Source organism: Microbacterium oxydans, from assembly GCF_026559675.1.
Taxonomy (GTDB): domain Bacteria; phylum Actinomycetota; class Actinomycetes; order Actinomycetales; family Microbacteriaceae; genus Microbacterium; species Microbacterium oxydans_D.
The window spans coordinates 2373631-2826504 of the sequence record NZ_CP092891.1; the positions used below are offsets into that span (position 1 = coordinate 2373631).

Annotated in this window: 432 protein-coding genes, 9 tRNA genes, 3 rRNA genes, 1 other RNA gene and 1 riboswitch (1 of these 446 only partly in view); of the genes, 163 read left to right on the forward strand and 282 right to left on the reverse strand. The window is 70.0% G+C overall.

Features of this window, described 5'->3' with window-relative positions; all coding sequences use genetic code 11:
* From MME74_RS11425 to MME74_RS11505, 17 genes are all read right to left on the reverse strand, one after another.
* Positions 1–728, reverse strand: the 5' portion of a protein-coding gene (locus MME74_RS11425; protein WP_267415140.1) for a prephenate dehydrogenase. 409 nt of this gene lie to the left of the window's left edge; the window shows 728 of its 1137 coding nt (coding positions 1–728); its start codon is at positions 726–728; the stop codon falls past the left edge of the window.
* The gene (locus tag MME74_RS11430; protein ID WP_267415141.1) at positions 725–1531 is read right to left on the reverse strand and encodes a pseudouridine synthase; all 807 of its coding nucleotides are present in this window, start codon (positions 1529–1531) and stop codon (positions 725–727) included. The genes MME74_RS11425 and MME74_RS11430 overlap by 4 nt, the downstream gene beginning before the upstream one ends.
* Positions 1528–2184, reverse strand: a complete 657-nt coding sequence (gene scpB, locus MME74_RS11435; protein ID WP_267415142.1) for an SMC-Scp complex subunit ScpB — start codon at positions 2182–2184, stop codon at positions 1528–1530. Before scpB ends, MME74_RS11430 begins: the two co-directional genes overlap by 4 nt.
* Positions 2174–3031 (reverse strand): segregation and condensation protein A, encoded by an 858-nt coding sequence (locus tag MME74_RS11440; protein ID WP_416383314.1) that lies wholly within the window; start codon positions 3029–3031, stop codon positions 2174–2176. Before MME74_RS11440 ends, scpB begins: the two co-directional genes overlap by 11 nt.
* A complete protein-coding gene (locus MME74_RS11445; protein WP_267418565.1) occupies positions 3015–3848 on the reverse strand; it encodes a ParA family protein in 834 nt (277 codons plus the stop codon). Before MME74_RS11445 ends, MME74_RS11440 begins: the two co-directional genes overlap by 17 nt.
* Positions 3849–4016: 168 nt before the next feature.
* Entirely contained in the window at positions 4017–4919 is a 903-nt protein-coding gene (xerD, locus tag MME74_RS11450) for a site-specific tyrosine recombinase XerD (protein WP_267415143.1), read from the reverse strand.
* A gap of 3 nt (positions 4920–4922) precedes the next feature.
* Positions 4923–5504: an NUDIX domain-containing protein gene (locus MME74_RS11455; RefSeq protein WP_267415144.1), complete on the reverse strand. Its 582-nt coding sequence runs from the start codon at positions 5502–5504 to the stop codon at positions 4923–4925.
* A complete protein-coding gene (locus MME74_RS11460; protein WP_267415146.1) occupies positions 5497–7191 on the reverse strand; it encodes a CTP synthase in 1695 nt (564 codons plus the stop codon). The genes MME74_RS11455 and MME74_RS11460 overlap by 8 nt, the downstream gene beginning before the upstream one ends.
* Positions 7192–7208: 17 nt before the next feature.
* Positions 7209–8900 (reverse strand): DNA repair protein RecN, encoded by a 1692-nt coding sequence (recN, locus tag MME74_RS11465; protein ID WP_267415147.1) that lies wholly within the window; start codon positions 8898–8900, stop codon positions 7209–7211.
* Positions 8897–9817, reverse strand: a complete 921-nt coding sequence (locus MME74_RS11470) for an NAD kinase (RefSeq protein WP_267415149.1) — start codon at positions 9815–9817, stop codon at positions 8897–8899. The genes recN and MME74_RS11470 overlap by 4 nt, the downstream gene beginning before the upstream one ends.
* On the reverse strand, positions 9814–10611 hold the full coding sequence (locus tag MME74_RS11475; protein WP_267415150.1) for a TlyA family RNA methyltransferase: 798 nt from the start codon (positions 10609–10611) through the stop codon (positions 9814–9816). Before MME74_RS11475 ends, MME74_RS11470 begins: the two co-directional genes overlap by 4 nt.
* Positions 10608–10784, reverse strand: a complete 177-nt coding sequence (locus MME74_RS11480; RefSeq protein ID WP_267415152.1) for a hypothetical protein — start codon at positions 10782–10784, stop codon at positions 10608–10610. The genes MME74_RS11475 and MME74_RS11480 overlap by 4 nt, the downstream gene beginning before the upstream one ends.
* 52 nt (positions 10785–10836) lie before the next feature.
* Complete coding sequence (locus MME74_RS11485) at positions 10837–11874, reverse strand: HAD-IIA family hydrolase (RefSeq protein ID WP_267415153.1); 1038 nt, start codon at positions 11872–11874, stop codon at positions 10837–10839.
* Entirely contained in the window at positions 11874–13904 is a 2031-nt protein-coding gene (locus tag MME74_RS11490; RefSeq protein WP_267415154.1) for a primosomal protein, read from the reverse strand. The genes MME74_RS11485 and MME74_RS11490 overlap by 1 nt, the downstream gene beginning before the upstream one ends.
* A 75-nt stretch (positions 13905–13979) precedes the next feature.
* Positions 13980–14096, reverse strand: a 5S ribosomal RNA gene (gene rrf / locus MME74_RS11495).
* A gap of 108 nt (positions 14097–14204) precedes the next feature.
* Positions 14205–17309: ribosomal RNA gene (locus MME74_RS11500) — 23S ribosomal RNA — on the reverse strand.
* 410 nt (positions 17310–17719) lie between these two features.
* Positions 17720–19243 (reverse strand): 16S ribosomal RNA (locus MME74_RS11505).
* The 16S, 23S and 5S rRNA genes sit together here, the layout of an rRNA operon.
* A 738-nt stretch (positions 19244–19981) precedes the next feature.
* Between MME74_RS11505 and MME74_RS11510 the strand changes: the two genes are divergently transcribed.
* Positions 19982–21220 carry a CoA transferase gene (locus tag MME74_RS11510; protein WP_267415155.1) on the forward strand — a complete coding sequence of 413 codons (1239 nt, stop codon included), beginning with the start codon at positions 19982–19984 and terminating at the stop codon, positions 21218–21220.
* Here MME74_RS11510 and MME74_RS11515 read toward each other — a convergent pair.
* From MME74_RS11515 to MME74_RS11525, 3 genes are read right to left on the reverse strand one after another with little or no spacing between them, the layout of a single operon-like run.
* The gene (locus MME74_RS11515) at positions 21205–21999 is read right to left on the reverse strand and encodes a DUF4184 family protein (protein ID WP_267415156.1); all 795 of its coding nucleotides are present in this window, start codon (positions 21997–21999) and stop codon (positions 21205–21207) included. The two genes, MME74_RS11510 and MME74_RS11515, sit on opposite strands and share 16 nt — an antisense overlap.
* Positions 22000–22009: 10 nt before the next feature.
* Positions 22010–23311: a tyrosine--tRNA ligase gene (tyrS, locus tag MME74_RS11520; RefSeq protein ID WP_267415157.1), complete on the reverse strand. Its 1302-nt coding sequence runs from the start codon at positions 23309–23311 to the stop codon at positions 22010–22012.
* A 39-nt stretch (positions 23312–23350) separates the two neighbouring features.
* Complete coding sequence (locus MME74_RS11525; RefSeq protein WP_267415158.1) at positions 23351–24304, reverse strand: aldo/keto reductase; 954 nt, start codon at positions 24302–24304, stop codon at positions 23351–23353.
* Positions 24305–24357: 53 nt separating this feature from the next.
* Here MME74_RS11525 and MME74_RS11530 point away from each other — a divergent pair, with 53 nt between their 5' ends.
* Positions 24358–24714, forward strand: a complete 357-nt coding sequence (locus MME74_RS11530; RefSeq protein ID WP_267415159.1) for a MerR family transcriptional regulator — start codon at positions 24358–24360, stop codon at positions 24712–24714.
* A gap of 8 nt (positions 24715–24722) precedes the next feature.
* On the opposite strand, the gene MME74_RS11535 is transcribed toward MME74_RS11530, so the two are convergent.
* Together MME74_RS11535 and MME74_RS11540 are read right to left on the reverse strand one after the other, a co-directional pair.
* A complete protein-coding gene (locus tag MME74_RS11535; RefSeq protein WP_267415161.1) occupies positions 24723–25574 on the reverse strand; it encodes a hypothetical protein in 852 nt (283 codons plus the stop codon).
* Positions 25571–26215: a SatD family protein gene (locus MME74_RS11540; protein WP_267415162.1), complete on the reverse strand. Its 645-nt coding sequence runs from the start codon at positions 26213–26215 to the stop codon at positions 25571–25573. Before MME74_RS11540 ends, MME74_RS11535 begins: the two co-directional genes overlap by 4 nt.
* A 60-nt stretch (positions 26216–26275) precedes the next feature.
* Here MME74_RS11540 and MME74_RS11545 point away from each other — a divergent pair, with 60 nt between their 5' ends.
* Positions 26276–26860, forward strand: a complete 585-nt coding sequence (locus MME74_RS11545) for a DUF1349 domain-containing protein (protein ID WP_267415163.1) — start codon at positions 26276–26278, stop codon at positions 26858–26860.
* A 28-nt stretch (positions 26861–26888) separates the two neighbouring features.
* Here the strand turns inward: MME74_RS11545 and argH are convergent, their stop codons facing one another.
* The 23 genes from argH to infC form a co-directional block, all read right to left on the reverse strand.
* A complete protein-coding gene (gene argH, locus MME74_RS11550) occupies positions 26889–28319 on the reverse strand; it encodes an argininosuccinate lyase (protein ID WP_267415164.1) in 1431 nt (476 codons plus the stop codon).
* Entirely contained in the window at positions 28319–29248 is a 930-nt protein-coding gene (gene argF, locus MME74_RS11555; RefSeq protein WP_267415165.1) for an ornithine carbamoyltransferase, read from the reverse strand. The genes argH and argF overlap by 1 nt, the downstream gene beginning before the upstream one ends.
* Positions 29245–30450 (reverse strand): acetylornithine transaminase, encoded by a 1206-nt coding sequence (locus MME74_RS11560; RefSeq protein WP_267415167.1) that lies wholly within the window; start codon positions 30448–30450, stop codon positions 29245–29247. The genes argF and MME74_RS11560 overlap by 4 nt, the downstream gene beginning before the upstream one ends.
* A complete protein-coding gene (argB, locus tag MME74_RS11565; protein ID WP_267415168.1) occupies positions 30447–31364 on the reverse strand; it encodes an acetylglutamate kinase in 918 nt (305 codons plus the stop codon). Before argB ends, MME74_RS11560 begins: the two co-directional genes overlap by 4 nt.
* Positions 31361–32518: a bifunctional glutamate N-acetyltransferase/amino-acid acetyltransferase ArgJ gene (gene argJ / locus MME74_RS11570; RefSeq protein WP_267415169.1), complete on the reverse strand. Its 1158-nt coding sequence runs from the start codon at positions 32516–32518 to the stop codon at positions 31361–31363. The genes argB and argJ overlap by 4 nt, the downstream gene beginning before the upstream one ends.
* A 16-nt stretch (positions 32519–32534) precedes the next feature.
* The gene (gene argC / locus MME74_RS11575) at positions 32535–33587 is read right to left on the reverse strand and encodes an N-acetyl-gamma-glutamyl-phosphate reductase (RefSeq protein ID WP_267415170.1); all 1053 of its coding nucleotides are present in this window, start codon (positions 33585–33587) and stop codon (positions 32535–32537) included.
* 239 nt (positions 33588–33826) lie between these two features.
* Complete coding sequence (locus MME74_RS11580) at positions 33827–35977, reverse strand: bifunctional hydroxymethylpyrimidine kinase/phosphomethylpyrimidine kinase (protein WP_267415171.1); 2151 nt, start codon at positions 35975–35977, stop codon at positions 33827–33829.
* On the reverse strand, positions 35974–36822 hold the full coding sequence (gene thiM, locus MME74_RS11585) for a hydroxyethylthiazole kinase (protein ID WP_267415172.1): 849 nt from the start codon (positions 36820–36822) through the stop codon (positions 35974–35976). Before thiM ends, MME74_RS11580 begins: the two co-directional genes overlap by 4 nt.
* Positions 36813–36907, reverse strand: a riboswitch (TPP riboswitch). Its footprint overlaps the gene before it by 10 nt.
* 6 nt (positions 36908–36913) lie before the next feature.
* Positions 36914–37918, reverse strand: a complete 1005-nt coding sequence (locus tag MME74_RS11590; RefSeq protein WP_267418567.1) for an NAD-dependent epimerase/dehydratase family protein — start codon at positions 37916–37918, stop codon at positions 36914–36916.
* Between the two features lie 46 nt (positions 37919–37964).
* Entirely contained in the window at positions 37965–38693 is a 729-nt protein-coding gene (locus MME74_RS11595; protein ID WP_267415173.1) for a DUF402 domain-containing protein, read from the reverse strand.
* 66 nt (positions 38694–38759) lie between these two features.
* Entirely contained in the window at positions 38760–41270 is a 2511-nt protein-coding gene (gene pheT / locus MME74_RS11600) for a phenylalanine--tRNA ligase subunit beta (RefSeq protein ID WP_267415174.1), read from the reverse strand.
* On the reverse strand, positions 41270–42310 hold the full coding sequence (pheS, locus tag MME74_RS11605) for a phenylalanine--tRNA ligase subunit alpha (protein WP_267415175.1): 1041 nt from the start codon (positions 42308–42310) through the stop codon (positions 41270–41272). Before pheS ends, pheT begins: the two co-directional genes overlap by 1 nt.
* Positions 42311–42352: 42 nt before the next feature.
* Positions 42353–43264: an amino acid ABC transporter permease gene (locus MME74_RS11610; RefSeq protein ID WP_267415176.1), complete on the reverse strand. Its 912-nt coding sequence runs from the start codon at positions 43262–43264 to the stop codon at positions 42353–42355.
* On the reverse strand, positions 43261–43908 hold the full coding sequence (locus MME74_RS11615) for an amino acid ABC transporter permease (protein ID WP_267415177.1): 648 nt from the start codon (positions 43906–43908) through the stop codon (positions 43261–43263). Before MME74_RS11615 ends, MME74_RS11610 begins: the two co-directional genes overlap by 4 nt.
* Before the next feature lie 80 nt (positions 43909–43988).
* Positions 43989–44903, reverse strand: coding sequence for a glutamate ABC transporter substrate-binding protein (locus tag MME74_RS11620; protein ID WP_267415178.1), 915 nt, complete (start codon positions 44901–44903; stop codon positions 43989–43991).
* 68 nt (positions 44904–44971) lie between these two features.
* The gene (locus MME74_RS11625; protein ID WP_416383315.1) at positions 44972–45721 is read right to left on the reverse strand and encodes an amino acid ABC transporter ATP-binding protein; all 750 of its coding nucleotides are present in this window, start codon (positions 45719–45721) and stop codon (positions 44972–44974) included.
* Positions 45722–45973: 252 nt separating this feature from the next.
* A complete protein-coding gene (locus MME74_RS11630) occupies positions 45974–46936 on the reverse strand; it encodes a TAXI family TRAP transporter solute-binding subunit (protein WP_267415180.1) in 963 nt (320 codons plus the stop codon).
* Complete coding sequence (locus MME74_RS11635) at positions 46933–48306, reverse strand: sensor histidine kinase (protein WP_267415181.1); 1374 nt, start codon at positions 48304–48306, stop codon at positions 46933–46935. The genes MME74_RS11630 and MME74_RS11635 overlap by 4 nt, the downstream gene beginning before the upstream one ends.
* 3 nt (positions 48307–48309) lie before the next feature.
* Entirely contained in the window at positions 48310–48981 is a 672-nt protein-coding gene (locus MME74_RS11640; protein ID WP_267415182.1) for a response regulator transcription factor, read from the reverse strand.
* A gap of 36 nt (positions 48982–49017) precedes the next feature.
* Entirely contained in the window at positions 49018–49830 is an 813-nt protein-coding gene (locus tag MME74_RS11645; protein WP_267415183.1) for a TrmH family RNA methyltransferase, read from the reverse strand.
* A gap of 84 nt (positions 49831–49914) precedes the next feature.
* Positions 49915–50301, reverse strand: coding sequence for a 50S ribosomal protein L20 (rplT, locus tag MME74_RS11650; RefSeq protein ID WP_045252681.1), 387 nt, complete (start codon positions 50299–50301; stop codon positions 49915–49917).
* Positions 50302–50333: 32 nt separating this feature from the next.
* Positions 50334–50528, reverse strand: a complete 195-nt coding sequence (rpmI, locus tag MME74_RS11655; protein WP_017828564.1) for a 50S ribosomal protein L35 — start codon at positions 50526–50528, stop codon at positions 50334–50336.
* A 73-nt stretch (positions 50529–50601) separates the two neighbouring features.
* Positions 50602–51222, reverse strand: coding sequence for a translation initiation factor IF-3 (infC, locus tag MME74_RS11660; protein WP_416383344.1), 621 nt, complete (start codon positions 51220–51222; stop codon positions 50602–50604).
* A gap of 255 nt (positions 51223–51477) precedes the next feature.
* Between infC and MME74_RS11665 the strand changes: the two genes are divergently transcribed.
* Complete coding sequence (locus MME74_RS11665) at positions 51478–51876, forward strand: DUF1844 domain-containing protein (RefSeq protein WP_267415186.1); 399 nt, start codon at positions 51478–51480, stop codon at positions 51874–51876.
* 159 nt (positions 51877–52035) lie between these two features.
* Here the strand turns inward: MME74_RS11665 and MME74_RS11670 are convergent, their stop codons facing one another.
* The 6 genes from MME74_RS11670 to MME74_RS11695 form a co-directional block, all read right to left on the reverse strand.
* Positions 52036–52833 carry an SseB family protein gene (locus MME74_RS11670; RefSeq protein WP_267415187.1) on the reverse strand — a complete coding sequence of 266 codons (798 nt, stop codon included), beginning with the start codon at positions 52831–52833 and terminating at the stop codon, positions 52036–52038.
* Positions 52817–53563, reverse strand: a complete 747-nt coding sequence (priA, locus tag MME74_RS11675) for a bifunctional 1-(5-phosphoribosyl)-5-((5-phosphoribosylamino)methylideneamino)imidazole-4-carboxamide isomerase/phosphoribosylanthranilate isomerase PriA (protein ID WP_091030386.1) — start codon at positions 53561–53563, stop codon at positions 52817–52819. The genes MME74_RS11670 and priA overlap by 17 nt, the downstream gene beginning before the upstream one ends.
* A 103-nt stretch (positions 53564–53666) precedes the next feature.
* The gene (gene hisH, locus MME74_RS11680; RefSeq protein ID WP_267415189.1) at positions 53667–54302 is read right to left on the reverse strand and encodes an imidazole glycerol phosphate synthase subunit HisH; all 636 of its coding nucleotides are present in this window, start codon (positions 54300–54302) and stop codon (positions 53667–53669) included.
* Positions 54299–54916, reverse strand: coding sequence for an imidazoleglycerol-phosphate dehydratase HisB (gene hisB / locus MME74_RS11685; RefSeq protein WP_267415190.1), 618 nt, complete (start codon positions 54914–54916; stop codon positions 54299–54301). The genes hisH and hisB overlap by 4 nt, the downstream gene beginning before the upstream one ends.
* Positions 54913–56007 (reverse strand): histidinol-phosphate transaminase, encoded by a 1095-nt coding sequence (locus MME74_RS11690; protein WP_267415192.1) that lies wholly within the window; start codon positions 56005–56007, stop codon positions 54913–54915. The genes hisB and MME74_RS11690 overlap by 4 nt, the downstream gene beginning before the upstream one ends.
* A 46-nt stretch (positions 56008–56053) precedes the next feature.
* The gene (locus MME74_RS11695) at positions 56054–56422 is read right to left on the reverse strand and encodes a LysM peptidoglycan-binding domain-containing protein (RefSeq protein ID WP_267415194.1); all 369 of its coding nucleotides are present in this window, start codon (positions 56420–56422) and stop codon (positions 56054–56056) included.
* A gap of 288 nt (positions 56423–56710) precedes the next feature.
* On the opposite strand from MME74_RS11695, the gene lexA reads away from it, so the two are divergent.
* Positions 56711–57397: a transcriptional repressor LexA gene (lexA, locus tag MME74_RS11700; RefSeq protein WP_267415195.1), complete on the forward strand. Its 687-nt coding sequence runs from the start codon at positions 56711–56713 to the stop codon at positions 57395–57397.
* Positions 57398–57498: 101 nt separating this feature from the next.
* A complete protein-coding gene (locus MME74_RS11705) occupies positions 57499–59379 on the forward strand; it encodes a S9 family peptidase (protein ID WP_267415196.1) in 1881 nt (626 codons plus the stop codon).
* 9 nt (positions 59380–59388) lie between these two features.
* Here the strand turns inward: MME74_RS11705 and smpB are convergent, their stop codons facing one another.
* From smpB to ftsE, 3 genes are all read right to left on the reverse strand, one after another.
* Complete coding sequence (gene smpB / locus MME74_RS11710) at positions 59389–59865, reverse strand: SsrA-binding protein SmpB (protein ID WP_021199784.1); 477 nt, start codon at positions 59863–59865, stop codon at positions 59389–59391.
* Positions 59866–59928: 63 nt separating this feature from the next.
* Entirely contained in the window at positions 59929–60843 is a 915-nt protein-coding gene (gene ftsX / locus MME74_RS11715) for a permease-like cell division protein FtsX (protein WP_267415197.1), read from the reverse strand.
* Positions 60840–61952 carry a cell division ATP-binding protein FtsE gene (gene ftsE / locus MME74_RS11720; protein ID WP_267415198.1) on the reverse strand — a complete coding sequence of 371 codons (1113 nt, stop codon included), beginning with the start codon at positions 61950–61952 and terminating at the stop codon, positions 60840–60842. Before ftsE ends, ftsX begins: the two co-directional genes overlap by 4 nt.
* A 198-nt stretch (positions 61953–62150) precedes the next feature.
* Between ftsE and MME74_RS11725 the strand changes: the two genes are divergently transcribed.
* Together MME74_RS11725 and MME74_RS11730 are read left to right on the forward strand one after the other, a co-directional pair.
* Positions 62151–63116, forward strand: coding sequence for a DUF2510 domain-containing protein (locus tag MME74_RS11725; RefSeq protein WP_267415199.1), 966 nt, complete (start codon positions 62151–62153; stop codon positions 63114–63116).
* Between the two features lie 25 nt (positions 63117–63141).
* Positions 63142–64173 carry a DUF2510 domain-containing protein gene (locus MME74_RS11730; RefSeq protein WP_267415200.1) on the forward strand — a complete coding sequence of 344 codons (1032 nt, stop codon included), beginning with the start codon at positions 63142–63144 and terminating at the stop codon, positions 64171–64173.
* Between the two features lie 48 nt (positions 64174–64221).
* On the opposite strand, the gene prfB is transcribed toward MME74_RS11730, so the two are convergent.
* The gene (gene prfB / locus MME74_RS11735) at positions 64222–65331 is read right to left on the reverse strand and encodes a peptide chain release factor 2 (protein ID WP_267415201.1); all 1110 of its coding nucleotides are present in this window, start codon (positions 65329–65331) and stop codon (positions 64222–64224) included.
* A gap of 123 nt (positions 65332–65454) precedes the next feature.
* Here prfB and MME74_RS11740 point away from each other — a divergent pair, with 123 nt between their 5' ends.
* The gene (locus MME74_RS11740) at positions 65455–66693 is read left to right on the forward strand and encodes an MFS transporter (protein WP_267418571.1); all 1239 of its coding nucleotides are present in this window, start codon (positions 65455–65457) and stop codon (positions 66691–66693) included.
* Between the two features lie 157 nt (positions 66694–66850).
* Complete coding sequence (locus MME74_RS11745) at positions 66851–67576, forward strand: hypothetical protein (protein ID WP_267415202.1); 726 nt, start codon at positions 66851–66853, stop codon at positions 67574–67576.
* Between the two features lie 168 nt (positions 67577–67744).
* Here the strand turns inward: MME74_RS11745 and MME74_RS11750 are convergent, their stop codons facing one another.
* The 7 genes from MME74_RS11750 to MME74_RS11780 all read right to left on the reverse strand — a co-directional run bounded on the left by MME74_RS11750 (position 67745) and on the right by MME74_RS11780 (position 72209).
* Complete coding sequence (locus MME74_RS11750; RefSeq protein WP_267415204.1) at positions 67745–68158, reverse strand: pilus assembly protein TadG-related protein; 414 nt, start codon at positions 68156–68158, stop codon at positions 67745–67747.
* The gene (locus tag MME74_RS11755) at positions 68155–68610 is read right to left on the reverse strand and encodes a TadE family protein (protein ID WP_267415205.1); all 456 of its coding nucleotides are present in this window, start codon (positions 68608–68610) and stop codon (positions 68155–68157) included. Before MME74_RS11755 ends, MME74_RS11750 begins: the two co-directional genes overlap by 4 nt.
* Positions 68579–68935 (reverse strand): TadE/TadG family type IV pilus assembly protein, encoded by a 357-nt coding sequence (locus MME74_RS11760; protein WP_267415206.1) that lies wholly within the window; start codon positions 68933–68935, stop codon positions 68579–68581. The genes MME74_RS11755 and MME74_RS11760 overlap by 32 nt, the downstream gene beginning before the upstream one ends.
* A gap of 46 nt (positions 68936–68981) precedes the next feature.
* The gene (locus tag MME74_RS11765; RefSeq protein ID WP_267415207.1) at positions 68982–69161 is read right to left on the reverse strand and encodes a hypothetical protein; all 180 of its coding nucleotides are present in this window, start codon (positions 69159–69161) and stop codon (positions 68982–68984) included.
* Between the two features lie 71 nt (positions 69162–69232).
* Entirely contained in the window at positions 69233–70171 is a 939-nt protein-coding gene (locus MME74_RS11770; protein WP_267415208.1) for a type II secretion system F family protein, read from the reverse strand.
* The gene (locus MME74_RS11775; protein WP_267415209.1) at positions 70168–71025 is read right to left on the reverse strand and encodes a type II secretion system F family protein; all 858 of its coding nucleotides are present in this window, start codon (positions 71023–71025) and stop codon (positions 70168–70170) included. Before MME74_RS11775 ends, MME74_RS11770 begins: the two co-directional genes overlap by 4 nt.
* The gene (locus tag MME74_RS11780; RefSeq protein ID WP_267415211.1) at positions 71022–72209 is read right to left on the reverse strand and encodes a CpaF family protein; all 1188 of its coding nucleotides are present in this window, start codon (positions 72207–72209) and stop codon (positions 71022–71024) included. Before MME74_RS11780 ends, MME74_RS11775 begins: the two co-directional genes overlap by 4 nt.
* A gap of 178 nt (positions 72210–72387) precedes the next feature.
* On the opposite strand from MME74_RS11780, the gene MME74_RS11785 reads away from it, so the two are divergent.
* From MME74_RS11785 to MME74_RS11795, 3 genes are all read left to right on the forward strand, one after another.
* The gene (locus tag MME74_RS11785) at positions 72388–72573 is read left to right on the forward strand and encodes a hypothetical protein (protein ID WP_267415212.1); all 186 of its coding nucleotides are present in this window, start codon (positions 72388–72390) and stop codon (positions 72571–72573) included.
* A gap of 74 nt (positions 72574–72647) precedes the next feature.
* Positions 72648–72729 (forward strand) — tRNA-Leu (locus tag MME74_RS11790).
* 96 nt (positions 72730–72825) lie between these two features.
* On the forward strand, positions 72826–73605 hold the full coding sequence (locus tag MME74_RS11795; protein WP_267418572.1) for a DedA family protein: 780 nt from the start codon (positions 72826–72828) through the stop codon (positions 73603–73605).
* A 38-nt stretch (positions 73606–73643) separates the two neighbouring features.
* On the opposite strand, the gene MME74_RS11800 is transcribed toward MME74_RS11795, so the two are convergent.
* Positions 73644–74453, reverse strand: coding sequence for a Ku protein (locus MME74_RS11800; protein WP_267415213.1), 810 nt, complete (start codon positions 74451–74453; stop codon positions 73644–73646).
* Positions 74454–74511: 58 nt separating this feature from the next.
* On the opposite strand from MME74_RS11800, the gene ligD reads away from it, so the two are divergent.
* On the forward strand, positions 74512–76485 hold the full coding sequence (gene ligD / locus MME74_RS11805) for a non-homologous end-joining DNA ligase (protein WP_267415214.1): 1974 nt from the start codon (positions 74512–74514) through the stop codon (positions 76483–76485).
* Between the two features lie 38 nt (positions 76486–76523).
* Here the strand turns inward: ligD and MME74_RS11810 are convergent, their stop codons facing one another.
* The 4 genes from MME74_RS11810 to murI form a co-directional block, all read right to left on the reverse strand.
* Complete coding sequence (locus MME74_RS11810) at positions 76524–77444, reverse strand: cation diffusion facilitator family transporter (protein WP_267415215.1); 921 nt, start codon at positions 77442–77444, stop codon at positions 76524–76526.
* A gap of 101 nt (positions 77445–77545) precedes the next feature.
* A complete protein-coding gene (gene rdgB, locus MME74_RS11815; RefSeq protein WP_267415216.1) occupies positions 77546–78139 on the reverse strand; it encodes an RdgB/HAM1 family non-canonical purine NTP pyrophosphatase in 594 nt (197 codons plus the stop codon).
* A gap of 2 nt (positions 78140–78141) precedes the next feature.
* On the reverse strand, positions 78142–78879 hold the full coding sequence (gene rph / locus MME74_RS11820; protein ID WP_267415217.1) for a ribonuclease PH: 738 nt from the start codon (positions 78877–78879) through the stop codon (positions 78142–78144).
* Positions 78880–78957: 78 nt separating this feature from the next.
* Positions 78958–79788, reverse strand: a complete 831-nt coding sequence (gene murI, locus MME74_RS11825; protein ID WP_267415218.1) for a glutamate racemase — start codon at positions 79786–79788, stop codon at positions 78958–78960.
* A gap of 63 nt (positions 79789–79851) precedes the next feature.
* On the opposite strand from murI, the gene MME74_RS11830 reads away from it, so the two are divergent.
* On the forward strand, positions 79852–81177 hold the full coding sequence (locus tag MME74_RS11830) for a nicotinate phosphoribosyltransferase (RefSeq protein ID WP_267415219.1): 1326 nt from the start codon (positions 79852–79854) through the stop codon (positions 81175–81177).
* A gap of 2 nt (positions 81178–81179) precedes the next feature.
* Here MME74_RS11830 and MME74_RS11835 read toward each other — a convergent pair whose 3' ends face one another.
* From MME74_RS11835 to MME74_RS11845, 3 genes are read right to left on the reverse strand one after another with little or no spacing between them, the layout of a single operon-like run.
* Positions 81180–81446: a DUF3039 domain-containing protein gene (locus MME74_RS11835; RefSeq protein ID WP_028503536.1), complete on the reverse strand. Its 267-nt coding sequence runs from the start codon at positions 81444–81446 to the stop codon at positions 81180–81182.
* A gap of 40 nt (positions 81447–81486) precedes the next feature.
* Positions 81487–83052, reverse strand: a complete 1566-nt coding sequence (locus MME74_RS11840; protein WP_267415221.1) for a hypothetical protein — start codon at positions 83050–83052, stop codon at positions 81487–81489.
* On the reverse strand, positions 83028–84893 hold the full coding sequence (locus tag MME74_RS11845) for an ABC transporter ATP-binding protein (RefSeq protein WP_267415222.1): 1866 nt from the start codon (positions 84891–84893) through the stop codon (positions 83028–83030). Before MME74_RS11845 ends, MME74_RS11840 begins: the two co-directional genes overlap by 25 nt.
* A 250-nt stretch (positions 84894–85143) precedes the next feature.
* On the opposite strand from MME74_RS11845, the gene MME74_RS11850 reads away from it, so the two are divergent.
* The 4 genes from MME74_RS11850 to MME74_RS11865 all read left to right on the forward strand — a co-directional run bounded on the left by MME74_RS11850 (position 85144) and on the right by MME74_RS11865 (position 88772).
* Positions 85144–85836 carry an NTP transferase domain-containing protein gene (locus tag MME74_RS11850; protein ID WP_267415223.1) on the forward strand — a complete coding sequence of 231 codons (693 nt, stop codon included), beginning with the start codon at positions 85144–85146 and terminating at the stop codon, positions 85834–85836.
* A gap of 78 nt (positions 85837–85914) precedes the next feature.
* Positions 85915–86853 (forward strand): hypothetical protein, encoded by a 939-nt coding sequence (locus MME74_RS11855; protein WP_267415224.1) that lies wholly within the window; start codon positions 85915–85917, stop codon positions 86851–86853.
* 90 nt (positions 86854–86943) lie between these two features.
* The gene (locus tag MME74_RS11860; protein WP_416383316.1) at positions 86944–88533 is read left to right on the forward strand and encodes an acyl-CoA carboxylase subunit beta; all 1590 of its coding nucleotides are present in this window, start codon (positions 86944–86946) and stop codon (positions 88531–88533) included.
* Positions 88530–88772: an acyl-CoA carboxylase subunit epsilon gene (locus MME74_RS11865; RefSeq protein WP_416383317.1), complete on the forward strand. Its 243-nt coding sequence runs from the start codon at positions 88530–88532 to the stop codon at positions 88770–88772. Before MME74_RS11860 ends, MME74_RS11865 begins: the two co-directional genes overlap by 4 nt.
* 7 nt (positions 88773–88779) lie before the next feature.
* On the opposite strand, the gene MME74_RS11870 is transcribed toward MME74_RS11865, so the two are convergent.
* The 6 genes from MME74_RS11870 to MME74_RS11895 form a co-directional block, all read right to left on the reverse strand.
* The gene (locus tag MME74_RS11870; RefSeq protein WP_267415226.1) at positions 88780–91809 is read right to left on the reverse strand and encodes an alpha-mannosidase; all 3030 of its coding nucleotides are present in this window, start codon (positions 91807–91809) and stop codon (positions 88780–88782) included.
* A 99-nt stretch (positions 91810–91908) separates the two neighbouring features.
* Positions 91909–93108 carry an ROK family transcriptional regulator gene (locus MME74_RS11875; protein WP_267418575.1) on the reverse strand — a complete coding sequence of 400 codons (1200 nt, stop codon included), beginning with the start codon at positions 93106–93108 and terminating at the stop codon, positions 91909–91911.
* 316 nt (positions 93109–93424) lie between these two features.
* Entirely contained in the window at positions 93425–94432 is a 1008-nt protein-coding gene (locus tag MME74_RS11880; protein ID WP_267415227.1) for a hypothetical protein, read from the reverse strand.
* Positions 94429–95664 (reverse strand): ATP-binding protein, encoded by a 1236-nt coding sequence (locus MME74_RS11885; RefSeq protein ID WP_267415228.1) that lies wholly within the window; start codon positions 95662–95664, stop codon positions 94429–94431. Before MME74_RS11885 ends, MME74_RS11880 begins: the two co-directional genes overlap by 4 nt.
* Positions 95654–96313 carry a response regulator transcription factor gene (locus tag MME74_RS11890; RefSeq protein ID WP_267415229.1) on the reverse strand — a complete coding sequence of 220 codons (660 nt, stop codon included), beginning with the start codon at positions 96311–96313 and terminating at the stop codon, positions 95654–95656. Before MME74_RS11890 ends, MME74_RS11885 begins: the two co-directional genes overlap by 11 nt.
* A gap of 41 nt (positions 96314–96354) precedes the next feature.
* Positions 96355–97602 (reverse strand): class I SAM-dependent RNA methyltransferase, encoded by a 1248-nt coding sequence (locus MME74_RS11895; RefSeq protein WP_267415230.1) that lies wholly within the window; start codon positions 97600–97602, stop codon positions 96355–96357.
* Positions 97603–97625: 23 nt separating this feature from the next.
* Here MME74_RS11895 and MME74_RS11900 point away from each other — a divergent pair, with 23 nt between their 5' ends.
* The gene (locus MME74_RS11900) at positions 97626–98264 is read left to right on the forward strand and encodes a Maf family protein (protein WP_267418577.1); all 639 of its coding nucleotides are present in this window, start codon (positions 97626–97628) and stop codon (positions 98262–98264) included.
* A gap of 78 nt (positions 98265–98342) precedes the next feature.
* A complete protein-coding gene (locus tag MME74_RS11905) occupies positions 98343–100109 on the forward strand; it encodes an acetyl/propionyl/methylcrotonyl-CoA carboxylase subunit alpha (protein WP_267415232.1) in 1767 nt (588 codons plus the stop codon).
* A gap of 64 nt (positions 100110–100173) precedes the next feature.
* Here MME74_RS11905 and MME74_RS11910 read toward each other — a convergent pair whose 3' ends face one another.
* On the reverse strand, positions 100174–101622 hold the full coding sequence (locus MME74_RS11910; RefSeq protein ID WP_267415233.1) for an NAD(P)H-quinone dehydrogenase: 1449 nt from the start codon (positions 101620–101622) through the stop codon (positions 100174–100176).
* Positions 101623–101670: 48 nt separating this feature from the next.
* Here MME74_RS11910 and MME74_RS11915 point away from each other — a divergent pair, with 48 nt between their 5' ends.
* From MME74_RS11915 to MME74_RS11925, 3 genes are read left to right on the forward strand one after another with little or no spacing between them, the layout of a single operon-like run.
* Positions 101671–102504 (forward strand): purine-nucleoside phosphorylase, encoded by an 834-nt coding sequence (locus tag MME74_RS11915; protein WP_267415234.1) that lies wholly within the window; start codon positions 101671–101673, stop codon positions 102502–102504.
* Positions 102501–104171, forward strand: coding sequence for a phospho-sugar mutase (locus MME74_RS11920; protein ID WP_267415235.1), 1671 nt, complete (start codon positions 102501–102503; stop codon positions 104169–104171). The genes MME74_RS11915 and MME74_RS11920 overlap by 4 nt, the downstream gene beginning before the upstream one ends.
* A 2-nt stretch (positions 104172–104173) precedes the next feature.
* A complete protein-coding gene (locus MME74_RS11925) occupies positions 104174–104437 on the forward strand; it encodes an HPr family phosphocarrier protein (protein WP_267415236.1) in 264 nt (87 codons plus the stop codon).
* 9 nt (positions 104438–104446) lie between these two features.
* Here MME74_RS11925 and MME74_RS11930 read toward each other — a convergent pair whose 3' ends face one another.
* Complete coding sequence (locus tag MME74_RS11930; RefSeq protein WP_267415237.1) at positions 104447–106369, reverse strand: BglG family transcription antiterminator; 1923 nt, start codon at positions 106367–106369, stop codon at positions 104447–104449.
* A 168-nt stretch (positions 106370–106537) separates the two neighbouring features.
* Between MME74_RS11930 and MME74_RS11935 the strand changes: the two genes are divergently transcribed.
* The 10 genes from MME74_RS11935 to MME74_RS11980 all read left to right on the forward strand — a co-directional run bounded on the left by MME74_RS11935 (position 106538) and on the right by MME74_RS11980 (position 116065).
* Positions 106538–106855, forward strand: coding sequence for a PTS sugar transporter subunit IIB (locus MME74_RS11935; protein ID WP_267415238.1), 318 nt, complete (start codon positions 106538–106540; stop codon positions 106853–106855).
* Entirely contained in the window at positions 106852–107133 is a 282-nt protein-coding gene (locus MME74_RS11940) for an HPr family phosphocarrier protein (protein ID WP_267415239.1), read from the forward strand. The genes MME74_RS11935 and MME74_RS11940 overlap by 4 nt, the downstream gene beginning before the upstream one ends.
* Entirely contained in the window at positions 107130–108815 is a 1686-nt protein-coding gene (gene ptsP, locus MME74_RS11945; protein WP_267415240.1) for a phosphoenolpyruvate--protein phosphotransferase, read from the forward strand. Before MME74_RS11940 ends, ptsP begins: the two co-directional genes overlap by 4 nt.
* Positions 108812–110434 carry a PTS mannitol transporter subunit IICB gene (locus MME74_RS11950; protein WP_267415241.1) on the forward strand — a complete coding sequence of 541 codons (1623 nt, stop codon included), beginning with the start codon at positions 108812–108814 and terminating at the stop codon, positions 110432–110434. Before ptsP ends, MME74_RS11950 begins: the two co-directional genes overlap by 4 nt.
* A complete protein-coding gene (locus tag MME74_RS11955; RefSeq protein WP_267415243.1) occupies positions 110431–110865 on the forward strand; it encodes a PTS sugar transporter subunit IIA in 435 nt (144 codons plus the stop codon). Before MME74_RS11950 ends, MME74_RS11955 begins: the two co-directional genes overlap by 4 nt.
* Positions 110862–112019 (forward strand): mannitol-1-phosphate 5-dehydrogenase, encoded by a 1158-nt coding sequence (locus MME74_RS11960; RefSeq protein ID WP_267415244.1) that lies wholly within the window; start codon positions 110862–110864, stop codon positions 112017–112019. The genes MME74_RS11955 and MME74_RS11960 overlap by 4 nt, the downstream gene beginning before the upstream one ends.
* 85 nt (positions 112020–112104) lie before the next feature.
* Positions 112105–113397, forward strand: a complete 1293-nt coding sequence (locus MME74_RS11965) for a flavin-containing monooxygenase (RefSeq protein WP_267415245.1) — start codon at positions 112105–112107, stop codon at positions 113395–113397.
* Positions 113394–114344: a bile acid:sodium symporter family protein gene (locus MME74_RS11970; protein WP_267415246.1), complete on the forward strand. Its 951-nt coding sequence runs from the start codon at positions 113394–113396 to the stop codon at positions 114342–114344. The genes MME74_RS11965 and MME74_RS11970 overlap by 4 nt, the downstream gene beginning before the upstream one ends.
* A complete protein-coding gene (locus MME74_RS11975) occupies positions 114344–115309 on the forward strand; it encodes an SDR family oxidoreductase (RefSeq protein WP_267415247.1) in 966 nt (321 codons plus the stop codon). Before MME74_RS11970 ends, MME74_RS11975 begins: the two co-directional genes overlap by 1 nt.
* A 9-nt stretch (positions 115310–115318) precedes the next feature.
* Positions 115319–116065 (forward strand): alpha/beta hydrolase, encoded by a 747-nt coding sequence (locus MME74_RS11980; RefSeq protein ID WP_267415248.1) that lies wholly within the window; start codon positions 115319–115321, stop codon positions 116063–116065.
* A 45-nt stretch (positions 116066–116110) separates the two neighbouring features.
* Here the strand turns inward: MME74_RS11980 and MME74_RS11985 are convergent, their stop codons facing one another.
* The 10 genes from MME74_RS11985 to MME74_RS12030 form a co-directional block, all read right to left on the reverse strand.
* Positions 116111–116959, reverse strand: coding sequence for a carbohydrate kinase family protein (locus MME74_RS11985; protein ID WP_267415249.1), 849 nt, complete (start codon positions 116957–116959; stop codon positions 116111–116113).
* Between the two features lie 27 nt (positions 116960–116986).
* Positions 116987–118099, reverse strand: a complete 1113-nt coding sequence (locus MME74_RS11990) for a polysaccharide deacetylase family protein (protein ID WP_267415250.1) — start codon at positions 118097–118099, stop codon at positions 116987–116989.
* A gap of 2 nt (positions 118100–118101) precedes the next feature.
* Positions 118102–119217, reverse strand: coding sequence for an adenosine deaminase (locus MME74_RS11995; protein ID WP_267415251.1), 1116 nt, complete (start codon positions 119215–119217; stop codon positions 118102–118104).
* Positions 119218–119267: 50 nt separating this feature from the next.
* Positions 119268–120563: a thymidine phosphorylase gene (locus MME74_RS12000; RefSeq protein ID WP_267415252.1), complete on the reverse strand. Its 1296-nt coding sequence runs from the start codon at positions 120561–120563 to the stop codon at positions 119268–119270.
* Positions 120560–120958 carry a cytidine deaminase gene (locus MME74_RS12005; protein WP_017828470.1) on the reverse strand — a complete coding sequence of 133 codons (399 nt, stop codon included), beginning with the start codon at positions 120956–120958 and terminating at the stop codon, positions 120560–120562. The genes MME74_RS12000 and MME74_RS12005 overlap by 4 nt, the downstream gene beginning before the upstream one ends.
* A 27-nt stretch (positions 120959–120985) precedes the next feature.
* On the reverse strand, positions 120986–122269 hold the full coding sequence (locus MME74_RS12010; protein WP_416383345.1) for an ABC transporter permease: 1284 nt from the start codon (positions 122267–122269) through the stop codon (positions 120986–120988).
* The gene (locus MME74_RS12015; RefSeq protein WP_267415254.1) at positions 122269–123588 is read right to left on the reverse strand and encodes an ABC transporter permease; all 1320 of its coding nucleotides are present in this window, start codon (positions 123586–123588) and stop codon (positions 122269–122271) included. Before MME74_RS12015 ends, MME74_RS12010 begins: the two co-directional genes overlap by 1 nt.
* Positions 123585–125099, reverse strand: a complete 1515-nt coding sequence (locus MME74_RS12020) for an ABC transporter ATP-binding protein (RefSeq protein ID WP_267415256.1) — start codon at positions 125097–125099, stop codon at positions 123585–123587. Before MME74_RS12020 ends, MME74_RS12015 begins: the two co-directional genes overlap by 4 nt.
* Before the next feature lie 108 nt (positions 125100–125207).
* The gene (locus MME74_RS12025; RefSeq protein ID WP_267415257.1) at positions 125208–126329 is read right to left on the reverse strand and encodes a BMP family lipoprotein; all 1122 of its coding nucleotides are present in this window, start codon (positions 126327–126329) and stop codon (positions 125208–125210) included.
* Positions 126330–126489: 160 nt separating this feature from the next.
* Positions 126490–127605: a mannose-1-phosphate guanylyltransferase gene (locus MME74_RS12030; RefSeq protein WP_267415258.1), complete on the reverse strand. Its 1116-nt coding sequence runs from the start codon at positions 127603–127605 to the stop codon at positions 126490–126492.
* Between the two features lie 181 nt (positions 127606–127786).
* Between MME74_RS12030 and sdhC the strand changes: the two genes are divergently transcribed.
* The 6 genes from sdhC to MME74_RS12060 all read left to right on the forward strand — a co-directional run bounded on the left by sdhC (position 127787) and on the right by MME74_RS12060 (position 133462).
* On the forward strand, positions 127787–128221 hold the full coding sequence (gene sdhC / locus MME74_RS12035) for a succinate dehydrogenase, cytochrome b556 subunit (protein ID WP_074731658.1): 435 nt from the start codon (positions 127787–127789) through the stop codon (positions 128219–128221).
* On the forward strand, positions 128221–128670 hold the full coding sequence (locus MME74_RS12040; RefSeq protein ID WP_267415262.1) for a succinate dehydrogenase hydrophobic membrane anchor subunit: 450 nt from the start codon (positions 128221–128223) through the stop codon (positions 128668–128670). The genes sdhC and MME74_RS12040 overlap by 1 nt, the downstream gene beginning before the upstream one ends.
* A gap of 18 nt (positions 128671–128688) precedes the next feature.
* Entirely contained in the window at positions 128689–130515 is a 1827-nt protein-coding gene (gene sdhA / locus MME74_RS12045; protein WP_267415263.1) for a succinate dehydrogenase flavoprotein subunit, read from the forward strand.
* 2 nt (positions 130516–130517) lie between these two features.
* Positions 130518–131285, forward strand: coding sequence for a succinate dehydrogenase iron-sulfur subunit (locus tag MME74_RS12050; protein ID WP_267415265.1), 768 nt, complete (start codon positions 130518–130520; stop codon positions 131283–131285).
* A 112-nt stretch (positions 131286–131397) separates the two neighbouring features.
* Positions 131398–132612 carry a YihY/virulence factor BrkB family protein gene (locus MME74_RS12055; RefSeq protein WP_267415266.1) on the forward strand — a complete coding sequence of 405 codons (1215 nt, stop codon included), beginning with the start codon at positions 131398–131400 and terminating at the stop codon, positions 132610–132612.
* A 10-nt stretch (positions 132613–132622) separates the two neighbouring features.
* Complete coding sequence (locus MME74_RS12060) at positions 132623–133462, forward strand: exodeoxyribonuclease III (RefSeq protein WP_267415267.1); 840 nt, start codon at positions 132623–132625, stop codon at positions 133460–133462.
* On the opposite strand, the gene MME74_RS12065 is transcribed toward MME74_RS12060, so the two are convergent.
* From MME74_RS12065 to MME74_RS12075, 3 genes are read right to left on the reverse strand one after another with little or no spacing between them, the layout of a single operon-like run.
* The gene (locus tag MME74_RS12065; protein ID WP_267415268.1) at positions 133456–134094 is read right to left on the reverse strand and encodes a DUF4166 domain-containing protein; all 639 of its coding nucleotides are present in this window, start codon (positions 134092–134094) and stop codon (positions 133456–133458) included. The genes MME74_RS12060 and MME74_RS12065 overlap by 7 nt on opposite strands.
* Positions 134091–134774 (reverse strand): DUF4166 domain-containing protein, encoded by a 684-nt coding sequence (locus tag MME74_RS12070; RefSeq protein WP_267415269.1) that lies wholly within the window; start codon positions 134772–134774, stop codon positions 134091–134093. The genes MME74_RS12065 and MME74_RS12070 overlap by 4 nt, the downstream gene beginning before the upstream one ends.
* Positions 134771–135412, reverse strand: coding sequence for an SRPBCC family protein (locus tag MME74_RS12075; RefSeq protein ID WP_267415270.1), 642 nt, complete (start codon positions 135410–135412; stop codon positions 134771–134773). Before MME74_RS12075 ends, MME74_RS12070 begins: the two co-directional genes overlap by 4 nt.
* A gap of 45 nt (positions 135413–135457) precedes the next feature.
* On the opposite strand from MME74_RS12075, the gene trpS reads away from it, so the two are divergent.
* Both trpS and MME74_RS12085 read left to right on the forward strand, forming a co-directional pair.
* Positions 135458–136462, forward strand: coding sequence for a tryptophan--tRNA ligase (gene trpS, locus MME74_RS12080; protein ID WP_267415271.1), 1005 nt, complete (start codon positions 135458–135460; stop codon positions 136460–136462).
* Between the two features lie 21 nt (positions 136463–136483).
* Positions 136484–137155 carry a hypothetical protein gene (locus MME74_RS12085; protein WP_267415272.1) on the forward strand — a complete coding sequence of 224 codons (672 nt, stop codon included), beginning with the start codon at positions 136484–136486 and terminating at the stop codon, positions 137153–137155.
* A gap of 30 nt (positions 137156–137185) precedes the next feature.
* Here MME74_RS12085 and pth read toward each other — a convergent pair whose 3' ends face one another.
* Both pth and MME74_RS12095 read right to left on the reverse strand, forming a co-directional pair.
* A complete protein-coding gene (gene pth, locus MME74_RS12090; protein ID WP_267415274.1) occupies positions 137186–137767 on the reverse strand; it encodes an aminoacyl-tRNA hydrolase in 582 nt (193 codons plus the stop codon).
* A gap of 99 nt (positions 137768–137866) precedes the next feature.
* Positions 137867–138478 carry a 50S ribosomal protein L25/general stress protein Ctc gene (locus tag MME74_RS12095; protein ID WP_267415275.1) on the reverse strand — a complete coding sequence of 204 codons (612 nt, stop codon included), beginning with the start codon at positions 138476–138478 and terminating at the stop codon, positions 137867–137869.
* 224 nt (positions 138479–138702) lie between these two features.
* Here MME74_RS12095 and MME74_RS12100 point away from each other — a divergent pair, with 224 nt between their 5' ends.
* Complete coding sequence (locus tag MME74_RS12100; protein WP_017828452.1) at positions 138703–138828, forward strand: hypothetical protein; 126 nt, start codon at positions 138703–138705, stop codon at positions 138826–138828.
* 10 nt (positions 138829–138838) lie between these two features.
* On the opposite strand, the gene MME74_RS12105 is transcribed toward MME74_RS12100, so the two are convergent.
* The 7 genes from MME74_RS12105 to MME74_RS12135 form a co-directional block, all read right to left on the reverse strand.
* Positions 138839–139336, reverse strand: a complete 498-nt coding sequence (locus MME74_RS12105) for a gluconokinase (protein WP_267415276.1) — start codon at positions 139334–139336, stop codon at positions 138839–138841.
* Positions 139333–140373, reverse strand: a complete 1041-nt coding sequence (locus MME74_RS12110) for an alcohol dehydrogenase catalytic domain-containing protein (protein ID WP_267415277.1) — start codon at positions 140371–140373, stop codon at positions 139333–139335. Before MME74_RS12110 ends, MME74_RS12105 begins: the two co-directional genes overlap by 4 nt.
* 13 nt (positions 140374–140386) lie before the next feature.
* The gene (locus MME74_RS12115) at positions 140387–141100 is read right to left on the reverse strand and encodes a fumarylacetoacetate hydrolase family protein (RefSeq protein ID WP_267415278.1); all 714 of its coding nucleotides are present in this window, start codon (positions 141098–141100) and stop codon (positions 140387–140389) included.
* Between the two features lie 17 nt (positions 141101–141117).
* Positions 141118–141903 (reverse strand): SDR family oxidoreductase, encoded by a 786-nt coding sequence (locus tag MME74_RS12120; protein ID WP_267415279.1) that lies wholly within the window; start codon positions 141901–141903, stop codon positions 141118–141120.
* Positions 141900–143318: an MFS transporter gene (locus tag MME74_RS12125; protein ID WP_267415280.1), complete on the reverse strand. Its 1419-nt coding sequence runs from the start codon at positions 143316–143318 to the stop codon at positions 141900–141902. Before MME74_RS12125 ends, MME74_RS12120 begins: the two co-directional genes overlap by 4 nt.
* A 132-nt stretch (positions 143319–143450) precedes the next feature.
* Entirely contained in the window at positions 143451–144239 is a 789-nt protein-coding gene (locus MME74_RS12130) for an IclR family transcriptional regulator (protein ID WP_267415281.1), read from the reverse strand.
* 55 nt (positions 144240–144294) lie between these two features.
* The gene (locus MME74_RS12135; RefSeq protein WP_267415282.1) at positions 144295–145353 is read right to left on the reverse strand and encodes a D-2-hydroxyacid dehydrogenase; all 1059 of its coding nucleotides are present in this window, start codon (positions 145351–145353) and stop codon (positions 144295–144297) included.
* A gap of 99 nt (positions 145354–145452) precedes the next feature.
* Between MME74_RS12135 and MME74_RS12140 the strand changes: the two genes are divergently transcribed.
* The gene (locus tag MME74_RS12140) at positions 145453–146343 is read left to right on the forward strand and encodes an NAD(P)-dependent oxidoreductase (protein ID WP_267415283.1); all 891 of its coding nucleotides are present in this window, start codon (positions 145453–145455) and stop codon (positions 146341–146343) included.
* Positions 146344–146399: 56 nt separating this feature from the next.
* Positions 146400–147848 carry an NADP-dependent phosphogluconate dehydrogenase gene (gene gndA, locus MME74_RS12145; RefSeq protein WP_267415284.1) on the forward strand — a complete coding sequence of 483 codons (1449 nt, stop codon included), beginning with the start codon at positions 146400–146402 and terminating at the stop codon, positions 147846–147848.
* A 51-nt stretch (positions 147849–147899) separates the two neighbouring features.
* Here the strand turns inward: gndA and MME74_RS12150 are convergent, their stop codons facing one another.
* The 5 genes from MME74_RS12150 to MME74_RS12170 all read right to left on the reverse strand — a co-directional run bounded on the left by MME74_RS12150 (position 147900) and on the right by MME74_RS12170 (position 153119).
* Complete coding sequence (locus MME74_RS12150; RefSeq protein ID WP_267415285.1) at positions 147900–149150, reverse strand: FAD-binding oxidoreductase; 1251 nt, start codon at positions 149148–149150, stop codon at positions 147900–147902.
* A 50-nt stretch (positions 149151–149200) separates the two neighbouring features.
* Positions 149201–149926: an ABC transporter ATP-binding protein gene (locus MME74_RS12155; protein ID WP_267415286.1), complete on the reverse strand. Its 726-nt coding sequence runs from the start codon at positions 149924–149926 to the stop codon at positions 149201–149203.
* A gap of 56 nt (positions 149927–149982) precedes the next feature.
* The gene (locus tag MME74_RS12160) at positions 149983–151455 is read right to left on the reverse strand and encodes an ABC transporter permease (RefSeq protein WP_267415287.1); all 1473 of its coding nucleotides are present in this window, start codon (positions 151453–151455) and stop codon (positions 149983–149985) included.
* Between the two features lie 87 nt (positions 151456–151542).
* Positions 151543–152202: a bifunctional 4-hydroxy-2-oxoglutarate aldolase/2-dehydro-3-deoxy-phosphogluconate aldolase gene (locus tag MME74_RS12165; protein WP_267415288.1), complete on the reverse strand. Its 660-nt coding sequence runs from the start codon at positions 152200–152202 to the stop codon at positions 151543–151545.
* Complete coding sequence (locus MME74_RS12170; protein ID WP_267415289.1) at positions 152199–153119, reverse strand: SMP-30/gluconolactonase/LRE family protein; 921 nt, start codon at positions 153117–153119, stop codon at positions 152199–152201. Before MME74_RS12170 ends, MME74_RS12165 begins: the two co-directional genes overlap by 4 nt.
* Before the next feature lie 135 nt (positions 153120–153254).
* On the opposite strand from MME74_RS12170, the gene MME74_RS12175 reads away from it, so the two are divergent.
* Both MME74_RS12175 and MME74_RS12180 read left to right on the forward strand, forming a co-directional pair.
* Positions 153255–154148 (forward strand): dihydrodipicolinate synthase family protein, encoded by an 894-nt coding sequence (locus MME74_RS12175; RefSeq protein ID WP_267415290.1) that lies wholly within the window; start codon positions 153255–153257, stop codon positions 154146–154148.
* Positions 154145–154864: an SDR family NAD(P)-dependent oxidoreductase gene (locus MME74_RS12180; RefSeq protein ID WP_267415291.1), complete on the forward strand. Its 720-nt coding sequence runs from the start codon at positions 154145–154147 to the stop codon at positions 154862–154864. The genes MME74_RS12175 and MME74_RS12180 overlap by 4 nt, the downstream gene beginning before the upstream one ends.
* Before the next feature lie 70 nt (positions 154865–154934).
* Here MME74_RS12180 and MME74_RS12185 read toward each other — a convergent pair whose 3' ends face one another.
* Genes MME74_RS12185 through MME74_RS12195 form a run of 3 tightly spaced genes read right to left on the reverse strand, consistent with a single transcriptional unit; the run spans position 154935 to position 157988 of the window.
* Complete coding sequence (locus tag MME74_RS12185) at positions 154935–156248, reverse strand: hypothetical protein (protein ID WP_267415292.1); 1314 nt, start codon at positions 156246–156248, stop codon at positions 154935–154937.
* 52 nt (positions 156249–156300) lie between these two features.
* Complete coding sequence (locus MME74_RS12190; protein WP_267415293.1) at positions 156301–157158, reverse strand: carbohydrate ABC transporter permease; 858 nt, start codon at positions 157156–157158, stop codon at positions 156301–156303.
* The gene (locus MME74_RS12195) at positions 157158–157988 is read right to left on the reverse strand and encodes a carbohydrate ABC transporter permease (protein ID WP_267415294.1); all 831 of its coding nucleotides are present in this window, start codon (positions 157986–157988) and stop codon (positions 157158–157160) included. Before MME74_RS12195 ends, MME74_RS12190 begins: the two co-directional genes overlap by 1 nt.
* A gap of 338 nt (positions 157989–158326) precedes the next feature.
* Here MME74_RS12195 and MME74_RS12200 point away from each other — a divergent pair, with 338 nt between their 5' ends.
* The 5 genes from MME74_RS12200 to MME74_RS12220 all read left to right on the forward strand — a co-directional run bounded on the left by MME74_RS12200 (position 158327) and on the right by MME74_RS12220 (position 163754).
* Positions 158327–159130 carry an IclR family transcriptional regulator gene (locus tag MME74_RS12200; RefSeq protein ID WP_267415295.1) on the forward strand — a complete coding sequence of 268 codons (804 nt, stop codon included), beginning with the start codon at positions 158327–158329 and terminating at the stop codon, positions 159128–159130.
* A gap of 84 nt (positions 159131–159214) precedes the next feature.
* Entirely contained in the window at positions 159215–160375 is a 1161-nt protein-coding gene (locus tag MME74_RS12205) for a mandelate racemase/muconate lactonizing enzyme family protein (protein ID WP_267415297.1), read from the forward strand.
* A 94-nt stretch (positions 160376–160469) separates the two neighbouring features.
* Positions 160470–161435 (forward strand): acetylxylan esterase, encoded by a 966-nt coding sequence (locus MME74_RS12210; RefSeq protein WP_267415298.1) that lies wholly within the window; start codon positions 160470–160472, stop codon positions 161433–161435.
* A gap of 67 nt (positions 161436–161502) precedes the next feature.
* Positions 161503–162231, forward strand: coding sequence for a response regulator transcription factor (locus MME74_RS12215; RefSeq protein ID WP_324170111.1), 729 nt, complete (start codon positions 161503–161505; stop codon positions 162229–162231).
* Positions 162232–162257: 26 nt separating this feature from the next.
* The gene (locus MME74_RS12220) at positions 162258–163754 is read left to right on the forward strand and encodes a sensor histidine kinase (protein ID WP_267415299.1); all 1497 of its coding nucleotides are present in this window, start codon (positions 162258–162260) and stop codon (positions 163752–163754) included.
* Positions 163755–163876: 122 nt separating this feature from the next.
* Here the strand turns inward: MME74_RS12220 and MME74_RS12225 are convergent, their stop codons facing one another.
* The 6 genes from MME74_RS12225 to MME74_RS12250 form a co-directional block, all read right to left on the reverse strand.
* On the reverse strand, positions 163877–165451 hold the full coding sequence (locus tag MME74_RS12225) for a flavodoxin reductase (protein WP_267415300.1): 1575 nt from the start codon (positions 165449–165451) through the stop codon (positions 163877–163879).
* A 15-nt stretch (positions 165452–165466) separates the two neighbouring features.
* Positions 165467–166348 carry an FAD:protein FMN transferase gene (locus tag MME74_RS12230; protein WP_267415301.1) on the reverse strand — a complete coding sequence of 294 codons (882 nt, stop codon included), beginning with the start codon at positions 166346–166348 and terminating at the stop codon, positions 165467–165469.
* Positions 166349–166362: 14 nt separating this feature from the next.
* On the reverse strand, positions 166363–166833 hold the full coding sequence (locus MME74_RS12235) for an FMN-binding protein (protein ID WP_267415302.1): 471 nt from the start codon (positions 166831–166833) through the stop codon (positions 166363–166365).
* Positions 166834–166929: 96 nt separating this feature from the next.
* Positions 166930–167964: a ribose-phosphate diphosphokinase gene (locus tag MME74_RS12240; protein WP_267415303.1), complete on the reverse strand. Its 1035-nt coding sequence runs from the start codon at positions 167962–167964 to the stop codon at positions 166930–166932.
* 6 nt (positions 167965–167970) lie between these two features.
* Positions 167971–169401, reverse strand: a complete 1431-nt coding sequence (glmU, locus tag MME74_RS12245) for a bifunctional UDP-N-acetylglucosamine diphosphorylase/glucosamine-1-phosphate N-acetyltransferase GlmU (protein ID WP_267415304.1) — start codon at positions 169399–169401, stop codon at positions 167971–167973.
* A gap of 1 nt (position 169402) precedes the next feature.
* Positions 169403–169474 (reverse strand) — tRNA-Gln (locus MME74_RS12250).
* Positions 169475–169597: 123 nt separating this feature from the next.
* On the opposite strand from MME74_RS12250, the gene MME74_RS12255 reads away from it, so the two are divergent.
* Positions 169598–170095, forward strand: a complete 498-nt coding sequence (locus tag MME74_RS12255; RefSeq protein WP_267415305.1) for a GNAT family N-acetyltransferase — start codon at positions 169598–169600, stop codon at positions 170093–170095.
* Positions 170096–170102: 7 nt separating this feature from the next.
* Positions 170103–170597: a MarR family winged helix-turn-helix transcriptional regulator gene (locus tag MME74_RS12260; RefSeq protein WP_267415306.1), complete on the forward strand. Its 495-nt coding sequence runs from the start codon at positions 170103–170105 to the stop codon at positions 170595–170597.
* Between the two features lie 39 nt (positions 170598–170636).
* Here the strand turns inward: MME74_RS12260 and MME74_RS12265 are convergent, their stop codons facing one another.
* A complete protein-coding gene (locus MME74_RS12265; RefSeq protein ID WP_267415307.1) occupies positions 170637–171113 on the reverse strand; it encodes an RrF2 family transcriptional regulator in 477 nt (158 codons plus the stop codon).
* A gap of 62 nt (positions 171114–171175) precedes the next feature.
* Between MME74_RS12265 and MME74_RS12270 the strand changes: the two genes are divergently transcribed.
* Both MME74_RS12270 and MME74_RS12275 read left to right on the forward strand, forming a co-directional pair.
* Positions 171176–171925: an SDR family oxidoreductase gene (locus tag MME74_RS12270; RefSeq protein ID WP_267415308.1), complete on the forward strand. Its 750-nt coding sequence runs from the start codon at positions 171176–171178 to the stop codon at positions 171923–171925.
* Between the two features lie 99 nt (positions 171926–172024).
* Positions 172025–172963 (forward strand): pseudouridine synthase, encoded by a 939-nt coding sequence (locus MME74_RS12275; RefSeq protein ID WP_267415309.1) that lies wholly within the window; start codon positions 172025–172027, stop codon positions 172961–172963.
* On the opposite strand, the gene MME74_RS12280 is transcribed toward MME74_RS12275, so the two are convergent.
* From MME74_RS12280 to MME74_RS12295, 4 genes are all read right to left on the reverse strand, one after another.
* Positions 172950–173609, reverse strand: coding sequence for a methionine ABC transporter permease (locus tag MME74_RS12280; protein ID WP_267415311.1), 660 nt, complete (start codon positions 173607–173609; stop codon positions 172950–172952). The genes MME74_RS12275 and MME74_RS12280 overlap by 14 nt on opposite strands.
* On the reverse strand, positions 173609–174652 hold the full coding sequence (locus MME74_RS12285) for a methionine ABC transporter ATP-binding protein (RefSeq protein ID WP_267415312.1): 1044 nt from the start codon (positions 174650–174652) through the stop codon (positions 173609–173611). Before MME74_RS12285 ends, MME74_RS12280 begins: the two co-directional genes overlap by 1 nt.
* A gap of 96 nt (positions 174653–174748) precedes the next feature.
* Positions 174749–175660: a MetQ/NlpA family ABC transporter substrate-binding protein gene (locus tag MME74_RS12290; RefSeq protein WP_267415313.1), complete on the reverse strand. Its 912-nt coding sequence runs from the start codon at positions 175658–175660 to the stop codon at positions 174749–174751.
* 103 nt (positions 175661–175763) lie between these two features.
* Complete coding sequence (locus tag MME74_RS12295) at positions 175764–177539, reverse strand: Na+/H+ antiporter (RefSeq protein WP_267415314.1); 1776 nt, start codon at positions 177537–177539, stop codon at positions 175764–175766.
* Positions 177540–177654: 115 nt separating this feature from the next.
* Between MME74_RS12295 and MME74_RS12300 the strand changes: the two genes are divergently transcribed.
* The 3 genes from MME74_RS12300 to MME74_RS12310 are packed head-to-tail and all read left to right on the forward strand — an operon-like array spanning position 177655 to position 179117.
* On the forward strand, positions 177655–177993 hold the full coding sequence (locus MME74_RS12300; RefSeq protein WP_267415315.1) for an ArsR/SmtB family transcription factor: 339 nt from the start codon (positions 177655–177657) through the stop codon (positions 177991–177993).
* Positions 177994–177996: 3 nt separating this feature from the next.
* Positions 177997–178491 carry an SRPBCC family protein gene (locus MME74_RS12305; protein ID WP_267415316.1) on the forward strand — a complete coding sequence of 165 codons (495 nt, stop codon included), beginning with the start codon at positions 177997–177999 and terminating at the stop codon, positions 178489–178491.
* On the forward strand, positions 178491–179117 hold the full coding sequence (locus MME74_RS12310; RefSeq protein ID WP_267415317.1) for a dihydrofolate reductase family protein: 627 nt from the start codon (positions 178491–178493) through the stop codon (positions 179115–179117). The genes MME74_RS12305 and MME74_RS12310 overlap by 1 nt, the downstream gene beginning before the upstream one ends.
* On the opposite strand, the gene MME74_RS12315 is transcribed toward MME74_RS12310, so the two are convergent.
* The gene (locus MME74_RS12315; RefSeq protein WP_267415318.1) at positions 179098–180921 is read right to left on the reverse strand and encodes an ABC-F family ATP-binding cassette domain-containing protein; all 1824 of its coding nucleotides are present in this window, start codon (positions 180919–180921) and stop codon (positions 179098–179100) included. The genes MME74_RS12310 and MME74_RS12315 overlap by 20 nt on opposite strands.
* A 72-nt stretch (positions 180922–180993) precedes the next feature.
* Between MME74_RS12315 and MME74_RS12320 the strand changes: the two genes are divergently transcribed.
* The 3 genes from MME74_RS12320 (at position 180994) to MME74_RS12330 (ending at position 184097) form a co-directional block, all read left to right on the forward strand.
* Entirely contained in the window at positions 180994–181935 is a 942-nt protein-coding gene (locus MME74_RS12320; RefSeq protein WP_267415319.1) for a spermidine synthase, read from the forward strand.
* A gap of 111 nt (positions 181936–182046) precedes the next feature.
* Positions 182047–183420 carry an HNH endonuclease signature motif containing protein gene (locus tag MME74_RS12325; RefSeq protein WP_267415320.1) on the forward strand — a complete coding sequence of 458 codons (1374 nt, stop codon included), beginning with the start codon at positions 182047–182049 and terminating at the stop codon, positions 183418–183420.
* A gap of 116 nt (positions 183421–183536) precedes the next feature.
* Positions 183537–184097 carry an AAA family ATPase gene (locus MME74_RS12330; protein ID WP_267415321.1) on the forward strand — a complete coding sequence of 187 codons (561 nt, stop codon included), beginning with the start codon at positions 183537–183539 and terminating at the stop codon, positions 184095–184097.
* An 82-nt stretch (positions 184098–184179) separates the two neighbouring features.
* Here the strand turns inward: MME74_RS12330 and MME74_RS12335 are convergent, their stop codons facing one another.
* The 4 genes from MME74_RS12335 to MME74_RS12350 all read right to left on the reverse strand — a co-directional run bounded on the left by MME74_RS12335 (position 184180) and on the right by MME74_RS12350 (position 189539).
* The gene (locus MME74_RS12335; RefSeq protein WP_267415322.1) at positions 184180–185298 is read right to left on the reverse strand and encodes a sugar-binding protein; all 1119 of its coding nucleotides are present in this window, start codon (positions 185296–185298) and stop codon (positions 184180–184182) included.
* A 59-nt stretch (positions 185299–185357) separates the two neighbouring features.
* Positions 185358–186731 carry a multiple monosaccharide ABC transporter permease gene (gene mmsB, locus MME74_RS12340; protein ID WP_267415323.1) on the reverse strand — a complete coding sequence of 458 codons (1374 nt, stop codon included), beginning with the start codon at positions 186729–186731 and terminating at the stop codon, positions 185358–185360.
* Positions 186728–188323, reverse strand: a complete 1596-nt coding sequence (gene mmsA, locus MME74_RS12345; protein ID WP_416383318.1) for a multiple monosaccharide ABC transporter ATP-binding protein — start codon at positions 188321–188323, stop codon at positions 186728–186730. The genes mmsB and mmsA overlap by 4 nt, the downstream gene beginning before the upstream one ends.
* 202 nt (positions 188324–188525) lie before the next feature.
* Entirely contained in the window at positions 188526–189539 is a 1014-nt protein-coding gene (locus MME74_RS12350; protein ID WP_267415324.1) for a LacI family DNA-binding transcriptional regulator, read from the reverse strand.
* A gap of 179 nt (positions 189540–189718) precedes the next feature.
* Here MME74_RS12350 and MME74_RS12355 point away from each other — a divergent pair, with 179 nt between their 5' ends.
* The 15 genes from MME74_RS12355 to MME74_RS12425 all read left to right on the forward strand — a co-directional run bounded on the left by MME74_RS12355 (position 189719) and on the right by MME74_RS12425 (position 209627).
* Positions 189719–191203, forward strand: coding sequence for an amidohydrolase family protein (locus MME74_RS12355; RefSeq protein WP_267415325.1), 1485 nt, complete (start codon positions 189719–189721; stop codon positions 191201–191203).
* 142 nt (positions 191204–191345) lie between these two features.
* On the forward strand, positions 191346–192734 hold the full coding sequence (locus tag MME74_RS12360) for a serine hydrolase domain-containing protein (RefSeq protein ID WP_267415326.1): 1389 nt from the start codon (positions 191346–191348) through the stop codon (positions 192732–192734).
* Positions 192731–193639 (forward strand): serine hydrolase, encoded by a 909-nt coding sequence (locus tag MME74_RS12365; protein WP_267415327.1) that lies wholly within the window; start codon positions 192731–192733, stop codon positions 193637–193639. Before MME74_RS12360 ends, MME74_RS12365 begins: the two co-directional genes overlap by 4 nt.
* Before the next feature lie 155 nt (positions 193640–193794).
* The gene (locus MME74_RS12370) at positions 193795–195390 is read left to right on the forward strand and encodes an ABC transporter substrate-binding protein (RefSeq protein ID WP_267415328.1); all 1596 of its coding nucleotides are present in this window, start codon (positions 193795–193797) and stop codon (positions 195388–195390) included.
* A 20-nt stretch (positions 195391–195410) separates the two neighbouring features.
* Complete coding sequence (locus tag MME74_RS12375) at positions 195411–196409, forward strand: ABC transporter permease (protein ID WP_267415329.1); 999 nt, start codon at positions 195411–195413, stop codon at positions 196407–196409.
* Positions 196406–198391: a dipeptide/oligopeptide/nickel ABC transporter permease/ATP-binding protein gene (locus MME74_RS12380; protein WP_267415330.1), complete on the forward strand. Its 1986-nt coding sequence runs from the start codon at positions 196406–196408 to the stop codon at positions 198389–198391. Before MME74_RS12375 ends, MME74_RS12380 begins: the two co-directional genes overlap by 4 nt.
* On the forward strand, positions 198388–199431 hold the full coding sequence (locus MME74_RS12385; RefSeq protein ID WP_267415331.1) for an ABC transporter ATP-binding protein: 1044 nt from the start codon (positions 198388–198390) through the stop codon (positions 199429–199431). The genes MME74_RS12380 and MME74_RS12385 overlap by 4 nt, the downstream gene beginning before the upstream one ends.
* A 19-nt stretch (positions 199432–199450) precedes the next feature.
* Positions 199451–202783 (forward strand): serine hydrolase, encoded by a 3333-nt coding sequence (locus tag MME74_RS12390; RefSeq protein ID WP_267415332.1) that lies wholly within the window; start codon positions 199451–199453, stop codon positions 202781–202783.
* Positions 202783–203916 (forward strand): M20 family metallopeptidase, encoded by a 1134-nt coding sequence (locus tag MME74_RS12395; RefSeq protein WP_267415333.1) that lies wholly within the window; start codon positions 202783–202785, stop codon positions 203914–203916. Before MME74_RS12390 ends, MME74_RS12395 begins: the two co-directional genes overlap by 1 nt.
* On the forward strand, positions 203913–204782 hold the full coding sequence (locus MME74_RS12400) for a GNAT family N-acetyltransferase (protein WP_267415334.1): 870 nt from the start codon (positions 203913–203915) through the stop codon (positions 204780–204782). Before MME74_RS12395 ends, MME74_RS12400 begins: the two co-directional genes overlap by 4 nt.
* Positions 204779–205885: an o-succinylbenzoate synthase gene (gene menC, locus MME74_RS12405; RefSeq protein ID WP_267415335.1), complete on the forward strand. Its 1107-nt coding sequence runs from the start codon at positions 204779–204781 to the stop codon at positions 205883–205885. The genes MME74_RS12400 and menC overlap by 4 nt, the downstream gene beginning before the upstream one ends.
* A gap of 125 nt (positions 205886–206010) precedes the next feature.
* Positions 206011–207681, forward strand: a complete 1671-nt coding sequence (locus tag MME74_RS12410; RefSeq protein ID WP_267418580.1) for a helix-turn-helix domain-containing protein — start codon at positions 206011–206013, stop codon at positions 207679–207681.
* Between the two features lie 269 nt (positions 207682–207950).
* On the forward strand, positions 207951–208412 hold the full coding sequence (locus MME74_RS12415) for an Lrp/AsnC family transcriptional regulator (RefSeq protein WP_416383346.1): 462 nt from the start codon (positions 207951–207953) through the stop codon (positions 208410–208412).
* A gap of 91 nt (positions 208413–208503) precedes the next feature.
* Positions 208504–209130: a hypothetical protein gene (locus MME74_RS12420; protein WP_267415338.1), complete on the forward strand. Its 627-nt coding sequence runs from the start codon at positions 208504–208506 to the stop codon at positions 209128–209130.
* Positions 209127–209627: an RNA polymerase sigma factor gene (locus tag MME74_RS12425; RefSeq protein ID WP_267415339.1), complete on the forward strand. Its 501-nt coding sequence runs from the start codon at positions 209127–209129 to the stop codon at positions 209625–209627. Before MME74_RS12420 ends, MME74_RS12425 begins: the two co-directional genes overlap by 4 nt.
* Positions 209628–209666: 39 nt before the next feature.
* On the opposite strand, the gene MME74_RS12430 is transcribed toward MME74_RS12425, so the two are convergent.
* The 3 genes from MME74_RS12430 to rsmA are packed head-to-tail and all read right to left on the reverse strand — an operon-like array spanning position 209667 to position 212571.
* Positions 209667–210599, reverse strand: coding sequence for a 4-(cytidine 5'-diphospho)-2-C-methyl-D-erythritol kinase (locus MME74_RS12430; RefSeq protein ID WP_267415340.1), 933 nt, complete (start codon positions 210597–210599; stop codon positions 209667–209669).
* A gap of 7 nt (positions 210600–210606) precedes the next feature.
* Positions 210607–211674: an L-glyceraldehyde 3-phosphate reductase gene (gene mgrA / locus MME74_RS12435; RefSeq protein ID WP_267415341.1), complete on the reverse strand. Its 1068-nt coding sequence runs from the start codon at positions 211672–211674 to the stop codon at positions 210607–210609.
* Positions 211675–211683: 9 nt separating this feature from the next.
* Entirely contained in the window at positions 211684–212571 is an 888-nt protein-coding gene (gene rsmA, locus MME74_RS12440; protein WP_267415342.1) for a 16S rRNA (adenine(1518)-N(6)/adenine(1519)-N(6))-dimethyltransferase RsmA, read from the reverse strand.
* A gap of 54 nt (positions 212572–212625) precedes the next feature.
* Between rsmA and MME74_RS12445 the strand changes: the two genes are divergently transcribed.
* Positions 212626–213912, forward strand: coding sequence for an MFS transporter (locus MME74_RS12445; RefSeq protein WP_267415343.1), 1287 nt, complete (start codon positions 212626–212628; stop codon positions 213910–213912).
* Here the strand turns inward: MME74_RS12445 and MME74_RS12450 are convergent.
* The 8 genes from MME74_RS12450 to MME74_RS12485 all read right to left on the reverse strand — a co-directional run bounded on the left by MME74_RS12450 (position 213891) and on the right by MME74_RS12485 (position 222356).
* A complete protein-coding gene (locus MME74_RS12450) occupies positions 213891–214769 on the reverse strand; it encodes a TatD family hydrolase (RefSeq protein ID WP_267415344.1) in 879 nt (292 codons plus the stop codon). The genes MME74_RS12445 and MME74_RS12450 overlap by 22 nt on opposite strands.
* 91 nt (positions 214770–214860) lie before the next feature.
* The gene (gene metG / locus MME74_RS12455) at positions 214861–216453 is read right to left on the reverse strand and encodes a methionine--tRNA ligase (protein WP_267415345.1); all 1593 of its coding nucleotides are present in this window, start codon (positions 216451–216453) and stop codon (positions 214861–214863) included.
* A gap of 31 nt (positions 216454–216484) precedes the next feature.
* Positions 216485–217072: a HutD family protein gene (locus MME74_RS12460; protein WP_267415346.1), complete on the reverse strand. Its 588-nt coding sequence runs from the start codon at positions 217070–217072 to the stop codon at positions 216485–216487.
* A 5-nt stretch (positions 217073–217077) separates the two neighbouring features.
* Positions 217078–217419 carry a P-II family nitrogen regulator gene (locus MME74_RS12465; RefSeq protein WP_267415348.1) on the reverse strand — a complete coding sequence of 114 codons (342 nt, stop codon included), beginning with the start codon at positions 217417–217419 and terminating at the stop codon, positions 217078–217080.
* A 28-nt stretch (positions 217420–217447) separates the two neighbouring features.
* The gene (locus MME74_RS12470) at positions 217448–218719 is read right to left on the reverse strand and encodes an ammonium transporter (protein WP_267415350.1); all 1272 of its coding nucleotides are present in this window, start codon (positions 218717–218719) and stop codon (positions 217448–217450) included.
* A gap of 51 nt (positions 218720–218770) precedes the next feature.
* Positions 218771–220003: an allantoate amidohydrolase gene (locus MME74_RS12475; RefSeq protein ID WP_267415351.1), complete on the reverse strand. Its 1233-nt coding sequence runs from the start codon at positions 220001–220003 to the stop codon at positions 218771–218773.
* A 1-nt stretch (position 220004) separates the two neighbouring features.
* Positions 220005–221198, reverse strand: coding sequence for an FAD-dependent oxidoreductase (locus MME74_RS12480; protein ID WP_267415352.1), 1194 nt, complete (start codon positions 221196–221198; stop codon positions 220005–220007).
* Positions 221199–221201: 3 nt separating this feature from the next.
* The gene (locus MME74_RS12485; RefSeq protein ID WP_267415355.1) at positions 221202–222356 is read right to left on the reverse strand and encodes a tyramine oxidase subunit B; all 1155 of its coding nucleotides are present in this window, start codon (positions 222354–222356) and stop codon (positions 221202–221204) included.
* Positions 222357–222504: 148 nt separating this feature from the next.
* Between MME74_RS12485 and MME74_RS12490 the strand changes: the two genes are divergently transcribed.
* On the forward strand, positions 222505–223428 hold the full coding sequence (locus MME74_RS12490) for a LysR family transcriptional regulator (protein WP_267415356.1): 924 nt from the start codon (positions 222505–222507) through the stop codon (positions 223426–223428).
* Positions 223429–223440: 12 nt separating this feature from the next.
* Here MME74_RS12490 and MME74_RS12495 read toward each other — a convergent pair whose 3' ends face one another.
* The 7 genes from MME74_RS12495 to rsmI all read right to left on the reverse strand — a co-directional run bounded on the left by MME74_RS12495 (position 223441) and on the right by rsmI (position 231967).
* A complete protein-coding gene (locus MME74_RS12495) occupies positions 223441–224610 on the reverse strand; it encodes a glycoside hydrolase family 1 protein (RefSeq protein ID WP_267415357.1) in 1170 nt (389 codons plus the stop codon).
* A 37-nt stretch (positions 224611–224647) separates the two neighbouring features.
* Complete coding sequence (locus MME74_RS12500) at positions 224648–226348, reverse strand: ABC transporter ATP-binding protein (RefSeq protein ID WP_416383347.1); 1701 nt, start codon at positions 226346–226348, stop codon at positions 224648–224650.
* A 5-nt stretch (positions 226349–226353) separates the two neighbouring features.
* Entirely contained in the window at positions 226354–227268 is a 915-nt protein-coding gene (locus MME74_RS12505; RefSeq protein WP_267415359.1) for an ABC transporter permease, read from the reverse strand.
* The gene (locus MME74_RS12510; RefSeq protein ID WP_267415360.1) at positions 227265–228245 is read right to left on the reverse strand and encodes an ABC transporter permease; all 981 of its coding nucleotides are present in this window, start codon (positions 228243–228245) and stop codon (positions 227265–227267) included. The genes MME74_RS12505 and MME74_RS12510 overlap by 4 nt, the downstream gene beginning before the upstream one ends.
* Positions 228242–229861, reverse strand: coding sequence for an ABC transporter substrate-binding protein (locus MME74_RS12515; protein WP_267415361.1), 1620 nt, complete (start codon positions 229859–229861; stop codon positions 228242–228244). Before MME74_RS12515 ends, MME74_RS12510 begins: the two co-directional genes overlap by 4 nt.
* A gap of 179 nt (positions 229862–230040) precedes the next feature.
* The gene (locus MME74_RS12520; protein WP_267415362.1) at positions 230041–231138 is read right to left on the reverse strand and encodes a LacI family DNA-binding transcriptional regulator; all 1098 of its coding nucleotides are present in this window, start codon (positions 231136–231138) and stop codon (positions 230041–230043) included.
* Position 231139: 1 nt separating this feature from the next.
* Positions 231140–231967 carry a 16S rRNA (cytidine(1402)-2'-O)-methyltransferase gene (gene rsmI, locus MME74_RS12525; RefSeq protein ID WP_267415364.1) on the reverse strand — a complete coding sequence of 276 codons (828 nt, stop codon included), beginning with the start codon at positions 231965–231967 and terminating at the stop codon, positions 231140–231142.
* A gap of 62 nt (positions 231968–232029) precedes the next feature.
* On the opposite strand from rsmI, the gene MME74_RS12530 reads away from it, so the two are divergent.
* Positions 232030–233583 carry a dolichyl-phosphate-mannose--protein mannosyltransferase gene (locus MME74_RS12530; protein ID WP_267415365.1) on the forward strand — a complete coding sequence of 518 codons (1554 nt, stop codon included), beginning with the start codon at positions 232030–232032 and terminating at the stop codon, positions 233581–233583.
* A 4-nt stretch (positions 233584–233587) separates the two neighbouring features.
* Here MME74_RS12530 and MME74_RS12535 read toward each other — a convergent pair whose 3' ends face one another.
* The 8 genes from MME74_RS12535 to MME74_RS12570 all read right to left on the reverse strand — a co-directional run bounded on the left by MME74_RS12535 (position 233588) and on the right by MME74_RS12570 (position 241806).
* Positions 233588–234070 carry an Lrp/AsnC family transcriptional regulator gene (locus MME74_RS12535; protein WP_267415366.1) on the reverse strand — a complete coding sequence of 161 codons (483 nt, stop codon included), beginning with the start codon at positions 234068–234070 and terminating at the stop codon, positions 233588–233590.
* A 3-nt stretch (positions 234071–234073) separates the two neighbouring features.
* A complete protein-coding gene (locus MME74_RS12540) occupies positions 234074–235477 on the reverse strand; it encodes an amino acid permease (protein WP_267415367.1) in 1404 nt (467 codons plus the stop codon).
* Positions 235474–236541 carry a histidinol-phosphate transaminase gene (gene hisC, locus MME74_RS12545; protein WP_267415368.1) on the reverse strand — a complete coding sequence of 356 codons (1068 nt, stop codon included), beginning with the start codon at positions 236539–236541 and terminating at the stop codon, positions 235474–235476. Before hisC ends, MME74_RS12540 begins: the two co-directional genes overlap by 4 nt.
* 173 nt (positions 236542–236714) lie before the next feature.
* On the reverse strand, positions 236715–237074 hold the full coding sequence (locus MME74_RS12550) for a GntR family transcriptional regulator (protein ID WP_267415369.1): 360 nt from the start codon (positions 237072–237074) through the stop codon (positions 236715–236717).
* Positions 237071–237982 carry a hypothetical protein gene (locus MME74_RS12555; protein ID WP_267415370.1) on the reverse strand — a complete coding sequence of 304 codons (912 nt, stop codon included), beginning with the start codon at positions 237980–237982 and terminating at the stop codon, positions 237071–237073. Before MME74_RS12555 ends, MME74_RS12550 begins: the two co-directional genes overlap by 4 nt.
* 86 nt (positions 237983–238068) lie before the next feature.
* On the reverse strand, positions 238069–239871 hold the full coding sequence (locus tag MME74_RS12560; protein ID WP_267415371.1) for a thioredoxin domain-containing protein: 1803 nt from the start codon (positions 239869–239871) through the stop codon (positions 238069–238071).
* 47 nt (positions 239872–239918) lie between these two features.
* Positions 239919–240488, reverse strand: a complete 570-nt coding sequence (gene msuE / locus MME74_RS12565) for an FMN reductase (RefSeq protein ID WP_267415372.1) — start codon at positions 240486–240488, stop codon at positions 239919–239921.
* A 73-nt stretch (positions 240489–240561) separates the two neighbouring features.
* Positions 240562–241806 (reverse strand): heparan-alpha-glucosaminide N-acetyltransferase domain-containing protein, encoded by a 1245-nt coding sequence (locus tag MME74_RS12570; protein ID WP_267415373.1) that lies wholly within the window; start codon positions 241804–241806, stop codon positions 240562–240564.
* Positions 241807–241849: 43 nt separating this feature from the next.
* Here MME74_RS12570 and hrpA point away from each other — a divergent pair, with 43 nt between their 5' ends.
* Positions 241850–245767 (forward strand): ATP-dependent RNA helicase HrpA, encoded by a 3918-nt coding sequence (hrpA, locus tag MME74_RS12575; RefSeq protein WP_267415374.1) that lies wholly within the window; start codon positions 241850–241852, stop codon positions 245765–245767.
* A 39-nt stretch (positions 245768–245806) separates the two neighbouring features.
* Positions 245807–246751 carry a quinone oxidoreductase family protein gene (locus MME74_RS12580; protein ID WP_267415375.1) on the forward strand — a complete coding sequence of 315 codons (945 nt, stop codon included), beginning with the start codon at positions 245807–245809 and terminating at the stop codon, positions 246749–246751.
* A gap of 9 nt (positions 246752–246760) precedes the next feature.
* Here MME74_RS12580 and MME74_RS12585 read toward each other — a convergent pair whose 3' ends face one another.
* The 8 genes from MME74_RS12585 to MME74_RS12620 form a co-directional block, all read right to left on the reverse strand.
* The gene (locus MME74_RS12585) at positions 246761–247369 is read right to left on the reverse strand and encodes an alkylhydroperoxidase domain protein (RefSeq protein ID WP_267415377.1); all 609 of its coding nucleotides are present in this window, start codon (positions 247367–247369) and stop codon (positions 246761–246763) included.
* A complete protein-coding gene (locus tag MME74_RS12590; RefSeq protein ID WP_267415379.1) occupies positions 247366–248001 on the reverse strand; it encodes a CMD domain protein in 636 nt (211 codons plus the stop codon). Before MME74_RS12590 ends, MME74_RS12585 begins: the two co-directional genes overlap by 4 nt.
* Positions 247998–249038 (reverse strand): putative FMN-dependent luciferase-like monooxygenase, encoded by a 1041-nt coding sequence (locus MME74_RS12595; protein ID WP_267415381.1) that lies wholly within the window; start codon positions 249036–249038, stop codon positions 247998–248000. Before MME74_RS12595 ends, MME74_RS12590 begins: the two co-directional genes overlap by 4 nt.
* Positions 249035–250651 carry a dipeptide ABC transporter ATP-binding protein gene (locus tag MME74_RS12600; protein ID WP_267415382.1) on the reverse strand — a complete coding sequence of 539 codons (1617 nt, stop codon included), beginning with the start codon at positions 250649–250651 and terminating at the stop codon, positions 249035–249037. Before MME74_RS12600 ends, MME74_RS12595 begins: the two co-directional genes overlap by 4 nt.
* Complete coding sequence (locus MME74_RS12605; RefSeq protein WP_267415384.1) at positions 250648–251544, reverse strand: ABC transporter permease; 897 nt, start codon at positions 251542–251544, stop codon at positions 250648–250650. The genes MME74_RS12600 and MME74_RS12605 overlap by 4 nt, the downstream gene beginning before the upstream one ends.
* Positions 251541–252509 carry an ABC transporter permease gene (locus MME74_RS12610; protein ID WP_267415386.1) on the reverse strand — a complete coding sequence of 323 codons (969 nt, stop codon included), beginning with the start codon at positions 252507–252509 and terminating at the stop codon, positions 251541–251543. The genes MME74_RS12605 and MME74_RS12610 overlap by 4 nt, the downstream gene beginning before the upstream one ends.
* Positions 252510–252525: 16 nt before the next feature.
* Complete coding sequence (locus tag MME74_RS12615; protein ID WP_267415387.1) at positions 252526–254160, reverse strand: TIGR04028 family ABC transporter substrate-binding protein; 1635 nt, start codon at positions 254158–254160, stop codon at positions 252526–252528.
* 149 nt (positions 254161–254309) lie between these two features.
* A complete protein-coding gene (locus MME74_RS12620) occupies positions 254310–255716 on the reverse strand; it encodes an NtaA/DmoA family FMN-dependent monooxygenase (RefSeq protein ID WP_267415388.1) in 1407 nt (468 codons plus the stop codon).
* A 105-nt stretch (positions 255717–255821) separates the two neighbouring features.
* Here MME74_RS12620 and MME74_RS12625 point away from each other — a divergent pair, with 105 nt between their 5' ends.
* Both MME74_RS12625 and MME74_RS12630 read left to right on the forward strand, forming a co-directional pair.
* Positions 255822–256808: a Gfo/Idh/MocA family protein gene (locus MME74_RS12625; protein WP_267415389.1), complete on the forward strand. Its 987-nt coding sequence runs from the start codon at positions 255822–255824 to the stop codon at positions 256806–256808.
* 2 nt (positions 256809–256810) lie between these two features.
* On the forward strand, positions 256811–257782 hold the full coding sequence (locus MME74_RS12630) for an NYN domain-containing protein (protein WP_267415390.1): 972 nt from the start codon (positions 256811–256813) through the stop codon (positions 257780–257782).
* A gap of 11 nt (positions 257783–257793) precedes the next feature.
* Here the strand turns inward: MME74_RS12630 and MME74_RS12635 are convergent, their stop codons facing one another.
* From MME74_RS12635 to MME74_RS12670, 8 genes are all read right to left on the reverse strand, one after another.
* Positions 257794–258087: a Dabb family protein gene (locus MME74_RS12635; RefSeq protein WP_267415391.1), complete on the reverse strand. Its 294-nt coding sequence runs from the start codon at positions 258085–258087 to the stop codon at positions 257794–257796.
* 20 nt (positions 258088–258107) lie between these two features.
* The gene (locus MME74_RS12640) at positions 258108–259115 is read right to left on the reverse strand and encodes a sugar phosphate isomerase/epimerase family protein (protein ID WP_267415392.1); all 1008 of its coding nucleotides are present in this window, start codon (positions 259113–259115) and stop codon (positions 258108–258110) included.
* Positions 259116–259148: 33 nt separating this feature from the next.
* Positions 259149–260000, reverse strand: coding sequence for a sugar phosphate isomerase/epimerase family protein (locus MME74_RS12645; RefSeq protein ID WP_267415394.1), 852 nt, complete (start codon positions 259998–260000; stop codon positions 259149–259151).
* 78 nt (positions 260001–260078) lie between these two features.
* Positions 260079–261284: a substrate-binding domain-containing protein gene (locus MME74_RS12650; protein WP_267415395.1), complete on the reverse strand. Its 1206-nt coding sequence runs from the start codon at positions 261282–261284 to the stop codon at positions 260079–260081.
* 2 nt (positions 261285–261286) lie between these two features.
* Complete coding sequence (locus MME74_RS12655) at positions 261287–262345, reverse strand: ABC transporter permease (protein WP_267415396.1); 1059 nt, start codon at positions 262343–262345, stop codon at positions 261287–261289.
* A complete protein-coding gene (locus tag MME74_RS12660) occupies positions 262342–263436 on the reverse strand; it encodes an ABC transporter permease (RefSeq protein ID WP_267415397.1) in 1095 nt (364 codons plus the stop codon). Before MME74_RS12660 ends, MME74_RS12655 begins: the two co-directional genes overlap by 4 nt.
* Positions 263433–264956: a sugar ABC transporter ATP-binding protein gene (locus tag MME74_RS12665; RefSeq protein ID WP_267415399.1), complete on the reverse strand. Its 1524-nt coding sequence runs from the start codon at positions 264954–264956 to the stop codon at positions 263433–263435. The genes MME74_RS12660 and MME74_RS12665 overlap by 4 nt, the downstream gene beginning before the upstream one ends.
* Positions 264953–266062 (reverse strand): Gfo/Idh/MocA family protein, encoded by a 1110-nt coding sequence (locus MME74_RS12670; protein ID WP_267415401.1) that lies wholly within the window; start codon positions 266060–266062, stop codon positions 264953–264955. The genes MME74_RS12665 and MME74_RS12670 overlap by 4 nt, the downstream gene beginning before the upstream one ends.
* A gap of 114 nt (positions 266063–266176) precedes the next feature.
* Here MME74_RS12670 and MME74_RS12675 point away from each other — a divergent pair, with 114 nt between their 5' ends.
* Positions 266177–267370 carry an ROK family transcriptional regulator gene (locus MME74_RS12675; RefSeq protein WP_267415402.1) on the forward strand — a complete coding sequence of 398 codons (1194 nt, stop codon included), beginning with the start codon at positions 266177–266179 and terminating at the stop codon, positions 267368–267370.
* 43 nt (positions 267371–267413) lie between these two features.
* On the opposite strand, the gene MME74_RS12680 is transcribed toward MME74_RS12675, so the two are convergent.
* Positions 267414–268568: a Gfo/Idh/MocA family protein gene (locus MME74_RS12680; RefSeq protein ID WP_267415403.1), complete on the reverse strand. Its 1155-nt coding sequence runs from the start codon at positions 268566–268568 to the stop codon at positions 267414–267416.
* Positions 268568–269374 (reverse strand): sugar phosphate isomerase/epimerase family protein, encoded by an 807-nt coding sequence (locus MME74_RS12685; RefSeq protein ID WP_267415404.1) that lies wholly within the window; start codon positions 269372–269374, stop codon positions 268568–268570. Before MME74_RS12685 ends, MME74_RS12680 begins: the two co-directional genes overlap by 1 nt.
* A gap of 108 nt (positions 269375–269482) precedes the next feature.
* Here MME74_RS12685 and MME74_RS12690 point away from each other — a divergent pair, with 108 nt between their 5' ends.
* From MME74_RS12690 to MME74_RS12700, 3 genes are read left to right on the forward strand one after another with little or no spacing between them, the layout of a single operon-like run.
* Positions 269483–270118 (forward strand): TetR/AcrR family transcriptional regulator, encoded by a 636-nt coding sequence (locus MME74_RS12690; protein WP_267415405.1) that lies wholly within the window; start codon positions 269483–269485, stop codon positions 270116–270118.
* Between the two features lie 9 nt (positions 270119–270127).
* Positions 270128–270775 carry a DUF4166 domain-containing protein gene (locus MME74_RS12695; protein ID WP_267415406.1) on the forward strand — a complete coding sequence of 216 codons (648 nt, stop codon included), beginning with the start codon at positions 270128–270130 and terminating at the stop codon, positions 270773–270775.
* On the forward strand, positions 270772–271740 hold the full coding sequence (locus MME74_RS12700; RefSeq protein ID WP_267415407.1) for an epimerase: 969 nt from the start codon (positions 270772–270774) through the stop codon (positions 271738–271740). The genes MME74_RS12695 and MME74_RS12700 overlap by 4 nt, the downstream gene beginning before the upstream one ends.
* On the opposite strand, the gene MME74_RS12705 is transcribed toward MME74_RS12700, so the two are convergent.
* Genes MME74_RS12705 through MME74_RS12715 form a run of 3 tightly spaced genes read right to left on the reverse strand, consistent with a single transcriptional unit; the run spans position 271737 to position 273348 of the window.
* A complete protein-coding gene (locus MME74_RS12705) occupies positions 271737–272120 on the reverse strand; it encodes a PLDc N-terminal domain-containing protein (protein WP_267415408.1) in 384 nt (127 codons plus the stop codon). The genes MME74_RS12700 and MME74_RS12705 overlap by 4 nt on opposite strands.
* A gap of 38 nt (positions 272121–272158) precedes the next feature.
* Positions 272159–273088: an aldo/keto reductase gene (locus MME74_RS12710; RefSeq protein WP_267415409.1), complete on the reverse strand. Its 930-nt coding sequence runs from the start codon at positions 273086–273088 to the stop codon at positions 272159–272161.
* A gap of 29 nt (positions 273089–273117) precedes the next feature.
* Positions 273118–273348 carry a helix-turn-helix domain-containing protein gene (locus MME74_RS12715; RefSeq protein ID WP_267415411.1) on the reverse strand — a complete coding sequence of 77 codons (231 nt, stop codon included), beginning with the start codon at positions 273346–273348 and terminating at the stop codon, positions 273118–273120.
* A gap of 94 nt (positions 273349–273442) precedes the next feature.
* Between MME74_RS12715 and MME74_RS12720 the strand changes: the two genes are divergently transcribed.
* From MME74_RS12720 to MME74_RS12730, 3 genes are read left to right on the forward strand one after another with little or no spacing between them, the layout of a single operon-like run.
* Positions 273443–273817: a helix-turn-helix domain-containing protein gene (locus MME74_RS12720; RefSeq protein ID WP_267415413.1), complete on the forward strand. Its 375-nt coding sequence runs from the start codon at positions 273443–273445 to the stop codon at positions 273815–273817.
* Between the two features lie 24 nt (positions 273818–273841).
* Positions 273842–274231: an ImmA/IrrE family metallo-endopeptidase gene (locus MME74_RS12725; RefSeq protein WP_267415415.1), complete on the forward strand. Its 390-nt coding sequence runs from the start codon at positions 273842–273844 to the stop codon at positions 274229–274231.
* A gap of 44 nt (positions 274232–274275) precedes the next feature.
* Positions 274276–274878 carry a GNAT family N-acetyltransferase gene (locus tag MME74_RS12730; protein ID WP_267415417.1) on the forward strand — a complete coding sequence of 201 codons (603 nt, stop codon included), beginning with the start codon at positions 274276–274278 and terminating at the stop codon, positions 274876–274878.
* Between the two features lie 39 nt (positions 274879–274917).
* Here MME74_RS12730 and MME74_RS12735 read toward each other — a convergent pair whose 3' ends face one another.
* On the reverse strand, positions 274918–275121 hold the full coding sequence (locus MME74_RS12735) for a hypothetical protein (RefSeq protein ID WP_267415419.1): 204 nt from the start codon (positions 275119–275121) through the stop codon (positions 274918–274920).
* Between the two features lie 90 nt (positions 275122–275211).
* Here MME74_RS12735 and MME74_RS12740 point away from each other — a divergent pair, with 90 nt between their 5' ends.
* Entirely contained in the window at positions 275212–275823 is a 612-nt protein-coding gene (locus MME74_RS12740) for a flavodoxin family protein (protein WP_267415421.1), read from the forward strand.
* Here MME74_RS12740 and MME74_RS12745 read toward each other — a convergent pair.
* The 6 genes from MME74_RS12745 to nrdH form a co-directional block, all read right to left on the reverse strand.
* Entirely contained in the window at positions 275795–276841 is a 1047-nt protein-coding gene (locus MME74_RS12745) for a hypothetical protein (RefSeq protein WP_267415422.1), read from the reverse strand. The two genes, MME74_RS12740 and MME74_RS12745, sit on opposite strands and share 29 nt — an antisense overlap.
* 10 nt (positions 276842–276851) lie before the next feature.
* On the reverse strand, positions 276852–277370 hold the full coding sequence (locus MME74_RS12750; RefSeq protein ID WP_267415423.1) for a GNAT family N-acetyltransferase: 519 nt from the start codon (positions 277368–277370) through the stop codon (positions 276852–276854).
* 156 nt (positions 277371–277526) lie between these two features.
* Complete coding sequence (gene nrdF / locus MME74_RS12755) at positions 277527–278504, reverse strand: class 1b ribonucleoside-diphosphate reductase subunit beta (protein WP_267415424.1); 978 nt, start codon at positions 278502–278504, stop codon at positions 277527–277529.
* Between the two features lie 54 nt (positions 278505–278558).
* Positions 278559–280703, reverse strand: a complete 2145-nt coding sequence (nrdE, locus tag MME74_RS12760; RefSeq protein WP_267415425.1) for a class 1b ribonucleoside-diphosphate reductase subunit alpha — start codon at positions 280701–280703, stop codon at positions 278559–278561.
* Positions 280700–281134: a class Ib ribonucleoside-diphosphate reductase assembly flavoprotein NrdI gene (gene nrdI, locus MME74_RS12765; protein ID WP_267415426.1), complete on the reverse strand. Its 435-nt coding sequence runs from the start codon at positions 281132–281134 to the stop codon at positions 280700–280702. Before nrdI ends, nrdE begins: the two co-directional genes overlap by 4 nt.
* A gap of 6 nt (positions 281135–281140) precedes the next feature.
* A complete protein-coding gene (gene nrdH / locus MME74_RS12770; RefSeq protein ID WP_028503264.1) occupies positions 281141–281374 on the reverse strand; it encodes a glutaredoxin-like protein NrdH in 234 nt (77 codons plus the stop codon).
* Positions 281375–281763: 389 nt separating this feature from the next.
* Here nrdH and MME74_RS12775 point away from each other — a divergent pair, with 389 nt between their 5' ends.
* The 6 genes from MME74_RS12775 (at position 281764) to MME74_RS12800 (ending at position 287772) form a co-directional block, all read left to right on the forward strand.
* Positions 281764–282972, forward strand: coding sequence for an MFS transporter (locus tag MME74_RS12775; RefSeq protein ID WP_267415428.1), 1209 nt, complete (start codon positions 281764–281766; stop codon positions 282970–282972).
* A complete protein-coding gene (locus tag MME74_RS12780) occupies positions 282969–283889 on the forward strand; it encodes a sugar kinase (RefSeq protein WP_267415429.1) in 921 nt (306 codons plus the stop codon). Before MME74_RS12775 ends, MME74_RS12780 begins: the two co-directional genes overlap by 4 nt.
* 22 nt (positions 283890–283911) lie before the next feature.
* Entirely contained in the window at positions 283912–284670 is a 759-nt protein-coding gene (locus MME74_RS12785) for an alpha/beta fold hydrolase (protein ID WP_267415430.1), read from the forward strand.
* Positions 284667–285827 (forward strand): acyl-CoA dehydrogenase family protein, encoded by a 1161-nt coding sequence (locus MME74_RS12790; protein ID WP_267415431.1) that lies wholly within the window; start codon positions 284667–284669, stop codon positions 285825–285827. Before MME74_RS12785 ends, MME74_RS12790 begins: the two co-directional genes overlap by 4 nt.
* A gap of 86 nt (positions 285828–285913) precedes the next feature.
* Entirely contained in the window at positions 285914–286381 is a 468-nt protein-coding gene (locus MME74_RS12795; RefSeq protein ID WP_267415432.1) for an Lrp/AsnC family transcriptional regulator, read from the forward strand.
* Positions 286378–287772 carry an aspartate aminotransferase family protein gene (locus MME74_RS12800; RefSeq protein ID WP_267415433.1) on the forward strand — a complete coding sequence of 465 codons (1395 nt, stop codon included), beginning with the start codon at positions 286378–286380 and terminating at the stop codon, positions 287770–287772. Before MME74_RS12795 ends, MME74_RS12800 begins: the two co-directional genes overlap by 4 nt.
* A 16-nt stretch (positions 287773–287788) precedes the next feature.
* On the opposite strand, the gene MME74_RS12805 is transcribed toward MME74_RS12800, so the two are convergent.
* Positions 287789–289330 carry a PucR family transcriptional regulator gene (locus tag MME74_RS12805; protein ID WP_267415434.1) on the reverse strand — a complete coding sequence of 514 codons (1542 nt, stop codon included), beginning with the start codon at positions 289328–289330 and terminating at the stop codon, positions 287789–287791.
* A gap of 101 nt (positions 289331–289431) precedes the next feature.
* On the opposite strand from MME74_RS12805, the gene MME74_RS12810 reads away from it, so the two are divergent.
* Both MME74_RS12810 and MME74_RS12815 read left to right on the forward strand, forming a co-directional pair.
* On the forward strand, positions 289432–290916 hold the full coding sequence (locus tag MME74_RS12810) for a CoA-acylating methylmalonate-semialdehyde dehydrogenase (protein WP_267415435.1): 1485 nt from the start codon (positions 289432–289434) through the stop codon (positions 290914–290916).
* Between the two features lie 15 nt (positions 290917–290931).
* The gene (locus tag MME74_RS12815; protein ID WP_267415436.1) at positions 290932–292320 is read left to right on the forward strand and encodes an aspartate aminotransferase family protein; all 1389 of its coding nucleotides are present in this window, start codon (positions 290932–290934) and stop codon (positions 292318–292320) included.
* 145 nt (positions 292321–292465) lie between these two features.
* Here MME74_RS12815 and MME74_RS12820 read toward each other — a convergent pair whose 3' ends face one another.
* The 6 genes from MME74_RS12820 to MME74_RS12845 all read right to left on the reverse strand — a co-directional run bounded on the left by MME74_RS12820 (position 292466) and on the right by MME74_RS12845 (position 298633).
* Positions 292466–294127: an amidohydrolase gene (locus MME74_RS12820; RefSeq protein ID WP_267415437.1), complete on the reverse strand. Its 1662-nt coding sequence runs from the start codon at positions 294125–294127 to the stop codon at positions 292466–292468.
* Positions 294128–294129: 2 nt separating this feature from the next.
* Positions 294130–295005 (reverse strand): ABC transporter permease, encoded by an 876-nt coding sequence (locus tag MME74_RS12825; protein WP_267415438.1) that lies wholly within the window; start codon positions 295003–295005, stop codon positions 294130–294132.
* A complete protein-coding gene (locus MME74_RS12830) occupies positions 295002–295886 on the reverse strand; it encodes an ABC transporter permease (RefSeq protein ID WP_267415439.1) in 885 nt (294 codons plus the stop codon). The genes MME74_RS12825 and MME74_RS12830 overlap by 4 nt, the downstream gene beginning before the upstream one ends.
* Positions 295879–297057: a polyamine ABC transporter substrate-binding protein gene (locus MME74_RS12835; protein ID WP_267415440.1), complete on the reverse strand. Its 1179-nt coding sequence runs from the start codon at positions 297055–297057 to the stop codon at positions 295879–295881. Before MME74_RS12835 ends, MME74_RS12830 begins: the two co-directional genes overlap by 8 nt.
* Entirely contained in the window at positions 297054–298214 is a 1161-nt protein-coding gene (locus MME74_RS12840; protein WP_267415441.1) for an ABC transporter ATP-binding protein, read from the reverse strand. Before MME74_RS12840 ends, MME74_RS12835 begins: the two co-directional genes overlap by 4 nt.
* 146 nt (positions 298215–298360) lie before the next feature.
* The gene (locus MME74_RS12845) at positions 298361–298633 is read right to left on the reverse strand and encodes a metal-sensitive transcriptional regulator (RefSeq protein WP_267415442.1); all 273 of its coding nucleotides are present in this window, start codon (positions 298631–298633) and stop codon (positions 298361–298363) included.
* A 105-nt stretch (positions 298634–298738) separates the two neighbouring features.
* On the opposite strand from MME74_RS12845, the gene MME74_RS12850 reads away from it, so the two are divergent.
* Positions 298739–300016 carry a DUF445 domain-containing protein gene (locus MME74_RS12850; protein ID WP_267415443.1) on the forward strand — a complete coding sequence of 426 codons (1278 nt, stop codon included), beginning with the start codon at positions 298739–298741 and terminating at the stop codon, positions 300014–300016.
* Between the two features lies 1 nt (position 300017).
* On the forward strand, positions 300018–300947 hold the full coding sequence (locus MME74_RS12855) for an agmatinase family protein (RefSeq protein ID WP_267415444.1): 930 nt from the start codon (positions 300018–300020) through the stop codon (positions 300945–300947).
* A 73-nt stretch (positions 300948–301020) separates the two neighbouring features.
* Here the strand turns inward: MME74_RS12855 and MME74_RS12860 are convergent.
* From MME74_RS12860 to galU, 4 genes are all read right to left on the reverse strand, one after another.
* Positions 301021–301093, reverse strand: a tRNA-Ala gene (locus tag MME74_RS12860).
* Positions 301094–301145: 52 nt separating this feature from the next.
* Positions 301146–301991: a hypothetical protein gene (locus MME74_RS12865; protein WP_267415445.1), complete on the reverse strand. Its 846-nt coding sequence runs from the start codon at positions 301989–301991 to the stop codon at positions 301146–301148.
* Between the two features lie 91 nt (positions 301992–302082).
* Complete coding sequence (locus MME74_RS12870; RefSeq protein ID WP_416383319.1) at positions 302083–302694, reverse strand: GNAT family N-acetyltransferase; 612 nt, start codon at positions 302692–302694, stop codon at positions 302083–302085.
* A 42-nt stretch (positions 302695–302736) separates the two neighbouring features.
* A complete protein-coding gene (galU, locus tag MME74_RS12875) occupies positions 302737–303624 on the reverse strand; it encodes a UTP--glucose-1-phosphate uridylyltransferase GalU (RefSeq protein ID WP_267415447.1) in 888 nt (295 codons plus the stop codon).
* Positions 303625–303665: 41 nt separating this feature from the next.
* Between galU and MME74_RS12880 the strand changes: the two genes are divergently transcribed.
* The 3 genes from MME74_RS12880 to mscL are packed head-to-tail and all read left to right on the forward strand — an operon-like array spanning position 303666 to position 304997.
* Entirely contained in the window at positions 303666–304262 is a 597-nt protein-coding gene (locus MME74_RS12880; protein WP_267415448.1) for a 5-formyltetrahydrofolate cyclo-ligase, read from the forward strand.
* A gap of 15 nt (positions 304263–304277) precedes the next feature.
* The gene (locus tag MME74_RS12885; protein ID WP_267415449.1) at positions 304278–304550 is read left to right on the forward strand and encodes an FmdB family zinc ribbon protein; all 273 of its coding nucleotides are present in this window, start codon (positions 304278–304280) and stop codon (positions 304548–304550) included.
* 24 nt (positions 304551–304574) lie between these two features.
* Positions 304575–304997: a large conductance mechanosensitive channel protein MscL gene (gene mscL, locus MME74_RS12890; RefSeq protein ID WP_267415450.1), complete on the forward strand. Its 423-nt coding sequence runs from the start codon at positions 304575–304577 to the stop codon at positions 304995–304997.
* 108 nt (positions 304998–305105) lie between these two features.
* Here mscL and MME74_RS12895 read toward each other — a convergent pair whose 3' ends face one another.
* The gene (locus MME74_RS12895) at positions 305106–305312 is read right to left on the reverse strand and encodes a hypothetical protein (protein ID WP_267415451.1); all 207 of its coding nucleotides are present in this window, start codon (positions 305310–305312) and stop codon (positions 305106–305108) included.
* The gene (locus MME74_RS12900; protein WP_267415452.1) at positions 305305–308985 is read right to left on the reverse strand and encodes an AAA family ATPase; all 3681 of its coding nucleotides are present in this window, start codon (positions 308983–308985) and stop codon (positions 305305–305307) included. Before MME74_RS12900 ends, MME74_RS12895 begins: the two co-directional genes overlap by 8 nt.
* Positions 308986–309203: 218 nt before the next feature.
* Here MME74_RS12900 and MME74_RS12905 point away from each other — a divergent pair, with 218 nt between their 5' ends.
* A complete protein-coding gene (locus MME74_RS12905; RefSeq protein WP_267415453.1) occupies positions 309204–309716 on the forward strand; it encodes a methylated-DNA--[protein]-cysteine S-methyltransferase in 513 nt (170 codons plus the stop codon).
* Positions 309717–309796: 80 nt separating this feature from the next.
* On the opposite strand, the gene MME74_RS12910 is transcribed toward MME74_RS12905, so the two are convergent.
* Positions 309797–311431: a cation acetate symporter gene (locus MME74_RS12910; RefSeq protein ID WP_267415454.1), complete on the reverse strand. Its 1635-nt coding sequence runs from the start codon at positions 311429–311431 to the stop codon at positions 309797–309799.
* Complete coding sequence (locus MME74_RS12915) at positions 311428–311775, reverse strand: DUF485 domain-containing protein (RefSeq protein WP_267415455.1); 348 nt, start codon at positions 311773–311775, stop codon at positions 311428–311430. The genes MME74_RS12910 and MME74_RS12915 overlap by 4 nt, the downstream gene beginning before the upstream one ends.
* A gap of 108 nt (positions 311776–311883) precedes the next feature.
* Here MME74_RS12915 and MME74_RS12920 point away from each other — a divergent pair, with 108 nt between their 5' ends.
* Complete coding sequence (locus MME74_RS12920; RefSeq protein WP_267415456.1) at positions 311884–312741, forward strand: LuxR C-terminal-related transcriptional regulator; 858 nt, start codon at positions 311884–311886, stop codon at positions 312739–312741.
* Between the two features lie 76 nt (positions 312742–312817).
* Complete coding sequence (locus tag MME74_RS12925; protein ID WP_267415457.1) at positions 312818–313162, forward strand: histone-like nucleoid-structuring protein Lsr2; 345 nt, start codon at positions 312818–312820, stop codon at positions 313160–313162.
* A gap of 30 nt (positions 313163–313192) precedes the next feature.
* On the opposite strand, the gene MME74_RS12930 is transcribed toward MME74_RS12925, so the two are convergent.
* Positions 313193–313843: a MarR family winged helix-turn-helix transcriptional regulator gene (locus MME74_RS12930; protein ID WP_267415458.1), complete on the reverse strand. Its 651-nt coding sequence runs from the start codon at positions 313841–313843 to the stop codon at positions 313193–313195.
* Positions 313844–313932: 89 nt separating this feature from the next.
* Here MME74_RS12930 and idi point away from each other — a divergent pair, with 89 nt between their 5' ends.
* The 9 genes from idi (at position 313933) to MME74_RS12975 (ending at position 321947) form a co-directional block, all read left to right on the forward strand.
* Positions 313933–314454: an isopentenyl-diphosphate Delta-isomerase gene (gene idi / locus MME74_RS12935; RefSeq protein ID WP_267415459.1), complete on the forward strand. Its 522-nt coding sequence runs from the start codon at positions 313933–313935 to the stop codon at positions 314452–314454.
* 3 nt (positions 314455–314457) lie between these two features.
* Entirely contained in the window at positions 314458–315540 is a 1083-nt protein-coding gene (locus tag MME74_RS12940; RefSeq protein WP_267415460.1) for a polyprenyl synthetase family protein, read from the forward strand.
* Positions 315537–316445, forward strand: a complete 909-nt coding sequence (locus tag MME74_RS12945) for a phytoene/squalene synthase family protein (protein WP_267415461.1) — start codon at positions 315537–315539, stop codon at positions 316443–316445. Before MME74_RS12940 ends, MME74_RS12945 begins: the two co-directional genes overlap by 4 nt.
* Entirely contained in the window at positions 316442–318031 is a 1590-nt protein-coding gene (gene crtI, locus MME74_RS12950; protein ID WP_267415462.1) for a phytoene desaturase family protein, read from the forward strand. The genes MME74_RS12945 and crtI overlap by 4 nt, the downstream gene beginning before the upstream one ends.
* Positions 318031–318375: a lycopene cyclase domain-containing protein gene (locus tag MME74_RS12955; protein WP_267415463.1), complete on the forward strand. Its 345-nt coding sequence runs from the start codon at positions 318031–318033 to the stop codon at positions 318373–318375. Before crtI ends, MME74_RS12955 begins: the two co-directional genes overlap by 1 nt.
* Complete coding sequence (locus MME74_RS12960) at positions 318372–318719, forward strand: lycopene cyclase domain-containing protein (protein WP_267415464.1); 348 nt, start codon at positions 318372–318374, stop codon at positions 318717–318719. Before MME74_RS12955 ends, MME74_RS12960 begins: the two co-directional genes overlap by 4 nt.
* Positions 318716–319609, forward strand: a complete 894-nt coding sequence (locus MME74_RS12965) for a prenyltransferase (RefSeq protein ID WP_267415465.1) — start codon at positions 318716–318718, stop codon at positions 319607–319609. Before MME74_RS12960 ends, MME74_RS12965 begins: the two co-directional genes overlap by 4 nt.
* A 38-nt stretch (positions 319610–319647) precedes the next feature.
* Entirely contained in the window at positions 319648–321834 is a 2187-nt protein-coding gene (locus tag MME74_RS12970) for an MMPL family transporter (protein ID WP_267415466.1), read from the forward strand.
* A 40-nt stretch (positions 321835–321874) separates the two neighbouring features.
* A tRNA-Arg gene (locus MME74_RS12975) sits at positions 321875–321947 on the forward strand.
* A gap of 178 nt (positions 321948–322125) precedes the next feature.
* Here the strand turns inward: MME74_RS12975 and MME74_RS12980 are convergent.
* The 3 genes from MME74_RS12980 to MME74_RS12990 form a co-directional block, all read right to left on the reverse strand.
* The gene (locus MME74_RS12980; protein WP_267415467.1) at positions 322126–322623 is read right to left on the reverse strand and encodes an HNH endonuclease; all 498 of its coding nucleotides are present in this window, start codon (positions 322621–322623) and stop codon (positions 322126–322128) included.
* Between the two features lie 309 nt (positions 322624–322932).
* The gene (locus tag MME74_RS12985) at positions 322933–323679 is read right to left on the reverse strand and encodes a M23 family metallopeptidase (RefSeq protein ID WP_267415468.1); all 747 of its coding nucleotides are present in this window, start codon (positions 323677–323679) and stop codon (positions 322933–322935) included.
* A gap of 360 nt (positions 323680–324039) precedes the next feature.
* Complete coding sequence (locus MME74_RS12990; RefSeq protein WP_267415469.1) at positions 324040–324741, reverse strand: metal-dependent transcriptional regulator; 702 nt, start codon at positions 324739–324741, stop codon at positions 324040–324042.
* Positions 324742–324841: 100 nt separating this feature from the next.
* Here MME74_RS12990 and serC point away from each other — a divergent pair, with 100 nt between their 5' ends.
* On the forward strand, positions 324842–325954 hold the full coding sequence (gene serC, locus MME74_RS12995) for a phosphoserine transaminase (protein ID WP_267415470.1): 1113 nt from the start codon (positions 324842–324844) through the stop codon (positions 325952–325954).
* Between the two features lie 10 nt (positions 325955–325964).
* On the opposite strand, the gene MME74_RS13000 is transcribed toward serC, so the two are convergent.
* The gene (locus tag MME74_RS13000) at positions 325965–326597 is read right to left on the reverse strand and encodes a DUF3027 domain-containing protein (protein ID WP_267415472.1); all 633 of its coding nucleotides are present in this window, start codon (positions 326595–326597) and stop codon (positions 325965–325967) included.
* Complete coding sequence (locus tag MME74_RS13005) at positions 326581–326961, reverse strand: cold-shock protein (protein ID WP_047522525.1); 381 nt, start codon at positions 326959–326961, stop codon at positions 326581–326583. Before MME74_RS13005 ends, MME74_RS13000 begins: the two co-directional genes overlap by 17 nt.
* Positions 326962–327078: 117 nt before the next feature.
* Here MME74_RS13005 and MME74_RS13010 point away from each other — a divergent pair, with 117 nt between their 5' ends.
* Genes MME74_RS13010 through MME74_RS13020 form a run of 3 tightly spaced genes read left to right on the forward strand, consistent with a single transcriptional unit; the run spans position 327079 to position 330755 of the window.
* Complete coding sequence (locus MME74_RS13010; protein WP_267415477.1) at positions 327079–327354, forward strand: multidrug ABC transporter ATPase; 276 nt, start codon at positions 327079–327081, stop codon at positions 327352–327354.
* Between the two features lie 10 nt (positions 327355–327364).
* Complete coding sequence (locus tag MME74_RS13015; RefSeq protein ID WP_267415479.1) at positions 327365–329077, forward strand: helicase-associated domain-containing protein; 1713 nt, start codon at positions 327365–327367, stop codon at positions 329075–329077.
* Positions 329078–329114: 37 nt separating this feature from the next.
* Entirely contained in the window at positions 329115–330755 is a 1641-nt protein-coding gene (locus MME74_RS13020) for a DNA repair helicase XPB (protein WP_267415480.1), read from the forward strand.
* Positions 330756–330779: 24 nt separating this feature from the next.
* Here the strand turns inward: MME74_RS13020 and MME74_RS13025 are convergent, their stop codons facing one another.
* Complete coding sequence (locus tag MME74_RS13025) at positions 330780–331805, reverse strand: CPBP family intramembrane glutamic endopeptidase (protein WP_267415481.1); 1026 nt, start codon at positions 331803–331805, stop codon at positions 330780–330782.
* Positions 331806–331968: 163 nt separating this feature from the next.
* On the opposite strand from MME74_RS13025, the gene MME74_RS13030 reads away from it, so the two are divergent.
* From MME74_RS13030 to MME74_RS13040, 3 genes are all read left to right on the forward strand, one after another.
* On the forward strand, positions 331969–332661 hold the full coding sequence (locus MME74_RS13030) for a response regulator transcription factor (protein WP_017828926.1): 693 nt from the start codon (positions 331969–331971) through the stop codon (positions 332659–332661).
* 61 nt (positions 332662–332722) lie between these two features.
* Positions 332723–334423, forward strand: a complete 1701-nt coding sequence (locus MME74_RS13035; RefSeq protein ID WP_267415482.1) for a sensor histidine kinase — start codon at positions 332723–332725, stop codon at positions 334421–334423.
* Between the two features lie 159 nt (positions 334424–334582).
* The gene (locus MME74_RS13040; protein WP_267415483.1) at positions 334583–334870 is read left to right on the forward strand and encodes a WXG100 family type VII secretion target; all 288 of its coding nucleotides are present in this window, start codon (positions 334583–334585) and stop codon (positions 334868–334870) included.
* Between the two features lie 88 nt (positions 334871–334958).
* Here the strand turns inward: MME74_RS13040 and groL are convergent, their stop codons facing one another.
* The 4 genes from groL to MME74_RS13060 form a co-directional block, all read right to left on the reverse strand.
* Positions 334959–336578 (reverse strand): chaperonin GroEL, encoded by a 1620-nt coding sequence (groL, locus tag MME74_RS13045; protein WP_267415484.1) that lies wholly within the window; start codon positions 336576–336578, stop codon positions 334959–334961.
* A gap of 123 nt (positions 336579–336701) precedes the next feature.
* Positions 336702–337280, reverse strand: coding sequence for a LytR C-terminal domain-containing protein (locus tag MME74_RS13050; RefSeq protein ID WP_324170112.1), 579 nt, complete (start codon positions 337278–337280; stop codon positions 336702–336704).
* 79 nt (positions 337281–337359) lie between these two features.
* Positions 337360–337617: a DUF3263 domain-containing protein gene (locus tag MME74_RS13055; RefSeq protein WP_267415485.1), complete on the reverse strand. Its 258-nt coding sequence runs from the start codon at positions 337615–337617 to the stop codon at positions 337360–337362.
* Between the two features lie 9 nt (positions 337618–337626).
* A complete protein-coding gene (locus MME74_RS13060) occupies positions 337627–338616 on the reverse strand; it encodes a DUF2332 domain-containing protein (RefSeq protein WP_267415486.1) in 990 nt (329 codons plus the stop codon).
* Between the two features lie 71 nt (positions 338617–338687).
* On the opposite strand from MME74_RS13060, the gene msrB reads away from it, so the two are divergent.
* Positions 338688–339092 carry a peptide-methionine (R)-S-oxide reductase MsrB gene (msrB, locus tag MME74_RS13065; protein WP_267415487.1) on the forward strand — a complete coding sequence of 135 codons (405 nt, stop codon included), beginning with the start codon at positions 338688–338690 and terminating at the stop codon, positions 339090–339092.
* The gene (locus MME74_RS13070) at positions 339089–339667 is read left to right on the forward strand and encodes a nitroreductase family protein (RefSeq protein WP_267415488.1); all 579 of its coding nucleotides are present in this window, start codon (positions 339089–339091) and stop codon (positions 339665–339667) included. Before msrB ends, MME74_RS13070 begins: the two co-directional genes overlap by 4 nt.
* 3 nt (positions 339668–339670) lie before the next feature.
* Here the strand turns inward: MME74_RS13070 and MME74_RS13075 are convergent, their stop codons facing one another.
* Positions 339671–340582, reverse strand: a complete 912-nt coding sequence (locus tag MME74_RS13075; RefSeq protein ID WP_267418582.1) for a DMT family transporter — start codon at positions 340580–340582, stop codon at positions 339671–339673.
* Positions 340583–340684: 102 nt separating this feature from the next.
* On the opposite strand from MME74_RS13075, the gene MME74_RS13080 reads away from it, so the two are divergent.
* The 5 genes from MME74_RS13080 to MME74_RS13100 all read left to right on the forward strand — a co-directional run bounded on the left by MME74_RS13080 (position 340685) and on the right by MME74_RS13100 (position 345070).
* Positions 340685–341311 carry an SOS response-associated peptidase family protein gene (locus MME74_RS13080; RefSeq protein ID WP_267415489.1) on the forward strand — a complete coding sequence of 209 codons (627 nt, stop codon included), beginning with the start codon at positions 340685–340687 and terminating at the stop codon, positions 341309–341311.
* A 91-nt stretch (positions 341312–341402) separates the two neighbouring features.
* Entirely contained in the window at positions 341403–342314 is a 912-nt protein-coding gene (locus MME74_RS13085) for an ABC transporter ATP-binding protein (protein ID WP_267415490.1), read from the forward strand.
* Entirely contained in the window at positions 342311–343117 is an 807-nt protein-coding gene (locus tag MME74_RS13090; protein WP_267415491.1) for an ABC transporter permease, read from the forward strand. Before MME74_RS13085 ends, MME74_RS13090 begins: the two co-directional genes overlap by 4 nt.
* A 10-nt stretch (positions 343118–343127) precedes the next feature.
* On the forward strand, positions 343128–344402 hold the full coding sequence (locus tag MME74_RS13095) for a sensor histidine kinase (RefSeq protein ID WP_267415492.1): 1275 nt from the start codon (positions 343128–343130) through the stop codon (positions 344400–344402).
* Positions 344399–345070, forward strand: a complete 672-nt coding sequence (locus MME74_RS13100; protein WP_267415494.1) for a response regulator — start codon at positions 344399–344401, stop codon at positions 345068–345070. The genes MME74_RS13095 and MME74_RS13100 overlap by 4 nt, the downstream gene beginning before the upstream one ends.
* A 15-nt stretch (positions 345071–345085) precedes the next feature.
* On the opposite strand, the gene MME74_RS13105 is transcribed toward MME74_RS13100, so the two are convergent.
* Together MME74_RS13105 and ppk2 are read right to left on the reverse strand one after the other, a co-directional pair.
* Positions 345086–346039 carry an aldo/keto reductase gene (locus MME74_RS13105; RefSeq protein WP_267415495.1) on the reverse strand — a complete coding sequence of 318 codons (954 nt, stop codon included), beginning with the start codon at positions 346037–346039 and terminating at the stop codon, positions 345086–345088.
* Between the two features lie 45 nt (positions 346040–346084).
* A complete protein-coding gene (gene ppk2, locus MME74_RS13110; protein WP_416383348.1) occupies positions 346085–346981 on the reverse strand; it encodes a polyphosphate kinase 2 in 897 nt (298 codons plus the stop codon).
* A gap of 232 nt (positions 346982–347213) precedes the next feature.
* On the opposite strand from ppk2, the gene MME74_RS13115 reads away from it, so the two are divergent.
* Together MME74_RS13115 and MME74_RS13120 are read left to right on the forward strand one after the other, a co-directional pair.
* The gene (locus MME74_RS13115) at positions 347214–348722 is read left to right on the forward strand and encodes a VaFE repeat-containing surface-anchored protein (RefSeq protein ID WP_267415498.1); all 1509 of its coding nucleotides are present in this window, start codon (positions 347214–347216) and stop codon (positions 348720–348722) included.
* Between the two features lie 183 nt (positions 348723–348905).
* A complete protein-coding gene (locus MME74_RS13120) occupies positions 348906–350129 on the forward strand; it encodes an LCP family protein (RefSeq protein ID WP_267415499.1) in 1224 nt (407 codons plus the stop codon).
* Positions 350130–350243: 114 nt separating this feature from the next.
* Here MME74_RS13120 and MME74_RS13125 read toward each other — a convergent pair.
* Both MME74_RS13125 and MME74_RS13130 read right to left on the reverse strand, forming a co-directional pair.
* Positions 350244–350316 (reverse strand) — tRNA-Thr (locus MME74_RS13125).
* Positions 350317–350357: 41 nt separating this feature from the next.
* Positions 350358–351308, reverse strand: a complete 951-nt coding sequence (locus MME74_RS13130; protein WP_267415500.1) for a DsbA family protein — start codon at positions 351306–351308, stop codon at positions 350358–350360.
* Positions 351309–351539: 231 nt separating this feature from the next.
* On the opposite strand from MME74_RS13130, the gene MME74_RS13135 reads away from it, so the two are divergent.
* Together MME74_RS13135 and MME74_RS13140 are read left to right on the forward strand one after the other, a co-directional pair.
* On the forward strand, positions 351540–352643 hold the full coding sequence (locus MME74_RS13135; RefSeq protein ID WP_267415501.1) for an ABC transporter ATP-binding protein: 1104 nt from the start codon (positions 351540–351542) through the stop codon (positions 352641–352643).
* Positions 352644–352724: 81 nt separating this feature from the next.
* On the forward strand, positions 352725–354032 hold the full coding sequence (locus tag MME74_RS13140) for a DUF4032 domain-containing protein (protein ID WP_267415502.1): 1308 nt from the start codon (positions 352725–352727) through the stop codon (positions 354030–354032).
* 24 nt (positions 354033–354056) lie between these two features.
* Here the strand turns inward: MME74_RS13140 and MME74_RS13145 are convergent, their stop codons facing one another.
* The 5 genes from MME74_RS13145 to MME74_RS13165 form a co-directional block, all read right to left on the reverse strand.
* Positions 354057–354698 carry an NAD(P)-dependent oxidoreductase gene (locus MME74_RS13145; protein WP_267415504.1) on the reverse strand — a complete coding sequence of 214 codons (642 nt, stop codon included), beginning with the start codon at positions 354696–354698 and terminating at the stop codon, positions 354057–354059.
* 21 nt (positions 354699–354719) lie between these two features.
* Entirely contained in the window at positions 354720–355727 is a 1008-nt protein-coding gene (rlmB, locus tag MME74_RS13150; RefSeq protein ID WP_267415505.1) for a 23S rRNA (guanosine(2251)-2'-O)-methyltransferase RlmB, read from the reverse strand.
* The gene (gene cysS, locus MME74_RS13155; protein WP_267415506.1) at positions 355720–357120 is read right to left on the reverse strand and encodes a cysteine--tRNA ligase; all 1401 of its coding nucleotides are present in this window, start codon (positions 357118–357120) and stop codon (positions 355720–355722) included. Before cysS ends, rlmB begins: the two co-directional genes overlap by 8 nt.
* Before the next feature lie 103 nt (positions 357121–357223).
* A complete protein-coding gene (ispD, locus tag MME74_RS13160; RefSeq protein ID WP_267415507.1) occupies positions 357224–358450 on the reverse strand; it encodes a 2-C-methyl-D-erythritol 4-phosphate cytidylyltransferase in 1227 nt (408 codons plus the stop codon).
* Between the two features lie 71 nt (positions 358451–358521).
* Positions 358522–359004, reverse strand: a complete 483-nt coding sequence (locus MME74_RS13165; protein ID WP_017201416.1) for a CarD family transcriptional regulator — start codon at positions 359002–359004, stop codon at positions 358522–358524.
* A 135-nt stretch (positions 359005–359139) separates the two neighbouring features.
* Here MME74_RS13165 and MME74_RS13170 point away from each other — a divergent pair, with 135 nt between their 5' ends.
* Positions 359140–359667 (forward strand): DNA modification methylase, encoded by a 528-nt coding sequence (locus tag MME74_RS13170; RefSeq protein ID WP_267415508.1) that lies wholly within the window; start codon positions 359140–359142, stop codon positions 359665–359667.
* 55 nt (positions 359668–359722) lie between these two features.
* On the opposite strand, the gene MME74_RS13175 is transcribed toward MME74_RS13170, so the two are convergent.
* Both MME74_RS13175 and MME74_RS13180 read right to left on the reverse strand, forming a co-directional pair.
* A complete protein-coding gene (locus tag MME74_RS13175; RefSeq protein WP_267415510.1) occupies positions 359723–360406 on the reverse strand; it encodes a response regulator transcription factor in 684 nt (227 codons plus the stop codon).
* Positions 360403–361626 (reverse strand): sensor histidine kinase, encoded by a 1224-nt coding sequence (locus MME74_RS13180; protein WP_267415511.1) that lies wholly within the window; start codon positions 361624–361626, stop codon positions 360403–360405. The genes MME74_RS13175 and MME74_RS13180 overlap by 4 nt, the downstream gene beginning before the upstream one ends.
* A gap of 216 nt (positions 361627–361842) precedes the next feature.
* Between MME74_RS13180 and phoU the strand changes: the two genes are divergently transcribed.
* Positions 361843–362553 (forward strand): phosphate signaling complex protein PhoU, encoded by a 711-nt coding sequence (phoU, locus tag MME74_RS13185; protein WP_021199093.1) that lies wholly within the window; start codon positions 361843–361845, stop codon positions 362551–362553.
* A 92-nt stretch (positions 362554–362645) separates the two neighbouring features.
* On the opposite strand, the gene MME74_RS13190 is transcribed toward phoU, so the two are convergent.
* Positions 362646–363395, reverse strand: a complete 750-nt coding sequence (locus MME74_RS13190) for a phosphoglyceromutase (protein ID WP_267415512.1) — start codon at positions 363393–363395, stop codon at positions 362646–362648.
* A 58-nt stretch (positions 363396–363453) separates the two neighbouring features.
* Between MME74_RS13190 and MME74_RS13195 the strand changes: the two genes are divergently transcribed.
* Positions 363454–364281: a class I SAM-dependent methyltransferase gene (locus MME74_RS13195; protein WP_267415513.1), complete on the forward strand. Its 828-nt coding sequence runs from the start codon at positions 363454–363456 to the stop codon at positions 364279–364281.
* Positions 364282–364284: 3 nt separating this feature from the next.
* On the opposite strand, the gene MME74_RS13200 is transcribed toward MME74_RS13195, so the two are convergent.
* From MME74_RS13200 to MME74_RS13210, 3 genes are all read right to left on the reverse strand, one after another.
* The gene (locus tag MME74_RS13200; RefSeq protein ID WP_267415514.1) at positions 364285–365415 is read right to left on the reverse strand and encodes a YgfZ/GcvT domain-containing protein; all 1131 of its coding nucleotides are present in this window, start codon (positions 365413–365415) and stop codon (positions 364285–364287) included.
* A gap of 1 nt (position 365416) precedes the next feature.
* A complete protein-coding gene (locus MME74_RS13205) occupies positions 365417–366019 on the reverse strand; it encodes an FABP family protein (RefSeq protein WP_267415516.1) in 603 nt (200 codons plus the stop codon).
* 160 nt (positions 366020–366179) lie between these two features.
* Positions 366180–366470: a hypothetical protein gene (locus tag MME74_RS13210; RefSeq protein WP_267415517.1), complete on the reverse strand. Its 291-nt coding sequence runs from the start codon at positions 366468–366470 to the stop codon at positions 366180–366182.
* A 72-nt stretch (positions 366471–366542) separates the two neighbouring features.
* Here MME74_RS13210 and MME74_RS13215 point away from each other — a divergent pair, with 72 nt between their 5' ends.
* From MME74_RS13215 to pstB, 7 genes are all read left to right on the forward strand, one after another.
* Positions 366543–367226, forward strand: a complete 684-nt coding sequence (locus MME74_RS13215) for a winged helix-turn-helix transcriptional regulator (protein WP_267415518.1) — start codon at positions 366543–366545, stop codon at positions 367224–367226.
* Between the two features lie 51 nt (positions 367227–367277).
* Positions 367278–369443 (forward strand): RNA degradosome polyphosphate kinase, encoded by a 2166-nt coding sequence (locus MME74_RS13220; RefSeq protein WP_267415519.1) that lies wholly within the window; start codon positions 367278–367280, stop codon positions 369441–369443.
* Positions 369440–370429 (forward strand): NUDIX hydrolase, encoded by a 990-nt coding sequence (locus MME74_RS13225; protein WP_267415520.1) that lies wholly within the window; start codon positions 369440–369442, stop codon positions 370427–370429. Before MME74_RS13220 ends, MME74_RS13225 begins: the two co-directional genes overlap by 4 nt.
* 151 nt (positions 370430–370580) lie before the next feature.
* On the forward strand, positions 370581–371687 hold the full coding sequence (pstS, locus tag MME74_RS13230; protein ID WP_267415521.1) for a phosphate ABC transporter substrate-binding protein PstS: 1107 nt from the start codon (positions 370581–370583) through the stop codon (positions 371685–371687).
* A gap of 92 nt (positions 371688–371779) precedes the next feature.
* Positions 371780–372730: a phosphate ABC transporter permease subunit PstC gene (gene pstC / locus MME74_RS13235; RefSeq protein WP_267415522.1), complete on the forward strand. Its 951-nt coding sequence runs from the start codon at positions 371780–371782 to the stop codon at positions 372728–372730.
* Between the two features lies 1 nt (position 372731).
* On the forward strand, positions 372732–373835 hold the full coding sequence (pstA, locus tag MME74_RS13240; protein WP_267415523.1) for a phosphate ABC transporter permease PstA: 1104 nt from the start codon (positions 372732–372734) through the stop codon (positions 373833–373835).
* A 28-nt stretch (positions 373836–373863) separates the two neighbouring features.
* Entirely contained in the window at positions 373864–374643 is a 780-nt protein-coding gene (pstB, locus tag MME74_RS13245) for a phosphate ABC transporter ATP-binding protein PstB (protein WP_267415524.1), read from the forward strand.
* Positions 374644–374719: 76 nt separating this feature from the next.
* On the opposite strand, the gene MME74_RS13250 is transcribed toward pstB, so the two are convergent.
* From MME74_RS13250 to MME74_RS13270, 5 genes are all read right to left on the reverse strand, one after another.
* Positions 374720–375604, reverse strand: coding sequence for an aminodeoxychorismate lyase (locus MME74_RS13250; RefSeq protein ID WP_267415525.1), 885 nt, complete (start codon positions 375602–375604; stop codon positions 374720–374722).
* Between the two features lie 174 nt (positions 375605–375778).
* Positions 375779–376408 carry a DNA-directed RNA polymerase subunit beta gene (locus tag MME74_RS13255; RefSeq protein ID WP_267415526.1) on the reverse strand — a complete coding sequence of 210 codons (630 nt, stop codon included), beginning with the start codon at positions 376406–376408 and terminating at the stop codon, positions 375779–375781.
* A gap of 29 nt (positions 376409–376437) precedes the next feature.
* Positions 376438–377229, reverse strand: coding sequence for an anti-sigma factor (locus tag MME74_RS13260; RefSeq protein ID WP_267415527.1), 792 nt, complete (start codon positions 377227–377229; stop codon positions 376438–376440).
* Entirely contained in the window at positions 377226–377825 is a 600-nt protein-coding gene (gene sigK / locus MME74_RS13265) for an ECF RNA polymerase sigma factor SigK (protein WP_267415528.1), read from the reverse strand. The genes MME74_RS13260 and sigK overlap by 4 nt, the downstream gene beginning before the upstream one ends.
* 31 nt (positions 377826–377856) lie before the next feature.
* The gene (locus MME74_RS13270; RefSeq protein ID WP_267415529.1) at positions 377857–379569 is read right to left on the reverse strand and encodes a cytochrome c biogenesis protein DipZ; all 1713 of its coding nucleotides are present in this window, start codon (positions 379567–379569) and stop codon (positions 377857–377859) included.
* A 164-nt stretch (positions 379570–379733) separates the two neighbouring features.
* On the opposite strand from MME74_RS13270, the gene MME74_RS13275 reads away from it, so the two are divergent.
* The 3 genes from MME74_RS13275 to MME74_RS13285 all read left to right on the forward strand — a co-directional run bounded on the left by MME74_RS13275 (position 379734) and on the right by MME74_RS13285 (position 380972).
* Positions 379734–380393: a fasciclin domain-containing protein gene (locus MME74_RS13275; protein WP_267415530.1), complete on the forward strand. Its 660-nt coding sequence runs from the start codon at positions 379734–379736 to the stop codon at positions 380391–380393.
* 139 nt (positions 380394–380532) lie between these two features.
* A tRNA-Lys gene (locus MME74_RS13280) sits at positions 380533–380605 on the forward strand.
* A 70-nt stretch (positions 380606–380675) separates the two neighbouring features.
* Positions 380676–380972, forward strand: a complete 297-nt coding sequence (locus tag MME74_RS13285) for a hypothetical protein (RefSeq protein ID WP_267415531.1) — start codon at positions 380676–380678, stop codon at positions 380970–380972.
* Positions 380973–380983: 11 nt separating this feature from the next.
* On the opposite strand, the gene MME74_RS13290 is transcribed toward MME74_RS13285, so the two are convergent.
* On the reverse strand, positions 380984–381442 hold the full coding sequence (locus MME74_RS13290) for a hypothetical protein (RefSeq protein WP_267415532.1): 459 nt from the start codon (positions 381440–381442) through the stop codon (positions 380984–380986).
* Between the two features lie 142 nt (positions 381443–381584).
* On the opposite strand from MME74_RS13290, the gene MME74_RS13295 reads away from it, so the two are divergent.
* Complete coding sequence (locus MME74_RS13295) at positions 381585–382130, forward strand: type 1 glutamine amidotransferase domain-containing protein (RefSeq protein WP_267415533.1); 546 nt, start codon at positions 381585–381587, stop codon at positions 382128–382130.
* A gap of 16 nt (positions 382131–382146) precedes the next feature.
* On the opposite strand, the gene MME74_RS13300 is transcribed toward MME74_RS13295, so the two are convergent.
* Positions 382147–382662: a CGNR zinc finger domain-containing protein gene (locus MME74_RS13300; RefSeq protein WP_267415534.1), complete on the reverse strand. Its 516-nt coding sequence runs from the start codon at positions 382660–382662 to the stop codon at positions 382147–382149.
* A gap of 25 nt (positions 382663–382687) precedes the next feature.
* On the opposite strand from MME74_RS13300, the gene MME74_RS13305 reads away from it, so the two are divergent.
* Positions 382688–382903 carry a hypothetical protein gene (locus MME74_RS13305; protein ID WP_267415535.1) on the forward strand — a complete coding sequence of 72 codons (216 nt, stop codon included), beginning with the start codon at positions 382688–382690 and terminating at the stop codon, positions 382901–382903.
* A 13-nt stretch (positions 382904–382916) separates the two neighbouring features.
* Here the strand turns inward: MME74_RS13305 and MME74_RS13310 are convergent, their stop codons facing one another.
* The 13 genes from MME74_RS13310 to MME74_RS13370 form a co-directional block, all read right to left on the reverse strand.
* Positions 382917–383549 carry a M23 family metallopeptidase gene (locus MME74_RS13310; RefSeq protein ID WP_267415536.1) on the reverse strand — a complete coding sequence of 211 codons (633 nt, stop codon included), beginning with the start codon at positions 383547–383549 and terminating at the stop codon, positions 382917–382919.
* Positions 383546–384079, reverse strand: a complete 534-nt coding sequence (locus MME74_RS13315; RefSeq protein ID WP_267415537.1) for a DUF1697 domain-containing protein — start codon at positions 384077–384079, stop codon at positions 383546–383548. The genes MME74_RS13310 and MME74_RS13315 overlap by 4 nt, the downstream gene beginning before the upstream one ends.
* The gene (locus MME74_RS13320) at positions 384076–384657 is read right to left on the reverse strand and encodes an isochorismatase family protein (RefSeq protein ID WP_267415538.1); all 582 of its coding nucleotides are present in this window, start codon (positions 384655–384657) and stop codon (positions 384076–384078) included. Before MME74_RS13320 ends, MME74_RS13315 begins: the two co-directional genes overlap by 4 nt.
* A gap of 61 nt (positions 384658–384718) precedes the next feature.
* Positions 384719–384794, reverse strand: a tRNA-Thr gene (locus MME74_RS13325).
* Between the two features lie 69 nt (positions 384795–384863).
* Complete coding sequence (locus MME74_RS13330; protein ID WP_267415539.1) at positions 384864–386420, reverse strand: alpha/beta hydrolase; 1557 nt, start codon at positions 386418–386420, stop codon at positions 384864–384866.
* Positions 386417–387571: a DNA polymerase III subunit delta' gene (locus MME74_RS13335; RefSeq protein ID WP_267415540.1), complete on the reverse strand. Its 1155-nt coding sequence runs from the start codon at positions 387569–387571 to the stop codon at positions 386417–386419. Before MME74_RS13335 ends, MME74_RS13330 begins: the two co-directional genes overlap by 4 nt.
* A 57-nt stretch (positions 387572–387628) precedes the next feature.
* A complete protein-coding gene (gene tmk, locus MME74_RS13340; RefSeq protein ID WP_267415541.1) occupies positions 387629–388258 on the reverse strand; it encodes a dTMP kinase in 630 nt (209 codons plus the stop codon).
* Positions 388255–391167: a type I DNA topoisomerase gene (topA, locus tag MME74_RS13345; protein ID WP_267415542.1), complete on the reverse strand. Its 2913-nt coding sequence runs from the start codon at positions 391165–391167 to the stop codon at positions 388255–388257. The genes tmk and topA overlap by 4 nt, the downstream gene beginning before the upstream one ends.
* Before the next feature lie 77 nt (positions 391168–391244).
* A complete protein-coding gene (locus tag MME74_RS13350) occupies positions 391245–391574 on the reverse strand; it encodes a helicase (protein WP_267415543.1) in 330 nt (109 codons plus the stop codon).
* A complete protein-coding gene (locus tag MME74_RS13355) occupies positions 391574–391957 on the reverse strand; it encodes a TadE family type IV pilus minor pilin (RefSeq protein ID WP_267415544.1) in 384 nt (127 codons plus the stop codon). Before MME74_RS13355 ends, MME74_RS13350 begins: the two co-directional genes overlap by 1 nt.
* Positions 391957–392154 carry a DUF4244 domain-containing protein gene (locus tag MME74_RS13360; protein WP_267415545.1) on the reverse strand — a complete coding sequence of 66 codons (198 nt, stop codon included), beginning with the start codon at positions 392152–392154 and terminating at the stop codon, positions 391957–391959. The genes MME74_RS13355 and MME74_RS13360 overlap by 1 nt, the downstream gene beginning before the upstream one ends.
* A gap of 74 nt (positions 392155–392228) precedes the next feature.
* Positions 392229–393128, reverse strand: coding sequence for a type II secretion system F family protein (locus MME74_RS13365; protein WP_267415546.1), 900 nt, complete (start codon positions 393126–393128; stop codon positions 392229–392231).
* Positions 393122–394126 (reverse strand): TadA family conjugal transfer-associated ATPase, encoded by a 1005-nt coding sequence (locus MME74_RS13370; protein WP_267415547.1) that lies wholly within the window; start codon positions 394124–394126, stop codon positions 393122–393124. The genes MME74_RS13365 and MME74_RS13370 overlap by 7 nt, the downstream gene beginning before the upstream one ends.
* A gap of 401 nt (positions 394127–394527) precedes the next feature.
* On the opposite strand from MME74_RS13370, the gene acs reads away from it, so the two are divergent.
* On the forward strand, positions 394528–396495 hold the full coding sequence (gene acs, locus MME74_RS13375; protein ID WP_267415548.1) for an acetate--CoA ligase: 1968 nt from the start codon (positions 394528–394530) through the stop codon (positions 396493–396495).
* Between the two features lie 74 nt (positions 396496–396569).
* On the opposite strand, the gene MME74_RS13380 is transcribed toward acs, so the two are convergent.
* Both MME74_RS13380 and MME74_RS13385 read right to left on the reverse strand, forming a co-directional pair.
* Positions 396570–397028, reverse strand: a complete 459-nt coding sequence (locus tag MME74_RS13380) for a RidA family protein (protein ID WP_267415549.1) — start codon at positions 397026–397028, stop codon at positions 396570–396572.
* Positions 397025–397249, reverse strand: coding sequence for a hypothetical protein (locus tag MME74_RS13385; RefSeq protein ID WP_267415550.1), 225 nt, complete (start codon positions 397247–397249; stop codon positions 397025–397027). The genes MME74_RS13380 and MME74_RS13385 overlap by 4 nt, the downstream gene beginning before the upstream one ends.
* Positions 397250–397359: 110 nt before the next feature.
* Between MME74_RS13385 and MME74_RS13390 the strand changes: the two genes are divergently transcribed.
* The 6 genes from MME74_RS13390 (at position 397360) to MME74_RS13415 (ending at position 403162) form a co-directional block, all read left to right on the forward strand.
* Positions 397360–399900 (forward strand): transglycosylase domain-containing protein, encoded by a 2541-nt coding sequence (locus tag MME74_RS13390; protein WP_267415551.1) that lies wholly within the window; start codon positions 397360–397362, stop codon positions 399898–399900.
* Positions 399891–400832, forward strand: coding sequence for a metallophosphoesterase (locus MME74_RS13395; RefSeq protein WP_267415552.1), 942 nt, complete (start codon positions 399891–399893; stop codon positions 400830–400832). The genes MME74_RS13390 and MME74_RS13395 overlap by 10 nt, the downstream gene beginning before the upstream one ends.
* 56 nt (positions 400833–400888) lie before the next feature.
* Positions 400889–400965, forward strand: a tRNA-Pro gene (locus tag MME74_RS13400).
* 66 nt (positions 400966–401031) lie between these two features.
* Entirely contained in the window at positions 401032–401508 is a 477-nt protein-coding gene (locus MME74_RS13405) for a VanZ family protein (RefSeq protein ID WP_267415553.1), read from the forward strand.
* Positions 401505–402260, forward strand: coding sequence for an HAD-IIB family hydrolase (locus tag MME74_RS13410; protein WP_267415554.1), 756 nt, complete (start codon positions 401505–401507; stop codon positions 402258–402260). Before MME74_RS13405 ends, MME74_RS13410 begins: the two co-directional genes overlap by 4 nt.
* A 59-nt stretch (positions 402261–402319) precedes the next feature.
* Complete coding sequence (locus tag MME74_RS13415; RefSeq protein WP_267415555.1) at positions 402320–403162, forward strand: DUF1295 domain-containing protein; 843 nt, start codon at positions 402320–402322, stop codon at positions 403160–403162.
* A 42-nt stretch (positions 403163–403204) separates the two neighbouring features.
* On the opposite strand, the gene MME74_RS13420 is transcribed toward MME74_RS13415, so the two are convergent.
* The 16 genes from MME74_RS13420 to ffs all read right to left on the reverse strand — a co-directional run bounded on the left by MME74_RS13420 (position 403205) and on the right by ffs (position 422647).
* On the reverse strand, positions 403205–404464 hold the full coding sequence (locus MME74_RS13420) for an alpha-hydroxy acid oxidase (protein WP_267415556.1): 1260 nt from the start codon (positions 404462–404464) through the stop codon (positions 403205–403207).
* A 10-nt stretch (positions 404465–404474) separates the two neighbouring features.
* Positions 404475–405197 carry a FadR/GntR family transcriptional regulator gene (locus MME74_RS13425; protein ID WP_267415557.1) on the reverse strand — a complete coding sequence of 241 codons (723 nt, stop codon included), beginning with the start codon at positions 405195–405197 and terminating at the stop codon, positions 404475–404477.
* Between the two features lie 193 nt (positions 405198–405390).
* Entirely contained in the window at positions 405391–406044 is a 654-nt protein-coding gene (locus MME74_RS13430; RefSeq protein WP_267415558.1) for a thymidine kinase, read from the reverse strand.
* 9 nt (positions 406045–406053) lie between these two features.
* The gene (locus MME74_RS13435) at positions 406054–407526 is read right to left on the reverse strand and encodes a malate:quinone oxidoreductase (RefSeq protein ID WP_416383320.1); all 1473 of its coding nucleotides are present in this window, start codon (positions 407524–407526) and stop codon (positions 406054–406056) included.
* A 64-nt stretch (positions 407527–407590) separates the two neighbouring features.
* Positions 407591–408661, reverse strand: a complete 1071-nt coding sequence (locus tag MME74_RS13440; protein ID WP_267415559.1) for an aspartate-semialdehyde dehydrogenase — start codon at positions 408659–408661, stop codon at positions 407591–407593.
* 180 nt (positions 408662–408841) lie between these two features.
* Positions 408842–410122: an aspartate kinase gene (locus MME74_RS13445; RefSeq protein ID WP_029258718.1), complete on the reverse strand. Its 1281-nt coding sequence runs from the start codon at positions 410120–410122 to the stop codon at positions 408842–408844.
* A gap of 360 nt (positions 410123–410482) precedes the next feature.
* Complete coding sequence (locus tag MME74_RS13450; protein WP_267415561.1) at positions 410483–411400, reverse strand: DMT family transporter; 918 nt, start codon at positions 411398–411400, stop codon at positions 410483–410485.
* Positions 411397–411990: a recombination mediator RecR gene (gene recR / locus MME74_RS13455; protein ID WP_267415562.1), complete on the reverse strand. Its 594-nt coding sequence runs from the start codon at positions 411988–411990 to the stop codon at positions 411397–411399. Before recR ends, MME74_RS13450 begins: the two co-directional genes overlap by 4 nt.
* On the reverse strand, positions 411990–414281 hold the full coding sequence (locus MME74_RS13460) for a DNA polymerase III subunit gamma and tau (RefSeq protein ID WP_267415563.1): 2292 nt from the start codon (positions 414279–414281) through the stop codon (positions 411990–411992). Before MME74_RS13460 ends, recR begins: the two co-directional genes overlap by 1 nt.
* 45 nt (positions 414282–414326) lie before the next feature.
* A complete protein-coding gene (locus MME74_RS13465; RefSeq protein ID WP_267415564.1) occupies positions 414327–416834 on the reverse strand; it encodes a glycoside hydrolase family 65 protein in 2508 nt (835 codons plus the stop codon).
* Positions 416831–417622, reverse strand: coding sequence for an HAD family hydrolase (locus MME74_RS13470; RefSeq protein WP_267415565.1), 792 nt, complete (start codon positions 417620–417622; stop codon positions 416831–416833). Before MME74_RS13470 ends, MME74_RS13465 begins: the two co-directional genes overlap by 4 nt.
* 100 nt (positions 417623–417722) lie before the next feature.
* Positions 417723–418943, reverse strand: coding sequence for an acetate/propionate family kinase (locus tag MME74_RS13475; RefSeq protein WP_267415566.1), 1221 nt, complete (start codon positions 418941–418943; stop codon positions 417723–417725).
* The gene (gene pta, locus MME74_RS13480) at positions 418940–421072 is read right to left on the reverse strand and encodes a phosphate acetyltransferase (protein WP_267415567.1); all 2133 of its coding nucleotides are present in this window, start codon (positions 421070–421072) and stop codon (positions 418940–418942) included. The genes MME74_RS13475 and pta overlap by 4 nt, the downstream gene beginning before the upstream one ends.
* A gap of 65 nt (positions 421073–421137) precedes the next feature.
* On the reverse strand, positions 421138–421854 hold the full coding sequence (locus tag MME74_RS13485) for a hypothetical protein (RefSeq protein ID WP_267415568.1): 717 nt from the start codon (positions 421852–421854) through the stop codon (positions 421138–421140).
* Entirely contained in the window at positions 421851–422462 is a 612-nt protein-coding gene (locus MME74_RS13490; RefSeq protein WP_267415569.1) for a rhomboid family intramembrane serine protease, read from the reverse strand. Before MME74_RS13490 ends, MME74_RS13485 begins: the two co-directional genes overlap by 4 nt.
* 88 nt (positions 422463–422550) lie before the next feature.
* Positions 422551–422647, reverse strand: an RNA gene (ffs, locus tag MME74_RS13495) — signal recognition particle sRNA small type.
* A 67-nt stretch (positions 422648–422714) separates the two neighbouring features.
* On the opposite strand from ffs, the gene MME74_RS13500 reads away from it, so the two are divergent.
* From MME74_RS13500 to MME74_RS13515, 4 genes are all read left to right on the forward strand, one after another.
* Positions 422715–425651: a DEAD/DEAH box helicase family protein gene (locus MME74_RS13500; protein ID WP_267415570.1), complete on the forward strand. Its 2937-nt coding sequence runs from the start codon at positions 422715–422717 to the stop codon at positions 425649–425651.
* 115 nt (positions 425652–425766) lie between these two features.
* Entirely contained in the window at positions 425767–426756 is a 990-nt protein-coding gene (locus MME74_RS13505) for an AAA family ATPase (protein ID WP_267415571.1), read from the forward strand.
* An 11-nt stretch (positions 426757–426767) separates the two neighbouring features.
* Positions 426768–427958, forward strand: a complete 1191-nt coding sequence (locus tag MME74_RS13510) for a DUF58 domain-containing protein (RefSeq protein ID WP_267415572.1) — start codon at positions 426768–426770, stop codon at positions 427956–427958.
* The gene (locus MME74_RS13515) at positions 427945–430206 is read left to right on the forward strand and encodes a DUF3488 and transglutaminase-like domain-containing protein (protein ID WP_267415573.1); all 2262 of its coding nucleotides are present in this window, start codon (positions 427945–427947) and stop codon (positions 430204–430206) included. Before MME74_RS13510 ends, MME74_RS13515 begins: the two co-directional genes overlap by 14 nt.
* 21 nt (positions 430207–430227) lie before the next feature.
* On the opposite strand, the gene MME74_RS13520 is transcribed toward MME74_RS13515, so the two are convergent.
* The 14 genes from MME74_RS13520 to mpaB (MME74_RS13580) form a co-directional block, all read right to left on the reverse strand.
* Positions 430228–431118, reverse strand: a complete 891-nt coding sequence (locus tag MME74_RS13520) for a rhodanese-related sulfurtransferase (protein WP_267415574.1) — start codon at positions 431116–431118, stop codon at positions 430228–430230.
* Positions 431119–431147: 29 nt separating this feature from the next.
* Entirely contained in the window at positions 431148–431882 is a 735-nt protein-coding gene (locus MME74_RS13525) for a hypothetical protein (protein ID WP_267415575.1), read from the reverse strand.
* On the reverse strand, positions 431879–432607 hold the full coding sequence (locus MME74_RS13530) for an ABC transporter permease (protein WP_267415576.1): 729 nt from the start codon (positions 432605–432607) through the stop codon (positions 431879–431881). The genes MME74_RS13525 and MME74_RS13530 overlap by 4 nt, the downstream gene beginning before the upstream one ends.
* Positions 432604–433326: an ATP-binding cassette domain-containing protein gene (locus MME74_RS13535; protein ID WP_267415577.1), complete on the reverse strand. Its 723-nt coding sequence runs from the start codon at positions 433324–433326 to the stop codon at positions 432604–432606. The genes MME74_RS13530 and MME74_RS13535 overlap by 4 nt, the downstream gene beginning before the upstream one ends.
* Before the next feature lie 18 nt (positions 433327–433344).
* A complete protein-coding gene (gene mpaP, locus MME74_RS13540; RefSeq protein WP_267415578.1) occupies positions 433345–435006 on the reverse strand; it encodes a daptide biosynthesis intramembrane metalloprotease in 1662 nt (553 codons plus the stop codon).
* On the reverse strand, positions 434993–435808 hold the full coding sequence (mpaM, locus tag MME74_RS13545) for a daptide-type RiPP biosynthesis methyltransferase (protein WP_267415579.1): 816 nt from the start codon (positions 435806–435808) through the stop codon (positions 434993–434995). Before mpaM ends, mpaP begins: the two co-directional genes overlap by 14 nt.
* A 75-nt stretch (positions 435809–435883) precedes the next feature.
* Positions 435884–436003: an MpaA3 family daptide-type RiPP gene (mpaA3, locus tag MME74_RS18350; RefSeq protein WP_324170113.1), complete on the reverse strand. Its 120-nt coding sequence runs from the start codon at positions 436001–436003 to the stop codon at positions 435884–435886.
* A 34-nt stretch (positions 436004–436037) separates the two neighbouring features.
* Complete coding sequence (gene mpaA2, locus MME74_RS13550) at positions 436038–436163, reverse strand: MpaA2 family daptide-type RiPP (RefSeq protein WP_324170138.1); 126 nt, start codon at positions 436161–436163, stop codon at positions 436038–436040.
* A 34-nt stretch (positions 436164–436197) separates the two neighbouring features.
* Positions 436198–436329 (reverse strand): MpaA1 family daptide-type RiPP, encoded by a 132-nt coding sequence (mpaA1, locus tag MME74_RS13555; protein ID WP_267415581.1) that lies wholly within the window; start codon positions 436327–436329, stop codon positions 436198–436200.
* Positions 436316–436741, reverse strand: coding sequence for a hypothetical protein (locus tag MME74_RS13560; RefSeq protein ID WP_267415582.1), 426 nt, complete (start codon positions 436739–436741; stop codon positions 436316–436318). Before MME74_RS13560 ends, mpaA1 begins: the two co-directional genes overlap by 14 nt.
* Positions 436742–437031: 290 nt before the next feature.
* Positions 437032–437517 (reverse strand): iron-containing alcohol dehydrogenase, encoded by a 486-nt coding sequence (locus MME74_RS13565; RefSeq protein ID WP_267415583.1) that lies wholly within the window; start codon positions 437515–437517, stop codon positions 437032–437034.
* Positions 437514–438776 carry a daptide-type RiPP biosynthesis aminotransferase gene (gene mpaD / locus MME74_RS13570; RefSeq protein WP_267415584.1) on the reverse strand — a complete coding sequence of 421 codons (1263 nt, stop codon included), beginning with the start codon at positions 438774–438776 and terminating at the stop codon, positions 437514–437516. The genes MME74_RS13565 and mpaD overlap by 4 nt, the downstream gene beginning before the upstream one ends.
* The gene (mpaB, locus tag MME74_RS13575; protein ID WP_267415585.1) at positions 438773–439822 is read right to left on the reverse strand and encodes a daptide biosynthesis RiPP recognition protein; all 1050 of its coding nucleotides are present in this window, start codon (positions 439820–439822) and stop codon (positions 438773–438775) included. Before mpaB (MME74_RS13575) ends, mpaD begins: the two co-directional genes overlap by 4 nt.
* Positions 439822–440880 (reverse strand): daptide biosynthesis RiPP recognition protein, encoded by a 1059-nt coding sequence (gene mpaB / locus MME74_RS13580; RefSeq protein WP_267415586.1) that lies wholly within the window; start codon positions 440878–440880, stop codon positions 439822–439824. Before mpaB (MME74_RS13580) ends, mpaB (MME74_RS13575) begins: the two co-directional genes overlap by 1 nt.
* Before the next feature lie 201 nt (positions 440881–441081).
* Here mpaB (MME74_RS13580) and MME74_RS13585 point away from each other — a divergent pair.
* A tRNA-Ser gene (locus tag MME74_RS13585) sits at positions 441082–441169 on the forward strand.
* A 186-nt stretch (positions 441170–441355) separates the two neighbouring features.
* Here the strand turns inward: MME74_RS13585 and MME74_RS13590 are convergent.
* The 8 genes from MME74_RS13590 to MME74_RS13625 all read right to left on the reverse strand — a co-directional run bounded on the left by MME74_RS13590 (position 441356) and on the right by MME74_RS13625 (position 450474).
* Positions 441356–441958, reverse strand: a complete 603-nt coding sequence (locus tag MME74_RS13590) for a GNAT family N-acetyltransferase (RefSeq protein WP_267415587.1) — start codon at positions 441956–441958, stop codon at positions 441356–441358.
* A gap of 31 nt (positions 441959–441989) precedes the next feature.
* The gene (locus tag MME74_RS13595; RefSeq protein ID WP_267415589.1) at positions 441990–442619 is read right to left on the reverse strand and encodes a phosphatase PAP2 family protein; all 630 of its coding nucleotides are present in this window, start codon (positions 442617–442619) and stop codon (positions 441990–441992) included.
* A 31-nt stretch (positions 442620–442650) separates the two neighbouring features.
* Positions 442651–444051, reverse strand: a complete 1401-nt coding sequence (locus tag MME74_RS13600) for a multidrug effflux MFS transporter (RefSeq protein WP_267415590.1) — start codon at positions 444049–444051, stop codon at positions 442651–442653.
* A gap of 156 nt (positions 444052–444207) precedes the next feature.
* The gene (locus MME74_RS13605) at positions 444208–445362 is read right to left on the reverse strand and encodes a cystathionine gamma-synthase (RefSeq protein ID WP_267415591.1); all 1155 of its coding nucleotides are present in this window, start codon (positions 445360–445362) and stop codon (positions 444208–444210) included.
* 85 nt (positions 445363–445447) lie between these two features.
* On the reverse strand, positions 445448–446836 hold the full coding sequence (locus tag MME74_RS13610; protein WP_267415592.1) for a cystathionine beta-synthase: 1389 nt from the start codon (positions 446834–446836) through the stop codon (positions 445448–445450).
* Positions 446837–446916: 80 nt separating this feature from the next.
* On the reverse strand, positions 446917–447876 hold the full coding sequence (locus MME74_RS13615) for a carbohydrate ABC transporter permease (RefSeq protein WP_267415593.1): 960 nt from the start codon (positions 447874–447876) through the stop codon (positions 446917–446919).
* Entirely contained in the window at positions 447876–449009 is a 1134-nt protein-coding gene (locus MME74_RS13620; RefSeq protein WP_267415594.1) for a carbohydrate ABC transporter permease, read from the reverse strand. The genes MME74_RS13615 and MME74_RS13620 overlap by 1 nt, the downstream gene beginning before the upstream one ends.
* Before the next feature lie 124 nt (positions 449010–449133).
* Positions 449134–450474, reverse strand: coding sequence for an ABC transporter substrate-binding protein (locus MME74_RS13625; protein ID WP_267415595.1), 1341 nt, complete (start codon positions 450472–450474; stop codon positions 449134–449136).
* A gap of 286 nt (positions 450475–450760) precedes the next feature.
* Between MME74_RS13625 and MME74_RS13630 the strand changes: the two genes are divergently transcribed.
* Complete coding sequence (locus MME74_RS13630) at positions 450761–451765, forward strand: LacI family DNA-binding transcriptional regulator (protein WP_267415596.1); 1005 nt, start codon at positions 450761–450763, stop codon at positions 451763–451765.
* Between the two features lie 144 nt (positions 451766–451909).
* Here MME74_RS13630 and rplL read toward each other — a convergent pair whose 3' ends face one another.
* Positions 451910–452293 (reverse strand): 50S ribosomal protein L7/L12, encoded by a 384-nt coding sequence (rplL, locus tag MME74_RS13635; RefSeq protein ID WP_017829128.1) that lies wholly within the window; start codon positions 452291–452293, stop codon positions 451910–451912.
* A 48-nt stretch (positions 452294–452341) separates the two neighbouring features.
* Positions 452342–452830, reverse strand: a complete 489-nt coding sequence (rplJ, locus tag MME74_RS13640) for a 50S ribosomal protein L10 (RefSeq protein WP_017829129.1) — start codon at positions 452828–452830, stop codon at positions 452342–452344.
* Positions 452831–452874: the final 44 nt, after the last annotated feature.

Sequence of the window (452874 nt, forward strand, 5' to 3'; positions counted from 1 at the left end):
ATCTGCACCCAGAGCTCGGGCGCGGATGCGGCGATGCGCGTCGTGTCGCGGACGCCCTGCCCGGCGAGGCGGAGAGCCCCTTCTTCGGCCCCTGCGAGGCGACCGGCGAGCAGGCTCGCGACCACCTGGGGCACGTGCGAGGTGAGGGCGACGGAGCGATCGTGCTCCTCCGGCGTCATCTCGAGCGGCATCGCGCCCACGTCCAGGGCGAGCGCTTCGACGAGCGCCAGGTCGGAGGCCTTGGTGTCCTCATCGCGGCACACGACCCACGGGCGTCCGATGAACAGATCGGCGCGGGCGGAGATCGCGCCGCCGCGCTCGCGTCCGGCGAGCGGGTGCGAGCCGATGTAGCGGGTGAGGTCGACACCGCGCGACTTCAGGGTGCGGAACGGGTCGAGCTTCACGCTGGCGACGTCGGTGACGACGGCTTCCGGGAACCGCTCGAGCTCGGCCTGGATCACGTCGGCGGTGACATCCGGCGGCACGGCCACGACGATCAGCGACGGAGCATCGTCCTCCGCGGCGAGACGTCCCGCGCCGTAGTCGACGGCGAGGCGCAACTGTGCGGGCGAGGCGTCGGTGAGCACCACGTCGACGCCCTTCGAGCGGAGCGCGTGGCCGACGCTCGCGCCGAGGAGTCCGGCGCCGACGATGCGGACGGTGCCGGAGAGGCGCGGCGCGACGGTGCCCGCTCTCCGCGCCGTGGGCGCACTCGTCGTATCGGTCATTCGCTCTCCTGCTCGCCTGGCGCCTCGGCGACACCGGAATCACGGCGCGACAGGGTCAAAAGCGCGCCGAGTTCGATTTTACTCAGTTCCCGCGTCTTCCCGGCCGGGAGGGTTCCCAGGTGGAGCGGGCCGAACTGCCGACGGACCAGTTCCGTGACCGGATGTCCGACCGCGGCGAGCATCCGGCGCACGATCCGATTGCGTCCGGAGTGCAGCGTCAGCTCGACCAGGCTCTCCTCGCGGGAGGTGTCCAGCAGCCTCGCCTTGTCGGCGGCGATCGGCCCGTCCTCGAGCTCGATGCCCTTCGTCAGCTTCGAGATCGTCTGCGGGAGGACCGTGCCCTCGACCTTCGCGATGTACACCTTGGTCACACCGAACGAGGGGTGGGCGAGCACGTGCGCGAGGGCGCCGTCGTTCGTGAGGATCAGCAGCCCGCTCGTCTCGGCGTCGAGGCGGCCGACGTTGTAGAGGCGCTCCTCGTACTTCTCGGTGAAGCGACGCAGGTCGGGGCGGCCGTTCTCGTCCTTCATGCTGCTGACGACGCCGGTGGGCTTGTTGAGCATGACGTAGCGCTTGGAGACGTCGAGCTGGATCGCGGTGCCGTCCACGTCCACGAGGTCGTGCTCGGGGTCGATCCGTCGCCCCTGCTCGGAGACGACGATGCCGTTGACGCGGATGCGTCCCTCGGCGATGTACTGCTCCACCACGCGGCGGGAGGCCACGCCGGCGGCGGCGAGCACCTTCTGCAGGCGCACGCCCTCCGGTGCGCCCTCGGAGTCTGCGGAGGCGTCGAAGCCCGTCATCGGATGGTCCCTTCGTCGAAGCCGTCTGCACCGTCATCGAGCAGCGGGGAGATCGGGGGCAGCTCGTCGAGCGAGTTGATGCCCAGGTGCTGCAGGAGTGCGTCGGTCGTGCCGTAGTTGATCGCGCCGGTCTCGGAGTCGGCGAACAGCTCGGTGATCAGCCCGCGGGCGAGGAGCGTGCGCACGACGGAATCGACGTTCACGGCGCGGATCGACGCGACCTGACTGCGCGTCACCGGCTGCTTGTACGCGATGACGGCCAGCGTCTCGAGCGCGGCCTGCGAGAGCCGGGCGGGAGCCTGCCCGCCGACGAAGTCCGCGACCAGGGTGTCCAGATCCTCGCGCACGTACAGCCGCCAGCCGCCGCCGACCTCGCGGAGCTCGAAGCCGCGTCGCGGCCCCTTGCCCCGGCCGTCGTAATCCTCGACGAGGGTCTCGAGCGTCTGCCGCACAGCGGGCACGGGCGAGCCGACCGCGGCGGCGAGAGCCACCAGACCGAGCGGCTCGTCGACGATGAGCAGGATCGCCTCGATGCGCTCGGAGAGCGGGATCTCGGCGGCGGCATCCGTCACGTCATCGGTCACGTCATCAATCAGTGAATCCGTCGGTTCCGTCACGTCGTCCGTCACGGCATCCGTCGCGTCATCGGTCATAGTCGGCCCCCAGGGTCGCGAGTGTCTCGTCCGACCAGGAGTCGGCTGCCCAGCGCAGCGTGAGCTCGCCGAGCGGTTCCAGTTGTTCGAAGGACAGCGCCGCGTGCCGGTAGAGCTCCAGCACCGAGATGAAGCGCGCCACGACGATGCCCGGCTCGCTCACCCCCGCCACCAGCTCGCGGAAGCTCAGCGACTCGGTGCCGCGCAGCAGCGTCACGACGATGGCGGCCTGCTCGCGGATGCTGACCAGCGGCGCGTGCAGGTGGTCGAGGCCGACGTGCGGGATCTCCTTGGGCGCGAACGCCAGCAGTGCCAGCGCGGCGAAGTCGTCGGCGGTCAGCGACCATACGAGCTCGGGCGTCTGCCGACGGTGCTTCTCGTCGAGCCGTGCCGCGCGCACGTGCCGACGGTCTTCGCGCTGCAGGCAGCGGGAGAACCACGCCGAGACCTCCTTGAAGGCCCGGTACTGCAGCAGGCGGGCGAACAGCAGGTCGCGCGCCTCGAGCAGGGCCACCGCCTCGGCATCGACCAGCTCCCCCTGCGGCAGCAGGCCGGCGACCTTCATGTCGAGCAGCGTGGCCGCGACCACGAGGAACTCGGATGCCTGGTCCAGCTCCGCCTCATCGTCGAGCGCGCCGAGGTAGGCGATGAACTCGTTCGTGACCGCGCTCAGCGAGACCTCGGTGATGTCCATCTCATGCTTCGAGATGAGGTTGAGGAGCAGGTCGAACGGGCCGTCGAAGTTGGACAGCGAGACCCGGAAGCCGGCGTTCTCCGCCGCGACGGCATCGCCCGCGCTCTCCTCGAGCGTCGCGTCGACAGGACCCTCGCTAGGCGACGGCGCCACGGGCGACCAGCTCCCGCGCCAGCCGCAGGTATGCCTGAGCGGCCGCGTGCTCGGGGGCGAACTCGGTGATGGGCACACCCGACACCGAGGCGTCGGGGAACTTCACGGTGCGGCCGATCACGGTCTCCAGCACGTCGTCTCCGAAGGCCTCGACCACGCGCTCGAGGACCTCGCGGGAGTGCAGCGTGCGGGGGTCGTACATCGTCGCCAGCAGACCGTCCATCGTGATCGAGGGGTTCAGCCGGTCGCGCACCTTGTCGATGGTCTCGATGAGCAGGGCCACGCCGCGCAGCGCGAAGAACTCGCACTCCAGCGGGATGATCACACCGTGCGCAGCGGTCAGCGCGTTCACCGTCAGCAGGCCGAGCGACGGCTGGCAGTCGATGAGGATGACGTCGTACTCCCCCGCCACCTGGCGCAGCACGCGGGCGAGGATCGTCTCACGGGCGACCTCGTTGACCAGGTGCACCTCGGCGGCGGAGAGGTCGATGTTGGCGGGCATCACGTCGAGGCCCTCGACGCCCGAGTGCACGATCGCGTCGTGCGCGTCGCGCTTGGTGTCGAGCAGCAGGTCGTACACCGTGGGGACGTCGTGCGTCTGGATGCCGAGGCCCGCGGAGAGAGCACCCTGCGGGTCGAAGTCGACCGCGAGCACCTTGCGGCCGTATTCCGCGAGGGCGGCGGCCAGGTTGATGGAAGTCGTCGTCTTGCCGACGCCGCCCTTCTGGTTGCACAGCGCGATGATGCGCGCCGGGCCGTGGGACTTCAACGGCTCGGGGGTCGGGAACCCGTGATACGGGCGGCCGGTGGGTCCCATGGGGGTCTCGTCGGCCTTCTGTGCCTTCGCCCTGGACTTCGCCGCTTTCTCAGCCACCGGTTCTCCTGCTCCTTCGTGCTTGGTCGATTGTACCGGCCGGGCTGTGGCTCGGCCGCCTCGGCACGCGGCGCGGGCCCCTCCCGGGAATCCTGCGGGCGTGTCCGGGTCTCAGCGGGCGCGGGGATGCGAGGTCGCGTAGATGTCGCGCAGCGTGTCCACGGAGACGTGCGTGTAGATCTGGGTCGTGGCGACCGAGGAGTGTCCGAGCAGCTCCTGGACGACGCGCACGTCGGCGCCGCCCTGCAGCAGATGTGTCGCGAAGGAGTGCCGCAGCGTGTGCGGCGAGACCTCCGCTGTGATCTGGGCCTGCTCCGCCGCGGCACGGATGACGAGCCAGGCGCTCTGCCGGGACAGCGGTGCTCCGCGCGCGCCGAGGAACAGTCGCGCCGAGGCCCGCCCCTTGGCCGCGAGCTCCGGACGGACCCGGGTGAGGTAGGCGTCGACGGCCGCCCGTGCATACGACCCGATCGGGACGATGCGCTCCTTCGACCCCTTGCCGCGCAGGCGCAGCACGTCGCCGTGGGCGAGGTCGTCGACATCGAGGCCGATCGCCTCCGACACGCGGGCCCCGGTGGCGTACAGGAGTTCCAGGAGGGCACGGTCTCGCACGCCTATCGGCTCCTCCGGCGACGGCGCGGCGAGCAACCGCTCGATCTGATCGATGGTCAGGGCCTTGGGCAGTCGACGCGGAGCCTTGGGCGGGCGCAGCCGACCGCTCGGGTCGTCGTCCTCGATGCCCTCGCGCGCCAGGAACCGGTGCCACCCGCGGACGGAGGACTGCAGCCGCGCCAGGCTCGTGGATGCCGGGGCGGGCACGGCCGAGGCACGGTCCGTGATGAAGCGGTCGATGACCGCCGGAGTCACCTCCGACGTGTCGGCCACGCCTTCCGCCGCCAGCCAGTCGACGTAGCCGCCGAGGTCTCGGCGATAGGCCGCGATCGTGTGCTCGCTCAGGCCGCGCTCGATCGTGACATGACGCAGGTAGGCGTCGAGAGCGCGCTCGAGCTGCATCCCTCAGCTCCGATCGCGCAGCCTCTGCGCGGCGGCCAGCACGCCGATCGTGAGGATGCCGTTGTGCATCCGCCCGTCGAGCACGGCGTCGACGGCATCCGCGAGCGGCACCCACTCCACGCGGATGTCGGCCTCCTCGTCCTCGCGGTCATGCGCCGACGGGGCCGGCGAGACACCGGTCGCGAGGAAGATGTGGATGATCTCGTCGTTGCCGCCCGGAGTGGTCCAGGACGACACCAGCGGCTCCCAGTGCGCGGCGACGAGGTCGGCCTCCTCCGCGAGCTCGCGGCGGGCCGCCTCGAGCGGCTCCTCGCCCTCCACGTCGAGCAGGCCGGCGGGCAGCTCCCAGTCGCGATGGCGGATGGGGTGGCGGTACTGCTGGATCAGCAGGACGCGCCCCTCGTCGTCGAGTGCGAGGATCGCCACCGCGCCCGTGTGGGCGACGTACTGCCGGACGATCTCGCCGTCGCCATAGCGCACGCGGTCGGAGCGCACGTCCCACACGCGTCCCTCGTAGACGAGGTCGCTGTCGAGGACCTCCGGCTCGAACGGCTCGTCCCGGAGGTCCCGCGACGAGTCAGTCATCGGCGCTGACGTCGAACAGCTCGCTCGCCCGGTGACGCTCGATCGCGGCGCCGACGAGGCCGCGGAACAGCGGGTGCGGGTCGGTCGGACGCGAGCGCAGCTCCGGGTGGGCCTGCGTGGCGATGTAGTACGGGTGCACGTCGCGCGGCAGCTCGACGTACTCGACCAGGTCGAGCTCGGGGTTGAGACCCGAGAACACCAGTCCCGCCTCGGTGAGACGGTCGCGGTAGGCGTTGTTCACCTCGTAGCGGTGGCGGTGGCGCTCGGAGGCCTCCGGCGCACCGTACAGCTCACGGGCGAGGGAGCCTTCGGCGAGGGCCGCCTGGTAGAGACCGAGGCGCATGGTGCCGCCGAGGTCGCCGCCGTCGAGGATGTCGATCTGCTCGGCCATGGTCGCGATGACCGGCTCCGCGGTCTCCGGGTCGAACTCGCTGGAGGAGGCTCCGGCGATGCCGGCGACGTCGCGGGCGTACTCGATGACCATGCACTGCAGGCCGAGGCACAGACCGAGCGTCGGGATGCCCTGCTCGCGGGCGAACTTCAGCGCGCCGAGCTTGCCCTCGATGCCGCGGATGCCGAAGCCGCCGGGCACGCAGATGCCGTCGAGCGGGGCCAGCTGCTCCTGCGCGCCTTCCGGCGTCTCGCACAGGTCCGAGGGGATCCAGCGGATGTTGACCTTGGTCTCCTGTGCGAAGCCGCCGGCCTTGAGGGCCTCGGTCACGGAGAGGTAGGCGTCCGGCAGGTCGATGTACTTGCCGACGAGGCCGATCGTCACCTCGTGCTTGGGGTTGTGGACCGCGTGCAGCACCTTGTTCCAGCGGGTCCAGTCGACGTCGGCCGCCTTCTGGTCGAGGCCGAGGCGACGCACGATGTACGAGTCGAGGCCCTGCTCGTTCAGCGTCGAGGGGATGTCGTAGATGCTCGGCAGGTCGACCGTGTTGATGACGCCTTCGACGTCGACGTCGCACATGAGGGCGATCTTGTTCCGGTTGCTCACGCTCACCGGACGGTCGCTGCGGAGCACGAGCGCGTCGGGCTGGATGCCCACCTGGCGGAGCGCGGCGACGGAGTGCTGGGTCGGCTTGGTCTTCTGCTCCCCCGACGCGCCCATGAACGGCACGAGCGAGACGTGCACGAAGAAGACGCTGTCGCGGCCGAGCTCGTGACGGAGCTGACGAGCGGACTCGAGGAACGGCTGCGACTCGATGTCGCCGACCGTGCCGCCGACCTCGGTGATGATCACGTCGGGACGCGGGTCCTCGGAGGCCTGCAGGCGCATGCGGCGCTTGATCTCGTCGGTGATGTGCGGGATCACCTGCACCGTGTCGCCGAGGTACTCGCCGCGACGCTCACGGGCGATGACCTGCGAGTAGATCTGGCCGGTGGTGACGTTCGCCGCCTCGGACAGGTTGATGTCGAGGAAGCGCTCGTAGTGTCCGATGTCGAGGTCGGTCTCGGCGCCGTCGTCCGTGACGAAGACCTCGCCGTGCTGGAACGGGTTCATGGTGCCCGGATCCACGTTCAGGTACGGGTCGAGCTTCTGCATCACGACGCGCAGACCACGGGCCGTGAGGAGGTTGCCGAGGCTGGCAGCCGTCAGCCCCTTGCCCAAAGACGAAACGACACCACCAGTCACGAAGATGTGCTTGGTCGTGTCGTTCTTGGGTCCCGCAGAAGAAGAGTTCATCACGGGCTTCGATCCTATCAGGCGGCGGGGACGCGGAGGCTGAGAAGTTCGCGGGCGTGCGTCAGAGCGGCGTCGGAATCGGCGAGTCCGGAGAGTAGACGGGCCATCTCGGCCTCCCTCTCCGCACCTTCCAGACGGCGGACGCTGGAGGCCGTGACCGCGCCATCATTGGCTTTCACGACCGAGAGGTGGTTGTTCGCGAAGGCCGCGACCTGCGCGAGATGGGTCACCGCGATCACCTGCGACTTCTCGGCGAGTCGGGCGAGTCGCCGACCCACCTCGATCGCCGCGGCGCCGCCGATGCCGGCATCGACCTCGTCGAAGACGAACGTGGGGACCGGGTCTGTCCCGGCGATGACGACCTCGATCGCCAGCATCACGCGGGACAGCTCTCCCCCGGAGGCGCCCTTCGAGACCGAGCGGGGTTCGGCGCCCGGATGCGGGGCGAGGAGGATCGCGACGTCATCGCGACCGTGCGCGCTCTCGGCGCCCTCGGAGACCGCGACCTCGAGGCGCGCATCGGGCATCGCGAGTGCGTGGAGCTCCTCGGTCACCGCCTCACCGAGGCGAGCGGCGGCGTCGGTGCGGGCGGCCGTCAGTGCGGTCGCGTGCGCGTCCAGCTCCGCACGGGCCGCGTCGCGTTCGGCGAGGAGCCTCTCGATGCGCTCTCCGTCGTCGTCGAGCTCCGCCAGGCGCGCCGATCCGGTCTGCCAGAGCGCGAGGGCCTCGTCGAGGGAGCCGTGCGCGCGGACGAGGGTGCCGAGCGCGGCGCGGCGCTCCTCCACAGCGGCGAGCTCATGGGGCCCGGACTCGTCGAGGTCGGCGAGGTAGGCCGAGAGGAGTCCCGCAGTGTCGGCGATGCGGTAGCCGATGTCGGCGAGGCTCTCGCCGATCTCGGTCAGCTTGGCGTCGGACGCCCGCTCGAGCACACGACGCGCCTCCGCGACCAGCGCCGAGGCGTCCGGCTCGCCCTCCTCGCTCGACAGTGCTCCGTGGGCGAGGGAGGCGGCGAGGCGCAGCTCCTCGGAGTTCGCGAGGCGTTCGGCGCGCTCGGTGAGCTCCTGGTCCTCCCCCGGTTCCGGTGCCGTCGCCTCGATCAGCGCGAGCGCCTCCCGGAGGCGCGATGCCTCCTCGGCGCGGCGGTCACGGTTCTCGGTGATCTCGGTGATCTCGGTGTCGATGGTGCGCCAGCGCGTGAAGGAGCCGGCGTACAGCTCGAGCGCCTCCGCGATCGGGGCTCCGCCGAAGCGGTCCAGGGCGTCCCGCTGGGCGGCCGCGGAGCGCAGGCGCAACTGCTCGGACTGACCGTGCACGACGACGAGTTCTTCCGCGAGCGAGGAGAGCACGCCGGCCGGTGCGGCTCGTCCGCCGACACTCGCGCGGCTGCGGCCTTCCGCACTCAGCGTGCGCGACACGTAGAGCTCGGCGGTCCCGGATCCCGCGGGCTCCAGCTCTCCACCGGCGTCCGCGACGATCTCGGCCACGTCTCCGCGCTCGGGGACGATCCACACGCCGGCCACGGAAGCCTGCGCGGCGCCGGCGCGCACGGCGCCCGAGTCGGCGCGCTGGCCGAGCAGCAGCCCGAGGCCCGTGACCACCATCGTCTTGCCGGCACCGGTCTCACCGGTGATCGCCGTGAATCCGGGACCGAGGGGCAGCACGGCATCGGCGATGACGCCGAGCCCCTGCATCCGCATCTCCTCGATCACGACGGCGTCCCCTGATCCTGACCGCGCCATCCTTCGACGGGCAGCTGGAACTTGCGCACGAGGCGGTCGGTGAAGGCCGTCGGGTGCAGTCGTGCGAGTCGGACGGGGCGCGACGACCGACGCACCACGACGCGAGCGCCGGGCGGCAGATCGTGCGAGCGGCGGCCGTCGCACCAGAGGATCCCGGAGCCGTCGGTGCGCTCGAGCATCTCGATCGCGACCGCGGCATCGGGGCTGACCACGAGCGGCTTGGCGAACAGGGCGTGGGCCGACAGCGGCACCACCGCGATCGCCTCGACAGTGGGCCAGATGACCGGCCCTCCGGCGGAGAAGTTGTAGGCGGTCGAACCGGTCGGTGTGGAGACGACCATGCCGTCGCAGCCGAAGCTCGACAGCGGGCGGCCGTCGATCTCGAGCACGACCTCGATCATCCGCTCCCGGCTGGCCTTCTCGACCGTGGCCTCGTTGAGCGCCCAGGTCTCGTAGACGACGGCGCCGGCAGCGTCCTTCACCCGCACCGACAGGGCGAGGCGCTCCTCGACCTCGTAGTCGCGGTCGATCACGCGGCGCACCGCTCTGTCCATGTCGTCACGGTCGATCTCGGCGAGGAAGCCGACGTGGCCCATGTTGATGCCGAGCACGGGCGCCCCGCTGTCGCGCACGAGTTCCGCGGCGCGCAGGATCGTCCCGTCTCCTCCCAGCACGATCGCCAGCTCCAGATCGGCGGGATCGACCGAGGTGCCGAGGACGTCGGCGTCGGCGAAGAAGTCGTCCACCGCGGTGAGGGCGGCGTGGTCGTCGTCGGCCAGGACCGGTCGTGCTCCGGCTTCTCGCAGGGCCGTGATCACACGACGGGCGGCGTCGACGGTGTCGACTCGGCCGGCGTGGGCGACGACCAGGATGCTGCGCTCGTTCATCGTCCTCCTGCCAGTCGGTTGATGCTGTCCAACCATTCTGTCGGATTGCTGCCGCGGCCCGGCGCGAGATGCACCAGATACTCGGCATTGCCGTGCGTGCCCAGGATCGGGGAGGGAAGGATGCCGAGCATCCCGAGTCCCGTGTCCCACGCGCTCCACACGGTGCGCGCGACGGCGTCGGCACGGGTGGCCGGGTCGGTGACCAGTCCCCCGCGCACCGCCGTGCGTCCCACCTCGAACTGCGGCTTCACGAGGAGGAGCACATCGGAGCCCGGAGCCGCGACGCCGGCCACGGCCGGCAGCACGAGTTCGAGGGAGATGAACGAGAGGTCGCCCACCACGAGGTCGGGGGCGGTGCTCTCGCCGGTCGCCTCCGCCAGATTCTCCGGCGTCATGTGGCGGACGTTGTAGCCCTCGACCGCGACGACGCCGGCGTCCGCGGCGATCGACGGTGCCAGCTGCCCGTGTCCGACGTCGACCGCGAGCACCTTGCGGGCACCGCGCTCCCGCAGCACCTGCGTGAAACCGCCGGTGGATGCGCCCATGTCGAGAGCGAGCCGGTCGTGCACCTCGAGGCCGAAGCCGTCGAGGCCCGCGATGAGCTTGTGTGCGGCGCGGCCGACGTAGTGATCGGCGCCCGCGATGGTGATCTCGGCGGAGTCGTCGACCGCGGTGGAGACCTTGACCACCGGACGGCCGTCGACGCTCACGAGACCGTCGGAGATGAGGGTGGCCGCGTGGCTGCGCGAGCGGGCGAGTCCTCGGGCGGCGAGGGCAGCGTCGAGTCGCGTCATCGGGATCCCGAGGTCTCCCGCTGGTCGAGCTTCGCACCGCTCTCGAGGCGTCGGGAGAGCTCGTCGTGCAGGGCCGCGTAGGCGTCGGCCCGGGCCGGGAGGGGCTGTCCCTCGATCAGGCGCAGGCGGCTCCACAGGCCGTCGGTCGGCGCGCTCGTCGTCTCTTCGCTCACGGTTCCACTGTACGCGGCCGCTCCGACACGTGCCGGAGCCACGCGAGGTCGCCTAGGGGCGGTGGAACGGGTCGTCGTAGAGCCGCTCGGGAACGCGCAGCACGAACACCGGAGTGCCCGAGGCCCAGATCGCGGCCGCGCCGGCCCGAAGCAGGTCGATCTGCGAACCGGACTCCGCCACGATCTCCACATCCGCACCGGTCACGCGCACGGCCGCGCCGTTGACGTCGAAGACGCCGTCGCGCTCCTTCGCCTCCGGGTACGGCTCGTGCAGTTCGCGCAGATCGCTGAGGATGTAGGTCGGCCGCGAGCCCTCCGGCGCCGCCAGGACGTGCTTCGGTCGATCGATGCCCGTGAGGACGAGGACCGAGTCGATGCCGACGCGGCTCGCGCCCATGATGTCGGTGTCGAGGCGGTCGCCGATGAAGAGCGCCTTCTCCGCCCCGAACCGGGCGAGCGCTTCCTCGAAGATCGGCGCCTCCGGCTTCCCGGCGACGGTGGCCAGGCGGCCGATGGCGGTGTGGACGGCCGAGACCAGGGTGCCGTTACCCGGTGCGACGCCGCGCTCGCGCGGAATCGTCCAGTCCGTGTTGGTGGCGATCCAGGGGATGCCGCCCTCGTCCTCCGGAAGTTTGAGGGCGAAGGCCGCCTCGGCGAGGTCGGTCCAGGCCACTTCCGGAGCGAACCCCTGGACGACGGCGCTCGGGGAGTCCTCCGCGCTGCGCGTCACCGTGTATCCGGCCTTCTGCACCTCATCGACCAGTCCGTCGCCGCCGATCACGAGGATCGTCGCGGGCGCCGGCACGATCTGCGCCATCAGGCGCATCGCCGCCTGCGGACTCGTGACCACATCGGACGGCTCGACCCGGAGGCCGAGGCTGCTCAGGTGCGCCGCGACCGAGGCATCCGTCCGCGCCGCGTTGTTCGTGATGTAGCCGAGTCGCGCCGACTTCGCGGCCTCGTTGAGGCTGTCGACGGCGAAGGGCAGGGCGCCGGGGCCCGCGTACACGACGCCGTCGAGGTCGGCGAGGATCGTGTCCACGCCATCGAGCGGTGTACGCGGGGCGCGCTTCCGGGAGAACAGCGCCACTACGCCTCCGGGTCCTCGTCGGTGCCGGTCGTGGAATCAGCGGTGCCCGCCGCGGACGCGGACTCGTCTTCCGACTCGTCCTCGCCGAGGAGCTCGCGCACCTCGTCCTCGACCGTCGGCTCTTCCGCCGCAGGCTCATCCGCTGCAGGCTCATCCGCCGCAGGCTCATCCGCCGCAGGCTCATCCGCCGCAGGCTCATCTGCCTGCACAGCGTCAGCGTCAAGCTGCTCAGCGTCAGCGTCAAGCTGCTCAGCGTCAGCGTCGGGCTGCTCAGCGTCAGCGTCGGGCTGCTCAGCGTCGGGCTGCTCGGTGATCTCGTCGTCGGGGAACTCGCCCTCGATCAGGGTGTCCTCGATGAAGATCTCCTCGTCGCCGGCTTCGTCGACGCCCAGAGCCTCGGCTGCGACCTCCGCGCGGTGAGACCAGAACTCGGCCTCGTCTGTTCGTCCGAGGTCTTCCAGCACGGCCGCCCGCGCGGCGAACAGCGCGGGACTCCACTCGAAGGCACGATCCGGGTCGAGCTCAGGGATCTCGAGCTCACCGAGCGCGAGCTCGAGGTCGCCCTGGTCGAGACGAGCTCCCGACATCGCGATGGCCAGTGCGACACGGACGGGCGTCTCGAGCGCCGAACGGTCGACGGCGCGACCGGTCTCGAGGGCGCGATCGGAACGACCGATGCCACGCTCGCTGTCGACCATCAACGCGATCTGATCGTCCTTGCCGGAGATCCGCCGGTAGGTGCGGAGCTCGCGCAGCGCAAGGGCGAAGTCCTCGTTGGCGTAAGCAGTGATGCCGAGCGTCTCGCGAACGATCGCGATGCGGCCGGCACGGCGGGAAGCTGCCAGCGCGTGCTCGTGGGCGAGCGCCGGATCGTCGTCGATGAGGCGCGAAGCCATGGCCAGGTGGCGCGCCACGTGCTCGGCGTTCTCCTTGCTCAGCGTCTTGAGCTCATTGCGCGCAGCGCCGTTGAGGTCGCGCGCGGTGACGTCATCGGGAATCTGCGGCTCGTCGAACCGCGGCCGCTCATTCGCGGCCTGGGCCGGACGCTCGCGGCCCGCTCCCCCACGCTGCGGGAAGGAACGCGAACGGTCGCGGTCGCCACCCTCCCGGCGCGGACCGGAGTCACGGTTGAAGCCGCCACCCTCCCGACGCGGGGCACCACCGTCACGGTTGTAGCCGCCCTCGCGACGGGGAGCGGCACCATCGCGGTTGTAACCGCGCTCGCGACGGGGAGCTGCACCGTCACGGTTGTAACCGCCCTCGCGGCGGGGCGCAGCACCGTCACGGTTGTAACCGCCACCCTCGCGACGAGGAGCTGCACCATCGCGGTTGTAGCCACCACCCTCGCGACGGGGCGCAGCACCATCACGGTTGTAACCGCCACCCTCGCGACGAGGAGCAGCACCATCACGGTTGTAGCCGCCCTCGCGACGGGGAGCAGCACCATCACGGTTGTAACCGCCCTCGCGGCGCGGGGCAGCACCGTCACGGTTGTAACCACCTTCACGGCGCGGGGCAGCACCGTCACGGTTGTAACCACCCTCGCGACGGGGCGCAGCACCATCACGGTTGTAACCACCACCCTCGCGACGGGGCGCGGCACCATCACGGTTGTAACCACCTTCACGGCGCGGCGCACCACCATCACGGTTGTAACCACCACCCTCGCGACGGGGCGCAGCACCATCACGGTTGTAACCATCACCCTCGCGACGGGGCGCGGCACCATCACGGTTGTAGCCACCTTCACGGCGAGGCGCACCACCATCACGGTTGTAGCCACCACCCTCACGGCGCGGCGCACCGCCATCACGGTTGTAGCCGCCCTCGCGGCGCGGGGCACCGCCATCACGGTTGTAGCCACCACCCTCGCGACGCGGAGCACCACCATCACGGTTGTAGCCACCACCGCCTTCGCGGCGCGGTGCGGAGCCGTCACGGCTGCGATCGGGGCGTCCGCCGGAAGGGCGATTCGCGCGCGATCCATTGTCGTCGTTGCGACGCGGACGGCGCTGTTCCTCTTCCGGCATGATGATGCTCCCTGTTCTTTTCGTGTAAACGCAAAATGGCCACCCAACGATGGGTGGCCATTTTGTCTAAAAGGAGTCCGGCGGTGTCCTACTCTCCCACAGGGTCCCCCCTGCAGTACCATCGGCGCTGTGAGGCTTAGCTTCCGGGTTCGGAATGTAACCGGGCGTTTCCCTCACGCTATGGCCGCCGAAACACTATTGATGTTTCAATCAAACACATAACAAAGTCATTGTTGTTATGCGGTTCTCGACCGTACATCGAGAACCACTCAGTGGACGCGTAGCACCAACAAACGGTGTGTTATCAAGTCATCGGCTTATTAGTACCAGTCAGCTGCATGCATTACTGCACTTCCACATCTGGCCTATCAACCCAGTAGTCTGGCTGGGAGCCTCTCACCCGAAGGTATGGAAATCTCATCTTGAGGCCGGCTTCCCGCTTAGATGCTTTCAGCGGTTATCCATCCCGAACGTAGCTAATCAGCGGTGCTCCTGGCGGAACAACTGACACACCAGAGGTTCGTCCAACCCGGTCCTCTCGTACTAGGGTCAGATCCTCTCAAATTTCCTACGCGCGCAGCGGATAGGGACCGAACTGTCTCACGACGTTCTAAACCCAGCTCGCGTACCGCTTTAATGGGCGAACAGCCCAACCCTTGGGACCTACTCCAGCCCCAGGATGCGACGAGCCGACATCGAGGTGCCAAACCATGCCGTCGATATGGACTCTTGGGCAAGATCAGCCTGTTATCCCCGAGGTACCTTTTATCCGTTGAGCGACAGCGCTTCCACAAGCCACTGCCGGATCACTAGTCCCGACTTTCGTCCCTGCTCGACCTGTCAGTCTCACAGTCAAGCTCCCTTGTGCACTTACACTCGACACCTGATTGCCAACCAGGTTGAGGGAACCTTTGGGCGCCTCCGTTACTTTTTGGGAGGCAACCGCCCCAGTTAAACTACCCACCAGGCACTGTCCCTGAACCGGATTACGGTTCGAAGTTAGATATCCAGAGTGACCAGAGTGGTATTTCAACAATGACTCCACACGAACTAGCGTCCATGCTTCAAAGTCTCCCACCTATCCTACACAAGCCACACCGAACACCAATACCAAGCTGTAGTAAAGGTCACGGGGTCTTTCCGTCCTGCTGCGCGTAACGAGCATCTTTACTCGTAATGCAATTTCGCCGAGTTCGCGGTTGAGACAGTTGGGAAGTCGTTACGCCATTCGTGCAGGTCGGAACTTACCCGACAAGGAATTTCGCTACCTTAGGATGGTTATAGTTACCACCGCCGTTTACTGGGGCTTAAATTCTCAGCTTCGCCTTGCGGCTAACCGGTCCTCTTAACCTTCCAGCACCGGGCAGGCGTCAGTCCGTATACATCGTCTTGCGACTTGGCACGGACCTGTGTTTTTAGTAAACAGTCGCTACCCACTAGTCTCTGCGGCCTCCAAACGCTTTCGGGAGTAAATCCCTATACGCCGAAGGCCCCCCTTCTCCCGAAGTTACGGGGGCATTTTGCCGAGTTCCTTAACCACGATTCTCTCGATCTCCTTGGTATTCTCTACCTGACCACCTGAGTCGGTTTGGGGTACGGGCGGCTAGAACCTCGCGTCGATGCTTTTCTTGGCAGCATAGGATCACCCACTTTTTATCCGCATCGTGTCTCAGCCTTAATGAATCGCGGATTTGCCTACGACTCGGCCTACGCACTTGCACCAGGACAACCATCGCCTGGCTTGGGCTACCTTCCTGCGTCACACCTGTTAATACGCTAACCGCACCAGAATGGGGTCGTGCGCTAGGCCCAGAGCGTCACCCCGAAGGGATCAGTCACTGGGATTCAGACACTTAGCACTACTGGATTAGCTTGGGCGGTTCTTCGCCGGTACGGGAATATCAACCCGTTGTCCATCGACTACGCCTGTCGGCCTCGCCTTAGGTCCCGACTTACCCAGGGAAGATTAGCTTGACCCTGGAACCCTTGGTCTTTCGGAGGACGTGTTTCTCACACGTCATTCGCTACTCATGCCTGCATTCTCACTCGTGTAGCCTCCACGGCTGGTTTACACCGCCGCTTCGCTGGCCACACGACGCTCTCCTACCCATCAACACGGCTGGACCACGAAGGCCTACCAATAATGTCAATGCCACAACTTCGGTGGCGTGCTTGAGCCCCGTTACATTGTCGGCGCGGAATCACTTGACCAGTGAGCTATTACGCACTCTTTCAAGGGTGGCTGCTTCTAAGCCAACCTCCTGGTTGTCAAGGCAACTCCACATCCTTTCCCACTTAGCACGCGCTTTGGGACCTTAGTTGGTGGTCTGGGTTGTTTCCCTCTCGACTATGAAGCTTATCCCCCACAGTCTCACTGCTGCGCTCTCACTTACCGGCATTCGGAGTTTGGCTGACGTCAGTAACCTTGTAGGGCCCATCGGCCATCCAGTAGCTCTACCTCCGGCAAGAAACACGCAACGCTGCACCTAAATGCATTTCGGAGAGAACCAGCTATCACGAAGTTTGATTGGCCTTTCACCCCTATCCACAGCTCATCCCCTCAGTTTTCAACCTAAGTGGGTTCGGTCCTCCACGACGTCTTACCGTCGCTTCAACCTGGCCATGGATAGATCACTTCGCTTCGGGTCTAGGACATGCGACTGAATCGCCCTATTCAGACTCGCTTTCGCTACGGCTACCCCACACGGGTTAACCTCGCCACATATCGCTAACTCGCAGGCTCATTCTTCAAAAGGCACGCTGTCACCCCTACTAAGGAGGCTCCAACGGTTTGTAAGCAAACGGTTTCAGGTACTATTTCACTCCCCTCCCGGGGTACTTTTCACCTTTCCCTCACGGTACTTGTCCGCTATCGGTCATCTGGGAGTATTTAGGCTTATCAGGTGGTCCTGACAGATTCACACGGGATTTCACGGGCCCCGTGCTACTTGGGATACTCTTCGCGCCAAGAGAGGCATTTCGACTACGGGGTTGGCACCCTCTATGACCGGCCTTTCAAGACCGTTCGTCTATACCTTCTTGTAACGCCGCCACCTCGGCAGAGATGACTGAAAAGTCCCACAACCCCCAACGTGCAACGCCTGCCGGCTATCACACACGCTAGGTTTAGCCTGTTCCGGTTTCGCTCGCCACTACTAACGGAATCGCGGTTGCTTTCTCTTCCTGTGGGTACTGAGATGTTTCACTTCCCCACGTTCCCTCTACCCGCCCTATATATTCAGGCGGGAGTCACTAGGTCGGCACGCCGCCCAGCGGGGTTTCCCCATTCGGACACCCTCGGATCAAAACTTGCTTATCAGTTCCCCGAGGCTTATCGCAGATTGCTACGTCCTTCTTCGGCTCCAGATGCCAAGGCATCCACCGTTTGCTCTTAAAGACTTGAAATCACATGAGTTTGAATCAAAAACTCGACCCCATCCGAAGATGGAATCTGAAATTGACTAATGATCTTTAAGATCATCTTGTGCAACAACCCGAAGGCTGTTGCAAGATGCTCGCGTCCACTGTGTAGTTCTCAAAGTACGGGCGGTACCCCCATCCACAACCCCACACGGGGGAAACAGAAAGAGGTCCAGAGGTTCAGACCAGATCCCAAAGGATCCGCATCCGGTCCCTCAGGACCCAACAGCGTGCAGGCACCGGCCCCCTCACCCAGAACTTTCCAACCGCAAGCGGCGTACTAGTTCCGAGATCAGATCTCGATGCCATGTCAAATGTTCCACCCATGAGCTCCCAGCGAAGAACGTATGCCTTCGATCTGGGTTCTGGACTCCGAAGAGTCAGATGCTCCTTAGAAAGGAGGTGATCCAGCCGCACCTTCCGGTACGGCTACCTTGTTACGACTTAGTCCTAATTACCGATCCCACCTTCGACGGCTCCCTCCACAAGGGTTAGGCCACCGGCTTCAGGTGTTACCGACTTTCATGACTTGACGGGCGGTGTGTACAAGACCCGGGAACGTATTCACCGCAGCGTTGCTGATCTGCGATTACTAGCGACTCCGACTTCATGAGGTCGAGTTGCAGACCTCAATCCGAACTGGGACCGGCTTTTTGGGATTCGCTCCACCTCGCGGTATTGCAGCCCTTTGTACCGGCCATTGTAGCATGCGTGAAGCCCAAGACATAAGGGGCATGATGATTTGACGTCATCCCCACCTTCCTCCGAGTTGACCCCGGCAGTATCCCATGAGTTCCCACCATTACGTGCTGGCAACATAGAACGAGGGTTGCGCTCGTTGCGGGACTTAACCCAACATCTCACGACACGAGCTGACGACAACCATGCACCACCTGTTTACGAGTGTCCAAAGAGTTGACCATTTCTGGCCCGTTCTCGTATATGTCAAGCCTTGGTAAGGTTCTTCGCGTTGCATCGAATTAATCCGCATGCTCCGCCGCTTGTGCGGGTCCCCGTCAATTCCTTTGAGTTTTAGCCTTGCGGCCGTACTCCCCAGGCGGGGAACTTAATGCGTTAGCTGCGTCACGGAATCCGTGGAATGGACCCCACAACTAGTTCCCAACGTTTACGGGGTGGACTACCAGGGTATCTAAGCCTGTTTGCTCCCCACCCTTTCGCTCCTCAGCGTCAGTTACGGCCCAGAGATCTGCCTTCGCCATCGGTGTTCCTCCTGATATCTGCGCATTCCACCGCTACACCAGGAATTCCAATCTCCCCTACCGCACTCTAGTCTGCCCGTACCCACTGCAGGCCGGAGGTTGAGCCTCCGGATTTCACAGCAGACGCGACAAACCGCCTACGAGCTCTTTACGCCCAATAATTCCGGATAACGCTTGCGCCCTACGTATTACCGCGGCTGCTGGCACGTAGTTAGCCGGCGCTTTTTCTGCAGGTACCGTCACTTTCGCTTCTTCCCTGCTAAAAGAGGTTTACAACCCGAAGGCCGTCGTCCCTCACGCGGCGTTGCTGCATCAGGCTTGCGCCCATTGTGCAATATTCCCCACTGCTGCCTCCCGTAGGAGTCTGGGCCGTGTCTCAGTCCCAGTGTGGCCGGTCACCCTCTCAGGCCGGCTACCCGTCGACGCCTTGGTGAGCCATTACCTCACCAACAAGCTGATAGGCCGCGAGCCCATCCCCAACCGAAATTCTTTCCAGACGCAGACCATGCGGTCACGTCACATATCCAGTATTAGACGCCGTTTCCAGCGCTTATCCCAGAGTCAGGGGCAGGTTGCTCACGTGTTACTCACCCGTTCGCCACTGATCCCACAGAGCAAGCTCCGTGTTCACCGTTCGACTTGCATGTGTTAAGCACGCCGCCAGCGTTCATCCTGAGCCAGGATCAAACTCTCCGTAAAAAAGAAATGCATACGACACCGGGAAAACGGTGACGCAGCGAGTTTGATGCTGACCAAAGAGACAAATTCATTGCTGACTTCATCCGTTGCCAACCCCCAAAGGAGGTTGGTCTTTGATCCAAAGGAATTCTCACCTAGCCGAAGCTAGACGAGGATAATTTGGCATTTGACAAGTGCACGCTGTTGAGTTCTCAAGGATCGGATGCTCCCACGACCCAGCCATCACAGCCAGGCCCGAAGGGCAACTTCTCTATCTTAGCCACCCCGCCTCGCTTGTCAAATCGGCGCGCCGGGCGGATCTTCGATCCGCTGCGCAGCTGATGACAGCCGCAGAAGAGGTGGATTCCCTATCCTAGACGCAAGCGTCTGATCTCTCAAGTGAGAGTGGATCGGGAGTGGTTCTCCGCTTGAGGGGGGTGAAGCTCTTGGCTCCTCCGCTTCCCTGTGGGGCGAACAAGTAATAAGTTACGTGGATCTCGGGGTTCTGGCAAATCGGGCCACACCACCCGGGCGTGTCGCCGCCGGGTGCTCGGCGGTTTCCTCCGGATCAGGCCCGTTTTCCGGCCGTCGGACGGCCCGGAGTACGATCGCGCCATGCGCTCACCTGCGAATCATGCGCTCCCCCCGCATGGCTCAGGACGGCGGATCGGCGGCGACGTCCACGGCCGCAGGGCCGGCGAAACTCTGCTCACGCGGGTCCGCGGGGAGCTGCTCGCAGAGGGCGACGGTGCGACATCGGTGGATCCGATCCCGCTCCCTTCACGACTGGCCACCGGTGAGCTCGCCTGGGCGAGCGTGGCCGCAGCGATGCTCGCGGCCGGGCGCTCCCCCGCATCCCTGGACGCCGATCGGATCGCGACCGCGTACCGGAGCGACAGGGTGCTGACCATCGACGGGTCCGCCCCCTCGGTGTGGTCGCCGTACTCCGGGTTCTGGCGGACGAGCGACGGCTGGCTCCGCACGCACGGCAACTACGCGCACCACGCCGCCGGTCTGCGCCGAGGGCTGCAGCTCGGGGAAGGCGCCGACGCCGCCGCGGTCGCCGATGCACTCGCGGAGCGCACGACAGATGAAGCCGTCCGGTCGATCTCGAGCTCCGGCGGGCTCGCCGTACCGGTCGCGACCGAGGACCCGGCAGCAGACCGGGCACTCCGGGAGAATCCCCTGCTCGAGATCACCCGTGTGGACGTGACGACCGATCCGCGGTCCCGGGCCGCGCACCCGCCCGCCCCGCAGCCCGGGGCCCTTCCCCTCCGTGGCATGCGGGTGCTGGATCTCACCCGGGTCATCGCGGGTCCGGTCTGCACCCGCACCCTCGCTCTGCTCGGAGCCGACGTCCTGCGCATCGATCCGCCGCACCTGCCGGAACCGGACTGGCAGCACCTCGACACCGGACACGGCAAGCGGTCGGCACTGCTCGACGCACGCTCACCGAGGATGCAGGAGCTGCTCGCCGCCGCCGATGCCGTCGTGCTCGGATACCGCCCCGCCGCTCTGGACCGGCTGGGGCTGAACCCGGAGGCTCTCGCCCATCGATACCCGGGTCTCGTCGTCGCGCAGCTCAGCGCCTGGGGTATCGATCAGCCCGATCGCGCAGGCTTCGACAGCCTCGTGCAGGCGGCTTCCGGGATCGCGCTCGTCGAGTCGTCGGACGGCGACACCCCGGGAGCGCTTCCCGCTCAGGCGCTGGACCACAGCGCCGGCTACCTGCTCGCCGCAGCGGTGACGACGCTGCTCGACCGCCGCTCACGCGAAGGCGGCTCCTGGTATGTGCGGACCTCGCTCCGCCGGGTCGCGGCAGAACTGCTCGGGATGCCACGCCGCCGGGAGCCGGGAGCCGAGACCGTGCTCGACCTCGACCCCCACCTCGCGCGCTTCCGCGTCGCGGGGAAGACACTCGTGACCTCGCGCCCGGCTCTCGCCGGCTTCGAGTTCGATGCGCCCCACCCCTGGGGATCGGATCAACCCGTCTGGTGACGGCGGCCGCGCACGGCCAGCACGACGCACAGCACCAGGGTGATCGCACCCCAGAGCGCACACGCGGGAGGCAGCACCCGATAGGCGAGATGCTGCACGGTGAACTCCGCGTCGAGCGGACCGAGGACGACGAGCCCTCCGACCCAGGCGCCCACGAGGATCACCGGGAGCGACACCCACCACGCCACGCGCACACTCTGCGGAAGCCACTGCGCCACGACGGGACGCGGGGTGCGCCGACGCAGCCACAGCAGCGCCCAGATGCCGATGATGGCGAGGCCGATGACGCTCGAGCCGTGCTGCAGCCACTTGAATCCGAGCAGCGGACCCCACATCTCGTCGAGCCCGGGGAACAGCTGCACGCCCCAGCGCCCTTCGTGCGTGAAGAGATCCCAGAGGATGTGCGAGAGCACCCCGATCACGAGCGAGGCGGCGAGCAGGAACGGGTACGAGCGCTTCTGCCCCACACCGACCGCGGCACCCGAGGCGGCGATGCCCCCGTCGCGCCAGTCCTCCGGCAGCCGACGAGCCAGCCATCGCGGGGAGAGCTCCGGTACCGCGGGACGCAGCACGACCCGCCACACCAGGAACAGCACGAAGGCGAGCAGCGCCGTCCACACCACGTTGCCGAACGTGTGGGTGAACGAGTAGTTCAGTCCGACACCCCGCAGGAACAGCGGTAGATCCGGCGTCATCGCGCCGATCGCGATCGCCGCCGGCACCAGCGGTGTGCGGATGAACGGCAGCGCGACCAGTGCGTGGCTCGGCGTGAACGGCATCTGTCAGGGCTCAGCCGATGAAGACGCCGGCGAGGGTCTTCTTGCCGCGGCGGAGCACGGACACTCCCCCGGGCAGCGTGCCCCGGACCGTGGCAGCCTCATCCTCGACACGTTCGCCGTCGAGCGAGACACCGCCCTGCCCGATCGCCCGTCGTGCCTCCGACAGGCTCGCCACCAGACCGGTCGCGACCAGCGCCTCGACCACCGGTGTCTCAGCCGCGACCGTCGCGTTCGGGAGTTCGTCCAGCGCCGTGCGGAGGGTGTCCGCATCGAGCGCGCTCAGGTCGCCCTGCCCGAACAGGGCCTCGGATGCCGCGATCACGGCGGCCGTGGCGTCGACGCCGTGCACGGTCGCGACCACCTCGAGCGCGAGGCGCTTCTGGGCGGCTCGACGGAACGGCTCCGTCTCCACCAGCTGCGCGTACTCCTCGATCTCGGACCTGCTGAGGAACGTGAAGACCTTCAGGCGATCGATCACGTCGGTGTCCGCCGTGCTCAGCCAGAACTGGTACATCCGGTACGGGCTGCACATCTCCGCGTCGAGCCAGATCGCGTTGCCCTCGCTCTTGCCGAACTTGGTGCCGTCGCTGTTGGTGATCAGCGGAGTGCCGATCGCATGCGCGGACCCGCCCTCGGCACGCCGGATCAGGTCGGTGCCGCTGGTGAGGTTGCCCCACTGATCGGATCCGCCGGTCTGCAGGACGCAGTCGTACTGGCGGTACAGCTCGAGGAAGTCCATGCCCTGGAGGATCTGGTAGCTGAACTCGGTGTAGCTGATGCCATCGTCGGAGTTCAGCCGCGCGGCGACGGCGTCCTTCTTGAGCATCGTGCCGACCCGGAAGTACTTGCCGACCTCGCGCAGGAAGTCGATCGCGCTCAGCGGCGCCGTCCAGTCCAGGTTGTTGACGATGCGCGCGGCGTTGTCGCCCTCGAAGCTGAGGTACCGCTCCACCTGGGCGCGCAGGCGACCGACCCACTCCTCGACGGTCTCGCGCGTGTTCAGCGTGCGCTCGGCCGTGGGGCGGGGGTCGCCGATGAGCCCGGTCGATCCACCGACGAGGCCGAGCGGCTTGTGCCCGGCGAGCTGGATGCGGCGCAGCGTCAGCAGCTGCACCAGGTTGCCGAGGTGCAGGCTGGGAGCCGTCGGGTCGAACCCGCAGTAATACGTGATGGGGTCTCCCGCGAGCAGGGCGCGCAGCGCCTCCTGGTCGGTGGACACGTGGACCAGACCACGCCACACGAGTTCGTCCCACACGTTCTCGAACGTGGGGTCGATCGCCTGGGGTGCGGTCGTCAGAGCGGGAGTTGACACGCGCTCCAGGCTATCAGCGCCGCGCACCGCCGAATCGCCTCAGACCTGCTCGTCGAGGAGCGCGATCTCCTCGACGGACAGGGAGATCGACGCAGCATCCATCGCGACATCCAGCTGATGGATCTTGCTGCCTCCGAGGATGGGACGGATGCCGCGCGCGAGCAGCCACGCCAGCACGATCTGCCCTCGACCGAGGCCACGCGCCTCGGCGATCTCGTCCAGAGCCGCGAGCCGACGCGCACTCCCGGGGTGGTCGTACACCTCGGGCACGGGCTTCGCGGGGTTGTCGTAGGCACCGGAGAGCAGCGGGGTGTACGCCCAGATCTCGATCCCGTTCGCCCGGGAGAAGTCCCGCTGCTCGTCGCTCAGCACGCCGAAGGGGTGCGCGACCCCGGGAGGAAGCGTCCCCGGCCGCGTGCGAAGATACGTGCTGTTCAACTGGAACGCGTCGATGGGAACGCTTCCGATGGACCTCGCGTGCGCACGGGCTCGCTCGATGCGCCAGGCCGGGTGGTTCGACGCGCCGACGCGGCCCACCGTGGCATCGGCGGTGAGCACCGCAAGGGCATCCACCGTGTCCTCGATCGCGACCGCCCGATCCTCCTGGTGCAGCCAGAGAAGGTCGATCCTGTCGACGCCCAGGCGTTCGAGGCTCCCTTCGACGGCAGCGCGGATCGCACGCGGAGAGAGCCCTGCCCGGTTCTCGGGCCACGACCCGGGCCAGAGGGGCTCGGCACCGACCTTGGTCGAGATGCGGACCTGCGCTCGTGCATGCGGTCGCTCCGCGAGCCAGCGTCCGAGCACTTCCTCGGAGGCCCCTCCCTGCCCCGTCTCGCTCGACCAGAAGCTGTAGCAGTCCGCGGTGTCGATCCAGATGCCGCCGCGGTCGACGAAGCGGTCGAGCAGGGCGAAGGAGGTCTCTTCGTCGACGAGCGTTCCGAAGGACATCGCCCCGAGGACGAGCGGGGATGCAGAGCTGTTCGCGTTGGTCATGATTTCACTGTGCAACCTGGAGTGCACTCCAGGTCAAGTCCTATGCTCGGGCCATGACGACCTACACCCCGGCGGAGACCGCGGCCCTCTCCGGATTCAGCATCGACACGCTCCGGTACTACGAGCGCGAGGGCATCCTCCCCGCGGTCTCGCGCACGGCCGGCGGGCATCGCGCATACACCGATGCCGAGCTCGGGCTCCTGGAGTTCCTCAAGTGTCTCCGCGAGACCGGCATGCCGGTGGAGAGGCTGCGCCGCTACGGCCAGCTCTGCCAGCGCGAGGACACGATCCCGGAGCGGGTAGCGCTCCTCGAGGAGCACGCGGCGACGGTCGAGATCCAGCTCGCCGAGGTCCTCGCCCAGCAGCGACGTCTCACGGAGAAGCTGGACTGGTACCGATCGTTGGACTGAACCGCTGCTCAGCTGTGCGCGGCCCACCACACGAGGAAAGCACCGCCGAGGGCGATCACCCAGCTCACGAGGCTGCCGACGAGGAAGTACTCGGCCCTGGCACCGGTCTCGCCGTCGCGCGAGATCTCCGGGAATCGGACGATGCCCTTCGCCGCGAGCATCGCCGCGAGGATCGGATACGCCGCCGCGAGCGTGAGGATGAGGATGAGGATGCGCTCGAGCGGGCCGATCAGCCGTCCGCCCTTGAAGCCCGAACGCGAGTCCGCGGCCGCCGCGACCGCGGTGGGCTCTCCCCCGGCGGCGGCCGCCGCGGGTGCGACCGGAGCGACGGTGGTGGCAGCGGTGTCGGTGATGGTGCTGGCAGCGGTGTCGCCGGCGGCCGTCGCGTCGACGACGACGGGCGCGTCGGCGACCTGCTCCGCGGGGCGCCAGGTGTGCTCGCCGTCGAGGGCCGCGCGCACCACGAGGTTCGCGGACTCCAGGAGGAAGGCGGACAGCCCCAGCACCAGCATCGCGAGGTCGAAGGAGACCTCGCCGAAAGGTGAGCGCAGCTGCCAGACCGCTCCGACGAGTCCGGCGTGCGCACGACCGCCCGTCCAGACCACCGCTCCGGCGACGACGAGGGCGAGGACGACGGCGGGCCAGAACCCCGCGGGCGACGGCCGGTCGTCCGGCATGCACCAGACCCACAGTGCGCCCGCGACGAGTGCGACGACCATGGGCAGGAGGGCGTCGCTGACGCTGCCGAGCAGGAGCAGCACGACGGCGGCCGCGAGATAGCCGATCCACCGTCGCGGCACGAACTGGCGCACGAGATCGGCGGCGCCGACCGCGAGGAGGACGAATCCGGCGAGGATCATGCGGCTGCTCCCCGCAGGGCGCTCAGCCCTTCGATGAGCGCCGCGGCCCCGGCGCTGCGCAGCGACTTCGAGACGCTCGGCTGGGAGATCCCCTCCTGCGCGGCGAGCTCCTGCTGGGACCGGCCGACGGCCCGACCGTAGGTGAGCCGCCGCTCGCGCTCGCTCATCGCGCCCACCAGCTCGTCACGCGCGAGGAGGTACGCGTTCGACGCCGCGATCGTGGTCTCCATGACCTCATCCTGCCCCGGGGCTCCGACAATCCAGGTGCGGGTGCGCGGCACGGCGCGCTGCTCGCGGGAGTGGACGGTCTCGATCGCGGCACGCGCGGCGTACCACCCCGGCCCGTCGGCGAGCTCACCGTGGACGGACTCGACCGCGCGCACCTCGCCGACGCCGAGGCCGAAGCGGAAGGCGATGCCGTCGGGCAGACGCAGCTGGATCATGAGCAGCGAGGTGAGGGCGTCGCCGAGATCGAGGTAGACACCCTGCTGCTCGTCTCCCACCGTGGGGGTCAGCGGCTGGGCGGCGAGCGGAAGATCCTGTTCGACCCGGGCGATGGTCTCATCCAGCACGCGCTGCGCGGCCCCGCGATCCCCCAGTCCACGGGAACCCACGATGTCGGCGATCACAGCGATGACCATGCGATAACCTTATCATGAATATTCACCGCTTTATGCCTTATTTGGTTATGGAATGGAATTATGCCTGAATCGCGCATCATCCCGTGGAGCGAAGGAACCTGGACGCACGCTCCGGCCGCTGTCGCGGACGCCGAGCACCTGGACGTCACCGCCGTCGAGGGCAGCGACGCCTGGCGCCACACCGCCTATGGCTTCGTGCACGACACCGAGCACGCCCTGCTCGCGCCTCTCGCCGTGGGCGAGGCCATGGAGGTCTCGTTCCGCGCCCCGTGGGACGGCCAGTTCGACCAGGCGGGCGTGTTCGTGCGGATCGACGACGAGCACTGGGTGAAGACCGGCCTGGAGTACGCCGACGATCACCTCGGGCTCGGCGCCGTCGTCACCGCCCGCACGTCGGACTGGTCGGTGGGACACGTCGACGACTGGCTCGAGAGCGAGATCACGGTCCGCGTGAGCCGCTGGGCGGATTCCGTGATCGTGCGCGCCCGCGCGGACGACGGCCCCTGGCGGCTGGTCCGGGTCGCGCCGTTCGACGGCGAGGCCGCGGCTTCGGCCGGACCGTTCCTCGCCGCGCCGACCCGGGCCGGACTCACCGTGCGGTTCACCCGCTGGGAGCGGTCGGCGGCCGACGCCGAGCTGCACTGAGCCCGGACGGCCGCCGACCGCGCTCCGGCTAGAGGCCGAGGGCGTGTGCGGCGGCCTGCGCGCGAGCGACGAGCTCGGCGCGCTGCTCCGCCACTCGGACCGGCGCCGTACCGCCCGCGCCGGTCCGGGAGGCGACGGATCCTTCGATCGTGAGCACCTCGCGCACCTCGGGCACGAGGTGCGCCGACACCGACAGCAGCAGTTCGTCGGAGGCGTCCTCCAGTCCGATCCCCTGCTCCTCGCAGGCGCGGACCAGCGCACCGGAGATCTCGTGGGCGTCGCGGAACGGCACCCGGCGCTTCACGAGCCACTCCGCGACGTCCGTCGCGAGCGAGAAGCCCTGCGGCGCGAGGGCCGCCATCCGCTCGGTGTCGAAACGCAGGGTCGCGATCATGCCGGCGAAGGCCGGGAGCACGACCTCGAGGGTCTGCACCGAGTCGAAGACCGGCTCCTTGTCCTCCTGCAGATCGCGGTTGTACGCGAGCGGGAGGCCCTTGAGCGTCGCGAGCAGGCCGGACAGGTTGCCGATGAGTCGACCGGACTTGCCGCGCGCGAGCTCGGCGATGTCGGGGTTCTTCTTCTGCGGCATGATGCTCGACCCGGTCGAGTACCCGTCGTCGAGCGTCACGAAGCCGAACTCGCGGGTGTTCCAGAGGATGATCTCCTCGGACAGGCGCGAGAGGTCGACGCCGGTCATGGCCGTGATGAAGGCGAACTCCGCCACGACGTCGCGGGCGGCGGTGCCGTCGAGGGAGTTCTCCGCCGGACGGTCGAGCCCCAGCTCCGTGGCCACGAGGGCGGGGTCGAGGCCGAGCGTGGAGCCGGCCAGGGCTCCCCCGCCGTAGGGCGATACGCCCGCGCGGCGGCGCCAGTCCACGAGCCGCTCGAGCTCGCGCACCAGCGGCCAGCCGTGCGCCTGCAGGTGATGGGCCAGCAGCACGGGCTGGGCATGCTGCAGGTGCGTGCGTCCGGGGAGGATCGCGTCAGGGTGCGCCTCCGCCTGCGCCACCAGGGCGTCGATCACGCGCAGGATGTCGCGGGCGATCACCCGCGCGTGGTCGATCAGGTACATGCGGACGAGGGTCGCGATCTGGTCGTTGCGGCTGCGTCCGGCGCGCAGGCGTCCGCCCAGCTCCGGTCCGAGCTCCGCGATCAGCGCCTGTTCGAGCGCACCGTGCACGTCCTCATCGGTCGGCACCGGGCGCAGGGTGCCGTCGGCGACCTTGCGCGCCACGGCGTCGAGGCCCTCGTGCATCCGCTGCGCCTCGTCGGACTCGAGGTAGCCGGCGGCCTCGAGAGCCGTCGCGTGCGCATGCGAGCCGGCGATGTCGTACGGCGCGAGGATCCAGTCGAAATGCGTGGAGCGGCTGAGCTCCACCAGCTCGGGCGAGGGTCCGGTGGCGAAGCGTGCGCCCCAGAGCGCGCCCTCGTTGGTGCCTTCGTGCGTCGAGTCGGCCATCACGCGTCCTTCTTGCCGAGCAGCCAGACCAGGAGGGCCTTCTGCGCGTGCAGCCGGTTCTCCGCCTCGTCCCAGACCACGCTCTGCGGACCGTCGATGACCGAGGAGTCGACCTCGTAGCCGCGGTCGGCGGGGAGGCAGTGGATGAAGATCGCCTCCGGGTCGGCGAGGGTCATCGTCTCGGGCGTGACCTTGTAGCCCCCCAGGTCGCGGATGCGCGCGAGCTTCTCCTCCTCCTTGCCCATCGAGACCCAGGTGTCGGTCACCACGACGTCGGAACCGGCGGCCGCCTCGACCGGGTCGGTGTAGAGGGTGATCGAGCCACCGGTCTCGGCGGCCCGGCGGTCGGCGGCCTCGATCACGTCGGCGCGGGGCGCGTAGTCCTCGGGCGAGGCGATGCGCACGTGCATGCCGGCGGTGACGCCCGCGAGAGCGTAGGAGTGCGCCATGTTGCTCTGCCCGTCCCCGAGGAACGTGAGCGTGAGCCCCTTCAGGTCGCCCTTGTGCTCGCGGATCGTGAGCAGGTCGGCCAGCAGCTGGCACGGGTGGAAGTCGTCCGACAGGGCGTTGATGACCGGCACCCGCGTGCCCGCGGCCATCTCCTCGAGCCCGGACTGCGCGTAGGTGCGCCACACGATGGCCGCGACCTGCCGCTCGAGCACCCGGGCGGTGTCGGAGGGGGTCTCCTTGCCGCCGAGCTGGCTGCTCGCGGTGGAGATGATCAGCGGAGAGCCACCGAGGTCCGCGATGCCCACCGCGAACGAGACGCGGGTGCGCGTGGAGGACTTGTCGAAGATGACGGCGACCGTCTGCGGTCCGGCGAGGCTCTTGTCGGCCCAGCGATCCTTCTTCAGTTCGAGCGCGAGATCGAGGATCTCGGCCTGCTCGGCGGGCGTCAGGTCGTCGTCACGCAGCAGGTGGCGGGTCATGCGGATACCTTTCCGGCTACAGAGGCCTGGACGTCGGCGAGGGCGGCCGTGAACAGCTCGCGGAACTCCGCGAGCTCGGCGTCGCCGATGGTGAGCGCCGGCGCGATGCGCACGGTCTCGGGGTTGGCGGCATTGACGATGAGACCGCGCTCCTGCGCGGCTGCGACGACGGCACCGGCGACCGGCTCGGTCAGCGCGACGCCGACGAGCAGACCGCGACCGCGCACACCGGCGATCAGCGGGGAGCCGATGCCGAGCAGCAGCTCGCGCAGCTCCGCACCGCGGCGGGCGGCGTTCTCGACCAGCCCGGCACGCTCGATCTCCGCGAGCACCGCGTCGGCGACGGCGGTCGCGAGCGGGTTGCCGCCGAAGGTGGAGCCGTGCGAACCGGGGGTGAAGAGCGCGCTGGCCGCACCGTAGGTGACCAGGGCGCCGATCGGGAAGCCGCCGCCGATGCCCTTGGCGAGCGTGATGGCGTCGGGCGTGATGCCCTCGTGGCTGAAGCCGAACCACTCGCCGGTCCGACCGGCGCCGGTCTGGATCTCGTCCACGATGAGCAGTGCGCCGTGCGCCAGGGTCAGCGAGCGTGCGGCGGCCAGGTAGCCCTCCGGCAGCTCGACGACACCGGCCTCGCCCTGGATCGGCTCGACGATGATGGCCGCGACGCGGTCGTCCATCGCCGCTTCCAGGGCCTCGATCGTGGCCGGGATGTGCTCGACGCCGGCGGGCATCGGCTCGAACGGTGCACGCATGGACGCCTTCGCGGTCAGCGCGAGCGAGCCCATCGTGCGGCCGTGGAAGCCGTTCTCCAGCGCGAGGATGCGCGGACGCTCGGCGCCACCGTGGAGGCGGGCGAGCTTGAAGGCCGCCTCGTTGGCCTCGGCGCCCGAGTTCGAGAAGAACACGCGCCCGTCGAGGCCGGCGCCCGCGAGGCGCTTGAGCCGTGCGGCGAGCGCGAGCTGCGGCGGGGTCGCGAAGTAGTTCGACACATGGGCGAGCGTCGCCGCCTGCGTCGACACGGCTTCGACGAAGGCCGGGTGCGCATGGCCGAGCGAGGTGACGGCGATGCCGGCGAGGAAGTCGAGGTGGCGTCGGCCGTCGGCGTCCCACAGGTACGAGCCCTCACCGCGGACCAGCAGCGCGAGCCGCTCCCCCGCGTTGAGCACGAGATCGCGTGCCGCATCGTCCTGCCAGACGGTCATCCCGTCACCTCCGACTTTCCCAGGACCACTTCGGTCCCGATTCCCTTGCTGGTGAACAGTTCGACGAGCACCGAGTGCGGCACCCGTCCGTCGATGATGGCCGCCGCGTCGACGCCGCCCTCGACCGCGTCGAGGCACGCGCGCATCTTCGGGATCATCCCCGACTCGAGCTTCGGCAGCATCTCGATGAGGGCTTCCGACGTCAGGTGCGACACGAGCGAATCGCGGTTCGGCCAGTCGGCGTAGAGCCCCGGCACATCCGTGAGGATCACGAGCTTGCGGGCCTTGAGCGCCACCGCGAGAGCCGCGGCCGCGGCATCCGCGTTGACGTTGAGGGACTGACCGGGGTGGTCGAGGTCGGGCGCGATGCTCGAGACCACGGGGATGCGGCCGGCCGCGAGGTGGTCGAGCACCGGGGTCGGGTCGACCTCGACGACATCGCCGACGCGACCGAGATCGACCTCTTCGCCGTCGATCACGACGCCGCGGCGGCGGCCGCCGAAGAGCCCGGCGTCCTCCCCGCTGAGGCCGGTCGCGATCGGACCGTGCGAGTTGATCTTGGAGACGAGCTGCGGGTTCACCTGACCGGTGAGCACCATGCGCACGACGCTGATCGCCTCGGTGTTCGTGACGCGGTATCCGCCCTTGAACTCGCTGGGGATCTCGAGCCGCTGCAGCATGTTCGAGATCTGCGGGCCGCCGCCGTGCACGACGACCGGCAGCACCCCGACGTAGCGGAGGTACGCGATGTCCTGCGCGAAGGCGTCCTGCAGCTCCTCCGACACCATGGCGTTGCCGCCGTACTTGATCACGACGATCTGGTCGCGGAACTTCTTGAGCCACGGCAGCGACTCGATGAGCGTGGTGGCCTTCTGCGCGGCGACCTCGGCCGGAGTGTCCTGGATGTCGGTCATGAGGCGTAGGCGCTGTTCTCGTGCACGTAGTCGTGGGTGAGATCGTTCGTGAGGACGGTCGCGGTGGCGTCACCCGTCTTCAGGTCGATCACGAGGTGCGTGGCGCGCGGGGTCAGGTCGACCTCCTCGCGCGGACGGTCGGGGCCGCCCTCGGTGCACACGCGGACGCCGTTCATCCAGACGTCCACGTCGTAGGGGTCGAACTGCGCGCTCGTGGTGCCGATCGCGGCGAGCACGCGGCCCCAGTTCGGGTCGTTGCCGAAGATCGCGGCCTTGAAGAGGTTGTTGCGGGCCACGGACCGGCCCACCTCGACGGCATCCTGCTCGGAGACCGCGTGCTGCACCTCGATCGTGATGTCGTGGCTCGCGCCCTCGGCATCCCCCTGCAGCTTGACCGCGAGGTCTTGGCAGAGCTCCATCAGGGCGGCCGCGAAGTCGTCGAGGTCGGGCACGACCTCGGAGGCGCCGTTGGCGAGGAGCGTGACCTGGTCGTTCGTCGACATGCAGCCGTCAGAGTCGAGCCGGTCGAAGGTCTTCCCCGTCGCCCGGCGCAGCACCTCGTCGGCCTGGAGCGGCTCGAGGACGGCATCGGTCGTGATGACCACGAGCATCGTGGCGAGGCCGGGCGCCAGCATGCCGGCGCCCTTCGCCATGCCGCCGATCGTCCAGCCGTCGCGGCTGATCACGGCGGTCTTCGCGACCGTGTCGGTGGTCATGATGGCCTGTGCGGCGAGCTCCCCGCCGTCGGCGCTGAGCTCGGCGATCGCCTGCTCCGTTCCGGCGAGCACCCGAGCGCGGAAGGACTCGTCGCCGGTGCCGATGAGGCCCGTGGAGCAGATCAGCACGTCACCGGCGCTGACGCCGAGGAGCTCGGCCGCCTTCTCGGCCGTCTGGTGCGTGGTCTGGAACCCGAACGACCCGGTGAAGCAGTTCGCTCCACCGGAATTCAGCACGACGGCCTCGACCACACGGTCGGCGACGGCCTGCTGCGACCAGATGATCGGGTTCGCCTTGGCGCGGTTGCTCGTGAAGACGGCTGCTCCGACCTTGCGCGGTCCGCGGTTGACGACGACGGCGACATCGGGCTTGCCGGTGGACTTGAGCCCCACGGCCACGCCGGCCGCCTCGAATCCTGCAGGGGCGGTGACGCTCATTGCGTTGCCTCGACGATCATGGTGCGACTCCGTTGACTGAGAGGGCGCGGGACTCGGGAAGACCCAGCGCGATGTTCATGGATTGGACGGCAGCGCCGGCGGTGCCCTTGACGAGGTTGTCGACCGCGGTGACGACGGTCACGCGGTTCGCGGCGCGATCGATCGCGAGACCGATCAGCGCGGTGTTGGCGCCGAGCACGTCGGCGGTGCGCGGGAAGCGTCCCTCCGGCAGCAGCTGGACGAAGGTCTCCTCGCCGTATGCGCTCTGCCAGGCGTCGCGGATCTGCGCGTCCGTCACGCCCTCGACGATCGGCGCGGTCGAGGTGGCGAGGATGCCCCGCGACATCGGGACCAGCACCGGCGTGAAGGAGATGCGGATGCCGTCGGCGTCGGCCCCGGACGCCGCGGCGAGCGCCTGGCGGATCTCGGGGATGTGCCGATGCGTGCCGCCGACCGCGTAGGGGTTCGCGGTGCCGAGGATCTCGCTGCCGAGCAGGTTCGTCTTGAGGCTCTTTCCCGCGCCCGAGGGGCCGACCGCCAGCACCGACACGATGTCGGACGGGTCGATCACACCGGCGGCGACACCGGGAGCGAGGCTGAGGCTCACCGTCGACGCGTTGCAGCCCGGGGCTGCGATGCGCGTCGCCCCGCGCAGGTGCTCGCGCTGCTTCACCCCGTCGACCAGGAGCTCGGGGACGCCATAGGTCCACGCCTCGTGGAAGGTGCCGCCGTAGAACGCGTCCCAGGCCGACGCCGAGGTGAGCCGGTGATCGGCCCCCGCGTCGATCACCAGCGGAGCGTCGCCGAGGGCGTCGGTGTACTGCCCCGACTGGCCGTGCGGCAGGGCGAGGAACACGATGTCGTGGCCGGAGAGGATCTCGGGCGTCGTGTCCTGCAGGGTGAGGTGCGCCAGCGAGCGGAGGTGCGGCTGATGGTCGACGAGAGGCTGTCCGGCGTTCGAGTGCGCCGTCACGGTGCGGATCTCGATGTCGGGGTGATCGGCCAGGAGGCGGAGGATCTCGCCGCCTGCGTAGCCGGATGCGCCGGAGACGGCGACGGAATACGTCATGCTTCTACCTTAACGGTCGGGCCCACGAGGAAATCGGGACCGGGGACGGGGCCGGAGGCGGCGACACCGGCACTCGACCGCCGTGCGTGCACAGGCAGGAGGGCGGGGTCGCCTACAGTCGGCGGCCGCGGCGTCGGCGCACAGCGATGACGCTCGGAGCGAGCGTCGAAGAAGCGGTGGCGGCCGAAGGCATGTCGCGACAGTAGCGCGGCCTCGGCAGCCACCGCAAATCCGACGCGTCATCCGCGGTCGGGCGACTCCAGCGGTGCCGCGAAGAACGCCAGTTCGTGCGCACTGGACACCGCGAACGCGCGATGCATCCGTGCGCGCGTCTCGGCATCCGCTCGGCTCGCGGCTTCCGTGGCGTGGGCGATCGCGGTCCGGGTCGCCTCCTCGAAGGAGGGATCGGCGTAGGTCGCGAGCCACGAGGCGTACGGATGCCGCGGATCGCGGGCATCCTCCCCGAACTCCCCCGCGTGCAGGCGTCGCCCGAGGTCGGTGTACAGCCAGAAGCACGGGAGGACGGCGGCGACGATCTCCGCGTAGTCGCCGCCGAAGGCGACGGAGCGCAGATGGTCGAGGTAGGCGGTGGTCGCCGGTCCCGGCTCCGTCGCGAAGGTCGCCGCGCTGACGCCCTGCGCCGGCGTCAACCACGACGCGTGCAGTTCGAGCTCCCCGACGATCGAGCCGTGTGCGGACTCGGCCCAGAAGGCCTGCTCGTCGGATGTCGGGGCGAGGCGCGCGGCCTCCGCGAGGACGCGGGCGTATTCGCGGAGGTACAGCGCGTCCTGCGCCAGGTACGACAGGAACGGCTCCCGCTTCAGCGAGCCGTCGGCGAGGCCCCGGATGAACGGCAGATCGTCGATCCCCGCCCGGATGCCGGCGATGCCCTCCCACCACTCCGCCGCGATGTCGGCGGCCTCGGGTCGGGCATCCGCTCCCCCGCGCTCCCAGAGCCCGGCGAAGTGGCTGATCGGGCCGTTGCCCTGCCCCACGCGGAGTCCGGCCCCCGCCCGGATCGATTCGCGGAGCCAGGTGCGGGCGGCGTGCACGGCGGCGCCCGGCTCCTCGCCCCGGGCGAGCAGGGTCGCGAGCGCCGACGAGAGCGAGCAGCCGGTCCCGTGCGTGTTCGCCGTGGCGATGCGGGCCCCCGGGAACTCCTGGCGCAGTCCCCGACGCGCGTCGACCAGTGCGTCCGGCGCCTCGTCGCCCGGGAGGTGGCCGCCCTTGACGAGCACGGCCGCGCCGATCTCGGCGGAGAGCTCCTCCGCGGCGTCGAGGGCGTCGGCCCAGTCGGCGATCTCGCGATCGGAGAGCACCGCGAGTTCGGCGAGGTTCGGGGTGATCAGGGTCGCGCGCCCGAGCAGGTCCCGCAGCGCCCGCTCCGCGTCCGGCGCCAGCAGCCGGTCGCCCGACGTGGCGACCATCACGGGGTCCAGCACCACGATCGGCGGGCGGACCTTTTCGAGCCAGTCCCCCACCGTGCGGATCACCTCCGCATCGGCCAGCATCCCGATCTTCACGGCGTCCACGGCGATGTCGTCCGACACCGCATCGAGCTGCGTGCGGAGGAAGGACGTCGGGGGCACGTGCACGTCGCGCACACTCCGGGTGTTCTGCGCCGTCAGTGCGGTGAGCACGGCCATGCCGTAGCCCCCGTTCGCCGCGATGGACTTGAGGTCGGCCTGGATGCCGGCGCCGCCCGAGGGGTCACTGCCGGCGATGCTGAGCACCCGCGGCACGGAGCCCGCGAGCCAACGGCGTCGGAACGCCTCCGCTGCCGCGGCGGGATCGTCGACCGCGCACAGGGCCGAGACCACGGCGAGTCCGGCCGCGCCTGCCGCGTGCAGGGCCTCGGTGTCGTCGATGCCGACCCCGCCGATGGCCACGCACGGGACGGGACTGCTCGCGACGAAGGCGGCGAACCCGTCCACGCCGAGCGGCGCCGGGTGGTCCGGCTTCGTGGTGGTCGGACGGATCACCCCGACGCCCAGATAGTCGACGGTGCCGTGGGGCAGCGCGCGGACCGCCTCGAGGTGTGCCGGAGTGTTCGCGGTCAGACCGATCAGCGCATCCGGCCCGAGCGCCTCCCTGGCGCGGAGCACGGACTCGTCGCCCTGTCCGAGGTGCACCCCGTCGACGCGCGCACCGCGCTCGCGGGCGACCAGTGCGGCCTCCAGGCGGTCGTTCACGACGAGCAGCGCCCGCCCGTCGATCGCCTGGGACAGGGCGACCAGCTGCTCGACGGTCTCGGCGTCGGTCGCGGCCTTGTCGCGCAGCTGCACGATGCGCACCCCGCCGTCGACGGCCCGGCGGACGGTCTCGACGACGCCACGCTCTCCGCAGAGCGCGGCGTCCGTGACGAGATAGAGCGAGAGATCGGCGATCACCGCACGCCCTCCTCGACACGCGCGCCGGCGAGGACGTCGTCCCCGGTCACCGCGGCGAGCGCATCCAGCAGGGCGACGGCGAAGCTGCCCGGTCCGCGGGAGTGCTCCGCCGCCCGCTCGGCCGCGATCGTGTACACGAGGCTCGCGGCCGCGACGGTCGAGAGCGCATCGTGCCCCGTGTCCCTGGCGGCCCCGAGGAAGGCGGCCATCACGGCGCCGAGTGCGCAGCCGCCGCCCGTGACGCGGGTCAGCAGCTCATGCCCGTTCGCGATGCGGAGGACCCGCTCACCGTCGGTGATGAGGTCGACCGGCCCGGACACGGCGACGATGGCGCCGACACGTCGCGCGAGAACGCCGGCGGCATCGGCCGCGGCATCCGTGCTGTCGGTGGCATCCACTCCACGGCCGCCGGCGCTGAGACCGGCGAGGGCGAGGATCTCGGACGCGTTGCCGCGGATCGCGGTCGGGCGCAGCTCGACCAGCCGGTGGGCCAGGGCCGTGCGGACCGGCAGCGCGCCGATGGCGACCGGGTCGAGCACCCAGGGGGTGCCGGATGACGTCGCCCCCGCGACCGCCTCCAGGGTCGCCGTCCGCTGCTCGGGCGTGGGGGTGCCCAGGTTGACCAGCAGCCCGGAGGCGACGCCGGCGAACATCTCGGCCTCGCCGACGATGTCGACCATGGCGGGGGCGGCTCCCAGGGCCAGCAGCACGTTGGCGGTGAATCCGGTCACGACGGCGTTGGTGATGCAGTGCGTCAGCGGAGGCGCCTGTCGCAGCACCCCCAGCAGCGTCGCGGCCGAGCCGGCGAGGTCGATGGTGGAATCAGGACGCAGAAGATCGCTCAATGCGACATCCCTTCGCTAGTACGAACTAGATCAGGTTCGACGGGTCTGTTCTCAGCCGCGGTTCGCGGCACCCCGTGTCACTGCTCAGAGTCTAGCGATGGGCCTGGAATGACGAGCGATCGGCCTGGGGCGTCTCCCGATCGGCCAGGAGGGCCAGCTCCTCTGCCCGCGTGAGGCCGGCCCGACGGTCGCGGTCGACCCCGCGCTCCCGCTCGTCCGCCACGATGCGCTCGACGGTCTCGGCGAGGGGGCGGAGTCGACCCCCGCTCTCGCGGAAGGCGTCGTTCGAGCGGGTCATGAAACCGGTCATCCCGGCGGGCAGCCACAGCGGCAGCGAGCGCGGGCCCGCCCAGTACTCGACCCCGTGGTCGACGAGCCACTCCTCCTCGGCGACCACCCCGTCGCCGGCGTGCCCGGAGGCAGCACGGACCGTCTGCAGCACGTCGGCGAGGGGATGCCGGTCGCCGATCGCGTTGACCGCCCCGCTGCGCGTCGCCTGCACGACGTAGGCGGCGAGGTCGTCGACATCGACGACCTGCGTGCTCCGACCGTCCAGCGGGGGCAGCAGGACCGGACCGTCACCGGCTCGGGCGAACGCCGCGCCCCAGTAGCCGAAGCGGTCGCTGGGGTCTCCGTCGCCCACGATGAGGCCCGGGCGCACGAGGAGGGCGCGCTCACCGAGCGTGGCCACGGCATCCTCCGCAGCGACCTTCTGCGCCCCGTACTCGTACCCGTCACCGGGACGCGCGGCCGGATGCCGGGGCGCGGACTCGTCCGCACCGACGGTCACGTCGTCGGCGTACACGGACAGGGACGAGACATAGGTCCACCGCGCGGCGCGGTCACCGAGGGCATCGACCGCGGCGGCCACCTGCGTCGCCTGCGAGGAGATGTCGACGACGTGGTCCCAGTCCCGGCGGGCGAGCTCGGCGTACACGTCCGGATCCTCCCGGTCGCCGCGTACGAGCACCGCCCCGTCCGGTACAGGGCGCGTCCCGCGGGCGAGACACGTCACCGCCGCGCCGGCATCCCGCCAGCGCCGCGCGATGCGCCCCGAGAGCCAGCCTGTTCCGCCGAGGATCAACACGTCCGTCATGCGTCCCATGTCACCAGCATCCGGACCCGCACGGAAGTCCTTCCGCTCAGAGCAGACCGACGTCCTGCCCGAGTCGATCGAGGCCGTCGAGCACCGGAGTCGTCCACGACGGGTCGGGCCGCCACCCGCGCCACTCGTCGTCGAACGGCCAGTCCCCGGCCCGGAACGAGGCGATCGCGGCGTCGGCGTGCCGCTCGATCTGCGCGGCCTGTTCGGCGCTGAGCCGCCCCTGGTCGATGGCGGCGGCGAGCTCGTCCTCGTCCTTCAGATGGATGCCGCCGTCGGGGTCGATCTCGACGTCGAGGATGTGATCGGACGAGTAGGTCTCCTGATCGGTGCGCAGGTGCGCGTTCTCGAGGTTCACGTACCACCCCGCGAACTCCCAGACCGGGCCGCTGGTGTCGCTCCAGAAGAGCCAGACCGACCACGGCAGGCCCGCCTGCGCGATGCGCAGCACACCGTTGCCCCACCATTCCTCGACGATGCGCGTGCGCGCCTCGAGCCAGCGGCGAGCGAGCGGCACCGAACGCACCCGCTGTCCGTCCGGCGCCCCCTGCGACTCCTGCAGCGTCCCGGGGGCGAGCCACGCCACGAGCCCGCGCTCGTCATCGCGGACCACCCGCATGGGAGAGATCGTGGACGGCTCCCCCGGCTGCCAACCCGGCTTCCGGTAGTGCCAGTCGATCTGCGCACCGGGCGCGAGGAACGGTCCCTCTCCCAGCGGTCGCGCGTCATCCGGGACGGCGGCCGGGGTGCTCTGGGGGAGGATGCTCATCCCGCCACGCTACTCCGGCACCGCCCCGGATCATCCGAGGTGCGACACGGTTCGTCCGCGTCCGACTCAGTCGCGCAGCGCCGCCCCGAACCGCTCCGCAGCGACCTCGACACCGGCGAGCTTGGCCTCGGTGGCCTCGGCCGCCGTGAGCGTGCGGTCATCGGCGCGGAAGCGCAGCGCGAAGGTCAGGCTCTTCGACCCCTCCGGCACACCCTCGCCCCGGTAGTCGTCCACGAGACGCACCGATTCGAGCAGTGCTCCGGCGCCCTCCGCGAGCGCCGCCTGCACCTCGGCCGCGGCGACATCCGCCGGCAGCGTGAGCGAGACGTCCTGCGTCGCGGCCGGGAACGTCGACAGCGATGCGGCGACGACGCGTCCGCTCGCCAGGGTCAGGATGCGATCCAGGTCGAGCTCGAGTACGGTCGCGCGACCGGGAAGATCGGCGTCCTCCGCCACGGCGGGGTGCAGCTCGCCGACGTAGCCGACCTCTTCCCCCGCGACCAGGAGCGATCCGGTGCGGCCCGGGTGCAGGGCGGCGCGCTCGGCCTGCACGACGTCGATGTCGACGCCCGCCGCTGCCGCGATCACCCGAACGGCGTCCAGCGCCTCGACGAGCCCTGCCGCCTCGGCCGGGCGGCCGGGCTGACGCGGGGAGACATGGCCCGTGAGCAGAGCCGCGATGTGGCGGTGCTGCGGCGGGATCGAGGCGTTCAGCGCGGCGAGCGTCTCATCGGACGGGCGCACGCCCAGCGGCGGCACCTCCTCCGTGCCGTACTCGACGCCCGGCTCGGGCACGAACACGGCACCGGTCTCGAAGATCGCCAGGTCCGTGAGGCCGCGCGAGATGTTGCGGTGCGCGGTCTGCAGCAGTCCGGGGATGAGCGAGCGCCGCAGGAAGGGCGCCTGACCGTCGAGCGGGTTCGCCAGGCGGATGCTCGGCAGGTGCTCGCCCGACGCCGACCCGTGCAGGTCGTTCTGCGCCTCGGTGGTGAACGGGAACGCCGGCGTCTCGACGAGACCGGCGGCGGCCAGGGCATCGGCCACGCGGCGACGGCCCTGCTGGTGCGCGGTGAGACCACGTCCGGACGGCGGCGTCGGCAGGACTGCGGGGATGCGGTCGAGCCCGTGGATGCGGGCGACCTCCTCGGCGAGCGTCCACTTGTCCGTGAGGTCGGGACGCCAGGTGGGCGGGATCACGGTCCACCCGGAGCCGTCCTCCGCCGCGGTGACGTCCGCGCCGATCGTGGTCAGCGCACCGGTGATCTCGTCGTCGGTGTAGTCGACGCCGATGAGCCCCTGCACGAAGCCGGCGGGCAGCTCGATGTCGGCGACGAACACCTCGGCGAACAGCGCGCCGCCCTCTTCGGTGAGCGTGCCACCGGCGAGCTCGACCATGAGGTCGGCCACGCGGCGGGCCGCCACGAACGGGATGAGCGGGTCGACACCGCGCTCGAAGCGCTTGGAGGCCTCACTGGGCAGCTTGTGCCGTCGCGCCGAGCGGGCGATGGTGATGGGGTCGAAGTTCGCGGCCTCGATGAGCACGTTCCGCGTGGTGTCGCTCATCTCGGTCGTGCCGCCGCCCATGACGCCGGCGAGGCCGATCGGACCGGACTCGTCCGTGATGAGGAGGTCTTCCTCGTGCAGCGCGCGCTCGACGCCGTCGAGCGTCGTCATCTTCTCGCCCGGGTTCGCACGGCGGACGGTGATCCCGCCGGTGAGCTTGTCGAGGTCGTAGCCGTGCAGCGGCTGGCCGAGCTCGAGCATCACGTAGTTGGTGATGTCGATCAGCACGCCCAGCGAGCGCATGCCCGCGAGGCTGAGCCGCGCGATCATCCACGGCGGGGTGGGACGCGAGGGGTCGACGCCGCGCACGACACGCGTGACGAACTCGCTCGCGCCGACGCGGCCGCGCACGGGGGCGACGTCGTCGACCACGGTCGTGTGCCCGCTGCCCGGCTGCAGCTCGGCGAAGTCGCGCTCCGCGGGGTCGCGGAAGCTCGCACCTGTCGCGTGCGAGTACTCGCGGGCGACGCCGCGCAGCGAGAAGGCGTAGCCGCGGTCGGGCGTGACGTTGATCTCCACCGCCACGTCGTCGAGACCCAGGAGGGCGATCGCGTCGGTGCCGACGGGCGCGTCGATGCCGAGGTCGGACAGCACGACGATGCCGTTGTGCTCATCGCCCAGGCCCAGCTCGCGCGCCGACGCGATCATGCCGTCGGAGACGTGACCGTAGGTCTTGCGGGCGGCGATCGGGAACGGACCGGGCAGCACCGCGCCGGGAAGGGTCACGACGACCTTGTCCCCCACGGTGAAGTTGTGCGCGCCGCAGACGATGCCGCGGACACCGCCGTTCGCCTCGCCCACATCGACCTGGCACCAGTTGATGGTCTTGCCGTTGGACTGCGGCTCGGGCTCGAGCGAGACGACCTGACCGACGACCACGGGACCCGTGATGTCGAAGCGGTGCACGTCCTCCTCTTCGAAGCCCACGGTCACCAGCGCGCCGAGGACGTCCTCGGGCGTGGCATCCGCTGCCAGATCGACGTACTCACGCAGCCACGAAAGCGGGACGCGCATCACACCACCATCCCGTACTGCTCGCTGAATCGGACATCGCCCTCGGCCATGTCGCGCATGTCCTGGACGTCGCTGCGGAACATCAGGCCCCGCTCGATGCCCATGCCGAACGCGAAGCCGCTGTACACCTCCGGGTCGATCCCGGCCGCGCGCAGCACGTTCGGGTTGACCATGCCGCAGCCGCCCCACTCGATCCAGCGCGCGCCGCCCTTGAAGGTCGGGTGCCACAGGTCGAGCTCGGCGGACGGCTCGGTGAAGGGGAAGTAGTTGGTGCGGAAGCGCGTCTTGGCCTCAGGGCCGAAGAGCTGCTTCGCGAAGTGGTCGAGCGTGCCCTTGAGGTGCGCCATCGTGATGCCCTTGTCGATGACGAGTCCCTCGAACTGCGTGAACACCGGCAGGTGCGTGGCGTCGAACTCGTCGGTGCGGTACACACGGCCGGGGCACAGCACGTAGATCGGCACCTCGCGGTCGAGCATCGAGCGCACCTGGACGGGGCTCGTGTGCGTGCGCATCACCAGGTGGCGCGAGGGCGGGTCGACGTAGAACGTGTCCTGCTCCTGGCGGGCGGGGTGGTCGACGTCGAAGTTCAGGGCGTCGAAGTTGAACCACTCGTGCTCGAGCTCCGGTCCCTCCGCGATCTCCCAGCCCATGCCGACGAAGATGTCGCAGACCTGGTCCTGGAGGAGCGTGAGCGGGTGCCGGGCACCGACGCGCGTGCGCGAGGGCACGGCGGTGATGTCGACCCGCTCGGCCTCGAGCCGCGCGGCGACCTCCGCGGCGGCCAGCTCGGCCTCCTTGGCGGCGAGCGCCTGCGTCACCTGCCCGCGTCCCTGACCCACGAGCTTGCCGAACGCGGCCTTGTTCTCGGGGGCGACCTGTCGCATCGAGGCGTTCAGGACCGCGAGCGGCGATCCGTCGGCGACATGGGCGGCACGGGCCGCTTTCAGCTCGGCGGTGTCGGTGGCTGCGGCGATCGCCGCGAGGGCGTCGGCGACAGCGGCTTCGACCGCTTCCGGGGTGATTTCAGGAGACTCTGACACGAGAATCGAGTCTACCGGGGGCGCGTGGGTCCCTTTGGCGGATCAGCGCGGTGCTCCACCACCGGCACCGCCGTCGTTCTGCAGCACGATCAGCGAGGTGTTCGTCTCGCCGCCGTGCTGACGGGGGTCCGGCACCGCGGGTCCTGCCTTCGGCGAGCGCTTGGCCCGACGCTGCAGGCGGTAGGCGATGTAGGAGAGGAGGAGACACACGGCCACGTACATCGATCCGCCGATGATCGCGGCGGGGATCAGCGGGGAGCCGTAGGGCGCCTGGTTGCCGATCTGATTGATGACGTAGAGGAGCTCCTTGTACGTGATGATGAACCCGAGCGCGGTGTCCTTCAGCGCCACGACGAGCTGCGCGATGATCACCGGCATCATGGCCCGCACGGCCTGCGGGATCAGGATGAAGTACATCACTCCGGTCTTTCGGAGTCCGATCGCGTAGCCGGCTTCCTGCTGTCCGCGAGGAAGCGATTCGATGCCGGCACGCAGCACCTCGGCCAGCACCGAGCCGTTGTAGACGATCAGCGCGATCACGACAGCCCAGTACGGCGGCATCTTCACGCCGATCACGGGAAGGCCGTAGTACAGCAGCATCATGAGGATCAGCACGGGCACCGCTCGCAGCACCTCGATGATCCACCGGACCGGCTCACGCACCCAGGCGTGCTCCGAGAGGCGCCCGATGCCGAGGACGAAGCCGAGGACGATGGACCCGACGCCGGCGACAGCGAACGCGGCCAGCGTGGCCAGCAGCCCTTCGCCGAAACGGACCCAGACGGCCGAGAACGTGAAGATATTCCACTTCTCGGCAGAGAACTGTCCGGTGGCGAACAGCCTCCACACGACCCAGCCGAGCACGGCGAGGACGACCAGGACCGTCACGGCTCCGATGAGCCGGTTGCGGACGATGGCACGGGGGCCGGGGACGTCGAAAAGGACGGAACTCATCGCGCGATCCTCCACTTGTTCTCGAGAACGCGCTGCACCCAGGCGAGCAGCAGCACCAGCACCACGAAGACGACCATGACCCAGAGCAGCACGGCCAGAGCGTTCTCACCCTGCTCGCTCAATGCCGCCCGGATGGTGCCGAGGTTGGCGACGGAGAAGCCCGCGGCCACCGTGGTGTTCTTCATGAGGGCGATGAGGACGCTCATCATCGGCGGGACGACGGAGCGCGTCGCCTGCGGCAGCACGACGTAGCGCATGACCTGTCCGAAGTTCAGGCCGATCGCTCGCGCAGCCTCGGCCTGGCCGACCGGCACGGTGTTGATGCCGGCCCGCAGCGCCTCGGCGACGTAGGTCGCGGTGTAGATGCCGAGAGCGGCCACTGCCAGAGGCAGGGGGTTCACCCGCTCCCCCAGCAGGATCGGGAGGCAGAACGCGAAGAAGAACATGACGAGGGTCAGCGGGGTGTTGCGGATCCAGTTCACATAGATCCCGCCGACCGCGCGGGCGATCGGAACCGGGGACACCCGCGCCGCCCCCACGATCAGCCCGAGGACCAGGGCGATGATCCCGCCGCCCAGGAACAGCAGGATGGTTCCCCACAGTGCTTGACCCCAGAGGTCGAGGTGGTCGGTGATGACGCCCACTGGTGCTCCTGTCGATTCGTGTTCTGGCGGTGACCCCGCGGATGGATGGGGCGGCCGATGGTGTCGGCCGCCCCATGCGATCAACCGATCGGGTCGACCTCGGGCTGCGTCGCCTTGACGCCGGAGGCGCCGAGGTTGTTGTCGAAGATCTGCTGCCAGATGTCTCCGCCGTCGGTCAGCTGCGTGTTGAAGTACTCGGCGAGCGCGTCATCGCCCTTGGCGAGACCGATGCCGTAGCGCTCCTCGCTGAACGGCTCTCCGACGACCTTCAGCTTGTCGGGGTCCTGGGCCGCGTAGCCGATGAGGATCGCCTCGTCGGTGGTGACGGCATCGACCTGCCCGTTCTTGAGGTCCTCGACGCACTTCGAGTAGGTGTCGTACTCCTTGGTCTTCACCTCGGGGTAGTTCTCCTTGATGTTCTGGATCGGCGTGGAGCCGGTCGCCGAGCACACCGTCGTCGACGCGTCCAGGTCGTCCACGCTCTTGATGTCGCTGTCGGCGCCGACGAGGAGGCCCTGACCGGTGACGAAGTACGGGCCGGCGAAGGAGATCTGCTCCTTGCGCTTGTCCGTGATCGAGTAGGTGCCGACGTAGTAGTCGATGTCGCCGTTCACGATCGCCTGCTCGCGGTTCGCCGAGGCGATCGCCTGGAACTCGATCTTCTCCGGGTCGACCCCGAGCGAGGCCGCCATCCAGCGGGCGATGTCCACGTCGAAGCCGGTGCGGTCGCCGGTGACCGGGTCGAGGTAACCGAGACCGGGCTGGTCTTCCTTCACGCCGACCTTGATCGTGCCGGAGGACGAGATCCGATCGAACGTCGGGCTCCCGTCGATGCTGACATCCTCGAGGACGGTCCACGGCGTGCTGGAGGTCTCCCCCTCGCCGCCGTCTTCCGGGGCTCCCGAGCTCGACGGCGTGCCGCTGTTGCACGCCGTGAGCGCGAGCAGTGCCACCGCTGCGATTCCGATGCCTGCCAGTGTCCGTGTGCGTCGCATGTGCGTCTCCTTCGTGTGCTGTGTGTGCAGGGTCTGTGTGGTCGGGTGCGTCTGTGTGGTCGGGTGCGTCAGTGGGTGAGGAGCTTCGAGAGGAAGTCCTTGGCCCGGTCGCTCTTCGGGTGCGTGAAGAACTCCTCCGGAGTCGCCTCCTCCACGATCCGTCCGTCGGCCATGAAGACGACCCGGTCGGCGGCCTTCCGAGCGAAGCCCATCTCGTGGGTGACGACGATCATGGTCATGCCCTCTTGCGCGAGACCGACCATGACGTCGAGGACCTCGTTGATCATCTCGGGGTCCAGGGCGCTGGTCGGCTCGTCGAAGAGCATCACCTTGGGCTGCATGGCGAGAGCACGGGCGATCGCGACGCGCTGCTGCTGCCCGCCGGAGAGCTGCGCCGGGAGCTTCGACGCCTGCTGCGCCACGCCGACGCGTTCGAGCAGGGTCATCGCCTCCCTCTCGGCATCGGCCTTCTTGAGGCCGCGCACCTTGATCGGGCCGAGCGTCACGTTCTCGAGGATCGTCAGGTGGGCGAACAGGTTAAAGGACTGGAACACCATGCCGACATCCGCGCGCAGGTGGGCGAGCCCCTTCCCCTCCGCCGGGAGCTCCTTGCCGTCGATGCGGATCGTGCCGCTGGTGATCGTCTCGAGCCGGTTGATCGTGCGGCACAGCGTCGACTTGCCGGATCCGGACGGGCCGATCACGACGACGACCTCGCCCGAGTTGACGGTCAGGTCGATGTCGGCCAGGGCCTGGAAGTCGCCGTAGTGCTTCTGGACGTTCTCGACCACGACGAGGGGTGTATCAGAGGTCATCATTTCTCCAAGCTAGCCACGTCGTACCTGGTGTTCCAGGGACCTCGGTGAGATTTACACGTTCGTAATCACCTGATCGCGGTACCAATGCTGCTCTGCACGGGTACCCCACGGCCCGCCCCCACGGGCCGCGGGATGGTCCTGCCACCTCACCCCCAACGACAGCGGGGCAACAGGCTCCGATCATGCGCGATCGACCTCACACTGACAGAGCGTCGCCGCCGCTGTCAGACTTCTTGAGGATTTCTTGAGGCGTCAGCCGCGCAGGTCCCGGTAGTAGGCGATCGCCCCCGGATGCAGCGGCACCGGGCCGGTGAAGATCGCCGAGCGGCGGTCGAGGAGCGCTGCCGTGGGGACCTCCCCGGCGATGCGGAGGCGGGCGTCGAACAGCCCGGCGAGGATGTCGCGCACGACGGCGTCCGGGGTCGAGGCCGCGGTGACGAGGTAGTTCGGGACCGCCATCGTCGGCGCGGACTCCTCGAGCCCGTAGGTGCCGGCCGGGATGTCGGACGGACGATAGGCGTGCGAGTACTGCTCGTTCACCTCGTTGACCCAGCCCTGCTCGACCGGCAGCAGTCGGACCGACGACATCTCCGCGAGCTCCGCGATGCCCGGGGTGGGCAGTCCGCCGACCCAGAAGAAGCCGTCGATCTCACCGCGCTCCATCGCGCCGATGGACTCGCTGAGGTCGAGCTGCGGATCGCGGATGGAGGCGATGTCGACCCCGGCCGCGTCCAGCACGCGCCCGGCGATGACGTTCACGCCCGAGTTCTCCGCACCGAGCGAGATCGTCCGGCCGGTCAGGTCGCCGATGTCGTCGATCTCCGAGTCCCCCCGCACGACGACCTGCACGTACTCGTCGTAGAGGCGAGCGAGCGCCCGCACCTCCAGGGCCTCGTCGAAGGCGCCGGTCCCCGCCACGGCATCCGCCGCCGCATCGCCCTGCGCGAACCCGATCAGGGCGTCCCCCGCGCTCACCCGCAGCAGGTTGTCGACCGATCCCGCTGTCTCCTGCGCGACCATCGTGATGTCGAGCGACGCCGAGAGGTCGGCGGCGAGATGGCTCCCGTAGTCGTAGTAGACGCCGGTGGATCCGCCCGCCGCGATCGCATACTCCGCGGTGGTCCATTCGCTCGCGCGCGGGGTGCAGGCGGTCAGCCCGCTCAGCAGCAGGAGCGCGACGACACCGGCCATGGCCCTCCGCACGGCGGCGCTCACGGCGTCGTCCTGTCCCACAGCAGCAGCGAGACCTCGAGGCCGCCGCCCTCGGCGGAGGCCACGACCACCTCGCCGCCGACCGTCGCGAGCAGGTCGCTCGCGATCGCCAGCCCGAGCCCGGACCCCGGGATCTCCCCGGTCTCCGTGTTGCGCCAGAACCGGTCCGTCGCCGCAGCCGCCTGCTCCGCCGTCAGGCCCGGTCCGTGATCGCGGACCGTGATCCGGCAGAGGTCGCGCTCGCGGTGGGCGCCGGCCTCGATCAGCCCCCCGTCGGGTGAGTACTTCACGGCGTTGTCGAACACCGCGTCGAGCGCGCTCTCCACGATCGTCCGGTCGGTCACGCTCATCACCGACGGCTCCCCCACGGGTCGCAGGGCGATCCGCCGCTGCGCCGCCACGTCCCGCCACGCGTCGAGGCGGCGGGCGGTGAGCGTGGCGAGGTCCACCGCCGAGATCGTGGAGTCGCCGCGACCGCCGCGCGCCAGGCCGAGCAGGGTCTCGAGGATCCGCGTCATCCGCCGTCCCTCCTCGCGCGTCTCCTCGACGTCATCGCGCCATTCCCGCCCGAGTCCGGTCGCCAGGTGCTCGACGCGCAGCAGCAGGGCGTTCAGAGGATTGCGCAGTTCGTGGGAGGCGTTCAGGGCGAACTCCTGCTGTCGCGTCATCACGCGCTCGATCTCGTCGGCCATGCCGTTGAACACCCTCGCCATGCGCCGCAGCTCCGGCGGCCCGGCGTCCTCCGCCACGCGCGCGTCCATCTCTCCGCGCTCGATCGCCACCATCGCCTCGTCCAGTTGCCGGACCGGTGAGAGCACCCAGCGGGCCAGACGGAACACGAGCAGCATCCCCAGGGCGATCAGGACCAGCACGATGGTGGAGAGGAGCAGCGTCTGCTGCAGGATCGCGGTGCGCGGGGCGTCGACGTCGCCGGCGACGAGCACCGCGCCGATGACGTCGCCGTCGTCGAACACCGGCTCCGCCAACGCGGCATCCGCGACGGCCCAGGGGTTCACCGTCGCGGGCGGCTCGGCACGGCGCCCGGACAGGGCCAGCCGGACCCGCTCGGCCTCCTCCTCCTCGAGCACGACCGAGCCCCGATCCCCCGCCCAGACACCGCCCCCGAGATCGAAGACGGTGACCTCGATGCCGTAGACCTCGCGGAAGCGCTGGACCTCGGCGTCGATGACGGCCGCGCTCCCGGAGCGCAGCGACTGTCGCGCACTCGTCACGAAGTACCCGAGGTCGCCGAGCTGCTGGGTGTAGAACGCCTGTTGGACGCTGCCGGCCGCGCTCCACCCCGCCGCACCCCCGAGCGCGACCAGGATCGCGACCAGCGGCACCAGGAAGACGATGATCAGACGCCGGCGCATGGCTCAGGAACCAGCGAGCCGGTAGCCGACACCGCGGACGGTCTCGATGATCCCGCGGGATCCGGTCTTCTTCCGGATCGCACCGACGTGCACCTCGAGAGAGTGTCCGAAGCCGCGCCAATCGGTGTTCCACACCTCGCGGATCAGGCGTTCCTTCGGCACCGCGACCCCCGGATACCGGGCGAGCACCGCGATGATGTCGAACTCCTTGCGGGTGAGCTCGATGGGGGCACCGGCCACGAGCACCTGGCGTGCCACCAGATCGATCTGCAGGCCTCCGTCGAGCAGCTGCACCCGGGCGTCGGACTCGGGGCGGATCGGCCGCGAGCGGCGCGTCACCGCCTCGATCCTGGCGAGGAGCTCGTGCACGTCGTACGGCTTCACCACGAAGTCGTCGGCACCCGCGCGCAGCCCCTTGATGCGCTCGGCCACCTGGTTGCGGGCCGTGACGATCACGATCGGGACCTCGGAGCGCCCTCGGATGCGACGGCACAGGTCGACGCCGTCGATGTCGGGGAGACCGAGATCGAGGAGGACCACCTCGGTGTCGGCACCGAGCAGGTCCAGCGCGGACGCACCGTCCGGCGCCCGGACCGTGGCATAGCCCGATCGTGCGAGGAAGGCCTCGAGCGCGCCGGCCACCCGGTCGTCGTCTTCGACGATCAGAATCCTCATCGACTCCGCTTCCCGCTTCCTTCGTCGGCTCGAACGTCAGCCGAGCGATGCCGCCCGCTGTGCGAACGCACTTTCGTAGAGGCACACGCTGGCGGCCGTCGCCAGGTTCAGGGACTCGGCGCGACCGAAGATGGGCAGCCGCAGCACCTGGTCGGCGAGGGCGAGCGCATCGTCCTCCAGACCGCGGGCCTCGTTGCCGAAGAGCCAGCCGGTCGGCTCGGCGAGCACGCCCTCCGCACGGGCCTTCAGCAGGTCGTCGCCCTTCACGTCCGCTGCGAGGATGTGCAGACCCGCCGCATGCGCGCGCTTCACGACATCCGCGAGGTCTCCTCCGACGGAGACCGGGAGGTGGAACAGCGACCCGGTCGTCGCGCGCACGACCTTCGGGTTGTACGGGTCGACCGTGCGGCCGGTCAGCACGACGGCATCCGCTCCGGCCGCGTCCGCGGCCCGGATGATCGTGCCGAGGTTGCCGGGGTCGCGGACCTCCTCGCAGATCGCCACCAGGCGCGGCGAGGCGTCGAAGATGTCGCGCACCGACGTCGGCGTCTGCTGGACCACGGCGACCAGGCCCTGCGGGGTGACCGTGTCCGCCATCGCGTTGAGCACGTACTCGGTCACGTACTCGACATCGATCTCGGCCTCGGCGGCTTTCGCCCGGATGTCGGGATGCCGCTCCCAGCCGTTCGGCGTCGCGAACAGCTCCACGATCGCCTCCGGGCGATACGTGAGAGCCTCACGGACGGACTGCGGACCTTCGAGAAGGAACAGCCCGGTCTCGGTCCGCGCGCTGCGCTTGGTCAGCTTCGCGACGGCTCGGACTCGGGGCGAACGGGGGTTCTCCAGCACGATCACAGTCTAGGGTCACGCCGGGTGCCGGATACGCGAAACGGGCGCCTTCCCGAAGGAAGACGCCCGTAGGAAGCGAGATGCTTACGCAGCCGACTTCGGCGCGTTGACGTCGGAGGGCAGAGCCTTCTTCGCCGTCTCGACCAGCGTCGTGAACGTCGCCGCGTCGTTGACCGCGAGGTCGGCGAGCATGCGACGGTCGACCGTGACACCCGCGAGGCCGAGGCCCTGGATGAAGCGGTTGTACGTGATGCCGTTCTGGCGAGCCGCAGCGTTGATGCGCTGGATCCAGAGGCGGCGGAAGTCGCCCTTGCGCTTGCGACGGTCCCGGTACGAGTAGACCAGGGAGTGGATGACCTGCTCCTTGGCCTTCCGGTAGAGGCGCGAACGCTGTCCGCGGTAACCGGATGCGCGCTCGAGGATGACCCGGCGCTTCTTGTGGGCGTTTACTGCCCGCTTGACTCTTGCCATTTTCCTGTGTTCCTATTCGTGCGTCGGGCGCGTCAGCGGCCGAGAAGCTTCTTCGCGACCTTGGTGTCAGCCTTCGAGAGCACCTGGTCCTGGTTCAGACGACGGGTGCGACGGCTCGACTTGTGCTCGAGGTTGTGGCGCATCCCGGCCTGCTGCTTCTTCAGCTTTCCGCTGCCGGTGATCTTGAAGCGCTTCTTAGCACCCGAGTGGGTCTTCTGCTTCGGCATCTTCTCTTCCTTCGTATGGCGCCTTCTCAGGCGACGGTGTCAACCCGCGGTGCGGGAGTTCTGGGGGCGGATGTCACTCCGCCGGAGCTGCGGCAGGGGCGTCGCTCTTCGCCTCGCGGGCGGCCTGCTTCTTGTCGGCACGCTGTGCGTCGCGGACGGCGTTCTGCTCCTGCTTGGCCTCGGACTTGCTCTTCAGCGGAGCGACGACCATGACCATGTTGCGACCGTCGATGGTCGGGTTCGACTCGACCGTGCCGAACTCGGCGACGTCCTCGGCGAACTTGCGCAGCAGACGCACACCCTGCTCGGGACGCGACTGCTCGCGACCGCGGAACAGGATCATGGCCTTGACCTTGTCACCGGCCTTGAGGAAGCCCTCGGCGCGCTTGAGCTTGGTCGTGTAGTCGTGAGCCTCGATCTTCAGACGGAAACGGACTTCCTTGAGGATCGTGTTCGCCTGGTTGCGGCGAGCTTCCTTTTCTTTCTGGGCGGCCTCGTACTTGAACTTGCCGTAGTCCATGATCTTGACGACAGGCGGCTTCGAGTTGGGGGCGACCTCGACGAGGTCGAGATCTGCTTCCTGCGCGAGGCGCAGTGCCGCCTCGATGCGGACGACGCCGATCTGCTCACCCGCGGGGCCGACGAGGCGGACCTCGGGGACGCGGATGCGCTCATTGGTACGGGGATCGCTGATGCGGAACTCCTTAGACGATGTGATTCGGCCACCGTGACGCTGTCTGCATCACGGGCGAAATCGGAATCGTCCCCGCCCACCGGCATTCAGACGCCGGCTCCGCACCCTTCCTGCCGGGTCCGTTCTGCGAACGGAGCCGGTGGAGTGCAAGACCCGGTAGCCTTGAACGGCAAGCGCGGGTGGGAAGTGAATCCTCTTTCGATCCGGAGCATGACGCTCCGAAGCCCGCCAAAGTCTAACAGAAAGCAAGGCGAAGTGACGAACCAGGCACCGGACGAGGCTGCACGCGAGCGCGAAGAGCGCTGGGCACGTCAGGAGGAGGCCGCATCGTCGGCCACCCGAGACATCGCCGATGTACCCGCTGTCGAGGTGATCACCACCGCCGCCGTGCACCTCATGAGCGCGGCCGCCGTCAAGCTCGGCCTCGCCGACGATCCCGACGCCGCGGCACAGCTCGACCTCGACGAGGCACGCAAGCTCATCAACGCCCTCGCCGGGCTCATCACCGCCGGCGCACCGGAGATCAGCGACATGCACGCGCGCTCGCTGCGCGACGGACTCCGGTCCCTGCAGCTCGCCTTCCGCGAGGCCTCCACGATCCCGGACCCGATCGGCAAGGGTCCGGGCGAGAAGTGGACCGGTCCGGTCAACTAGGCCGGGCGAGGACCAGCGGGTCGGCGGTCGAGGGACCGCCGCGGGGGCATCCGAGTGCGTCCCCTCGATCGACTGCTCGGACTCGTGGATGAGGGTTCCCTCTGCGTCGAAGAGGCGGATCTCGACGACGTCCGCGACGTCCCTGCCGTAGCGAAGCGCTCAGGCGCTGCGGCGGAGCTTCACCGTGAGGGAATCCGCGAGCACCGCGATCCGGTCATCGGACGCCCAGCGCTGAGCGAGACGGGACAGCACGGCGTCGAGCACCTCGCGCTCCAGGCCGTCGACGAGCTCCAGGATCACGATCAGCTCCGGACCGCGCAGGCGCGCGTCGGGGTCTCCCGCGGCGACGGACACGTCGATCACGGCGAGTTCGTGCGCCACGCTCTCCTGCAGGGCGGTGAAGACCTCGGTAGAGAGGAAGCTCGGCTCCCAGGCATGCTCCTGAGCGATCGCCCAGACCGCGGGACGCCGGAAGACGAACTCGGTCTCGGACGTCGGGTCGAGCACGATCAGGTCGGTGTCCTCGGCGGACGCCGCCAGCGCGGCACGGAGCGCCTCCACGGGGATCGGGCGTGCCGTGGGGTCCCACTTCTGCATCGCCTCAACGGAGGAGAACACCGGCTGCACGCGTCGGCCATCAGGCGCGGCGACCGTGACGATCGACAGCTCCTGCGTCTTGTCGACGGCGAGACCGCTCGGTGCGATGCCCTCCTCGCCCTTCTCGGCGATCAAGGGGATCAGCACCCGCGCGGAGCGGAAGGCGTCGACGACCTCCACCTGACTGCCCTCGCCCGCACGGAAGCGCAGCAGCGCGGCCAGCAGAGCCGGGTCGGCGGAGCCGTCGTCCGCGGCGTGCGGGTTCGACTCGAAGCTGCGTCCCTCCCAGGGGACACCGGCCGAGTCGCCGTGGTTGTGCGATTCGGGCCCGCAGGCGTGCGGGTCAGTCTCCTGCGACATCCAGCGCCTCCGCCAGCGTGAACGCTCCGGCGTAGAGGGCCTTGCCGACGATGGCGCCCTCGACGCCCAGCGGCACCAGCTCGCGGAGCGCGGCGATGTCGTCGAGGTTGGAGATGCCGCCGGAAGCGACGACCGGCTTCGGCGTGCGCGAGGTCACCTCACGCAGGAGCTCGAGGTTCGGGCCGCGGAGCGTGCCGTCCTTGGTGACGTCGGTGACGACGTAGCGGCTGCAGCCGGCATCCTCCAGACGGTCGAGCACCTCCCAGAGATCCCCGCCCTCCTTGGTCCAACCACGGGCGGCGAGCGTCGTGCCGCGCACGTCGAGACCCACGGCGATCGCCTCGCCGTACCGGCCGATCACGTCGGCGGCCCACTCGGGGTTCTCGAGCGCCGCGGTGCCGAGGTTGATGCGCGTCGCGCCGCTCTCGAGTGCCGCTTCCAGCGTCGCGTCGTCGCGGATGCCGCCGGAGAGCTCGATGTTGACGCCCTTGAACTGCTTGATGACCTTGCGGAGGATCGGCGCGTTGCTGCCACGGCCGAAGGCGGCGTCGAGGTCGACCAGGTGGATCCACTTCGCGCCCTGCGCAGCCCACTCCCCCGCGGCGTCCAGCGGGTCGCCGTAGCTCGTCTCGGTTCCGGCCTCGCCCTGGGTCAGGCGGACCGCCTTGCCCCCGGCGACGTCGACCGCGGGAAGGAGCGTGAGCGAGGGGGACTGCGCGAAGTCGTTCATGGGGTCCTTGTATCGGGAAGGTCGGCGGCCCGGTGCGGGCACGAGAACCGAGGGTAGCCCGCCGGAGGGCGGGGGACAAAACGGATGACGCCTGAGCGCGAGGTCAGAGACTCCCCACCCAGTTGCGCAGCAGCTGGATGCCGGCATCCCCCGACTTCTCGGGGTGGAACTGGGTCGCCGACAGCGGGCCGTTCTCGACGGCCGCGAGGAACGGGTCCCCGTACGTCGTCCAGGTGAGCGCGGGCTCGGGGAACGGAGGGATGACGTCGAGTTCCCACGACTGCGCGGCATAGGAGTGCACGAAGTAGAAGCGCTCGTGCTCGATGCCCCGGAAGAGGACGCTGTTCGCCCCCGGCTCGACCGTGTTCCAGCCCATGTGCGGCAGTACCGGGGCATTCAGCTCGGTGACCGCTCCCGGCCACTCGCCGAGGCCCGCGGTGTCATGACCGCGCTCGACGCCGTGTTCGAACAGCACCTGCATGCCGACGCAGATCCCGAGCACCGGACGGCCACCGGCCAGCCGACGGTCGATGATCTCGTCTCCGCCGTGCGCGAGCAGTGCATCGCGGACCGCCTGGAACGCGCCGACGCCGGGGACCAGGAGGCCATCGGCCTCGAAAGCCTCCTTGCGGTCCCGTGTGAGCACGGCATCCGCTCCGGCGGCGACGAGCGCCTTGACCGCGGAGTGGACGTTGCCCGACTCGTAGTCGAAGACCGCGACGCGGGGACTGCTGCTCACAGCGCACCCTTGGTCGACGGGATGCCGTCGACGAGGGGGTCGAGGGCCTTGGCCTGCCGGAACGCCCGGGCGAACGCCTTGTACTCGGCCTCCGCGATGTGGTGCGGGTCGCGGCCGCCGAGCACGCGGACGTGCACGGTCAGCGCGGCGTTGAAGGTGATGGCCTCGAAGGAGTGGCGCACCAGCGAACCCGTGAAGTGCCCGCCGATGAGGTGGTGCTCGAAGCCCGCCGGCTCCCCGGTGTGCACGAGGTAGGGGCGGCCGGAGATGTCGACGACCGCCTGCGCGAGAGCCTCGTCGAGCGGGACGAGGGCGTCGCCGTAGCGCGAGATGCCGGACTTGTCGCCGAGCGCTTCGAGGATCGCCTGACCCAGCACGATCGACACGTCCTCGACGGTGTGGTGTGCGTCGATGTTCGTGTCGCCCGAGGCACGGACCGTCAGGTCGGTCAGCGAGTGCTTCGCGAACGCGGTGAGCATGTGGTCGAAGAAGGGCACCGAGGTGTCGATGCGGCTCGCACCGGTGCCGTCGAGGTTCAGCTCGAGCTCGACGGTGGACTCCGACGTGCTGCGCACGCGGCTCGCGGTGCGCGGGGTCAGTGCGGGGGTGCTCATGAAGCCGATCCTATCGAGGCCAGTGCGTCCAGGAATGCGGTGGTCTCGGCCTCGGTGCCGGCGCTCACCCTGAGGTGACCGGGGATGCCGACATCGCGCACGAGCACGCCCCGATCGAACAGCTGCTGCCAGGTCGCCTTCGGGTCGGCGACCCCGCCGAACAGCACGAAGTTCGACCACGACTCATGCGGCGTGTAGCCGAGAGCCTCGAGCGTCGCCGTGATCCGATCGCGCTGCTCGATGATCTCCTCGACCATCCCGAGCATCACGTCGGCGTTGCGCAGCGCCGCCACGGCAGCCGCCTGCGTGAGCGCGCTCAGGTGATACGGCAGGCGCACCAGACGCAGCGCGTCGATGAAGGCCGGGTCGGCCGCGAGGTAGCCGACCCTGGCTCCGGCGAAGGCGAACGCCTTGCTCATGGTGCGGGACACCGCGAGGCGGGGGCGGCCCTCGAGCAGGGTCAGAGCAGAGACCGCGTCGTGCGGAGCGAACTCCTGGTAGGCCTCGTCGACGATCACGATGCCGCGAGCAGCCTCGTAGACGGCCTCGATGACGTCGAGGCCGAGCGGCGTGCCCGTCGGATTGTTGGGCGAGCAGAGGATGACCACGTCGGGGTCGGCGGCGCGGACCTGCTCCGCCGCTTCCTCCGGGGTGATCGTGTAGTCGGGCTGCCGGGTGCCCGCGATCCAGCGGGCACCGGTCCCCTGCGCGATCAGCGGGTACATCGAGTACGTGGGCGCGAAGCCGAAGGCGGTTCGGCCGGGACCCCCGAAGGCCTGCAGGATGTGCTGGAGGACCTCGTTGGAGCCGTTGCCCGCCCAGATCTGCTCGGCGGAGACGCCGTGGCCCAGGTAGTCGGCGAACGCCTCGCGCAGCGCGGTGAACTCCCGGTCCGGGTAGCGGTTGACCTCGTGGATCGCGACGGCGATGTCGTCGAGGATGTCGCTCGCGACGGCATCCGGAATCGGATGCGTGTTCTCGTTCACGTTGAGCGCGATCGGGAGCGGCGCCTGCGGTGCTCCGTACGGAGTCAGTCCACGAAGATCGTCACGCAACGGCAGATCATTGAGGGAGAGGGTCACCCTTCCCATGTTAAGCCGCTCGTCGAGCGGATGACGCAAAGTTGCCGCGGGCGGCTCAGTTCCCGTACTGAGCCGGGATCGCGAGCTCCTGACCGATCTGGAGACCGCCGCCGCGCAGCAGGTTCATCCGGCTGATGTCGCCGATGACGTCGCGCGGGTCGGCGTCGGGAGCGACCGAGGTCGCGATCGACCACAGCGTGTCCCCCGGCATGACCGTCACGGTCTCGATGCTCGCCGCCGGCGCGTCCGACCCGGAGGCGATCGCGCTGCCCCCGCTGAGGGCGGCGAAGGCGATACCAACGGCGAGGGGCACGGAGGCGAACGCCAGCAGCACGGCCCGACCTCGCATCGTCAGCCGGAGACGCGTGGTCGGACGGGCCGACGCCGGGATGACTGCTGCGGTGCTGAAGCTGATGCTGCTCATGTCGTGCTCCTTAGCCTGTCCCGAAGCGGGGAAGCCCCGGGGAAGTTGGCGTAGCGTTCGCATTCGCGTCTCGGCCGGGAGCCGTGAATGCGAAGCTACGTACCGAAGATATCTTCGAGTTCGAATATCTGTCAAGTATTCTTCGAAACCACCTCCGAAAATCGGCCGACACGCTCGAACAGATCTTCCAGATCCGGTCGATTCTCGGATACGGTTTCGATAAGAACACCCCACCACGGGCCTCCGACATTCGAAGAGGGACGTCGGATCACGCACTTAAGGAGCACCATGAGCGAGAACTCTGCCCCCGAGTCGGAGGCACCGCGGACGCGCCGGCGCAAGAGCCTGAGCCCCAAGCAGATGGCGATCCTCGAGGTCATCCAGAGCTCGATCGCGAACCACGGCTACCCGCCGAGCATGCGCGAGATTGGCGATGCCGTCGGCCTCAAGTCGCTCTCCAGCGTGACCCACCAGCTCGGCCAGCTCGAGCTCAGCGGCTACCTGCGGCGCGACCCCGGCAAGACCAGGGCGATGGAAGTGCTCATCGACCTGCCCGGCACCAGCACAGAGAACCCCGCTGACGTCGCGACCCCGGTCGGCGACGCCGCGCTCGTGCCCCTGGTCGGGCGGATCGCGGCCGGAGTGCCGATCACCGCGGATCAGCAGGTCGAGGAGATCTTCCCCCTCCCGCGGCAGCTCGTGGGCAAGGGCGACCTGTTCATGCTCAAGGTCTCCGGCGAGTCGATGATCGACGCCGCCATCTGCGACGGGGACTGGGTCGTCGTCCGCTCGCAGAGCAACGCCGAGAACGGTGAGATCGTCGCCGCGATGCTCGACGGCGAGGCCACGGTCAAGGTGCTGCGTCGCCGCGACGGGCACACCTGGCTCCTCCCCCGCAACTCGGCCTTCGAGCCCATCCTCGGCGATGAGGCCGTGGTGCTCGGCAAGATCGTGGCGGTGCTCCGCGCGGTCTGACCCGTCAGGAACGACGAAGGCCCTCCCGGAGCTCCGGGAGGGCCTTCGTCGTCCCGGGCACGAGTGTGACGCCGCGTGCCGTCGGCCCATAGGCTCGAAGCATGTCGTCGTCCCCGTACGGTTCCTGGTCCTCGCCCTTCTCCGCCGCGTCCGTCGCGGCTTCCTCCCCCCGCATCGACGGTGCGCGCTTCGTCGGCGCGGAGATCTGGTGGGGCGAGTCGGTCCCGGCCGAGAAGGGGCGCGTGACCGTGCGGAGCTCCTCCGGCGCCGAGATCCTCCCCGCCCCCTGGAGTGCGCGCTCCCGGGTGCACGAGTACGGCGGCGGCGCCTGGACGGCCGATGCCGACGGCACGCTGTACTTCGTCGACGCGGGCGACCAGCGCGTGCATCGCCTGGCCTCCGGCGACGTTCCCGTGCCCCTCACACCGCCCGGGCCCTCTCACGGTGGTCTGCGCGTGCAGGACGGCCGTCTGCTGGCGGTGCGCGAAGACCTGTCGACGACCCCGCACACGCGCGCGATCGTCGAGATCCCGATCGACGGCTCCGCCTCCGAAGACCCGACGGCTGTGCGAGTGATCGCGCAGGGAGACGGGTTCTTCGCCCACCCCGCACTCTCCCCCGACGGGACCCGCGCCGCCTGGGTGGCGTGGGAGCGCGGACGGATGCCGTGGGAAGACGCCCGCGTGCAGATCGCCGAGGTCGATGGCGGGCACCCGCACACGGTCCCGTCGCGGACGGCGCTGCAGCCCGAGTGGACGAGCGACACGGAGCTGCTCTTCGCCGACGCACCCTACGACCGCTGGGAGCTGTACCGCGTGACGGTCGACGGCGTCGAGCCCTCCGGCGCTCCGCAGCCGCTCGCCCCCGCCGACGCGCCGGCGGACGCCGACACCGGCTACGGCCTCTGGGTGCTCGGCAACCGCTGGTTCCGTCCCCTCGACGACGGACGCATCGTCGCCGTCCGCACGAACGGCCGCGACGAGGTCGTGGTCCTCGACGACAACGGCGGCACGGCGCTGGTCGACCTCCCCGCCGATGGACACGTGAGCGTGGACGATGTGGACGGGACGCGCGTGCTCCTCTCCGGGAACGGCTCCCGCGTCGCACCGGGACTCTGGTGCGTCGACACCGACTCCGGAGAGGTCTTCGCGGTGCGCGGCGGCGAGCCCGTCGGTCCGCAGTGGATGCCCCCTGCCCTGTCGATCGAGGTCGACGGTCCGCACGGTGCCGTGCACGCCTTCGCATATCCCCCGGCCCATCCGGAGGCGACGGCGCCCGAAGACGAGCTCCCGCCCTACGTCGTGCTCGTGCACGGGGGGCCGACGGCCCACGTCACGGGCGCGACCTCTGCGGCGGTCGCCTTCTACACGAGCCGCGGCATCGGCGTGCTCGACGTGAACTACGGCGGGTCGACCGGATACGGCCGCGCCTACCGTGAGCGCCTGGACGGGCAGTGGGGCGTCGTCGACGTCGACGACGTGATCGCCGCCGCCCGCGGCCTCGCCGACGCCGGGCTCGCGGATCCCGCCCGCATCGCGATCCGCGGCGGATCGGCCGGCGGATGGACCGTGCTGTCCGCGCTGGTCCGCGGAGGGACCTTCGCCGCCGGGATCAGTCGCTACGGCGTCGCCGACCTGCGGATGCTGGCCGCCGAGACGCACGACTTCGAGGCGTCCTACCTCGACGGCCTGGTCGGACCGCTCCCCGAGTACGAGCACGTGTACATCGAGCGCTCACCGCTGACGCATGCCGATCGCATCGACGTCCCCGTGCTGCTGCTGCAAGGCGGCGAGGACCGGGTGGTGCCGCCGTCGCAGTCCGAGGCGATCCGCGATGCACTCGCGGCGCGCGGCATCGATCACGAGTACGTGCTGTATCCGACGGAGGGACACGGATTCCGCAGCGCCGAGTCGATCGTCGATGCGCTGGAGCGCGAGCTGACGTTCCTCGGTCGCGCGTTCGGCTTCGAACCGCGGCTGTGACGACCGGGACTACTCCCCCACGCGGTTGCGCAGACGCATGGCGCGGTCGGCCTCGCGGGTGTCCTGACGCTCGCGCAGGGTCTGCCGCTTGTCGTACTCGCGCTTGCCCTTCGCCAGAGCGATCTCGACCTTGGCGCGACCATCGGAGAAGTACAGCTTCAGCGGGATGAGCGTGTATCCGCCCGCCGACACGGCGTGCGCGATCTTGGCGATCTCCTCGCGGTGCAGCAGCAGCTTGCGGATGCGCTTGGCCGAGTGGTTCGTCCAGTGCCCCTGCGAGTACTCCGGGATGTGCACCGAGTCGAGGAAGACCTCGTTGCCCTTGACGAAGGCGTATCCGTCGCTGAGGTTGGCGCGCCCCTGGCGCAGTGACTTGACCTCGGTGCCGGTGAGCACCATCCCCGCTTCGTACGACTTCTCGATCGTGTAGTCGTGACGTGCGCGACGATTGGTCGCGACGACCTTCTCTCCGCGTTCCCTGGGCATGATGCTCTCCTGTTGCCGTGATGAGCTCGATCGATCGTTCCGACCGAGCAGCCTTTCAGGCTATCAGGTACGGAGCCAGCGTCGGATCGCGAAGCCGGCGGAGAGCGCGGCGAGCACGATGCCGATGCCGATCAGGACCGGCACCACCAGGGCGGCGTCCTGCATCGTCACCCAGGTCGTGATGAACGGCACCCGTCCTCGCAGGTACCCGTTCACGCCGAAGTGCACGCCCGCGACGACCGCGGCGCTGGCGAACGCCGACCCGAGGAACGCGGCGAACACGCCCTCGAGGACGAAGGGGGTCTGGATGAAGCGGTTCGAGGCGCCGACCAGGCGCATGATGCCGATCTCCTTGCGGCGCGCGTATGCCGACAATCGGATGGTCGTGCCGATGAGCAGGGTCGCGGCGATGAGCATCAGGACGGCGATGCCGACCGCGATGTAGGTCGCGACCGTCAGAGCGGAGAAGAGAGGTTCGAGGTATTGCAGCTGGTCCTTGACCTGCTCGACGCCGGCCTGGCCGCTGAACGCCTCGGCGAGCACCTGCGACTGACCGGGGTCCTTCATCGTGACGAAGAAGACCTCGAACGCCTGGTCGGGCGTGAGCACGCTCGCCTGGTCCTCACCGAGCTGTTCGACGAGCTTGGCGTAGGTCTCCTCCTTGGTGTCGAACGTGATCGAGCTGATGAGAGGCGCCAGGGCGTCCCCCTCCAGCTGAGCGCGGACGGCGGCGACCTGCTCCTCGCTCGCCGCGCCGTCGACACAGGTGTCGGATTCCGAGACGGCCGAGCACATGTACACCGCCACCTGGGCACGCTCGGCCCAGTAGCCGCGCATGACGCCGATCTGGCCCTGCATCAGGATCGCCGCACCCACGAAGGTCAGCGACACGAAAGTGACCAGCACGACGGAGATGACCATCGAGATGTTGCGCCGAAGCCCACCCAGGGCCTCGGTCAGGATGAGACCGATTCTCATGAGGTCGGGCCCACTTCCTCGTCGTCTTCGTCGGACAGTCCGAGGCGGTCCGCGACGCCGAGCTCCGCGACGTCGACCGTCGGCAGGGTGATCGGGTGCGTGCGCGGCCGGACGACGGCGGGGGGTTCGACCACGGCGGGCGGCTCCACGATGTTCGCCGGGTCGTCGACGTCCCGCGGCTGCTCCGGGGGCTCCACGGTGCGCGGGGGCTCCACGGTGCGCGGCGCCGGGGCATCCTCGCCCGTGGCGGCGACGGGCTCGGCAGCGGGCGCGGCGGCCTTGCGCTGCGTGCTGAGCTCTTCGGCGAGGGCGGCACGGACCACGGAGAGATCCGCGGTCTGCCGCTGCACCTCCTGCACCGCGGTGAGGGCCGCGGCGGCCGCAGCTCCCCGCACCTCCTCGGGCACCAGGCGCGGGATGTTCGAGGTGTCGCCGTATCCGCCGTGCACCTCGTCGCGCACCATCTCCCCGTCGCGCAGCTCGATCACGCGGCGCTGCATCTGGTCGACGAAGCCGGCTTCGTGCGTGGCCATCAGGACGGTGGTGCCGCCCGCGTTGATGCGGGCGAGGAGCTGCATGATGTCGACGGACGTGGCCGGGTCGAGGTTTCCGGTCGGCTCGTCGGCGAGCAGCACCTGCGGACGGTTCACGAGCGCGCGGGCGATCGCGACGCGCTGCTGCTCACCACCGGAGAGCTCGTGCGGCATCCGCTTCTGCTTCCCGTCGAGCCCGACGAGTGCGAGCGCCTCCGGCACGGCCTGCTGGATGAACCCGCGCGACGAACCGGTCACCTGGAGCGTGAAGGCCACGTTCTGGTAGACGGTCTTCGACGGGAGCAGACGGAAGTCCTGGAACACCGAGCCGATGTGGCGCCGGAAGTAGGGCACCTTGCGGTTGGCGAGCGAGCGCAGGTCTCGACCGAGCACGGCGACGCGTCCCGCAGTGGGCACGTCTTCGCGCAGGATCAGGCGCAGACAGGAGGACTTGCCGGAGCCCGAGGCACCGACGAGGAAGACGAACTCCCCGCGCTGCACCTCGAAGTCGACACCGGAGAGGGCGGGCTTCGACGTCCCGCGGTAGCGTTTCGTGACGTTCTCGAACCGAATCATGGCTGTTCGAGCCTAAGCGCGGGCCCTCCCCTTGCCGCGAGCGACACCCCGCGCGGTGTGTCCTCTGCGGACGTCCTCGGGCGACGGGATGGGGATTGCTCCCCATCCCGAGTCCACCGGCGCGTCCCCGTGCACTGATATACAGGAAGCTGCCCGTCGCGCGGACAGCGCGACGGAGAGACTTCGAGGGGGACCCTGATGACGACACCTGCCGGTTGGTACGACGACGGATCCGGACGCCAGCGGTGGTGGGACGGACAGCAGTGGACGGAGAACTTCGCCCCGGAGACGGGCACGCCCGAGTCCGCAGCGACCGAGGCCGGGACGCCGGAATCAGCGGCCGACGTGGCAGCGACCGACGTGGCGGCAGGCGAGCCGGCAGCAGCCGAGCCGGCAGCAGCCGACCAGGCCGCCGTCGAGTCGCAGACCTCCGCCTACCCCACCTACCCGGTGGCGGATTCCGCGCAGCCCGCTGCCGGATACCCGGGGGCCGCGTCGGCCTATCCCGGCGCCGGCGCGCCGGCGGGCTACCCGGCGACCTCCTCCTACGCGCAGCAGCCCGTCCCGGAGGGGCCCAAGAAGCTCTCGATCCTCGGACTGGTCGGCCTCGGCCTGTCGGTTCTCGGAGCCATCCTGGTGTTCATCCCGGTGGTCGGCTTCGTCGGGTTCATCCTGCTCGCCGCGGGCTTCGTCGTCTCGATCGTCTCGCTCTTCCTCAAGGGCAAGAAGTGGCCGGGGATCGCCGGTCTCAGCCTGGCGGTCGTCGGCACGATCATCGGCATCATCATGGCGTTCGTCTACCTCTTCGCCATCGCGCAGGGCGTGAGCAGCGAGATCGACAACCTACCCAGCTCCTCGCCGTCGATCGAGGCGACCGAGCCGAGCGACACCGACGGCACGGATGGCGCCGACGACGGCGTCCGGCCGACCACGGCGGAGGTCGCCGTCGGCCTGACCGCGATCCTGACCGCGGATGGCGCCGAGAACTACACCGAGGGACAGATCACGTGCCTCTCGGGCCTGCTGGTGGATTCCGATCTCGACAACTCGACCCTGCGCGCGATCGCCGAGAGCGACGGCACCCTCACGGATGTCGACGCGGCGTACGGCTTCGCCGAGGTGCTCGGCGACACCGAGGCCATCACCGCCTGCTTCGCCGGCTGACCCTCGGCGAAGCGGAACCCCTCTGATGACGACGCCTCCCGGGTGGTACGACGACGGCGCAGGAAGTCGACGGTGGTGGGACGGCGTGCAGTGGACCGCGCACGTCGTCACCGCCCCGGCGACGACCGCAGCAGAGTCGGCGACGGAACCGGCGGTGGTCGACGCCGCCCCTGAGGAGGCGTCGTCCGCTGCCGAGGAGGCGTCGTCTACCGCCGAGCCTGAGCCCGAGCCGTTCGCCCCGCCGTACCTGGCACCCTCCGCTGCGCCGATCGCGCCCGCGAGCATGCCGCAGGCCGGCGTCGCATGGGCATCGGCACCGGCATCCGCATACGGCGCTCCGTGGGCGGCGCCCGCACCGGTCCCCGCCCCGGCACCGGGAGTGTCCGTGCTGGGGGTCGTGGGCCTGGCGGCCGTGGTCGTCGGCGTCGTGTGCGTGTGCATCCCGCTGATCACGATCGTCGGCTGGGGTCTCCTCGCCGTCGGGTTCGTGCTCTCGCTGGTCTCACTGTTCCTGCGGGGCCGCCGCTGCCCGGGCATCACCGGCATGGTGGTCGCAGTCGTCGGCGCGTTCCTCGCCCTCGCCGTGTCGCTCGTGGTCGGGCTGGTCTCCGCAGCGGCGGAAGATCGGGGTCTTCTCTCCGGTTCCGACGAGCGACCGCCTACCGACTCCTCCGCGATCGAGGGGGCCGAGATGGTCCCCTTCGCCGAGCTCGAGGTGGGCGACTGCATCCCCCTGTTCGATTACGGCGACGAGGAGGAGATCTCCGAGGTCCCCGTCGTGCCCTGCGACCTGCCGCACACGGACGAGGTGTACTTCATCTTCGACCTCGAGGACGGCGAGTTCCCCGGAGCCGACGTCGTGGAGGAGGCCGCCTGGGATCGCTGTCTCACGGAATTCGAGAGGTTCGTGGGCGTCTCCTACGAAGACTCCGCGCTGGACTTCTATCCGTACTGGCCCACGGAGGGCTCGTGGATCGGCGCGGACGACCGCACCGTGCAGTGTGTCGCCGTCAGCTACGACGACGTGACCGGGACCCTTCGCGACGCGGGGTACTGACACCACACGAAGAAGGCCCCGGAGAGATCCGGGGCCTTCTTCGTGGACTCAGTCCTCGATCTTGCGCTTGCGCCAGCGGATGCCCGCGGAGATGAAGTCGTCGAGGTCGCCGTCGAACACGGCGGCCGGGTTTCCCGACTCCTGCCCGGTGCGGAGATCCTTCACCAGCTGCTGGCCGTAGAGGAAGTAGGAGCGCATCTGGTCGCCCCAGCTCGCGGTGATGTTGCCCGCGAGCTCCTTCTTCTTCGCCGCTTCCTGCTCCTTCTGCAGCAGCAGGAGTCGGGTCTGCAGCACGCGCATGGCGGCGGCGCGGTTCTGGATCTGCGACTTCTCGTTCTGCATCGAGACGACGATGCCGGTCGGGAGGTGCGTCAGGCGGACGGCGGAGTCGGTCGTGTTGACCGACTGACCGCCAGGGCCCGAGGAGCGGAACACATCCACGCGGATGTCGTTCTCCGGGATGTCGACCTCGGTGGCCTCTTCCATCAGCGGGATGACCTCGACCGCCGCGAACGACGTCTGGCGCTTGTCGGCGGAGCCGAACGGGCTGATGCGGGCGAGGCGGTGCGTGCCGGCCTCGACCGAGATGGTGCCGAAGGCGTAGGGCGCGTCGATCTCGAAGGTCGCGGACTTGATGCCGGCGCCCTCTGCGTAGGACGTGTCCATGACCTTGACGGGGTACTTGTGCCGCTCGGCCCAGCGCAGGTACATGCGCATGAGCATCTCGGCGAAGTCGGTGGCGTCGTCGCCACCCGCGCCGGAGCGGATCGTGATGATCGCCGCGCGCTCGTCGTATTCGCCGTCGAGAAGCGTCTGCACCTCGAGCTGGTTGATGAGGTCGGTGAGCGCGGCGAGCTCGGTGCGCGCCTCCTGCGCGGAGTCCTCGTCCTCCATCTCGTTGGCGAGGCCCACGAGCACTTCGAGGTCGTCGAGACGCTGAGCGATCCCGGTGATGCGGGCGAGCTCGGACTGACGGTGGCTGAGGGCGCTGGTCACCTTCTGCGCGTTCTCGGTGTCGTCCCAGAGGTCGGGGGCACCGGCCTCCTCGCTGAGACGCGCGATGTCGTCGCGGAGACGGGAGACATCGACGACCTCGCTGATGTCGCCGAAGGTGTGCCTGAGCGCCTGGATTTCGGCGGAGAGATCTAGTTCGAGCATGACACCTCAGCCTAACGTGCCGTCTGCCCGCGCGGGGACCCCGCACGAAGGAGCCCTCCGCACGAGGAGTAGCGTGAAGGCGTGAGCAGCAGTGCATCGTCGGTCCTCAAGCAGTTCGGGCCCATGGTGTATCTGCCGACGATCCTCTTCTCCCTCGGTGAGGGCGCCGTCATCCCGCTCATCCCGGTGCTCGCCGCGTCGATGGGCGCCGATGTCGCGTTCGCGGCGCTCGTCGCCTCGGCGCTCGTGGTCGGGCAGCTGTGCGGCAACCTCCCCGCCGGATGGGCCGTGGGACGGATCGGCGAGCGCCTCACGATGGTGATCGCGGGCGTGATCGCGATCGCCGCCGCCGTGGGCATGGTGCTCGCCCCGAGTCTCGGTGTCCTGGCGGCCTCGGTCTTCCTCCTCGGGATCTGTGCGGCGGCCTTCGGCCTCGCCCGGCACGCCTTCATGACCACGCGGGTGCCGGTGGCGTTCCGTGCGCGCTCGCTCTCGCTGCTCGGTGGCAGCTTCCGCCTCGGCATCTTCATCGGTCCCTTCGTCGCCGCCGGACTCCTGCAGCTCTTCGGCAGCGAGAGCGCGGCGATCTGGTTCTTCCTCGGATGCCTGGTCGTCATGGTCGTGCTCGTCCTGTTCGGCCCCGACCCGGAGAAGACGATCCCTCCGATCACCCCGACGACCCGCGAGCGCTTCGTCGAGGACTCCGGCGAGGCGGTCAGCGGATCCATCCCGACGATCGAACGAGCGGGCATCTTCCAGACGATGTGGCGCCAGCGGTCGGTGCTCGGCCGGCTCGGACTGGCCGCCGCCTCCCTGTCGGCGGTGCGGTCGGCACGGCAGGTGGTCCTCCCGCTGTGGGGACTGTCGCTGGGACTCGACGCGTCCACCATCGCGCTCGTCGTCGGCATCTCAGGAGCGATCGACTTCGCGCTCTTCTACGCCAGCGGTCAGGTGATGGATCGCTTCGGACGGCTGTGGGCGGCGATGCCCGCCATGGTGCTGATGGGCGCGGGCTTCCTCGCGCTGTCGTTCACGCACGATCTCGACTCCGCGGTGCTGTGGTTCGGCATGTTCGCCGCCGTGCTGGGCGTCGGGAACGGACTGTCCAGCGGCATCCTGCTCACCCTCGGCGCGGATGTCGCCCCGAAACGCGAACCCGCGGCGTTCCTCGGCTCATGGCGTACGCTCACGGATGCCGGTGGCGCTGTCGCCCCGCTGCTCGTGTCCGCGATCACCGCTGTGGCGACGCTGTCCATCGCGGCCGGCGCGATGGGCGTGATCGGTCTCGTCGGCGCGGTCGGCTTCGTGCGGTGGATCCCGCGGTTCGTGCCGCGCGAGCGGCCGGAGGATCCCGCCGACTGAGCCTCGACGGGGCGCCTCCTCCCCCGCCGCCCGTCCGGGCAGGTGTGGCCGGTGCTGTCACATCTGGCCGTCCGGCGTCGGATCCGCTCCGACCGCTCGCCACGGACGGATCCGCGCGCCTACCGTGTCTCCGTACCTGACTCCGGGGGAGACGCAGATGCCCGATTCCACACCATCATCCGACAGCCGGCGCGGCCTCGATCGTCGCACCGTCCTCGTCACGGCCGCCTGGTCGGTGCCCGTCGTCGCGGCGGCGATCGCGACACCGCTCGCGGCCGCGAGCGGCGAACCGACGCGCACCGTCAGCGCTTCGAGCCGCGTCTCCGTGCCTCCGGCCGGCGATCCGACCTGGGACGACGAGCAGTACGGCGTGGGCAAGCTGCTCGTACCGTATTCGCCGGTCGTGCTGGGGCTCTCGTTCACGAACCTCGGCGACCCGCTGCAGGCCGGCGAGATCTACATCGAGGGTCTCCTGACCTCGGCCGCGAAGAACGCCGCGGGACAGGACCTCTTCCGGATCAGCGGTGCGAACAACAACAACTGGACCTTCGTGGCCACCGGCACCCCGCAGCACGCGGCGACCTCGACCGATGCGTCGTACCCGGTGTGGTTCCGCTACCAGCTGCCGCTGGCCACCGGGCAGACCTCGAGCACGGTGTACTTCACGCTGAATCCGACCGGTGCCGTCGCCGATCGGCGCTATGTCAACGGTGTGCTCCAGATCCCGGGACAGATCCTGTACTCGCGGGCGTACATCAACCCGGACCTGTCGACGATTCCCGCGGGCAGCGCCGTCGTGCCCGCCGAATTCGTCGCCTCCTGGTCGCGCGTACCCCTGCCCGGGGTCACCGACCATTTCCACATCGAGCCCGCCCCGGAGTGAGGCGCGGGACCCGACCCGTCTGGTCTTGCCCTCCAGGCCCCGGCCAGACGCCCCCAGTGAAGCGGCGGAGCCGCCCTTGCCACGCCTCGATCCCCGATGCGCCAGGGCTCTCCCCATGCGCGCCCCGCCGCTTCACGTCTTCCCGCGACACCATCGCCGCGGGGCCCGTCACCACAGCGCGGTGCGACTCGTGGCGGTCGACTCCAGGGCGACGCCGTCGGGCACGAACAGGGTGAGCAGCGGCGGGTGCCAGTCCGCGGTGACCGTGACCCGCGCCGAGACACCGTCCGGCGTACCGGCCCTGACGACCGCAGCCTCTCCCGGCAGCTCCGCCACCAGGGCGGTCGCCTGCTCCTCGACCCCGGCATCCGAGAGTGCGGCACGGACGGCTCCGTCGCCCGCGACGACCGTGAACCCGTCCGCTCCGGCGAGCGCGGCGGAGTCGGCGAGCGCGTCCAGCCGCTTCTGGGCGATGTAGAGGTCGGTGGCGCACACGCACACGAAGATCACCGCGAGGGCGAGGAGCACGTAGCCGAGCGTGAGCAGGAGGACACTGCCGTCCTCGCTCCCCCGGGACCTCACTCCTCTCCCCACAGCCGCGACATCTTCTGCACGGCGTCGGCCTGTACGGGGACCGCCGTCGGTCGATCGAGGCCGAGCATCTCCGGCATCAGAGGGAGGCGCACCCGCGTCGCGACGGTGACGAGGATGGTCGCTCCGGCGGAGGGGCATCCGGCGCCGGCCGGTGTGCAGGAGAGCGAGACATCCACCGCGGCGGCATCGAGGCCGTACTCCTCGACGACGGCCGCGAGCACCGCGTCACTCCGCGCCGATGCCGAGGAGGCGTCGGGTGCCTCGGCGATGACGCGGGCCATGTGGCGCGCTGCCGCCTCCGTGCCGAGAGTCTGCTCCTGGATCGTCCCGAGCGCGATCACGAGGTACACCAGCGGCACGAGGAGGATGACGCCGACCGCGATGAACTCGAGCGCCGCCGATCCCTCCTCATCGCTCGCCGAACGTCTCCACGGGAGCATGCGCTTCCACCTCCATCGCGAAAGGGACGCCGATCAGCCCGAGCAGCGGGAACGTCGTTCGGACGCGGACGTCGACGACCTCCCGCGGCGGCGCACCCGAGGTGCCGACCCGGATGTCCTCGGCGTAGGCGCCGCCGACCGCCCGGGAGATGACCTCGCGGGTGCGGTCGATCCCCTCCTGCGGGCTCGTGTCGGCCAGGGCCGCATGGTAAGCGCCCTCCACGGCCGCGTCATGGACCACATTGCGCACGTACACGGCGAGCGCCAGCTGGAGCACCGCGAGGGTGAGCGCCGTGAGCAGGGTCCCCACCAGCAGGAACTCCACCGGGCTGGAGCCCCGATCATCTGCGAGCGGGCGATCGCCGCGCACCTCAGAGCCCCGAGACCCGTTGGATCGCCTGCTCGAACAGGGACGTCAGCGCCGGTCCGGCGACAGCCCAGATGAGCACCACGAGGCCCGCCGTCATGAGTGTCACGAGCACCCAGCCGGGGACGTCACCCGCCTCGTCCTGCATCAGATTCCGGACTGTCGAGCGCGCGTGAGTGATCATCCGGCAAGTCTGCCCGGAGGCGCTCCTCCCGCCCCGGAGTTATCCACAGGCGCATCGCCGCGAGGTCGCCGTCAGCCGATCCCGAGGCGGAGGATGAACAGGCCGGGGTAGATCGCGAAGAGCACCGACAGCGGCAGGATCAGGAACACCAGCGGGAGGAGCATGAGGATCTCCTTCCGTCCGGCCTGCTCGATGAGCGTGCGCTTCGCATCCTCCCGGGCATCGCCCGCCTGCGCATGCAGCACCGCGGCGAGCGGCGCCCCGTGCTCGAGGGCGGCGATCACCTGGTCCACGGCACGCGACAGTCCGGGGAGCTGGAGGCGGGCGGCCATCTCCCCCAGCGCGTCGGCCAGGGGCGACCCGGTGCCGACAGCGAGCACCACCTGACGGAGCTCGGCCGTCAGCTCGCCGGAGCCGACGGCCGCCACCCGGCGCAGCGAGTCGAGGAATCCCTCACCGGCGGAGAGGCACAGCGCCAGGAACTCCAGGGTCGTCGGGAGTTCATCGGCGAGCCGGATCCGCCGGGCCCGGGCACGCGCCGAGAGCTGCATGTCGTAGGCCGCGGCCGCCAGCGCGCCGCACAGCAGCGGCATGATGCTGGTCGGGACGGAAAGCCGGCCCAGGAGCGCCAGCACGATGAGGAGGACGGCTCCCACACCGATGCCGGCGAGCGCCCAGCCGAGCTGTCGTCCGCGGAACGCCGCCGGTTCCCTCCTCAGCCCCGCCTGAGAGAGGCGTCGACGGAGTGCTTCTCCCCCGCCCAGCATCCGCTCGAATCCGTCCCGGGCGCCGTGCCACAGCGTGCGGGCGCTCGCGGGGAGCACGCCCGTCGCGGGGAGGATGCCGTGCGGCAGGCGCTCGTCCGACACGACGTCGCGCACATAGGGCCCGATCCGGACGGTCAGGGAAGCGGCCCGCCATCGCGGCAGCGCAGAGAGCATGCTCAGCTCCCCGACCGTGAAGGCACCACCGATCAGCACGGCCGCGGCGACGGCCGAGACGTCGTTCACCCGAACCACCGCCGCGGTTCGGGGAGCCGGCCGATGCGGACCATGATGTGGAACGCGACGACGGACACCGCGGCGCCCACGCAGATGACGACGACGCCCTCCGGGGTGCCGTACGCCGACGCTCCTTCGGGACGCATCACGAGCAGTCCGAGGATGACCCACGGCGCGATCGCCCCGAGGACCGCGGCGCCGCGGATCCAGGACTGCCGGGCCTCGACCTCGCCGCGCAGCGCGGCATCCGCACGGACCGAGGCGGAGAGGGAGCGGAGCACGCTGATCAGCTCGGTGCCACCGACCTGACGCGCCATACGCAGGGTCTCGGCGATCCGATCGCCGATGGGGTCGGCCAGCGTGGACTTCAGCCTGTCGAGGCTCGTCTCGAACCGCCCGCTCGCCCGGAGATCCCGCGCGAACACGAGGAACGCGGGTCGCAGCGCCGACGGTGCGGACTCGGCCAGACTCGCCACCGCGTCCGGGAGCGACAGTCCCACGCGGATGGACGCGATCAGGAGATCGCAGACATCGGGCCAGAGCTGCCGCCGCAGCCGTCGCAGTCGCAGTCGCCGTCCTCGCAGGAACGCGATCGGTGCGACGCCTCCCGCGACCCCGCTCAGCACCGCGAGCACGGCGAGACCGGTCAGGAGCCAGACGGCAGACGCGGCGATCAGGGCTGTGGCGATCACGATACCGATGAGCGCTCGCGACGGGAGGGCGTCGAGCCCCGCCTCCTCGATCAGACGGACCAGCCGCCCACGTCGGACGGTCCGCTCCTCGTCGCCCCGTGCCGGCCACATCCACGGGGACAGGCAGAGCAGCACGCCCGCCGCGAGCAGCGCCCCCACGAGGAACGTCATGATGCGACTCCGAGACGCCGATGATCGAGGTCCCCGGCGCGTGCGGCCGCCGTCGGGTCGAGGTAGGCGCGGCGGGTCTGGATGCGTCCGTCGACGAGTTCGCCGGTGGGGGCGATGATCTCCTGCACCTGTCGCTGCCCCGCGCGATCACGGGCGCAGTGCACGACGAGGTCGACGGACGACGCGAGGGCGGGGGCGATGAACGCGCGATCGATGTTGCGGCCGGCCAGCAGGGGCAGGATGCTGAGCTTCTCGAGCGCCTCCGTCGCCGAGTTCGCGTGCACCGTGCAGGCCCCCGGAACCCCGGTGTTGAGAGCGAGCACCAGGTCGAGCGCCTCCGCATCGCGCACCTCACCGACGACCAGCCGATCCGGTCGCATGCGCAGCGCTTCCTTCACCAGTCGTCGCAGGGTGATCTCCCCGGTGCCCTCGAGGCCGGCCTGACGTCCCTGCAGAGCCACCAGATCCGGGCCCTCCACCGCCAGCTCGAACGTCTCCTCGACCGTCACGATGCGCTGGGACGGGGCGCAGACGGCGAGCAGCGCTCCGAGCACCGTGGTCTTGCCGGCGTGCGTCGCACCGGACACGATCACCGTGCGCCCGTCGATCATCGCCGCCCGGAGCATCTCCGCCACCGCCCGCGGCATCATCCCCTGGTCCGTCAGGGCCTCGAGGGACCGGTACATCGGCAGGAACTTGCGGATGTTCACCGCCCAGGAGCCCCGCACGACATCGGCGATCGCGACGTGCAGGCGCGATCCGTCGGGCAGCGACGCATCCACGAACGGCTGGCTGATGTCGACGCGGCGCCCGGTGGACTGCAGCATCCGCTCCACGAGGTCGCGCACCGCGGTCTCGTCGAGGCGGAGCCCGGTCCGCTCCGCCACTCCGCCCCGCGCGACGTGGACGTGCCCCGTGCCGTTCAGCCAGATCTCCTCGATCCCGGGATCGTCGAGCAGGGGCTGCAGCGCCCCGAAGCCGCTGAGCGCGGCGAGCACGTCGCGCACGCACGCCGTCTCGTCCTCGATCAGCGCCTCACCGCGGGCGAGGGCGAGATCGTCGTAGCGGCGCACCTCGGCGTAGGTGATGCGCCGGGCGGCATCCGGATCGATCGAGGGATCGATGCCCTCCGCACGCAGGCGCAGCCGCACCCGCTCGGCGACCAGGAGGGAGGGATGACTCACACCCGCATCCTCGCAAGAATCCGTCACCCGCCCGTGAAGTTCTCCACAGCCCGCCGCGACACCTCGACACCACACCCCGCACCAGAGCGCAAGGGTGCAGACGCCGCGCCCGCTCCCTGCTGGACTCGACACCGCACGCACACATCCGCACGGCACGCACCCCAACGAAGGAGCACACATGTCCGATCCCACTCCCACTCCGACCGAGCCCGACGAGCCGTCCCCGCTCTTCCCGACCGAGCCGTCGGCTCCCCCCCCCGAGGAGCCCCTCGCGCCGCACCCCGAGGAGCCGCTCGCCCCGAACCCCGCGGAGCCTCTGGCCCCGAACCCGGAGGAGCCGCGCGTGCCGGGCCCGTACGCCTGACGACGATGCCGGCGCGAACTGCGGGCTGATCCCCAGATAGGAGGTTTCCGCGGTCAGTAGACTTGTTCCACCGCGCGGGAGTGGTGGAATTGGCAGACACGCAGGATTTAGGTTCCTGTGCCTCAGGGCGTGTGGGTTCAAGTCCCACCTTCCGCACGAGAGACGACGGTGCCTTCTTGGGGGTGCCGCGCTGTCGCTCAGTTGCACCGCCGACCAATCACGACCGACGGGAACCCCTCAGTGCTCGAATCCATGCTGCACGCGCCGAACGCCCTCATCCCCTGGCTCGACCCCCAGACGATCATCGGTGCGGCCGGCCCCTGGGCGCTCCTGGTGGTGTGCTTCATCGTGTTCGCCGAGACCGGGCTCCTGGTCGGATTCCTGCTTCCGGGCGACACGCTGCTCGTGATCTCGGGTCTGCTCTCGCACCCGATCGGCGCCTCGGAGCACGGAGTCTTCGGCATCAACGTCTGGATCGTCGCGTTCCTGATCGGACTCGCGGCGTTCATCGGCGGCGAGGTCGGCTACGTCATCGGCCACAAGGGCGGCCCCGCGATCTTCGAGCGGAAGGAATCGGGACTGTTCAGCCGGAAGAACGTCGAGCGCACGAACGCGTTCTTCGAGCGCTTCGGCGGCATCACCGTGATCCTCGCCCGCTTCGTCCCGATCGTCCGTACGTTCGCCCCGGTCGCGGCCGGCGTCGGCCACATGCCCTGGCGCAAATACACGCTCTACAACCTCATCGGCGCGATCCTCTGGGGCTTCGGCCTCACGATGTTCGGCTACGCGATCGGCTTCATCCCGCCGGTGGCCACGTTCGTCGAGGACTACATCGACCTGATCCTGCTGGCCGCTGTCGGCGGCACCGCACTCATCACCGTCTGGCATTACTTCTCCGAGCGCTACAAGGCCAAGAAGGCCGCGGACGCCGGTGACGACGTGGTGACGGACGCCGAGGAGGCGCAGGAACTCGTCCTCGACGCCGACGTCTTCGACCGCGCCCCCGACCTGGACGGCGACGGCAAGCACTGAGCGTCCGACCGGCGCCGGGTCCACCCGATGCCGGTGGCTCAGCCGGACTTCTTCGCCCGCTCCTCCTTGGTGCGCGCGACGCTGGCGCGCAGCGCCTCCATCAGGTCGATGACCTCTCCGCCCTCCGCGGCCTTCTCCGCCTCGCCGAAAGTCTCGGCGACGTCGAAGGTGTCCCCGGCATCGATCTTCGCGTCGATGAGGGTACGGAGCTCTTTCTGGTACTCGTCCACGAACTCCTCGGGATCGAAGTCGGCCGAGTAGCTGTCGACGAGGGACGCCGAAAGCTCGAGCTCCTTCTTCGAGATCCGCACGTCCTCGTCTAGTGCGGGGAACGCCGCCTCGCGCACCTCATCCGCCCACAGCAGCGTCTGCAGCACGAGCACCTTCCCCCGCACGCGGAGCGCGGCCAGACGCGTCTTCTGCCGCAGCGTGAAGCGCACGATCGCGGTGCGGTCGGTCTGCTCCAGCGTCTTGCGCAGCAGCACGTAGGCCTTCGGGGACTTCGAGTCCGGTTCGAGGTAGTACGGCTTGTCCAGCGTCAGCAGATCGACCTGATCGGAGGGGACGAACTCGACGACGTCGATCTCCCTGCTCTTCTCGGCCGGGAGAGCGGCGAGGTCGTCCTTCGTGAGAACGACCGTCTGGCCGTCGTCCACGTAGGCGCGATCAATGTCGGCGTACGCGACCGTCTCGCCGCACACCTCGCAGGTGCGCTGGTAGCGGATGCGCCCGCCGTCCTTCTCGTGCACCTGATGCAGCGGCACGTCGTGATCCTCGGTCGCGGAATACACCTTCACCGGCACGTTCACGAGCCCGAACGTCAGCGCGCCCTTCCAGATCGTCCTCATGACACCAGTGAACACCAGGCGGAGCGGTCCGGGCCAGACCCTTGACTACGCTGGCTGCATGGTCGGACAAGGGCAGATCGTGCAGGTCGACGGTCGCCGTCTGCGCGTGACCAACCTCGACAAGGTCGTGTACCCAGAGACCGGCACCACCAAGGGCGAGATCATCGCCTACTACAGCGCCATCGCCCCGCTCATGCTGCCCCTCCTCCACGGGCGTCCGGTCACCCGCAAGCGCTGGGTCGAGGGGGTCGGGACCGCGGATGCGCCGGCGGACGCCTTCTTCACCAAGCAGCTCGAGCCCGGAGCCCCCGACTGGATCCCGCGGCAGGCCATCCAGCACTCCGACGGCCCCAAGGAGTATCCGCTGGTCGACGACGTGCCGACCCTGGTCTGGCTCGCACAGGTCGCGGCGATCGAGCTGCACGTGCCGCAGTGGCGCTTCGCCCCCGACGGGCGACCCGGCCGTCCGGACCGCCTCGTCCTCGACCTCGATCCCGGCCCCGGCGTGGGGCTCGCGCAGTGCGCCGAGGTCGCCCGCTTCGCCCGCGGCCTCCTGACGGACATGGGGCTCGATCCCCTCCCCGTCACGAGCGGCAGCAAGGGCATCCACCTCTACGCGGCACTGCCCGGCGAGCAGACGAGCGACGAGATCTCGGCCGTGGTGAAGGAGCTCGCACGCCTGATCGAGAGCGATCACCCGGACCTCGCCACGAGCGTCATGTCGAAGGCGGTGCGCGGAGGCCGGGTCTTCCTCGACTGGAGCCAGAACAACGGCAAGAAGACCACGATCTCGCCGTACTCGCTCCGCGGGCGCGCCCAGCCCTGGGTGGCCGCGCCCCGCACCTGGGAAGAGCTCGACGACCCCGCCCTCGCTCAGCTCGACCTCGACGAGGTGCTCGCCCGTGCGGCCGCGGGCATCGATCCACTGGCGGGGCTGCGTCCGCTCGCCGCCGCATCCGCTCCGGTTCCCGCGACACCCTCTGCAGCACCCCCTCGCGCCTCGCATCGCCCACGGAGCGCGCCCGCGCCCGCAGCCGGAGCCACGGTCCCGACCCTGGACCCGATGCTCGCCGAGAACGGGACGCCCGCGATCGCGCGCAGCCTGAGCTCCCCCTCCTGGGTCGAGGTGAAATGGGACGGCATCCGTGCGATGGGCACCTGGGCCGACGGACGGATGCGGCTCCATGCCCGGCGCGGCACCGACATCACCGACCGGTATCCGGAGCTCACCGCCGACGGCGCGCCCTTCCTCCCGGTCGCGGATGCGGTCGTCGACGGGGAGATCGTCGCTTTCGACGCCCACGGCCGGCCGAGCTTCTCGCTGCTGCAGAACCGGATGCATCTGACCCGCCCCCGCGAGATCGAGCGCGAGGTCGTTCGCACCCCGATCGTGTACATGCTGTTCGACCTGCTGCGCCTCGACGGCCACGACCTGACGGACATGCCGCTGCGCGAGCGCCGGACGCTGCTCGACGACGTCATCGCCGACCTCGACGCTCCGCTGCAGATCCCTCCCGTGTTCGACGACGTCGACGCCGCCCTCGACGCGAGCCGCGAGTTCGGCCTCGAGGGCGTGGTGGTCAAGGACCCGCGATCGAGGTACCGGCCGGGGCAGCGCTCCCCCGCCTGGCTCAAGCTCAAGCACACGCGGATGCAGGAGGCCGTGATCGTGGGGATCCGTCCGGGCAAGGGCGACCGTGAGGGCACACTGGGCTCGCTGCTCCTGGCCGTGCCGGAGCCGTCAGGGAGCGGCGGCGGTCCGACCCGGCTGCGCTACGTCGGACGCGTGGGCAGCGGATTCACCGACCGCATCCTGCACGACCTCCTCGCCCGGCTCGAACCTCTGCGCGTGCCGAAGGCTCCTCTGGACGGGGTTCCCGGACCCGATGCCTCCGATGCGCTCTGGGTGCGCCCCGAGCTGGTCGGCGAGGTCGAGTTCGCGAACTGGACACCCGATGGGGTGCTCCGCCATGCCCGGTGGCGAGGTCTCCGTCCCGACAAGAGCCCGGACGAGATCGTCGTCGAGGACTGACCCGCTGGCGCCCCAGCCGGGTGCCCCAGCCGGATGCTTCAGGCGTGGTGCGGTTCGCAGTCCGACTGCTCGGCGGGCTCGATCTGGAAGGTCGAGTGCTCCACGTCGAAGTGGTCGGCGAGACACGCCTGCATGTCGGAGAGCAGCTGCGTGGAGCGTCCGTCGGCGAGCAGCTGCGGGTCGACGCTGACGTGGGCCGTGAACACCGGCGCCCCGCGCGTGAGCTGCCAGACGTGCACGTCGTGCACCCCGATGACGCCCTCGTAGCCGAGGAGATGCGTGCGGATATCGCTCACGGCCGTCCCCTTCGGCGCGGACTCGGCGAGCACGGAGAACACCTCCCGCAGCAGCGAGATCGCGCGCGGGATGATCATCGCCGCGATGAACAGGGAGGCGATGGCGTCGGCCGGCATCCATCCGGTCAGCAGGATGACCACCGCCGCCACGATGACCGCGGCCGACCCGATCAGGTCTCCCATGACCTCGAGGTAGGCACCGCGGACGTTGATGCTCGTGCGCTGGGCGCGGCTGAGCAGCCACATCGACACGGCGTTGGCGAGCAGACCGACGACCGCGACGACGAGCATGAGTCCGCCGGCGACCTCCACGTCACCCGGGTTCACCAGGCGTCCGATGCCCTCGATCGCGACCCAGGACGCGAGTGCGATCAGGATCGCCGCATTGATCAGCGCCCCGAACACCTCGGCGCGCTGGTAGCCGAACGTGCGCCGATCATCCGCCGGCCGTGCGGCGACGGTCGCCGCGATGAGCGCGATCACGAGCGCCGAAGCATCCGTGAACATGTGCGCGGCGTCCGCGAGGAGCGCGAGTGAACCGGTCAGGATCGCCCCGACCACCTGCACGACCATCACGGTCGCGGTGAGCGACAGCGAGATCGCCAGCAGGCGTCGGCTGCTGGCCGAGCGGATGCCGCCGGGGGCGGGTGCGTGATCGTGCATGCCACCAGGCTAGACCGGGAATCCGGGTCAGGAGGCCCGTTCCGGCTAGTCGGGAAGGGTAACGATTCTCACCGTCACCTGCGGTTCACCGGAGCACCTGCTCAGAGCCCGGCGAGGAGCGGAACCAGTTCGGCGAAGGCACGGGCACGATGCGACTGCGCCTGCTTCTCCTCCGCCGTGAAGTCGCCGACCGTGCGCTCCCGTCCCTCGGGCTGGCCGTCGGGGATGAAGATCGGGTCGTAGCCGAACCCGCCTCCGCCCGAGGCCGTGTGGGCCAGGCGACCGGGCCACCGGCCCTCCACGACCTGCTCGCGGCCGTCCGGCCAGACGAGCGCGATGGTGGACGTGAAGTGCGCGGCCCGGTGCGGATCGGCGATGTCGTGCAGCTGGTCGAGCAGGAGCTCGAGGTTCGCCGCCGCATCCTTCTTCTGCCCCGCCCAGTACGCGGAGAACACTCCGGGCGAGCCGCCGAGCACGTCCACGCAGATGCCGGAGTCGTCCGCCAGGGCGGCGAGTCCGGTGTGCGCCGCGGCCGCCCGCGCCTTGAGGAGCGCGTTCTCGGCGAACGTCACGCCGTCCTCCACGGGCTCCGGACCGTCGTAGCCGATGATCGCGAGATCGGGACGCGCCTGCGCGACGATCTGCTGGAACTCCGCGACCTTGTGCGGGTTGTGGGTCGCGAGGACGACCTGCATCGTCACTCCCCCGCCAGCGCGGCGAGCTGCATGCCCTTCAGGTCGGCGCAGCCGGCCACGCCGAACTCGAGCAGCGCATCGAGCTCGCGCTTGTCGAAGGGCGCGCCCTCCGCCGTCCCCTGCACCTCGACGAAGAGTCCGCGTCCGGTGACGACCACGTTCATGTCGGTCTCCGCGCGCACGTCCTCGACGTATGCCAGGTCGAGCATGGGCTCTCCGTCGATGATCCCGACCGAGACGGCGGCGACGGAGTCGAGCAGCGGCGTGGAGTTCTTGCCGATGAACTTCTTCTCCCGGCCCCACTCGATCGCGTCGGCCAGGGCCACGTAGGCGCCCGTGATGGCCGCGGTGCGCGTCCCGCCGTCGGCCTGGAGGACGTCGCAGTCGATCACGATGGTGTTCTCGCCGAGCGCCTTCGTGTCGACGACGGCGCGCAGGGCGCGGCCGATGAGGCGGGAGATCTCGTGCGTGCGCCCGCCGATGCGGCCCTTCACGCTCTCGCGGTCGTTGCGGCTGTTCGTGGCGCGAGGGAGCATGGCGTACTCCGCCGTGACCCAGCCCTTGCCCTTGCCGGTGAGCCAGCGCGGCACGCCGTTGGTGAAGGATGCCGTGCACAGCACCTTCGTGCCGCCGAAGCTGATCAGGGCCGATCCCTCGGCCTGTGCGCTCCAGCCGCGCTCGATGGTGATCTCGCGCAGCTGATCGGTGGAACGGCCGTCGACGCGGACGATGTCGGTCATGTGCTTCTCTCGGGTCGGTGTCGGTGAAGTCGGTGAAGTTGAAACGGAGGGGTGGAACAGAGGGCGTGCGAGGACGGGTTACTCGAAGACGGTCTCGGGGAGCGTGATCACGCCGGTCTGGACGAGCTGCACGTCACGGACCTCGCGCCCCATGAGTCGGTTGGCCAGCGCGGTGAAGTCGTCGGTCGAGGCGCCGGTGGCCTCGTAGACGTAGGTCGCCGTGGCATCGGGCGACGCGAGGAGGTCGCCCCGCACCAGCTGACGGTACACATCGCCCGCCGTCTCGTCGTCGCTCGAGACGAGCGTGACGCCCTCCCCCATGACGTAGCTGATGGCGCCGCGCAGGAACGGGTAGTGCGTGCAGCCGAGCACGAGCGTGTCGACCTCGGCTTCGCGCAGCGGCGCCAGGTACTCCTCGGCGACCGCCAGCACCTCGGGCGTTCCCGTGATCCCCGCCTCGACGAACTCGACGAAGCGCGGGCAGGCGGCCGTGAAGACCTGCAGCCGCTCGTTGACCTCGAGCATGTCCTGATACGCGCGGGATCCGATCGTGCCGACGGTTCCGATCACGCCGACGCGCCCGTTGCGCGTGGTGGAGACGGCACGGCGCACGGCCGGTCCGATCACCTCGACGACCGGGACGTCGTAGCGCTCCCTGGCGTCGCGGAGCATCGCCGCCGACGCGGTGTTGCAGGCGATCACCAGCATCTTCACGCCCTGGTCCACGAGCGTGTCGAGGACTTCGAGGGAGTAGCGACGGACGTCGGCGATGGGCTTGGGCCCGTACGGCGAGTGCGCGGTGTCGCCGATGTAGACGAACGACTCACGGGGCAGCTGGGCGCGGATGGCCCGCGCCACCGTGAGCCCGCCGACACCGGAGTCGAAGATCCCGATCGGCGCGTCGTTCATGACTCCCCAGCCTACCCGCGTGCGCACCGCCGCGTGCATCCGCACGCTCACTAAGCTGAGCGCATGACCACGTCGACGGCGCTGCTCACCGACCGTTACGAGCTGACGATGCTCGCCGCCTCGCTCCGGGACGGGACCGCCTTCCGCCCCAGTGTCTTCGAGCTGTTCTCGCGACGATTGTCCGGAGGGCGCCGCTTCGGCGTCGTCGCCGGCACCGGGCGCCTGCTCGGTCTACTCCGTGATTTCCGCTTCGGCGAGGACGAGCTGCGATTCCTCCGGGACGAGGAGGTGGTCGACGCCGCGTCCATCAAGCACCTCGAGGACTACCGGTTCACGGGCTCGATCCGCGGCTACCGCGAGGGCGAGCTCTACTTCCCCGGCTCCCCCATCCTCACCGTCGAGGGGACGTTCGCCGACGCCGTGGTCCTGGAGACCCTGGCCCTGAGCGTGCTCAACCACGACTCCGCGGTCGCCACCGCCGCCTCACGGATGAGCATCGCCGCGGGTGAGCGCCCCCTGGCCGAGATGGGCTCGCGCCGCGCCGCCGAGCGCTCGGCCGTCGCCGCGGCGCGTGCCGCCTACATCGCCGGGTTCGGCGCGACGAGCAACCTCGAGGCCGGACGGAGCTGGGGCATCCCGACCATGGGCACCGCGGCCCACTCGTGGACGCTGCTGCACGACACGGAGGAGGAGGCGTTCCGCGCCCAGGTCGAGAGCATGGGCGTCGGCACGACCCTGCTCGTCGACACCTACGACATCCGCACCGGCGTGGAGACCGCGATCCGGGTCGCCGGCACCGGACTCGGCGGTGTCCGCATCGACTCGGGCGACCTTCCGATCGTCGCCGGCGACGTGCGCGCGCAGCTCGACGAGCTCGGCGCCACCGAGACCCGCATCACCGTGACCAGCGATCTCGACGAGTATGCGATCGCGGCCCTCGCGGCGTCGCCGGTGGACGCCTATGGCGTCGGGACCTCCGTGGTCACCGGATCGGGCTACCCGACCGCGAGCATGGTCTACAAGCTGGTGGCCCGACAGGATGCCGGCGGCGCCTGGATCGGCGTCGCCAAGGCCTCGGCCGACAAGGCTTCGTACGGCGGACGCAAGGCCGCGTTCCGGACGCTCGTCGACGGTGTCGCGACGGCCGAGACCGTCGTCGTCTCGGACGGCTTCGAGGAGCTCGACACCCCGTCCGAGCACCCCGACGGTCGCCCGCTGCAGGTGACGTTCGTCGAAGCCGGCGACATCGACACCGCGCACGAGGGTGTCGAGGGGACGTCAGCGGCGCGGGCGCATCACCTGCGCGTGCGCGAGGAGCTTCCGGTGCGCGCTCTCGCGCTCAGCAAGTCCGACCCGGCGATTCCCACCGTGTACGTCGAGGCCGACTGACCTCAGCCGACCATCGACTCGTAGATCTCCTTGCACGTGGGGCAGATCGGGAACTTCTCCGGGTCGCGGCCCGGGGTCCACTTCTTGCCGCACAGCGCGCGCACCGGCTTGCCGGTGATCGCGGACTCGAGGATCTTGTCCTTCTTCACGTAATGCGAGAAGCGCTCATGGTCGCCCGGTTCGAGATTCTCCTCGCGGAGGAGCTCTTCCAGTTCGCGATCAAGCGTTGCCACGCCGCCCTGATCGGGGCTGTCCAGCGGAGTACTCATCCCGTGAGTCTAGCGGCGTCGAGCCCCTCGCGGGCGGCTGTCACGCGGTCTCGACGAACTCCATCAGCCGCTCGCCGCTGCGCTCGAAGATGCGCCCGCCGATCACCGCGCCGGCCGCCAGTGCCAGCAGGCCGACGATGAGTCCGACCCAGAACGTCGCCGGGGCGTAAGCGGAGCCCTCGACGATCGTGGCCGCGAACAGCCATACGGTCGGCACGCTCAGGACGATCGCGCCGAGGAACGCCGCGGCCGGGCCGTAGGCTCCGCGCGAGGTCGGGCGCTGCGGCTGCTGGAACGGGCTGTCGCCGGGGCGGGAGACCGCGTACGGGGCCACGACCGAGACGATGCTCGAGATGCCCAGCGCGCTGAACAGCAGGCTCGCTCCGAGGCCGACGAGCGGCAGGAGCAGGCCCCAGCTCCCCACCAGGAGCAGGGAGAGCGGCACCGCGATCGCGAGGACAGGGACGGCCACGAGGAGAACGGGGATGAGGCGACCGAGACGGTCGGGGAGTCCGCGGACACCGCTCGCCACATGGGTCCACAGCGCCGTCGAGTCGTAGGCGACGTCGTTGTGCGGGAGCCATCCGAAGAAGAGGGCCATCACGGGGACAGGCACGAGCGCGGCGATCTCGATCGGGACGCCGGCGACGACAAGCGGCAGCACGGTGAGCACACCCGCGACCGGGACGACGATGAGGTTCATGATGTAGCGGCGGTCGCGGAGCCAGTACACGAGGCTCCGGGACGCGATCGCACCGAACGCGTTGGAGGGCAGGAGTCCGAACCAGCCGAGGCCGGTGCGCTCGCGCGCGGCCACCGGACGCTCCGTGGTCGTCAGCAGACGCCGGACCAGCCAGGACCAGGCCAGCCACAGGAGGCCGACGGTGAGGATCGCGACGATACCGCTCACCCAGGCGCCCGCGGTGTCACCCACGGCCGCGGCGAAGAGGAATGCGGGCGAGGCTCCGAGCGGGGTGAAGCCGAACGCGGTCGACAGCGTCGCCAGCGCGTCGGGCACATGGCCGTCCCAGCGCAGCGAGCCGAAGAAGACCGCGACCGGGAAGGCGATCACGATCAGCGCGAGAGCGAACAGCGCGGTGAGCTCGCGCGAACGGCGCTCCGGAAGCAGGAGCGCGTTCACCGCCATGCCGATCCGGGAGACGAGGACGGTCGTGATCACGCCGACGAGCGTCATCAGGACGGCGAGCGGCCAGGGCGTGCCCGCACCGATCGCGACGATGCAGACGCTGATGTACACGGCCAGGAGCGCGAGGCTGGGCACGCTGATGAACGCCGCCAGCGCGAGCACACCCGGCATCCGGCGCTCATCCACGCCGAAGACGGCGAAACGTCGCGGGTCGAGTTGATCCACCGCGCCGACGAGGATCGGCCCGACGAGGAAGCCGAGGAGCAGTGCTGCCCCGCCCAGGACCATGACGGCGCGGGCGACGGGCACCGATGCTCCCGCGAGGCTGAATACGGCGAGGCACACCGCGACCGTGACGGCGGCCACGGCCGCGAACGCGAGGAGCGCCCGGACCCGACGATCGCCGCGCAACGAGCCGAGGAGGAGCGCGAACCTCAGTCGGAGAACGTGTGCAGCCACTCGAGCCCCTCCACCTCTCCGCTGGAACCGGCGAGTTCGACGAAGCGCGCCTCGAGGGTCTGCCCCGCGCGCACCTCGTCGATCGTGCCTTCGGCGAGCACTTCTCCGCCGACGATGATGGCCACCCGTGAACAGACGCGTTCGACCAGGTCCATGCCGTGGCTGGAGAGGATGACGGTACCGCCGTGCGAGACGTAGGCGCGCAGGATGTCGAGGATGACCGCGGACGACACCGGGTCGACCGACTCGAACGGCTCGTCGAGGACGAGCACGCGCGGCGAATGGATCATGGCGCCGGCGAGCATGATCTTCTTCGTCATGCCGGCCGAGTAGTCCGAGACCACGCGGCTGAGCGCATCGCCGAGATCGAACGCCCGGGCGAGATCGGCCGCGCGCTTCTCGATCACATCCGCGGTGAGGCCGCGCAGCAGACCGTAGTAGTAGAGGAGCTGGCGACCGGTGAGCCGGTCGAAGGTCCGCAGCCGGTCGGGCAGCACACCCATCAGCCGCTTCGCCGCCTGCGGCTTCGCGGCCTGATCGACGCCGCAGATCACGACGCTGCCCTCGTCGGCGCGCAGCAGACCGGCGACGATCGAGAGGGTGGTGGTCTTACCGGCGCCGTTGGGCCCGACGATCCCGTAGAACGATCCGGCGGGGACGGTCAGGTCGATCCCGTCGACGGCGCGGTTGTCGCCGAACTGCTTGACGAGACCGCGGATGCGGATCGCCTCGCTGCCCGACGTGTGATCGATGTGACCGGCGGCCTCCGCGGCCGCATCGTCGGAATCCGCGACGGCCTCCACGACCTCGACGGACTCCGCCTCGCGCACCGGCTCGGCATCGACGACGACCAGCGGCTCAGCAGCCTCGTCCCTGGTCGGCACCGGCGCCTCCGCCGCGGGGACCTGCTCGACCACCGGAGCCTCTACGACGATCGGAGCCTGCTCGACGACCGGAGCCTGCTCGATCACCGGAGCCTGCTCGACGATCGAAGCCTGCTCGATCGGAGCCTGCTCGACGACTGGAGCCGCTTCCGCGTTCGCCTTCGCTTCCTTCGCCGCCTTGTCCGCCGCAGCCTTCTCCGCCTTGGCGGCCGCAGCCTTCGCCGCGGCCGTCTTCGCCGCAGCGGTCTTCGCGGATGCGGTCTTCGCGGACGCCGTCCGTGCGGTCGACTTCGCCGCCGCAGCCTTGGCCGCGGCGGTCTTGGCGGCGGCCGTCTTCGCCGCTGTGGTCTTGGCAGCGGTCGACTTCGCGGCCGTGGTCTTGGCAGCGGTCGACTTCGCCGCCGCCGGCTTCGCGGAGGACGCGCGCGCTGCGGCCGTCGTGGAGGAGGCGGTCTTCGCCGCTGCGGTCCTCGCCGCAGTGTTCTTCGCCGCCGCGCTGCGCGCGGTCGAGGCCGTGCGCTTCGGAGCAGGCGACGCGATGGGCGTGTCGCCGGCACCGTCGGCCAGTGCCTGGGGAAGGGGCTCCACCACCACGTCCGCGGTCGGAGCAGCCTTCTCGGCAGCAGCCCTCGCGGTGCTGGTCTTCGCGGTGCTGGTCTTCGCGGTGCTGGTCCGCGCCGCTGATGTCTTCGCCGCGGAGGACTTCGACGCGGTGGTCTTCGAGGTCGCCGACGTGGCGGGCGTGCGCTTCGCCGCAGCGGACTTCGCGGGCGTGCGCGGCGTGGTCGGCTTCTTGGCAGCCGGGCTCTTCGCGGCGGGCTTCGGCGTGGTCTTCTCGGCGTCCGATGCGCCTTCCGGAGCCGGCTTCGCCGTCGGCGCGCTCTTCGCCGACGCCTTCTGCGGCGTGGTCTCGGTATCTTCCACCTGGGCGGTGCGGTCGTCAGGGGAGGCAGTCACCGTCCTACGGTATCAACGGGTGGCTGCATCCCGAGCCCGCCGCGCAATAAACTGCCCTCGTATCGCGAGAATCGGCGGGGATCGAGCGACGAGCGGAAGCCTGTGCGTCCGGTGTGTACTCGGTCACGAAATGGCAACAGGGGTGCCCCTGACCCGGGGCTTCCCAGCCTGGATCGCTAGCATGAACGCGGCACGACGAAGTGTCTGGTCGGTTAATCGACCGTGAACACAACTTCCTTTAGGAGCACTCGTGACTCTTCAGACCGTCATCCTCGCCGCCGGAATGGGCTCGCGCCTCGGCCGCGCGCTGCCGAAGCCGCTCACCGAACTGAGCGACGGCCGCACGATCATGGGCCAGCAGCACGACAACATCCGCGCCGCCTTCGGGTCCGACGCCCGCATCACCACCGTCGTCGGCTACCGCGCCGAGACCATCATCGACGCCTTCCCCCAGGTCAACTACGTCCACAACGAGCGCTACGACGAGACCAACACCTCGAAGAGCCTGCTCCGTGCCCTCGGCGCGACGGGGCGTGGCGGCGTGCTGTGGATGAACGGCGACGTGGTGTTCGACCCGATGATCCTCGGCCGTGCGCTCGAGTACATCGAGCGCGACCAGTCCTTCGTGACCGTCAACACCTCCAAGGTCAGTGACGAAGAGGTCAAGTACACGATCACGGCCGAGGGCTACATCAACGAGCTGTCCAAGACCGTCAAGGGCGGTCTCGGCGAGGCCGTCGGCATCAACTACATCTCCTCCACGCACAAGAAGGCGTTCATGCGCCAGCTGCAGCGCGTCGAGGACCAGGACTACTTCGAGCGCGGCCTCGAGCTCGCGATCGCCGAGGACGGCCTGCTGCTCGAGCCGATGGACGTCTCCGACCTGTACGCGGTCGAGGTCGACTTCGCGGAAGACCTCGAGCGGGCGAACCTCTTCGTCTGATCCGTCTCACGAACGCCCGGCTCCCTCGCGGAGCCGGGCGTTCGGCGTTTTCGCGGTCTGGCTCCCTAGGATCACACCATGGCTCCCAAGGTGCACAAGATCCACTCCCTCCCGGACGACTCTCCGTGGGACAAGGGCGTGCCGCCGACAGGCTCGGCGGAGCACCCGATGATGGTGCGCGGCCTCGATCGCGTGCTGTCCATCCAGCGCCCCCTCGTCCTGGCGCACATCCGCAGCATCCGCCTGCGGAACCCCCACGCGTCGCCGGCGGAGATCATCCGCATCCTGGAACGGCGCTACCTCGCCGCCGTGACCACCGGCGGGGCCGCAGTGGGTGCGACCGCCGTCGTCCCGGGCATCGGGACCGGCGTCACGCTCGCCCTCTCCGGCGTCGAGACCGTCGGCTTCGTGGAGTCGACCGCTCTGTTCGCGCAGTCGGTCGCCGAGGTGCACGGCATCGCGGTCGCGAACCCCGACCGCGCGCGGGCTCTGGTGATGACGCTGATGCTCGGCAAGGAGGGCGTCGACCTGGTCGGACAGCTCGCCGGACAGGTGGCCGGACGTGGCGGGAGCAGATCGTCGTACTGGGGCGAGCTCGTCACGAAGTCGCTCCCCCGCGCCGCGGTCGGCCCGCTGGTCGACCAGCTCAAGAGCATGTTCGTGAAGCAGTTCGCCGCCAAAGGCGGGGCCTCCGTCATCGGCAAGGCTCTCCCGTTCGGGATCGGCGCCGCGATCGGAGGGGCCGGCAACCACATCCTGGGGCGTCGGGTACTGACCACCTCGCACCGGGCCTTCGGAGCGGCACCGATCGACCTGCCCCTCGAGCTGGAACCGGTGCCCGGCGCCGAGAAGATGGAGATGCGGATTCTGCGCGGCGCACGCTACGCCGGCAACGCGGTCGTCGGCGCCGCAGGGACGACCGTGCGCGGTGTGGAGTGGGTCGGACGCAAGGCGCTGTCCGTCGGCCGCCGCCCGAAGACGGACCCGGAGCTGGAGCAAGGCGACACCGAGGAGTGACGGCACTGCGCGCACGTCGCCAAAGGATCGGCCGACCCGTTGTGCCGAGCATCCAACAGACGGGGCCGAGGCGACGCTAGGGTGGAATCCGTGACGGACAAGCCCGACCTCTTTACCACCGCCGGCAAGATCGCGGACCTGCGCGCTCGCTACACCGAAGCCGTCGTCGACGCAGAAGCGAAGGCGAAGGAGAAGCAGCACGCCAAGGGCAAGATGACCGCCCGCGAGCGCATCGAGCTGCTCGTCGACCCCGGGAGCTTCGTCGAGTTCGACGAGTACGTGCGCCACCGCACCACCGCTTTCGGCATGGATCGCTCCCGTCCCTACGGCGACTCGGTCGTCACGGGCGTCGGAACGATCAACGGTCGCACCGTCGCGGTGTACTCGCAGGACTTCTCGACCTTCGGCGGCTCGCTCGGCGAGGTCGCGGGCGAGAAGATCGTCAAGATCATGGAGTTCGCGCTGGCCGGCGGCATGCCCTGCATCGGCATCCTCGACTCGGGCGGCGCGCGCATCCAGGAGGGCGTCGTCGCGCTCGGCAAGTACGGCGAGATCTTCCGCCTGAACACCCGCGCCTCCGGTGTCATCCCGCAGATCTCGATCATCATGGGCCCGGCGGCCGGCGGTGCGGTGTACTCCCCCGCCCTCACCGACTTCGTGATCATGGTCGACAAGACCAGCCAGATGTTCGTCACCGGCCCCGACGTGATCAAGACGGTCACGGGCGAGGACGTCGGCATGGAGGAGCTGGGCGGCGCCTACACGCACAACACCCGCTCCGGCGTCGCGCACTACCTCGCCGAGGACGAGGACGACGCGATCGACTACGCCCGCACGCTCCTCAGCTTCCTGCCGGACAACAACATGGCGGAGCTGCCCTCGTACGAGAGCGCCTTCGAGTTCGAGACGACCGACGCCGATCGCGTCCTCAACACGATCGTCCCCGACTCGACCAACCAGCCCTACGACATCCACACCGTGATCGAGCACGTCGTCGACGAGGGTGACTTCCTCGAGGTCCAGCCGCTGTTCGCCCCGAACATCGTCATCGGCTTCGGGCGCATCGAGGGCCGCTCGGTCGGCATCATCGCCAACCAGCCCTCGCAGATGGCCGGCACGCTGAACATCGAGGCCGGCGAGAAGGCCAGCCGGTTCGTGCGCTTCTGCGACGCCTTCTCGATCCCGATCGTCACGCTCGTGGACGTGCCCGGCTACCTGCCCGGCACCGACCAGGAGTGGACCGGCGTCATCCGCCGCGGCGCCAAGCTGCTGTACGCCTACGCCGAGGCGACGGTGCCGCTCGTCACCGTCATCCTGCGCAAGGCCTACGGCGGCGCCTACATCGTGATGGGCTCGAAGCAGCTCGGCGCGGATGTCAACCTCGCGTGGCCGACGGCCGAGATCGCGGTCATGGGCGGCCAGGGTGCCGTCAACATCCTCTACCGCGGCGAGATCAAGAAGGCCGAGGAGGCTGGCGAGGACGTCGCGGCCGTGCGCACCCGCCTCGCGAACGAGTACACCTACAACGTGGCGTCGCCCTTCCTGGCGGCCGAGCGCGGCGAGCTCGACGGCATCATCGAGCCGGCGAACACCCGCGTCTCGATCGCGAAGGCACTGCGCGCGCTGCGCGGCAAGCGCGCCGAGCTGCCCCCGAAGAAGCACGGGAACATCCCGCTGTGACCGGGGACGACGCACAGACCGGCGCGGCGGACCAGGTCGCGCCGATGCTCGAGATCACGCGCGGCGAGGCGACCGAGGAGGAGCTCGCAGCCCTCATCGCCGTGATCAGCGAGGCGTATGCGACCGAGGCCGCGGATGCCGTCGCGGACGAGCCCGCGGTGTCGGCCTGGACGCGCACGCAGCGCCCGCTGCGCCGTCCGCTGCGCCGCGACATCCCCTGGGGACGGTTCTCGGGCTGACGGCGCCTCAGACGCCGGGGAGCGAAGGCCGGCGGAAGCGGAGCGTCACCAGCTGGAAGGCCCGCAGCTCGAGCTGCACGGCCTGCGGCGTGACCGTGCGGATCGCGGACTCCGCGGTCTCACGCTCGAGGAGGTCGGTCGCGACGACCGCGTCGAAGTCGAAAGCGGAGCGCAGAGTCGCCGCGGCACGCCCGCCGTGCCCCTCGTAGAGCCGCACCACGACGTCGCCGCTGCGGTCCTCGGCGAGCTTCACGGCCTCCACCACCACGGCGTCGGAGGACACCGTGAAGAGAGGCTCGACGGGGCCGGTGCCGCGCAGCGGACGCACCGGCAGATTCACCCGGTACCCCTCGCGGACGGCATCGGCGATGGAGGATGCCGGACGCACGCTGACGCGGAACGTGTGCTCGCCCTGGTCGGCCTCCGGATCGGGGTATAGCGGCGCGCGGAGCAGGGACAGGCGCACCGTCGTCGTGGTGCCGCCTCCCGCCCGCGGCGTCCGGGTGATGTCGTGGCCGTACGTGGCGTCGTTCGCCACCGCGACGCCGAAGCCCGGTTCGCCGACGTGCACCCAGCGATGCGCCACCGTCTCGAACCGCGCGGCGTCCCAGGAGGTGTTGGCATACGTCGGCCGGTGCACGTGGCCGAACTGGATCTCCGAGGTCGCCCGGTCGGCGTGCACGTCGAAGGGGAACGCCAGCTTCAGCAGCTTCTGGCGCTCATGCCAGTCCACCGTGGTCTCGATGTCGAGTGCCGTGGATCCGGCCGCGAGAGTCAGAGTCTGCGTGATCCGTGAGCCCCCCGGATCACGGACCACGCAGACGATCGCCGACGAGGGATGCGGGACGATGTCGATCGAGACCACATCCGTCACGTCGATGACGTGACGGCGGTAGTGCTCGTCGATGTCCCAGGCATCCCATCGAGTCGGCGTATCACGATGCAGCTGGAGGAGGTTCCCCCGCTCCCCCGCCGCGATCGCGTCTCTCCCGGTCACGCGGGCGACGAGCGACGTCACCAGGCCCGAGCCGTCGACCGACACCGAGAGGTGCTCGTTCTCCAGCACGAAGCCGCTCGTCGTCCGCGCGACCGTCGCAGGGACCCCAGCGCCCTGCACGGCGGCGATCCCCATCGCCGCCGCTCCCTCCCCTGCGAAAGGCCCCGCGTTCGCCACCAGTTCGGATTCCCCCGAACCGGCGACGGTCGCCAGCGCCCCCGCGATGATGCGCTCCGTCGAGGCGAGCACCTCGTCGTAGCGCCGTTCCGCCTCCCGGTGCACCCAGCCGATGGAGCTGCCGGGGAGGATGTCGTGGAACTGCTGCAGCAGGACGGTCTCCCAGAGTCCGTCGAGCTCGTCGTACGGGTAGGCGGCGCCACGGAGCGCGGCGGCCGTCGCCCAGAACTCCGCTTCCCGCAGCGCGTGCTCGCTGCGCCGGTTCCCGCGCTTGGTCCTCGCCTGCGACGTGTACGTGCCGCGGTGGAACTCGAGGTACATCTCCCCGGTCCAGACGGGCGGATCCGGATACTCGGCCTCGGCCGCCTCGAAGAAGCGGCGCGGCGTCGACAGGGTCACGGTCGGCGATCCCTCGAGCGACCGCAGCCGTGCGGCCGCGGCCAGCATCTCCCGGTTCGGCCCACCACCGCCGTCCCCGTAGCCGAAGGGCACGAGCGACGTGTTCGCCCGCCCCTTCTCGGCGTACTGGCGCTCGGCGCGGGCCAGCTCCTCGCCGGTGAGCTGCGCGTTGTAGGTGTCCACCGGCGGGAAGTGCGTGAAGATCCGCGTGCCGTCGATCCCTTCCCACTGGAACGTGTGGTGCGGCATCCGGTTGGTCTCGTTCCACGACATCTTCTGCGTCAGCATCCAGCGCGCCCCGGCGCTCCTGGCGATCTGCGGCAGCGCTGCGGAGTATCCGAACGAGTCCGGCAGCCACACGTCGAGCGGCTCGACCCCGAACTCCTCCAGGAAGAACCTCTTTCCGCGGAGGAACTGTCTCGCCAGCGACTCGCCGCCCGGCAGGTTCGTGTCGGACTCGACCCACATGCCGCCGGCCGGCACGAACCGCCCCTCCGCGATCGCGACCCGCATCCGGGCGAAGAGCTCGGGCTGATGGCGCTTCATCCAGGCGTACTGCTGCGCCGAGGAGGCGGCGAAGGCGAAGTCGGGGTCCTCCTGCTGGAGCGAGAGCACGTTCGAGAAGGTCCGCGCGACCTTGCGCTGGGTCTCGCGCACCGGCCACAGCCAGGCGGAGTCGATGTGGGCGTGGCCGACGGCGTGCACGCGATGCGCCGAAGCCGCGGCCGGGCGCGACAGCACGTCCACGAGTTCGTCGCTCGCGGCGGACGCGGAGCCGGCGATGTCGTCCGGGTCGCAGGCGTCGATCATCCGCTCGAGCGCGCGGAGGATCTCCGCCCGACGCGACGAGTGCACGGGGAGCTCGGCGTGCAGCGAGCGCAGCACGGCCACGTCCTGCAGGAGCTCCCACACCGTCTCGTCCAGGATCCCGATGTCCGCCTGGCGGAACGTGTACAGCGGTGAGTCCCCCGCCGTCTGCCACTCGCCCAGCGCGGTCGGTGGGAAGTACTGGAAGCCCTGGGCGATGTCGGGATTCGCCGCGGCCTCGAGGTAGAGCTCGAACGCGGTGCCGGCCGCGCCCTCGAGCGGGACGTGCGCGTTGCGTGGTTCGACGGCCTTGACGATCGAGCCGTCGGGCCGGTACACCGTGCCCTCGGCCTGGAAACCGGGCTCCGCGGCGTCGAACCCCGGATCGATCAGCAGCTCGGCCCGTCGTCCCTCCGCGACCTCCGGGATCACCCCCGTGAGCCGGAGCCACATCGTGCTCCAGGCGCGTCCCCAGGGCGAGCCGACGGCGAAGGGCGCATAGGCCTGAGCGCGAGCCTCCTCGAACGGCACGGGCTCGGCGGGGGCCGTCCACGCCTCCAGGGAGACCGGGGTCGTGCTCGCGTACAGGGCCGGACGGAGTCGCTCCACCACGAAACGCTCCATGCGCGCTTCGATGAGGGCGGAGTCGTCGTGCACCGGGATCCGATCGCTGAAGGGGGAAAGACAGATAATACATCGATTCGACTTATCTGTGCGAGCCCCGCGCTCCGACCGTGCCGCCGGCCCGACGACCCCTCAGTGATCCAGGAGCAGTGCGGAGGCGCGTGGCCCGAGGACCGAGTCGAGCACCACGCAGCCGGCCCCCACCGCCCCGACGTCGTCGCCCACCACCGTGCCGTCGACCGGCAGCGATCGCACCGCGCGGGTCGCGCTCGCCCGCTCGAGGCGGTCGGGGATCTCCCGCAGGTACACGTCGGCCAGGCGCGACCAGAACGGGCCGCCGAACACGACGCGATCCACGTCCAGCATGTTCGTCAGCACGGCGGTCAGCACCGCCATGTGCGCCGCGGCCTGGCGCAGCACACCGACCGCGGGCGCGTGGCCGTTCGCCGCGCGCTCGCACAGCTCGGTGAGACGCGCGTCGACGGCCTCGACGTCGCTCACCTCCCGGTCGTCGTCGAACACCCCGGCGCGCTCGGCCTGCTCGACGATCGCCTGCGGGGTGCACACCACCTCGACGCACCCGCGGGAGCCGCACGTGCACGAGGGCCCGTCCGGGTCGACGATGATGTGCCCGACCTCGCCGATGTTGTGCGTGCTCCCGTGGACCGCTTCGCCGTCGCGGGCCAGCGCCGCACCGATCCCGGTACCCAGGTAGACGAACACGAACGAGTCGTCCGCCGAGGCCCGTCGCCGCCACAGCTCGCCGACGGCCGCGGAGGTCGTGTCCTTCTCCAGCGCCACGGGGAACCCGGTCGCCTCCGCGAGCACGGCCCGGAGCGGGACACGGTGCCAGCCGACCAGCTTCGGCGGGTCGATCACCGTGCCCTTGTCCGCGTCGAGCGGACCGGGAGCGGCGACCCCGACGCCGGCGATCAGGGCCCTGTTCACGCCGGAGGCCGTGATCAGGGCGTCGATCGTGGACGCCATGGCCTCCACGATCCGCCGAGGATCCTTCGCCGGTGTGCGCATGCTCACGCGCCGCACGACCGCGCCGGACAGGTCGAGCAGCACGAACGTCATGATGGCGGGGTCGAGGTGCACGCCCACGGAGAATCGGCTGTCCGGGATCAGACGCAGCGTGACCCGCGGCTTGCCCGGACCGTTGATGGTGCGCCCGGCCTCCCGGATGAAGCCGTCGTCGAGGAGCCGGCGCGTGATGTTCGTGACGGTCTGCGCCGAGAGCCCGGTCGCCGTCACGAGCTCGATCCGGCTCAGGCCGTCACCCGACTGGCGGATGGCTTCCAGGACCACGGACTGGTTGAAGTCGCCCATCCGCGGGAGGTTGGTGCCCCGACGCGTTCCCATCGTCCAATGATCCCGCATCGACGGAGAAATCGTGTCCCCCAAAATACCTACAGACAATGTTTGCGCGACCGATCAGACTGAGGGAGACGCTTCGCGTTCGGCTGGTCTCTCTGTCCCAGGGTAGACAGACGCTGATCGGCCACCAGCGGATGGTTTTCGGGTAACTGTCCGCATGGCGAGGGGCAGGCGGATTCGCCGCCCCTCGCCCACTCTCAGCATCCTCGACTCCGGTCGCCCTCCCCCGACCGGGGCTGAGGACGAGCGCGCGAGGCTGGCGTCGACGTCAGTCCGCCATCCGGTCCCGCGTGATCTCGTGCCAGAGATCGACCGAGTCGTCGTCCCCCGACGCGCGGGTGCCCGCACGGCCGACCACCGTGACCGCGATGCCGCCGTCCCGCGCGGACCGGATGATCAGTCGTCCGCTCTCGGCACGCGTGAGCACGCCCGCGAGCTCATCCCGGATCTCGCCCCGACGCGCCTCGTCGATGCCGTCGAAGCCGCCCTCGTCGAACACGGTGACGACGGCGCCTCGTCGGCGTGCGGCGTCGATCGCGTTGCGCACCGCGTCGTTGAGCAGATCCGCACCGCGCAGCTCGTCGCGGAGCCGACCCTCTGCGAGACGGGCCTCCAGACGCTCCTGATCGTCGAGCGCACCGCGTGAGGCCACGACCCGGCTCAGCACCGGACCGGCCACGGCCAGCGCGAACTGGGTGCGCAGACGCCGTTCCCGCTGACGCACCCGCTGCGTGGCGTGCCAGGCGGACACCGCCTGCTGGATCTCGGCGAGACGCTCGGTGTCGCGGACGGCACGGTCCCAGAACATCACCAGGAGTCGCGCGACGGCGACCCACATGATCGAACCGACCAGGCCGAGGTTGAGCGCCACCCCGAACCCCAGGAAAGCCGCGGACGCCCCCACGAGCACGGCGAGCACCAGCCAGCCGAACAGGGACCGACGCCGGACCACGCACACCACGCCGAGCAGTCCGAGCCCGCCGATGTACCAGGTCGCGAACGGAGCGGTGCGATCGGCGGGTTCGAGGGAGAGCGTGACCAGGACCGGGACGAGGATGCTCGCGAGCAGTGCGAGGACGGCCGACCAGAGCGGCATCCGCACGGACGACGAGTCGCCGAGGATCGCGAGATTGATCACGACGAGGTAGGTCGCGATCGCGAGGACCATCAGCAGCGGGGCGGTCGGCTGCTCGATCCACCAGACGCCACGCGCGACGAAGTACAGCGCGAATCCCACCGCGAGGGAGGTGGCGACACTGCGGACCGTGCGGTTCACGAGCGCTCCCATCCCAGCGCGACGGTGGTGCCGTGCTCGTCGGAACGGATGTCGGCCGTGCCGGCGACGCCCGCCATGCGCGCGAAGATCGACGCGCGGATGCCGAGGCGATCCGCCCCGATCGCCTCGATGTCGAAGCCGGGCCCGGTGTCGGACACGGTCACGCCGATGCCCTCGTCACCGTGCCCCTCGGCGATGATGTGCAGCCCGCGGCCGTTGGCGTGGGTCACGGCGTTGCCGATCGCCTGTCGTGCGGCGAGCACCAGCGCCCGGGCCGCGCGTCCAGGGATGAGTCCGATGCCCCCGCGCTCCTCCACGATGGCGTCCGCGCCGAGCTCCGACAGCGATCGGCGCAGCTCGACCACGATCTGCGCGGTCCCGACCGGCTCGTCGCTGCCCTCCTGGGCGACCGCGGCCTCGGTGTTCGCGAGACGGGTGAGCGCCTCCCGCGCCATCGCGACGGCGAGCTCCTTCGCCCGGTCGCCCTCGGCACGCTCGGCGGCGATCAGCGCCGCGAGCACGCTGTCGTGCATCAGCGCCGACATGGCCACCCGCTCCTCCTCGGCCGCGGCGGCCGCGGCGGCCGTCGAGTACGACGAGACCGCCTGTCCCCTGGCCTCGTCCACACCGGCGGCGACGGAGCGGAACATCCAGCCGAGGGAGATGATGACGACGCCGAGGATGAGGGTGAACGACACGTCGAAAGCCGTGGTCACCCAGAACTCGCGGGAGAACTCCCCCTGCACGAGGCGCACGTAGCCGTAGACGAACGGCATCCCGGCCGCCCAGGCGAACTGGAGCCGCAGCGGGAACGCGAGCATCGCCGCGACGACGCCCACGTTGACCAGGAAGAAGATCCAGGGCTGCTCGCCGGCCGCCTTGTCGGCGGGATCGGCGACGATCGGCCAGGCCGCGAGCGCGAGCACGTAGACCACGGCGAAGAGACCGGAGAACGTGCGCACGCCGCGCCCGATCAGACACGCCACCAGCATGGCCGCGAGCGGGACGAACACCACGACGAGCATCACGATGTGCACGGCGTCGGCGCGAGAGAGCGAGTTCAGCGCCGCGATGAGCGCCTGTGCGCCGAGGACCGCGGATCCGATCGCGACGACGATGGCGAGGATGCGCTCCATGCGCTTGCCGGTGAAGCGCTCGAACTCGGTCTCCGTGCTGCCGGGAGAAGGGATCTTGCTCCAGGCGTCGCGGATGCTGAGCGGGTCAGAGGGCACTCGGCGCCCCGTCGGCCGCGACGATCCCGTCCTCCATGGCTCGGCGCAGGAGGTCGACCTTGGTCGGGGCGGGGCGTCCGACGTCGACGTACTTGACGCGGATGCGGGTGATGTTCTCCTTGGCCGTGGAGTAGGCGACGCCGAGCCGCTCGGCGACGGCCTTCAGGGGCAGGCCCGTGGCGTACAGCCGGAGCACCTCGCGCTCACGTGTGGACAGCTGCGCGTCGGCGAAGGCGCGGTCGCCGTCGACGGCACTCGCCCATTCGACGTTGTTGAGCGCCTCTCCCTGCGCGACGGTCCGGATCGCGTCCAGCACGTCGTCGAGGGCGGACGACTTGCTGACGACTCCGGCCGCACCGGCCGACAGCGCCTCCCGGACGGCCGCGGGACGGTCGGCGACGCTGTGGATGACGACGCTCGCGCCATCCGTCACCAGCGACGTCACGTTCTCCGTCACGGTGGTGCCGTCGCCCAGCGTGAGGTCGAGGACCACCACGTCGGCCGGCGGCTCGGCGGATGCCGCACGCCACTCGAGGTATGAGACGACGGTGCTCCCGGAGAACACGACCGTCTGCGAGTCGCGCGCGCACGCGGCCTCGAGGCCGAGGCGAACGGACTCGTGATCGTCGATGAGTGCGACCCTGCTCATCCGTCCAGCCTAGTGAGTCCCCTCGGCGACACGCGGCCGGCTCATCGGGTGAGCAGTGCGACGACCTCGAAATGATGCGAGTGCGGGAAGAGGTCGAATCCACGGAGCCGGTCCACGTTCCAGCCCAGTGTCCGGAAGGTGCCGAGGTCGCGCGCGAGTGCCACCGGATCGCACGCGACGTAGGCGATCGCCTCGGGAGCGAGCGCGTGCACCGCCTCGACCACCTGGCGGCCCGCACCGGCACGCGGCGGGTCGAGGATCACGGCACCGGTGCGACCGGTGCTCTTCTGCGCGGCCAGGAACCGGTCGACACGGGCGGTCACCGCCGTCACCTCGAGCGGGGCGAGGTTCGCGGCGGCGTGCTGGGTGGCGCGGGCGCTCGACTCCACCGTCACGATGTCGGTGCCGCCGAGGTCGGCGAGGGTCGCAGCGAAGAGCCCGACGCCGCCGTAGAGGTCGTAGTGCGTCTTCTCGTCGTCGACGTGCCCGTCGAGGATGCCGTACACCGCGGCGTCCAGCACAGAGGCCGCACGCGGGTGCACCTGCCAGAATCCGGTGGCGTCCACCTCGAAGCGGCGGTCGTTGACGACCTCGTGGATGACCTCGGGGGTCGGGCGGCGGCGGAAGCCGCGGGCGACCCGGGCCGGGCGCTCCGTCTCCTCGCGCCGGATGACGCGCACCTCGCCGGCGGCGGGCTCCACGAGCTCGATCCGACCGGGCGCCTCTCCGTGCAGGGCGAGCGCGGCCTCGGCGATCGCGGGTCGGGCGAGCGGATATGAGGTCACCGGGACGACACGGTGGCTGCGGGCCGCGAACGGCCCGACGACACCCGCGTCGTCGACGTGCAGCGTGACGCGGGTGCGCCATCCGCTGCCGTCTCCGGACTCGACGGGCTCGATCTCCGGCGCGACGAGACCCGTGCCCGCGAACCGGTCGAGCGCCTCGGCCAGCACCTGGCGCTTGAGCACCCGCTGGTGGTCGAGCGCGATGTGCCCGAGGTCGGCACCGCCCGGGCGCTCGGCGGGATCGCGCGACACATCGGCCTCGGGCCACAGGTGCGGTCGCCGGTGCTCCGAGGCGTCCAGCACCTCGATCGTCTCGGCTCGCCAGAAGCTGCGCGTCGACGCGTCCGCCCCCTCCTGCGGGGCGATCACCCGGGCGCGCACGCGCTCACCGGGGATCGCATCGGAGACGAAGACCACGCGTCCCTCGTGGCGGGCGATGAACGTGCCCCCGTGTGCGATGCCGGTGATGTCGAGCTCGAGCACGTCGGCTGGGGAGGAAGTCATCCTTCGAGGATACGGTGGTGGACATGCGCGTCTGCCTCGCCTCCACCTCCCCCGCTCGACTGATGCTGCTCCGGCAGGCCGGGATCGAGCCGCTGACGCTGTCGCCCGACGTGGACGAGGACGCGGTCGCCGCGGCCGCCGAGGCGGAGCGCGGTGCACCGCTCGCCCCCGCCGAGCTGGTGCTGCTGCTCGCCCGGGCGAAGGCCGCGGCCGTCGCACAGCAGCTGGCCGACGCCGGCGAGTTCGACGGACTCGTCATCGGCGGAGACTCGATGTTCGCGCTCGGCGGGCGGGTCTACGGCAAGCCCTACACGCCGGAGGAGGCCACGCGGCGCTGGCAGGAGATGCGGGGCGCCACCGGCATCCTGCACTCCGGGCACTCCGTGTATCGGGTCGCGCCCGGCGAAGAGCCCGTCGAGGCGACCGCCGTCGCGGAGGCCGCCGTCACCTTCGCCGCGGACGTGTCCGACGACGAGATCGCCGCCTACGTCGCCTCCGGGGAGCCGCTGCACGTGGCGGGGGCCTTCACCGTCGACAGCCTGGGCGGCGCCTTCATCACCCGCGTCGACGGCGATCCCTCGACGGTCGTCGGGATGTCGCTGTCGACCGTGCGGCGCCTGGCGGCGGAGCTCGGCGTCCGCTGGACGGACCTGTGGTCGTAGACTCCCCTCCACGTTTTCGCCTCTTTCTTGTGGGGAGTCGTCAAAGGGATCGAGTCCCTTCTCGCTAGGCTGGCAAGCATGCCTGCTATCGCCAAGGTGCTCATCGCCAACCGCGGCGAGATCGCCGTCCGCATCATCCGCGCCGCCCGTGACTCCGGAATCGCCTCGGTCGCGGTCTACGCCGACCAGGACCGCGACGCCCTGCACTCGCGTCTCGCCGACGAGGCGTACGCGCTCGGCGGCTCGACCAGCGCCGAGACGTACCTGCAGATCGAGAAGATCCTGTCGGTCGCCCGTCGCGCCGGTGCCGACGCCGTGCACCCCGGATACGGCTTCCTCGCGGAGAACGCCGAGTTCGCCCGCGCCGTCATCGACGCCGGGATGATCTGGATCGGCCCGTCGCCCGAGGCGATCGAGGCCCTCGGCGACAAGGTGACCGCGCGTCACGTGGCCGAGAAGGTCGGCGCCCCGCTCGCTCCCGGAACGCCCGGCCCGGTCTCCGGAGCGGACGAGGTCATCGCCTTCGCGCAGGAGTACGGCCTGCCCATCGCCATCAAGGCGGCCTACGGCGGCGGCGGTCGCGGCCTCAAGGTCGCCCGTGAGCTCGACGAGGTCGCCGAGCTCTTCGAGTCCGCCACGCGCGAGGCGGTCACCGCCTTCGGCCGCGGCGAGTGCTTCGTCGAGAAGTACCTGGACAAGCCGCGTCACGTCGAGACCCAGTGCCTGGCGGACGCCGAGGGCAACGTCGTGGTGATCTCCACGCGCGACTGCTCGCTGCAGCGCCGACACCAGAAGCTCGTCGAGGAGGCGCCGGCGCCCTTCCTCACGGAGGAGCAGAACGACCAGCTGTACTCGGCGTCCAAGGCCATCCTCAAGGAGGTCGGCTACGTCGGCGCGGGCACCTGCGAGTTCCTGATCGGCGCCGACGGCACGGTCTCGTTCCTCGAGGTGAACACCCGTCTCCAGGTCGAGCACCCGGTCTCCGAAGAGGTCACCGGCATCGACCTGGTGCGCGAGCAGTTCCGCATCGCCGCGGGCGGCACCATCGACTACGACGACCCGAAGCCGCAGGGGCACTCGATCGAGTTCCGCATCAACGGCGAGGACCCCGGCCGCGGCTTCCTCCCCCAGCCCGGGCCCATCCACGTCTTCAAGACCTTCGGCGGCCCCGGCATCCGCCTCGACTCCGGCGTGACCGCCGGTGACGCGGTCTCCGGCGCGTTCGACTCGCTGCTCGCGAAGATCATCGTGACCGGCAAGGACCGTGCCGAGGCGCTGGAGCGCTCGCGCCGCGCGCTCGACGAGTTCGAGGTCGCCGGTCTCCCCACCGTCATCCCGTTCCACCGCAAGGTCGTCCGCGACCCCGCATTCACGGCCGAGAACGGTGAGTTCGGCATCTTCACGCGCTGGATCGAGACGGAGTTCGTCAACGACATCCCCGCGTGGGACGGCGAGCTGGAAGCACCGTCGTCCGCCGACTCGCGCCACACCGTCGTCGTCGAGGTCTCCGGCAAGCGCCTCGAGGTGAGCCTGCCCGACCGGGTCGCGGTCGCCGCCGGCACCGCTGGGCGCCCCGCCGCCGTGCCGCCGTCGCGTCGCAGCCACGCCACCACCGCCAACGCCGGCGCCTCCGGCGATGCGGTGAAGTCGCCCATGCAGGCGACCGTCGTCAAGATCGCGGTCGAGGACGGGCAGCAGGTCGTCAAGGGCGACCTCGTCGTCGTGCTCGAGGCCATGAAGATGGAGCAGCCGCTGCAGGCGCACAAGGACGGCGTGATCGGCAACATCAACGCGAGCGCCGGAGCCACCGTGTCGGCCGGGCACCAGCTGCTCACCATCAGCTGACGCTCCCCCGCAAACACGAAAGGCGCCCCACCGAGGTGGGGCGCCTTTCGCATCACTCCTGAGGTCAGGAGATGTTCACGAGGTGCATCGCGCGACTCGCATCGGTGATACTGCTCGACAGCGACGGGTAGGCCGCGAACACGCGCGAGACCTGGTCGACCGTGAGCCGGCGCTCGACCGCGACCGCGATCGGGTAGATCAGCTCCGAGGCCTTCGGCGCCACGATCACACCGCCGATGACGGTGCCGGAGCCCTTGCGCGCGATGAGCTTGACGAAGCCGTCCTTGATGCCCATCATCTTCGCCCGCGGGTTCGCCGCCAGCGGGAGCTTGTAGACGAGACCGTCGGCCACGCCGTCCTCGACATCCTTCTCGCCGTACCCGACCGTCGCGATCTCGGGGGCGGTGAAGATGTTGGACGTGATCTTGATGAGCTCCAGCGGGATCACGATGTCGCCGAGCGCGTGGAACACCGCGGTGCGCCCCTGCATGGAGGCGACGGATGCCAGCGGGAAGAAGTTCGTGCAGTCGCCGACCGCGTAGATGTTCGGTACCGCGGTGCGTGCGACGCGGTTCACGCGCACGTGACCCGAGTCGTCCAGCTCGACGCCGGCCTCCTCGAGGCCGATCCCCGCGGTGTTCGGGATCGAGCCGACCGCCATCAGGCAGTGGCTGCCGTCGACCGTGCGCCCGTCGGAGAGCGTGACGGTCACGCCGTCCTTCGTGACCTCGACCTTGTCGGCGCGGGACTTCGAGAGCACCTGCATCCCGCCGCGCTTGAACACCTTCTCCAGGACGCCGGCGGCATCCTTGTCCTCGCCCGGCAGCACCTGCTCGCGGCTGGAGATGAGCGTGACCTTCGCTCCGAGGTTCATGTAGGCGGAGGCGAACTCGGCGCCGGTGACTCCGGAGCCGACCACGATGAGGTGCTCGGGGAGCGCCTTCATGTCGTAGAGCTGCGTCCAGGTCAGGATGCGCTTGCCGTCGGGCTTGGCGGAGTCGAGCTCGCGCGGCGAGGCGCCGACGGCCACGATGATCGTGTCGGCCTCGACCCGGTCGAAGTCCGTGCCGCCCTGGCCCGTGGACACGACGATCGCGGTCGGACCCTCGAGCCGCCCGTGTCCGGAGAGGATGCGCACCCCGGCCTCGAGGAGCGTCGCCCGCATGTCCTCGGACTGCTGCCCGGCGAGCGCCAGGAGACGCTTGTTGACGGCGGCGAGGTTGATCGCGATCTCGGGCTTGAGCGGTTTGCCGTTCTCCCCCTTGGCGTAGAAGTTCACCCCGAGGTCGCTCGCCTCGGAGATCGCGACCGCGGCGTCGGCGGTGGCGATCAGGCTCTTGGAGGGCACCACGTCGGTGAGGACGGCGGATCCGCCGACTCCCACCCGCTCGACCAGGGTGACCTCGGCCCCGAGCTGAGCGGCCGCGAGGGCCGCCTCGTAACCGCCGGGACCGCCGCCGAGGACGGCGACGCGCTGAGTGCGCTCGAAAGTGGTGGAAGACATGGAATCCATTCTTCCCCAATCCTGGCCCCCGAGCCTGCACCTTCCTAGAGTGGATCCATGCCCGAAACGCACAGCAACCCCCTCGACGACCCGACCGCGAACCCGTTCGAGGTCGCCGCGCAGGCCGCCGCCGACATCGCACGTCTGACCGGAGTCGAGAAGCACGACATCGCCCTCACCCTCGGCAGCGGCTGGGGCAAGGCGGCCGACATCATCGGCGAGACCGTCGCGACCGTCCCCGCCACCGAGGTGACCGGCTTCTCCAAGCCCGCTCTCGAGGGCCACGTCGGCACGCTCCGCAGCATCCGCACCCCCGACGGCAAGAACGTCCTCGTCATCGGCGCGCGCACCCACTACTACGAGGACCACGGCGTGCGTCGCGTCGTGCACAGCGTCCGCACCGCGGCGGCCACGGGCGCCAAGATCATGGTGCTCACCAACGGTGCCGGCGGCATCCGCGAGACCTGGAAGCCCGGCCAGCCGGTCCTGATCAGCGACCACATCAACCTCACCGCCGACTCCCCGCTCGAGGGCGCGACCTTCATCGACCTCACCGACCTGTACGCGAAGCGCCTGCGCGACATCGCCCGCAGCATCGACCCCTCGCTCGACGAGGGCGTCTACACGCAGTTCCGCGGCCCGCACTACGAGACCCCGGCGGAGGTGCAGATGGCCAAGCACATCGGCGGTCACATCGTCGGCATGTCGACTGCGCTCGAGGCGATCGCCGCCCGTGAGGCGGGCATGGAGATCCTCGGCTTCTCGCTGATCACGAACCTCGCCGCCGGCATCCAGCAGACCCCGCTCAGCCACGCCGAGGTGATCGAAGCCGGACGGGAGGCCGAGCCGGTGATCTCCGCGCTCCTGGCCCGGGTGGTCGAGGCGCTGTGAGCGAGGAGCGGCTCGCGCAGGCACGCGCCTGGCTGCGACAGGACCCGGATCACGAGACCCGCGATGAGCTGGCCGGCCTGATCACCCGCGCGGCCGCCGGGGAGGATGCCGCGGTCGCCGAGCTCGACGACCGCTTCCGCACGCGACTCGCCTTCGGCACCGCCGGACTCCGCGGCGAGCTCGGTGCCGGCAGCAACCGGATGAACCGCGTGCTCGTCGCCCAGGCCGCCGCGGGCTTCGCCGCCTACCTGCGCGAGAAGGCGCACGGCGGGACGCCCACGGTCGTGATCGGCTACGACGGACGCCGCAACTCGCGGGTGTTCGCGACGGACTCCGCCGAGCTCTTCGCCGGCGCCGGTCTGCGCGCGATCCTGCTGCCCCGACTGCTGCCCACCCCCGTCCTCGCGTTCGCCGTGCGCCACCTCGGCGCCGACGCAGGCGTGATGGTGACCGCGAGTCACAACCCGCCCAACGACAACGGCTACAAGGTCTATCTGGGCGGTGCCGACCAGGGCTCGCAGATCGTCGCTCCGGCGGACGCCGAGATCGCGGCGCATATCCAGCGCACGGCCGATGCCGGATCGGTCGCGACGCTGCCCCGCTCCACGGACTACGAGACCGCGGGTGAGGACGTCGTCGAGGCGTACATCGCCGCGACCGCCGCCGTCGCTCCCGCCCCCGCCGGGACCTCGGGCATGCGATGGGTCTACACGGCCATGCACGGCGTGGGCTGGGAGACGCTCTCGCGCATCGTCCGGGATGCCGGCTACCCGCAGCCGTTCGTCGTCGACGAGCAGCTCACCCCGGATGCCACCTTCCGCACGGTGTCGTTCCCGAACCCGGAGGAGCCGGGGGCGATGGATCTCTCCTTCGCCAAGGCCCGCCGGGTGAAGGCCGACTTCATCCTGGCCAACGACCCCGATGCGGACCGCCTGGCCGTCGCCGTCCCGGACGCATCCGCGCCGGAGGGCTGGCGCCGCCTGACCGGCAACGAGGTCGGCCTCCTGCTCGGAGCGCGGGCCGCCCGCGCGGCCGCCGGAACCCCCGGCGCCTCGCTCGCGTGCTCGCTCGTGTCCTCCCCCGGCCTGGGCGCCGTGGCGGCCCATCACGGGCTGGACTTCCACGAGACCCTCACCGGCTTCAAGTGGATCTCGCGTGCTCCCGGGATCGTCTTCGGCTTCGAGGAGGCCCTCGGCTACCTCGTCAACCCGGGGACCGTCCGCGACAAGGACGGCGTCTCGGCCGCCGTCGCGATCCTCGGCCTCGCCGCCGAGGCCCGCGACCGCGGAGCGACGCTCGTGGACCTGCTCGACGAGCTGGGCGAGACATACGGGCACTTCGCCAGCGGCCAGGTGTCGGTGCGCGTCGAAGACCTCTCGGTCATCGGCAACGTCATGCTGGCGCTGCGCTCGCTGCCGCCGACGCACATCGCGGGGCGCTCGATCGCCTCGGCGGAGGATCTGCTGCAGGCGGCACCGGGACAGCCGTCCGGCGACGTGCTCCGGTACCGGCTCGGCGACGGCTCCCGCGTGATCGTGCGCCCGAGCGGCACCGAGCCGAAGCTCAAGGTGTACATCGACGCACGGGCCGAATCCGCCGCAGACGCGCGGACCGCGGTGGCGGAGCTCGAGGCCGGGGTGCGTGCCCTGCTCGACGAGCGCTCCTGATCATGCCGGTCCGTCGCGTCGTCGTCAGCGCGCACAACGGCGCCCATGCCCGCCCGGTGGCGGAGCTGGTGCGCCTGGCGCAGTCGCACGGGTCCCCGGTGACCCTGCGCACGGTCGACGGCACGACGGTCGACCTGAGCAGCGTGCTGGCGGTGATGGATCTCGGGATCGCCTCCGGCGACGCGGTGGTGCTCGAGACGGCGGCCTCCGACACGTCGGAGGCCGTCCTCGACCAGCTCGCCGAGGTGCTCGACCCGCGCGAGTGAGGTCGGCGGTCAGCCGTCGATCACGGCGACCAGCTCGTCGAGGAACGCCTCGAAGGTTGTTCCCCTGCGGACGATCCGCTGCACGCTGTCGCGCTCGCTGAACACCTCGACGAGCTGCTCGAAGACGGTCTGGAACGCCGCGCGGTCGCTCTCGCTGAACGCGGCGAGGGCGACGACCTGCACGCGCCCGCCGCCCCACGCGGCCGACCCGTCGGCCACGCCGATCGCGATCGCGGTGCGGGTGGCCGTCATCTGGAGGGCGTGCGGCACCGCGAGGGCGTCGGTGAACGCCGTCGACGACATCTGCTCGCGCACGATGGTGTTGTCGATGTAGTCCTCGCCGATCAGGCCCGCCTGCACCAGGAGCCCGCCGAGCCGGCGGATGATCGCCTCCTCCCCCTCGTCCGGGAGCGGGAAGACGTACGCGTCCGCCAGGAAGTAGCGCGCCAGCTCGCCGCGGAGACGGGTGAGCCGGCGTCCCCGGCGGACGCGCGCCGCCGCCTGCTGGATCCGGTCGACGTCGGCGTCGGTGAGGAACGGCTGGATGCGCACGAACCGGTCGCCCGCACCGCCCGGCTCGATCGTGCTCAGCACGAGATCGGTGTCGAAGGACGCCCAGTCGGGGTCGACGTTCGTGACGACGGTCGTGACCTCGATGGCCGACCCCAGGGAGCGGTCGACGCTGGAGCGGAGCAGCTCGTGCAGCTCGTGGTAGCCGGGGCAGACGATCGTGGCGGTGAGGATCGACTCGGCCTTGCGGCTGCGCTCCAGGCGCCCGCCCACGTGCATGGCGATGTAGGCGATCTCGTCGTCGTGGATGGGCGTGCCCACCCGATCGTGCAGACCGCTCGCGATCGAGACGGCCACCTCGAAGATCATCGGGTAGGTCGTCTTGAGCGAACGGGTGAGCGGGTTGCGCGTCAGCGCGCTCTCCTCCGCCCGGCGCAGCAGGTTCTGCACGTGCAGCGCGAGCCGGAGCACGAACGTCTCGTCGACGAGGTCGACCTGGAAGTCCTCGGCGGCCCGGGCGATCTCCGCACGCACCGCCGCCTCGACCGCCGGATCCACGCCGCTGCGCGCGACCTCGCGGGTGGCGGCCTCGCCGGGCGCGACGATGCGGGTCAGCACCAAGGAGGCGAGGTGCCCGCTGTCACCGTCGCCGAGGACGACCGAGAAGTGCTCCTCGGCCAGGTGCGCGATGACCGCCCCCACGCGCGGGATCTCCTCGCGGGCGCCGGCAGGCGAGGAGTCGAGCGCGTGTCCGGCCGCGACCCGCTCCGCCGCGATGGCGATATGGAGCAGCACGTCCGCGATCGCCAGTTCGTTGACGTAGTAGCCGAGTTCGCCGAGCTCCCGCACCAGCGCCGACTTGAACGGACCGACCGCGCTGGCGGCGACGGCGGAGCCGGAGAGCGCGCGGCGGAAGGTCTCCGGGTGGAAGGAGGCGACGTCCATCTCATCGTGCGCCAGACGGCTGAGCAGGCGCCGCTGCGCCGCCTCGTTGCCGCGCAGGCGCACGTTCTCCCGGTCGCGCTCGAGCGCGAGATCGGTGCCGTCGAGCAGCCCCCGCACCCGCACCAGGTCGGCTTCCACCGTCGCCTCGCTGACGTGCAACTCATCGGCGGTGTCGAAGACATCGATCCCGGCCGGCTCGTCCAGCAGCAGCCGCACGAGAGCGTGCAGGCGATCGCGGGGCGCCGATTCCCCCGACTGACGCATGCGGAGCGCGCCGCGGGCACCGGGTCCCGCGCGGTATCCGGCCGGTCCGGACTCGATCACCGCGGCCCCCGGTGTGCGCGCGTTCAGGGCGGCCACGTAGGAGCGGATGCTGCGCGGAGTGACTCCCAGCAGGTCGGCGAGGCTCGACGCCGTCGCCCACCCCTCCTGGCGCAGCAGGGTCGAGAGGAGCTGGTCCTGGCGCTGGCGCGACATGATCCCTCCGACTTCCCCGCGTGCTGACCGCGCTGTCTCGACGTGCTCTCCATCATGTCAGCATGCCGCGATGCTCAGGCGGAAAGCACCGTTCCGCGGGGGCGGAAAGGAACGTGTTGGCGGACGAGGTCCCTCCGTTCACAGACTGTTCTCAGGAAGGTGGCATCGATGAGGATCCTCGTGGTGTGCGGCGCCGGTGCGTCGAGCACGTTCGTCGCGCAACGACTCCGCCGTGCGGCGGCAGCGGCCGGTCTCGACTGGGACGCGGCGGCCGGCATGGAGACCTCCGTCTCCGACGCCGATCACGACCTCGTCCTCGTCGGCCCCCACCTGAGCGACCGCCTGGACGCCATCCGCAGCAGCGCGGGCGCGCCCGTCGCGGTGCTGCCGGACGACGTCTTCGCCGACCGTGACGGATCTCGCACGCTCGACTTCGCCCGATCGATCCTCGCCGCCGCCGGCGACACCCCGAAAGGAACATCATGACCGCCACCCGCACCGTCCGGATCGGCTCCTCGCACGGATTGCACGCCCGCCCCGCGAAGCTGTTCGCGCAGGCGGCGAAGGACTCCGGCATCGCCGTCACGATCGCCAAGGACTCGGGCAAGCCGGTCAACGCGGCCAGCATCCTCGGCGTCATCGCGCTCGCGATCGAGTACGGCGACTACGTGACGCTCACGGCGGACGGCGACGGCGCGGAGAACGTGCTGGACACGCTCACCGAGCTGCTCACCACCGACCACGATCAGGACGCCGCCGGATGAGCGAGCTGCGCGGGGTGGGGATCGGTCTCGGTGTCGCACAGGGGCCGATCGTCCGCATGGCCGAGGCGATGCCCGCGCCGGAGAACACCCCGAGCACGGCAGGCGCCGAAGCCGAGCGCACCCGCGTGCGCTCGGCCGTCGAGATCGTCGCACGCGAACTGAACGAGCGCGGCGCAGCGGCGGGCGGATCGGCGCAGGAGGTGCTCGAGGCGCAGGCCATGATCGCCGAGGACCCGACCCTGCAGGACGAGGTCGACACCCGGATCGACGCCGGCGCGACCGCCGAATGGGCCGTGCACGACGCGTTCGCCGGCTTCCGGGCCACGCTCGAGGCCGTCGGCGGCTACCTCGGCGAGCGCGCCGCCGACCTCGACGACATCGCTCAGCGTGTGCTCGCGCACCTCCGCGGGGTCGACGCACCCGGCGTCCCCGATCCCGGGCATCCCTTCGTCCTGGTGGCGCGGGACCTCGCTCCCGCCGACACCGCCCTGCTCGATCTGGATCAGGTCCTCGCGCTCATCACGACCGACGGCGGGCCCACCTCGCACACCGCGATCCTCGCCAGGGAGAAGGGGATCGTCGCGATCGTCGGGGTCACCGACGGAGGCGCGCTCGCCACCGGCGAGACCGTGATCGTCGACGCTGCCGCGGGCGTGGTCACGCGCGAGCCGACCGACGACGAGAAGGCCCGCGCCACCGAGCGCGCCGCCGCCCGCCGGTCTGCGGACAGCGCTCCCCTGACTCCCGGCGCCCTCGCCGACGGCACGCCTGTCGCGCTGCTCGCGAATCTGGGAAAGCCTGCAGACGCCGCCGATGCGGTCGCTCGGGGGGCCGAGGGCGTCGGGCTGTTCCGCACCGAGTTCCTGTTCCTCTCCTCGGCCCAGGCGCCGACCATCGCCCAGCAGCGCGAGTCCTACCGGGAGCTGCTGGCCGCCTTCCCGGGCAAGAAGGTCGTGGTGCGACTGCTGGACGCCGGTGCCGACAAGCCGCTGGCGTTCCTCAACGACGCGCACGAGGAGAACCCGGCGCTCGGGCTCCGCGGCCTCCGTGCCCTGCGGGCGAGCGAGGACATCCTGCGCGAGCAGCTCACCGCGCTCGCGGAGGCGGATGCCGAGACCGAGGCCGATCTCTGGGTGATGGCGCCGATGGTGGCCACGGTCGAGGAGACCGTGTACTTCACGACCCTCGCCCGGGAGTACGGACTGAAGACGGCCGGCGTGATGGTGGAGATCCCCGCGAGCGCCCTGCTCGCGGACCGGGTGCTCGCGCACGCGGACTTCGCCTCGATCGGCACCAACGACCTCACCCAGTACACGATGGCGGCCGACCGCATGCTCGGCTCCGTCGCCGGGTTCCAGGACCCCTGGCACCCCGCCGTCCTCCGCCTGGTGCGCGAGGTCGGCGATGCCGGCGCACGTCTGGACAAGCCGGTCGGCATCTGCGGCGAGGCCGCGGCCGATCCGCTGCTCGCGGTCGTGCTCGTCGGCCTCGGAGCGACGAGCCTCTCGATGGCGCCCTCGGCCCTGGCCGACGTGCGGCACACCCTCTCCGCACACACCCTGGACGGTGCCCGACGTCTCGCCGAGGTCGCCCTCGCCGCAGACGGCGCGGCATCCGCCCGCACCGCCGTGGCGGCACTCGCCGCGGACCTCCCCCCTCACAAGAAAGAGACGACATCATGACGACGACGTCACCTGCCGCCACGAAACCCGGCGGTCTCCGCGTGGGCGTGCAGCGATTCGGCACGTTCCTCTCCGGCATGATCATGCCGAACATCGCAGCCTTCATCGCCTGGGGCTTCATCACGATGCTGTTCATCGCGGTCGGCTGGCTGGGATGGTGGCATCCGGTCGCCGACCTCCTCGGCGGCTTCGGCAACGCCGACGTGGTCGGCTGGCAGGGAGCCATGACGGCCCTCGCCGAGGCCGAGGACGGCGGCACCTTCCCGCAGTACGTCGGTCTGGTCGGGCCGATGGTCACCTACCTGCTGCCGCTGTTGATCGCCAACACCGGCGGACGCATGATCTACGGCGAGCGCGGCGGCGTGGTCGCCGTCATCGCCACGATGGGCGTGATCGTCGGCACCAACATCCCGATGTTCCTCGGCGCCATGATCATGGGCCCGCTCGCGGCCTGGATCACCAAGCAGATGGACAGGCTGTGGGACGGGAAGATCCGCCCCGGCTTCGAGATGCTGGTGAACAACTTCTCCGCCGGCATCCTCGGCATGCTGCTCGCGATCGTCGGGTTCTTCGTGTTCGGCCCGGTGATGCTCGCGGTGAGCACGTTCCTCGGCACGATCGTGGACTGGCTCGTGAGCTACCAGCTGCTGCCGCTGCTCTCGGTCATCGTCGAGCCGGCGAAGGTCCTGTTCCTCAACAACGCCATCAACCACGGTGTGTTCACTCCCCTGGGTCTCCAGCAGGTCGAGGAGGCCGGCAAGTCGATCCTGTTCCTCATCGAGGCGAACCCCGGCCCCGGAATCGGTCTGCTGCTCGCGTTCAGCTTCTTCGGCGTCGGTGCCGCGAAGGCGTCCGCGCCGGGCGCCGCGATCATCCAGTTCTTCGGCGGCATCCACGAGATCTACTTCCCGTACGCGCTGAGCAAGCCGATCACCATCCTCGCGCTCATCGCGGGTGGTGCCACGGGTGTCACGACGAACATGCTGCTCAACGGCGGCCTCGCCTTCCCCGCCGCCCCGGGAAGCATCATCGCGGTCACCGCCGCGGCGGTGGCACCGGCGGCGGGCGGGCTCGGCAACCTCCTCGTCGTGTACCTGTCGGTCGTGCTGGCCGCTGCCGTGACGTTCCTGCTGACGGCCGTGTTCCTGCGGGCCTCCCACAAGCGCGACCTCGAGGCCGAGGGTGACACGTTCGGCGCCGCGATCGCGCAGACCGAGGCCAACAAGGGCAAGTCCTCCGCCGCGATGGACGCGCTGCGCACGTCGACGGCGGGCGCCGCTCCGGAAGGCTCGGCACCGGCCACGACGGCCATCGCCACCACGCCGATCGAGCGCATCGTGTTCGCGTGCGATGCCGGAATGGGATCGTCCGCGATGGGCGCCAGCGTGCTGCGCAACAAGCTCAAGAAGGCGGGCATCGAGGACGTGAACGTCACCAACCAGGCGATCGCGAACCTCGACGGAACGGCCGACGTCGTGATCACGCAGCAGCAGCTCACCGAGCGCGCGACCTCGAAGTCGCCGAACTCGATCCACGTGTCCGTCGACAACTTCATGAACTCGCCCAAGTACGAAGAGGTCGTCGAGATGGTCCGAGCGCAGCGAAAGGAAACAGAATGAGCGTTCTCTCCCCCGAGCAGGTCCGCATCCACCCCGGAGGTGCGACGCGGGATGACGCCCTCCAGGAGGCGACGGACATCCTCGTCGCGGCGGGAGCGGTCACCCCCGCCTACGTCGACGCCATGCGTCAGCGCGAGGAGACGGTGTCGACCTTCATGGGCAACGGCCTGGCGATCCCGCACGGCACGAACGACGCGAAGGACACGATCCTCGCCTCGGCCCTCTCGGTCGTCCGCTACGACGGCGGCGTCGACTGGGCGGGAGAACCGGCCACGTTCGTGATCGGCATCGCCGGCGTCGGCGACGAGCACCTGGAGATCCTCTCCCGCATCGCCATCCTGTTCTCGGAGGAGGACGACGTGGCGCGGCTCGCGGCGGCGCAGACCCCGGAGGAGCTCTACGCCCTCCTTTCGGAGGTGAACGAAGGATGAAGGCGGTCCACTTCGGGGCGGGCAACATCGGACGAGGGTTCGTCGGCCTGCTGCTGCGCCAGGGCGGGTACGAGCTGGTGTTCTCCGATGTCGCGGATGCGCTGGTCGACGCGATCAACGCGGTCGACTCGTACACCGTGCACGAGGCCGGCCCCGGAGGGACCGATCACGTCGTCACCGGCTTCCGGGCGGTGAACAGCCGGACCGACCCTGCGGCGGTGGCGGAGGAGGTCGCGTCCGCGGACGTCGTCACCACCGCCGTCGGGCCGACCGTGCTGCGGTTCGTCGCGCCGTCGATCGTCGCCGGACTCGCGCTCCGCTCCCCCGACGCCGCGCCTCTCCAGGTGATGGCGTGCGAGAACGCGATCGGCGCCACCGATCAGCTGCGCCGCGAGATCGTCGCGGCGGCGGGAGCGGATGCCGAGCAGCTGCTCGCCCGCGCGGTCTTCGCCAACACCGCGGTCGACCGCATCGTGCCCGCGCAACCGGAGGGGGCGGGGGTCGACGTCACCGTCGAGCCCTACTTCGAATGGGCGATCGAGTCCGGCCCGTTCGGTGGCGCCCTGCCGAACATCCCCGGCGCGCACTTCGTCGACGACCTGGCGCCCTACATCGAGCGCAAGCTCTTCACGGTGAACACGGGGCATGCCGCGACCGCATACTTCGGGGCCCGGGCGGGCATCGAACGCATCTCGGACGCGCTGGCGGACCCGGGCATCGCGGCGAGCGTGTCCGCGGCGCTGGAGGAGACCTCGGCGGTGCTGGTCGCCGAGCACGGCCTGGACCCGGCGGACCTCGCGGTGTACCGCGCCACGATCCTGGACCGGTTCCGCAACCCCGCTCTCGTCGACACGGTGCAGCGGGTCGGACGTCAGCCGCTGCGCAAGATCTCGCGGCACGAGCGCTTCATCGGCCCGGCCGCGATGGCGGCGGAGCGCGGACTGCCCACCGCGGCCCTCGTCGCGGCAGTCTCGGCGGCGCTCGAGTTCGACGACCCGGCCGACGAGCAGTCGGTCGAGCTGCAGCAGCTGCTCCGCGCGGAGGATCCGACCGCGTTCACGGCCCGGGCGACGGGGCTCGACCCCGAGCATCCGCTGTTCCCGCTGATCCGGGAGGCCGTCGCGGCTCGGCGACAGCACCTCGGGACCGCCTGATCCGGCACACGTCGACGCCCCCGCTCACCCGATACGATCGGTGGGCGGGGGCGTTTTTCGAGCACAGCGACGTGCGGGGAGCAGTATGAGCAGATACGCCGTGATCGGCGCGGGTCCGTCCGGGTTGGCTGCGGCGCGTGCGCTGCACAAGCGCGGGATCGTCGTCGACGGCTACGAGGCCTCGCACGGAGTGGGCGGGCTCTGGGACATCACCAATCCGCGCAGCACCATGTACGAGTCGGCGCACCTGATCTCGTCGCGCACGACGACCGAGTTCGCCGAGTTCCCGATGAGGTCGCGGGTCGACTATCCCGGACACCGGGTGCTGCGGGAGTACTTCGCGGAGTACGCCGACCGCTTCGGACTGACCGCGCTGTTCCGGTTCGACACGAGGGTCACGCGCCTCGAGCCGCGGGACGGCGGCTGGGATCTCACCGGCGTCGGCCCCGAGGGCGAGGAGACCCGCTGGTACGCCGGCATCGTCCTCGCGAACGGGACGCTCGCCGAGCCGAACGTGCCGACGTTCCGGGGCTCGTTCACCGGCGAGCTCCTGCACACCAGCGCCTACAAGTCCCCCGAGCAGCTCCGCGGCAGGCGCGTGCTCCTGATCGGCGCCGGCAACTCCGGCTGCGACATCGCGGTGGACGCCGTGCACCATGCCGTCTCGGTCGACATGAGCGTGCGCCGCGGGTACTACTTCGTGCCCCGCTACCTGTTCGGCAAGCCCAGCGACACCCTGAACCAGGGCCGTCCGCTGCCGGCGCGGATCAAGCAGGCGGTCGACAGCCGGGTGCTGCGGGCGTTCACCGGCGACCCCGTGCGGTTCGGCTTCCCGAAGCCCGACTACCGCATCTACGAGTCGCACCCGATCGTGAACACCCTGATCCTGAACCACCTCGGACAGGGCGACCTGCGCATCCGCCCCGACATCGACCGCTTCGACGGATCGACCGTGCACTTCCGCGACGGCAGCGCCGACGACTACGACCTCGTGCTCCTCGCCACCGGCTACACCCTGGACTACCCGTTCGTCGACCGGGAGCACCTGCACTGGCAGGGCGCCTCTCCCCGGCTGTTCCTGAACGTGTTCCCCGCCTCGTTCAACGGCCTCTACGTGATGGGCATGATCGAGGCGTCCGGCATCGGCTGGCAGGGGCGGTACGAGCAGGCGGAGCTCCTCGCGGCGTATCTGGACGCCGCCGAGAACGACGCGCCCCGCGCCGCGCGCTTCCGCGACCGTGTGACGGGGACGGCCTGGCCCGACGTGAGCGGCGGCTACCACTACCTCGGCCTGGACCGGATGGCGTACTACGTGAACAAAGACGCGTACCGCGGCGCGGTGCGGCGCGAGAAGAGCGCGCTGGAGGCGTCGGCATGAACGTCGACGACGTCGTCCTCTCGTTCACGCCCGGCACCCTGACGATCCTCAACGTGGTGCTCGGGCTGATCATGTTCGGCATCGCTCTGGACACCTCGCCGAGCGACTTCCGGGTCGTGGCGAAGCATCCGAAGCCGTTCGCCATCGCGATCCTCGCGCAGCTGCTCCTGCTGCCGATCGCGACGTTCCTGCTGACACTGGTGCTGCCGGTCCCGCCGTCGATGGCGCTGGGGATGCTGCTGGTCGCCTGCTGCCCGCCGGGCAACATCTCGCAGGTGCTCACCCATCGCGCGGGCGGCAACGTCGCCCTGTCCGTCTCGCTCACCGCGGTGGGAAACCTCATCTACATCTTCGCGATGCCGCTCAGCATCACGTTCTGGGGCTCGCTGCACCCGACCGCGCGCACGCTGCTGCGCGACGTCGCCGTCGACCCGTGGCGGATGCTGCTCGAGATCCTGCTCATCGTCGGCCTGCCGTTCGCGCTCGGGCTCCTGCTGCGCGCGAAGGCCCCGGGGTTCAGCGCCCGCGTGCAGCCGTTCGTGAAATGGTTCAGCCTCCTCGCGCTGCTCGGGTTCATCATCGCCGCCCTGGTCGGCAACTGGGCGGTGTTCGTGCAGGTCCTCGGCATCATCCTCCTGGTGGTCGCGGTGCACGACGCGGTCGCCCTCGCCCTCGGCTACGGCACGGCCGTCGTCGGCGGCCTCGGCACCCGGGAGCGCAAGGCCATGACCTTCGAGGTGGGCATCCGCAACGCCGGGCTCGGGCTCGGTCTGGTGTTCCTGTTCTTCGACGGGCTGGGCGGGATGGCCGTCGTCGCCGGATGGTGGGGCATCTGGGACATCATCGCCGGGCTCGTCCTCGCCGGACTCTGGGCACGGCACACCCGGAGGCGCACGGGATCGACGACCGGCGACGCCAGCGGCCGCACCACGGTCGAGGCCGCGTGATGCCGCGGATCCTGATCACGGGCGGCGCCGGCTTCCTCGGCTCGCACGTGGCGCAGGCGCTGGCCGCCCGCACCGACGTCGAGCTCGTGGTCGCGGCCGACCTCCGCGCCGAGACGTCCGGCGACGGCGTGACCGGCGCGCTCCTCGACGTGACGGATGCCGCGGCGATCGCGCCCCTGCTCCGGCAGCACCGCATCGACACGGTGGTGCACCTCGCGGCGATCGTGAACCCGGGTCGCGACGTCGCGCAGGAGTACCGCGTCGACGTGATCGGTACGGCGAACGTGCTGGCCGCGTGCGTCGAAGCGGGTGTCCGCCGGATCGTGGTCTCCAGCTCCGGCGCCGCCTACGGGTACCACGCCGACAACCCGGACTGGATCGACGAGACGCAGCCCCTGCGCGGCAACGACGCGTTCCCGTACTCCCGCCACAAGCGCCTGGTCGAGGAGATGCTCGCCGAACACCGCGTCGCGCATCCGGAGCTCGAGCAGGTGATCTTCCGCATCGGCACGATCCTCGGCCCGACCGTGCGCAACCAGATCACCGCGCTCTGGGACGGGAGGCGGATCCTCCGCATCGCCGGCTCCGAGTCCCCCTTCGTCTTCATCTGGGTCGACGACGTCGCGGCGGCGATGGTGCGTGCCGCGACCGAAGGCCCTCCCGGCATCTACAACGTCGCCGGTGACGGGCGCATGACCGTTCCGGAGATCGCCGCGCGGCTGGGCAAGCCGCAGCTCGTCCTCCCGGCATGGGCGCTGTCGACCGCGCTGCGCATCGGACGGACGCTGCGCCTGACACCGCACGGGCCGGAGAAGGTCCCGTTCCTCCGGTACCGCCCGGTACTCGCGAATCGGCGTCTGAAGGAGGAGTTCGGATGGACGCCGCGTCGCACGACGCACGAGGCGTTCGAGGAGTACCTGCGCACGCATCCCGGTGTCGTCCGCGAGGACCGCATCACCGAGTAGCGTTGCCCCGTGCAGAAGAAGCGTCGCGGCCGGATCCTGAGACGGGTGCTGTGGGCTGTCGCCATCGTGCTCGTCCTCGCGGTCGGGGGCACCCTGGCCTACACCCAGATCGGCGTCATGGCCGCGGAGCCGGAGCCGCTCGCGAGCGTGCGGGAGAACCCGGCGATCACGGTGACGGACGCCGAGCAGGGCATCGTGCTCGCTCCCGCCGATGGGGAATCCGACCTCGGACTGGTGTTCATCCCCGGCGCGAAGGTCGACCCGTGGGCGTACGCCGCGATCCTCCAGGGACTCGCGGAGGACGGGACCACGGTCGTGATCACCCGCCCGTGGCTCAACCTCGCGTTCTTCGACCCGCGCGGACTCGACGCCTTCACCTCGGCCGCGCCCGACATCGACGTCTGGGGCGTGGGAGGGCACTCGCTCGGCGGCGTGCGCGCGTGCCAGCTCGCGGAGGACGCCGATGCGCTGCTGCTGTTCGCGTCCTACTGCGCGAACGATCTCTCGGAGAGCGGTCTTCCCGTGCTCAGCCTGTCCGGCAGCGACGACGGCCTGTCCACACCGGAGAAGATCGCCGACGCGCGAGACCAGCTGCCCGCAGACGCCGAGATGGTCGAGATCGACGGTGCCTCGCACGCGTCCTTCGGGGACTACGGCCCCCAGGCCGGGGACGGCACTCCGACGATCTCGACCGAGGACATGCATGCGGAGGTCACCCGCCTCGCCGATGCCTTCCTCGAGCCTCTCGCCCGCTGATCCGTAGGTCCGCACCGGTACGAGCGCGCCGGCAGCGGAGGTTCGTCAGCGCGCGTCCAGCAGCGGATGCAGGTGCCGTGAGCCGAGGACCGTCGCGGCCGTGCGGGCCCCGGCTTCGAGCGCGGTCGCGACATCGGTGCCGTGCAGCCGCGCATCCAGCACCCCGGCGAGGAAGGCATCCCCCGCGCCGTTGGTGTCGACCACCTCGACGGGCACGGCACGCACCCGGTGCTCGGCGCCCGTCTCGTCGATCGCGACGGCGCCGTCCGCTCCGAGCGTGCACACCGCGAGCCGCGCGCCGGCCGCGATGCGCGAGCGCAGGAAGGCGATCGGATCGCCGAGGCGGTCCGCATTGCAGAACACCGCGTCCGCGGCCTCCAGGAACGGCCGGTGGAACGCGGCCGCTCCGTCGTAGTCGTGCACGTCCACCCAGAGGGGTGTGCCGGTCTCCCCGGCGAGCGGCAAGAGGCGCAGGGGCTCCGCCGCGAGGTCGAGCACGATCGCATCGGCCGCCGCCATCGCGCCCCGCACCCAGGCGTCGTCCTCGCCGGTGGTCGCCTCCGGCGTCGAGAGGTACAGCGACACCCGGGCGCCCGCACGGGTCATCAGGTTCAGGTGCCGCTCCGTGACACCTGCACCCCAGTGCACCGGGACCCCGGCCGTCTGCAGGGCTGCGCGCACCGCGTCGCCCTCGGCATCCGTCCCCGCCAGGGCGTAGAGCTGCGTCGACCTGCCCAGCCCGGTCAGGCTGAGCGCCTTGCCGGCGCTGGTCCCGCCGACCGTCTCCCAGCTCTCCTCCGCGAACTGCATGTGCGGCACGGGCTCGGGCAGATGATCGAGCACGACGATCCGGTTCCAGGAGGCGGGACCGGCGAGGAAGACGGAGGCGGGCATGCGACCATCCTGCCGTCTCCGCCCGGGTCAGCCGATGCGCGACACCAGAGCGTCCAGCCCCATGCCGTAGTCGATGCGCACGACGGGTAGTGCGAGCTTGTCCGTGCCGATCTGCACCGTGCCCGGCTCGATGGTCCGCGCCATCTCATAGCCAGCCTGCCGGACGCCCTGCTTCGCCGTGTCGTTGTAGTGCCCGAACGGATAGGCGATGACCTCGCGCACACCCAGGGTGTCGCCCGAGAGGTTCAGATCGGCGGCGATCTGGTCGGCGCTCCAGTTCACCATCAGTCCGTCGCCGTTGTCGCCGGCGCGGTGCATGTCGTGCGTGTGCGAGCGACGAAGCACGTACATCGACGGAGGCGGGTCGGAGCGGTAGGCCGTGACCATGAAGGACGTCGAGAGGAGCTTGTGCTTCGCCACGACCGGCGCCGCGAGATCGAACCAGGTCTGGTCGGCGTCGTCGTCCGTGATGATCACGCTGCGGGCGGGGAGCGAGAGCCGACCGTCGATGAAGGCGCTGAGCTCGTCCCACGTCGGCAGGTAGAAGCCGGTGGTGGCGATGTGGTTCATCTGGGCGTCGAAGTCGCCGATGTACGCGTAGTTCCCGCGCAGCCAGCCCTTCTCGCCGTCCGGATTCTCGGTGAACTGGTGGTACATGAGGATCGGCACGTGCACGCCGTCGGCGACGTTCTGCTCCGGGGTCTTCCACGCGGCGAACAGCTCGATCTGCTGGTCGTCGCACACGACCGGATCGGCGCCGTTCACCCGGGCGGCGACCGTGAGGGCGGTCGCTTCCGCCGCGCTCGCGTACCAGCCGGCGAACACCCGTCCGTCCACGAGCGGGATCGGAAGCGCCTGGTAGAGGCCCGCCTGCGACTGGAGCTGCGGGTCGGCCGGGGCACCCTCGCCCATGAAGGTGACGGCGCACGCGAGCGGATCGTCGGCGTCCGCGAGGAGCTGTTCCGCGGGGGTCAGCGGCGGCGGGGTCGGCGAGGGGCTCGTCGTCGGGGTCGGCTTCGCCTCGGCCTCCGCGGGAGCACGGTGGAACCATGCGAACGCCGCGGCTCCGCCCCCGACGAGGACGACCGCCGCCGTGATGATCGCGATGACGCCCCCGCGTCGCCTCCCCCCGGAAGCCACGATCAGATGTCGAATCCCTCGGCGATCATCTCCACGAGCTCCTCGCGCTCCTCCACGGGGAGGAACGCCGCCGCGGCGGCGTTGAACTGGAAGGTCTCGAGGTCGTCGAGGTCGTACTCGAAGGCCTCCACGAGCAGGGCCAGCTCGCGCGTGAGCGACGTGGCGCTCATCGTGCGGTTGTCGACGTTCACGGTCACCGCGAATCCGAGCTGGTACAGCAGATCGAACGGGTGATCGACCAGCGTGTTGCCCCACGCGGAGATCGCGCCGGTCTGCAGGTTCGAGGACGGCGACAGCTCCAGCGGGATCTCACGGTCGCGCACCCAGCGGGCCAGGTCGCCGAACTGCACCTGCACCTCGTCGCCCTCCTGCGTGACGACCTGGAGGTCTTCGGCGATGCGCACGCCGTGGCCGAGCCGGAGGGCGCGGCCGTCCAGGAGCGCCGAGCGGATCGAGGCGAGCCCGGCCGCCTCACCGGCATGCACCGTCACGGGGAAGAAGTTCTCGGCGAGGTAGTCGAAGGCCGCGCGATGGTTCGACGGCGGGAAGCCGTCCTCGGGACCGGCGATGTCGAAGCCCACCGCACCGCGTCCGCGGAAGCCGACCGCGAGCTCCGCGATCTCCCGGGCACGATCGGTGTGACGCATGGCCGTGATCAGCTGACCGACGCGGATGCTGCGGCCGTCGCGGTCGGCGGCGTCCTCACCCTCCTCGATCCCCTGCTGCACGGCTTCGACGGTCTGCTCGAGCGTGAGGCCACGGGACAGATGCTGCTCCGGCGCCCAGCGCACCTCGCCGTACACGACGCCGTCCGCAGCGAGGTCCTGCACGAACTCGCGCGCGACGCGGGTCAGGCCCTCCTTCGTCTGCATGACGGCCGTCGTCAGGTCGAAGGTCTTGAGGTACTCCACCAGCGAACCCGAGTCGCTCTGCTTCGCGAACCAGGTGCCGAGGGCGGCCGGATCGGTCTCCGGGGTCTCCAGTCCGATCGCGTCCGCGAGCTCGATGATCGTCGCCGGGCGCAGAGCCCCGTCGAGGTGGTCGTGCAGCGACACCTTCGGGAGGCTCCGCAGGGAGACGCCCTGCAGCGTGACGTCGCCGTTCGCATCGATCGACATGGTGATCCTCTCGGTCGCGGATGTGCTCAGTTCAGGCTAGCGGTCCGCCGTCACGCCGTGATGCGCTCCCGCACGATGGGACCGGTCTCCGGTGCCTCGTCGCCGATCTCCCACGCGCCGTCGAGCGCGTCGATGGCACGCGGGAAACGCGCCTCGTCCGCGGCGGACAGCGTGAAGAGCGGCTGCCCGGCGACGACGCGGTCGCCCGGCTTCGCGTGCAGGTCGATGCCGGCCTCGAAGACCACCGGGTCCTCGGCCCTGGCACGTCCGGCCCCGAGCCGCCATGCGGCCACGCCGAACGGGAGCGCGTCCATGCGCGTGATCACGCCGTCGGCCGGAGCCGTCACGACGTGTGTCTCCCTCGCCGTCGGCAGCGCCGCGTCCGGGTCGCCGTCCTGCGCGCGGATCATGGCCTTCCAGCTGTCCATGGCGCGGCCGTCGTCGAGCGCGGCCTCCACATCGGCGTCCGGCTGGCCGGCGAGGGCGAGCATCTCCCGGGCGAGGGCCAGCGTCAGCTCGCGCACGTCGGCGGGACCGCCGCCGGCGAGGATCTCGACCGACTCGCGCACCTCGTTGGCGTTGCCGATCGCGAGGCCGAGCGGGACGTTCATGTCGGTCAGGAGGGCGGTCGTCGCGACGCCGGAGTCGGTGCCGAGCGCGACCATGGTTCGAGCGAGCTCGCGGGCGCGATCGATGTCCTGCATGAAGGCGCCGGAGCCGAACTTCACGTCCAGCACCAGAGCGTCGGTGCCCTCCGCGATCTTCTTCGACATGATGCTCGACGCGATCAGCGGGATCGCCTCGACCGTGCCGGTCACGTCGCGGAGCGCATAGAGCTTCTTGTCCGCGGGGGCGAGGCCCGAACCCGCGGCGCAGATGACCGCGCCGACGTCGCCCTGCATCTGCGCGAACATCTCCTCGTTGCTGAGCGCCGCGCGCCAGCCCGGGATCGACTCGAGCTTGTCGAGCGTGCCGCCGGTGTGACCGAGGCCGCGTCCGCTCAGCTGCGGCACGGCCACGCCGAACGCCGCGACCAGAGGAGCGAGCGGAAGGGTGATCTTGTCACCGACCCCGCCCGTCGAGTGCTTGTCGACCGTGCGCTTGCCGAGGGACGCGAAGCTCATCCGCTCCCCCGACGCGATCATCGCGTCGGTCAGCACGCGGATCTCGTCGCGCTCCATGCCGCGCTGGAAGATCGCCATCGCGAACGAGGCCATCTGCGCATCGGAGACGTAGCCGCGCGTGTACGCGTCGATCATCCAGCGCAGCGCCGCCTCGGGGACGACACCGCCGTCGCGCTTGGCGCGGATCACGTCCACCGCGTCGAAAGGCTCCACCGTCGTCATCGTGCTTCCTCCAGGTCGCGCGGCCCGAACGCATCGGGCAGCACCTCGTCGATCGTGCGGATGCCGGAGACCGTCTCCAGGAGCATCCCGGGCATCGCATGCTCGAACAGCAGCTGGCGACAGCGTCCGCACGGCATGATCGTCTGCCCCTCGTTGTTGACGCACACGAAGGCGACGAGCTGGCCGCCGCCGGACATGTGCAGGTCGCCCACCAGCGCGCACTCGGCGCAGAGCGTCACGCCGTACGACGCGTTCTCCACGTTGCAGCCGGCCACGATGCGCCCGTCGCCGACGAGCGCCGCCGCCCCCACGCGATAGCGCGAATACGGCGCGTACGCCTTCGTCATGGCATCCGTGGCGACCTGGCGCAGCTCATCCCAGTCGATGTCCGTCATTGCGATGCTTCTCTCTTCCCGACCGGCCTAGGACTTGATGTACGGCTTGCCGTCGGCGGCAGGGGCCTTGATCTGCCCGGCGAACCCGGCGACCGCGAGCAGCGTCACGACGTAGGGAAGCATCAGCATGAACTCGCCGGGGATGGGCGTCTTCAGGATCGACAGCAGGTTCTGCAGGTTGGTCGCGAAGCCGAAGAGCAGCGCCGCGAGCGTCGCACGGATCGGGTCCCAGCGTCCGAAGATGACCGCGGCGAGGGCGATGAAGCCGAGCCCGGCCGTCATGTCCTTGCCGAACTGCGGCACCGAGACCAGCGTGAAGTACGCGCCGCCCATGCCCGCGATCGCACCGGCGAGCAGCACGTTCCAGAAGCGCGTCGGGTTGACCTTGATGCCGACCGTGTCGGCGGCCTGCGGGTGCTCGCCGACGGCACGCAGCCGCAGACCCCAGCGGGTGCGGTACAGGCCCCAGGCCACGACGGCGACGGTGATGAACATCAGATACCCGATGAACGTCTGGTTGAACAGCACCGGTCCGATGATCGGGATGTCGCTGAGCAGCGGGATCTCGAAGCGCGGGAACCGCACCGGGGTGTTCAGCGTCTGCTCGTTCGGCGCGAGCAGCGCGCCGTAGAGGAACCCGGTGAGACCGGTGACGAGGACGTTCAGCACGACACCGACGATGACCTGCTCGACGAGGTACTTGATCGCGAATGCGGCGAGCACGCTGGCCACCAGGACACCGCCGATCATCGCTCCGACGAGGCCGACGAACGGGTTGCCGGTGATGCTGGAGAGCAGTGCGGCGGAGAACGCGCCGAGGAGCAGCTGCCCCTCGATCGCGACGTTGACCACACCGGCACGTTCACCGATGACGCCGCCCAGGGCGCCGAACACGAGCGGCACCGACAGCGACACCGCACCGAACAGCAGGCTGGTGACGGGAACGAGTCCGCCGGCCGAGGCCCACACGAGGAACGCGAAGACGGCCAGGACGCTGTAGGCGATGACCAGCCAGAGCCCGGGTGCACGGTAGGTCCACGCCCGGAGGAACGCTCCGACCGTCAGGACCACCAGGATGCCGAACACGACCCAGAAGGTCGAGGCCGTCGGCAGCGCCACGTCCGGCAGCGCGAGCGCCGACGAGGGGTCGGAGAGCCGGAAGGTGCTGATGCCGTCACGCGGCACGGCGAGGAAGAGCAGCGCCAGCAGCGCGGCGGCCGCGGCGAGCACGATCGGCGCCTTGAGGTGACGCTCCTTCACGGTGGCGAGCTGCACGGTGCCGTCAGCCGCCTGGGTCTGCACGAGGGACATCATGCCGTCACCGCCTTCTTCGCGGCCTTGGCTCTGAGCCTGGCCGCCTTCTCCACGTCGGTCTTCGGAAGGAAGAACACCGAGCGCAGCAGCGGCGGCGCGGCGATGAACAGCACGACGAGGGACTGGACCACGAGCACGATGTCGACCGGGATGTTCTGCGCCTGCATCGAGAAGGAACCCGCCTTGAGCGCGCCGAACAGGATGCCGGCGGCGAAGGTCCCCCAGGCGCGGCTGCGCCCGAGGAGGGCGACGGTGATCGCGTCGAAGCCGATGCCGGCGTCGATGGTCTCGGTGACACCGGTGGTGACCGCGCCCTGGATCTGGTTCATCCCGGCGAGGCCCGCCAGTCCACCGGCGAACAGCATCGCGTACACGTAGATGCGCTGCACGCTGATGCCGGCGGCGCGTGCGGCGTGCGGGTTCTCGCCCACGGCGCGCATCCGCATGCCGAGCGAGGACCGCTCGATGAGCCACCACACGAACAGGGTCGCCACGATCACGATCACGAAGCCCAGGTCGAGCAGCGGGAACTGCGGTCCGAGCAGCGTCGGGAACTGCGCGCTCTGCGGCGTCGCGGAGCCGAGGGCCTGGTTCGTCCCCGGCTTCTGCAGCAGGCCCGGAGTGCGGATCATCCACAGCAGCAGGTAGTACGCGATGTAGTTGAGCATGATCGTGAGGATCACCTCGTGCGCACCGGTGCGCGCCTTGATGAGTCCCGCGATGGCGCCCCAGAGCGCACCGCCGGCGATGCCCGCGATCAGCGTGACCGGGATGTGCAGCCAGATCGGCAGGTCGAGCGAGAACGTCAGCAGCGCCGCGACCGCGACACCGATGAGCATCTGGCCGCGCGCACCGATGTTGAACAGGCCGACGCGGAACGCCAGCGCGACGCCGAGGCCGGCCGCGATCAGCGGGGCCGCGAAGCCGAGCGTGTTGGTCAGCGGGCGGATCTGCGCCGCGAAGTCCGCGCCGCGGGCGTTGAAGATCGCACCGCGGAAGAGCGCCTCGTAGCCGTTGTACACGGCGTTCCAGGCGGCGACGAACGTGTCACCGGGCTGCGCGAAGAAGTAGACGGATGCCGCCTGCACGTCTTCGTTCGTGAAGGCGATGAGGATGCCGCCGACGATCAGCGCCAGCACGATCGCGAGGATCGTGGTGACCGCGTTGCCGCGGAGGATCTCCTTGAGGATGACGTTGCCGCGCGGGGGCGGAGGCACGTCGGCGGGATCGCGCGGGACCGTTCCGGTGCTCGTCGCGAGCTCCTGCGGAGGGATCCCCTTGGTCACATCACCTGCGCCGGGCGTCGTACCGCTCACGCGGCCACCTCCCCTTCGGCCGCTCCGGCCATCATGAGTCCGAGCGTCTCCCGAGGCGTGTCGCCGGGGACGATGCCGACGATGGTGCCGCGGTACATGACCGCGATCCGATCGGCGAGAGCTGCGACCTCGTCGAGCTCCGTGGAGACGACGATCACGGGCACGCCCGCATCCCGGGTCTCGATGATCCGCTTGTGGATGAACTCGATCGAGCCGACGTCCACTCCACGGGTCGGCTGCGCCGCGACGAGCAGCCGCAGGTCGCGGCTCATCTCGCGGGCGATCACGACCTTCTGCTGGTTTCCGCCGGACAGCGTGCCCGCGGGAGTCTCCGGACCCTGCGTGCGGATGTCGTACTCCGCGATGCGCGCCCGGGCGAACTCGTCGAGCGCCGAGCGGCGCAGCGTGCCCGCGCGGCTGAACGCCGGGTCGTCGGAGCGGTCGAGGATCAGGTTCTCCGCCACCGAGAAGCCGGCGACGAGGCCGTCTTCCGTGCGGTCCTCCGGGACGAAGCCGACACCGGCGTCGAGGATGGCGCGCACGCTCCGGCCGACGAGCTCCTTGCCGTCGAGCTGGATGCTGCCCTCGACACGTGCGGCGAGACCGACGATGGCCTCCACCAGCTCGGTCTGGCCGTTGCCCTGGACGCCCGCGATCGCGAGCACCTCTCCGGGGCGGACGGCGAAGTCGACGCCGTCGACGACGATCGCGCCCGCGGGAGTCAGCACGCGCAGGTCCTTCACCTCGAAACCGCCCTCACCCAGGCGGGGCGGCTCCTTGTGCACCGTGAGCTCGACCGCGCGGCCGACCATGAGCGATGCCAGCTCGGAGTTCGTCGCCGTGGGGGAAGCCTCGCCCACGACCTTGCCGAGGCGGACGATCGTGATCTTGTCGGCGACCTCGCGGACCTCGCGGAGCTTGTGCGTGATGAACACGATCGCCGTGCCCTCGTCGCGGAGCTGGCGCATGATGCCCATCAGCTCGTCGGTCTCCTGCGGCGTGAGCACCGCGGTCGGCTCGTCGAACACGAGCACCTTCGCGTCGCGCGACAGCGCCTTGATGATCTCGACGCGCTGCTGCACGCCGACGGGCAGATCGCCGACGAGCGCGTCGGGATCGATGTCGAATCCGAACCGGGCCGCGACCGATCGCACATGCTCTCGCGCCTTCGCGATGTCGAGCGTGCCGAGCGCCTTGGTCTGCTCGTGACCCAGCATCACGTTCTCGGCCACGGTGAACACCGGGACGAGCATGAAGTGCTGGTGGACCATGCCGATCCCCGCAGCCATCGCGTCACCGGGACCGCGGAAGCGCTGCACCTCGTCGTCGAGGAGGATCTCGCCCTCGTCGGCCTGATACAGGCCGTAGAGCACGTTCATGAGGGTGGACTTGCCTGCGCCGTTCTCACCGAGCAGCGCGTGGATCTCACCCGGTTCGACCACCAGATCGATGTGATCGTTGGCAACGAGGGTGCCGAATCGCTTGGTGATGCCGCGAAGTTCGAGCTTCATATCTGCACCTTATCCAGAAGAGTCATCCAGGAGAATCATCGTCCGTCCACGGCACGGGGCGAGTGGCAGCCTGCTCACCACTCGCCCCGTGCGGGAACTGCGACGGATCTACTTGGAGGTCGGGGAGTTCGGGGACTCCACCTTGATGTCGCCCGAGATGATCTGCTCCTGCAGGGTCTTGAGCTCGTCGGTCAGCCCCTCCGGGAGCTTCGACTCGAAGTCGCCGAAGCCGGAGAGCTTGACGCCCTCGTTCTCGAGCGTGCCCACGTACGGGGCCGGGTCGAACTCGCCCTTGGCCGCGGCCATGGTCGCGTCCTTCACCGCCACGTCGATGGCCTTCATGATCGAGACCAGCGTGATGCCGGCGACGTTCGGGTCGGCGACCGCGAGGTCGCTGTCGACGCCGAGCATCAGGGTGTCCTTGCCGCTGTCGGCGATCGCCGCAGCCGCGCTCTGGTAGACGGGACCGCCGACCGGGAGGATCACGTCGACGCCCTGGTCGAGCACGCCCTGTGCGGTCTGCTTGGCCGTGTCGTTCGCGTCGAAGCCACCCGTGAAGGAGCCCTTCTGCGTCGCCTCGTCCCAGCCGAAGACCTGGACCGATGCCGACTTGTCCTCGTTGTACTTCTCGACACCGAGCTGGTAGCCGTCCATGAACACGGCGACCGACGGGATCTGCATTCCGCCGAAGGTGCCGACCTTGTTCACACCGCTCTGGGCGGACCAGGACGCGGCGGCGTAGCCACCGAGGTAAGCAGCCTGAGCCGTGTCGAAGACCAGCGGCTTGATGTTCGGAGCGTCGACCGTGCCGTCGAAGTCGTTGTCGGCCCAGTCGTCGATGATCGCGTAGTCGAGGTCGGGGTTCGCGAGCGCGGACTCGACCGTGGCGGCCGAGAGCTTGAAGCCGACGGAGACGATGAGCGAGCAGCCCTCGGAGACCGCGGTCTCGAGGTTCGGCGCGTAGTCGTTGTCGTTCGCGGACTCGAACTCGAGGGGCTTGATGCCCAGCTCCTTGGCGGCGCTGTCCATGCCCTCCTTGGCCGACTGGTTGAACGACTTGTCGTTCCAGCCGCCCGCGTCGGAGACGAGGCAGGGGAGGAAGTCGGAGTCGACCGGCTTCTCAGAGCCTGCGGGCTTGTCGGTCGGCGCCTGGCCGCAGCCGGCGAGTGCGAAGATGACGCCCGCGGCGACGGTGACGCCGAGCAGCTTCTTGGTGGTGGAGATGGTCAACTGATGCCTCCCTCAACGAAACCGCGGCCATCGCGGATCGCTCAAAGTTACCTACTGTTTCGGCTTTTGTGCACGCTCGCGCCGTGAGTGCTGACCAATGGTTACCAAGCTGAAATCAAGCCAGCCGATGAGCGTGAGGTGGTGCTCATCGGCGCAGGTGTCAGAGCACGTCGCCGCGACCGGTGAGCTTCAGCGACTCCACCACGCCCTTCACGCGCTGCGCGTGCTCGACGGTGGTCACCAGCAGGGCGTCCGGGGTGTCGACCACGACGATGTCCTGCACCCCCACGAGGCTGATGACCCGCGAGGTCTGGCTCACCAGGATCCCGCTCGCGCCGTCGGTGAGCACGCGCGCGTTCGGGCCGAGGACGGCGAGGTCGTTCTTCCTGCCGTTGTTGATGAGCTTGGTCAGCGAGGCGAAGTCGCCCACGTCGTCCCAGTCGAAGTGACCGGGGACGACGGCAAGGCGTCCGCGACGGGCCGCGGGCTCGGCGACCGCGTAGTCGATGGCGATCTTCTTCAGCCGCGGCCAGATCCGATCGACCGCGGGTCCGCGGCGGTCCCGGTCGTCCCACGCCTCGGCGAGTTCCAGAAGTCCCGCATGCAGCTCCGGCTCGTTCGCGGCGAGCTCGTCCAGCAGCACGCTCGCCCGGGCGATGAACATGCCCGCGTTCCAGAGGTACCCGCGGTCGGCGAGGTACTCCTTCGCCGTCTCCAGGTCGGGCTTCTCCACGAAGCTCTCCACGAGCGCGGCCTCGCGTGCGCCGTCGACCACGAGCTCCGGGCCCTTCTTGATGTACCCGAAGCCGATCGCGGGCTCGGTCGGCGTGATGCCGATGGTGCAGATGTATCCCTCGCGGGCGACCTCGACGGCGTCGCGCACGGCGAACTCGAACACGCGGGTGCTGCGGATCACGTGGTCGGCACTGAAGGAGCCGATGATCACGTCGGGTTCGCGGCGGTGCAGGATCGCGGCGGCGAGCCCGATGGCTGCAGCGGACTCGCGCGGCTCGGACTCGAGGAAGACGTTGAGGTCGGCGATGCCGGGGAGCTCCGCCTCGACGGCGGCGCGGTGCGCGCGTCCGGTGACGACGGCGATCCGATCGGCTCCGGTGAGAGGTTCGAGGCGGTCCCAGGTGTCGCGCAGCAGGGAGTGGCCCGAGCCGGTGAGGTCGTGCAGGAACTTCGGGGCGTCCGCACGGGACAGCGGCCACAGCCGGCTGCCGATGCCGCCGGCGGGAATCACTGCGTAGAAATCCTTGATGGGTGCGCTCACCCTGCCAGGGTAGCCCGGGAAGAACTCTCGACATCGAGATACTTAGGTTCCCCTTCGTCGCTCCCAGTGATCTGACAGGAATAGGATGGACAGCGATCGGGCGTGCCTGAGACTTCGACAGGCTCACACTTGAACGAGAGCAGTGCACGCGACCGACGCACATCGATCAGGGAGGACGACCGTGTCCACGAGCGCTCGCTTGACACCGTCGATTTCGGAAACCACGTCCAAGACCCCCCGCGGCACCCTTTACAGGGGTCGCGAAGGCATGTGGTCGTGGGTGCTTCACCGCATCACCGGAGTCGCCATCTTCTTCTTCCTGTTGGTGCACGTGCTCGACACGGCACTGATCAGGGTCTCGCCGGAGGCGTACAACGCCGTGATCGGCACGTACAAGAACCCCGTCATGGCGCTCGGCGAGGTCGTGCTCGTCGCCGGCATCGTGTTCCACGCCATGAACGGCCTGCGCATCATCGCGGTCGACTTCTGGTCGAAGGGTGCCAAGTACCAGCGTCAGCTCTTCTGGGGCGTGCTGCTGGTGTGGGGCATCATCATGGCCGGCTTCGTGCCCCGCCACCTGATGCTCGCGTTCGCCGGGTTCGGAGGGGGTCACTGATGTCCGCACAGACCATCGCCGCCACCCCCGTCCGCCGTCGGCGCGGAGTCAACCTCGAGAAGTGGGGCTGGGTCTTCATGCGCGTCTCGGGCGTCGTGCTCGTCGTGCTGATCTTCGGCCACCTGTTCGTCAACCTCATGGTCGGCGAAGGCATCCACGCCCTCGACTTCGCCTTCATCGCCGGCAAGTTCGCCACGCCGTTCTGGCAGTGGTGGGACGTGCTGATGCTGTGGCTGGCACTCATCCACGGCGCGAACGGCATGCGCACGATCGTGAACGACTACGTCACGAACAACACCGCCCGCAAGGCGCTCACCTGGGCGCTCGGCCTCGCCGCCGGCCTGCTGATCCTGCTCGGCACGCTCGTCGTGTTCACGTTCGACCCCTGCCTGGGCGTGACGGAGAGCAGCGTCCTGTGGAACGAATGCGCCGCGCTGGTCGGGAACTGAGAAGAAGGCTAAGAAGAAGTGACTACCGAGACGCAGGATTCCGTCGTCCGTGACGGCGTGCACTACCACCAGTTCGACATCGTCATCGTGGGCGCCGGCGGCGCCGGCATGCGCGCCGCGATCGAGGCCGGTCCCGGCGCGAAGACCGCCGTGATCTCCAAGCTCTACCCCACCCGCTCGCACACCGGCGCGGCACAGGGCGGTATGGCCGCGGCCCTCGCGAACGTCGAAGAGGACTCCTGGGAGTGGCACACCTTCGACACCGTCAAGGGTGGCGACTACCTGGTCGACCAGGATGCGGCCGAGATCCTCGCGAAGGAGGCCATCGACGCGGTCATCGACCTCGAGAACATGGGCCTCCCCTTCAACCGCACGCCCGAGGGCAAGATCGACCAGCGTCGCTTCGGCGGGCACACGGCGGAGCACGGCAAGACCCCGGTCCGCCGCGCCTGCTACGCCGCCGACCGCACCGGCCACATGATCCTGCAGACGCTGTTCCAGAACTGCGTCAAGCTCGGCATCAACTTCTTCAACGAGTTCTACGTGCTCGACCTGCTCACGGTGAAGGATGCCGACGGCAAGACGCAGGTCTCGGGTGTGGTCGCATACGACCTCGCCACCGGCGAGCTGCACGTCTTCCAGGCCAAGGCCGTCATCTTCGCGACCGGCGGCTTCGGCAAGATCTTCAAGACGACCTCGAACGCGCACACCCTCACGGGCGACGGCGTCGGCATCGTCTGGCGCAAGGGCCTCCCCCTGGAGGACCTGGAGTTCTTCCAGTTCCATCCCACCGGCCTCGCCGGTCTCGGCATCCTCCTCACCGAGGGCGCACGAGGCGAGGGCGCGATCCTGCGCAACGCCTCGGGTGAGCGCTTCATGGAGCGCTACGCCCCGACCATCAAGGACCTCGCTCCGCGTGACATCGTCGCGCGCTGCATGGTGCAGGAGGTCCTCGACGGCCGCGGCGCCGGTCCCCACAAGGACTACGTCCTCCTGGACTGCACGCACCTCGGCGCGGAGGTCCTCGAGACCAAGCTCCCCGACATCACCGAGTTCGCCCGCACGTACCTGGGTGTCGACCCGGTCGTCGAGCCGGTCCCGGTCATGCCGACCGCGCACTACGCCATGGGCGGCATCCCCACCAACAACAACGGCGAGGTCCTCGCGGACAACGACACCATCGTCCCCGGCCTCTACGCGGCCGGCGAGTGCGCCTGCGTCTCGGTGCACGGCGCCAACCGCCTCGGCACCAACTCGCTGCTCGACATCAACGTGTTCGGCAAGCGCAGCGGCCGCAACGCCGTGGAGTACGTCAAGACCGCCGAGTTCGTCCCGCTGCCGGAGAACCCCGCGGCGTTCGTCTCCGACATGCTCGAGGGCCTGCGCAACAACCAGGGCACCGAGCGCATCGCCGTCCTGCGCAAGACGCTCCAGGACGAGATGGACAAGGGCGCGCAGGTCTTCCGCACGCACGAGTCGCTCCAGCACGTGCTCGGCGTGATCGCCGAGCTGCGCGAGCGCTACAAGAACATCCACGTCGACGACAAGGGCCAGCGGTTCAACACCGACCTGCTCGAGGCCGTCGAGCTGGGCTTCCTGCTCGACATCGCCGAGGTCGTCGTCTACGCGGCGCAGAACCGCGAGGAGAGCCGCGGCGGCCACATGCGCGACGACTTCCCGAAGCGCAACGACGAGAAGTACATGAAGCACACCATGGCCTACCTGACCGGTGACGCCCACTCCTCCGACCCGGGCGATCACATCAAGCTCGACTGGAAGCCCGTCGTCTTCACGAAGAACGATCAGGGCGAGTTGAACTACCCGCCGATGGAGAGGAAGTACTGAGCATGTCCAACGCCATCGCAGAGGCACCTGCCGACACGACCGAAGAGACCGGCATCCAGTCGTTCATCGTCACGTTCAACATCCGTCGGTTCAACCCGGAGGTCGACTCCGAGCCGCACTGGGTCGACTACGACGTGGAGCTCTACTCCACCGACCGCGTGCTCGACGCCCTGCACAAGATCAAGTGGGAGGTCGACGGCTCGCTCACCTTCCGCCGCTCCTGCGCACACGGCATCTGCGGCTCGGACGCGATGCGCATCAACGGTCGCAACCGCCTCGCCTGCAAGACGCTGATCAAGGACCTCGACATCTCGAAGCCGATCTACGTCGAGGCCATCAAGGGTCTGCCGCTGGAGAAGGACCTCGTCGTCGACATGGAGCCGTTCTTCGCGTCGTACCGCGAGGTGCAGCCGTTCCTCGTCGCCAGCTCCGTGCCGGAGAAGGGCAAGGAGCGCGTCCAGACCATCGCCGACCGCGAGATCTTCGACGACACCACCAAGTGCATCCTCTGCGCCGCGTGCACCTCGTCGTGCCCCGTGTTCTGGACCGACGGCCAGTACTTCGGCCCGGCGGCGATCGTCAACGCGCACCGTTTCATCTTCGACTCGCGCGACGACAACGCGGCGGTCCGCCTCGACATCCTCAACGACAAGGAAGGCGTGTGGCGCTGCCGCACCACCTTCAACTGCTCCGAGGCCTGCCCCCGCGGCATCGAGGTCACCAAGGCCATCGCCGAGGTCAAGCAGGCGGTCCTGCGCGGACGTCCCTGACCCGCCGCACCAGGCGGTCATGCGAGAGCAGGCGGTTCCCTTCGGGGGACCGCCTGCTCTCGCGTCATGGGGCCTGCGCTCCTGCTCTCCCGCGCTTGGATAGGGTGGGGACGTGTCTGAACCCGATGGCTCCGCGACCGAGTCCGGTCGTCTCGATGCGGCCGTCGAACGCGCGACCGCACTGACGCAACGGACCCTGGGCCTGTTCCCCGTCCGTGTCTGGCGCCACTTCCTGCAGCACAACGGCTTCCTGCTGGCCGCAGGCGTGAGCTACCAGGCCCTCTTCGCGATCTTCGCCGCGATCTACCTCGCCTTCGCGATCGCCGGGCTCTGGCTCGGCGGCAGCGAGGAAGCGGTCGACGGCCTGATCGACATGATCAACAACTACATCCCGAACCTGATCCTCCCGCAGGGCGAGGGCGGCGTGGTCACGCCCGAACAGGTGAAGGACATCGCCGCGAACACCACCGGCGTCCTGAGCATCACGGGTCTGATCGCCCTGGGCACCGTCATCTGGACGGCGATCGGGTGGGTCACGTTCTCGCGCCGCGCGACCAGGGACATCTTCGGTCTCCCGCCGGACCGCCGCAGCTACGTGATCCTGAAGGCCCGCGACCTGCTCGCGGCCGTGATCTTCGGTGCCGCGCTCGTCGCCGGCTCGCTCCTCAGCTCCGCCAGCGCGGCGGTGCTGAGCTGGCTCCTCAGCCTGCTCGGCTGGGACTCCGGCTCCGACGGCGTCAACATCAGCATCCGCATCGGCACCGTCCTGGTGTCGTTCGCCCTGATGTCGGCGGCTCTCGCGGCGATGGTCCGCTTCCTCACCGGGACGTCGCTGCGCTGGCGCACGATCTGGCCCGGAGCCCTCCTCGGCGGCGGCGCGATGACGATCCTGCAGTACGGAGCGGGTTTCCTGCTGAGCTACACGCCCTCCAATCCCCTGCTCGCCACCTTCGCCATCTTCATCGGTCTCCTGCTGTGGTTCCGCGTCAACGGCGTGGTGATGCTCGTCGCCTCCTCCTGGATCGCCGTGTCCGCGCAGGATCGCGACCTCCCCCTCCTCCCCCAGACGGAGGCGGAGCGTCGGCAGGCCGAGTACCAGGCGCTGCTGACGGCGGCGAGGATCCGCGTGCGCCGGGCCCACGCCGCCCGCGCGGCCGCCCCGTGGTACCGCGCCTGGTCCGCGGAGAGGGCCGTGCGCGCCGCGGAGGACGAGCTCCACGACCTCGAGGCCTCCCCTCCCCCTCCCGCACCGTCGAACACCCCCCTGGCGCAGCGCCTCCTGTCGGAGCTGAACCGCTCGGGAAAGGATGTCGGCGGCGCTCGTTAGGCTTGTCGGTATGCCTCATCTGCGTATCGCCACGGTCAATGTCAACGGAATCCGAGCGGCGGCTCGCAACGGGATGAGCTCCTGGCTGGATGCCGCCGATGTCGACATCCTCACGCTCCAGGAGGTCCGCGGGCAGGACGAGCACCTGGAAGCCGCGCTGCCGGGCTGGTCCATCGTCCATGACGAGGCCACCGCCAAGGGCCGCGCCGGGGTCGCGATCGCCAGCCGCACGCCCGCCCTCGCCACGCGCACCGCATTCGGGCCCGAGGACTTCGACTCCAAGGGACGCTGGATCGAGGCGGACTTCCTGATCGGCGACCGCCCGCTCACCGTCGTCAGCGCCTACGTCCACTCCGGTGAGGCCGACACCCCGAAACAGGACGAGAAGTGGAAGTTCCTCGACGCGTTCGGCACGCGGCTCGGAGAACTCGGCGCCGACGGCGCCCTCGCCCTCGTGACCGGCGACCTGAACGTCGGGCACCGCGAGCTCGACATCAAGAACTGGCGCGGCAACCGCAAGAAGGCCGGGTTCCTTCCTCGCGAGCGCGCGTACTTCGATCGGTTCCTCGGCGAGGCCGGCTCGGAGGTCTCCGGTGTCGACGGCACCGTGGGCACCGGCCTCGGCTGGATCGACGTGGGGCGGAAGTTCCACGGCGAGGTCGACGGACCGTACACCTGGTGGTCGATGCGCGGGCAGGCGTTCGACAACGACTCCGGGTGGCGCATCGACTACCACCTGGCGACGCCTGCACTCGCCGAGCGTGTGGAGACCTACCACGTCGCGCGCGCTGCGGCCTATGACCAGCGCTGGAGCGACCACGCGCCCGTCGTCGTCGACTACCGCTACTGAGCGGCGCCGGGGGTGGCATCCGCGTAGCGGTACCATCCCCGGTACTCCAGGACGGTCCCGAGCACGGGACTCGTCGCGCGCATCTCGATGGTGCGTCGGTCGTGAGTGCCGTCCCAGCCGTCGACGAGATCGACGTCGATGCGGAGAATCCCGCGCAGCGCGATCCTGCATCGGCCGAGACGCAGCGCGACGGCCCGAGTGCGCATACGCAGTGCACCGTCATCGGTCACCGAGCACTCCTCGAGCATCTCGACCCGACCCCTCGACCCCAGCGCATTCTGGACGAGGCCGGGATGTCCCGTCGCGAAGAGCCGGTCGACGACGTGCTGTGTCGTGTCGGCGAAACGGAACTCCCGGACCGTGTCGAGCGTCGGCCGTCCCGAGGGCGATCGACCGGACACGGTATCGATCCGGAAGGGTACGTCGCGGCCGAACCGCGTGACGAGCAGCCGCGGCCCGACGAGGGGCGACGCGAGGGCGGCGAGGCGCCCGAACCGGCTGCCGGCGACCGCGAAGACCCCCTCGGCTCCGTCGTTCCTCGCCTCGACGCGCATCTGCGCCAGGAGCTCGGGATGAAGCCTCTCCGCCTCCTCCCCCAGCGCTTCGAGAAAGGCGGCTCCGCTCGCGGTCACTCGCGGATCTCCTCGCGGTACGGCTTGACGGTCTCCGGAGCCGGTCCGCCGACGAACTCGCAGGTGAAGGCACCGCGGTAGCCGAAAAGGAACCCGAAGACATCGTTGTGGATCTCGAGGTCGATCAGATACCGTTCCTGCTCGTCGTCGTAGCGCTCGATGAGCCGAGCGCGCCCGCTGAAGAGCATCGGGAAGCGGAAGGCGATGGGCCCCTCGTAGAAGCGCTGTGCGCCCGAGGTGAGCAGGAGCCCGCCGTCGTTGGTGACGGCCAGATCGAGGTCGACGGCCAGGTGCTGGTGCGTACCCAGGTAGTCGACCACCCGTCGACGCGCGTCGCTGTAGATCATGGTCGCGTCGAATCGGCGGCGGCGGCCGGGGCGCACGTCCATCGTCCGCACGAAGGTCACGGTCTCGCGACCGAAGTCGTCGACGTAGGCCAAGTTGTCGATCCGGAACGGCACGTCCCGCCCCCGCTCGGGGAACAGGATGTTGCGGAACGTGCCGATCAGCAGGAAAGGCAGGGTCCACCACGGGCCTCGCCGGACCTCGGACATCACCCCGCGTCCGATGCAGCCGTATCCGGCGTCCACGCCGACCCCGAAGCGGCGCTGCAGCTGCGGATGGAGGCGCGCGAAGTCGTCTCCCAGTGCGCGCTCGAAGATCCCGGTCCCGGTCGTCATGCGATCTCCTCGAGGGATACCGGTGCGTCCTCCATGATGGTCCGCCCGGTGCGCCGGGGGCGCGAGAGGCAGTTGCGTGCGCGTGGTCGGTACCCGCGCCGGAGCGACCGCCAGCCGCTGGTCTCCTCCGGAGGTATGCCCAGCTCGGCCCACAACCGGAGACGATCGAAGCTGCGGGCGGTGAGCCACCAGACGAACCGTCGGGTCACCAGCGGATCGAGAACGCGTCCCAACCATCCCCATCCCGGTGCGTAGTCGTAGCCGGTGAGGAATCGCACGCCCTTCTCCGTCGGCACGTAGCGCCAATAGCCGCGCCCGGTTCCGAGCGGCGAGAGCACGTCGTCGGTGTCGAAGAGCAGCGCGGAGGTGCGCTCTCCCGAGGGGCTCTCCTTCGTGGCGAGCGATACACCGGTCCCGCGGATCGTGTGCACCACGAGATCGAGCTCGTAGCGGAAGTCCTGCGCACCGTCTGCTCGGGTGCGCTGTGGCACGATGTCGCTGAAACGCGCGTCCCAGCGCACGTGCGAGGCCGGATCCTGCGTCAGCCGCCACACCTCGTCCAGGGGCGCGACGATGAGGATCTCGACATAGAGGGCCCGATCCCCTCGCGACCGTGAACGCGGGGACACGGAGGCCATGCGCCCATCGTAGGGGCACGGCACGCACCCCATAGGATTGATCCCGTGACGAAACCTCGCCTTTACTCCGGAATGCAGCCCTCCGCCGACTCCCTCCAGATCGGCAACTACATCGGTGCGCTGCTCCAGTGGCGGGACCTGCAGAGCTCCTACGACGCGTTCTTCTCCGTCGTCGATCTGCACGCGATCACGGTCGCCCAGGACCCGGCCGAGCTCCGCGAGAAGACGCGTCGCACGGCCGCGCAGTACATCGCCGCCGGGATCGAGCCGTCGCTGTCGACCCTGTACGTGCAGTCGCACGTGCGCGCGCACGCCGAGCTGGCCTGGATCCTCAGCACCATCACCGGCTTCGGCGAGGCCGGCCGGATGACGCAGTTCAAGGACAAGTCCTCCCGCTACGGCGCAGACTCGACGAGCGTCGGCCTGTTCACGTATCCGGTGCTCATGGCCGCCGACATCCTGCTCTACCAGACCGACGTGGTGCCGGTGGGCGACGACCAGAAGCAGCACGTCGAGCTCACACGTGACCTCGCGGAGCGCTTCAACTCGCGGTTCGGCGAGACCTTCACCGTGCCGATGCCGGTCATCCAGAAGGAGACCGCGCGCATCTACGACCTGCAGAACCCGACCGCGAAGATGTCGAAGTCGGCCGAGAGCGACGCCGGGGTGCTCTGGATGCTCGACGACCCCGCGAAGTCGGCGAAGAAGGTCATGCGCGCGGTGACCGACAACGAGGGCTCGGTGCGCTTCGACCGCGAGAACAAGCCCGGTGTCTCGAACCTGCTCACGATCTACGCGGCCCTCACCGGGCGCCAGGTCGCCGCGATCGAGAACGAGTACGCGGGACGCGGCTACGGCGACTTCAAGAAGGGCCTCGCCGAGGTCGTCGTGAACGAGTTCGAGCCGGTCCGTGCGCGTGCGCTCGAACTGCTCGACGACCCGGCCGAGCTCGACCGCATCCTCGCCGAGAACGCCGGCCGGGCGGACGCCGTCGCCGACGCCACGCTGTCGGACGTGTACGACCGCGTGGGGCTGCTCCGCCGCGTCTGAGCCTCGCCCTAGGATGGGGGCGTGACCGATCCGCAGCTGCCGCCCCCGTCCCCGGAGTTCCCCGCACCGTCGAACTCCCCTGCTGCTCCCGGCGGCCAGTCGCTCCCGAACGTTCCGACATATCCGGCTCCCCCGGTCGCCCCGGCTCCCCCGCTCGCACCGGCACCGCCCGCAGGCTACCCGGCACCGCCCGCCCAGACCGTGCCCTCCGCCCCGGCAGGGTACCCGGCAGCGCCTCCCGGGGCCTACCAGGTCCCCGTCGGCGGCTACGCGGCCCCCGCGGGCACCTACGCGGTCCCGGAGACCGCTCCGCCCCGCTCGAAGCTTCTGGGAATGCTGTCCCTGATCCTGGCGGCCGTCGCCGCGGTCGTGACCCCGATCATCGCCGGGATCAGCGCGTTCGAGATCGGTCGTGTCCTGCCGACGGGCGTCACGACGACCACCGGAGACCTCAGCATCCTCTCCCCCGTCCGCGATCAGGTGCTGTGGGCGGAGCTGTCGTTCTGGATCGGCACGATCCTCGGCATCGCCGCGATCGTGATCGGCATCATCGCGATCCGCAAGAAGCAGGGCCGCGGGGCCGGCATCGCCGCACTCGTCGTGGCCGTGCTCGCCGTCGTGATCTTCTTCGTCGTGCTGGTCATCGCCCTCGGCGCCGGCAGCGCGGCCGGCTTCGCGTCGTACACGGCCTGACGCCGTCCACCGACCAGCCCAGGCACCGCCTCAGCGCGGTGCGTGGTGCTTCTGCTGTGCCGCGAGCAGCCCTTCTCCCACGAGCAGCTCGACGGCGTCGGCCGCGTCCGAGATGAGGATGGGCAGGTTCGGCCGCTCGTCCTTCCCGAAGGGCGCGAGCACCCAGTCGGCGGGATCCTGTCGACCGACGGGTCGCCCGATGCCCACCCGCACGCGCGGGAAGTCGGGCGTACCGAGCGCCCGAGCGACGTCGCGGACACCGTTGTGCCCGCCGTGGCCGCCTCCGGTCTTGAGCTTCACCGTGTCGAAGGGGATGTCGAGCTCGTCGTGCACGACGATGACCTGCTCGGGAGGAACCGAGTAGAACCGGGCGAGCGCGGCCACCGGCGTCCCCGAGACGTTCATGAAGGTGTTCGGCTTCGCCAGCACGATCTTGTCCGCACCGGGACGCAGCCAGGTCTCGACGACGCGCGCGCCGCCCTTGTGCTCACGGAACGCCTCACCTCGGCGAGACGCGATCTCGTCGACCACCATCTGACCGATGTTGTGCCGGGTCGTCTCGTATCGCGGGCCGGGGTTGCCGAGTCCCACCACGAGCCAGGTCGATGCCATGTCCTCGTCCTCTCACTGCGCGGGGCAGGACCCCGGGTCAGGATACGACAGAGGGGACGCGATCGGATCGCGTCCCCTCTGTGATGAATCAGTCGGAGATCACTCCGCGGCGGCCTCTTCGGCTGCCTCGGTGGCCTCGGCGGTCTCGCCCTCGGCGTCGTCCTCGGTGGGCGCGGCCGGCACGGAGATCGCGACGACGAGCACCTCGGGGTCGGAGAGCAGCGTGGAGCCCTTGGGGAGCTTCACGTCGGCGCCGGTGATGTGCGCGCCCTCTTCCAGGCCCTCGACCGAGACCTCGATGTTCTGCGGGATGTGCGTGGCCTCGGCCTCGATCGACAGCGTGGTCGCGTCGAGGTTCACGATGGTGCCCGCAGCGGACTCGCCCGTGACGACGATCGGGACGTCGATGGCGACCTTCTCGCCCTTCTTCACGACGAGGAGGTCGATGTGCTCGATGATCTGGTGCACCGGGTCCTTCTGGACGTCCTTCACCAGGGCGAGCTGGGACTTGCCCTCGATGTCGAGCTCCAGCAGCGCGTTGGCGCGACGGATGATGAGCGAGACCTGGTGGCCCGGCAGTGCGACGTGCACCGGCTCGGTGCCGTGGCCGTAGATGACGGCGGGGATCTTGCCGGCGGCGCGGAGGCGGCGGGCGAAGCCCTTGCCGAAGCTGTCGCGCAGCTCGGCCTGGACCTTGGTGTCTTCAGACATGAGGTTCTCCTTCGGGGCACGCAGCGAAGGCGCCGCGCGGTGGTCTTGGAATTTTCGAACTCGCTGACGCAGGAGGAAAGCCACCGGGCTTGCTTCGCCGCGTCGATAACGGATGATCGCGCACGCGCAGAAGCATCCCTCGCCGAGGTACAGCCTCAATGGTACCGGATGACCCGATAGGCTGAGGACACCGGTCCTATTCCTGCAGAACACGGAGAACCCCCATGCTCGACGGCGCCTTCCTCTCGCACGCACTCCTCTGGCTGATCGGAGCCATGACCGTGTGCGCGGCCGTCACGTCGTTCATCGCCCTGTTCGCGATGGGACGCTCGGGCTACCGCAAGGACTGAGCGGCTCCGCTCACCGGGCCGACGCCTGCGCCGCATCGCGGATGAGGCGCAGCTCCTCGTCCAGAGCGAGCGACGCCGAGACGCGGACGCCGTTCTCGTCGTCCTGCAGCGACTCCAGGGTCTCCAGCTGCGAATCCAGCAGCGATGCGGGCATGAAGTGCTCTGCGCGCTGCGTCAGCCGCGCTTCCAGCGTGGCGCGGTCCACCACCAGCTCCACGAAGAACGCGTCGGGCGACTCTTCGCGGATCGCGTCCCGATAGCGACGACGCAGCGCGGAGCAGGCGATGACGATCCGTTCCTCGCCGTGGAGCGCCGCTCCGACCGTGCGGAGCCACGGCATCCGGTCGGCATCATCGAGCGGGATGCCGGCGGCCATCTTCTCGACGTTCGTCAGCGGATGCAGGTCGTCGCCGTCGACGAAGCGCGCCCCGATGCTCACCGCGAGCGCCGCGCCGACCGTGGACTTGCCGCAGCCGCTGGGACCCATCACGACGATGCGCACAGTCATATCTCCAGGCCGAAATCGATGAGCACCTTGCAGGAGCTCGCGGGATCGGCTGCCAGCGCGAAGGCATCGTGAGAATGCTCGACCGGCAGCACCTCGCTGATGATACCGCGGACGTCCAGGCTGCCGTCGGCGAGGGCGGCGATGACGTCGTCGAACTCGGCGCCGAAGCGGAACGAGCCGCGGAGTGTCAGTTCGCGGGTGATCGCCGTGGCCAGGGGCGCGGGAACATCTCCCCCGCGCTGCAGACCGAGCAGCACGACCGTTCCGCCGCGGATCGCCGCCGAGACCGCGGCCGCGAGTCCGGGGACGGTGCCGCTGGATTCGACCACGATGTCGGCATGGAGCTCGGCGATCTCCGCCTCGGCCCGGGCATCGATCGCCCGGATGCCGCGCGCCTCGGCGATCTCACGCGGACGCTGCTGCAGGTCGGTGACCGTCACGGACGCCGCCCCGCCGCGCTGGGCGACCGCGGCGACCAGCTGACCGATCGGGCCCGCGCCGATGACGACGACACGACGCCCGCGCACTTCGCCGGCTCGCTGCAGGGCATGCCAGGCCACGGCCGCGGGCTCGGCCAGCGCGGCGGTGCGGAGATCGAGACCCGCGGGCAGGGGGTGCAGCATGCGCGTGGGCATCGCGACACGTCGTGCGAACGCCCCCTGCGTGTGCGGCAGGTGCATCGCCGAGCCGAGGTAGGTCGAAGCCGGCGCGAGGTTCGGCTGATCGGACGGCCAGGGCGTGCGCCCGTCACCGTGCGGGGTCAGGGGGTGCACGGCCACCGGTGTGCCGACGACGGGGCCCGAACCGTCCGCCGCGGCGACGGCGACGACACCCGACACCTCGTGCCCCAGGACCATCGGCTCGCGCAGCACCGAGGCCCCGGCCGCGCCGTGCCGGAAGTAGTGCAGGTCGGACCCGCAGATTCCCCCGTAGGCGACCGCGACGACCGCCTCGTCGGAGTGGGGCGCGGGAGCGCCGATGTCCTCGATCCGCAGATCGTCGGCGGCGTGGGCCACCACGGCGAGGTTGTCCACCATGTCTCCTCCTCGGTCAGACGAGCGCCGTGACCAGCTCGACTCCGGCCACCCTGATCGTCACGCGCTGGCCGGCTCGCACCGGCGCCTGCGAATGGGGAGCACCGGTCATCACGACGTCGCCGGGCCCCAGAACGGACCACGCGGCGACGTAGGCGAGGCATTCGCGGATCGCCATCGGCAGCTCCCTGCTCCCGGTCCGGGCGACGAGGAGCCCGTCGACCTCGACGTCGAGGTCGACGTCGTCGATCCCCGCCTCGGTGTCGATCCACGGGCCGAGGGGCGTGTACCCCTCCCCCGACTTGGACTCGAAGTTGCGCGGATCGATGCGCGCGCGGTCGGGGCTGGAGAGATCGTTCACGGCCGTGATGCCGAGCACGTACTCATGAGCATTCCGCGCCGTCAATCCGTGTGTCGCCCGGCCGATCACGACGGCGATCTCCCCTTCGGCCACCGGCGCGCCCGCGTCGCGCCGCAGCGCGACCTCCGCGCCGCTTCCGATCACGGTCCTCGGGCTCTTGAGCCACGCCTGCACCGGCGAGATGTGGTCGGGACCGTTCTGGGCGATGCCGACGATGACGAGCGGATCGACCGGGGCGACGACGGTTCCCTCGACGGCGTCCCCCTCGTCATGCGGGGCGCGGCCCTCCGCGAACGCGAGGAACGGGTCGGAGATCGGGAGGAACCCGTCAGGCGTCTCGCGCACCCAGCGGGGGCCCTCCGGGGACATCACTCGACCGAGACGCATCAGACGACCGCCGTCATTCCGCCGTCGACGAAGAGCGTCTGGCCGTTGACGAAGTCGCTCGCACCGCCGGCGAGGAAGAGGACGGCGCCGACGAGGTCGCGGGTGTCTCCCCAGCGTCCGGCCGGCGTGCGCCCGCGGACCCATGCCGAGAACTCCTCGTCCTCGACGAGCGCCTGCGTGAGCGCGGTCGCGAAGTAGCCCGGAGCGATGGCGTTCGCCTGGATGCCGTGCGGGGCGAGGTCGGCGCACAGCCCCTTCGTGAACATCACGATCGCACCCTTGGTCGCCGCGTACGCGGCGATCGACGGACGGGCGAGCTGCGACTGCACGCTGCCGATCTGGATGATCTTTCCCGAGCCCCGGGCGATCATGCCGGCCGCGACGCGGCGCGACAGGTGGAACACGCTGGAGAGGTTGGTCTGCACGAGCGCATCCCAGTCCTCGTCCGCGAACTCCGCGATCGGCGCCCGCCGCTGGACGCCGGCGTTGTTCACGAGGATGTCGGGCGTGCCGACGAGCTGCTCGACCTCACGCATCCCCGTATCCACCGCCGCAGCGTCGGTGACATCGAAGACGACGCTGTGGACCACCGCTCCCGTCGCCTGCGCGATCTCGCGCGCTGCCGCCGCCGCTTTCACGGCGTCGCGCCCATGCACCACGACGGTCGCACCCGCTCCGGCGAGTCCTTCCGCGAGGGTCCGGCCGATGCCCTGGCTCGATCCGGTCACGAGCGCCGTGCGGTCGCTGAGGTCGAAGAGGGCGAGACCCGCGGGCAGGGCGCTCACCGTCCGACGGCCTTGATCGAGACGGTCGTGGCGAAGACGTCGTCCCCGCCCTCTCCCCGGGAGACCTTGATCGCGTCATCGACGCGGGTGAGATCGCGACGCAGCGTCTCGGGAGCGAGGAACGTCGATGCGGTCGTGATCAGTGCGAGCACGGCCATGTAGATCGCGAGGAGCACCCAGTTCCCGTCGCTCACCGCGATGAGGTACGCACCGAGCACACCGGCGAGACCACCGGCGAGCACGGCCGAGATCTCGCGGGCCATCGCCACCCCCAGGTAGCGGTGACGGTTGCCGAAGAGCTCGGGGAGCATGGCGCACTGCGGTCCGAGCATGCTGTTCACGGCCACGCCGATGCCGATCGCGATCACGCCGATGGCCACGGCGTAGTTGCCGAGCGACAGCAGCCACCACGCGGGGAACGTGTAGACGAGCATGAAGACCGCTCCGAACCGGTACACCGTGCGACGCCCGAAGCGGTCGGAGAGGTGTCCGGTGAACGGCACGGAGAAGACGCCGATCAGCGATCCGAGGGTGACGCCCCACGTGAGCAGGCTCTTGTCGGCACTGTCACCGACCACCGTGACGAAGAAGGCGAGGCCGAGGGTCTGGAACATGTAGGAGCCGCCGTTCTCGGCCATCCGCAGACCGATGCCGACGATGACGCCCGGGAGCCCGTGCGTGAAGATCTCCTTGATGGGGCGGTCCGCGATCTGCTCGTGCTTCTCGAGCTCGATGAAGGTCGGCGTCTCGCGCAACCGCATCCGGATGAACAGGGCGAGCAGGATCAGCGCGAACGAGGCGAGGAACGGCACGCGCCATCCCCAGCTGAGCAGCTGGTCCTCGGGGAGCAGCGTGATCAGCCCGAAGACGACCGCGGCGAGCAGGGTTCCGGCCTGGATGCCGACGAACGGCAGGGCCGAGAAGAAGCCTCGGCGCTTGACGGGCGCGTACTCGGCCATCAGCACCGTCGCGCCCGCCTGCTCGGCGCCCGCACCGAAGCCCTGCAGGAGGCGCATCAGCACCAGCAGGATGGGGGCCCAGAGCCCGATCGCCTCATAGGTGGGCAACAGGCCGATCGCGGTCGAGGCCCCGCCCATCAGGACGATCGTGGCGACCAGGACCCACTTGCGTCCGAGCTTGTCGCCCAGGACGCCGAAGAACAGGCCGCCGAACGGTCGCGCGAGGAAGCCGACGCCGAAGGTCGCGAACGCGGCGACCGTGGCCATGGCGGGGTCGTCCTGCGGGAAGAACAGGACGTTGAAGATCAACGCCGTCGAGAGCCCGTAGAGCGCGAAATCGAAGTACTCGAGCGCGCTGCCGATGCTGGACGCGAGCGTCGCCCGGCGCAGGTTCGCCGCGTACTCCGGGTCATCGGACACTGCTCGTGCTGAGGTGCGGGGGTCGGTCACTGCCATCTCCTTCGATCGGCTTCGCCTGCGGCGTGACCACGACTGTACCAGCCCGTTGGATTGCGTTCAACCCTTTGGACCGGGTGGGAGCGCACGAAGACCAGCCGCCTCCCGAGGGGCACGGCGGGTCGGAAGGAGTCAGCGACGCACGGCCGCGCTGAAGGGGTTCGTCAACGCCGCGGCGGCCGCGCGCAGAGCCTCGCCCACGCGCTCGATGCGTTCGTAGTCCGCCTCGGCGGCACGGATGGCGACGCCGAGTGCCAGCGGCGGATCGGTGGGCGCCCAGCCCTCGAGCGGCACGGCGACGCCGACGATGCCGCGGAACGACTCCTCCGCATCCAGCGCCCAGCCACGCCGACGAGCCGTGGCCAGCACCTCCAGCAGACCGCTCATGGTGGTCGCGCTCCGCTCCGTGAGCGCGGGGAAGACGGCATCCTCCCCCAGGAGCGCGACCACTTCGGCATCGCTCATCGCCGCGAGCAGCGCGCGCCCGGTGGCCGAGAGCGGAGCAGGGAGGCGTGAGCCCAGCGGGGTCCCCAGCCGCAGCGACCGCGACCCTTCGTGCCGGGCGAGGTACAGCGCGTCCGTGCCGTCGAGCATAGCGACCTGCACGAGCTCGGAAGCCAGCTGCGGCGAGGCCTCGCACACGCTGTAGAACTCGCGCACCTGGTTGAACTGCGCGGCGAACGCACCCCCGAGCTCGGCGGTGCGCACTCCCAGCCGATACCCCTGCGGCGTGCGGTCGACCATACCGCCGGCCTCGAGTGCGAGACACAGATTCGCTGTCGACGACTTCGCCAGCCCGAGCTCGCCGGCGAGTTCGGTCAGGGTCCGAGGGCCGCCGGCGTCGGCGAGGAGGCCCAGCAGGCGGATGCTTCGGGTGACGGCAGGCGCGGGATCGCGCCCCTCGCGGGTGTCGTCGTCCATGGCTGCGCCTTCCGCCGTCAGTGGGGCCGCAGGCGCGCGAGCACCTGCCTGTGGATCAGTAGAACTCGACCGTATCGACCACGGCGGTCAGCGGCTCTCCATCGAGCAGGCGCGCCGCGTTCTCGGCGAAGCGTCGGGCGATCCGCTCCTCTTCCTTCGAGCTGAGCGCGGCCGTGTGCGGGCTCACCAGCACGTTCGGATGCGTCCACAGCGGCGACGCATCGTCGAGCGGCTCCTGCTCGAACACATCGAGGGCCGCGAAGGCGATTCGACCGTCGTCGAGCGCCCCGAGCAGGGCGGCCTCGTCGATGACCGTGCCGCGACCGACGTTCGCGATGATCGCCCCCGGCTTGATCGCGTCGAGGATGTCCGCGCCGATCAGGTGGTGGGTCTGCTCCGTACCCGGCAGCGTCACGACGATCGCATCGACGTGGGCCACCGCCTCGCGCAGCTCATCGAGGTGCACGAGGCGATCGACGCCGGCGACCGGCTCCCCCGACCGTGTGGTGCCCCAGACTCGCGCACCGAGCGCGTGGAAGCGCCGTGCGCACTCCGAGCCGATGCCGCCGAGACCGACGACCAGCACGGTCATCTCGTCGAGCTGACGCATCTCCCAACGGTCCGGCCACGTGCGGGTGCTCTGATCGGCGAGGAGCCGCGGGAGGTTCTTCGCTCCTGCCATCACGCCGAAGACGGCGAACTCGGCCAGCGGCCCCCCGTGCACGCCCGCACTGGTGGTGAAGACGATCCGATCGAGGTCGGCGGGCTGCAGCTCCGCCGCCTTGATCGCGGCCCCGCCGCCTGCCGCCGTCGTCATGACCCAGCGTAGCCGCGGGTTCGCCGCCACCGTGCGGGCCAGCGCCGCAGCATCCACGTCGGGGATCCCGAAGAGGGCATCGGCGGAGTCGACCAGCTCGTCGAAGGCCTGCTGCTCGCTCGCGGTACGAGTGAAGGCGGGATCGCCGGACCAATCGGCCGGGCCGCGCATCGGCGGGAGGAGAGAGTGATCGCGGACCACCTCGACGCGAGGCTCGAGCTCTTCGATGAGCCGGCACAGGTCTTCGCGCAGCGGCACCGTCACGACGGCGCGCAGCTTCTTCTCGGTCCCCGTCATGCTGATCCCTTCCTCGGGAAGTCGTGGATCCCTCACTTTAGCTCAGATCCATCCAGTTGGACACTGTTCTATCCATTGGATTATTGCTACCGTGTGCGGATGGACATCTCCTCCGTCACCGTCGGGGCCGTCGGTCTCGGCGCCATGGGCCGCCCGATGGCCGACCACCTGCTCGCCGCCCACGGACGACTCGTCATCCATGCCCGCCGCCCGCAACCGGAGCTGCTGGCGGCCGGAGCCTCCTGGGCGGAGACGCCACGCGAGCTCGCCTCCAGAGTAGACGTGCTCCTGATGATGCTTCCCGACCTGCCCCCGTTCGAGGCGATGCTCGACGGCCCGGACGGACTTCTCGCGGATGCCGGCGAGCTGCTCATCCTGATCGGCTCGACCTCGTCGGCACCGGCCGTGCGGGAGCTCGCGGAGCGCATCGGCGCACAGACCGACGGACGGGTGCGGGTCGTCGACTGCCCCGTCTCGGGCGGGGAAGACGGCGCGATCGCCGGGACCCTCTCGATCATGCTCGGCGGCACCCCGGAGGATGCGGCCCTCGCTGCCGAGGTGCTCGCCCCGTGCGGCACTCCCGTCCTGCTCGGGCCGCTCGGCGCCGGCGAGGTCGCCAAGGCCTGCAACCAGCTCGTCGTCTCCGCCACGATCCTCGCGCTCGGAGAGGCCACGGTGCTCGCCGACCGCTCCGGTCTCGACCTCGACGCACTCTGGTCGCTGCTCTCCGGCGGATACGCCGGCTCCCGCCTGCTCGAGAGCCGTCGCGAGAAGCTCGTCACCGGCGACGACTCCCCCAGCGGCGTCGCGAAGTACATGGTGAAGGATCTCGGCTTCGCCGCCGACATCGCCGAGGCCACCGGTACCGCACCGGTGCTGCTGCCCACCCTGCGCGCGGCGTTCGACGAGCTGGTCGCCGCGGGCCTCGGAGACCGCGACATCGCGGTGTCGCGGCGCTTCATCGCCTCCCGTGACACAGGTGAGCACTGACCCCTCCTACAGCGATACGCTGAAACCAACCCTTCTTCACGATCGAGGAGCCTTCTGTGCCCGAAGCATCAGCGAACATCGGAGTCGTCGGACTCGCCGTCATGGGGTCGAACCTCGCCCGCAACCTCGCCAGCCGCGAGGGCAACACGGTGGCGATCTTCAACCGCAGCTACGAGAAGACCCAGACGCTCCTCGACGAGCACCCCGAGGCCGGCTTCGTTCCGGCCCACACGTACCAGGAGTTCGCCGACTCGCTGCAGAAGCCGCGCACCGCGATCATCATGGTCAAGGCCGGCGGCCCGACCGATGCCGTGATCGACGCGCTGGTCGAGGTCTTCGAGCCTGGCGACATCATCGTCGACGGCGGCAACGCCTACTTCCCCGACACGATCCGCCGCGAGAAGGCCGTCCGCGAGACGGGCATCAACTTCGTCGGCGCCGGCATCTCCGGCGGCGAGGAGGGCGCGCTGCTCGGCCCGTCGATCATGCCCGGCGGCTCGGACGAATCCTGGGTCACGCTCGGCCCGATCCTCAAGTCGATCGCGGCCGTCGCCGAGGGCGAGCCGTGTGTCACGCACGTCGGCCACGACGGCGCCGGACACTTCGTCAAGATGGTGCACAACGGCATCGAGTACGCCGACATGCAGCTCATCGCCGAGGCCTACGACCTCATCCGCCGCGGCACGGGCAAGTCCCCCGCCGAGATCGCCGAGATCTTCGCAGAGTGGAACCGCGGCGAGCTGGAGTCGTACCTGATCGAGATCACCGCCGAGGTGCTCCGCCAGGTCGACGCGGAGACCGGCAAGCCGCTCGTCGATGTGATCCTGGACCAGGCCGGCGCCAAGGGCACCGGCGCCTGGACCGTGCAGACCGCGCTGTCGCTCGGCGTCCCCGTCTCGGGCATCGCCGAGGCGACCTTCGCCCGCTCCCTCTCCTCGCATCCCGAGCAGCGCGCGGTCTCCCGCGACCTGCCGGGCCCGGAGGAGGAGTTCTCGGTCGAGGACACCGACGCGTTCATCGAGGACGTCCGCCTGGCGCTCTACGCCTCGAAGATCGTCGCCTACTCGCAGGGCTTCGACGAGATCCGCGCCGGCGCCGCAGAGTACGGCTGGAACATCGACCTCGGCGCGATCAGCAAGATCTGGCGCGGCGGCTGCATCATCCGCGCGCAGTTCCTGAACCGCATCGCCGACGCCTACGCCGAGACGCCGAACCTGCCGGTCCTGCTCACCGCCCCGTACTTCACCGAGGCGATCACGCGCGCCCAGGCAGCCTGGCGCCGAGTGGTCATCGCAGCCGCCGAAGCCGGTATCCCCGCCCCGGCGTTCTCCTCGTCGCTGTCGTACTACGACGGCATCCGCGCCGACCGCCTGCCGGCCGCGCTCGTGCAGGGTCAGCGCGACTTCTTCGGCGCGCACACCTACAAGCGCATCGATAAGGAAGGCACCTTCCACACGCTGTGGTCGGGCGACCGCACCGAGATCGAGGCGGAAGACACGCACTGACGTCTCACCGTCGAAGGGCCGGGCACCGCGAGGTGTCCGGCCCTTCGTGCGTCACACCGCGATGTTGTGATTGCGACGGAACAGGTTCTGCGGATCCCACACGGCCTTGGTCGCCCGCAGTCGGGTGAGTCCCGCGTCGGTGAACATGCCGGGCACCGCCTCGGGTCGCTCGGTGTCGGCGAAGTTGCCGTACTCCGCGAGGCGGCCGACCTCGATCGCCCGCCAGTCGGATCGGATCGCCGCACGGGTGTCGTCGTCGAGCATGCCGGGGATGTCGAAGGCGCCCGCGAGCACGAACCACGTCGCCGAGCGCGCGGGGAACGCGGTGTCCTCCTGCGCCACGTCGCCGACGGCCCCGCCCAGGGACCGCAGGAACACGACCGATGCCGGGTACGAGCGGCGGAAGGCCACCAGCCGCGCGATGAGGGCGTCGTCGAGCTCGGCGAACAGTCCGTTGCCACCGAGGAAGCCGGGAGGGGCGGCGGCCTCCTCCCCCTCCGGCTCCGGCATCTCCAGCAGCACCTCCCGGTACGCCGGTGTCGTCACCTCGGTCCGCACACCGTCCACTGCGGAGATCGGCTCCAGCACCGCACGCAGGCGGTCGGGCTCGGGCCCGGCCCACACCGCGCTCAGGCGCGCCCCCGCCGGCGCACTCGGGTCCATCGGCGGCACGTCCATGTAGGTGACGGTGAGCTCTCGCGGCGCATCGCGGAGTAGGTCCCGGGTGGCGCGCAGCACGGCGATCGCATCGCCGTCGACGGTGCTCTCGGCGAAGGCGATGCCGGACAGCGGGTGCGCGGCGAAGTCGAAGCGGGTGACGACGCCGAAGTTCCCTCCGCCGCCGCGCAGCGCCCAGAACAGCTCGGGATGCGCGGACGCCGAGACCTCGACGACCTCGGCTTCGGCGGTGACCACCTGCGCCCCGATCAGCTGATCGACCGCGAGACCCCACGCCCGCACCATCCAGCCGATGCCCCCGCCGAGGGTGAGACCGCCGACGCCCACCGATGCGGTGTCGCCGGAGCTGAGGGCGAGTCCGTGCGCGGCGAGTGTTGTGGCGACGTCGCCCCAGACCGCGCCGCCGCCGATGCGGACGGTGGTGCCGTCGACCTCGATGCCGGACAGCTCGCCGAGCTCGAGACGGACGCCCTCGGCCGGCGCGTGCGACCAGGGGCCGTGCCCACCCGCGACGACCGTCAAGGGCACGGCCTCGCGGGACGCCAGCCGTACGACCTCGGCGACCTCGTGGGCGGTGCGGGGACGATGGACGGAGGGAACGGGAGCAACATCGCTGTCGGCCATGCCGACACTGTAGCCAGCACGGCCGACATCCGGGCCCCCATCCGTCGACGCTAGGCCGTGATGTCCTGCACCACCCCCTTCGTGAGGCGCAGGCGCCGCGTCGCGCGTCGCGCCACTGCGGAATCGTGGGTCACCACGATGATCGTGATCCCCTCCGCGCACAGCGATTCGAGGAGCGTCAGGATCTCGTCGCGCATGCTCTCGTCGAGGTTGCCGGTCGGCTCGTCGGCCAGCAGCACCCGCGGCCGCTTCACGATCGCCCGCGCGATCGCCACGCGCTGCTGCTGACCACCGGAGAGCTCGGAGGGCAGGTGGTCGCCCCGGTCGTCGAGACCGACGTGGACAAGCGCCTCGGCGACCCGCGTGCGCCGTTCCGCTCGGTCGAGCCGGAGCGGCTCCAGCGCCATGTCGACGTTCTCCGTGGCCGTGAGCGTCGGGATCAGGTTGAACCCCTGGAACACGAACCCGATCTCCTCCGCCCGGATCCGCCCGAGCTCCTTCGCCGACGCCGACGCGAGCTCGCGGCCGTCGAGCAGCAGCGAGCCCGTCGACGGGGTGTCGAGAGCGCCGAGCAGCTGCAGCAGCGTGGACTTCCCGCCCCCGGTGGGTCCCTGGATCGTGACGAACTCCCCGGGCATGATCGCCAGATCCACGCCGGTCAGGGCCTTCACGATGCGTCCCTTCTGCGTGTAGGTGCGGGTGACGCCTGCCGCGCGGTACAGGGGCTGGTCGGCGTCGTCCCGCTGTGCCGCGGGGGCGAGGTCGGCGATGGTCATGTCGTTCTCCTTCTGATCGGATCCGAGGGGCGTGCGAGGGGTGCTCCGGGCGGTGCTCATGCGACCGACCGCAGCGCTTCCGAGGGGCTGAGTCGTGCGGCACGCCAGCCACCGAACGCGCCGGCGACGAGCCCGCCCAGCACGGCGAGGCCGACGGCGGCCACCAGCACCCACGGGGTGAACGGCGCCTGGAGCACGATGTCCGCCGCCGGCGTCGTCGAGAACATCCCGCCGCCCGCACCGGTGGGGCCACCGCCCATGCCGCCGGGCCCCGCTCCCTGGTTCGCACCGGTCGCCGCGACGGTGGGCTTCAGGACGTTGACGAGCACGATGCCGAGGACGCCGAGGACGAGACCGGCCGCTCCGCCGATGAGCCCCTGCACCAGGGACTCTCCGGCGACCTGGCGCACGACGCGGCCGTTCGACCAGCCGATCGCCTTGAGCGTTCCGAACTCCCTGGTGCGCCGGCCCACCCCGGACATCGTCAGCAGCACCGAGAGCAGCACGGCCACCGCGAGCACGATGATCGAGAGCCAGGTCCCGAGGTTCGTGATCAGCGCGGTGGCGCTGGACAGCGACCCCGAGACCGTCGACGCGAGCTCCGCCTGCGAGGTGACGGTCGCATCCGGCAGAGCATCGGAGAGCGCGGACTGCACGGCATCGATCGACGCGGCGGAATCCGCCTGCACATAGACCGTGGAGATGACGTCTTCCACCCCCGCCAGCGACTGCGCGGTGCGCAGCGGCAGGTAGACGTTCGCCGCCGTGTCCGCGGAGTCCGAGGTCGAGCCGAGGATCCCGACGACCTCGACGTCGGACCCCGCCACGTCGATGGTGTCTCCCACCGCGATCTCGTTCGTCGTGGCGTAGGTGCTGTCGACGAGGGCGACGAGGGCCTCGGCGTCACCCACGTCGAATCCGCGCCCGTCCGTCACCTCGGCGGAGGCGAGCGGACCGATCGCGGTCGCCGCGGGGTCGATCCCGAGCACCGAGAAGGAGTCCACTCCGAAGGAGCCGCCGCCCTGCCCGCCGTCCGGCGGAGCCTGCCCCTGCTCCGGAGCCGCGCCCTGCTGGCCGTCCTGCTGATCGTCCTGCTGCCCGAATCCTCCGCTGGGCAGCTCTCCCGAGAACGTGGAGTCGGTGAGGCTCAGCGCCCCGGACGCCGCGGCGACGCCGTCCGTCGCGGCGACGGTGTCGAGCACCGAGGAGTCGAGCGTGCCGCGGAGGAAGTCCGTCCGCAGCATCGACTGGTCGAGAGTGGTCGTCTCCCCGTCGGTCTCCCCGGCATCCGCGTCGAAGTCGAAGCGCGGCCTCTCCCCTTGCCCCGGTTCGGTCGCCGCGCCCGTGACGGTGAGGTCGGTCCCGACCCCGTAGACGGACTCGAGCGCCTGGGCCTGCGCATCGCGCACTCCGGCGGTCAGGGCGTTGACCACGATCACGAGTGCGATCGCGATCGCCAGCCCGATCGCGACGATCAGGGTCTGCTTCTTGCGGCCCGCGAGTTCGCGCCGCAGATAGGTTCCGTACATCTCTCTCCCTCCACCGCGGCCATCGCGGGGTGAGATCGACGTTAGGAATCGCTCATATGCGAGTTCGAGGGGCCGGTGATGAGGAACCTATGCATGCGCGGGTCCGTCGGCGCGCACGGCACGGACGAACGACCGGGCGCGGCCCGCGAGCGCGTCGAGGTCGCCCCCGGGTGTCGCCGCATCGCCGACCAGCGGTCCGCCCACCCCGATCCCGAAAGCACCCGCCGCGAGGTACTCGCCGACGGTGTCGACGCTGACGCCGCCCACGGGGATGATCCTCGCCGCGGGGAAGGGATCGCGGACCGCACGGAGGAAGCCCGGCCCGAGAGCCGACGCGGGGAACAGCTTGACCGCCGCACTGCCGAGGTCGTGCCCCCGCTGGATCTCGGTGGGCGTGTAGACACCGGGGAGCACGCCGATCCCCTGCGCGATCGCGTAGGGCACGGAGGCGGTGAGCGTGGGGGTCACCAGGAACTGCGCACCGGCGGCGACCGCCCGTTCGACGTCGGCCTCGTCGAGCACGGTGCCCGCGCCGATCAGGGCCTCGACCGGAGCATCCTGCACGACCTGGGCGATCGCCTCCTCCGCGTCCGGCAGTGTGAGGGCGATCTCGAGGGTCAGGACGCCCGCGTCGAGCAGCGTGCGCGCCGCGGCGACCGTGGCATCGACATCCGTCCCGCGGAGGATCGCCACGAGCCGGGTGATCCGCAGCCGTTCCCGGAGCTGTGCGTTGTCGACGGTGCTCACAGCGCGGCCTCCCCCGCGACCGTGCCCGCGTCGTGGACGGTCGCCGGCGTGCCGCGCCAGGGGAAAGCGGGCTCGCCGCCGACCTCGACCCGGACGCCGAGGAGAGCGCCGTCCGCCTCCGTCGGCTCCGCGATCCCGATGCTCGCCGTCGTGATCACCAGGAGTGTGTCGACGAGGACGACGGCGGTCGGCCGCGTCGCGGGCAGGGCGATCGACTCGAGAAGCACCCCGTCGGGCGAGTAGCGGCGCACCTCGGCGGCGTCCCAGACCGCGACCCAGAGCATGCCGTCCCGGTCGATCGCCATGCCGTCGGGGTTGCCGCCGTCGACGCGGCACACCGTGCGCCGGTTCGACAGCTGACCGTCCGGGGCGACGTCGAAGGCCTCGATGCTGCGGTGCGGAAGCGTGTCGATGTAGTACAGCGTGGAGCCCGTGCGATCGAAAGCGAGCCCGTTCGAGACCGTCACCCCGCCGAGCCGCGCGACCGGCGTCCCGTCGGGCTCGATGCTCCACAGCGTGCAGTGCGGGTCGCGGGGCATCGACTGGCTGCCCACCCAGAAGCGCCCGGACGGATCGCCGCCCCCGTCGTTCATGTAGTCGCCGGTCCCCGCGATGTCCCCCGTGAGCGCGGACACGATGCCGTCGTCGCTCACGTGCACCACGCGACGATCGACGCCGACGAGCCAGCCCGCCCCCGGCTCCGCCAGCGGGATCGGCGCACCGATCTGCGCACCGACCACGACCGCGGTCTCCGGAACGATCCTCCCGTGCGCGATCCGTCCGCGATGCAGAGAGCCGGTCGCCATGTCGATCCAGGCCAGCGAGCCGTCACGACCGTCCCATCGCGGCGACTCGGCCTGGACGTAGCGGGCGTCGGAGAGGATCTCGACGGTTCGGGAGGTCTGGCTGTGCGGCATCCGGGTCATCCTTCGCTGGTAGCTCGTAACCGTTATGTGGCAGACTATCTCACAATATGCATAACACTTGCGAGAAATGCGGTACACGATGAAGAAGCGGGGAAACTGCTGATGGCTCCGACACTCCACGGCTTGATGCCCATCCTGGCGACTCCTTTCGACGAGTCGGGCGCCCTCGACCGCGAGAGCCTGCGCCGACTGGTCGAGTTCCAGCTCGCTGCCGGGGTCGACGGCGTCGCCGTCTTCGGCATGGCGAGCGAGGGCTTCGCCCTGACCACCGAGGAACGGCGCACGATCCTGGACGATGTCGTCCGCGTGGTCGACGGCCGGATCCCCGTGATCGCCGGCGTCAACGGCACATCGACGGCGACCTCGATCGAGCAGTCCCTGCTCGCGGAGGAGGGCGGTGCGGATGCGCTCATGGTGCTCCCGCCGTTCATGGTGAAGCCGCCGGCCGGCACCCTCGTCGACTTCTACGGCGACGTCGCCGCCGCGACCTCGCTCTCGGTCATGATCCAGGACGCCCCCGGTGTCACCGGCGTCGCGATGGCGCCGTCGCTGATCGCGGAGATCGCCCGTCTCGACGGGGTCGACTCCGTCAAGGTCGAGGCGCCGCCGACGGCACCCAAGGTCGGCGCGGTCGTCGCGGCGATCGACGTCCCGGACTTCGCGGTGCTCGGCGGGCAGAACGCGCAGTTCTGCCTCGAGGAGTACGCCAGGGGCGCGGTCGGCACCATGCCGGCGTGCGAGTTCCCCGATCTCCTCGGCCCGGTGCTCACGCACTTCCAGGAGGGGCGCGTCGAGGAGGCCCGCGCCGAGTTCCGTCGTATGCTCCCTCTCGTGCTGATCGGACTGCAGGGCGGCATCGCGTGGGCGGTGCACAAGGAGATCCTCGTCGCGCGCGGCGTGATCGACCACGCGACCGTGCGCTATCCCGCATCCCCCCTGGACGCCGGCAGCCGCGCGGCCGTCGCCCTCGTGCTCGACGAGCTCGCGCTCCCGCCGATCCCCACCGCGGTCCGCGCATGACCCGCCGCGGCGTGCTGCTGATCGGCGGCAGCTCCGACATCGGACTCGCGATCGCCCGGGCGTTCGTCGACGCAGGGGACGCCGTCGTCGGGGTGGGACTCGAGGACTCCGCCGACCCCGTCTTCGCGCGGTACCTCGTCGCCGACTGCAGCCGTCCGGAGGAGGCGGACCGCGCCGTCGCCGAAGCCGCACAGGCGCTCGGCCGGCTCGATGTGGTGGTGCTCGCGGCCGGCCGCATGCCGATCGCACGCGCCGAGGCCACGAGCGACGAGGATTGGCGCGGCGCCCTGGGCGCTACGCTCGACTCCGCTTTCTTCGTGGCGCGGGCGGCGCTCCCCCGGCTTGCAGCAGGCTCCTCGATCGTCGCGGTGACCTCGGTGAACTCGTCGCTCGCGGCTCCCGCGCTGCCCGCCTACGCGGCCGCCAAGGCCGGTGTGGACGGCCTCATCCGCCAGCTCGCGCTCGACTACGGCCCCCGCGGCATCCGCGTCAACGCCGTCCAGCCGGGCAGCATCTCGGCCGTCGACACCGGAGAGAGCGAGGGCTACCCGCTCGGGCGCATCGGTCGTCCGGAGGAGGTGGCGTCCGTCGTGGCGTTCCTGGCCTCCGACGCCGCATCCTTCGTCACCGGCACGTCGATCGCGGTCGACGGCGGCCTGTCGATCTCGTCGCCGGCCGCCTGGCTGAAGCCGGTGCTGCGCGAGCGCTGGCTCTGAGCCTCGGCTCCCCGCCCACGAAGAAGGCCGCGTCCCCTTTCGGGACGCGGCCTTCTTGGTGGGCGGAGGCTCAGGAGTTGGAGTCCAGGAGCCCCTGCACCTCCTTCTTCAGCGCGTTGAGGCCGGCCTGCACATCGACCTGACCGGCGAGGATCGTCGCGACGCCCGCGCCGATGGCCGAGTCGATCTGCGCGGTCACCGCGACGCGGTCCCAGGCGGCGCCGCGCGCGTGCTCCGAGACCTCCGTGCGGAACGCACCCTGGAACTTGTCGGCCGCGAGGGCGGGGATCTTGTCGGCGACGGACTTGGCGGCCGGGGCGACCGCGGAGTTCTCGTACAGCGCCGTCGCCGCCTCGACGTTGGTCGCCGCGTAGAGGATGAAGTCCCGGCTGGTGAGCTCTCCCTCGCCCGCCGTCGCGAAGACGCCGCTGCCCCAGGCACGGTTGAACGAGTCCTTGCCGCCGGCCGTCGGGCGCGAGATCGCCCCGATGTTGTCGATGATGTTCTGGGCGGCGCCGTTCGTCTTGACGAAGGTCGAGGCGAGCGGGGCGTCGTCGTACAGGGCTGCGCGACCGCTCGCGAACAGGATGCGGGCGTCGCTGCGTGCCACGTTCGTCTGCGTGAGGCCGGCGTCCTGCAGCGACTTGTACCAGGTGACCGCCTTGACGCTCTCCGCGTCTCCCAGCGTGCACTTCAGGTCATCGGTCACGACGTCGCTGCCGAAGCCCCACATCCACGGCACGGCGTCCTTCAGGTCGGGGTTCTTGGTGACCGCGGCGTACGGGATCAGCGAGGAGTCCTGCTTCTTGATCTTCTCGAGCGCCGTGGCGAACTGCTCCACGGTCATGCCCGAGGTGATGCCCACGCTCTTCGCGATCTCGCCGTTCGTGATGATGCCGATTCCGGCAGCCGTGAGGGGCAGCACGAGCAGTTTGCCGTCCATCGTGTACGAGTCGAGCACACCCTGCGGGATGCCCAGCCCCTTCGCGAGGTCGCTGAGGTCGGCGAGCACGTTCATGGGCGTCAGCACCTGCCACCCGCCGGACTGCCCGACGCCCATGAGGTTGCCGGAGCGTCCGGTCAGCGCGAGCTGCGTCGCGGCCTGGTCGTACGGGTAGATCACCGGAGCGACGGTGACGCCCTCCTTCTTGGAGAAGCCGTCGAGGATGCCCTGCCAGGCGGACTTCAGGGCTTCCTCGCCGAGCGAGTTCCCGTAGAAGTTGATCGTCTTGGCCGCGGTCCCCGCGGCGGCCGTGGCGCCCGCGCCGGTGCCGGGTGCGGCGGGCGTCGCGCAGCCGGCGAGCGCGAGGGCGCCGAACGCGGCCAGGACGGTTCCGCCTCCGAGGAAGGCTCGGCGGCTCAGCTGTGAGTTCGAGATGGTCATGGCGACTGCTCCTTCGAGGTGATGGGGATGATGCTGTTCAGGCGACGCATGGCTACCCCTTGACCGCCCCGGCGGCGAGGCCGGAGACGAAGTAGCGCTGCAGGAGGATGAAGATGATGACGAGCGGGAGCGACGTGATCAGCGAGGCCGCCATCAGCGCCGGCCAGTCGGCCGTGCCTTCGCGGATGAAGGCCTGGGTGAGTCCCGCCGGGAGCGTCTGCTTGTCGGGTCCGGCGAGGGTCAGCGCGAAGAGCAGGTCGCTCCAGCCGCGCATGAAGGCGAACATCCCCGCGGTGATGAGACCGGGGACGACGAGGGGGAACACGATCCGGAACATGGTCCCGGTGCGCGAGAGCCCGTCGACCTTGGCCGCTTCGAGGATGTCGTCGGGGAGGGCGTCGATGATGCCCTTCAGCAGGAACACCGCGAGCGGCAGCGTGAAGGTCGTGAACGAGATGATCAGCGCGGTGTAGGTGTACAGGAGCCCGGCCGAGCTCAGCATCAGGTAGAGCGAGATGAGCAGCAGGGCGCCGGGGATGAGCTGTCCGATGAGGAACATGAACATGATGGCGTTGCGCCCGCGGTAGCGGAACTTCGACAGCGAGTAGGCCATCAGCCCGCCGACGAGGACCGCGAGCAGGGCGGTGCCGGTCGAGACGATGATGCTGTTCATCAGGTTCTTCAGCAGGAGGTCGTTCTGGAAGAAGCCGATGAAGTTCTCGAACGTCGGGTCGACCGGGAAGAACGGACGGTCGAGGGAGAAGACGTCCTCCTTCTTCGTGAACGCGGTGGACGTGAGCCAGTAGATCGGCAGCAGGCCGAACAGTGCCAGCAGCAGGAGCAGGACGCGCCCCGGGATGGACAGGTGGGGGCGGATGATCGACTCCCCCACATCGCGACTACGGCGCATCACTTCTCCAGCCGTCGGTTGAGGAACAGGTAACCGCTCGTGATGATCGCGAGCAGGACGAGCCAGAGCGCGCCCATGGCGGAGGCCTTGCCGAGTTCGTAGCTGCCGAACGCGAGGTCGTAGAGGCTGACCGCGAGGGTCGTGGTCGAGTTGCCGGGGCCACCGCCGGTCATGACGAAGATCGTGTCGAAGTTGCCGAAGTTGTAGATGAACTCGAGCACGGCGACGAGCGTGACCGGGCCGGCGATGTGCGGCAGCGAGATGTGCCGGAACCGCTGCGAGCGGGTCGCCCCGTCGATCGTGGCGGCCTCGATCTGCTCGCTCGGCAGGGTCTGGAGGACGGCGAGGGCGACGACCATGATCCAGGGGAAGGAGTGCCAGGTCTTGGCGATGACCACCGCAGCCATGGCGCCGGCCGGGGTGCCGAGCATGCTGATCTCGGGGAGCCCGAGGACGGAGAGCACATGGTTGACCACGCCGTAGCTGTCGTTGAAGATCCACGCCCAGAGGAACGAGACCACCACGCCGGGCAGCAGCCACGGCAGCATCAGCGCGCCGCGCAGGATGTTGCGGCCGCGCATGCGGGCGTTCAGGAGGAGGGCGAGCGCGACGCCGAGCACGAGCGGGAAGACCGTGGAGAGCGACGCGAAGACGAGGGTCGTGCCGAGCCGGGCGAAGAACTCGTCCCAGACCGCCGCGTAGTTGTCCAGGCCGACGAACGTGCGCTCGGGGCGCAGCAGCGACTGGTCGTACAGGCTGGTGCCGATGCTCGACACGAGCGGGAAGATCGCGATCACGAGGAACAGGAGGACCGCGGGAAGTGCGATCATGAAACCGAAGGTGCGATCCTTCGCGCCCAACGTGGAGCGCCGCCCTGAGCGGGGCTCGACAGCCTTCTGCTCGCTCTCCGCGGGCCGCTCGAGTATGGCTTGATGCATTGCAGTCACTTTCCAGTAGAGACGACCCTCTGCGGGGCCCTGCGCGTCGTCGTCACAGTCGTCGACGTCGACGTGCGGCCAGTTAACCACAATGCGGATGCGAAATCCACAAAATGCATAAGACACCCACATTTGTGTTGCTTCGCATCATTTCTCTCAATAGGATGACTGGCAGCGGCGACGAGCCGCAGGCGTCGCAGATGCGGCGGCAGTCTTGAGGAGGAGTCACCATGGCGTCGGAATCGGTGGGCGGCACGCAGACCGTCGAACGGGCGATGTCATTGCTCGCATGCTTCACCGAGGAGTCCGGCGAGCTGAGGGTCTCCGAGCTCTGCACCCTCACCGGCCTCGGACAGTCCACCGTCTCGCGCATGATGTCCGCCCTCGACCGGATGAAGTTCGTGGTGCAGGACGCCCGCACCGGGCTCTACCGTCTGGGTCCGGCAGCCGTGTCCCTCGGCACGATCGCCCTCAACGGGTCGCCGATCTTCCGCGCCTCGCGCCAGATCGCCCAGAACCTCGCCCGGAAGATCGAGATCGGCGTGAACGTCGCCGAGCTCAGCGGCTTCACCTTCACCTACCTCTGCAACTTCGAGGGTGCGCTGGCGCCGAAGTCGTTCGCGATGGCCGGCCGCACCGGCCCCCTGCACGCCACCGGCCTCGGCAAGGCGCTGCTCTCCGGCATGACCGACGAGCAGGTGGACGAGTACTTCGCCCAGACGCCCCAGCGCTTCACCCCGCACACGATCGTCGACCGTGACGCCATGCAGCTCGCCCTCGACGAGACGCGCAGCCGCGGCTACGCGACCGAGATCGAGGAGCTCGCGTTCGGTCGCGCCTGCATCGCCGTCCCGATCCGCAACCGCGCCGGTGAGATCGTCGCCGGGATCTCGGCGAGCGGCCCGCTGTCGGTGCTCGACCTGCACGCGCCGCACCAGGAGCTCGCCCTGCAGCTGATCGAGGCCGCCGACGAGATCTCCGTCGCCCTCGGATACAGCCCGTCCCGCACCGCCTCCGCCTTCGCGGCGCTCTGACCACCCGGCCGCCCCGCGGCCCCGAAGCCCCGCCCGCGGCGTGCGCCGCCGGTTCGCCGACCATCGATGTCTTTGGAGACCCCTGTGAAGATCACGCGCGTCCAGACCTTCCCCCTCTACCTCTCGAAGGAGGATGCGAACAACTCCTACGCGGGCGACACCGCCGTGGAGCACCGCGGCTACGTGATCCGTCCCCCGTGGCGGAGCCTGTACGCCCCCGGCTACGAGACCCTGCTCGTGAAGATCGAGACCGATGAGGGTCTCGTCGGCTGGGGCGAGGCACTGGCGCCCGTCGCCCCCGTCGTGGCCGCGGCGATCGTGGACAACCTGCTCACCCCGCTGATCGTCGGCGAGGACCCCCGCTCGGTGCGCACGCTCTGGCACCGCATGACGGAGTCGATGCGCGAGCGGGGGCACCTGACCGGTCACCAGGCCGACGCGATGGCGGCGGTCGACATCGCGCTCTGGGACCTGTGGGGCCACGCCACCGGCCTCTCCGTCTCCGAGCTCGCCGGCGGTCGCTTCCACGAGGTGCTGCCGACGTACGTCTCCGGGATCCGCGGCGTCGACGACGTCGAGCGTGCCGAGAAGGCGGCCGAGCTCGTCGAGGGCGGTGTGCGCCGCATCAAGCTGCATCTCGGCATCGACATCCGCTCCGACCTCGCGACGTACGACGCGATCCGCGCGGGGCACCCCGACCTCGACGTCGCGCTCGACGCCCACTGGACCTACCAGCTCGGCGAGGCACGCGCGCTCGGTCGGGAGCTGGACGACCGGCGGGCCTGGTTCTTCGAGGCGCCGCTCGCGCCGGAGGATGTGGAGGGCCACCGCGACCTCGCCCGCTCGCTCGCCACCCCCATCGCGATCGGCGAGGCGATGCGCAGCCGCTTCGAGTTCACGGACTGGCTCACGCGCCGGGCCGTCGGCCTCACGCAGCCCGACATCGGCCGCACCGGTATCACCGAGGGGCTCGCGATCGCGGCCGTCGCCGACGCCTTCCACGTGCAGGTCGCCCCGCACCACTCGGCCGCCTTCGGCATCGCGATGGCGGCCGGCGTGCACGTCGCCGCGAGCGCCGCGTCGCTGCTCGCCTTCGAGTACCAGCCGTTCACCCTGCCGGTCGCCAACCGCCTCCTGACGACGCCGCTCGAGGTGCGGGCGGACGGTGGCTTCGTCGTCCCGACCGGCCCTGGGCTCGGTGTCACCGTCGACGAGGATGCGATCAAGGAGTACGTACGGCACTGAGTACGTGCGGCACTGAGCGCGTGCGGCGCTGAGCTCCCGCACGAGCGGTGCCGGTAACGTCGACCGGATGGACACGGAGGAGAGGAAGCGCGCGGTGACCCAGGAACCTGCCGAGGAGATGACCGAGTACCCGCTGAGCGTGCTGCTCGCGCCTCTCCCCGCGCCCGCGGAGCCCGCCGACTTCGACGACTTCTGGCGGTCCACGTTCCGGGAGTTCGGTGCAGGCCCGGTGGCCTGGGAGCGCACGCGGGAGCTCGAGTCGACCGAGACGCACCGCGTCACCGAGATCCGCTTCTCCTCCTCCGCCGGCGAGCGGGCCGCCGCGTACGTGATGCTGCCCCAGGATGCCGACGACATCCGGCGCGGAGTCGTCGTCGGGCACGGCTACGGCGGGCGCACCGGCCCCGATCCGGACCGCGTCCCGGCCGACACCGCCGCGATCCTGCCCTGCGCCCCGGGCACGCACCCCGGCACCGCGAGCCGCTTCCCGGCTGTTCCCGACGAGCACGTCCTCGCCGGGATCGCGCACCGGGACACGTACTCGCACCGCTTCGCCGTGGCGGATGTCTGGCGTGCGGCGACCATCCTGCTCGAGATCGCGCCCGCGGCGTCCGGAGCCCTCGACTTCCACGGTGGGAGCTTCGGCGGCGGCATCGGTGCGATGGCCCTCCCCTGGGACGACCGGTTCCGTCGGGCGGCCCTGGACGTGCCGAGCTTCGGGAACCACGATGTGCGCCTCACCCGGCGAGGAACCGGCAGCGGCGAGGCTGTTCGACGGCACCTGCGATCGCACCCCGAGGTGCGCCCTGTGCTCGACTACTACGACGCGGCGATCGCGGCGCGGCGCCTGCGTCTTCCCGTGCAGGTGAGCGCGGCGGTGCTCGACCCCGCGGTCGACCCGCGGGGCCAGTTCGCGGTGTACCACGCGCTGTCCGGCCCACGGCGGCTCGGCGTGCGCGCCAACGGTCACCTCTCCGGGGCGATCGGCGAGCAGGCGGACCGGCTGGCGCTGCAGGACGGCCTGGACTTCCTCGCGCTCCCCGACGAGCGCCTCGAGTGAGCACGCTCCCAGACAACGCATAGCGATCTCCATAGAAATCACATAGGAGATTCCGCAGAATAGGGACATGACCAGCGACCTGCCCGAAATGCACCGTCCCGACGGCTCCCCTCTGCGCATCCTCGCCGTCGACGACGAGCAGATGCTGACCGACCTGCTCGCGATGGCGCTGCGCATGGAGGGCTGGGAGGTGCGCACCGCCTCCTCGGGCATGGAGGCGCTCCAGGTCGCGCGCGAGTTCGAGCCGGATGCACTCGTGCTCGACATCATGATGCCCGACCTGGACGGCATGTCGGTGCTCAAGCGGCTCCGCGAGTCCGGCAACCTCGTCCCGGTGCTCTTCCTCACGGCCAAGGACGCCGTGGGCGACCGCGTCGCCGGGCTCACCGCCGGCGGAGACGACTACGTCACCAAGCCGTTCAGCCTGGAAGAGGTGATCGCGCGTCTGCGGGCGATCATCCGCCGCACCGGCCACGCGACCGCCGACGACGGACAGTCGATCCTCCGCGTCGCCGACCTCACCCTCAACGAGGACAGCCACGAGGTGGTCCGCGACGGCACCGAGATCGACCTCACCGCCACCGAGTTCGAACTGCTGCGCTACCTGATGCGCAACGAGCGCCGGGTGCTCTCGAAGGCGCAGATCCTCGACCGGGTCTGGAGCTACGACTTCGGCGGCAAGTCGTCCGTCGTCGAGCTGTACATCTCGTACCTGCGCAAGAAGATCGACGCGGGACGCACGCCGCTGCTGCACACCGTCCGCGGCGTCGGCTACATGATCAAGGCCCCGCAGTGACCCCTGCGGCGATGACCAGACGGCCCATGAGCCTGCAGACACGGCTGATGACCGCCGTGATCGGGTTCGTGTCGCTGATCCTCGTCATCGTCGCCGTGATCACCAGCGCCACGCTGGGCAAGACGATGGAGGACCAGCTCGACCAGAAGCTGGCCACCAACGCGCATCTGGTGCAGCGGTGGGCGGAGGCGACGGATGCGCCCGAGGCGACGGCGCCCAACGTCCTGGCCGGGCACACCGTGCCGGCGGCGGGGCTGCTGGTCGCCGTGGTCAGTCCGCTCACCGGAGCCAGCGGCGTGATCGTGAAGAACTCGGCGCAGGACGAGTTCACCGGCACTCTGCAGACGCTCGACCGGAAGCAGATGACCGAGATCGGCATGGCACTGGCGGGAACCACCGTGGCCACGGTCTCGATCAGCGATCTCGGCTCCTACCGGCTCATGGCGCTGCCCGCGGCGGGAGGCATCGTCGTCGTCACCGGCCTGCCCCGCGACGACATCCAGAATCAGCTCACGCAGCTGCTCACCGTGATCGCCCTCGCGACCATCGGCGGCCTGATCCTGCTGGCGCTGACCACCGCGATCACGATCCGCGTGGGCCTGCGCCCGCTGCGCGCGGTCGCCACGACGGCGACCCGGGTGGCGAATCAGCAGCTCGACCGCGGCGAGGTCAGCATCACCGAGCGCGTGCCGGCCTCGGAGGCCGATCCGCGCACCGAGACCGGGCTCGTCGGGGCCTCCCTGAACAAGCTCCTCGACCACGTGAACACCTCGCTGGCGTCGAGGCAGAAGAACGAGGAGCGGATGCGCCGCTTCGTCGCGGACGCCAGCCATGAGCTGCGCACCCCGCTCGCGTCCATCCGCGGCTACTCGGAGTTGTCGCTGCGCGCGCTGCGTCAGACCGAGGCACCGGCCGAGCACCCGGAGGTCGTCGAGAGCACGACCTCCTCGCTGGAGCGCATCCAGGCGCAATCGCTGCGGATGACCCGGCTCGTCGAGGATCTGCTGCTGCTCGCGCGTCTCGACGAGGGCCGCGAGCTGGTCTACGGAACGGTCGACCTCACGCAGCTGGCTCTGGAAGGGCTCTCGGACGCCCGCCCCACGGCGGCGGACCACCACTGGACCATCGAGGTCCCCGACGAGCCCGTCACCGTGGTGGGCGACGCCGGCCGGCTCCACCAGGTCGTCGGCAACCTGCTCGCGAACGCCCGCACGCACACCCCCGCGGGCACCACGATCACGCTGAGCGTGGCCAGGGAGGGTGACGAGGCGGTGCTGCGCGTCCACGACGACGGACCCGGCATCGACCCGGCGATCCGCGACGAGCTCTTCGCGCGCTTCGCCCGCGGCGACAGCTCACGCGCCCGGCAGACGGGCGGCACGGGTCTCGGCCTCGCGATCGCCAAGGCCATCGTCGAGGGGCACCACGGCTTCATCACCGTGAGCAGCGAACCCGGCGACACGACCTTCACGGTGCGCATCCCGGTCAACCCCGCCGCCACCGTCGCCGACACCGAAGCCTGACCCGCGGAACACGACCACCGAGGCCCGGACCCGCGGAACACGACCACCGAGGCCTCACCTGCGGAACACGACCACCGAGGCTTGACCCGCGGAACAGTACCCGGCGAGGCCTGACCCGCGGATCAGTAGCCGGCGAAGGCGTCGGTCGTGAGGCTGCGGGCCTTCTGCAGGGCCGGCGCGAGATCGGCGATGAGTCGGGGCGGCCCGGAGATGAACGCGTGCCGCGCGGAGAGGTCGGCGACGGTGCGCTCCAGGCTCTCCGCGTCCAGGCGGGCGCCCTGCGCCCAGCTCCAGTGCGGGGGCAGGTCGGTCGGCTCGTCGCGCGTGAACACGACCGTGCGCACGCCGGTGGCGGCCAGCTCCTCCCGGAAGGCGAGCTCGGACGCGTCGGAGGCGACGTACACGAGCACCACGTCGCGCTGCTGACCCGTCGCCTGCAGCTGACGCAGCTGCGACACGAACGGCGTGACGCCGATGCCCGCCGCCACCATGAGCACCGGCTGGTCGCCTCGGGGCAGGATGAAGTCCCCCCAGGTGCCGGTCACCGCGAACGTCGCGCCGGGCTCGGCCGCGGCCAGGGCGCGCTTGTAGCTGGACGGATGCTTCTGGTCGCCGTTCTTGTAGGCGATGCGCAGCGTCGGCAGGTCGGCCGGAGCGGAGACGATGCTGAACTCCCGCCGAGTGCCGCGGGCGTCGGGCCGGTGATGCGGCACGTCGAGCTCGAGGTACTGACCGGGCAGGAAGCGCACGCGCCCCTTCGCCCGGAAGGTGAGCTCCTGCGCGGTCGGGGAGACGAACTCGCGCCGCTGGAGCACGAGCCGCACCGAACCGCGCAGGGCGAAGGCGAACGCCAGCAGGTTCCCGATCAGCAGCGCGCGCTCCTGTCCGAGCGTGAAGAGCCCGGCGACGGAGATCGGCCATCCGGCCAGGAGGCCCACCACGACGGCCACGGCGACCTGCTGGCGGCGGCGTGGCGGCAGCGTGAGCGGCTCGGACAGCATGAACGCCCCGACGAACACGAACGGCGACTGGAGCACCGCGAACTGCAGCGCGGTCAGCACGTCGAAGCCGATGTCGAACTCGGCCGCCTGCACCGCCTGCCGCACCACCGAGGTGGCGACAGCGACGAGCAGGAACACCAGCACGATCCGCACCTTCTCGGTGCGCCACAGCACCGCGAGGCCGAGGACGGCCACGGGGATCGTGAGCACGGGCGTGCCGACCCACCACGAGGAGGAGGTGCCCAGCCACTCGAACGCGCCGAACGCGCCGAGGATCGAGACCACCGCGGCGCCGAACGCCGCGGGGTTGAAGATGTGGCGACCGCGCCAGGCGATGAGGTACTTCGAGACGCTCGCCACCGCTCCCGCCAGCGCGAGGCCGAGGAGGGCGCCGAGCTCGACGCCCGGCCGCAGGACGAACAGCAGGATGAGCGCGGTGACGAGCGAGGACTCGATGCGCCACGGGAGCCGCAGGATGCGCTGCGCCACCGCGTCGACGGCCGAGATCACGATCGCGAGCACCAGGAACGACGCCACGAGCTCGAGCGGAGTCGGCGACACGATCACGCCGAACAGCGACAGCGCGAACGCGATCACGGCGAGGGCGATGAGCGCGAAGAGCACGAGACGGTACATCGACAGGGAGCCGAGCACCGCGAGGACCCGTTGGCGTGCGGCGGCGAATGACGTGATCACGGTGTCCACTCTTCCCTAATCCTGCGCCGCGCGGCGCGTGTCGCCTCCGGCGAGGAACAACTCCGCCGGGCACCCGGGCGAGCGCTGCACCCGCCCGTCGGTGCTCATGCGGACCCATTCCACACCCCAGGCGTCGGCGAGTTCGGGGCCGCCGTCGAAGAACAGCGCGGTCGCCACGGCATCGGCCGTCATCGTGTCCGGAGCGAGCGCCCAGGTGGCCGCCCACGTACGAACGGGCTGTCCGGTGCGGGCGTCGAGCACGTGATGCAGTCCGCTCCCCCAGGCCCGGCGGTTGATCGCCGACGCGCACAGCGCCTGGTCCTGCACCTCGACCACGCCGATCGCCTTCCGCGCGTCGTACGGGTGCTCGAGGCCGATGCGCACGGCCGCGCCGCGCACGCGGATGTCGCCACCGGCATCCACCACGAGGTCGCCGGGCACGCGCTCCAGGACGCGCATCACGAGGTCGACCAGGCGGCCCTTGCCCAGGGCTCCGACGTCGAAGAGCGCGGGGACGGATGCGGTGACCTCGCCGGCCGTCCAGGACACCTGCCGCTCCCAGCCTTCCGGCGCGCGCACCGGATCTCCGGCGACGAGCGAGTACTCCGCGTCGTAGCCGAGCGCGTCGAGGCTGTCGGCCACCAGCGGGTTCACGGCACCGGCGGTCGCCGCGGAGAGCTCCCGATACGCGTCGAGCATCGGACGGGCGTCGGCGGAGGCGAAGGCACCGCCCTCGCGCCCGAGGCGACGGACCTCGGAGTCCTGCCGGAACCGCGACCACTCCCGGTCGAACCGCTCGATCTCGGCGGAGACCGCCGCACGAGCGCTGTCGGTCAGCTCCTGCGCCGACTCGATCTCCCAGTGCGTTCCGATCGCCTCGAAGCGCCAGCTCGCCATGCCGCGCCAGGCGCCTAGGCGGCCGCCTGCTCCTTGATGGACTGCACGGCGTCGTTGAAGCCGCCGCTGGTGAGCGAGGAGCCCGCGACGCGGCTGACGTTCAGGTCGTCGACGGCCACGCCCACGACCTCATCGGCGATGCCGTCGATGAACTGGCCCTGGTACTGCTTGCTCTCGGGGGCCTGGGGGTCGCCCGTGACCTCGACGTCGGTCACGACGCCGTCGGCGAGGGTGAGCGTGACCGAGATCTGCTCGACGGTCTCGGGCGTCTGGTACGAACCCTCGGCGGTGTAGGTGCCGTCGGTGTACGCGCCCGTCGAGTCGCCACCGGACGAGGAGGACGATCCGGAGTCCGCGGTGGCGCCGCCGTCGGCCGGGGACTCGGCGTCGGCGTTGCCGGAGCAGCCGGCGAGGACGAAGAGTCCCGCGATCCCGAGGATCGCGGATCCCTTGCGGACAGAGGTCGGTACGGTCGTGCGGATCATGATGCGGTCCTCCCGGCTCGGTGTCGGTCGACTCCGGTGGTCGACCATTCGACCGTAAGCACCACGGCTATGCGCGGGCTGTGCCGTGACGATGCGTTACGCGTCGCCGCCGAACATGCTCGTGACGGATCCGTCCTCGAAGACCTCGTGGATGGCGCGTGCGAGCAGGGGGGCGATCGGGAGGATCGTCAGGTTGTCCCAGCGACGCGATTCCGTGAGCGGGATCGTGTCGGTGATGACGACCTCGTCGATGGACGAGTCCTGCAGCCGATCGGATGCCGGGTCGCTGAAGATCGCGTGGGTGGCCGCGACGATGACGCGGTGGGCACCTGCGGCCTTGAGCGCCTGCGCGGCCTTGACGATCGTGCCGCCGGTGTCGATCATGTCGTCGACGAGGAGGCAGGTGCGGCCCTCGACCGTGCCGACGATCTCGTGCACGGAGACCTGGTTGGCGACCTTCGGGTCACGACGCTTGTGGATGATCGCGAGCGGGGCGCCCAGGCTGTCCGACCAGGTGTCGGCGACGCGCACGCGGCCCATGTCGGGCGAGACGACCGTGAGGATCTCGCGGTCGGCGGGCGAGAGGGTGCGCTCGAAGTAGTCCAGCAGAACCGGCTTCGCGAACAGGTGGTCGACGGGACCGTCGAAGAAGCCCTGGATCTGCGCGGCGTGCAGGTCGACGCTCATGACACGGTCGGCACCGGCGGTCTTGAGGAGGTCGGCGACGAGGCGGGCGCTGATCGGCTCGCGACCGCGGCCCTTCTTGTCCTGACGCGAATACGGATAGTACGGGGCGACGACGGTGATGCGCTTGGCCGATGCGCGCTTCGCGGCGTCGATCATGATGAGCGTCTCCATGAGCCACTCGTTGACCGGCTCGCCGAAGGTCTGGATCAGGAACAGGTCCACTCCGCGGATCGACACCTCGAAGCGGGCGTAGATCTCACCCGAGGCGAACGTGCGGTGCTCGACCGGCGCGATCTCGGTGCCGAGGGCCTCGGCGACCGCTGCGGTGAGTGCCGGATGCGAGCGACCACCGGCGACGACGAGCCGCTTCTTGGTCTTGGCGATGATCCCGGGGGCCACGCCGTTGTCGCGATCCAGATCGACCGTCTTCTTCTTGCGCGCCATGTCCGCCTATTCCGCCGAATTCTCGCGGGACGCAGCATCCGCCGCGCCCGTCCCTGCTCTGTTCTTCTCGACCCAGCCCTCGATGTTGCGCTGGGGGGCGACGCTCATGGCCAGAGCGCCGGCGGGGACGTCCTTGCGGACGACGGCGCCTGCACCGGTCTTCGCACCGGCTCCCAGCCTAACGGGCGCGACGAGCACCGTGTGCGACCCGGTGTGCACCTCGTCGCCGATCTCGGTGCGGTGCTTGTTCACGTCGTCGTAGTTGGCCGTGATCGTGCTCGCACCCAGGTTGACGCCGCGGCCGATCGTCGCGTCGCCCACGTACGAGAGGTGCGGGACCTTGCTGCCTTCGCCGATCTCGGCGTTCTTCGTCTCGACGTAGGCGCCGATCTTGCCCTGGGCGCCCAGGACCGTGCCGGCGCGGAGGTAGGAGAACGGACCGACCGTGGCCCCGGCGCCGATCACGGCGAGGGTCGCATCGGTGCGACGGACCACGGCGTCCTCGCCCACCTCGCAGTCGACCAGCGTCGTGTCGGGGCCGATGATCGCTCCGGGGGCGACGACGGTGGTGCGCAGGATCTGCGTGTTCGGCAGGAGGGTGACGTCGGGCGCGAGCTTCGCGTCGTCGTCGATCCAGGTGGTCGCCGGGTCGATGACGGTGACGCCCTCGAGCTGCCAGCGACGGACGATGCGCTGGTTGAGCAGTCGGCCGACCTCGGCCAGCTGCGCGCGGTCGTTGACGCCGAAGGTCACCGAGATGTCGGAGACGACGGACGCCGCCACCCGGTCGCCGTCGCGACGGAGCAGACCGGGCACGTCGGTCAGGTACATCTCGCCCTGCGCGTTGTCGACGCCGACCCGGGGCAGGTAGGCCCGAAGCGTCGCGGCGCGGAACACGTACATGCCGGCGTTGATCTCGCGGACGGCCGCCTCCTCGGCGCTCGCGTCCTTCTGCTCGACGATGCGGTCGACACCGCCGTCGGCGTCGCGCACGACGCGCCCGTAGCCCGTCGGGTCGTCGACCAGCGCGGTCATCAGCGTGGCCGGCGCTCCCGAGGCGCGGTGCTCCGCGAGGAAGGCGGACAGGGTGTCGACGTCGGCCAGCGGGCAGTCGCCGGAGAGGACGAGCACGTCGCCGTCGAAGTCGTCGGGAAGAGCCTCGACCGCGACCTGCACCGCACGCCCGGTGCCGGGGACGTCGTCCTGATCGACGAACACCGCGTCGGGGTAGTCCTCTGCGAGCGCCGCGACGACCTGGTCGCGCTCGTGACGCACGACAACCTCGACGTGCGCGGCCTGCAGCCGCCCCGCCGTGGTGAGCACGTGGCCCACCAGCGGACGCCCGCCGATCGGATGCAGCACCTTCGGCAGGCGCGACTTCATGCGGGTGCCCTGGCCTGCAGCGAGGACGATGATGGCGAGATTGTTCCCAGTCATGCTCCGCCGCCAGGACTCGAACCTAGACCTCACAGCTCCAAAGGCTGTCGTGCTGCCATTACACCACGGCGGACCGCGACGCCCGAGGGCACCGCGGGGACAAGTCTGCCATGATCCGGCCGGTGTTCCGGTGTGTGCGGATGACGCGTGCTCGCGCCGTCATCCGTCGGAAACACGGCTCTGCGATGCTGACGCCATGAGCATCGTGATCGACCGGGTCGAGTCCGCCACCCCGGAGCTCGCCTCCTTCCTGCAGGCCCATCATGCGGAGATGGAGCACACCGCGCCGGCGGAGAGCCGCCACGCCCTCATGCTCGAGCGCCTGCTGACGCCGCGCGTGCGTCTGTTCGCCGGCCACCTCGACGGGAGCCCCGTCGCCACCGGTGCCCTCGCGACGGTCGAGGACGGGCACGAGGAGCTCAAGTCGATGCGGACGGATCCGGCCGTGCGCGGCCGCGGGCTGGGGAGGTCGATGCTGGCGTTCCTCCTCGCGGACGCCCGGGTGCGCGGCATCCGCCGGGTCTCGCTCGAGACCGGCAGCGCGGAGTTCTTCGTCCCGGCCCGCGCGATGTACGCGGCGGCGGGCTTCGTCGAGTGCGGCCCGTTCGGCGGCTACCTCCCCGACCCGCACAGCACGTTCATGACGCTCGACCTGCTCGCGGTGTCCGGCACCCCGGCCCCGCGCACGCGATAATGGGCGGATGAGCGAGGCTGATGAGGTCGACCGGATCGTCGGCGCATGGAACACCCAGCGTCCCGACCTCGACTTCTCCCCCCTCGAGGTGCTGTCGCGGATGGACCGGCTCTCGCGACATCTCGATCGCGCCCGTCGCGACGTCTTCCGCCGCAGCGACCTGGAGCACTGGGAGTGGGACGTGCTCTCCGCGCTGCGCCGGGCGGGCGCACCGTTCCAGCTCTCCCCCAAGCAGCTGCTGCAGCAGACGCTGGTCTCCAGCGGCACCATGACCAACCGGATCGACCGGCTCGTCGGCCGCCGCTTCGTGCGCCGCGAGGCCGATCCCGGCGACGGACGCAGCGTGCTGGTGACGCTCACGGATGACGGCCGCATCCGCGTGGACGCGGCGATTACGCGCCTCGTCGACGTGGAGGCCGATCTGCTGCAGGCCCTCTCCCGCTCGGACCGCGATCGCCTCGCCGGGCTCCTGCGCAAGCTGAGCCTGAGCTTCGACGCCTGAGCTTCGACGCGTGAACTTCGACGCCTGACGTCGTGCCCCTCAGCCCGCGGGTTCGAGGAGCAGTCTGCGATTCTTCTCCGGGACTCCCGCCGGTAGGCCCGCGACGATCTCGGCGACCGTGACGCCGGCGAGGGATTCGCGCCAGGCCTCGTGCGCGCGCCGCATGACAGCGGCCAGTGCGCACGGCCGCGTGCAGTCCTCCGGGCGGGCTGCTCCGCGCCCCTGCTGACGCAGCTCCCGGCACACGTACGGGTCGGCGGCGCCGTCGACGGCGATCACCAGGTCGAGGATGCTGATCCGCTCCGGGCCCGAGGCCAGCCGGAACCCGCCGCGCGGCCCGGTGCTCCCGGTGAGGATGCCCGCGCGCACGAGCTTGGCGAGCTGCTTGGAGAGATACGGGCCGGGAACCCCGAAGTGCTCCGCGAGCTGCGCGCCGGAGACGGTCGATCCCGCAGGGAGCTGGGCGATCACGGCGACCGTGTGCAGCACCCACTCGGAGGTCTCCGGAAGTTTCATTTGCCCAGCCTACCGCCCAGACTCTATTGTGGACACGTAATATCCATGATTAAGGAGTGAGCATGCGCATCGCAGTGGCTGGTGGTACGGGACGAATCGGGCGTCTGGTCGTGGCGGAGCTGGAGCGGACCGGCCAGGAGGCGGTCTCGCTGAGTCGCGGCGAGGGGGTCGATCTCCTCACCGGTGTCGGACTCCGCCAGCGCCTGGAGGGGGCGGATGCCGTGATCGACGCCACGAACCCTCCGGTCGCCGACATCGCGGAGGCCGAGCACGCCTTCGCCACGATCACCCGCAACCTCCTCACCGCCGAGACCGAGGCCGGAGTCGGGCACCACGTCGCGCTGTCGATCGCCGCGCTCGACGCCGTCGCCGGAAACCCGCACTACTACGGCAAGCGGGCGCAGGAGCGCGAGGTCACCGCGGGGACGGTGCCCTTCACGATCATGCGGGCCACCCAGTTCCACGACTTCCCGGCGATGATCGCCGAGTGGACGGTCGTCGACGGCGAGGCGATCGTGCCGCCGCTGCTGATGCAGCCCATCGCCCCGGCCGACGTCGCCGCCGCGCTGGTGGCCACGGCCGTGGGGACCCCGCTCTCCGGGTCCTTCGACATCGCGGGCCCGCGCACCGAGGACGCGGTCGACATGGCCCGACGCACCCTCGCCGTCCGCGGCCGCGACCTTCCCCTGCGGGCGGCATGGCGCGATGCCGCGCTGGGCGTGGAGTTCGCCGGCGAGGTGCTCATCCCCGGACCGGACGCCCGGCTCGCACCGACCTCGTTCGACGACTGGCTCGCGGCCGGAGCGCGCTGACAGCCGCTCCCCGGAAGGAGCCGAGGTCGCGGGTCGCCTAGGGTGGGAACATCCCGCTCGCGACCCGCGACCCTGCTCCCCGGAGGCCGACTGATGGGCATGCCCTCACCCCTCCCGATGCGCGACGGCGTGGGAGCCACTCGCCTGCACGTGCCCCGCACCGGCCCGTGGCCGACCGTGTCGGCGTACATGGTCGAGCGCTTCTTCCACCTGGACCCCGAGCGACTGCTCACGCGGTTCGACCTCGGCGATATCGTGACGGCCTCCGGTGCGCCCGTCCCCCGCGACGCTCCGCTCGGGAGCGTGGAGTTCGTCTGGTACTACCGCGAGCCCGCCGTCGAGACGCGGATCCCGTTCGAGATCGAGATCCTGCACCAGGACGACCATCTCGTGGTCGTCGACAAGCCGCACTTCCTGCCGACGACCCCGGGCGGCAAGTTCCTGCAGAACTCGGCGCTGGTGCGACTGCGCAACCTGCTCGACAATCCCGACCTCGCGCCGATCCACCGCCTGGATCGCGCGACCGCGGGGCTGCTGATGTTCTCGTCGCGCCCCGCCACCCGCGGCGCGTACCAGCTGCTGTTCGAGAACCGCGAGGTGCAGAAGGTGTACGAGGCGGTGTCCGCCCTCCCTCGACACGGCGACCTCCCCGCCTTCCCGCTCGTGTACCGCAATCGGATCGACAAGCCCCGCGGCCAGCTGCGCGTGGAGGTCGACGACACCAGGGAGCCGAACGCCGAGACCCTCGTCGAGCTGATCGGCAGCGACGACCGCGTGGTGCACACGCTGCTGCGGCCGCACAGCGGCAAGATGCACCAGCTGCGCGTGCACCTCGCCGCGCTCGGCATCGGCATCCTGAACGACCGGTTCTACCCGGACCTGCTCGACGACCTGCCGGACGACTTCGACCGCCCGCTGCAGCTGCTCGCGCGGGAGCTGCGTTTCGCGGACCCGCTCAGCGGGAAGGAGCGCGTGTTCACCACCCGGCGCACCCTCCAGGATGCGCCGGCCGGCGGGACTGCCGTCAGCGGCGCATGACCTTGCGTGCGAGGCGCGTGCCGAGCATCTGCACGAAGTGCACGAACACCACGATCAGGACGATCGCCGTCCACATCACGACCGGCTCGAACTGCCGGAATCCGTAGACCTGGGCGAAGGCGCCGAGACCGCCGCCGCCGATGAGCCCGGCCATCGCCGTCATGTCGATGAGCGCCACGACGATGAAGGTGTAGCCGAGGATCAGCGGCCCGAGGGATTCGGGGATCGCGACCGTGAAGAGGATGCGCCACGGGCCCGCGCCCATCGCGCGCGCCGCCTCGATCACGCCGGACGGGACCGAGACGAGGTGCTGTTCGACGATGCGGCCGATCGCGAAGGCTGCCGCGATACCGATGATGAACGCCCCGGCCGTCGTGCCGATGCCGATGCCCACCACGAGGCGTGCGAACGGCTGGGCCACCGCCACGAAGAGCACGAACGGGATCGGGCGGAAGAAGTTCACCCCGAGGTTCGCGATGAACGCGACGGTCCTGTTCTCCAGGAGCCCACCGGGGCGGGTGACGTAGAGGATGACACCGATCGCGAGTCCCAGCACACCGCCGAGGACGAACGCGAACGTCGTCATGTACAGGGTCTCGAGCGCGGCCTTCAGCAGTTCCGGCCACAGCTGGATCAGACGGTCCATCAGCGGGCCTCCTCTCCGGCGATCTCGGTCACTTCGACGCGTCGCGCGATGTCGGCGAGCGTGCGGTCGATGGCCGCGCTCTCGCCGCGGATCGCGAGGGTGAGGTGCCCGAACGCGCGCCCGCGGATGTCGTTGATGCCGCCGAAGACGAGCTCGAAGTCGAGACCGGCGCCGGCGAGGTCGAGGAACACCTGCGCCTGCGAGGAGTCGCCGTCCCGGAACGAGAACGTGACCAGCCGCCCCCGGTGGCGCTCGCGGAGCACGGCCAGCTCGGCAGGCGAGGGGATCCCCTTCACGACCGTGCCGACGAAGCGCTGCGAGGCGGGATTCTGCGGCGCGGAGAAGACGTCGAACACGTCGCCCCTCTCGATGACGCGGCCGTTCTCCATCACGGCGACCTTGGTCGCGATCGTCTGGATGACATCCATCTCGTGCGTGATGACGACGATCGTGACGCCCTGCTCCCGGTTGACCCGCTTGAGCAGATCGAGCACCTCGTGCGTCGTCTGCGGATCGAGCGCGCTCGTCGCCTCGTCGGCCAGCAGGATCGCGGGGCCGGTGGCGAGTGCTCGGGCGATGCCGACGCGCTGCTTCTGCCCGCCGGACAGCTGCTCCGGATAGGCCGTCGCCTTGTCGGACAGGCCGACGAAGCTGAGCAGCTCGGCGACCCGCTCCTCGATGTCGGGCTTGGACCAGCCGGCGAGCTTGAGGGGGTAGGCGATGTTCGCCTTGACGCTTCGGGACGAGAACAGGTTGAACTGCTGGAAGATCATCCCGATGCCGCCGCGCACCCGACGCAGCTCGCTCTCCTTGAGCGCGGTGATGTCGACACCGTCGACGGTGATCGTGCCGCTCGTCGCGGGCTCCAGGGCGTTGATCAGCCGCACGAGCGTGGACTTGCCCGCGCCGGAGTATCCGATGATCCCGAAGACGTCGCCCTTCTCGATCGAGAGGGTGACGTCGTCGACGGCCACGATCTCGGACTCGTCGCCGTTGCGGGAGGGGTAGGTCTTGGAGACGTTCGTCAGGGTGACGATCGGCATGTGCTGCTCCGGTCTGCTTCGGGAACGAAGAATCGGGTGACGCGTTTTCGCGCCACCCGATTCTCCCTCATCGGACGGGGTGGAATCCCCCGCGTCCTACTTGTTCGCGTCGGCGTCCTTCTGGACCTTCGCGAGGGAGGAGACCAGATCCTCCACCGGCGTCTGCAGCGCCACGGCGGTGCCGCCGGACGACTCCAGCAGGCCCTTCTGGACGGCCTCGTTGGTCTGGAAGATCTCGACGAGCTTGAGGTACGTCTCGTTGTCCGCGTCTTCCGCGCGGGCGGCGAAGATGTTGACGTACGGCAGCGCGCTGGCGTCTTCGGGGTCGTCCTGAGCGATCGCGTCCTCGAACGTGAGGCCGGCGTCCTGCACGAAGTCGTTGTTGATGATCGCGGCGGCGACGTCGGGCAGCGAGGTCGGGATCAGCGCCGCCTCCAGCGCGGTGACCTTGACCTTCGACTTCTCGGTGTCGACGTCCGCGAGGTCGGAGTACGGCGTGCCGCCGCTCTTCAGCTCGACCAGACCGGCCTGCTGAAGGACGTTGAGGGCACGGGCCTGGTTCGAGGCATCGTCCGGGACGGCGACGCTCTCCCCCTTGGGGATGCTGTCGACGTCGTCGTACTTCGTCGAGTACAGACCCAGCGGGTAGATCGCGGTGGAGCCGATCGGCGTGAGGTCGGAACCCGAGGCGTTGTTGTACTCGGCGAGGTACACGATGTGCTGGAACTGGTTCAGGTCGATCTCGCCCTCGGTGAGCGCGGGGTTCGGCTGCTCGTAGGAGCCGAAGTCGACCAGCTCGACCGTGATGCCCTCGTCGGCTGCGGCCTCGACGAAGGCCGGCCACTGGGCGTCGCCCTTGCCGACGACGCCGATCTTGACGACCTCGTCCTCGGTCGAGCCCTCGCTGCCGGAGCCGGCGTTCGAGGATGCGGTGGCGCAGCCCGTGAGCGCGACGAAGAGCGGGACCGCGACGAGCGCGGCGAGGATGGAAGTGGTGCGGCGTGACATGTGAAGGGGTTCCTCTCTTGGGGGACTCGAATACGTTAGGCAGGCTCGACCGCGCGCGCGGAATCGTCGTGTCACACGACGTCACAGCCGAGCGGCGGTCCGCTCAGTCGAACTCTTCGATCCCCTGCAGGCGCACCTGCTCCAGGTCGAGGCGGGCGGAGATGCGACGCACGACGATGTCGTCCACCGTGCCGGCTCCGCGCAGCCCCAACAGCACCTCGCGCTTGCGGTCGATGAGGGCGAGCTTGAGTCGCGTGTGCTCCTCATGCCGGATGAGGGGCGACCGCTGCGCGAGGTCGACATCGGTCGAGGTGGCGATGATCTGCAGGACCGAGCCGTCGATGGCATCCGTCTCCGCGATCCGCTCTGCGCCTCCGCTCGGCGCCGGATCGACCTCGGAGCCATCGGTCCCGGCGGTGCCCGCGCTCAGCGGATCCGGTTCGCCGAGCATCTCGTCGAGCGCGTCGGCCTCGGCGTCGACGAGCGCCTGCTCGCGCGCCAGCGATCGTGCGTTCGCGAACTCCAGCATCTGGTAGCCCTCGGAGCGCACGCGGTCGCGGACCTCCTGTCCGATCCCGTGCTCGGCGGCGAGGTCGTCCAGCGCCGCGAGCGCCGCACCGGAGATCGCGCGCTCCGCGAGCTCGTACTCCTCGTCCTCGACATGATCGGCCGGGAACCGCGCCCAGCGCACGATGGCCGGCAGCAGCATGCCCTGCACGAGCAGGCTCAGCATGATGACGCCCGCGGTGACGAACACGATCTCGTCGCGTCCGTTGATCTCTCCACCCTCGGTGATGGTCGTGGGGACGGAGAGCGCGATCGCGAGGGACACCGCGCCGCGCATCCCGGCGACGGTCGACACGGCGCGGGCGCGGGCTCGTGCGCCCGGCGCCGGCCGCGGACCGGTCTGGCGCTGGAACGGCACGTTGAGCAGCTGGAACAGGTAGCGCACGACCAGCAGGGTCGCCCAGACCGAGAGCGTGATGAGGACCAGACGCCCGATCGCCGCCGCCGAGATCTCGTGCACGACGTACTGCACCTCGAGGCCGATCAGCACGAACAGGGCGCCGTTGAGCAGGAAGACGCCGAACGGCCAGGCCGCATCCGCCTGCCTCCGGGAGGACGCGGTCGTCACCCGAGGGGACACGTACGCCACGATGAGTCCGGCCACGACGACCGCGAGCACACCGGACGCGTGCACCATCTCGGCGACGAGGAACGCCGTGAACGGGATCAGCAGCAGCGCGACGTTGATCACGATCGTCGACGAGGTGCGACGCAGCAGCAGGTAGCCGAGCGCCGCGATGACGACACCGGCCGCGATGCCGCCCACGTAGGAGATCAGCACGTCGAGCGTGACCGACAGCGGGGTGATCTGGCCGCCGAGGGCGAGCGACACGGCGATGGCGTAGAGCACCAGGGCGGTGCCGTCGTTCGTCAGACTCTCGGCCTTGAGCTTCATGAACATGCGGCGCGGCAGCAGGCGGCCGAGGGCGGCCACAGCTGTGGCGTCCGGCGGGGCGACGGCCGCACCGAGGATGAGGGCGATCTCCCACGGCATCCCGAACAGCACGCCGATGCCGGCCACGGCGAACGCCGAGGCGACGACGAGGACCGTGCTCATCGGGAGGATGTAGCGGAAATCGCGGCGGATCGAGCGCAGCGACGTCGTCAGGCTCTCCCAGAACAGCATCACCGGGAGGAACAGCAGCAGGACCGTCTCCGGTGGCAGCTGCACCTCGCGCAGCTGCGGCACGAAGCCGAGCAGCAGCCCGAAGACGACGAGTACGAGCGGGAGCGCGAGGCGCACGCGCGGGGCGATCAGGGTTCCGACGAGGATCGTGAGTCCGAGCAGGACGGTTACTTCGAGGCCTTCCATCCTTACCTCCCAACAGCGATGAGAGAAGGATATTCCTCCGTCAGCCGATCTCGTCCGCGGAGTTGGTTCCGGTCATCGCTGGACACACTTTCCCATATGGGTATATGTTGCTTCCATGGCACGAGCAGCGACGACATCGGATGTGTTCAATGCGATCGCCGAGCCTCGGCGTCGGCAGATCCTGACGCTGCTGCGCGACGGCGAACGACCGGCGACCACACTGTCGGAGGAGTTGGGGTTGTCCCAGCCCGGCACGTCGAAGCATCTTCGCGTGCTCCGAGAAGTGGGCCTGGTCCGGGACCGCAGAGCGGGCAAGCAGCGCCTCTACGCTCTGGACGCCCGGGGCCTGCGATCGGTGCACGAGTGGTCAGGCGGATTCGAGCGGTTCTGGAGCGAGAGCTTCGACCGACTCGACGCGTATGTGCAGGAACTCAAGAACGAGAGGCAGGACTAGCGGATGCAGAAAGCACGAGGAGAGACACCGACCGCCGACCGGGAGATCGTGATCTCGAGGGTGATCGACGCTCCGCGAGAGCTGGTGTTCGAGGCGTTCACGGAGGTGCGGCACCTCTCGCAGTGGTGGGGGCCCACCGGCTTCACCACCACCACGCGATCGTTCGAGTTCCGTGTCGGCAGCGAATGGGTGTTCGTGATGCACGGCCCCGACGGCACCGACTACCCCGAGTGGATCGCGTGGACGGCGATCGAGCCTCCGTCCCGGATCGCCCTGCGGCACGGCGAGCATCGCGACGACCCCGAGGCATTCGAGTCGATCCTCACGTTCACGGCCGACGGGGAGACGACCCGGATCGAGATGATCACCGTTTTCGCGACCCCGGAGCTGCGTGACGCGGCGATCGAGAAGCACGGCGCGATCGAGGGTGGACGGCAGACGCTGGCGAGTCTCGCCGCCTACGTCGGCGAGCTCGTGCGGAAAGGACACCGGGGCTGATGGCGGGCACAGTGTTCTTCAGCGTCTCGATGTCGCTGGACGGCTACATCGCCCCCGACTCCCCCGACGAGCTGATGGGGAAGCAGTGGATGGAGCTGCAGAAATGGGTGTTCCGGCAGCGGCACTTCCGGGAGAACCTGAAGCTCGGCGACGGCGGGGAGGAAGGACGCGACAACGACATCGTGCGCGAGACCTTCGAGCGCACCGGCGCGAGCGTGATGGGCAAGCGCATGTTCGACGCCGGCGAGCACGCCTGGCCGGACGATCCCCCGTTCCACACTCCGGTCTTCGTCGTGACGCACGAGGAGCGCGCTCCATGGGAGCGACAGGGGGGAACCACGTTCCACTTCGTGAACGACGGCATCGAATCGGCAGTGGAACGCGCGCGGGCAGCCGCGGGCGCGCGCGACGTGCGTATCGCGGGCGGCGCCGCGACGATCGTGCAGTGTCTCGACGCCGGCCTGGTGGACGAGTTCCATGTCGCCGTCTCGCCCGTGCTGTTCGGCAGCGGCATCCGCCTCTTCGACGGCGTGGATGCGGAACGGGTGGCGCTGGAGCTGAAGAGCGCGGAGCCTTCGCCGAACACCACGCACCTTCGCTATAGGGTCAGCCGATCTCCTCGGTGAGTTCGAACCAGCGCAGCTCCAGCTCCTCGATCTCGGCCTGCTGATCGCTGATCTTCTTCATGCGATCGCCGAGGCCCGCGTAGTCGGACTGGTCGTGATCGGCCAGTGCCGTCTTCGCGGTGTTCACCTGCTGCGTGAGCTTCTGGATGCGCCGTTCGAGGGCCGACACCTCCTTCTGCGCCGTGCGCAGGGCGGCACCGTCGAGTCCCTTGGCGGTCGCCGCCGCGGTCGCCGTCGCCGCGGCCGTCGCGGTCTGCTTCGAACCGGTCGAGGACTGCAGGTGCCGCAGTCGCAGGTACTCGTCGACGCCACCGGGCAGGTGCCGCAGATGACCGTCGAGGATCGCGTACTGCTGATCGGTGACGCGCTCCAGGAAGTACCGGTCGTGGCTGACCACCAGGAGCGTGCCGGACCAGGAGTCGAGCAGGTCTTCGATCGCGGCGAGCATGTCGGTGTCGAGGTCGTTGGTCGGCTCGTCGAGGATCAGCACGTTCGGCTGGTCGAGCAGCACGAGCAGCAGCTGCAACCGTCGCTGCTGACCGCCCGAGAGGTCCTTCACGGGCGTCGAGAGCTGCGCGGAGTCGAACCCGAGCCGTTCGAGCAGCTGTCCCGGCGTGAGATCCTGCGCCTTGGAGCCGGCCCCCATCGTGTACGAGGTGCGCAGTCCGGAGATGATCACGCGCACCGGGTCGTTCCAGTGCTGGGTGAGCTCGTCGAGCCGCTGCGTGAGGGTCTGCACCTTCACGGTGCTGCCGCGCTTGACCCGGCCGACGGTCGGCTCCACGGTGCCGGAGATGAGACCGAGCAGGGTGGACTTGCCGGCGCCGTTCACGCCGAGGATGCCGGTGCGCTCCCCCGGTGCGATGCGCCACTCGATGTCGCGCAGCACGACCTTCTCGCCGCCGTCCGCCGTGGGGTAGGTCACTCCGACGTCGAGCAGGTCGACCACGTCCTTGCCGAGGCGCGAGACGGCGAGCGACTGCAGGGAGACCTTGTCGCGGATCTCGGGCACGTCGGCGATGAGCTCGTTCGCGGCGTCGATGCGGAACTTCGGCTTGGCCGTGCGGGCGGGGGCGCCGCGGCGGAGCCACGCGAGCTCCTTCTTCGCGAGGTTCTGACGCTTCGCCTCGGTCGCGGCCGCCATCCGGTCGCGCTCGACGCGCTGCAGGATGTACGCCGCGTAGCCGCCCTCGAAGGGCTCGACGATGCGGTCGTGCACCTCCCAGGTCTCGGTGCTGATCTCGTCGAGGAACCACCGGTCGTGGGTCACGACCATGAGGGCGCCCGAGTTCGGAGACCAGCGCTTCTTGAGGTGTCCCGCGAGCCAGGTGATGGCCTCGACGTCGAGGTGGTTGGTGGGCTCGTCGAGCGCGATCACGTCCCAGTCGCCGGTGAGCAGCTTCGCGAGCGAGACGCGGCGCCGCTGACCACCGCTGAGGGAGCCGATCTCGGCGTCCCAGGGCAGATCGGTGAGCAGTCCTTCGATGACGTCGCGGATGCGCGCATCGCCCGCCCACTCGTACTCCGGGGTGTCGCCGACGACGGCGGCGCTGATCGTCAGGTCGTCCGGCAGGTTGTCGGCCTGGTCGAGCACGCCGATGCGGGTGCCGCCGCGCACCGTGACGCGTCCGGAGTTCGGCTCCTTGATGCCGGCCAGCATCCCGAGGAGGCTGGACTTGCCGTCGCCGTTGCGGCCGACGATGCCGATGCGATCGCCCTCCTCGATGCCGAGGGTCACGGAGTCGAAGACGACTCTGGTCGGGTATTCGAGGTGCAGGGCTTCAGCCCCGAGAAGATGTGCCATGTTCCCTCCAGGGTAGCCGCGCGCGGTGGGCGCCACGGCCGTCCTCGGCTCCACCCGACCTAAGATCGACTGGTGCCAAGGAATCGCCGGGTGTTCTCGCTCATGCTCGATGACCGCAGGGCGAAGCTGATGCAGTCGAAACGGCGACCCGGTCGCTACGAACTCAGCGTCGACGGGATTCCGCAGTCCGTCGTCTCGATGACGGAGCCCACCGACCTCGAATACGCGTACATCCAGCACATCGCCCGGGCGATGGATGCCGCGGCGGAGCCCGGTGCGCCGCTGTTCACCGTGCATCTGGGCGCCGGAGCCCTCACGCTGGCGCGCTATGTCGAGGCCACGCGCACCGGATCGCCTCAACTCGTCGTCGAGTTCGAACCCGCTCTCTACGAAGCGGTGATCGCCGCGCTGCCGCTGCCCGCCGGCACGGATCTGCGGGTCATCTTCGGCGACGCACGAGCGGTGGCGGACGCGGAACTTCCGGGCGAGGAGCTTCCGGGCGAGGAGCGATCGCCCCTGCCGTCCTCCCCGTCCCCCGCGCTCGGCGCCGCAGCCACCGGTCGCACCGCGGTCGACACCGACTGGGTGGATGCGCGCTTCACCGTCGTCGATCTCTGGGACGCCGCCGTCATCCGGCATCGCGTGGCCAGCCAGGAGTTCTACCGCCGCGTCGCCGCGCGCTCGGCAGCAGACGGCGTCGTGGCGGTGAACCTGCTCGATGGGCATCCGTTCGAGTACTCACGACGGCAGGCGGCCACCCTGAGCACCGTGTTCGATCACCTCGCCGTCGTCCTCGACGCCGAGCCGAACGATGATGAAGGACCCCTCGGCAACGTCGTCATCTTCGCGAGCGACGAGCCGCTGCCCGTCGTGACGACCCCGGAGCTCCTCGGCACACCGCAGCCCCACATGCTCCACGGCGATTCGCTGCGGTCGTGGATCGGCGAGGCGCGCATCATGACCGACGCCGACGGCACCGACTCCCCCGACCCCGACGACCCGATCTGGAACTAGCGCTCAGCTCGCGGGAGCCCTTCCCTCGGATCGGCGGGCCGGTGTCGATCGGATGCCGGAATCCCGGTGAACATAGTTTCGAATGTCGGTGGTCCGTGATGGACTGAAGTCATGACAGCACTGCTCGACGCGACGGATTCCCAGATGGCGATGCTCGCCGATCTGGTGGCGTCGCTCGAGGCGGCGAAATCGACGTTGAGCAGCATGCAGGCGGCCCGCGACGGCATGCTCGCGATGGCCGGGCGCCTCGCGGTCGACATCGCTCGTGAGGCCGCGCATCCTGACCATGGCGACATGGCGATCCGCACGGTCGCCGCCGAGATCGGTGCGGCGCAGCATGTGAGCGACCGCACGATCGAGCGGAGGATGGCCGAGGCTTCCTGGCTGGTCGAGCGGTTCCCGACGGTGTGGGAGGCGCAGGGCGAAGGACGGATCAGCGCGGCGCATTCGCGGGTGATCGTCGACGCGGGAGCGCATCTCGACGATGCCGAGGATCGCGCCGCGTATGCCGCGGAAGTGGTGGAGCTCGCCGCGACGGAGTCTCCGAATCGTCTGCGCCGGATCGCACGGCGGCTTGCCGAACGGTTCCAGGAACGCAGCATCACCGAGCGGCATCTCGATGCGCGCGCCCAGCGGCGGGTGTGGGTGAAAGACCTCGACGACGGGATGGCCGAGCTCGGAGCGCGGGGACCCGCCGTCCTCCTGCACGGGATGCTCGACCGTCTGTCGCAGATGGCGCATGCGGTGAAGGAGGAGAACGGCAGGGCGGCGAAGCATGCCGGCGCCGATCCCGGTGCCGATCCCGGTGCTGATCCCCGCGCCGCTGCCGGCACCGCTGCTGGCACCGCACAGCCTCCCGTGGATGAGCGGACGATCGACCAGCTGCGCGCCGACCTGCTCGCCGATCTCGTGCTCACCGGAACCCCTGTGGGGCATGACACGACGGACGGACTGCTGAGCGAGATCCGCGCCAGGGTCGAGGTCACGGTGCCGGTGCTCACCCTGATGGACGATGGCTCCTCGCCGACGTCTCCTCCTGCCGAGCTCGACGGCGTGACACCGATCGATACGGCGACCGCTCGGACGCTCGCGGGCTCGGCGACGGGCTGGGAGCGCGTGCTGACGCATCCGATCTCGGGCGGGCTGCTCGCGGTAGACCGCTACCGTCCGGGTGAGCAGCTACGACGGCACCTCCGCGCGCGAGACCAGCGCTGCCGGTTCCCCGGATGCGGGATCGCGGCGCGGAAGTGCGACCTCGACCACAATCATGCGGCATCGGCAGGCGGTGCCACCGCGGATGGGAACCTCTCCGCGTTCTGTCGACGACATCACATGCTCAAGCACCACTCCCCCTGGCACGTCGAACAGCGCCCGGGCGGCGTGCTGGCGTGGACGAGTCCGACGGGTCGCGCGTACATCGACCGCCCGCCACCGCAGCACACGGTGACCTTCACGAGCGCCGACGAGATGCCCGTTCCGTTCTGAGCAGCGCCTGGAGTCGGCGCATCATCCGGGTTCCGGAATCACCGGCAGACGGCGAATAGGGTGTGAGCCGGGGGGATTCGATGGACCACGACCACACAGCAGAGGCCGGAGCTCCGGTGAGGACGGAAGGCGGCTGCTGCATCTTCGTCAACGGCCTCCCCGGATCCGGCAAGTCCACCTACGCACGGAAGTTCGTCAACGCCCGGCGCGGATGGCTCAACCTCGACGTCGATCTGTTGCGCGGACTCCTGGGTACGGCCTCGGTGGACTTCGTTCAGGCCGGTGCCGAGGTCCAGCCGCTCGCCCTGGCCGTCCTCAGGGAGCAGATCGCCTCCGGAGGCAACGTGATCTTCCCACAGCTCTTCTTCATCCCCGCGGAGGCCTCCGCGTTCGAGGACGCGGTCCTGGCGAGCGGCGGAAGGATACGACGCACGCTGCTCCGCGAGGATGTCGACGAGTGCTGGCGCCGCGTCGAGGCGCGGGCACGACAGGCTCCCACCGACTCCGTGGAGCGCGGGATCCTCGCCCTGCTCACGGACGCCGGCGGCGTCGCCGAGCTGGAGCGGATGGAGCGGCAGCTGTCCGCGTGGTCGGACCTCGCCGATCCACTCGTCCTCATCACCGCGGCGACGCCCCACGAAGAGCTCGCGGCGCTCGCGACCACCCCTCATCCCTGACACGACGAACCGCCCGGACCCGAAGGCCCGGACGGTTCGTGTGTCCGCGTGGACGGTGTCCGCGTGGACGGTGTCGTGAGACTTACTGGTACGACTTCACGATCTCGAGGAGGCTCGGGACGTTGGCGTAAGCCTCGGCCGCGTTCTCCTTCGTGACGATGATCGGGTCGAGCAGGTAGGCCGGAACGACCTTCACGCCGTTGTCGTACTGCTCGGTGTCGTTGACGTCGACCTTCTCGCCCTTCTGGAGCTGGCCGACCATCTTGATGGACTGCTCGACGAGGAGCGTGGTGTCCTTGTTGATCGTGGAGTACTGGATGCCCTCCATGATCGACTTGACCGACTCGACCTCGGAGTCCTGACCGGTGACGACCGGGACATCCTTGCCGGCGCCCTGCACCGAGGTGATGATGGCGCGAGCGAGCGTGTCGTTCGGGGACAGGACGCCGTCCAGCGTCGCCGAGCTGTAGGTCGACGTGAGGAGCGAGTCCATGCGGCGCTGTGCGTTCTCCGCCTTCCAGCCCTCGGTCGCCGTCTGGGCGATCTCGGTCTGGCCGGAGACGACCTTCAGCGTGCCGTCGTCGATCTTCGGCTGCAGCACGTCCATCGCACCGTTGAAGAACACGGCGGAGTTCGCGTCATCCGGAGAACCCGAGAACAGCTCGATGTTGTACGGAGCCTCGTGGCCCGCGCGCTCGGCGAGGCCGTCGAGCAGAGCCTGGCCCTGCAGCTGACCGACCTTGAAGTTGTCGAACGCGACGTAGTAGTCGACGGCCTCCGTGTTCTCGATCAGACGGTCGTAGGCGATGACGGTGACGCCGGCGTCGCGGGCTGCCTCGACCTGCGTCGCGAGCTGCTTGCCGTCCTTGGCACCGATGATGATGACCTTGGCGCCACCGGTGACCATCGCCTGGATCTGGTTCTGCTGCTCGGCGACCGTGTTGCTGGCGGGCGCGTACTGCACGTCCGGCTTGAATCCGGCCTTGGTCAGGCCGTCCGTGAACAGCTGACCGGCGAGGACCCAGTTCTCCGAGGTCTTGTCCGGGAGGGCGACACCGATCGTGGCGTCGGCGGCGAAGCCCTTGGCGGTCTCCTCCCCCGCTCCGGATCCGGTGTCACCGCCGCGCTCCGAGGAGCAGCCGGTGAGGGCGAAGGCGCCCGCGACGACAAGCGCTGTCGCCGACAGAAGAATCTTCTTCATGTGATCTCTTTCTCTGGTGTGTGAAGGTCTCGTCACGCGTGCGGCACGCGATTCGACCCCTACTTTCCGCGCGTCTCGTCGACGGCGGGGGCTTCGTACTTCTGGCTGGTGGGGTAGTTCGTCTTCGTCGGATCGAAGGTGTCGGTCGCGGGGTCCTGCTTGCGACCGAAGCGACGGGTCAGGAACCCGGTGATCGACGGGCGGCCCTGCTGCTTGTTCCAGACGTCGACGCCGACGGCGAAGAGCAGCACGAGACCCTTGATCATCGAGACCACGTCGGCACCGGCACCCAGCAGCGCCAGACCGTTGTTCAGGAACGCCATCACGAGACCACCGATGATCGAGCCGATCACGGTGCCGATGCCGCCCGAGACGGCCGCGCCACCGATGAACACCGAGGCGATCGCGTCGAGCTCCCACCCGTTGCCGTCCTGAGGGCCGGAGGCGGTGGCGCGTGCGACATAGATCATGCCGGCGAGCGAGGCGAGGACCGACATGTTCATCATCACGAAGAAGTCGACCCAGCGGTCCTTCACACCCGAGAGGCGGGCGGCCTGGCGGTTGCCACCGACCGCGTAGATGTGCCGGCCGAAGACCGTGTTGTTCGTGATGAACGAGTACAGGATGACGAGGGCGAGCAGGATGATGCCCGAGATCGGGAAGCTGGTGCCCTCACGACCGGTCGCGAACAGCCAGCCGGCGACGAGGATCACGACGGAGATCAGCACGACCTTGGTGACGCTCACCCAGAGCGGCGCCATGTCGGCCCCCATCTTGTGCTGGATGCGACGGGTGCGGATCTCCCAGAACACGATCCAGGCGACGCCGAGGAGGGCGAGGAGCATGGTGAGCACGTTGAAGGGCACCGGGATGAACGACAGCTCCGGAAGATACCCGGCGCCGATGACCTTGAAGCCCTGCGGCACCGGAATCGACTGCGAGTCGCCGACCCACTGGTTCGCCCCGCGGAAGAACAGCATGCCGGCCAGCGTCACGATGAACGCGGGTACTCCGACGTACGCGACCCAGAAGCCCTGCCAGGCGCCCACGAGCACGCCGACACCGAGGCCGAGCAGGACACCGAGCGGCCAGGGGAGGTTCCAGTCCGCCATCGCCTTCGCGACCACGATGCCCGTGAACGCGGCGACCGAGCCGACCGACAGGTCGATGTGCCCCATGATGATGACCATCACCATGCCGATCGCGAGGATCAGGATGTAGGAGTACTGGTTGACGACGTTGATCAGGTTGCCCGAGGAGAGCGTGAGGCCGGTGCCCTTGAAGATCCAGGTCAGCACCTGGAAGACGACGAGGATCACGACGAGGCTGCCGAGGATGCCGAACTGGCGGAGGGTCGACTGCCCGCCGCCGAACATCTTCGTGATGTCCTTGAAGTGGAAGCCGCGCTTCGTTGCGGTGGTGTCGGTGGTCATGCGGATGCTTTCTGGGTCGCGGAGGTCATGCTGCGCATGAGGTCCTCAGGTGTCGCCTGATCGGCCGGGATGCAGTCGGTGACCCGACCTTCGAAGACGGTGTAGATGCGGTCGGAGATGCCGAGGAGCTCGGGGAGCTCGCTGGAGATGACGATGACGCCCTTGCCCTGCGCGGCGAGCTGGTTGATGATCGCGTAGATCTCGTACTTCGCTCCCACGTCGATGCCGCGGGTGGGCTCGTCGAGGATCAGCAGGTCGGGGTCGGTGAACATCCACTTCGCCAGCACGACCTTCTGCTGGTTGCCGCCGGAGAGCTTGCCGACGCCCTCCTCCACCGAGGGGGTCTTGATGCGGAGCACCTTGCGGTACTCCTCCGCCACCGCGAACTCGGCGCGGGCGTCCACGACGCCGCGCTTGGCGATCTTGGAGAGCTTGGCGGCGACGATCGAGCGCTTGATGGTGTCGAGGAGGTTGAGCCCGAGCACCTTGCGGTCCTCGCTCACGTAGGCGAGACCGTGCTTGATGGCCGAGGCCACGTCGTGCAGCACGACCTCCTCGCCGTCCTTGATCAGGGTGCCGGAGAGGAAGGTGCCGTAGGAGCGGCCGAAGACGCTCATCGCGAACTCGGTGCGACCCGCGCCCATGAGGCCCGCGATGCCGACCACCTCGCCGCGACGGACATTGAGGTTCGATCCCTTGACGACCATGCGCTCCGAGACGGTCGGGTGCTGCACCCACCAGTCCTTGACCTCGAAGAACACCTCGCCGATCTCGGGCGTGCGGTCGGGGTACCGGCTCTCCAGCGAGCGTCCGACCATGCCGCGGATGATGCGGTCCTCGTTGATCTCGCCGCGGGAGATGTCGAGCGTCTCGACCGTGCGGCCGTCGCGGATGATGGTGATCTCGTCGGCGATCTGCTCGATCTCGTTGAGCTTGTGGCTGATCATGATCGACGCGATGCCCTTGGCCTTGAGGCCGAGGATCAGGTCGAGCAGGTGCTGCGAGTCGTTCTCGTTGAGAGCGGCGGTCGGCTCGTCGAGGATGAGGAGCTTGACCTCCTTGTTGAGCGCCTTCGCGATCTCGATCAGCTGCTGCTTGCCGACGCCGAGCGTCTTGATCTGCACATCGGGGTCCTCGCTCAGACCGACCCGGGCGAGCAGCTCGATCGTCCGCTCCTTCTGCGCCTGCCAGTCGATGCGGCCGAGGTGCTGGATCTCGTTGCCGAGGAAGATGTTCTCGGTGACCGAGAGCTCCGGGATCAGCGCGAGCTCCTGGTGGATGATCGCGATCCCGGCCTGCTCGCTGGCGGCGATGTCGCGGAAGCGCTGCTCCTCGCCGTAGAGCAGGATCTCCCCGTCGTAGGTCCCGTACGGGTACACCCCGGACAGGACCTTCATCAGCGTCGACTTCCCGGCACCGTTCTCGCCGCAGATCGCATGGATCTCGCCGGCGCGGACGGTGATGGAGACGTCGGCGAGTGCCTTGACACCCGGGAACTCCTTGGTGATGCTGCGCATCTCCAGGATCGGGCCTGACACGGTAGGCAACGTTGCTGTGGTGCTCACGGATCTTTCCTCGCGACGTGCGGTCACCTTCGATGTGACCGTTCACATTGGATTACATCGTCCACTCACGACGAACCGCTGTCAAGTCCGGGGGCGGATTTCGTGTCGCTACCGTGATGCGACGGGCGGGCGAGCCCGATCTCGGGCCGTCGCGCGACGGTCGCGCGCGGGTCGCGCGCCGGTCGCGCGCCGGTCACCGGGCATTCGCCCGGCCCCGTCCGCCACCGGCTCAGCGGGCTGCGGCCGACTCGCGGGCGCGCAGAATCGTCTTCAGGGGGCCGAACTCCGGCACCTGCTCCCCACGGATCTGCGCGAGGAGGATGCGGACCGCACGCCGTCCGAGTTCCGGGAAGTCCTGGTGCACGGTGCTGAGGGTGGGCGCCACGTGGGCCGCGACCGGGATGTCGTCGAACCCGATCACGCTCACGTCGTGCGGCACGCGCAGGCCGGAATCCCGGAAGCCGTGCAGCAGTCCGATCGCCATCAGGTCGTTCGCGGCGAACACGGCCGTGAAGTCCCGGCGCAGCGCGAGCTCCTTGCCGGCGAAGTAGCCGAAGTCCGCGGTCCAGTCACCGCGGATCGGCGGGAACGTGGGCAGATCCGCCTCGCGCAGGCCGTCCAGATAGCCGCGCATGCGCGACTCCGCCTCGATCCAGTCCTGCGGCCCGGCGAGGTGCAGGATGTCGCTGTGGCCGAGCGAGATCAGGTGCTCCGTGGCGGCTCGCGCGCCGGCCACCTGGTCGGCGGACAGGCTCACGCCGTCCGACCCCGACGCCGTCTGCAGCGTGACGAAGGGCATGGCGACGGACATGCCGCGCAGGACATGGAACACGCGCACCTGCGGGGCGAGCACGACGATGCCGTCGACCTGCTCCCGGGAGAGCTGGCGCACCGCATTGCCGATCGCCTCCGGAGTGGTGTCCGCGAGGTTCAGGGTCGAGACCGAATACCCCTCCTCGCGCGCCGCGTCCTCGATGCCGGCGATAGACGAAGTCGGGCCGAACTCCCCGATCGTCGCGGAGAGGATCCCCAGCATGTTCGACTTGCTGGTCACCAGCGCGCGGGCGGCGAGGTTCGGACGGTAGTCGAGCACCGCGATGGCGTCGAGGACCTTGGCCTTGGTCTCCGGACGGATGCTCGGATGATCGTTGAGCACCCGAGACACGGTCTGATGGGACACACCGGCGAGTCGAGCGACGTCGCGGATACTCGGCAACCGCGCACGCTCGGAGGCGGTGGACATCACTTGCCTCCTTGCGTGTGCACGGTCACATCGTAGATACATTATGTCTGTCCGGGCGCGTGCGTGCACCTCGCAGGGCCACTACCGGGCATGACGAGTTGTCCGCGGGCACCGGATCGACGCCACGGTTTCGTCGAGCCGCACCGGAACGGCCCCCTTCAGCATGGCAGGGTGGCGACGTGGACACTCTGCTGCGCGGCGGGCGCGTCATCGACCCGAACACGGAAACCGACCGGGTCGCCGACCTCCTGATCGCGGGCGGACGCGTCGCCGCGATCGGTGACGGACTCGCGGCCCCGACGGGTGCGGACGTCGTCGACGCGGCGGGCCTCATCGTCGGCCCGGGGTTCGTCGACCTGCACAGTCACGTCCATTCGATCGCGGGACAGCGACTGCAGGCGATGGACGGCGTCACCACGGCGCTCGATCTGGAGGCGGGCCTGATGCCCATCGCGGAGGCGTTCGCCCGAGCCACCGCCGACGGGCGCCCCCTGAACTACGGCTTCTCGGCGTCCTGGTCGCAGGCGCGGGCGTACGCGCACCTCGACCGCGTGCCCGTCGCCGACTTCACCGCGTCGATGGACCTGCTCGGCACGCCCGACTGGCAGCGCTCCTCCTCCCCCGTCGAACGCCGCCGCTGGCTGGGGCTGCTGGAGGACGAACTCGGTGCCGGCGCCCTCGGCATCGGCGTGCTCATGGGCTACGCGCCGCGCTCCGACCCGGACGAGTACCTGGATCTCGCGCGCCTCGCGGCCGCCGCGCACGCTCCGACCTTCACCCACGTGCGCGAGCTGATCGAGGCCGATCCGCGCACCCCGATCGACGGCTCGGAGGAGCTCGTCCGCGCCGCCGCCGAGACGGGGGCGGCGATGCACCACTGCCACGTGAACAGCACCTCGCTGCGTCACGTCGACCGCGTGCTGGCCCTGCTCGACCGCAGCCGCGCCGCCGGCTCCCGCGTCACCGTCGAGGCGTACCCCTACGGCGCCGGGAGCACGGCGATCGGGGCGTTCTTCCTCGCACCCGAGAAGCTCGCGGGCCTCGGCATCACCCCCTCCTCCCTCGTGCTGGTCGAGACCGGCGAGCGCATCGCCGACGAGGCCCGGCTGCGCGAGGTGCGCGCGGCCGACCCCGGCGCCACCTGCATCGTGACGTTCCTCGACGAGGCCGACCCCTTCGACCGGGCGCACCTGCACCGTGCGCTCGCCTATCCGGACTCGATCGTCGCGAGCGACGCGATGCCGATCTCGTGGACCGGAGCCGACGGCCGGGCGATCCACGAGCAGCGCGAATGGCCGCTCCCGGCGGGCGGACATACGCATCCCCGCACCGCCGGTACGTTCACGAAGTCGCTGCGCCTGATGGTCCTGGAGAGCGGGACCTGGAGCTGGCTGGAGGCCTTCCGCCGCTGCTCCCATCTGCCCGCGCGCGTGCTCGACGAGGTCGCCTCCGGCATGCGGGCCAAGGGGCACCTGGGGATCGGAGCCGACGCCGACATCGTGGTGATCGACCCCACGACCCTGACCGATCGCGCGACCTACGCCGACCCGACCCGCCCGTCGCAGGGCATCCGCGCGCTCTACGTGAACGGCACGCCGGTCGTGCGGGCCGGGGGGATCGTCGCCGACGCCCTTCCGGGGCGCCCCGTGCGCGGAGACGCCTGAGCAGGGATCCTTCGTCGGCGCGAACCAAGGTCCGCACAAGTCTCGTCGCCCGGCACCAACGGGCCGGCCGAGCACGCGAATAGTCTCGGCCCATCGCCGTCGCCCCGAACGACGACGGCCCACTCGACGAAGAGGAGCGCACGTGTCCGACCTGAACGAAATCGGCAGCTGGGTGCGGGAGAGCCTTCCCGCGATGCTGGCCGACGCGCACATCCCCGCGGCATCCGTCGCGATCCTGGCCGACGGCGAGATCTTCACCACCGCCGCCGGCATCCTGAACCGCAACACGGGCGTCGAGGCCGATGAGGACTCGGTCTTCCAGATCGGCTCCATCACGAAGACCTGGACCGCGACGCTCATCATGCAGCTCGTCGACGAGGGGCTGCTCGACATCGACGCCCCGGTGCGCGACACCGTCCCCGCCTTCGCGATCGGCGACGACGCGGCAGCGAGCACGATCACCGCCCGGCAGCTGCTGAGCCACGTCAGCGGGTTCGAGGGCGACCTGTTCAACGACACCGGGGTCGGCGACGACGCGGTGGAGAAGTACCTCGCGACGATCGCCGACGCCCCGCAGCTCTTCACCCCCGGCGAGCGCTTCTCGTACAACAACGCCGCGTTCGTGGTGCTCGGCCGCATCGTCGAGGTGCTGCGCGGCATGTCGTACGACCAGGCGCTGCGCACCTACCTGGCCACCCCGCTCGGGCTGACGCACGTCGCCACCTCGGCATCCGAGGCGATCATGTTCCGCGCCGCGCTCGGGCACATCCCGGGCGAGAGCGGTGACGAGCCCGTGCCCGCTCCGGTGTGGAGTCTCGTGCGCTCCAACGTGCCGGCCGGCTCGATGCTCGCGATGACTGCCCGCGACCTGGTCACCTACGGGCGCATGCACCTGGACGGCGGGGTCGCCGCCGACGGGACGAGGGTGCTCTCCGAGCAGAGCGTCCGCGCGATGCAGGAGCGACAGGTCGAGCTGCCCGAGCTCGGAGTCATGGGCGACGCCTGGGGCCTCGGATGGGAGATCTTCGACTGGGACGGCGGCCCCGTGATCGGCCACGACGGCGGCACGATCGGCCAGAACGCGTTCCTGCGCATGGTGCCGTCGGCGGGCGTCGCCGTCGCGGTGCTGACGAACGGCGGGCAGACCGTCGACGCCTTCCAGGCGATCACGTCGAAGGTGCTGAAGGCCCTCGCCGACGTGACGATGCCCGCACTGCCCGCGCTCCCCGAGACGCCGGTCGCGGTCGACGTCGAGCGGATCCTCGGCACCTACTCCTCCTCCGTGTCGGATTCGACCGTGCGGGTGGATGACGACGGCCGCATCTGGCTCGAGCGCACCATGAAGGGCATCTTCGCCGAGCTCGGACCCGCCCCCGAGCCCGTCGAGCTGGTCGGCTGGTCGGGCGACACCCTGCTCCCCCGCGAGCGGCAGCACGGCATGCACATGCCGCACGCGTTCGTGGGCGACGACGGCAGCGGACGGGCCCTGTACCTGCACACCGGCCGCGCCGACCGCCGGGTGGGCGCGTGACCACCGCGGCGCTCCCGCAGGACACCGCGGTGACCATCGCCGAGATCTTCACGGCGGCCGGCGCCGAGGGCTTCCTGCACGCGCGGGAGGTCGGTGTGGACGGCGGAGCGGAGGTGAGCGTCGGCGCCGACGAGCCCGTGGTGCTCGCCTCGGTGTTCAAGATCCTCGTGCTCACGGCCTACGTGCGCGCGGTCGCCGCCGGTGAACTCGACCCGACCGAGCGGGCCACCGTGACCGCGCGCTACCGCATCGGCGGCGTGGGCACCGCCGGGTTCTCGGACGACGTCGAGGCCAGCTGGCGCGACCTCGCGCAGAACATGATGACCATGAGCGACAACGCCGCGACCGACGTCGTGTATCACCGGCTCGGGAGCGCTGCCGTGAACCGGGTCATCAGCGACCTGGGGCTGCGGCAGACGCGGCTCGTGGGGTGCTGCGAAGACCTGTTCGCCTCGGTCGTCTCCGATCTCGGCGGCACACCCGACAGCGATCTCGACGAGCTGTTCGAGGGGGCGAGCGCCGCGCAGATCCTCGCTCTCGACGCGGTGCATCCGGTCAAGACCTCGCACTCCACTCCGCGTGATGTCACGACGCTGCTGAACGCCCTGTGGACCGACACGGCGGCACCGGCCGAGGCCTGCCGCCAGGCACGCGACATCATGGCGCAGCAGATCTGGCCGCATCGGCTGAGCTCCGGCTTCCCCTCCGGTGTGCGCATCGCGGCGAAGACCGGCACGCTGCCCACCTGGCGCAACGAGGCCGGGGTCGTGACCTATCCGGACGGCCGCCGGTACGCCGTGGCCGTCTTCACCCGCGCCGCGTCGCTGGCCGAACGGCAGCCGCTCGTCGACGCCTCGATCGGTCATGCGGGCTTCGCCGCCGTCGAGCACCTGCGCGCCGGCTGACCCGCACCCGTCTCACCCCTGCACGATCCACTTGCTGCACCATCCACCTGCACCATCCCGAACACTGCACCATCCACCACTGCACGACCCACCTGCACCATCCCGAACACTGCACCATCCACCTGCACCATCCCGAACACTGCTGGAGGCTTCTGATGCGTTCTCGTACCCCGCTGATCGCGCTGCTGGGCGCTGCGGCGCTCGCCCTGACATCCTGCGCGGCCGGCGCCCCTCCCGGAGGCAAGGACGGCGCCGAAGGCGTCCTCGCCGACGGCAAGACCTTCACCGCCGTGACGGCGACCGACCCGGGCACGCTCGACCCGTTCACCACGGTCATGGGCTCGGCCCGACAGATCGACCGCTACCTGTACGGTCGCCTCGTGGAGGTGCAGAACGACGGCGAGGTGCTCTCCGGCCTCGCGACCAGCTGGGAGGCCGACACCGCGACGGCGACCTTCACCCTGCGCGACGGGCTGACCTGCGAGGACGGCTCGCCGCTCACCGCATCCGACGTCGCCGCCAACATCACCTTCATCGGCGACCCGGCCAACGCCTCGCCCCTGGCCGGCCTGCAGGTGCAGCCGGGCACGACGGCCGTCGGCGACGACGACGCCGGCACCGTCACCGTCACGAGCGGCAGGCCCGACGCGTTCCTGCTGCAGAACATCGGCAGCATCTCGATCGTCTGCGGCACGGTCGTGGACGATGCGGACGCGCGCGCGGCGGGCAAGGGCGCGACGGGGATGTTCACCCTCACCGAGATCGCGCCGAACAGCCAGTACACGCTGACCCGACGCGACGACTTCACCTGGGGACCCGGGGACTGGGATCCCGAGCAGCCGGGCCTGCCGGCCAAGGTCGTCTACCGTGTGATCCCGAACGAGACCACCGCAGCGAACCTGGTGCTGTCCGGCGAGGTGAACGCGGCACTCGTCCTCGGCCCCGACCGCCAGCGACTGCGCGACGCCGGCCTCTTCTCCACGGAGCTGCCCCTGGCCGCCGGTCAGCTGTTCTTCAACCAGGGCGACGGTCGCCCGACGGCCGACCAGGCCGTCCGCGAGGCACTCACCCAGGCGCTCGACCTCGACCAGCTCGGGCAGGTGCTCACGAGCGGCGAAGGCACCGAGGCGAAGAGCCTCGTGACCATCGCACCGAACCCCTGCCAGGCCGACGTCGTCGACGGACTCCTCCCGGAGTTCGACGCGAAGGCCGCAGCGGCGAGTCTCGACGATGCCGGCTGGAAGGTCGGCTCCGACGGGATCCGCGAGAAGGACGGCGTCGCGATGGAGCTCACGCTCGTGACCCCGACCACGCTCGGCAACGGCGGCAGCGCGGCCGCGGAGCTCATGCAGTCGACCTGGAAGGCGCTCGGCGTCTCCGCGACCGTCAAGACGCTCGACTCCCCCGCCCTGAGCGAGGCCCTGTTCGCCACGGGCGACTGGGACATCTCGGCCGCACCGCTCGGCGTCTCCCTGCCCAGCATGCTCGTGCCGTTCTACTCCGGACCCACACCGCCGAACGGATCGAACTTCGCGTCCGTCACCGACGACGCGTACACCGCCGCAGTCACGGCGGCGGCGTCGAAGCCGGGCACCGACGGATGCGCGGACTGGAACGCCGCGGAGGAGGCCCTGTTCACCTCGGTCTCGGTCGTCCCCTACGTCAACAACGTCCTCACGACGTTCGGCAACAAGGCGACCTTCACCGAGGGCGACGGGATCGACCCCGCCTCGATCCGGATGTACGAGTAGTCGAAGACCGGAGGCAGCCGATGGCCAGCACCACCGCCACGCAGGCGATACTGATCAGATCCGCACGGTCGGACAACCCCTGGGTGTCCTTCCTGGTCCGTCGCGGAGGGCAGTTCCTGCTCTCGGTGTGGGTGCTGGTCACGGCTGCCTTCCTCATGATCCACCTGGTGCCGGGCGACCCGGTGCGGGCGGCGCTCGGCATGAATGCACCGGTCGAGCTCGTCGAATCGCGTCGGATCGCCCTCGGGCTCGATCAGCCCCTCCTCGCGCAGTATCTGCGCTACGTCGGCGGTCTGTTCACCGGCGACATGGGCACCTCGATGATCACCGGCCAACCGGTCTCCGAGATCATCGCGACCCGGCTCCCCGCGACCCTGCAGCTCGCGCTGCTGGCCGTCCTGCTGGTCCTGCTGGTCTCCATCCCGCTCGGCGTGACGATGGCCGTCGCCACGCGCGGCGGACGGCGACGGGGCCTCGAGCTGGGGTTCGCCACCGGATCCGTGATCCTCGCCGCGATCCCCGAGTTCCTCCTCGCCGTCGGACTCGTCTCCGTGTTCGCCGTCTCGCTGGGCTGGTTCCCCGTGGCGGGCAACACCGCGCCGTTCTCCCTCGTCCTGCCGGTGGTGGCGCTCGCCGTCGGACCGATCGCGGTGTTCTCGCGCATCATCCGGGTCGAGGTGCTGTCGGTGCTGGGGCAGGACTTCATCCGCACCGCCCGGGCCAAGCGCCTCGCGCCGCGCCGGATCTACACCCGCCACGCGCTGCCGAACGCCATGACGGCGACGCTCACGCTCACCGGTCTGCTCCTGACGGGCATGGTCGCCGGCACGGTGCTGGTCGAGAACGTGTTCGCCTGGCCGGGCCTGGGCACCATGATCGTGCAGTCGATCCTGACCAAGGACTACTCGGTCGTGCAGGGCATCGTCCTCGTCTACGGGGTCGCGGTGCTCGTCGTGAACCTCGCGATCGACGTGATCCTCGCCCTCCTCGACCCTCGATCCACCATCCGGGAGGCATGATGTCGGGACGTACGGCCTGGTCGGGCATCGTCCGGTCCCCGCTCGGGATCACGGCGCTCTGTCTCATGACGCTCGTCACCCTCGCCGCGATCTTCGCCCCGGTCATCTGGGGCGCGCAGGCCGAGCTCGTGAATCCGGCCGCGATCTCGCAGGGGCCGAGCGCCGCGCACCTCCTGGGCACCGACGCCCTCGGTCGCGACGTCCTCGCCCGCGTCCTGGTCGCCACCCGGCTGTCCGTGGTCCTCGCCGTGATCGCCGTGATCATCGGCGTGGTCGCAGGCACCCTGCTCGGCACGGCGCCGTCGGTGCTCCCACGCTGGCTCGGACGGCCCATCGTCGGCTTCGTGAACATCGCGGTGGCGTTCCCCGGGCTCCTGCTCGCGCTGTTCTTCGCGGTCATCTTCGGTGTCGGGTCCACCGGCGCCGTGCTCGCGATCGGCTTCGCGATGGCGCCGCAGTTCGCCCGGCTGACGCAGACCCTGTCGGCCGCGATCGCCGGACGCGACTTCATCGACGCGGCCCGGGTCGCCGGGGTCTCGCGGTTCCGCATCCTGATCCGGCACATCCTCCCGAACGTCGGCGAGCCCCTCATCGTGAACGCCACCGTGGCCGCGGGCTCCGCACTCCTCGCCTTCGCTGGCCTGTCGTTCCTCGGCCTCGGCGTGCAGGTGCCCGAGTACGACTGGGGCCGTCTGCTCGGCGAGGGCCTGAACCGCATCTACCTGAATCCGGCCGCCGCCGTCGGCCCGGCCGTGGCCGTGGTGATCGCGGGGCTGGCCTTCAACCTGCTCGGTGAGACCGCCGCAGCCGCCCTCGGTGGACGATCCGGCCGCCGTCGCCACCGCCTGCCGGCGATCGCCCTGCCCGGCGCTGCCCAGCCCGTGTCGGCCGACGACGAGGCCCCGGTGCTCCTCGTCGACGACCTGCGCGTCTCGTTCCCGACCCCCGGCGGATGGGTCACCCCGGTGCGCGGCGTCTCGTTCACGGTGTCCCGCGGAGAGGCGATCGGCGTGGTCGGCGAATCGGGATCCGGCAAGAGCCTCACCGCCCTGGCCGCCGCCCGACTCATCGAGCGCCCGGGCCACGTGGCCGCGGCACGCCTGGACTTCTGCGGCACCCCGCTGCTGACCACGTCCGACCGCGCGGTGCGGAGCCTGCTCGGCACCTCGCTCGCCATGGTCTTCCAGGACCCGATGACCTCGTTCAACCCGACCAGGAGGATCGGCTCGCAGCTCGCCGAGGCCGCGTCCGAGCACCAGGACGTCACGCGGAAGCAGGCGATGGACCGGGCGATCGAACGCCTGCAGTCGGTGCGGGTTCCCGCCGCGGCACGACGGGCCCGCCAGTACCCGCACGAGTTCTCCGGCGGCATGCGGCAGCGGGCGATGATCGCCATGGGGCTCATGAACCATCCGCGCCTCATCATCGCGGACGAGCCGACCACGGCTCTCGACGTGACCGTGCAGCGGCAGGTGCTGCAGCTCCTGGCCGGGGTGCGCCGTGACACCGACGCCGCGATCCTGCTCATCAGCCACGACATCGCCGTGGTCGCGCAGACCTGCGACCGGGTGCTGGTCATGTACGCGGGGCGGATCGTCGAGGACCTGCCCGCAGCGACCCTCCACACCGGCGCCCGGCACCCGTACACCCGTGCCCTGCTCGAGGTCGTGCCCGAGCTCGACGCCGACCGCAGCGAGCCGCTGAAGATGATCCCGGGCCGTCCCCCGGCACCGGGCGCGTTCCCCGCGGGCTGCGCGTACGCCGCCCGCTGTCCGCTCGCCACCGAGCTCTGCCGGGAGACCGATCCCGAGCTCGTGGCGGATGTCGAAGGCCATCGGGTCGCGTGCTGGCATCCGGTCAGCGGCGAGGCGGCGGTGCCGGTGACCATCGCCACGTCCGCGGAGATCGCCACGTCAGCGGAGATCGTCACGACCGCGGAGGCGGCCCCGACCATGGACGAGGAAGAGACGGTGCGGCGATGAGCGAACTGCGCTTCGACCGGGTCAGCGTGCGTTACGGCACGCACCGCGCAGGTCTCACGGCCGTCGACGACGTGAGCCTCACGGTCCCGTCGGGATCGGTCGTGGGACTCGTGGGAGAGTCGGGTTCCGGTAAATCCACGCTCGCCCGCGCGGCGATCGGCCTCGCGCCCATCAGCGAGGGCTCGATCACCCTCGACGGCGTGGACGTGCGCAGCTTCCGCCGCCGACGCCCCATCCAGATGGTGTTCCAGGACCCGTTCTCCTCGCTCGATCCGCGCATGACGATCGGCGAGTCCATCGCCGAAGCGCTCCCGCGCGGCATCCGCGGTGCGACTGCCCGCCGTGCCGAGGTCGCCCGTCTGCTCGACCTGGTGAGCCTCGACGCCGACCGTGCGCAGTCGCTCCCGGCAGCGCTCTCGGGCGGACAGCGTCAGCGCATCGCCCTGGCCCGGGCCCTCGCCGCCCGCCCCGAGGTCGTGATCGCCGACGAGATCACCTCCGCGCTCGACGTCTCGGTGCAGGGCTCGGTGCTCAACCTCGTGCGGGAGCTGTGCGGCGAGCTCGACCTCACGATGCTGTTCATCTCGCACAACCTCTCGGTCGTGCGCTACCTGAGCGATCACATCGCCGTGATGTACCTCGGCCGCATCGTCGAGTTCGGTCCGACCGAGCAGGTGCTCGCCGACCCGCAGCACCCGTACACGCGGGACCTGCTCCAGGCGGCGCCGACCCGGCACGGGAACCTGCTGGCGGTCGACCCGCTGGCCCCCGTCGACGTGGAGCCCGCCGATCCGCACGCGCCGCCGAGCGGATGCCGCTTCCACCCGCGGTGCCCGATCGGTCCGGCGGCCCGCCCCGACCGGCAGCTCTGCGTGATCGCGGAGCCTCCGCTGCCCACGGGCGCAGCGGGCGCGGCCTGTCATTTCGCGGGACTGCCGGCCGATGCGCCGATCGGGACTGTGCCCGTCTCCCAAAGCATCCCCCTGGTTTCGGCCGCGCCCACAACACCGACCCCGCTCTCAGCGGACACAGTGAACTGACCATCCGATTGGAGCTCCCATGAACCGCGTCACCGTCGACGAGCTGCTCGCCGTCCGCACCCCCGAGCAACCGGCACTGTCACCGGACGGCGCCCGCATCGCCTTCGTGCTGCGGACGACGGATCGCGACGGCGACCGGGACACGCGCGCCCTGTGGCAGGTGCCGGCCACCGGCGGCGACCCCGCCCCGCTCACGCACGCGACGGCCGACTCCACCCCGGTGTGGAGCCCCGACGGCACCCAGCTGGCGTTCCTGCGTGCGCAGGACGGCCCCGCGCAGATCTGGCTCCTCCCGACGGCGGGCGGCGAGGCGCGCGGTCTCACGACCCTTCCGCTCGGCGCGGGCGCTCCGGCCTGGAGCCCCGACGGCGAGCGCATCGCCTTCACGGCCCCGGTCGACAGCGCGGCGCTTCCCGGCGAGACCGCGGAGACCATCCTCGCCCGACGCTCGGCGCCGGCCAGCACCGACCGCCTGGGCTACAAGGCGGACGGCGCGGGCAACCTCGGAACGCTCGTGCAGCAGCTGCATGTGCTCGACGTCGCCTCCGGGAAGGTCACGGCGCTCACCCACGGGCGCTCCCACGCCTCCGACCCGTTCTGGTCGCCGGACGGCACACTCCTGGCCTATTCCACGAGCGTCGAGGACGACGCGGACCTGACCATGCGGATCCCCGTGTTCGTGCGCTCCTCCACCGACCCGAACAGCGAGGCGGTGCGGGTGAGCGCCGCCGACGTGCAGGCGACGGCCGTGGGCTGGACGCCGGACGGCCGCCATGTCGTCGCCGCCGGACGCCTCGACACGGAGGTCGGCAACGCCGACATCCTGCTGTTCCCGGTCGACGGCGGCGAACCGCGGAACATCACGGGGAGCCTCGACCGCAACGTCATGCCGGGCGGTCCCGGCTATCCCGGTGGCATGCCGCAGTTCACGGCCGGCGGGGACCTCGTGTTCTGCCTCCGCGACAACGGCTACACGCACGTGTACCGCGTGGCGCAGGACGGCACGGGCGCCACGGCGCTCGTGGACGGCACCGCGAACGTGTCGGGGCTGTCAGTGGCGGGATCCTCCGCCGCCATCGTGCTCGCGACACCGGAATCGTTCGGCGATGTCGCGTTCCTCGACCTCGCCGGCGGCACGACACGGGTGCTCACCGACGACGGCACGCCCGACCTCGACCTCATCCCCGCCGAGGAGCGTCGCTTCACGATCTCGGACGGCACGGTCATCACGGGATGGCTGCGCCGCGACCCCGCTGCCACGGGCCCGCTGCCCCTGCTGCTCGACATCCACGGCGGTCCGCACAACTCCTGGAACGGCGCCGCCGACCTCATCCACCCGTACCACCAGGTGCTCGCGCGCCGCGGCTGGGCGATCCTCACCCTGAACCCCCGGGGCAGCGACGGCTACGGCGACGCGTTCTTCTCCGCCGTGACCGGCGGCTGGGGCGTCAACGACGCGAACGACTTCCTCGAGCCGCTCGACCAGCTCGTGGCCGAGGGCATCGCCGACCCGACGCGGCTGACCGTCACCGGCTACAGCTACGGCGGATTCATGACCTGCTTCCTCACCTCGCGCGACGACCGCTTCGCCGCGGCCGTGGGCGGAGGCGTGGTCACCGATCTCCTCTCGATGGGCGGCACCTCCGACTTCGGGCACTACCTCTCGGCGAAGGAGAACGGCGGACTCCCCTGGCGCGATGCGGAGCGCATCTCGGCGCAGTCGCCGTTCACCCGGGTCGACCGGGTCACCACCCCGACGCTGATCCTGCAGGGTGCGGCGGATGAGCGCTGCCCCGTCGGTCAGGCCGAGCAGTGGTTCACGGCGCTGCGCGAGCGCGACGTGCCCACGCGTCTGGTCCTGTATCCCGGTGGCTCGCACCTGTTCCTGCTCTCCGGCCCTCCGTCGCACCGCGCCGACTACTCGCAGCGCGTGATCGACTGGGTCGAGCAGTACGCCCCGCCGGCCGGGAAGCCGGTGCGCGCGCGCCTCGACGCGCGGCACTGGCAGCAGCGACTGAGCGCGCTGGCCGAGGCGCACAAGGTCCCGGGCGCGACCCTCGGCATGCTCCGCCTCGGCGAGGAACCGGTATATGCGCATCACGGCATACTCAACGTCCGCACGGGCATCGAGACCACCGACGACTCGGTGTTCCAGATCGGCTCGATGGGCAAGGTGTGGACGACGACCGCGATCATGCGCCTCGTCGATCAGGGCGTCCTCGACCTCGATGCCCCGGTCGTCTCATACGTGCCGGAGTTCTCGTCCTCCGACCCGGAGATCACCCGGACCGTGACGCTGCGTCACCTCCTGAATCACACCAGTGGGATCGACGGCGACGTCTTCACCGACACCGGCCGCGGCGACGAGACACTCGAGAAGTACGTCGCGCTCCTGGACGGCGTCGCGCAGAACCACCCGCTCGGTGCGACGATGTCGTACTGCAACTCCGGATTCTCGCTGGCCGGGCGCGTGATCGAGAAGGTCACCGGAACGACCTGGGACCAGGCCATGCGCGACCTCGTGTTCACGCCCCTCGGACTCACTCACTCCTCGACCCTCCCGGAGGAGGCGATCATGTTCCGGGCGGCCAGCGGGCACACCGTGGTCGACGAAGATGGTCCGCACCTCGCACCCGCCTGGATGCTCCCGCGATCGATGGGCCCGGCCGGACTCATCAACTCCACCACCGCCGACGTGCTCGCCTTCGCCCGCATGCACCTGGCAGGCGGACTGGCCGCCGATGGGACGCGCGTGCTGTCCGAGGCCGCCGTGGCGCGGATGCAGGAGCGTGAGGTGGACATGCCCGACCCGTACACGCTCGGAGACGCGTGGGGCGTGGGCTGGATCCTGTTCGACTGGGACGGCCACCGCCTCATCGGGCACGACGGGAACACGATCGGGCAGGCGTCGTTCCTGCGCATCCTCCCCGAGGAGGGCCTCGCGGTGACGCTGCTGACCAACGGCGGCAACACCCACGATCTCTACGTCGAGCTGTTCGGGGAGATCTTCCGCGAGCTGGCGGCGCTGGAGCTGCCGGCCGGCCTCACTCCGCCCGAGGAGCCGTTCACCGATGACTTCTCCGAGTTCGAGGGCGTCTACGACCGCTCGGGCGTGCGCACCGAGATCTTCCGTGACGAGGACGGGCTGCGCATGCGCACGACCCTGAACGGACCGCTCGCCGCCATGCTCCCCGACCCGGTGCAGGAGCATCCGCTGGTGCCCGTGCGTCCCGGCGAGTTCGTGATGCGTCCGGAGGGCGAGCAGGCCTGGCATGCCGTGATCTTCTACTCCCTGCCCGGCGGCGAGCGCTATCTGCACCACGGCGTCCGCGCGGCGCCGAAGGTGTCCTGATGACCGTGCAGGCGGACGTGGATCTCGATCTGATCCTCGCCGACATCGAGACCCTCGTCTCCTGCGAGTCGCCCTCCGACGACCTCGATGCCGTCGCCCGCAGCGCGGAGGTCGTCGCCGCCCTCGGTGAGCGCCTGCTGGGCGTCGCGCCGGAGCGCATCGTGATCGACGGCCGCACCCACCTGCGCTGGCGGTTCGGCGAGCCGACCGTGCTGCTGCTCGGTCACCACGACACGGTGTGGCCGCTCGGTTCGCTGCTGCGGCTCCCGTTCCGTATCGAGGACGGCGTGCTCCGCGGTCCCGGGTGCTTCGACATGAAGACCGGGGTGGTGATGGCCCTGCACGCCGTGGCGTCGCTGCCGGACCGCACGGGCGTCAGCATCCTGATCACGGGCGACGAGGAGCTCGGCTCCCCCAGCTCGCGCGCGCTGATCGAGCGGGAGGCACGCGGCTGCGCCGCCGTGTTCGTCCTGGAGGCCGCGGCCGAGGGCGGTGCCGTGAAGATCGCGCGCAAAGGCGTCTCGCTCTATCGCGTGCACGTCGTGGGGCTCGCCGCCCATGCGGGACTGGAGCCGGAGCGCGGTGTGAACGCCGCGGTGGAGGCCGCGCACCTGCTCCTGGCGGTCGCCGAACTCGGTGACGCGGCCGCGGGGACCAGCGTGACACCGACGCTCGTGCGCGCCGGCAGCACCACGAACACCGTGCCCGCCGCCGCCGAGTTCGCGGTCGATGCGCGGGTGCGCACCGTCGCGGAGCAGGACCGGGTGGATGCCGCGCTGCGCGCACTCCCGGTGACGCTGCCCGGAGCAGACGTGCGCGTCGAGGGCGGCCCCAACCGCCGCCCGATGGAGCCCGAATCCTCGGCGGGACTGTTCGCGCAGGCCGTCGCGATCGCCGAGAAGGCCGGTCTGACGCCGTTCGACGGTGTCGCGGTCGGCGGGGCGTCGGACGGCAACTTCACCGCGGGTCTCGGCGTGCCGACCCTCGACGGCCTGGGCGCCGTGGGGGGCGGGGCGCACGCCGACGATGAGCATGTGCTCGTCGCGATGATCCCGGAGCGCCTCCTGCTGCTGCAGGAACTGGTCGCCGGGGCACTGACCGGACACGGAACATCGGCCGGAGGAAGGGCATGAGCATGACGGATGCCACGGCGTACAGCGCCTCGCCGGAGGAGGCCGCCGACGCCGCGAGCGCCGCCGCCTCCCGAGCCGGGGTCGAGATCCGCCTGCTCGGCGACGTGGACGAGTTCACCCGCGTCGCCGACCTGTTCCAGAGCATCTGGACCAAGCAGGGCGAGGCCTCCCCCGTGAACGTCGAGACGCTGCGCGCCCTGTCGAAAGCCGGAAGCTACGTGGGCGGCGCGTTCGAGCACGACGAGCTGGTCGGGGCCTGCTTCGGATTCTTCGCGGCTCCGGATCAGCGCGCCCTGCACAGCCACATCGCCGGTGTCTCGGCGCGGATGCGCGGTCGCAGCGTCGGCTTCGCGCTCAAGGTGCATCAGCGTGCCTGGGCGCTGGAGGAGGGACTCGACGAGATCTCGTGGACGTTCGATCCGCTGATCAGCCGCAATGCCCACTTCAACCTCGTGAAGCTGGCCGCGACGCCGACGTCGTACCACCGCAACTTCTACGGGCACATGGCCGATGCGCTCAACGGCGCGGACGACACCGATCGGATGCTGGTGACCTGGTACGTGCGGGATCCGCGCGTCGTCGCCGCCTGCCACGGGGAACCTGCATCCGCGGGCGAACACGATGCCGCACCCCTGCTCAGCGTGGGCGAGGACCTCGGGCCGCTCCGGCACCGCACCGACGCCCGACTCGTGCGGGTGGCGCTGCCGCGGGACATCGAGTCCCTGCGCCTCGCCGAGCCCGCCCGGGCGACCGCGTGGCGCCTGGCCCTGCGGGAGACACTCGGATCCGCGCTGGAGGGCGGAGGGCGCGTGCTCTCCTTCGACCGCTCCGGCGCGTACACCATCGACAGAGGAGAACAGGGATGAAGCTCACCGGATTCGAGCTGCGTGTGATCGAGATGCCGCTGGTGTCGCCGTTCCGCACGTCGTTCGGCGTGCAGACCGTACGCGAGGCGCTGATCGTGCGCGCCGTCACCGACGAGGCCGAGGGCTGGGGCGAGGGCGTCGCGATGAACGACCCGCTGTACTCCTCCGAGTACGTCGAGGCGAGCGTGGACGTCATCACCCGGTTCCTGCTGCCCGCGCTCGCGCAGGGGAAGGATCTCGACGCCGCCGGTGTCGCTCCGGCCCTCGCGAAGTTCAAGGGGCATCGCATGTCGAAGGCCGCCGTCGAGCTGGCCGTGCTCGACGCCGAGCTGCGCGCCGCGGGGGTCCCGCTCTCGCGTGAGCTCGGCGCCGTGCGCGACCGTGTCGACTGCGGTGTCTCGGTCGGCATCATGGACTCGATCCCCGAGCTGCTGGACGCGGTCGGCGGCTACCTCGACGAGGGGTACGTGCGCATCAAGCTCAAGATCGAGCCGGGGTGGGACATCGACCCCGTGCGCGCCGTGCGCGAACGCTTCGGCGACGACGTGCTGCTGCAGGTCGACGCGAACACCGCGTACCATCGCGGCGACGCCCGACACCTCGCCAAGCTCGACCCGTTCGACCTGCTCCTGATCGAGCAGCCGCTCGACGAGGAGGACCTGCTCGGTCACGCGCAGCTGGCGAAGGCCATCACGACACCCGTGTGCCTGGATGAGTCGATCGTGTCGGCCCGGGCCGCCGCCGACGCCATCGCGCTGGGGGCGTGCTCGATCGTGAACATCAAGCCGGGACGCGTCGGCGGGTACCTCGAAGCCCGTCGCATCCACGACGTGTGCGTCGCCAACGACATCCCGGTCTGGTGCGGCGGGATGCTGGAGACCGGGATCGGACGCGCGGCGAACGTCGCCCTGGCCGCTCTCCCCGGCTTCACGCTCCCCGGTGACACCTCCGGCTCGGGGCGCTACTACGCCCGCGACATCACCGAACCGTTCGTGGTGGAGGACGGCACGCTCACGGTGCCGACGGGTCCGGGCATCGGCGTGACCCCGGATGCCGACGCGCTCGACGCCGTCACGGTGCGCACCGAGTGGATCACGTTCTGAGCGCGGACTGACGTCCCTCACGGGGGCACGATGATCCTGTCGAGATCGACCAAGAGTCGATACGATTTCGTCGTGCCCCACAGCTCCCCCACCGGCGGTCGCGCCCTAGCCTGGGCCCTGTGCTCATGTCCGTGACGACCAGGCCCCGCGCCAGCCTCGGCCGGGTCATCGAAGACCTCGGCAACACCCTGCTCGAGGTGGTGAGCGGTGCGGCCGACGACGACGCCGAGATCGAGACGGTCGTCATCCACGACGTGCTCGATGACGCGATGCCGATGCGCGGGGCACTCGTGCTCGGTGTCGGGCTGAGCGATCCCGACGAGATCGCCGAGCTCCTGCACACCCTCGCCACCCAGCAGGCGACCGCCCTCGTGCTGCGCGCACCCGTGCGCACCGAGCAGCCGTTCCGTGATGCGGCCGAGGCCACCGGCATCCCGGTCCTCGCCCTGACTCGCGGCGCGTCCTGGGCGCAGCTGGCGGCCATGCTGCGGTCGCTCATCGCGGAGGGCGATGTCGGCGAGCAGGGGGCGACGACTCTCGGCGGCATGCCCTCGGGCGATCTGTTCGCCCTCGCCAATGCCATCGCGACCCTGCTGAACGCACCGGTGACGATCGAGGATCGCAACTCCCGCGTCGTCGCCTTCTCCGGGCGGCAGCATGAGGCCGATCCCGCGCGCATCGAGACCGTGCTCGGCCGACAGGTGCCCGAGCGCTTCGCCCGACAGCTGGAGGAGCGCGGGGTCTTCCAGGAGCTGTACCGCAGCGCGGATCCGATCGACGTCGGTCCGGTGCACAACACCGAGGGGCTGCCCTCCTTCCCGCGCGTCGCCCTGGCCGTGCGCGCCGGTGACGAGATCCTCGGGTCGATCTGGGCCGCGGTCCAGGAGCCCCTCTCCCCCGACCGCGTGCGCGCGCTGAAGGACTCCGCCGGGCTGGTGGCCCTGCACATGCTGCGGCTGCGCGCCGGCGCCGACGTCGAGCGGCGCCTGCGGGCCGACCTGCTCGCGACGATCCTCGAGGGCGGGCCCGGGGCGGCGGACGCCACGGCCCGACTGCGCCTGAGCGACCACCGCTGCGTCGTGCTCGCCCTGTCCGCCGCGGAGGACAGCGACGACGAGCCCTCCGCCGGTGCTCGCGGCATCGCCGAGCGGCAGCGCATCGCCGACGCCTTCGCCGTGCACCTCGGCGCCGTCTACCTGCGCTCCGCGGTCGCCGTGATCGGCAACGTCGTGTACGCCGTCGTCGGCATCCGTCCGGAGCAGGGCGAGGCCGAGTCCGGAGCGGGGCACAGCGACGCCGACAGCCGTGCCGCGCGTGTCGCGACCGACTTCCTCGGCCGCCTCGGGGCGACCAGCGAGATCCGCATCGGCGTCGGCACCGTGGCGGACGATGCGGCCGGCATCCCCTCGTCCCGGGCGAACGCCGACCGTGCGCTCCGTGTGGTCCGCCAGGCGCCGGGGCGGGAGCCCGTCGCCCGGTTCACGGCGGTGCAGATGGAGGCGCTGCTGGTCGAGCTCGGCGACCTCGTCCGGGCGCGGGGCGACCAGCCGACCGGTCCCGTCGCGCAGCTGCTGGCACAGGACCGGGAGCGGGGCACGCACCTGGTCGAGACGCTGCGGGCCTGGCTCGACGCGTTCGGGGACGTGGCGGTGGCGGCGGGACGCGTGTACACCCACCCCAACACGTTCCGATACCGCCTGCGCCGGCTGTCGGAGATCAGCGGACTCGACCTCACCGATCCGGAGGCGCGGTTCTCGGCCATGGTGCAGCTGCGCCTGCTCGTCCCCGGCGACTGACGCCCACGACGGACAGCGCCCGCCCCGCCCCTCGGCGACGAGGCAGCTGAGGAGACGGGGCCGGCTGAGGCTCGTGGCCCGTCGCCGTCGACACCCGGCGCGTGCGGCTCGTGGCCTCTCCGTCGAGTGCGCGTGATGCCCGCTCGTGGCCGACATCCTGCGTATCTGATACTCATTGCATCATGCACAGGTCATTCAGACCATAGAGTGAGTTTCGATTGATCGATCCGATCAATCTGAGTGAGACGAAGAAGGCGATGGTGATCGAAATGGCCAACCTCGACGAGACCGACCGGAGGATCCTCACGGTCCTCGACGGCGACCCCCGCCGACCCGTCGCGCTGATCGCCCAGGATCTGGGCCTCGCCCGCGGCACCGTGCACGCGCGCCTCGACCGCCTCGAGTCCGGCGGATACCTGCGCGCGCACAGCTCGCGCATCCTCCCGCAGGCACTGGGCCGAGGTGTTGCGGCCTCGATCCTCGTCGAGCTCGATCAGCACAAGATCACCGCCGCGATCGATGCGCTCAGCCGCGTTCCCGAGGTGCTGGAGTGCTTCGCGCCGGCCGGCGACACCGACCTGCTGCTGCGCGTCGTCGCGAAGGACCCCGACGACCTCTACCGCGTCGCCGAGGTGGTCCGCCTGTGCCCCGGCATCCTGCGCACCTCGACGAGCCTGTTCCTGCGCGAGGTGATCCCCTACCGCGTGAGCGCACTCCTGAACGCGGAGTGAGGCCGGATCCCGTCGAAACGGCAGGGGCGTCATCACGGACGGCCGTGGTGGACATATCCCCTGTGACGGCCCTTCACGACAGGAGCGAGACATGGACACCCCCGACCGACTGGATCTTCTTCTCGAGCGCACCGCACCCGATGCGGTGCACATCGACGATGCCCTCACCCGCGACATGGATGCCGTGGCGGCGCTGGCACGCGCACAGGTCGCCGCCGAGCGTCGGCCCGTGCGGCGCATCCCCCGGGTGACCGCGGGCCTGGGACTCGCCGCGCTGCTCTGCGGCGGGGCCGGAGCCGCCGTCGCCGCCGGCGGATTCGACTGGCTCCCGTGGGCGCAGGATCCCGATGTCGCCTATGCCTTCACGCTGCCCAGCGGCCGCGAGTGCGAGGCGCGCATCGTCCTGGAGCAGACGGAGCCGGAGGGCGACTGGGACGCGTTCGTCGCCGACGTCGGTGCCCTCACGATCGACCCGGCGGTCGTCGACCGACGTGCGGACGAGATCCGTTCCGACCCGCATGCCATCATCCAGGTGCTCGGCGCGGACGGCTCGTGGCAGGATCCGCAGCCGGGCGTCGAGCCGACCGACGACGACTGGTCCGCGACCGCGCACTACGTCGTGCTGGGGGAGGCGACGAACCGGCTCTCGGCGGCGGCCGGGATCGACGGCTGGTGGACCTCGGATGCTCAGCTGCTGTGCGAGGCCGTGACCCCGTGAACGCGTCCATCCGCACACAGAAGCTCCTGACCGCGGCGCTGCGGGAGTCCAACGGCGACATCCTTCGCTATCTGCAGCGCCGCGTCGGACCCGTCGACGCTCCCGACCTGTTCGGCGAGACGCTCCTGATCGCGTGGCGCCGCGTCGACGACCTGCCCGAGAATCCGCTCGAGACGCGGATGTGGCTGTTCGGACTCGCCCGAGGCACGCTGCAGAACCACGCGCGGGGCGAGCGTCGGCGCGCGGCCCTGGCCGACCGGATCCGTGCCCACATGCCGCGGGTGTCGGACACCCCCGCGGCCGACGAGGGCGACGAGGTGCGCGACGCGCTCAGCCGCCTCCGCCCGGAGCTCGCGGAGATCGTCCAGCTCGTGCATTGGGACGGGTTCCGGATCGGAGAGGCCGCCGAGATCGTCGGCGTTCCCGCCGCGACGGCACGCTCGCGCTACGCCCGCGCCAAGCAGGAGTTGCGGGCGGCACTCGGCGCGCTCGCCTGAGCGCGCCGACGGCCGGATCCCGCCGAAACGGCGTCCGCGTCAGCCGATGATGCGGGCGCCGGGGACGGGACCGTGCACGTGCAGCGGGTCGAGTCCGGTCTCCCGCAGCGAGGACTGCACGTCCTGCGCCGTCTCGGGGTCGGGACACAGCAGCGCCACCGTGGGGCCGGAACCGGAGACGATGCCCTGGAGCGCGCCGGCAGCGACGCCCTGGGCGATCGTCTGGGCGAGGTCGGGCCGCTCGTACAGGGCCGCGGCCTGCAGGTCGTTGAACAGCGTCTCCGCGAGCTGCACCGGGTCGCCCGACCGGAGCGCCTGCAGCACCGGGATCGGCACGTCGAGCGACAGCGGCGGGTCGTCGGCGAGGGCGCCCTCCTCCTCGCGCAGCAGGTCGAGGCGCTCGTAGACCACGGGCGTCGACAGGCCCTGATCGCTGGGCACGAGGATCCAGTCGAAGCGCCCCCGCGCGAGCGCCGGGTTGAGCTGATCCCCGCGGCCGGTGCCGACCGCCGTGCCGCCGTGCAGCGCGAACGGCACATCGGCGCCGAGGCGCGCGGCGAGGTCGTGCAGGCGCGCCGGCGAGAGGCCCGTCCCCCACAGCGCGTCGCAGGCGACCAGGGCGGCCGCGGCATCCGCCGACCCTCCGCCCATGCCGCCCGCCACGGGGACGCTCTTGCGGATCTCGAGCGCGACGCCGCCCCGGTGGTCGGCGGCCACCGCGAGCAGCTTGGCCGCGCGCATCGCGAGGTTGCGATCATCGAGCGGGACCGAGCCGATGTCCTCCACCCCGGAGACGGTCACGGAGAAGTCGTCGGCCGGGCGCGCGATCACGTCCTCGTAGAGGGACACCGCCTGGAAGACCGTGGCCAGCGCGTGATAGCCGTCGTCGTGCCGCCCGCCGACCCCGAGGAAGACGTTGATCTTCCCCGGGGCGCGCACGTGCACGGAGTCGGTGAACGCGGCATGGCTCATGATCGGGTCACAGCTCCGAGGACTTCGCCCACAGGTTCACGTCGATGGCACCCGCGAGCTCGTCGATGCGGGCGAGCTCCTCGGAGGTGAAGTCGGGACCGTTCACGGCGGCGATGTTCTCGTCCAGCTGCTCCGGGCGCGAGGCCCCGATCAGCGCGGATGCGACCACGGGGTTGCGCAGCGTCCACTGCAGCGCCAGCTGCGCCAGCGACTGACCGCGGCCCTGCGCGACCTCGTTCAGCGAACGCAGGGTCTGCACGGCCTCATCCGTGAGGCGGCCGTCCGGCAGCGAGCCGCGCTTCTGCGCGCGCTCGGCCGTGCCGTCGCCGAGGTACTTGTCGGTCAGCAGGCCCTGTGCCAGCGGGGTGAAGGCGATGGCACCCAGGCCGGACTGCTCGAGGGTGTCGGTCAGGCCGTCCTCGACCCAGCGGTTCAGGATCGAGTAGGCCGGCTGGTGGATGACGAGCGGCGTGCAGAGATCCTTCGCGACGGCCACGGCCTCCGCGGTGCGCTCGGCGCTGTAGGAGGAGATGCCGACGTAGAGGGCCTTGCCCTGACGCACGAGCGTGTCGAGCGCGCCGACCGTCTCGGCGATCGGGGTGACCGGGTCGACCCGGTGCGAGTAGAAGATGTCGACGTAGTCGAGGCCCATCCGCGTCAGCGACTGCTCGGCGCTGGCGAGGATGTACTTGCGGCTCGCGAAGTCGCCGTAGGGGCCGGGCCACATGTCCCAGCCGGCCTTCGACGAGATGATCAGCTCGTCGCGGTACGGACGGAGGTCCTCGGCGAAGATGCGCCCGAAGTTCTTCTCGGCCGAGCCGTAGGGCGGGCCGTAGTTGTTCGCCAGGTCGAAGTGGGTGATGCCGCGGTCGAACGCGTGGCGCAGCAGTGCGCGCTGGTTGTCGAGCGGGATGTTGTCGCCGAAGTTCCACCACAGCCCGAGCGAGATCGGGGGCAGGTAGAGGCCGGACGTGCCGACCTGGCGGTAGGCGAACTGCTGATAGCGGCTCTCGTCCGCCGCATACGGACGGTGCAGCTCGGGGACATCGGGGCGGAAGCGGGGGGACTCGGTCACGGTGCCAGGTTACTGGGTGGGAGCGACGTCGTCGGTGAGTGCGTCGGCTGCGGCCACGGCCGCGTGCTGGGCGATGCGCTGGTAGTCGTCGACCGTGAGGTCCTCACCCCGGGCCGTCGGGGCGACGCCGGCGGCGATCAGCACCGCGGAGGCCGCGGCGGAGCTGCCGAAGATGCCGGACAGCGCCTGACGGAGCATCTTGCGGCGCTGGTTGAACGCCGCGTCGACGATCTGGAAGGTGCGACGCCGCTCCTCCTCCGTGCCGCGCTCCCCCTCGGAGCGGTCGAAGCCGACGAGCAGGCTGTCGACGTTCGGGACCGGCCAGAACACCTGGCGGGACACGGTGCCGGAGAGCTTCCACTCCCCGTACCAGGCGGCCTTGACGCTGGGCGAGCCGTAGATCTTCGAGCCGGGCTTCGCGGCCAGCCGCTCGGCGACCTCGGCCTGGACCATCACGACGCCGCGCTGCAGGTACGCGAAGTTCTCCAGGAAGTGCAGCAGCACCGGCACCGAGACGTTGTAGGGCAGGTTCGCCACCAGCACGGTGGGCTCACCCGGGAGCTCGGTGATGCGCAGCGCATCCGCGTCGACGACCGTGAGCCGGTCGGCCTCGACGCCGTGCTCCGCGGCGGTCTGCGCCAGGCGGGCGGCGAGTCGGTGATCGATCTCGACGGCGGTGACGGACGCCCCGGTCTCGAGGATCGCGAGGGTCAGGGAACCGAGCCCGGGACCGACCTCGACCACGCGCTCGCTCGGCTGCACGCGGGCGGCCTGCACGATCTTGCGGACGGTGTTCGCGTCCGTGACGAAGTTCTGGCCGAGCTTCTTCGTGGGGGTGACGTCGAGCTCGGCGGCGAGGCGGCGGATCTCGGTGGCGCCGAGCAGGGTGACGGTCATCCCCCCATTCTCCCCCACTCCTCCGATGTCCCCCGCCGTCAGTAGTCTTCTCTGGTGCCCTCCCTCGGTGAACTCGTCGCGCCCCGCCGTCTGGGCCGTGACTTCCGCTGGCTGCTCGCGTCGTCGTGGACGAGCAACGTGGGTGACGGCGTCGCACTCGCGGCCGCTCCCCTGCTGATCGCCTCGATGACCTCGTCGCCGATCCTGGTGGCCGCCGGCGCGATCCTGCAGTTCCTCCCCTGGCTGCTCTTCGGACTGCATGCGGGCGCGATCGCCGATCGGTTCGACCGTCGGAGACTCGTCATGTTCGCGAACGCGGCGCGGGCCGTCGTCCTCATCGCGCTCTGCGTGTTCCTCGTGACGGGCGTCGCCAACATCTGGATCGTGCTCGCGGTCGCCTTCCTCTACGGCACGGCGGAGGTGTTCGTCGACACGGCGGGCAGCACGCTGCTGCCGATGCTCGTGAAGCCGGCCGACCTCGGCCTCGGCAACGCCCGCCTGCAGGCCGGCTACCTGGTGGCGAACCAGTTCGCCGGTCCGCCCCTGGGCGCGTTCCTGTTCGCGGCCGGCACCGCCTGGCCGTTCCTGCTCGAGGTCGTGTGCGTGAGCTTCGCCGTGGTGCTGATCTCGCGCATGGCGAAGACGCCCGTCCCGCCTCGGGAGACCGATGCGCACGCGCCCGTGCACACCGACATCGCCGAGGGCCTCCGCTGGCTGTGGCGCAACCCGCCGGTGCGGATGCTCGTGCTCATCATCCTGGTGTTCAACGTGACCTGGGCGGCGCCGTGGGGTGTGCTCGTCCTGTATGCGACCGAGCACCTGCACATGGGCGCTGTCGGGTACGGGGCTCTCACCACGGCGTCGGCGGCGGGCGGCATCCTCGCCACGTTCAGCTTCGGCTGGCTGGAGCGGCACGTGTCGTTCGCGACGCTGATGCGCATCGTCCTGTCGCTCGAAGTGCTCATGCACCTGTCGTTCGCGCTCACCACCACGGGCTGGGTCGCCCTGGTGATCATGTTCTTCTTCGGCGCGTACGCGTTCGTGTGGGGCACGATCTCCACGACCGTGCGGCAGCGACTCGTCCCCGCCGAGCTGCAGGGCCGCGTCGCGTCCGTGAACATGGTCGGGGTCTTCGGCGGCATGGTGATCGGGCAGGCGCTCGGCGGCGTGATCGCCCAGGTGTGGGGGCTCACCGCGCCGTGGTGGTTCGCCTTCGTAGGCGCGGCGCTCACCCTGCTGCTGGTGTGGAAGCCGATCTCGCAGATCGTGTCGGCCAAGCCGGTCGCCGAGACCGGGCCGGAAGACGTGCAACCCGAGAGTCAGTCGGCGAACGAACCGTAGACCCGCAGGGTGTTCTCGGCCAGCTGCGCGCACAGCTCGTCGACGTCGATGCCGAGCTCGGCCGCCATGAAGCGCACCGTGATGGGCACGAGATAGGGCGCGTTCGGGCGCCCGCGCAGCGGCACCGGGGTGAGGAACGGCGCATCCGTCTCGACGAGGATGCGGTCGAGCGGGATGACGTTGAGCGCATCGCGCAGGTTCTGGGCGTTCTTGAACGTGACGTTCCCGGCGAAGGACAGGTGGTAGCCGGCATCCGCGCAGACGCGCGCCATCGCGTCGTCGCCCGAGAAGCAGTGGAACACCGTGCGCTCCGGGGCGCCGACGCGGGTCAGCGTCTCCAGCACCGCGTCGTGCGCGTCACGGTCGTGGATCTGCATCGCGATGCCGTGCTTCTTGGCGAGCGCGATGTGCGCCTCGAACGACGCGAACTGCGGACCCCGGCGGTCGGGCTCGGTGCGGAAGAAGTCGAGCCCGGTCTCGCCGATCGCCCGGGTGCGCGGATGCGCGGCGAGCTCGTCGATCACCGCGAGAGCCTCATCGAGGAGCCCCTCCTCCGCGTACGTCGGGGCGTCGTTCGGGTGGATGGCGACGGCGGCCAGCACGCGAGGATCGGATGCCGCGGCCTCGACCGCCCACCGCGACGACTCGATGTCGCCCGAGGCCTGGACGACGCCGGCGATGCCGACGGCCTCGGCCCGGTCGAGCTGCTCGGTCAGCGACAGCGGGTCATCCCCGTCGACGATCTCCAGGTGCGCGTGGTTGTCGTACACGGGAACGGCGAGCGGTTCGGGGGCCGCCGGATACTTCAGATCCTTGCGTCCGTCGCCCGAACGCTCACGCACGTAGGTCTCGGCCACGTTTCGTCTCCTCGCTTCGCTCGTCGCTCAACGACCGGTGAGCTGTGTCCGTCCCGGTCGTTGAGCGAGCGAAGCGAGACGAAACGCCGTGTCAGGCCGTGGACTCCACCCGCGGGAACAGCGGCGCGAGGCCGTTGACGCTGGTGCCGGGGCGCAGCACGCCCCAGGCGCCGGCCTCGCGGATCGGCTGGTCCTGCAGACGGCCCAGCGTCTCCGCGGCGCCGAGGGCGATCCAGAGCTTCTCCGTCGACTGCGGCATCACGGGCGAGAGCAGCACCGCGAGGGCGCGCAGGCCCTCGGCGCAAGTGTACAGCACGGTGCCGAGGCGCGCGCGCTGGTCCTCGTCTCCGCTGTTCGCCTGCTTGGCCAGTGCCCACGGCTCGTTCGCGGTGATGTAGCCGTTGAGCGCGTCGACGATGGTCCAGATCGACGAGATCGCCTCGTCGATGCGGAACTGCGCGACGGCGGCATCCGCGTTCGCCGCGGCATCCGCCACGATCTTCTGGATCGCGAGGTCCTTCTCGGTGTACTCGGCCGCGGGCGGCACGACGCCCTCGAAGTACTTCTCGATCATCGCCGTGGTGCGCGAGGCGAGGTTGCCGAAGCCGTTCGCGAGCTCGGCCTGGTAGCGGGCCGAGAGGTCTTCCCACGAGAACGAGCCGTCCTGCCCGAACGCGATCGCGGAGAGGAAGTAGAAGCGGTATGCGTCGGAGCCGAAGACGTCGGTGATCTCGGTCGGCGCGATGCCGGTGAGCTTCGACTTCGACATCTTCTCGCCGCCGACCAGCAGCCAGCCGTGCGCGAAGACGCCCTTGGGCACGTCGAGACCGGCCGCCATCAGCAGCGCGGGCCAGATCACGGCGTGGAAGCGCAGGATGTCCTTGCCGACCACGTGGTAGGCGGGCCAGCGGCGCGCGAACGTCTCCTCGTCGGAGCCGTAGCCGACGGCGGTGGCGTAGTTCAGCAGGGCGTCGACCCACACGTAGATGACGTGCGACTCATCCCACGGCAGCGGGATGCCCCAGTCGAAGGTCGAGCGCGAGATCGACAGGTCCTTGAGGCCCTGGCTCACGAACGACACCACCTCGTTGCGCGCCGAGTCGGGGCGCACGAAGTCGGGCTCGGTCTTGTAGAGCTCGAGCAGGCGGTCCTGGAACTCGCTGAGCTTGAAGAAGTAGTTCTTCTCCTGCAGCAGCTCCAGCGGCTTCGAGTGGATCGCGCAGACCTTCAGCCCCTCGAAGGGACCGGTGCCGTCGACGATCTCCGACTCGGGCTTGAACTCCTCACAGCCCACGCAGTAGAGCGCCTCGTACTCGCCCGCGTAAATGTAGCCGCGGTCGTACAGGCGCTGGAAGAACGTCTGCACGTTCGTCTCGTGGCGCTCCTGCGTGGTGCGGATGAAGTCGTCGTTGGCGACGTCGAGCGTCGTCAGCAGCGGGAACCAGCTCTCGCTGACGAGCTTGTCGACCCACTCCTGCGGCGTGACGTTGTTGGCCGCAGCGGCGCGCAGCATCTTCTGGCCGTGCTCGTCGGTGCCGGTGAGCATCCAGGTGTCATCCCCCGCCTGGCGGTGCCACCGTGCGAGCGTGTCGACGGCCACCGTCGTGTACCCGTGACCGATGTGAGGCACGTCGGACGGGTAGTAGATGGGCGTGGTGATGTAGAAGGATTCGCCTGCGGGCATGGAGCAATTCTAGGTGGGATGGCGTGGGTGGTTACGCGCGGTCCCCGGCCGCCCTTCCGCTGCGGGCGGAAGCCCCGGACGGCCGAAGTCGCACGCGCAGGAGAGCGATGACGCCGCCCGCCCCGACGACCACGCGCGAGGTCGCCTCCGCCGTGACCACGGTCCCGCGCGGCAGAGGATCCGCTCCGGCGGACACCCTCCCGCCCAGCACCACGAGGGCGTCGACATCCGCGTCGATCGATCCGGTCGCGCGGCGGATCTCGCATCGCATCCGTCCGCTCGATCGCCGCGACATGAGGTTCACCACCGACACCCGGCGCCCCTCCGTCTCGGCGACCACGCGGTCCTCGCCGCGAAAGGCGACGCCGGAGTGCGGCGGCACGCGCATCTCCACCCCCGCGACCTCCAGCGTCACCCCGGCGGGGTCGAGCGGGATCAGCACGCGGTCGGCGCCCGGGAAGGACGAGAACGGCATCCGCCCCTCGATCTCGGCGAGGCTGATCCGCCAGGCCGGACGCGCGGCGAGCACCCGCGTGACCCCCAGGCCATTGGCCCATGGCTCCGGATCGACGTCGCCGGGGCGGACGATCTGGAGGTCGGCGCGGGTGCGGTACCGCATGTGCGTCAGCGGATCGCGGTCGGGCCGGTCTCGCCGGTGCGGACGCGGATGACCTGGAGCACCTCGGTGACCCAGATCTTGCCGTCGCCGATCGCCCCGGTGCGGGCCGCCTCCTGGATGGCGTCGAGCGCGGCGTCGAGCACCTCGTCGGTGACGACCGTCTCGATGTAGATCTTCGGCAGGAAGTCGACCTTGATCCGCTGGGACCGGTACACCTCGACCTTGCCGGTCTGAGTGCCGTGGCCCTTGGCGTCGAGGATCGTCATCCCGGCGACGCCGATCTCGGCGAGGGCGGTCTTCACGGGTTCCAGGGCACTGGGCTGCACGACGGCGCTGATGAGCTTCATGATCTTGTCCTTTCTCGGGGAACGGCGCTCAGGAGCGCACATCGTCCAGGTCGTACGCGGTCTCGGCGTGGAGGGTGGTGTCGAGACCGGCGATCTCGGCGGTGTCGGGGACGCGCAGGCCGATCGTGATCTTCATGAGCCAGGCGATGAGCGCGGTCACGACGAAGGTGTACACGAAGACCGACGCGGTCGCGAGCGCCTGCGTGCCGAGGAGCTCCCCGCCGCCGCCGAAGAAGATCCCCGCCGCACCGGCCGGCGAGGCCGGGTCGGCCAGGAAGCCGATCGCGAGGGTGCCGAAGATGCCGGGGAACATGTGGATCGCCACGGCGTCGAGCGCGTCGTCGTAGCCCAGCTTCTCCTTGAGGCCGAGAGCGGCGAAGGCCACGATGCCGGCGAGGAAGCCGATGATGATCGCGCCGATCGGCGAGACCGAGTTCGCCGCCGGGGTGATGCCGACGAGTCCGCCGAGGACGCCCGAGATGGCACCGAGCGAGGTGGCCGCCTTGCGGATCGTGCGCTCGACGACGAGCCAGCCGAGCAGGCCGGCGCACGCGGCGATGAGCGTGTTGGTGACGGCCACCCCCGCGCTGTCGTTGATCCCGCCGGAGGATCCGCCGTTGAAGCCGTACCATCCCACCAGCAGGAGGCCGCCACCGACGATCGCGATCGGAAGGTTGCCCGGGCGGCCCACGTGCGGGAAGTCCCGCCGCCGGCCGAGGAAGAAGGCGAGCACGAGGGCCGCGACGCCGGCGTTCATGTGCACGGCCGTCCCGCCCGCGAAGTCGATCGCGTGCAGGTTGTTCGCGATCCACCCGCCGATGGTCGAGCCGTCCGCGGAGTCGAAGGCGAAGACCCAGTGCGCGACGGGGAAGTACACCAGCGTCGCCCAGAGGCCGCTGAAGATCAGCCAGCTCGAGAACTTCATCCGCCCCTCGACCGCCCCGCCGATGATGCCGACGGTGAGTCCGGCGAAGATCAGCTGGAACACGGCGATGAGGATCGCGGGCACGGTGCCCTCCGGCGTCTCGGCGCCGAGCAGCGACTGGATCCCGAACAACCCCGCCGGGTCTCCGATGATGCCGGCGCCACCGACCGAGTTCCCGAGGGTGAGTCCGTAGCCGAACAGGACCCAGAGCATCGCCGTGACGGCGAATCCTCCGAACACGATCATCATCGTGTTGAGGATGTTCTTCGTGCGCGACAAACCGCCGTAGTACAGCGCGAGTCCGGGCAGCATGAGGGTGACGGCGACGGTGGCCGTCAGCATCCATCCCGTGTTCACCTGGGAGGTGATGTCCATGTCGATCTCCTTTCGGGTAGGGGGTCTTGCGGATCGTGCAGGTCTGGCGGATCAGCGGGTGAGCAGGTGCTCCAGGACGTCGGCGAGCGCCTCGACCCCGGCGGCGACGTCCTCCGGCTCCGCGCTCTCCGCCGGGGTGTGGGAGGCGCCGCTCGGATTCCGGACGAACAGCATCCCGGTGGGCACGGCGCCGGCCAGGACGCCCGCGTCGTGCCCGGCCCCGGTGTCGAGCACCGGGGCGTCCGGGAGCACCGCCTGCATCACGGCGCGCAGCCCGGGGTCGAACGCCACGGTCGGCGAGAACGACTGCTCGGTCACCGTGACCACGCAGCCCTCGGCGGCCGCGGCCCTCTCGGTCCCGGCCGTGACCTCGCTGACGATGCGCCGCACCGCCTCCTCGGACCGATGCCGCACATCCATCCAGAGGTCGACGGCCGAGGCGATGACGTTGGTACCGCCCGGCGTCACCTTCACCCGCCCGACGGTGCCGCGCGCGTCGTCGACGACGAGCGTGTGCACGCGCAGGCTGCGGATGGTCTCGGCCGCGACCACCACGGGGTCCTGCCGGTCGGCCATCCTCGTCGCACCGGCATGGTCGCCGCGTCCCTCGATCCGCACGTGCCAGCGCCCGTGGGCGATGATCGCCCCGGCGAGCGCGACGGGACGGTCCAGGTCGATGAGCCCGCGCCCCTGCTCCACGTGCAGCTCGACGAAGGCCGCGATGCCCGCGAGTCGCTCCGGATCGGCACCGAGGGTCGAGGGGTCGAAACCGGCATCGGCCGACGCCTCCGCGAAGGACCGTCCGGCGTCGTCCCGGAGGGCGCGCACGCGGTCGGGCTCCACGGCGCCCGTCAGAAGGCGTGAGCCCAGGCAGGCGATGCCGAACCGGGAGCCCTCCTCCTCGGGGAAGACCGCGACGGCCAGCGGACGGATCGGCGCGATCCCGCGGTCGCGCAGGAGGTCGACGGCCACGAGCGCGCTCGCGACGCCGAGCGGCCCGTCGAAGTTCCCTCCGCCGGGCACGGAGTCGAGGTGCGACCCCGTCACGATGGCGTCGTGGCGCGGCGCGCTGTCGTCGGTCGCGACGTCCCACCACGCCCAGAGGATGCCGTTGCCGTCGGTCTCGACCCGCAGCCCCCGCGCGGCCGCGTTCCTCGCGAACCAGGCCCGGAGCTCGAGCTCGGCCGGCGAGAAGACCGGACGCGAGTAGCCGCCGCGCTCGGGGTCTGCGCCGATCGTCGCGATCTCGGCGAGGAGGGTGTTGGCATCAGCGGATGTCGGCATCTCAGACCCCCGCGAATCTCTGGCCGGCGGCGCGGAAGCGCTCCACCGCCCGCTCGGAACCGGACACGAGGTCGAGCACCAGCTCGCCGAGCAGCGGGGCGAACTTCGCGCCCTGCCCCGAGCACGGCGACAGGATGGTGATGCCCTCGGCCCGATCGATGATCATGTCCTCGCGCGGCACGTTCGTGAAGAGGCACGTGGTCTCCGCGTAGGGGGTCGGGAGCAGGCCCGGGGTGAAGTGCTCGACGAACCCGACGACGCGCTTCCGGTTCTGCGGATCGATCCGTCCGTCCTGCGCCCGCGCGGAGGGGATCACCCGTCCGCCGTTGTACTCGGCGACCTTCTGTCCGCGGAACTGCGCGTCCCGACCGCCGGGCAGGCTGTACGCCTGGATGTGCTCGCCCTTGTAGATGACGGTCGGCCACGTGGTGGCCGCGTCGTCCGGAGTCTCCCCGCAGTCCGCAGTGTCGCGGTAGAGGAAGTGGAACGCGTTCTCCTGACGCACCTCGAACTGCGGGAGGGCATCGACGAAGGCCGACGGCAGGTCGAGTCCGCCCAGCAGCGCGGGCAGCCATCCCCCGGCGGCGACGATCACCTGCTCCGCGTGCACGGTGTCGCCGTTCGTCGAGGTGAGGAGGTAGCCCGAGGACGCCCGGCGGACGGACTCGACATCCCACCCGAGGTGCACACGGGCTCCGGCGACCTGCGCGAGGTCGATCATCGCCTCGACGGAGGACTCGGCGTCGATCACACCGGCTCCCGGGTGCCAGAGCACCTCGCCGTCGAAGTTGATCTGCGGCCACCGCGCCTTCGCGTCGCCCGCGGTGAGCAGCTCGTGCTCCACGGCTTCGCTCGCGAGCGCCGCGGCCAGCCCCCGCGGGTCGCGGACCACGCCGCAGTCGAGGGAGCCGCTCGGGGTGATGAGCCGCTGTCCGCTCGCGGCCTCGAGCTCGTCCCATCCGCCCTTCGCCCGCACGACGAGGCCGACGGAGAACGGGTCGGGGTAGGCGTACCGGAAGATGCGGGCCGACCCGTGCGAGCTGCCGAGGGCGGAAGCCGGCTCATCGCGCTCGAGCACGATCACCTCCTCGCCCGACTGCGCCAGCCGCCAGGCCGCGGCCGCACCGCTCAGCCCGGCACCGATGACCGCGAATCTCGCCGAGTCGTGCACCGGGAGTCCTTCGCTCGTGCCCATGGCTCAGGCCAGGTCCGGGGCGTTCCAGAGGTTCAGCGTCGTGCCGATCCCTTTCTCGACCGCGTTCTCGTAGACGGTCTTCGCCCACGCGACATCCTCCACGCCCATGCCGCCGACGCTGAACAGCACCGGCTGCTCGTCGAACTCCCGCCCGGGCACGGTGCCTTCGAACACGTCGCCGATGTTCACCACGCGGGACTCGTCGAGTTCGCCGGCGTCGATCAGGTCCTGCCAGTACAGGCCGATCATCCCGAAAGCGGTCTCGTGCGAGGGGGCGGGGTACTCCTCCGCCCACGCCTCGTAGATCTTCTTGGCGTCGGCGATGAGCCGCGCCTTCCCCGACAGCGTGTACTCCCTGTCCATGCGCAGGTTCGCTGGCAGGCTCAGGAACGCGCCGGGCTTGATCCAGTCGCCGTCGATGTACGGGTAGTTCTCCGAGCCGACCAGTCCGGTCACGGCCTCCGAGACGATGTCGGAGTCGCGGACGGCCGCCTCGACCGTGTCGGCGATCTCGATCGTCGTGAACTGGGGGTAGTGCTCACGGACGTAGTCCGCGAAGGCGTCGGAGGTCGATCGACGACGCCCGTTGATGCGGATCGTGTGGAGGGTCGGGCGTGCCGCCGTCATCGCGTGCAGGGCGCTCTTGTTCATCGCGCCGGGGCCGATGATGCCGAGCGAGGTCGCGTTCACCGGGGCGAGCTTCTTCGCCGCGGCGCCGGGGACGGCCGCGGTGCGATAGGCGCTCTCGAGGTTGCCCGACATGATCGCGAAGGGCGCCCCGGTCTCCTTGTCGTTCAGCACGATGAGGTGGATGGAGCGCGGCAGTCCCTGCTCGCGGTTGTCGATGTTGGAGCCGTACCACTTGACCCCTGCGGTGTCGAAGCGTCCGCCGAGGTACGCGGCCATCGCCATGAAGCGGCGGTCGGCGGCATCCAGCGGCATGGTCGGGAACGGGGATGACGACGGGAAGCTGATCTGCGCACCGTGCGAGTTCGCCGAGTTGCCGGCCATCCGGTAGTCGCCCTTGGCGACCAGGATCAGCACCTCCTCCATGACCTCCATGCAGCGCTCCATGTCCTTCACGCCGGCGGCGATGACGTCGGGCTCGCTGAGGTAGAGCATGTCGATCCGGGTGCGGGTCGCGGTGTCTGCAGTCATAGTCGGGTCCTCCGTGTCGGGTGCTTCGACATCAGATAACCGGCGCAGGCAACCCCAGGTCAAATACGATTTCCGCGACTGATTGATAGCGTTTCGCTCGCAATGCGCCCGTAACGGCGCGGTAATACGAAGCCCGTATCGTGCCCGCATGGAACTCCGTCAACTGCGCTACTTCCTCGCCGTGGCGGACGAGCTCCACTTCGGTCGCGCCGCGCAGAAGCTGCACATGTCGCAGCCGCCGCTGAGCGTGCAGGTGGGCCGTCTGGAGCGCGAGGCCGGGGTGGCGCTGTTCGAGCGGACCACACGCCGAGTCACGCTCACGCCCGCCGGAAGGCACCTGCAGGAGAGGGCTCGGCGGATCATCGACGAGGTCGACGACGTCCGCGCCGAGATGCGCGCCTACGTCGACGGGCTCGCGGGACAGCTGACGGCCGGATTCGTCAGCTCCGCGAACTACACGGTGCTGCCCGAGGTCGCGCAGCTCTTCCGCGCGCGACGCCCGAACGTCGCCCTCTCCCTCGTGCCGCTCACCTCGGGCGAGCAGTTCGCCCGGCTGCGGGAGGGCTCGCTCGACGTCGGGATCGTGCGCGACGAGGACCCCCGCGGCGACTCATCGTCTCCGCGTCTCTCCACGCAGGTGGTGTTCGAGGAGCGTCTGGTCGCGTGCCTCCCTATCGGCCATCCCCTCGCCGGTCGCACCGAGGTGACCCCCGAGGAGATCATCGAGGTGCCGATGATCGCCTATCCGCGCTCGCTCATGCCGGGATACGTCGATCGGGTGACCGCGACGCTGGGGGCGGCGGGGACCATGCGCGTGGTCGAGGAGGTCGTGCACCAGGAGACCGCGCTGGGGTTCGTCGCTGCGGGTCTCGGCACGAGCATCCTGCCGGAGTCGGTCAGGATGCTCGTGCCGCCCTCGATCGCGATCGTCCCGCTGGCCGGATCGCCGACCACGCGGCTCCTCGCCGCCCATCAGGTCCGCGACGACGTGAGCGCGGTCGTCGCGGCCTTCATCGCCTGCCTGCACGACGCCGCCGACGCCCTGTCGACGCGACGGGACGTCAGCGCCTGAAGCCGTGGAGCGTCACAGCGCGTTGCGACGGGCGACCTCGCCGAGCCACGCGAGCGAGGGCTTCGGCGAGCGCGCGAACGTCTCGTGGTCGAAGCCGATGAGGCCGAACGTGGGCGCGAATCCGCTGGCCCACTCGTAGTTGTCCAGCGCGCTCCAGTGCTGGTAGGCGCGGACGTCGATGCCGTCGGCGATCGCGCGGTGCAGTCCCTCCAGCGCCCCCTGCGTGTAGGCGATGCGACGGGTGTCGTCGGCGGTCGCGATGCCGTTCTCGGTCACGAGCACCGGCACGCCGCCGCTCCGCTCCCACGCACTGCGCACGCCCATCTCGAGCGCCTCCGGGAAGAACTCCCAGCCGGTCAGCGTCGTCTCCACGTCGGACGACACCGGACGGGGGCCCTCCGGCCCGATGAACGTGCGGGTGTAGGCCTGCACGCCGACGAAGTCGTCGCCCGCGGACTGGTCGAGGTACCAGTGGTCGCGCGGGTCGCCGTACTCCGCGAGCATCTCGTCGGCGCCCGGCTCTCCGGTGGAGTGGAACGCCTGCGTGGCGATGGTCCATCCGGCCTTGACCCCCGGCACCGAGTGCAGGATCTCGGTGGCACGGTGGTGTGCCTCGAGCAGCGTGTCGGCGACGGCGAGGTCGGGGTTCGGGAGACCGTAGGCGACGAGGTTCGCCGCGTCCTCTCCCCCGGCCAGCATCGCGGCGATGTTCGGCTCGTTGATCGTGCACACGTAGTCGATGCCGTCGAGGATCGGCAGCACGGTCTCGACGTAGCGGGAGAACAGATCGACCGCGTCATCGGCGCGCCAGAAGCCGTCCTTCTGGAACCACTGCGGCACCGTGAAGTGCATGAGCGTGACCGTGGGGTCGAGCCCGTTCTCGCGCGCCGTGTCGATCATGCGGCGGTAGTGGTCGAGCATCGCCCGCGAGACGAAGCCGCGCTCGGGCTCGATCCGCGCCCATTCCACCGAGAACCGGTAGGAGTTCAGCCCGGCCGCGGCGAGCAGCCGCATGTCCTCCGGGTAGCGGTGGAAGTGGTCGGCGGCGTCACCGGAGGGCTCCACCATGGGCGAGCCGGGCGCATGTTCCATCGCCCACCAGTTGCTCGTGGTGTTGTTGCCCTCCACCTGGTGGGCCGCTGTCGCGGCGCCCCACAGGAAGCCGTCGGGGAATGCGAGCACGAGTGCTCTCCTCTCTCTTGGGTTGAAGTCGTGACGGTCAGTGAAGACGTGCGGGGTTGGGCACGGCGTCCAGCAGCTGGATCGTGTACGGATCCTCCGGATGCTGCAGCACCTCCGAGGTCTCGCCGCGCTCGACGACCCGGCCGCGGTTGAGCACCAGGATGTTCTGCGTCACCAGTCGCGCGCTCAGCAGGTCGTGCGTGATGTAGAGCATGCTGATGCCCCAGCGCTCGCGGAGGTCCTCCAGCAGCGCCAGCACTCCGGCCCGGAGCGAGACGTCGAGCATCGACACCGGCTCGTCGGCGATCAGCACCTGCGGGTCGCTCGCGAGCGCCCGGGCGATGACCACGCGCTGCCGCTGCCCACCCGAGAGCTGATGCGGCAGCTTGGCCGCGAACTGCTCGACGGGTGTGAGACCGACCGTCTCCAGCAGCTCGAGGACCCGGGCCCTGGCCTCCGGTCCGCGCAGCTTCGTGTAGTTCATGACCGGACGCGTGAGGGCGTACTCGACCGTGTGCAGCGGGTTCAGCGCCGCGTACGGATCCTGGAACACCATCTGCACGTCCTTGCGCAGGTCGCGCAGACCCCGCCGCTTGAGCGTGGCCACGTCGACGTCGCCGAAGCGCACTGTGCCCGAGGTGGGCTTCTCGACCCCGGTGAGCATCTTGGCGATGGTCGACTTGCCCGATCCCGAGGCGCCGACCAGGGCGAGCGACTCCCCCGGCTCGAGCCGGAACGAGACATCGTCGACCGCGGTCACGGCGTCCTGTCCCCGGCGCGGGGCCGGGTAGTGCTTCGAGACGCCGTCCACCACGATCGCCGCGTCCGCACGGCGCGCGTCACGCGGCGAGACCGTCGGCACCGTCTCGGTGACATCGGTGCGGGACCGTCCTTCGCGGCGCCGCGTCCCGAGGTCGACGAAGCCCGGGATCGAGAGGGTCTCCGCGCGCGGGTCGGCGTAGTGGCTGAGCAGCATCCGTGTGTACTCGTCCTGCGGACGCTGGAGGATGTCGATGCTCGGAGCATCCTCGACGATGTGCCCCTCGTGCATGACCATCACCCGGTCCGTGGCCTCGAGCACGATGCCGAGGTCGTGGCTGATGAGGATCGCGGTGAAGTGCTCCGCCCGCTGCAGCTCCTTGATCGTGTCCATGACCGCGTGCTGCACGAGCACGTCGAGCGCCGTGGTGGGCTCGTCGAACACCATCAGCTGCGGCTCCAGCGACAGCGCGAGGGCGATCGAGGCGCGCTGGCGCATACCGCCGGAGAGCTCGCCCGGATAGCGCGCCAGCACCGTCTCGTCGAGCCCGACCTTGCCGATCAGCTCACGAGCCCGGGCATCGCGCTCCTCGCGCGGCACGTGACCGTGCGCGGCGAAGATGTCGCGGAAGTGGTTGCCCACGGTCCGCACCGGGTTGAGCGCGTTCATGCCCGACTGCAGCACCATCGCGAAGCCGCCCTGGCGCTGACGCCGCAGCTCCTCGGCGTCCAGCTCGCGGATGTCGCGTCCACCGAAGAGGATGCGTCCGCCGCTGATGCGCGCCGGCGGCTTCTGCAGCCGGGTCAGTGCGAAGCCGAGCGTGGACTTGCCCGACCCGGACTCGCCGACCAGGCCGACGAACTCCCCGCGACGCAGCGAGAACGAGACGTCCTCGACCGCCGTGACGGGTGTCGTGCCGGGCGAGGCGTACTGGACGGACAGCCCCTGCACGTCGAGCAGGATCTCGGTGGAGTCCATGGCGGTCATCGGCCCTTCCCCTCTCGCAGGCGCGGATTGGAGATGCCGTCCACGCCGAAGTTGATCAGTGTCAGGCTCAGCGCCAGCAGTGCGATGCACAGACCGGGGGCGAACAGCAGCAGCCACTGCCCGGTGAGCAGGGAGTTGGAGTTCTGCGCCCAGTAAAGCATCGTGCCCCAGCTGACGATGCTGGAGTCGCCGAGGCCCAGGAACTCCAGCCCGGCCTCCGCGAGGATCGCCGCCGTCGCCGCCCCGAAGAGCGTGCCGGCGATGATCGACGTCATGTTCGGCAGTATCTCGCGGAACACGATGCGCGTCCTGCTGTCCCCCGAGAACTGCGCCGAGGTGACGAAGTCGTTCCCGCGCAGCGACTGGGTCTGGCTGCGGAGCACGCGAGCACCCCACGCCCAACCGGTCACCACGATCACGGCGATGATCATGAGGATGCCGCCGTTCTGCAGGTACGCGGCGATCACGATCATCAGCGGGAGCCCCGGGATCACCAGGAACAGGTTGACGATGAAGCCGACGACCTCGCCGGCGAAACCGCGCATGTAGCCCCAGCTGAGCCCGATGAGCACGGCCACGATGGTGGACAGGATGCCGGCCGCGAAGCCGACCAGGAGGCTGATCTGCGCGCCGTAGATGAGCTGGCTGAGCACGTCCTCCCCCGCGGCGGTCGTGCCGAGCCAGTGCGCCCAGGACGCGTCGGCGTTGCGCTCGAAGGTGTTGTCCTTCGCGCCGTACGGGGCGAGGACGGGGGCGAACACCGCCACCAGCACGAAGAAGGCGAGGATGCACAGCCCGAGTCGCGCCTTGCCGTTGCTCCAGAGCGTGGCGACCATGCGCCCGAAGGCGCGCCAGGGGCTCGGCGCGGCGATGCGCTCGGCGGGGATCTTGACGTTCATGGTGGAGGTCATCGGCGAGTCCTCGGGTCGAGAACCCCGTAGAGGATGTCTACGAGGAAGTTGGCGATGAGCACGCTCACGGTGATCATCAGGAAGAGCGCCTGCATGAGCGGATAGTCCTGTCCGATCACGGCGTTGAAGAGCAGATACCCGATGCCGGGATATCCGAAGACCTGCTCCACGAGGATCGATCCGCCGACCACGCCTCCGAGCGTGAGCCCGAAGCCGGTGAGGTTCGGCAGGATCGCGTTGCGTGCGGCGTAGCGGAGGGCGATCGTGCGGCCGTGCAGGCCGTTCGCCTCGCCGAACGTGATGTAGTCCTCGCCGAGCGTGTTGATCATGGCGTTGCGCATCCCGATGATCCAGCCGCCCAGCGAGGTGAGCAGGATCGTCAGGGCGGGGAGGAACGCGTGGCTGAGCAGATCCCCGAGGAAGTCCCAGGTGAAGCCGGGAGTCGTCGTCGCGGAGTAGGCGCCCGTCGTCGGGAACCAGTGCAGCACGTAGCCGAAGAAGAACAGCAGCAGCAGCGCGGTCCAGAAGTACGGGAACGTGCTGAGGAACGACCCGGTCAGCGTCGGCAGCGAGTCCAGCCAGGTGCCGCGGCGCCAGGCGGCCGCGACGCCGATGAGGGTGCCGATCACGAACGCGAGGACCGTGACGATCCCGACGAGCCCGATCGTGTACGGCAGCGCCGTGGAGACCATGCTCGACACCGACTGCGGGTAGAACGTGTACGAGACGCCGAAGTCGAGCCGGACGACCTGGCCGAGGTAGGCGATGTACTGATCCCACAGCGACCCGGTCGGGACACCGAGCTGCGCCTCGATGGCGGCGCGCGTGGCGTCGGACACCGGTCCGTTCTGGGACAGCTTGGCGATCGCGGCATCCGCCGGGGAGCCCGGCATCATGCGCGGGAGGAAGAAGTTCAGGGTGACCGCGGCCCACAGCGTGAGCACGAACAGGCCGAACTTCTGGAGCGCGTACTTCATCGGTCGTCCCCCTTGACGCGCTTGAGGTGCGTGAAGATCCCCAGCGGCGCGGAGTCGTAGTTCTGCGGGATCATGTACGGGTCTTCCTCACTCGGCCAGCCGGTGAACTTGGCGTCGCTGAACAGGCCCCAGATGCCGCCGTAGTAGAGGCCGATCACGGGCAGCTCGTCGTAGACGATGCCCTGCAGCTCCTTCACGATCTCGGCCTGGCGGGCGGGGTCGACGGTCTCGCGGTACTCGGCGAGCAGCGCGTCGACCTCGTCGGACCTGTAGCGCTCGAAGTTGTTCGCGGTCGCTTCTCCCGACGGCACGTAGAACTCGCTGGAGAGCAGGTTGTTGTAGGCCTGGTAGACGTCGCCGTTGCCCATGCCGCCGATCGCCATCTCGAAGTCGCCGTTGCTGATCGCGCTCTGATACCCCGCCGGCTGCGGGAGCTTGAGAGTGACCTTCACACCGACGTCGGCGAGCTGGCTGCGCACGGTCTGCGCCGCCCTGGTCCAGTCGGTGAAGCCGTTGGCCGTGGTGAGGGCGAACTCGAGCTGCTCGCCGTCGGCGTTCACAAGCCGGTCGCCGTCGAGGGTGTAACCGGCCTTCTCGAAGGCCGCGAGCGCCGCATCCCTGTCCTGCGTGATCATGCCCTGGTCGGGGATGCTGGGGTCGAGGTACTGCTCCTGGTTGGGGAGGATGAGCCCGGTCTGACCGGCCGGCTTCATGTATCCCTCGGAGGCGGTCTCGGCGATCTCCTCGCGGTCGAGGGAGAGCGCGATGCCACGACGCACGTTCACGTCGTCGAACGGCGCGACCTCGAGGTTCGGCATCAGCGCGATCACGCCGCCCGGCGGGAACCACCACGAGTTGTGGTCGCTCGCCGCACCCCAGGTGCCCTCGACGTCGGAGATGAAGGCGTAGGCCCAGTCGTACCCGCGGCTGACGGTGTCGAGCTGCGAGTTCGTGGCGGGGAGGACGATGTGCTCGATCTCGATGGAGTCGGCCTGCCAGTAGTCGGGGTTCTTGTCCATCGAGTACTGCTGGTCGTTGTAGTTGCCGAGCACGAAGGGCCCGGTGCCGACCGGCTTCTCGTTGCGGTAGGTGTCGGGGTTCTTCACGTCGGCCCAGAGGTGCTCGGGCACGATCATGGTCTGCCCGAGGATCGACAGCGACGGGGCGTCTTCGGTCTTCAGGTGCAGGACCACGTCCTGCCCGTCGGTCTCGACGCTGTCGAGGTGCTGCCAGGCGCCCTTGATGTCGAGGGAGGGGTTGTCCTTCAGGAGCTGGAACGTGAAGGCCACGTCGTCGGGCGTGAGGTCCTCGCCGTCGCTCCACTTCACGTCATCGCGGATCGTCATCACGATCGTGCGCGCGTCGGGCTGGGACCACTCGGAGGCGAGCCAGGGGTTCTGCGCACCGTCGAGCGGGTTGATCAGGATCAGCGGCTCGTAGATCCACCGCGACGCCGTGCGCGTGTTGGTGAGATACGGGTTGAAGTTCCTGGTGAAGAACGGGTTGCCGTGATCGGCGTTGATCAGCATCGTGTCGTCGCCGATCGATGGATCGGGCTGGGATGTGATCTGGATGCTGCAGCCGCTCAGTGCGACCGCGGCTGCCGCGAGTCCCACGATCGCCGCCCTGCGCCAGCGCCGGATCAAGCGCCCTCTCGGTGTTCTGCCACCTGACATCTGCCACCTCATGTCGTCTCTGTCATGACCGACGGCCTGCGCCGCCTCAGCGAGTGTAAGCGCATACATTTTGCGATCGCAACCCCTTGACACCGACGCCGGGTCATGCGTCGCGCCGATCAGGAAGGGCGCAGAGAGCTTTCCCGCAGCAGGATCCGCACGGGCAGCCGGGCCATGATCGGCTCGGCCTCGGGGTGCTCCAGGCGGCGCGCGAGGACCTGCACCGCCGCCCGCCCCAGCTCGATCATCGGCTGCCTGATCGTGGTCAGCGGCGGCTGCGAGAGGACCGCCGCCTCGATGCCGTCGAACCCCGTGACCAGCACGTCCTCCGGCACGCGCACGCCCGCGGTGCGGAACGCGTCCAGCGCCCCGAGAGCCATCTGGTCGTTCGCGGCGATCAGCGCCGCCGGCGGCCCGGAGCGCAGCAGCTCCTCCGCCGCGCGACGCCCCGAGGCGCGGGTGAAGTCGCCGCGGACGACACGGACCTCCTCCACCGGGCGCCCGGCGCCCGCCACGGCATCGGCGAAGCCCTCCCACCGCTGGGCTCCGTCGGGCGAGTCCGTCGGCCCCGCCAGGAACGCGAGCGGCGCGTCCTCCACCTGGGCGAGCACGTGGCGGGTCAGCTCCGCCATCGCCTCGGCGTTGCTCACCGTCACGTGGTCGTAGTGGTCACCGCGCGGCGGGCCGGACAGCACCACGACGGGGATGCGCCGAGCCAGCCGGGCGAGCACCTCGTCCGGCACGCTGCTCGCGAGGACCATGAGGCCGTCGACGCGGCCGGCCATGTCGCGCACCGTCGCACGGTCCGGATCGTCGCGCCCGACGCCGACCATGAGCACGAAGCCCTGCTTCCACGCCTCCAGCTCCGCCCCCCGGAGCACCTCGTCGAGGAACAGCATCGCCGCGTGATCCTCGTCGTCCGCGCCGCTCTGCACGACCGTGAACGGCGGGGACTCCTCGCCGGAGAGCGCATCGAGGGCCGGTGCCTCGTCGGCCGCGTCGAACCCGGGGAAGTACAGCCCGAGCACCCCGGTGCGACGCTCGGCGAGTCCGCGGGCGCTGCCGCTCGGGACATACCCCAGGGCGGCCACGGCATCGAGCACGCGCTCCCGGGTGACCGGACGCACGGCATCCGGCGAGCGCAGCACACGGGAGACCGTGGCGATCGAGACGCCGGCCCGGTCGGCCACGTCGTACACGGTCGCCGCTTTGCTCACGTCACGCTCCTCCGGAGCGGGCGGCGAGTGCGGCCTGATAGAGGTCTCGCGAGGAGAGCCCGGTGAGCGCCGCGACCTCGGACGCGGCGTCCTTCAGCCGGATGCCGTCGGCGACGAGCTGCTGCACCTGGGCGAGGGCGTCCTCCGGCGAGGCGTCGCGGCGGGCCGCCCCCTCGACGACCACCACGATCTCGCCCTTCACGCCGTTCTCCGCCCAGGCGACGAGCTCGGATGCCGTGCCGCGACGGACCTCTTCGTAGAGTTTCGTGAGCTCGCGGCACACCGCGATCCGCCGCTCGTCGCCGAAGGCCGCGCCCATGTCGGCGAGGGCGCTCGCGAGGCGGGCGGGAGACTCGAAGAAGACCATGGTGCGGGGCTCCGCCGCGAGCGCGCGCAGGGTCGAGCGCCGCTCCCCCGGCTTGCGCGGGAGGAAGCCCTCGAACGTGAAGCGGTCGGTGGGCAGACCCGAGATCGCGAGGGCCATCAGCACCGCGCTCGGCCCGGGGATCGCGGTGACGGTGACGCCCTGGGCGACCGCCTCGGCGACCAGTCCGTAGCCGGGGTCGCTCACGGTGGGCATCCCGGCATCGCTCATCACCACGATGTCGGTCTCCGCCGCGAGGGCCGCGAGCTCGGCGGCCTTCTGCTTCTCGTTGTGGTCGTGCAGCGCGATCAGACGCGGGCGGTTGTCGATGTGCAGGGCCTTCAGCAGGCGCTGCGTCGTCCGGGTGTCCTCCGCGACGACGACCTCCGCGTTCTCCAGCACCTCCACGAGGCGGCGGGACGCGTCGCCGAGATTTCCGATCGGAGTGGCGGCGAGGATGATCACCCGCCCAGCTTAGGCGGGCAGGATGCAGCCGGCGGAGAACACCCGTTGTCTAGGCTGGAGCGGTGACCGCGCCCGTGCCCCTGCTTCCCGCTCCCGAGGAGCGGCTGACGCGCTACGGGCGCCTCCGCGATCGGGTGCTGCACGCCCCGGACTGGGGACGGGCGATCCGGTGGCTCGCCCCGCTCGTCATCACCGCCCTGGCCGCGCTGCTGCGCCTGATCGGCGTCGCCCATCCGCACCAGCTCGCGTTCGACGAGACCTACTACGTGAAGGACGCCTGGTCGCTGTGGACCCTCGGCTACGAGGGCACCTGGGGCGAGAACGCCAACGAGGCGTTCCTCACGATGAAGGACCTGCCGCTCTCGGACGTGGGCTCGTTCATCGTGCACCCGCCACTCGGCAAGTGGCTCATCGCCCTCGGGATGGCGATCGGCGGTCCCGACAACAGCGCGGGATGGCGCCTGGCGACCGCGGTGCTCGGCACCGGCTCCGTGCTGCTGGTGTACCTGATCGCCCGGCGCCTCAGCGGCTCCGTGATCGTGGCGAGTGTGGCGGGCACGCTGCTGGCGATCGACGGCCTCAGCATCGTGATGAGCCGGATCGCCCTGCTCGACGGCATCCTGACGTTCTTCCTCCTGCTCGGCGTGCTGTTCGTGCTGATCGATCGGGAGCGCACCATCCCGGTGCTCGAGCGGCGCGACGACGAGGCGCCCGACCCGTTCTGGGGTCCCGTGCTCTGGCGCCGACCGTGGCTGATCGCGGCCGGAGCAGCGCTCGGCGCGGCCTGTGCGGTGAAGTGGTCGGGGCTCTACGCGCTGGCGGGCTTCGGCCTGTACATCGTCGTCACCGATGCACTGGCGCGACGTCGGGCCGGCGTGGTGCTGTGGCCGACGGCCGCCGCGTTCCGGCAGGGCCCGGTGTCGTTCGTCCTCCTGGTCTTCCCCGCACTCGCGGTGTACCTCATCAGCTGGACGGGCTGGTTCGTCACCGCCGGCGGCTACGACCGCCAGAGCGACTCGAACCCGCTGATCGCGCTGTGGAAGTACCACCAGTCCATGCTCGGCTTCCACGTCGGCCTCACCAGCGGGCACCCCTATGCGAGTCCCGCGTGGCAGTGGCCGCTCCTGCTGCGCCCGACCGCGGTCTGGGTCGACTCCGACCCGGCGGGCTGCGGCACCGATCACTGCATCGGCGTGATCTCCGCCGTCCCGAACCCGCTCATCTGGTACGGCGGGGTCGCCGCGGCCGTCTACCTGCTCTACCGGCTGGTGCGCGGCTGGATCACGCGGCAGTCGATCGGCGTCGAGCTGAGCATCCCGCTGGTCGGTCTCGCGGTCACCTACCTGCCGTGGCTGATGTTCCCCGAGCGCACGATCTTCCAGTTCTACACGGTGGTGATGATGCCGTTCCTGGTGCTCGCGCTCGCCATGACGCTGCGGATCATCGCGGGCAGACGCGAGGATCCGCTGTACCGCCGCCAGTCAGGCGAGCGGACCGTGATGATCTTCCTCGTGTTCGTGGTGCTGGTGTCGGCGTTCTTCCTGCCGCTGTGGACCGGCATGAGCGTGCCGTACGAGTTCTGGCTGCTGCACAACTGGATGCCCGGCTGGGTGTGACGAGCTAGACGGCATCGTCCGTCGCGACGTGCTCCACGAGCGGGAGGACCCGTCCGGAGAGGTGCGTGCGCATGGCGATGGACGACGCGGTGCGCGCGACGCCCGGCACCAGGGCGACCCGGTCGAGCACCTCCTGCAACTGCGTCGCATCCCTCGCCACCAGGCGCAGCTGCATGTCGCTGGCACCGGTGACGGTGTGCATGTCGACGATCTCCGGGACCGCATCCGCGAGGGCCGCGGCCACGTCGTCGTGCCCGACCTTCTGGTCGATCTCGACCAGGCAGAAGGCGACGACGCCGTATCCGAAGCCGGCCGGGTCGATGCGCGGCACGATCGCCTCGATCACCCCGCCCTCGTGCAGGCGCGCGAGGCGACTCGTCGCGGTGCCGCGGGCGATCCCGAGCCGCCGCGCGCACTCCAGTATCGGCAGCTGCGGCGACTCGGTGAGCAGTCGGATGAGCTGGGCGTCGAGACGATCGATGCGCATCGACTACTCCCGCACGACGCCGGGTCGGGCCATGCTCCGGGTCGCGCGGGCGACGAGGAGGAGCACGCCGGTGAGACCGAGCGTGAGCAGCAGCTGGATGCGCGCGGCCGGGTCGATCATCGCGAGGGCGATCACGGCGGCGAGCAGCACCAGACACAGCCACGACAGCCAGGGGAAGCCCCACATCCGCATCGGCATCGCTTCGCCCGCATGATCCGCACGGCGACGGAGGATGATCTGCGCCACCGCGGTCGCGGTCCAGATCACCAGCAGCGTCGAGCCGACGACGTTGAGCAGGGCGGGGAGCACCACGTCGGGGAAGGCCCAGTTGAGCCCGACCGTGACGAACCCGAAGGCCACCGACGCCAGCACCGCGACGAACGGCACGCCCTTGAGGCTCGTGCGGGTCGCCGCCAGCGGGGCGAGCCCGCGCTCCCCCAGCGAGTACGCCATGCGGGAGGCGCCGTAGATGTTCGCGTTCATGGCCGAGAGCAGCGCGATGATCACGATGAGATCCATCACGAGGCCGACGCCCGGAACGTTGAGCGTCTCGAGCACCGCCGAGAACGGGCCCGTCTTCACCGCGGGGTCGTTCCAGGGCAGTACCGCGACGATCACGAAAATCGATCCGACGTAGAAGACCAGGATGCGCACGAGCACCTCGCGCACGATGCGGCGGATGTTGTGCGCGGGGTCGTTCGACTCGGCGGCGGCGATCGCGACGACCTCGGTGCCGCCGAACGCGAACACCACGATGAGCAGGGCGCCGGCGATGCCGGTGATACCGTTCGGGGCGAAGCCGCCGTTGTCGACGAGGTTCGAGATGCCGGTGGCCGGCACTCCCGGGATGAGACCGATGATCGCGCACACGCCCACGACGAGGAACGCGATGATCGCCGCGACCTTGATCGCCGCGAACCAGAACTCGAAGCGGCCGTAGTTGCGCACGCCGAACAGATTGACCGCGGTCAGCGCCACGACGAAGATCAGCACCCACACCCAGGCGGGGATGCCGGGAGTCCAGTTCGCCACGATCGCCCCCGCGCCCGTCGCCTCGGCCGCGATCACCACGACCAGCTGGATCCAGTAGAGCCAGCCCACGGCGCTGCCGGCGCTCCGCCCCATCGCCTTCTGCGCGTAGGAGCTGAAGGCGCCGGAGCTCGGTCGCGCTGCGACCATCTCGGCGAGCATCGCCATCACCAGCACGACGATGCCGCCCGCGACGAGGTACGACACCAGGACGGCGGGACCGGCGATGCTGATCGCCTGCCCCGATCCGACGAACAGTCCGGCGCCGATCGCGCCGCCGAGACCCATCATCGAGATCTGTCGGCGGGTGAGCCCCGGGTGCAGCCCCTTGGTGGTCGTCGTGGTCGGCGGGACCTCGGTCAGGCGGTCGCCGGTCATGCGTTCACCTCGACGAGCTCGGCGGCGAGCGCGGCCTCCACGCGGTCGATGTCGGTCGCGGATCCGGAGGAGATGCGCACGCCTTCGTCCGCGAAGGCGCGTGCGACCACCCCACCCGCCTGCAGCAGACTCTCGAGTTCCGCCGTGCGATCGCCCGACGGCACCCACACGAAATTGGCCTGGGAGCGGACGGCGGGCCATCCGGCGGCGACGAGCACGTCGTACAGCCGATCGCGCTGCGCGACCACCTCATCGATGCGGGCGGCGAGCTCGTCCTCGGCATCCAGCGAGGCGAGGGCCGCAGTCTGCGCGAGATCGGTCACGCCGAAGGGCACGGCGACCTTGCGCTGGTTCTCGGCGATGGCCGCCGGCGCGATCGCGTCTCCGATGCGGAGTCCGGCGAGCCCGTAGGCCTTCGAGAAGGTGTGCAGCACGGCCACGTGCGGGTGCCGCCGGAACAGCTCGATGCCGGCACCCCGACTCTCGGTGCGATCGAAGTGCACGTAGGCCTCGTCGACCACGACGAGGATGTCGTGCGGCACCGCGGCGACGAAGCGCTCGAGCTCGTCGGCGCCGACGACGGTCCCGGTGGGGTTGTTCGGGTTGCAGACGAAGATCAGCCGGGTGCGCGGGGTGATGGCGGCGAGCATCGCGTCGAGGTCGTGCGCATGATCGACGTCGAGCGGAACCGGGACGGGTGTGGCACCGGCGATGCGGATGAGCGAGGGGTAGGCCTCGAACGACCTCCACGCGAAGACGACCTCGTCGCCGTCGCCGGCGACCGCGTGGATGAGCTGCGACGCGATCTCGACCGACCCGGCACCCACGGTCACCTCGGCGGCGTCGACGCCGTACCGCGCGGCCAGCTGCGCGCGCAGTGCGGCGGCGCTCATGTCCGGGTAGCGGTTGATTCCCTCGAGGCGTTCGCGCACGGCCCGGACGACCGACGGCAGGGGCGGATGCGGCGATTCGTTCGAGGAGAGCTTCGAGGCACCGGCCGGGGCGGAGCGCCCCTGTCGGTACGCGGGAACGGCGTCGAGTCCGGCACGGGTGGGGAGGGGCATCGTCAGAGCATCCTTGCTGTGATCGGGCGGCGGACCTGGTGGTACCGCCTGCTGTCGCGCAACAGTAGAACGGATGCCACGCACTGGACAATCGGCTCATCGGATGCTGCGCAACTCGCGCAACCAGCGTGCGTCTCGCCGCGAATCCCTAGGCAGATTGCACAGGAGATCTGTCAACCGCCGTGGGGCGCAGCTCCCCAAGCAGCGCGCACCGCGCCGAGCGCTTCGTCGAGAGTGATCCCGTCCGCCGCGGCGACGAAGGCTTTGGCCGCCTCGCGCACGCGCGTCCCGTGGGCATGCCCCCCTCGCACTCGCGTGCCACGCGCACGGCTGCTCTCGATCAGCCCCTCCGCCTCCAGCGCGGTGTAGGCCTTCGCGACCGTGCCCGCGGCGACCCGCAGGTCTGCGGCGAGCTGCCTGATCGACGGCAGCCGGTAACCCTCCGGGAGCTCACCGGAGCGGATGCTGTCGGCGATCTGCGACCGCACCTGCTCGAACGGCGCGATCGCACCGGACGGATCGACGGAGATCATCGGAAGGGTCGCATCCCGCTCGCCTGCTCGCCGAGCGCGGCGGCAGTCAGGCCGGCGAGTGCGACGCTGACGATGCTGAGCACGAGCGCCACGCCTCCGCCGATCCAGAGGGTGTTCGCCACCGCGGACCAGGCGAACGCGGGGCTCGACATGAGCATCACGTTCACCATCGAGATCCCGGTCATCGCCGCGATCCCGCCGAGCGCGAACAGGACGGAGCCGGTGCCGAGCCCGAGGATGACCTCGACCGAGCCGCGGCGCCAGCGCGCATCGATGTCGGCGTCGGAAGGCCGCGGGAACGCCGGCGTCGTGCTGATACGGTGCAGCGCGATGAGCACGCTGACGACGAGGACCGCGAGCGCGATGAGCACGGGAATCCCGTAGAACCAGCCCGGGTATGGACGCGCCCAGGACGAGACACCGTGCGCCTCGACGGAGAGCACGCGCGAGCGCCCGTCCTCATCGAGGGTGGCCGTCACCCCTCCGAGGATCAGAAGGACGACGAGTGCCAGGACCGCGGTGAGGAAGGCGCCCGCCCGCCGTGCCGGCAGGGCGGACAGCACCGACCGCGGCACGAGCCGGGCGACTCGCGGCTCGTCTGACTGCAGCGCGACCAGGCGTGGAGGAGTGGCTCCGTACAACAACATGCCCGCTGCACCGGCGATGAGCGGTGCGACCGCGAACGGCAGCCCGAGAAGCTGCGGCATCGTGATCCCCGCGACCGCGACGACCAGGAACACCGTGGCCGCGAACAGGACGGCGATCATGGCGCGACGCCGTGCGGCGCGGATCACCGGGACGAGGCGCCCGGCGAGGGCTTCGCGCGGCCGACGCCGCACCGCGAACCACACCACGACGGCCGCCACGACGACGCCCAGCACGTACCCCATCACCGCGAGCCCGGACATGACCACCCCCACTTTCGTGTACCACTGGAACGGTACACAAACGGGACTCCGTGTGTCAATCCATTGCTACACGAGGATGCTCGGCGTCAGCGCGCGGCGGACACCTCGGACGGATCGCTGACCGGCAGCCGACACACGAACGCGCGGCAGTCGTAGGCGCGCTCGGCCGTCGTGTCCTTGCCCTCGAACAGCCCGAACCCGGCATCCGCGAAGGCGTGTGCCTGCGCCGGCGTGACGATCGCGACGACCTCGGCCTCGGCTCCTCGGGCGGCACCCGCGAGTGCACCGTCGGGGGTGGCGGTCACCACGACGACCTGGCGCGGTGGAACGGCGAGCCCCGCGGCCACCCGCAGCAGGGTGCCGTGGGCGAACGGCTGCCCGATCGACCGCGCGGCGAGCGCGCTCACGGTCGCGACGGCCGCCTCCCGGTACCGGTCCCCCGCTCCCAGCCACCACGCGGTGAGGGCAGCGCCGGCGACCGCCGCGGCATCGGAGGGCAGGTCGCCGTCGGTCTGGTCGGGCGAGGTCGCGATGCCCTGGACGGACAGCAGCGGATCGTCGCCGCCGCTCCCCGCGAGCGCGTCGTCGAGGATGCCGCGCGCCGTGACGGCCCACTCCGCGTCTCCGGTCGCCAGGGCGAGGGCGAACAGGCCGTCGGCGAGGAGCCCGAGGTCGGCGGCGGTCGCCACCGCGGCGGACGCCCGGCCCTCCAAAGAGGTGCGCACGAGGGCACCCGCGGGGTTCCGGTTCACCCGCAGCACCCGGTCGGCGGCCGTCGCCGCGGCATCGATCCAGGGCTGCTCCCCGAGAGCCGCCCCCGCCCGGGCGAGCGCGCCGATCGCGAGGCCGTTCCACCCGGTGATCACCTTGCCGTCGACGGCCGGGGGCTCCAGCCCTGCTCGCTCGGCGACGGGACGGAGGTAGTAGCCGCCCTCGTTGCGAGCGCCGTCGATCATCGACTCCGAGTCCTGCGCCGCGCCGAACCCGCCGCCGTCGCGACGCAGCACGTCGATCAGGAAGGACGCGATGCCGCGCACGGTCTGCTCGTCCCCCGCCTCGAGCGCGACGTCGAGCAGCTGCGCGTTGTCGGTGAGCATCCGCTCGTAGTGCGGCACCGTCCAGTCGCGCCGGGTCGCGTACCGGAAGAACCCACCGTCGGCATCGCGCAGGTCGGAGCCCGCCATCGCGGCGAGGGCTCGGGTGGCCGACGCCGCCGCATCCGGGGCACCCTGCCGCACGACCGGGTGCTGCAGGAACCGCAGCGTCGTCGCCACGGGGAACTTCGGTGCGCCGCCGAAGCCGCCGAACTGCCGGTCCTCCCGCTGCGCGACGGTCTCCGCCGCCGTCGCGATCGCGACCACGTCGGGCAGCTCCGAGGGCGTGGACTCCGCCGCGCGGGCGAGCGCGTCGGTCACGGCATCCGCCGACTCCTCCGCCTGCACCCGGCGCTCGGTCCAGGCCTCCCGCACGGCCGCGAGCACCTCCCGGAAGGCCGGCAGCGGGGCTCGGGACTCCGGCGGCCAGTAGGTGCCGGCGTAGAAGGTGCGTCCTCGTGGTGTGGCGAACACGGTGAGCGGCCACCCGAGGTTCTGCGTGAAGGCGGAAGCGGCGGCCATGTAGGCGCCGTCGACCTGGGGGTGCTCCTCGCGATCGACCTTGACCGCCACGAACCCCTCGTTGATGAGGGCGGCGGTCGCCGGATCGGCGAACGACTCCCGTGCCATCACATGGCACCAGTGGCACGTCGAGTACCCGATGGAGATGAGCAGCGGCACATCGCGGCGGCGCGCCTCGGCGAACGCCTCCTCGCCCCAGGGGAACCAGTCGACCGGGTTGTCCGCGTGCGCGCGGAGATACGGGCTGAGGGTGTCGGCGAGCCGGTTGGTCATGCCCTCACGCTACGCCGCACGGCGGGTGTGCGGTCACGGGTGCGCGATCAGCTGACGAGGAGCTCGACCGGACGCGAGGCGGCGTAGCCCACCAGCGGCAGGGCCCTCTCCGCGGCCAGCGCGATGCGCGCGTGCAGCACGTCCGACGTGATCTCGTACCCGTCGAAATCGGTGTTGCTCGCGTAGACGCCCACCGGAAGGGTGAGCGCCTGGAAGAAGGCGAACAGCGGACGCAGCTGGTGCTCGATGATGAGGGCGTGCTTCTCGCCGCCGCCGGTCGCCGCGAGCAGCACCGGCTTGCCCACCAGGTCGTACTGGCCGACGAAGTCGAACAGGTGCTTGAAGAGCCCGGTGAACGAGGCGCGGTAAACGGGACTGCCCACGATCAGCAGGTCGGCGGACTCGATCGCCTGCAGCTGCGCCTCGACCTCGGGCGGCAGCTGGTCGCGCTGCAGCGCTCCGGCCAGGCCGGGGCCGATCTGCGTCAGCTCGATGAGCTGCGACTCGACCTCGGCGCGCTCGGAGATCGCGGCCGTGATCGCGCGGACGAGGGCGGTCGTCTTGCTCGGCTCGTGCAGGGAACCCGACACGGCGACGACGCGGAACGGAGCTGTCATGCCTCGACGGTACTCGCGACGCCGCCACGTGTCTCCCGATCCGACACGCGGCGTCATGTGGGCTCGAAGCGGCTCAGCGTCGGGGAATCGCCGCCATCGCCGCCGCGCCTCGTCCGACCAGGCGCTCCAGCGGTCCTCGGCCGAGGAACATCGACCACGCCGTCGCCGCCAGCAGCAGACCGACGGCGGTCGCCGCCCAGAACACGTTGCTCGAGAAGAAGGCGCCGGGGCCGCCGACCGCCGTGATCGACAGGACGTGTGCGCTGTATGCCGTGAGCGGCATGGAGCCGAGGGCGCCGAAGGGCAGCATCGGCCAGCGCAGGGGCCGACTGAGCAGCACGCACAGCGCGATGACCGCGAGCGCGAAACCGCCCGAGCCGAGGACCTCTGCGGTTCCCCCGCTGTGCGGTTCGACAGAGAAGACCGCGGCGAGCGCGGCGCCGAGCGGATCCGCATCAGCGAGCGACGCCGGGTATCCGTCCCATCCGGAGGGCGACGACACGATGCTCCCGAAGCTGCTGTCCGTGAGGGAGTCGCCGCCCGTAAGGGAGTCGCCGCCCGTGAAGGAGCTGTCGTCCACGAAAGAGCTGCCGTCCACGAAAGAGCTGCTGCTGCTCGATCCGGTGATGCCGGCGGACTGCCCGATCGCCCCCAGGCCGTACCCGACCACGGCGAGACCGACCCCGATGCACAGGGCGATCACCGCGGTGCGGATCCGTTCGACACCGAGGCGGCCGAGCGCCATCCCGCCCAGCACGAGGGCCATCCACACCGTGATCGGATACGTGCCGTAGAGGACGAAGCCGATGCCGGAGCCGAAGGGGTACAGCATCACGGCGTTCAGGAACGCCAGGAGCGCGGGTCCGAGAAGCGCCAGCACCCCCGCCCCGGCCAGCAGCTGCCACGGCCGCCAGCGCAGGAACGGGATGACCGCGACGTAGAGCAGACCGTAGAGGGTGAGGATCACCGCGATCGGGGTGTTGAGCATCTCCAGCGCCAGGCCGACCACGAAGATCACGGCGCCGCGGCCGACGAGGTTCAGCCGGATGCTCGGGATGCGCTCGCGCTCCGGGAGCGTGCTGCGGCCGGTCATCAGGGCGATCGAGACTCCCGCCAGCACCGCGAACAGGATCGACGAGCGTCCGTGCACCAGATCCGTCCACGTCGCCGGGTCGAACCAGTCGAACGGCTCGGTCTCGCCGATGTGCGCTCCGACCATCCCGAGGATCGCCAGAGCCCGGGCGACGTCCAGGCCGAGGATGCGCGGAGGCCGTCCGAACGTGCGGAACCACCGAACGGGAGGGAGAGCATTGATCACCAGATGATCGTAGGGTGCCGATCCCGTCATACGATGGAGGGCTATGTCCTCCCCCGTGATCTCCTATCCCCCGGAGCTGCCGGTCAGCGCTGCCCGGGCGGAGATCGCCGACGCCATCCGCGACCACCAGGTCGTGATCGTCGCGGGGGCCACGGGCTCCGGGAAGACCACGCAGCTCCCGAAGATCGCGCTCGAGCTCGGGCGGGAGCGCATCGCGCACACGCAGCCGCGACGTCTCGCCGCCCGCACGATCGCCGAGCGCGTGGCCGAAGAGCTCCAGGTCGAGCTGGGAACGCTGGTCGGCTACAAGGTGCGCTTCACCGACAAGGTGTCCGACGCCACCCGCATCGCCCTGATGACCGACGGCATCCTGCTCAACGAGATCCACCGCGACCGGCTGCTCACGCGCTACGACACGATCATCATCGACGAGGCGCACGAGCGCTCCCTCAACGTCGACTTCCTCCTCGGGTACCTCGCCCGCGTCCTGCCCGAGCGCCCCGACCTGAAGGTCATCATCACCTCGGCGACGATCGACCCCGAGAGCTTCGCGAAGCACTTCGCCGCGGCGGACGGCACCCCCGCCCCGATCATCGAGGTCTCCGGGCGCACGTATCCCGTGGAGATCCGCTACCGCGGGCCGGTCGAGGATGCGGACGACCAGGACGCGCCCGCGGAGCCGGAGGACGAGGTGTCGGCGATCGTCGCCGCGCTCCGCGAGCTCGACCGCGAGGCGCCCGGCGACGTGCTGGTGTTCCTTCCGGGCGAGGCGGAGATCCGCGATGCGGCCGACGCCGTGCGCGGCGCGTACGCGAACGATCGCTCGCCCACCGAGGTGCTCCCGCTGTTCGGCCGCCTCTCCGCCGCAGACCAGCACCGGGTGTTCGAGCGCAGCAGGGTCGCCGGCGTGCGCCGTCGCGTCATCCTCGCCACGAACGTCGCCGAGACGAGCCTCACCGTGCCCGGCATCAAGTACGTGGTCGACACCGGCACGGCGCGCATCTCCCGGTACAGCAACCGCTCCAAGGTGCAGCGGCTGCCGATCGAGGCGGTGTCGCAGGCCTCCGCGAACCAGCGATCGGGTCGCGCGGGCCGCACCAGCGACGGCATCGCCATCCGGTTGTACTCCGAAGAGGACTACGACCGGCGGCCGGAGTACACCGAGCCCGAGATCCTGCGCACCTCCCTGGCCTCCGTCATCCTGCAGATGCTGTCGCTCGGCTTCGGCGACATCACCGCGTTCCCCTTCCTCACTCCGCCCGACTCGCGGGGTGTGAAGGCCGCCTTCGACCTGCTCACCGAGCTCGGCGCCGTCGAACCGTCCCGTCGTGATGGAGCCCCGCACCTCACCCGCACGGGTCGCGACATCTCGCGCATGCCGATCGATCCACGGTTCGCGCGGATGCTGATCGAGGCCGGCAGGGCGGGCTCCGGTGGCACCGTGACGCGCGACGTGCTCGCGATCGTCTCGGGCATGACGATCCAGGACGTGCGCGAGCGCCCCGAGGAGCGTCGGGACGAGGCCGACCGTCTGCACGCGCGGTTCGTCGACCCGACCAGCGACTTCCTGACCCTGCTGAACCTGTGGAACCACCTGCGCGAGCAGCAGCGCGAGCTCGGATCGAGCGCGTTCCGACGGCTGTGCCGCTCCGAGCACCTGAACTACGTGCGGGTGCGCGAGTGGTTCGACGTGCATCGCCAGCTGCGGACGCTCGTGAAGACCTCCGACCGCACCGGTGATGCCGACGGGACGAGCGACCCCGACGCGATCCACCGCGCCCTGCTCTCCGGGCTCCTGTCGCAGATCGGACTCCTCGACGAGCGCACGGCACCGGCCGGCAAGGCGCACTCCCCCGCGAAGGAGCAGAAGGGGCGGCGCATCGCGGAGTACCGCGGAGCCCGCGGCATCCGCTTCTCGATCTTCCCCGGCTCCGGACTGCGCAAGAAGAGCCCGCGCGCGGTGATCGCCGCCGAGATCGTCGAGACCTCGCGCACCTTCGCCCGCACGGTCGCCGCGATCGACCCCGCGTGGGCCGAGCCCCTCGCCGGCGACCTGGCCAAGCGTCAGGTGACCGAGCCGCACTGGTCGAAGGATGCCGGTGCCGCCGTCGCGTTCGAGAAGGTGACGCTGTTCGGGCTCGAGATCATCCCCCGGCGACGCGTGCAGTTCGCCCGCATCGACCGGGCCGCCTCGCGGGAGCTGTTCGTGCGGCACGCGCTGGTCGAGGGCGAGTGGGACCCGACGCGGATCGACAAGCGTGTGAGCGCGTTCTGGCGCAGCAACGCCGAGCTGCGCAAGCGCCTCGAGAAGCTGGAGGAGCGCGAGCGCCGTCGCGACATCCTCGCCGGCGACGAGGCCGTGTTCCGGTTCTACGACGAGCGCATCCCCGCCGACGTGTTCGACGTGCGGTCGTTCGAGAGCTGGTGGCGAGAGGCCATGGCGGCGACGCCGAAGCTGCTCGTGATGCGCGAGAGCGACCTGATCGACGACGCCGAGCGTGCCGATCAGCGCGAATTCCCGACCCGGTGGACGCAGGGCGATCAGGTGCTCGGCCTCGCCTACCGGTTCGAGCCGGGAGCGGACGACGACGGCGTCAGCGTGGTCGTACCCCTCCCTCTGCTCGCGCAGCTCGAGGACCGCGGCTTCGACTGGCAGGTCCCCGGGCTCCGGGCCGAGCTCGTGACGGGTCTGCTGCGCGCGCTGCCGAAGGCGATCCGTCGCCACGTCGTGCCCGCCGCCGACTGGGCCGAGAAGTTCGGGGCCGAGCTCACCGAGGAGGGACCGGAGTCGCACGGCGGCCTGCCCCCGCGCACGCTCAAGGAGGCTCTCGCACGGCGCATCCAGCCGCTCGCGAACCAGCTGGTCTCGGCGGCCGACTTCGACGACGAGCGGGTGCCGGCCCACCTGCGGATGAACTTCCGCGCCGTGGACGAGCGCGGCCGGGTGGTCGGTTCCGGGCGTGACCTGCGCGCGCTGCAGACGCAGCTCTCCGACCGCGCGCGCAGCAGTGTCGCCCGTTCGATCGCCGCTCCGCCGCGTTCCGGAGCGCCGGGCGGGAACCGCGGTGCGGAGCGGGTCGCCGCCGCACCGGTCGAGCAGACCGGTCTGACGGCCTGGACCTTCGGCGAGCTGCCCGAGGTGCTCGACACCCGGGTCGCCGGCGGTGTGGTGCGCGGCTACCCCGCGATCATCGATGCGGGCAAGAGCGTGTCGGTCCGTGTCGAGTCGACGCCGGATGCCGCGGCCGCAGCCACGCGCGACGGGGTGCTGCGACTCGTGCTGCTCGGCGTGCCCTCCCCCTCCTCGTACGTGCAGCAGCACCTCACGAGCCAGGAGAAGCTCGCGCTCGCAGCCTCGCCCTACCCGTCCGCCGCCGCCCTCATCGAGGACTGCCGCGCGGCGGTGGCCCGCAAGGTCATCCAGGGCATCGTGCCGGACGGCATCGTGCGCAGCGAGGCCGAGTTCACGCGGGTGCGCGACGCGGTCTCGGCCGTCCTCGTCGACGAGCTCTTCGCGTGCGTGTCGCTCGTCGCGCGCATCCTCACGAAGTCCCGCGAGGTCGAGCGGGGCATCAAGTCGCAGAACTCCCTCGCCCTGCTCGGCCCGCTCAACGACATCCGCACCCAGCTCAGCGGGCTGCTGCATCCGGGGTTCGTCTCCGCCGCCGGCGCCGACCGGCTCACGCACTTCCCGCGATATCTGGAGGGGATGCTCGACCGGCTGAAGACGCTGGGAAGCGAGCCGGGCAAGGACCGGGCGCGCATGACCGAGTACGAACGGATGGCGAAGGCGTTCGAGGATGCGGGAGGAACGATCCCGCTCGCGCCCGATGCCCCGCCCGCCCTGGTCGAGGTGCGCTGGCTGCTGGAGGAGTATCGCGTGAGCGTCTTCGCCCAGCGCCTCGGGACGGCGCAGCCCGTGTCGCCGCAGCGCATCCTGAAGGCGCTCTCCGGCCGCTGATCCGCGCCCGGAGGTCTCCGACGCCGGTAGCCTGAACGCATGGCCAGCGCGATCGTCTACACCGAGTTCGGTTCCCCCGATGTCCTGCACCTGATCGAGATCCCCGACCCCGTCGCTGCGCGCGGCGAGGTCGTCGTCCGGATCGAGGCGGCCGGTGCCAATCCGATCGATGCGAAACTCCGCGCCCACAAGCGGCCTTCCCCGCCGATCACCGAGCCCCGCGGGGTCGGTTTCGACGGAGCCGGCGTGGTCGAGGCGCTCGGCGAGGGGGTCGACGACTTCGCGGTGGGAGATCGCGTCGCCATCCGCGAGGCGCAGGGCACCTACGCCTCGGCGATCGCGGTGCCGACGACGAAGCTCGCGAAGCTCCCCGACTCCGTCACGACCGCGGAGGGCGCCGCGATCGGCATCCCGGCCGGCACCGCCTACCAGGCGCTGCGCTCGCTCGGTGTGACGAGCGACGACGTGCTGCTCGTGCACGCGGGCTCCGGAGCCGTCGGACAGGCCGCCGTGCAGTTCGCCGTCGCCTGGGGCGCGACCGTCATCGCCACGGCGAGCCCCGCCCGTCACGACCAGCTGCGCGAGCTCGGTGCGATCCCCGTGGCCTACGGCGACGGACTGCTCGACCGGGTTCGCGACGCCGCTCCGGCGCCGGTCACCGTGGTGCTCGACGGCGCGGGCACCGACGAGGCGATCGAGACGTCGCTCGCCCTCGTGGCCGACCGCGACCGGATCGCCACGATCGTGCGCGGACCGGATGCCGCGTCCTTCGGCATCCGCGCCTTCTCCGGCGGCTCTCCCGTGCCGCTCACCGAGCAGGAGCTCGCCTGGCGCGCCGAGGCGATGCCCGAGACGATCGCCCTCCTCGACTCCGGCGACTTCACGATCGAGCTCGGCCCGCAGCTGCCGCTCGCCGAGGCGGCGCAGGCCCATGAGCTCATGGAGTCCGGCGCCGCCTCGGGCAAGATCATCCTGGTGCCGTAGCGGCTCCGATCAGGCCGGCGCCACCGGTCGGCCGATCGAGAGCATCAGCCGGTTCGCCCAGTTGAAGAACGCGGCGCCGTGGATCACGTCGGCGACCTCCAGGTCGTCGAGTCCGGCGGCGCGCAGCCGCGCGATCTCGTCCTCGCCGAAAGCGCTCGGCGTGTCGGTGAGGGCGATGGATGCGGCGACGATCGCGTTCCACCGCTCGCCGAGATCGGCCTCGACACCCTCCTCCAGCAGCAGGTCGACATCGTCCGTGCGCTTGCTGTGGTGCGCGGCGAACCGCGAGTGCACCGAGGCGCAGAAGACGCAGCCGTTGCGACGGGAGGCCGCGGTCGCCGCCAGCTCGCGGTCGGCGCGGGGCAGACCCTCCGCCGCGTTGTAGAAGATGTCCTTGTCGACGAGCGTGCGCGCCCTGAGCACCTCGGGGTCGCGCGCGAGCAGGCGGAAGTAGTCGTTCTTCGCGCGCGCCGCCTCGACGAGGCCCTCGTAGTGCCGCTCCGTCAGCTCCTCCTCCGCGAGCGGCTCGAGGTGCGGGACCCAGCCGACCTCGCCGCGGGTGAACGCGTGCGGGTGCGGGGCGTCGTCGTGGCGGAGCACGGTCTGCTCGGCGGTCATGCGGCCTCCTCCTCGGAGTTCTCTGCGGTGGCGGCGTCGGTCGCGGTCAGTCCCGCGGCGGTGAGCACCCGGAGTCCGGTCACCACGCGCTGCTGGAACGCGAGGAACGACACCAGCTGCGACAGGGTCACGATCCCGTCTGTCGACCAGCCCGCGTCGAGCAGGCGGCCGAGGTCGGCGCTCGAGGCTTCGCGAGGGCGGAAGACCAGCAGGTGGGTGTGCGCGAGAGCCGCGGCGAGGCGCTCCCCGACGGCCGTGGTGACCGCCTCGGACGGGGTGTATCGCGTCCCCTCCGTGTTCTCGTCCTGCAGACCGAGCTCCGTGTAGGCCCCGAAGGGTCCGCTGCCGGCCGCCCCCGCCGCCTCGTCGAGGACCACGGCCGCCAGCTGCGGAGCGGCGTCCTGCGCACGGGCGGCGTAGAAGGCCGCGGTCGCGTCCTCGGCACCGGCGAGGGCCGTGGCGAACGCCGCCACCAGCTCGCGCTCCGCCGGCGAGACGTGCTCGACCGACACCGGGTGGAACAGGGCGTCGAAGCTCGCCTGCAGCTGCTCCCTGGTCACCGGCCGACGGCGCCGCAGCGCATCGAGCTCGGGCGTCACCCCCGCGATCTGATCCACGATGTCGTCTGTCATGCGTTCTCCTTGAGGGTGAGGGTGTCGTCGGGGGAAGGGGTGAGCGCGTAGCCGAGGGCGGGAGCGACCTCGGCGGCGAAGAGCTCGATCGAACGCAGCACGTGCTCGTGCGGCGCGTCGACGGAGTGCACCTGGAAGGCCACCTCGGTCGCGCGGGCGAGCGTGGCGTCGGCCGCGAGCGAGTGCGCCACCTCCTCCGGCGTCCCCAGGTGGGTGTCCAGCGCGGCGATGAGGTCGTCGATGCCGTCGCCCGGGATCGTCTGACCCTGGCGCCGGAACCCCTCGGCCGCACGGCGCAGTCCGACCTCGGCGAACCGCAGGGCCTCGGCGCGGTCGTCCGCGACGAACACGGTGCGCGAGGCGGTGATCCGTGGCGTCGCGCCGTCGGGGAGGGCGTCGAGGTAGGCGTCGATGATCGGGTCCTGCAGCTCCGACAGCGGCGCGTGCAGACGATCGACCCCGCGCGGCTGGGTGCGGGAGAGCAGCAGCCCGTGCCCGTGGATGCCGGCGCGATGTCCGCCCGGTACCGAGAACGTGGCCTGCCAGACCCGGTCGGCCAGGTCGCCGGCGTCCGGATACAGCGTGTTCCCGGCCCCGACGTCGCGCCCGGCCAGACCGTCGAGCAGCAGGCGCAGCTTGCGGTCGTAGGTCGGTCCCTTGTCGCGCACGTCCTCCCCGAAGGGCGCGAACGACGACGGGGTTCCCCCGCTGCCGAGCCCCAGATCCACACGCCCCCCGGAGAGCAGATCCGCGACCACGGCGTCTTCGGCCACCCGCACCGGGTCCTCCAGCGGCAGCGTGATCACCCCGGTGCCCAGTCGGATGCGGCTCGTGCGCGCCGCGACGTGCGCGAGGAACACCAGCGGCGACGGCAGCCCGCCCTCGGCCGCGTGGAAGTGGTGCTGGGCGACCCAGGCCCGGCCGATGCCGTGACGCTCGGCCTGCTGGATCTGCGCCGTCGCCAGGGCGTAGCGGTCGGCCGGTGCGGCGTCGTCGAGCAGACGCGTGAAGAAGGCGACGGTGGGCGCGGTGGTCATACGACGGTCTCCGTTCGTCCGGGGACCGCGGCGAGCAGTTCCCGGGTGTAGTCGTGCTGCGGGTCGTGGAAGAGCTCCTCGGTCGGCCCCTCCTCGACGATCCGGCCCCGGCGCATCACCGAGACCGTGTGGCTGATCCTGCGCACCACCGCGAGGTCGTGCGAGATGAACAGATAGGTGAGTCCGAGCTCCGCCTGGAGCGAGGTGAGCAGCTCGAGGATGCGGGCCTGCACGGTCACGTCCAGCGCCGACACGGCCTCGTCGAGCACGACGATCTCCGGGTCGATCGCGAGCGCGCGGGCGATCGCGACGCGCTGGCGCTGCCCTCCGGAGAGCTCGCGCGGGGTGCGGCGCGCCACGTCCGCGGGCAACGAGACCCGGTCGAGCAGGGCGAGGGCGCGATCGCGTCGTTCGGCGCGACTGCCGACGCGGAAGTTCTGCAGCGGCTCGGCCACGATGTCGACGATCTGCTGCCGCGGATCCAGCGACGCGAACGGGTTCTGATACACGAGCTGGATGCGTCGTCGCAGCGTGCGCAGCTGCTCCCGCTGCGCACGGGTGACGTCGGCGCCCGCGACCTCGATGGTCCCGGCGTCCGGCTGGTGGAAGCGGGTGACCAGGCGCGCGGTCGTGGTCTTGCCCGACCCCGACTCCCCCACCAGCGCATGCGTGGTGCCCCTGCGCACGCGGAACGAGACGTCGTCGACCGCGCGGAACCGCTCGCGTCCGGCGACCCGGAACTCCTTCACGAGACCCTCCGCGACGATCGCGTACGGATGCTCGGCCGCGACGGCGGCTGCGTCCCGGAGGAACGGCGGGGCCTCGGGGCGACGGAATCCGGTCGCGAACGCGGGTGCGTCGGCGAGCAGCTGCTTCGTGTAGGCGTCGCCCGGCGCCGCGAGCACCGCCGCGCTGGCGCCCTGCTCGACGATCCGGCCGTCCTTGAGCACGACGAGGCGTTCCGCCCGGTCGGCCGCGACGCCGAGGTCGTGCGTGACGAGCAGGATGCTGGTGCCCTCCTCGCGCTGCAGCTCGTCGAGCAGGTCGAGCACCTTGCGCTGCACCGTGGCGTCGAGCGCGCTGGTCGGCTCGTCCGCGATCAACAGGCGCGGACGCAGGGCGATCGCGGTCGCGATCAGCACCCGCTGCCGCATGCCGCCGGAGAGCTCGTGCGGATACTGGCGCGCCCGCAGGTCCGGGTCGTCGATGCCGACCCGGTCCAGCAGCTCGATGGCGCGCGCACGACGCGACCGCCGATCGCTGTGTCCGTGCAGACGCAGGATCTCCTCGACCTGCGTGCCGATCGGACGCACCGGGTCGAGCGAGGTCGTCGGGTCCTGCGGCACGAGCCCGATCTCGGGACCGCGGATCCCGCGCAGCGCGCGATCCGACCACCCGGAGATGTCGAGGTCGCCGAGGAGCACACGCCCGCCGTCGACCCGTCCGCCGGCGGGCAGCAGGCCGAGCAGAGCGTGCGCGGTGGTGGACTTGCCCGAGCCGGACTCGCCGACCAGCGCCAGGGTCTGCCCCTCGGCGATCTCGAACGAGATGCCGTGGACGACCTCGCGGCCGCCGTACGAGATGCGCAGATCCGTCGCGGAGAGAACACTCATCGCACGCTCCTTCCGATGCGGTGGCTGATCCGGTTGGCGCTGAGGACGACGGCGACGACGACGAGGCCGGGAAGCGCGGTCAGCCACCAGGCGGTGCCGACGTAGTTGCGGCCGTCCGCGATCAGCAGCCCCCACTCGGGCGTGGGCGGCGGCGCCCCGTACCCCAGAAAACCGAGGGTCGAGATCGCGAGGATCGCGGTGCCGAACTGCAGCGCGGCGAGCGCGACGATCGGGGTCAGCGAGTTCGGCAGCACGTGGCGGCGCAGCACCGCGAAGAACGTCGCCCCGCTGCCGAAGGCCGCCTCGACGTACTCGGTCCGGCGCACGCGCGCGACCTCGGCCCGCATCAGGCGGGCGAACGCCGCGACGCTGCCGAGACCGACCGCGATCGCGGCGTTCACCGTGCCGAAGCCGAGCAGGATGATCACGGAGAGCGACAGCAGCAGCCCGGGGATCGCGAGCAGCACGTCGACCACCCGCATCAGGACGTCGTCGACGACACCCCCGACCGCACCGGCGATCGCGCCGAGCAGCGTACCGAGCGCGAGGCCGACGGTGACCGCGATGAGCGCTCCGGAGAGGGAGTGCACCGCGCCGTGCACGACCCGGCCGAACAGGTCGCGGCCGAGCGTGTCGGTGCCGAACCAGTGCGCGGCGCTGGGCGGCAGCAGCTTGTCGGCCGGCACGCCGGTGAGCGGGTCGCCCGGTGCGAACACCCCGGGGATCACCGCCCAGAGCACGGCGAGCGCGACGACCGCGAACGCCAGATACAGCCCCCAGGAGCGGCCGCGCAGCACGCGGCGCCGCGGGGCGTTGGTCGGCGGGGTCGGCGGGACCGGGGCCGGAGCGCCGTCGGATGCGACGAGCGGCTCGGTGATCGCGGGAGCGGTCATGCGGGCACCTCCTGAAGGGCGCGCCGCGAGCGGGACGAGGCGACGGTGCGCTGGCGCGGATCGATGAGCGGCGTGACGAGGTCGACCGCGAAGCTGATGATGACGAACCCCAGGGCGGAGAGCAGGACCACGCCCTGCAGCACCGGGATGTCCTGGTTCGCCACCGCCTGCTCGGTCAGCCGGCCGATGCCCGTGCGCCCGAACACGGTCTCGGTCACCACGGCGCCGCCGACGAGCTCGCCGAACAGCACACCGGCGATCGTCAGGGTCGGCACGGTGGCGTTGCGGGCGACCGAGCGCGTCAGCACCCAGAGCGGCGGCGCGCCCTTCGCGCGGACCACCGTGACGAACGGCTGCGCCTGCACCTGATCGATCGCGCGGACGAGCACCTGGGCCAGCGGCGCCGAGATCGGCACCGCGAGGGTCAGGACGGGGAGGATGAGCCCGCGCACCGGATCGGCGCCGACGATCGGCACCCAGCCCAGTCCGAACGAGAACACCTGGATGAGCAGGATGCCGAGCCAGAAGACCGGCACCGCGACGAAGAGGCCCGGCACCTGGCGCAGACCGTCGCGCAGCCACGCGAACGGGGCGAGCGAGGACAGACCCGCGATCAGGACGGCCAGCAGCAGCGCGACGACGAGTCCGAGCGACGCGAGCAGCAGCGTCGCCGGCAGGGCCTCGGCCAGCATCGTCAGCACCGGGGTGCCGAACTGGGTCGAGAAGCCGAAGTCTCCGGCGAGGAAGCCGAGACCCGCGTGCAGGTACTGCTCCCACCAGGGCAGGTCCGCCCCGTAGGTGGCGCGGATGCTGTCGAGCTGATCCGGCGACAGCCCGAGGCTGGGGTCGGAGAACTTGATCAGGATCGCATCGCCCGGCAGCAGCTGCAGCAGGAAGAAGGTGGCCGTGAAGGCCGCGATCAGAACGATCGCGGCCTGCCCGGCTCGTCGGAGGACGAAGCTCATCGTGTCACCGGGACTCTCAGTGCTCGGCGAGCCACACGCCGGAGAACGTGGGGCGTCCGACCGACTCGAAGGCCACGCCGTGCACGTAGGTCGCGGTGCCGTACACCTGCGGCTCCTCAAACAGCGGGATCACGTACGCCTGCTCGGCGATGTAGTCCTGCACGGCCTGGGAGGCCGCGATGCGCTTGTCGGCGTCGGGCTCGGAGGCGACGGCGAGCAGGAGCTCGTCGAGCTTCGCGTCCTTCGAGATCAGCACGTCGCGGTTCTTCGTGAAGTACTGGCTCTTGATCACGTCGAGGTCCGCACGGCCGACCATCGAGTGGTAGAAGCCGGTCTTCAGCGGATCGCGGGTGTCCTCGGCCGCGCTGCCGGCATCGCCGGGCTTGACCGAGAGCTCCACGCCGACCGTCGCCAGCTGTTGCGCGACCAGCTCCAGGGTCTGCTTCGACAGCGGCTGCGGCTTGGCCTCGTAGACGGTGATCGACAGGCGCTCGCCGTCCTTCTCCCGGATGCCGTCGGCGCCGGGCTTCCAGCCGGCCTCGTCGAGCAGCTTCTCCGCCTTCTTCGGGTCGTACGCGTAGTGCGCGGACTCGTCCTTGTAGCCGACCGCCTGCGAGGAGAGCACCGATGTCGCCACCGGGTAGTTCTCGGTGAAGAGCGTGTCGACGACCTCCTGCGCGTTCACGGCGGCGATGATCGCCTGGCGCACGCGGATGTCGCCGAGGAGCGGGTTCTCGGGGCGCAGCGCGATCGAGTTGTTCACGCCGCGGGTCTGCGGGGCGTAGAGGGTGAAGCCCGCGCTCTCGACGCGGTCCTCGTCGAACGCCTGCACGTAGCGGACGTAGTCGGCTTGACCGGCGAGCAGCGAGCCGATGCGCACCGAGTCCTCCGGGGTGATCAGCACGTGCACGGCGTCGAGGTAGGGGCGTCCGTCGTTGTCGACGCTGTCGGGACCCCAGTCGTAGTCGTCACGGGCGGTGAGGGTGTACTCGGTGCCGAGCTTCTCGTCCGTGACGGTGAAGGGGCCGGAGCCGATGATCTCGGCCGCGTTGCCCGCGCCGAAGTCCTCGATCGTGCCGTCCAGCGTCTCCGGCGACAGCAGTCCCGAGTTGATGGTCGAGGTCGCCTGCAGGAACCCGGGCGACGGCGCCGTGAAGTGGAACGTCACGGTGTCCTCGTCGACCACCTCGCTGCTGGCGTAGTTGTTGATCGCCTCCGAGACGGTGAGGCCGCGCTCCGCGTCGCCCAGACCGTAGGTGTCGAAGTTCTTCGCCACCGCGGCGGCGTCGAGCGGGGTGCCGTCGGAGAAGGTCACGTCGGCGTTCAGGTTGAACGTGTACTCCGTGGCGTCGTCGTTCACGGTCCAGTCCGAGGCGATCCACGGCTCGATCTCGAGGGTCTCCGGGTTCTGCCAGGTGAGGCGCGCCGCGATGTTGTTGACGATGCCGCCGTTCGGGTAGAAGCCGGCCTGCGGCGGGTACAGGTTCGTGTAGGCCTGGTGCTCGAGATACGTGAGCGTCCCGCCGGTGACCGGGTCGCCGGCCTCGGCGGCGGAGTTCGCCGGGACGGGCGACGACGCGCAGGCCGCGAGACTGCCCGCGAGGATGAGCGGGAGCGCGACTGCGGCAGCGCGGATGAGACGACGGTTCATGCGGAGAGCCTCCTGGCTTCGGGTGCTGTGGTTCGGGTGCTGTGGATCAGGTGCGGTGGTTCGGGTGGTGAGGGTGATCTCACGGTAGGAATCGCGGATGCCGTGGCGCGAAGCGGCGGACTCCGGATGTCGTCCGACGAAACCCGCGGTCACGCGTCGACATACGAGGAAATGCCCAGGCGGTCGCGGAGCGTCGCCCCCTCGCGCTCCCCCGCATCGCGCACCAGGCCGCGGCGGCGCAGCTCGGGGACGGCGAGGCGTGTGAACGCCTCGAACTGGGCGGGTTGGAAGGCCGACAGCACGTTGAAGCCGTCCGCCGCCCCCTCGTCGCGCCAGGTCTCGAAATGGTCGGCGATCGTCCGGGCGTCGCCGACGACGAACGCGGCGGGCACCGCGTGCGCCGCGACCAGGTGGCGCCAGGTGAGCGGCTCCCCGCGGCCCGCTCCGGAGACGTGCAGCCCGGAGACGTGCAGCCCGGCGATGCGGGCGAGACGCTCGATCAGCGCCGCGCCGCGCTCGCCGAGACGTGCGGCCTCCGCCGCGGTGACGGGTGCGTCGAACGCGACGGCGCGCAGCGGGTCGTCCGCAGCGACATCCAGGGCGTCGGCGAGCGCCGCGACCGTGCGGTTCGGCGGGAACGCGGTCCTCGACGGCTGGTGCCCCTCGGCCAGCGGGACGAGCGCCAGCAGTCGCTCGACGATGCGGTGCGCGGCGGCATCCGTGTCGGCGACGACCGGGAGCACCGGGGCGATCACCTTCAGGGCGTCCGGAGAGCGACCGGCCTCGGCCGCGATGTCCCGCAGCAGGCGCCGGGTGGCGATGCCGTCAGCGAGCGTGGGGGCCGCGGTCAGGGCGAGGTCGGCCTCGGTGGCGGCGAGCGCCCGGGAGCGGGTCGAAGTCCCGGCGTGCACGATCGGGATCCGTCCCTGCGGTGGCCGCGCGACGTTGAGAGGTCCGGTGACCCGCACCTGCGCGCCGTGCAGGTCCGCGGCGCGGAGCCCCTCGGGATCGATGAGCACGCCGCGTTCGGCATCCGCGATCCAGGCGTCCTCGTCCCAGGAGTCCCACAGCCGTCGCAGCGCCTCGACGAACTCCTCCGCGCGGTCGTAGCGCGTCTCGTTGTCGGCGTGCGCGTCACGGCCGTGGTTGCCCGCGGCGCGCGGCTCGGCGCCCGTGACGAGGTTGATGCCGGCGCGACCGCGGGTGAGCACGTCGAGCGAGGCCAGCGAACGCGCCGTCGTGTACGGGTCGGCGTAGGTCGTGTTGACGGTGGCGATCAGACCGATCCGCGACGTGATGCCGGCGAGGAAGAGCACGGCGCTCACCGGATCGATGCGCGCCAGGAGGTACGGATCGCGGAACTCCAGGTCGGGTCCGGTCGCGAGCCAGTCGCCGAAGAACAGGTAGTCGAGACCGGCATCCTCACCCTCGCGCGCGATGTGCCGCAGGATGTCGGCGTCGGCGGCGGGGTCACGGTGTGCTCCGGGCTGGCGCCAGCCCGAGGGGTAGGCGCCCAGGGTTCGCACCATGGCGCCGACGATGAGGGGTTCGGTCATGCCGTCACGGTAGGAGGCGACAAGAACCCGCGGCGAGGGCGCCGATGCCGGAGGTCATGGGGTGTAACAGTCCGACACAACCACCCCACCCTCTACGCTGAGACCATGACAGGTCTTCGTTGGGGAATCCTCGCGACCGGCGGTATCGCCGGCGCATTCGCATCCGATCTGCGCACCGCGGGGCTCGACCTGGTCGCCGTGGGGTCGCGCTCGCAGGAGTCGGCGGACGCGTTCGCCGCCCGCTTCGACATCGCGCACGCGCACCCGTCGTACGAGGCCCTGGTGGCCGACCCCGATGTCGACATCATCTACGTCTCGACGCCGCATCCGATGCACCACGAGAACGCCCGGCTCGCGCTCGAGAACGGCAAGCACGTGCTGGTCGAGAAGGCGTTCACGCTGAACCGCGCGGAGGCGGAGGACCTGCAGGCGCTCGCGGCGGAGCGCGGGCTGCTGGCGATGGAGGCGATGTGGACGCGGTACCTGCCGCACATGCTCCGCATCCACGAGCTCATCGCCGACGGCGTCCTCGGCGAGATCCGCGCCGTGAGCGCCGACCACACGCAACTGCTGCCCACCGACCCGACGCACCGGCTCAATGCCCTCGAGCTCGGCGGCGGCGCCCTGCTCGACCTCGGCATCTACCCGATCTCCTTCATCTGGGACATCCTGGGCGCACCGACGACGATCCACGCGGTCGGTCGCCTGATCGAGACAGGTGCCGATGCCGAGGTCGCCACGGTGATGACGCACGAGGGCGGAGCGGTCTCCACCAGCCTCTCGTCCTCGCGAGCGGCCGGGCCCAACGTGGCCAGCATCATCGGCACCGCGGCGCGCATCGACATCGACACCGTCTGGTACACGCCCACCACGTTCCGCGTGGTCCTGCCGGACGGCACGGTGCAGGAGGAGTACAGCTCCCAGGTCGAGGGGCGCGGCATGCAGTTCCAGGCCCTCGCCGCCGAACGTCTGGTGCGCGACGGCGTCCTGGAGGGCGACATCCTCCCGATCGCGGAGAGCGTGGCCATCATGGGCACCCTCGATGAGATCAGAGCGCAGATCGGCGTCCGCTACCCCCGCGAGGAGATCTGATCATGGCCGAGACCACCGATGCCCGCGTCGCCGTCTACCTCGACTTCGACAACATCGTCATCTCCTGGTACGACCGGGTGCACGGACGCAACGCCTACGGCAAGGACCGGCAGCGGATCACCGAGAACCCGAACGATCCCGACGTCGTCGAGCGGCTGAGCCGGGCGATGATCGAGGTCGGTGCGATCATCGACTACGCCGCCTCCTTCGGCACCCTGGTGCTGACGCGCGCGTATGCCGACTGGTCCTCGCCCGTCAACGCCGAGTACCGCTCGCAACTCGTGGCCCGTGCCGTCGACCTCGTGCAGCTCTTCCCGGCCGCGGCCTACGCCAAGAACGGCGCCGACATCCGCCTCGCCGTGGATGCCGTCGAAGACATGTTCCGGCTGCCCGACCTCACGCACGTCGTGATCGTGGCCGGAGACAGCGACTACGTGCCGCTCGCGCAGCGCTGCAAGCGCCTCGGACGCTACGTGATCGGCGTCGGCGTCTCCGGCTCGACAGCCAAGTCGCTCGCCGCGGCCTGCGACGAGTTCGAGTCGTACGACTCGCTGCCCGGCGTCGTGCGTCCGGTGAAGGCGGCTCCCGCCGTCGCCGCGAAGGCCGAGGCCGTCGCGGAGCCCGCGCCCGAGGCCGTGCCGGAGGCGGCCGACGCCCCCAAGGCCAAGGCCCCGCGCCGCGCGAAGTCGAAGGCCGCCGCCCCCAAGGTCGAGGAGCCCAAGCTCGACGAGCAGGGCGAAGCGACACAGCTGCTGGAGCGTGCCCTGCGTCTCGGCCACGACAAGGCCGACGCCGACGAGTGGCTGCACAGCTCCGCCGTGAAGACGCACATGCGTCGCATGGACCCCTCGTTCAGCGAGAAGGCCCTCGGCTACCGCTCGTTCTCCGACTTCCTCAAGTCACGCGACGACATCGCGGAACTCGAAGAGACCGGGCACGAGCGCCTGGTGCGCCTGCGCGAGCTCACGGCCTGATCGGGACGACGTCACTCCACGAAGTCGTACTCCTGGAACGCGGCGACCTCGGGCACCCAGCGCTCCGCGACGAACGCCCGATGCGCGGGATGGGCGTCGTAGGCGTCGTAGACGCCCTGATCCGCGAACACCATCGCGAACTGATGTGTGAGGTCGCTCTTTCCGCTGACCTGACGGCGGATCGTGAAGTCCTCGACGCCGGGGATCGACGTGAGCACGGCGTGGCCGGTCGCCAGGAACTCCCGCTCCTCGGCGGATCCTTCCGCGTGCACGAGGCGGAAGACGACGGTGTGCTGGATCGACATGGGGCTCCTGTCGGGGTTCGTCACTGATTGCTGAACGCGGCATCGAACGAGGCATCGGGTTGCGGCCACAGCAGCGAGCGCACGTAGGCCAGCGCCTCGGGGGCGCCGTGCACGCGGTCCATGCCGGCGTCCTCCCACTCGATGGAGATGGGCCCGGTGTAGCCGATCGCGTCCAGCGCGCGGAACGCGTCCTCCCAAGGAACGTCGCCGTGCCCCGTCGAGACGAAGTCCCAGCCCCGTCGCGGATCGCCCCACGGCAGGTGCGAACCGAGCACGCCGGCCCGACCGTTGTGCGGACGCATCCGGGTGTCCTTGCAGTCCACGTGATAGATCCGGGCCGCGAAGTCCACGATGAACCCGACCGGATCGATGTTCTGCCACATCATGTGCGAGGGGTCCCAGTTGAACCCGAACGCCTCGCGATGGTCGATCGCCTCCAGCGCCCGCACACTCGACCAATAGTCGTACGCGATCTCCCCCGGATGCACCTCGTGCGCGAACCGCACGCCCTCCGCGTCGAACACGTCGAGGATCGGGTTCCATCGGTCGGCGAAGTCGTCGAACCCGCCCTCGATGACGGATGCCGGCACCGGCGGGAACATCGCCAGATACGGCCAGATCGACGAGCCGGTGAACCCGACCACGGTGTCGATGTCGAGCTTGCGCGCGACGCGGGCCGCCCGCTTCATGTCCTCCGCCGCGCGCTGCCGCACGCCCTCGGCCTCGCCGTCGCCCCACACGTACTCGCGGAGGATCGCCTGGTGCCGGAAGTCGATCGGCGCATCGCACACGGCCTGACCGGCGAGATGGTTCGAGATCGCGAAGATCTTCAGGCCGTGCCGGTCGAGGATCTCCCGGCGCGACGCCACGTAGGCATCGTCCTCATCGGCACGCCGCAGGTCGAGGTGGTCACCGGAGGCGGCGACCTCCAGCCCGTCGTAACCCCACTCCGCAGCGAGACGGGCGACCTCCTCGAAGGGCAGATCGGCCCACTGGCCGGTGAACAGGGTGACCGGGTGACTGCTCATGAGGACTCCTTCGTCTCGGACTCGTGCAGGGGCTCAGGTCCCGAATGCCCGCAGCGCGGCGATGCTGCGCGCGGCGAGTTCGTCCTGACTCGGGGCGAGCGGACGCCAGACGGACGCCGCGACGGCGATGGTCGCGTTCTCGCCGGTGAAGCTCTCCAGGCCCAGCGGCCCTCGATAGTCGGCGTCGTCGAGCGCGGCGAGGATGCCCGGCCAGTCCGTGTGGTCGTCGCCGACCGCCCCGCGGTCGCTCCCGCACACCTGCACATGGGCGATCGCCGACCCCGCGGCGCGGATCGCGTCGGCGGGGCGCTTCTCCTCGATGTTGAGGTGGTAGGTGTCGAGCGCGAGGCCGACCCCTCCCCCGAGCAGCGGCCCCAGGGCATCGAGGCTCTGCTCGACGGTGTTGAGCAGACTCGTCTCGTAGCGGTTGAGCGGTTCGATCGCGAGCGTGATGCTCGCGGCCGCGGCGTCGTCGGCGAGCGGGGCCAGATTCTCGCGCAGCTCCGCCACGACCGCGGTCCGCTCCTCGGCGTCCATCCGCCAGGTCACACCGGTCGGGGCGTAGAACGGTCCGGCCACCACGTCGGCTCCGAGCACCTGCGCCGCCCCGAGGCAGGCCCGCAGATAGTCCTGCGTCGCGGCGACATCGCCCGCGCGGGCGACCAGAGACCGGCCCGGTCCCATCGCTCCGACGACGATCGCCCCCAGCCCCAGGCCGTCGAGCACGTCACGGGTGCGCACGGGATCCCAGTCCCCGACGCTCTCGAGCGGAAGCTCCAGGGCCCCGTAGCCCAGGCCGGCGGCCTTGCGGGCGAGCGGTTCGAGCGTGGCGTCCGTGAGCGGAGACGTCCACACCCAGGTGTTGACGGCGATCGTGCGGGGCATCGTTGTCCTTGTGATCGTGAAGCGCTCCCACCCTCCCACTCCACAGGCGCGGAGCGGAAGGGCGGGAGCGGATTTCGGTTACGGGATCTGGCGCTGCTGCCACACCGTCGGGTAGCCGGGGAGGTTCTCCCCGCCGAACTTGGCGTAGTGGCCGTCGGGCATGCCCTCGTTGGCCTTCAGGTACTCGTCGAGCTCCGGCTCCGTGATCGGCTTCTGCGGGAGCACCCACTCCTTCGGCACCTCGGTACCGGCGAAGATCATCTGCGCTGCGAGCAGCGGGGTGCGCCACTGGAAGTTGGAGTACACCGGCGCGAGCCCCGTGAGACCCGTGTCCTTCCACTTGCGGAGGAAGCTCATCTCGTCCTCACCGGTCATGACCGGGTAGTCCGCGCCGGCGTCCTCGAACGCCTCGATGGCGGCGACGGCGCCGTCACCGGCGTCCATCCAGATGCCGTCGACGTCGCCCTTCGCGAGCTCATCGCTGATGATGCTCTTGATCTCGGCCGGATCGGCACCCGTGAAGTGGTCCACCGCGTTGATGCCGGCCTCGTCGAACAGCTTCTTCGCGCCGGCCCAGCGGTGCTCGAGCACGTCGACACCCGGGAGGATGCGCAGCGCCACGACCTTGTCGCCCTTCTCGAGGTTGTCGATCAGGAACTCGGCGGTGTCGATCCCCCAGGCGAAGCCGCCGATCGGGTGGATGAACGTGACCGGGCAGTCGGTGTTGACGCCGCGGTCGAACACGATGACGGGCTTGCCCGTGTCGCACGCCCGCTCGACGGCCGGGGTCATCGCCGCGGTGCTGTTCGGCGAGATGAGGAACACATCGCACTCGCCCTCGGAGATGAAGTAGTCGATGTCGGCGATCTGGGTGTCATCGGAGTCCTGCGCATCGCGGGTCTCCATCTCGCTGATCGCCCCGTCCGCCTGCAGCGCCTTGAGCTGCTCGTTCATCGTGATCCAGCCCGTCTGACGCCACGGGTTGGAGATCGACGCGTTCGCGAAGCAGGCCTTCTTGGCTCCTTCACTGGCGAAGTCCGACGTGTCCACCATCTCGGCGTTGATGTGCTGCAGGTACGGCTCATCGGCCGGTCCCTGCGGGTCGACACCGCGCTCCTCGTCCTGCTTGTCGAAGAGCTCCTGGTCGAACCACTCGGTCGTCTCCGCCGCCTCGGGGCTCTCCGATTCGGCCGGCGCCACGGACGGGTCGGTCGTGCACCCGGCGAGCGCGATGAGGCCGAAGAGGGCCACCCCTGCGGTGGCGATCTTCATTGATCGTCGCATTGCTAATCTCCTCTGGTTTCTGTGTGGATGGTGCTGTTGGTGTGGATGGTTCTGGTTGGTGCGGGTTCTTCGGTGGTGAGATCGGGAGGGGGCTGGGGGCCGCGCTTGCGTCGTGCCCGGAAGGCGACGGCGGAGTACGCGACGGCCGCGATGATGATGACGCCTTGGACGGCATCGCGCAGCGTCGACGGGACGCCGGCGATGTTGAGCAGCATGAACAGGGCCTCGAGGGCGAAGGCGCCGGCGACCGCGCCGACGATCCAGCCGCGGCCGCCGCCCAGCACGACGCCACCGAGCACGACGGCGGTGATCGCCGTGAACTCGTAGCCGCGACCGACCGAGGGGTGCACGCCGGCGTAGCCGACCAGCAGCACGGCCGACAGCGAGGCGGACAGCGACGAGATGATGAACGCGCGCGTGGTCGCCCAGGCGCGGCGCGCACCGGCGTAGTCGACCGCGCGGGCGTTGTCGCCGACCGCGATCAGCGTCTTGCCCAGCGGGCGCTTGGTGATCCAGATGCCGAGGGCGAGCCACGCGATCAGCAGCAGCACGGCCCAGGGGAGGAAGTCGAGGAGGGGGATGTCGCGGATCCCCCCGCGGCCGATCTCCCGGAAGCTGTCGGCGGGGTTGCCGGTCGCCGCTCCCCCGGTCCACCACATGACCCCTCCGAGGAGGGCGAGCATCATGCCGAGCGTGACGATGAAGGACGGCACCTTGAGCAGGGTCGTGATCACGCCGTTCACGAGTCCGACGGCCACGGCGAACACGACCATGAGCAGCAGCACCGGGACGGTGCGGGCGTCGTCCTGCCCCACCAGGTTGCCGGCGATGATGACCTGGGCCGTGATGAGCGAGCCCTGCGACAGGTCGAACTCCCCGGCGATGATCACGAAGTACTGGCCGATCGCGACGATCGCGATGGGGGCCACCCGCTGCAGGAACCGCATGAACTGACCGGGCTCCGCGAAGCTCGGGTTGAGGATCGTGACCGCCACCAGCAGGATCACCAGCAGCAGGAACACCGCCCCGCGCGGGCTGACGAGTGTGCGCAGCGCGTTCATGAGCGCCCTCCTTCCGCAGGGAGAGTGGTATCGGAGGTGTGGTCGGCGAGTTGCGACACCGCGGCCGCCATCTCGGGCGCTGCGGCCTTCGCGGCGTCGTCCCCACCGGTGCGCGTGCCCCCGGCGCCGAAGCGCGGCCGGCGGCGCACGATGGAGCGCCGGCTGTACACGGCCACCGCGGCGACGATCACCACGCCGCGGACGACGTCCTTGAGGAACGGGTTGACCTGCATCACGCTCATCACGTTGTCGACGACCGCGAGGATCGCCACGCCGCCGATGGTGCCCCAGATGGAGCCGCGTCCGCCCAACAAGAGCGTGCCGCCGAGGACGACCGCCGCGATCGACAGCAGCGCGTATCCGCCCTGCTGGCCCACGGTCGGACTGCCGACGCCGAGCCTGCTGGCGAGGAGGAGCCCCGCGAGAGCCGCGAAGACCGAGCACAGGACGTGCGCCCAGATCAGCGGCATCCGGGTGCGGACGCCCGACAGACGGGCGATCTCGGGATCACCGCCGACCGCGTAGAGGTGCGCGCCGGTGCGGGTGCGGTTGAGCAGGACCCAGACGACGACGGCCAGCACGACCATGATGAGCGTGGAGACCGGGATGGGTCCGACCCCGGTGGCGCCGATGAGCTGGAAGGCCCACGGGACGTTCCCGGCCGAGCCCTCGAAGTTGGTGTTCAGGATGCCCTGCAGGATGAGGCCGACGCCGAGCGTGGCGATGAACCCGTTCACCTTGAGGACCGTGACGATGAGGCCGTTCAGGAGGCCGACGCCGGCGCAGACGAGGAGGGTGACGATCACGGCCAGCGGGATGTTTCCCGGGTTCCCGTTCATGATCGTGGCCGCGAGCAGGCTCGACAGACTGATCACATACGTGACGGAGAGGTCGAGGGAGGCACCGAGCACCACGAGCGTCTGCCCGATCGCGACGAGGCCGAGCACGCTCATGCCGGTGAGGATGTCGCGGATGTTGCCGGCGCTGAGGAAGTTGCGCCCGACCGTGCCGACGAGGATCGCGCCGACGACGAGGACCAGCAGCAGGATGCCGAGGACGATGACCGTGGAGTCGATCTTGAGGCGCTTCATCGTGCACCCCCTTCCGTCGCGGTGCCCGGATCGCTCGCACCGGTCGCGGCGCCGAGGATCTCGTGCTCCGCGGAGCCTGCGGCAAGCTCGGCGACGAGCTCGCCGTCGTGCATCACGAGGATCCGATCACTCATGCCGATCACCTCCGGGAGCTCGCTCGACACCATCAGGACCGCCTTCCCCTCGGCGGCGAGGTCTCGCATCAACTGGTAGACGGCGTACTTGGCGCCCACGTCGATGCCCCGGGTGGGCTCGTCGAAGAGCACGATCTGCGGCTGCGTGAGCAGCCACTTGGCCAGCACGACCTTCTGCTGGTTGCCGCCGGAGAGGAAGCGCACCTCCTGGTCGACGCCCTGCGAGCTGACCTCGAGCGAGCTCAGGACGCCGGGGACCTCGCGGCGGGAGGCGGCCGTGCGTCCGGCGAACACGCCGCGCACCACCAGCAGGGCGTTGTCGAGGGTCGACTGTCCGAGCGCGAGCCCCTGCGCCTTGCGGTCCTCGGAGACCAGGGCGAGTCCGGCGCGGACGGCCGCACGGGCGTTGGTGATGCGCGCCGGCGCCCCGTCGATGCGCATCGTGCCGCGGGTGAACGCCTGGATGCCGAACACTCCCTCCACGAGTTCGGTGCGCCCGGAGCCCTGCAGCCCCGCGATGCCGACGATCTCGCCCGCGCGCAGCGTCAGGGAGACCCCGTCGACGTAGGCGTTGCCGCAGCCCTCCAGCTCGAGACGCGGTTCGCCCACCGTCGTGCCCTCGACCGCGTCGGGGAAGTACGACTGGATCGAGCGGCCGACCATGCGCCGCACCAGCTCGTCGGTGGTCAGGGCGGCGGTCTCGTCCGTCGAGACCAGGGCGCCGTCCTTGAGGATCGTGATGCGGTCGCACAGGTCGAAGATCTCCTTCAGCCGGTGCGAGACGTAGATCACGGCGACGCCCCGGGAGGTGAGTCGCCGGATGATCGCGTAGAGCAGCTCGACCTCGCGGTCGCTGAGGGCCGCGGTCGGCTCGTCCATGGAGATGACCTGCGCGTCGAACGAGAGCGCCTTGACGATCTCGACGATCTGCTGCTCGGCGACCGTGAGCGAGCCGACCCGCGCCTGCGGCTCGATGAACGAGACACCGAGGTCGGACAGCAGCTCCGCCGTCCGGGTGTTCATCGCCCGCTGGTCGACGAAGCCCCCGCGTCGCGGCTCGCGGCCGAGGTAGACGTTCTGCGCCACGGTGCGCTCCGGGAGCAGGGTGAACTCCTGGAAGACCGTGACGATCCCGGCATCCATCGCCTGCCGCGGGTGCGCGTGATGCACCTCTTCTCCGCGGTACGCGATCACGCCCTCGTCCGCCGGCTGCACGCCCGCGATGATCTTCATGAGCGTGGACTTGCCGGCGCCGTTCTCGCCGACGAGGCCGTGCACCTCGCCCGGCCGCACGTCGAAGTCGATGCCGCTGAGCACCTCGACGCCGAAGAACGACTTGCGGATACCGGTCACCTGCAGCACCGGCTGCGTCGTGGTCGTGGTCATGCCGCCACCTCCACCCATCGTCCGCCGTCCGCCGCCGAGTCGAGCACGGCCTCCGTCAGCACGGCGGAGCGGTAGCCGTCCGCGAATGTGGGGAGCCCGTCGGGGGTCCCCCCGGCCATGGCCGCATAGACGTCGGCGACGAATCCGTTGAACGCGTCCTGGTAGCCCATGGAGTGTCCGGCGGGCACCCGCTGGAGTCGGGCCGAATCCGGGTCGGACGCGGCGGGGTCGCGCAGCAGCAGCCGGGACTCCTCGCGCATGCCGATCCAGAGCTCCTCGGGGCGCTCCTGCTCGAAGCGGAGGCTCTGCTTCGAACCGTGCAGCTCCAGGGTCAGGGCGTTCTTGCGTCCGGGGGCCATCTGCGAGATGAGCAGGGTGCCCAGCGCGCCCGAGTCGGTCTCCACGAGCACGGCCACGATGTCCTCGGTGTCGACCGCCTGCCCCGAGCGCTCCGAGAAGACGCGGCGGGTGCGGGCGCTGAGTGTGCGGATCCGCTCGCCGATCACGAACTCGATGAGGTCGCAGAGGTGCGAGCCGATGTCGGCGAAGGCGCGGGAGGCGCCGCCCGACTCGGAGCGCACACGCCAGTCGTCGTCGCTCGGCAGGAGCATCCAGTCCTGCAGATAGGAGCAGTCCAGCGTGAGGAGGTCACCGGCCTCGCCGCGCGCGATCCGCGCCCTCGCCTCGCGCACCATCGGGTGGTAGCGGTAGATGAACGGAACGGCTGCCACGCGCCCCCGGGCTTCGGCGGTCCTCGCGAGCACCTCGGCGTCACGGGCGGTCGTCGCGAGCGGCTTCTCGCAGATGACGTGCTTGCCGGCGTTCAGGGCCTGCAGCGCCAGCTCCGCGTGCGTGGCGTTGGGCGTGCAGATGTGCACGACATCGATGTCGGCTGCCTCGAGGAGCGCGGCGGCATCGGTCTCGGCCCGGTCGGCCCCGAGCGCGTGGGCGGCATCGCGCCCTCCCGCGGCGGACCGGGTGGCGACGGCACGCAGCTCGCCGCCGGCGTCTCGTGCCGCGGTGCGATGCACGCGGGCCATGAATCCTCCGCCGAGGATGCCGGCTCGGATCGTCCCGAGACCGGTGTCAGTGACATCCGTTGTCATGTCGCTGATTCTGACATAGACCTTCCGACTTTTGCTAGACCTTCGTCAAAAGTTGTTTGCACCAAATCCGAAGTCAATCGACGAGACGCCGAAGTGCTGTGGTTTACTGACGCAATGGTTGACGTTCTGAGGCCGGCGCCGGCGCTCTCCTCCGGCACCGGTGAGATCTTCCAGATCCTCCGCGACGGCCACGCCCGCACCAAGGCCGAGCTCGCGGCACTCACCGGCCTGGCCCGCTCGACGGTCGCGCTCCGCGTGGATGCGCTGCTCGCCGCCGATCTCCTCCGTCCCGCCGGCGAAGCGGTGTCCACGGGTGGGCGCCCGCCGGCGCGCGTGGCCTTCAACCCCCGGGCCGGACTGGTACTGGCCGTCGACCTCGGCGCGACGCATGCCACGGTGGCCGTCGCCGACCTCGCCGGGGTGATCCTCGACGCGCGCACCCGCACGATCGACATCGCGGACGGCCCCGAGACCCTGCTCGACACGATCCTCGCCGATGCCGCCGAGCTGCTCCGGACGACGGCCGCCGACCTCCCCCTGGTGGGAGTCGGCATCGGCGTCCCCGGCCCGGTGGAGCACTCCACGGGGCGCCCGACCAACCCGCCGATCATGCCGGGGTGGGACCGCTTCGACGTGCCGGCCTACGTGCAGAAGACCTTCGACGTGCCGGTTCTCGTCGACAACGACGTCAACATCCTGGCGCTCGGCGAGCAGGCGACGAGCTGGCCGCGGGTCGACGACCTGATCTTCGTGAAGGTGTCGACCGGAATCGGCGCCGGCATCATCGCGGGCGGTCAGCTGCAGCGCGGCGCCCAGGGCTCGGCGGGCGACATGGGTCACGTGCAGGTGCCGACCGGAGCGGGATCCAGCCGCTCCCCCGGTGACGACCGCGACCTGGAGGCGCTCGCCAGCGGCTCGGCCCTGGCCCTCGCCCTGCGCGAGGCCGGGCTCGACGTGCACAGCGGATCCGACGTCGTCGACCTCGTGCGGGCCGGGAACGCCGCCGCGATCGAGGCGACCCGACAGGCCGGTCGCGACGTGGGCGAGGTGCTCGCCACGGTCGTCAACCTGCTGAACCCCTCGATCATCGTGCTCGGCGGCAGCATCGCCCGTGCCGGCGAGCACCTGCTCGCGGGCGTGCGCGAGGTGGTCTATCGCCGCTCCATCCCGCTCGCCACGCAGCACCTCGCGATCGTGCAGTCGCAGGCGGGAGACCGGGCGGCCGTGCTGGGCGCCGCGATCATGGTCGCCCGCGAGGTCCTGTCCCCGGCGAGCGTGGACCGCTACGTGGCGGCGAAGGCGCGGTGACCCGCACCCGCACCGCCACGAGCGGTGTCCGCGTGGACGGCGCTCAGAGCGTGGATGCGAACGGATCGAAGTCCGCGGCGATCGATCCCACCTGATCCAGGCTGCTCTCGACCGTGACGAAGTCGCGCGATTCGGCGGCCTCTTCGATCGACAGCAGGGTGTCGAGCACGTGGTAGCCGAACTCGCCGGTCGCGACGTGCGGGCGTCCCGCGGCGATCGCGCGCGCCATGTCGAGGAGTCCCACCCCACGACCGGAGAGCACGCCCTCCTGCTCCACGTCGACGATCTCCTGCTGCACGGGCTCCGGCGGGATGAACAGGCGCGTGAGCGGTCGGGTGATCGAGATCGCGCCGCCGAAGGTGTTCGGGTCGGGGATCACGATCGTGCCCTCGGTTCCGGTGATCTCGACGATCCCCTGCCGGATGACGGGCGAGTCGGTGCTGTAGAGACTCTGCGCCTGCCCGCCCTCCTCGAAGTCCATGAGCACGCTGAGGGTCGACGGGATCTCGACCGGGAACTCCTGCCCGGCGAGCTCGCCGACCTGCACGCGACGTGTCGGCGTGCCCTGCAGCCCGAGCGCCGCGACCGACGCGACCGGACCGAACACGTGCACGAGCGCCGACACGTAGTACGGCCCCATGTCGAGCAGCGGTCCCCCGCCCTTCGCGTACAGGAACGCAGGGTTCGGGTGGAAGATCTCCGGGCCCTGCCACTGGAACGTTGTCTGCGCGAACAGCGGGCGGCCGATGTCGCCGCGTGCGATCGCCCGCTTCGCCGTCTGCACGCCCGGTCCGAGCACGGTGTCGGGGGCGACACCGACCCGGAGCCCGGCGGCGTCCGCCTTCTCGAGCAGCCGGCGGGACTCCTCCCGGCTCACGCCGATCGGCTTCTCAGTCCAGACGTGCTTGCCCGCCGCGATGATCGCCTCGGACACCTCGACGTGCACGGCCGGGATCGTGAGGTTCACGACGATGTCGATCTCCGGATCGCCGAGCACCGTGCCCACGCCGCCGAAGCGCGGGACGCCGTACTTCTCGGCCTGCGCCTTCGCGCGTTCCTCGATGAGGTCGGCGACCGCGATGACCCGCACGTCGGGGAAGGTCGTGAGGTTCGACAGGTACTGGTCGCTGATGTTGCCCGCGCCGATGATGCCGACGCCGACGGGTCCATCCCCGAACGAGCGGGTGCCGAGCGCCATCAGCCGGCGACCTTCTCGTCGAGGTAGACGCGGCTGCGCTCGATGGCGTCGAACAGGTCACCCTCGTAGTGGTCGAACTCGACGATCGCGAGTTCGAGTGCCGGAGCCGCGGCGATCGCCTCGACGAGCGGCACGGACCCTTCGCCCGCGGCCACCTGGTCGGCGGGCGGATAGGCGCCGGCGAGTGCCGGGTCGAGCGTGCCATCCTTCGCGTGCACGGCGATCACACGGCTGCCGAGGCGCTCGAGCAGCGCGACGGGGTCGACGCCGCCCCGGGCGACCCAGTACAGGTCGACCTCGAGCACGACGCGGTCGTCGAGCAGGCCGGCAAGGATCTCGAGGCCGGTGACACCGTCGAACACCGCCTCCAGCTCGTGGGCGTGGTTGTGGTAGCCGACGCGCACGCCGACCGTCTCCCCGATCGCGGCCGCCTCGTTCAGCAGGCGCGCGGTCTCCTCGATCTGCGCGACGGACTCCCAGCGCGCCGGCTCCGTGTAGGGGTCGATGACCGTGTCCATGCCCAGCACCTTGGCGGCGGCGAAGACCTCGGCGGGCGTCGGCACGGGCACGGTCGTGCCACTGCCGTCCGGGTTCACGAACGACGGCGATGCCAGGAAGGCGTGCCCGGACGGGGCGACCAGACCGGCCGCGGACAGCGCGGCGGCGAGGGGTTCGGCGCGCCGGACGAAGTCGTAGGGCTCGACGGCCGAGAAGCCACGAGCGGCGACCGCCGTGAGCGCGCCCTCGAGGTCGGCCTCCAGCTCCTCCTTGATCGTGAACAGCTGCAGGGAGGTCTGAATCGTCATCGGTCGTGCTCCTTCGGTCTTCGGCGACGGGTGGGGACAGGGGTCCCGTGCAGGCACGCTATCACCAAATACCTCCACGCGGAAGTTTTGGTTCGCTAGACTCCGGTCATGCCCGCCGACACGCCTGAGAACGCCGCACCGTCGCGACCGCGGGGCACCTACGCCAAGGGGATCGCCCGACGGCAGGAGATCCTCGACCGCGCCATCGAGGTCTTCGCCGAGCGCGGATCCGACCGCACGAGCCTCCGCGCGATCGCCCGCGAGGTCGGCGTCACCCACGCCGCGCTCACCCACTACTTCGGCTCCCTCGAGGAACTCCTCGTCGCCGTGTACGAGGAGAGCAACGCGCCGGGGCGCCAGCCCGCGCATCCCACGGTCGATGTGACGCCCGTGGAGATGATGATCGAGTCCGCCCGGATCAACCGCGAGGTCCCCGGGCTCGTGCAGCTGTACTCGACCCTCGTGGCCGCAGCCCTCGAGGAGGGGCACCCCGCCGCGCGCACGTTCGCGACCGGCCGCTTCGACCGGCTGCGCACGCGGCTCGCCGACACCGTGCGCCAGCAGCAGCAGAGCGGACGGATCCGCGACGACGTCGATCCGGAGGCCGTGGCCGCGCTCGTGGTCGCCGCGTCGGACGGCCTGCAGACGCAATGGCTGCTCGACGAGAGGGCGCCGCAGCACGAGGCGCTCGCGCTCCTCGACCGGCTGCTGCGGCCGACCGGCGAGGCCCCGACGCCCGGCTAGGCTCGAAGGGTGACGCCCGTGCCGCAGTCCCCCTACGCCCGGGCACTCGGCGAGCGCATCGACGACCTTCATCCCCGACTGCGCACCTACTTCGCCGCGATCCCGGACGGGGCCGTCGGCGTCGGCGACGGGGTCTTCCAGCGGGTCGGGACGCCGCGTCGGTGGCTGTGGCCGCTGCTGCGCATCCTGGAACGGCGCGGCGTGGTCGCCGCGGGGTGGGAGCGGGACGTGCCGTTCCGCGTCGAGAACCGCACGATCGCCTCCCGGGCCATCGGCGAGCGCACCCTCCTGTTCCCCCGCGGGCCGTGGGTCATGCACGACGCGGTCGCCCTCACACGGCACGGTCGTGTGGTCGACGAGCTCGGCGAGCCCGGTGTCCTCTCCGCCTGCTTCGACGTCGAGGTGCGCGACGGTGCGCTCCGTCTCACGAGTCGCGCGGTCGGCGTGCGCCTCGGCCGCCTGCGCCTCCGCATCCCGCGCCTCGTCGCGCCGGTGGTCCGTCTCACGGAGCGCTTCGACGACGCTCTCGACCGACAGCGGGTGTCCCTCACGGTCGACGCCCCGCTCCTCGGTCGCGTGTACGAGTATCGGGGCGACTTCACCTATCGCATCCAGGCCGCCGGAGAGAGCGCCGGAGAGAAGGAGCAGTCCCCATGAGCACAGGTCGGGTCGTCATCGGCGGGTCCACGGGTTTCATGGGCCGCTATCTGCTGCCGCGGTTCCGCGCCGAGGGCCGCGAGGTCGTCACGATCTCGCGTTCGGGTGCGGATCTCCGCTGGGGCGATCAGGTCGGGATCGACCGCGCGGTGGACGGCGCGGCACTGGTGATCGGACTCGCGGGCAAGAGCGTCAACTGCCGCTACACGCCGGAGAACCGCGCGGAGATCTTCCGCTCGCGACTCGACACCACCGCGTCACTGAGCACGGCGATCTCCCGCGCCTCCGCACCTCCCGCCGTCTGGGTGAACTCCTCGACCGCCACGATCTACCGTCATGCCGAAGACCGCCCGATGACCGAGTCCTCGGGCGAGATCGGCACCGGTTTCTCGGTCGAGGTCGCGAAGGCGTGGGAGAAGGCCCTGTTCGCCGATGAGCTTCCCGCCACCCGTCGGGTCGCCCTGCGCAGCACGATCGTGCTCGGCCACGGCGGCGTCCTCGAACCCCTCCGGGGGCTCGCCCGCCTCGGACTCGGCGGGCCGCAGTACGACGGGCGATGGCCGGTGAGCGCTGCCCGTCGCGCGGCCGGCACCGGGCACTTCCCGGGCGCACGTCGCGGGCACCAGCGCTTCAGCTGGGTGCACATCGAGGATGTGGCCCGCATCATCGACTTCGTCGAGCGGACGCCCTCGCTCGACGGGCCCGTGAACGCCGCAGCGCCGAACCCCGTCGACAACGTCGAGTTCATGGCCACGGTCCGGCGCGTGCTGGGCGCTCGCATCGGTCCGCCGATGCCGCGGTGGATGCTGGAGCTGGGGGCGATCGGGATCCGCACCGAGACCGAGCTGATCCTGAAGAGCCGGTGGGTGCTGCCCGAGAAGCTCACCGCGGCGGGGTTCGAGTTCCGCTACCCGGAGCTGGAGGGCGCGGTCCGCGAGTCGTTCGACCGCGAGCAGGCGGCCTAGGCGCCGGAGCCGGTCGCGGTCTCGCCGCCCTCGCCCTTGCGCTTCTCGATCTCCTCGCGCAGTCGCCACTCCTCGATCTCGCGGTCGAGGTCGGCGATCTGCTGCTCCGTCGTCCGCGTGTCCGTCGGCGGAGCCGGGCGCACGTCGGTCGGCGCCGACGGCCGCTGGGCCCGCTGCATCCGCGGGATCGGGATGCCGGCTTCGCCGTACTCGCGGCCGATCGCGAACCACAGGACGCTGCCGATCAAGGGCAGCAGGATCACGATGATGATCCACACCATCTTGGGCAGGTGCTTCACCAGGGCGCTGTCGCGGGTGATGATGTCGATCAGTGCACCGATCATCAGCGCGATGATGAGGAGCGAGAACAGGAACGGCATGAGTTCAGGGTAGACGACGCCGCGACGGGCCGCTGCGACTACGGGAGCAGGTGCCCCGCAGCACGGAACAACTCGTACCATTCGGGGCGCGTGAGCTCGAGGTCGGCCCCGGCCGCCGCATCCCGCACCCGCTCCGGTGTCGTGGTGCCGAGCACGACCTGCATGCCCGCGGGATGCCGGGTGATCCAGGCCGTCGCGACCGCGATGGGGGTCACGCCGTGCGCGTCCGCGAGGCGATCGATCACGGCGTTCAGCTCCGCGTACTCGGGGTTGCCGAGGAAGACGCCGTGCGAGAACCCGTCCTGGAACGGGGACCACGCCTGGATCGTGATGCCGTTGATGCGGCAGTACTCCACGATCCCTCCGCCGTCGCGGACGATGCTCTGGTCGTGTCCGGCCATGTTTGCCGCGACCGGCTGGGCGAGGATCGGCGCGTGGGTCATCGACAGCTGCAGCTGATTGGCGACGAAGGGCTGACGGACGGCCGTGCGCAGCAGATCGATCTGACGCGGCGTGTGGTTCGAGACGCCGAACGCCTTCACCTTCCCCGCGGCCTCCAGGTCGTCGAACGCTCGAGCGACCTCGTCCGGCTCGACGAGGATGTCCGGGCGGTGCAGCAGGAGCACGTCGAGGCGGTCGGTCCGCAGCGCCGTGAGCGATCCCTCGACCTGACCGACGATGTGCTCGTAGGAGAAGTCGAACATCCCCTGTGCCGGCACGATGCCGCACTTGGTCTGCAGCACGATCTCGTCGCGCTCCGAGGCGCTGAGCTGCAGAGCGTCGGCGAATCGGGCCTCGCAGTGGTGCATGCTGCCGCCGTAGATGTCGGCGTGGTCGAAGAAGTCGATGCCGGCCGCACGGGCCGTGTCGTACAGCGTGCGGATGTGCGCGTCGTCCTTGTCGTCGATGCGCATCATGCCGGCGATGATGGCGGGGGCGGTGGTTGCTCCGAACGACACTGTCTTCATGCGCCCCACGCTACTCCGCACCACCGACGTCAGCGGTCGTCCGGCGTCGAAGCGGGCAGCAGCGTCGTCACCGGGACGCCGATCGCCGCGGCGATGCCCGCCAGATCGACGACGGTGAAGTCCTCTCGCCCGTCCAGCAGATCGGCGAGAGCGGCGGGCGCGATCCCCGAGCGATCGGCGAGCTGCAGGAAGGACACTCCGGCGTGGATCCGTGCCCCATCCACCTCGGATGCCAACATGCGACGCAGTTCTGTCCCCATACGCAGACAATACCTCCCCACACGGACACCCGCGTCGGCGCCTGTGGGCAGTATGTCGGCATTATGGAGTCGGGGCGCTGCTATCGTGAGCCGGGTGAAGACACCTGCCGAGGAGTTCAACGAGGCCGTCGGGCGCCAGCTGCGTGCGGAGATCGCCGCCTCCCGGAGCAGCGTCGCCGCGATGGCACGGACCATCGGCGTCGCCCGAAGCGCTCTGGACAACTACGTCACCGGCAAGCGCGCGATCCCGATTCCCGTCGTCTACGCGGTCTGCGCGGCCGCCGGCATCGAGCCCCATGTGCTGCTGGCCCGCGCGGAAGAGCGCCTCCAGGCCGACGCCGAGCCCACCGCGCGCATCACTCCGATCCGCCGCACCCCCGATGTCGCCACCTCGCGCGACAATGACCTCGAGGTCGCCTTCGAGTCCCGCGTCCGGCACGACGCCGACACCGACGATCTCTACGAATAGTCCGCAAGCCCGAGGAGGTCCGCCGTGCAGCACCTCCTCCGTCTGGCCGACGAACTGCGGCTCCGCATCGTCGAGCGCCCCGGTCGCACCCGCGGTGGCTTCGATCCGGTGACGCGGACGATCCGTCTCAGCCCGGGGATGAGCGCGCGCACGACACGAAGCGTCCTCGCGCATGAACTCGGTCACGCCGAGCTCGGCCACGACCTCGTCCCCGCTCGTCGTCGACGGCAGGAGCGCCAGGCCGACGAGTGGGCCGCGTGCCGCCTGATCACCCCCGGCGCCTACGCCGAGGCCGAGGCGCTCCGCGGGCCGCACCTGGCGAGCCTGGCCTTCGAGCTGGGCGTCACGATCGAGCTGGTGACCGCATACCAGCGACTGCTGCGCCAGGGGGCGATCCCGGTCGCAACGGCCTGATCCGGGTGGCGTGGACCACTCCTCGACGCTGGTTGAATATCGTCATGGCCTTCCTCGTCACCCCCGCTCCCGTCACGCTCACCGGAGACCTCGTCGAGCTCCGCCCCCTCGAACGCTCGCACGTCGACGGACTCATCGAGGCCGTCCAGGAGGGCGATCTGTGGCAGACCGCGTGGTACACGTCGGTCCCCGCGCCGGACGGGGTCGCGGCGGAGGTCGACCGCCGGATCGGGCTCATCGAGAAGGGCGAGATGGTGCCGTTCACGACGTTCGACGCGACCGGCCGCATCCTGGGCCTGACGTCGTACTACGACATCGTCGCGGACGTGCCGCGACTGCACATCGGCTTCACCTGGAACCGTCCGTCCGCGCACGGCACGGGCACCAACGCCGAGTCCAAGCTGCTGCTGCTGCGACACGCGTTCGAGACGCTCGGCGTGTTCCGCGTCGGCCTGACGACCCAGTGGGTGAACTTCCAGTCGCGCGCGGCGATCGAGCGGCTCGGGGCCAAACAGGACGGCGTGATGCGGGCGATGAGCCGCTTCCGGAACGGGGCGCTGCGCGACAGCGTGGAGTACTCGATCATCGAGCCGGAGTGGCCGGCAGTCAGGGCGAACCTGGAGGCGAGACTCGCCCGACGACGCTGAGCGGATGTCGCCGCCGAGCGACGACAGACCCGCCCGGGATCACTCGGTGGGGCTGCCCGACCAGTTCTTGCTGCGGCGGGTGGCCGAGCCGCGCTCGCGCAGGATGAAGGCGAGGGCGAGGGTGACCAGCAGGAGACCGCCGCAGAACGCGAGGGCGTTGTAGTCCGGCAGCTCGAACGAGGTGCCCATCAGCCAGAACCCTCCGAGGAAGAGGATCATGAAGAAGAGGAAGCTGAGGATCACGGGATCTCCTGTCGTCGGTGCCATTTACCAGGATAGCGTCGACTCGGAAAGCCCCTGTGCACCCGGCTCCTCGTCTGGTGTCCTCGAAGCATGAAGACTCCCCTGACCGCGGTCGCGATCTCGTGCACGCTGAAGCCCTCGCCCGCATCCTCCAGTTCCGATCTCCTCGCGACGCAGCTGCTCGACGCGCTCGCCGGGCACGGCGTGACGGGAGACCTGGTGCGCGCCGTGGACCTGACGGTGAGTCCGGGCGTCGAGAAGGACATGGGCGGCGACGACGAATGGCCGAGCATCCGACGACGCGTCCTCGATGCCGACATCCTCGTGCTCGTCACCCCGACCTGGATGGGACAGCACTCCAGCGTCGCGCAGCGCGTGCTGGAGCGGCTCGACGCCGAGCTGAGCGAGACCGACGCGCGAGGAGGACCGACGCTGTTCGACAAGGTCGCCATCGCCGGGATCGTCGGGAACGAGGACGGCGCGCATCACATCGCCGCGATCCTGTTCCAGTCGTTGAACGATGTCGGTTTCACGGTGCCGGCCCAGGGGTCGGTCTACTGGAACGGCGAGGCCATGCACACGACCGACTACAAGGACCTCGACGAGACGCCCGAGAAGGTCACATCGGCGATCGGCACGGCCTCCCGGAATGCCGCGCACCTCGCACGGCTGCTCAAGGCGCAGGAGTATCCCGCAGCGTAGGCGATGCCTCCCGGCGGAAGGTGATGACCTCGTTCCGGCGGGACCTCTCCACCGAGAGCCCCGCGAGCTCGAACCGTCGATACACGCGACGCGGGAGCGCGGGGAGCTCAGCGCTGAGACCACGCGGCGGCTTGGCGAGCCCGGCGAGGATCGAGAGGTCGACGCCCGCACCGCCGCGCACTTCGATGCGCGCGTAGTCGCTGCGGCACCGCCAGCGGAGGAAGTCGAGCTCCCGATACGGGATCCTGTGCATCGCGTCCCCCACGCGGACGCGGAGCTCGTCGTTGCCGAAGGCGACGGTGCACGCCTCCGTGCGTCGTCGCACGATGGCCGTGAACACCAGGTACACCGGCAGGCCGATCACGATGCCCAGGAGGAGGATCGCGATGCGCGGGCCCATCCTCATGGTGATGTCGTCGAACGCGATCAGCAGGGCGACCCCCGCGAGCCCGGTGACCAGAACGACCGCGACGATCGCCTGCGTGAGCGCGCGCATCCGGAGCTCGATGCCGGGGAAGCGCACGATCGACCCGTCCCCGCTCTCCTCGCGCTCCCATTCCGGCGTCACCGGCACCGGACGCTTCTTGGCGTCTCGCCGCGACAGGAGATCGGTGACGCGACTGAGCACACCGAGCCAGATCCACCCGACCGCGGGGATCGCCGCGAGCTGCAGCACCACCGCGATCCCGCGCACGGCTTCGGGGAAGGGATCGAGCAGGTCGCCCCCGAACTCGATCACGAACGCGACCAGGGCGCCGAGGACCACGGCGACCCCGACGTGGAGGATCACGCCGTTCCGCGCCGGCACCATGCCCATCGTCGCGTTGACGAAGGCGAAGCCGAAGCACCAGCCTCCGACCAGCATGAGGAATAACGGGAAGAAGCTCAGGTCGTCGCCCGCGAGGGTGAATCCGATCGCGGCGAGCAGCAGCACCGCACCCCAGACGAGCGGGTTGCGCACGAGGTGTCGCGTGACCGTCGTACGCACACGCTTCTCGGCGTCGGTCTCGGCGGTCATCACGCCCATCCTAAGGCGCGGCCTCGTCTCCGTCCGCGAGGTCGAGGGCCCATTCGTTCACGGTCAGCTCGGCGCCGCGGAACGTCTCCGTGAGGGTGCCGACCAGCGCGAACCCGTTTCTGCGACACACGCCGTTCGAGGCCGCGTTCTCGACCGAGGGGAAGGCGGTCAGGAACCGTCGGCCGTCGCGATAGGCGCGCGCATCGTCGATGAGGAGAGCGAGCGCCTTCGATGCGGCTCCGTGGCCCTGGGCCTCGGGACGGACGAACCACCCGGTCTCGAGGGCCGGCTCTCCACGCCACTCGACGCGCCAGTAGCCGATCGAGCCGAGGGAGCGCCCCGCGACGTCTTCCGCGACGAACATCCTCGCCTCCCCCGCCTCCCACAGGCGCAGGTAGCGTGCGTTCCGCTCGACGAGCTCCTGCTCGGTCTCGGGGCCGTTGAGGTGCGCGGTCATCTCGGGGGTGTTCGCGGCACGCAGCAGATCGAGGTCGTCTGCCGTCCATCGCCGGAGTCGGAGGGATTCCATGCCCGCATGGTCGCACGGACCGGGGACATCCACGTCCCGGACTCTCGCATCCCGCTGAGACGGCAAGACAGATGCGAAGGGCCCCCGGCCGGTGCTCGAGGGGAGCGACCGGCCGGGGGCCGTTGTCATGTCAGCGAGTCCGCCGACCGACGGGGATCAGAAGTCCCAGTCGTCGTCTTCCGTGGCCTCCGCCTTGCCGATGACGTAGGACGAGCCCGACCCCGAGAAGAAGTCGTGGTTCTCGTCCGCGTTCGGCGACAGGGCGGACAGGATCGCCGGGTTCACGTTCGTGACGGTCGAGGGGAACATCGCCTCGTAGCCCAGGTTCATGAGGGCCTTGTTGGCGTTGTAGTGCAGGAACTTCTTGACATCCTCGGTCAGACCGACGCCGTCGTAGAGGTCCTGCGTGTACTGCACCTCGTTGTCGTAGAGCTCGTACATGAGCGAGAACGTGTAGTCCTTGAGCTCGTCACGACGCTCCTGGGTCTCGTTCTCGAGACCCTTCTGGAACTTGTAGCCGATGTAGTACCCGTGCACGGCCTCATCACGGATGATGAGGCGGATCAGGTCGGCCGTGTTCGTCAGCTTCGCCTTCGACGACCAGTAGATCGGCAGGTAGAACCCCGAGTAGAAGAGGAACGACTCCAGCAGGGTGGAGGCCACCTTGCGCTTGAGCGGGTCGTCGCCCTGGTAGTAGTCCATGATGATCTGAGCCTTCTTCTGAAGGTTCGGGTTCTCGGTGGACCAGCGGAACGCCTCGTCGATCTCCTTGGTCGACGCGAGCGTCGAGAAGATCGAGGAGTAGCTCTTCGCGTGCACCGACTCCATGAACGCGATGTTCGTGTACACCGCCTCCTCGTGAGGGGTGATCGCGTCGGGGATCAGCGACACCGCACCCACGGTGCCCTGGATCGTGTCGAGCAGTGTGAGACCGGTGAACACCCGCATGGTGAGCAGCTGCTCGTCGGGGGTGAGCGTGTTCCACGACTGGACGTCGTTCGACAGCGGCACCTTCTCCGGCAGCCAGAAGTTGTTCACCAGACGGTTCCAGACCTCGAGGTCCTTGTCGTCCTGGATGCGGTTCCAGTTGATCGCCTGGACGCTGGAGACCAGCTTGAGTCTTTCGGGAGTCATGACTTTCCTAGAATCAGTCGTTGAGCGGGCGGAGCGAGTCGACACGCAGGCGGGTCAGAGCATGCACGAGACGCACTCGGCCATGTCGGTGCCCTCGAGCGCCAGCTGACGCAGACGGATGTAGTAGATCGTCTTGATGCCCTTGCGCCATGCGTAGATCTGCGCCTTGTTGATGTCACGCGTGGTGGCGGTGTCCTTGAAGAACAGCGTCAGCGAGAGGCCCTGGTCGACGTGCTGCGTGGCCGCGGCGTACGTGTCGATGACCTTCTCGTAGCCGATCTCGTACGCGTCCTGGTAGTACTCCAGGTTGTCGTTCGTCATGAACGCCGCCGGGTAGTAGACGCGACCGAGCTTGCCTTCCTTGCGGATCTCGATCTTCGACGCGATCGGGTGGATCGACGACGTCGAGTTGTTGATGTACGAGATCGAACCGGTCGGCGGGACGGCCTGCAGGTTCTGGTTGTAGATGCCGTGCTTCTGGATCGACGCCTTCAGCTCGGCCCAGTCGTCCTGGGTCGGGATGTGCTTGCCGGCGAACAGCTCCTTGACCTTCTCGGTCGCGGGGACCCAGGCCTGGTCGATGTACTTGTCGAAGAACGCCCCCGACGCGTAGGTCGAGTCCTCGAACCCGTCGAACGTCGTGCCGCGCTCGATCGCGAGGTTGTTCGACGCCCGCAGCGCGTGGAAGAGCACCGTGTAGAAGTAGATGTTCGTGAAGTCGATGCCCTCTTCGGAGCCGTAGTACACGTGCTCACGAGCCAGGTAGCCGTGCAGGTTCATCTGGCCGAGGCCGATGGCGTGCGAGCGGTCGTTGCCGTCCTCGATGGAGCGCACGGAGCCGATGTGGCTCTGGTCGCTCACCGCGGTGAGGGCACGGATCGCGGTCTCGACCGTCTGTCCGAGGTCGTCGGCGTCCATCGACAGCGCGATGTTCATCGAGCCGAGGTTGCAGGAGATGTCCTTGCCGATGTTGTCGTACGACAGGTCGTCGTTGTACGTGGTCGGCGTGTTCACCTGCAGGATCTCGCTGCAGAGGTTGGACATGTTGATCCGACCCTTGATCGGGTTGGCCTTGTTGACCGTGTCCTCGAACATGACGTACGGGTAGCCGGACTCGAACTGGATCTCGGCGACGGTCTGGAAGAACTCGCGCGCGTTGATCTTGGTCTTCTTGATGCGCGGGTCGTCGACCATCTCGCGGTACTTCTCGGTGACCGAGATGTCGCCGAACGGCACGCCGTAGACCTTCTCGACGTCGTACGGCGAGAACAGGTACATGTCCTCGTCGTTCTTCGCGAGCTCGAACGTGATGTCCGGAACCACGACGCCCAGCGAGAGCGTCTTGATGCGGATCTTCTCGTCGGCGTTCTCGCGCTTGGTGTCGAGGAAGCGCATGATGTCGGGGTGGTGGGCGTTGAGGTACACCGCACCGGCGCCCTGACGCGCGCCGAGCTGGTTGGCGTAGCTGAAGCTGTCTTCGAGGAGCTTCATCACGGGGATGATGCCCGACGACTGGTTCTCGATCTGCTTGATCGGGGCACCCGACTCGCGGATGTTCGACAGCAGCAGGGCGACGCCGCCGCCGCGCTTGGAGAGCTGCAGAGCGGAGTTGATGCCGCGGGCGATCGACTCCATGTTGTCCTCGATGCGCAGCAGGAAGCAGCTGACGAGCTCGCCGCGCTGCGCCTTGCCGGCGTTGAGGAAGGTCGGGGTGGCCGGCTGGAAGCGACCGGAGATGATCTCCTCGACCAGGTTCACGGCGAGCTTCTCGTCGCCGTCGGCCAGGCCGAGCGCGGTCATGACGACGCGGTCCTCGAAGCGCTCGAGGTAGCGCTTCCCGTCGAACGTCTTGAGCGTGTAGCTCGTGTAGTACTTGAACGCGCCGAGGAAGGTCTCGAAGCGGAACTTCTTCGAGTACGCCAGGTCGTTGAGCTTCTGGATGAAGTCGAACGAGTACTTCTCGATGACGGCGCCCTCGTAGTACTCCTTCTCCACGAGGTAGTCCAGGCGCTCCTTGAGCGAGTGGAAGAACACCGTGTTCTGGTTCACGTGCTGCAGGAAGTACTCCCGCGCGGCGCGCTTGTCGGCGTCGAACTGGATCTTCCCGTTCGCGTCGTACAGGTTGAGCATCGCGTTGAGGGCGTGATAGTCGAGACCCTCGAAGGAGGGGTTCGCCTTGAATGCCACTGTCTCGGTCACTGAAGCTGCCACCGTCGTTCCAATCCGTCGCTCACGCGATCCACATCGTCTTGTGTGCCGAAGATCTCGAGCCGATACAAGTGAGGCACGTTGCACTTGCGGCTGATGATGTCACCGGCGAGGCAGAAGGCATCGCCGAAGTTGGTGTTCCCCGCGGAGATCACTCCGCGGATGTGACGCCGGTTGCGCTCGTCGTTGAGAAACCGGATCACCTGTTTGGGGACGGCGCCCTTCTCGACGCCCCGTCCCGCACCCCCGCCGTAGGTGGGGGTGACCAGCACGAAGGGCTCGTCGATGACGAGGTCTTCTTCGTTCCGGTGGAGGGGGATGCGTCGGGAAGGAAGCCCGAGTTTCTCGATGAACCGCGCGGTGTTACCCGACACGCTCGAGAAGTAGATCAGGAGCGGCGCTGCGGTCGCGACGGCGCTCATGGGGTGTCACGCCAGACGGGAGGCGAGCTCGTCGATCTTGTCGGGACGGAAGCCCGACCAGTGACCCTCGTCGGTGACGACGACGGGTGCCTGCAGGTAGCCCAGCGCCTTGACCTGCTCGAGCGCCGTCGGGTCCTCCGACAGGTCGAGGATCTCGTACTCGATGCCCTTGGCATCCAGGGCACGGTAGGTCGCGTTGCACTGAACGCAGGAAGGCTTTGTGTAGACCGTGATCGACATCTTTTCGTAACCCCTCAAATCTCTGGCCCGCTTCTCATCAGGCTGTTTCCCGGTAGACCCCCTGCCGGGACTTCAATACTACATATGGGGACCGACATTGGGGGCGACCACAAGGGGTAGTAGTTACATCCGTGTAGTTATCCACCGTTCTCCACGGGTACAACACAGGTTCTCCACCGTTTCTTCCACAGGCCGGGGCCTCTTCGCGAGGCGCTCGAACCGCGTGAAATCGCGGCTGGGAACGCCCTGTGAGCGATCCATCCACAGGTGGCACGCTACGCCCGGCCTCGGACATTCGGATTCCTGTGGAAATCGCCTTTCGGCGTGTCGCGGCGTGTCGTCGGAGGACCCCTGCCACGACCGCACCCGCGGGCCGGTACCGTTGTCTCGTGGCGGGATATCGGGACCTTCTTCGCACGCCCGGAGTGGCGCGCATGATCGCGGCTCAGCTGACCGCGCGCTTCCCCAACGGGATGATGTCCCTCGCCATCCTGCTGCACGTCGAGCAGCAGACCGGGTCTTACGGATCCGCCGGTCTCGTCCTCGCCGCGACCAGTGTGGGCCAGGCCGTGGCCGGCCCCATCACGAGCCGCTGGATGGGCGTCTGGGGCATGCGCCGCGTCCTCACCCTCACGCTCTCCGTCTGCGTCCTCGCCGTGCTGGGTCTCGCCACCCTCCCCCTCAACGTGCCGGGCTACATGGCGCTCGGCATGGTGGCCGGGCTCTCCACCCCGCCGGTCCAGGCCGCGGTGCGCACGATCTACCCGAAGCTCGTGAACTCGTCGAACCTCACGCCGCTGTTCTCCCTCGACGCCTCGCTGCAGGAGATCATCTGGGTCCTGGCGCCGGTCGTCATCACCCTCGTCTCCACGCAGATCGGCACCACCGAGGGTCTGCTGCTGGTCGCCATCGTGCTCGTCGGCGGCGGCGCCTGGTTCATCCTCTCCCCCGAGGTCGGCCGGGTGCGCATCCCGCGCAGCCGGAACGCCCTGGGCAAGGTCGTGCTCAAGCCGCCCGTGCTGCTGGCCACCGTCATCGGCTTCCTGCTCATCGGGGCCTGCTCGGCGGTCGAGGTCGGCGTGGTCGCCACGTTCGAGCATGGAAGCCTCACGGCCGGTCTCGTGCTCGCCGTGTTCTCCGCTGGAAGCCTCGCCGGGGGCCTGGCCTTCGGCCACATCCCGATCGGTCCGTGGGCCATGGCCCGCCGACTGCTGATCGTCACCGTCGGGCTCGGCCTGACCATGGTCATGCTGAACGTCTTCTGGCTGGGCGGGACCCTGATCCTCGCCGGCATCGGCATCGCCCCCGCACTCGCCGTCCTCTTCGCCATCACCTCGGCCAGCGTGAAGTTCAGCGAGACCGCCGAGGCGTTCGGCTGGGCCGGAACCGGCCAGCTCATCGGCGCCGCCGCCGGGTCCGCCGTCGCGGGCTTCCTCGTCGACGTCGGCGACTGGCGCGGCGCGTACCTCGCCGCCACGATCTTCGCGGCCGCCGGCCTGCTCGTCTCCATCGTCTTCGTCCGTTCCTTCCCCGATCTGCGTCACCGCGACGCGAGCCCGCATCCCGACACCGAACCCCTGGCGGTCACTCCTTCATGAGCACTCCCTCCTCCTCGACGTCCGTTCCCGAGATCGTCTGCATCGGCGAGACCATGGCGCTGATCACCCCGACGGATGCCGGCCTCGCCGAAGCCACGCACGCGACGGTCGGCCTCGCCGGCGCGGAGTCCAACGTGTCCGCCGGCGTCGCCGCCACGGGGCACCGGGTCGCCTGGGCCTCGCGTCTGGGCGACGACCCGCTCGGGGACCGCATCGCCACCGAGCTCGAGCGACGCGGCGTCGAGCTGTGGGTCGAGCGCGACGGCTCCGCCCCCACCGGGGTCATGTTCAAGGATCCGGGTGTCGAGTCCTCGCGCGTCTACTACTACCGCAGCGGATCGGCCGCCTCCCGCATGGAGCCGGGCTTCCTGACGGCGGAGCGCCTCGAGGGCGTGCGCATCGTGCACACCACCGGGATCACGCCCGCGCTCTCGACCTCTTGCCGGGAGATGGTCGACCGGCTCTTCGACGACGCCCGGGCGGCGAACGCCCTCGTGTCCTTCGACGTCAACGACCGCCGCCCGCTGTGGAGCAGGGAGGACGCGGCGGAGACGCTCGCCCGCCTGGCGGACGCCGCCGACATCACCTTCGTCGGTCGCGACGAGGCCGAGCGTATCTGGGGCACCGTGACGCCCGCCGAGATCCGCGCGTTCCTCCCGAACTGCGCCCTGTTGATCGTCAAGGACGGCGACGTCGGCGCGACCGCCTTCGACGGCGACGCCGAGCCGGTGTTCGTCCCCGCCCCCGTGGTCGACGTCGTGGAGCCGGTCGGTGCGGGCGACGCCTTCGCCTCCGGCTTCCTGGCGGCGACGCTCGACGGCGCCGACCTCGCCGCCCGCCTGTCGGCCGGACACGCCGCCGCGGAGCGCGTGCTGACGATCGCGGCCGACCTCCCGCCGCTCTCGCCTCTCGTCTGATCGCCGGTCGTAGGCTGGTGCCATGCCTGCACCGCTCACCCTGCCCCGCATCTCCTGGGGCGCCCCGTCGGCCTCTCGACGCGCGCTCCTCGTCCACGGGCTGGGGTCCTCCGGCGCGCTGATGTGGCGACTCGGCGATGCCCTCGCCGAAGCGGGATGGCACGCGACGGCCGTCGATCTACGAGGACACGGCGACGCTCCGCGCTCCCTCGACTACACGGTCGCCGCGTTCGGAGCCGATCTCGCCGCCGCCCTGCCCGAGGGCGCCGACGCCTGGGACGCGGTCATCGGCCACTCCCTGGGCGGTGCCGCCAGCACGGTCGCCGCGGCATCCGCCCCCGAATGGACCCGTCGGCTCGTCCTCATCGACCCCGCGATCCACGTCGACGGGCGCGACGCCGCGATCGTGCGCAAGAGCCAGGAGCGCGCGTTCGCCGACACCCGGCTCGAGGTCGTGCAGCAGGAGCATCCGCACTGGCACCCGCAGGACCAGGAGCTCAAGGTCGACGCGGTGCTGCGCGCGAGCGCCTGGGCCGTCGAGCAGACCAGCGTCCAGAACCAGCCCTGGGACGTGCGAGCCGATGCCGCACGCCTCACGGTTCCCACGCACGTGATCGGCGCCGACCCCGCCGCCTACAGCATCTTCACGGGAGACCTCGCCGACGAGGTCCTCGCCGCGAACCCCCTGATCACCCTGTCCGTCGTCGAGGGCGCAGGGCACTCCCTGCACCGCGACCGCCCGGAGGAATCCATCCGGCAACTCCTGGAGGCACTGAAGTGAGCGACTTCGACCCGACCGCGTTCCTTCCCGACGATCTGATCGAGCGGATCCGGGAGCGCGCTCCGATCCATGACCGCGAGAACACCTTCCCCCAGGAGGACCTCGACGAACTCCGCGCCGCCGGCTACCTGTCGATCCTGGTGCCGACGGAGCGCGGAGGCGCGGGACTCGGACTCGCCGAGGCCGCGATCCTGCAGCAGCGTCTCGCGGGTGCCGCGCCGGCGACGGCCCTGGCCATCAACATGCACCTCGTGTGGACGGGCGTCGCGAAGGTCTTCTCCGACCGCGGCGTGCCCGGGCTGGAATTCGTGCAGGACGGCGCGGTCGCGGGCGAAGTCTTCGCCTTCGGCATCAGCGAGGGCGGCAACGACCTGGTCCTGTTCGGCAGCGACACCGCGGCCGTGCCCGACGCCGACGGCGGCTACGCGTTCACCGGCACCAAGATCTTCACCTCGCTCGCGCCGGTCTGGACGCAGCTGGGCCTGCACGGTCTCGACACCACCAGTCCCGATGCCCCGAAGCTCGTGTTCGCCTTCGCCGAGCGGACGGATGCCGTCACCACCTCCGACGACTGGGACACCCTGGGCATGCGGGGCACGCAGAGCCGGACCACGCGGTTGAACGGCGCGACGGCGGATGCCGCGCATGTGGTGCGACGCATCGATCCCGGTCCGAGCCCCGACCCGATCGTGTTCGGCATCTTCTCGGTCTTCGAGATCCTCCTCGCCTCGGTCTACACCGGCATCGCCCGGCGCGCGCTGGAGCTCGCGGTGTCGACCGCGCAGAAGCGGCACTCGAAGAAGACCGGACTCGCGTACAGCCAGGACCCGGACATCCGCTGGCGCATCGCCGACATGGGCCTCGCCTACGACGCGCTGCCGCCGCAGATCGCCGCGCTGGCCCGCGATGTGGACGAGCTCGTCGACAACGGCGGCCGCTGGTTCCCGCTGCTCTCCGGGGTCAAGCACCGGGCGATCACGATGGCCAAGCACGTCGTGGACGAGGCGATGCTCGTCGCGGGCGGCGGCTCCTACTTCTCGGCGAACGAGCTCTCCAGGCTCTACCGCGACGTCCTCGCCGGCGCCTTCCATCCCTCCGACCCGGAATCCGCGCACGCGACCGCGGCGAGCGCACTGCTCGGCCCTCTCGAGAGCTGAGCCGTTTTCACCCGATTCCGCTGACCAGACACTCCGATACCGCGGAATCGGTTGCCTGACGACCTCGTGAGTGCGAGGATCGCACCATGGGTTCGATGAAGAAGCATCCCTCGCTCGATGCCATCTCCAAGACGATCATCGAGCTGCTCCAGGAGGACGGGCGCCGTTCGTACTCCGACATCGGGCGAGCGGTGGGGCTCAGCGAGGCCGCCGTCCGACAGCGCGTACAGCGACTGACCGAGTCGGGCGTGATGCAGATCGTCGCGGTCACCGATCCGATGCAGCTGGGCTTCCACCGCCAGGCCATGATCGGCGTGCGCGTGTCCGGCGATGCGCGCCGCGTCGCCGAGGCGATCTCCGCGATCGACGCCGTCGACTACGTCGTCATCACGGTCGGCTCCTTCGACGTGCTGGCCGAGGTCGTCTGCGAGGACGACGACGATCTGCTCGCCCTCATCAACGACGTCATCCGCCCCATCGAGGGCGTCCTCTCCACCGAGACCTTCATCTACGCCAAGCTGCAGAAGCAGCTCTACAACTGGGGGACCAGATGAGCACCGCACGCACCATCCCGTCGGAGTCCGCACTGCAGACGATGGCCAAGGACCATCTCTGGATGCACTTCACCCGGCAGTCGACGATGGCCGAGTCCGGCGTTCCCATCATCGTCAAGGGCGACGGTCATCGGATCTGGGACGCGAAGGGCAAGGAGTACTTCGACGGACTGGCCGGGCTCTTCGTCGTGAACGCCGGGCACGGGCGGCGCCGCCTGGCGGAGGCCGCGGCGGCGCAGGCATCCGAGCTGTCGTTCTTCCCCCTGTGGTCGTACGCGCACCCGGCGGCGATCGAGCTGGCGGACCGACTCGCCGACGAGGCGCCGGGCGATCTCAACCGCGTCTTCTTCTCCACCGGCGGCGGCGAGGCGGTCGAGACCGCGTTCAAGCTGGCCAAGCACTACTGGAAGCTGCAGGGCAAGCCCGCCAAGCACAAGGTCATCTCGCGGGCGGTGGCGTATCACGGCACGCCACAGGGCGCCCTGGCGATCACCGGCATCCCGGCCATGAAGTCGATGTTCGAGCCGGTCACCCCCGGCGGCTTCCGCGTGCCGAACACCAACTTCTACCGCGCGGCCGAGATGGGCGGACCCGCCGACGACCTCGAGGCCTTCGGTCGCTGGGCGGCCGACCGCATCGAGGAGATGATCCTGTTCGAAGGGGCGGACACCGTCGCCGCGGTCTTCCTGGAGCCGGTGCAGAACTCCGGCGGCTGCTTCCCGCCCCCTCCGGGCTACTTCGCCCGCGTCCGCGAGATCTGCGACCGCCACGACGTGCTGCTGGTGTCCGACGAGGTCATCTGCGCCTTCGGCCGTCTCGGGCACACCTTCGCCTGCACCGGACTCGGGTACGTTCCCGACATGATCACGTGCGCCAAGGGGATGACGAGCGGCTACTCCCCCATCGGGGCGACCATCGTCAGCGACCGCATCTACGAGCCCTTCTCGCACGGCGACGTCTCCTTCCCGCACGGCTACACGTTCGGCGGACACCCGGTGTCGGCCGCGGTCGCGCTGGAGAACCTCGCGATCTTCGACGAGGAGGGCCTGAACGCCCATGTGCGCGAGAACTCCCCGCTGTTCCGCGCCGAGCTCGAGAAGCTGCATGACCTGCCGCTGGTCGGCGATGTGCGCGGCGACGGGTACTTCTTCGGCATCGAGCTCGTGAAGGACAAGGCCACCAAGGAGACCTTCGACGACGCCGAGTCCGAGCGGCTGCTGCGCGGCTTCCTCTCCCCTGCGCTGTTCGAGGCCGGGCTGTACTGCCGCGCCGACGACCGCGGCGACCCCGTGATCCAGCTCGCACCACCGCTCACCGTCGGCCCCGCGGAGTTCCGCGAGATCGAGCAGATCCTGCGGGATGTGCTGACGCGCGCGCAGTCGGTGCTCTGACCGTCGTAGGCAGCGGTCAGCCGGTCGGTGCCGTGCTCCGCCTCGCCAGAAGTGCAAGGTGGAGCGCCGCCAGCGTCTCTCCGTCGTCGAGGTCGGCGTCGAGCAGATCGCCGATCAGCGTGAGCCGCTGGTAGAAGACCGACCGTGAGAGATGGCTCGCCGCGGCCGCTGCGGAACGATTGCCGGGGTGGGTGACGAGCGCCGACAGCACGTCGAGCAGGTCGCCGCGACGGTCACGGTCGTACGCCACGACCGGTGCCAGCATCCGCTCGCTGTGCGCGAGCAGGCGCTGATCGTCACGGAGCGAGGCGACGAAGCGCTCCAACGGACGGTCGTCGACGCGGCGCACGCGCGGTCCGGATTCGGAGCGGTCGCTCGCCGCCAGATCTCGCGCGGCGCGCAGCGAGGCGAGCAGCCCCAGCACGTCCTCGGCCGGAGGGCCGACGAAGATCGTGCGGGCGGGCCCCGCGATCCGCTCGGCGAGCGCATCGGTGAGCGGCGCCGATGCCGGGAGCGACAGCAGCGCGACGTCGTCATCCCCCACCCGCGCGGTGACCGCAGCGACCCCGAGCTGCGCGGCGCGGAAGGCGAGCTGTCGGCCCGGCTCCGTCCCGCGGGCGACGATGCCGTGGCACTGGCGCCCGGGGAACAGGAACCCGCTGGTCGCGAGGCGGGCTTCGATGTCATCCGGACTCGCGAAGCGCGCTCCGAGCAGATCGTCGATCAGTCCGCGCTGGGCGAGCAGCGACCACTCGGAGTCATCCCCGTCCGCGAGGCACCCGAAGGCGAGTGCCGTCGCTCCCTGCTCGAGCACGGTGAGCCGGCCGGCCGGATGCGTCGGACCGGGCAGTGCGAGCAGGGTCCCCCAGCGCACGCCGCGCGCCTGCACCGGCACACGATCGGCGGAGCGCAGCTTTCCCAGGGCCTCGGCCACCGGCATCCGCAGCGTCTCGTGCGCGATGACCTCGCGCGCCAGATTCTCCAGCACGACCGGCGCACCGAGCGCTCGCGCCGTCTCGGCGACGACGACATCGGCGGGTGCGCCCCGCAGGCTGAGCGCGGTGAAGAGCTCGTGCAGGTGCTGACGTTCGCGCAGCGCCATGGTCTGCGCGGCGATCAGCGCCCGGTGCACGGCCTCGGTGAGGGCGACGAACTTGATCTCGCTGGTCAGCGCGATCAGAGCGAGCCCGCGCTCGGCGCACACCTCGACGACGGCGTCCGGGATGCGGGCCTGGCCGGAGCCGAGCTCGACCACGATGCCCGCGACCCCCGCCCGGTGCAGTCCGAGGGCGAAGGCACGCAGCTCCTCGGCACCGGTCGGCCACCCGGCCCCCGTGCTGAGCAGCAGCTCGCCGCCGTCCAGCAGACGGGCGACTCCGGCACTGTCGGAGACGTGCACCCAGCGCACCGCGGCATCGAGGGCATCTCCGCCGACGATCACGGCGGGGGCACCGGCCTGCACGACCGGCTCGGCGAGCACATCCGCCACGGTGAGCAGCGCGTCCGGACGCTCCGGACGATCTGTCCGATACGCATCAAAGTCCTGACGGTCTGACATCCCGTTCCCCTCCGCTGCTCTGTGATCCTTGAGAGGTATCAGCGTATCGAACCCCGGTCAGAGTGTTCGATCCGGCATTCTTCAGCCCTCGGAGGAACATCGTGGACATCGTCCGTCACGTCATCAACGGAGCGGAGACCGCAGCGGCGGCTCGCACCGGCCAGGTCTTCGATCCCGCCACCGGCCAGGTGTCGAAGCAGGTCGCGTTCGCCTCGACCGCCGAGGTGGAGTCCGCGATCGCCGCCGCCGCGGCCGCCCTGCCCGCCTGGCGCGAGACGAGCCTGATCAAGCGCGCCGACGTGTTCTTCCGCCTGCGCCAGCTGCTCAAGGAGCGCACCCCCGAGCTCGCCGCGATCGTCACGTCCGAGCACGGCAAGGTGCTCTCGGATGCGGCCGGCGAGGTGTCGCGCGGCATCGAGAACGTGGAGTTCGCCGCCGGCCTCGTGCACCTGCTCAAGGGCGAGCGCAGCGAACAGGTCTCCCGCGGCGTCGACGTGCACTCGGTCAAGCAGCCGGTGGGCGTGGTCGCGGCGATCACCCCGTTCAACTTCCCGGTCATGGTGCCGCTGTGGATGGTGGCCTCGGCGATCGCGTGCGGCAACGCCGTCGTCCTCAAGCCGAGCGAGAAGGACCCGTCGGCCTCTGTATGGCTCGCCAAGCTCTTCGCCGAGGCGGGACTGCCCGACGGCGTGCTCAACGTGGTCAACGGCGACAAGGAGGCCGTCGACGCGATCCTCGATTCGCCCCGGGTCGACGCGGTCAGCTTCGTCGGCTCCACCCCGATCGCCCGCTCGATCTACCAGCGCGCCTCGGCCGCGGGCAAGCGGGTGCAGGCGCTCGGCGGCGCGAAGAACCACATGGTCGTGATGCCGGATGCCGACATCGACGCGGCGGCCGACGCCGCGGTCTCGGCCGCCTACGGTTCCGCCGGTGAGCGCTGCATGGCCGTCTCCGTGCTCGTCGCCGTCGGCGACATCGCCGATGATCTCGTCGCCGCGATCGCCTCGCGGATCGACGGGCTGACCATCGGTCCGGGGACCGAAGCCGCGAGCGAGATGGGTCCGCTCATCACGCGCGAGCACCGCGACAAGGTCGCCTCCTACGTCACGGGAGCCGCGGCCGAGGGAGCGACGGTCGTGGTCGACGGCACGCAGAAGGAGTTCGATTCCGAGGGCTTCTTCCTCGGCGTCAGCCTGATCGACCACGTCGCCCCGGGCATGAAGGTCTACGACGACGAGATCTTCGGCCCGGTGCTGTCGGTCGTGCGCGTCGACACCTACGCCGACGCGGTGGCCCTCGTGAACGACAACGCCTACGGCAACGGCACCGCGATCTTCACGCGCGACGGCGGCACGGCCCGCCAGTACGAGTTCGACATCGAGGTCGGCATGGTCGGCGTGAACGTGCCGATCCCGGTGCCGATCGGCGCGTACTCGTTCGGCGGATGGAAGGACTCGCTGTTCGGCGACTCGCACATCTACGGCCCGGAGTCGGTGCACTTCTACACGCGCTCCAAGGTCGTCACCACCCGCTGGCCCGACCACACGTCCTCCCAGATCGACCTCGGCTTCCCGAGCAACCACTGAGAAGGAGCGATCACGATGACGAACTTCACCGACCGCCACGGCGTCTCCCACCCGCTCCCCGCCCCCGAGGCCGAGGCACAGGTGCGGGCGGACGACCGCGGCCACGTGTTCCACTCCTGGAGCGCACAGGGCCTGATCGACCCGCTGCCCGTCGCCGCGGGCGAGGGCTCGACGTTCTGGGACTACGAGGGCAATGCCTACCTCGACTTCTCCAGCCAGCTCGTGAACCTGAACCTCGGGCACCAGCATCCCGACCTGGTCGCCGCGATCCAGCAGCAGGCCGGGCGTCTCGCGACGATCCAGCCCTCGATCGCGAACGACGTGCGGGGCGAGCTCGCCCGCCTCATCGCCGAGGTCGCGCCGGAGGGCCTGGAGAAGGTGTTCTTCACGAACGGCGGTGCCGAGGCCAACGAGTACGCGGTGCGCATGGCCCGCCAGTTCACCGGCCGCCGCAAGGTGCTGTCGATGTACCGCAGCTATCACGGCTCCACGTCGACGGCGATCTCGCTCACGGGCGACCCTCGCCGCTGGGCGAACGACACCGTCGACTCGGGTGCCGTGCGCTTCTTCGGCCCGTACCTCTACCGCTCGCCGTTCCACGCCGAGACTCCGGAGCAGGAGTCGGAGCGGGCGCTCGCGCACCTCGAGCAGACGATCCAGCTCGAGGGACCGCAGACCATCGCGGCGATCATCATCGAGACGGTCGTCGGCACGAACGGCGTGCTCGTGCCGCCGCCCGGCTACCTGCAGGGTGTGCGCGAGCTGTGCGACCGCTACGGCATCGTGTACATCGCGGACGAGGTGATGGTCGGATTCGGGCGGCTCGGCGAGTGGTTCGGCATCGCCGCGTTCGACGGGCAGCCCGACCTGATCACCTTCGCGAAGGGCGTGAACTCCGGCTACGTGCCGCTGGGCGGCGTGGTCATCTCCGACCGCATCGCGAGCGCCTTCGACACGATGCCGTTCGCGGGTGGACTCACCTACTCGGGACACCCGCTGGCCTGCGCCGCCGGTGTGGCGACGTTCGAGGTGTTCCGTCGGGACGGCATCCTGGAGCGCGTGCGGGACCTCGGCGAGCGGATCGTCGGTCCGACCGTGCGGTCCTGGGCCGAGAAGCACCCGAGCGTCGGCGATGTCCGCGGCCTCGGACTGTTCTGGGCGGTCGAGCTGGTCCGCGACCAGGAGACGCGCGAGCCCCTGGTGCCGTTCAACGCCTCGGGGGCGGACGCCGCGCCCATGGGTGCCTTCGCCGCCGCAGCCAAGAAGGCCGGGGTCTGGCCGTTCACGCACTTCAACCGCATGCACGTGGCCCCGCCGCTGGTGATCACCGAGGAGGAGCTGGTGCGCGGACTCCGCATCCTCGACGACGCCCTCTCCGTGGCCGACGAGGCCGCCGCGGGCTGACGTCGCGACGTTTCGTCTCGTCGCTGCGCTCCTCGCTCAACGACCGGTACCGTCCCGGTCGTTGAGCGAGCGCCCCCCCCGGTCGTTGAGCGAGCGCCCCCGGTCGTTGAGCGAGCGCAGCGAGACGAAACGCCCCGCCCGCCCCTCACACCGCGGAGTCGTACACCCGCACGCCCTCGACCCAGGTGCCGCGCACCTCGGTCAGCCCGATCTCCTCCACCGGATGCTCGAACGGGTCACGGTCGAGCAGCGCGAGGTCGGCCCGCATCCCCACCGCGATCGTGCCGGTGTCGTCGAGGTGGTTCACCCGCGCCGTGCCCGCCGTGTATGCGACGAGCGCCGTGGCGAGGTCGATCGACTGCTCTGGCAGGAACGGCTCGTAGTCGCCCTCCCACTCCGTCGGCGCCGACCGGCGGTTCACGGCCACGTGGATCGCCGCGAGCGGGTTGGGCGTGCTCACCGACCAGTCGCTCCCCGCGGCGAGCGCGGCACCGGAGCGCAGCAGATCACCGAACGGATACTGCCAGGTGGTGCGCTGCTCCCCGAGGAACGGGATCGTGAGGTCCACCATCTGCGGCTCCAGCGTCGCCCACAGCATCTGCATGTTGGCGGTGACGTCGAGCGCCCGGAACCGCGGGATGTCGTCGGGGTGCACGAGCTGGATGTGCGAGATGTGGTGCCGGTTTCCCCGCGGGCCGTTGTGCACGAGCGCGGCCTCGACCGCATCGAGGCACTCGCGCACCGCCCGGTCGCCGATCGCATGGAAATGCAGCGTGAAGCCGAGCGCGTCGAGCCTGGTGGCCGCTTCCTTGAGGAGCTCGGGCTCGACGAACGAGATCCCGGAGTCCTCGCGCGGATGCCCGTGGCCGTCGCAGTACGGTTCCAGCATCGCGGCGGTGAAGTTCTCGGCGACGCCGTCCTGCATGATCTTCACGCTGCGGGCGCGGAATCGTCCGGCCGTGCTCTCGTCCCGGCGGCGCACGATGTCGTCGATCTGCTCCAGGCCCCGTGAACGGTCCCACCACAGCGAGCCCACGACCCGTCCGGTGAGTGCGCCGGACGCGGCCGCGGTCAGGTAGGCCGGGAGCGGATCGCCCGCATCGCCGTATTCCGTGCCGACGATCGCGTCCTGCCAGGCGGTCACGCCATAGGAGTGCAGGTATCGCTGTCCCTGGAGCAGGGCCTCCACCAGACGCTCGGGCGATTCGACGGGCAGGTGGCGGTTGACGAGGCCCATCGCGCCTTCATGGAGCGTGCCGCTGGGGGCGCCGGACGCGTCCCGTTCGATCCGCCCGTCCGCGGGGTCGGCCGTCTCGCGGGTGACGCGGGCCAGCTCCAGCGCGCGGGAGTTGACCCACGCCCCGTGGCCGTCGCGGTTGGGCAGGAAGGCCGGCCGATCGGGCAGCACGGCGTCGAGATCGGCGGCGGTCGGTGTTCCGCCGGGGAACGCCGACATCTGCCAGCCCCCGCCGAGGATCCACTCGTCGTCCGGATGCTCGGCCGCGTACTCGGCGATCCGGGCGAGGTACTCGTCGCGCGTCGCCAACCCGGACAGGTCGCAGCGCAGCATGTCCAGTCCTCCCCACACCGGATGCACGTGCGCGTCCTGGAAGCCGGGCACCAGCAGCCCGCCCGCCAGGTCGACGACCTCGGTGTCCGGGCCGATCAGCGCCGATACGTCGTGCCCGACGGCACTGATCCGGCCGTCCGTCACGGCGACCGCGTGCGCGGTGGAGCGGGCGGCGTCCGCGAGGAACACCCGTCCTCCCCGTGCTCCGCCGGTGAAGACCAGATCCGCGTATCCCACCGTCAGCCTCCCGCCATGGTGCGGGCGATCTCGGTAGCCGAGTCCCCCGCTCTCTTGAGCACGACCGCCACCAGCGCGAGCGCGAGCAGCGTGAGCACGAGCATGATCGTCGACACGGCCGCGATCTCCGGACGCAGTCCGCTGCGGAGGGCGCTGAGCACGTACACCGGCCACGGTGTCGTCCCCGAGACCTGCACGAACGCGGAGACGACCGTGTTGTCGAGGCTCAGCGTGAACGAGAGCAGGAATCCGGCGAGCACGGCGGGCATCGCCAGCGGCAGCGTGACCTTGAGGAAGGTGCGCACGGGCGGGGCGTAGAGGTCGGCGGAGGCCTCCTCCAGGCGGGCGTCGAGTCCGACCAGGCGCGCTCGCACGATGTACGACACGATCGCGATCGAGAACAGCGACTGCCCGACCACGAGACGCATCGTTCCGTCGTTGAAGATGCCGAACCCGGCATCCTGGCCGAGGAAGACCAGCCACGGCAGCAGCGCGACGGCGTCCACGATCTCGGGCGTGACCGACACGAGCAGCAGAAGCCCGAGGAACCACCAGACCCACTTGCCGGGGTTGCGTGCCATCGCGATGCCGGCGAGCGTGCCGAGCGCCGTGGCGAGCAGAGCGGCCAGCAGCCCGGTGCGCACCGACACGAGCACGGCGTCGCGGATCGCGGGCTTGTTCACGATCGCGAGGAACGAGTCGAAGCCGAAGTGGTCCCACGACACCAGCAGGCGACCCACGTTGAACGAGTACACGATGATCACGAGGATCGGCAAAAACAGGAACAGGAAGACGAGTCCCGCCCAGATCGGCAGCAGGAAGCGTCCCGCTCCTCGACGGACGCGCGGTGTCGGCGATGCGATCTTCGTGTCGGTCATGATCCCTCCCCCAGGACGAGGCGGTTGCGTTGTCTCAGCGGCAGCGTCACGAGCCAGAGGAGCCCCGCGGCGACCGCGATCGAGAGCATGATGACGATGATCAGCAGCACGGCCATCGCTGAGCCCAGTGCCCAGTTCTGCGCGGTCTGGAACTGGCTCGCCACGACCTGCCCGATCATGTTGCCCTTCGCGCCGCCCAGCACCGTCGCCGTGATGTAGTCGCCCATCAGCGGGATGTAGACGAGGAGCACGCCGGCGATGATGCCGGGCCGGGCCAGCGGCACGGTCACGCGCAGCAGGGTCGTGACGCTGTTCGCTCCGAGGTCCTTGCTCGCTTCGCGCAGGGGTCCCGACACGCGGTCGAACGCCACGAACAGGGGCAGGATCATCAGCGGCAGGTAGTTGTAGACGACACCGAGCAGCACGGCGCCGCGGGAGTAGAGCAGGTCGAGCGGACCGGGGATGATCCCGATGCCCTGCAGCAGCTGCGACAGCCAGCCCTCCGGCGCGAGGATCACCTGCCACCCGATCGTCCGCACCAGGAAGTTGGTCCAGAACGGCACCATGACGAGCGCGAGCAGCAGTCCGCGCTTCGACGGCGGCGCCTTCACCGCGATCCAGTACGCGACGGGTCCACCGATCACGAGGCACAGGAGCGTGCCGAGGATGCCGATCCACAGGGTGTTCAGGAACGTGCTGAAGAACGTCGGCGAGAGCGCCTCGAGGTACCGGTCGAACGAGAGGTGGTCGAGGGCGTGCGTGGCGAAGATGCTCGGCTTGTAGCCGAAGCTGAACACGATCACCATGAAGATCGGGGCGACAAAGAAGATGAGCAGCCAGATCCACGCGGGGATCGCGAGGCCGAACTTGAGCTTAGGCACCGGCGGCCGCCTTCATCGAGTTCCAGATCTCGACGACGCGGTCCTGCGCCTCGGTCAGCTTGCCCTCGTGCATGGTCTGCACCTGCTCCTCGTCGAAGAACACCATGTCCAGTCGCTCCAGTCCCGCGGCCTCCGCCTCGTCGCGGATGCCGCTGATGCCCGTGTCGTAGCCGATGTAGTCGACCTGTGCGAGCTGCACATCGGGCTGCAGCACGAAGTCGATGAACGCGTGGGCCGCCTCGGGGTGCGGGGCGCCGGCGGCGATCGCCCAGTTGTCCATCCACAGTTCGGTCGCCGGGCTCCCCAGAACCCACTGCCAGCGGTCGGGGTCGTCGGACTCGAAGATGCCGAGCCGCGCATCGCCGTTGTAGGACTGCAGCAGCGCGTGCGAGGCCTGCGGGATCGACGATCCGCCGGGATACGAGTCGAACGCCGAGACGTGCGGTGCGAGATCCTTCACCAGGAACTTCTCGACCGCGTCGAGGTCGGCGGGGTCGGTGGTCGTCCAGTCGATGCCGTTGGCCCAGAAGTAGATCCCGAGCAGCGGGGCCGGGTCGTCGAGCACCGAGGTCGAGCCCGACGCCTCGTTCTGTGCGGCATCGATGAAGTCGTTCCAGGTCGTGAGCTCTCGCGAGATGACCCGCTTGTCGTACACGAACCCGGTCGTCCCCCACGCCTTGCACACCGAGTACTCGTTGCCCGGGTCCCAGGAGCGTCCGCGGAATTCCGGCGCCACATGCTTCATGTTCGGCAGCAGGTCGAGGTTGAACTTCTGCAGCAGCCCGTTCTCGGCCATCGGCCCGACGAAGACGCCGGTCGGCACCACGATGTCGTACCCCGAGGTCCCGCGCGCCGCGACCAGCTTGGCGATCAGCTCCTCGTTCGAGTTGAAGGCGTCGAGCACGATACGCGGGCCGCTCTCGGCGGTGAACTGCTCGAGCACCTCCGGGGCGTCGTAGTCGCCCCAGCTGTAGATCGAGAGCTTGTCCTCGAGCGGGCCGCCCTTCGCGTGCACTGCGGCCGCGTTCTGGCCGGGCGTGCAGGCGGTCAGCAGGACCGCGCCGCCCGCCATCATCGCCGTGGCGAGGAACCCTCGACGGGTCAGCTCGGTCCGGATCACCCGGGCGGCGCTCCGATGAGCGAGCACGCGGACCGGAGGAGCGCCCGTCACCGGCCACCCTCCTTGGGGAGCGCGATCACGTGCGTGGCGGTGGTCGGGATGCCGTCGGCGGCGAAGAGTCGCGCGTCGGCGGGGCTCCACACGCACCGGACGTCGTCGTCGACCTCCACCGCGGGCGCGGTCGGCGCCGGCATCCGCGAGAGGAAGGTGGCGTCCTCCCCGATGCGCACGGCGACCTGCAGCGTCTCGCCGAGGTGCGAGACGCCGAGCACCCGCCCGGGGACCCCCGCACCCTCGCCCTGCTCGAGCCGCACGTACTCGGGACGGATGGCGGCGACGGCCGGCTGGCCCGCCGCGACCCGCTCCCCGCCCCAGCGACCGGAGATCGTCCCTATCGCGGTGTCGACGGCGGTCCCGTCGGCACGCACCGTGCCGTGCACGAAGTTCTGCTGCCCGATGAACGAGGCGACGTAGGCCGACGCGGGTTCCGCATAGATCGCGGCGGGGGCATCGAGCTGCTCGATCCGTCCCGCGCGCATCACGGCGATCCGGTCGCTCATCGACAGCGCCTCGGCCTGATCGTGCGTGACGAACACGAACGTGGTTCCGAGCCGTGCCTGCAGCAGCTTCAGCTCGAGCTGCATCTCCTCGCGCAGCTGGCGGTCCAGGGCCGCGAGCGGTTCGTCGAGCAGGAGCACGCTGGGACGGTTGATGAGGGCCCGCGACAGGGCGATGCGCTGCTGCTGGCCGCCGGAGAGCTGCGTCGGCTTGCGATCGGCGAACGCCCGCAGCTGCACCATGTCGAGTGCCTCGCTCACGCGCTCCCGCTGCTCGGCCTTGGGCACACGCCGCTGCTGCAGCCCGTAGGCGACGTTCTCGGCGACCGTGAGGTGCGGGAAGAGCGCATAGGCCTGGAAGACGGTGTTCACCTCGCGTCGATACGGCGGCAGGTTCAGGACGCTGCGGCCCGAGATGCTGATGTCCCCGGCATCCGGATACTCGAAACCCGCGATCATGCGCAGCGTGGTCGTCTTGCCGCAGCCGGACGGCCCGAGGAGCGACAGGAACTCCCCCGGTTGCACGTCCAGGGTCAGATCATCGACGGCGACAGCGGAGCCGTATCGCTTCGTCACGCCGTGGATGCGGACCGCACCGGTGGCTGTGGGTGTGTCGAGCGTCGTCGTCGACGCAGGCAGAGTGCCGGGCATGGAGCCTCCCCATTGAGAATCGCTTGCGGCGAGTCTGGCACAGGATCGGCCCGAGGTATAGCGATATCGGAAGTCTCATCCCCAATTCGCAACGGTTTCCGTCGCGAATCATCGAAGAGGCGACCGATCTGAATGCTCGGCGTCGGCTACTTCGAATCGAAGTCGAACGCCTTGAGCAGTTCCACCACGGCCTTGTCGCGCTCTTCGCCGCCCTCGTCGAACATGTGGGTGACGTGCGTGCGGAGGTGGTTCTCCAGTAGCAGCCGGTTCAGGGATTCCAGGGAGCGCTGGATGGCACGGGACTGCGTGATGATGTCCATGCAGTACTCCTCGTTCTCGATCATCCGCGCGACGCCGCGCATCTGACCTTCGAGGATGCTGGTGCGGTGCAGTGCCCGCTTCTTGATGTCTTCGATCACCCCTTGAGGGTACTCGTCTCACGGACCCCGCGGCTGTCTGACCCCCGAGACACCGCGCTTCCGGCGCTCTGCGCCACCCGCGCAGCAGCGTGAAAGGATGACGTCATGCCGCGAACACCGATGACGCAGCTCTCGCCGTCCGATCAGGAGCGCCTGCGCGCGCTCCGACGCATGAAGGCCGTCGCGCTCGGCGCTCTGGTTTTCATGGCCGTCGTGTTCGTGATCGCCTTCGCGTTCCAGCAGCGGATCGGGTGGTTGGGCTACGTCCGCGCCGCGGCCGAGGGCGGCATGGTCGGTGCGCTCGCGGACTGGTTCGCGGTGACCGCGCTGTTCCGGCGTCCGCTCGGACTCCCGATCCCGCACACCGCGATCATCCCGAACCGCAAGGACGAGATCGGCCGCACCCTCGGCGAGTTCGTCGAGACGAACTTCCTCGCGGCCGATGTCGTACGCACCAAGCTGTCCAGCACGCAGATCGCCCTCCGCGCCGGCGAGTGGCTGCGAGAGACCCCGCACGCCGAGCGCGTGGGGGCCGAGGGTGCGACGATCGCCACCGCCGTGCTCAACGCGCTGAGCGACGACGATGTGCGCGACCTCATCTCGGACCTCGCGCGCGAGCACCTCGTCGAGCCGGAGTGGGGGCCGCCGGCCGGCGCCTGGCTCGAGAAGATCGTCGAGGCGGATGCGCACCACGGTGCCGTCGACCTCGCCGCCGACAGCATCGCCCGCTGGCTCGATGCGAACGCGGAGTCGTTCAGCGGACTCGTCTCGCGCCGCCTTCCCGGATGGGTGCCGAAACTCGCCCATCGCTTCGTCGACGACACGGTCTACAACGAGGCGGTCAAGTTCGTGCACGCGGTGCAGGCGGATCCCCGCCACCCGGCTCGGCTCGCGGTCGACGGCTACCTCAGCCGTCTCGCCGACAGCCTCCAGAACGATCCGGCCACGCGGGCCAAGCTCGAGAACGCCAAGGCCTCGCTGTTCGACAGCCCGCGCGTCGGCGCGCTGGCCGCGGAGGCGTGGAACACCGCGAAGAACGGGCTCCTCACCGCCCTCGCCGACCCCGAGAGCGGGCTGCGTCGTCGCGCGGTGCAGGCGCTGCAGGAGGTCGGCGAGCGCCTGACCACGGATGCCGCGCTGCAGCACCGCGTCGACACCTGGGTGTCGGACGCCGCCGTGTTCCTCGTCGACCGCTACCGGCACGACATCGCGTCGATCATCACCGACACCGTGGAACGCTGGGACCCCGCCGAGACCACCGAGAAGATCGAGCTCATGGTCGGGCGCGACCTGCAATACATCCGCCTGAACGGCACGTTCGTCGGAGCGCTCGCGGGTCTCGCCATCTTCACCATCGCCCACGCCCTGATCCCCGGAGTCTGACATGACGTCCACCCCTCGACAGCTGAGTCACGACCCGCTCTGGCCCCGCGCCGGATCCTGGCCCGCGTTCGACGGCACGGCGGATGCGGTTCTCCTCGGTGTGCCGACCTGGCGCACGTCGCTCTCGCCGACCGGCGCGCACGCGACCCCGGCGGCCATCCGCGAGGCGCTCCCCCGCTACGGGACGACGCTGATGGGACCGCCGATCGTCGATCTCGACGAGGTGCTCCGCATCGCCGATGCCGGCGACGTCGCCGAACCCGACGGATCCGAGGGCGAGGCCCGGGCGATCTCCCGCGTGCGAGAGCTCTCCGAGGCGACGGAGCTCGTGATCGCGCTCGGCGGCGACAACTCGCTGACGTACCCGGTGGCGCTGGGCGCCCGGGCGACCGGGCTCATCACGTTCGACGCGCACTTCGACCTCCGCGACGGCATCTCCAACGGCACGCCCGTGCGGCGCCTCGTGGAAGACACCCCCGCCGCGTCGTCGTCCACCACCGCCGTCGACCCCACGCGGATCGTGCAGATCGGCATCGCCGACTTCGCGAACTCGGCCGCCTACGCCCAGCGGGCCGCCGACTGGGGCATCCGCGTGATCACGCTCGACGAGCTGCGTCGCCGCGGCATCGACGATGTGGCCGCGGAAGCCCTCGAGATCGCCGGAGCCGGATCAGACCCGCGCGTCCACCTCGACATCGACGTCGACGTGTGCGACCGCTCCGTGGCGCCGGGCTGCCCCGCGAGCGTGCCGGGCGGTCTGCAGGCCTGGGAGCTGCGGGCGCTCACCCGTGCCGTGGCCGCGGATCCCCGTGTGGTCAGCGCCGACCTCGCCGAGGTCGACGCGACGGCGGACGCCGACGATGCCCGCACCGTCCGGCTCGCCGCGCTGTGCGTCCTGGAACTGCTCGCCGGACTCGCGTCGCGGCCCTGAGCCGCCGCGCGCTTCGGGTGTCCCGGAGATGACGGAAGCCCCCGGGATCTCTCCCGGGGGCTTCCGTGTTCTGTGGACCTAAGGGGATTCGAACCCCTGACCTCCTCGATGCGAACGAGGCGCGCTACCAACTGCGCCATAGGCCCTTGAACGACATCTACGCTATCACGGCGGAGAGGCTGTTCGCGCCGCGAACGGTCATCCGGCGGCCCGACGCGAGAGCAGATCGCGCACGTGCGCCTCGATCTCGGCATCGTCGACGAACCCCATCCGCGCGTAGGGGGAAGATGCAGCGGGCAGCTCCACCGGCGCCTCCGGAGCCATCTGCTCCGCACGCTCCCGCAGGGCTGCCACCCGTGCCGCCTTGCGCCGTTCCTCCTGCGCCTCGATCTGGGCCTGTGCCGCCTGGGCACGCGATCCCGACACCGACACGAGAGGCTCCGGCAGCGGACGAGGTGTCCACGTCGCTCGGCCCTGGTCGTGCAGTTCGGGCGCGACGCGCGGAGCGGCCGGCGCGGCGACGACGTGGGTGGCACGCGCGACGCGGGCGGCGACGGCGGCCATACGCTGCAGGGCGACCCCGGCCACCAGGATCGCGGCTCCGCCGATCCAGAGCAGCGCCGAGCTTCCCGCGGCCAGGAGCTGCCACACGCCGAGACCGGCGATGATGAGCCCGAGCAGCAGGGTGCTGGTCGCCGTCACGCGGACACGTCGCCGTGCGCGTGCCCGACGGATCACCGGGTCGGCTCTGGTCGCGGCGAGTTCCTCGCGGAGCGCCTCGAGTTCTGCGGCCTCCCGCTCGGACTGCACGCGCTTGGCCAATTTCTGCTGAGCGAGCGCCGTGCGGGCGTTCAGCTCGAAGCGCACCTCACCGGGCGTCTCGCTCGTCTCGGCGAGGACGCGAAGCGCCTGATTGAGACGGACAGCGTTGCGCTCCGAAGCGTTGTACTGGAAGCGACCACGCCACGACGGGAGCAGATAGAGCATCCAGAGGAGCACGGCGACGAGCACGATCACTCCTCCGCTCAGCACCGGCCCGTCCATAGTGACCACGCTAAGGGCAGAGAGGGGGCTGCGCCGTGCAGAGCGGCGCGTGTCGCGGCGAGTCTCTGCGGATCCGCAGGGAAGGCGCGTCTCAGAGGGCGATGCGGTCGGACGGCGGGATCGTCGCCGCGTCCGGTGGCACCTGACCGTTGAGCCAGCGCGCCAGGACGCCCTGTGGCACGTCTTCCCTCGTCAACGCGAACGCGTAGTGGTCGCGCCAGTCGCCGTCGATGTGGATGTAACGGCGACGCAGCCCCTCGTACCGGAAGCCCAGCTTCTGGACGATGCGCAGGCTCGCCGCGTTCTCGGGACGGATGCAGATCTCCATCCGGTGCAGGCCGTACTCCGTGAAGCACGCATCCGTGGCCAGGGCGACGGCGGTCGGGGTGATGCCTCGCCCCGCGAACCGCTCGCTCACCCAGTACCCGATCGTGGCCGAGCAGAGGGATCCGCGGGCGACGCCCCACACGTTGAGCTGACCGGCGACCTCGCCGTCGTACTCCATGACGAACGGATAGCCCGATCCGTCGCGGTACTGCTGCAGCAGCCGACGGATGCTGAGCCTCATGTCGAAGGACACGGAGCCGTACGGCACCGTCGCCTCCCACGGCTGGAGCCAGGACCTGTTGGCCAGCAGCTCCTGCTGCAACGGTCGCGCATCCTTCGCTCGGACGAGCCGCAGTTCCACAGGTCCGTGTCGCATTCCCGCCGCCAGATCCATGCCGCACCGACCCCGCAGATTCGCCTAGAGGCGTTCCGCGAACTCCTTGAGCCAGGGCCGCAGCTCGGGCCCGAGGTCTTCGCGGTCCGAGGCGAGCTGCACGATCGCCTTGATGTAGTCGACGCGGTCACCCGTGTCGTAGCGACGACCGCCGAAGATGACACCGACCACGCCGGGGCCGTCGGGGTCGGCCGCGAGCTCCTGCAGGGCGTCCGTCAGCTGGATCTCGCCGCCCTTGCCCGGCTCGGTGCGCTCGAGGATCTCGAACACGGAGGCCGGCAGCACGTAGCGGCCGATGATGGCGAGGTTGGACGGTGCGTCCTCCTGCGCGGGCTTCTCGACGAGCCCGGTCACACGGACCGCATCCTGTCCTTCGATCGGCTCGACCGCGGCCGCACCATACATGTGGATGTTGGCCGGGTCGACCTCCATCAGCGCGATCACGGCCGCACCGGAGCGCTCGTGCTCGGCGATCATGTCGGTGAGGAGCGGGTCGCGCTCGTCGATCAGGTCGTCGCCGAGGAGCACCGCGAAGGAGCTGTCGCCCACGTGGGTGCGGGCGCGCAGGACCGCGTGCCCGAGTCCCTTCGGCTCGCCCTGACGGACGAAGTGGATGTCGGCGAGGTCGCTCGACTTCATGACGCGCTCGAGCCGACCGGTGTCACCCTTCTCCATCAGCTTCGCCTCGACCTCGGGCACCGAGTCGAAGTGGTTGGAGATCGCGTTCTTGTTCCGACCGATGATTACGAGGATGTCGTCGATGCCCGCGTCGGCCGCCTCTTCGACGACGTACTGGATCGCCGGCTTGTCGACGACGGGGAGCATCTCCTTGGGCATCGCCTTGGTGGCAGGCAGGAATCGCGTCCCCAGTCCTGCCGCGGGAATGACGGCTTTGATCTTGTGGTCGGCCATCCTCCCAGCCTAGTGGTGAGCATCGCCGTAGACTCGGAGCCATGTCGAATGACGTGGAACACGCCAAGCGCGCACTCCGCGCCGAGCTGCGCGAGCGACGTCAGCTCCTCTCCGATTCGCAGCGCGAGAGCGCGGCCGCCGCGATCGGCGAACGCCTCGATGCCCTGGTCGACGAGCTCGGCGCCCGCGCGATCTCCTGCTTCCTCTCCACGACGACGGAGCCGGGCACGAGGGACTTCGTCACCCGGGCCGTACGCCGCGGCATCCGCGTGCTGCTCCCCGTCACCCGCGCCGACGGGCTCCTCGACTGGGCCGTCGCCACGGACGACGACGAGGTCGCGGAGGGCCTGTTCGGTCTGCCCGAGCCCACCGGCGAGGTGCTCGGTCCGATCGCGGTGAACGACGTGGACCTGATGATCGTCCCCGCCGCCGCGGTCGACCGCACCGGCATGCGCATGGGCTGGGGGCGCGGCTACTTCGACAAGACCATCGGCTCCATGGAGAAGTGCCCGCCCGTGTACGCGGTCATCTATGATTCCGAGGTACTCGACGAACTCCCGCGCGAGGTGCACGACCAGCCGGTGAACGGCGTCGTGACTCCGTCGCAGACTCTCACCCTGTCGCCCCGGCGACGCTGAACCGCAAGGACCCCCATGCCCACCTACGCCTATGCCTGCACATCGTGCGGTCACCAGTTCGACGCCGTGCAGAGCTTCGCCGACGACGCTCTCACCGTGTGCCCCGAGTGCGGCGGAGCGCTGCGGAAGCAGTACGGATCGATCGGCGTGACCTTCAACGGGTCGGGCTTCTATCGCACGGACTCGCGCGCCAAATCCGGTGGTTCGAAGGATGGTTCGGCATCATCGAAGTCGGATTCGACGACGAGCGCCAAACCGGCCGCTGCGTCGACTCCCGCCTCGAACTGAGGCGCTTATCTGTTGGGGGACCCCATGTTCAAAGGTTTCAAGGACTTCCTGCTGCGCGGAAACGTCATCGATCTGGCGGTCGCCGTCGTCATCGGCACCGCATTCACCGCGATCGTCACGGCGGTCGTGAACAGCATCATCAACCCGCTCATCTCGCTCTTCCTCAAGGCTGACGCGGCCGGTGAGTTCGGCATCATCCTCACGAACATCTACGGCGAGAAGGTCACGTTCCCGATCGGCGACCTGATCTCGGCGATCATCAGCTTCCTCGCCGTCGCCGCCGTCGTCTACTTCGTCTTCGTGCTGCCGATGAACACGTTCAAGGCCCGCGTCGAGGCACGCAAGGGCACCCCGGCCGAGGAGCCCGAGGAGGAGCCGGCCGCATCGACCGAGTCCGAGCTGCTCATCGAGATCCGCGATCTGCTCAAGGCACAGCGCGGCGCCTGACAGCACCTGACCCCCACAGCGCTGTTCGACGCACGGTTCCCGCCCGAGGGAACCGTGCGTCTTCGCTTTCCCGGCGACGGAATGCTCAGCTCGCCCGAGACGGAACGCTCAGTAGTGCGGCGGCACGTCCTGCACGAGACGGTCGTCGTTGGGGCCTTTCGGCCCTTTCACGCCGGTCACGATCCGCGGCTTCTCGTCCGCGGTCGTCTCCGGCTCCGGGTCACTCCCCGGCACCGGCGTCAGGCGCGCGCGACGCGATCCCGCCACCCGCACCACGCGCTGGCGTGGGACTGACGCGTCGGAATCCTCAGTCATGCTCGCGGTCGGCGAGGTCGATCGGCTGGGTGTCGTTCTCGACGCGCGGAGCGGTGTCGGAGATGCCGAGCACCGCGGCGATCCGCCGGGCCGCCGTCGCCGGGTCGCTGTAGAGGTCGAAGGCGTGCACGCGCACGTAGTGCCAGCCGAGCCGACGGAGCACATGCGGGCGGAGCCGCAGCGTCTCGCGCAGGGACTCCCCGCGCGTCTCCGGGTCGGATTCGATCACGACCGCCTTGCCGCCGTGCTGCGCGACCAACGGCAGCAGCCCGCGGTAGTCGACGTCGACGGAGGCCCCGAGCCGTCGGAGCTCCCGCGCCAGGGCGAGAGTGAGGGGGTCGGCCAGATCCTCCAGCCGCGCGTCCCGGCTGCGGGCGGCGAGGCCCCCGAGGATGGACATCAGCGTGGCGGCCCCGTGCTCGAGGCGGCCGTCGTCGAAGGAGGAGGGACGGATCGAGGAGACCAGGACCATCGAGCGACGCGCGCGCGTCATGCCGACCGTGAGGAGCCGCTCGCCGTCGGGCGTGGACAGATCCCCAAAGTCGCTCAGCACCCGACCATGCTTGGTGAGGCCGAACCCGAGCGAGAAGATGACACGGTCACGGCTCTCGGCGACCGACTCCTCGAGCGTGAGGACCGCGAACGGCTCGGCGGTGTCGCGCCCGACGAAGTCCGCGACATCGGAGCGGCCGGCGAACGCGGATGTGACCGCGGCACGGACGCGCTCGGCGTGCCGGGCGCTGGCGGTCACGACCATGAGCGACTCGGCCGGACGGTGCACGGCGTGCTCCACGACCAGGGTGACCACGCGGGCGACCTCGGCGTCCGGGCTCTCGACCGCGCCGGAGATCGGGTCCGGAGTGCCGGTGCCGCCCTCGACGTAGTCGACCGTGAGGCTGCCGCGACCGAGGTACGAGCCCGCCCAGGGCAGGGACACGATCTCGCCGCCGTAGAAGGCGTCGTTGATGAGCTCGGCGAGATCCTCCCCGCCGGCGCGATAGCTGCGGGTCAGGGTCATCACGGGCAGGAGCTCGGACAGGCGCTCGAAGACGGAGACGTCGTCGAAGGGCACCTCGGCCTCCCACGACTCCTCCGGATCGACGGCGATGTGGAACGGCGTCGGACGCTGGGTGACCGGATCGCCGAACGCCACGATCTGGCGTGCACGGCGGATCGCCGGCGCGGCCTCGGCGAGGTTGATCGCGGCGGCGTCGACCAGGAGGACGGTGTCGAACTCGACCGACTCGGGGATCTCCGGCACCAGGTACGGGGACGAGATCCAGACCGGAGCCAGCACGTCGACGAGCGTGGGCGCCGCACTGACCACCTGCGCGGTGGTCGCCGCGGACTGGGTCAGCGCACGACGGAGATGCTGCGACTGCTGAGGCTCGTCGACGATCGCGATGCGCCACTGGTTGGCGAGCTGCCAGGCCAGCAGCGGGCCGGCCATCGCGGCGTGCGCCTCGTCGACCAGCCGGAAGTCGCGCTCGAGGCGATCCACGACGGCCGTGTTGGCGCCGAGGAGCGCGCGGTTGTCCTGCAGCGCGCGCTCGAGGAACGACTGCCACCAGGCGAACTCGAGCTCCTCCCCCACCTGCGACTCGGAGACGTGGCGCACCGAGAGCTCCGCCAGCAGCGGCTCCAGCCCCAGCAGGGCGAGTCGGTCGCGCAGCTGTGCGCGCTCGACGAGGTTCTCGAAGACGTCGGACTTCGCGGCGAGTCCGGCCAGCGTGCGCACCAGGCGCGCCACCGGGAGGGATGCCAGGGGCTCACGGCGTCCCAGCGCGGCGTCGAGCTCGGCGAGCTCGGCCTCGACACGCTGCCAGGCCACGTACACGTCGGCGAGACCCAGCGGGATCTCCGGCGCGACGCCGGCCTCGACGAACCGCTGCCACTGGGTGCGCTGGGTCTGGATCCGCAGCAGCGCCTCGTGCATCTCGGTCACGTGCACGCCCGGACGCACGTACTCCTTCGCCAGGCGACGCAGACGCCGACGGTTCGCGCCCGAGAGCCCCGGGGCGTCGCGACGCGAGCCGTGCGCCTGGATGAGTTCCCCGAGGGGGCGCTCGAACACCGTGGGGCTGAACCGATCGAGGGAGTCGCGGATGCCCTGCAGCAGACGCAGGTACTCGCCGAGCTCGTCGATGGTCGCGAACGGCCGCATGTGCGTCTGCGCGATCAGCTCGTAGCCGCGCTCGAGGAGAGCGGGAACGCTGTCCCCGTGCAGTCGACCGGCCAGCTCGTGTGCTGCGCGGGCCGCCTCGGTGCTGGAGAAGGTCACCCCGTACCAGGGCGAGTCGTTCGGGCCGAAGCGGAACTCGCCGAGGCGGGCCGCCTGCGCGAGGGCCGCCGCGGCGTCGGAGCGGTCGGCGGCGAGGCGACGCAGCGCCTCGACCCCGAGTCGTGCGGTCGTGGAAGGGGGCACCGGAAGCGATGCGAGCCGGGTGAGCTGACGGGTCGCGTCGAGGACCGAGGCGTCCATGCCGGCCGCCGGGGCGATGAGCGCCTGCCGATAGTCGCGCAGGACGGTGCGCAGGCGCACGAGCGCGTCGTCCACGTCGCTGACCTTGGGCGCCGTGGCCTTCTCGTTGCGGCCGATCGCCCGGACCAGGTCGCGGCGCACACTCGCGGGTGAGATCGCGAGGCTGTCGAGGCCGATGCCCGCGAGCCGGTGTCGCACGCCGTCCAGCGTCGAGCGGCGCGCGGAGACCACGAGCACCCGCTTGCCACCGCGCACCAGTTCGCCGAGCGCGTTGATCACGGTCTGCGTCCCGCCGGTGCCGGGGAGCGTGGAGACGGTGAGGGAGTGCCCTGCGGCGATGCGCGCGAGCACGGCTTCCTGCTCGGCATCGGCGTCGAGGAGGAGGTTGTCGGATGCCGGGGCGCGGTCGTCGGGCCCGGTGTGGTGCGGCGTGGCACGAGGAGCGGTCACCCGCTCGCGGTCTCCCACGTGTCCGCCCAGCGCATTGAGGACCACGTGGTCGAGGGTCCCCGCATCGCGGGACATCGCCCCGGACACGTCGGCGAAGGTGGACACGACCAGTCGCGGCTCGACCGAGAACGTGTCGATCGAGCGCGTCATCGCCCGCAGGCTGTCGATCACGGGCTGCGGCTTGAAGATGCCGCCGTCGTAGGCGAGAGCGGCGAGCGCCGCGGCATCGATCGTGAGTCCGAAGTGCTCCCGTGCGATCCGGACGAGTTCGGGATTCACCTCGAAGGCACCCTGGAGCTTGAGCTCGAAGTCGGAGTGGTGACGACGGATCGCGAGCGGACGCAGCAGCACCGGCGCGGCGAACCCCGCTCCCCCGATACGCCACCGCGCGACGCCGACGGCGAGGTGGACGGCCTCGATCCCGCGGACCGTGCGGAGCTCGGTGTTCTTGGCGGTGATCCGCTCGGCGGCGAGTCGCGCCGTGCGCAGCCCCACCTCGTCACGGAAGAGGTTCGACAGGAGAGTCGACTTCCCGGTGATGAACTGCGGGAGGCTGCCGGGATGCGCCTTGGAGATGTCGATGCCCGACTCCGGGCTGTCGCGGAAGCTGACCAGGGGCGACGGACCACCGAGATCGGCGGCCTCGGCCCTCAATCTGGTGCGCTCCGCCTCGGCTGCGTGCGCGATCTCGAAGCCCGTCGTGGTCTCGTGCAGATCGCCGATCGACACAGCAGCGTCCACCGCTGTGTCATCCGCCGTCTTGTCTTCACGTCGCCACACAATGACACCCTAGGCGCGTGACCGCGCGAGGCGGGGTATCCCGGGCGGGTTTCCGCCGAATTTCCGCCGTTCGACGGGAGATTCGCACTCCTCCTCCCACGCATGCGGCCGCTCCACGTTCTCCACGAAGCGCAGGATGCGCGGACGCCGGTGTCCTCGCGGACGGTCAGGATGGTGGCATGACCTTCCGCTACGACTTCGCGCCGACGCCGTTCGGCGATGCCCTCGCGGTGTTCTCCGACGAGGGCATCGTGCGATTCGACCTCTCCGAGTCCGAGGACCCGTCAGTCCCCTGGCTCCTCGAGGGCGTCTCCCGGCAGCTTCATGCCGTGCCGGAGCCCGACCCGGGCGCCGCCGATGAGCTCGCGCACCTGCTGGCCGACTACTTCGACGGCCGGCCCGTCCGGTTCGAGGAGCACCTCCGTCTCGACTGGCGGCTCGTGGAGGGCTTCCCGCTGACGGCACTGCAGACCATCTGCAGCATCGAGTGGGGCCAGACCATGAGCTACGGGGAGGTCGCCGTGGTCGCGGGGCATCCCGGTGCGGCGCGCGCGGTCGGCACGGCCTGCCGCCTGACGCCGTTCTCGATCATCGTGCCCGTGCATCGGGTGGTCCGGTCCGACGGCACCCCGGGGCACTACGGCGCGCACCCGGAACGCAAGAGGTTCCTTCTCGATCTCGAGGCCGGCTGACCAGCCCCGACGCACGACGTGGACCCGGCGAGTAGGCCGCCGGGTCCACGCCTCGGGCTGATGATCGGTGCCGATATCCGTCAGTGTTCGACGGCCTTCTCCGCGCCGAAGCCGGTCAGCGAGCGCACCTCCATCTCCGCGGCGAGTTCCGGAGACTCCTTCCGGGTGCTCGTGATCGTTCCCAGCCAGCCGAGCAGGAAGCCGAGCGGGATGGAGACGATGCCGGGGTTGTTCATCGGCCACACGGCGATGTCGATCCCGGGGATCATCGACGTCGGTGTTCCCGAGAACACGGGCGAGAGCACGATGAGCAGGATCGCCGAACCGAGACCGCCGTACATGCTCCACACGGCGCCGCGCGTGGTGAACCGGCGCCAGAAGAGCGAGTACAGGATCGTCGGCAGGTTCGCCGAGGCCGCGACGGCGAAGGCCAGCGCGACCAGGAAGGCGATGTTCTGACCCTGTGCGCCGATGCCACCGAGGATCGCCAGGATGCCGATCACGATCACGGTGCGACGCGCGACCCGCACCTCGCCGTTGGGGTCGGCCTCGACCGGGTTGCCCGCCGCGTCCTTGCGCCCCTTCTGGATGACGTTCGCGTAGATGTCATGGGCGAACGAGGCCGCGGCGGTGATGGTCAGCCCGGCGACCACGGCGAGGATCGTCGCGAACGCGACCGCCGAGATGAAGCCGAGAAGCACCGGGCCGCCGAGCCGGAGTGCCAGGAGCGGCGCCGCGGAGTTGACGCCACCGGGCGCGGCCGCGATGACGTCTGCTCCGACCAGCGCGCCGGCCCCGTAGCCGAGGACCAGCGTCAGCAGGTAGAAGCCGCCGATCAGCCAGATCGCCCACACCACCGAGCGACGAGCCTCCTTGGCGGTCGGCACGGTGTAGAAGCGCATCAGCACGTGCGGGAGGCCCGCGGTGCCGAGGACGAGCGCCATGCCGAGCGACAGGAAGTCCCAGGGGTTCGCGCCGTACTGCAGTCCCGGGGCGAGGATCGCGTCGCCCTTGTCGGAGTTCGCGACCGCGGCCTCGAGCACCGTGTTCAGACTGAAGCCGTTGATGGCGAGCACCCAGATGGTCATGCCGACCGCTCCGCCGATCAGGAGGAACGCCTTCACGATCTGCACCCAGGTCGTCCCCTTCATGCCGCCGATCAGCACATACACGATCATCAGCACGCCGACGACGGCGATCACGATCGACTGCCCGACCCGACCGTCGATGCCGAGCAGCAGGGACACGAGCCCGCCGGCGCCGGCCATCTGGGCCAGGAGGTAGAAGAAGCACACCGCCAGGGTCGTGATCGCGGCCGCCATGCGCACCGGACGCTGCTGGAGACGGAACGACAGCACGTCCGCCATCGTGAACTTGCCGGTGTTGCGCATCAGCTCCGCGACGAGCAGCAGCGCCACGAGCCAGGCCACGAGGAAGCCGATCGAGTAGAGGAACCCGTCATACCCGTTGATCGCGATCGCGCCGCAGATGCCGAGGAACGACGCCGCGGAGAGGTAGTCGCCCGCGATCGCGAAGCCGTTCTGCGGTCCCGTGAACGAGCGTCCGGCGGCGTAGTAGTCCGCCGCGGTCTTGTTGTTCCGACTGGCCCGGATCACGATGAACAGCGTCACCGCAACGAAGGCCAGGAAGATCGAGATGTTGAAGACGGGGTTGATCTCCAAGGTGACGTCCGTCGCCGTGCGGATGCCGTTCATGCCTGGGCCTGCGCCTTCTCGAGGTCTTCACGGATCTCGGTCGCCAACGGGTCGAGCTTGCGATTCGCGAAGGAGACGTACGCCATAGTGATGCCGAACGTCGTGACGAACTGTCCGAGACCGAGGAGCAGTCCGACGGTGATATCCCCCCACACGCGCTGCGCCATGAATTCCGTCGCGAATGCGGCGAGGAGCACATAGACGAAATACCACACGAGGAAGAAAGCGGCGAGCGGGAAGATGAACGATCTCTGCGTCCGTTTCAACCGGAGGAATGTCGGGGACTGCTCGACGGCGATGTAGTCGATCGCGCCGTTCGGTTCTGCGTGCGTCTGGTCGCTCATGGGGCCTCCTTGCCACATGTCCGGTCCTCGCACGAGGACACCGTGCGAGTGGTAGGGTCGACGCTACGAAACGGGGAACGACGTCGTCACCCCCGGAAGTAGGTACTCGTGAGCTCACCGCTCTCCCTCGAACCAGAGGCGGAACTCGTCGCCAACGCGGTGCGCGAGCTCGCCAGGCGTACACGCTTCCCGGTCGCGTTCGGCGGCCTGATCGAAGAGGGCGTGGTCAGCGTCACGAGCATCGTCGGCGCACGCACCCGATCGCTGGACGGACTGCGCGTACGCCCCGAGCGCGGCCTCGGCGGGCGGGCGATGATGGAGCTGCGTCCGCGGATGACGAGCGACTACGGCTCCTCCCAGCAGATCACCCACGACTACGACGTGTTCGTGCTCGGCGAGGGACTGCGCACCCTCCTCGCCCTCCCCATCATCGTGCAGGGACGATCCCGCGGAGTCCTCTACGCCGGCGGATGGGACGAGGAGCAGGTGGGCGGCGTGACCACGGCGCCCGCCATGCAGGTGGCGCAGTCGGTCGCGGACGAGCTGCGCATCCGTGACGAGGTGCAGCGACGCCTGCAGACGAGCGTCGCCGGGAGCGAGGTCGTCGCACCCCCGCAGCGCGAGGAGCTCCGCGAGAGCTTCGCCGAGCTGCGGAGCATCGCCGCCTCGGTCGACGACGCCGACATCCGCGCCCGGATCGCGCAGGTCGAGCGACGCCTCGTGGCGCTCGCGGGGGAGGCGGCACCGGTCACCACGGGAACGGTGCCGACGATCCACCTGTCCCCCCGCGAGACCGACGTGCTCGCGTGCGCCGCGCTGGGCTCGACGAATGCGGAGATCGCCTCGCAGCTGGGACTGCGCGAGGGCACGGTCAAGGCCTATCTCGGCACCGCGATGTCGAAACTCGACGCCTCCACCCGCCATGCCGCGGTGACCCGAGCACGACGCGCGGGGCTCCTCCCCTGACGACCGAGGAAATGAATTGTGACAATGCACAATTCTCGCCTTGTTGCATTTCTTCTCGGGAGGTAAAGTCGCACGCATGGCGAGACGAATTGTGCATCAGCTGGTCGACGACATCGATGGCAGTGTCCTGGAGGTCGGCGACGGCGAGACAGTGCATTTCTCTCTCAATGGCGCTTCCTACGAGATCGACCTGAACGCGGACCACGCCGAGGAATTGCGAAAGGCGCTGGAGCCCTATATCGCCGCCGGACGGCGTGCCGGTTCCTCCAGCACCCCGCGCACCTCCGCGCCCCGTAAGCGGCAGGCACGCAACCCGGAGGTCGCGGCCATCCGGGCGTGGGCGAACGACAACGGCTACACGCTCTCGGAGCGCGGGCGCATTCCCGCGCCCATCCTCGACGCGTACCACGCCGCTCACTGATCTCCGGCCGAGAGGCGGATCAGCGGAAGACTATTCGGTCGTCTCCTGCAGCCAGGATTCGTCGCGCAGAGTGATCTCATCGGTCATGTCCGCGAGGAATCGGATCACGACATCGCGCTCGGCGGGCGTCAGACGCGCCGCGGAATAGAAACGCTTGGCCTGCTGCCGGCCGACCGTCTCCATCGCCGCCCGCCGGGTCTCCGGAGTGATGGTGATGTGGAGCGCTCGGCGATCCGTCGGATGCGGTGCCCGCTTGATGTGCCCTCCGTGCTCCAGGCGGTCGAGGAGCTTGGTGGTCGCGGCCGTCGAGACACCGAGGTGATGCGCGATCCCACCCGGCGTGGCCACGAGATTCCTGTTCGCGCACACGATCAGATAGTGCAGCGCCCGCATGTCGGTCTCGTTGAGGCGCATGTAGCGACGCGACGCCTGTGAGAGCACCTGCTCGGCTTCACGGAGGCTCGCCAGCGACTCCATGAGCCGTGCGATCTGCTTCAGATCCTCGGGAGGAACGCCGGTCCGGTCGATCAGCGTGCTGCGCGGATCGCTGGCTTCCACGTCGTAGATCGCCGCGTGGCTCAGACCGTCGGGAGCCTCGTTCGCGCGGCTCACGGCGCCCGCCTGCGGCGACGGCGAATCCTGCGCGCCGATCCGCGGGGTGGTGCCGGGCTCCGTGTCCATGCGATCATGTTACACACCAACAGTTTCATGCTAAGTTGATTACTCACCAAGTTAGCTACATTCGAGAGGCTCAAGGTCAGGGAGATGCCATGGACGACGTGACCCTCCTCGCCGAAGACGGGACCGCCGTCGGCACGCTGCCGAAGAGCGAGGTCCACACCACCGACACTCCCCTGCATCTGGCCTTCTCCTGCTACGTCCTCGACACCGACGGACGCCTGCTGATGACCCGCCGCGCGCTGTCCAAGCGGACCTGGCCCGGGGTCTGGACGAACAGCTTCTGCGGACACCCGCGACCGGACGAGGCGATGACGGACGCGGTGCGTCGACACGGCCTCGCCGAGCTCGGTCTGGGCCTCTCCGACATCCGACTCGCCCTCCCGGACTACCGGTACCGCGCCGTCGACGCGAGCGGCATCGTCGAGAACGAGATCTGCCCGGTGCACGTCGCGGTCATCGAGGGCACGCCCTCCGCCAACCCGGCCGAGGTCGCGGAATGGACCTGGGTCGAGGCGCCCGCCGTGCTCGAAGCCGTCACACACGCTCCGTTCGCTTTCAGCCCCTGGCTCGTCGAGCAGCTGCCCCTGCTGCGCCGCCTCGGTGAGGTCTGACGCATGAGTGCGACGGCGACGGAGGAGACGCTCGGGACGCGGATCGAAGAGGCGCTGCGACACCGCCTCTCCGAGCGCCGCGCTGCGGCCGAGCAGTACGGCAGTGAATTCGTCGAGCTCTGGGAGACGGCGGCGGAGCACGTCCTGGGTGGCAAGCTCATCCGCCCTCGCCTGCTCATGGACCTGTTGCACGCGCTGACGCCCGCTCCGCTCTCGGAGGATGAGACGCATCGTGCAATCGATGTGGCCGCCCACGTCGAGCTGCTGCACTTCGCCTTCCTCCTGCACGACGACGTGATCGACGGAGACCTGATCCGACGTCGGCGACCGAACCTGATCGGCACGCTCGCGGCTGGGCGTCCGGAAGAGTCCGGCGAGCCCGCGCTGCATTGGGCGCGCTCGAGTGCGATCCTCCTCGGAGACCTCCTGCTGTCGTCCGCCGTGCTCGGGTTCGCGCGCGCCGACGTGGCACCGGAGGCCCGCGAGCGGCTGCTCTCCCTGCTGGAGCAGACGATCTTCGAGACGGTCGCCGGGGAGCACGCCGACGTGGCCCTGAGCGACGGGGTGATCGCCCCCGACCTGCGCACCATCCTGTCGACGAGCGCCTACAAGACGGCGACCTACTCCTTCGTCCTTCCCCTGCGCGCCGCGGCGGTGCTGGCCGGATCCTCGCCCTCCGCCGAAGAGGAGCTCACGGCGATCGGCCACCGGCTCGGTCTCGCGTATCAGCTGCAGGACGACCTGCTCTCGGTGTTCGGCGACCCGGAGGAGCACGGCAAGGACGCCTTCTCCGACCTGCGCGAGGGCAAGGAGACGGCGATCATCGCGTATGCGCGCCTGACGAGCCACTGGGACAGCATCGAGCTGCACTTCGGGCGGTCCGACCTCGATCTCGCCGACGGCGCCTATACCCGCGATCGTCTGCGCGAGTGCGGTGCGGAGGCATTCGTGCAGGGCCTCGTGCGCGAGCACCTCGACGCCGTGTCGAGCGCCCTCTCCCACGCGGAGTCCGCCGGCACGCTCTCGACCGCCGCCGGACGCACGGTTCGCGGCCTGGCCTCCCGCGTCGAGAGTCGACGCCGATGACCGCGAACCCCGCCCAGCCGGGCGACGACACCGCGCTGCGCCGCTTCAACCGCACCGCCGAGATCGCGACCACCGACGTCATCCGCACCTACTCGACGTCGTTCGGCCTCGCGACGCGCCTTCTCGGGCAGCGGCACCGTCAGCACGTCCGCAACATCTACGCCATGGTGCGCATCGCCGACGAGATCGTGGACGGGGTGGCGGCGGAGGCCGGACTCGACGCCACCGCGCAGTCGGCCGCCCTGGACTCGTACGTCGCCGAGACGCACCGCTCGATGCGCAGCGGATACAGCAGCGACCTGATCCTGCACGCCTTCGCCCGGACCGCCCGAGAGTGCGGGATCGGCGAGGACCTCACCCGGCCCTTCTTCGACTCCATGCGGGCCGACATCGCCCGGGACTCCGGATTCGCCGCATACGACGCGGACGCCCACGCGGCCTACGTCTACGGCTCCGCGGAGGTCGTGGGGCTAATGTGTCTGCAGGTGTTCCTGCGGGACGCCGACCGCACTCCCTCCGAGCTCGACACGCTGCACCGCGGGGCTCGTCAGCTCGGCGCCGCGTTCCAGAATGTGAACTTCCTGCGCGATCTCGCCGACGACACGGATCGACTGCGGCGCGGATACCTCGGTGGCACCGAGCGCCTGACCGACGCCGACCGCGACACCTGGGTCGACACGATCGACCGACAGCTCGCCGACGCCCGGGCCGCGATCCCCCTGCTGCCGAAGGACTCCCGGGCGGCCGTCCGCAGCGCCCTCGCGCTGTTCGCGGCGCTCACCCGACGCGTCGCGAAGACACCCGCCGACCAGCTGTACCAGCGCCGCGTGCGGGTCCCCGATCCGATCAAGGCCGTGCTCGCCGCTCGAGCGGTCCTGACCACGGCGATGGAACGCGACCGATGAGCCGGGTCGTGGTCATCGGCGCGGGTGTCGCCGGGCTCGCGACGGCCGGCCTGCTCGCGCGGGACGGGCACGAGGTGGTCGTCCTCGAGAAGAACGATCGCGTCGGCGGGCGCGCCGGGACGATCGAGCGCGAGGGGTTCCGCTTCGATTCCGGACCCTCGTGGTACCTCATGCCCGAGGTCTTCGACCACTTCTTCGCCATGATGGGCACCACCACCGAGGAGCAGCTCGACCTCCGTCTGCTCGACCCCGGCTACCGGGTCTTCCGCTCCCCCGGGTCTGCGGAAGCCGTGACCGTGCCCGCCGGTCGCGCCGCGGTCGGTCGACTGTTCGAGTCGCTGGAGCCCGGGTCTTCGCGGGCGCTCACCGCCTACCTCGACTCCGCGCACCATGCCGGAGCCATGGCGCAGAAGTACTTCCTCTACAACCCGTTCACCCGGATGCGGTCGCTGGCCGTCCCGGAGGTGCTGCGCGCGCTCCCCCGCCTGTTCACGCTGCTCGGCACGCGGCTGCAGTCGTTCGCCGCACGCCGCTTCCGCCACCCGGTCGTGCGTCAGATCCTCGGCTATCCGGCGGTGTTCCTCGGCACCGATCCGCGGAGCGCCCCCGCGATGTACCACCTGATGAGCGCTCTCGACCTCGATCAGGGCGTCAGCTATCCCCAGGGCGGCTTCTGGCGCGTGGTCGAGCGGATCGAAGCCCTCGCCCTCGAGGCGGGCGTCCGGATCGTGACCGGAGCGGATGTCACCGGCATCCGGACCCGGGACCACGACGGCGCCACGCATGCGACCGGCGTCGCCTGGGTCGATGCGTCGGGGGCCGCGCACGTCGAGGAGGCCGACATCGTGGTGTCCGCGGCGGATCTGCACCACACCGAGACCGCACTGCTGCCGCGCTCCCTGCAGACCTACCCGGAGTCGTGGTGGGCGCGCCGAACCAGTGGACCGGGCGGGGTGCTGGTGATGCTGGGCGTGCGCGGCGCCCTGCCCGAGCTGCCGCACCACTCGCTGTTCTTCACCGACGACTGGGACGCGAACTTCGACGCCATCTTCGGCCCCGATCCGTCCGTGCCCACCCCGGCATCGACCTACGTGTGCCGGCCGAGCGCCACGGATCCGGACGTCGCTCCCGCGGACCACGAGAACCTCTTCGTGCTGGTGCCCGTTCCCGCGGACGTCGACCTCGGCCACGGCGGATCCGACGGCGGAGGCTCGCCGGAGGTCGAACGCGCGGCCGATGCCGCGATCGACCAGATCGCCGCCTGGGCGGACGTCCCCGACCTCCGCGAGCGCATCGTCGTCCGCGAGACGAAGGGTCCGGCGGACTTCCGCGACGACTACCGCTCGTGGCGAGGCGGGATGCTGGGCCCCGCGCACATCCTGTCGCAGAGCGCCATGTTCCGGGCCCAGAACGCGTCCCGTCGCGTGCGCGGCCTCTTCTACGCGGGCGCGACGACGGCGCCGGGCGTGGGAGTGCCGATGTGCCTGATCAGTGCGGAGATCGTACTCAAGCGGATGCGCGGCGATCACTCACCCGGGCCGCTCGCCGTCCCCGAGCCGTCCGCCGTCGGGACGGAGCGTCCGTGATGGGCGCGGTGTACCTGCTCGCCCTGCTGATCTCGTTGGGGTGCATGCTGCTGCTGGACTGGCGGTTCCGCCTGTTCTTCTGGCGGGACGCGGTCTCGGCGTCGGTCGTGACGGCCGTCGGGTTCGTGTTCTTCCTCCTCTGGGACGTGGCGGGCATCGCCAACGGCATCTTCCTCCGAGGCGACGCGGCCATCGCGACGGGTGTGGTGCTGGCCCCCGAGCTGCCGATCGAGGAACCCGTGTTCCTGCTCTTCCTCGTGGTCTGCACGATGGTGATCTACACGGGCTCCGCACGCCTCCTGACCCATCGACGCAAGCGGCGCACCGAAGGCGGTCGCTCATGACCTACCTCCAGCTGGCCATCCTGTTCCTGCTCGCCGCCACGATCGGCGGCGTCGCGCTGGCTCTCGCCTCGCGCCGACGCGGCCCCCTGCCCGGGGCGGTGGTGACGACCGTGGTGCTGCTCTTCCTGCTCACCGCCGTCTTCGACACCGTGATGATCGCGAGCGGCCTGTTCCACTACGCGCAGGATCCGCTGCTCGGGTTGCACATCGGGCTGGCGCCACTCGAGGACTTCGCCTATCCGCTGGCGGGCGCGCTGCTCCTGCCGGCGCTCTGGACGGCGCTGCGCGCCCGGCGGCGAGCGCGCGAGGACGGGACGAACCCCGACGACGGAGGACGCGGATGAGCGCCGACCCCACGCCGTCGCACACGTTCGGGCGCGACTTCGCGCAGATCGTGCTCTCGTCGCGGCCGATCAGCTGGATCAACACGGCGTTCCCCTTCGCGGCGGCCTACTTCCTCAGCACCCGCGAGATCGACCTCACGCTGGTGATCGGCACCCTGTACTTCCTGATCCCCTACAACCTCGCGATGTACGGGATCAACGACGTCTTCGACTACGCCTCCGATCTGGCCAACCCGCGCAAGGGCGGCATCGAGGGTGCGCTGCTGTCGCCCCGCATCCACCGCGCGACCCTGTGGGCGGCGGCGGCGACCAACGTCCCGTTCCTGGTCTACCTCGTGATCGTGGGGAACCCGGCGTCCTGGTTCTGGCTGGCGGTCAGCGTGTTCGCGGTGATCGCGTACTCCGCTCCCCTGCTGCGGTTCAAGGAGCGGCCGTTCCTGGACTCGCTGACCTCGAGCACGCATTTCGTCAGCCCCGCCGTCGTCGCCCTCGCCCTCGCGGGCGCACAGGTCGGCGCGGCGACGGTCATCACGCTCGGCGCGTTCTTCCTCTGGGGCATGGCGGCGCACGCGTTCGGCGCCGTGCAGGACATCGGTCCCGACCGGGAGGCGGGCATCTCCTCGATCGCGACCGTCATCGGCGCGCGGGCGACGGTGCGGCTGTCCCTCTCGCTCTGGACGATCGCGGGAGCGGCGATGCTCCTGACGCCGTGGCCCGGTCCCCTCGCCGCGGTCCTCGCCGTCCCCTACATCGTGAACGCGGCACCGTGGTGGAACGTCACCGATGAGACCTCCGCATCCACGAACCGCGCCTGGCGACGCTTCATCGCCCTCAACTACTTCGCCGGATTCCTCGCGACGATGATCCTCATCCTCGCGTGGCTCTCCTGACTCCCCGACACCCGAACCCGTTCTCCGAAAGGAACCCGATGTCCCGCCCTGACACCGCCCCGATCCCACCCACCAGGGAGCGCTCACGCCGACACTCCTGGGTGCGTGTGCTCCTCCCGGTGGCACTGATCCTGGTGTGGCTGGTCGGTGCGTCGCTGGGCGGACCGCTGTTCGGCAAGGTCGACGAGGTCTCCTCGAACGACCAGACGACCTACCTTCCCGAGTCGGCCGCTGCGACCGAGGTGCAGCAGCTCCTCGGCGAGTTCAACGACAGCGACGCGATTCCCGCCATCGCGGTGTTCACCTCCGACGACAAGCTCACCGCGTCGGAGCTCGACGCGATCTCGGATGCCGTCGCGGACGCCCCGAGTGTGGAGGGTGTGGGTGACGACGTCTCGCCCGCGCTCCCCTCCGATGACGGCAAGGCCGTCCAGGCGTTCATCCCGATCGAGGGAGACGCCGAGCTGTCCGATGCGACGGCCGCTCTCGGCGACGAGCTGCGCGCTGCGGTCCCGGACGGCGTCACGGTCTACATCACCGGACCGGCCGGATTCAGCGCCGACCTCGTCGCCGGATTCGCCGGCATCGACGGACTTCTCCTCGGCGTCGCGCTCCTCGCCGTGCTCGTCATCCTGGTGCTGGTCTACCGCTCGTTCCTGCTGCCGCTCGTCGTGCTGTCGACGAGTCTGTTCGCGCTCTGCGTGGCCCTCCTCGTGGTCTGGTGGCTCGCGAAGTTCGAGATCCTGCTGCTCAGCGGGCAGACGCAGGGCATCCTGTTCATCCTCGTGATCGGCGCAGCGACGGACTACGCCCTGCTCTTCGTCGCGCGGTTCCGGGAGGAGCTGCGCGTCGCGCAGGACAAGGGCACCGCGGTCATCGCGGCGTGGAAGGGGTCGGTGGAGCCGATCGCGGCCTCGGGCGGCACCGTGATCGCGGGACTCCTCTGCCTGCTGCTGAGCGACCTCAAGTCGAACAGCACCCTGGGGCCGGTCGCGGCGATCGGCATCGTGTTCGCGATGCTCTCCGCGCTGACCCTGCTCCCCTCACTGCTGCTGCTCTTCGGCCGCGCGGTGTTCTGGCCGCGGCGCCCGCGCTTCGAGCCCGAGGTGGTGGCGGAGGAGCACGGCATGCGCACGACCGGGCTGTGGGCCCGACTGGCCGGCCTCATCAAGCGGCGGCCTCGGGTGATCTGGATCGTGACCACGCTCGTGCTCCTGGCCGGCGCCGCAGGGATCACCCAGCTCGACGCGAACGGTGTCCCGCAGTCCGACCTCGTGCTCGGCGCATCCGAGGCCCGCGACGGGCAGGTCGCGCTCGGCGAGCACTTCCCGGGCGGATCCGGCAGCCCGGTGTACGTGGTCGTCGATCAGGACAAGCTGCAGGACGCCGCCGACATCCTCCTGGCGAACGACGGCGTCGACACCGTGTCCGTGACCGCCGCGGATTCGCCCAGCGGCACGGCTCCCGTGACCGCGGACGGGATCACGGCCGTCGGCCCTCCCGGAACGCCCGTCCCCGATCCGACCACGGTCGACGGCGATGTGCTCCTGCAGGGGACGCTGACGGACGCGGCCGACTCGGAGGCCGCCGCCACCACCGTGCGCGAGCTGCGCAGTGAGCTCACCGATGTGAAGGCCCTCGTCGGAGGCGTGACCGCGACGTCCATCGACACGAACGATGCGTCGATCCACGACCGGAACCTCATCATCCCGGTCATCCTCGTGGTGATCATGTTCATCCTGATGCTGCTGCTGCGCTCGATCCTCGCGCCGGTGCTGCTGATCCTGACGACAGTGCTGTCCTTCGGCACCGCGATGGGGGTCTCCGCGCTGGTCTTCAACGGGATCTTCGCGTTCCCCGGAGCCGATCCGGCGGTGCCGCTGTTCGGCTTCGTGTTCCTGGTCGCGCTCGGCATCGACTACAACATCTTCCTCATGACGAGGGTGCGCGAGGAGTCGAAGGCGCACGGGACCAGGGAGGGGATCCTGCGCGGCCTGTCGATCACCGGAGGGGTCATCACCTCGGCGGGACTCGTCCTGGCGGCGACCTTCGCAGCGCTGTCGGTGATCCCGATCCTTTTCCTGGTCCAGCTGGCATTCATCGTCGCGTTCGGCGTGCTGCTCGACACGTTCATCGTGCGGTCGCTGCTGGTGCCGGCGCTCACGTACGACATCGGCAAGGCGATCTGGTGGCCCTCGAAGCTGTGGCGTCGCGGGCTGGACTGAAACGCGGCGGCGTGCGCCCGGTCGCTTAGACTGGACGCACGCCCTCGTAGCTCAGGGGATAGAGCAGCCCTCTCCTAAAGGGCAGGTCGCAGGTTCGAATCCTGTCGCGGGCACGACGTGCTGAAGGGGCCGCCCGGAGGGTGGCCCCTTCAGCACGTCTCAGGCCCCCGTCAGCGGGCCCCCGGCCGGCCCGAGGCTCCGCGCGCCGCCCTTCTCGATCCGATCCCCGCCCGCTCTCTCGCGGCGCGTGGAGTGGCCGGTGGAGGAAGCGCGGGCACGACGTCCCGAGGCTCAGGCGGCCAGCGCCAGGTACGGCTCCCATCGGGGGTCGCTGCGCTCGGTGCCGCGCACGGTCCAGGCGGTGCCGTGGGGCGGACGCGGAGTGAACCGCAGCTCCCAGCGCATCTCCTGCGGGGTGCGGTTGCTCTTGACGTTGTTGCAGCGCAGGCAGCAGGCGACGAGGTTCTCCCATGAGTCCGCTCCCCCGCGCGAACGCGGCAGCACATGGTCGATCGTGGATGCCGCCTTGCCGCAGTAGCCGCAGCGGTGGTTGTCGCGGCGGAGCACGCCGCGACGCGTGACCGGCACGCGTCTGCTCGTCGGCACCCGGACGTACCGGGCGAGGATGATGACCGCCGGGCGATCGTAGACGCCGTGGGTGCCCCAGACGGGGTCTTCCTCCACGCGTTCGATCACGGTCGCCTTGTCGTTCATCACGAGGACCAGGGCTCGCTTGAACGACACGATCGCAAGCGGCTCGTATCCGGCATTCAGGACCAGTGTGCGCATTCGTCATCCTCTCGATCCGCCGGGACGGCTTCCCGGCACTCTCGACTCACACGAGGTCGCGCAGGAGGAAGAGCGATCGCGGGGACGAAAAAAGGCGCCGTCTAAAGACAGCGCCTTTCGCGCACGGCAACGCCGTGGCTTCCCTGCGGGCTATGCAGAAGGACGTGACGACCGAGGGCATCCATGGTTCGGATGCTCGATATTCGCTCCATCTGCCTCTCCCACCTGTACGACAACGGGATCAGGCTAACCCATCTCCCTGGGTGCAGGGCGAAACGGCGGGTGAATGGAGGAAGGCGTGTCCGGGAATCAGCCGGCGTTGACGGAGAGCCAGGACATGGGCTCGACGAGTCCGCCGTTGATCCAGACCTCGAAGTGGAGGTGGTTGGCGGTCGAGCGACCGGTGCTGCCGACGTAGCCGATGAGCTGTCCGGCGGCGACCGTCTGACCAGCCTGCACCTGGCGCGAGCCGTAGATCATGTGACCGTAGGTGGTCTGCACGCGCTGACCGCCCACGACGCTGTCGAGCATGACGCACACGCCGTAGCCGCCGATGCTCTCGGCCGATGCCCGGACGACGCCGGCCGCGGCCGCGTAGATCGGAGTGCCGGCCGGAGCGAGCATGTCGGCACCGTTGTGTCCGCCACCCACGGTGCGGCTGACGTTCCAGGAGCCCATCGGAAGCGGGTACCGCACCTCGCCGGAACCGGGCGAGGTGAGCGCGTAGCCCGCGGAGTTGAACTGCGCGCCCGCCGATGCGGTGGACGCGGCGGCGGCGGCGCGGGCTGCTGCGGCCTCTTCGGCCTTCTTCTTCGCGATCTCCTCGGGAGTGGTCGCGCTGAAGGTGCTGCGGCTGAGTGGGGCGGCGGTGGCCTGCGAGGCCACGACGAGAGACTGTGCGTCCACGGCAGCGAGCTGCTGCAGGGTGGTGGCGGCTTCCTCGGTCGGCTTCGACGATGACGCGAAGGCCGGGAGGGCGATACCGGCGACGAGTGCACCGACGGCCCCGAAGATGGCGATGGAGCGGAGTGGCTTGACGGCCTTGCGAGCGTTCACGCGCGCACCGGTGCGGCGGGCGGGTACTCGGTCTTCAGATGTCTTCTTCGCGGGCGGTTCGATGTCTGCGGCCAAAACGTGGTCCTCCTGGGCCTTCACGCTTTCGGGTAGCGCTGGCTCGTCGGCACTCTGCTCTCGTGGCACGAATGTATCTCGGGTACTTTGTGCGTTCCTGCCGTGAAGACGACGAGCCTGGAAGGCGAATCTTCGCGGTGTGCCGGCAGCGGGCTTCTTCGCTGACGACTCGACCGAGGTTACCGGAAGATAACGATCATGTCACCCCGGGAACCTGACAATCCTCGGAGAGGCCGGAGCACGGTCACGTGAGAGCCGGCCTCGGAGGCAGGATTCCGCGGCGGATCAGGCCGGTTCGCCCACGAGGAAGATGTGCGAGGCGAGCTCGACCGGGAGCTCGAGTCCGTCTTCCTTGCCGTCCATCTGGATGAGGACGTAGCCCTCGCTGAAGCGGAAGTCGCCGTGGGCACCGGGAACCACACCGGCCTCGCGAAGCTGCTCCAGCAGCTCGGGGTCGACCTGCGCGGGCTCGGCGAGACGGCGGACCGTGCCCTCCACGGGCGCACCCGCGGCGTTCAGTCGCTGCACGAGGCCGATGACGCCCTCGTCGAAGGTGCGCGCGGGCAGGTCTCCGAGCTGGTCGAGACCGGGGATCGGGTTGCCGTACGGGGATTCGGTCGGGTGCCCGAGCAGCTCGACGAGTCGACGCTCGACCTGCTCGCTCATGACGTGCTCCCAGCGGCAGGCCTCTTCGTGCACGAACGCCCAGTCGAGTCCGATGACGTCGGACAGGAGGCGCTCGGCGAGGCGGTGCTTGCGCATGACGTCGACGGCCTTGCGGCGGCCGGCATCGGTGAGCTCGAGAGTGCGGTCCTCGGAGACGATGACGAGTCCGTCGCGCTCCATGCGACCCACGGTCTGCGAGACCGTCGGGCCGGAGTGGCCCAGACGCTCGGAGATGCGGGCGCGCAGCGGCACGATGTTCTCCTCCTCGAGCTCGAGGATGGTGCGGAGATACATCTCCGTGGTGTCGATCAGATCGGTCATGTGCAGGCCCTCCGAGGTTCTTAGGCAAGCCTACATTCCCGGAGGGACATCGGATCGTCGCCCGGCAGGCGAAGCCCCGCGCGCCCCCTAGAATCGACGCATGGCGATCGAGATTCCCCGTGACCTCCTGCCCGCTGACGGCCGTTTCGGCTGCGGTCCCTCGAAGGTGCGCCCGGCGCAGCTCGAGGCGCTGTTCGCCTCGGGGTCCACGATCCTCGGCACGTCGCACCGCCAGGCGCCGGTGAAGAACCTCGTCGGCAGCGTCCGCGAGCAGCTCGCCGCGCTCTTCCGCATTCCCGAGGGCTACGAGATCGTCCTCGGCAACGGCGGATCGACCGCGTTCTGGGACGCCGCAGCCTTCGGCCTCATCGAGCGTCGCAGCCAGAACCTGGTGTTCGGCGAGTTCGGCGGCAAGTTCGCCGCCTCCGCCGCCGCCCCGTGGCTCGAGGCACCCGACGTGCGCAAGGCCGAGCCCGGCTCCCTCACCGCCGCCGAGGTCGTCGAGGGCGTCGACGTGTACGCCTGGCCGCACAACGAGACGTCGACGGGCGTCGCCGCACCGATCCAGCGCGTCGACGCGGACGGCGCTCTCACCGTCATCGACGCGACCAGCGCCGCCGGCGGCATCGACTTCGACGCGACCCAGGCCGACGTCTACTACTTCGCTCCGCAGAAGAACCTCGGCTCCGACGGCGGGCTGTGGTTCGCCGCGGTGTCCCCCGCCGCCGTCGAGCGCATCGAGCGCATCGCCGCCTCCGGCCGCTACATCCCGGAGTTCCTGAGCCTCAAGAACGCGGTCGACAACTCCCGCCTGAACCAGACGCTGAACACCCCGGCGCTGACGACCCTGCACCTCCTCGACAGCCAGCTGCAGTGGATCCTCGACAACGGCGGCCTCAGCTGGGCGGCGGCCCGCACGACCGAGTCCTCGTCGATCCTGTACGACTGGGCGCAGGCCTCAGCGGTCGCGACCCCGTTCGTCGTGGACGCCGCGCACCGCTCCCCCGTCGTCGCGACGATCGACTTCGACGACAGCATCGACGCCGCGGCGATCGCGAAGACCCTGCGTGCCAACGGGATCGTCGACACCGAGCCGTACCGCAAGCTCGGCCGCAACCAGCTGCGCGTGGCGACCTTCGTCTCGATCGAGCCCGAGGACGTGCGGCAGCTGACCCGCTCGATCGACTACGTGTTGGAGAACCTGGGCGGCTGAGCGCCCCGGCTCACTCCTCTTCGTCGACCTCGCCGGCGTCCGCATCCCGGACGTCGGCGTCGTCGTCTTCCGCGTCGTCGTCTTCGTCTTCGTCGGAGTCGTCGTCGTCGTCGGAGTCGTGGTCGTCCGAGTCGTCGTCATCGCCGGATGCGTCGACGTCGAGTTCGTCGATGTCGACGCCGTCGAGATCACCCGCGTGCAGGATATCCGCCTCGCCGTCATCGAGGTCGTCGTCGTCATCGTCGAGTGCTTCTTCGTCGTCACCGAGAACGGAGTCCTCGACCGACGTGTCGCCGTCAGCGGCCGCTGCTTCGGCGAGCTCGACCTGGTGCGCGCGGTACTCGGCCAGGCGCTCCGCCCAGGGCACCCACTCGGGCGCGAGCAGCGCACCCTCGCCGGGGAGAAGCTCGACCTCGAGCACCGTCGGCTCCTCGTCGTCCACGCGCGCGACCGTCACAGTCCAGTACCACCCGGGGTAGCCGGGGAGACGGTTCTCGAAACGCAACGAGACCGAGCCGTCCTCCTCGGGAAGGTAGCCGGCGGCCGGACCGATGGAGGACGCGGGAGTGATCTCGCGCAGGGCAGCCAGGGCGAGATCGTGGGCGTCGAGGAGACGCGCGTCGGCGTCAGGCTTCGAGGTCATCAGCGACCTTGCGCAGGACGGCCGCGATCTTGCGGCCGTGTCCGGAGGAGGGGTAGCGCCCGCGGCGCAGGTCCCCGCCGATGCCGTCGAGGAGCTTCACGAGATCCTCGACGATGATCGCCATGTCGTCTGCGGGCTTCCGCTTGGCCTTCGACAGGCTGGGCGGCGCCTCGAGCACGCGCACGGACAGCGCCTGCAGCCCGCGCTTCCCGTCGGCCACGCCGAACTCCACGCGTGCACCGGCCTTCACCGCGGCGCCTGCAGGCATCGCGGAGGCGTGCAGGAAGACGTCCTGGCCGTCATCGCTGGCGATGAAGCCGAAACCCTTGTCTTCGTCGTAGAACCTGACCTTGCCGGTGGGCATGGGAGAACCTCGCTGAGATCTGTGTGCAGAACGGTGGACGCGCTCGTGCGCGTCCTCTCCAGCCTACCGGTCGCAGGCCGCACGGATCAGAAGCCCAGTGCGAGTAGGCTGAGGCGGATGAGCACGCACAATTCCGAACCGGAGGTTCCCATCCGCCGGCTGGATCGTATCCTGGCGTTCACCGCGCTCGGAATCGCCGCAGCATCCGTGGTGTGCTTCTTCGCGATCATCATCGGCACGGCACTGGGCATGAATCAGGACTCGTTCGGCGAGGGCGCCTGGCCGTTCATCGCCGCGATCCCCTACTGGGGGCTTCCGCTCGCCTTCCTGATGATCATCGCGCTGCTGACGATGAGCTTCATCCGAAAGGGCCGCGCGTCTTCGCGTTCGTGAGGCATCGGCCATGAGCACTCACGCACGACCGCTGGCGGATTGGCTGGCGGCCGCGCGCGACGACGAGCTGCTCCGTCTCCTCTCCGCACGCGGCGTACGACCGGATGCCGGGTGGCAGGACTTCTTCGACGCCGCCGAGTCCCTGCTCGATCCGACGTCTCTGGCCAGGCTCCTCCCCTCGCTCACGGCGGCGGAGGCGAGGGCGCTGCTCGACGCGGTGTCGGGCGGGAGCGCCGGCCCCGAGCAGGAGCAGCTGATCGCCCTCGCACTCCTGCGCCCGGACGGCACACCGTATCCGCCCGTGGTCACGGCCCTCGCCGGACGTACCGCGCCGGAGCCTCCCCCGGGGCCCGAGACCACGCGTGCCTCCTCCGAGACCGCCTCCGCTCACGCCGCGGAGCGTGCGTTCACGACCGTCGCCGTGCTCGCCGACCTGCTCCTCATCACGCGGGAGCGCCCGTTCGCGCTGCTGATCGGCGGAGGGGTGAGCTCCGGCGAGAAGCGCCAGCTCGCCGAGTCGGGTGTCGCGGTGGATCTCGTGGACACCCTCGTCGCCGTCGCGCTCCAAGCGGGGCTGGCGGTCACCGCCGAGCGTCGGCTGCGCTCGAGCCGATCCGCGGAGGACTGGCTGCGCTCGTCGGCCGTCGAACGCTGGAGCGTGCTCGCCGCCTCGTTCCGCGACGCGCTTCCTCGCGGCGTCCGCTCCCCGGACGGCGGATGGATCCCCCCGGAGCAGTGGCCCCTCGCCCATCCCTGGGACCCGTCGTGGCCGGAGCGGTCCCGCACGCTGCACGAGGCGGCGCGACACCTCGGCCTGATCGCGGAGGACGGCACCGAACCGGAGTGGGCCGCCGGGTTGCGCCGCGGAGACGCCCCCGACGCCGGTGCACTCGCTCGCCTGCTGCCGACCGAGGTCGACCGGATCTTCCTCCAGAACGACCTCACGGCGATCGCCCCCGGTCCGCTCGAGCCCGCCCTGGACGTGCGGCTCCGCACGATCGCGGCCCGCGAGTCCGCGGCCCAGGCCTCGTCGTACCGCTTCACCTCGGAGTCCGTGGCACATGCGTTCGTCGCGGGCGAGACCGAGCAGTCGATCCTCGACTTCCTGGGCGCCATCTCGCTCACGGGCATCCCGCAGCCGCTGGGCTATCTGATCGGACAGACCGCGCAGCGGCATGGGCTCGTCCGCGTCTCGACCGACGAAGAGACAGGCCGCACGCGGATCGAGAGCTCCGACCCTCACCTCATCCAGGCGATGGCCGTGGACCAGTCGCTGCGTCCGCTCGCGCTCAGCGCGCACGTCGAGTCGCTCACCACCCGCGTGAGCCGCGAGACGGTGTACTGGGCGCTCACCGACGCCCGGTACCCGGCGACGCTCGTCGACTCCGACGGCGCCCTCGTGATCCGTGAGCGCCACCCGGCACCGCCGGCGGCGTCCCCGAGCACCGGCGCACCCGACCTGTCGTCCCTGATCGCCCGACTGCGCTCCCACCAGGGGCCCGACGCCGATGCCGCCTGGCTGGATCGGGAGCTCGAGGCCGCCGTCCGCGCGAAGTCCGTCCTCCAGGTCACCGTCGGGATGCCCGACGGGTCGACGAGGGAACTCCTCCTGGAGGCGACCGGCATGGGCGGTGGCCGCCTCCGCGGACGGGATCGTGCGGCCGACGTCGAGCGCACCCTGCCGGTGTCGAGCATCCTCGCAGCCACGATCGTCGCGCCGTAGGGCCCGATGCCTCGCGCGACCGGTAAACTGGTCAGCTATGTCTGATGGCCCCTTGATCGTCCAGAGCGATCGCACCGTGCTGCTCGAAGTCGCCCACGCCGACGCGGAGAGCGCGCGCCATGAGCTCGCGATCTTCGCCGAACTGGAACGGGCGCCCGAGCACATCCACACCTATCGGATCACCCGGCTCGGGCTGTGGAACGCGCGCGCTGCGGGACACACCGCCGAGGACATGCTGGAGACGCTGGACCGCTGGTCGCGTTTCCCGGTGCCGCCGTCGGTCGCGGTCGACCTGCGCGAGACGGTGAACCGCTACGGACGACTCGTGATCGAGCGCGACGACGAGGGCACGCTGATCCTGCGCTCCTCCGATCCCGCCGTGCTGACGCAGGTCGCCCACAACAAGCGCATCCAGCCCCTGCTGATCGGGCACCCGTCCCCGGAGACCTTCGTGGTCGACGCCTGGGCGCGCGGGCAGATCAAGCAGGAGCTGCTGAAGATCGGCTGGCCGGCGGAAGACCTCGCCGGCTACACGCCGGGGACGCCGCACGAGATCGACCTCGCCGAGGACGGATGGCAGATCCGCCCGTACCAGCAGGACGCGGTGGACGCCTTCTCGAAGGACGGCTCGGGTGTCGTGGTGCTCCCCTGCGGCGCGGGCAAGACGATCGTCGGCGCCGGAGCCATGGCCGCGACCAAGACGACCACGCTGATCCTCGTCACGAACACGGTGTCCGCCCGCCAGTGGCGCGACGAGCTCCTCAAGCGCACGAGCCTGACCCCCGAGGAGATCGGCGAGTACTCCGGCCAGGCCAAGGAGGTCAAGCCGGTCACGATCGCGACGTACCAGATCCTGACGGCGAAGCGGAAGGGCGAGTACGCGCACCTGGCGTTGCTGGATGCTCTCGACTGGGGACTCATCGTGTACGACGAGGTCCACCTGCTCCCGGCTCCCGTGTTCAAGCTCACCGCCGACCTGCAGGCCCGCCGTCGCATCGGTCTCACGGCGACCCTCGTGCGCGAGGACGGCCGCGAGGGCGACGTGTTCAGCCTGATCGGTCCGAAGCGGTTCGACGCCCCGTGGAAGCAGATCGAGGCGCAGGGCTTCATCTCCCCCGCCGCCTGCTACGAGGTGCGCGTCGACCTCCCGCCGAGCGACCGGCTCGAGTACGCGGCCGCGACCGACGACGAGCGGTACCGCCTCGCGGCATCCGCTCCGGCGAAGGTGCAGGCCGTGCGCGAGCTCATCGCCAAGCACGAGGGTGAGCGCATCCTCGTGATCGGGCAGTACCTCGATCAGCTCGAGTCGCTGTCCGAGGCGCTGAACGCACCCCAGATCACCGGCGCGACCCCGGTCGACGAACGCGAGGAGCTGTACCGCGCCTTCCGTGAGGGCGACATCTCGCTGCTCGTGGTCTCCAAGGTGGCGAACTTCTCGATCGACCTGCCCGAGGCATCCGTCGCCATCCAGGTGTCCGGATCGTTCGGGTCGCGTCAGGAGGAGGCTCAGCGACTCGGTCGCCTCCTGCGACCGAAGCAGTCGGGCCACACCGCGAGCTTCTACACCCTCGTCGCACGCGACACCATCGACCAGGACTACGCGCAGAACCGCCAGCGCTTCCTCGCCGAGCAGGGCTACAGCTACACGATCATGGATTCGGACGCGATCGCCGCTTGATGCCCCGGCGCGCGGCCGACCATCTCAGCCGCGCAGCACGGGATCCAGGTGATGGGTTCCGTGCGCACCGCCGACAGCCGTCCCCGTGGGGAACGCGACGCTCGCCGTGCGCGCGACTCCGAGGCGGCCCGCCCACCGATCGGCGAGCAGCGCGTAGACCACCATCGCGAGAGTCGAGGCCAGCAGGTCGACGGGCGTGCCCGAGGTGGCGTTCGCGTCGACGAGCTGGACGGAGCCGAGCAGGAAGATCAGCACGTTGTTGACGATGTGCAGGGAGATCGCGGCTTCGAGGCCTCCGGTGCGCCAGGTCAGCCAGGCGGCGACGATGGCGAACACGCCGACGCTCGCCGCACCCCAGACGTCGTAGCCGTGCCCGAGCACGAACAGCGGGACGGGCAGCAGGATCGCGAAGGCCGGATGGCGCAGCCACCCACCGACCAGCTGCATCAGATATCCACGGAACACGTACTCCTCGGCCGCCGCCTGGAACGGGATCAGCAGCAGCACGAGAAGCACCATGATCCAGAGACCGGGGTGCGAGAAGTCGGGCGCGATCGTCTCGCCGACGGCCGCGGACCACCCCAGGACGACCGCGAAGTAGACGACGAAGACCGCGAGGGCGAGCAGCAGGCTCTTCCCCAGCCAGCCCATCCGGAGCCTCCCGGTGACCGACGACAGCAGTCCGACGCCGCGCCCCTCGATCAGGCGGGAGGCCACGAGCAGGGCGGGGATCATCAGGATCAGCGGCAGCACCAGGGCGACGAGGAGCCAGGGCCGTTCGAGGTCGAAGTACTGCGCGGTGGTGAGGAGGGTCTGCAGCTCGGCGTCCCCGCCGGGGACGAACATCGCCACGATCACCAACGGCACGATCAGCAGGAGCATGATCGCGACGTAGAGCGCGATACCGACGAGTCCGGTCACGATCATCCGCCACCAGCGATACCGCGGGCGCAGGCGCGCGAGACGGTGGTACGCCACCTGCTCGGAGGGTGGCGGCGTGGTCGGGTCGACAGGTGCGGGGGCGGCGATGGCGTCCTCGTTCGAGCTCATGAGACGATCCTCGCGTGTCCGGCTGTGTGGCGCATCCGCCCACGGGATGATCGCCGTTCCGCCGCGCACGGAACACGGCTGCCACCCGCCTCGGGAACGGCGACTCCGCGCCGTTCCGCACAATAGTCAGCATCCGCATGGCCGAAGTCACCATAATGGGGACATGACTGCTCCGCGCATCCTGGTCGTCGACGACGAACCCAACATCCGCGACCTGCTCTCCACGGGTCTCAGCTTCGCCGGATTCCAGGTGAAGACGGTCGCCAACGGCGCCGCCACGATCTCGGCCGTCCTCGAAGAGGAGCCGGACCTGATCATCCTGGACGTCATGCTTCCCGACATGAACGGGTTCAGCGTGACCAAGCGCCTTCGCGGCGCCGGCTTCACGGCACCCATCCTGTTCCTGACCGCGAAGGACGGCACCGACGACAAGATCGAGGGCCTCAACGCCGGTGGCGACGACTACGTCACCAAGCCGTTCAGCCTCGACGAGATCGTCGCCAGGGCCCAGGCCATCCTCCGCCGCACGATGCAGGCCGACGAGGAGTCCATCATCCGTGCCGGCGAGCTGTCGATGGACCAGGACACGCACGACGTCCACGTCGGCAAGGAGCCGATCGAGCTCAGCCCGACCGAGTTCAAGCTGCTGCGCTACCTGATGCTCAACCCGAACCGGGTGCTGTCGAAGGCGCAGATCCTCGACCACGTCTGGGAGTACGACTTCAACGGCGACGCCGGCATCGTCGAGAGCTACATCTCGTACCTGCGCCGCAAGATCGACCCGCACACGGAGGAGTCGCTGATCCAGACCAAGCGCGGCTTCGGCTACATGCTCAAGGTCGGCAAGACGGTCTGACGACCACCGCACCATCATCGACAGCGCCTCGGGGCGGAGTCGGCGCACCAGGGAGGACCGCATGGCGCACAAGCCCGATGCGGTCACCAGCTGGTGGCGTCGCATCAGCCTTCGGGCGAAGGTCACCGGCGTGACGGTCGCCGTGCTCGCGCTCGGCCTCCTCGTCGCCGGCATCGGCACGGTCCCGCTGCTGCGCAACGCCCTGGTCGAGAACATCGACACGCAGCTGCCCGCCCTGGTGTCCAGCGACCTGGTCGACCGCTACTTCGACACGGCGAACGTGGACGGGGTCACCACCTACACCCCGCGTGACGAGCAGCCGCGGGACTTCTCGTTCGCCATCTACGACGCGGAGGGCGCGCTCCGTGCGACCGCGCGGGGCACCGCCGGCGACGCCCCCCTGTTCCCCGCCGAGTTCACGCTCGCCGAGGCCAACGCCAAGACCGACCAGGTCCTGCAGATGTACGGCTCGGACGGCGAGGTGTTCCACGCCGCCGTCGCCGTCATGGGCTCGGAGGGCGGCACCATCCGCATCCAGCTCGTCGCGATGCCGCTCGCCCCCGCAGACCGCATCATCAGTCAGTACTTCGGGATCTACATCACGATCGCGCTGATCACGATCCTCGTCGCCGCGCTCCTCACCCGCGGACTCGTCACGCTGACGTTCCGCAGACTGGGCCAAGTCGAGGCGACGGCGATGTCGATCGCGGCCGGCGACTTCCGACAGCGCCTGACCGATCTCGAGCCGACCACCGAGGTGGGCCGCCTGAACGCGGCGATCAACACGATGCTCGATCGCGTGGACCGCTCGCTCGCGCAGCGCGACCGCACGGTCCAGCACATGCGGCGGTTCATCGGCGACGCGAGCCACGAGCTGCGTACACCGCTGGTGAGCGTGCGCGGCTACGCGGAGCTGTACCGGATGGGCGCGATCAAGGGCGAGGAAGACACTGCCAGGGCCATGGAGCGCATCGAGAAGGAGGCCATCCGGATGGGCGTCCTCGTCGAGGACCTCCTCGCCCTCGCCCGGCTGGACGAGGAGCGCGAACCGGAGATCGTGCCGCTGGACCTCCGTCCGATCGCCAGGGACGCCGCCCTCGACCTGCGCGCGGCCGCCCCCGGCCGGACGGTCACGGTGATCGACCGCACCGTCGAGGCCATGGCACCCATCCCGCTCCGGGAAGCGCCCTCCGCCGACCCCCAGCCGTCGACCCCTCCGGCACCGCGCGGACTGTCCCGCACAGCCCTCTCGCGCCTGCGCCGTCGCCCCCGTCAGCAGCAGGAGCAGGCACCGGCGATCGACTTCACCGAGATCCCGGACATCCCCGTGCGCACCCCTCCGATCGTGCTCGGCGAGGAGAACAAGGTGCGTCAGGTCGTCACGAACCTGCTGGGGAACGCCCGCCGCTTCTCACCCGAGGACGGACCGATCGAGATCGTCGTCGACTCCGACCGCGTGCTCGGCACGGGATCGATCGCGATCGTGGACCATGGCGAGGGCATCCCCCCGCAGATCCGGGAGCAGATCTTCGAGCGCTTCTGGCGTGCCGACACCTCCCGCGCGCGCGAGACGGGCGGGTCGGGACTCGGCCTCGCGATCGTCGCCTCGATCGTCAAGGCGCTGCACGGCAGCGTCGCGGTCTCCGAGACTCCCGGGGGCGGCGCGACCTTCACGGTGACGCTCCCCCTCGCTCCCGCCCGCGCCACCCCCGAGCACCTTCTCGAGGACACGCAGCCGTTGGATCGGCTGGAGCTTCCCTAGCTCCGTCCGCTCGCCGAGGGGCTGAGCCGACGGCGGGGTGCTTCTGCACGGCCGCGGCGGCTTTCCGGTTCCGCACAGCGGGCGCCGGCCGGCCGCACCGTGCGGAGCGTCGGCTGTCGCGCACGCCTAGCGTCGGAAGCCCAACGAGAAGGAGCTCACATGTCCGTCTTCACCGTCGACACCGAGGCCGTCCACGCGGCGCACGGCGCGACCCGCGCCACCATCGAGCGACTGCAGACCGAGTCTGCGACGCTCATGGCCCAGCTCCGCCAGCTGCAGACGACCTGGGTCGGAAACGCGTCGAACGCGTTCCAGGGATGCGCCGAGCAGTGGCAGGGAGCGCAGCTGCACGTCGAGCAGGTCCTCGACTCCATCGGCACGTCGCTGGGGTCCGTGGCCACGCAGTACGCGGATGCCGACCAGTACTCGGCCAGCCTGTTCCGCTGACGGCACCACCCGCACCCGCCCACAGGCACCCCGATCAACGCAGAACGCCCCTGGCCGGAGCCAGGGGCGTTCTGTCATGTGCGATGGATCAGAAGTCCATGCCACCCGACGGGTCGCCGACCGGAGCGGACGACTTCTCGGGCTTGTCCGCGACGACGGCCTCGGTGGTGAGGAACAGCGCCGCGATCGAAGCAGCGTTCTGCAGCGCGGAACGGGTCACCTTGGCGGGGTCGATGATCCCGGCGGCGAACATGTCGACGTACTCGCCCGTGGCCGCGTTGAGGCCCTGGCCCGCGGGGAGCTCGGAGACCTTGTTCGCGACGACGCCCGGCTCGAGACCGGCGTTCAGCGCGATCTGCTTGAGCGGAGCCTCGATGGCCACGCGGACGATGTTCGCACCGGTCGCCTCGTCACCCGTCAGCGTCAGGCCGTCGAGGGCCTTCGTGCCGGACTGGATCAGCGCGACGCCACCACCGGGGACGATGCCCTCTTCGACGGCTGCCTTCGCGTTGCGGACGGCGTCCTCGATGCGGTGCTTGCGCTCCTTGAGCTCGACCTCGGTCGCGGCACCCGCCTTGATGACGGCGACGCCACCGGCGAGCTTCGCGAGGCGCTCCTGGAGCTTCTCACGGTCGTAGTCGCTGTCGGTGTTCTCGATCTCGCGACGGATCTGCGTGACGCGACCCTCGATCTGCTCGGCCTCGCCGGCACCCTCGACGATCGTGGTCTCGTCCTTGGTGACGATGACCTTGCGTGCACGACCCAGGAGGTCAAGCGTGGCGTTCTCGAGCTTAAGGCCCACCTCTTCGGTGATGACCTGGCCGCCGGTGAGGATCGCGATGTCCTGCAGCTGCGCCTTGCGACGGTCGCCGAAGCCGGGGGCCTTGACGGCGACCGACTTGAAGATGCCCTTGAGCTTGTTCAGCACGAGCGTCGCGAGAGCCTCGCCCTCGACGTCCTCGGCGATGATGACGAGCTCCTTGCCGTCCTGGATCACCTTGTCGACGATGGGCAGGAGGTCCTTGATGTTGGAGACCTTCTGGTTCGCGATGAGGATGTACGGGTCCTCGAAGACTGCCTCCTGGCGCTCCGGGTCCGTGACGAAGTACGGGTTCAGGTAACCCTTGTCGAAGCGCATGCCCTCGGTGAGCTCGAGCTCGGTGCCGAACGTCTGCGACTCCTCGACGGTGACGACGCCTTCCTTGCCGACCTTGTCGATCGCCTCGGCGATGAGCTCGCCGATCGCGGGGTCTGCAGCGGAGATGGACGCCGTAGCGGCGATCTGCTCCTTGGAGTCGATCTCCTTGGCGCTCGAGAGGAGCTCCTCGGTGATCGCAGCGACGGCCTTCTCGATGCCGCGCTTGAGCGAGATGGGGTCGGCGCCGGCTGCGACGTTGCGCAGACCCTCGCGGACCAGAGCCTGAGCGAGGACCGTGGCGGTGGTGGTGCCGTCACCCGCGACGTCGTCGGTCTTCTTGGCGACCTCCTTGACGAGCTCCGCACCGATCTTCTCGTACGGGTCGTCCAGCTCGATCTCCTTGGCGATGGAGACACCGTCGTTCGTGATCGTGGGGGCGCCCCACTTCTTCTCGAGGACGACGTTGCGACCGCGCGGGCCGAGGGTCACCTTGACCGCGTCGGCGAGGATGTTGAGGCCGCGCTCGAGGCCGCGGCGGGCCTCCTCATCGAAAGCAATGATCTTTGCCATGAGTTTTTTCGTCCCTCCTGGACGTAGACGTTGGGTTTAGCACTCAGAGTGAGAGAGTGCTAACGCCATTCTGGCACTCGACACCTTCGAGTGCAAGCCGCCGGATACGGAGGCGCCGCGAGGTCAGGAGGCCGGAGTGTCGGCGGGCGTCGCCGGCGCGGAGGTCGACCGGTCGAGTCCGATCACGACCCTGAACTGCTTCTGCCCGTCCGCACTCTCGGCGGGATAGAAGTCGCTCTGCTGCACGGCAGCACCGTCGAGGAGATTCGCCAGGCCGATGGCCGCCAGCTCGTCCTCGTCGTTCACGTAGAAGACCGTCGTGGTCGGGAAGTCCGTGCTCGAGCTGTCACCGGCCAGGACGTCGTCCGACGCCCAGCCGTTGTTGATCAGGGTCTCGCGCATCTGGGTGTCGAGGCCCTCATCGGGTGTCCCGTTCAGGATGATGACGGAGATGCTGGGGTCGACCACACCCGTCTCGACGGGGGTCGGGACGGGGGTCGGCGCCGCCTCGGGGAACAGCGAGACGCGGCCCATGACGACCAGGGAGCCGAAGATCCCGGCGATGATGAGCACGAGAGCGGCCACGAAGGACCACAGCAGCACGACCCAGCCGTTCATGCCCGGGGCCTCGGCACGGTGCGCGCCCACGCGTCCGGAGGAACGGGGGACGTCATCGAAGCGATCGCGGGTGGGCTTTGACACCCCTCGATGCTAGCGGCACGCACCTGTCAATCCGTTCCGCGGCGCGAGAGCGAGCGGTCCTGGCGCGACTTCGCGTGGATCAGCCGACGAAGCCGGGCATCCGCGACGTGCGCCGTGCTGCGCGGGAATCGCGGATCCTACGCAGCCTGCGCACCAGCATCGGGTCGTACTCGAGTGCGGCGTCGGACTCGATCAGCCGCCCCAGCAGCTGGTAGTAACGCGCGGCGCTCATGCCCAGCTGGGCGCGGATGACCTCCTCCTTCGCCCCGCCATGACGCGGCCAGGCCGTTTCGAGGGCGAGGATCGCGCGATCGCGCTCCGTCAGGTCTCCGAGCATGGGTCCAGGTTAGGACGCGTCGGCGCGGAGAGCCGCTCGCCACTCCCACCAACGCCCGAGCGGATCCGCCGCCGCCCGGACGTGCCCGTCGATCGCCACGACGAACCCCGGCCAGTCGCCCCCGACGCGCGGTTCCCACACATCGAGCAGCCGCGGCGGATCGATCGTGATCCAGTGCCCGGGAAGGCCCGAGATGCGTGCGATCAGGGCTTCCCGCTCGGCGCGCGGGATGTGCACGAGCACACCGGGCGTCGTGACGACGAGCGTGGCACCGGGCGGGGCCTCGGCCGCGAGCGCGTCGAGCTGCTCCGAGGCATCGCCGCGGACCAGCAGCGGCGGATCCGCGGCGGCGATGTCGAGCGCGGCGTCGATCCGCTCCTCCCGGCCGGCCTCCCCCGGCCAGACGAGCCCCCGCAGCCACCGCCGGTCGCGCTCCGACGTCGCGTCGAGCGGGGCGAGGTCGATGCCCGCGCGCCAGACGACATCCGGCATCCGCAGAGAGGGAAGGGCGCCCGTCACCCGGCTCTCCAGAACCACGGCGGACATCCCGTCAGCCGGATCGAGACCGGCACGGAGCCCGCCATGCTCATCCGTGAAGCGGTACGAGTAGCGATCGGGGTAGAGGCAGAGCCCGGCGGACGCCCCGATCTCGAGCAGCGCGATCGGTCCCTCGATCTCGGAGAGCACCGGCAGGAGCGCTGCCAGGCGCAGCGGCTCGTTGGTCTGCAGCGAGCGCTCCGTGCATTCCGCGACGATCTCGTCCGCATGCCGGAGCACGAAGCTCCGCCAGTGCGGGTACCCCACGAGCCCGACTCCGAGCAGCCGGGTCACCGCGAACACCAGGGGCGGCTGCCGCCTCGACTCGGGGATCCGCAGCAGGACCCGCCGCACGGCGATGTCGTCGGCGACCCCCGCTGCCCAGTCCGCGTACAGCGCGCTCCGGCCCGGCGCCTCCTCGCGGGCGAATCGTGCGTAGCGCTCCTGCACAGCGTCCGTCATCCGTCCATTCTGACGCGGCGCACCCGGCACCCCGCCACAGGAGGGAGAATGGAGGCGACTCAGGAGGACACATGTCGTACAGCGTGGACAAGACCGAAGAAGAGTGGCGCGACGAGCTCGGCGAAGAGCAGTACGCCGTGCTGCGTCAGGCCGCGACCGAGCGTGCCTGGACGGGTGAGCTGCTCGATGAGGAGCGCGCGGGCCTCTACACCTGCGGGGCGTGCAACGCCGAGCTCTTCAAGAGCGGCACGAAGTTCGACTCCGGATGCGGATGGCCGAGCTTCTACGAGTCGATCCGCCCCGACGCGGTCGAGCTCATCGAGGACGACAGCCTGGGCATGGTGCGCACCGAGGTCCGCTGCGCCAACTGCGGCTCGCACCTCGGCCATGTCTTCCCGGACGGATTCGGAACGCCCACCGGCGATCGCTACTGCATGAACTCGATCGCACTGAACTTCACCCCCGAAGCCTCGTGAGCGCGCTCGACGCGGTCCGCGCGCGTCAGTCCTGGTCGAAGGTCGACGAGCGGTCGCCGAGTCGCGAGGAGCTGCTGACGTTCGTGGCCGCCGCCGGTCGCGTGGCCGATCACTCGTCGCTTCGTCCGTGGCGGCTCATCGAGCTGCGCGGCGACGACCGAGAGGCGCTGGGCGCGGCCATCGCCAAGGCGCAGGGAGATGCCTCCCCCTCGACGAAGCCGTTGCGCGCACCGCTGCTCATCGCCGTCGTCGCGAGCTATCAGAAGAGCGAGAAGGTCCCGCGCTGGGAGCAGGAGGCCGTCGCCTCCGGTGTCGCGCACGCCCTCAGCCTGCTGCTCGACGAGGCCGGATGGGGTGTCATCTGGCGCACCGGGCACTACACCCGTGCGAAGGCGGTCGCGAAGGCGCACGGTCTCGGCAAGAACGAGGAGCTCCTCGGCTGGCTCTACGTCGGCGGCAAACCCGAGGGGAAGAAGCCCGGGCGCCGCAAGGCCGTCGACGCGCGGAAGCTCGTCACCCGGATGCCGAAGGCCGGCGCGAAATCCTCGTCGGACAAGAAGGCGAAGAAGAAGTAACGCTCAGCGCCGGCGCCGCCACGGCACGGCGACCACGACCGAGGCCACGGCGACGACCACCATGGCGATGACCTGCCAGAGCGCGGGTCCGGCCGCCGGCGGCCAGATCAGGTCGATCACGACCGAGGCCACGAGCTGCCCGAGCACGGACCCCAGCCCCATCAGCAGCACGCCCGTGTGCGCGACGATGAACGCCCCGAGCAGGATGTAGGCGGCGCCGAGGAAGCCGCCCAGGTAGAGCCACGGCTCTGCGGGGAGGGCGTTCGGCATGCCGCGGAAGGCGATGCTCACGCCTGCGGCGACGGCGAGGACCACGGTTCCCGTGATGAAGCTCATGAGCGTCGCGGAGAGCGGTGAGCTGACGCGCTGCGCGAGACGTCCGTTCGTCCCCGCCTGCCACGCGATGCCGACACCGGCGGCGAACGGCAGCAGCAGCATCCACAGCGGTGCGGAGGCGAGCACGTCGCCGGAGAGCGAGATCCCGACCGCGGCGAGCGCGAGCGCACCGCCGGCCACACGGCCCGGCGTGATCGCCACGACGCCGGCCGGACCGAACCCGATCCGATCGAGCACGAGGCCGTGCAGGGTCTGCCCGGCGACGACGCCGACGGTGAACAGCGAGACGCCGAGCACTCCCGCGGTCAGCCCCTGGGTGGACACGGTGAGAGCCCCGCACGCACCGCCGAGCAGCATCCAGAAGGGGATCGTCTGACGACGGATGCCGTTCCGCAGCCGGGCGACGCCGCGCCGCGCGGACGGGATGCAGGTGATCACCACGGCCAGGGCCACGAGTCCCACCGAGAAGGAGAGGAATCCGGCGACGATGCCGTCGTCGACCCGGACCCCGAGCACGCCGTTGATCCGTGCCTGGATCGCCGTCATGACGCCGATGGCGACCGCCCCGCCGAGTGCCAGAGGAGCGGGGAGGCGACGGGATTCTGGCACCAGTCGACCCTACCCGAGCATCCGATCGCTCCTGCGCCGGCGGATGTCGCAGCCCGGGTCTACGCTGGCGGCATGTGCGCGAGCTACGGTCTGGATCCTCGGTTCACCGACACGGAACTCCTCGAAGCCGCCGACGACGCGGTGCTCGAGGGCCTGCGCGTGTGGGCGCGGGAGAACGCGGGTGAGACCGTCCGCCCGACGGGCAAGAACCTGCGGAACCTCAACCCGCTGGTCGTGCAGCCGGATGCCGCCCCGACCCTGGAACCCGCCTGGTGGGGCTTCCTCGTGAACGGCGAGCCGGCGAAGTTCCCGTCGATCAACACGCGCTCGGAGCGACTGCAGGAGCGCCCCGGCGGGGCACGCTCGCGCGCGATCGTGCCGGCGACCAGCTGGTACGAGATGCAGAAGCCCTGGCGGCAGTGGAACGAGTTCATCGTCGACGACGGCACGCTGTTCGGCATGGCTGCCGTCACGCAGCGCGGTCGTACCGCCGACGGAGAATGGTTCACCTGCTACTCGATCGTGATGCGCCCCGCCCCGGCTCACCTGGTCGACCTGCACGATCGCATGCCGCTGCTCATCCCGGCCTCCCTCAGCCACGACTGGCTGACCGCGCCGGCGTCGAAGAAGATCGTCGACGAGGCCGTCCTCGCCTCCGACGAGATGGCCGCGCGGGTGCAGGCCCGTCCCCGGGCCTGACGCGAGGTCCGCCGCCGGGTGGAGGTCCGGCCCTCAGGAAAGTACCTGAGGAGGACGCGGGACCAGGACGGCCGCCCGTAGCGTGGACACCATGATCACAGCAGAAGGCCTCACGAAGAGGTTCGGAGACAAGACGGCCGTCGATGACGTGTCGTTCACCGTCCAGCCGGGCAGTGTCACCGGCTTCCTCGGCCCCAACGGGGCGGGGAAGTCGACCACGATGCGGATGATCGTCGGTCTCGACCGCCCGACGTCCGGACGTGCCGCCGTCGCGGGCCGCGAGTACCGCAAGCTGCGGGCGCCCCTGACCGAGGTCGGCGTGCTGCTCGACGCGAAGGCGGTGCACACCGGCCGCACCGCACGCAACCACCTCCGCGCGATGGCGGCCACCCACGGCATCCCCGCGTCGCGCGTCGACGAGGTCATCGAGCTCGCGGGTATCGACTCCGTCGCCCGCAAGCGCGCCGGCAAGTTCTCGCTCGGCATGGGACAGCGCCTGGGTATCGCCTCGGCGCTGCTCGGCGACCCGCACACGCTGATCCTCGACGAGCCGGTCAACGGCCTCGACCCCGAGGGCGTCCGCTGGGTGCGGCAGTTCGTGCGGCACGCGGCCTCGGAGGGACGCACCGTGCTCCTCTCGAGCCATCTGATGAGCGAGATGGCCCAGACCGCCGATCACGTCATCGTGATGGGTCGTGGCCGGGTGCTCGCGGACGCTCCGCTGGCCGAGCTCGTGCGCTCCTGGACGCGCAACACCGTGCGGGTGCGCACGCCGCGACCCGCCGATCTGGCGGCTGCCGTCGGCGGCCCCGACGTCGAGATCGTGAGCTCCGCGCCCGACCTGCTCGACATCGTGGGACTGCCCGCTGCCCGCATCGGCGACCTCGCGGCCGATCGCGGCATCCCGCTGCACGAACTCACCCCGACCACCGGTTCCCTCGAAGACGCCTACCTCGCCCTCACCGGCGACTCGGTCGAGTACCGCACCAAGGAGATCTCATGACCACGACACAGGCTCCCGCGCCCACGCGGACGCGCGTCGACACCGGTCGACGGCTCACATTCGTGCGTGCCCTGCGCGGCGAGTGGATCAAGCTCGCCACCCTGCGCTCGACGTGGTGGTCCATCGGGATCGCCGCGGCCCTCACGATCGGGATCTCCGTGCTCATCGCGCAGGCGGTCGAATCACCGGGCATCCAGGCCGTCGTCATGCCGATCCAGTTCACCATGCTGCTCGCCGGCATCATCGGGGCGATCTCGGTCACCGGCGAGTACTCGACGGGCATGATCCGCTCGACCCTCACGGCGAACCCGGTTCGCGGTTCCGTCCTCGCCGCGAAGTCGATCGTGCTGGCCGTGTTCCTGTTCGTGTCGTCACTGGTGATCTTCGGTATCGCGGCCGCCGCGGTCTCGCTCATCCTGGCCTCGCGGGACGAGGGCATCGACTGGTCGGACCCGTCGGCATCGATCCTGCCGATCGTGGTGGCCTCGCTCGCCATGGCCGTCTTCGCCCTGCTCGGTGTGGCGTTCGGCTTCATCCTGCGCTCCGGCGCCGGAGCGATCGCCGCGACCGTCGGCGTGCTGTTCGTGCTGCCGATCGTCGTGGGCTTCTTCTCCTTCGCGGGCGAAGGGTGGGCGTGGCTCATCGAGGCGGCGAACTATCTCCCGGTCTCGGCCGCGCAGAGCGCGATCCTGCCGAGCGAGGGTGCCGCGCTCGACGCGCCGATCGCCTTCCTGACGCTGGGCTGCTGGGTTGCCGGCGGAGCGCTCGTGGCCTGGGGCGTCCTGCGCACCCGCGACGCGTAAAGTCGACCCGGTGAGCAGAACGCGAGGCCGCAGCGACTCGATCCGTGAGGACGAGGAGCTGCGGCTTCCGCGTGCCCCGGGCCTGTTCCGACGGTTCTGGGCGCGGCACCCCCTCTTCGCGGACGTGCTGCTCACGCTGCTCTGCCTGTTCCTCTCCCTCACCCCGGCAGCGCCGATCGCCGCGTCGTCTCTGCCCGAAGCCACCTACATCGCGCTGAACATCGCCACCCTCACGATGGTCGTGATCGGATGCAGCACCCTGCTGTGGCGCCGGCGCGCACCACTCGGCCCCTTCATCGCCGCGGTGGTCCTGGGCACCGTGGGACTGTTCACGGGCATGTCCGGCGGGATCGTGCTCCTGCTCGTCGCGTGCTACGGCCTCGCCGTGTACCGGTCCTCCCGCACCGCCTGGATCTGTTACGGGATCGGTGCCGCCTGGTTCCTCGGCTTGACCGGACTGCTGATGCTGAGCGGTGCGACCGTCCTGCAGGTCGGACTCGACACCGCCCTCGGCTACGTCGCACTCGGGCTGATCGGCACGCTGGTCGGAGTCAATGTCGGCGGCCGCAAGCGCTACCTCGCCGCGGTGATCGACCGCTCGCGCCAGCTGCTGATCGAGCGCGACCAGCAGGCCCAGCTCGCGGCCGCATCGGAGCGCGCCCGCATCGCCAGGGAGATGCACGACATCGTGTCGCATTCGCTGACGGTGATCGTCGCGCTGTCGGAGGGCGCGGCCGCGACCCCGGATCGCGAGCAGGCACGCAAGGCCGCCGCGTCCGTCGCCGACACGGCGCGATCCGCCCTCACCGAGATGCGCGCGATGCTCGGCGTGCTGCGCGACGACCAGTCCCCGCTGCCGTTGGCGCCGATGCAGCCGGCACCGCCCCGGGACACGGTCGAGGGCGCCCAGCGGGCCGGCTACCCGGCGACGCTCACGGTCATCGGGCAGGCGGAGGTCTCCCCCGCCGTCGCGCACGCGATCGGACGCATCGTCCAGGAGGGTGTGACCAACGCCATGCGCCACGCGCCGACCGCGACGGCGATCTCCGTGCGCCTGGAGTACACGGCGGAGACGGTGACGATCGACATCGTGAACGACGGCGTCTCGGGCACGATCGGGTCCGACGGCTTCGGCGTGCGCGGGCTGTCGGAGCGCGCCCTGCACGTGCACGGAACGGTCCGCTCCGCCCCCGCCGATGGAGGACGATGGGTTCTGCACGCGGTGCTGCCCGCGGCGGGGAACACCCCCACCGCGAACGAGGACACGACGGAGGAAGACGGATGACGCAGGCGATCAGGGTGCTCCTGGTGGATGACCAGGAGCTGATCCGCGTGGGCTTCCGGATGGTGCTCGAAGCGGAGGACGACATCGTCGTGGTCGGTGAGGCCGTGGATGGACGATCGGCGATCACCCAGAGCGCGATCCTCGCCCCCGATCTGGTGCTGATGGACATCCGCATGCCCGAGCTCGACGGCATCGCCGCCACCGGGGCGATCGTGCGCGACCGCCCGCAGACGAAGGTGCTCGTGCTGACCACGTTCGATCTCGACGAATACGCCTTCGGCGCGATCCGTGCCGGTGCGAGCGGATTCCTGCTGAAGGATGCGCAGCGCCACGAGATGATCGCCGCCGTGCGCGCGGTGCACCGTGGAGACGCGGCGCTCTCCCCTCGGATCACGAGGATGCTCATGGAGCACGTGACCCCGCAGCTCGGGTCCTCGGGCTCACCGGCCCCGGATGCTGCCGAGGCCCAAGCGCTCGCGTCGCTCACCGAGCGCGAGCGAGACGTCTTCCTCGCGATCGGGCAGGGTATGACGAACTCCGAGATCGCTCAGACGCTCTACGTGGGCGAGTCCACGGTGAAGACCCACGTGGGCCGGGTGCTGGCGAAGCTCGGCGCCCGCGACCGCATCCATGCGGTCATCCTGGCGCACCGGCTCGGCCTCGTCTGACGCCCGCCCGCCGCCTCAGGTCTGCGCGGGTGTCCACTCCGAGACGCGGTCGAGCAGCTGCACCTCCTCGGCGGAGAGCTCCAGACGCGCACCGGCGAGGAGGTCGGGGACCTGCTCGACGTTCCGTGCGCTCGCGATCGGCGCGACCACGGTCGGCTGTGCTCGCAACCACGCCAGGGCGGTCGCCGCGATCGATGCATCATGCGCGTCACCGATCTCCTCGAGCGCATCGATGATCCGCAGCCCGGCCTCGGTCGCGTACTTCGCAGCCCCCTGTGCCCGCGGGGAGGTCTGGTCCGCGGCATCCGTCGAGCGATACTTGCCCGTCAGGAATCCGCTCGCCAGCGAGAAGTACGGGACGAGCCCGAGCTCGAACTCCTCCGCGACCGGGATGATCGTGTCCTCCACCTCATTGCGATGCACGAGGTTGTAGTGGGGCTGCACGGCGACGGGCAGAGCGACCCCGGTCCGACGCGCGATCTCGACCCACTCGCGGATGCGGTCGGCGGAGTAGTTCGACACCGCGATGTGGCGCACCAGGCCGTCTTCGACCAGCTGTCCGAACGCTCCCACGGTCTCCTCGAGCGGGACCGTCTCGTCATCGAAGTGGGCGTAGTAGAGGTCGATCTCGTCGACGCCGAGGCGGGCGAGAGAGGCCTCGGCGGCCTTCCGCACGTTCGCCGCGGCGAGCCCTCGGAACTGCGGATGCTGGCTGACCTTGGTCGCCACGACGACGCCCGAGGGCTTGCGGGAGGCGAGCCACTCGCCGATGATCGTCTCGCTCTCGCCGCCCTCGTTGCCCTCCACCCAGGAGCTGTAGGAGTCTGCGGTGTCGATGAAGTCGCCGCCCCCGTCGACGAAGGCGTCGAGCACCTCGAAGGAGGTGTCGCGGTCGGCCGTCCAGCCGAACACATTCCCGCCGAGCGAGAGAGGGAGAACGTCGAGGTCACTGGTGCCGATACGAGTCATGTCGGTGACAACCGCGGTCGGCACCCGGCGCATTCCCGCATGACGTCATGTTGCGGGCGGACTCCCCTGGTCCGGCCGGTCCTCCTCGGTCGGCGACTCGCCCTCGTCGTAGATCTGCGAGGGGCGGCCGACGAGCCGCGCATCCGGCGCGTGGGCGATCAGCGGATCCTTGCCCGGATAGTCGAACCGGTTGAGCACGCACCGCATCGCTTCGAGCCTCGCCCGCTTCTTGTCGTTCGACTTGATGACGATCCACGGATTGGCCGGCGTGTCCGTATGGAAGAACATCGCCTCCTTCGCCGTCGTGTAGTCGACCCAGCGGTCGACGCTGGCGAGGTCCGTGGGGCTGAGCTTCCACTGCTTCACGGGGTCTTCGCTGCGTCGCTGGAACCGTCTTCTCTGCTCGGCCTCGCCGACCGAGAACCACAGCTTGATGAGGCGGATCCCCGACCCCACCAGCATCCGCTCGAACTCCGGAGCGGTCTGCATGAACTCTCCGTACTCAGCCGTCGAGCAGTACCCCATGACCCTCTCGACGCCTGCCCGGTTGTACCAGGAGCGGTCCATCAGGACGATCTCGCCGCCCGAGGGGAGGTGGGAGACGTACCGCTGGAAGTACCATTGCGTCCGCTCCGCGTCGGTCGGCTTGTCGAGGGCGACGACCCGCGCCCCACGCGGGTTGAGGTGTTCCATGAAGCGCTTGATCGCGCCGCCCTTGCCGGCCGCGTCACGTCCCTCGAAGAGGATGAGCACCCGCTCCGAGGAGTGCTTGATATGGGCCTGGAGTTTGAGGAGCTCGATCTGCAGCAGGCGCTTCTCGCGCTCGTATGCCGCTCGGGAGAGTTTCTTCGTGTACGGGTAGTCGTGCTGCCACTCGGCCGTGGCGATCACCGTGTCGGATGCGCTGCTCATGGATGTCTCCTCCCTGGAGTGCCCCGCGATCCGCGTTCCGGGAGGTAAGCGCAGGTGGCCGGAGCGGGGTGCCGACCACCTGCGCGGTATGGATCTGGAGACTCTTTCGAGCACCAGGAAGACTGTCTAAGTAACATAACAGACAGTAGTGTGATACTCCGGTATGCGCTCCGACGCAGAAAATCGTCGTCCCCGCGTCACCTTCGGGCCCTCTCCGACTCATTCCTCTGTGACGACCCCTATCCGTTCCGTTGGAGGACACATGAGGAGCACCACGCAAGCCAGGAGATCGATTCGAGCGGGAGGATGGCTCGCCGGCGCGCTTCTCGTCCTCGGCGCCGCCGTCGCCCCCGGAGCCGTCAGCGCGGCGGCCGCGGCGGAGGTCGACTCGGGAGACATCGTCTACATCGGCAGCCGGGAAGGATACGGCGGGACCGGGATCTTCCCGATCTGGTCCGGCGGGGTCCAGACCGGGGAGCCCGACTACTGGGCCTACTGCATCGAACATGCCGTGTCCGCGAAGACCCGGCTCACGGGCAGCGCCGGCGACCTCGACACCTTCCTCGGCGACAACCACTTCGCGGATCCGGCCATCCAGGGCAAGGTGCTCTGGGTGCTCGCGAACAGCTATCCCGCCGTCAGCGTCGAGAGCTTCGGGGTGGCGGCAGGAGCGCCCGGCATCTCCCGGAACGATGCGATCGAGGCGACGCAGTACGCGATCTGGCGGTACACCGACCTGGACTTCGATGCCTCATGGTCCTGGGAGACGCCTGACTCGGAGGCCGCCTACTGGTACCTCGTCGACGGAGCGAATGCCGCCCCGGCGCTGACTCGCGAGGATCTCGCCGTCACCGCAGCGGTGGCGGCTCCGAGCTCCGGGCAGCGCGCCGGGAGCCTCGTGGGACCGTTCACCGTGAGCACGGACGGCGCCCCTGCCGCGGTCTCCGTCGATCCCGCGATGACGGTCACCGATGCCACCGGGGCCCCGATCGACGTGAACGGGGTCGTCGACGGGCAGGAGCTCTACCTGGATCTGCGGGAGACGACCGCAGCAGGGAGCGCCACCGTGCGAGTGACCGTAGACGGCTCTCGCAGCACGGGTGCCGTGATCTCGGTGCCCGGCACCCCGGGCAGCACCCCGACAGCGGAGGATCACGCCCAGTCGATCATCCTGGTGGCGCCGTACACCGCGAAGGTCACCGCCGAAGCCACCGTCGCCTGGGCCGCGCAGCCGGTGGCCGCCGTGCCGGCGATCAGCACTTCCCTGGTCGATGCGGCCGACGGCGACCAGGTCCTCGCCTGGAACGGCGGCACGGTGACCGACACCGTCGCCTACGAGAACCTCGTACCGGGTACGGAATACACCGTCCGCGGGGAGCTGATGCGCAAGCGAGACGGATCATCGACCGACATCACGGGGTCGACGACGTTCACCCCGGCCGCGCCGACCGGCACCGTCTCGGTGCCGTTCACCGTGCCGGAAGGGTTCGCGGGTGAGACCCTCGTCGCCTTCGAGGAGCTCTACGAAGGAAGGGATGCGACCGGCATCCTGCGCGCGGAGCACAAGGACATCGATGATGCCGCCCAGACAGTGACGGTGCAACGGGAGGCCGCTGTCGTGCCGGCCACCCCCGACCCGGCTCCGGATCGCGGAGGGTCGCTCGCGGCGACCGGTTCCGCGACTCCGATCGCCGCCGTCGTGTTCGGCCTGCTCGCCCTGGTCGCGGGCACGGTCCTGATGCACCGGAGGACGCCACGCGCGGACGTGTGACCGGAGCGCTCGGGGGCGGCTCCCACCCCGGATCGGTCACGGCAGGCCAGTCGTCGCGTCCCGTCGCGAAGTCGCATCCGCCGTTGCCGCCCCCGAGTGCGGTCATGAACTTCTCCCGGATCGCCGTCTAAGCTGGCGCGATGCAGGTCCCGCACAGGGAACGGACACTGACGGGGGATCTTCGTGGCGCGAGACAGGACATTCCGGAGGACGACGGTCTCCCGGCACGGGCAGCAGCACACCCCCGGCCCGCTCAGCCAGCTGATGAAGCTCGTCGGCATCGCCCTGGCCGTCGTGCTGGTGAGCGGCGCAGGCGTCGCCGCATTCGTGGTCTCGGATCTCTACCGGACGGCGACCGCCGACGCGGTGGAGCTCGAGGGGCAGCGCCCCGTCCCGCCGGACATCCGCGAGTACGAAGGCGGATTCAATCTGCTGCTCATGGGTCTGGACGTGTGCGAGCCCGAGTACGCGCATCTGTTCCCCGGCAGATGCGACGGACCTGATGCCGAAGGCGATCTGAACGACGTCAACCTGCTCGTGCATGTCTCGGAGGAGCCAAGACGCATCACGGCCGTGAGCCTGCCCCGCGACCTCATGATCCCGATTCCCGAGTGCACGCGAGAGGACGGCAGCAAGACCTCGGCGATGAGCAAACAGCCGCTCAACAGCGCCTACATGTACGGCGGCATCAACTGCGTGGCAACGACCGTCACGGAGCTCACAGGTCAGAGCATCGACTTCGCGGCGTCCGTGACCTTCGGCGGAGTCATCGAGATCACCAACGCGATCGGCGGAGTGGACGTCTGCCTGGCCTCGCCGATCCGGGATTACCACACCCGCCTCGATCTGGCAGCGGGCACCCACACCCTGCAGGGATACGAGGCACTGCAGTTCCTCCGGACCCGCCACGGTGTGGGCGATGGAGGCGACCTCAGCCGCATCGGCAACCAGCAGCAGTACATGTCCAACCTCGCGAAGAAGCTGATCAGCGGTGAGGTGCTCGGCGACGTGCCGACGATGCTCCGGCTCTCCAATGCGGCCCTGAGCAACATCCAGGCGAGCAGTTCGCTGACGAACCCGATGACGCTCGTCCAGATCGGCCTCGCGGTGAAGGATGTCTCGTTCGAGGACATCGTCTTCCTGCAGTACCCGTCGTCGACCGACCCGGACAACCCCAACAGAGTCGTGCCGAACTACGGGTCCGCGCAGGTCATGTGGGACGCGATCGCCGCGAACCAGCGCCTGGAAGTGACCCACAAGAACACCAGCAACGACGGCGTCATCATCGAGGAGCCGACGACGCCGGCGGAGGAGACGCCGTCCACGGAGACGCCCATCGCCCTCCCCGACGACATCAAGGGGAACTCCGCCGCACAGTCCACGTGCTCGAACGGGCGCGTCGACTGAACTCGGGCTTGTGACTGTCCGGCGTCCGGGCGCCGAACGCGGTAGCCCGACGCACGCCGAGACGACGAAGGCCCGCGTCCCGGTGTTCCCGGGGACGCGGGCCTTCGCATGACGAGCCGACTACGGGACTCGAACCCGTAACCCCCGTATTACAAGTACGGTGCGCTACCAATTGCGCCAAGTCGGCGGATGCCACCAGCTTAGCGATGGCATCGGTTCCGCTCCGACCTACGGGGCGGGGGTCGACGTGTCGGTCGGCGCCGGCGTCGGCGTCTCGGTCGCGCGCGACGCGTCGCTCGCGACGCTGAGGACGAACTGCGAGAACTCGGCGGGGTCTTCGAGGGCGCCGACATACGCTTCGCCGTTCGCGACGATCATCGCGCCCGCCGTCAGCACGAGGTCATCGGATCCCGCGAGCGGACCGTCCAGAGCGCGAGTCGTCGCCTCCTTCGCCCAGCTCACGAAGTCGCCGTCCTCGATGCACGACCGGACGGTCTTGCTGTTGTCGACGCCGACCGCACCGGCCAGGTCCGCGAGATCCTCGTCGGAGAGGCCGTCGCTGCCGACGTCCGGCTGCTTGTCGAGCAGGTCGTGGTTGAACCGGTAGAACTGCGCCGGCGAGTGCGTCGCGACGCAGGCCGCAGCGGCCGCCGCGCGCAGCGAGTACTTCGTCCCGTTGGAGCTGGCGGTGAGCAGCGCGACCGGGTGGTAGCTGACCGTGACCGCGTTCTCGTTGATCCATCCGGCGAGTTGGCGGGCGTTGGCACGCTCGAACTTGCCGGCGTCCGGGGAGAGGTAGTCGACGTAGACGTGGATGTCGACCTTCTCGGAGGACGTCGGCTGCGGGGTCGGCGAGGCGGACGCGCCGGTCTCCGTCGCTTCGGGGTCCGGGCTCGCGGGGACCTCTTCGGATCCTGCGACGGAGGTGATGTCGGTGAGGACGACGCCGTCGGACTGCATGCCGGTCGGGGTGAGCCGCGGCTTGGAGACCTGAGCCGACACCGCGAGCGTCACCGCGGTGCCGATCGCACCCACCGCGACGATCGCGACCGCGCCGATGATGATCCGTCGCATGAGACGCGCCCGTGACTGCTGGGCGTGCACCTGCTGGGCCTTCTCCCGCACGGCCTCGCGAGAATTGCGGGGTGTGGGGACGTTCGGCGTTTCGTCGCTCGACATCGTTCCTCTTGTGAGTCTCAAGGGGGGTCCGGGTTGGCCCCGACCGCCGCTCGGCGACGATCGCCGCAGCGCGCGGCCGAGTTCGATGCTAACCAGTGAGGCTGAGAAATACCCAGGTACCGCCGTTCGTGTCATACTGGTCCCGACCCAAAGAAGGGTCACGGCGGTTCATTCCGCCGCTTCTCACAACGGATCGTCCGGCACGTACCTGCCGGTGAAGGAGAAACCACAATGGCATCTGTGACTTTCGACGAGGCCACCCGCCTTTACCCCGGCGGAACCCGTCCGGCCGTCGACAAGCTCAACCTCGAGGTCGGAGACGGCGAGTTCCTCGTCCTCGTCGGTCCCTCCGGTTGCGGTAAGTCCACGTCCCTCCGCATGCTGGCCGGCCTCGAAGAGGTCAACGCCGGTCGCATCCTCATCGGCGACCGCGACGTGACCGACGTCCCGCCGAAGGACCGCGACATCGCGATGGTCTTCCAGAACTACGCCCTGTACCCGCACATGACCGTCGCCGAGAACATGGGCTTCGCGCTCAAGATCGCCGGCGTCGGCAAGGAAGAGCGTGCCGCTCGCGTGCTCGAGGCTGCGAAGCTCCTCGACCTCGAGCCCTACCTGACCCGCAAGCCGAAGGCCCTCTCGGGTGGTCAGCGTCAGCGTGTCGCCATGGGCCGCGCGATCGTGCGTCAGCCGCAGGTGTTCCTCATGGACGAGCCGCTGTCGAACCTCGACGCGAAGCTCCGTGTGCAGACCCGTACGCAGATCGCGTCGCTGCAGCGTCGCCTCGGCGTCACCACGGTCTACGTCACGCACGACCAGACCGAGGCCCTGACCATGGGCGACCGCATCGCGGTCCTCAAGGACGGTCTGCTCCAGCAGGTCGGCTCCCCGCGTGACCTGTACGAGAAGCCGAACAACGTCTTCGTGGCCGGCTTCATCGGCTCGCCCGCGATGAACCTGTTCGCGGCCGACCTCGCCGACGGCGGCATCCGCTTCGGCTCCGAGGTCGTCCCGCTCGACCGCGACACGGTGGGCCGTGCCAACGGCAGCCAGGTCACGGTCGGCGTGCGTCCCGAGGACATCACGGTCGGACCGGCCGACGGCAAGGGCCTCCCGGTCGTCGTCGACCTCGTCGAGGAGCTCGGCGCCGACGGCTACCTCTACGGCCACACCGAGATCAACGGCAAGCGCAGCGACATCGTCGCCCGCGTCGACGGCCGCAGCCACCCGAACGCCGGCGAGACGGTCACGCTGGCCGCGAACCCGGGCCACGTGCACGCGTTCGACATCGAGTCCGGCGAGCGCCTGAACGACAAGCCGGTCGTCTCCGCCTGATCGGATCCACAGACGCGGCGCAGGCTGACTTCGGTCGCCTGCGCCGCGTCTCTTTCGTCTCCACCTCGACCAGGGAGTGTCATGCAGGATTCGCTGCGTATCACGGCCAGCAAGATCGACCCGGGACTCCTCTCCCTCCCCTGGTCCACCACCCTCGCGAAGTGGCCGTCCGAGCACATCGTGTCGCTGCCGAAGGGGCTCTCCCGCCACCTCGTGCGCTTCGCCGACCTCTCCGGCCGGGTCATCGCCGTGAAGGAGACCACGGCGGAGATGGCCCAGCGCGAGTACGACATGCTCGGCAACCTCGCCCGCCTCGACGTGCCCTGCGTCGATCGCGTCGCGGTGATCGCCGGACGCACGGATGCCGACGGTGAGGCCCTGCCCGCGGCCCTCGTGACCTCGCACCTGCGCTTCTCGATGCCGTATCGCGCGCTGTTCACCCGCGTGCTGCGTCCGGACACCGCCACACGACTCGTCGACGCCCTGGCGCTGCTCCTGGTGCGCCTGCACAACGTCGGCTTCTACTGGGGTGACGTCTCCCTCTCGAACACGCTCTTCCGCCGCGACGCCGGCGCCTTCGCCGCCTACCTGGTCGATGCCGAGACCGGCGAGCTCCACGAAGAGGGGCTGACCGACGGCCAGCGCGCCTACGACCTGGACCTGGCCCGCACGAACATCGCTGGCGAGATCATGGACCTTGCGGCGGGCGGCCGCCTCGAGCACGGCGTGGACGCCATCGCCATCGCCGACGGCATCGTGTCGTCGTATCGCTCGCTCTGGGCGGAGCTGACCGCCCAGGAGTCGTTCTCCGCCGCCGAGACCTGGCGCATCACGGAACGGGTCGAGCGACTCAACGCCCTGGGGTTCGACATCGACGAGATGTCCATGTCGACGACGGCGGACGGCACCGTCGTCGAGATCCAGCCCAAGGTCGTGGACGCCGGCCACCACCAGCGTCGCCTCATCCGGCTGACCGGACTGGACGTCGAGGAGAACCAGGCCCGACGGCTGCTCAACGACCTCGACGAGTTCCGGGCGCGGTCCACGAAGCAGTGGGCGGATGAGGAGATGTACGCGCACGAGTGGCTCACCCGCGTGTTCGAGCCCGTGGTGCGGGCGATCCCCTACGAGCTGCGTGCGAAGCTCGAGCCCGCCGAGGTGTTCCACCAGGTCCTGGAGCACCGCTGGTACCTGTCACAGGCGCAGGGGCGCTCGGTCCCCCTCGCGGAGGTCCTGACGAGCTACATCAACGAGGTGCTCCGCCACCGACGCGACGAGGCCACCATCATGGGTCCGCCGACGGAGACCATGAGCCTGCCCGTCATCACCGGCGTGACGCCCGTGGCGGATGACGAGGATGAGGACATCGACTGGCGGGATCTGGTCTGACCCGCCGACGCCGATGGCCGGGGCTCAGTAGCCGACCGTGAACCTCTCGCGGTGATGGTTGCCCTGCTCGATCTCGTCGACCACGGCGACCGCGAAGTCCGCGCCGGAGATGTAGGACTTGCCGTCCGCATCCCGGACGAGGACGTCGCCGCCGTCCCGGTAGGTGCCGGTGCGCTCCCCCTCGGCCCAGGGCCCGAAGACCTCTGCCGGGTGGATGAAGAACCAGTCGAGACCGGCGTCCGTCGCCTCGAGGAGGGCGAGCGAGTCGACGCCGACCTGCGCCTCGTGCTTGTACTCCTCGGGGAAGTCCTGATCGAACAGGCGCGGTCCGCCGGGGGCGACCAGGCTCCCGCCGGCACCGCCGACCACACCGAGGCGCGTGGGAGTGCCTGCGAGCTGATCCACGACGTTCGTCAGCGCTTCGAGCGCACGATCCTCCATGTCTCCGCGCGGCGAGAGCGCGGAGACCACGGCATCCGCCCCGACGAAGGTGTCGGCGATCGACGCGATGTCCAGGGCGGAGCCCTGCACGTAGGCGGCTCCCGCCACCGGATCGGTCGGCACCGATCGGGAGATCGCGATCACCGCATGATCACGGCTCACCGCCTCCGTGACGATGTGACGACCGGCGTAGCCGGTCCCGCCGAGCACGATGATGCGAGCCATGATCTGCCTTTCCTCGAACGTCTACTTCTTCGCGGCGCGGACCGTCGCCACCTGGTACAGGGCGACGGAGGTGGCGATACCCGCGTTCAGCGACTCGGTGGCCGCAGAGATCGGGATCGACACGATCTGGTCGCACGTCTCGGTGACCAGACGCGACAGCCCCTTGCCCTCCGAGCCGACGACGATCACGACGGGGCGGTCGGCCAGCTGCAGGTCGGGGAGCGAGACATCGCCGTCGCCGTCCAGGCCCAGCACGAACACGCCCTGCTTCTTGAACTCCTTGAGCTGCGTGGTGAGGTTCGTCGCGAGGGCGACGGGGATGCGTGCCGCAGCGCCCGCGCTCGTCTTCCACGCCGCCGAGTTCACACCCGCCGAACGACGCTGCGGCAGGATGATGCCGTGCCCGCCGAAAGCCGCGGCGGAGCGGATGATCGCGCCGAGGTTGCGCGGGTCCGTGACGCCGTCGAGGGCGACGAACAGCGGCACCTCGCCCTTGTCGATGACCTGCTCGAGAAGGTCCTGCGGGTGCGCGTACTCGTAGGGCGGCACCTTGACGGCCACGCCCTGGTGCACGCCGTCGAACCCGGCCATGCGGTCGAGCTCCTGACGGGTGACCTCCATCACGGGGATGCCGCGGTGGGTGGCGATCGACAGCATCTCCTTGACGCGGTCGTCCATCTCCACGCGCTGCGCGATGTAGAACGCCGTCGCCGGGATCTTCGCCCGCAGCGCCTCGAGCACCGAGTTGCGCCCGGTGACGATCTCGGTGTCGGTGGTGTTGTCCTTCGCCCGAGCGGAGCGGTTGGGGTTGCCGCCCGAGGTCTGCCGCTGGCCGGGCTTGCCCTTGCCGCCCGATGCGGCGTAGCGCTCGGCCGCGGCCTTGCGCTTGCCCGCCGGGTGCCAGGCGCGGTCTTCGGCCTTCGGCGTCGGTCCGCGGCCTTCCAGCGCCTTGCGCCCGAGTCCGCCGGTGCCCTTGGTCGGGCCCTTCTTGTTTCCCTTGTTCGCGCCGGGGCGCTGTGGCTTAGCCATCGATACTCCAATGAGTTCCGGCCGGAGTGTCCTCCAGCGTGATTCCTGCGGCGGCGATCGCGTCACGGATGCGATCCGCCGCCGCCCAGTCCTTGTCAGCGCGTGCCTGTGCGCGCTGAGTGATCATCGTCTGGACGAGCGTGTCCAGAGCAGTCTCCGACGCGTGGTTCTTCGCGTCGGATGCGGGCGTGAGGCCGAGGACCGACGTCATCGCCATGACGGCCCGCAGCGCATCGAGCGCCGCATCCGTCTCCCCCGCGTCGAGCGCCGAGTTCCCCGCACGCACCGTCTCGTGCAGAACGGCGAGGGCCTGCGGCACGCCCAGGTCGTCGTCCATCGCCGCCGCGAACGTCTCGGGCAGGCTCTGCGATGCGAACCACCCGAACCCGCCTCCAGCCGCGCGGGCGGCACGCTGCCGGAATGCGGCGATGCGTCCGAGCGCCGCCTCGGCCTCGGCCCACGACGAGTCCGTGAGGTCGAGGCTCGACCGGTAGTGCGCCGACGCCAGGGCGTAGCGCACGACGAGCGGGTCGTGCGCGGACAGCACGTCGGCCGCGAGGGTGAAGTTCCCCAGCGACTTGGACATCTTCTGCCCGTCGACGGTCACGAGGCCGTTGTGCACCCAGTACCGTGCGAAGCCGTCGCCGGCGGCCGTCGACTGGGCGAGTTCGTTCTCGTGGTGCGGGAAGCGCAGGTCGAGGCCGCCTCCGTGGATGTCGAACTCGGCACCGAGATAGCGCTTCGACATCGCGGAGCACTCGATATGCCAGCCGGGGCGTCCCTGACCCCACGGCGACTCCCAGGTCGCATCCGCGGGCTCGTCGGGCTTGGCACCCTTCCAGAGCGCGAAGTCCTGGGGGTTGCGCTTGCCCCGCGGATCCGCGTCCTCCGCCGCCTCCATGGCGTCGAGCGACTGATGCGTCAGGGATCCGTACTCGGACCAGGAGCGCACGTCGAAGTACACGTCGCCCGAGCCGTCCGGAGCGGGGTACGCGTGCCCGCGCTCGATGAGCAGCGCGATGAGCTCCTGCATCTGCGGAACGGACGCCGTCGCCCGGGGCTCGTAGGTCGGCGGGAGGATTCCGACGCCGGCATACGCCGCGGTGAACTCCTGCTCCATCCGGTACGCGAGCGCCCACCAGGGCTCGGACGCGGTCGCGTTGGCGAGCACCTTGTCGTCGATGTCGGTGACGTTGCGCACGAACGTCACACGGCCGTGGCGGAGCTCGAGCCAGCGACGCAGCAGGTCGAAGCTCAGGGCCGCCCGGACGTGTCCGATGTGGGGGCCGGACTGCACCGTGGGTCCACACACGTACATCGTGATGTTCTCGGGATCGAGAGGCACGAAGTCGCGCAGCTGAGCAGCGCGGGTGTCGTAGAGGCGGAGAGTCACCGCTCAAGCCTACTCGGCGACCGCTGGGCGCCCGCCCTGTGCGGCGGATTCGCGGATGTCATGACGTCGCGCGGACGGATCGAAGGGAATCCTCCGCCGTCCGTCACGTGCTCCGGTGGCGTGGAACCACCATGGCGACGGCGGTCACCGCGATGCCCTCGCCTCGGCCCGGGAAGCCGAGCCCGTCCGTGGTCGTCGCCGTGACGGACACGGGAGCATCCAGGACAGCGGAGAGCACCGCTTCGGCCTCGGCTCTCCGGGGGCTGAACCGCGGGCGGTTGCCCTGCAGCTGCACCGAGACGTTGCCGATCTCGAACCCGGCGTCTTCCAGGAGCTCTCGGGTGCGCGTCAGGAAGACGTCCGCGTGTGCTCCGGCGTACTCCGGGTGCGCGGTGCCGAAGTGCTCGCCGATGTCGCCGAGCCCTGCCGCGCCCAGGAGGGCATCCACGATCGCGTGTGCCACGGCGTCGCCATCGGAATGACCGGACAGCGGCTGCTCCCCCGGCCATTCGAGCCCCGCGAGCCACAGCACGCCCTCGCCACCGAACGCGTGGACGTCGGTGCCGATGCCCACCCGGGGCACGCCGAGGCGGCCGATCGTCGCGGAGAGCGGCACCGAAGACGTCGGCGCCGACGCCTCGAGCAGGTGCCGGGCCCGGTCGAGGTCGGCGGGAGTGGTGATCTTGAACGCGCGCGCCGATCCGTCGATGTGGCGCACGCGGTGGCCCGCCGCCGCGAACAGCGCGGCATCGTCCGTGTACTCGGCGCCGTCGGCGAGCGCTGCGGCATACGCCGCTTCGAGCGCGGCCCGGGGGAATCCCTGTGGCGTCTGCGCCGCGGCGAGCTCCGACCGGTCGACGGCGGCCAGCACGGCCCCGTCTGCGACCTTCTTGAGCGTGTCGACGACGGGCAGCACCGGGATCACGCCCTCATCCGCGGTGACGGCGGCCGCGACGGCATCGATCTGCGTCGGCGGTGTCAGTGCGCGGGCCGCATCGTGCACGAGCACGGTCTTCACGTCGCCCCACAGCGCCGCGAGTCCTGCCGCGACGGACTGCTGACGGGTGTCGCCGCCGGTGACGACACAGCCGAGTTCACGCCGTTCCCCCGCGGCCGCCTCCAGCTCTGCCAGGACGTCGCCCTCGTGGCCGGCGGGTGCCACCACGATCACCTGCGCGGGGCGTGCGGCGAAGACGCCGTCGAGCGCGTGGCGCAGGATCGAATGCGCGTCGATCCCGACCAGGGCCTTGGGGGCGCCCGCCTCCAAGCGGGTGCCGGAACCGGCGGCGACGACGACGATCGCGATGTCGGGGACGGGAAGCAAGCTCACCGTCTCACGCTACCGCGTGGCGGGAACGACGAAGGGGCGGATGCCGCAGCATCCGCCCCTTCGTGCAGAACTCAGGAGGCGAGGACCTCGTCGAGCAGTGCGCCCGCCTTGTCCTCGTCCGTCTTCTCCGCGAGCGCGAGCTCGGAGATGAGGATCTGACGAGCCTTCGCCAGCATCCGCTTCTCACCGGCGGAGAGTCCGCGGTCCTGGTCACGGCGCCACAGGTCGCGCACGACCTCGCTCACCTTGATCACATCGCCCGAGGCGAGCTTCTCGAGGTTCGCCTTGTACCGGCGGGACCAGTTCGTGGGCTCTTCCGTGAAGGGCGCACGCAGCACCTCGAAGACATGATCGAGGCCCTCTTTGCCGATGACGTCGCGAACGCCGACCAGGTCGACATTCTCGGCGGGCACCTCGATGATGAGGTCACCCTGGGTGACATTGAGCTTCAGGTATTTCTTCGCCTCACCCTTGATGATGCGCTCCTTGACCTCGATGATGGTCGCAGCGCCATGGTGGGGATAGACGACGGTTTCGCCAACCTCAAAAAGCATAAAAACGTGTCCTTTCGGCAACCTCAAGGATACCACAGGGGAGATGCGCTAAGGTTCGCGCCCCCTGGGCCACGGGCCCCTCACGACTTACCCATAGAATGGATGCGGATATCCCGCCGGACCTCAGGAGGACCCGTGAAATCGCGCCTTGTTGCGTCTGCAGCCCTCAGCGCCCTCGTTCTGCTCGGCGCGACCGGGTGCACGTTCATCACCCCCCAGTCGACGAAGATCGAGTACCCGGCTTCCGACGGCGTGAACGTCTCCGACGCCGACGGGCCGATCGACGTGCGCAACGCCCTCGTCATCGCCACGGAAGACGGCTCGGTGGGCAACCTCATCGCCGCCATCGTGAACCCCACCGACGACAGCGCGACGCTCACGATCTCGATCGCCGGCGGCGAGAACCTCACGGTCAGCGTCCCCGCGGGCGGCACGGTGAGCCTGGGCGCCAACGACGAGCCGCTGCGGATCGTCGGCCTCGACACGAAGCCGGGCGCGACGGTCGAGATGCACTTCCAGTCCGGTGACTCCACGGGCGTCAAGGCCGACATCCCGGTCCTCGACGGCTCGCTCCCCTACTACTCGGACCTGGTCCCCTCGGAGACGGTGAGCACCCCGCAGCCCACCCCGACCGACACGGCTGCTCCGGCACCCGCGGACTGACCCCGCTGAACATGCAGGAGGCCGGCACCCCACGGGGTGCCGGCCTCCTCTGCGTTCAGCCCTCGAAGCGGTAGCCGAGGCCGCGCACCGTGACGAGCATGACCGGCTCGCTCGGGTTCTCCTCGATGCGCGAGCGGATGCGCTTGATGTGCACGTCGAGCGTCTTCGTGTCGCCGAAGTAGTCGCTCCCCCACACCCGGTCGATGAGCTGGCCGCGCGTGAGGACGCGCCCCGAGTTGCGCATCAGGACCTCGAGCAGCTCGAACTCCTTGAGGGGCATGTTGATCTGCTCGCCGGCGACGGCCACGGTGTGCCGGTCGATGTCGAGCGAGACCCGGCCGCCGTCGAGCACCCGCTCGTCGAGCTCGCTGTCGGCCTGCACGACCCGGCGCAGCACGGCCCGCATGCGGGCGAGCAGCTCGCGCGACGAGTACGGCTTGGTGATGTAGTCGTCGGCTCCGAGCTCGAGCCCCACCACGATGTCGACCTCGGAGTCCTTGGCCGTGAGCATGATGATCGGCACGGCCGACGTGGAGCGGATCTGGCGGCACACCTCGGTGCCCGGCATCCCCGGCAGCATCAGGTCGAGCAGCACGATGTCGGCACCGCGCTCCCGGAAGGCCGCCAGCGCGCCGGGGCCGTCCTCCGCGATCTCCACTTCGTAGCCCTCGCGTCGCAGCAGGTAGGCGAGCGGATCGGCGAGGTCGGGCTCGTCTTCGACGAGAAGGATACGGGTCATGCTCTCTCTCCGTTTCGGACGCGCGTGGATGCGGCGGCCTTGGCCGCCTTCCGTGCGCGCTTCTTCTTGCTCTTCTTACCCGCGTCGGCGTTGTCGGGGGCGTCGATCCGGGGAAGCCGGATCGTGAACGTGGAGCCGCGCCCCGGACGGGACCACAGGCGCACCTCCCCGCCGTGACGCTGGGTGGCGTGCTTGACGATGGAGAGCCCGAGTCCGGTACCTCCCGTGCGTCGGGAACGGGCCTCGTCGGCCCGGTAGAACCGCTCGAAGATACGCTCGCGGTCGGCCTCGGCGATGCCGATGCCCTGGTCGGAGACGGCGATCTCGACCACTCCGTCCTCCGCGCGTATGCCGACCCCGACTCGGGAACCGCGGGGCGAGTAGACGATCGCGTTGGCGATGAGGTTGCCGACCGCCTCGATCAGGATCTGCGCGTCACCGCGCACCCAGACGCCGCGATCGCCGCCTCGGGCGAGCTCGACCCCGGCGGAATCGGCCTGCACGACGTGGGCCTCGATCGAAGAGGCGACCACCTCGTCGATGGAGACGGGACCGACCTTCGTCAGACCGTCCTCCGCCTGCAGCCGGGAGAGGCTCATGATGCGCCCGGTCAGCTGCCCGAGCCGCCCTGCCTCCGCCGAGATGCGCGCGGCGAAGATGCGCACCTGCGCCGGATCGTCGGCGGCGGACTCGATGGCCTCGGCGAGGAGGCTCACCGCGCCCACAGGGGTCTTCAGCTCGTGGCTGGTGTTCGCCACGAAGTCGCGACGCATCTGGTCGAGACGCTCCTGCTCGGTGACGTCGCGGATGATCAGCAGCACCAGGCGCGTGCCGATCACGCTCGCACGGGCCGAGACCAGGCGCGGATCGAGGCTGAGCCCGCCGCGGGTGAGACGCATCGACTCCGTGACGGAGCCGCCGCTCTCCCGCACACCCCGCACGAGCTGGCGGAGTTCCGGGTTGTCGAGCGTCGAGCCGACGTCGATGCCGAAGCGGGCGGCGGCCTGCGAGGAGGCGAGCACCAGACCGGAGGTGTCCACGATGGCCGCGGCATCGTCCATGCTCCGCAGGACGTCGGTGATGCCGGTCGGAATCGCCAGCGACGTCTCCTCCTGCACACGCGCCCTCGCCCGATACGCCCACACCACGAGGAGGGAGAGGCCGACGCCGATCACCAGCCCGATGGCGAGCGAAGACAGCGCGAGCTGCGGCAGGGTCATGACACCAGCGTAGAGTGCGTTCACCGTCCGTCCGGCGGGTTTCCGCGCCCTGGCGGGAACAGGAGAAGTACTATTCACGTGCTGGGCACCGTTCGTTAACCTTCGAAGCAGACAATCGCTTCGGGCTTGTGCGGGAGCACAGACCTGCTCTCGTGCGGACGACCCGCCGTCTCGCGCTGCCACAGCCGAGATCCGAATGAAAGGTTGCGCCCCAACATGCGCGAAGTCTTCCACCAGTCCCTCGAGGACCTCCAGAACCGCCTCGTCGAGATCGCCGACCTCGTCACGGTCTCGATCGACAAGGCCACTCGGGCGTTCGCGACCAGCGACGTCGCCCTGGCCGAAGAGGTCATCGCCGACGACGCGAAGATCGACGAGCTGGCCGTCGCCCTCGACGAGCAGGCCATCGAGATCCTCGCCCGCCAGCAGCCGGTCGCCCGCGACCTGCGCATCGTCGTCACCGCGCTGCGCGTGAGCGCCTCTCTCGAGCGCATGGGCGACATGTCCGAGCACATCGCCCAGCTCGCCCGCCTCCGCTTCCCCGAGCGCGCCATCCCGAAGGGTCTCAAGGGCACCTTCGTGAAGATGGGCGAGCTCGACGTCGAGGTCGCCCGCACGCTCTCGGAGCTGCTGCGCACCCAGGACCTGCGCTTCGCCGACGCCATCCGCAATGCGGACGACGACGTCGACGAGCTGCACGCCACCGTGTTCGAGAAGGTCCTCAGCGACAACTGGAAGGGCGAGGCCACGGCGACCGTCGACGCCACGCTCGCGAGCCGCTACCACGAGCGCTTCGCCGACCACGCGGTCGCCGTCGCGAAGAAGGTCGTGTACCTCGCCACCGGCGACTGGGCGGTCGAGGAGGAGGACATCCCCCTCGCCGTCGAGCAGCAGGAGCTCGGCCAGCAGGAGTTCGGCCACGCCTGATCCCGCGCCGCGAGACTCCGCTTTCACGCCGAAACCCCCTGCTGCAGATGTCTGCAGCAGGGGGTTTCGGCGTGTGCCCGGGGTGTCGGGCCTTACTTCTTGCCCTGGGCCGCGACGGCGGCGGCACCGGCGGCGGCGGCCTCGGGGTCGAGGTAGCGGCCGGGCCCGGTGGGGACGTTGTTCTCGTCGAGCTCGTAGACGAGCGGGATGCCGGTCGGGATGTTCAGCTCGGCGATGTCGTCGTCGCTGATGCCCTCGAGGTGCTTCACGAGTCCGCGCAGCGAGTTGCCGTGCGCCGTGACGAGCACCGTCTTGCCGGCCTCGAGGTCGGGAACGATCGCGCTCTCCCAATACGGCAGCAGACGGTCGATGACGAGCTTGAGCGACTCGGTGCGCGGCACCTCGCCGTCGATGCCCGCGTAGCGGACGTCATTGACCTGGCTGAACTCGCTCTCGTCGTCGAGCACGGGCGGCGGCACGTCGAACGAGCGGCGCCACAGCTGGAACTGCTCAGGACCGAACTCCTCGAGCGTCTGCGCCTTGTCCTTGCCCTGGAGCGCACCGTAGTGACGCTCGTTGAGGCGCCAGGAGCGGGTCACGGGGATCCACAGGCGGTCGGCGGCGTCGAGCGCGATGTTCGCTGTCTGGATCGCACGGCTCAGCAGCGAGGTGTGCAGCACATCGGGCAGGATGCCGGACTCGGCGAGCAGCTCGCCGCCGCGGCGGGCCTCCTTCTCGCCCTGCTCGTTGAGGCGGACGTCCACCCAGCCGGTGAAGAGGTTCAGTTCGTTCCACTCGCTTCGGCCGTGGCGGAGCAGGATGAGGGTACGCGTCGCAGTCATGGGGCCAGTTTATCCGCGCACGGCCGGGAGCCGAGTCGGATCCTGGGAGGATGGAGACATGGCGTCATCTCCCCTCGGTCGGCCGACCCGCGGCACCACGGGGACGAACCGGCTGCGGCGCAACGACCGCTGGATCGCGGCGAGCGACGCGCTGCGCCGCGCATCCGATCCGCTGGTCGTCGACCTCGGCTACGGCGCGAGCGGCGTCACGGCGTTCGAGCTCGCCACGCGCCTGGTCCGCGTGCGCGACGACGTCGAAGTGCGCGGACTCGAGATCGACCCCGCCCGTGTGGCGACGGCCGACGCGCAGCTGGGCGAGGTGCGCGCGGGACGCACGCCCTTCGCCCGCGACCTGCCCGTGTCCTTCGCCCGCGGCGGCTTCGAGGTGCCACTGCCCGATGGGCGCAGGGCCGCAGTGATCCGCGCCATGAACGTGTTGCGTCAGTACGACGAGTGGGACGTGCCCGACGCCTGGTCCCGGATGGCCTCGCGCCTCGCTCCCGGAGGACTGCTGTTCGAGGGCACCTGCGACGAGATCGGTCGCGTCTCGAGCTGGATCGACGTCGACGCGCAGGCGGCGCCGCTGCGCTTCACGATCTCCCTCCGACTCGCCGACCTGGAGCGGCCGAGCATCGTCGCGGAGCGCCTGCCCAAGGCGTTGATCCACCGCAACGTCCCCGGCGAGCGCATCCACGCTCTGCTCATCGAACTCGACCGCGAGTGGGATCGGGCGGCGCCGCTGTCGACGTTCGGCGCCACGCAACGCTTCCTGGCGGCTGTGACCGCGCTGCGCGATCAGGGCTGGCCGGTGCTCGGCGGGCGCACCCGCTGGCGGCTGGGCGAGCTCACGCTGCCCTGGGCCGCCGTCGCTCCCCGCTCCGACTGAGTCTCAGCTCGCGGCGCCGGCGTCGCGCGGGTCCGGCGCGGACGGGCGCCGGGACAGCCGCGTGAGACGCGGGATGTCCGCCACGGCACCGGCGTCAGCCGGCACGATGACCTGCTGGGACGCCGCGATGTCGATGCCGTCGGCACGCACCACGAGATCGCCGACGGGTGCACGGCGCGAGAGGATGGCGAGCGCGATCGGACCGTCTTCGTGATGACGCGCCACCGAGGTGACGTGACCGATCTCGTCGTCGCCCGCGAACACCGACGCGCCGACCTCCGGGAGGACCGCATCGCTGCCGTCGAGGTGGAGGGCGGCGAGGCGACGCGGCGGGTGCCCGAGGTTGTGCACCTTGGCGACCGTCTCCTGCCCGCGGTAGCAGCCCTTGTTCAGATGCACGGCGCTGCGGATCCAGTCGGACTCGTGCGGCAGCGAACGGTCATCGACCTCGGTCGCCCAGCGCGGGCGCCAGGCCGCGACGCGCAGAGCCTCGGCGGCGAGGAGACCCGCGAGCGCATCGCGGTCGAGTGTCGTGACGAGCGCATCCGCTCCCTCGTCCGTCAGGATCGCGATCCGCCAGGCGAAGTCGGCGGCGGGATGCTCGGCGACCTCGGCGTACTGGTGTCCTCCGGCGCTGATCCGCTGCCAAGGGTCGGCCCAGACGAGGGGTATCCCCTGGGGCGCGAATGCCGCGGCGGCTGCGGCCGATGCGACGGCTCCACCGTCGATGTAGCCGACCAACGCGAGGTCGGACCGGAGCTCGACCGTGGCCTGGGTGCGGAACTTCATGCGGGTCAGCCACCCGGCGAGCGCCTCGGCGTCACCGGCATCGGCGATGAGCCAGGTCGACGCACCGTCGTCCAGGACACCGGCCGCGTGCTCGACGCGGCCCTGCGGGTCGAGCACCAGAAGCTCGGTGCTCTCCCCCGGCGCGAGACGGCCGACCGACTGCGAGGTGATCGAGTCGAGCCAGCTCAGCCGCTCCGGTCCGGCGACCTCGATCACGGCGCGGTCGCCGAGGGGAACGAGAGCCGCGCCGTCGGCGAGACGCCGCTGCTCGCGGAAGGCATCGCCGAAATGCGCGATCAGGTCGCCGTCCGCGACGGCGCCGTCGATCTGGCGGAAGCCGCTCATGTCAGACCTTCGCCAGGCGAGCCGACGCGTGCGAGCGCAGCGGGGTGCCGAGCGCGGCGATGTCCCATGCCCACAGCAGGTGACCGTCGACGAGGCCGTACATGCGCGACGACGCCGTGTGCACCTTCGCACCCGCACTGCGCACGACCGCATCCGACGCGATGTCGATGCGGGGACCGTTGATCTCGCCGATGTACAGCTCGAGCGCGCCGTCGGCGTGGGCGACCGACACCTCGATCGGGAAGCCGCCGCTCGGTGCGCGCAACTCTTCGACGTCGTCGACGGTGCGGGTGACCGCGGGCGCCGTCGGCGGAAGCAGCGCGGGACCGGCATCCGCCTCGGTCGCCGGACGGGCGAGGCGCCAGAAGCCGGTCTCGGCGAGCAGCGCTGCCGCCGGGGCTCCGTCTTCGGTGAGGAAGGTCGCCGTGCCCGAGTAGTTGAGGAACGGGCCGCCGTCATGACTGAAGCTGACCCGATGGGTGAACTCGCCCTGCAGGCGCTCCTCACCGACGGGATAGTCGATGACGCCGGTGCCCTCCCACACGCCGATCAGCCACGAGAGCGGGGCGAGATCGGCTGGGAGGTCGGTGGGCAGCTCGATCACGATCGCGTCAGCGCTGGCCGCGGAAGAGGTTGCGCAGCACCACTGCCGAGACGAAGACGATAGCGAGGCTCGCGAGGCCCAGCAGGCCGATGAAGAAGATTTCGAGCGCCATGATGTCCATGTGCTCCACCTTACCGCGCCACGCCCGGGGTGAGGAGAGTCAGGAGGGGATCAGGGCCGCGAGGCCGAATCCGACCGAGATGAGCCCCATCAGCAGCAGGGCGCCGGTGACGCTGCTCGCCACCCGGAAGATGAATCCCTGCGTGCGGCCGTACCAGAGCTGCACCGCGAACGACAGCAGCACGACGCCGCCGAAGCCCACGAGCATCCAGGGGACGCGCCACTCCTCCGGGACGAAGATGCCGATCGCGACGGTCGCGACGAACGCCGTCGCCCACACGACGACCACACCGACGGATGCGTTGCGCGGTGCGAGTGCTGGTTCCGTCATGACACCATTGTTGCGCATCCGCTCCCGGTATCATGGCGGCACGACGTCGATCCGCGTCGGTGAGGAGTGCGCGTGGCCCTGGTCCTGGTTCTGACCAACGCTCCGCTCTCGGAGCAGGTCCTACCCGCCCTGGAGCTGTTGAGCCATCGTGCGCGCCAGATCCCGGCCGAGCCGTCGCAGCTCGTGAACGCCCCGGAGTACGACGTCGTGATCGTCGACGGCCGTCACGATCTGGTCGCCGCGAAGTCCCTCTGCCGTCTGCTGCGGGCCACCGGTCAGGACGCGCCGCTGCTGCTGGTGGTCACGGAGGGCGGCATGAGCGCCCTCTCCGGCGACTGGGGCATCGACGACGTGCTGCTCGTCACCGCAGGCCCCGCCGAGATCGACGCCCGCCTCCGTCTCGCGCTGGCCAGGCGCGACGAGGTCGCCGAGCCCGCGCGCGTGCAGGCGTCCGGCGTCACGATCGACGAGCAGTCCTACTCGGCGAAGCTGCGCGGCAGACCGCTGGACCTCACCTACAAGGAGTTCCAGCTGCTGCACTTCCTGGCCACCCACCCGTCCCGCGTGTTCACCCGCGAGCAGCTGCTCAGCGAGGTCTGGGGCTACGACTACTTCGGCGGCACCCGCACGGTCGACGTGCACGTGCGACGGCTCCGGGCGAAGCTCGGCGACCAGGAGCAGATCATCGGCACGGTGCGCAACGTCGGCTATCGGTTCAACGTCAACGAGGACGACAGCCTCGTCGCGGCCGGCTGAGGAACGACTCCGTTCACACGCGCGTCACCTCTCGGTGCTTAGATGTACCCCATGATCGATCCCGCACTCGCCGACGCCGGCCTCGGTGACGCCGAAGACGACGACTTCGACGCCATCGAGTCGCCCGACTCCCAGCTCCCGGACCACCGCTACCTGGATCGGGAGCTGAGCTGGCTCGCGTTCAACCAGCGCGTGCTCGAGCTCGCCGAGGATCCGTCGCTGCCCGAGCTCGAACGGGCGAACTTCCTGGCGATCTTCGCCAGCAACCTCGACGAGTTCTTCATGGTCCGCGTCGCCGGACTCAAGCGCCGCATCATGACCGGCCTCGCCGTGCCGACGAACATCGGCCGCTCGCCCGTCGACGCACTGGCCGACATCTCCCGCGAGGCCCACGCCCTGCAACTGCGCCACGCGGAGGCCTGGACCTCGCTCGTGCGCCCGGCCCTGGCCGACTCCGGCATCGAGATCACCGATTGGTCCGAGCTGACCGACGACGAGCGCTCCGCGCTGTCCGAGTACTTCCAGCTCCAGGTCTTCCCGGTGCTGATGCCGCTCGCGGTGGACCCGGCCCATCCGTTCCCGTACATCTCCGGTCTGTCGCTGAACCTCGCGATCCGCATCCGCAACGCCCGCACGGGTCGCCAGGAGTTCGCGCGCCTCAAGGTGCCGCCCATGCTCCCCCGTTTCGTGGAGGTGCCCGGTGGCGGCGAGATCAAGCGCTTCCTGCGCCTGGAGGAGCTGATCGCCAACCACCTCGGCGACCTGTTCCCGGGCATGGAGGTGCTCGACCACCACGCCTTCCGCCTCACCCGCAACGAGGACGTGGAGATCGAGGAGGACGAGAGCGAGAACCTCATCCAGGCGCTGGAGGCGGAGCTGCTGCGCCGCCGCTTCGGTCCGCCGATCCGTCTCGAGATCACGGACGACATGGACGAGGTCACGATGGACCTGCTGGTCCGGGAGCTCGACATCACCGACCTGGAAGTCTACCGCCTCCCCGGCCCGCTCGACCTGCGCGGACTGTTCGACCTCTCCCGCATCGACCGCCCGGATCTGCGCTACCCGCCGCACCTCCCCACCACGGCCGTAGCCTTCCAGCCCGCGGGTTCGAGCAACCGCGCCGACATCTTCAAGGCGATTCGCAAGTCCGACGTCCTCGTGCACCACCCGTACGAGTCGTTCACGACCAGCGTGCAGGCATTCCTCGAGCAGGCGGCCCGCGACCCGCACGTGCTCGCCATCAAGCAGACCCTGTACCGCACCTCGGGCGACAGCCCCGTCGTGCAGGCGCTGATCGACGCAGCGGAGGCGGGGAAGCAGGTGCTCGCGCTGGTCGAGGTGAAGGCCCGCTTCGACGAGGCCAACAACATCGTCTGGGCCCGCAAGCTCGAGAAGGCCGGCGTGCACGTCGTGTACGGCCTCGTCGGCCTGAAGACGCACTGCAAGCTTGCCCTCGTGATCCGCGAGGAAGAGGGGACGCTGCGCCACTACTCGCACGTCGGCACCGGAAACTACAACCCGAAGACCAGTCGCATCTACGAGGACTTCGGACTGTTCACCGCCGACGCGCAGGTCGGCAAGGACCTCACGCGGCTCTTCAACGAGCTCAGCGGCTACGCGATCGAGAAGAAGTTCAAGCGCCTCCTCGTGGCTCCGCTCCACCTGCGGAAGGGCCTCGTCCGCCAGATCGACGCCGAGCGCCGGAACGCCGAGGCCGGGATCCCCGCGCACATCCGCATCAAGGTGAACTCGATGGTCGACGAGGAGATCATCGACGCGCTCTACCGCGCGAGCGCCGCCGGGGTGAAGGTCGACGTCTGGGTGCGCGGCATCTGCAGCCTGCGCACCGACCTCGAGGGCATCAGCGACAACATCACGGTGCGCAGCATTCTCGGCCGCTACCTCGAGCACTCGCGGATCTTCACGTTCGAGAACGCCGGAGACCCGCAGGTGTACATCGGCAGCGCCGACATGATGCACCGCAACCTCGACCGTCGCGTGGAGGCGCTGGTGCGGGTCACCGACCCCGCCCACCTCAAGGAGCTGCAGGCGTTCTTCGACCTCGCGATGGACGACGGGACCTCGTCCTGGCATCTCGGCGCCGGCGGCGTCTGGGAGCGCCACGCCGTGAGCGCCGACGGCAAGCCGCTGATCGACCTGCAGGATAAGACCATGGGGTTGATCCAGCGGCGACGTCGCGCACGGGCGGTTCGATGACCGGGCGGCAGCTGCAGCTCCCGCCCGACACGGCCACGCGGCCGAAGTGGGCGGACAAGGCCGTGTACGCGGCCGGGGCCGTGGTGTGGCGCATCGTCGAGGGTAAGCTGCGGATCCTGCTGATCCACCGCACCAAGTACCGCGACATCACGCTGCCCAAGGGCAAGGTCGACCCGGGCGAGATGCTCGCCGAGACCGCCGTGCGCGAGGTGCACGAGGAGACCGGCATCCGCGTCTCGCTCGGCGTGCCGGTCGGCGTCAGCAGGTATCACCTCGCCTCCCAGAAGCAGAAGGTGGTCCACTACTGGGCCGCGGAGGCGACCGATGACGCGATCCGCGAATCGACCTTCGTGCCGAATCGGGAGATCGCGGCACTGGAGTGGGTCAGCGTCAAGAAGGCTCGCTCGCGTCTCAGCTACCCCGTCGACCTGGAGATCCTCGACTTCTTCTCCAACCTCGTCGACGACGGCGTGCTCCGCACCTTCCCCGTGATCGCGCTGCGGCACGCGAAGGCCATGTCCCGCTCGGACTGGGACCTGTCGGACGCCGCACGACCGCTGACCGACCGCGGCCGCAAGCAGGCGAAATCCATCGTCGGCCCGCTGCGCGCGTTCGGCGTGCGGAAGATCGTCACCAGTGATGCCGTGCGCTGCGTCGAGACGGTCACCCCCCTCGCGAAGGCCCTCGATCGCAAACCCGTGAAGACCGAGAAGATCAGTCAGGACGCCTGGGAGAACGGCGTCGCCGACCTGCGCAGCATCGTCGGACGACGGGTCCGTGCCGGCAAGCCGGCTGTGCTGTGCAGCCACGGACCGGTTCTCCCCGCCCTGCTGTCGGAGATCGCCCTGGCCACCGGCACCGTCCACGGCTCGTATCTCGGCAGCGCCTCGGACCTGGAGCCGGCGGCATTCTCCGTCGTGCATCTGTCGGCCACGAACCCCGGCTCGGGCATCATCGCGATCGAGACGCACATCCCCAAGGTCTGACGCACCCCTGATTTCTCGCGGGCGCACCCCAGAGAGTCGCCCGTCGTTCACCTGCCGTTCACCTGCTCGGGAGAGTCTCGTTAACCGTCGCCCATAGCGTCACTGTGTGCCCTGCACCGGGCCCCACCCATCCATGATCGAAGGATCCACAGTGAAGATCTCCCGAATCGCACGAATCGGCGCCATCGGCGCCGTGGCCGCTCTCGCCCTCGCCGGCTGTGCCGCGAACGAAGGCGGCACCGGTTCCACCGAGGAGCCCACCTCCAGCGCGGCAGCCGTCAGCGGCTCCCTGGTCGGCGCAGGCGCGTCCTCGCAGCAGGTCGCCATCCAGGCGTGGACCGCCGAGTTCCAGAAGACCAACCCCGACGCCCAGGTCGAGTACGACCCGCAGGGCTCGGGTGGCGGCCGCGAGTCGTTCCAGCAGGGCGCTGTGAACTTCGCCGGCTCCGACCGCGCGTTCAAGACCGACGAGATCGCCGCGGGCGGCTTCGGTGCGTGCGTCGACGGGTCCGACCTCGTCGAGATCCCGGCCTACGTCTCCCCGATCGCCATCGTCTTCTCGCTGGACGGCGTGGACGAGCTGAACCTCGACCCGACGACCATCGCGTCGATCTTCGCGGGCAAGATCACCAAGTGGAACGACCCGGCGATCGCCAAGGACAACCCCGACGCCAAGCTCCCCGACCTCGCCATCACGCCGGTGCACCGCTCCGACAAGTCGGGCACCACGGGCAACTTCACCGACTACCTCGCGCAGACCGCAGGTGACGTCTGGACCGCGGGCAGCGTCGAGGAGTGGCCGGCCGACCTCGCCGGCGAGTCCGCCGAGAAGACCTCGGGCGTCGCCAACGCCGTCAAGGGCGGACAGGGCCTCATCGGCTACATCGACTCCTCGCAGGCCGCCGACTTCTCGTCGGTCAACGTCAAGGTCGGCGACAAGTTCGTCCCGCACTCCGCCGAGGGTGCCGCCGCCACGCTCGACGCCTCGAAGATCGAGGAGGGCCGCACCGCCGGCGACCTCGCCTTCGCGATCGACCGCACCACGACCGCCGACGGCGCGTACCCCGTGCTCCTCGTCAGCTACCTCATCGGCTGCACCGAGTACGAGGACGAGAACGTCGCCGCTCTGACCAAGGCGTTCTTCACCACCGCGATCAGCGCCGAGGGCCAGGACGTCGCCGCGACCAACGCCGGCAGCGCCCCGATCTCGGACGACCTGCGCACGCAGGCCCAGGCTGCGATCGACCTCATCAAGTGAGTCAGTGACGGTCTCCGGGATGCCTCGCGGCGTCCCGGAGGCCGTCTGCTCGCGTCAGACACCCGATCTCCACTGAGCAGGAAGCAGCTCCCATGACAGCCACGACCTCGCCGGCGTCGACGCGCATCGTCGCGAAGAAGCGCGCCGGTGACCTCTGGTTCTCCGGCACGGCGGTCGCCGCCGGATCCATGATCATGATCACGCTGGCCGCGGTCGCGATCTTCCTCATCGTTCAGTCCATCCCCGCGTTCACGGCGACCGCTGAAGACGCCTCGCTCCTCAAGACGAACTTCTGGGACTACGTCGGCCCGCTCCTCTTCGGAACCGTGTGGGCGGCCTTCCTGGCCCTCCTCCTCGCGGTGCCGCTGTCGCTCGGCGTCGCGCTGTTCATCACGCACTACGCCCCGCGACGCCTCGCCCAGGGCCTCGGCTACATCGTCGACCTCCTGGCGGCCGTCCCCTCGGTCGTGTTCGGCCTCTGGGGCATCCTGGTCCTCGCACCCGCCGTCCAGCCGATCTACGTCTGGCTGAACACGAACGCGTCGTGGATCCCCTTCTTCGGCGGTGTCGTCTCCCCCACGGGGCGCACGATCCTCACCGCCGCCATGGTGCTCGCGGTCATGGTCGTCCCGATCATCACCGCGATCTGCCGCGAGATCTTCCTGCAGACCCCCCGCCTCCACGAAGAGGCGGCCCTCGCTCTCGGCGCCACGCGCTGGGAGATGGTGCGGATGGCCGTGCTGCCCTTCGGCCGCTCCGGCATCGTCTCCGCCTCCATGCTGGGCCTCGGCCGCGCGCTCGGTGAGACCATGGCCGTCGCCATGGTCCTCTCTGTGAGCAAGGCCGTCACATTCGAACTGCTCACCTCCACGAACCCCTCCACGATCGCCGCGAACATCGCGCTGACGTTCCCGGAGGCGTACCAGGTCAACATCAACATCCTCATCGCGACCGGTCTGATCCTGTTCGTCGTGACGTTCGCGGTGAACGCTCTCGCACGCTGGTTCGTGAACCGCCGCAAGGAATTCTCGGGAGCGAACTGACATGACCGTTACCGCCCCTGAAACGGCTCGCACGGCGAGCGCCGCTCCCACCCAGCTGTCGCTCAGCTCCGGACACCTCCCCCGCTGGGCGCCCTGGGCGCTTCTCGGTCTGTCGCTGCTGATCGGCTTCACGCCCTTCGCGCTCGAGGCCCTCGCCAGCGGATCCGACCTCAACATCGCCGGCTCCGTGGTCCTCGGCGCCGTCATCTACCTGGTGCTCATCTACGTGATGTCGCGCATCATCGAAGGCTCGCGCAAGGCCCTCGACCGCCTCATCACCGGCATCGTCACCTCGGCCTTCGCGATCGCGATGGTGCCGCTGGTCTCCGTCGCCATCACCGTGGTCGCCAACGGTGTGGCCCGCTTCGACGGGCTCTTCTTCTCCTCCTCGATGCGCGGTGTCCTGGGCGAGGGCGGCGGTGCCCTGCACGCCATCATCGGCACACTCCTGGTCACCCTCGCCGCCGCGATCATCTCGATTCCGATCGGCCTGATGACGGCCGTCTACCTCGTCGAGTACGGCAAGGGCGGCCGCATGGCCCGCACCATCACGTTCCTCGTCGACGTCATGACCGGCATCCCCTCCATCGTCGCGGGTCTGTTCGCGTACGCGTTGTTCGCGCTCATCTTCGGCCCGGGTGTCCGCATGGGCATCGCGGGCTCGGTGGCGCTGGCCGTGCTCATGATCCCGGTCGTGGTGCGCTCGACCGAGGAGATGCTGCGCCTCGTGCCGAACGAGCTCCGCGAGGCGTCCTACGCGCTCGGCGTGCCGAAGTGGCTCACGATCGTCAAGGTGGTCCTGCCGACCTCGATCGCCGGCATCACGACGGGTGTGATGCTCGCCATCTCCCGCGTGATCGGCGAGACGGCCCCGCTGCTCCTCACGGCCGGCTTCACCGACGCGATGAACTACAACCTCTTCAGCGGCCGTATGCAGACGCTCCCGGTGTTCACGTACTCGCAGTACGCCTACCAGGGCATCCCCGCGGAGGCCTATGTCGAACGCGCGTGGGCCGCCGCCCTGACGCTCATCATCATCGTCATGCTGCTCAACCTGATCGCGCGGCTCGTCGCGAAGATCTTCGCCCCCAAGACCGGCCGCTGAGCCTCGACCCGACAAGCAAGGAACCGCAGTGTCCAAGAGCATCGAAGTCAACGACCTGAACGTCTATTACGGCGACTTCCTCGCCGTGGAGGGCGTCTCCCTCGACATCCAGCCCCGTAGCGTCACGGCCTTCATCGGCCCCTCCGGCTGCGGCAAGTCCACCTTCCTGCGCACGCTCAACCGCATGCACGAGGTCATCCCGGGCGCCCGCGTCGAGGGCGAGGTGCTGCTCGACGGCAAGGACCTCTACGGCCCCGGCATCGACCCCGTGCTCGTGCGCCGCCAGGTGGGCATGGTGTTCCAGCGCCCGAACCCGTTCCCCACGATGTCGATCAAGGAGAACGTCCTCGCCGGCGTGAAGCTCAACAACAGCCGCATGTCGAAGAGCGACCAGGAAGCCCTGGTCGAGAAGTCGCTGACCGGCGCGAACCTCTGGAACGAGGTCAAGGACCGTCTCGACAAGCCCGGCTCGGGTCTCTCCGGCGGACAGCAGCAGCGTCTGTGCATCGCCCGTGCCATCGCGGTGTCGCCGCAGGTGCTGCTGATGGACGAGCCGTGCTCGGCCCTCGACCCCATCTCGACCTACGCGATCGAGGAGCTGATCGGGGAGCTCAAGAACGAGTTCACGATCGTGATCGTCACGCACAACATGCAGCAGGCGAGCCGCGTGTCCGACAAGACCGCGTTCTTCAACATCGCCGGCACCGGCAAGCCCGGCAAGCTCATCGAGTACGACGACACCACGAGCATCTTCACCACGCCGTCCGTGCAGGCCACCGAGGACTACGTCTCCGGCCGCTTCGGATGAGCTGAGCACGACGATTCAGGGCCCGGGAACTTCGGTTTCCGGGCCCTTTTCGCCTGAGCGCCTCGGAGGTGAGGCCTCAGTCGCGCGGGGAGAGCAGGTACCGGTTCAGCTCTGCCGTGAGGGCGTGGTCGACTGGGAGGGAGTCGTCGTCGACGGCGGTGATGGCCGCGGCGAGCCGGACGCTCGACACGAGCCACGCGGCATCCGCCCGCGCCAGATCGGACGCCGGGATGCGGTCGTACCCGACCTCGAACCCCTGCTCCGCGAGGTGCTCGTACACGCTGAGCTGCGTCGTGCCGTGCAGGATGCCGCCGTTGGGCGCCGGCGTGACGAAACGGTCGCCGAAGCGCAGGATGAGCGACGCGGTCGGCGCCTCGAGCACGAAGCCGTCGCTCGACAGGAAGATCGCATCGTCCGCCCCGCGACGGTGGGCCTCGCGCAGCGCGGCCATGTTCACCGCGTAGGACAGGGTCTTGGCACCGAGCAGCAGCCAGGGCGCCCGCTCGGCCGCTCCGAGGTCGTAGCCGCGGTCCAGCGTGACCACCCGCACGCCGTTCTCCCGCACCGTGGAGAAGTCGGCAGCCGGTGCCGCCGTCACCCACGCGGTCGGGGTGGGCCCGTGTTCGACGCCGCGGCTGAGGATGAGCTTGATGACGGACTCGCCCGCACCGAGCTGGGCGGCCGCGCGGTCGACGGCCTGACGCCACTGGGTGAGGTTCGGCACCGGAAGGTCGCACAGGCGCGCCGAGTGCGCGAGCCGTTCCAGGTGCGGGACGACCTCCTGCGCATGCCCGTCGACGACGCCGATCGACTCGAACACGCCGTCACCGCGCTGGGTGCTCAGCTCGCCGACGCTGAGCGCCGGAGCCGCGGCATCCACCTGCGTGAACGTGTCGGCGTAGTCGGCGCGCTGCTCCTCGGCGGCCACCGGATCGATCATGAGTGCGAAGCGCGCGGTCATGATCCGAGCCTAGAGGGCGGGAATACCCGGCGCTGCATCGCGTTACAATTGAACGGCCGGGCCGCATAACCCCGGGCTCCATTTTTTGCCGCTGCGAGCGGCCTTCCGCCGAGAGGCGTTCTTGCGGCCCGGTCTTCTCATTCCCGGACGCGGCCACGCGCGCAGCGGGTCCGCTCAGGCCAGTGCGTCCATCCGCCAGAGCACGGCGGCCGCCGCGAGATCCTGCGCATAGCTGCTCAGCCGCAGCGCCCGCGTGGTCAGCTCGCTGGCCCGTGCGGGTTCGGTCGGCTCGTAGTCGTCGGCGGCATGGGTCGCGCCCGAGGCCTGCACCCGACAGAAGGCGGCCGCGCGGTCGAGGGCCACCGCGAAGTCTCCGCGGAAGGCGCCACGGAGGATCGTGTCGATGAGGGCGACGAGCTCGTCCGGGCTCGCCGGCACCGGTGCCCCGGCGATCACGGCGTCCGCCGACGGCAGCTCGACCCGTCCGCGGTCGTACAGCAGAGCGGCCGTGCGAGGGTCGGCGTGGATCGCGAGCTGCAGCACGTACAGCCGCCACAGGGATCCCGGCAGCGTGCGGGACGGGGCCTTCGACCACAGCTCGGCGATCTCGTCGATGCCGTGCTCCGCGGTGAAGGCGACCAGCCGCTCGGCGCTCGCCCCGCTCTCATCCGCGCGGACACGGGTCAGCAGAGCGGAGGCGGTGGCATGCGCCACCCGCGTCTCCTCGGCGGGATCGTGCGCACCGACGATGTTGTCGAAGGCGCTCGTCGGTCGTCGCACAGGGCGGTGGTGCTGCTCGGGCATCCCTCCAGGGTACGCGCGATCAGCCGTGCTCAGGCGGTGGGGATGACGATGACCGGGTCGGTCGTGGGCTGCCCCGTCGGCGAGCCCCCGGCCTGCTCCACCGTCACCGCGATCGCGTCACCGGCCTGCATGTCACCCGCGAGGAGCGCCGTGGCATCGCCGCCGTCGACGTCGAAGACCCCCGCCGAGACCGGAGCATCGCCACGCACGAACCACAGCTCGTACGTCTGCCCCTCACCCGGGTTCGGGAGGCCGTCGGCGACCAGCACGGCCTTGCCGGCGGAGGCCGACCAGTGCGCGGTCGCGGTGCCCCCGTCGTCGAGGGCGACGGTCGCCTGCTCGGCGTCTCCGGCCGACTCGATCTCCTGTAGCGCGACGACGCTCGCGGGACGGTTCAGCTGCTCGTTCAGGGTGACCGCGCCGATGCCCACGCCCACCAGCACGGCGAGGCAGGCGGCGAGCGCGAAGACGGTCCGCGCCCAGCGGCGGGGCTTCGGGACGGCCTCGTTGGTCGGCTCGTCGGCCGACTCGTCGGCCGGCTCATCGGTCGGCGATGTCAGCGGGCCCCCGTCATCCGGCTCCGGAACGACGGACTGCGGTGTCTCGGCGATCTGCGCGAGCAGCGCCGAGCGGAGGTATGCGGGCGGCGGGGTGGGCGCGGCGGTGTCGGCGAGGAGACCCGCCACAGCGGCATCCGCCTCGGCGATCGACCGCCACTCGGGGTGCTCGGCGAGCGCTGCGCGGAAGCGGCGCTCGTCGTCCGCCGAGAGCGAGTGCAGCGCGGCACCTGCCGCGAGCTCTGCGAAGTCCTTCTCGTTCATGCCGTCACCCCCATCGCCGTGCGCAGACGGGTGAGCCCGTCTCGCATCCGTGTCTTTATCGTCCCCAGCGGCGCCCCCACAAGGGCCGCGATCTCGTTCTGAGAGTAACCGCCGTAATACGCGAGGACGAGTGCTTCGCGCTGTACCTCGGGAAGCCCCGAGAGTGCATCCACGACCTTCTCGCCTTCGATGCCCAGTTCCACCTGCTCCGCGACACTGTCGTGCGCGACGCCGATGTCCTTGAACCCCGCCCGCACATCCCGGTCGGCGCTCGACTGCGATGCACGCACCCGATCGACGGCCCGACGATGAGCGATCGTCATGATCCACGCTCGTCCCTGTCCTCTGTTCGGAGCGAAGCGCGAAGCGGATTGCCAGATCTCCAGGAACACCTCCTGGAGCACCTCCTCGCTCTGTGCGCGGTTGACCAGCACCCGGAGGATGAGGCCGAACACGCGGGAGGAGAGGGTGTCGTAGAGGGCCGCGAAGGCACCCTGATCACCGGATGCGACGCGGACGAGGAGGTCGGCGACAGCATCCTGCGTCGCTCCGTCCTCGGGAACGTCGAATCCATCGATGACCATCTCCACCAGCATGCCGTATCTCCTCCCCGATCGCGCGCAGACGTCACCCGAACGTGAAGGAATAGACCTGGATGCCGGCCGGCACCTCGAGCGTGAGGGCGCCCTCGTCGATGTCCTTCTGCTTGAGCAGCTCATACGAGCGCGGTGTCCCGTCGATCGCGATCGTCTCCTTCGAGCCGTCGTCGCGCCGCACCACGATGTCACCCGTTCCGGCGACCACGATCCGGACCTCGGCGGCGTGGTACTCGAGGTTGATCTCCCCGTCGCCGCCCTCCGGCGTCGCGTACTGCGTCTCGATCGTCCAGTCGCCGTCGAGGGCGAAGCTGTCGGCGGGCTGATCCTTCGGGAACGCGTAGGTGTTCGTCCCTCTCCGGTACTCGCCACCGCCGCCGTAGTTCACGTCCTTGGAGGATCCGAGGAAGGTCTCCCTGGTCGTGGATCCGACGTCGGGGGTGTCGTCCGCGACGTCCGTCGCCGCCGGAAGCTTCACGGACGGGTCCGCATCCTTCAGCAGCTCGCGGATCATGGACTCGGTGGCGGCGTAGTTGCCCTCGCCGAACGAGATGTGGCGGACGGTGCCCTCCGCGTCGATCAGGTAGTGGGCGGGCCAGTACCGGTTGCGGTAGTTCGTCCACGTCGACAGGTTGTTGTCCAGCGCGACGGGATAGTCGATGCCGAAGTCACGAGCACCGGCGGCGACGTTCCCGGGATCCTTCTCGAACGCGTACTCCGGAGAGTGGATGCCGATCACCTGGAGCCCCGCATCGCGATAGGCCTTGTCCCAGGCCACGACGTGCGGCAGCGACCGCTGGCAGTTGATGCAGGAGTACGCCCAGAAGTCGATCAGGACCACCTGTCCGCGCAGATCCTTCAGGTCGAGGGCCTCGCCGTTCGGCGTGTTGAGCCACTCCTGGATGCCCTTGATCGAGGGCGCGGTGCCGCACGACTCGAGCTCCTCCGCGCCGTTGGTGCACTTGTCGAGGTCCTTGTTCTCCTCGTTGACGAGTCCGCCGAGATCCAGCGCGTCCTTCACCTGGTCGGAGTCGGCGATCTGCTCCTGCAGGGGCGCGGTGTAGTCGGGAAGAAGCCGCTGCAGTGCCTGCGGCACGTTGAAGACCAGGCCGACGGCGAGCGCGATCATCGCGATGCCCGCGGCGATGCGGAGTCCGCGCTCCTTCGACCGGAAGGAGCGGATGCGCTCGACGACGCTGCGACCGGCGAGCGCGAAGATGAGCAGCGGCACCGCCACGCCGATCGCGAAGGAGACGGTGAGCAGCACGGTGCCGATACCGATCTGTCCCGTCGAGCCCGCGACGATGATGGCGGCCAGCACCGGGCCGGCGCAGGGGACGAACACGGCGCCGAGCGCCAGGCCGACGCCGAAGCCGCTCCCCCGGTTCTTCACCTCGCGCTGCCCGAACCGCTGGAAGGGACGCTCGAGGATGTGCTGGAAGCGCGGCACGATGAGGCCGACGCCGATGATGACCAGGACGGCGATGCCGACCCAGCGGATGATGTCCTGCGGCAGGTTCAGCAGTCCGAGCAGCAGGGACCCGCCGAGCGTGACGAGCGTGAAGCTCAGCACCAGCCCCGCGATCACGAAGTAGGGCCGGCTGCGTCGAGCGGGCACCACCTCGTCGTCGTACTTCGCGGACTGCGCGCCACCGGTGAGGAAGATCACGGGAAGCACGGGCAGGATGCACGGCGAGATGCCGGTGATGAGCCCGCCGAGCAGGCCGATGATGATCAGGTCCATGAGGTCCCCACTTCTGTCAGGAGCTGTTCGCTCCGGGGGCGTCATCGGATTGGATCCGAACGGATTCGGAGATTTCTCAGATTTCTCCCATCCGATCCCGAGAGTGCTCCGAACAGCCCTCGACGCCACGGAGAGGCCGTGGCTCAGTTCTGAAGGAGCTCGACATGTTCAGCACCAAGAAGAAGGTCACCGCGGCAATCACCCTCGGCCTGGCGAGCGCGTTCCTGCTCTCCGCCTGTTCCATGGGCAGCGGCAGCACCACGGACGATTCCACCGAGACGAAGGCTCCCGAGACGTCGGAGTCGACGCCCATGGAGATGGACCCGGCCGCGAACCTCGTCGGCCCCGGCTGCGCGGCCTACGCCGACGCCGTGCCGGACGGCGCAGGCTCGATCCAGGGCATGTCCCAGGACCCGGTCGCCGTCGCCGCATCCAACAACCCGCTGCTGACCACGCTGGTCGCCGCGGTGAGCGGAAAGCTCAACCCGGACGTCGACCTCGTCGACACGCTCAACGGCGGCGAGTTCACGGTCTTCGCACCGGTGGATGACGCCTTCGCGAAGATCGACCCCGCCACGATCGAGGCCCTCAAGACCGACAGCGCGACGCTGAGCTCGATCCTGACGTACCACGTGGTCCCCGGCCAGATCGAGCCCGCCGACATCGCCGGCATGCACACCACCGTGCAGGGTGCCGACCTCGAGGTCACCGGCAGCGGCGACGAGTGGAAGGTCAACGACGCCAACGTCATCTGCGGTGGCGTGCAGACCGCGAACGCGACCGTGTACCTCATCGACTCGGTCCTGATGCCCCCGGCTGAGTAAGCACGGGATGGCCGGGTGGGAGGACACCCGGCACGCGCCCTTCTCGGGAGCAGGGGGAGGATCTCCGGGAAGGAAAGGGGCCGTCGGCGGTGCTGTGCCGCCGACGGCCCCTCGTCGTGCGCACTAGACTTTCCTGCAGGGGCCTCTAGCTCAGTTGGCAGAGCATCGGACTTTTAATCCGCGGGTCGTGGGTTCGAGCCCCACGGGGCCCACCGCAGCGCGTCGCCGGTCACCCCGCGGCGCGATCTCTCTTCGTCGTTCCGGGCGAGTAGTGTGCACCTCATGGGAACACTCGAGTACAACAGCGCTCGCCCGCCGATCGACGTCGACGACATCACTCTGGCGCACCTGAAGATCGTGATCGGGACGAAGCTGCGTCGCCATGAGAGCTTCATGATGACCTGGCTGTCGGACGAGAGGAACCCGGCCGGCCGCCTGACCATCTGGATGCACCCGAGCATCCCTCTGGTCTTCGCCTTCGAGAACGCCAAGATGCCCGTGATCGACACCAAGCGGATCGAGCACATGATGGAGAACCTCAACGCGCGCGGAGAGCTCGTCCTCGACCAGCTCGGCTGATCGCCCCGCGCCTACTCCCCGCCGCCGGAGTTGCCGGCGAGAAGCTCGTCGCGGATCTCGGCCACGCCCGAGGGCAGCGATTCGCCTTCGAGCTCGAAGGTCGGTGCATCCGGTGTGCCGCCGATGGCGCACACGGCCACGCTGTCCTGGTCGCCCAGCGTCTTGGGGATGACCACGAACCAGAGCGACACGTCGGCGAGCCACTCGGTGGTCGCCATGTCGGCCAGATACTTCGCGTCCGGTGCGAGCGCACGGGTCCGGTCGGTGCAGAGCGTCACGAGCTGACTCGTCGTGAACTTCGCCGCGGGCTCGGACGGACCCGGTGTCGCCGTCGCCGTCTCGGTCGGCGTCGGGGTGGGAGCCGGCGTCGACGAGGTCGCGGACGGAGTGGGGGTCGGAGCCGGCTCGGGAGCGCAGCCTGCGAGGAGCACGAGGATCGGCAGGAGGACGAGGGCGGGACGGAGACGCATATCTGGATGCTACTGATTCGCCGCCGGTTCCCTTGTATCACCACCCCTCCCGATCGGCCACCCCCTTCACTCCCTCCGTCGATCGGGAGAGGGTCGAGATGTCCCCGAGAACGGCGGACGACCCTCGACGAAAGGATGAATCATGACTCTCACCGGCAACCGAGTGGCGTTCCTCGCGACGGACGGCTTCGAGGACAGCGAGCTCACCAGCCCGTGGGATGCCGTGACCGCAGCAGGAGCGAGCGCGACGCTGATCGCCCCCGACGGCGCGGCCATCACCGGCAAGAACGGCCACGAGCAGGCCGTGGATCTCCAGGCCGCCGATGCGTCGGCCGATCAGTTCGATGCCCTCGTGCTCCCCGGCGGCGTCGTCAACGCCGACCATCTGCGTCTCGACAAGCCCTCCATCGCCCTGGCCCGAGCCTTCTTCGAGCAGCACAAGCCGGTGGGCGTGATCTGCCACGGCGCCTGGATCCTCATCGAGGCCGATGTCGTCGACGGTCGGACGCTCACCAGCTACCCGAGCCTGACCACCGACCTCCGCAACGCCGGAGCGACCTGGGTGGACGAGGAGGTCGTGGTGGACGAGGGCCTGGTCTCCAGCCGCACGCCCGACGACCTGCCGGCGTTCAACGCGAAGCTCGTCGAGGAGATCGGCGAGGGGAAGCACTCCGGCCAGACCGCCTGATCTCCGGGGGGGAACGTCAGGCGCGGGCCCGGTGCCGTCGGACGGCCGCCCGATTCGCGCAGCGCACCGAGCAGAAGCGCTGACGGCCGTTGCGGGTCACGTCCGCGACGACGTTCGTGCACGGTGCGGCCTGGCACCGGCCCAGCCTGCTCATCCCCCGCGTGACGAGGTGCAGTGATGTGCCGAGGCTGATGATCGCTCGCAGCACGTAGGGCAGCGACGGAACGTCGTCGCGGTAGTGGAGGTGCCAGCCCTCGCCGTCGTGGTTCGTCAGGCGCGGATAGGCGGCCGCGGCGGCGAGCTGGGCGTTGAGGAGCAGCGCCCGCGCGTCGGGATCGGGCTCGTCGACGATCGCGAGCCAGTCGTCGATGACGGCGCGCACCTTCTCGTGATCGTCCGGGGCCGGCGGGAACGTCTGCGTCATCCCGAGTGCGAGGGTGCGCTCCTCGATGCCGGCGCGGTCCTCCGGCCAGTCATCTGCCAGCGAGGCCGCGAGCAGCACCGCGTATTCGCCGTAAGGGTTGAGATGCATAAGACCATTACATCACGCTGGATGCATGACCTCGCTGAACACCCTCCCGATCCCCCGCATCCGGCCCGCCACGCAGACGCACGAACACGCCTGGCTCATGGAGTCCCGGCATCCGACGAGCGAGGGCACCGTGCTCTATGTGCGCTGCGACGAGTGCGGCGCCCGTCGCGTCGACGTGCAGACGCACCCGCATATGCCACCGCTCGCGCTGAGCACCGAGCTGGGTGCCACGCCGCGCTGATCCGAGCGACCTCTCAGGCGTCGACGACATCGCCGTTCGGGGGAAGCCATCGCCCGCCGTCCGGCCGCACGAAGACGAGCGGGACACCACGTGCCTCCGCCGTCAGCGAATCCGACACCTGCACGTGCACGTGCGGCTCGGTGCTGTTGCCCGAGTTGCCGCACTCCCCCAGCAGATCACCGACCCCCACCTCCTGCCCCTGGCCCACCCGGACGCTCCCTCGCCGCAGGTGCGCGAGGAGCACCACGGCACCGCCGATACGGATCGCGACGTGATTCCCCGCGATCGCCGGAGCCCCGCCGCGGATGCGCGAGCGCTGACTGAGCGCGTAGGCCAGGAGCGACAGCGGGGATCGACGTGCGACGTGGTCCACCTCGCCGTCATGGGCCGCCAGGATCTCGCCCGCGACCGGGCTGAGGATCGGCCGCCCGAACCCCACGAACGACTCCGGCGCCTCCGTGCCGATCAGGCTCGACACCCCGCGCGGCGCGCTGCGCCCATCCGCCCCCACGGGCACGAAGTCGATCGCGTGCGACGTGCCGAACAGGTCGGTGCCGTGGCTCGGGATGCGGGATGCGGGACTGTTCTGCACCAGCCACCGCCCGGCGAAGGGCAGCACCAGCTCGACCGCGTCCGGCGCGCTCACCCGGTCAACTCGATGAGCGTGCGGGTCGTCCGGAGGTTTCGCGCCGTTCCAGCCACTCCGAGCGCACGGTCCAGCACCGTCTTGGTGAGCTTCGTGGAGTGCACACCGCCGGCGCCGTAGTCGATCCACAGGTCGTTCCCGATGAGCGCGAGACGCTCCGCCGGGAGAAGCCGCTGCTCGAGCGCCTCGACCGCATCGGGCGAGGGCGGCCCCTCCAGGAACATCGCGTGCACGAACTTCACGTCACCCTCGGGGAACGGCTGCGCCGACTCGGACGAGACCAGCTGCGCATGGCTCCGGTGGATGACCGGGGTGTCCACGCCGAATTCGTCGTGGATCACCGCGCGCACGACGGCACAGGCGGCGTCCGAGTCCGGGGGCGTCCGACAGATGATGTTGCCGCTGGCGATGTAGGTCGACACGTCGGACAGGTCGGTCTCGGCGGCGAGGACCTCGCGGAGGCGGGCCATCGGGACGCGGTTGCGGCCGCTGACGTTCACGGCCCGCAGCAGCAGGACGCTGCGGCTCACGCGTCGACGCTCTCGACGAGCTCCGCTCCCGCGTGCACAAGTTCGGCCAGCGCCGCCTCGCTCGGCTCCTGGGCCACGCCTGCGACGAGGTCGGTGAGGATACGGACGCGGACACCGTGCGCGATGGCGTCGAGCGCGGAGGCGCGGACGCAGTGATCCGTCGCGATGCCCACGACGTCGGCGCTCAGCACACCCGCAGCGGTCAGGATCGCGCCGACGGTCTCCCCCGCCTCCGTCTCACCTTCGAACATCGAGTACGCCGGCCGACCCTGGCCCTTGCGGACATGATGCGTCACGGACGTGGTGACCAGGAGCGGATCATACGCGGCGCCGTCGGTGTCGGCGACGCAGTGCACCGGCCAGGAATCGACGAAGTCGGGGGTCTCGGCGAAGTGTCCGCCGTTGTCGCCGTCGGCATCGTGCCAGTCGCGCGAGGCGATGATCACCTGATAGTCCGCGGCGTGCGCGGCCAGGAACGTCGTGACGGCGGTGGCCACCGCATCACCGCCCGCGACGGCGAGTGCGCCGCCCTCGGTGAAGTCGTTCTGCACGTCGACGATGAGAAGCGCTCTGCTCATGCTTCGAGGGTACGCCGTCGCAACAGGAAAGGCCCCCGGATCACCGGGGGCCTTCTCTGGATGGAGCCGCTTGTCAGAATCGAACTGACGACCTTTTCATTACGAGTGAAATGCTCTGCCGACTGAGCTAAAGCGGCGTGCGACGCGTGAGCGGCGCGATCACCGATATTACCCTGTCTCGCGCTCGCTCGCGAATCGAGCCCGCATCACTCGCAGCGAAGCCCGTCTTCCGGCACGACGTCATCGAGCAGGAACGCCTCGACGGCGTCGTCGACGCAGACGTTGCCCTTGTTGTATCCGGTGTGCCCCTCGCCGACCCGGGTGATGAGGACGCCCTCCTCGAGCTGGTTCGCGAGCGACTCCGACCACTCGTACGGCGTCGCCGGGTCGTTCGTCGTCCCGATCACCAGGATCGGTCCGGCGCCCTCCGCCGTGATCTCGCCGCGCGTGCCGGTGGGCGGGTAGGGCCACACCTCGCACGAGTCCGGACCGCTCCAGTACGGGGCGATGGTCGGTGCGCCCTTGGCGATCTTGGCGTCGATGGCCGCCTCGGCAGCCGGGTCGTCCTCCACCGGGTAGTCCATGCAGTTGTAGGCACGGAACGCCTCGGTCGAGTTGTCGGTGTAGGCACCGCTCTTGTCGCGGTTGTTGTAGAAATCGGCGAGGACGAACGCTGATGTGGGATCTCCCTGCAGCGCCTCGTCGAGCGCCTGGGTGAGGTATCCCCAGCTGTCCTGCGAGTAGAGCGCGGCGATGATGCCCGTCATCAGGGAGTCCGCGCCCAGAAGACGTCCGTCGCCGTTCTTCAGGGGCGTGCGGTCGACGCTCGCCAGGAGGGCGCCGAGGTCGGCCATCGCCTCGTCGACGGTGCCGTTGAAGGGGCACTCGCCGGAGTCGAGGCAGCTCTTCATGTAGGCGCGTAGCGCCGATTCGAAGCCGAGAGCCTGGGTGGCACCCACCTCGAGCCCGGGGACAGCCGGATCGATGGCGCCGTCGAGGACCAGTCGCCCGGCCTTCTCCGGGTAGAGCTTCGCGTAGGTCGCACCGAGGAACGTGCCGTAGGAGTAGCCGAGGTAGTTCAGCTGCTTGTCGCCCAGCACGGCACGGATCAGATCCATGTCGCGGGCCGCGTTGATCGTGGTGATGTGGGGCAGGATGCCGTCGCTGTTCGCTTCGCAGGCCTCGGCGAAGCCCTTGTGCGCGGCGAGGAGCTCGGCCTCCCATTCCGCGGTGCCGCGGGCGGCGGCCGGGATCCCGTACAGGTAGTCGTCCATCTTCGGCGCGTCGTAGCAGGTCACGGCCGTCGACGCACCGACCCCGCGCGGGTCGAAGCCGATCACGTCGTAGTTCTTGATGAGGTCGGCGCCGACCGCGAAGCTGAGGTTGTTCAGGACGAGGTCGATACCGCTCGCACCGGGGCCGCCCGGATTCGTCAGCAGCGACCCGACCGGCGTGCCCTCGGCGCGGTGGCGGACCACGGCGAGGGTGATGTCGCCGTCGCCCGGGTTCTCCCAGTCGAGCGGCGCGGTGACCTCGGTGCAGTCGAAGCCGGGACCGCAGTCGGTCCACTCCAGCTCCTGGGAGTAGAAGGGCAGCAGGTCTTCCGCGACGCCCTCGGTGTCGGGCGCGGCGGTCGTCGACGGCCGCGAGGCCTGCTCGGGGATCGCGGCGTACAGACAGCCGGAGAGCGCCACAGCGGCGGCAGCCAGGCCGGCGACGACCGCGGCGGCACGACGGAAGCGGGAAGTCGGTCGATCGTTCACGGTTTCCTCCCGCTCGTGATCGTCACGAGCAAGCTCTCCAGGGCGAGCAGAGGGGCGACGTTGCGCTCCAGCGACTGCCGCGTCTCGGCAAGGTGGTCAAGTACGACAAGAGTACGGGCCTCGGACCAGGCGGCCGCGAGGTCGGTCAACTCCGACCGCAGCTCGCTGTTGATGAGGTCGTCACGCCCGAACTGCAGCATCACGACATCGCGGAACAGCGACTGCAGGTCGGTGAGCACGCGGTCGATCCCGTCGCGCAGACTGCGGGTGGCCCGCTTCTTCTGATCGTCTTCGAGGGCCGACAGCTGCGTACGCAGCGCCGGCGGTACCGCCTGCCCCTCGGCGATGCCGATCGTGTGCAGCAGCGACGCGCGCTCGGCGGCGTCGCGCTCGGCCGTGAGCGCCTTCGCATCCTCGGTCGCCGCCTGGATGATCCGCCCGGCGACCTCGACCGCGTCGCCGACACCGCGGACGCCGAGCACAGACCGGAGGGTCTCGTCGCGCCGCCGCCGGGCCGCGTCGTCGGTGGCGAGCCGCTGAGCCATGCCGATGTGGCGCTGCGCATGCCGTGCGGCCTGCTCGGCGACGGCCCCGTCGACCCCGGTGCGCAGGGTGATGAGTCGGGCCACATCCGCGACGTCGGGCTCCCGCAACCGCAGCGAGCGCACGCGGGAGCGGATGGTCGGCAGCAGATCGGCCTCGCTGGGCGCGCACAGGATCCAGACTGTCCGCTCCGGCGGCTCCTCGAGGGCCTTCAGCAGGACGTTGGAGGTGCGCTCGACCATGCGGTCGGCGTCTTCGACCACGATGACCCGGTATCGCCCGGCGGACGGGGCGAAGTACGAGCGCTCCACCAGGCTGCGCGCCTCGGCGATCGTGATGATCACCTTGTCGGTGCGCAGGGCGGTGACATCGGGGTGGGTGCCGGCGAGCACCTGGCGCATCACGGTCTCGTCGTCGGGGCTGTCGGCGATCAGCGCGGCGGCGAAGGCGTAGGCGAGGGTCGAGCGCCCCGATCCGGGCGGGCCCGTGATCAGCCAGGCGTGCGAGAGCGCAGAGGGGTCGGATGCCGCGGCACGGAGCGTGTCGACGGCGGCGTCCTGCCCCCACACGTCCGCCCACGGGAAGGGAGCGGCGACGGTCTGGGGCATGCACTCAGCCTAATCGGGACCACCGACGCGCACGGCACTCGTGGCCGCAGCTGTGGATCAGTCCAGCAGCGCGCCGACCCGCACGCGGATCCGCTCGGCGATCTCCTCCGGGGAGGCGGCGGCGTCGAGCACGAGGAAACGGTCCGGCTCAGCCTCGGCGAGGGCCAGATACGCGTCGCGGACGCGGCCGTGGAACTCCGCCTTCTCGGCCTCCAGCCGGTCGAAGGGCTTGTCGGCGGAGTCCAGACGCGTGCGCGCGGCGGCAGGATCGAGGTCGAGCAGGAGCGTGAGGTCGGGGAGGGCTCCCTCCGCCGCCCACAGCGACAGGTCGCGGATCTCGGTGGCGTCCAGCACCCGACCGGCTCCCTGATACGCCACGGACGAGTCGAGGTAGCGATCCTGCAGCACGATGTCGCCTCGGTCGAGGGCGGGTCGCACGACGGTCGCGACGTGGTGCGCCCGGTCCGCCGCATACAGCAGCGCCTCGGCACGGGGGGCAATGTCTCCGCGATGGTGCAGCACGATGTCGCGGATGAGCTGGCCCACCTCGGAGCCGCCCGGCTCGCGAGTGCGCACGACCGTGCGACCGGCGCCCTCGAGCCACTCCGCGAGCAGGTTCGACTGCGTGGTCTTGCCCGAGCCGTCCCCGCCTTCGAGCGTCACCCACACGCCGCGGCCTGAGGTCACGAGTCCGCCTTCTCCGCCGCCTTCGCCGCGGCGTTGGCGGCGCGGGTGGCCGCAGCCTTCTTGGCGGCAGCCGAACGCGCTGCGGAGGTCGCCGCCGTGGTCTTCTTCGCGGGAGCTTTCTTGGCCGTGCTCTTGGACGCCGTGCTCTTGGACGCAGCGGTCTTCGCCGCAGGCTTCTTGGCCGGAGCCTTCTTGGCCGGAGCCTTCTTGGCCGGAGCCTTCTTGGCCGGAGCCTTCTTCGCCGCAGAGCCGCGCTTGGGGGCCGGGCCCTTGGCGCGCTTGTCGGCGAGCATCTGCACCGCGATCTCGAACGTGATGTCCTCGACCTTCTGACCCCGCGGGATGGTCACGTTCGTCTCGCCGTCGGTCACGTACGCGCCGAAGCGGCCGTCGCGGATGCGGATCGGCTTCCCGCTGACCGGGTCCGCGTCGAACTCGGCGAGCGCACTGGAAGCACGGCGTCCTGCACCGTACTTCGGCTGCGAGTAGATCTCCAGCGCCTGCTCGAGCGTGACGTCGAAGATCTGCGATTCGCTCTCGAGCGACCGGGAGTCGGTGCCCTTCTTGAGGTACGGACCGAAGCGACCGTTCTGCGCCGTGATCTCATCGCCCGTCTCCGGGTCGACGCCGACGACGCGCGGCAGGCTCAGCAGCTGCAGCGCGGTGTCGAGCTCGATCGAGTCGACCGACATCGAGCGGAACAGCGAGGCGGTGCGCGGCTTCGGAGCCGCCTCCTTCTTCGCTCCGCGCTTGGGCTTGGGGGCCTCGACGACCTCACCGGTCGTCTCGTCGACCGCGGCGTCTTCCGATACCGGGTCGTTCTCCTGCACGTACGGCCCGAATCGCCCGTCCTTGACGACGATGATCTTGCCGTTCTCGGGGTTCTCGCCGAGCACGCGATCGCCGGCGACCGGAGCATCGATGAGCTCCTGCGCCTTCTCGGCCGTCAGCTCGTCGGGGGCGAGGTCTTCCGGCACGTTCACGATGCGCGGCTTGGCTTCGGGGTCCGGGTTCTCGGGGTCGGTGACCTCGAGGTAGGGGCCGTACTTGCCGAAGCGGAGCGTGGCCGTGTCGGTGATGCGCGTGGAGTTCAGCGCACGGGCGTCGATCTCGCCGAGGTTGTCGACGACCTGACGGAGCCCGACATGGGAGTCGGATCCGAAGTAGAACGACTTGAGCCACTCGACGCGGTTCTGCTCGCCGCGGGCGATCGTGTCGAGGTCGTCTTCGAGTGCCGCCGTGAAGTCGTAGTCGACCAGCTCGGCGAAGTGTTCCTCGAGAAGGCGGACGACGCTGAAGGCGAGCCAGGTCGGCACGAGGGCCTGACCGCGCTTGACCGCGTAGCCGCGGTCGAGGATGGTCTCGGGGATCGAGGCGAAGGTCGAGGGACGACCGATGCCCTTCTCCTCGAGCACCTTCACGAGCGAAGCCTCGGTGTAGCGCGGCTTCGGCGTGGTGCGGTGACCCTTGGCCTCGGCATCCGACACCGCGAGCTCGTCGCCGACGGCGACGGCCGGGAGCGACTGGTTCTCGGCGGCATCCGCATCGCCGCGCTTCTCGTCGCGACCCTCCTCGTAGGCCTCGAGGAAGCCCTTGAAGGTGTAGACGGTTCCGGACGCCGTGAACTCGGCCTTCTGCCCTGCCGCGTCGACGGCGATCGTGACCGTGGTGGTCTCGTACTTCGCGTCGGACATCTGGCTGGCGACCGTGCGCTTCCAGATGAGGTCGTAGAGACGCTGCTCATCGCGATCGAGCTCGGAGGACAGCGACGCGGGCGTGCGGAAGTTGTCGCCCGAGGGACGGATCGCCTCGTGCGCCTCCTGCGCGTTCTTGCTCTTGGACTTGTACACGCGCGGCTTCAGCGGGACGGCGGCATCGCCGTAGAGCGCGACCGCCTGGCTCCGTGCCGCCTGCACCGCCTGGGTGCTCAGGGACGTGGAGTCCGTACGCATATAAGTGATGTAGCCCTTCTCGTACAGACGCTGGGCGACGCCCATCGCCTGCTTCGCGCCCATCGAGAGCTTGCGACCCGCCTCCTGCTGCATCGTGGAGGTCGTGAAGGGCGCGTAGGGGCTGCGGGTTCCGGGCTTGGCCTCGACCTTGGTGACCGTGCCGGCGCCCACGGCGTCGATGGACTGCGCGAGTGCCGCCGCGGTGGCCTCATCGAGGATGACGACGGCCTTCTTGAGCTTTCCGTTGTCGTCGAAGTCGGTGCCGCGCGCGAGCTGGCCACCGTCCACGCGGACGAGTCGGATCTTGAACGACGTGCCGGATGCCGCGGCTGCCGCGTCGACGTCCCAGTACTCGGCGGAGGTGAACGCCATCCGCTCGCGTTCCCGGTCGACGATGAGACGGGTCGCGGCGGACTGCACGCGCCCTGCCGAGATGCCGGTCTTGACCTTGTACCAGAGCACGGGCGAGACGTCCCAGCCGTACAGACGGTCGAGGATGCGGCGGGTCTCCTGCGCGTCGACGAGGTCGTGGTCGAGTTCGCGGGTGTTGCCGACGGCCGCCTGGATCGCGTCCTTGGTGATCTCGTGGAAGACCATGCGCTTGACCGGGACCTTGGGCTTCAGAGTCTCGAGCAGGTGCCAGGCGATCGCCTCGCCCTCGCGGTCCTCATCAGTGGCGAGCAGGAGCTCGTCGGCGCTCTTCAGCGCGCGCTTGAGTTCCGCGACCGTCTTGGTCTTCCGATCGGAGACGACGTAGTAGGGGTCGAACCCGTTGTCGATGTCGATGGAGTACTTCCCGTAGGCCTGCTTGTCGGCAGCCGGGATGTCCTTCTTGTCAGCGAGGTCGCGGATGTGGCCGACGGAGCTGAGCACCTCGTAGCCGTCGCCGAGGTATCCCTGAATAGACCGCATCTTCGTCGGGGACTCGACGATGACGAGCTTCTTGCCTTCAGCCAAGGGTGCGTCCTTTCTTCGAAGCACACCATACACACCACTGTGTGGGGTCGTTCACAGTGAGCGAGGTCGCGCTGCCGTCACTGTCCCTCGGGTGGCCCGGCACGGGCTCGGGAGACGGCTGCGAGTCCAGCGTACGCCGCCTGCACCTCCACGGTCGCCACGAAGCCCTCGAGGGAGCATCCGGTGAGCGCGGCGCCGGCGGCGCTCGCGACCCGTGCGGCGAGGGTGCACGGGTCCTCCCCGGTCGGCACCGCCCCGCTCGCAGCGTCGGCTGCGGCGAGCGCCGCGGCATCCGCCGCACCCGCCGCACGTTGCCCGGTCACCGCTGCGCCGCCGACGGCCGCGAGTCCGAGCGAGAGCGCGGCGGCGACGGTCAGCACCCCGGCGGCGAGGGCCGAGCCGGCCATCAGAGACCACCGTCGAGCGCACAGCTCGACGCCCGCAACGGCAGTCGGACCAGCGCTCCGATCGACGCGGTCATCGACGCCGTGGCGCACACCAGGTCACCCCGGCGCGCCGACGACAGACCCGCGCCGGGGACCGCCACCTGCACCACGCGCTCCGCCGCATCCGCACCCTCACCCCGCCCCAGCAGACGAGCCGCGTCCGCGGAGGCATCCTGCAGCGCGACCTGTCGTGATGCCGCTCCGAGCGCTCCGGCGCCCAGCAGAAGCGCCAGCACCACGGCCGGCAGGGCGAGGGCGAGCTCGGCCGCGACCGATCCGCGGTCCCCGATTCGACCCGCCGCGCAGCACTCCTCTTCTCTGGTGCCGACAGTCCTCCTCCGCATCACGACACCGTCAGCGCCCGCCGCACCAGGCCGGTGAGGATGCCGCGGACCTCGTCGGAGCGCATGATGACGACGAGGAGTCCCGCGAACGCGACGGCGGCCATGGTCGTGATGGCGTACTCGGCCGTGGCGGCGCCGCTGTCGTCGCCGAACAGCGTGGCCGCGCGGTACCGGTCCAGCCGGGGGATGTTCTTCATGGTGTTCCTTCTTTCTCTGGGATGCCTTCGCATCGGTGGTGCTGCGCACGAGGTGGCGTCGTCGGCGACGGGCGTCACGACGGAAGAGGTGTCGAGGCGAGGACGCTCAGCAGCATCGGTGCCACACCGAGCAGGAGGAAGGCCGGCAGCGTGCACACGCCGAGCGGGATGAGCAGCTGGGTCGAGAGCTTCGCCGCGCGAAGGCGACCCTGCACCCTGGCCACGTGCCGGTCCTGGGCGGCGGACGCCCGGAGCAGCTCCGCGGCGGGCACCCCCGCGGCACGGGACAGATCGAGAACAGCGCGCACGCGGTCATCGCTCCCCTCCGACACGGAGCTCTCGGCGACCAACTGCAGCGCCCGTTCGATGGAGGCACCGCCGGCGAGGGCCACCGCCACCAGCTCCGCACGCATCCCGGGCGTTCCCGGCGCCGGCCGCGCCCGTCGCAGCAATCGCCGCGTCCACAGCCGTGCTGCCAGGACCAGCAGCAGTCCGGCGCCCACGCACGCGGTGCCGAGCGGGTTCGCGATGAGCACGCCGATGGTGTCGAACCCGAGGGCGAAGCCGAGGAGCAGTCCGGCGAACGGCATCCACAGCAGCAGTCGCGCCGTCCCGGCGGGCTCGGCGAGGGCGATGCGCACGTCGTCGGCCGCGGCCGCCGCATCGCGCAGGGTCTCGGCGATCATCCGCAGCACCTCGGCGAGCGGGGCGCCCACCGTGGTCGCGATCTCCCAGGCAGCGGCCAGATCGAGCCACGCTCCTCCCTCGGCCTCGATGGCGGCGAGGAGCGGGACGCCCTGATCGACCCGGTCGACCACGGCGGCCGCGGGCGGATCACCGGTGTCGGCGAGATGACGCCACGCGGTCAGCGGAACCGCGCCCGCCTGCAGCAGCACGGCGAGGGTCTGCACCGAGGTCGCGGCATCCGCTCCGGAGTGCCTGGCCTCGTGACTGCGGCGGGCCACGCTCACCACGGCCGCACCTCCTCTATGTCGAGTCGGTCGCCCGTGAGCACGAGGCGCCCGGCCTGCGAGATCCGGCGAACCCCGCCCGGGGCGCGATCGAGATGCAGCACGATCGTGAACGCGCTCACCGCCTGGCGGCCCAGGGCGACGGCATCCATCCCGGCCAGCGCGCCGAGCGCCTCGAGTCGGGCCGGCACGTCTCGGAGCCCGCTGGCGTGCAGGGTGCCCGCTCCCCCGTCGTGCCCGGTGTTGAGCGCGGTGAGCAGCTCGCGCACCTCTTCCCCTCGGCACTCGCCGACCACCAGCCGATCCGGCCGCATCCGCAGGGACTCGCGCACCAGCCGGGCGAGTGTGATCCCTCCGGTGCCCTCCAGGTTCGCCTGCCGCGCCTCGAGCGCGACGTGATGGGGGTGACGTGGCCGCAGCTCGGCCACATCTTCGATCGTCACGATCCGCTCCGTCGGCGACACCTCGGAGAGCAGCGCGGAGAGCAGGGTGGTCTTGCCGGTCCCGGTGCCCCCGGTGATGAGGACGTTCGCGCGTTCTGCCACGAGTCCGAGGAGCCAGCTCTGCTGGTGCGCATCGAACGCACCCAGCGCGGCGAGCGCTTCGAGGTCGGCGGCCCGCACCCGAGGGATCCGGATCGAGAGCGCGGTGCCGGAGGTGGAGACCGGCGCGAGCACGGCGTGCACCCGGATGCCGGAGTCGAGGCGGACGTCGACGCACGGCGCCTGGTCGTCGAGGTGGCGCCCGCCGAGACCGACCAGCGCGACGGCGAGGTCGCGGACCTCCCGCTCCGACGCACGCCAGCCCGGCACCGGTTCGGCGCCGCTGCCCCTGTCGAGGAAGAGTCCGGTCGGACCGTTCACGAACACATCGGTCACGGCGTCGTCGATGTGCGTGCGGAGCGGTCCGAACGCCGGGTCGAGATGGAGTTCCGGCGCCGCATCCATGGCGGACGCGGCCGGCTGCCCCTCTCGGGGCTGGATGACGAAGGAATCGGGCATACCGCGACGCTAGGCGGCACCCGCACGGCGAGATCTCGCGAGCGACCGGGATGCTCGAGGGCTGTGCAGAGATCGCTCCGTCCGACGCCCGTGCAGGAGTGTGGGACGCGCATCACGACGAAGCCTCGGGAGCGCTCTCAACGGAAATGGGCGGCATCTCACGGGGGGAATGAGATGCCGCCCACGGCGGGCCACGATTGGGGGAACCGGGCGCGCCAAGGCCGGAATGTGATTTCGGCTGTCGTCGAGTGTACGCAAGGCAACCGTCCTGACAAAACCAACGCGACTACCGACTTTCGGCAGTATGCGAGGGAATCTCGCGGGGATAGATTCGCCCTGACCCGGTCGTCCACCCCACGACCGTGCTCGAACGACCGAATGCCGCAAAGGAGCGCCTGCCGATGAGCAGCCAGATCGACCACCTTCTCGACGAGACCCGGCGGTTCCCTCCGTCGGAGGAGTTCGTCGCCCAGACCATCTCATCGCCCGAGCTGTACGAGCGTGCCGCTGCTGATCGCGAGGCCTTCTGGGGCGAGCAGTCGCGCGACCTGGTGCACTGGCACAAGCCGTTCACCCAGGTGCTCGACTGGACCAATCCCCCGTTCGCGAAGTGGTTCGAGGACGGCGAGCTGAACGTCGCCTACAACTGCCTCGACCGCCACGTCGAAGCCGGCAACGGGGACCGCGTCGCGCTGCACTGGGAGGGCGAGCCCGGCGACTCCCGCCGCATCACCTACGCGGAGCTGACCGATGAGGTCAAGCGCGTCGCCAATGTGCTCGAGGGGCTGGGCGTGGGCCAGGGCGACCGCGTCGCGATCTACCTCCCGATGATTCCCGAGGCGATCGCATCGATGCTCGCCGTCGCGCGTCTCGGCGCCATCCACTCCGTCGTGTTCGGCGGCTTCAGCGCCGACAGCCTCCGCTCGCGGATCGACGACGCGGGCGCCAAGCTCGTGATCACGGCGGACGGGGGCTACCGCAAGGGCCGCGTCTCCGCCCTGAAGCCCGCGGTCGACCAGGCTCTCGCCGATCGCGGCGACGGAGAGCAGCAGACCGTCGAGCACGTCCTCGTCGTCAAGCGCGGCGAGAACGAGGTGGAGTGGACCGAGGGTCGCGACCTCTGGTGGCACGACGTGGTCCCGGCGGCATCCGCCGAGCACACCGCACAGGCCTTCCCCGCGGAGAACCCCCTCTTCATCCTGTACACCTCCGGCACCACCGGGAAGCCGAAGGGCATCCTGCACACGTCGGGCGGCTACCTCACGCAGGTCGCGTACTCGCACAAGTACGTCTTCGACCTGCACCCCGAGACCGACGTGTTCTGGTGCACGGCCGACATCGGCTGGATCACCGGACACAGCTATGTCGCGTACGGGCCGCTCGCCAACGGGGCGACGCAGGTGCTCTACGAAGGCACGCCGGACACCCCGCACCCCGGTCGCTGGTGGGAGATCATCGAGAAGTACAACGTCTCGATCTTCTACACCGCGCCGACCGCCATCCGCTCGTTCATGAAGGTCGGCCGCAGCGTCCCGCAGAAGTTCGACCTCTCGTCCCTCCGCCTCCTCGGCTCCGTGGGCGAGCCCATCAACCCCGAGGCGTGGATGTGGTACCGCGACGTGATCGGAGCGGGCAAGACGCCGATCGTCGACACGTGGTGGCAGACCGAGACCGGCGCGATCATGGTCTCCGCGCTCCCCGGCGTCACGGAGACGAAGCCCGGGTCGGCGCAGGTGCCGCTTCCCGGGATCTCGATCGACGTCGTCGACGAGCAGGGCGTCGAGGTCGGCAACGGCAACGGCGGACTGCTGGTCATCACCGAGCCGTGGCCGAGCATGCTCCGCGGCATCTGGGGCGATCCCGAGCGCTATCGCGAGACGTACTGGGAGAAGTTCGAGGACCAGGGCTACTACTTCGCCGGCGACGGCGCCCGACTCGACGAGGACGGCGACCTGTGGCTGCTGGGCCGCGTCGACGACGTCATGAACGTCTCGGGACACCGCCTCTCCACCGCCGAGATCGAGTCGTCGCTCGTCGCCCACGAGGCCACGGCCGAGGCCGCAGTGGTCGGAGCGTCGGACGAGACGACCGGACAGGCGGTGGTCGCGTTCGTCATCATCAAGGAGAGCTACCTCGCTCAGCACGAGCCGGCCGGCCTCGCCCAGCTGCTGCGGCTCTGGGTGGGCGAGCAGATCGGTGCGATCGCCCGACCGCGCGACGTGTACATCGTCGGAGAGCTGCCCAAGACGCGATCCGGCAAGATCATGCGGCGCCTCCTGCGCGACGTCGCCGAAGGGCGCGAGGTCGGCGACACGACGACGCTGGCCGACACCGCCGTGATGAGCATCATCTCCGCACAGGTGAAGTAGGACCCGACGCAGAACGCCCCCTTCCCGACATCGGGAAGGGGGCGTTCTCGCGTGAGGCTGCGGTGACGAAACCGTCAGGAGAGGAGGAAGGTGACCTCGACCTCGACCGGGCTGCCGAGGGGGAGCTCGGCGACACCCACGGCCGCGCGCGCGTGGCGTCCGGCATCTCCGAAGATCTCGCCGAGGACCTCGCTCGATCCGTTGATGACGCCGGGCTGACCGGTGAATCCCTCCGCCGAGGCCACGAAGCCCCCGACGCGGAGCACGCCGGCGATGCGGTCAAGGCCGCCCGCGGCATCGGCCGCGGCGGCGAGGGCGTTGAGAGCGCACGTGCGCGCGTAGGACTTCGCGTCCTCCGCGGAGACGTCGGCACCGACCTTGCCCACCGCGGGCAGGGCGCCGTCGACGAACGGCAGTTGGCCGGAGGTGTAGACGAGTCCGCCGTGGACGACGGCGGGCACATAGGCGGCGACCGGGGCGGCGACGGCCGGCAGCTCGATGCCGAGCTCGTCGAGGCGCGTGGCGACGCTCATGCCTGGCCTCCCTCGAACTGGCGTGCGGCCTGCTCGGCGGCGGCGAGCCCGGCGTTCGCCGAGGCGTCCGACGTCACGGGGCGCTTCAGGTAGGCCACGAGGCCGCCTTCGGGGCCCTGAACGACCTGCACGAGCTCCCAGCCCTGCTTGCCCCAGTTGTTGAGGATCGCGGCGGTGTTGTGGATGAGCAGCGGCGTGGTGAGGTACTCCCACGTGGTCATGGCACTCCTGTCGATCGGGGCGCGACACCGGATTTCCGGGCCGGGCTCGTCAAAGGCGGTATTCAGGGAACTCCCCTACGATCAAGCGTATGCCCCAAAAGAATCGCACGGTGAGAGGCGTGCTCGGCGGTCTCGTCGGGCTCGTCGGCCTGAGCGCCGTAGCCGGTCTCCTGGTCACTGCCAGCGTCACCCCCGTCCTCGCGATGACCGGTCTCGCAGGCACCCAGGCGCTCACCCTCTTCGACGAGCTCCCCGAGGTTCTCAAGGTGAACGCCCCCATGGAGCAGTCCACCATCTACGCGACCGATCCGGACGGCAAGCCCGTCGCCCTCGCGTCGTTCTACGAGCAGAACCGCGTCCCGGTGAAGTACGACGAGGTCTCCCCGGTGCTGTACGACGCGATCCTCTCCAGTGAGGACAAGAGCTTCTACAGCCACGGCGGTGTCAACCTCGGCGCGACCGTGAAGGCGCTCGTCGACAACGTGCGCGGCACGTCCAGCCGTGGCGCCTCGACGATCAGCCAGCAGTTCGTGAAGAACGTGCGCATCCAGGAGTGCGAGCAGAAGGTCGACACGACCTCCGACACGTATACCGAAGAACTCCGCAAGTGCTGGGAAGACGCCACCAACGCCGACGGCGTCGACGGCATCGAGCGCAAGCTGCAGGAGATGCGGTACGCGATCCAGATCGAGAAGGACTACTCGAAGAACGAGATCCTGCTCGGCTACCTCAACATCGCCAACTTCGGCGGCACCGTCTACGGCATCGAAGCCGCGGCCCGGTACTACTTCTCGACGACCGCGGCGAAGCTGACCGTCGTCCAGGCCGCGACGCTGGCCGGCATCGTGCAGAACCCGAACACGTACCGCATCGACCTGCCCGAGGGCACCTGGACGGACAAGGCGGGCGTCGCGCACAACACCGCGGAGGACGGGTTCAAGGACACCCTCGACCGTCGTGACTACGTGCTCTACCGCATGCTCGACGACGGCAAGATCACCAAGGCCCAGTACGAAGAGGCCAAGGCCACCCCGATCACGCCCGCGATCAAGCGTCCGACGCAGGGCTGCGCGGCGGCCGGGACGAACGCCTACTTCTGCCAGTACGTGAAGTCCATCGTCGAGAACGACGAGGCCTTCGGCGCCACGCCGCAGGATCGTCGCGACCTGCTGCGCCGCGGCGGCCTCAAGATCTACACGTCGCTCGACCTGCGCATCCAGACCCCTGCGGCCCAGGAGATGGCCAACGTGGTCCCCGCGAACTTCGACAACAAGTACTTCGGCGCCGCGGGTGTGTCGATCGAGGTCGGCACCGGCCGCATCCTCTCGATCACCCAGAACACCAAGTTCGCCGAGACGCCGACGAAGGACCAGGCGTACTCGTCTCTGGTCTTCGCGGGCGACCAGAAGAACGGCAACTCCGGTGGCTTCCAGGTGGGGTCGACGTACAAGCTGTTCACGCTGATCGACTGGCTCGAGAAGGGCCACTCCGTACGTGAGGTGCTGAACGGGCGCGTGTCGACCGACCTGAAGATCCCCGTGTGCGAGGTCCCCCAGTCGACCAACACGCAGAAGATCGGCAACTTCGGACGCGGCGGCGGCTACACCGCGAGCGTCATGGACTTCACCCGTCAGTCGCTCAACAGCGGGTACTTCGCCATGGCGGCGAAGCTCGACGTCTGCGACATCAACAAGGTCGCCGACAAGATGGGCGTGACCCTCGCCAGCGGGAAGAAGGTCACGGAGGAGAACGTGCCCTACGACGTGCTCGGGCCGAAGAACATCTCCCCGATCGCGATGGCGAACGCCTACGCCACGGTCGCCAGCGGCGGCAAGTACTGCACGCCCCGCGCGATCGACAAGGTGATCGATCCCTCCGGCGCCGAGCGTCCGCTCCCCAAGTCCAGCTGCACCGAGGGCGTGCTGACCAAGGAGGTCGCGGCCACGGCGGCGTACGCGCTGCAGGGCGTGATGGACGGCGGCACCGGAAACAAGGCCAACCCGTACGACGGCACTCCCCTCATCGGCAAGACCGGTACGCACGACCTGTGGTCGACGATGATGATCGAGTCCAGCACCAAGGTCGCGACCGCGATCTGGGCCGGCCGCTCGAACGGTAACCACGACAACGTCTTCAACGTCTGGACCGGTTCCCACCTGCTCAACGAGGTGCGGTATCCGCTCGCCAGGGCCGCGCAGCATGCGGCGAACCTGGCCTACCCGGGCGATGCCTTCCCCCGGCCGGACGACAGGCTCATCCGCCAGGTGATGACCGACGTGCCGAACGTCGTGGGCAAGACCATGGCCGAGGCGCGGTCGATCCTGGAGAACGCCGGCTTCTCCGTCTCCGAGGGCGCCGCCGTCGACAGCGACCAGCCGACGGACATCGTCGTGGCCCAGGATCCCTCCGGCCAGACCGCCGGGGGCTCGACAATCACTATCTCGCCCAGCAACGGCCAGGGCACGACGGTTCCCGCGGATCTCGTCGGGATGTCGAGAGCCCAGGCGGCCGCCGCCCTCGGGGGTGCCGGCTTCGCCTCGGTGAACTTCGACAACTCCTGCAATCCACCGGAATCCGTCGTGAGCTCGACGAACCCGGCACCAGGCTCTGCGGCCAAGAAGTCCACCGCCGTGAGCGTGACATGCGAGTAGGCGCACACCGCGCGCCACACCCGGCCCTCATCGCGCTCGGCGCGGTGGGGGCCGCCGGCGTCGCCGCGGCGACCTGGGGGATCGGCATCGAACGGTACCTGTTCACGGTGCGCGAGGTCAGCGCCGCGGCACTTCCCTCCGGCGCCGCTCCCCTGCGCATCCTGCACATCTCGGACGCGCACATGGCGCCGTGGCAGCACCGCAAGCAGGACTGGCTGGCGTCGCTCGCGGAGCTGCGGCCGGATCTCATCGTCAACACCGGCGACAACCTCGGACACGCGAACGGACTGGACGGCATCCGCCGGGCCTTCGAGCCTCTCGCGGGCATCCCCGGCGTCTTCGTGCACGGCTCGAACGACGTCACCGCACCCTCGCCGCGGAACCCGCTCCGCTACTTCCTCGGACCGTCGAAGAAGCACCACGAGCCCGAGCTCCTCGACACCGAGGCGATGGATCGCCACTTCACCGACGATCTGGGCTGGACCAGCCTGAACAACGCGGCCGCGCGACTCACGATCGCCGGTTCCCCCGTCGACCTCTTCGGTGTGAACGACGCCCACCGCGACTGGGACCGCCTCGACGTGCTGCCTGCGGCGATCGACGGGCTCGGTCCGCGCGATGCCTCCACTCCGGTGCTGGGCGTCACCCACGCGCCCTATCAGCGGGTGCTCAATGGATTCACGGACCTGGGTGCCGACGCGATCCTCGGCGGTCACACGCACGGCGGACAGGTCTGCCTCCCCGGATACGGTGCCCTCGTCGCGAACTGCGACATCCCCCTCAAGCAGGCCAAGGGCCTCAGCACCTGGTCGCACGGCGGCCGGACGGTGCCGCTCAACGTCAGCGCGGGGTGCGGGCACTCGATCTACGCGCCGGTGCGCTTCGCCTGCCGGCCCGAGGCGACGCTGCTCACGCTGACCGCACGGAACTGATCCTCGCCTCGATTCGGCGCACGGAGCATTTCCCTGTAGACTCGGAGGGTTGCAAACGGGGTGTGGCGCAGCTTGGTAGCGCGCTTCGTTCGGGACGAAGAGGTCGCAGGTTCAAATCCTGTCACCCCGACCAGTGACACCGGAAGGCCGCCCTCAGGGGCGGCCTTCTCTGTATCGGGATCGTGCACGAAGGGAACGCATGGGCTCTCTGCTCCCGCCGCCGCGCCACCGCACGCGCGTCTGGGCCCTCGCCCTCGGCATCCCCTTCCTCGCCGGCCTCGCCGCGCTCACGCTCACTCCCTCGCGCGTCGAGGATGCCATGCCGAATCTGCTGGACCTCGTCCTCGGCGCCGCGCATCGACTCGGCTGGGCCTCGCTCGACTTCACGCGTCTCGAGATCATCGCGAACGTCCTCGTGTTCGTCCCGGTGGGCATCCTCGCCTTCATCCTGCTCCCCCGTCGGCTCTGGGTGCTCTCACTCCTCGTCGGGCCCCTGCTGTCCCTGGCGATCGAGACGGCGCAGCGCGTCGCGCTCCCCCACCGGGCGGCCACCGTGACCGATGTGGTGGCGAACTCCGCCGGCGCCCTGCTCGGCGTCTTCCTCGCCGTGCTCTGCACCCTGCTGCTCGCCCCACGCGCCTCGCGGCGCCGACCTCCTAGGCTGGAGACATCATGACCGCGCCTGCTCTCGTCGCCTTCGACCTCGATGACACCCTCGCCCCGTCCAAGGGCCCGATCGACCCTCGCATCGCCGACCTGCTGCGGGCTCTGCTGCGCGCGGTCGACGTCGCGATCATCTCGGGCGGCAACGAGGCGCAGTTCCGGTCCCAGGTGATCGCGCAGCTCGGAGACGCGGATCCTGCCGACCTCGCCCGCCTGCACCTGCTGCCCACCTGCGGCACCCGCTACCTGCGCTACGACGGCACGGACTTCGTCGCGGTGTACGCGCACGACCTCAGCGAACACGACAAGACCGCCGCGCTCACCGCCCTGCGGGAAGAGGCCGAGCGCCTCGGACTGTGGGAGGCCGAGCCGTGGGGAGAGATCCTCGAGGACCGCGGCTCGCAGATCACCTTCTCCGCGCTGGGCCAGCGCGCCCCGCGCGACGCGAAGCACGACTGGGACCCCTCCGGCGCGAAGCGCGGCGCCCTGCGTGACGCCGTCGCCGCGCGGCTGCCCGGCCTCGAGGTGCGCTCGGGCGGATCGACGTCGATCGACATCACCCAGGCCGGCATCGACAAGGCCTTCGGGATGCGGCAGCTCGCCGAGAGCACCGGCATCGCCCTCACCGACATGCTCTTCTACGGCGACCGCCTCGACGAAGGCGGCAACGACTACCCGGTCCTCGCCATCGGCGTCCCCTCGATCGCGGTCGACGGCTGGGAAGACACCGCCGACAAGCTCGACACCCTCCTCCCGACGCTCTGAGGCGCGCGCCGCAACACGCGGAGCAGCGCCATGTCGCCGCGGGGCCCTAGCATGGCATCATGGATGCCCTCCTGATCGTCATCACCGTCGCCGCGGTCGCCAGCGCCGCGTGCTGGGTCCTCTCTCTGATCACCCGCGACACCTCCTGGGTCGACCGCGCCTGGTCGATCGTCCCGGTGGCCTACGTCTGGATCTTCGTCGCCGGCGCCTTCGCGAACGGTGACGGATCCGTCCGCGTGGTGCTGATGGGAGTGCTCGCGACCGCTTGGGGAGCCCGGCTGACCTTCAACTTCGCGCGCAAGGGCGGCTACACCGGCATGGAGGACTACCGGTGGGCGATCCTGCGGAAGCGGATGCGGCCGTGGCAGTTCCAGATCTTCAACGTGCTGTTCATCGTCGGCTATCAGATGACGCTGCTGGTGCTGATCACCCTGCCGGCGCTGATCGCCGCGCAGAACCCCTCCGCGCTCACCGGATGGGATGCGCTGTTCGTGGCGGTGTTCCTGGCCTTCCTGTTGGGCGAGACCATCGCCGACCAGCAGCAGTGGGTATTCCACCAGCGCAAGAAGAAAGCCGGTGGCACTCTCGCACCCGGCTTCGCGACCACCGGCCTGTTCCGCTACAGCCGCCACCCGAACTTCTTCTTCGAGCAGGCGCAGTGGTGGGCGTTCTACGCGCTCGGCGCCACCGCCGCGGTGGCCGGAGGCGCCGGGGTGATCGGCGGCGTGCTGAATCCGACCATCATCGGCCCGGCGCTGCTGACCGTGCTGTTCATCGGCTCGACGATCTTCACGGAGTCGATCACCGCGTCGAAGTACCCGGCCTATGCCGAGTACCGGCGCACGACGTCCATGCTGATCCCCTGGCCGCCGCGCACCCGTGCCGTGGCCCCGCAGTCCTGACCGCGGGCGGGGCGCCGTCCGGCACGGGCGCAGCGGGCGTGCTCAGCGCGTGCGGGCCTCGGCGGCCGCGCGCGACACGGGCACCAGGCGCGTGAGCTGGGTCACGTGTCCCGGCTCGAGCTCGGCGAGCGAGGCCACCCCGAGCAGACGCATGGTGCGCTCGATCTCGCTGCGCAGGATCGCGATCGTGCGGTCGACGCCCTGGCGTCCCCCGGCCATCAGGCCGTAGAGGTAGGCGCGCCCGATCAGGGTGAAGTCCGCTCCCAGCGCCACGGCGGCGACGATGTCGGCACCGTTCATGATGCCGGTGTCGATCATCACCGTGAAGTCGTCGCCGACCGCTCGACGCACCTCGGGCAGCAGGTGGAAGGGGATCGGTGCCCGGTCGAGCTGACGTCCGCCGTGGTTCGAGAGCACGATGCCGTCCACGCCGGCGTCGCGCAGACGCACCGAGTCCTCGACGTTCTGGACGCCCTTGATGACGATCTTGCCGGGCCACAGGCCGCGGATGACCTCGAGGTCGTCGTAGCTGATCGTGGGGTCCATCGCCGCATCCAGCAGCTCTCCCACCGTGCCGCCGGTGGTGCTCAGCGATGCGAACTCGAGCTTGGGCGTGGTGAGGAAGTCGAACCACCACCACGGACGCGGGATCGCGTTGATGATGGTGCCGAGGGTGAGCTGCGGCGGGATGCTGAATCCGTTGCGCTTGTCCCGCAGACGCGCGCCCGCGACGGGGGTGTCCACCGTGAACTGCAGGGTGTCGAAGCCCGCGGCCGCCGCGCGACGGGTGAGCTCGTAGGAGATCTCGCGATCGCGCATGACGTAGAGCTGGAACCAGTTGCGTCCGTGCGGGTTGGCGGCCTTCACGCCCTCGATCGAGGTGGTGCCGAGCGTCGAGAGGGTGAACGGGATGCCGGCGGCTGCCGCGGCTCCGGCGCCCGCGGTCTCCCCCTCGGTCTGCATCAGACGCGTGAACCCGGTGGGGGCGATGCCGAACGGCAGGGCGGACGGCCCTCCGAGGATCTCGACGCTCGTGTCGACGGTCGGCGCCGGACGCAGGATGCCGGGGTGGAACTCCACATCCTGGAACGCCTGGCGTGCGCGGGTGAGGGACAGCTCCCCCTCGGCGGCGCCGTCGGTGTAATCGAAGGCGGCCTTCGGCGTGCGGCGCTTGGCGATCAGGCGCAGGTCGTCGATCGTGAGCGCGGCGTCGAGGCGGCGCTTGCGTCCGTCGAGCTCGGGCTTCTTGAACTTCATGAGCTCGAGGAGCTCGACGGGATTGGGGAGCTGGCGCTGCACCATGATGTGCCTCTCAGTTCGGGGAGGGGATGTCACGGGTGAGCCCCGTGGACGTGTAGTAGCCGGTGATGTGGGAGTGCACCCGGGCGCGGGCCGCATCGACATCCCCGGCCTCGATCGCGGCGACCAGCGCGCGGTGCTCGGCACGGAGACGAGCGGCCATCGACTCCCAGTCCGGGATCACGGCGACCCCCGCCTGCACGTAGGACTCGATCGAGGAGCGCAGTCCGGCCATCATCGCGGCGATGACCGTGTTGCCGCTGGCCTCCGCGAGCGAGAGGTGCAGCTGGGCGTCGAGCGCCAGGAACTCCGACGGCGCGAGACCGGGAGCGTCCATCGCCTCGAGCAGTTCGCGGGCGCGAGCCGTGTCGCGGTCGGATGCACCGGCCAGCGCGGCGACGACCGCGTCTTCGAGGACCAGACGGGTGCGCACCACATCGTCCAGCGGGAACCCCTGCGCCGCCACCTGGAGCCGGAGCAGTGCCGACATACCACCGGTGGGCGTGGCGATGACGATGGCCCCGGACTGCGGGCCGGAGCCGGTCGCGGTGCGGATGAGCCCCATGACCTCGAGCACCCGGAACGCCTCCCGCACGCTGGAGCGCCCCACGCCGAGGTCGGTCGCGAGATCACGCTCCGACGGCAGGCGATCCCCCGGGCCCAGACGGCCGTCGAGGAGATCGCGCTCGATGTGCTCGAGCACGAGTCGCCATGCACGTGCCGGCTGCTCCGCCATCGATCCTCCTGTGGTCTGACCACAGGTTACTCCGTGTGGTCAGACCACGCAAAACAGGAGTGACGATGTTTCGTCCCGCTTCGCTCGCTCGACGACCGGGCTGGGTACGCCGGCGCGCGGCGACGAGCCGTCGCACCAGAAAACGCCCACGACCCGGTCGTCGAGCGCGGGCGCCGCGACGAGACGAAACCTCTCAGCCCAGGCGTCCGCCGGACTCCTCGAGGTAGCAGGTGCCGCAGAGCGACTCGTAGGTCGTCAGCTCGGGCGACGCCGATCCGATCGCCCCCTCGTCGATCGCCACCTGGTCGCCGTCGAAGACGAACCGTCCGCCGACGACCCGACCGTTGAACACGGCCTTCCGTCCGCACCGGCAGATCGTCTTGAGCTCCTCCAGCGAGTGCGCGATCGCGAGGAGGCGCGCGGATCCGGGGAACGCGTGGGTGAGGAAGTCGTTGCGGATGCCGTAGGCCATCACCGGGATGCCGTCCTCCACCGCGATGCGGAAGAGATCGTCGACCTGGCTCGGGGTGAGGAACTGCGCCTCGTCGATCAGCAGGCAGGCGACGTCGGTCGGGCCGCCGGGGAGCAGCTCGTCATCGGACGCGTGCTGCATGCGCTCCCGATGCTCGGCGAAGAGGACACGCGCATCGTCGTCCGGAGCGATGAGGAAGTCGACCTGGCGGGTGACGCCGAGTCGACTCTCGATCTCCGACGCGCCCTTGGTGTCGATCGCGGGCTTGGCGAGCAGGACGTGCTGACCGCGCTCCTCGTAGTTGTACGCGGCCTGCAGCAGAGCCGTCGACTTGCCGGAGTTCATCGCGCCGTAGCGGAAGTAGAGCTTCGCCACGGTGCGGCCTCAGACGTTGATGCCGAGGGTGGCGGCGGTGGCCTCCGTGGACTTCTCCGCGAGCGCCGCATCCTCGTTGAGCTTCTCGCCGAACGTCGGGATCAGCGCGCGCAGCTCGGACTCCCAGCCCGGGTACTCCGCCGGGAAGCACTTCTTCAGGAGGTCGAGCATGATCGGGACGGCGGTCGAGGCGCCGGGGGAAGCTCCCAGGAGACCGGCGATCGATCCGTCGGCCGAGGCGACGACCTCGGTGCCGAACTGGAGGATGCCACCCTTCTTCGGGTCCTTCTTCATCACCTGAGCACGCTGACCGGCGTCGATGAGCGTCCAGTCCTCATCCTTCGCGGTGGGCATGAACGTGCGCAGACTGTCGACCTTCTTGGCGTGGTTCTTCAGCAGCTCGCTGACGAGGTACGTGATGAGGTCGGGGTTCTTCACCGCGACCTGCAGCATCGGCAGCAGGTTGTGCGCGCGCACCTGCGACACGATGTCGAGCATCGAGCCGTTCTTCAGGAACTTCGGGCTGAACGTGGCGAACGGGCCGAACATGAGCGAGGCCTCGCCGTCGACGACGCGCGTGTCTAGGTGCGGGACGGACATCGGCGGAGCACCGACGGAGGCCTGCGAGTACACCTTGGCCTTGTGCTGCGAGACGATCTTCGGGTCGGAGGTCTTGAGGAACTGCCCGCCGATCGGGAAGACGCCGTACCCCTTGATCTCGGGGATGCCCGACTTCTGCAGCAGCTTGAGCGCCCAGCCGCCGGCGCCGACGAACACGAAGCGCGCACGCACCTCGTTCGGCGTGTGGCCGAGGCTGTTGCGGTACTTGACCAGCCAAGTGCCGTCCTTCTGCTTCTTCAGGCTGCGGACCTCGTGGTTGGTGCGCAGCGTGACGCCGGAGTCGGTGAGGTGGTCGAAAAGCTGATGGGTCAGGGCGCCGAAGTCGACGTCCGTGCCCGCGGGGACGCGGGTCGCGGCGAACGGCTCGCCCTTGCGGCGCTGCTGCATGAGCAGCGGGGCCCACTTGTTGATGACGCGGGAGTCCTCGCTGTACTCGATGCCCGCGAACAGCGGCTGCTCCTTGAGCACCTCGTAGCGGTTCTTGAGGTAGGCGACATCCTTCTCGCCGCGCACGAACGTCATGTGCGGGGTCGCGTTGATGAACGTCGAGGGGACGTCGAGCACGCCCTTGTCCACCAGCGACGACCAGAACTGGCGGCTCTGCTGGAACTGCTCGTTGATCGACACGGCCTTGGCGGGGTCGAGCGGCGCATCGCCCTGCTGCGGCATGTAGTTCAGCTCGCACAGGGCGGCGTGCCCCGTGCCCGCGTTGTTCCACGGGTTGGAGCTCTCCTGAGCCACGTCGGAGAGTCGCTCGAAGGCGACGATCTTCCACTCGGGCTGCAGCTCGTGCAGGAGTGTACCCAGGGTGGCGCTCATGATGCCACCGCCGATCAGGACGACATCGACGTTTTCAGTCACCGAACCAGTCTAGTTCGCGGGCACGCCGTCGCAGACCATGCGACGGCGTGCGCGGATGCGGGTCTCAGCTCACCGGGGTGAGACGCTCGGCGAGCACCTCGGCGATCTGGACGGCATTCAGCGCCGCGCCCTTGCGAAGGTTGTCGTTGCTGAGGAACAGCACGAGGCCCTTGCCCTCGGGAGCGGACTGGTCGGCGCGGATGCGGCCGACGAAGCTCGGGTCCTTGCCGGCGGCCTGCAGCGGCGTGGGGACCTCGTCGAGCACGACGCCCGGGGCCGTGCTCAGCACCTCGCGCGCCCGCTCGGGCGTGATGTCGCGGGCGAACTCCACGTTGATCGAGAGCGAGTGTCCGGTGAAGACGGGGACGCGCACGCAGGTGCCCGCGACGCGCAGACCCGGGAGCTCGAGGATCTTGCGGCTCTCGTTGCGGAGCTTCTTCTCCTCGTCGGTCTCGTTGTCGCCGTCGTCGACGAGGTTGCCGGCGAACGGGATCACGTCGAAGGCGATCGGCGCGATGTACTTCTCGGGCTCGGGGAAGTCGACCGCGGAGCCGTCGTGCACGAGGCGGAGGGTGTCGCCCTGGGCGAGCACGCCCTCGACCTGGCCGAGGAGCTCCTGGGCGCCGGCGAGACCGGAACCGGAGACGGCCTGGTACGTGGACACGATGAGGCGCTCGAGGCCGGCCTCGGCGTGCAGGGCCTTCAGGACCGGCATCGCGGCCATGGTGGTGCAGTTCGGGTTCGCGATGATGCCCTTGGGGCGCTCGTCGATCGCGTGCGGGTTGACCTCGCTGACCACGAGCGGGACCTCGGGGTCCATGCGCCAGGCACTCGAGTTGTCGACGACGACGGCGCCCGCTGCGGCGAAGCGCGGCGCGTAGGCGCGGCTCGCGGTGGCCCCGGCGGAGAACAGGGCGATGTCGATGCCCGAGGCATCCGCCGTCTCGACGTCTTCGACGATGACCGTCGCGCCGCCGAACTCGATCGCGGTGCCGGCGGAGCGCGCAGACGAGAACAGACGCAGGTCGCGGATCGGGAACGACCGCTCGGCGAGAATCTCGCGCATCACGGTGCCCACCTGGCCGGTGGCGCCGACGATGGCGACGGAGAGTCCTGATTCGGAGATGCGGGTCATGATGTTCCTTGGCGTCGTGCGGTACTGCGTACGAGGCTTCGGGCGCGGCGTCGGGGTGCTGATGCTGCGCCTGGCGCCGGTGTCAGGGTTTCGGCGAGTCTACCGTGGTGCGACGGGGAGCCGCCGCGAGGTTCCGCACTCCTGCCCACACGGCAGGAAAGCGCAGAGGATTGGCCGAGATCAGCGGCCGGTGCCGGCGTGGACCGTGGCCTCGGCGTCGCCGTCGAGCCCGTAGGCGGTGTGCACGGTGCGTGCCGCCTCGGTCAGGTCGGTGTCGCGGAGCACCACGGAGATGCGGATCTCGGAGGTCGAGATCATCTCGATGTTGATGCCGCCGGCCGACAGCGCCTCGAAGAGCGTCGCGGACACGCCGGAGTGCGTGCGCATGCCCGCTCCGACGACCGACAGCTTGCCGATCTGGTCGTCGTGGATCAGGTTCTGGAACCCGACCTCGGTCTGCTCGCCGGCCAGGGCCTTGAGGGCAGCCGCGGCATCCGCCTTGGGCACGGTGAAGGAGATGTCGGTGCGGCCGGTGGCCGACACGTTCTGCACGATCATGTCGACGTTGGCGCCGGACTTCGCGACGATCTTGAAGATCTCGGCCGCCTTGCCCGGGACGTCGGGCACGCCGGCGACCGTGATCTTGGCCTGGCTGAAGTCGGTGGCGACCCCGGCGACGATCGGTTCTTCCATGACTGCTCCCTCGGCTTCGCGAGGGTTCTTCATTCCCTCGCCCAGAACGTACGTGCCCTCGGCCGACGAGAAGGTCGACCGAGCGTGAATGAGGACGCCGTGACGGCGTGCGTACTCGACGGCGCGGATGTAGAGCACCTTGGCGCCGTTGGCGGCGAGCTCGAGCATCTCCTCGCTGGAGACGTGGTCGAGCTTCTGCGCCTTCGGGATCACGCGCGGGTCGGCGGTGAAGATGCCGTCCACGTCGCTGTAGATCTCGCACACGTCGGCGTCGAGCGCCGCAGCGAGGGCGACGGCCGTGGTGTCCGAGCCGCCGCGGCCGAGCGTGGTGATGTCGCGGGTGTCCCGGTTGAAGCCCTGGAACCCGGCGACGATCACGATCGCGCCCTCGTCGAGAGCTTCGCGCAGACGGACCGGGGTGACGTCGACGATGCGAGCCGCACCGTGCTGCGAGTCCGTGATCATGCCGGCCTGGCTGCCCGTGAACGAGCGCGCCTCGAAGCCCATCGAGTGGATCGCCATCGCCAGCAGTGCCATCGAGATGCGCTCTCCGCTGGAGAGGAGCATGTCGAGCTCGCGGGGTGCGGGAATCGGCGCGACCTCGTTAGCGAGGTCGAGCAGCTCGTCGGTGGTGTCGCCCATCGCGCTCACGGCGACGACCACGTCGTGGCCTGCACGACGCGTGTCGACGATGCGCTTGGCGACGCGCTTGATGCTCTCTGCGTCGGCGACGGACGAGCCGCCGTACTTCTGCACGATGAGGGCCACGATCACTCCCTGGGATGTCGGGCGGATCCGCCCACGCTCATTCTACGATCGGCGCGTATGCTCCGTTGCGCATGTGTCGGGGGGGGGTGGTGCGCGGGCGGATCGCCGAGTGCACGGGACCTCGACGAGTGCACGACACGTTCGCGCGGATTGGCCGTGCGCTCGACAGCAAGCCGTGCACTCGGTGAAGAGGCGCGGGGGCGGGGTGCGCGCAGGGCGCGGTGCGCGGGGCGCGGGCGGGAGCGCCGAGTACACGCGAACTCGCCGAGTGCACGGGAACTTCACGCGGAGAAGCCGTGCACTCGACGAGAAGCCGTGCACTCGGCGAAAAGGCGGGCGGGGCGGGGCGGGGCGGGCGGGTCAGAGGGAGGGAGGGAGGGCCTGGGGAGAGACCGGGCGGAGCCGGCCGCCCGTCGCGGCGAACCAGCATCCGACGATGATCAGCGGGAAGCCGAGCAGCAGGCCGGGGGTCAGCGGCTCCGCGAGCACGATCGCCCCGAGGATGATCGCGACCACCGGGTTCACGTAGGTGAACAGCGGGGCGCGCACCGGGCCGACCTCGCGGATGAGGGCGAAGAACGCGAGGAACGCCACCGCGGTGCAGATCACGGCGAGGGCGAGCAGAGCGCCGAGCGACGGCAGCGTGGGGACCTCGTGCTGCGTCAGCAGACCGATGGGGAGGTAGAAGATCCCGATCATCAGCAGCGAGAGCGTGATCGTGCCGAGCGACGGCACATCGTTCAGCTTGCGCGCGACGATGAACGGCGCGGTCGCATAGAGGACGGCGACCAGGAGCACCTCCCCCGCCGCGAGCAGGCTCACCTCGCCGCCGAAGAGTCCGGGCCCCGCGACCACGACCGCGACGCCGATGAAGCCGACGAGGAGTCCGATGCCCCGGGCGGGACGGAGCACGCCGCGGTCACCGCCGCCGAGGGCGATCAGCGCCGCGAACAGCGGCACCGTGGCGACGAGCAGCCCGGTCATGCCGGAGGGCAGCGTCATCTCGGCGTGGCCGAGCAGCAGGAACGGACCGGCCATCTCGACCGCACCGAAGGCGAGCACCCACGGCCAGTGCTTCAGCGCCGCACGCAGCGCTCCGCTCCGGATGGCGAACGGCAGCAGCAGCAGCGCCGCGATGAGGGTGCGCCCTGCCACGATCGCGGGCGGCGAGATGGATTCGACCGCGACGCTGATGAACAGATACGGCACGCCCCACAGCAGCGCCATGGCTCCGAAGAGCAACCAGCCGCGACGCGAGAAGCCGCCGCTCGCGTTCACAGGATGCGCCGGCCCTCGAAGGCGCGACCGAGGGTGACCTCGTCGGCGTATTCGAGGTCGCCGCCGACGGGCAGCCCGGAGGCGAGCCGGGACACCGTGATCTGCATGGTCGTGAGCAGCCTGCTGAGGTAGCTGGCCGTCGCCTCGCCCTCGAGGTTGGGGTTGGTGGCGAGGATGACCTCCTGCACCGTGCCGTCGGCGAGACGCGTCATGAGCTGGGCGATGCGGAGATCGTCCGGCCCGATGCCCGCGATCGGGCTGATGGCGCCGCCGAGCACGTGGTAGAGCCCGCGGAACTCCCTCGTGCGCTCGATGGCAGCGACGTCCTTCGCATCCTCGACCACGCAGATCAAGGCCTGGCTGCGGCGCGGATCGCGGCAGATGGCGCACCGCTCCTGCTCGGCCACGTTGCCGCAGATCTCGCAGAACCGCACGCGGGTGCGGATCTCGCCGAGCAGTTCGGCGAGACGCGCGACGTCGAACGTCGGCGTCTGCAGGATGTGGAACGCGATCCGCTGGGCGGACTTCGGGCCGATGCCGGGGAGCCGACCGAACTCGTCGATCAGCTCCTGAACGATGCCGTCGTACATCAGTTGAACCTCGTCGGGGGCTCGTAGGGCTCTTCGCGAAGGAACGTCGCGCCGAGCACCTGGCGGATCACGGCCTCACCGTAGCGCTGCACTCCCCCGACCGTGGGGGCGCGCTCGATGACGACCGGCGCGGCGGCCGCCGCGCGCTGCTGCGCCTGCGGTGCCGGTCGCGCGGCGCGCTCGGGCGGGGCCTGACGGGACACGGGCGGCTCGTACGACGGATCGTAGGGCGGCTCCTCGTCGTACGCGGGTGCCTCGTCGTCGCCGGGCAGCGGCGGCTCGTCACGATCGACCGCACCGTCGGACGGCGGCACCGGGGCGGACGCCGCGGCCTCGACCTCTTCGGGTTCGTCGTCGACCGGGAGCGGTGCCGAGGGGGCGGGCGGACTGCCCTGCGGCTCCTCCCGTGTCGTGGGGATCGGCGCCACGGCCCATTCCGTCACCGCGGAGGCGGCGGCACCATGGACCTGCGGACGGGAGGGCCTCGCTGACGCAGGCTCCGATGCGGGAGCGGAGTCGGCGGGCGCCGAGGGCCCGGATGCTGCGGGCTGTCGCGGCGCACCGCCGGCGGGCATGGGCGCGGGCAGGTACTTCACCCGGACGCCGAGTTCCTGCTCGATCGCGGAGCGCAGGTGGTCGGACGGGCCGGACCCCGGGGTCGTTCCCTTGAACTTCGCGACGTCGTGCTGGCTCGTGAATCCGAGCGTCAGGACCTCGGTGTCGGTCACGTAGGCCAGCGGCTGCACGGCCGTGGCGAGCAGCCAGGAGGTGCGGCTGATGTCCTCGAGCCGGGTGAGCACGGCGGGCCAGGACGAGCGGATGCGCTCGAACGTGACCGGCCCCTGCGGGGCGGCCGGCTCTGCGGGTTCAGCAGCGGGCTCTGCAGCGGCGGGTTCTGCGGAGACGGGTTCTGCGCGCGTGGGCTCCGGCGCGGCGGGCTCCGGAGCGGTGCTGACACCCGCAGCCGGCTCGGCGACCGTGCTCTGCTCGACGGGTGCGGAAGCCGTAGGCACCGCAGCTGCAGGAGCAGGCGCGGCGGGAGCAGGCGCGGCGGGAGCAGGCGTCGCGGGCGCCGGAGCCGACACGGTCGGGGCGGGCGCGACCGGTGCGGAGGCGCGCGCCGGAGCGGCGGCGCGCTCGGCCGCGGGTACCGGCACGGCCGGTGCGGCATCGGTCGCGCCGGCGAGCACGCGGGCCACCATGAGCTCGAGGTGCAGGCGCGGCGATGTCGCGCCCGACATGTCGTCGAGGGCGGCGCTGACCACATCGGCCGTGCGCGAGAGTCGCGCCGAGCCGAAGGCCGTGGCTTGGGCGCGCATGCGCTCCAGGTCGTCTTCGGCGATCCCGCGCAGCACCGCCGAGGCACCGGCGCCGACGGCGGCGATCACGATGAGGTCGCGCAGACGCTCGAGCAGGTCGTCGACGAAGCGGCGCGGGTCCTGACCGGTCTGCACCACGCGGTCGATCGCGGGGAAGGCGGCTGCCGCGTCTCCCGCGGCGAGCGCATCGACGATCTCGTCGAGGAGAGCCGCGTGCGTGTACCCGAGCAGGGACACGGCGCGGGCGTAGCCGACCGTGACCGTCTCGGAGCCGGCGGGCGCGTCGGATCCGGCGATCAGCTGGTCGAGCAGCGACAGCGTGTCTCGCGGGGAGCCACCGCCGGCGCGGACGACGAGCGGGAGCACGCCCTGCTCGACGATCACGCCCTCCTCGGCGCACAGCTTGGCGACGTACTCGAGCATCGCGGCGGGCGGCACGAGCCGGAACGGGTAGTGGTGCGTGCGCGAGCGGATCGTGCCGAGGACCTTCTCGGGCTCGGTGGTCGCGAAGATGAACTTGACGTGCTCCGGCGGCTCTTCGACGAGCTTGAGCAGCGCGTTGAAGCCCTGCGGCGTCACCATGTGCGCCTCGTCGAGGATGAAGATCTTGTACCGGTCGCGGCTGGGGGCGAACGTCGCCCGCTCGCGCAGGTCGCGCGCGTCGTCGACGCCGTTGTGGCTCGCCGCGTCGATCTCGACCACGTCGAGCGAGCCGCCACCCGCGCGCGAGAGCTCGACGCAGCTCGGGCAGACGCCGCAGGGCACGTCGGTCGGTCCCTCGGCGCAGTTCAGGCAGCGCGCCAGGATGCGCGCGGACGTGGTCTTCCCGCACCCGCGAGGACCGGAGAACAGGTAGGCGTGGCCGACCCGGTCTCCGCGCAGCGCCGTCATGAGCGGATCGGTCACCTGGGACTGCCCGATCATCTCGCCGAACGTCTCGGGTCGGTAGCGGCGGTAGAGGGCTGTGGTCACCTCACCAGCCTACGGCGTGCCACCGACCTTCGGCGGGCCCGAGCGTCAGTCGAGGGTCTCGATCACCGGGATCGTCGTCGTGATCACCGGGACGGAGGCGGACATCCGCGTTCCGTCCTCGCGGCGGGCGTCGGCGAACTGGCGCAGCGTCGGGCGCCCGGGGATCAGGGGGCCCTGATCGGCGAGCGGCACGACGACCTCGTCGTCAGTGGTGGCGATGTACGCGGTCTCGCGCACGCTGAACGGGACCGGGGGTCCGCTGCGCACCTGCACGCGCAGCTCCTCCTTCGTGACCGTCACGTACAGATCGGACCCCTGCCACTGCAGCGGGAACGACAGCGACGGCCAGGCCGAGGGCAGACGCGGGTCGAAGCTGAGATCGCCCGCGTAGTCGCGCATGCCGCCGAAGCCGCACACCAGAGCGGTCCACACGCCGCCGGCAGACGCGACGTGCACGCCGTCGGCCGCGTTGTGGTGCAGATCGTGCAGGTCGACGAACAGCGACTGCTCGAAGTACTTCTGCGCGAGGTCCTGGTACCCCACCTCGGCGGCGAGGATCGACTGCACGACCGCCGACAGCGTCGAGTCGCCGGTGGTCAGCGGGTCGTAGTAGTCGAAGTCGGCCTTCTTCTCCTCCGGGGTGAAGTGATTGCCCTGGAGGAACAGCGCGAGTACGACGTCGGCCTGCTTGAGCACCTGGAACCGGTAGATCACCAGCGGGTGGAAGTGCAGCAGCAGCGGTCGCTGCTCGGCCGGGGTGTTCGCGAGATCCCAGACCTCGCGCTCCAGGAAGAGCGAATCCTGAGGGTGGATGCCGAGGCCCTCGCTGTACGGGATGTACATCGCCTCCGCCGCCCGATCCCACGCCTCGGCCTCGCCGGGGCCGAGGCCCGTGCGGTCGACCAGCTTGACGTAGTCGTCGGGGTAGCTCTCCTTGATCTCGCGCACGATCTTCGCCGCGTAGCGGAGGTTGTAGCGCGCCATGACGTTCGTGTAGAGGTTGTCGTTCACGACCGTCGTGTACTCGTCCGGCCCCGTCACACCGTGGATGTGGAAGGTCTCGATCCCGTCGCCGGCACCCGTCTCCCCGACGAGGCGCGCGGCGCGCCAGAACCCGAGGGTCGCCCACAGCCGCGCGGTCTCGATCGCGATGTCGGCACCCTCGCGCCGCAGGAACTCCTCGTCCCCCGTCGCCCGGACGTACTTGCCCAGCGCGAAGCTGATGTCGGCGTTGATGTGGTACTGCGCGGTCCCGGCCGCGTAGTACGCCGAGGCCTCCTCGCCGTTGATCGAGCGCCAGGGGAAGAGCGCCCCGGCCTCGTTGAGCTGTGCGGCGCGGCGACGCGCGGCGGGCAGCATCTTCACCCGCGCCCGCAGCGCGTTGTACGCCCACCGCGGCGTCGTGTAGGTCAGGAACGGGAGCACGTAGATCTCGGTGTCCCAGAAGTAGTGGCCGCTGTAGCCGGAACCGGAGACGCCCTTGGCCGGGACTCCTGCGCCGTCGGCGCGCGCCGAGGCCTGCGCGAGTTGGAACAGGCACCAGCGCGTGGCCTGCTGCAGGTCGTCGCGCTCGCCGATCCGCACATCGCTGCGCTCCCAGAACGCGTCGAGCCACTCCCGCTGACGCAGGAACACGGTCTCGACGCCCTCCTGCGCGGCGCGGTCGAGCGACCGGCGGCAGCGGTCGACGAGCTCGCGCGGCGGCACGCCGCGCGAGGTGTGATAGCTCACGAGCTTCGTGACCGTGATCGGCACCCCGGCCTTCGCCTGCACGCGGAACACGTTCTTCGCGATGTCCGGCTCCACGAGGGTGCGGGCGTTGTACTCGTTCTCGGTCTCGACGATGTGATCGGCGACCACGGCGACCGTCATACCCGAGTCGGCGACGCGGTACGACAGCGCGGAGCGCATGCCGTCCTGCCAGTGCTCGGCCGGTTCCAGGACGCGGTCGGCGATCTTCTCGGCCTTCCGGGGGTCGAAGGCGGCGGCCTTCGTCCCGATCGGGGTGCCGGCGTAGACGCCCGCGCCGTCCTGACGGTTGAGCAGCTGGCAGCTGATCGTGACCGGGGCGTCGGCATTCTCCACCACGACCTCGAGGCGGAGGACCGCGAGATGGCGCTCCTCGAAGCTCACGATGCGCTCATCGCGCATGCGCACGCGCTTGCCGGACGGGGTCTCCCACACGACGTGGCGCTCCAGCACACCCGTGCGCAGGTCGAGCGTGCGCCGGTACTCGCGGATGTCGGCGTCATCGAGCGAGATGGGCTCGTCGTCGACGTAGACGCGCATGACCTTCGCGTCCGGAGCGTTGACGATGGTCTGCCCGACCTCGGCGAACCCGTAGGCCTGCTCGGCGTGGCGGATCGGCCAGGTCTCGTGCAGCCCGTTGATGAAGGTGCCGTGCTCCTGCGCGCCGCGACCCTCGATGTGGTTGCCGCGCAGGCCCAGGTAGCCGTTGCCGACGGAGAACAGCGTCTCGCCGACGCCCTCCTCCGAGTAGTGCGTGTCGATCAGGCGCCACGGGTCGACGGGGAAACGGTCGCGGTCGATCACTTCGACTCCCTCCGGTCGCTCAGTACGTCGCATGCGGTCTCCGGGGTGTCGGTGCGGGAAGGAGGAAGGAAGACGGCGAGGTCGTCGACCACGACGGTCGCGCCGGCGGCACGCAGGGCGTCGGCACCCGTGCCACGGTCGACGCCCACCACGGTCGCATAACCGGCGGCGGCGGCGGATGCGGCGCCGGAGGTGGCGTCCTCCACGGCGACGGACCGCGCGGGGTCCACCCCGAGGGCGACGGCACCGGCGGCGAACATGTCGGCGGCGGGCTTGGAGGCGAGACCGTCGCGCTCGGCCACGACGCCGTCCACCACGATCCGGAAGTACGAGCGGATGCCGGCGGCGCCCAGCACCTCTTCGGCGTTCTTGGAGCTCGAGACCACGCCGAGCGGGATGCCGGCGGCATGCAGGCTCTCGACCAGGGCGAGCGATCCGGGATACGGCGCGATGCCCGTCCCGCGGAGCGAGGCGGCGAACGCGGCGTTCTTGCGGTTGCCGATGCCGCAGATGGTCTCGGCGGACGGGTCGTCGTCGACCTCGCCCCAGGGCACCTCGACGTTGCGGCTGCGCAGCAGGCTCGCGACGCCGTCGTAGCGCTTCTTGCCGTCGACGTAGTCGTAGTAGTCCGCGTCGGTGTACGGCGGAGTGATGTCCCAGCGGGCGAAGACGTCGTCGAACACGGTCTTCCAGGCGCGCATGTGCACCTCGGCGGTCGGTGTGAGCACGCCGTCGAGGTCGAAGAGCACGCCGTCGGCGTGGAACAGGTCGGGCAGTGCTTCTGGCACAGTGCCTCCAGGAGAAGGTCGATCGTCGGGCCGGCACCTCTCCGTGCCACTGTGCAAGCGTAATGCGATGCCGCGCCGGCGGGTAACCCCCGCGGGTGGATCAGAGCAGCTCGGCGGTCTGCCGGGCGATCTGCAGCTCTTCGTCCGTCGGCACCACGAGCACCGTCACTGCGGACGAATCCGTCGAGATCCGCCGGATGCCGCGATCCCTGGCCTCGTTGCGCGCCGGGTCGATCTCGACCCCCGCGAAGCCGAGCGTCGCCATCGCGGCGGCCCGCACCGGCGCCGCGTTCTCGCCGACGCCGGCCGTGAACGAGATGACGTCCACTCCCCCGAGCTGCGCGATGTACGCGCCCGCGTAGGCGCGCAGCCGGTGCACGTACACGTCGAAGGCGAGGACGGCCGCCTCCTCCCCCGCCGCGACCCCGGCGAGGATGTCGCGCATGTCGCTGCGCCCGGCGAGACCGGCCAGGCCGCTGCGGGTGTTGAGCAGCGCGTCGAGATCGTCGATGGAGAGGCCGGCGCGGCGCGACAGGTGCACGAGCGCCGCGGGGTCGAGGTCGCCGGACCGAGTGCCCATGACCAGCCCCTCGAGAGGGGTGAGCCCCATCGAGGTCTCCACCGAGCGCCCGCCGTCGATCGCCGTCACGGACGCCCCGTTGCCGAGGTGGAACACGAGCTGTCGGAGGTCGCCCAGGTCACGCCCGAGGAACGCCGCCGCGGCCTCGCTCACGTACTGGTGACTCGTGCCGTGGAAGCCGTAGCGGCGCACCCGATGCTCCGCGGCGAGCGCGGCGTCGATGGCATAGGTGTACGCGGCGGGCGGGAGCGTCTGGTGGAACGCGGTGTCGAAGACGGCGACGTGCGGCACCTCGTCGAACACGGCGCGCGCGGCGAGGATGCCGGCGAGGTTCGCGGGGTTGTGCAGCGGCGCGAGCACCGCGAGCTCGTCGATCTGCCGCTCCACGTCGGCGTCGATCAGCGTCGGCGCGTAGAAGCGTGCACCGCCGTGCACCACGCGGTGTCCGACGGCGACCGGCCGGTGCTCCTCCAGGGAGGGGCCGTGCGCGGCGAACTGCTCGCGCATGATCTCGAAGGCGGCGGCATGATCGGCGATCGGACGCTCGTCGCGATACGTCGCGTCGAGCAGGGTCGGCATGGCGTCGCCACCCGCCTCGGGGCGCACCGTGTGCGCGACGGGGCTGACCTCCTGCCCGATGCGCTCGATCAGTCCGCTCGCGAGCAGGTTCTCCTGCTCGATGTCGATCAGGCTGTACTTCAGCGAGGAGGAGCCGCTGTTGATGACCAGGATCGCGCTCATGCCGCATCCCCTGTCCGCTCGGCGCCCTGCGCCTGGATCGCCGTGATCGCGACCGTGTTCACGATGTCGTCGACCAGCGCCCCGCGCGACAGGTCGTTGATGGGCTTGTTGAGGCCCTGCAGCACCGGTCCGATGGCCACGGCGCCCGCGGAGCGCTGCACCGCCTTGTAGGTGTTGTTGCCCGTGTTCAGGTCGGGGAACACGAACACGGTCGCACGCCCGGCCACCGCCGAGTCGGGCAGCTTGGCCTTGGCCACCGCCGCGTCCGCGGCGGCGTCGTACTGGATCGGCCCCTCGACCGGCAGCTCCGGCGCCCGCTCGCGTACCAGGGCGGTCGCGGCGCGCACCTTGTCGACGTCGGCGCCCGATCCGGACTCGCCGGTCGAGTACGACAGCATCGCGACGCGCGGATCGATGCCGAACTGACGGGCGGTCGTCGCCGAGGAGATCGCGATGTCGGCGAGCTGCTCGCTGGTGGGATCGGGGATCACGGCGCAGTCGCCGTAGACGAGCACCCGGTCGGCGAGCGCCATCAGGAACACGCTGGAGACCACGTTCACGCCCGGCTTGGTCTTGATGATCTCGAAGGACGGGCGGATGGTGTGCGCCGTCGTGTGCGCGGCACCGGACACCATGCCGTCGGCGAGGCCCAGGTGGACCATCATCGTGCCGAAGTACGACACGTCGGTCACGGTGTCGGCCGCCTGCGCGAGCGTGATGCCCTTGTGGGCGCGCAGGCGCGCGTACTCGGCCGCGAAGCGCTCGACCAGCGCGGGATCGGTGGGGCTGAGCACCTGGGCGGCGGCGATGTCGACGCCGAGCTCGACGGCACGCGCGCGCACCGCCGCCTCGTCGCCCAGGATCGTGAGGTCGGCGACCTCGCGGGCGAGCAGCGTCGCCGCGGCGCGCAGGATCCGGTCGTCGTCACCCTCGGGGAGCACGATGCGGCGGCGGTCGGTGCGGGCGCGCTCGATGAGTCCGTACTGGAACATCAGCGGCGTCACGACGTGCGCCGTCGCGAGCCCGAGCTGCTCGGTGAGCTCCGCGATGTCGACGTGCGCCTGGAACAGCCCCAGCGCGCGGTCGTAGCGGGTGCGGGAGTCGGCCGAGATCCGCCCCCGGGTGCCCATCACCCGCACCGCCGTGTCGTAGGTGCCGAGGTCGGTCGTGATGATCGGGACCGAGGAGGCGAATCCGTCGAGCAGCCGCGCGATCGGCTCCGGCAGCGGGAACGGTCCGTTGAGGATGATCCCGGCGATGCGCGGGAAGGTGCCGGACGAATCGGCGAGCAGCGCGGCCAGCAGCACCTCGGTGCGGTCGGCGGGGATCACCACGACCGCCTCCTCGGTGAGGCGCGGGAGCACGTTCACCATGGACATGCCGGCGACGACGATCGTCAGCGCCTCCCTGGTGAGCCGGTCGTCGTCGCCCTGGAGGAGCTTCCCGTCGACGGCGGCGAGGATGCCGCGGATCGACGGTGCCACCAGGGCGCGGTCCTCCGGGATCGCCCACACCGGGGTGCGGTCGTCGGGGAGCACGGCGTGCACCGCGTCGATGATCCCGTCCAGAGCATCGGGGTCGGCCCTGTTCACGGCGACCGCGAACAGCTCCGCACGCTCCTCGACGAGCTCGGAGAGCGCGAGCGCGGCGATCTGCCCGACGGCGGCGGCGGCCCGTGCGGTCGTGGTGCCGAGCTGCTCCGCCTGACGCTGCTGGTCGCGCCCGCTGAGCACGAGCAGGACGGGAGCGCCGAGGTTCGCGGCGATGCGGGCGTTGAATCCGAGCTCGGCGGGGCTGGCGACATCGGTGTAGTCGCTGCCGATGATCACGACCGAGTCGCACTGGGCCTCGACGGCCTTGAATCGCGCGACGATCGTCGACAGCGCCCCCTCCGGGTCGGCGCGGACGTCGTCGTAGGTGACGCCGATGCAGTCCTCGTAGTCGAGGTGCACGCCGTCGTGCGCGAGCATCAGCTCGAGGATCTCGTCGCGCGCGGTGACCGAGCGCGCGATCGGGCGGAACACCCCCACGCGCGGCGACACGCGCATCAGGGCGTCGAGCGTACCGAGGGCGATCGTCGACTTGCCGGTGTGTCCTTCGGCCGAGGTGATGTAGATGCTCTGCGCCACGGCTTCAGCTTAGGCGGGCGATCGATGGCTCCGCCCTGGACGGCACCGGGTCAAATGCGACGGCGTCAGTCGCACGGACCGGACAGCGCATCGACGACGGCCGTGGCGTCGGCCTGGAACCGTGCGTAGTAGTCGCGATCCGTGTTGATCTGCACGCGGTGGATCGCGTGCGAGGGCTCCATGCCCTGCCAGTCGGGCAGCCGTCCCAGCCGGTCGTAGAACAGCGTGGTCGCCGTCGCCGGGTCCATCCGCTGCTCGGCGCTGCCCCACCAGTCCTGCTGCTGGAACAGGCCGATGCTCGTCGTGCGCGATCCGTCGGGGTTCGTGAACCCTCTCGTCTCCCAGTCCCCGTAGTCGATGTTGCGGAGGCTGCTCTCCCCCATCGCCGTCATCACCCCGAGGATCTGCCCCTCGCGGGGGAAGCCGAGCGCGGACGCGGTGCGCACGATGGTCGCCGCGTTCTCCAGCTGCTCGCCGCTCCATCCCTCGACACCCGCCTCGGGGAACGTCTGCGGTCGGTCGATGCAGACGGGTGCGGGGTCGCGAGCGAGTCCCAGCGGGATGAGCGCGAGCAGCCCGCCGAGGACGACCACCGCACCGGCCGAGAGGAGTACCCGCTGCAGGATCCTCCGGCGGCGCAGGCGCGTCGCGGCCTGGCGTCGGGCACCCGGCCGGCGCCGTCTCGAGGCGCTCTTCCTTCGCGCCGCGGGCTTCTTGGCGGCAGGCTTCTTCTTCGTCGCGGGTGAGCGCTGGGGCCGCGACCTCGCGCGCGCGGCGCTCATGCCGTCAGGGCTCCGCGATCCGCGCGGGGTCTGCGTCCGAGGAGAGCGGCGACGCCGCCGCCGATGGCCCCGAACAGGTGCCCCTGCCAGGAGACGCCCTCGGCAACCCCGAAGACGCCGGCGAGCATCGTGCCGCCGTACACTCCGATCACCACGACCGCGATCACGGCGTACAGGATGCGGTGCGCCACCCGCCCCGGGGCGAAGACCCGCATCACCACGTAGCCGAAGTAGCCGAACACGAGACCGGACGCGCCGACGGTCAGCGTGCCGGGAGCGTTCACGACCCAGGTGCCGATGCCGCCGACGAGCGCGACGACCGCCGTGACCGCCCAGAACCGCCGGGCTCCCTCGACCGCGACCAGACAGCCCAGCACCAGGAAGGGCACGGAGTTCGCGATGAGGTGCTGCCAGCTCGCGTGCAGCAGTGGTCCGAGCACGATGCCGCCGAGTCCCGTGAGATCCCACGACCGCAACCCGAAGCCGGTGAACGAGCCGGGGAGGACGGCGTCGGCGAACTGGACGACCCACATCGCGACGAGCAGCAGCACCGGCGAGGCGAATCGGCCGAGCGGATGCTGCGCCTGCGGCGGCGGGGTGACGGTCACCGGACGATTGTCTCAGGTGCGACCGACGATTCGGCTGGGCGTGCCTCGACGCGGTCGCCCGCGAGGACGGCGCCGATGTCCGGGCAAAGAAAATGACTCTCCGCGCACCCAGCAGAGCCCGGTTACCCTTGCTGCGTTTCCGCCCTGGGGGAATTGGCCTGGATGCCGCCACGCGGAGAGCCGTCAACCATCCTAACCCGACCGTGTCGGGTGCGATGACACCACCCGACCGTTTGACAGACTGGGCGGGTCATGGATGCTCTCGCCCTCCCCCTCTCGTCGTGGCGGTTCGCGGGCACCCTGCGCACGTATCAGGCCGAGGTGCTCGAGCGGATCCCGGCGGGGACGGACGAGAAGATGCACATCGTCGCGCCGCCCGGGTCCGGCAAGACGCTGCTCGGGCTGCTGCTCGCCGCGCGCGAGGGACATCGCACGCTGGTGCTGGCGCCCACCGTCACCATCCGGCAGCAGTGGCTGCGCACCGCTCAGGAGCTCGCCCCCGATGCCGGCTCCGTGTCGGACGACCCGCAGTCCCTCGGGGACCTCACGGTGCTGACCTATCAGCTCCTCAGCGTCACCGGCGACGGCTCGCCCTTCGAGGAGCTGGCCCGACGCCAGTGGATCGCGGAGCTCGCCGACACCGATCGCTCGGAGGCGGATGCCGCGACCTGGCTCGCGGTGCTGGAGACGGACAACGCCGGGCAGTACCGGTCGGGGATCCGACGACGCGTGCGCGGCCTCCGCCGCCGGTTCGCCCAGCAGCGGCCCGAAGAGCTCGCCCTGGTCCTGCATCCGAACGCCGTCGCGCTCATCGATGCGATCGTCGCTGCCGGGATCCGCACGATCGTCCTCGACGAATGCCACCACCTGCTCGACCACTGGGCGCTGGTGGTGGCCTATCTGACGGCCCGCATCCGCGCCACGGGGACGACCCCCGTCGTGATCGGACTCACGGCCACGCTCCCCTCCCCCGACGACGAGACCGAGTACGAGAACTACTCGCAGCTGCTCGGCGACGTGGACTACGAGGTGCCCGCCCCCGCGGTCGTGAAGGAGGGGCATCTCGCGCCCTACCGGGACCGGGTGTGGTTCACGGAGCCGGAACCGGCCGAGGCGGCGTTCATCCGTCGGCACGAGTCGCTGCTGGAGGATCTGGTGCTGCGGGTGCTGTCCTCGGCGGACGGCATCGCGTATCTGGAGGAGCAGCTGCAGCCGGCGGCCGACACGGCGCCGGGACCGACGGCATCCGCGGAGCCCGATCCGGAGCTCGCGCGGCGGGTGGCTCTCGAGCGCGCGCTGTCCGCGGACTTCGCCCTGACCCGCTCCGCGGGAGTCGTGCTGCGGGTCGTGGCGCCGACGCATCCGCTGACGGCCCTGCTTCCGCCTGTGCTGTTCGGCCGCTGCACGACCGACGACCTCCTCACCGTCCTGACCCGGTTCGCCCAGACGAAGCTGCTGACCGATCCGACGGCTCGCGGCCAGTGGGAGTACGTGCGACGCGCACTCGCCGACTTCGGGCACCACCTGACCGACCGCGGGCTCCGGCGCGGCCGCAACCCGGTGGAGACGACCCTGACGTACTCGGCGTCGAAGGACCGCGCGGCGATCGACATCCTGCACCGGGAGCTGGCGGGCGACTCCGCCGAGCACGTGCGGGCCGTGGTCGTCACCGACTTCGTCGAGCACGGGAACCATCGCGGCCTCGCGGGAGAGCCCGCCGGCGCCCTGCGCGTGTTCGACCGCCTCATCGCCGACCGGGTCACCGGAGGGCTGCGTCCGGTCCTGCTCACGGCACGGCATCTGCGGGTGCGCGCCGAGGACGCCGACGCCATCGCCGAGCAGCTGCAGTCCCTGCTCGGATCCGACGTCACGGTGATCCGCACCCCGGGCCCGAGTAGCGACCTCCAGGTGGCCGAGGCGGGGCGCGGCCGCCTGGTCGCCGCCGTCTCCGAGCTGATCCGCCGCGGATCCGTGCGCGTGCTCGTCGGCACCCGCGGGCTCCTCGGCGAGGGCTGGGACTGTCCCTCGGTGAACACCCTCATCGACCTCACCGCGGTCGCGACGAGCGCGGGCACCCAGCAGCTGCGCGGACGCACGCTGCGCCTCGATCCCGCGTGGCCGGGCAAGGTCGCGCACAACTGGTCGGTGGCCTGTCTCGTCCCGGCCGCGGTCGACCTCGACAGCCCCGCGGAGATGCAGCGCCTGCGCCGCCGGCACGGCCACCTCTGGGGCCTCAGCGCCGACGACGACACCCGGATCGTCTCCGGTCTCGAGCACGCGCTCCCGCCGACGGCGATCATCGCGCTCGACGCGGTGATCGACAAGACCGACGGCGCCGCGATCGGCAGGATCAACGACGAGACGCTCTCCCGGCTCCGCAGCAGGGCGCAGACCGCGGAGGACTGGCGGGTCGGCGAGCCCTGGGTGTCGCAGGAGCGCGACGTGGTGTCGATCCGCACCTCCTCCGCGGCGCAGATGCTGCGCACCGGACCGACCCTCGGCGCTGCCGTCCCGCTGACGTTCGGCGTCAGCGGGGTCGGTCTCGCCGCGGGCATGGGAGCGCTCGGTGCGGTGGGCGCCCTCTCGCTCCCGGTCGGCGCGGGCATCGGCATGGCAGCGGTCGGCGCCCTCGCCTCCACCGCGATCCTCTGCGGCTCGAGCGTGCTGCGCGCTCTGCGCACGCTCCGCGACCCCGCCTCGCTGTACCGCGGCGCCGCGGTCGCCGTCGCCGCGGGCCTGCACGACGCCGGGCGCATCCGGGCACTCGGCCACGGCACGATCGAGGTGCACAGCCAGGGCGGCGACGAGTTCTGGATCGAGGTCTCCGGCACTCCGCGTGAGCGCCGTCTGATCGCGGACGCCGTGCAGGAGCTGTTCGCGCCCGCCGAGAACCCCCGTTTCCTGCTCCGGGTAGACCAGGGGGTGTTCGGCGGTTCCGGCCCCCTGGCCGACGGACTGCGCTCCCTGGTCGACCGGGCGGTGCCCGGGCGACGCCTGCTCCCGGTGCCGAAGTCGCTCTCCCGCCGCCGGGCCGACGCCGAGGCGTTCGCCGAGCGCTGGCGTGCCGCGGTCGGCCACGGCGAGCTGCACGAACTCCAGGGGACCACGGGGCTCGCCCTGCTGCAGATCGCCCGGAGCACGCCGAGCCTGCTGGACCGCTCGGAGCCGCGGCGTCGGGTGTGGGGCTGACCCCGCGGCTGACCCCGGGCGCCCTCATCCTCAGGGGAGGTTGCCAGAGCGACGCCCGCTCCACAGCGTTACGATCGAGTAACGCGCACCGCAGCGCCGACGTGAGAGGGAACGCATGCCAGAGAACGCCCCCCTGAGCCCGGTGACGATCGACGCCGAGAAGTTCGCCGTGCAGACGTCGGCCATCCTCGGCTCCATCGGCCAGGTGATCGACGGCAAGCCGGATGCCGTGCGCAGCGCCCTGGTCTGCCTGCTGGCCGAGGGGCATCTGCTCATCGAAGACGTCCCCGGGGTCGGCAAGACGATGCTCGCCCGGGCTCTGGCCGCGAGCGTAGACGCGACCGTGCGTCGCATCCAGTTCACGCCCGACCTGCTCCCCGGCGACGTCACGGGCGTCTCGGTGTACAACCCGGTCGACCGGGAGTTCGAGTTCAAGCGCGGCGCCGTGTTCGCGCACATCGTCATCGCCGACGAGATCAACCGCTCCTCCCCCAAGACGCAGTCCGCTCTGCTCGAGGCGATGGAGGAGGGCCAGGTCACCGTCGACGGCGCCACCCACCTGCTCCCCTCGCCCTTCCTGGTCGTCGCGACCCAGAATCCGCTCGAGATGGAGGGCACCTACGCGCTCCCCGAGGCACAGCGCGACCGGTTCATGATGCGCATCTCGATGGGTTATCCGGATGCCGCGGCCGAGGCGCTCATGCTCCGCCAGCGTGACGTCGTGAGCCCGCTCGCCGCCGTGACGCCGGTCGCCGATGCCGCATCCATCGCCCAGCTCATCGCGTGGGCGCGTTCGGTCCACGTCGCCCCCGCGCTCGAGGAGTACGCCGTCGCCCTCGCGCAGGCCACCCGCTCCGACCCGAACCTCCACCTGGGCGCGAGCCCTCGGGCGACGCTGCAGCTGATCCGGGCCGCCAAGGTATGGGCCGCGCTCGACGGGCGCGAGTACGTGATCCCCGACGACATCACGGCCCTGCTCATCCCGGTCCTCGCGCACCGCCTGCTCCCCGCCCGCGGAGCCCACCGCGCGGGTGCACAGCCGGTCGAGGCCGCGCTCACCCAGATCGTCGAGCGGGTGCGCGTGCCCGTCGCGACCCGTTCCTGACCGAGCCGCTCATGCGCAGACGCCGATCCCTCACCAGCCGCGGCGCCGGTGCGCTCGTCGCCGCGCTCTGCTGCATGATCGCCGCCAACGTCGCGGGCGCCCGCATCCTGCTCTACATCGGGATCCTGCTGGCCGCCCTCACCCTCTTCTCCCTCCTCGCCGTCCGCCTCCCCCGGCGTTCCGGCACCGTGACCCGCCAGATCTCCACCGACCTGTTGACGGTGTCCGAGACCTCCCGCGTGACGGTGCGGTTCTCCCTGCGCGCCCTGCGCGTGCCCCGCGGTCTGTGGCGGGACGTGCTGCCCGACGCGGTCTCCGGAGACGCCGGCGGCGACTATCCCCCGACGAACGGCCAGCTCAGCTACCAGATCACCGGCATCCGTCGCGGCGTCTGGCCGCTCGGTCCGCTGATGCTGCGCACCGTCGACCCGTTCGGGCTGGCGCAGCGCGAGCAGTCGTTCGGGGACACCCGGAGCGTGACGGTCGTCCCGGAGGTGTTCGCCCTCGCCCCGCTCGCCGTGCGCGTCGGCGCCGCCGGCGGGACCGCGCACACCTCGTCGACCCGGCTCGGCCAGGGCAGCGACAACCTGTCACCGCGCGGCTACATCCCCGGCGACTCGATGCGTCGCATCCACTGGCGGGCGACCGCACACCGCGGACAGCTCATGGTGCGCCAGGAGGAAGAGGAGTCGAGCCCGGACGCGGTCGTCGTGCTCGACCGCAGCAGCCGCGGCTGGGACGCACCGGGCTCCGAGGCGGACCCGGCGTTCGAAGCGGCCGTCTCGCTGTGCGCGTCCGCGGCCGTGCACCTCGCCGCCGAGGGTTACAGCGTCGACGTGATCGACAGCGCGGGCGGCCTGCTGGGTGAGCTGCGCGGCCATGAGGACGACCGCGACGGTCTGCTGGTGGCCCTCGCGATGGTCGCTCCGCGGGGCGACAGCCGCGATCTGGCGACGCTCATCGGGGGAACGCCGCCCGGCCCGCTCGTGTACATCACCGGTCGCCTCGACGAAGAGGACGCGGTCCTGCTGCGTCCGGCCGGAGCCACCGCCCCCATGCTGTTCAGCGCGGATCTGCTGCCCGGCGCGGCCGAGGCCGCGGCCCCGCACGGCTGGACCGTGGTCCCGCTCGGCGCCGACATCGCCGAGGCGTGGGAGGACGCGGTGTCCGCGCGGATCGGAGTCGGCGATGTTCCGCGCTGAGCAGTCGCGGTCCGCGCCGGCCGCACCCTCTGCTCCGCAGTGGCATCGCGACCGCGAGGAGCGGACGGGGGTGGGCGGCCCCGGAGTCCTGGCCGCCACGGCCGCGCTCGTGGCGATGTGGCCGTTCACGTCGGTGATCTCCCCGGGCGGATGGTCGATCACGGTGCTCGGCGTGATCATCGTCGTGGCCGGCACCGGGATGCTCGCCCGGCACCTGCTGCGACGACGCACCCCCTGGATCAGCGATCTCCTCACGTTCGCGGCGCAGGTCCTGGCCACCATCGCCCTCCTGACCATGCTCATCGCGGGCCCGACCGCGATCCTCGGGATCTTCCCGACCGCCACCACGCTGGCCCTGTTCGGAGCGCTCGGCGCCGCGGCCGGGGAGGCGGTCGTGTTCGGCTCCGCACCGCTGGATGCCACGCCCGCACTCGCCGCCGTCATGGGAGCGGGGTTCGCGCTCGTCGCGATCCTGCTCGATCATCTCGTCGCGCATCGCTCGGCGGTGCTGGCCGTCCTGCTGACCGGCGCCATCGGGGCGATCCCGATGATCGTCACGCTGGGCGAGACCAACATCTTCTGGTTCGTGCTGTTCGGCGTGATCGCCCTCGTCCTGTTCCGGTACACCGCGAGGCGGCATCCGGAATCGCCCCGCAGCTCCTCGGTCCCCCTCGCCGTCACCGTGGGGGCCGCCGCCCTGGTGACGACCCTGGTGATCGCGCCGGTGCTGCCCGTCGCCTCGAACGTGGCCGGCACCGGGGTCGGCGTCACGGTCGACGCCTCGCTGCGCCTGGGCGACGACCTGCGCCAGCCCAACCCGGTCGAGGTGCTCACCGTGGCCGAGGAGGGCGACTCCGCTCCGTACCTGCGCCTGACCACGCTCTCCCGCTTCGACGGTCGCGTCTGGCAGCCGGACCGCGGCAACCTCCAGTCGCAGGACGAGGGCTTCGGCGCACCGGAGTGGGGCGAGGGCATCACGGTGGAGGAGCAGAACACCTCCATCCGGGTGCTGCGGATGTCGAGCTCGTGGCTGCCCGTGCCGTACCCCGCCACCGCGGTGCAGGGGCTCACCGGCTCCTGGCGCGTCTCCCCCGACAACCGCACCCTCTTCTCCCGCAGCGCCGACGCCGTGGGCAACGACTACACCGTCACCTCGTCGCGCCCTCTCCCGACGCTCGAGCAGATCCGTGCCCTCGACGCGGCCGCGCCGACGGTCGACCCGGATGCCGAGCCGGTCGAACTCCCCGCGATCATCGGCGATCTCGCCTCCGAGGTCACCGCGGACGCGAGCACCGACTACGACCGCCTCGTGGCCCTGCAGAGCTGGTTCCGCACGCAGTTCGCGTACTCCCTGGAGACGCCGGTGGAAGAGGGCTTCGACGGCACCGGCGCCGAGGCCGTCGCACAGTTCCTCGAGGTGCGACGGGGATACTGCGTGCACTTCGCCGGGGCCTTCGCGCTGATGGCGGAGAGCCTGGGGATGCAGGTGCGCATCGTCGTCGGCTACCTCCCGGGCACGCTGACCGACGAGAAGCGCGGTGACGAGTCGGTCTTCTCGGTGACCAGCGACCAGCTGCACTCCTGGCCCGAGGTCCTGTTCCCCGGTGTGGGCTGGGTGCCGTTCGAGCCGACCGCGTCGCTGGGCGTTCCCACCGCGTTCCGCGCCGGAGTGACGCAGGGCGGCGGTCCGGACACCCCGACGAGCCCCGCCCCGACCACCAGCCCGCAGGCCGAGCAGACCCCTGGGGCAGAGGTCGACCGCGGCGACCCGGGCAGCGAGTCGGCCGGCGGCAACGGGCAGCGCCCCCTCGACGCGATGCCCGTCGTGTTCACCGCGCTCGGCGTCGTGGTGCTGCTCCTGCTGCCGGCGCTGATCCGTCTCGTGGAGCGTCGCAGCCGTCTGAACCGCGCCCGCCGCGGTGATCCGGCCGCGGCCTGGGCCGAGCTCCGTGACACGCTCATCGACCTCGAGCTGCCGGTGTCCGACGCCGACACCCCGCGGGTCCGCGCAGCCGGACTGGTGCGGGGGAGCAACGCGGATGCGACGGCGCTGCGACGACTGACCGATGCCGTCGAGCAGGCCAACTACGCACGCTCCGGTGAGGAGCCGACCGATCTCGCGGTGCCGCTGCGCGAGGTGCTCGCCCAGCTGCACCGCAGCGTCGACCGACCGACGCGGGTGCGCGCGGCGCTGCTGCCGCGCTCGCTCTACGCGCCGCGCGCGGCCGAGCCCGGTGTGACCGTCTGATCCGCCGGCAGGGGCTCGTGGTCAGGCGGCGTGGGCGTCGCAGGCGACGGCCACGCAGGCTTCGCACACGACGAACTGCGATCGGCAGGACGGGTCGGGGCAGTTCGCGGTGCGCTTGGTGGGCGCCCCGCAGCCCGCGCACTCCCCGATGACCGCAGCGTGGTCGGAGAAGTCGACCGAACCCCGTCCGTCGAAGACGTAGAGCGATCCGTCCCAGAGGCCGTCGTCGCCGTACTTCTCCCCGTACCGGACGATGCCGCCCTCGAGCTGGTAGACCTCGCCGAACCCCCGGGCCGTCATGAGGCTCGACAACACCTCGCAGCGGATCCCTCCGGTGCAGTACGTGACGACGGGCTTGCCCTTGAGGTCGTCGTAGGCGCCGGAGTCGAGGAGGCGGACGAAGTCCCTGGTGGTCTCGGTGTCGGGCACGACCGCGCCGCGGAACCGTCCGATCTGCGCTTCGAGGGCGTTCCGGCCGTCGAAGAACACCACGTCCTCGCCGCGCTCGTCGATCAGCCCGTGCAGCTCCTCCGGGGTCAGTCGTGTGCCGCCGCCGACGACACCGCCCTCGTCGACGCGGAGCTCGCCCGGTGCACCGAAGGAGACGATCTCGTCGCGCACCTTCACGCTGAGCTTCGGGAAGTCGAGGCTGCGGCCGTCGGCATCCAGCCCGGTCCCGTCGCTCCACTTGATGTCCGCGTCCGCGAACGGCGCGTAGGAGCGGAAGGAGCGCCGCCACTTCTTCAGCGCGGCGATGTCACCGCCGAGCGTGCCGTTGATGCCGTCCTTCGAGATGAGCAGTCGTCCGCGCAGGCCGAGTGCTTCGCCGAGATCGCGCTGCCAGACCCGCACGGCCTCGGGGTCGGCCAGGGGTGTGAACGCATAGAAGAGGACGATCTTGGGGGTTGCCACCCAGGAATCCTACGTGGAGTCGCCGCGTGCTACGTCACATCGCGGTTCATGAACGAGGCCCCTCCGACGGCGAGCGCCGCCAGCACCCAGCCGCTGGCGACCAGCACGGCCAGGGGGCTGTCGAGGCGGTCCTCCGGCAGGATCCCCACGACCGAGAGGTCGAATCCGAAGGCCTCGAGCAGTGCGAGGAGCGGGAGGTAGACGGCACCGGCGCCCCAGAACATCGCGACCAGCATCGCCGCGCCCATCGACAGGGAGGCCACGAAAGGAGCCACGAGATGGGCCTGGACGATGATCCCCAGTCCCATCCCCCACAGGCCCGCAGCGGCGCCGACCGCGAGGGTGGCTCCGAAGGACCGCCCGTCCACCGGAACGCCGCCCATGGCCACGGCGAGCGCCGTGTGGCCGCCGAGGACGCCGGCGAGCGCGACGCCCGCACCACCGAGCGCCGATGAAGGCGCGCGGACCAGCAGCAGCGTCCACCGATGCTGCATCGTCAGCCGCTGCGCGATGACGCCGTCCCGCAGATCGAGGGTGTGGCGGAAGGCACCGTAGACGGCCGCGAGGATGGCTCCGTACGTCGCGAGCACGGCGCTGAACGGGGCGGTGAGCGCCGCTCGCGCGTCCGCCGGCGCCGCCGCGAACTCCGGAGGGATGCTCGTCGCCAGGGACAGCGACAGCACGAAGGCCGCGACCGCCATCCCGAGCAGGACGACGTCGCCGACGAAGCCGCGCGCCTGAGCACGAACCGCCCGATCGATCACGCGACCCTCCGGCGTCCCCGGATCCAGGCGACCGCGGCCAGTCCGACCGTCCACGCGAGCGCGACGCCGAGGGCGGGCACGACATCGAGCAGGCGGTCCTGGTATCCGGGAACGCTCACGGCGGCCAGCGCCAGCCCGGGCGAGAACCTCGCCACCTCGGGGGCCGTGCGTAGCAGCGCGAACTCCACGACCATCGGGAGGATCAGGACGAGGGCGGCGGTCACGTAGTAGCTGCGGGTGAGCCAGCCGATCGCTCCCCCGATGAGGGCGCCGAGCACCGTGCCGACGAGCGCGCCGGCATAGATGCGCCACGCATCCGGGGTGAGAACGAGCGCGAGCCCGTCCTTCCTCAGGAGGAGCGAGACGCCCGCCGTCCAGACGACGAAGATGCCGATCGACAGCGCGACCGCCGTCACGGCACCGGCGACGAGCTTGCCCGCGAACGCCCGTGGGAAGCCGACGCCGACGAGCGTCCTGTCCATCGAGCCGTAGTAGTACTCGCGCGTGACGGCGTAGGCGCCGTCGTAGGCGGCGGCGATGGCGCACCACGCGAGCGGTTCCAGCAGACGCGTGGTGGCCGCACCGGCGTCGAGGCCACCGAGGCCGAAGCGCGACCCGTCGGAGAAGAGCACGAAGACGGGCAGGAGCAGGGCGACGAGGTAGACCGCCAGGAGGGAGATCCCGCTCACGGAGCGCAGCACCTCGCTGCGGATGACGCCCCTCATGCCGACGCTCCCTCGACGAGATCGAAGTACTTGCTCTCCAGCGAGTCGGCGTCACTCGTGACGAGGTCGCCGAGCCGCCCGGCGAAGAGCGCACGACGCTTGATGACGACGACCTCGTCCACCACCTGCTGCAGCTCCGCGAGCTGGTGGCTGGCGAGCAGCACGGTGCCGCCGCGTTCGGCGTACCCGCGGAGGAACCGTCGCAGCCAGCGGATGCCGTCGGGGTCGAGCCCGTTCGCCGGCTCGTCCAGGATGAGTGTTCGCGGGGAGCCGATGAGGGCGGTCGCCAACCCGAGCCGCTGGACCATCCCCGTCGAGAACGACTTCACGCGGCGACGGGCGTCCGCGGCGAGCCCCACCTCTTCGAGCACCTCCTCGACTCGTCCGCGCGGTGCGCCGGTCGCGAGGCGGCAGATCTCCAGGTGTCGCCGCGCCGAGATGCCCGCCTCGAAACCGAAGCCGTCCATGTGGACGCCGACGTGCGCCGCCGGGTTGTCGAGGGCGGAGAACGGCGCACCATCGATCAGGCTGTCGCCGGCCGTCGGCAGGAGCAGACCGACGATCGCCCGGAGCGTCGTCGACTTGCCCGCACCGTTCGGACCCAGCAGGCCGACGATCGACCCGCGCGGCACGGCGAAGGACAGGTCTTCGACCGCGGTCCGGTGACCGTACCTCTTCGTGAGTCCTCGGACTTCGATCGCGTGATCGTTCATCTTCATCCCTTTCTCCCTCTTCCCCTACAGAGCCGACAGCGGCGCGAGCACGCCGGTCGCCCAGAGCGTCTCCCACAGGTTTCTCGTACCGAGCTCGACACGTGCCTGCCCCGTCGCCGGCACGCGCCCGCCTCCCGCGGAGACGTCCACTTCGGCGACGATCACGGCGGCGACCGACACGCCGTCCGCCCGCACCGGGATGACCGCGTGGAGCGGAACCGTCGTCGGCTCCGGCGGCTGAGCCCTCGCTGTTCCGCGACCGACCGGTACGTTCGCGAGGATGCCGCTGCTCATCAGCACGACCGAGGCCCCCTCGGGCACGTGCGCCCGTGTCTCGTCCCCGGCATGCACGAGGACCACCCGGCGGCCGTCGGTGGCGTAACCGAACGTCGCCGTCGCGGGGACGGAGATGACGGCCCCGGCGATCCCGAGGCACGCGACCAGCACCGTGCAGACGAAGGCGAACCGGAGCCGCGGCACCCCCGACCGGAGGACACGGAACAGTGCTCTCGAGACGAGCACCACGCCGACGAGGACGACGACGGCCTCGAGCGCGACCACGAGCAGACCGAGCACCGGTCCCCCTCCGGCGAGCGCGCGAGCCGCGCGGGCGACGGCGAACAGCACCAGCACGGCCGGGGCGATCAGGCTCGCTAAACCGAACGGCACGCTCCACCACGTGTTCACGCTCCTGCCACTCGGCTGCCCGCCGAACAGGAGGCGGGTCAGGAAGTCCGCGCCGTCCCGCATCGTCCGGCTCCGGAGGTTCGGCTCGTCCAGCGCACTCATGAGCGCGATGTACCCGTCGAAGCGCACGAACGGGATCAGGTTGACGAAGACCACCGCGACGCAGGAGAGCGCGAGGAGCAGCAGCGTCTCGCGGACCACCGACGGAGGGACCACGAGGGCGGCGAGGAGCGCGAGCGCGGCGACGACCGCGTGCACCGCGGGCCCGGCCAGCGCGATCGCCACCCGCTGCCGGCGATCCGGGAGGCGCCAGCCGTCCGTGACGTCGACGAAGAACGCGGGGGTGAGGTAGAAGAGCATGAAGCCCGCCCGACGGGGCTTCCCGCCGAAGCGCGTGAGCGTGAGCCCGTGGGCGCACTCGTGGAGCAGGGTCAGGAGCGCGAGCGTCACGACGAGGACCAGGAGCCCGGGCAGCGGCACGGGCGCGGTGAGGACGTCCCGCAGCTGTCCCGCCTGGAGGACCGCCGCGCACAGCCCCAGGGAGAGCAGGACGCCGACGGACACCCGCACCGGCCGGCCGGAGAGCGGGACGAGCAGCCGGTCCATCCGCGTGAAGATCGCGGGCGCCCGAAGGGTCGCGAACTGGAGGGTGAACGGGGGCCGATAGGTCAGCCGGCCGGGCGGGAGCTTCGTGTCCCCCGCGAGGAGTCCCGTGGCGCGGAAGCGCTGCACGAGTTCGAGGAAGCTCTCGAGCGAGGCGGATGCCGCGAAGCGCTCATGCAGATCGTGCAGCGAGGTCTCACCGTCCATCGCCGTCAGCAGGTCGACGACCGCCCGCGAGACCCTCGACGAAGGCACCCCGTGGAGCATCGCCGTCCACGTCGCTCCCCCGACCGCTTCCTCGAAGGCGACGTCGGCGGCGAGGAGCGGACACGCGTCGGGGCCGAGCGGTGCGGATACGGGTGAGTCGCGGCGGCGGGCGAAGCTACTCAGGGCCATCGTCGTCCCCCGCATCCGGAGATCCCGCCCACGACGTCGTGAGAAGGAGGATCTCCTCGCCGCGGTGCGTGCGGACGGGAGACACCGCGGGTGCCGCGAAGCCGGCGTCGACGAGTTCCCGGGAGAGGAGATCCGGGTGGAGCACACGCAGGCGGCTCGCGAGCACGGTCACCTCGCCGCCGTCCTCGAGGTCGGCGACCCGGACCCAGTTGACGACGCGGGCCGCCCCGTCCTCCTCGATCTGCTGCGAGAAGAGATACGCCTCCTCTCCGTCGGGACCGGGGACGCTGATCTCCAGCTCCCTCGACTCCGAGAGGCTCTCGGCGGACGCGCCTCCCGCGACGGTGAAGGCGAAGACGCCGTCCGCGGCGAGGTGGCGACGGACGTTCGCGTAGAGGAGGGACCGCCCCGCGCGGTCGAGCAGCGTGATCGATGTCGCACCGATGACGATGAGCCCGTATCGATGCTCCAGGGAGAAGCGGCGCATGTCTGCGACGACGCAGTCCACCATCGCGTGCCCGGGCAGGGCACGGCGAAGATGGGCGAGCATGTCGTCGGAGAGGTCGAGGGCGGTCACCTGTCTGCCGGATCTCACCAGCGGAACCGTGAGCCGTCCGCTGCCCGCTGCGAGATCGAGGATGGGGCCCGCGGTGGCTCTCGCGAGCGCCAGCACCTCGCGGATCTCCGCACGATCGGGACCGACCAGCCGCTCATAGAAGTCCGTGCCGACCCCGGTGTACAGGTCTTGCACCCGCGGAACCGCGCGGACCGTGTCGAGGCGCGCCCGGACGGCCGCGGTCATCGAACCTGACATTCACTCATCGCCTCTCAGCGGACAGGGGTGCGGACGCGCCGGGGCACGCCCGCACCCGTTCGATCAGGTCGCGATCGCGGCCGCACCGCCGATGATGGCGATGATGTAGCTCGCGTGCTCCCACCATTCCAGTGGTGCGTCGATGTGTTCGAGTTCCACGAACTCGAGCGGATTCGTCTGCACGGTGAACCTCCTTGGGCAGTCTTCGACTGCCGCGTTACGTCAGAGCGAGAATTCCGATGATGACTCCCACGGCGAATCCCCGCATGAAGTCATCGGTGTCGTTCAGCGCTTCCATGGCCTCGAGTTCCGTGAACTCGAGCGTGGGCATCGCGGTCTGCATGCTCACTTCGTTCTCCTTCCTCTCTTCGGTGAGATCAGGTCGCGGCCGCCGCGCCGATCCCGATGAGTACCAGCGCGCCGATCACGCCCTTGTAGAAGCTGTCCCAACTGGGGGCTTCCATCTGCTCCAGCTCCTGGAACTGGATCCGCTTCTCAACGTCCTTCATGTGCATTCACCTCCCCTGGACGGATCGAGGGTCGGTGATCATTGCCGACCGGTTGAGAGCTCCAGCAGGAATCGCGGAGCACGTCACGGAAGTCGTCTGCGACGAGGTCGCGGAGCATCGGATGGTGTCTCCCCCAGGCCTTCTCCGTGGCCGAGGCGATGCGGGTGATGTCGCGAGCGGTCGGCCGTGGCGGAAGCGGAATCCCCCAGCGCTCGATGAGCGCGCCGATGCCCGCGGACGGATCGAGGGGCAGCAGCGCCCCGCCGGCGACCCGCGTCCAGAAGTCGTGGAGGCTCTCCTGATCTCCCCAGCGCGAGTCTCCCGAGCAGATGCGACGCCAGATCGCCGCGACGACCGCCGCTGAGGCGACCATCTTGCGGACCCCCAGCGCGAAGGAGACTTCGTTCGCCATGTACCAATGGCGGGCGCTGTATGGATCATGCCCACGGAGTGCCGCGCTGCGCTGCGTGGCCGCGCTCACCCGCGCGAGCCGCAGCCGTCCCGCCGGGGAGGCCGCGTCGCGACCGACCGTCTCGAGGAGCGTCCGCCCGAGGGCGACCGCGTCGCTGTTCGCCCGGGCGCTCCGCCGCGCACTCGTCGACGCGCCCGCCAGTCGGAGGAATGCCTCCAGCGCGCCCTCGCGGACGGCGGCCTGCGTGAGGGTCGTCAGGTTGCACGGATCGATGAGGGCGTGGCGCGGTCTCAGCGAGCGCCGACGATGAGCCGGTAGCCGCTGGCGTTCTTGAGGATCCCGACGCTGTTCGTCTCCGACGAGGTGCCCAGCGTGGTCGGCACGGCCACGAGGTCCACCGGCGGCGCGGCGTCGGGCAGGAGCGTCAGCGCCGACCCCGACGCGTGTCCGACGGCGTACTCGAACACCCGCCCCGGGGCGAGCGTGAGCGCCGCGATCTTGCTGGCGTCGAGGACGGTCCCGCCACCGACGGCCACGATCACGTTCGGCGAGCGACGGACGATCTCCCGCGCGATGGAGACGACGACCGTGACATCCATCGAGGGTGCGTCCACGTGCATCGTCCTCGCCGCACGCCCGGCCGGGAACGGGACCGCGACCGCGGAATCCGCGATCACGAGGGTCTCCCGCCCCGCGGTCAGGCGCTCCACCATCCGACGCGCGACACCGCGACCGTGCCACAGGGTGGGTACTCGCCCGGCGAACGCGGAGGTCATGCCGCCTCCTGGGCCCGGGCCTGTGCGACGCCCGCGCGCACCGCCGCACCCACGTCGGCGAGCTCACCCGGCGTGAAGCCGTACGCCGGGATCAGCTGCACGGAGCTGGGACCGGGCTGCACCAGGACGCCGTTCTCCGCGATGGCGGACACGACGCGAAGGACCTCCGGGCCGGTGAGCGGACTCTCGTCCCCTCCGCGCAGCCCGAGTCCCAGGAAGCAGCCGCTGCCCGTCACGTCCGTGACCACGCCGTCCGACAGCAACGACGTGGCCAGCCGCCACAGATCGGCCGCGAGCGCCTGCGTCGTCGGCTCCACGTCGATGCGGCGCAGCTCGGCGATCACCGCGAGGACGGCCGCCGTGCACGCCGGCGTCCCCGCCTGCGTCTCCCCGTGGACGAAGGTCCAGCCCCCGCGCGTGAACGCGGAGGCGATGCGCGGGCCCACGAGGAGCGCGGCGGCGCCCATCGCCCCGTTCGTCAGTGCCTTCGACAGGATGAGGACGTCGGGCGCGGCGGCCCACCGGTCGGTCGCGAGCATCGTGCCGGTGCGGCCGAATCCGGTCGCGACCTCGTCGGCGACGAGCAGGAACCCGTACTCCTCGCGCAGGGCGAGGAGGCGACGCACGAACGACTCGGACAGGGCGTACGCGCCGCTGCCCATGACCGGCTCGACGACGACCGACGCCACTCGGGAGCCTTCACGCTTCAGCAGCGTCTCGAGCTCCTCGCCGTCGTCCGCGTGCGAGACGTGCCTCACCGACCGGCGGTCGACGGAGTAGACGGCTTGGACGAGGTCGTCTCCGCTGAGCGCATGACTCCCGTACATGGTGCCGTGATAGCTGCCCCGCAGACCGACGACGAGCGAACGGGATCCGACGCCCTTCTGCGCCCAGTACTGTCGTGCGAGCTTCATCGCGGCGTCGTTCGCCGCTCCGCCCGATGTGGAGAAGATGACCCGGCTGTATCCGGCCGGGCCCGCGAGCTCGATGAGCGCGTCGGCCGCGACCTCCGCGTACCGGTGCGGTGCGCGGAAGAGGGACAGATACGAGGCGTCGCGCGTCGCCCTGTCCACGGCATCGGCGACCGCGGCGTTGCCGAATCCGAGAGGGACGTTCCACAGTCCGCTCGTCGCGCACAGGCGCGTGGACCCGTCGGCGAACTCGATGCGATGGCCGGTGGCTGCGACGGCGACGCGATCCGGGCTGAAGGTCGCGTCTGCCGGGAGCATCGAGGTCCACAGCGCGTGCGGGGCGCTCATCCGTCGACGCCGATCGTCCGGCGTGCGCTCTCCGCGCGACCACCCGTATGGATGCCGAGGGCGGTGACGGCTTCGAGACACAGGATGCGCGCTTCGGAGGCGGCGACATCGAGCTGGCGGGCCACTCGCTCGGCCGCGCGTTCGAGGGTGCTCGACGTCTGCGTGACGGCGACGACCTGTGCTGTGGTCGGCGACAGCAACTGGCGGCGCAGCGTGACGGTGTCGGCGAGGACGAAGCCGTCCTCGTTCTCGATCAGCAGGGGATCCTCGGCCGGCGGTTCGGCATCCGCGAGGCCGTCGTCGACGAGCGTCCAGCCGAACCCGGAGATCCTGGCGGCGCCGTTCGCCAAGCGGAGCATCTTCATCAGGTCGGTCGCGCGCAGGTACCGCCCGATCCATTCCCGACCCCTCAGCTCGGCGTACAGCTCCCCTCCCGGCGTGACGACGGTCACCGCCGTGGCACGGGGCCGCGGAACGGCGAGCAGGGACGGCAGTTCGTCGACCGAGCCGATGACGTCACCGCGCACACCGACGCTGACCCGGCCGTCGGCGCGCACCCTGATCATGCTCGGGGTCGCGCTCTCGTCCGGCCGTGCGAGAGCACTCCGGTCGGCGAGGAGCACCCGGGGATCGATCAGCGCCGCGGGGAAGACTCCCGTGCGACGCGCGAGGTCCGCGTCGTCGAGGAAGGCCTGCCCGCTCGAAGCGTCGAAGAGGCACACCGCCGTCGGACCGACGATCTGGATGAACCCCGCGGCGACGTAGTCCTGGAGCTCGACGCCGCGTTCTCCCAGGAACAGCTCGTCTCCGACGTCACGCAGTGCGCCGCTGTAGTGGACGGCTTCGGCGGAGCCCCGACACGGTCCGCTCTCCACCGGCAGGAGGATCATGTCCCCCTCGACGGCCGCGTCCTGGACGCCGTCGACCGCGGCTCCGTTCTCGACGAGGAACACGCGGGCATACCGTTCCCTCTCGCCGGTGATCCATTCACGGAGGGCCCGCGCTCCGCTCAGTTCCGGTCCGGACGCCGCCCCGTGGTCCCGCATCAGGCGACGCCTCCGGCCGCGGCGAAGAGGTCGATACCCACGGCGGCGAATCTCCCCCGGATCGAGACGACCGCCTCCGCGACGTCGCGTGTCGCGCATCGGAGCTCCGCCGCGAGCAGCGCTGTGGCCGCAGCCTCGTCTCTCGTCGCGATGAGGCACTCGGCGGCACGCGCCACGTCCACATCCAGACGGAACCGTCGCCGACTCGCGCGGTCGACCAGGATGTACTCCTCCCCGTCGCCGGTGAGCAGGTACGGCGCGTCCGCCGAGACGACGCCGGGGACGCCCTGGAGTTCGTCGAGCGCGCGGACGAGGTGGCCCCCGAAACCCGAGATGGCGGGTCTGGCGGGCACCCCGTCCCATTCCCGGAGCAGGTCGACGGCGGCGGCGTACCGCGCGAGCCACGGCCTGTCGTCGAGGTCGGCCTCGAGAACGGCCGGATCGATGATCCGTGCGAAGGCCCGACCCCGCCCCGCACCCGCCGTCGCCCGCGCCTCGATGTCGGCCCGCTCCTCACCGACCGCGCCGAGAAGCAGCCCGTCCGGACCATCGCGGTACTCCCCGTTCGCCGTCACGTGCACGCGCACCAGTGCGTCGTCGGCCGGGGCCGCTCCGATGAAGGACGCCCAGGAGTCGAGCAGCACGGCCCGGCTCAGCAGCTGGTCGACGAACACCCCGGAGTCCCGCGCGGTGTCGGCGTCGCTGAGGAACGCTGCCAGCCCCTCCGCGCTGCCCTGGCGGATGACGGTGGGTCCCACGATCGAGACGAAGAGGGCCGCGACATAGTCCTGCAGCTCGAACCTCTGTGTGCCGTCGAGGGTCATCTCACTGCCGGGTTCACGGAAGTCGCCGCGGTAGCCGATGAGTCTCGCGTCCGTGTGCTGCGCGTGTTCGAGCGGAGCGAAGACGACGTCATCGCCCTCGGCCACCGCCAGCACCGTCTCGACGTGCTCCGCGGATTCGAGGAAGAACGCGGTGCCGTCCGGGATCGCTCGCCGCCCGCTCACGTACTGCTCGAATGCCAGCGCGGTGCGGCGGCTGGGTCGCGACTCCGTCATCGGACTGGCCTGCATGCTTCCCCCAGAAGATCCATGTTCGCGAGAACTCGCGTCCTCACCTGAGGGTAGAACGTCGGCATCTGAGATGCAATATGCTACGCACGGCGCTACCCCGACACGTCCGACTCGCCCCCGTGGGCGCCCGCAGGCTTCTGTCACGGGACCCCCGGCGGATCGGATAGGATGGACAGGTTGTTCCTTGGTGACGTGTCCGAGCGGCCGAAGGAGCACGCTTGGAAAGCGTGTGTTGTGCAAGCAACCGCGGGTTCGAATCCCGCCGTCACCGCCAAACAAGAAAGAGCCTCCGCGCCAGCGGGGGCTCTTTCCTGTTTATCGAGCACAGGAGATTCGGGGAGGAGCGAGCGCAGCGACCACCGGAGTCCCGCCGCCACCGCCACACACGAGAAGAGCCCCCGCACCAGCGGGGGCTCTTCTCGTTCACCGATGTCCCAGGGTGCGGGACCTCGCCGAGGCGTCAGCCGTCGAAGCGGACGCCGTAGATCTGTCCGCCGGGCGCAGCCGGGAGGCGCGTCATCCCGAGCCGCTCGTAGAAGGCGGCGGCCCCGGCGTTGTTCGGGTCGATGCCGAGGTGCAGTCCGCGCACACCGCGTCGGGTCAGCTCGGCGAACAGCGTCTCCATGAGCTGTCGCCCGAGGCCCTGACCCTGAGTCTCCGGGAGCAGGTCGATGTGCAGATGCGCGGGGTGGTCGGCGACGTTCGGCTCGATGCCGGATTCCCGGCTGTAGCCGTAGTCGATCATCCGATCCTCGCGCGTGACGACAGCGGTCGGGCGCGGATACCGTTCCTGCAGCGTCGGCCACCACTCCTCACGGAACCAGGTGTAGAACGCGTCGGTGTCATCGGTCGCCACGATGTAGCCGATCGTGCGCTCGTCGTCGCTCTCGACCACCCAGGCGAGGTCGGGATGCCGCTCGGCGTAGGGGACGGCGAAGAGGTCGCCCCAGAGCGAGTCGTCGGAGAGGATGCCGCTTGCGTCGGCTCCGGCATCGGCCGTCTTCACGCAGATCTCGTACAGCGCGGCACGATCGGTGGGGCGGTACGGACGGATGCGAGACAAGACGGACTCCTCTGGAGGGAACGGGGTCCTTTCAGCCTATCGGCGCGCCGACCTCCGCCTTCGCCCGCTGCGCCCACGGGAGCAGCCACGCGGCGAGCACCAGCACGACCCCTGCGCCCACGAGCGCACCGCCGAGGGTGTCGCTGGCCCAGTGCACCGAGAGGAACGTGCGCGACAGCGCCATCGCGAGCACCCACAGCACACCGACGACCGCGGTCAAGACACGAGGGAAGAGCACCCAGACCACGAGGGCGATCGTGGCGGCGTTGGCGGTGTGCCCCGAGGGGAACGAGCCGTAGTCGCTCGCCACCAGCATGTCCTCCGGCCGCGCTCGACCGAAGAGCTGCTTCAGCAGCTGCACGGCCCCCGCGCTAGCGGCGAAGCAGAGGGCCGCGAACACCGCACCGCGCCATCGCCCGGCGATCACGAGCGCGAGGATCGCGAGCACCGGCACGCCGAGGATCGCGACCCACCCGCCGCCGATCCAGTTCAGCACCAGGGCGAAGTCGAGCATCCAGTCCGCCCGCGCGCCGGCGATCGTGTCGTTCCACCACCGGTCGAACCCGGGCGTCTGCGGGTAGGCGAACACCACCAGGGCGCCGACAGCCGTCGCGAGCGCGAGGAGGCCCACTCCCCACCACAGCAGCATCCGCCTGTTCATCGTCCCATTCTGTCGGACGACACCTGGATACTCAGGGAGCGAGCATCCCGACCGTGCGCGGTCGCACCACGAACCACAGCGACAGCGTGCCGATCGCCGCGCAGACCACCATGACCGAGGCCATGGTCGTCGCCGTGATCCCGGCATCGTGGGAGAGCCAGCCGGCGATGGGCGAGATGAGAGCCGCGACGCCGAAGTTCGACGCACCGATGATCGACGCGGCGGTTCCGGCGGCCTTGCCGTGACGGTCCAGCGCGAGCACCTGCACGTTGGGGAAGGTGAAGCCGCACGCCGTCATGAAGACGAACAGCGGGATGACCGTTCCCCAGAGCCCGAGCCCGAGCTGGTCGGTCACGATGATCGCGATCCCGGCGAGCAGCAGCACCGCGGTCGAGTAGGCCATGACCCACTGCGGACCGAAGCGTGCGGCGAGTCGGGACGCAGTCTGCACGCCGACGACCACGCCGAGCGAGTTCACGGCGAACAGCAGCCCGTACTGCTGCGCGTCGAGCCCGTGCGTCACCTGGAACAGGAACGGGGAGGCCGACAGGTAGGAGAACAGGCCGGAGAAGGTCATGCCGCCGATCACGAGCACGCCGATGAACACCCGGTCCGAGAGCACCGAGCGGTAGCGCTGCAGCATGGTGGCGCCGCCGCTCCCCTGGCGACGCGCGACGGGCAGCGTCTCCGGGATGAACAGGATCGTCGAGAGCAGCATCAGCACGCCGTACGCGGCGAGGACGACGAAGATCCCGCGCCAGGGCATGAGCGTGAGGAGCCACGAGCCGATCAGCGGGGCGACGACGGGCGCGACGCCCGACACCAGGGCGAGGCGCGAGAGCATGACGACCAGTCGACGACCGCCGAACAGGTCGCGCACGATGGCCATCGCCACGACACCGCCGGCCGCCGCACCGACGCCCATGAGCACGCGTGCGGCGCTGAGCAGTCCCAGGTCCGGAGCGAAGGCCGCGCCGACACTGGCGAGCACATGCAGAGTGGTGACCGCGATCAGCGGCACGCGACGCCCGACCTTGTCGCTGAGCGGCCCGACCACGAGCTGCCCGAGCGAGAACCCGATCATCGTGCCGGTCAGGGTCAGCTGGATCGCGGCGGCCGTGGTCTGGAAGTCCTGCTCCAGCACCGGGAAGGCGGGGAGGTACAGGTCGATCGTGAACGGTCCGAGGGCCGTGAGCGCGCCGAGCAGGATGATGTAGAGCGTGCGTCGCCCGAGCGAGATCGCATCGCCGGGGTGCAGCATGATCGGCGCGGTCGCCGGGTTCGAGCCGAGGGTGCGGATCGCTCCCGTCGCCGTGGGGATGCGGATGCTCCCGGTCGCGGTGCGCTCGGGCTGCGGGGTCTGCGGTTCGTCGGCGGCGGAGTCCTCCGACGCGACGACGGGGATGGAGTCAGTGCGGGGAGCGTCGGACACGACGTCCTTCCAGAGTTCAGGGGGTGCGCGGTCGAATCGATTCGGCCAGGGGAAGCCCCCATGTTACCGCCGGGCCGTCCCCGCCCGCCCGCCGCGAACGCGAAGACGCACCCCCGGAACGTGCCGGAGGTGCGTCCTCGATCCTGCCTCGCGCGGTCAGCGGGAGATGCGGTCGAGCCCCTGTTCCAGGTCGGCGATCAGGTCGCCGATGTCCTCGATGCCGACCGAGAGCCGCACCACGTTCTCCGGGACCGCGAGCTCGGTGCCGCGCACCGAGGCGTGCGTCATGTCCGGCGGATAGCCGATGAGCGACTCCACGCCGCCCAGCGACTCGGCCAGCTGGAACAGCTCGGTGCTCTCGGCGAAGGCCCGCGCGGCATCGGCGCCGGCGGCGAGCCCGAACGACAGCATCCCGCCGAAGCCGCTCATCTGCTTCGCCGCGATCTCATGACCGGGGTGTGAGGCGAGCCCCGGGTAGAACACCTGCGCGAACTCGGGACGGGCCGCGGCCCACTCGGCGATCGTCTGCGCGTTCTCGGAGTGCTGACGCATCCGCAACGCCAGGGTCTTGATGCCGCGAGTTGTCAGCCAGGCGTCCAGGGGCGCGGAGACGGCGCCGACCGCGAACTGCTGGAACTTCACCTGGTCGAAGAAGCGGTCGTCGGCGAACACGACGGCACCGCCGAGAACGTCCGAGTGGCCGCCCAGATATTTGGTGGTCGAGTGCACGACGAGGTCGGCCCCGAGCGCGAGCGGCTGCTGCAACGCGGGCGACGCGAAGGTGTTGTCCACGACCACGAGCACTCCGGCCGCGTGCGCGATCTCGGCGATCAGGGCGATGTCGACGACCTTCAGCAGCGGATTGCTCGGCGTCTCCAACCACACGATCTTCGTCTCGGGACGGATCGCGGCGCGGAGCACGTCGACGTCGGACAGCTCGGCCGTCGTGGTCTCGATGCCCCACGGCGCCAGGACCCGGGTGAGCAGTCGGTAGGTGCCGCCGTACACGTCGTTGCCGAGCAGCACGTGATCGCCGGGCTTCAGGATGCCGCGCAGCAGTGCATCCTCCGCCGCGAGCCCCGACGCGAAGGAGAGGGCGCTCGCGCCGCCCTCGAGCGCGGCGAGCTGGGTCTCCAACGACGTCCGCGTGGGGTTGCCCGCGCGGTTGTACTCGTAGCCCTCGCGGAAGCCGCCGATCCCGTCCTGCACGTGCGTGGAGGACTGGTAGATCGGCGGGATGATCGCCCCCGTGGTGGGGTCGGGGGCTTGTCCCGCGTGGATGGCTCGCGTGGCGAAGGCGTGATCGGACATGCCCTCAGCCTACGTCCGCCCTCACGACCGGGGCTCTCCCGTTACGCCCCGGGTCGGCCGCCGTCGGCAGCGTCTCCGCGGAGCCTCAGCGCGACAGGTACGCCAGCAGATCCTGCCGCGTCAGCACCGTGTGGGGCTTGCCGTCCTCGGTGACCAGGAGCGCATCAGCATCGGCGAGCGCGGCTCGGGCCTGGGCGACGGGGGTGTGGATGCCGACGAGCGGAAGCCGCTCCCCCACGTGCGCTCCGACCGCGTCGGTCGCGTTCGCCTCCCCGCGGGACAGCAGGTCGAGCAGACCCTTCTCGTCGACCGTGCCGACCACCTCGCCCATCATGACGGGCGGCTCGGCGCTGAGCACCACGAGCTGCGAGACGTCGTACTCGGTCATGATGCCGATGGCTTCGAGCACGGTGTCGGTCGGGTGGGCGTGCACGAGGTCGGGGATGCCCGAGCCGGGCCCCTGCGCCTGTCGGACGGCCCGAGCCGTCAGCACGTCGGCGACGGTCTCGCCCTCCTCCACATCGCTGAACCCGTAGGAGCGCATCCAGCCGTCGTTGAAGATCTTGCCGAGGTAGCCGCGGCCGCCGTCCGGGAGGAGCACGACCATCACCGCATCCGCCGGCAGCTCCCGCGCGATGCGCAGAGCTCCGACGACGGCCATGCCGCTGGATCCGCCGACGAGGATGCCCTCCTCGCGGGCGAGACGCCGGGTCATCGCGAAGGACTCGGCATCGCCGACCGCCACGATCTCGTGCGGCACGGTCGGGTCGTAGGCTCCGGGCCAGATGTCCTCCCCCACGCCCTCGACGAGGTACGGACGGCCGGTGCCTCCGCTGTACACGCTGCCCTCGGGGTCGACGCCGACGATGCGCACGCTCCCCTCCGACACCTCACGCAGATACCGCCCGGTTCCGGTGATGGTGCCGCCCGTGCCGACGCCGGCCACGAAGTGGGTGATCTGGCCGTCGGTGTCGCGCCAGATCTCCGGACCCGTGGTCTCGTAGTGGCTGCGCGGACCGTTCGGGTTCTCGTACTGGTTCGGCTTGAACGCCCCGGGGATCTCGCGGACCAGCCGGTCGCTCACGCTGTAATACGACTCCGGGCTGTCCGGCGCGACCGAGGTCGGAGTCACCACGACCTCGGCGCCGTAGGCCCGCAGGACGTCGATCTTGTCCTCGCCGACCTTGTCCGGCAGCACGAAGACGCACTTGTACCCGCGCTGCTGGGCGACGAGCGCCAGGCCGACTCCGGTGTTCCCGCTGGTGGGCTCGACGATCGTTCCGCCCGGCTTCAGATCCCCCGAGGCCTCGGCCGCGTCGATGATCCGCGCCGCGATCCGGTCCTTCGACGACCCGCCCGGGTTCAGGTACTCGAGCTTCACGAGCACCGTGCACGCGACGCCCTCGGTGACGTGCTGGAGCTTCACGAGGGGCGTGTCGCCGACGAGGTCGACGATCGAGTCCGCATACTTCATGACTTCAGGGTAGACGCGCGGATGCCGCGACCGGGGTTGTGTTGCACCCGACCGCGGCATCCGCGGATCCTGTCGATGGATCAGCCCTTCGTCGACCCCGCCAGCAGCCCGCGCACGAAGTAGCGCTGCAGGGCGAAGAACACGATCAGCGGCACGATGATCGCCACGAACGCCCCGGCCGTCAGGAGGTACCAGTCCTGTCCCCTGCTTCCGGTGATCTCGGCCAGCAGCTTGGTGATCGGCGCCTGCTTGCCGTCGGCGAACACCAGCGCCACCAGCAGGTCGTTCCACACCCACAGGAACTGGAAGATCGCGAACGACGCGATGGCCGGCACCGTCAGCGGCAGGACGATCCGGAAGAAGATCTGTCCGTGCCCGGCGCCGTCGACCCGGGCCGCCTCGATCACGTCGCGCGGGATCTCCGAGACGAAGTTGTGCAGCAGGAAGATCGCCAGCGGCAGCGCGAAGATCGTGTGCGCGATCCAGACCTGCGTGAACGAGTTCGACGCGCTCAGCGACTCGAACAGGGTCACGTTGCCGATCTTGAGTCCGCGTGAGAACAGCGACAGCAGCGGCACCAGGGCCATCTGGATCGGCACGATCTGCAGCGCGAACACCGCGATGAACAGGCCGTTGCGTCCCTTGAAGTCGATCCACGCGAACGCGTAGGCCGCGAGGCTCGCGATCACGAGCGGGAACACGGTCGCCGGGATGGCGATCGCGATCGAGTTCATGAACGACTGGGCCATGGTGAGCTGGCTGTTGCCCGCCCCGAGCACCTCGACGTAGTTGTCGATGGTGAAGCCGGGGTTCTGGAAGATCGTCCACCACCCGTTGCGGGTGATCTGCGCGGGATCGCGGAACGACGAGATCAGCAGGCCCAGGGTCGGGACCGTCCAGATGACGGCGATGATGAGGGCCGCGAGCGTCGCCCACGGAGACGTGAGCCGCTTCTTGACCCGGCCCAGACTGCTCGTGGGTTCGTGCCCGCCCGCGACCAGCGTGGCCGTGTCCGTACCGGGTGTGGTCTGCGTGGTCATCAGCTCATCTCCCGCTGCTTGGCAAGGTTGCGCGCGTTGTACACGACGATCGGGACCACCAGGATGAACAGCACCACGGCGAGCGCGGCGCTGCGTCCGGCCTCGAAGCCCTTGAACTGGGAGTACATCTCGTTCGCGAGCACCGAGGTGTTGTTGGCGCCGGCGGTCATGGTGCGGACGATGTCGAACACCTTGAGTGAGGCGATCGAGATCGTCGTCATCACGACGATCAGCGCCGGCCGGATGCCGGGTATCGTCACGCTCCGGAACCGCTGCCAGGCATTGGCGCCGTCGAGCGAGGCGGCTTCGTTGAGCTCGGCGGGCACACCCTTGATGGCCGCCGACAGGATCACCATCGCGAATCCGGTCTGCACCCAGATGAGCACCACGATCAGGAACAGGTTGTTCCACGGCTGCACCGCGAGGAAGTCGACGGGCTGGCCGCCGAACCACACGACGATCTGGTTGAGCAGACCGATCTGCGGCTGATCCGCGGGACGGGCCGTGTAGATGAAGCGGAAGATGATGCTCGCGCCGACGAACGAGATCGCCATCGGCATGAACACGAGCGACTTGAAGACCTTCTCGCCGCGGGACCGGTCGATGAACACCGCGTAGGCCAGACCGATCGCCGTGGAGACGATCGGGGCGACGAGCACCCAGACGATCGTGTTCGCGACGGTGCTGATGCCCTTGGGCGTGGCGAAGATCCAGACGAAGTTCTCGAGCCCGACGAAGCGGTTGCCCCGCGAGTTCATGAACGACTGGATGATCGTGGCGATCGACGGGTAGACGAGACCGATCGCCAGGAGCACCATGGCGGGTGCGAGGAAGCCGACGAGCTGGAACATGTAGCCCGCTCCCTGCCTCGACCGGAAGTCGAGCCAGAAGAACAGCCCGCCGAGCACGGCCGCGACGGCGGCGGCCCACCAGACCGAGCCGAGGGCGATGAACACCAGCAGCGGCACGACGATGCAGGCGGCGAGCCGGATGCCGGTGTAGAGCCGGCCCGCGCGGGGCGCGATCTCCAGCAGGAAGATGACGATCCCGACGACGACCCCGAAGGCGAGGACGACGACCAGGACCTGCACGAGCGGTGGCATTCCTGCGACCCATTTGAAGAAATCGGACATACGCGTCCCTTTCGCGTTCGACGGTGAACGTTCCGGAGACAGATGCGGGAGCCGACTCGCGGTCGGCCCCCACATCCGTCACCCTGCTCGGGCGGGCGTCAGATGCCCGCCCGAGCGGGGTCGATCAGTCGGACGGCCAGGAGGAGTCGATCGTGCTGAGCACGTCCGACGTCGAGGTGCCGTTGACCCAGTCGATCATTCCCTTCCAGAAGGAGCCGGCGCCGACGACGCTGGGCATCAGGTCGGAGGCGTCGAAGCGGAACGTCGTCTCCGGGTCCTGCAGGATCTTGATCGACTCCTGGAGGATCGGGCTGGACGCGCTGGCCGGGTCGAGGCCGTTGTTGGCGCTGATCACGCCGCCGAGCTTGACGCGGCTGTTCGCCCACTCGGGGCTGGAGAGGTACTCCTGCACCTTGATGGTGTCGGCGTCGTTGGAGAACGCGGCCACGATCTCGCCGCCACCGGTGACGGAGAGACCCTTGCCGGCCTCGACCGGAGGCGTCATGAAGGCCCAGATGTCGGCGTCGGGACCGACGGTCACGTTGCCGTTCTTCGGGTCCTGCAGGAAGCCGTCGAAGAACGACGCCTGGTGGGTCAGCGCGCACTCGCCGCTGCCCATCACACGAGCGACGTCACCGAACGGCGTGGCGTTGATCGTCTTGACGTCGCCGTAGCCGGCGTTGACGTAGTCCGGGTTGAGAAGGATCTCGCCCACCGAGTCGAAGGCGTCGACGACGGTCTTGTCCGTGAAGGGGATGTCGTGCGAGATCCACTTGTCGTAGTTCTCCGGACCGGACTGACGGAGCATGAGGTCCTCGATCCAGTCCGTGCCCGGCCAACCGGTCGCGGCGTCGGATCCGAAGCCGGCGCACCACGGTGCCTTGCCCGTCTTCTCCTGGATCGTCTTGGTGAGGGCGAGCAGGTCGTCCCAGGTCTCGGGGACGTCGACGCCCCACTCCGTGAACTGCTCCGGCGAGTACCAGACCCAGCCCTTCAGGTTCGCCATCAGCGGCGCACCGTAGAGCACGTCATCGGTCGTCGCGTAGTTCGCCCAGTCCTCGGACCAGTACTTCTTGACGTTGTCGGCGACGCCGTCCGGCGCCGGCTGCAGGTACCCCTGCTTGGCGAGGTCGGAGACGAGGCCGGGCTGCGGCGTGATGGCGAGGTCCGGAGCGTTGCCTCCGGCCGCGCGGACGGCGATCTGCGCCTCGAACTCCTGAGAACCCTCGTACTGGATGTCGATGTCGTTCTCTTCTTCCCAGTCCTTCCAGGATTCCTCCATGAGCTCGGCCTCGGAGTCGATGATCGTGCCGTAGATCGTGACGACGCCGTCGGCTTCACCCGCATCGCCCGGGCCGCCGTCACCGCCCCCGTCGCCTTCTCCGGAACAACCGGCCAGAACGATGCCCGCGACGCCCAGCAGGGCGAGCGGTGCGAACCGCCTGGAACGCTGTGACAGACCCATGTGAATTCTCCTCTTCGAGTTTCACGGCCCCTACCTCGCCCGACGCCACCCCCGGCGTCGTTCGGGAACCGATTCCAGGCCAACCTACTGTCCTTCGCCCGCCCCGCACAACAAGCAAGGGTCACAAGCTGACAACCATTCGCCGCTCCTCGCGCGCTCGGATGGGAGCGCTCCCTCGCTCGCGATGTGGAACCGGTTCCTTTTTTCCCTGGCGAAGACTACGCTGACACCCGGCGCGCTCACCGCCGCCACCCACGCCGCCGTGGGATCAGGTCGAGGAGGACCGATGAGCACGATCGCGGACGTCGCGGCACGTGCCGGAGTCTCGAAGGCCACCGCGAGCCGTGCGCTGAGCGGACGCGGCTACGTCTCCGAAGACACCAGGACCCGTGTCGAGGATGCCGCGCGCGATCTGTCCTACGTCGCCCACTCCTCTGCGACGAGCCTGGCGACCGGGCGCACGCAGACCATCGGCATCGTGATGCCACCTGTGGACCGCTGGTTCTTCGCCGAGCTGCTGGCCGGGATCCAGGAGTCCCTGCTGGCGCTCGACTACGACCTCTCGCTCTACGGCGTTCCCGAGGGCTCGCAGACCAGGGAGCGGCTGTTCGAGACGGTGCTCCCCGGGCGTCGCTTCGACGGGATCATCGCGGTCGGCATCCAGCCCAGCGCCCGCGAGCTCGAGCGACTGCAGCGCACCGGACGTCCGCTCGTGAGCGTCGGCCCGTACGGGGAGGGCTCGAGCGCGGTCTCGATCGACGACGCCGCGGCGGCGCGCATCGCGACCGAGCACCTCATCGAGCTCGGTCACACCGACATCGCCTTCGTCGGGGGGTCGACGGACGCGACGGAGCTCAGCTTCGGCGATGCCATGCGCCTCGACGGCTACCGGGGCGCGCTGCAGGCCGCCGGCCTCGCCGATCATGCGCGGGTCGCAGGGGCCGCGCCGACCATGCCGGGCGGATACGCGGCGGCGGCGGGTCTGCTCGGCGACCGCCGGAACCGTCCGACGGCGATCGTCGGGGTGTGCGACGAAGCGGCGATCGGTGCGATCATCGCCGCCCGCCGTCTGGGCATCGCCGTGCCGACCGAGCTCAGCGTCGTCGGCATCGACGACCACGAGCACGCGGACATGTTCGCGCTGACCACGATCGGGCAGTCGCCCCGGGAGCAGGGACACGAGGCCGTGCGCCTGCTGACGCACCGGATGGACGATCCCGATGCTCCGCTCGAGCACGTCGCCGCGGCATCCGCCCTCGTGGTGCGCAACTCGACCGCTCCCCCGCGCTGACCCGCACCCCGCGTTGACCCGCACCCCGCGCTGATCCGTACCTCGCGCCGATCCGTCTTGGTCCGGGAACGCAACCCGCCCGGAACGCACGAAGGCCCCGGGACGAACCCGGGGCCTTCGTTGAGAAACGCGTGAGCGTCGCGATTACTTGAGGGTAACCGTTGCGCCTGCCTCTTCGAGAGCAGCCTTGGCCTTCTCGGCGGTCTCCTTGTTGGCGCCCTCGAGGACGGCCTTCGGGGCACCGTCGACGACAGCCTTGGCCTCGCCGAGACCCAGCGAGGTGAGCTCGCGGACGGTCTTGATGACCTGGATCTTCTTGTCGCCGGCAGCCTCGAGGATGACGTCGAAGGAGTCCTTCTCTTCCTCAGCCTCAGCAGCGCCTGCGCCACCCGCGGCACCGGCAACGGCGACGGGAGCAGCAGCGGTGACCTCGAACTTCTCCTCGAACGCCTTCACGAACTCGTTGAGCTCGATGAGGGTCAGGCCGGCGAACTGCTCAAGCAGCTCCTCGGTGGAAAGCTTCGCCATGATGTATCTCCTAGATAGATGGGGTTTGTAGACGAGATCGCCGGTCGCTTACGCGGCCTCTGCGGTCTCCAGCTTTTCGCGAAGAGCGTCGATGGTGGCGGCAGCCTTGCCCATCGTCGCCTTCATCATGCCCGCAGCCTTCGCCAGCAGAACCTCACGGCTCTCGAGCGCGGCGTACTTGTTGACCTCGTCCGCGGTGAGGGCGTTGCCCTCGAAGATGCCGGACTTGATCACGAGAAGCGGGTTGGCCTTGGCGAAGTCACGCAGAGCCTTGGCGGTGGCGACGAAGTCACCGTGCACGAACGCGACAGCCGACGGACCCTTGAGGTCGTCGTCCAGCGCGGAGATGCCAGCCTTGTTGGCGGCGATCTTGGTCAGCGTGTTCTTCACCACGGCGTACTCAGCGTCCTGACGGATGCTGTTGCGCAGCTCCTTGAGCTGGGCAACCGTCAGACCGCGGTACTCGGTCAGCAGAACGGCAGTCGAGTTCTCGAATGACTTCGTGAGCTCGGCGACCGATGCATCCTTCTGCGCCATGGTCACTCCTTGGTGTGTACGAGGCGCCGCACGGTGGTGAGGCG

Excerpts from the sequence above, each read along its gene's own strand:
- MME74_RS12540 (WP_267415367.1), bottom strand. The coding sequence starts at position 235,477 with ATGACCGGCGACCGCCTGACCGAGGTCCCGCCGACCACGACGACCACC.
- MME74_RS11625 (WP_416383315.1), bottom strand. The coding sequence starts at position 45,721 with ATGATGACCTCTGATACACCCCTCGTCGTGGTCGAGAACGTCCAGAAG.
- MME74_RS13180 (WP_267415511.1), bottom strand. The coding sequence starts at position 361,626 with ATGACCCTGCCGCAGCTCGCGCTGTCTTCGCTCGCCATCGGGCTGGTG.
- recR (WP_267415562.1), bottom strand. The coding sequence starts at position 411,990 with ATGTACGACGGCATCGTTCAGGAGCTGATCGACGAGTTCGGTCGGCTC.
- MME74_RS12895 (WP_267415451.1), bottom strand. The coding sequence starts at position 305,312 with ATGACTGAGGATTCCGACGCGTCAGTCCCACGCCAGCGCGTGGTGCGG.
- MME74_RS12700 (WP_267415407.1), top strand. The coding sequence starts at position 270,772 with ATGAGCACAGGTCGGGTCGTCATCGGCGGGTCCACGGGTTTCATGGGC.
- MME74_RS12655 (WP_267415396.1), bottom strand. The coding sequence starts at position 262,345 with ATGAACGCGCTGCGCACACTCGTCAGCCCGCGCGGGGCGGTGTTCCTG.
- MME74_RS12095 (WP_267415275.1), bottom strand. The coding sequence starts at position 138,478 with ATGTCTGAAGACACCAAGGTCCAGGCCGAGCTGCGCGACAGCTTCGGC.
- glmU (WP_267415304.1), bottom strand. The coding sequence starts at position 169,401 with ATGACTGGGAACAATCTCGCCATCATCGTCCTCGCTGCAGGCCAGGGC.
- MME74_RS12580 (WP_267415375.1), top strand. The coding sequence starts at position 245,807 with ATGGCCAGCGCGATCGTCTACACCGAGTTCGGTTCCCCCGATGTCCTG.
- menC (WP_267415335.1), top strand. The coding sequence starts at position 204,779 with ATGAAGCTCACCGGATTCGAGCTGCGTGTGATCGAGATGCCGCTGGTG.
- MME74_RS11525 (WP_267415158.1), bottom strand. The coding sequence starts at position 24,304 with ATGACCAACGCGAACAGCTCTGCATCCCCGCTCGTCCTCGGGGCGATG.
- MME74_RS12010 (WP_416383345.1), bottom strand. The coding sequence starts at position 122,269 with ATGTCCCTCGTGCAGACCCAGGCGGCTGACGGCACCGTGCAGCTCGCC.
- MME74_RS12510 (WP_267415360.1), bottom strand. The coding sequence starts at position 228,245 with ATGAAGTACGCGCTCCAGAAGTTCGGCCTGTTCGTGCTCACGCTGTGG.
- MME74_RS11545 (WP_267415163.1), top strand. The coding sequence starts at position 26,276 with ATGCCTGAATCGCGCATCATCCCGTGGAGCGAAGGAACCTGGACGCAC.
- MME74_RS12910 (WP_267415454.1), bottom strand. The coding sequence starts at position 311,431 with ATGAACGGCATCCGCACGGCGACGGACGTCACCTTGGAGATCAACCCC.
- priA (WP_091030386.1), bottom strand. The coding sequence starts at position 53,563 with ATGAACGACTTCGCGCAGTCCCCCTCGCTCACGCTCCTTCCCGCGGTC.
- rpmI (WP_017828564.1), bottom strand. The coding sequence starts at position 50,528 with ATGCCGAAGCAGAAGACCCACTCGGGTGCTAAGAAGCGCTTCAAGATC.
- MME74_RS12395 (WP_267415333.1), top strand. The coding sequence starts at position 202,783 with ATGACCGTGCAGGCGGACGTGGATCTCGATCTGATCCTCGCCGACATC.
- ftsX (WP_267415197.1), bottom strand. The coding sequence starts at position 60,843 with ATGAGAATCGGTCTCATCCTGACCGAGGCCCTGGGTGGGCTTCGGCGC.
- MME74_RS13420 (WP_267415556.1), bottom strand. The coding sequence starts at position 404,464 with ATGGTGCAGCGCCAGCTCCCCAATCCCGTCGAGCTCCTCGAGCTCATG.
- prfB (WP_267415201.1), bottom strand. The coding sequence starts at position 65,331 with ATGCTCGAACTAGATCTCTCCGCCGAAATCCAGGCGCTCAGGCACACC.
- MME74_RS12620 (WP_267415388.1), bottom strand. The coding sequence starts at position 255,716 with ATGACCGAACCCCTCATCGTCGGCGCCATGGTGCGAACCCTGGGCGCC.
- MME74_RS12855 (WP_267415444.1), top strand. The coding sequence starts at position 300,018 with ATGACGTCCACCCCTCGACAGCTGAGTCACGACCCGCTCTGGCCCCGC.
- MME74_RS12000 (WP_267415252.1), bottom strand. The coding sequence starts at position 120,563 with ATGACGACGGTGGAGCCTTTCGACGCGGTGGACGTGATCCGCGCCAAG.
- MME74_RS13225 (WP_267415520.1), top strand. The coding sequence starts at position 369,440 with ATGACCGGGCGGCAGCTGCAGCTCCCGCCCGACACGGCCACGCGGCCG.
- MME74_RS12465 (WP_267415348.1), bottom strand. The coding sequence starts at position 217,419 with ATGAAGCTCATCAGCGCCGTCGTGCAGCCCAGTGCCCTGGAACCCGTG.
- MME74_RS11970 (WP_267415246.1), top strand. The coding sequence starts at position 113,394 with ATGAACGTCGACGACGTCGTCCTCTCGTTCACGCCCGGCACCCTGACG.
- MME74_RS12220 (WP_267415299.1), top strand. The coding sequence starts at position 162,258 with ATGAGCCTGCAGACACGGCTGATGACCGCCGTGATCGGGTTCGTGTCG.
- msuE (WP_267415372.1), bottom strand. The coding sequence starts at position 240,488 with ATGACAGCTCCGTTCCGCGTCGTCGCCGTGTCGGGTTCCCTGCACGAG.
- MME74_RS12630 (WP_267415390.1), top strand. The coding sequence starts at position 256,811 with ATGGCCGAGACCACCGATGCCCGCGTCGCCGTCTACCTCGACTTCGAC.
- MME74_RS13425 (WP_267415557.1), bottom strand. The coding sequence starts at position 405,197 with ATGGCGGAGCAGCCGGCACGTGCATGGCGACTCGTGCTCGAGCACATC.
- MME74_RS12190 (WP_267415293.1), bottom strand. The coding sequence starts at position 157,158 with ATGCGCCGTAGTCGCGATGTGGGGGAGTCGATCATCCGCCCCCACCTG.
- MME74_RS11995 (WP_267415251.1), bottom strand. The coding sequence starts at position 119,217 with ATGTCGATCGATGCGAACGGCGACGTCACGCTGCAGGGCGTCTCCCTG.
- MME74_RS13615 (WP_267415593.1), bottom strand. The coding sequence starts at position 447,876 with ATGACCACGCAGACCACACCCGGTACGGACACGGCCACGCTGGTCGCG.
- MME74_RS12690 (WP_267415405.1), top strand. The coding sequence starts at position 269,483 with ATGCCCGCCGACACGCCTGAGAACGCCGCACCGTCGCGACCGCGGGGC.
- MME74_RS13505 (WP_267415571.1), top strand. The coding sequence starts at position 425,767 with ATGCCAGAGAACGCCCCCCTGAGCCCGGTGACGATCGACGCCGAGAAG.
- MME74_RS12275 (WP_267415309.1), top strand. The coding sequence starts at position 172,025 with ATGCCCTCACCCCTCCCGATGCGCGACGGCGTGGGAGCCACTCGCCTG.
- MME74_RS13295 (WP_267415533.1), top strand. The coding sequence starts at position 381,585 with ATGACTCTCACCGGCAACCGAGTGGCGTTCCTCGCGACGGACGGCTTC.
- MME74_RS11515 (WP_267415156.1), bottom strand. The coding sequence starts at position 21,999 with ATGCCGTTCACGCCGAGCCACGCACTGGTCGCGCTGCCGTTCATCCGC.
- nrdF (WP_267415424.1), bottom strand. The coding sequence starts at position 278,504 with ATGACTCCCGAAAGACTCAAGCTGGTCTCCAGCGTCCAGGCGATCAAC.
- MME74_RS13030 (WP_017828926.1), top strand. The coding sequence starts at position 331,969 with ATGACTGCTCCGCGCATCCTGGTCGTCGACGACGAACCCAACATCCGC.
- MME74_RS13560 (WP_267415582.1), bottom strand. The coding sequence starts at position 436,741 with ATGGCGAACGAAGTCTCCTTCGCGCTGGGGGTCCGCAAGATGGTCGCC.
- MME74_RS13630 (WP_267415596.1), top strand. The coding sequence starts at position 450,761 with ATGAGCACGATCGCGGACGTCGCGGCACGTGCCGGAGTCTCGAAGGCC.
- MME74_RS12195 (WP_267415294.1), bottom strand. The coding sequence starts at position 157,988 with ATGATCGCACTTCCCGCGGTCCTCCTGTTCCTCGTGATCGCGATCTTC.
- MME74_RS12940 (WP_267415460.1), top strand. The coding sequence starts at position 314,458 with ATGAGTGCGACGGCGACGGAGGAGACGCTCGGGACGCGGATCGAAGAG.
- rlmB (WP_267415505.1), bottom strand. The coding sequence starts at position 355,727 with ATGGCTAAGCCACAGCGCCCCGGCGCGAACAAGGGAAACAAGAAGGGC.
- MME74_RS13385 (WP_267415550.1), bottom strand. The coding sequence starts at position 397,249 with ATGACCACGTGGGAGTACCTCACCACGCCGCTGCTCATCCACAACACC.
- MME74_RS13440 (WP_267415559.1), bottom strand. The coding sequence starts at position 408,661 with ATGACCCGCATCTCCGAATCAGGACTCTCCGTCGCCATCGTCGGCGCC.
- ligD (WP_267415214.1), top strand. The coding sequence starts at position 74,512 with ATGGTCGGACAAGGGCAGATCGTGCAGGTCGACGGTCGCCGTCTGCGC.
- MME74_RS13305 (WP_267415535.1), top strand. The coding sequence starts at position 382,688 with ATGACCTCGCTGAACACCCTCCCGATCCCCCGCATCCGGCCCGCCACG.
- nrdI (WP_267415426.1), bottom strand. The coding sequence starts at position 281,134 with ATGAGCGCCGTCGCGACCGCAGCGCCGCTCCTGATCTACTTCTCGAGC.
- MME74_RS11745 (WP_267415202.1), top strand. The coding sequence starts at position 66,851 with ATGCCCGATTCCACACCATCATCCGACAGCCGGCGCGGCCTCGATCGT.
- MME74_RS12110 (WP_267415277.1), bottom strand. The coding sequence starts at position 140,373 with ATGGTGGACAACCTCGCCGTGGTGGCCCACGCCGCCGACGATCTGCGG.
- MME74_RS12350 (WP_267415324.1), bottom strand. The coding sequence starts at position 189,539 with ATGTCCACCGCCTCCGAGCGTGCGCGGTTGCCGAGTATCCGCGACGTC.
- MME74_RS12280 (WP_267415311.1), bottom strand. The coding sequence starts at position 173,609 with ATGGACCGTCTGATCCAGCTGTGGCCGGAACTGCTGAAGGCCGCGCTC.
- MME74_RS12865 (WP_267415445.1), bottom strand. The coding sequence starts at position 301,991 with ATGGACGGGCCGGTGCTGAGCGGAGGAGTGATCGTGCTCGTCGCCGTG.
- MME74_RS11910 (WP_267415233.1), bottom strand. The coding sequence starts at position 101,622 with ATGGATTCCATGTCTTCCACCACTTTCGAGCGCACTCAGCGCGTCGCC.
- MME74_RS13395 (WP_267415552.1), top strand. The coding sequence starts at position 399,891 with ATGCGAGTAGGCGCACACCGCGCGCCACACCCGGCCCTCATCGCGCTC.
- MME74_RS13190 (WP_267415512.1), bottom strand. The coding sequence starts at position 363,395 with ATGACTGCGACGCGTACCCTCATCCTGCTCCGCCACGGCCGAAGCGAG.
- MME74_RS12100 (WP_017828452.1), top strand. The coding sequence starts at position 138,703 with ATGCTCGACGGCGCCTTCCTCTCGCACGCACTCCTCTGGCTGATCGGA.
- ptsP (WP_267415240.1), top strand. The coding sequence starts at position 107,130 with ATGAGCGAGCTGCGCGGGGTGGGGATCGGTCTCGGTGTCGCACAGGGG.
- MME74_RS13210 (WP_267415517.1), bottom strand. The coding sequence starts at position 366,470 with ATGACGGAACCAGCACTCGCACCGCGCAACGCATCCGTCGGTGTGGTC.
- scpB (WP_267415142.1), bottom strand. The coding sequence starts at position 2,184 with ATGACCGATGACGCGACGGATGCCGTGACGGACGACGTGACGGAACCG.
- MME74_RS12020 (WP_267415256.1), bottom strand. The coding sequence starts at position 125,099 with ATGAAGCTCGAACTTCGCGGCATCACCAAGCGATTCGGCACCCTCGTT.
- MME74_RS11560 (WP_267415167.1), bottom strand. The coding sequence starts at position 30,450 with ATGACCGTCTGGCAGGACGATGCGGCACGCGATCTCGTGCTCAACGCG.
- MME74_RS13195 (WP_267415513.1), top strand. The coding sequence starts at position 363,454 with ATGGCGTCATCTCCCCTCGGTCGGCCGACCCGCGGCACCACGGGGACG.
- MME74_RS13595 (WP_267415589.1), bottom strand. The coding sequence starts at position 442,619 with ATGAACAGGCGGATGCTGCTGTGGTGGGGAGTGGGCCTCCTCGCGCTC.
- MME74_RS12590 (WP_267415379.1), bottom strand. The coding sequence starts at position 248,001 with ATGACAGACGACATCGTGGATCAGATCGCGGGGGTGACGCCCGAGCTC.
- MME74_RS13335 (WP_267415540.1), bottom strand. The coding sequence starts at position 387,571 with ATGCCCCAGACCGTCGCCGCTCCCTTCCCGTGGGCGGACGTGTGGGGG.
- MME74_RS13090 (WP_267415491.1), top strand. The coding sequence starts at position 342,311 with ATGACCACGACACAGGCTCCCGCGCCCACGCGGACGCGCGTCGACACC.
- MME74_RS12430 (WP_267415340.1), bottom strand. The coding sequence starts at position 210,599 with ATGAGCCATGCCGCGTTCACCGACTCCGTGCACGTGCGCGCCCCGGGG.
- hrpA (WP_267415374.1), top strand. The coding sequence starts at position 241,850 with ATGTCCTCCCCCGTGATCTCCTATCCCCCGGAGCTGCCGGTCAGCGCT.
- MME74_RS12060 (WP_267415267.1), top strand. The coding sequence starts at position 132,623 with ATGCCTCATCTGCGTATCGCCACGGTCAATGTCAACGGAATCCGAGCG.
- rph (WP_267415217.1), bottom strand. The coding sequence starts at position 78,879 with ATGACCGACATCGTCCGCGTCGACGGCCGTTCCACCGATCAGCTGCGC.
- crtI (WP_267415462.1), top strand. The coding sequence starts at position 316,442 with ATGAGCCGGGTCGTGGTCATCGGCGCGGGTGTCGCCGGGCTCGCGACG.
- MME74_RS11470 (WP_267415149.1), bottom strand. The coding sequence starts at position 9,817 with ATGAACGAGCGCAGCATCCTGGTCGTCGCCCACGCCGGCCGAGTCGAC.
- rsmA (WP_267415342.1), bottom strand. The coding sequence starts at position 212,571 with ATGACCGTCACCCTGCTCGGCGCCACCGAGATCCGCCGCCTCGCCGCC.
- MME74_RS12400 (WP_267415334.1), top strand. The coding sequence starts at position 203,913 with ATGAGCATGACGGATGCCACGGCGTACAGCGCCTCGCCGGAGGAGGCC.
- MME74_RS12930 (WP_267415458.1), bottom strand. The coding sequence starts at position 313,843 with ATGGACACGGAGCCCGGCACCACCCCGCGGATCGGCGCGCAGGATTCG.
- MME74_RS12715 (WP_267415411.1), bottom strand. The coding sequence starts at position 273,348 with ATGGGGACAGAACTGCGTCGCATGTTGGCATCCGAGGTGGATGGGGCA.
- MME74_RS11475 (WP_267415150.1), bottom strand. The coding sequence starts at position 10,611 with ATGACGCGACTCGACGCTGCCCTCGCCGCCCGAGGACTCGCCCGCTCG.
- MME74_RS12850 (WP_267415443.1), top strand. The coding sequence starts at position 298,739 with ATGCCGCGAACACCGATGACGCAGCTCTCGCCGTCCGATCAGGAGCGC.
- mpaB (WP_267415585.1), bottom strand. The coding sequence starts at position 439,822 with ATGCGGGACCACGGGGCGGCGTCCGGACCGGAACTGAGCGGAGCGCGG.
- mpaM (WP_267415579.1), bottom strand. The coding sequence starts at position 435,808 with ATGACCGCGGCCGTCCGGGCGCGCCTCGACACGGTCCGCGCGGTTCCG.
- MME74_RS11900 (WP_267418577.1), top strand. The coding sequence starts at position 97,626 with ATGCGCGTCTGCCTCGCCTCCACCTCCCCCGCTCGACTGATGCTGCTC.
- MME74_RS12200 (WP_267415295.1), top strand. The coding sequence starts at position 158,327 with ATGGCGTCGGAATCGGTGGGCGGCACGCAGACCGTCGAACGGGCGATG.
- MME74_RS13270 (WP_267415529.1), bottom strand. The coding sequence starts at position 379,569 with ATGGACCTGATCATCATCGGCCTGCTCGGCGGGCTCATCACCGGCATC.
- MME74_RS12215 (WP_324170111.1), top strand. The coding sequence starts at position 161,503 with ATGACCAGCGACCTGCCCGAAATGCACCGTCCCGACGGCTCCCCTCTG.
- MME74_RS12610 (WP_267415386.1), bottom strand. The coding sequence starts at position 252,509 with ATGAGCTTCGTCCTCCGACGAGCCGGGCAGGCCGCGATCGTTCTGATC.
- MME74_RS12260 (WP_267415306.1), top strand. The coding sequence starts at position 170,103 with ATGAGCGAGGCTGATGAGGTCGACCGGATCGTCGGCGCATGGAACACC.
- MME74_RS12185 (WP_267415292.1), bottom strand. The coding sequence starts at position 156,248 with ATGACCATCTCGAACTCACAGCTGAGCCGCCGAGCCTTCCTCGGAGGC.
- serC (WP_267415470.1), top strand. The coding sequence starts at position 324,842 with ATGGCGATCGAGATTCCCCGTGACCTCCTGCCCGCTGACGGCCGTTTC.
- MME74_RS11915 (WP_267415234.1), top strand. The coding sequence starts at position 101,671 with ATGCCCGAAACGCACAGCAACCCCCTCGACGACCCGACCGCGAACCCG.
- MME74_RS13035 (WP_267415482.1), top strand. The coding sequence starts at position 332,723 with ATGGCGCACAAGCCCGATGCGGTCACCAGCTGGTGGCGTCGCATCAGC.
- mpaA1 (WP_267415581.1), bottom strand. The coding sequence starts at position 436,329 with ATGAAGGACGTTGAGAAGCGGATCCAGTTCCAGGAGCTGGAGCAGATG.
- MME74_RS12480 (WP_267415352.1), bottom strand. The coding sequence starts at position 221,198 with ATGGGCACGAGCGAAGGACTCCCGGTGCACGACTCGGCGAGATTCGCG.
- MME74_RS11705 (WP_267415196.1), top strand. The coding sequence starts at position 57,499 with ATGTCGTCGTCCCCGTACGGTTCCTGGTCCTCGCCCTTCTCCGCCGCG.
- MME74_RS11490 (WP_267415154.1), bottom strand. The coding sequence starts at position 13,904 with ATGCCGGAAGAGGAACAGCGCCGTCCGCGTCGCAACGACGACAATGGA.
- MME74_RS13175 (WP_267415510.1), bottom strand. The coding sequence starts at position 360,406 with ATGACCCGTATCCTTCTCGTCGAAGACGAGCCCGACCTCGCCGATCCG.
- MME74_RS12310 (WP_267415317.1), top strand. The coding sequence starts at position 178,491 with ATGGCGGGCACAGTGTTCTTCAGCGTCTCGATGTCGCTGGACGGCTAC.
- MME74_RS12050 (WP_267415265.1), top strand. The coding sequence starts at position 130,518 with ATGTCCAACGCCATCGCAGAGGCACCTGCCGACACGACCGAAGAGACC.
- MME74_RS11765 (WP_267415207.1), bottom strand. The coding sequence starts at position 69,161 with ATGATCACTCACGCGCGCTCGACAGTCCGGAATCTGATGCAGGACGAG.
- MME74_RS13500 (WP_267415570.1), top strand. The coding sequence starts at position 422,715 with ATGGATGCTCTCGCCCTCCCCCTCTCGTCGTGGCGGTTCGCGGGCACC.
- MME74_RS12740 (WP_267415421.1), top strand. The coding sequence starts at position 275,212 with ATGAAGACTCCCCTGACCGCGGTCGCGATCTCGTGCACGCTGAAGCCC.
- MME74_RS11890 (WP_267415229.1), bottom strand. The coding sequence starts at position 96,313 with ATGAGCAGGGTCGCACTCATCGACGATCACGAGTCCGTTCGCCTCGGC.
- MME74_RS12990 (WP_267415469.1), bottom strand. The coding sequence starts at position 324,741 with ATGACCGATCTGATCGACACCACGGAGATGTATCTCCGCACCATCCTC.
- MME74_RS11725 (WP_267415199.1), top strand. The coding sequence starts at position 62,151 with ATGACGACACCTGCCGGTTGGTACGACGACGGATCCGGACGCCAGCGG.
- MME74_RS13485 (WP_267415568.1), bottom strand. The coding sequence starts at position 421,854 with ATGAGCGCCGCGCGCGCGAGGTCGCGGCCCCAGCGCTCACCCGCGACG.
- MME74_RS12550 (WP_267415369.1), bottom strand. The coding sequence starts at position 237,074 with ATGATCTCCGTCGATCCGTCCGGTGCGATCGCGCCGTTCGAGCAGGTG.
- mpaB (WP_267415586.1), bottom strand. The coding sequence starts at position 440,880 with ATGACGGAGTCGCGACCCAGCCGCCGCACCGCGCTGGCATTCGAGCAG.
- MME74_RS13535 (WP_267415577.1), bottom strand. The coding sequence starts at position 433,326 with ATGAAGATGAACGATCACGCGATCGAAGTCCGAGGACTCACGAAGAGG.
- MME74_RS11670 (WP_267415187.1), bottom strand. The coding sequence starts at position 52,833 with ATGTCGCAGGAGACTGACCCGCACGCCTGCGGGCCCGAATCGCACAAC.
- acs (WP_267415548.1), top strand. The coding sequence starts at position 394,528 with ATGAGCAGCCAGATCGACCACCTTCTCGACGAGACCCGGCGGTTCCCT.
- MME74_RS12625 (WP_267415389.1), top strand. The coding sequence starts at position 255,822 with ATGACAGGTCTTCGTTGGGGAATCCTCGCGACCGGCGGTATCGCCGGC.
- rplJ (WP_017829129.1), bottom strand. The coding sequence starts at position 452,830 with ATGGCGCAGAAGGATGCATCGGTCGCCGAGCTCACGAAGTCATTCGAG.
- MME74_RS12415 (WP_416383346.1), top strand. The coding sequence starts at position 207,951 with ATGGCCAACCTCGACGAGACCGACCGGAGGATCCTCACGGTCCTCGAC.
- mpaD (WP_267415584.1), bottom strand. The coding sequence starts at position 438,776 with ATGAGCGCCCCGCACGCGCTGTGGACCTCGATGCTCCCGGCAGACGCG.
- MME74_RS13405 (WP_267415553.1), top strand. The coding sequence starts at position 401,032 with ATGGGCTCTCTGCTCCCGCCGCCGCGCCACCGCACGCGCGTCTGGGCC.
- smpB (WP_021199784.1), bottom strand. The coding sequence starts at position 59,865 with ATGCCCAGGGAACGCGGAGAGAAGGTCGTCGCGACCAATCGTCGCGCA.
- MME74_RS11960 (WP_267415244.1), top strand. The coding sequence starts at position 110,862 with ATGAAGGCGGTCCACTTCGGGGCGGGCAACATCGGACGAGGGTTCGTC.
- idi (WP_267415459.1), top strand. The coding sequence starts at position 313,933 with ATGGACGACGTGACCCTCCTCGCCGAAGACGGGACCGCCGTCGGCACG.
- MME74_RS13625 (WP_267415595.1), bottom strand. The coding sequence starts at position 450,474 with ATGGGTCTGTCACAGCGTTCCAGGCGGTTCGCACCGCTCGCCCTGCTG.
- MME74_RS12665 (WP_267415399.1), bottom strand. The coding sequence starts at position 264,956 with ATGACCACGACCACGACGCAGCCGGTGCTGCAGGTGACCGGTATCCGC.
- MME74_RS13475 (WP_267415566.1), bottom strand. The coding sequence starts at position 418,943 with ATGAGCGCGATCCTGGTCATCAACAGCGGCTCCTCCTCGCTGAAGTAC.
- pstC (WP_267415522.1), top strand. The coding sequence starts at position 371,780 with ATGACAGCCACGACCTCGCCGGCGTCGACGCGCATCGTCGCGAAGAAG.
- MME74_RS12670 (WP_267415401.1), bottom strand. The coding sequence starts at position 266,062 with ATGACAACGGATGTCACTGACACCGGTCTCGGGACGATCCGAGCCGGC.
- galU (WP_267415447.1), bottom strand. The coding sequence starts at position 303,624 with ATGGCCGACCACAAGATCAAAGCCGTCATTCCCGCGGCAGGACTGGGG.
- xerD (WP_267415143.1), bottom strand. The coding sequence starts at position 4,919 with ATGCAGCTCGAGCGCGCTCTCGACGCCTACCTGCGTCATGTCACGATC.
- rplT (WP_045252681.1), bottom strand. The coding sequence starts at position 50,301 with ATGGCAAGAGTCAAGCGGGCAGTAAACGCCCACAAGAAGCGCCGGGTC.
- MME74_RS12705 (WP_267415408.1), bottom strand. The coding sequence starts at position 272,120 with ATGCCGTTCCTGTTCTCGCTCCTCATCATCGCGCTGATGATCGGTGCA.
- MME74_RS12535 (WP_267415366.1), bottom strand. The coding sequence starts at position 234,070 with ATGCGCATCGATCGTCTCGACGCCCAGCTCATCCGACTGCTCACCGAG.
- MME74_RS13080 (WP_267415489.1), top strand. The coding sequence starts at position 340,685 with ATGTGCGCGAGCTACGGTCTGGATCCTCGGTTCACCGACACGGAACTC.
- mpaA2 (WP_324170138.1), bottom strand. The coding sequence starts at position 436,163 with ATGCAGACCGCGATGCCCACGCTCGAGTTCACGGAACTCGAGGCCATG.
- MME74_RS12005 (WP_017828470.1), bottom strand. The coding sequence starts at position 120,958 with ATGACGGACATCGACTGGGATGAGCTGCGCCAGGTCGCCACGGATGCC.
- MME74_RS12325 (WP_267415320.1), top strand. The coding sequence starts at position 182,047 with ATGACAGCACTGCTCGACGCGACGGATTCCCAGATGGCGATGCTCGCC.
- MME74_RS13250 (WP_267415525.1), bottom strand. The coding sequence starts at position 375,604 with ATGACCGCGCGCTTCGCACTCATGATCGATCCGGTGGCCGCCGAGGAG.
- MME74_RS12390 (WP_267415332.1), top strand. The coding sequence starts at position 199,451 with ATGAACCGCGTCACCGTCGACGAGCTGCTCGCCGTCCGCACCCCCGAG.
- argH (WP_267415164.1), bottom strand. The coding sequence starts at position 28,319 with ATGGCCGACTCGACGCACGAAGGCACCAACGAGGGCGCGCTCTGGGGC.
- MME74_RS11800 (WP_267415213.1), bottom strand. The coding sequence starts at position 74,453 with ATGAGGACGATCTGGAAGGGCGCGCTGACGTTCGGGCTCGTGAACGTG.
- MME74_RS12745 (WP_267415422.1), bottom strand. The coding sequence starts at position 276,841 with ATGACCGCCGAGACCGACGCCGAGAAGCGTGTGCGTACGACGGTCACG.
- mmsB (WP_267415323.1), bottom strand. The coding sequence starts at position 186,731 with ATGACCACCGACACCACCGCAACGAAGCGCGGCTTCCACTTCAAGGAC.
- hisB (WP_267415190.1), bottom strand. The coding sequence starts at position 54,916 with ATGAGCACCCCCGCACTGACCCCGCGCACCGCGAGCCGCGTGCGCAGC.
- MME74_RS12505 (WP_267415359.1), bottom strand. The coding sequence starts at position 227,268 with ATGACCTCCACCATGAACGTCAAGATCCCCGCCGAGCGCATCGCCGCG.
- MME74_RS13105 (WP_267415495.1), bottom strand. The coding sequence starts at position 346,039 with ATGACTCGTATCGGCACCAGTGACCTCGACGTTCTCCCTCTCTCGCTC.
- MME74_RS12470 (WP_267415350.1), bottom strand. The coding sequence starts at position 218,719 with ATGGACATCACCTCCCAGGTGAACACGGGATGGATGCTGACGGCCACC.
- nrdH (WP_028503264.1), bottom strand. The coding sequence starts at position 281,374 with ATGTCGATCACGGTCTACACAAAGCCTTCCTGCGTTCAGTGCAACGCG.
- MME74_RS11955 (WP_267415243.1), top strand. The coding sequence starts at position 110,431 with ATGAGCGTTCTCTCCCCCGAGCAGGTCCGCATCCACCCCGGAGGTGCG.
- MME74_RS12615 (WP_267415387.1), bottom strand. The coding sequence starts at position 254,160 with ATGAACCGTCGTCTCATCCGCGCTGCCGCAGTCGCGCTCCCGCTCATC.
- MME74_RS12380 (WP_267415330.1), top strand. The coding sequence starts at position 196,406 with ATGATGTCGGGACGTACGGCCTGGTCGGGCATCGTCCGGTCCCCGCTC.
- MME74_RS12385 (WP_267415331.1), top strand. The coding sequence starts at position 198,388 with ATGAGCGAACTGCGCTTCGACCGGGTCAGCGTGCGTTACGGCACGCAC.
- MME74_RS12285 (WP_267415312.1), bottom strand. The coding sequence starts at position 174,652 with ATGCCGATCGTCACCCTGACGAACGTCTCCAAGACCTACCCCTCCCGC.
- MME74_RS13060 (WP_267415486.1), bottom strand. The coding sequence starts at position 338,616 with ATGACGGACGCTGTGCAGGAGCGCTACGCACGATTCGCCCGCGAGGAG.
- murI (WP_267415218.1), bottom strand. The coding sequence starts at position 79,788 with ATGAACGACGCGCCGATCGGGATCTTCGACTCCGGTGTCGGCGGGCTC.
- MME74_RS12420 (WP_267415338.1), top strand. The coding sequence starts at position 208,504 with ATGGACACCCCCGACCGACTGGATCTTCTTCTCGAGCGCACCGCACCC.
- rdgB (WP_267415216.1), bottom strand. The coding sequence starts at position 78,139 with ATGCAGGTCGTCCTCGCGACCCACAACCCGCACAAGGTCGCGGAGTTC.
- MME74_RS12070 (WP_267415269.1), bottom strand. The coding sequence starts at position 134,774 with ATGACGACCGGGACCGGGATCTTCGAGCGCGCACTGGGAGACGACTTC.
- MME74_RS13255 (WP_267415526.1), bottom strand. The coding sequence starts at position 376,408 with ATGCCCGAGCAGCACCACCGCCCTGTGCGACGACCGACGAGCGCCTTC.
- MME74_RS12880 (WP_267415448.1), top strand. The coding sequence starts at position 303,666 with ATGTCGAATGACGTGGAACACGCCAAGCGCGCACTCCGCGCCGAGCTG.
- MME74_RS11730 (WP_267415200.1), top strand. The coding sequence starts at position 63,142 with ATGACGACGCCTCCCGGGTGGTACGACGACGGCGCAGGAAGTCGACGG.
- MME74_RS12125 (WP_267415280.1), bottom strand. The coding sequence starts at position 143,318 with ATGGCAGTGACCGACCCCCGCACCTCAGCACGAGCAGTGTCCGATGAC.
- MME74_RS11590 (WP_267418567.1), bottom strand. The coding sequence starts at position 37,918 with ATGACGGACGTGTTGATCCTCGGCGGAACAGGCTGGCTCTCGGGGCGC.
- MME74_RS12460 (WP_267415346.1), bottom strand. The coding sequence starts at position 217,072 with ATGCGGTACCGCACCCGCGCCGACCTCCAGATCGTCCGCCCCGGCGAC.
- MME74_RS11610 (WP_267415176.1), bottom strand. The coding sequence starts at position 43,264 with ATGAGTTCCGTCCTTTTCGACGTCCCCGGCCCCCGTGCCATCGTCCGC.
- MME74_RS13610 (WP_267415592.1), bottom strand. The coding sequence starts at position 446,836 with ATGAAGTATGCGGACTCGATCGTCGACCTCGTCGGCGACACGCCCCTC.
- MME74_RS11430 (WP_267415141.1), bottom strand. The coding sequence starts at position 1,531 with ATGACGGGCTTCGACGCCTCCGCAGACTCCGAGGGCGCACCGGAGGGC.
- MME74_RS12905 (WP_267415453.1), top strand. The coding sequence starts at position 309,204 with ATGACCTTCCGCTACGACTTCGCGCCGACGCCGTTCGGCGATGCCCTC.
- MME74_RS11445 (WP_267418565.1), bottom strand. The coding sequence starts at position 3,848 with ATGGGACCCACCGGCCGCCCGTATCACGGGTTCCCGACCCCCGAGCCG.
- MME74_RS12925 (WP_267415457.1), top strand. The coding sequence starts at position 312,818 with ATGGCGAGACGAATTGTGCATCAGCTGGTCGACGACATCGATGGCAGT.
- MME74_RS11595 (WP_267415173.1), bottom strand. The coding sequence starts at position 38,693 with ATGAGCATCCTCCCCCAGAGCACCCCGGCCGCCGTCCCGGATGACGCG.
- MME74_RS12475 (WP_267415351.1), bottom strand. The coding sequence starts at position 220,003 with ATGCCGACATCCGCTGATGCCAACACCCTCCTCGCCGAGATCGCGACG.
- MME74_RS12265 (WP_267415307.1), bottom strand. The coding sequence starts at position 171,113 with ATGAAACTTCCGGAGACCTCCGAGTGGGTGCTGCACACGGTCGCCGTG.
- MME74_RS12500 (WP_416383347.1), bottom strand. The coding sequence starts at position 226,348 with ATGGACTCCACCGAGATCCTGCTCGACGTGCAGGGGCTGTCCGTCCAG.
- MME74_RS11875 (WP_267418575.1), bottom strand. The coding sequence starts at position 93,108 with ATGGGCGACTTCAACCAGTCCGTGGTCCTGGAAGCCATCCGCCAGTCG.
- MME74_RS12955 (WP_267415463.1), top strand. The coding sequence starts at position 318,031 with ATGGGCGCGGTGTACCTGCTCGCCCTGCTGATCTCGTTGGGGTGCATG.
- MME74_RS12155 (WP_267415286.1), bottom strand. The coding sequence starts at position 149,926 with ATGACCATCGCCGACCTCGCCCCCGCGGCACAGCGGGACGACGCCGAC.
- MME74_RS13415 (WP_267415555.1), top strand. The coding sequence starts at position 402,320 with ATGGATGCCCTCCTGATCGTCATCACCGTCGCCGCGGTCGCCAGCGCC.
- MME74_RS12970 (WP_267415466.1), top strand. The coding sequence starts at position 319,648 with ATGTCCCGCCCTGACACCGCCCCGATCCCACCCACCAGGGAGCGCTCA.
- MME74_RS12795 (WP_267415432.1), top strand. The coding sequence starts at position 285,914 with ATGGGTTCGATGAAGAAGCATCCCTCGCTCGATGCCATCTCCAAGACG.
- MME74_RS12780 (WP_267415429.1), top strand. The coding sequence starts at position 282,969 with ATGAGCACTCCCTCCTCCTCGACGTCCGTTCCCGAGATCGTCTGCATC.
- argJ (WP_267415169.1), bottom strand. The coding sequence starts at position 32,518 with ATGAGCGTCACCGCCCCTGCAGGATTCGAGGCGGCCGGCGTGGCCGTG.
- MME74_RS13380 (WP_267415549.1), bottom strand. The coding sequence starts at position 397,028 with ATGAGCGTCGCCACGCGCCTCGACGAGCTCGGCATCGAGCTGCCGGCC.
- MME74_RS11620 (WP_267415178.1), bottom strand. The coding sequence starts at position 44,903 with ATGCGACGCACACGGACACTGGCAGGCATCGGAATCGCAGCGGTGGCA.
- MME74_RS12375 (WP_267415329.1), top strand. The coding sequence starts at position 195,411 with ATGGCCAGCACCACCGCCACGCAGGCGATACTGATCAGATCCGCACGG.
- MME74_RS11785 (WP_267415212.1), top strand. The coding sequence starts at position 72,388 with ATGTCCGATCCCACTCCCACTCCGACCGAGCCCGACGAGCCGTCCCCG.
- MME74_RS11690 (WP_267415192.1), bottom strand. The coding sequence starts at position 56,007 with ATGGGAAGGGTGACCCTCTCCCTCAATGATCTGCCGTTGCGTGACGAT.
- MME74_RS13115 (WP_267415498.1), top strand. The coding sequence starts at position 347,214 with ATGAGGAGCACCACGCAAGCCAGGAGATCGATTCGAGCGGGAGGATGG.
- MME74_RS11695 (WP_267415194.1), bottom strand. The coding sequence starts at position 56,422 with ATGAGCAGCATCAGCTTCAGCACCGCAGCAGTCATCCCGGCGTCGGCC.
- MME74_RS11940 (WP_267415239.1), top strand. The coding sequence starts at position 106,852 with ATGACCGCCACCCGCACCGTCCGGATCGGCTCCTCGCACGGATTGCAC.
- MME74_RS13275 (WP_267415530.1), top strand. The coding sequence starts at position 379,734 with ATGTTCAGCACCAAGAAGAAGGTCACCGCGGCAATCACCCTCGGCCTG.
- MME74_RS13285 (WP_267415531.1), top strand. The coding sequence starts at position 380,676 with ATGGGAACACTCGAGTACAACAGCGCTCGCCCGCCGATCGACGTCGAC.
- MME74_RS11830 (WP_267415219.1), top strand. The coding sequence starts at position 79,852 with ATGACCACGTCGACGGCGCTGCTCACCGACCGTTACGAGCTGACGATG.
- MME74_RS13565 (WP_267415583.1), bottom strand. The coding sequence starts at position 437,517 with ATGACCTCCGCGTTCGCCGGGCGAGTACCCACCCTGTGGCACGGTCGC.
- MME74_RS12150 (WP_267415285.1), bottom strand. The coding sequence starts at position 149,150 with ATGGCCGACAGCGATGTTGCTCCCGTTCCCTCCGTCCATCGTCCCCGC.
- MME74_RS12040 (WP_267415262.1), top strand. The coding sequence starts at position 128,221 with ATGTCCGCACAGACCATCGCCGCCACCCCCGTCCGCCGTCGGCGCGGA.
- MME74_RS12560 (WP_267415371.1), bottom strand. The coding sequence starts at position 239,871 with ATGACCAACCGGCTCGCCGACACCCTCAGCCCGTATCTCCGCGCGCAC.
- pth (WP_267415274.1), bottom strand. The coding sequence starts at position 137,767 with ATGGCATCGACCTGGCTCGTGGTGGGACTCGGCAACCCCGGCCCGCGA.
- MME74_RS12335 (WP_267415322.1), bottom strand. The coding sequence starts at position 185,298 with ATGAAGAAGATTCTTCTGTCGGCGACAGCGCTTGTCGTCGCGGGCGCC.
- MME74_RS12160 (WP_267415287.1), bottom strand. The coding sequence starts at position 151,455 with ATGTACGGAACCTATCTGCGGCGCGAACTCGCGGGCCGCAAGAAGCAG.
- MME74_RS11810 (WP_267415215.1), bottom strand. The coding sequence starts at position 77,444 with ATGCACGATCACGCACCCGCCCCCGGCGGCATCCGCTCGGCCAGCAGC.
- MME74_RS12295 (WP_267415314.1), bottom strand. The coding sequence starts at position 177,539 with ATGGAAGGCCTCGAAGTAACCGTCCTGCTCGGACTCACGATCCTCGTC.
- MME74_RS12660 (WP_267415397.1), bottom strand. The coding sequence starts at position 263,436 with ATGAAGCGCCTCAAGATCGACTCCACGGTCATCGTCCTCGGCATCCTG.
- MME74_RS13290 (WP_267415532.1), bottom strand. The coding sequence starts at position 381,442 with ATGCGTCTCCGTCCCGCCCTCGTCCTCCTGCCGATCCTCGTGCTCCTC.
- argF (WP_267415165.1), bottom strand. The coding sequence starts at position 29,248 with ATGACCCGCCACCTGCTGCGTGACGACGACCTGACGCCCGCCGAGCAG.
- MME74_RS11640 (WP_267415182.1), bottom strand. The coding sequence starts at position 48,981 with ATGAGGATTCTGATCGTCGAAGACGACGACCGGGTGGCCGGCGCGCTC.
- MME74_RS13040 (WP_267415483.1), top strand. The coding sequence starts at position 334,583 with ATGTCCGTCTTCACCGTCGACACCGAGGCCGTCCACGCGGCGCACGGC.
- MME74_RS12960 (WP_267415464.1), top strand. The coding sequence starts at position 318,372 with ATGACCTACCTCCAGCTGGCCATCCTGTTCCTGCTCGCCGCCACGATC.
- MME74_RS13140 (WP_267415502.1), top strand. The coding sequence starts at position 352,725 with ATGCAGGATTCGCTGCGTATCACGGCCAGCAAGATCGACCCGGGACTC.
- MME74_RS13510 (WP_267415572.1), top strand. The coding sequence starts at position 426,768 with ATGCGCAGACGCCGATCCCTCACCAGCCGCGGCGCCGGTGCGCTCGTC.
- MME74_RS13020 (WP_267415480.1), top strand. The coding sequence starts at position 329,115 with ATGTCTGATGGCCCCTTGATCGTCCAGAGCGATCGCACCGTGCTGCTC.
- MME74_RS12840 (WP_267415441.1), bottom strand. The coding sequence starts at position 298,214 with ATGCCCGGCACTCTGCCTGCGTCGACGACGACGCTCGACACACCCACA.
- metG (WP_267415345.1), bottom strand. The coding sequence starts at position 216,453 with ATGCCCGCAGGCGAATCCTTCTACATCACCACGCCCATCTACTACCCG.
- MME74_RS13605 (WP_267415591.1), bottom strand. The coding sequence starts at position 445,362 with ATGTCCGATCACGCCTTCGCCACGCGAGCCATCCACGCGGGACAAGCC.
- MME74_RS11455 (WP_267415144.1), bottom strand. The coding sequence starts at position 5,504 with ATGACTGACTCGTCGCGGGACCTCCGGGACGAGCCGTTCGAGCCGGAG.
- MME74_RS12815 (WP_267415436.1), top strand. The coding sequence starts at position 290,932 with ATGACGAACTTCACCGACCGCCACGGCGTCTCCCACCCGCTCCCCGCC.
- MME74_RS12270 (WP_267415308.1), top strand. The coding sequence starts at position 171,176 with ATGCGCATCGCAGTGGCTGGTGGTACGGGACGAATCGGGCGTCTGGTC.
- MME74_RS12680 (WP_267415403.1), bottom strand. The coding sequence starts at position 268,568 with ATGGCGCTCGGCACCCGCTCGTTCGGGGATGGACCCGTCGGCGTCGGC.
- MME74_RS12240 (WP_267415303.1), bottom strand. The coding sequence starts at position 167,964 with ATGGCGCGCAAGAAGAAGACGGTCGATCTGGATCGCGACAACGGCGTG.
- MME74_RS11530 (WP_267415159.1), top strand. The coding sequence starts at position 24,358 with ATGACGACCTACACCCCGGCGGAGACCGCGGCCCTCTCCGGATTCAGC.
- MME74_RS12180 (WP_267415291.1), top strand. The coding sequence starts at position 154,145 with ATGACCCGCCGCGGCGTGCTGCTGATCGGCGGCAGCTCCGACATCGGA.
- MME74_RS12965 (WP_267415465.1), top strand. The coding sequence starts at position 318,716 with ATGAGCGCCGACCCCACGCCGTCGCACACGTTCGGGCGCGACTTCGCG.
- MME74_RS12685 (WP_267415404.1), bottom strand. The coding sequence starts at position 269,374 with ATGACGATTCAGACCTCCCTGCAGCTGTTCACGATCAAGGAGGAGCTG.
- MME74_RS12135 (WP_267415282.1), bottom strand. The coding sequence starts at position 145,353 with ATGACGGGGACCGAGAAGAAGCTGCGCGCCGTCGTGACGGTGCCGCTG.
- MME74_RS11905 (WP_267415232.1), top strand. The coding sequence starts at position 98,343 with ATGCCTGCTATCGCCAAGGTGCTCATCGCCAACCGCGGCGAGATCGCC.
- argB (WP_267415168.1), bottom strand. The coding sequence starts at position 31,364 with ATGACCGACATCCAGGACACTCCGGCCGAGGTCGCCGCGCAGAAGGCC.
- MME74_RS12650 (WP_267415395.1), bottom strand. The coding sequence starts at position 261,284 with ATGCGACGATCAATGAAGATCGCCACCGCAGGGGTGGCCCTCTTCGGC.
- rplL (WP_017829128.1), bottom strand. The coding sequence starts at position 452,293 with ATGGCGAAGCTTTCCACCGAGGAGCTGCTTGAGCAGTTCGCCGGCCTG.
- MME74_RS13260 (WP_267415527.1), bottom strand. The coding sequence starts at position 377,229 with ATGAACGAGAAGGACTTCGCAGAGCTCGCGGCAGGTGCCGCGCTGCAC.
- mpaP (WP_267415578.1), bottom strand. The coding sequence starts at position 435,006 with ATGGCCCTGAGTAGCTTCGCCCGCCGCCGCGACTCACCCGTATCCGCA.
- MME74_RS13145 (WP_267415504.1), bottom strand. The coding sequence starts at position 354,698 with ATGGCTCGCATCATCGTGCTCGGCGGGACCGGCTACGCCGGTCGTCAC.
- MME74_RS12170 (WP_267415289.1), bottom strand. The coding sequence starts at position 153,119 with ATGCCGCACAGCCAGACCTCCCGAACCGTCGAGATCCTCTCCGACGCC.
- MME74_RS11795 (WP_267418572.1), top strand. The coding sequence starts at position 72,826 with ATGCTGCACGCGCCGAACGCCCTCATCCCCTGGCTCGACCCCCAGACG.
- MME74_RS11930 (WP_267415237.1), bottom strand. The coding sequence starts at position 106,369 with ATGTCGCGCCAGCGCCAGGACCAGCTCCTCTCGACCCTGCTGCGCCAG.
- MME74_RS12675 (WP_267415402.1), top strand. The coding sequence starts at position 266,177 with ATGGTTGACGTTCTGAGGCCGGCGCCGGCGCTCTCCTCCGGCACCGGT.
- ftsE (WP_267415198.1), bottom strand. The coding sequence starts at position 61,952 with ATGATTCGGTTCGAGAACGTCACGAAACGCTACCGCGGGACGTCGAAG.
- MME74_RS11925 (WP_267415236.1), top strand. The coding sequence starts at position 104,174 with ATGCCGGTCCGTCGCGTCGTCGTCAGCGCGCACAACGGCGCCCATGCC.
- MME74_RS12750 (WP_267415423.1), bottom strand. The coding sequence starts at position 277,370 with ATGGAATCCCTCCGACTCCGGCGATGGACGGCAGACGACCTCGATCTG.
- MME74_RS12490 (WP_267415356.1), top strand. The coding sequence starts at position 222,505 with ATGGAACTCCGTCAACTGCGCTACTTCCTCGCCGTGGCGGACGAGCTC.
- MME74_RS13515 (WP_267415573.1), top strand. The coding sequence starts at position 427,945 with ATGTTCCGCGCTGAGCAGTCGCGGTCCGCGCCGGCCGCACCCTCTGCT.
- MME74_RS12595 (WP_267415381.1), bottom strand. The coding sequence starts at position 249,038 with ATGACCACCGCGCCCACCGTCGCCTTCTTCACGCGTCTGCTCGACGAC.
- MME74_RS12585 (WP_267415377.1), bottom strand. The coding sequence starts at position 247,369 with ATGACCGCCGAGCAGACCGTGCTCCGCCACGACGACGCCCCGCACCCG.
- MME74_RS12980 (WP_267415467.1), bottom strand. The coding sequence starts at position 322,623 with ATGCGCACACTGGTCCTGAATGCCGGATACGAGCCGCTTGCGATCGTG.
- MME74_RS11535 (WP_267415161.1), bottom strand. The coding sequence starts at position 25,574 with ATGATCCTCGCCGGATTCGTCCTCCTCGCGGTCGGCGCCGCCGATCTC.
- MME74_RS11975 (WP_267415247.1), top strand. The coding sequence starts at position 114,344 with ATGCCGCGGATCCTGATCACGGGCGGCGCCGGCTTCCTCGGCTCGCAC.
- MME74_RS13370 (WP_267415547.1), bottom strand. The coding sequence starts at position 394,126 with ATGCCCGATTCCTTCGTCATCCAGCCCCGAGAGGGGCAGCCGGCCGCG.
- MME74_RS12300 (WP_267415315.1), top strand. The coding sequence starts at position 177,655 with ATGGCACGAGCAGCGACGACATCGGATGTGTTCAATGCGATCGCCGAG.
- MME74_RS11540 (WP_267415162.1), bottom strand. The coding sequence starts at position 26,215 with ATGGTCATCGCTGTGATCGCCGACATCGTGGGTTCCCGTGGACTGGGG.
- MME74_RS12410 (WP_267418580.1), top strand. The coding sequence starts at position 206,011 with ATGTCCGTGACGACCAGGCCCCGCGCCAGCCTCGGCCGGGTCATCGAA.
- MME74_RS12140 (WP_267415283.1), top strand. The coding sequence starts at position 145,453 with ATGGACATCTCCTCCGTCACCGTCGGGGCCGTCGGTCTCGGCGCCATG.
- MME74_RS12945 (WP_267415461.1), top strand. The coding sequence starts at position 315,537 with ATGACCGCGAACCCCGCCCAGCCGGGCGACGACACCGCGCTGCGCCGC.
- argC (WP_267415170.1), bottom strand. The coding sequence starts at position 33,587 with ATGACGTATTCCGTCGCCGTCTCCGGCGCATCCGGCTACGCAGGCGGC.
- MME74_RS12800 (WP_267415433.1), top strand. The coding sequence starts at position 286,378 with ATGAGCACCGCACGCACCATCCCGTCGGAGTCCGCACTGCAGACGATG.
- pstA (WP_267415523.1), top strand. The coding sequence starts at position 372,732 with ATGACCGTTACCGCCCCTGAAACGGCTCGCACGGCGAGCGCCGCTCCC.
- MME74_RS12230 (WP_267415301.1), bottom strand. The coding sequence starts at position 166,348 with ATGGCGAGCTGGCGCTTCGAGGCGATCGGAACGCACTGGGAGATCGAG.
- MME74_RS13200 (WP_267415514.1), bottom strand. The coding sequence starts at position 365,415 with ATGAGCGGCTTCCGCCAGATCGACGGCGCCGTCGCGGACGGCGACCTG.
- MME74_RS12235 (WP_267415302.1), bottom strand. The coding sequence starts at position 166,833 with ATGATCCGCACGACCGTACCGACCTCTGTCCGCAAGGGATCCGCGATC.
- MME74_RS13005 (WP_047522525.1), bottom strand. The coding sequence starts at position 326,961 with ATGCCCACCGGCAAGGTCAGGTTCTACGACGAAGACAAGGGTTTCGGC.
- MME74_RS12305 (WP_267415316.1), top strand. The coding sequence starts at position 177,997 with ATGCAGAAAGCACGAGGAGAGACACCGACCGCCGACCGGGAGATCGTG.
- lexA (WP_267415195.1), top strand. The coding sequence starts at position 56,711 with ATGAGCGAGAACTCTGCCCCCGAGTCGGAGGCACCGCGGACGCGCCGG.
- MME74_RS12600 (WP_267415382.1), bottom strand. The coding sequence starts at position 250,651 with ATGAGTGTTCTCTCCGCGACGGATCTGCGCATCTCGTACGGCGGCCGC.
- MME74_RS11460 (WP_267415146.1), bottom strand. The coding sequence starts at position 7,191 with ATGAACTCTTCTTCTGCGGGACCCAAGAACGACACGACCAAGCACATC.
- MME74_RS11985 (WP_267415249.1), bottom strand. The coding sequence starts at position 116,959 with ATGCCCGCCTCCGTCTTCCTCGCCGGTCCCGCCTCCTGGAACCGGATC.
- MME74_RS13300 (WP_267415534.1), bottom strand. The coding sequence starts at position 382,662 with ATGCATCTCAACCCTTACGGCGAATACGCGGTGCTGCTCGCGGCCTCG.
- MME74_RS13165 (WP_017201416.1), bottom strand. The coding sequence starts at position 359,004 with ATGCTTTTTGAGGTTGGCGAAACCGTCGTCTATCCCCACCATGGCGCT.
- MME74_RS13025 (WP_267415481.1), bottom strand. The coding sequence starts at position 331,805 with ATGAGCTCGAACGAGGACGCCATCGCCGCCCCCGCACCTGTCGACCCG.
- MME74_RS12885 (WP_267415449.1), top strand. The coding sequence starts at position 304,278 with ATGCCCACCTACGCCTATGCCTGCACATCGTGCGGTCACCAGTTCGAC.
- MME74_RS11895 (WP_267415230.1), bottom strand. The coding sequence starts at position 97,602 with ATGACTTCCTCCCCAGCCGACGTGCTCGAGCTCGACATCACCGGCATC.
- MME74_RS12075 (WP_267415270.1), bottom strand. The coding sequence starts at position 135,412 with ATGGCCTCCGTGTCCCCGCGTTCACGGTCGCGAGGGGATCGGGCCCTC.
- MME74_RS11950 (WP_267415241.1), top strand. The coding sequence starts at position 108,812 with ATGACGACGACGTCACCTGCCGCCACGAAACCCGGCGGTCTCCGCGTG.
- MME74_RS12605 (WP_267415384.1), bottom strand. The coding sequence starts at position 251,544 with ATGACCGCTCCCGCGATCACCGAGCCGCTCGTCGCATCCGACGGCGCT.
- MME74_RS12130 (WP_267415281.1), bottom strand. The coding sequence starts at position 144,239 with ATGGACGACGACACCCGCGAGGGGCGCGATCCCGCGCCTGCCGTCACC.
- MME74_RS11740 (WP_267418571.1), top strand. The coding sequence starts at position 65,455 with ATGGTGTATCTGCCGACGATCCTCTTCTCCCTCGGTGAGGGCGCCGTC.
- MME74_RS13220 (WP_267415519.1), top strand. The coding sequence starts at position 367,278 with ATGATCGATCCCGCACTCGCCGACGCCGGCCTCGGTGACGCCGAAGAC.
- MME74_RS11755 (WP_267415205.1), bottom strand. The coding sequence starts at position 68,610 with ATGCTCCCGTGGAGACGTTCGGCGAGCGATGAGGAGGGATCGGCGGCG.
- MME74_RS12805 (WP_267415434.1), bottom strand. The coding sequence starts at position 289,330 with ATGTCAGACCGTCAGGACTTTGATGCGTATCGGACAGATCGTCCGGAG.
- MME74_RS12710 (WP_267415409.1), bottom strand. The coding sequence starts at position 273,088 with ATGAAGACAGTGTCGTTCGGAGCAACCACCGCCCCCGCCATCATCGCC.
- MME74_RS12105 (WP_267415276.1), bottom strand. The coding sequence starts at position 139,336 with ATGACTGTGCGCATCGTCGTGATGGGTCCCAGCGGCTGCGGCAAGTCC.
- MME74_RS13620 (WP_267415594.1), bottom strand. The coding sequence starts at position 449,009 with ATGTCCGATTTCTTCAAATGGGTCGCAGGAATGCCACCGCTCGTGCAG.
- MME74_RS13410 (WP_267415554.1), top strand. The coding sequence starts at position 401,505 with ATGACCGCGCCTGCTCTCGTCGCCTTCGACCTCGATGACACCCTCGCC.
- MME74_RS13055 (WP_267415485.1), bottom strand. The coding sequence starts at position 337,617 with ATGCTCGGAGACCTGACGGAGCGCGATCGCGCGATCCTCGCCCTCGAA.
- MME74_RS13085 (WP_267415490.1), top strand. The coding sequence starts at position 341,403 with ATGATCACAGCAGAAGGCCTCACGAAGAGGTTCGGAGACAAGACGGCC.
- MME74_RS11935 (WP_267415238.1), top strand. The coding sequence starts at position 106,538 with ATGAGGATCCTCGTGGTGTGCGGCGCCGGTGCGTCGAGCACGTTCGTC.
- MME74_RS11635 (WP_267415181.1), bottom strand. The coding sequence starts at position 48,306 with ATGCGCCGGCGTCTGATCATCGTCTTCCTGGTGCCGCTGGTCGCGATC.
- sigK (WP_267415528.1), bottom strand. The coding sequence starts at position 377,825 with ATGCTGGTGGAGATGGTCATCGATGGATTCGACGTTCCCGAGGACGGA.
- MME74_RS12645 (WP_267415394.1), bottom strand. The coding sequence starts at position 260,000 with ATGCCCCGCACGATCGCCGTCAACACCTGGGTGTGGACGTCTCCGCTC.
- groL (WP_267415484.1), bottom strand. The coding sequence starts at position 336,578 with ATGGCAAAGATCATTGCTTTCGATGAGGAGGCCCGCCGCGGCCTCGAG.
- MME74_RS13015 (WP_267415479.1), top strand. The coding sequence starts at position 327,365 with ATGAGCACTCACGCACGACCGCTGGCGGATTGGCTGGCGGCCGCGCGC.
- pheT (WP_267415174.1), bottom strand. The coding sequence starts at position 41,270 with ATGCGCGTCCCGCTTTCGTGGCTGCGTGAGTACGTCGATCTGGCAGCG.
- MME74_RS13355 (WP_267415544.1), bottom strand. The coding sequence starts at position 391,957 with ATGCGGAGGAGGACTGTCGGCACCAGAGAAGAGGAGTGCTGCGCGGCG.
- MME74_RS12640 (WP_267415392.1), bottom strand. The coding sequence starts at position 259,115 with ATGAGCAGTCACCCGGTCACCCTGTTCACCGGCCAGTGGGCCGATCTG.
- MME74_RS12785 (WP_267415430.1), top strand. The coding sequence starts at position 283,912 with ATGCCTGCACCGCTCACCCTGCCCCGCATCTCCTGGGGCGCCCCGTCG.
- MME74_RS13010 (WP_267415477.1), top strand. The coding sequence starts at position 327,079 with ATGAGCACGCACAATTCCGAACCGGAGGTTCCCATCCGCCGGCTGGAT.
- MME74_RS12175 (WP_267415290.1), top strand. The coding sequence starts at position 153,255 with ATGCCCATCCTGGCGACTCCTTTCGACGAGTCGGGCGCCCTCGACCGC.
- MME74_RS13320 (WP_267415538.1), bottom strand. The coding sequence starts at position 384,657 with ATGAGCAGAGCGCTTCTCATCGTCGACGTGCAGAACGACTTCACCGAG.
- MME74_RS12915 (WP_267415455.1), bottom strand. The coding sequence starts at position 311,775 with ATGAGCGACCAGACGCACGCAGAACCGAACGGCGCGATCGACTACATC.
- msrB (WP_267415487.1), top strand. The coding sequence starts at position 338,688 with ATGTCGTACAGCGTGGACAAGACCGAAGAAGAGTGGCGCGACGAGCTC.
- MME74_RS11775 (WP_267415209.1), bottom strand. The coding sequence starts at position 71,025 with ATGACGTTCCTCGTGGGGGCGCTGCTCGCGGCGGGCGTGCTGCTCTGC.
- MME74_RS12825 (WP_267415438.1), bottom strand. The coding sequence starts at position 295,005 with ATGACCGACACGAAGATCGCATCGCCGACACCGCGCGTCCGTCGAGGA.
- MME74_RS12290 (WP_267415313.1), bottom strand. The coding sequence starts at position 175,660 with ATGTCACGCCGCACCACTTCCATCCTCGCCGCGCTCGTCGCGGTCCCG.
- MME74_RS12115 (WP_267415278.1), bottom strand. The coding sequence starts at position 141,100 with ATGTCCCCGGAGGGCCCCCGCTGGGTGCGCGAGACGCCTGACGGGTTC.
- phoU (WP_021199093.1), top strand. The coding sequence starts at position 361,843 with ATGCGCGAAGTCTTCCACCAGTCCCTCGAGGACCTCCAGAACCGCCTC.
- MME74_RS12730 (WP_267415417.1), top strand. The coding sequence starts at position 274,276 with ATGGCCTTCCTCGTCACCCCCGCTCCCGTCACGCTCACCGGAGACCTC.
- MME74_RS13000 (WP_267415472.1), bottom strand. The coding sequence starts at position 326,597 with ATGACCTCGAAGCCTGACGCCGACGCGCGTCTCCTCGACGCCCACGAT.
- MME74_RS12555 (WP_267415370.1), bottom strand. The coding sequence starts at position 237,982 with ATGTCCGGGCTCGCGGTGATGGGGTACGTGCTGGGCGTCGTCGTGGCG.
- MME74_RS11965 (WP_267415245.1), top strand. The coding sequence starts at position 112,105 with ATGAGCAGATACGCCGTGATCGGCGCGGGTCCGTCCGGGTTGGCTGCG.
- MME74_RS13130 (WP_267415500.1), bottom strand. The coding sequence starts at position 351,308 with ATGTCGAGCGACGAAACGCCGAACGTCCCCACACCCCGCAATTCTCGC.
- MME74_RS13100 (WP_267415494.1), top strand. The coding sequence starts at position 344,399 with ATGACGCAGGCGATCAGGGTGCTCCTGGTGGATGACCAGGAGCTGATC.
- MME74_RS12635 (WP_267415391.1), bottom strand. The coding sequence starts at position 258,087 with ATGTCGATCCAGCACACCGTCGTCTTCCGCCTCGTGCACGCGGAAGGA.
- MME74_RS11855 (WP_267415224.1), top strand. The coding sequence starts at position 85,915 with ATGGCTCCCAAGGTGCACAAGATCCACTCCCTCCCGGACGACTCTCCG.
- mscL (WP_267415450.1), top strand. The coding sequence starts at position 304,575 with ATGTTCAAAGGTTTCAAGGACTTCCTGCTGCGCGGAAACGTCATCGAT.
- MME74_RS12870 (WP_416383319.1), bottom strand. The coding sequence starts at position 302,694 with ATGCGACACGGACCTGTGGAACTGCGGCTCGTCCGAGCGAAGGATGCG.
- MME74_RS12485 (WP_267415355.1), bottom strand. The coding sequence starts at position 222,356 with ATGACTGCAGACACCGCGACCCGCACCCGGATCGACATGCTCTACCTC.
- MME74_RS13360 (WP_267415545.1), bottom strand. The coding sequence starts at position 392,154 with ATGAAGAACATCCCCCGGCTGGACCGGTACCGCGCGGCCACGCTGTTC.
- MME74_RS12370 (WP_267415328.1), top strand. The coding sequence starts at position 193,795 with ATGCGTTCTCGTACCCCGCTGATCGCGCTGCTGGGCGCTGCGGCGCTC.
- MME74_RS12255 (WP_267415305.1), top strand. The coding sequence starts at position 169,598 with ATGAGCATCGTGATCGACCGGGTCGAGTCCGCCACCCCGGAGCTCGCC.
- MME74_RS13135 (WP_267415501.1), top strand. The coding sequence starts at position 351,540 with ATGGCATCTGTGACTTTCGACGAGGCCACCCGCCTTTACCCCGGCGGA.
- MME74_RS11835 (WP_028503536.1), bottom strand. The coding sequence starts at position 81,446 with ATGAGTACTCCGCTGGACAGCCCCGATCAGGGCGGCGTGGCAACGCTT.
- MME74_RS13350 (WP_267415543.1), bottom strand. The coding sequence starts at position 391,574 with ATGGCCGGCTCGGCCCTCGCCGCCGGGGTGCTGACCGTCGCCGCCGCG.
- hisC (WP_267415368.1), bottom strand. The coding sequence starts at position 236,541 with ATGCCCCTCCCCACCCGTGCCGGACTCGACGCCGTTCCCGCGTACCGA.
- MME74_RS13530 (WP_267415576.1), bottom strand. The coding sequence starts at position 432,607 with ATGAGGGGCGTCATCCGCAGCGAGGTGCTGCGCTCCGTGAGCGGGATC.
- MME74_RS12315 (WP_267415318.1), bottom strand. The coding sequence starts at position 180,921 with ATGGCACATCTTCTCGGGGCTGAAGCCCTGCACCTCGAATACCCGACC.